Source organism: Mycobacterium sp. NPDC050853 (assembly GCF_040653875.1).
Classification (GTDB): Bacteria; Actinomycetota; Actinomycetes; order Mycobacteriales; family Mycobacteriaceae; genus Mycobacterium.
Genome location: NZ_JBFAGW010000001.1, coordinates 282504 through 743876, shown reverse-complemented (window position 1 = coordinate 743876; position 461373 = coordinate 282504). Strand labels below are relative to the sequence as shown.

Here is a 461373-nt window from a genome sequence, read left to right as displayed (position 1 = left end):
ATTGGACTCCGAGTGAGTACCGGCAAGCACGACTGGTTCGTGAGGCCGTCCTGCAGCGTTTTCAGGCGTTCCCCACCGAGGAACTTCCGGACATGAACGGCCTGTATTCGCCATTCGATCTGGCGGCACAGAGCCAGGTCGCCGAGACCACAGCAGCGGTCACGGACGACGCCTACGACCAAAACGAAGCCGAGCTACACGCAACACATTCGAGCGGAAGGGGATAGCACATGGGCGTCGCGATCCCCATCGGGTTCGACTGGGACAAGGCCGCATACGCCGCGTCGGCCGAGATCAAGGCGCTGTTCTCGCGCACCGGCCGGGAGATCAGCGACGAGTACTCCAAGCTCGGCAGCAAGATGCTGTCGGCGTTCGACGGGTCCGGTTTCGCGCAGCAGCAGGCCGTCATGCGTGCCGAGATGGCCAGAACGGCTGCCACAGAGCTGGAATCAGCTCGACAGGTGCAGCGCGCCTACGACGAGGTGTATGCGGCACGTCTGCGCGCCAACGAGATGGTCACCAAGTATGGGGCCGGTTCGTCGCAGGCGGCGTCATCTGTCGGTCGTCTGGCCGACGCGGAGGCGATTGCAACCCGTGAGGCGAAGTCGCACGCCGAAGCGACCGCGGCATCCTCGGCGGCACACGACAAGCTGGACAACTCGCTGACCACCACGGCCGGCTCTACCGCAGTGCTGTCTAAGGCGTTCAATTCCCTCGGCCTGGCGGCGACCGCAGGTCTGGGCATCGTGGCGGCAACCAGCGTCAGGGCGGCAGGCGATTTCGAGGCGTCGGGCCAAAAACTCGTCTCGGCTGCCGACATGTCGGCCGACCAGGTGAAGATCTTGCAGGACGGCATCCTCAAGCTGGCGGGCACCAACACCTACAGCGCCAACGAGATGTCCAAGGCCAGTTTCGAGCTGGTGAAGATGGGGGAGAAATACCGGGACGGCGCGGCGGCGCTGAACGTGATGAAGGTGGCCGGCCAGCTGTCCGCGATCGAGGGTGCGGACCTAAACGAAGTCATCAAGGGTCTGACGATCTCGATGAACGACTACAACACGCCGGTCGAAAGGGCCGCCGATGTTGCGACGAAACTCAAAGTTGCGGTTGGTGATTCGGGCGTTACGCTGCAGGCTTTCTCGGGGTCGCTGCACTCGGTGGAGCCCATCGCATCTGGGTTCCACATTCAGCTGGAGGATGTTTACGCCGCGCTCGCGCGCTACACGCGCACCGGTACCAGCGCAGATCAGGCAACCGAAAACCTGCGCAACTCGATGAACTCTCTCAAGGATGTTCAATCACCGGCAGCAGCTGAGATGCGCAAGTTCGGGATAGATGCAGACGATGTTTCGTTGAAGCTCAAGAGCGTTCAGGAGGGTGGCCGAGGATACATCGGCACAATCCAGTACCTTTCCGACACGGTTCTGGAGAAGTTCCATGGGCAGTCTCAGATCGCCACCGACGACATCATTCACAACGCAACAGCTTTGGAGAACGCCAAGCGGGCCGTTGGTGAGATGCCGCCAGCATTGCAGGGAATGGCGGAGAAGGTTCTCGACGGGACGATGACCCTCAAGGAGTTCCGCAGCGAACTCAAGGGGCTAAACCCAGAGCAGGCCAAGCTTATTCAGGGATTCACGCAAGACGTCGGACACATTGATGAGTTCTCCAAGCAGTTCAAGAATGGTCGATCGACCATCGAGGACTTCGCGGAGGCAATGAAGCGAATCACGGGAACCGTTGCAGGACAGTCGGTTGCCGAGGCATTGTTCGGCGACCCTGAGCGGGCCGCGGGCACGATGGCAGAGCTTAACAAGCTCATGAAGGAAGCCGCAGATCCCGACGGCAACATCCCCGGGGCCGCCGAGGCGCAGAAGACGTTCAACGCCGAGGTCAAGAACACCAAAGAATCCCTCGGCGCTCTCGGTATCGAGATGGGCAACCAGCTGCTCCCGGATCTCAAGGCACTGGCCGATGGGCTGCGAACCGCGGCCCATTTCCTGTCTGAGCATAAGGACATCGCGCACGCACTCATCGACACCATGGAACAGCTATCCCTTGCGTGGGTGGGCTGGAAGCTGTACAGCTCCGATGCAGCGCAGGCGATCAAGCGACACTTTTTCGATATCGGGGCGTCGGCGACTGAGACCGCGGCGACCGAAAAGGTCGAATCGATGGCCGCGGCGAATGCACAAGTGGCTGACCAAAAGCGGGTTCTCACCTCGGCGCAGGAAGCCAACACGATGTTGGGCACCGGCCGCGCAGAGGCGGCAAGGGCGGGTGCGCTAGCCGTCGAGGAAGCGTCGTTGGCCGAGGCCGCGTCTCAGGACAAGGTGATTGCGGCCGCGGAGCGCGCTGACGGAAAGCTCAGCGGCATCCTGGGAAAGCTCAAGGGCATCGGTTCACTGGCGGGAATGGTCCTGACCCCAGCGCTACTGGACAAGATCGGCGACGACCCAACCGGGGGCGCTCTGGACAGCGTGGCCGGCGCGTCGTGGCTCGCCGGTCCCGAGGTGGCGATACCCGTCACTGCCGCTGTCGCCGGGGTGGATTCAGTCAACAAGAAGATCGGGGACGACGACGCGAAGATCGCCGCGTACCGCGATGAGCTTGCGCAGCATCCCGACCAGAAGGCCGAACTTGACAAGAAGTATTTCGGTGATAGCAAGGGCGCTCAGCAGGCCAGAAATCAGAAGACTCAGGAGTTTAACCAAAACCCTGGCAGCAGTGGCGATATGGTCAACGAGCAGGCGTTGGCGTTGTTGGCGCAGTCGGGCAATCAGGATGCCATCAACGAGCTGCAGCGGCGTGCCGACTCTGGCGACCAGGCTGCCCGCAACTCGCTAAAAACGATTCCGGGACATGTCGATGGCGGTCCGATCCACGGCTCTGGACCCAAGGGCAAGGACTCAGTGCTGATGTGGGGCGCTCCCGGCGAGCATGTGCTCACCGCGCCCGAGGTCGACAAGCTCGGCGGTCATGGCGCGGTGCACGCGCTGCGCAGTGCTATCCGCGGCTACGAGGGCGGCGGGGCGGTCGGCGCGGACGACTTCAAGGCATACGCGCAAGGCGTTTCCGGGCACACATACACCTGGGGCGGCCCCGCATCGTTCGACAGCGATTGCAGCGGAACGCAATCAGCTCTAGCCAACTACCTCACGGGTTCGTCGGGCCGGTTCACGACACAGTCCGAGGCGCAGGCGTTGGCGGCCCGCGGGTTCCACACGGGCGACCCGCCACCCGGGGTTGCCGCGTACTGGATCGGCTGGCGCAACGGCGGCCCGGGCGGCGGTCATACCGCGGGCACGATCGTTGATCCGCACGGCGGCAACGTCAATATCGAGATGGGCGGCAAGGCCGGTAACGGCCAGTATGGCGGCGGTGCGGCTGGTGCTGCCGGGTTCTCCAGTCGGGCGTGGATTGCACTTGGCGGGGGTGAAGATCCGTCAAAGGGTGATTCTACCAACGCCTCTGGTGGCGCTGGTGGCGGCGGCGGTGCCTCACTGGGCGGCGGCAAGAGCGCTGGCGGCGGGTCCGCTGGCGGTATCGGCGGCATCGGTGGTGGTGGGGGTGGTGGCATGTGGTCGTCGCTGGCCTCGACGCTGACTGAGTTCTTGTTGCAAGAGGCTCTTGGTAACCCGATGGGCCAGATGGCGGCTCAGGGCCTCGGTGGCTCCGGTGGCGGACGCAACGGCAACACCATGACCCGCTATCAGAATTCGCTCCTGCGTGCCGCTGAGAAGCAGGAGAAGGCCAACGAGTCGGTCGAGAAACTGCAGCAGCGCCAGGACGACGTGGCCAAGGAACTCAAGATCGCGCAGGAGCATCTAGCGGAGGTCAAGGCCAACCCGAAGGCCAAGGGCTCGACCCTCGATAACGCACAGCTGCACGTCGACAAGCTCAAGCGCGAGCAGTCCAGCATCGCGGGCAAGCTGGCGGCCGGTCCGATCTCCGGTCCGGGACCGTTGGGCAAGGATTCGCGGCTGGCGCCGGTTGCCCCGGGTGAGTATGTGCTCACCTCTGATCAGGTCGGCGCCATGGGCGGCCCTCAGGGGGTGCAGAACTGGCTACACGGATCAATGAAGGGGTATGCCGACGGCGGCCCGGTCACCGACGACAACAGCGACGGTTACCAGTCCCGTCCAGCATCGAGCAGTGAGGGTGGCAGCGGCGGCGTCGATGTCGGCGGCGGATCTCTGGGTATGGCCGAGAGCGCCGGGGCGATGGCAATCAACGCGCTCGCCCCTGGTGCTGGTGAGGGCGCACAGGTCGGCATGCAGGAGGCCAACCGGGCGGCCAAGTACGGCGCATCCCTGGCCGGCATCGCCGTCCAGGGGCTATTTGAGACGTTCGCGCTCAACGACTCGGTAATCGGCGATCCGTCGAAGTCGTGGATCGGGCGCTTGGCCGGAGCCGCGGCCGGAACGCATCCAACATCAAAGAACAGCGCGGGCATGACGCAGCAGCCGCAATCCAAGCCCAAGGATGACCCACAGCCCAAGCCCGACGGCGACGCGCAGCAAGGCCCCACCAACGGCGTGAACATCGAGCAGATGCACGTACACAACGGCGATGGCGAGGCGGTCGCACGTGACATCAACCGGCAGACCCAACAGTATGCGTTGAACACGCGATGACCACCTATCCGCAGGGGAAGGTATTCCCTTATGGCGCAAAGCAAATGGTCGAATCGACGTTGCCGAACATCTGGTACACCGGCCCCGGCGGGGTGCCTACCGCCACCGGTATCGGCGCGGGGCAATCGCAGTTCTACCTACATGGTGGTGCTGTCGCATGGCCCGGTATCACCGATGGTCTGATCTGCAAGGAATGGCCAGACGGCATGTCGCCGTCGTTCAAGCACCTAGACCTTGCCGGTGCCCATCAAGACGGAATCACCTGGCAGGACACGGTATTCGATCCGATGGAGATCGACTTTAACCTGGAGGCGCACGCCACGACCCCGCAAGGTCTATCGGCGTGTGTAGCCGAGTGGGTCGGCGCGTGGGATCCGAAAAAGCAAGGGACGCTGGAGTATTTCACCCTCGATACCGGGTATTGGTTCTGCAATCCGCGGCTGTTCAAGGTGTGGAAGGGCAAGACTAAGAAGACGCCTCGGCTAACACTCAAGCAACCGTTGCAACACGCCATGCGTGTCGATGATGCGTTCTGGAAGTCCATCGACTCCACCTCGGTATTTCAGCCAGGCGGTACGGGCGGTAGCGGTTTTCTGCCGATCTCGAATATCGGTGACCAGGACGGCTGGGTGCGCTACTTGTGCTATGGCCCAGGTACTTTCAGTTTCGCGAACGGTCCCGGATCCTCCACCATGGTCACCTTCGGGCCACTGTTGGCCGGTCAAATCGCGCTCGTCACCACCGAGGAACGGCTACGTGGTGTCGTTGATCTGTCTCCGGGACAGTCGACGAGCGCACTCCCGTCGCTGGAGCAGCGTCTATTGACACAGCTGTTCTCGCTGGCGTTCAACTCGAACACCCCGCCACTGCTCTCGTGGTTCGAGTCGCTGTTCGGGATCCTGCCACCGCAGGGGTCGATGTACTCGCTACTCAAGGGCCGGTTCGATAAGCCGGTTCCGGGTGTGGCGCTCCCGTCGTGGGCGAAAACGCAGCACATCGCGTGCTCAATCACGGGCGGCACGAGCGCATCCAAGATCATCTGCTCGCTGACACCGCGCCGACGCTGGTCTGAGGGCAACTAGATGGCACGCGTCACGCTGCCCACCGAGACGCAGCAGTGGTTGCAGGCAGCGATCAGCAGCCCTGACCCGGTGGTCGCGGTCACGGCGGCGACGGCTGCCGCTGCGATAGAACAGAATCCGCCGTCACGCTCGTTGACGCGCATTTTCGACAAGTTTTACAACCCGGCCGGCGAACTCAACGACTACATCGAGATCAAGCTCGGCTGGCCGCGCGAGTCGCTGCCCACGGGCACGATGGTACTCAAAGGATCAGACCCGCTCGCCGACCTGGCACTGTCCTGCGAAACCACCACGGTGCCGATCGTCTACGACAAGGGCGCATTGCGCTGGTCTGGCCGTGTCGACGTGGCGCACGACAAGCTCAAAGATGGTGTGTACCAGGTCGAATGCGAACTGGTACACGATCGGACCTGGCTTGACCGGATCCTCGCATGGCCCGACCCATGGGCGCCGATCATCGCGCAGGTGCCGTTCCGGGAATGGTGGGGCATCGGCCCGGCCATCACCGTCATGTCGACGCTCATCGCCGAACAGGCGTTGCGGATACAGCTCGGCATCTGGGAGTTGGTCAACAACCTCGGATCACTCAACCCCGACATGCGGGCATGGCTCGGGACACTGCTCATGCAGCACGAGTTGTCGCTCAACGACCTCATGCAGGCGGTCACCACGCCGATATGTGTGATCCTGCCGAATCCGGTACTGGACACCTCGCCGTGGATCGAGATCGACGGCCGGATGGATACCGTCTGGAAGCTGATTCAACAGCAGCTCAAGGACAATGGCCTCGATCTGCAGGTGAACGTCTGGCTGCCGGGGGAGCCGCAACCCGAGGGCATCCTCATTCCATTGCAGGTGGCCACGATCGTGGTCAAGGTCATGGACCGCTCGAACGTCACCGGATTCTCGGGCACGTTCTTGGACGGCGCCGAGATCGACCTCGTTCAACTTGAGGGCTCACTACTGGGCGGCGTGACGGCGCCGTTCTTGAATCCGCAAGGGGCGTGGGCACCCCCGGGCGTCGAGATAGCGCCCGCACTTGGAGTTAACTACACCATCCCATGGGTGCTGTTCAACGCCGATAACCCCAAGGGCGGCATCATCGAGCACGACATCGCCCACCATCACCCGCTGTGCTGGCAGGTGGTCACGGGCGGCAAGAGCCCGAAGTGGCTCGATGATTTTTTCAATGCCACGTTCGAGTATCTGATCGATGCGATCGGAATCGTTGCGGGCGTGAGCATTCCGAACGGCGTACTCGACGGCGCCCTGGATGATCTGTTCCTGGCGTTCAGCCTCGTGGAGTACTTCGACCGGCGGCTACAGGTCGGCCCGTATGGGTTCCCTGAGAAGTTCTTTCCCTCTGGCGCAAGCGCATTCACTCTGGACGCGTTTTTCGCCGAGATTGCGGGCGGTTGGGATAGTAGGGGTTACCCGACGGCCATCGTGTCCTTCTTGGACGGGTACCCGTATGAACTTGGACGTGACCTGTTCCCGAATGCGCAAGCAATCACGGTGCGGCGCAACAAGATGTATGCCGACTACGTCTCGAACATCACGATCACCGATACGCGCACCGACCGTAACAGGGTCGAGGTGGTGGTCGGTGACGGCAAGCACGAGGAAGCCTCGATCACCAAGATCGCGCGCAAGATGTCCGGTTTTGAGAACGCATTGAACATCGCCACGATGGCCAACTGATAGGACGCATATGACCACATCTGTCACCGTAGGCGTGGGCGCCGGTACTGGAGCCTCGGCCACGATATCCGGCAATGACTTCTCGGGAACCATCACGGTCACCGCCGGAACATCACCTGCAGCTGGTGTTTTCGCCACTGTTGCGTTCGCGAACGCGTACGGGGCCGCGCCCCAGGTGTTCATTGAAGCCATGAGCGCGGCCGGGGCCACGCTGGCGACCTACATCTCGACGGCCAGCGCAACGGGGTTCACGCTCTCGACCGGATCGGCGCCGTCCGCATCGACCGGGTACACGCTGCAGTACTACGTGATGGGCCAGTACGCGAGCTCGGGGCAGAACACCTGGACGTGGAATAGCGACGGGTCGGCATCATTCAACGGCACCACGAAGTTCGTCAACGGCACCAACCTCGCATCGGGTATGGGCGTGGTCATCATGGGTCCGACCGGCGGGCAAGCCAACTTCCCCGGGGTGCAGGAGGGGCCACCTGGGCCACCCGCGACGATCGCCATGACCGCGACGATCGTCCCGTACGGCACGACGCTGCAGTCGCCCAATCCGGCGGTCACCAACCCCGCACCCGGCGTCTACATCTACAACCTGCAAGTTCCGGCCGGCCAGCAGGGACCGGCCGGAATCATGGCAATCCTGGCGGCCTCGGACCTTGAGGGCGTCACCATGCCGGGGACACCCCCGGCCAACAAGTCGATCATCGCGTTCGATGCGCCCAACTCCAAGGTGCAGTTCGTGGACCCACGCGTCGGCGGCGTTTACGCCACCACGGTCGCTTCGACCACGGCCAGCGCGGGCCAGGGGCGCCCGCTTTCAGCGATTGCCGTCCCGGCACTCCCGTATGCCTGGTGGCCGGAGGTGTTCGCGCCGATCCCGATCACGGCGGCCGACAACACCTCCCAGGTCAACCTTGTGGCGCGCGTCGGTAACGCGACATCGGGGGATCAGTGCGGTATCAGCCTTGGCACGCTCGGGGCTTTGTCCTACACCGCGTCGGTCAAGCCAGCGTTCGGCGCGGTGTTGCCCGGGTTGTCGACCGCTGGCGCGATGGGCTCGTATTACGGCGCGGTCCCGGCTGGCACTGCGGCGAACATCTACCTGCGCGCCGAACAGCAGGCGGCCACCACAAGCGGATACGCCACGGGCGCGGGCTACTTCACGCTCAAGGTGAACCCGGTTCCGTGACCGACCCGAACCCGGCGCCGTACTGGCCGTCGTTCACCACTCCGGCCCCGGGAATCCATTCCGGTAACCCCGGCAATAGCCCATCGGGCCTTACCCCTGCCCAGATTGAAGCTCTGCGCAAAGAGCTCATCCAAATGGTGCTGCAGGTGGTGTACCAGGCTGTCGCGGGGTTCTTCCCGGCGGGCGCCAACGCGTTCGGCCTGCTCAGTTCGTGGGCCACATCCACGGGCACCAACATCAGCACCGCACTCAATCAGCTCAACTCGCTCATCACCGGTTTAGGCGGCACCGCGATAGGCGACGTGGTGAGCGCGATCGAGAACGCTGCGCAGAACGCGTTCAAGGGCATCACGTCGATATCGATGATCGGCAACGTCGCCCAAGAGCTCGTGCCCGCGGGGAACTTCCCGAACGCGGCCAGTGTCAGCGGTGGACCGTTCACGTGGGACGGCACGCAGGCGGGCGCAGTCTCGGGATTCAGCGTGAAGACGACGGCCAATGGGACGTTGCAAGTCGAGCTCTCGGACCTGTTCCAGGTGGCGCCCAATCAGGTGATCACGATGAGCATGTTCCCGGCATGGTCAGGGCTCACATTCGGCGCCGGCACCACCCCGATTCGGCTGGCCGTCACCCCGTACGCGGATAAGACGACCCCGCTGACCCGCGTCGATATCGCCTCGTTAACGCCAGCGGGCGCCAACCAGTCGCCCTGGCCCGGAACGTCACTCTCGGGCAGCTGGACGGTTCCCTCGACGGGAGTCACCTGGGCCGCGGTGACGATGGTGCTCACCCAGGATGCGACCGCGGGCATCGTGCGCTGCTCGAACGTGTCGGCGCACGCCACCAATCTGCTTCCACTGAGCTTGGCTCAAGGTTTGACCCTCGGAAACACGCTGGCGCAAGACTTTCAATCCGCCGTAGATCAGATCATCAATGGATTCACGTCGGGATCGACTTCCGGCAATCCGGTAACGGCCATCGCATCGGGGTTCGCGAACTTCTTTGGTAACGCAGGAAAATGGGGGAGTTTACTCACAAACCTGTTCGGTTCCAGCGCTATTGGGTCCAAGGTGCAGGCGGCCGCAATCCCGAATATCACAACGGGGATGTCGACTGATCTGACGGCAGCCGTGAACAACCTCACCGCGGGGTTCCAGAACATCTACAACACGTGGTTTGGCGGATCGTCGGCCGCGGGCACACCCGCCGAGGTTCAGTCGACGATCGCGGCGATCAAGACTGCCGTGCAGAACGGCTACACCGTGGACACCATCACCTCGTCTACGACGTGGACGAAACCCTCGGGCATTTCCGAGCTGGTTGTCATTTGCGTCGCGGCGGGAAAGAACGGCTCCGACGGCACGCAGGGCAATAGTGGGGCTGAACAGGCGGGCGGTGCAGCTGGCATCGGGGGCGGATACGTCGCCCAAGTGCTCGACCCTGCCTCGGTGTCGTCAACAGTCTCAGTAACGATCGGCTCGCCCTCTTCACCTACCACTTCGTTCGGGTCCTACGCCTCGGCTATCTCGGGGACGGCCGGCGGCATCGCATCACAGTTCGGATATACCGCCACCTCGTCTACGCCCGGCAACGGAGGCAATGGCGGCGCCGCGGCCAATGTGAACGCCACCAAGCATCAGGACTCGGGCACTGCGGGAACAGGTTCCGCCATCGCGGCAGGTGGTGGCGGGGGTTCTCCCGGCAACGCCGGTTCCGCGGGCGGGAGCGTGTCGGCGGGGGCACTCACCAAATGCGGTGGTGGTGGCGGTGGTGGCGGCGGTGGCAAGTACGGAGACGTGGGTGCAGTAGCCGGAAATGGCGGTGCAGGCGGATTCCCCGGATCCGGTGGCGGCGGTGGGGGTGGCGCATCAGCCGGTATCAGCGGAGCCAGCAAGGGAACCGGCGGGCCGGGCGGAGCCGGTGTCGTGTTCGCCTACTACCGATAGGGGCTTGAAATGGCTTTGACTGCAACACTTGTCGTCGAGAATCTGCGACAGTTCTGCCCAATCACCAATCACTACAAGTGCACCGATGGTGAGCGGGTCTGGTACGTGCTCGTCACCGTGCAGTCGTTGGACAGCGCGGGAACGCTAAACGAGATTTTGGGCCTCGACTTGCCAGTTGCGAAATCCCATCTGGCACAACATGCTGACGTATTCCTAGCCGACGAGAATGCCGTAGTTATTGACGCAGACGGCAATCCAGCGAACGGAATGACCGCGCTGGCGACAATACCGAGTTGCGACACCCACTCCGGGGTACTCGCAGAACTCGGATATGAGCTGACCTAGTGCCTTGGTCTGCAAGCCCGACGCCACCCGCGGCGCCGGGCGGTAAGTGGTGGGCGGCGCCACCGGCACCTGCGCCGACATCAGGGGGTGCGTGGACGGGGTATGCGCAGTGGTTCGCGCAGTTCGCAATCGCCGTCGCACCATCTCTGGGCATGGCCGGCGCATCGCGCTCGTCGAGTTCGGTGGCGCTTGCGCTCACGCCACAGATCGCCATGGTCGGCGCTGGACAGTCCACTGCCGCATTCATTCTCGGTATCGCGCCGCAGATCGGCATGGGGGCGGCAGGCCGGTCAACGGCATCGTTCGCACAAGCGATCGCACCGCAGTTCGCGTTCCTCGGTGCCGAGCAGTACGCGCGAGCGTTCGCGCTGGGCGTGACCCCGGCACTCGGATTCGCCGGGGCCGCGCAGTACGCGCGCACCATGAATCTTGCTGTAGCGCCCGGATTAGCGTTCACGGGGATCGAGAGATACGCCGCGGCCCTCAACCTCGGTCTGACCCCCGCGTTGGGATTCGCGGGCACGGGCAAGTCAACGGCAGCATTCGGTGTCGCCGTGACGCCAGCCCTCGGCATGTCGGCGGCATGGCCCTCGATGTCACCGGCAACCACCCCCTACAGCGCGGCGGGCACCTACAACTACCCGATCCCGTGGTGGTGCAACAAGCTCGACGTGGTCCTCGTCGGAGGCGGCAAGGGCGGCGGCGGTGGCTGGGCCGGCTTTGTAGCCGGTGGTGGTGGTAACGCGGGCATTTGGTCCACCATCACTATCGTCCGTGGCGTCGACATCCCTTGGACTACAACGACGCTCACCATCATCATCCCGGCAGCCGCGGCCGGTGGCACGAGCGGAAACAAAGGCGGCAACGGTGGCACCGTCACCGCGGCCGGGACGAGCTGGACCGCTGGCCTGTCCGCGGTGGGTGGTACCGCAGACCAGTTCGGAACCACCCAGACCGGCCAGTCGCCGGGTAACCAGAGCTTCAACGGTCAGCCCTATACCGGCGGCGCGACCCAACCGACCGCCAGCGGCACCGGCAACACACCGGGCGGCGGTGGCGGCGGCGGCAACGGCGGCGCCTTCTCTGGCAACACAGGCGGCACCGCCGCGCCCGGCGGCGCCTTTGTTCGCGCATACCAATAATACGAAAGGACAACGAACACATGGGAATACCGAACCCGACACATCAAGCGGCATCCAACGCCATCGCGGCGCTTGGGGCCTATATCAGCCTGCACACCAGCACCGGTGGCGGCACCACTGGTGCCAATGAGGCCAGCGGCGGCGGCTACGGGCGCCAGCTGACCACCTGGACAGCTGGCAGCACCGGGGTCAACAACGGCTCGGGGGTCACCGTCCCGTGTGCCGCGGCCACCTACACCGAGGGCGGTATCTGGTCGGCGTCCACCTCGGGCACGTTCGTCGGGTCAAACCCATTCACCGGCGGCAACGTCATCGTCTCGGGCGCAGGCGCCTCCATAGTCGTCACCCCATCCAACACCGCATAGCGAAAGGTAAAGCCACACATGGATGTTCAGACAGATCACCAAATCGTCGGGTTCGGCACCAACCGTATGCAGCTCTTCAACTCCCCAGATGGCGCAGTGCTGGTCACTGCCGAACGGCCCGACGAAACCAGCCCATGGACCGTGCACGCCGACGGAGTGCCCGACGTGAGCGCCACCGACCGGCCCACGGCGATCACCGCCCTGTGTGATCAGGCGTTGGCGGCACTGCCCGGAACCGGGTATTCGACGCTGTGCCCGCACGGGCTGGCCGAACTCCCGTGATCGCCCAACTCGCTCGGTACGGGCTGTTCTATCTCGCCGTCGCGTTGGTCGCCTTCCGCCTCGGATGGGAGCTGTCCGACCGGATCTCGTCCTACGCCGAAGAGTTCGACTCCAAGAGTGAGGGGCGCTGGTGAATCATCTACGCGCCTTTGCTGAGTCGGCCATCATCTACGTGGCCGACCTGCTCTATGAGCACGTCAAGAAACGCGCACTAGATGACCTGCGCAAGCATCTGCCGAACTGGCCGCACCTATGACATTCATGCTCGGCGTCGCAGTAGGGCTGGCCATGGTCGGTGTCATCTGGACTGTCGAGTACGCGGTAATCCTCTGGGAGGAACCGAGATTCAACGAACGTCACAAGAACGACGACTGACCAAGACAATCTGACGAAAGGGATGATCCATGACTTTGTACGGACCGGATATTTCTAACAACAACGGCACTGTCGATGTCGCCGAGGTGCAGCGCGAAGGGTTCGTGTTCGTGTTCGCCAAGGTGTCCGAGGGCAGCTACTTCGCCGATACCTATTGGCCCGCAACACGAGACGCCTGCAAGGCCCTCGGTCTGCCGTTCATCGGCTACCACTACGTCACCACAGACGGCCCGGCCGCGCAGGCGGCCAAGTTCGTGAACAACGGTGGCGGCACGAACGCCATGCTCGACGTTGAGGCGAACTCCGGTGACATCGCAAACTTCTGGGCAGTGGTCAACGCGTTCAACGCGGCCGGTGTCAACATCGCCCTGTCCTACATCCCGCACTGGTACTGGGAACAGATCGGCAGCCCGGACCTGTCGCAGGTGCCCGGCCTCATCGCATCCAACTATGTGAGCGGAACCGGGTACGCCTCGGCGCTGTACCCCGGCGACGACGGCGCCGGATGGCAGCCCTACGGCGGCGCGCAGCCCGTCATGTGGCAGTTCACCGACAAGGCGCAGGTGGCCGGGAAGTCGCTCGACGCCAACGCGTTCCGCGGCACACCCGAACAGCTGGCCGCCATCTTGGGCGCCTCGGCTCCCGCAACACCCCCGGCCACTTCCACTCCGGAACCGTCCAACCCCACCCCAACCACAGGAGGAACCGTGCCCAACCCCAACGCCAACGCCAGCCCCCAGTCCATCGCCGACGCCCTCGACGGCATCCAAGACGGCCAACCCGAGTCATACCGTGTGGTCGACCTGCTGCGCGTCCGCGAGCTCGGCGACGTTGCCTCGAACACAGATCCGGCCGCACCCGGTACCGCAGGCCCCGACGCCGAGGGTCCGAACCGCTCCACCTCGGTATTCGATCAGGTCAAGACGCAGGCTGACGTGCTCACCGGACGGTGGGAGCTCAACGGCAAGTACTACGACCTGGGCGAGCTGCTGTACCTGGTTGCAGTCAAGCTCGGCGTCGGCTCGTGACCACCTGGGCTGACATCGCCTGCAAGCTCGACGGCACCACCCACGTTCGGCACGCCGCGCTGACCTTCAACGGCACGTGGGGCGAGGGACTGGTCCAGTACCCCTCGATGGTGGCCGGCGCACTGCCCGACGATGTCGCCGAGGTCGTCGTCCCGTACCCGGCGAGTTTCGGGCCGATCGGGGGAGGCGCATCATCGATGTCGTACGCGCAGTCGGTGCAGTGGGCGTTCAACTGGGTGTCGCAGTGGCTCGCAGCCAACCCGCACCAGACCTTCTCACTCATCGGCTACAGCCAGGGTGCCGAGGCGGCGGCACGCGTCGCCATGGCGCTCATGGGCGGCAGCCTGTCGCACTACCTGCCGAACTTCATCGGCGGCATCACGTTCGGACCCCCATGCCGCGGTGCGGGATTCCACGCACCGTCTATCGCCAATCCTGGCAATAACCGAGGTATCGCGAACGTGAACATGTCCAGTCTGCCGACCATCGGCGGCAAGGTCGTGTGGGCCGACTATGTGCACTCCAAGGCCAACGGCGACGCCGCGGACGACATGTACGGCGTGGTTCCCTCGGGTGCCGTCGGTCAGATCATGACCGACGTATACAACATCGCAACACAGGTGCAGCTCAACAACATTGGGCTGTTGACCACGAACGTCATCGACGGCTTGGCCTATGCGGTCAAGGACGCAGTCAGCGCGCCCATTGCGGCCATCGAGGCGGCGGGGGATGGCATTGCGTTCCTGGCGGCACCCGGTGGGCCAACCGCGCCGCATATTTCCTACGCGGGCGAGATCGACGGGTACTCGAATCTGATTCCGGACGCCACGGCGTTCCTGCACGAGATCGCGGATCTAACCCCCGCTCGCATGGCCGCATAACTTGCGGAATTCATACCAGTTTCTATACCAGCAATCGGATTGACCTGCACATATTCCGGTTTTCAACACAGAAATGAGGAGCCATGACCATCACGATCACCCCGGCGATCAAGAACGCGGCGGTCGATGCCGCAGAGCGGGCGGTCAAGACATTCGCCGGCGGTTTCATCGTCGGCGCCGGGCTGCTCGGTGCGGCAGTCTATGCCGTGTCCGGTCAGGTCACCGTGGCCGCATCGCAGATCAACTGGGCGCACGGTCTCGATGTCGGGGCCGGAACAACCGTTGTCTCCCTGCTGTTCTCGCTGGCCTCGCTCAAGCTGGGCAATGAGGGGACCGCGTCGGTGACGAAGTCAGTCGTAGGCGCATTCAAGCTCAAGGGCTCCGAGCCGACTGGCATGGCGCAGTGAACTGGACGACCATCGCCGCAATCGACGCGCCGATCCTGTCCCTGATCGGCATCATCGCCGCGGCGTTGATCTCGCACCACATCAGCACGAAGCAAGCCAACACCGCCGACTGGTCGGCCTACGGAGAGCGCATCGAGAAGGAGCTGGAACGGCAAGCCGGGGAAATTGTGGATCTGACCAAGCGCGTTGCCGAATCTGAGGAACGCTCCAAGGTCAACGCCGGTCGCTACCGCGTGGCAATCGGATACATCCGGGAGATCGCCGACTGGGTGGCATCGAAGTTGCCCGGCGAGAAACTGCCGGATGCGCCAGCCGATCTCGCCGAAGATCTCGAGCACCCGTAATCCGCGCGACCGGCCAAGCGCCCCCATCCTGAACTTCCCCCAGGATGGGGGCACTTTCGGTGTTTACAGGAGCCGGTCAACCTGCTTTGCAACATCCCGCGGCTCGCGAGACCTGCTCGTGGTGTCGGATACGGACTCGCCGTGCCGCTTCCGGTAGTCCCATTCGTACGTGTCGTTGAACACTGCGAACGCCGTCGCGATCTTCGCGAGCAGACCCGTCTTTGCCTCGCTGGATTTCGCGAGATATGGCGCGAGTCCCGTTGCAACTTTGGCGATCTCGATATTGGCAACCGCGTTTGCGTACTGAATGACTTCCGCTGGGCTCAGCTCATCCGGCTTGATGCCATTGAGCGCACCGATGGCCATATCTAGCCTGTTTGGATCTGGCATGTCTCCCCCTACTGTTGTCTGACTTTGATCAGCGATTGCTCGCGATCCAGATTTTACCCGCGAATAGGGACAATCCTGGGAGCGTTGTCGGTGCTCGGGTGCATGGACTGCCGCACCAGCCGATCTTCGCTGAAGGCCTCGGTGTTTCTATCGCTGACGGAACAACCAGGGAAACGTCCGCCCAGCGACGGCGCCCCATCGCTGCACACGACTCGGCGAGGTGCGCAGCGATGCTTGAGCAGCGCCGAGCACACCGAAGTCGATATGGATCGCAACGGGTTGGTTTGAGGCGTCGTAACTCGCCACGATTGGGCAGCGAGTCCTCTCAACCACCGTCTTGCAGGTGATGACCTTGGCGCCGCCAGCGGTGTAGATCTCGGCATAATCCTCGCTGTTTTCCCATGCCTGCTCCCAGCTTTCGTCGAGGGCTTCCATGTCGCCTACCGAGACAGAGTCGGCGTCGTTCAGCAAGACCATTCCTAGATCCACGTCAACGGTCGCGCTACCTGATGGATCAGAAGCCTTGTGGCACAGGTCATCCGCAACACTGACGCGGCTAGGAGTCGCGTCCGACAACTGGACCGACAGGTATGCGGGCCGGAACAGGGAGTCACCGCCGTTGACTGCTGAGCGGATGTCGAGCTCTGTGGACCACACGCGGTGTTCGCCGGGCGGCACGGTCAGCTCTACCCATGGACCATCCAGGTAGTGGACATCCCGTACGGCCAGCCGCCCCGACGGTAGGGCGAGCCGGTCAAGCTCGACATTGCGAGACTGGCGGCTTCGTGCCCATGGTGCGAAGTGTGACGGGTCCACGATCAGAGTAGATCGGCGAAAATTGCGTCGACCTGCGGATCCTTTTCGACCATTTTCAGGTATTCAATGGCGCTGGCGCTCCCCTCGCCTTTGAGGAATGGATCGGCGCCACGTTCCCGAAGGAGTTGGAGGACACCAGTTCCCGAGGATTTCGTGTTAGCCGCTGCAATCCGAATAGGGGTTTGTCCTCGCCCGTTGATCGCGTTGATATCGGCGCCTGAATCAAGCAGAAGCTTAACCACTTCCGGGCTGTCCTCACGTGCAGCCGCATGCAGGGGAGTCCAGTCCTCATTGTCTCTGGCGTTGACGTCGGCACCGTTTGCAATGAGTTGGTAAGCGTTGTCGAAACGGTAGTCGGTGCTACGTTTTCGGGCCGCTTCCCGCTCGGCGGGGTTGGTTAGCTTCCAGTCATTAGCCGATCCGTCGGGTCCATCGATCACCGCGTAATGCAACGGTGTGCGACCGGCGCGGTCTCGATTGTGGGGGTTCTTCATGGCTGCTCCGCTCATGGTGTCGCCTCGTATCGGTGGCTGCGGTTGCCCGGAATATCCTGGATCTCATAGAGCTTTGGGTTGTTCATCTCATCGAGCCACCGTTGGCGGCTCCAATTGCCTGCCTGTGCCTCTTGCTGGAGCCGCCAGAACTCCTGGAATTTTACGTGTCCAATGTCGTACTTGGAGTCGACAGGATATTTTAGTCCGTTGCCGTCGATGAAATACTTACCATCAGCTGTCTTGGGGAGGCTGAGAATGTCTGATCCGTAGGTGCCTGTGCGATCCGCCAGGACACGCACCGAATCGTCCGACTTGACGACGAAGTACTTGCCGTCAGCGGTCTTCTGGGTGGCATTCTCGATGGCGCGTTTTGTCCCTACACGCAATTCAACTCGCGGGTAGAGCGTGTTCAGATTTCCGGCTACTTCACCGCTGAGCAGCCCCGCTTCCTCGGCTGCCAGCAGTGAAATGTTTGCGCTCGCAAGGGGTGCCACGCGGGCGGCAGCTGTGACTGCCTGTGCCGAGGCGCTTATGGCGGGCATCGTCGACATCTCGGCGGCGGCGATGAACTCGCGGATCATCAGGGCGATCTTGCGCCCGGCTTCCTCGAGCCGTGTTAGGTCGACAACCTTGGAGACCGCTTCACTGGCGCCCACGGTCAGCGGTATCAGGATCGCGGCGGTGAACTCAGTGGCCGCGACGGTGGCGGCAAGCAGGATGATCTCGTTGGAGATCCTGTTGTGCACGTCGTCGATATCGCGCGCGTAATTGACGCACGCCATTCCCGCGGCGTGGAATGCGGAGACGGTGTCGTCCAGACCGTCGCGGGCCTTGGCTAGGTTGGCCATCACGTCCGGGATCTCGGGGGAGACTTGCGAACCGACTTGGCCCATAGGTCCGTCACCGGGTGCCTGACCGTATCCGGGGGCGTCGACTTGGAATGCAAGGTCGCTGATCTCGTTGGCCAGTGTGTTCCAGGTGTTCGACGCGTTTCGCAGTTTTTCCGGATCACCGTTGGGCCACGCCGCGCCCTCGACATGGTCCTTGATGGTCTCCCACCAACTTGGGGCGGCCTTGGCGCCGAGCGAGGCCGGCGCCGTCGGCGTCTGCATAGGCGATCTGTTCTGCGGTGGCGGCGTCCAACCCGGCGGAAACAGGTGCTTGTACTTGTCGGGCACCACTGTTGGTGAATCGGCGGCGCCGTGGTTGTGCGCAGTTGCATCGAGCAGATCGGCCGCCTTCAAGATGGCGTTGACCGTGGTGGCTCCCAGCGCGAGCGCTTCCTTTGCGAGGGCGTCATACTCCTTGGCGAACTTCTGCCCGGCCGAGTCGGTTCCGGCCATGCCACCCGAGTCGGCGAGCCTTTCGCCGGCGCTGTTGACCTTCCCCTTGAACAGGCCGCCCATGTTCCCGAACTTGGAAGCGGCGTCCTTGACGACTCCGATATCGAAAATGATCGTCACGCCGGGGGCCACATCTTGCGGTTGTGCTCGATCGCCTGGTTGTACTGGAAGTGCGACTTGCGCGCGCCATCCTCGAGTTGTTCTTGGACTTTGCGCATCTGCGCGATGCCCTCCAGCCATTCCTGGTGGTATGCGGCCTGCGCGGTCGCGTCTACGCCAGTCCAGACGGTGTGCAGGTCGCGGATCCGCTTGTCTACCTCGCCAGCGCGTTTCTCAGCAGCCCGGTCGAACGCGGCGAGCTGGTCGGCGAAGTGTTCCAGCGCGTCCAGGTCCACGCGGTAGCGGTGTTCCTCGGCTTCCATCACACCCCCGATATGTTCTGGCCGCTGCCGGTGTCCACATCGGTGAACGTGTAGGCGTCCTGAGCCAGCAGCTTGGCGGCGCCGCTCAATGCCTCGATGACCTTCGTGGCACCCGCGGTCCATTCATCCCATTCAGGACGGAAGGCGCTGGCTGCGCGACCGTCCCATGTGCCCGAGAGGTCTTCCCACACCTGAGTTAGCCGCTCCAGCTCGCCCTTGAGGTCGTTCGCGGCATCGGCAGCAAGGTCCGATGCTGCGAGCATCTCGCTGGTCTGGGCGCTGAATGCCCCCGTCATGGCAACCTCCCCGAAGTGCTTTCCGGTGTGACCATAACGCACCCAGGCGGACGATGGCGGACGTGAGCGGACGCCAGCGGTGGTTAATTGGGTGTCGCGAGATCTGATACCGTCTCTCGCGCACGGTCGAAGTCGGTAGGCTACAACGTAGGCTACAGTGGGAATGCTCTGCAGAGAGAAAAACCAGCTCTGACCAGCACGGCGGGTTGCCCGAGCGGCCAATGGGAGCGGACTGTAAATCCGTCGGCTTACGCCTACACAGGTTCGAATCCTGTACCCGCCACAGCGGTCAGGCCCCCTTTCGAGGGGGCCTGACGTCGTTTTGGGGTTCGGATTGCCACCGGGAGAGGCGCTGCGGCCGAGCATGGGGCTGTGAGTGCACGTAGGTCTGCTGCGTGCATGCCGACGACCCAACCCGCCGGGTAGACCTGCAAGGCCCCACCGGCCACAGCCAGCGGCCCCGAATCTCCTATTGGGGTGGCCGCTCAGCGCAGATGGCCGGCCAGCTGGCCTTGCTCACCGAACAGTTGGGTGTTCCAGCGCTCCACCAGGTCGGTGTTATCGAATTCGTCCGGATGGAAACCGGGGCGGTTGTAGGCCCTGATGCGGTCAAGCATGGCCCGGCTCGCAAATGGTGAATGTCGTAACTCGGCAATGCTTTTGAATAACCTGACGGGGTGGTAGGCCGCCCTGTCGAGGCCCAGGGACATCATGGTGTCGAGGAACGTCCCGCAGATGAACACGGTCGTGATCAGCCGCATTGCCCACGCGCGCATACGTTCGGTGCCTCCGACCATCCGATAGACATCGAATGCGACGGCACGATGCTCGGACTCCTCCAGCGCATGCCACAGCAGCATCGACCGGACCTCGCTGTCGCCCAACAGGTCTTGGGCGCGCTGATCGGTCAGCAGCGTCTCGGCGAGCGTCGCGGTGTAGTGCTCTAGCGCTGCCGTCATCGCAAGGTTGAAGCGAGGCGACAGGTATCGGGTGTAGAGATTCATCCCTCGCCTGGTCATCCGGTCGACGAGGGCGGTCGGGTAGCCCATCTGCTGCAGGCGGTCGTTGAGTTCGCGGTGCTCACGCCCATGCGTCACCTCCTGACCGATGAACCCGGCCACCTGTTTCTTCAGTACCGGATCGGTGATCTCGCCGGAGAAGTGCTTGACGGAGCGGATGAAGTAGTCCTCACCCTCAGGAAACACCGCGGACAGCATCGCGATGAGGTGGCTCATCACAAGGTCGCCCTGCACGTAGTGGCGATTCAACGAACCAGTCGGATAGCGGAACTTGATGCGCCTCGTCGTGATGGGCCTGGTGCTATCACCAATGGCGGTGTTCATTGCGGCTCCTCGGTGGGTGTTGCGTGGGTGTCCCGGTCTGTGACCCCTGTGGGCCAGGGCTCGGCGGGGGGTTGTTCCTCGGGGCGTTGACGCCAAATAGTGCTGGCGACGATGTAGTGCGCGATGAGGCCAATTCCCCAGCCCAGTAGCGGGTAGACGAACCAGGGGTAGGCGGTGCCGTGGTCGAATCGCCAGGTGAGCGCCCAAATCGCGACCAGGAGGATCTGCACGGCGACGTAGGTGCCGGCGTGGATCTGGAACGCTGCTCGATTCACCTGCCGGATCCAGTCACGGCGTTTTCGATCGAGCCTGCGCTGCTCGTCCTCGGCTCGTCGTTCCGCGCGTTCCACCGCTCGTTCAAAGGCATCACCGCTCACTTCTTGGCTCCTCTCCTGCGGTCTTGAACTCGGGCTAGTTCTGTGATCTCGGTGGCGGCCCGATCGAGGATCGCCTCCATCGCCACGGGATCGACACGGCCCGCCGACGGCATGATCCGCGCAGTGAATCGAGCGAGGATCTTCTCGAACGAATCGCCGCGGCCGAAGCGTGCGCCGGTGCGCAGCTCCACGGCCGCCAGCACATCGGCTCGACTGGTCAGCGCTCGTTCGCCCTCTGCAGACGCGCGATAGACCGTCCGCCCCTCGCGTGTCTGGCCGGTCAAAAGGCCTTCCGCGGCCAACGCTTCGACGGCGGGATAGACAGCGCCGGGTGACGGCTGGTACCCGCCGGCCTCGAAGAGCCGCGATAGTTCGGACATCAGCTCATATCCATGCATGGGCCGCTGTGCCAGCAGTGCCAGAAGTATGAGCGGTAGCTCGCCATGACGGAAGAAGCGTGCCATTCAAAGCCCCCTCTCTTCTCCTACGAAACTATTACGAAAACTATATCGAAACTATTACGAAGTCAACGGTTGGGCAAGCGGTCTGCCAGAGAGGCACTACGGCTGTTGTGGCTCATTTCCCGATCGGCCCGGCGCCGTCGCGAACAGCGGAGAAAATGGTGCGACCATGCCCGCATGGCTGAAGACGCAGCGGTTGCGCAGGCTCGGGCCCTGTTGCTGTCCCTGCATGAGCATGTAGACCGCGTATCGGAACAGATCGCCAAGACCGAACGGCGGATCCACCGCGATGCGAATCCCGCCGCGCCCCGACATCATCGGCGCTTGCGGGCTATGCACAAGGACCTTGATGAGGCGCATCGCCTCATCAACGGTCTGCACGGTTGTTATCCGGCCACTCGCGCCACGCCGAGCAGGACATCGCGCTGATCTTCACGGGTGGCTAGTCGGCGGTCACCGTCAGCTGCTCTTGCCCCGCGGCGATGTGGGCTGTGGCATGGAAGGTCTTCCCCGTGTGCGACACAAGGAATCGATAGTCACCGGCCAGTGGCGCGGAGATCACTATCTCGCCCCAGTCATCGGCGACCATGGCAATATCGTGGACCTCGCCGGGCGCCGCGGCGATGCTGATCACAGCACCGGCCATCGGACGCCCGGCGGGGTCACGGAATGAGATACCGACCACGTATCCTCCAGTGTCCGTGTTCTCGGATTACCTGAAATGCCTTGTCACATACCGTTACTCTTCCAGGTCGACATGTTGTTGAAGACGGCACTGTTGATACGGGTGGCCGAGTTGCCCGAGTTGGCGCCATTGGTGTGAACACCGACTCCATAGCGGTTTCCGTTCTCCAGCACCCATACCGGTGAGCCGCTCTGGCCGCCCGTGGAGTCGATGTTGTAGGTGATGACACGATCGGAGACTGCCTTGGCGCGTTGCGCCATGAACCACTGCTCGCCGTTCTTCTCTCCGGGGTACCCGGACAGGTTCAGCGCTGCGGCCTTCAGGAAGTCGTCGTTGCGGGTTGCGAAACCGAAGTAGCCCGTCTGATCACCCGGACGCGACGACGACGGCAGGATGATCGCGCCGTAGTCGTTGTCGCGGTTCTGGTTCTGGGTCCAACCGGTGACGCTGCGGAATGTTGTGCCGACATGGGTACCGAACGGACGGACACCGGAATTGCGCCCGGGGATCACCTGGATCGAGCGCACCCATCCGCCATCGGCATGCATGTAGACGCAGTGTCCGGCCGTCATGACGGTGCGGGGTGCGATCAGCCAGCCCGTCCCGACATAGGTGCGGTTGTTGGCGGAGGTGATGATCAGGTGGCATATCGCGCGCCACGGAAACGTCGTGGTGTTGCCGACCCGAACGCGATCATCGGTGCCGATGATGACCTCGGCACTGTTGGCCAACTCGGGAAAACTACCGAGGATGGCGTCGAGCGGAGCGAGCTCGGACTCGTCGGTGGTCAATCCGTCGACGGATCCCAGCTCGCTGACCGTCGATTCGCCATGTGCTTGCGGGGCGGCGTTGGTGGTCTCGGTATCGGCGTTACCCGCTTGCGCCGAAGGCAATTCGTGTTCGGTGACGGCGGCCGCACCGGCGGCACCTGTCATCTCGTACTCGGTCTCGGACGGTTTGTGATTCGTTGACTTGACTGCGGTGGCCATGGTTTTCTCCCTGCGCGTTGAGTGCATGTCGAGCTATGACGTGCTCATCGTGGTCCAGATACCCAGGTTGCCTCGCGGGTAGTGCGGTACTCGATTCCACACTGGAGGAACGGTTTTCGTGACTAAATGCCCGCACGGAAGTGCTATGTCGGTCTAGCCGGGTGCTACCTGTAAGCCCGGTTGTGCTCGTGGCAGAGGGCGCGTGGGGACCGCCGTCGATCAGGTGGCGCGAGCAGCGGAGACGATCGCCCAGGCCACCTCGGGGTGCTTGATATCGCTATGTGCCCCGCTGAATTCGGATTGGCTGGCATCGTCGATGACCTTGTTGGCATCGAGCCGGTAGAAGTGCCCTCGCTGGAAATCGTAGGGTTTCCCGGCCTCCGTCAACGGAAGTGCCGCGGCGGCAGGGTTCTGCTGGTACCCGTCGTGACCCATTGCACCCCAGCGAAATCCGAGATCCTCCACGGATTGGCTGTCCTGCCGGGCAAGCATGCTGGCCGCCGGATACCACCATCCGACCGCCCGGTCGGCTGCGGTGTACGTGGCGAGCAGAGGCCCGTCCACTCGCTCCTCGAGCCCGGCGAGGCCGCCGCCGCGGCTCGCATCGAATGGCAGTGCGCGGTTGAAGGTGAAGTGCGAGAAGGCTCCCTGGATCAGGGTGAGCGACTTGACCGGGCTGGTTCCCGTCTTCGGTAGCCCCGCCAGTGCGTAGGAGACCAACCGCGCGCCAAAACTGTGGCCGATGAGGTGAATACGTGGAGCGCCGTCAGGCCCGGACAACGCGGCCAGCAGCGGACCGAGGCCGCGCTCACCGACGACACCGGCGCGGTTCTTCATTTCGTAGTAGCTCATCGTGCGCAATATCTCGCGCGCGCCGGACCACAGGGCGGCGAACGGATTACCCAGCCCCTGGGCTGCACTCGTGGATTTCGGTGCCATGGCTGCGGCATGCCCGAACACGGCGATGGCGTCGCCGTCCGCGATGGCGGACTCTCCGCTGTCCTCCTCCGACTGCGGCTTGGTGGTGACCAGACCAGAGGCCAATTTGTGGAACTCGATGAGCTTGCCCGGCTGCTGCGGTTTCTGGTCGAGCAGCTCACCCATCGTCTTGAGCTGTTCTGCCTGGCCGGGAAAGCGAGGAGCCAGTGCCGCCGCCAGCTGTGCACCCGTCGAAGGGACAGGAGGCGCGGTGTCCGGATCATCGTCGGGCAACAGCACCGATGGCCAGTTGATCCCTACCACGGCGACACCGGCCTTGTGGTCGCCAAGCTGGTCGGCGATCAGCGAGAACATCGCGGCGTACAGCTTGCGTGCCGAATCCACGCTGTTGTTCCAACCGTGCGACATCACGAACAGTTCGGTGATGCCGCCGGCCGCTACCGCAGCCGCCAGGCCGCCATCGCCGTCGCCGGTGGCGTCGTTCAGGGAACCGTCGGCGTTGAAATCCGGTTCATAGTAGGGTAATCCGCCAATTGTCACCGTTGTTGTCATGATGGCCTCACTCGTCGCTAGGTGTTGGATAGTGCGCGCATCAGGTCGACGAGCCCGGCGCCCTGGAAGAACTCGTGGCGCCCCAAGTCGACGGCCGACTTCAGGAAGATCTCCTTGACCTCGTGCGGTTTACCCACGAACTCGGTGCGGGCCGACAGGAATGCGGCGATCGCGCCCGAAACGTGCGCGGCGGCCATCGAGGTTCCGCTGTCCTCGATGTAGTTGGCTGCTCCCTCGGTTCCGTCGTCCTTCAAAAGGTCAATGCCCTCGGCTATGAGACCGGTTGCCGCAGAGGTGATTCGCTCGCCGGGGGCCACCAGATCGGGTTTGCGCCGGCCGTCGAGAGTGGGCCCCTTGGAGGAGTCGAAGGTGACACCGCTGGTGTGCGGCCGGTACCGATGGACCGAACCCACGGTGATGGCGGTGGCGGCATTGCCAGGGTCGGTGATGGTGGACAGCTGCCCGTAGACATCGGCAGTCGCCCCCATGATCGCGGCGCCTACACCGGCAGCCGCGGTACCTGCGCCCAGATTTCCCGCACTGACGACACACACCACACCCGCTCCGGTGAGCAGGTCGAGCTCGCGGCACAGCGGGCTTTGACCGGCCGCGTAATCTCTTGGCATCCAGCCGCATCCGAGAGACAGATTCACACCGTGAATCTGTAGGTCGTTGCCGTAGCTGTTCATCTCACGCACGTAGTTCAGGGCATCGATGAGCACGCTCGACAGCGTCTTGCCATCGTCGTCGAGAACCTTGAGGCTCACCAGGTTGGCATGTGGTGCTACCCCGGACAAACGTGAACCCTGTGGCAGCATCCGCGGAACCCATTCCGGTAGCCCCTCGGCAGTCGGTTGGGTGGATGCGATCCGGACGAGCTTCGGGTCTGCGGGAGATTGGCCCGCGATGATGCCGGCGACATGGGTGCCATGCCCGTAGACGTCGACGAGCGGGCCCTTCGAGGCTCCTGGGGACAGGGTGAAGTCCCGGTGCAGGGACTTCACGGAGTCCGCGGTAAGGGTGCCGTTAGCGGCGAAATGCGGGTGGTCGGCGTCGATTCCGGAATCCAGCACGGCCCAGACGACGCCGGTACCGCCGGAGCCATAGGTGCGGACGGCGGCATCGGCCTTGATCGTGGTGAGCGACCGGTCCAGGTGCGCCTCGACCACCAAGTCGGGCCACACCCGCCGGATCAGCTGCAGCGCCTGTTGTGCACTCTTAGTGCCGGAGGATTTGGAGCCGCCGCGGACCAGGCGCTGAATCTCGTCGGGGGTGAGCATGCAGCGCACGTAGTGGCGGCCGACGGGTTTGGGTGGCGGTGGCTCGTCGTGCAGCACCCGATGAAACATGTGCAGGAACTGCTCCCGCACATCGTCGGGGTCAATGCCTGCGCCAACCAAAAGCTCGACCAGCACCATCCGGCGGTCGTCATCGTCGGTGACCAGTGCGTTGGCCTCGGCCGGCGATGCCGTCTGCGGATCGGCGAGCACCATCGGGCTGATGACCGACGGGCGCTTGGGCCCGCGCGGCGTGGGGCCGGTCATCGCACATCTATGAGTGTGAATCCGCTGGTGCTCATCTGTCGATTGTGAACCCATATGCCCTTGTCGGTCATGAGTATTCGACTACTTGGTCGGCCCGCTGGCCGATGCGGGTGTCCATGGCGCAAAGGGATTGGCGACACCGGTCAGGGCGGAGTTCAAGGACGGGAAGTGCCGGAGTAGGACCGAGCGCATCGAGTTGTCCCTGACCCACGCAATGCCTTCCGGGGTGTAGATCTCGGGTCGGAAATCGGATGTGAAGAACCTGTCGCTCTCCAGTCGCCGGGACGCCATCAGCACGAAAATCCGGAAAGCTGTGTCGCTGAACCCGAATCCCCTCGGTTTGGGCTCCGCGTAGAGCCCGACCATCAGGTCTACCTGCTCCACATCGCCGTAGATCGCGGCGAGTTCCCCGGCCACCACCGGGTCATCGGTGAGTTCGGTGAAGGAAGACGCCGGCCGCAGACGCAGCATCCGTCGGAACTGGTTGTAGCGGGGGACACCCCGCTCGCGGACCCGAAGCACGTCGATGGCGGCGAGGTCCAGAATCGATCCGTCCGGTCGCTCCAGACGCTGGAGATGCCGCGGGAAATTATGCAGAGTCAGTGCGCCCGGATTGGCACGGCCGAACGAATAAATGATGTTTTCCATTGGCGTCTCACGCAGCCGGGTCCGAACATGCTGCACGGCCAGATCGGGTAATTCGTGTTCGACGATCACGGAGTCGTCGGATGCCGACCGGAGCACAAAACTGTCGGGAATTAGCGGGTGCATCCGGTACACCGCGACAAATTCCTCGGTCAGCGAATAGGGCACGTCATGCAGACTCGTTGGGGAGCCGGGGATGCCGCGCAGGAGAGCATTATGGGGCTGGCGGCGAAATAAGTTGCTTAGCCGCTCACCGAGAATGCCGAACCAGTTCGTGTGCATCGCGAATACCGTGGTGGGGTGCCCGATTATCGCGGGGGTCCAGTCGATCGTGTGGATCTTCGCCATCAGTGCGGTGTTGACCAGGCGGGCCTTGTCGTACAGCTCCTGATCGGACATTTCCGGGTGGCTGGCGGCCAGCTGTTCGCAGATCGCGTTGTGTTCCCGCATGAACAGCGAATGCAGGATGGCCAAGCCAACCCAGAAGTTGACAGTTGTCTCTGATGTGCTGGCCAGCTCTTCGATATCCGCCGGTGGCAGACCGAGCTCGTCGAGCCGCAGCTGGCCCTTGATCCCGGAGCGCAGGGCATTCGCGATGGCCCGGGTCCCACCGTAAACCTGCGATCCGTCCCACCAATGGGTGTCCTGGGTGACGAATGTCGGGGGGCCTGATGAATCGGGGCAAGGGTCGGGCGCTGTGCGGCGTATCTGCATGGGGCGCTGTGGCCACGGATCGTCCTCGTCGAGCGGCACGACCCACGGCTCGGACTCGGCGGTGTTATGGCTGAACCAGTCGTGGACCTCGAACTGGATCCAGGCCGCGGCCAGCACATTCAGCGTCGTCGCCGGAATGAACTTGTCACGGGTCAGCAGCCTGCGACTGATAAGCCGCGGATTGGGGTTGAGGAGTTGCTCGGGGGGCTCGGGGAAGGTCTGCGCAAGAGGTGCGTTACGCCCGAACCGGCTGCCCACCGATCCCATCAGCGGGTAGTCGAGGTTGTTGTAGGAGCCATCCAGCGTCCGGGCGGTGCGATAGTTGGCGTTATCCGGGCTGTTCGGAGGCGGTGCTCCGCCGGGCGCCCGCCCCGTATCGAACAGATTGTCGGCACGTAATGCGTCGCGCAGCCCGATGAGCACTGCGATACCGACTGCCGTGGGCAGCCGGGACCATCCGATCGACTGATCGATTCGTGTCGCGAGGCGCGACGCCAGCCTGGTCGCCGATTTGGCGGGTCCGCGCATTTTCGCCATAGAGGTAATGCTGACAAATTCGAGCGTGCTGCGACATGAGTATTGCGCTACTCGATCCAGTCAAATTCGGATGTCGATAGTGGCTGGAATGTCTCGCCATTTCACCTGCGTCGGCCCCAGCCGCAGCGCAGGATTGAGTAGTCGCGTACTCATGTGCGCACCGCCGGTATTCACGACACTGAGAAAGCCATCGTTTCCGACGGCAAGACCACCTATTCGGGAGGGCTGGACCGCGATGAGCACAGCGGATGAATCGCTCGATACGCCGCGTACCTACCTCCGGTACAGCGATGACATGGGCGCGGTGCCTCCCGGCGAGGAGGAGGTCATCGACAAGATCATCAAGGTGTTGCACAAGAACAACGAGCGGGCCTTCCGGAAATATCGGCATGCCGTCCGCGACGCGCACGCGAAGAGCCACGGCATCTTGCGCGGTGAGCTGACTGTCTATCCGGACTTACCTCCGCACCTACGTCAGGGCATATTCGCAACGCCCGGTAGATACCCGGTCATCTCCAGGTTGTCCACCACCTCCGGCCTACTGCGCAGTGACCGGATCCGGGGCGTGCGAGGCCTGGGCATCAAGGTCCTGGGCGTGAGTGGCCCGCGCACTCTCCCGGATGACGACGCCACCACCCAGGATTTCGTTCTGGTCACCCACCGTGAGTTCCTCTTCGCGGGTGCGAAGGCATATCTTCGGCGGGGAATGCCGACGGCCTGGTTGCTAGCGCGCCTGCCGGACACCGCGTTGAGGCTGGGTAGCAACCTTCTTGGCGGTGTGGCGAAATTTCTTCCACGCGTGGGACTCTCACTGCCGGAATCGGTGGCGGTGTTCGTGCGTCCCAACACACATATCCTCGGCGATACCTTCTACTCCTCGGCGCCGTTGCGGTACGGAGAGTACGTGGCCAAGCTCAGTTACGTACCCCTGTCGAAATCCGTGCGAGACCTGGAAGGGGTGCTGCTGCCGGAGCCCGTCGCCGACGACGAGCTCCGTAATCTGGTCGCAGAGTTCTTCCAGCACAACAGCGCTGAGTACGAGGTGCGGGCGCAGCTGTGCACCGACGCGAAGATCATGCCTCTCGAGGATGCCACCGTCGCGTGGCCCGAGGCGGACTCCCCGCACCGGGGGATCGCCAAAATCGTCTTCCCCGTTCAAGATTCATATGGCGCCGAGCGGCGAGCATTCGGTGACGACGTGCTGTCCTTCAACTCGTGGCGCGCCCTGGCGGCGCATCGACCACTCGGGTCGATCAATCGGCTGAAACTCCGGGTTTACGAGGCATCCAGCAACTTTCGGCATGAGAAGAACGGGGTGTCGCGGATGGAGCCCGCCGGGGTCCAGGATCTACCGGATTGAGATGGCTGCAATGACACGTGCGATCACCAAACCCGCTACGTACGCGAAGTCGACTTACGGACTGGCCCACGCAAACCGGCATCGCGATCTAGACTCATTCTCCATGTCGGGTAGCTGGCAGTTGCTCGACCGCCCAACCGAATTCGAGGCTGTTCGATCGACGCTCGCGGACAGTCCTTCGTGCGGGGTGGTGTTGGTCGGTTCCGCAGGGGTCGGCAAGACGACCCTCGCGCACACGGTCACCGACTCGTTGGGATGCCAGGTTCGCTGGGTGGCATGCACCGAGTCATCGCGAAGCATTCCGCTGGGTGTGTTCGCCCATTGGATACAGACGACCGGGTCGCGTGACCCGGCAGCGCTCATGGCCGCGGCACGGGAATCCATTGTCGCGAACCCTCATCCGATCATCGGAATCGACGACGCGCACCTCCTGGACGACCTGTCCGCGACACTTCTGCATCAGATCGCCGTTGACCATGCCGGCCGGTTGGTCGCTACCGTGCGTAGCGGCGAGCCCGTTCCGGATGCGGTCACCGCATTGTGGAAAGACGACTACCTGCGTCGGTTCGAACTCGAGCCGTTCACCAAGGGACAAAGCGTCGCACTTGTCGAATCGGTGCTCGGCGGTGCGCTTGAAGGGCTCAGCGCCGACGTGATGTGGGAGTCATCCGGTGGAAATCCACTGTTCCTGCGGCACCTGGTGGAGGGTGCTGTCGAGGCCGGATCGCTTACCGCTGTCAACGGGGTGTGGCAGCTGCGCGGTAACACCGTTGTCCCGTCGGGGTTGGCCGCGTTGATCGGGGATCGTCTGGAGCAGTTGGACGGCGACGTGCTCAATGCGCTGAAGTTACTGTCGCTGTGCGAGCCGCTCGATATCGACACATTGTGTGAGATCGCCGGCGGTGATGCGGTGGATAGCGCGGAGATTGCGGGTTTTGTCCGTGTCGAACGCGACGGTCGACGGATCAATGTGCGGTTCAGTCATCCGATGTTGGGTGAGGTTGTTCGTCGCAGAGTGGGCACCGCCTCGGGGCGGCGGCTGCGGGGTCAGCTTGTGCGGGTGCTCCGCGACCGCGATATCGACTCGGCCGCCAAACGCATCCGGCTGGCGCAGCTGTCGGTCGACAGTGACGAGACCACGGACCCGGCCCTGCTGGTTTCCGCCGCGAAGGACGCCGTGTACCTGTCCAATCTGCCCGTTGGGGAACACTTGGCGCGGTGTGCGGTCGAACGCGATGGTGGGCTGCGCGCCGCCGAGGTGCTTTCGCGCGCGCTGCTGTGGCAGGGCCGTCCCGAAGAGGCTGAGCAGACACTCGCGGAGTTCGATCCGGACCAGCTCGACGAGCTCTCGCTTGTTCTTTGGGGTCTTCCGCTCGTCTCCATTGCATTCTGGTCGATGGGTGATGTCCGGCGTGCACACGAGCTGATGGCTCTGCTGCGCGAACGGGTACAGCACCCTGCCCTGAAACTGGTCGTCGATGCGACGGGGGCGGCATTGGCCATCCATGAGAACCGGTTCGATGAGGGACTGGCGGCCGCGACTCTCGTGCTGTCGGACCCGGAGGCTCCCCGGCAGGCAGTGGAATTCGCGGCGTTCGGTATCGGGCTCGCGTTGCCCGTCGCTGGGCGCGGTGACGAATTCGAGCCGATTGCGGCGAGGTGCCGCGCCCAGAAACGGTCCACCGACGGCATGATCGCGGTCATGGTGCGGTACTGCGATGTGCTGGCGCTCGTGTACACCGGGCAGCTCCGGATGGCCGACAGTCGCGTTGCCGAATACACCGAGTTCTCTTCTGCTGGACAGTTTCTCGCGTGGGCGATAGCACGGATCATGGCCGGGCTGGTGGCCGTGCACCGCGGTGCCTTCCCGACGGCGATATCGTCTATCGAGCAGGCTCTGGCCGCGCTCAACGCCGAGAAGCCACTGCCGTGGCAGCTTCCGGCGCGGCTGTTGCTCGCACGCGCCTATGCCGCACTCGGCAAGGTCGAAGACGCCGAGCGCGTGCTGACCGAGTCGGGGGAACACTCGGGGCAGTTCGTCGCGCTGCACGACCCGCAGTTGTTGATCGCAAAATCATGGCTCGCCGCGGCACGCGGCGCAGATCGGTCGGCGGTAGACGCCGCCCGACGTGCGGCCGACGCTGCACACACTGCTGGTCAATACGCGGTGGAGGCCGAGGCCTTGCACCATGCGGCACGGTTCGGTGACCGGACTGTGGGGCGCCGCCTTGAATCACTTGTCCCGCGTGTGCACGGCCCGTTGGTGGGGCTATATGCGCGGCACGCGGTCGCTGTCGGCACTTCGGATGCCGCGGCATTGGACATGGTCAGTGGTGATTTCGAGAATGCGGGCCTGCTGTTATCGGCGGCCGATGCCGCTGCGCAGGCGGTGACACTGCGCAGCCGCGGCGGGGATAGGTGCAAGAGTGCCGAGTCTGCCGCGCGCGCACTGCGGATCGCCGGTCAGTGCGGTGGCGCGGCCACGCCCGCGATCCGGGCCGCCGCCCGCCCGCTTCCGGTCACCGCACGGGAGCGGGAAATCGCGGCGCTCATCGGGGAGGGGCTGTGCAACCGCGAGATCGCCGAGCGTCTCACGCTGTCGGTGCGGACCATCGAAGGCCACATCTACCGTGCGTGTATCAAACTCGATGTGGCAGACCGCGATCAGCTCGCCAAGATCGTATGGAGCGATCTGGCCAACCCGCAGGAATAGGCACAGCGTAACGATCCGTGGCGCCTTCAGTCCTCCGCTGCGCCTTCAGATGCCGGCTGCCGGAGCACGGTGCGTTCATGCACCAGGTAACTGGATACAACGGTGAAAAGGACGGTGATGGCCGAGCCGACGTCCCCGGGTATTACGACGTTGAACTTGCCGAGGATGAATACCAGGACAACCGAGATCGCGCCGGCCGTCCCGCCTGCCGCCACCTTGGCGGTGGGTGTGCTCGACGGCTGTCGGATTGTTTGTCGTTCAAGCGTTGTCATGATTTGGTCCTCTCCGGTGACAGGTCTTCTCGAACCGTAGGCGCGGCGGGCGGGCATCACACGAGTAGCGGACTACTTCGTTCGCGGGGGCGATGGAAGCCACGCCTGCAGTCCGGCCGAGCCTCGGCCGGACGCTGTCAAATACAGGTAGTGGACCACTCATCCGATACCGAGCGATCTTGCCGATGATCGCTGGTAGCCGAACTAAACGCGTCTGTATTCCGTGGGGCGTCTTCGGCTTCCAGCCACGTACGTCAGGAAAGGGCGGACCAAGAGATGACTAACACCGACTCGGAAATCTACACAGGAAGACATGTGGTCGTATTCGCGCCGGCGAAGGCGCGGGGTAATCACGCCAACACCCTTGCCAGTGTCGCAGGGCTGTCGAATATCGTGCACAGCAGGGATTTTGAGAATCAAGCGATGGATATCAGCGCCCTTGCCGGGGCAGATGCCACCGTGTTCGACGAACTCGGTCTGGCAGTCGTCGACTCCGATGCCGAGCAGACCGTGGCCCTTCAAGCCGCCGCCGAGGCGGGCGACATGGTGCTGTCGGTGGAACCGGAGCTGATTCACCACGCGCTCACGGTGACCTCTCCGGAGTACCTCAGCGGTTACCAACATGGCGTGTCCGACTTCTTCGCCCGGCTGCAAGCCGACACCACCGTGCCGACTGTCGATGAGCTCGCCGCCGCGTATGCGGATAGCGACAAATCGACGTGGGGTCTGCAGGCAACGAAGGCCAACACGAGTTCAAAGACCGGTCGTGGCGTTCGGGTAGCGGTGCTGGACACCGGTTTCGACGCGTCCCATCCGGACTTCAAGAAGCGTCACGTGACCATGCAATCGTTTGTCGACGGGGAAACCGCCGAGGATGCGCACGGGCACGGAACGCACTGCGTCGGGACCTCCTGTGGGCCGCGTTCCCCACGGGGCAGCCGTCGTTACGGCGCCGCCACCGAGGCCGAGATCTTCGTGGGCAAGGTGCTGGGCAATTCCGGGTCGGGTTCCGATGGCGGCATACTTGCCGGTATCAACTGGGCCGTGGCCAACAACTGCGCCATCATCTCAATGTCCTTGGGCGCCAACGTCGACAAGATATCTCTTGCCTACGAGACGGTGGGGCAGCGCGCGCTTGACCGCGGCTCGCTGATCATCGCCGCGGCGGGAAACAATGCGAACCGGCGGGCCGGAGAGTACGGCTTTGTCGGAGTGCCCGCGAACAGCCGCTCGATTATGGCGATCGCCGCGGTGGATTCGTCCTTGAACCCGGGCTGGTTCTCGGCGCGCTCGAGCACCAAGACTAAGGCCGCCGGTCATATCGACCTCGCCGGGCCAGGTGTCGATGTGTACTCGTCGTGGCTGATGCCGAAGCGCTACAACTCGATCAGTGGCACCAGTATGGCGACGCCACATGTGTCAGGCATCGCCGCACTGTGGTGCGAGGCCACCGGCCTCACCGGCAGACAGTTGTGGACAGTGCTTTTGCAGCAGGCGGTACCGCTCAACGTGCCGGCCGTCGACGTCGGCGCCGGGCTTGTGCAGGCCCCACAGTGACGGCGCAGCGGGTCACCGTGACGATCGAAGAGCGCGATTTCGAGGGCACGGTGGCCGCATTGCGGGCCGCCGGTATGGCGGGCATGCAAATACATCGTGAGATCGGAGTGGTTTCCGGTGAGTTCGCAAATGCCGCAGCGCTGGTTGGTATTCCGGGTGTAATCGTCGTGGAGCCGGAGGGGCGGGTGCATATCGCGCCGCCGAACGCGGGTATCCAGTAGTGGTTCCACAGAAAAGAAGGGGCTGTGCGGCGCCGCACAGCCCCTTCTTCGTCGGTATCAGCCGGCTAGTCTGCGCGCGTCCAGCGCGCCGACGGCAGCGTTGCTGGCGCAGTGGAATGCCGTCGGCGCGGCCGCACACCGACCGCTGATCGATACCGGGGTGGGGCAGGCGCCGAAGGCTCGCGAGGCCGGTTCGATACCGCCCGGGCGGGCGTCAGGTCTCATCGAAGATGAACTGACGTCGGCTGACTGCGGGTGGATGTCGTTGGATTCCAGGTAGGTGGCCGTCACTCCCGGCAGCGCCCGCAGATGCTCGGCGAGCCCGTCGAATTCGGGTCCGGCGGGCGCGGTGACGACGAAAATGGATCGAAGCTCTGGCGGTACGCCCGCCGCGTTGGGGTGCAGGGGTGCGACGGTGCGTCCGGCAACCCGAACGGCCTCGAAAATCGGTGCAGCCGAATTTGTTTCACCTGGATGCTCGCGCAGGTCGCGCGCAGGGCCGGGCTCGACCAGGATGAGCAGATCGACATCCGGAGTGACGCTGCGTGCGGCCGTTTGCGTGAACATTTCGACTCCTCCCGGCAAGGGGACGTGTGGTCCGGTTTCGTTGTGCAAGGCGCTGCACTAAACAAATCCTGATCCGACACGATCTCGATGGCGCGAGTAGCGAGGTACCCCAAACGGCGCTCACATGATGGCTGTCGTTACAGCAGCCGTTGGCGTGCGGCGACAAGCACCGAGCAGTGTGTCCTGCCCAGCACGCCGCAGCGATTGGGGCCGAACAATTCCTGCATATGTGCCGCGTCCCCCGCCCCGACGACCACCAACTGCACGGCATGCCCGTGGCGCTCTAGATAGTTGAGCGTTCCTCCTACCGGATCGATGGCACGGATATCCAGATCGGCGTGCCGCACCCGCACCGGTGCCAGCCGCCGCTCCAAATGTATGGCCGCCACCTGACGTTCCCCATGCGCCAAGGTGGCGAACCGATGTCCGGCCACGGTCAGCGGGCGATGACGTAACAAGACTCGCATCGGCGCGCCGCGCAGCCGCGCCTCGTGAGCGGCCAGTTCCAACGAGGCCACCGACTCGTGGGATTCGTCGACCTCCACCACCACCGCCCGCGTCACGCCGGCCGCCGCGTGGTCGTCACGGATCACCGCGACCGGGCAGCGCACCGATCGGAGAACCTCTGCTGCGGTGGAACCGACCCTCCGGGTATCGGCTCCGCTGATGCCGATCGCGCCCACACAGAGCATGAGGGCACCGCGTGAGGCGTCCAGCAGCACGTCCGCCACGCGTCCGCGCCGGATATCGGCCTCGACCTTCACCGGCTTCTGTGTGGAGCCGATCTCGCGGAACGCATGCCTTACCGCCGTCCCCGCGGTGGTCGGCTCGTCGCTGAACTCCGGCGGGGACTGCACGTGGACCAGGCGCAACGGCACACCGTGGTGCAGCGCCTCGTCGACCGCCCACAATGCGGCCCGAACCGCCGATCGCGACCCATCGATACCGACCACCACCGCGGATTCGGGAACACGGACACCACTCATGGCCGTGCCCTAGCCGCGAATCTCGAACACGTCGGCAAGCTGGCGGCGGGGTGTAGGCGGCGGGATACGGCCGAATGTCGGAGCCAGACCCACCCGGATCAGCGCCTGCGGGTGCGTCCTCCCGATAGCGGCGCCGACGACCTCGCGGCTGGCTGTCAACTCCAACATGTGCGTGATGGTGCAGGTCGCCATGCCGGCAAGGGTCGCCTCCAGCAGTACCTCCGAGAGCAGCTCGCCGCAACGCAAGAGATTCTTCGGGGTATCTCTGGCCGTCGACAGTGCCAGCACGTTCGCCTTGTCCTCCTGTAGGCCGGACCGCGGGGGGCGTTCGGTAACGACCGGGAACGTGCGGCCGATGTCGACACGATCGCTCTCGGCCGCCGATACCAGTGCACTGCGCGGAATGCCGTCCACCAATGTGAACGGTGCTGTCCACCAATCGAGTTCGGTCTGATAGGCGGAGTCGTAGATGCGTAGGGCGTCGCTCAGCGCGGATGCCTCGGCCAGTTTCGGCCGTATGGCGTCATCGACCACGTCCAGGATCACTGCTCTGTCGGCGATCACCGCGTTCAGCATCCGGGCGAACTGTGACCAGTGCGGCGATGATCCGAAGGGCAACCGGTCGGTGCGACGCTGCAGAATCGCGTCCGCGCGTCGACGATCGCCCGCCACCACAACGGCTCTGGGGGAGAAGGTGACGGTGGCGAGATGGTCGGGGTTCGCCGCGTCCGGGATACGTTCCACGCGCGCCATCCAGCCCGCCGAGGCCATCGCGACCCTGAGATGGTCCAGCGCTGCACCGCAGCTGATGATCGCTTCACGCCCCGCGCCGTCAGTCCGCTTAACGCACCGAGTGCGATCGAGGTGCAGGTGCAGATCACCGGCCTCGACAATCCAGCGCCACGGCTGCGTGTTATGCAAAGACGGTGCGCGGCATGCGAGTTGGATTGCGGTCTGGATGACGTCAACATTGACCATCGTCTTGGGCATGGGGGACTCCGCTCGGCTGGTGGTGATATCGACTCTTGGTTACGTACTCGGGCGTGGACAGGGCACTTGGTCACCGGCCAGGGGCCCGAAGTCCCAGTGCTGTCGAAGCGGCGTACGTCGGCGGGAACGCGGAGGCGCCCGATTGGTGACTTCTGGCCCACGAACAAGGGGCACATGGCCGGATGTCTGTATCGCGAGCACGGCGACGATGAAGTCATGCGCTCATCACGATCGACCGCCGGCCCCACTTCCGTCGGTGCGGAGATTCGCGAAACCCACACGGGTATCGTCATTTTGCTCGGGGGGCGGGCGTACAAGCTCAAGAAGCCCGTCGTCACGAACCTCCTCGACTTCAGCACCCCGGAGCTCCGCGAAAGGGCTTGTGCCCGTGAGGTGGCACTCAACAGCCGCATCTCCGGGGATAGCTACGTCGGCGTCTCACATCTGGTAGATCCCGACGGTGGACCGGGTGAACCGGTCGTGGTGATGCGGCGTTACCCGGACGCTGCGCGGTTGTCGGCGATGGTCAAGTCCAGTCGGGTCACCAAGGCCCAGCTGGACGAGATCGCGGAGGTATTGGCGGCGTTCCACAAGCGGGCCGATCGCAGTCCGTCGATCGATGAGATCGGTGCGCTCGACGCCGTGGTCGACCGGTGGGAGGACACCCTCGCATCCCTGGAGAGGTTCGTGGGGACGGTGCTGCCGGCTGACGACGTGCGTCTGGTTCGGAAGCTTGCGACCCAGTTCATTTCCGGGCGGGCGGTGCTGTTCGCGCAGCGCGTGGCCGACAGAAGGATCGTCGACGGGCATGGAGATCTGCTGGCCAGTGACATTTTCTGCCTACCCAACGGCCCGGTGCTGTTGGACTGCCTGGAATTCGACGACCGGCTGCGGCACGTGGACGCTCTCGACGATGCGGCCTTCCTGGCCATGGATCTGGAGTTCCTGGGGCGTCGGGATCTCGGCGACTATTTCATGGACCGCTATGTGGAGCTGTCCGTGGATCCCGCACCGGAACCGTTGCGGCACTTCTACATCGCCTATCGCGCACTGGTCCGGGCCAAGGTGGACTGCCAACGGTTTTTACAGGGGCAGCGCGCCGCCTCGGGACGCGCCGCTCGGCACCTGGGGATGGCGCTCGACCATCTCGGATCGGCGACGGTACGGCTGGTCCTGGTCGGCGGCGGACCGGGGATGGGTAAGAGCGCATTGGCTCAACGTGTTTCGGAAGATATTGGCGCGCAAATTATTTCAACCGATGAAGTGCGCCAGCAGCTGCATCGTCTGGGTGTGATATCCGGGGGGAAGGGCGTGCTCGACACCGGGCTGTACTCGCCGGAGAACGTGGGCATCGTGTACGACGCCGTGCTGCGGCGTGCGCGGCTGTGTTTGGCAAGCGGCCACACCGTCATCCTGGACGGAACGTGGCGCGGTGCGCGGCACCGGCTGCGTGCGCACCAGCTCGCCTACGAAGCCGGCGCGCCCGTGGTGGAGTTCCTATGCATGGCGCCACTGATCGCCGCGCAACATCGGATGGCGGCCCGTCATGATGGGGTGTCGGACGTCACCGGCGATATCGCAGCCGCGCTGGGCACCGAATTCAACGGGTGGAGCGAGGCTCATGTGATCGATGCACGTCTGCCGCTGGACCGGTCGACCGCCGAGGTCGAGGAGTTGTGCCGGCGGGCGCTGTACGCCCCCGTGCCCTGTCAGTCGAGGTAAAGCCGTTTTGGTTCCGCCGACACCAGCGGGTACCCTCGTGAGGGCTTTATGCCCCCTTAGCTCAGTCGGTAGAGCGTTTCCATGGTAAGGAAAAGGTCAACGGTTCGATTCCGTTAGGGGGCTCGGTGGACACTCGGACCTTCGGGCACGAAGTTCTGAAGGTGCCTATCGGGGCGGTGTAGCTCAGCTGGTTAGAGCGCACGACTCATAATCGTGAGGTCGGGAGATCGAGCCTCCCCACCGCTACCACGTACTACGCAATACAACGAGACAGTGAAAGAGGGCAACTGCAGTGGCCTCCAGTACAGACGTCCGGCCCAAGATCACCTTGGCCTGCGAGACATGCAAGCACCGTAACTACATCACCAAGAAGAACCGGCGCAACGACCCCGACCGGTTGGAGCTGAAGAAATTCTGCCCCAACTGCAAGTCGCACCAGCCGCACAAGGAATCGCGCTAGCAGTAGGCGCCTGTGCCGCCCCGCCGCGACACGAATAGGTGAGCCTTACTTGGTATCGATCAACATCAGTAGGTAGGTTCCGGCCGTGGCTTTATCGCAAGATCTCGTCGGAACGCACTACCGATATCCCGACCACTACGTGGTTGAGCGGGAGAAGATTCGGGAGCACGCCGAATCGGTGAAGAGCGAGCATCCCGCTCATCACCACGAGGCCGGTGCCTCGGCTCTCGGCTACGATTCGCTGGTCGCTGCGCCCACCTTCCTTTGCATCTTCGGATACACCGCCCAGGTAGCTTTCTTCGAGGACGCAAACATCTTGCTCAAGGACGAGAAAATCGTCCAGGTTGACCAGGAACTCAGGATGCTGCGCCCGATTAAAGCCGGTGACACGCTGTATTGCGATGTGTATGTGCACTCGATCCGACGCTCGTTTGGCGCAGACATCGTCGTGACCAAGAGCCTCATCACCAATGACAAGGGTGAGCTCGTGCAGGAGATGTTCACGACTCTTGCCGGGCGCACTGCAGACGACGGAGAAGAAGGCGGGTTCAACTGATGGCATTGCGTGAGTTCAGTTCGGTCAATGTTGGGGATCTGCTGCCGGAGAAGACGATTCCGCTGTCCCGGCAGGATCTCGTGAATTACGCCGGGGTCTCCGGCGATCTCAACCCGATCCACTGGGATGACGAGACCGCCAAGCTGGTGGGGCTCGAGGACGGCGCCATTGCGCACGGCATGCTCACCATGGGCCTCGGCGGCGGCTACGTCACCGAGTGGATCGGCGACCCGGCCGCGGTGACCGAGTACAACGTGCGGTTTACCAGCTTCGTTACTGTTCCCAATGACGGTGTCGGTGCGGAGATCGTCTTCAACGGACGGGTGAAGTCCATCGATGCGGACACTAAGTCGGTGACCCTCGCGCTGACCGCTACCACCAACGGCAAGAAGATCTTCGGCCGCGCCGTCGCGACGGCGACGCTGGCGTAATCATGGCGCTTCAACTCGATGTCGTCGGAATGACGCACCAGTACTCCCAGACCTATGTGGTGGGCCGAGAGAAGATCCGAGAGTTCGCGAAGTCGGTCAAAGCGGTAGATCCGGCCAGCCACGATCCGAAGGCGGCGGCCGAACTCGGGCACCGCGGTCTCATCGCGCCCTTGGCCTTTCCAGCAGTGATGGCGCTGCTGGTGCAGAAGGAATTCTTCCGCACCTATGACGTCGGCATGGAGACCATGCAGATCGTGCATTCCGAACAGAAGTTCGTCTATCACAAGCCCATCGTGGAGGGCGACGAGCTGTCTTGCGACTTCCAGGTTGACTCCCACAAGGAAGCTTTCGGCGTGGACATCGTGACCACCCGCAACGTCGTCCGCAACCAGGCCGGCGAGCTGGTTATGGAGGCGTTCACCACCTTGATGGGCCGGGATTCGGACCGGATGGCCGATATCAAGCTCATCTAGCACCCGTCCCATGAGCGGCCGAGGCAATTTCAGTCTGGGGCTGGCCTCGGGGTACACTCAAGATTCGGGGTTTTCCCATCACAACGCGCCTGTCGGGTACTCGGGAGGCGCGTGTGTTGTGTGAGGCCCCGGCCACCAGGTTGGCGCGCCAGCCACTAGGGGTGTAGCTCAACTGGCAGAGCAGCGGTCTCCAAAACCGCAGGTTGCAGGTTCAAGTCCTGTCACCCCTGCAAAGCCCTGGGGTAAGCACTAGGGAACGACGAGATCACTCACCGAAAGGTAAGAGAGGTACGGAAGGGAATGAGCGACGAGCTAGACGAGTCCGGAGTCGACAGCGACCGGGCCGTCACCTCGACCAAACCGCTTCGCCCGACGGGTAAGCGGACCCGCCGTGCTGACGCTTCGACCGTGGCTACGGAGCTCACCGAATCAGGTGCTTCCGAGACCGGTGAGGTGAAGAAGAAGGCCAAGAAGCCAACCGCCAAGAAAGACAAGACGGGGCCGTCGCGTAACCCGTTGGTCCAGCTTTGGGTGTTCCTCAAGCAGGTGGTCGCCGAGCTGCGCAAGGTCATCTGGCCGAACCGCAAGCAGATGGTCAGCTACACCTCGGTGGTGCTGGTCTTCCTGGTGTTCATGGTCGCCCTGATCGGCGCGATCGACCTGGGCCTGGGCCGGCTGGTCATGCTCGTATTCGGGTAATGCCGGGCCGACTAGAACAACGAAAGACGAGAGAGGACGAACGGTGACAACCTTCGATGGCGACGCTGCGAGCGAGCCAGAAGACACCGGTGACACCGCTGCATCGGTCGATGTGATCGACGAGAGCGCCGAACCCGATGTAACTGCACCCGAGCCGGCTGAGTCGTCTTCGGAAGAGCCGGGCGCTGAGGCGGAAGTTGACGAGGACGCCGACCCTGCCGTCACGTTGAAGGCGCAGCTGCGCCGTGAGCCGGGCGAGTGGTACGTCATTCACTCGTATGCCGGATATGAGAACAAGGTCAAGGCCAACCTGCAGACCCGTGTGCAGAACCTGGACGTCGGCGACTACATCTTCCAGATCGAGGTGCCCACCGAGGAGGTCACCGAGATCAAGAACGGCCAACGCAAGCTGGTCAACCGCAAGGTGCTGCCCGGTTACATCCTGGTCCGGATGGAACTCAACGACGAGTCTTGGGGTGCGGTCCGCAACACCCCCGGCGTCACCGGATTTGTCGGCGCTACCTCGCGCCCGTCGCCGCTGTCGCTGGACGACGTGGTGAAGTTCCTGCTCCCGCAGAATCCGGCCAAGAAACCCGCCAAGGGCGGTGCGGCCGAGGCCGCCGGCGGTGCCGCTGCCGAGACCGGTGGTCTGGAACGGCCGGTCATCGAGGTCGACTTCGAGGTCGGCGAATCGGTCACCGTCACCGACGGTCCATTCGCAACGCTGCCCGCCAGCATCAGCGAGGTCAACGCCGAGCAGCAGCGCCTCAAGGTCCTGGTGTCGATCTTTGGTCGCGAGACCCCGGTCGAGCTCAACTTCACCCAGGTCGAAAAGCTCTGACAAAACTTCGGACCGTATGACGGTCCGGACCCCGCGCGAAAACGTGCGGGTACGGAAGGAAAGTTAGGAAAACCCGAATGGCCCCGAAGAAGAAAAAGGTCGTCGGGCTGATCAAGCTTCAGATCAAGGCCGGCGAAGCCAACCCTGCGCCGCCGGTCGGTCCCGCGCTCGGTCAGCACGGCGTCAACATCATGGAGTTCTGCAAGGCGTACAACGCCGCGACCGATTCGCAGCGCGGCAACGTCATCCCCGTGGAGATCAGTGTCTACGAGGATCGCACCTTCACCTTCGCGCTCAAGACCCCGCCCGCTGCCAGGCTGCTGCTGAAGGCCGCCGGTGTGCCCAAGGGTTCCGGTGAGCCGCACAAGACCAAGGTCGCCAAGGTGACCTGGGATCAGGTGCGCGAGATCGCAGAGACCAAGAAGGAAGACCTGAACGCCAACGACATCGACGCCGCCGCCAAGATCATTGCCGGCACCGCGCGTTCGATGGGCATCACCGTCGAGTAATACGGCATAGCACCCCGAATACCAGTGGTAAGGCCCGCTTCGGCCTGAAGTGTTTGAAGCTCTTGACCCAAGAGGTTCATCGCAAACCACGACCCAACAATTGATTGGATTCCCATGAGCAAGAACAGCAAGGCGTACCGTGAGGCCGCCGAGAAGATCGACCGCGAGAAGCTGTACTCGCCTCTTGACGCCGCAAAGCTGGCCAAGGAGACCTCGTCCAAGAAGTACGACGCCACTGTCGAGGTCGCTATGCGCCTCGGCGTCGACCCCCGCAAGGCTGACCAGATGGTCCGCGGCACCGTGAACCTTCCGCACGGTACCGGTAAGACCGCTCGCGTCATCGTCTTCGCAGTGGGCGAGAAGGCTGAGGCGGCGGCCGCCGCCGGTGCCGATGTTGTCGGTAGCGACGACCTGATCGAGAAGATCCAGGGCGGCTGGCTGGAGTTTGACGCAGCCATCGCCACCCCGGATCAGATGGCGAAGGTCGGCCGCATCGCCCGTGTCCTGGGTCCGCGCGGTCTGATGCCGAACCCCAAGACCGGCACCGTGACCCCCGACGTGGCCAAGGCTGTCGCCGATATCAAGGGCGGCAAGATCAACTTCCGCGTCGACAAGCACTCCAACCTTCACCTGATCATCGGCAAGGCCTCGTTCGACGCCGACAAGTTGACGGAGAACTACGGTGCTGTCCTCGATGAGGTTCTGCGTGCCAAGCCGTCCTCGGCGAAGGGCCGTTACCTGAAGAAGATCGTCGTCACCACCACGACCGGCCCCGGCATCCTGGTCGACCCGGCCGTGACCCGGAACTTCCTGGAGGCCTGACCTTTCTCGGTCGCGTCCGCGAACGTTAGTTGCAAAAGCCCCCATTTCCCGCTCGCATTGAGCCGGAAATGGGGGCTTTGCTGTTGTGATGCCGGCGACCCGCATCCCCTGCGAGTAGGGACCAAAGACCGTAGTCACCAACATCCTTCCCGTCGTACCGTGGAATCAACGAGGTACGACGGGAAGGAATGCCATGACGGTGCGCTCTATCCCATTCCACGACAGCGTGAGTGTCGGAACACTGGTACGGGCTGCGGCGCTATTCGACGGAAGGCGCCCCGGGGTTCCGGCGAATAGCGCCTCCGGCTGCGTTCTGAACGCGGTGCCGGCCAGTCACCTGCTGGACGCGATATCGCACAGCGACAAGCACATCGGTGATCTGTACGCGGTTGGACTGTAGCGATGCCGGTGCTGGATTCCGTCGCCGGTGCCACACTGGATGCGGCAGGTGGAAGGGAAACGGACATGATCACGGTGTTCCTGGTCGACGACCACGAGGTGGTGCGCCGAGGTCTGGCCGACCTGTTGGAAGAGGAAGAGGACTTCTCGGTGATCGGGCAGGCGTCCTCGGTCGCCGAGGCGATGGCGCGTATCCCCGCACTGCAACCGGATATCGCGGTGCTGGACATCCGGTTGCCCGACGGTAACGGGGTCGAGCTGTGCCGGGAATTGCGGTCCAAATTGCCGGATCTCAACTGTCTGATGCTCACCTCGTTCACCGACGAACACGCCATGCTCGACGCGATCATGGCGGGGGCCGGGGGTTATGTCATCAAGGACATCAAGGGAATGGAACTGGTCTCCGCGGTCCGCACCGTCGGGGCGGGACGCTCGCTGCTGGACAACCGGGCCGCCGCCGCTCTGATGAACAAATTGCGCGCTGCTGCAGATAATCCATCGCCGCTGGCCGGGCTCACCGCGCAGGAGCGCACCCTGTTGGAGCTGATCGGGGAGGGTCTGACGAACCGCCAGATCGCCGAGCGAATGTTCTTGGCGGAGAAGACGGTCAAGAACTATGTCTCGCGTCTGCTCACCAAACTGGACCTCGAACGCCGAACACAGGTCGCGGTGCTGGCCACCAAATTAGCGCGAGATAACCAGGGACTCCACGGCTGACGGTCTGGTATTCACCCGAGGTCAAGGTATGCGAGAGTTGAATGGTGGTCGAGGACGTTGGTGCGCAACCCAATCGGGTGACGGCCGAGCTTGCTCACTTGCAGCTGCGTGACCTGCTCTCCGAGGTGCAAGGCCGGATCGAGCAGATTGTCGACGGCACCCGCGGGCGCATGGATGCCTTGCTCGATGCCGTCATGGCCGTCAGCTCGGGGCTAGAGCTTGATGCGACACTACGGGAAATCGTCTGTGCGGCATCGGAGCTCGTCAGCGCCCGCTATGGCGCACTCGGTGTGGTGGGATCGGACGAGAAGCTCACGGAGTTCGTCTACGAGGGTATCGACGAGGCCACCCGCGACCTGATCGGGCCGCTGCCCACCGGCCACGGTGTGCTCGGAGTGGTGATCGACGAGGCCAAGCCGTTGCGGCTGCGCGATATCGCGGCACACGTGGCCTCGGTCGGCTTCCCGGTGAACCACCCGCCGATGCGAACCTTTCTGGGCGTGCCCGTGCAGGTGCGCGGCGAGGTGTTCGGGCGGCTGTACCTGACCGAGAAGCTCGACGGGCAGGAATTCACCGAGGATGACGAGGTGGTGGTACGCGCGCTCGCGGGTGCGGCCGGCATCGCGATCGAGAACGCCCGCCTCTACCAGCACGCCCGCCGTCGCGAGCAATGGCAGCGTGCCACCGCGGATATCACCGCCGAACTGCTCGCCGGCGTGGACCCGGGTAAGGCGTTGCACCTGGTGGCCGCCAATGCGGCATTGCTGGCGGAGGCCGACTTTGCGTTTATCGCGTTGCCGGTGGGCGCGGTCGGGGATGAGGATATCGCCGAGCTGGTAGTAGCCGTTTATCTCGGCGAGGGTGCAGAAGTGTTGAGCGACAAGGTGATCCCCATCGATGGGTCAACCTCGGGGAGTACCTTCGTTGATCAGGAGCCGAGAAACGTGGGCCGGCTCGCGGTAGACCTGGCTGAGGGGACGGATCTGGCGTTCGGGCCTGCACTGGTGCTCCCGCTCGGGGGAGGGGAGTCGACGGCAGGTGTGTTGATCCTGCTGCGCGCGGTGGGAGCGGTGGCCTTCGACGAGGAGCAGCTCGATATGGCCGCCTCCTTCGCGGGGCAGGCGGCGCTGGCACTGGAACAGGCCGAGGTCCGTCTGGCCAAACATGAATTGGATGTGCTGGCCGATCGCGACCGCATCGCCCGTGACCTGCACGACCATGTCATCCAACGATTGTTCGCCGTCGGCCTGGCGATGCAGAGCACTCATCGTCGGTCCGTAGAACCGACGGTTGCGGCCCGCCTCGCCGACCATATTGACCAGCTGCACGAGGTGATCCAAGAGATTCGGACCGCGATATTCGACCTGCACACCAACGACGAATCGTTGCGCGCAGCGCTGCGTTCCACCATCAACGAGCTCACGGCGGACACGGGGCTGCGCGTATCGGTGCGCATGAGCGGTCCACTGGATGTGTTGCCCGCCAATACTTCCGGCGATGCCGAGGCGGTGGTGCGTGAGGCCGTGAGCAATGTGGTCAGGCACGCCCGGGCCAGGGAACTGTCGGTGACGGTGTCGGTTGACGATGAGCTGGTCATCGAGGTGGTTGACGACGGCATCGGGATACCAGATGTGGTCGCCCGCAGCGGGCTGAGTGGGCTCGCGAATCGGGCCACCGAGTCGGGGGGCACGTTCACGGTGTCGGCATTGGACACCGGGGGCACCCGGCTGGTCTGGTCAGCACCCCTGCCGTAGGTGCTGTTCGGGCCGAATCCGATGCGGCGTATGCGGTGGATATCGCCTTCTCGGCGATCGAAGAGGCCGAAGGCTAGGCTATTTACGCCCGCAGGTGCGCCGCCGAAATCGCGTAAGGACCATGGGGCGAAGCCCCATTAGGAAGGACTGTCATGAACGAGAATCGACCCGTGACCGACACAAATCCCGTTGGCGGCCCCGAGATTTCCGTATTCACCTCCGATGTGGACCGGATGGCGATCTACTACCGCAGGTGGCAACCGCCGTGTGGGGTCGCCAGCCGGGCCGCGGTCCAGATCACGCACGGTATCGCCGAATACAGTGCCCGGTACGACCGCCTGGCCCGGTTCCTCGCGGCGCGTGGTTGTGTGGTGTACGCACTGGACCTTCGCGGGCACGGGCAGACCGCCGGCCCTGACAAATTGGGGCTGCTCGGAGTCACCGCCTGGGACGATATGGCGGCTGATATCAAGCAGCTCGCCGACATCGCGCGTGCCGAGAATCCCGTGCTTCCGCTGATCGCGTTCGGGCACAGCATGGGCTCGGCGCTGACGCAGTCCCACATCCAGAACCACGGGGACCTACTGGCGGGGGCCGTCCTCTGCGGCACACTCGGCGCGGTGCCAGGCCTCACCGAGGAGGCTTACCGGCAGGCAATCGCGCAACTCGAGGCCGTCGCCACAGGTCCGAATGCGATGGCACCGAGCGAATTCATGGGATCCATGCTGGCCGCGTTGAACGCACCCTTTGTGGCCGACGGTGCCACGTCCACTGGGTCCGAGTGGCAGACCTGCGACCCCGAAGAGATCCGCGCCTTCCAGTCGGATCCCTTGTGTGGCAAGCCTTTCTCCAACGCGATGACGTACTCGGTGATCAAGGGATTCCACTCATTGTGGGAGCCAGAGAATGAATCCCGCATTCCGACCGAGCTGCCGATCCTCGTCATCGCGGGAAGCGAGGATCCGGTCGGGGGGCGAACCGAAACGATTCAGAGTCTCATCACCCGTTATTTGACCGAGGGTCACCGGCGTCTGGAGTATCGGTTCTACGCGGGCGGGCGTCACGAGATTCTCAACGAGCCGGAGAAGGATCGCGTCCACCGCGATATCGGCCTTTGGTTGGAGAGCGTCCTCGACGCTGTCTAGCTCCGGGTCGTGCTTTCACATTCGGTTATACGACGCCGCAGAAACTCTCGGCCGGGGGCAGAACCATTGGTGGACAGTGCCTTTCGATACCATTCGACCGCCTCGGCGTTGCGTCCGGCGCGTCGGAGCAGATCGGCACGGACGGTGACCGCCAGGTTCGATCGCGCCAGCCGCGGATCGTGGGCGACCTTTTCCAATGCGGCCAGTCCCGCGTCGGAGGTGTCGCGCAGCCCGATGGCCAACGCCCGGTTCACCAGCACCACAGGTGAATCCGTCATGGTCGCGAGCCGGTCGTAGGCCAGGCAAATGGCATGCCAGTCGGTTTCTTCCCAGGACGGGGCGGTGGCGTGCAGCGCGGCGATCACCGCCTGCGGTAGATAGGGGCCGGTCGATCCTGCCGCCTGCCGCAACTGGCTCAGCCCGCGGGCGATGCGGTCGCGATCCCATCGGCCCCGGTCCTGCTCCTCCAGGGGGACCAATGCGCCGCCGGCTTCCATTCGGGCGAGGCGCCGCGAATCATGAAGCAGCACAAGTGCAGCGAGTGCGTTCGCTTCCCGTTCCTGTGGCATGAGCTTGCACAGCTCGCCGGCGAGACGCGCGCCCTCGTCGCATAACTCGTCTCGAATGGCCGATGGTCCGCCCGTCGACCAATAACCCTCGGTGAACACCGAGTAGATGCAGCCGAGCACATGCGGGATGCGTTCGGGTAACAGCTCGGTGGGCGGCACCCGCAGCGGAATATTGGCCGTGCGAATCTTGGCCTTGGCGCGGGTGATTCGCTGGCCTATCGCGGCTTCGCTATGGAGCAGCGCCCGGGCGATCTCGGCGACCGTCAGGCCCGATACCAACCGCAGCGTCAGGGCCAGCTGCGACATTCTCTCGAGGGCGGGATGGGCACAGGTGAACATCATCCGCAGCTCGTCATCGCGTACCGAATGAGGGTCGGAGAGGTCCGTCCGGGCGGTGATGTCGTCAAGCATGGCCGCCAATTCCTTTCCCGGGCGTAGAGTCTCGCGCCGGAGTCGATCACGTGCCCGGTTCCGTGCGGCCGTCAACAACCAACCGCCCGGATTGTCGGGTACGCCGTCGCGCGGCCAGGTGCGCAGTGCGTCGGTGCATGCTTCCTGGACGGCGTCCTCGGCGATGGTGAGGTCCCCTGACCATCGGGCGATGGCAGCGACGGTGGCGCCCCACTCCCGCCGGAAGACGCCGTCCAGTTCGGTCGTCATCCGGTGGTTAGAGACCCGAGACGCCGGTGAGTTGGCGCAGCTGGACGACCGATGCGGGGATCTGCGATGCGAGCTCGATGGCCTTGTCGCGGTCGTCGGTGGTCAGCACGTAGAAACCGTTCGCGATCTCGGCACCCTCGATATAGGGGCCGTCGGTGAGAAGGGTCTCGCCATCGCGCAGCCGGACCGTGGTCGCCGTCGACGGGGGATGAAGCGGTCCGGCGATCTTGATATGCCCGCCCGCCTTCTCGCCGAACGCTCCGTGCTGTGCCGCCACCGCTTCCCATTCGGGGCTACCCGGCGGATACGCGCGATCGCGTGGCTCTAGAAGCAGTGCGAGCCAACTCATTGCGCCCTGCCCGCCGAACTCCTGTGAGCAGTCGACCAGTGGCCACACCTCGACCGCACCATGCTTGGCCTCCGGGATGTCTCGGGCCAGCGCCAGCGCATCGTCGAGGTTCTCGGCCTCCAGTACGTAGTAGCCGCCGGCGACCTCGGCGCCCTCGACGAACGGTCCGTCGGTGACTACGGCGGTATCCGGCCCCCCGGTGATCCGGACACCGTCGGCGACGGGGAACAGGGCGTCACCCGCACGGATCGCAGATGCCGCCTTGGCGTGAAAGTTCTGATAATCGGCCATCTCCTGGGCGCCCTCTTCGGGTGTGCGATCCCACTCGGGGCCGATCAGCAGCGCGAGGTAGTACATGGTGGAGCCCTCCGTCTGTGTCAGTGAGCGGAACTCTGCGATCCACTCTCTACTTGTCTGACGAACCGCGCATCGCCAATCAGACATCCTCGGCCATTATGTGAACACCTGCTCGGGCGGCGGCGGTGCTTCCATGAGTGCGGGAAGCACAAAGGTCCGGACATAACGGCGCACCTGATCGGGATCATCGCAGCCCGGTATGGAACTCGACAGCAGACTCATGACCACCGACAGCACGTAACGCGAGGCGTCGCCGGCGCTGAGACCCTCGCGCAGCGGCGCCAGACCGCTGCTGAACATCGACTCGTACAGCGATGTGAGCATCTGTGACAGCCCGGGTGAGCCGAAAATCAGGCTCGCGGCGGTGCTATGGGTGCCGTCCGGGTCGGCGAGCGCGCGGAGCAGGGGGTCCTGGGTGGTCTCGGTCGCGACGATGACCATGGACTCGACGACCATCTCGGACCAATCGCCGAGCGCCATCAGCCGGGGAGCCGTTTCCGCGATGTTCGTTGTTGCTCTGCGCACGATCAGGGCGTCGAGTACCTCGTCCCGATTGTTGAAGTATCGGTACACGACGCCACGGCTGTAACCGGCCTCGCGGGCGACGGCCCCCATGCTGAGTGCGGTGGCCCCAACCCGGGTCAACACACGCTCGGTCGCGTCGAGCAAGTGCGAACGCACTTCTGCGGACGTCTTACCGTCCTTGATTGGCCGCCCGCGTCCACGTCCTGCCTCGGCGGCGATGTGGTCGGTCACTGTGAGTCTCGATCCTCGAAATTGCTAGACAAATATATCGTGTTGTTCTATAAATAGTGCGAGCTCGTTTTCCGTGGCGCTTCCGGACGGGTCTCGCTGGTTTGCAGTGGTGGGATGTGCGGTTTGAGGGGTCTGCACTGATAACTATGGGGGCCGTCCTGTCGGCGCACCATGGAGGCCGGCGTACAAAGGAACTCATGGCGCGAAGCGACGGAGACAGCTGGGAAATCACCGAAAGTGTCGGCACCACCGCGTTGGGAGTGGCCAGCGCCAGAGACGCGGAAACCCGCAGCGAGAATCCGCTGATCACTGATCCGTACGCCGGGCACTTTCTCTCGGCAGCCGGTGACGGGGTGTGGAACATGTACCGCTTCGACGGGGAGCCGCCCGCAGCTCTGCTGGAGGCCGAGCCTCGATTGGTTGAACGGATTGCCGCCATGCGGTCGTATATCGCATGCCGCACCAAGTTCTTTGACGATTTCTTCGGTGCTGCGGGGGAGGCCGGGATTCGTCAGGCGGTGATTCTGGCGGCCGGACTCGATGCACGCGGATGGCGACTCGACTGGCCCACCGATGCACTGTTGTTCGAGCTGGACCTGCCCAAGGTTCTGGCCTTCAAGGCGGACACTCTGGACGCGCAGGGCGCCACCACCCGCGTCCGTTACGTCCCGGTGGCGGTGGACTTGCGCGACGACTGGCCCGCCGCGCTAGCAGCCAACGGATTCGACCCCGCCCTGCCCTCGGCGTGGATTGCCGAGGGGCTGTTGCCGTATCTGCCGCCCACAGCACAGGACCTGCTATTCGAGCGCGTTGATTCGCTCAGCGCACCGGGCAGCCGTATCGCGGTGGAGAACTTCGGAGAAGGCTTCTTCGACCCGGAAACTCTTGAGCGCCAACGGAAACGTGGGCAGGCATTTCGACGTGCCGCGGAGAAACTCCAGGACGAGGAGATTCCTAGCGTCGCCGATCTCTGGTACCTGGAGGACCGCACCGATGCCGGCGAGTTCCTCGCCAACCGCGGGTGGCAGGTGACCAGCGAGCCCACCACCGCCCTGCTGAAGCGTCACGGTCGTGGCATCCCCGCGGATCTGGAAGACGCGACCCCGCACTCCGCATTCCTGTTCGCGGACAAGGCCGGTTAGGCGAAGACGGTCAGGGCGCCGGGAACGACATCGATATCGATCGGCAGCGGCGCCACCGGTTCGCCGTCCGCATAGGCGGTGATATCCGTGGAGGTCAGCCGCACCTGCCGTGACCGGAAGGTGCTGACCTCGGGCAGGTCGACGTGGGTGCCCTTGTAGACGGTGGGGGACAGGCGCAGCAGGCGGAGCCGTCCACCGGCCGCCACCACCGTCACGTCGAGTAGCCCGTCGTCCAGAACTGCGTTGGGACAGATGCGCATTCCACCGCCATACGAGGTTCCGTTCCCGACCGCGACGAGGGTGACATCGGTCTCGATCACCTGGTCGTCCAACTCGATACGGAACGGCAGCGGCCGCAGTTTCGCGGCCTCCAGTGCCATGGCGATGTCGTAGCGGCGACGGCCCCGTGGCCAGCTCATCCGATTGGCGCGATCGTTGACCAACGAGTCGAAGCCGGAGGCCACCACGGTGGCGAACCACGTTGTGTTCCCGTTGTATTGGATGCGTCCGGCGTCGATCACTCGGATATTGCCGGTGGCAATCACGTCGGCGGCGGCAATCGGGTCTCCCAGCGGGATGTCCAGCATGCGCGCGCAGTCGTTGCCGGTGCCGATAGGGATCACGCCCAGGGCCACCGGGGTGGATGCCACCGCCTGGAGCGCGATGCTCACCAGACCGTCTCCGCCCGCGGCGACGATCCCGCGAGCGCCCGTGCGCGCGGCTTCCTGTGCCAGCGCATGCGATTCCGATACCGATGACGCGGCGTGGTGGGTCACCGTCAGCCCGCGCTTGCGCAAATGGGCGATGGCGGCCTCGGCGGCCTGTGCGGCGGCATGGCCGGCGGCCGGATTCGTCAGGACGGTAACGTGCGTCATCGGCGCTACTCGCTGACCGGAATCAGATTGCCGGGGTTGAGGATTCCCTGCGGATCGACGGTTCGCTTCACCGCTTGCAGGATCTCGATGCCGAGCTCGCCGACCTCGTCGGCAAGCCACGGTTGGTGATCGCGTCCCACGGCGTGATGGTGCGTAATGGTGGCACCGGCAGCGACGATGGCGTCACCTGCCGCCTTCTTCGCCTTGCCCCACTGGGTCAGCGGGTCCTCGGCGGCCGCGCACACGACGGTGAAGTACAACGAGGCACCCGTGCGGTAGGTGTGCGAAATATGGCACAACACCAGAGGTGGGGTGCCTTGGGCGCCAAGCGCTTCGGCCAGTGCCGTGGTGACGGCCGTGCGCAGGTTGGTGAGGTTCCGCCAGGAGGTAGCGGTCTCCAGCGTCTCCACCACCGCACCGGCGTCGATGAGGGCGTCACGCAGATACGGTGCGTCGAAGCGTCCGTGGTCCCACGCCTTGGCGGGCTCGTCGCCGAGCGCAGTGCCACCCGCGGCGGTGAGAACGGCAGACACTTCCGCCGATCGGGCCTCGACATGGCCCCGGGTGCCTTCCACGGTGGTGATCGCCAGCACCCCGGCGGCGGGGTTCTTCCCGCCAATGTCCTTGGCCAGGGCGAGGTTCAGCCCGCTTTCGGCTTCATCGGATAGCCGGAGCACAGTGGGTGCGCCGTCGGATTGGACCAGGGTGCGTAGCGCCTGGGCGCCGGCGTCGAAGGAGGGGAAGGACCAACCCTGGTACCAGGTGTCCTCGGGCAGCCGGTGCACCCGCACCGTCACCTCGGTGATGATGCCCAGCGCACCTTCCGATCCCAGGAAGAGTTGACGCAGGTCCGGTCCGGCCGCCGAGGCGGGCGCCCGGCCCAGGTTGAGATCGCCGCGTGGGGTGGCGATCCGGACCGCATCCACCATCGCGTCGAAGCGTCCGTAGCCGCTGGAGGCCTGCCCGGAGGAACGGGTTGCGGCGAACCCGCCGATGCTCGCGAACCGGAAACTCTGTGGGAAATGCCCAAGCGAAAAACCTTTGGCTGCGAGGAGTTCCTCGGCCTCGGGGCCCGTCGTTCCGGGTAGCAGCACGGCAGTTCCGGACTCTTCGTCGAGGGATACCAGGCCGGACATCCGTCGCAGGTCCACGGCGATCACCGCGGTGAATCCGCCGCGTTCCGGGTCCAGTCCGCCGACCACGCTGGTGCCGCCGCCAAACGGTACGACCGCGATAACCTGCTCGCCGCAGAGCGCGAGGAGCGTAGACACCTCGTCATGCGACGCGGGGTAGACGATGGCATCTGGCGCGTCCTGGACTCCGGTGGAGCGTCGGCGCAGTAGATCCGGGGTGCTCTTGCCGCCTGCGTGTCGGAGCCGGGCGCCGTGATCGGTACTCACGTTCTCCGTGCCGACCAGGTCGTGCAGCGCGGTCAGCTGTTCCCCGGTGAGCGAGCTGGGGGAGAGCGTGACGGCGGATTCGTCGCGGCTGACGGGATCCCGTTCGGGAATGCCCAGTGCCGACGCCAACAGCGTCTTCACTTGAGGTGAGAGAGTCTGTCGTTTTTCGGCCACGCCCCAGGCGTCCCACTCCATCATGCGTTACAGTATTACATACAATGGCAAGTTGTAATGCAGATTTCTTTGGCTCGCGAGGAGTGGTGACATGACGGCTCCGGCTGTGCTGGCCGCGGGCACCGAGGCCTCGGCGGATCCGGTCACCGAACGCATCCTCGACGCCGCGCTGTCCTGTGTCACCGAATTCGGAGTGCGACGGACCACGCTGGTCGAGGTGGCCAAGCGGGCAGGTGTCAGCAGGCCATCGGTGTATCGGCGCTGGCCCGATGTACGCACCCTGGTCGCCGAGCTGCTGACCCGGGAGATGGGCTCGATCCTCCCCGCGGCCGGGGAGGGGCACGCGCGCGGCCGGCTGGTGCAGTCGGTGACCGGCCTGGTCACGCAGGTGCGCGAGCACTCGATATTCGCGGCGATCGTGCGATCCGATCCCGAACTCCTGCTGACCTACATCGTGCAGCGGCTGGGTACCAGCCAGCGCGCCCTGATCGGTTGGACCGCGGTGCTCATCGCCGAAGGGCAGGCAGACGGGTCGATTCGCGCCGGAGCCCCGGAGCAGATGGCGGCGATGGTGCTGCTGATCGGCCAATCAGTACTCCAGTCGGCGCGCATCGTCGCCGACCTCCTTTCGCCAGATGAGCTGTTGAACGAATTGGCTACCGCCATCGACGGATATCTCAAGCCGCAAGGAGCACCATGACAACCCAGCTCAACAGCGCGCGACGCAGCGCTGACCTCGCGGCCCTCGCGGGTGGCGCACCAGTGGATGTCCTCGTCATCGGCGGTGGGATCACCGGCGTGGGGGTGGCGCTCGACGCCGCGAGCCGCGGGCTGCGCGTCACGCTCGTCGAAAAACACGACTTAGCCTTCGGTACAAGCCGATTCAGCTCCAAGCTGGTGCACGGCGGACTGCGCTACCTCGCCTCGGGTCAGGTGGGCATCGCCAGGGAGAGCGCGGTTGAGCGTCATATCCTGATGACCCGTACCGCTCCGCATCTCATTCACCCGCTCGCGCAGGTTGTTCCATTGCATCCTTCGGTGAGCGTCTTCAGCCGAACACTGGTACGGCTCGGCTTCGTCGCGGGGGATGGGCTGCGCAAGCTCGCGCACACCCCGGTCGATGTATTGCCGCGTTCTCGTGCGATCGATGCCGGAGAGGTGATCAGGCGCGCCCCCACGGTGCGACGCAACGGACTTCGCGGCGGACTGATGGCCTTCGACGGGCAGCTCATCGACGACGCACGGCTGGTGGTGACCATCGCCCGCACGGCGGCCGGACTGGGTTCTCGCATCCTCACCCGAGTGTCGGCGGAGGATGTTACCGGCGACGGAGCGGTGCTACGTGACGAACTGACCGGCAACACCGTTGCGGTACAGGCGGGTTTGGTCATCAATGCCGCCGGGGTATGGGCAGGCCAGGTTGATCGTGAAATCAAGCTGCGCCCCAGTCGCGGTACGCACCTGGTGTTCCGTGCCGCTAGCTTTGGCGGGCTGACCGCCGCCCTCACCGTCCCGGTGCCCGGGACCATCAACCGGTTCGTGTTCGCAATGCCTGCCATCCACGATCGGGTGTACCTCGGGCTCACCGATGAACCGGCACCTGGGCCGGTGCCTGATGTGGCGGAACCCTCTGCAGCAGAAGAGCAATTCCTGCTCGATACCGTCAATACGGTGCTGCAGACGCCGCTGTCCGAAGTACACGTGGTCGGACGATTCGCGGGTCTGCGGCCGCTGCTCGACGGGGATGATTCGGCGACGGCCGACCTCTCTCGCAAGCATGCCGTCCGGGTTTCGGATTCGGGTGTCGTCAGTGTGGTGGGTGGCAAGCTCACCACCTACCGCAAGATGGCCCAGGATGCGCTCGATGCAGGGCTGGAGCGCCGGCCGTTGGCGGCCTCGGAGTGTGTGACGCAGAACCTGGCGGTCGTGGATGACTGGCCGGGTACCGCCGGCACCCCGTTGGTGCACGACGTCGACATCACCAGGGAACAGGTTGAATTCGCGCTTACCCATGAGGGCGCGCTCGACGCCGACGACATCCTCGATCGCCGCACCCGGATCGGGCTGGTGCCGGTCGACAAGGGTCTGGCAGTCGGTGCGGTCCAGAACCTCGTCGATTCCTACTTCTCGCAGGTGAACTGAACGACGTCGATCCAGCGCTCGCGGAATGCGTCGGCGCACCCGGTCAGGTACTTGATGTACCTGTCGTAAACCTCTTGGGATTGAAGAGCGATCGCTTCATCCTTATGGGCGACCAGGTTCTCCGCCCAGCAGTCCAGGGTGCGCGCATAGTGGAGTTGCAGGCGCTGGTGGCGGGTTACCTGGAAACCGGCGCGGTCAGTGTGCTCGTCGACCATCGATTCCGAAGGTAGCCGTCCGCCGGGAAAGATCTCGGTGAGCATGAAGTGCATGAAGTAGATCCTCGACATCAGCACCGGAACGCCCATGCGCCGCAACTCGTCAGGGTGATAGCTGACGATGGTGTGTAACAACATCTTCCCGTCGTCCGGCAGTGCCCGATGGGCCATCGCGAAGAAGCTGGCATACCGTTCGTGGCCGAAATGCTCAAAGGCGCCAATACTGACTATTCGGTCGACGGTGCCGTCGAATTCTTCCCACCCGGCCAACCGGACCTCGTGTGTCCGCGAACTTTCAGCGGAGTCGAGGACCTTGTTGACATACGCGAATTGATTTTCGCTGAGCGTCAGGCCGATGACATTGACGTCGTAGTGCTCGAGAGCGCGTTTCATGGTGGAACCCCAGCCGCATCCCACGTCCAGCAGGGTCATTCCGGGTTCAAGGTTCAGTTTTCCGAGAGCGAGATCGATCTTGGCCTGCTGGGCCTGCTCAAGCGTCAGGTTCTCGGGCTCGAAATACGCGCAGCTGTACGTCCTGCTGGGGTCGAGAAACAGCGCGAAGAAGTCATCGGATAAGTCGTAATGTGCCTGTATATCGGAGAATTTTGGGGTCAATTTGGACATAGGGCGGCCTCCCACGACGATGGCGCGATGCCCCGAACGGCGCGCGGGTGATTGATTGAAGCTGGTACTGGCTGTTGTCCCGAGCTGAGGCTAGAACAACAGAGCAGCAGCGACAAGGGTTGCGCGGATAATTAACGCGCCGTCTGACCGCTGCGAAACCGTTTCGTACGGGAGCTAATTAGCGGCCCGCGGCCTCGGATTCCGTTGTATCGGCTGCGGGCTCCGATAGGGCGAAATTCTCGGTGAGCTTGGCAATTATCCGGTTCCACAGCAGCTCGGGCAGATCGTGACCCATCCCGTCGATCAGTGCCAGCCGTGCTCCGGGGATGGCTCGGGCAATGGCGCGCGCACCCGAAGGGCGCATCAGCTTGTCTGCCTTGCCATGCAAAACCAGCGCGGGGGAGGTGATTCGGTTGTCGAATGGCGCCAGGCTGCCTGTTCCCATGATGGCGGCGAACTGTCGGGCGAATCCCCTGGGGTAGTGGCTCCGGTCGTAGTACTCGGCCGCGTGCTTGTACGACTTCGCTTCGGGTTGGCGGTATTTCGGACTGCCGATGGTTCGGCCGACCTGCACGCTGTTGGCGATGATCTCCTCGCGGGTAGCGTCGGCAGGCGGAGCTTTCAGCAGTGCCATCAGCTGGCGTGGTCCGGGCGGCGGCAGGAATGCCTGATTGTTGCTCGACATGATGATGGTGACCGTCTCGGTCCGATCGGGATGCTCGGCGGCGAAAACCTGCGCGATCATGCCGCCCATCGAGGCGCCCACGATGTGCGCGCGCTCGATACCAAGATGGTCGAGTAGTCCCGCCGCGTCACCCGCCATGTCCACCAACGTGTAGGCAGTTCCGGTGATCTTCACTCCGGCAAGGAATTTCGCCATACTCGGAAGGAGCGAGCCGCCACCGGCACGCACGCCGTCCAGTTTGGTCGAAAGGCCGCAGTCGCGGTTGTCGAATCGGATGACCCGATAGCCCTGATCGGCGATCTGCTGGCAGAACTCGTTGCGCCAGAACACCATCTGCGCGCCGATGCCCATGATGAGCAGAACCGCGGGATCGGTCGGATTGCCGAACTCCTCGTAACACAGCTCGATATCGCCGACCTTCGCGGTGTTGGCTGTCATCTCAGATGTCTCCCTCGCGGTTGTGCTCACGGCTGATATCAACGATGAAATTACCGAAGTAACCCTTGAGCTCGGGGTCCTCCATCATCTGCCAACGTGGCGCCAACAGTTTCATGTATCGCTCCACGTACAGGAATTGCTTACCGATGAGCACCAGCTCGCGCGGCAGCTTGACGTCATACTGGTCGGCGAGCGTGGACAGCTGCTTGCCGATGTCCGAATACGACATGTCGTCAAGCGATTTCATCGTGAGTGGAGTGGCGAAGGCCCGGATGTCTTGGGTGCCCTTATCGGCGTCGCCGGGATTACCGACGGCGCCCAGCAGCACCACGATCTTGCCTGCGGCGCGATGATCCTTTTTGACCAGTAGCGCGTGGATCAGTTCGCGCAACAGCCAACGAGTCCGCGGGTCGATAAAGCCGACGATGCCGAAGTCCAGGAATACGATCCGGCCCTCTTCGTCCACCAGCAGGTTGCCTGCGTGGAGATCGCCGTGGAACAAGCCTTGGCGCAGACCGGATTCGAACACCGAGAACAACAGCGACTTCACCAGTTCGGTGCCGTCGAATCCAGCCTTGCGAATGTTCGGCGCGTCATCGATCCGAATGCCGTGCACCCGCTCCATGGTGAGCACTTTGGACGTCGTGTAGTGCCAGTGCACATCGGGCACACGGATGTTCTTACCGAGGGACGAGGTGTGCAGGTGCTCCACCCAGGTTTGCATGGCCTGGCCCTCGGCGAGGAAATCCAGTTCCTCGGAAAGGTTTCCGGAGAAATCGTCTACCACGTCGCGGGCCGAGAGCATCCGGCCGACCTTGCCGAGCTCCAGTAATGACGCTCCGCGCTTCAGGATCTGCAGGTCGGCTGCCACCCGGCGACGGATGCCCGGACGTTGGATCTTGACTACCACATCCTCGCCGGAATGCAGTGTTGCGTAATGCACCTGGGCGATTGACGCGGATGCGAACGGCTCGGGGTCGAAGGAGGCGAACAGCTTCTCGGGTTCCGAGCCGAGCTCGCCGATGATCAGCTCACGGACCTGCGTGGGATCGGCGGGCGGAACGCGGTCCAGGAGCCCGCGGAATTCGCGAGACAGAGACTCTCCGAACGCGCCCGGACTGGACGCGATGATCTGTCCGAGCTTGACGTATGTGGGACCAAGATCGGAGAACGTCTGCGGAAGCTCGGCGATCACTTTCTGTTCGAAGCTGCCCTTTTTGGTGAGCTTGCCCAGCACACGTCCTGCGGTACGGGCGACCTGCCAGCCGGTGGTGCCCAGACGTGCGGCCTCGGAGAGCAACGCCACGCGCCCTAGCGGTGCCACCTGACGTGCGCGGCCGTCACCTACGCTCCGGCCGGGCTGATGCTCTTCACGCGAGCGGCTCATCGCGCGCGTCCTTGGGCAGTCATGAAATGCAAGTGTGCCGCATCGGGCCCGCGCGGCCCTACTCAGTCCTGTACGCAGCTGTCAAAAGTTGCCAACAACTCTCTGGTCACGGGTTCCCAGACAGGTTCCGGCAGATCGTGCCCCATGCCGTCGATGAGCGCGAAACGCGAGTGGCGGATGTTCTTGGCCACCACTCGCCCGTTCTGATAGGGCACCAATGGGTCGTTGCGGCCGTGGATAACAACCGTCGGGGCGGTGATGGCGCGGGTGAACCGCAGCAGGCTGCCGGTGCCCAGGATGGCGTCGAACTGCCGCACGGTGCCGATCGGGTAGTCGCTGCGGGCCTTGTGGTCAAGGATGCGCCGACGGAGCTGCTCGCGGGAGGGAAGGTTTTCGGGCCCGTTGTAGACGATGCCGTTGTTGATCTCGAATTCGAGCCATTCCGCGGCCGTAGCGTCCTTGCCCGGGGCAGTCATGGCGGTCCTGATCAACTCCCAGGATGGCAGCCGGGAGAACGGGCGCCCGGTCGCCGAGTAGATGATGCCGACCGAATGGACGCGTTCGGGGAAGGTGCCCGCGAAGACCTGCGTGATCATGCCGCCCATCGAGGCACCCGCGATATGAGCCCGCTCGATGCCCAGATGATCCATGAGGCTGCGGACGTCCCCGGCCATATCGACCAGCGTGTACGGGACCTCGCTGCCTATGCCGAACGCGTAGCGCACCACGCGGCGATAGATCGGTCCCGGCGCTCGGTGGCCGTCCAGTTTGGTCGACAGCCCGCAATCGCGGTTATCGAAGCGAATCACCCGGTAACCGCTGTCGATGAGCCGCTGGCAGAACCCGTCCGGCCACATCGGGAGCTGTGCTGCCACTCCCATCACGAGGATGACGGCGGGATTCTCAGGCTTACCCAAGTCCTCGTAAAAGAGCTCGATATCGCCATTGTGGGCGACGCCGGTCCGGGTGGGGGATGGCGCCTCAGGCTGCGAAGGCACGTCCTCCTTGCTACCACTACGACCTGAATGCGTCGAGGACCTGAGGATGCGTCGAGCGTGGGGGATACACACCCAAACGGCGCGGCTTACGTGCATAGGGCACACGTTCGCCGGAGAGGGTTTTGGATTGTGCACCCGACCTGCGGTAGCCTGATGCAGCTCCACCGAAGACCGTCGGTCACCTCTTGCGAGGTTGAAGGTCCGAGATGATTCTCGGCGGCCCACGCAGGAGGACGAGGTTCGACCTTTGGATGAGAAGTCCGTAGGTTATCGCGCCCCGACCGCATCCTGCGTCGGGGCGTTTATCATTTCGGCCCCTCTCTTGTCGGCTGTCCCAGGTGGAACGACCGAAACGAGATGAGGAGGCAATACATGGCTAAGACTGAAAAGGTCTCCGCCGTTGCCGAGATCACTGAGCAGTTCAAGGGTTCGACTGCCACTGTGATCACCGAGTACCGCGGCTTGTCGGTGTCCGCTCTGGGCACCCTGCGTCGCGCTCTCGGTACTTCCGCCACCTACTCCGTGGCCAAGAACACGCTGGTTAAGCGTGCGGCTGCGGATGCCGGTGTGGAGGGTCTGGACGAATTGTTCAGCGGCCCAACGGCAATCGCGTTCATCAAGGGTGAGCCCGTGGACGCTGCGAAGGCCATCAAGACCTTCGCGAAAGATAACAAGGCTCTGATCATCAAGGGCGGCTACATGGATGGCCGCGCTCTGTCAGTTGCCGAGGTTGAGCGCATCGCCGATCTGGAATCGCGCGAGGTGCTGCTGGCCAAGCTGGCCGGCGCTATGAAGGGCAACCTGGCCAAGGCCGCCGGGCTGTTCAACGCCCCGGCGTCTCAGGTTGCACGCCTGGCCGCCGCCCTGCAGGAGAAGAGGGCCGCCGAGGAATCGGCTGCCTGACAAGCCAGTACCAACCAAACCTGTTGTAAATCAAGGAAGGAACCAACATTATGGCAAAGCTGAGCACCGAAGAGTTGATCGATGCTTTCAAGGAGCTGACGCTGCTTGAGCTGTCCGAGTTCGTCAAGACCTTCGAAGAGGTCTTCGAGGTCACCGCTGCCGCTCCGGTCGCCGTCGCCGCTGCCGGTGGCGCTGCCCCGGCCGCCGAGGCCGCCGAAGAGCAGAGCGAGTTCGACGTCATCCTGGAGAGCGCCGGTGACAAGAAGATCGGCGTCATCAAGGTTGTGCGCGAGATCGTTTCCGGCCTGGGTCTGAAGGAAGCCAAGGACCTGGTTGACGCGGCCCCCAAGCCGCTGCTGGAGAAGGTGGCCAAGGAGGCCGCCGACGACGCCAAGGCCAAGCTCGAGGCCGCTGGCGCGACCGTCTCGGTCAAGTAGTCCGCAGTACCGCGAACCGGCCCCGGGAATCTTCGGATTTCCGGGGCCGGTTTCGTTTTGATCCCTGCGGGAAGCCATCGGAATCCGGACACTCGGTTGTATGAGCGCCTATCTACTCGTCGCGTTGGCCGGTTTCGTGGTCGTCCTTATGGTGCTTCGCACTCGGCGCGGTCGCCGCACCCCGACCCCGGCCGTACCCACAGTCGGACCACGAACGAAGACGCCGACCGATGACGAATTACGCAGCCGGCTAATGGCGCGTCTCGCTTTCGATATGCGCGCCCCTATCGCAACGGCAGCCCGCGCCATGACGGCCATGCATGACAAGAAGTCGTTGTCCCAGCCCGTCCTGCCGCCATCTCCCGTGCCGCTGCCGAAGGAAGGCGACGGTTACGAAATCTCCTGGGCTCCTTAGGTCGACGCGGCAAGCCGGGTCGCGGCGATGGCCGCCGAGCTGCTCACCCGTTCGGGCTTATCGCCCAGTGCGATAAGCAGATCGGTGGTCATAGAGCCCAGCACCGGGCCCACCGCCACGCCATCCTCACCCCAGAAACCGGCCAGCTCGAGCATGACGAACCCATGCATGATGGTCCAGAACTTGGCGGCGGTCGCGGCGACCTTTGCGGCGTCGTCGGGGGAGCCGTCGATCCGGCCCGCGGCCATCGCGCGTTGCACACTGCGATAGAGCTGTGTGGCGCTGGCGTGCTGCGGTGTCAGGTGCACGGTGTTGAACATGTTGCGGCTGGGGGCGTTGATACCGTGCGCGCTCGTGACGCCGAACATCAGTCGGTACATGTGTGGGTAGTCGATGGCGAACTGCCGATAGGCCATGCCCGTCACCATGAAATCGGCGATGGGGTCGTCGGTCTGGGGTACGTCTGCCTGTGCGCCGGAGAACTGTCGCAGCCCCTCCTCGGCTACCTCGGCGATGAGCTCACGGATACCACCGAAGTATGTGTAGACCGCCATGGTGGAGGTGCCGGCGGCAGCGGCGATCTTGCGCGTCTGCAGTGCATCGGGGCCCTGCTCGTTCAGAAGCTGTACGGCTGCGGAGACAAGGTCGACCCGGGGATTGCGGGCGGCGTTCCGGTCGTTCTCTTGACTATTTTTCGGCACGGATGAGCTCATGGTCTTGCCATGTTCGCACAACGGGAGTAGGTTCACCATAACGTCGTAATAACAGTGTTATGCCACCCAGCCCTGGAGGACAACGATGACCGCGACCGCCCAACCGACTACCGTCACGAGCCCCTACCTGACCGGAATCTGGGAACCGGTCGAGCGGGAAATGGACAGCGTCGACCTTGAGGTGACCGGGACCCTGCCCGATCATCTCGACGGCAGGTATCTGCGCAACGGTCCCAACCCGGCTTCCGAGGTCGATCCGGCCACCTATCACCTCTTCAGTGGGGACGCGATGGTGCACGGACTGTCGCTGCGCGACGGCAAGGCGCAGTGGTACCGCAATCGCTGGGTCCGCACTCCGTCGGTCAGCAAGGCGCTCGGCGAGCCGCGTCCTAGTGGCATCAGCACTCGCGCCGGTATGGGGGTTATCGGACCGAACACCAGCGTGATGGAACACGCCGGGCGCACGATCGCCCTGGTCGAGGGCGGTATCGCCAACTACGAACTCACCGAGGACCTTGACACGGTAGGCACCTGCGATTTCGACGGCACCCTTCCGGGCGGATACACCGCACATCCGCATACCGATCCCGACACCGGCGAAATGCATGCCGTCTCATACTCTTTCACGCGTGGAAGCACCATCCAGTATTCCGTGATCGGCACCGACGGCCGTGCCCGCCGGACCGTTGACATCCAAGTACACGGTGCGCCGATGATGCACGACTTCACCCTCACCGAGAAGTACGTCGTCTTCTATGATCTGCCGGTCACCCTGGACATGTCGATGATCAGCCAGTCGGTGCCGGTGCCGCGGCTGCTGCGCAAGCCCGCCCAGCTCGTCATGAATTCGATCATCGGCAAGGTCAAGATTCCTGGTCCCATCGCGGCCAAGGCCAGCCAGTTCTCGGGCAATTCCCCGTCCATCCCGTATTCCTGGAATACCAAGTACCCGGCCCGGATTGGCGTGATGCCGCGTGAGGGCGGTAGTGGTGACGTGCGCTGGTTCGAGATCGCCCCGTGCTACGTCTTCCACCCGCTCAACGGGTACTCCGAAACCCGCAACGGTTCCGAGGTGCTCGTGATCGACCTGGTGCGGTACGACTCGATGTTCTCCCAGGACGTGCTGGGTCCCAGCGACGCCAAGGGGCAGCTCGATCGCTGGACGATCGACCTCACCAAGGGTGTGGTGCACATGGAGCGCAAGGACGACCGGCACCTCGAATTCCCCCGGATCAACGAGACTCTGACAGGTAAGAAGCACCGCTACGGGTACCTGCCGGATGTCGAGAACTTCTTCAGCGCCGGGGAAGCGGCGGGAGCCAGCATCGTCAAGTACGACTACGAGACCGGAACCAGCCTTTCGAGCCGACTGGACCCCGCCGTCGTGCTGGGGGAGGTGTCGTTCGTGCCGAATCCGGCGGCGGCCACCGAAGACGACGGTGTGCTGATCGGATTCGCCGTAGACCGCCGATCCGATGAGGGGCAGCTACTGCTCCTGGATGCGGGCACTCTCGATCTGATGGCGACAGTGCATCTGCCGCAGCGGGTTCCGGCAGGGTTCCATGGCAACTGGGCTCCCCGCTGAGACCATGGACGACCCCATCCCGGATTCCTTGCGCTACACGGACGGGCGGTACGTCTTCGAGCGGATGCCCGGTCTGGACACGACAGGAGGGGCGCTGGCGGAACGCCGCCGTTTCGCCAGCGTGCTGCATGCGGTGCATCGACCGTGGTTCGCGATCCGGGTGCCTCGAGGTGTCGGCATACTCACCACCATCGGAAGAAAGTCCGGTAGTCCCCGCGTCACGTACATCAAGGCGGTGCGCGACGGGGACAGGGCATACCTGGTCGCGATCACCGGCCAGCACACCTTGTGGGTCAAGAACATTCAGGCCAACCCGGCGGTGCGGCTGCGGCTCACCGACGGAACGTACATCGGTGAGGCCCGCCAGATCGCGCCCGCCGACCCGGTGTACGAGGCGGCCCGCGAGCGATTCTGCGGTGTCGTACACCCCTTCGACTATGCCGAAAACCTGTTTCACCGCAAGGGGTTGCCATCGCGGCGGAAGATCATCGAACTGCATCGGGCCTGGTTCGAAGGTGGGACTTCGCTCGTCGTCGAACTCAACTCACGAGTGTGACGGTGTCAGGAAATCGTCACTGAAACCTTCGTGACGGCGTCACACTTGTGACATGGAGATCACCGCGGCTATCAGTGCCATCCTCGGGGCATTCGGGCTTTCGGGTGCTGCCGGACTGAACGCCTGGCTGCCGTTACTTGCGGTAGGTGCCGCCGACCGATTCGGCTGGATCGAGCTCGGCCAGTCGTACGGCTGGCTGTCCTCCACCCCGGCGCTCATTGTCGTCGGGATCGTTTTCGTACTCGATCTCGTCGGCGATAAGATTCCGGCCCTGGACTCCTTCTTGCACGCGGTAGGGACATTGATTGCGCCGGCATCGGGAGCCATTCTGTTCACGGCCGAAACGAGTCTCTCGTCGAATCTGCCACCGGCGGTGGCGGCGATTCTCGGGGCCATCACCGCGGGCAGTGTGCACGCCGGTCGGACGGTTGCGCGCCCCTTCGTCACCGGAACCACTGCAGGCGTGGGCAATCCCCTGGTTTCGACCGCTGAGGACGGCACCTCGCTGGTGCTGACGATTCTGGCCTTGGCGGTGCCGATTCTCGCGTTCGTTGTGGTGCTGGTGCTTTTGGTCGGACTTGGATGGCTGACCTTCCGGGCCATCCGATGGGCGCGCGGCCGACGCCGCGCCACCGCGACAGAGCCTTAAGTCATGGGACCGGGCCAAACCCCGCGAACATCGACCCCACTTCGTACAGTGGCCTGACCAAACGTGGCCTGTCACGTGGTCAAGGGAGGGCGCATGAGTCGGGTCGGGATCGCACGCAACGTTCTCATCGCGTGCGCGGTGCTGTTGTCGGCCGAGCTCGGACGTAGCGTGCAGGACCTCGCGCTGGCGAGCCGAATGGCCGGGGATCCGCAGGCTGTGCATTGGTCTGGGTGGAGCACCGCTCTGAGCACTGTGCTGGCGGTCGCTCCACTTCTTCTCATTGCACGCCTCTCGAATTATCTGCGCCCCTCCAGCTTCCTGACGGTTGCGGCGGGGCTATCGCTGACGAGCACCCTGGGTGCGCTACTGCCGGTATCGATGGCTCCTACCGGTCTGCTGTACGCGGGCAGCGATACCGCCTTAGCGCTGGCAACGGTGGCTTCGCTCATCGTCATCGTGCAAGAGGTCAATGCCCCGCGGGGGGTGGTGATCGGTTTGTGGGCGGCGATGACTCCATGCGCTTACGGCGTCATGGTGGCCGCGGCCGATGTCGTGCCCTTCGATCTGTGGAGCCTGGTGATCTGCGGCGTGCTGGTGCTGACGCTCCTCGTCTTCCTCGCCTCGATCCTGGGGCCGTCGATCGAGCCCGTCAGCACGTTCGAGCAGTTCGATCTGCCCGGTGCGGCGCTCTGGATGATCGGGATTTCCGGGGTGATCTACTTCCTGGCCATCAGGGCGTCGTCTCCCTCGGCGATGGCCGCCGCTGGGGTGGGTTTGGTAGCCCTTGCCGGGCTCGTGCTTTGGATCCGCCAGGTGCATGCGCAGGGGTTTGTCCCACGCGCCCTCATCTCACGGCGTGGGCTCGTCGTGGGTTTCGTCGGAGCCCTCGCCCTGGGAATCGTCATTGCGTTGAGCGCGATGCAATCGATGTCGGTCGATTGGATAATGGCCAATGGCGGATCGACCAATACCCCGCTACTGGCGCTGTGGATAACGGCTGCCGCGTTCGCGCCGGTCACCGGCCGACTACTGGATCGCGGAGCGGGCTGGGTGGTGCCGATATGCGGTGCGATCGAACTCATCGCGGGATTGGTGATCTTCAAGGCGCTCGCGCAGCCGGCAACGGACCTCGCTCAGTCACGAGAGATGCACAGTCTGTGGACCCTGGTGCCGGGGCTGGCCCTGTTTGGCGCCGGACTCGGCACCGTGACCGTCTGGGTCCTTTACGCGGCGTTTGGGGGAGTGTCGCGGTCGATGCTTGCCACGGCCGCCGGTCTGATGGTGACGGCTCTCTACGCGGGCCGGGTTCTCGGCGGCTTCGTCGAGAAGGTGATCTCGGGCGAAGCGGAGGGCGTGGGGGAGCTGGTACGGACCTCGGCGGTACCGATCGTCTTCGCAATCCTGGGATTGGGTGCGCTCACCGTGGTCCCGGTGATCACAAGACGTTGGGAGGCCCAGCGGGCGGCGCAAGACTTAGAGGATGACCTCGTGGATGAGCAGGAAACCGATCGGTACTAACCGCGTAGTGCCTGGTTATCACAGTTAGCCAGTCGATGGTCCCGTCTCGGTACAAACGCGATGCAGCTCCTGGGCATGCGCTAAAGTGATCCGAACCACAGCCTGGCCGGGTTCGTGGCGGAGTGTGCGTGTTGCGGAAGGATCGCCTGGTGGGTGCAGAAGTCTCCGTTGAGGGTTTGACGAAGTCCTTTGGTTCACAACGAATCTGGGAGAACGTCAGCCTGTCCCTGCCGCCGGGTGAGGTCAGCGTGCTGCTGGGGCCGTCCGGTACCGGTAAGTCGGTGTTCCTGAAGTCGCTGATCGGCCTGCTGCGTCCGGAGCAGGGCGCCATCTACGTCGACGGCACCAACATCATGGAGTGTTCCTCCAAGGAGCTGTACGAGATCCGCAAGCTGTTCGGCGTGATGTTCCAGGACGGCGCGCTGTTCGGCTCGATGAACCTGTACGACAACACTGCCTTCCCCTTGCGTGAGCACACCAAGAAGAAGGAATCCGAGATCCGCGACATCGTCATGCAGAAGCTTGACGTCGTGGGTCTGACCGGCCACGAGACCAAGTTCCCCGGTGAGATCTCCGGCGGTATGCGCAAGCGCGCAGGCCTGGCCCGCTCGCTGGTGCTGGACCCACAGATCATCCTCTGCGACGAGCCGGACTCCGGTCTGGACCCGGTGCGTACCGCATACCTGAGCCAGCTGCTCATCGACATCAACGCGCAGATCGACGCCACGATCCTGATCGTGACGCACAACATCAACATCGCCCGGACAGTCCCGGACAACATGGGCATGCTGTACCGCCGCCAACTGGTCATGTTCGGCCCCCGTGAGGTGCTCCTGACCAGTGACGAGCCGGTGATCAGGCAGTTCCTCAACGGTCGCCGCATTGGGCCGATCGGTATGTCCGAGGAAAAGGACGAGGCCACCATGGCCGAGGAGCAGGCCCTCGTCGACGCCGGACACCACGACGGTGGCGTCGAGGAGATCGAGGGTGTGCCGCCGCAGATCATCGCCACTCCCGGTATGCCGGAGCGGGCGGCCGTCGGTCGCCGCCAGGCACGGGTGCGTGAGCTCATGCACTCGCTGCCGCCGAGCGCGCAGGCCGCTATCCAGGACAGCCTTGCCGGCACTCACCAGTTCCCCGTGCACACCTTCGCGGATGAGTCCGGTACCGCGGCGACCGCCACGCTGGCGCCGCCGCATGTCGAAGCGCCAACCCAGCGCATCAACACCCCGGCCGACGACGACACCCCCACGGGCCAGATCCCGCCCGTGCGGCAGTAAGGCGCACACCAGGGGTTGATATTTGCGAACGCACGTTATCGAATGGGGTCCAGCCCTGTTGACGTGCGTGAAAGCGGTGCCGACTATGACAGTCGAAACGAAGTCCACGTATTGCCGTATTTGTGAACCCCTCTGCGGCATGGTCGCCACAGTCGAGGACGGCAAGCTGCTCTCGTTGCGCCCCGACAAAGAGAATCCACTGTCCGCGGGCTTCGCGTGCCAAAAGGGCATTGCCTTTGCCGAGGTCCATAACGACCCCGATCGGGTCACCACCCCGCTGCGACGCACCGCCTCCGGCGAGTTCGAGCCGGTGGATTGGGAAACCGCGATGGCCGATATCGCGGCACGGGTACGTGCGATCCACCGCGCCCACGGATCGGGTGGGCTGGCCTGGTACTTCGGAAATCCGGGCGCGTTCAGCTACTCGCACGTGATGTGGCTTCAGCTGGTGACCAACGGCATTGGTCGCCGATTCCACCTGTTCACGGCGGGATCACAGGACATCAACAATCAGCTCGTCGCCAGCCAGCTTCTCTACGGATCGCCAGTGGTGTTCCCCATCCCAGATATTCCGCGCACCGACTTACTGGTGGTGATCGGTGCGAATCCTGTTGTGTCACATGGTAGTGCGTTATCGATGCCGCGGATCAAGGACGGGATGCGGGAGGTGGTCAAGCGCGGGGGAAGGGTTCTCGTCATCGATCCGCGCCGGACCGAGACGGCATCGGAGTTCGAATGGTTGGGCATCACGCCCGACGGTGACGCCTTCCTGCTGCTGTCCCTCATTCAGGTGATGTTCGCTGAGGGCTTGGTGGATCGTGATCGAATCATCAAGCAGGCCAATGGAATAGATTGGCTCGAAGCGATCGCCAGGGACTTCACTCCCGAGTCCACCGAGGCGCACACCGGCATCGATCCGGAAACCGTGCGACAGCTGGCGCGCGATCTGGCCACCACTCGTCGTGCTGCGGTGTACGGACGCGTCGGCATCTGCCTCGGCGAGAACGGGACGCTGACGAGCTACCTGCTCAACGTCGTGAACCTGGTGGCCGGAAACGCCGACACCCCCGGTGGGCAGGTATTCGGTTCGTTCGGTTTCCCGGGGGAGCGGTATGCGATGAAGGTGGCCGGTGCGGCACTCGGCGCGATCTACCGACGTCGGCGGTCCCGGATTGGCGGTTTCCCCTCCGTGCTCGGCTCCGAACCCGCAGCGCTAATGGCCAAGGAGATGACCACACCGGGCAATGGGCAGGTACACGGGCTGTTCGTGAGTGCGGGCAATCCGGTGCTCTCGGTACCCAACGGAGACGAGCTGGAAGGGGCGCTGAAGCAGCTCGACCTCATGGTCTCGATCGATCTCTATGTCAACGAGACCAATGCCCACGCCGACTACATCCTCCCGGCGACGACGATGTACGAGCGTGAGGATTTCCCGATTCCGTTCACATCGATGCAGCCCACACCGTTCCGTCAGGCCAGCGAGGCTGTGGTGCCGCCGGCGGGGATCGCTCGACAGGAATGGGAGATCATCGACGATCTGATGGCGCGGTTGTGGCGCATGACCCCGGTGCTCGGAGCTGTTCATGGCCTGCGCACGCTGCTGACGTTGTTCGGTGCGCGGCTCAACCCGCGGCCGTTGATCGATCTGATCGTCCGGTTCGGTGAGGGCGGCGACTGGTTCGGATTGCGTCGAAGTGGGGTCAGCTTCCGGAAGCTGGTTGAGCAGCACCCGCACGGCAAGGTGGTGGCACCCATGGTGCGGGCGGGTGGCCTGCGTCGAGCGGTGGTCTATCGCGGTAGTCGAATACGATTGCAACACAAGGAGATAGCGAAAGAGATTGCGTCCCTTGCCGAGCGACACAACGATCCGGAATTCCCTATGCGGTTGATCGGGATGCGGGAGATGCGCTCGGAGAATTCATGGATGCATAATTCGCCGACGCTCATGCGCGGTGCGCGGGTGCAACGTGCCCAGCTGCACGTCGACGACGCCGATCGGTTGGGAATTGCCACGGACGACCGGATCCGAATCCAATCGCCGCATGGGGAGATCGAATTGCCCGCAGCGACGACCAAGGACATCGTTCCCGGTGTTATCGCGGTGCCGCACGGGTGGGGTCACAACCGTGGGGGTGCGTGGCAGACCGCGAACGCGAACCCAGGCGCCAACGTGAATCTGCTGACGTCAAGCGAGCCCGAGGACCTGGAGGCGCTGGCAGGGATGGCGCGCCTCAACGGGGTGCCCGTCAGGGTGGAGCGCGTATGACGGGCGCACAGGACCATGCCCCTGCGGGTACCGCCCTGGAGCAGATCGAGGGTCTGCTCACTGTCCCGGTGCGGACGTCGGGCGAAGGCTATCTCGACATCATGGGTCCACAGAATGTCCGTCTACACCTGGGTCAGCACACGATGCAGAACTCAGTCTTCAGCTGGGTGTACGACAGGTTCTGGCGGTCATTCGCCTTCGCGGTTCTGACCGCGCAGTCGGGGACCAGGGAGACCGAACGGGCGCTGCACCTGCTGGCGATCGAGCCCGGCGACCGGGTGCTCGATGTCGCGTGTGGCCCCGGGAACACCGCGCGACGGGCGGTGCGGGCTGTTGGTGCGGACGGATTGGTAGTCGGGCTGGATGCGGCCGCCAACATGCTCGCCGAGGCGGTTGCGAATCCCACCCACCAGGGGCAGGCGGGTCAGCTCGGATTCCTCCGTGCCGACGGCGTGCGGCTGCCGTTTCCCGACGACACCTTCGACGCGGTGTCCTGTTATGGAGCGCTGTACTTCATGGAGGATCCGGACACGGTGGTCGGCGAGATGATTCGTGTTCTGAAACCGGGTGGCCGGATCGCGATTCTCACCTCGTGCCTGCGTGGCCCCAGGTTCACCCATTCCAGTCAGCGTCTGTTCGCGCGGCCGATGTCATTCCGCATGTTCGATCGTGCTCACTTCCCCCGGGTGCTCATCCGACATGGGTTAACCGACCAGCGGCAGTACGTCTCCGGGCTCAGTCAGACGCTTGGGGCCGTCAAGCCCGGCTGACACGGCAGTCTGCGTATATGTAAGGGCAAAAAAGAAACGCCGAAAATACTGCCGCTATCTCTTGACGGGCGGCGTGCGACGCGTCACTCTGTTTGGCAGCACGGACTTATGCGGAACGCAGCCAGGTGGGCATCGAGGCGCCAGCCAGCGCTGATCCGCATAATTGACCGGGCAGTTGAAGGCTGCGCGATAGTACGCTATTGTTAGACGTTGCGCTGGCTGCCTCCTGCCCACCTTCCCCCGCCACGACGGCGTTGGTTCATGTTGTGACCGATCGGGTGTGTGTGTTTGGTCGTCTGCTGGCGCAAAAAATCGCAGATGCGCGGCAACACTGGAGGACCGATCTTGGCAGTCTCTCGCCAGACTAAGACCGATAACGCAACTACTAACTCCGTTCCTGGGGCACCTAGCCGACTTTCCTTCGCCAAGCTGCGCGAACCTCTTGAGGTTCCCGGCCTGCTCGATGTACAGACGGATTCCTTTGAATGGTTGGTTGGCGCGCCGCGTTGGCGTGAGGTTGCGACTGCCCGTGGTGAGGTGAACCCGACCGGCGGCCTTGAGGAGATCCTCACGGAACTCTCGCCGATCGAGGACTTCTCCGGCTCGATGTCGCTGTCCTTCAGCGACCCGCGCTTCGACGAGGTCAAGGCACCCGTCGACGAGTGCAAAGACAAGGACATGACGTACGCGGCCCCGCTGTTCGTCACGGCGGAGTTCATCAACAACAACACCGGCGAGATCAAGAGCCAGACGGTCTTCATGGGTGACTTCCCGATGATGACCGACATGGGCACCTTCATCATCAACGGCACCGAGCGTGTTGTCGTCTCGCAGCTCGTCCGTTCGCCGGGCGTCTACTTCGACGAGAACATCGACAAGTCGACCGAGAAGACCCTGCACAGCGTCAAGGTCATCCCGGGTCGCGGCGCGTGGCTCGAGTTCGACGTTGACAAGCGCGACACCGTCGGCGTCCGCATCGACCGCAAGCGCCGCCAGCCCGTCACCGTGCTGCTGAAGGCACTCGGCTGGACCAACGAGCAGATCGTCGAGCGCTTCGGGTTCTCCGAGATCATGATGGGGACCCTGGAGAAGGACAACATCGCCGGCCCCGACGAGGCGCTGCTGGACATCTACCGCAAGCTGCGCCCGGGCGAGCCGCCGACCAAGGAGTCCGCGCAGGCCCTGCTGGAGAACCTGTTCTTCAAGGAGAAGCGTTACGACCTCGCGCGCGTGGGTCGCTACAAGGTGAACAAGAAGCTGGGCCTTGGCGGTGCCAACCCGGCTCTGGTGACCACGACCACCCTCAACGAGGAAGACGTCGTCGCCACCATCGAGTACCTGGTGCGCCTGCACGAGGGCCAGACCGCGATGACCGCCCCCGGCGGTCTCGAGGTTCCCGTCGAGGTCGATGACATCGACCACTTCGGCAACCGTCGTCTGCGTACCGTCGGCGAGCTGATTCAGAACCAGATCCGCGTCGGTCTGTCGCGCATGGAACGTGTCGTGCGTGAGCGCATGACCACTCAGGACGTCGAGGCGATCACCCCGCAGACCCTGATCAACATCCGGCCTGTCGTGGCGGCGATCAAGGAATTCTTCGGCACCAGCCAGCTGTCGCAGTTCATGGACCAGAACAACCCGCTGTCGGGCCTCACCCACAAGCGCCGCCTGTCGGCGCTGGGCCCCGGTGGTCTGACCCGTGACCGTGCCGGCCTGGACGTCCGTGACGTGCACCCCTCGCACTACGGCCGCATGTGCCCGATCGAGACGCCGGAAGGCCCGAACATCGGCCTTATCGGATCGCTGTCGGTGTACGCGCGGGTCAACCCGTTCGGCTTCATCGAGACCCCGTACCGCAAGGTTTCCGAGGGTGTCGTCACCGATGAGATCCGCTACTTGACCGCCGACGAAGAGGACCGCCACGTCGTGGCGCAGGCCAATTCGCCGACCGACGACACGGGCCGGTTCACTGAGGACCGCGTGCTGGTGCGCCGCAAGGGTGGCGAGGTCGAGTTCGTCCCGTCGACTGATGTCGATTACATGGACGTCTCGCCGCGCCAGATGGTGTCCGTCGCGACCGCGATGATTCCGTTCCTCGAGCACGACGATGCCAACCGTGCCCTGATGGGTGCCAACATGCAGCGCCAGGCGGTTCCGCTGGTACGCAGCGAGGCCCCGCTGGTCGGTACCGGTATGGAGCTGCGTGCCGCCATCGACGCCGGTGACGTTGTCATCGCGGAGAAGGCCGGTGTCATCGAAGAGGTGTCCGCCGACTACATCACCGTGATGGCCGACGACGGCAGCCGCCAGAGCTACCGGCTGCGCAAGTTCGCGCGGTCCAACCACGGCACCTGTGCCAACCAGCGCCCGATCGTGGACGAAAGTCAGCGTGTCGAGGTCGGCCAGGTTCTCGCCGACGGTCCTTGCACCGAAAACGGCGAGATGGCCCTCGGTAAGAACCTGCTCGTGGCGATCATGCCGTGGGAAGGCCACAACTACGAGGACGCCATCATCCTGTCCAACCGCCTGGTGGAAGAGGATGTGCTCACTTCGATTCACATCGAAGAGCACGAGATCGATGCTCGCGACACCAAGCTGGGCGCCGAGGAGATCACCCGGGATATCCCGAACGTCTCCGATGAGGTGCTGGCCGATCTCGACGAGCGCGGCATCATCCGCATCGGTGCCGAGGTCCGCGATGGCGACATCCTCGTCGGCAAGGTCACCCCGAAGGGTGAGACTGAGCTGACCCCTGAGGAGCGTCTGCTGCGTGCCATCTTCGGTGAGAAGGCCCGCGAGGTCCGTGACACCTCCCTGAAGGTGCCGCACGGTGAGTCCGGCAAGGTCATCGGCATCCGCGTCTTCTCGCGTGATGACGATGACGATCTGCCTGCCGGTGTCAACGAGCTGGTCCGGGTCTATGTCGCGCAGAAGCGCAAGATCTCCGACGGTGACAAGCTGGCCGGACGCCACGGCAACAAGGGCGTCATCGGCAAGATCTTGCCCGCGGAGGACATGCCGTTCCTGCCTGATGGGACCCCGGTCGACGTCATCCTGAACACACACGGTGTGCCGCGTCGTATGAACATCGGCCAGATCCTGGAGACCCACCTGGGGTGGGTAGCCAAGACCGGCTGGGATGTTCAGAAGGGCGGCTCTGCCGGAATTCCCGAGTGGGCGTCGAAGCTGCCGGCGGACATGTTGTCGGCCCCGGCTGATACCCGCACGGCCACCCCGGTGTTCGACGGTGCCCGCGAGGAGGAGCTGACCGGACTGCTGTCCTCGACGCTGCCCAACCGGGATGGCGAGGTCATGGTGGACGGTGACGGTAAGGCGCGGCTGTTCGACGGCCGTAGCGGCGAGCCGTTCCCGTATCCGATAACCGTCGGCTACATGTACATCCTGAAGCTGCACCACTTGGTCGACGACAAGATCCACGCACGCTCGACCGGCCCGTACTCGATGATCACCCAGCAGCCGCTTGGTGGTAAGGCGCAGTTCGGTGGCCAGCGGTTCGGCGAGATGGAGTGCTGGGCCATGCAGGCCTACGGCGCCGCGTACACACTGCAGGAGCTATTGACCATCAAGTCCGACGACACCGTCGGCCGGGTCAAGGTGTACGAGGCAATCGTCAAGGGCGAGAACATTCCCGAACCGGGTATCCCGGAGTCGTTCAAGGTTCTGCTCAAGGAACTCCAGTCGCTGTGCCTCAACGTGGAGGTGCTGTCCAAGGACGGTGCCGCCATCGAGATGCGCGATGGCGACGACGAGGACCTGGAGCGGGCAGCCGCGAACCTGGGAATCAACCTGTCCCGCAACGAATCTGCGTCCATTGAGGACTTCGCCTAATCCGATTTCTATCCCGCAAGGGGAAAGGGAGTTTACGTGCTCGACGTTAACTTCTTCGATGAACTTCGTATCGGCCTCGCGTCGGCGGATGACATCCGTAATTGGTCCTTCGGCGAAGTCAAGAAGCCGGAAACCATCAACTACCGCACGCTGAAGCCCGAGAAGGACGGCCTCTTCTGCGAGAAGATCTTCGGACCTACTCGCGACTGGGAGTGCTACTGCGGCAAGTACAAGCGTGTGCGCTTCAAGGGCATCATCTGCGAGCGCTGCGGCGTCGAGGTGACTCGTGCCAAGGTGCGCCGTGAGCGGATGGGCCATATCGAACTGGCCGCTCCGGTCACGCACATCTGGTATTTCAAGGGCGTGCCATCTCGTCTCGGTTACCTGCTCGACCTGGCGCCGAAGGATCTCGAAAAGATCATCTACTTCGCCGCTTACGTCATCACCGCGGTCGACACCGAGCTGCGCCACAACGAGCTCTCGACGCTCGAGGCCGAGATGGAGGTCGAGAAGAAGGCCGTCGCGGATCAGCGTGATACCGACCTGGAGGCCCGTGCCCAGAAGCTCGAGGCCGACCTGGCCGAGCTGGAGGCCGAGGGTGCCAAGTCCGATGTGCGCCGCAAGGTGCGCGACGGTGGTGAGCGTGAGATGCGCCAGCTGCGCGATCGGTCCCAGCGTGAGCTGGACCGGCTCGACGAGATCTGGACCACCTTCACCAAGCTCTCCGTCCAGCAGCTGATCGTCGACGAGCTGCTCTACCGCGAGATCGTGGACCGCTACGGCGAGTACTTCACCGGTGCCATGGGTGCCGAGGCCGTACAGAAGCTCATCCAGAACTTCGATATCCCCGCCGAGGCCGAGAACCTGCGCGAGACCATCCGCAGTGGCAAGGGGCAGAAGAAGCTTCGCGCACTCAAGCGGCTCAAGGTGGTGGCGGCGTTCCAGAACTCCACCAACACCCCGGGTGGCATGGTGCTCGACGCGGTGCCGGTGATCCCACCGGAGCTGCGCCCGATGGTTCAGCTCGACGGTGGCCGCTTCGCGACCTCCGACCTGAACGACCTGTACCGCCGTGTCATCAACCGCAACAACCGCCTCAAGCGACTGATCGATCTGGGTGCGCCCGAGATCATCGTCAACAACGAGAAGCGGATGCTGCAAGAGTCCGTGGACGCACTGTTCGACAACGGCCGTCGTGGACGTCCGGTCACCGGACCGGGTAACCGTCCGCTGAAGTCGCTGTCGGATCTGCTCAAGGGCAAGCAGGGCCGGTTCCGTCAGAACCTGCTCGGTAAGCGCGTCGACTACTCGGGCCGTTCGGTCATCGTGGTCGGTCCGCAGCTCAAGCTGCACCAGTGCGGTCTGCCCAAGCTGATGGCTCTGGAGCTGTTCAAGCCGTTCGTGATGAAGCGCTTGGTCGATCTGAACCACGCGCAGAACATCAAGAGCGCCAAGCGGATGGTGGAGCGCCAGCGTGCCCAGGTGTGGGATGTCCTCGAAGAGGTCATTGCCGAGCACCCGGTGCTGCTGAACCGTGCACCAACCCTGCACCGCCTGGGTATCCAGGCCTTCGAGCCGCAGCTGGTGGAAGGCAAGGCAATTCAGCTGCACCCGCTGGTGTGTGAGGCGTTCAACGCCGACTTCGACGGTGACCAGATGGCCGTGCACCTGCCGCTGTCCGCGGAGGCGCAGGCCGAGGCGCGCATCCTGATGCTCTCCTCGAACAACATCCTGTCTCCCGCGTCGGGCCGCCCGTTGGCCATGCCGCGTCTGGACATGGTGACCGGTCTGTACTTCCTGACTACCGAGATCCCAGGCGACATCGGCGCGCGTACGCCGGCCGCCAAGGATCGGCCGGAGACGGGTGTCTACAGCTCGACCGCCGAAGCCATCATGGCCTTGGATCGTGGCGCGCTCAGCGTGCGGGCACCGATCCGGGTGCGGCTCACCCAGCAGCGCCCGCCGGCCGAAGTCGAAGCTGAGCTATTCGAAAACGGTTGGCGCCCAGGTGATGCCTGGATCGCCGAGACCACGCTGGGCCGCGTGCTGTTCAACGAACTGCTGCCTCACGGGTACCCGTTCGTGAACAAGCAGATGCACAAGAAGGTGCAGTCGGCGATCATCAACGACCTCGCCGAGCGGTTCCCGATGATCGTGGTCGCTCAGACCGTCGACAAGCTCAAGGACGCTGGTTTCCACTGGGCCACGCGTTCGGGCGTCACGGTGTCGATGGCCGACGTGCTGGTGCCGCCGCAGAAGGCGGAGATCCTCGACCGCTACGAGAAGGAAGCGGAGCGGATCGAAAAGCAGTACCAGCGTGGTGCTTTGAACCACCAGGAGCGGCGCGAGGCGCTGGTCAAGATCTGGCAGGAAGCCACCGACGAGGTCGGTAAGGCACTGGAGGAGCACTACCCGGAAGACAACCCGATCACCTTGCTGCCCAAGTCCGGCGCGACCGGCAACATGACCCAGGTGCGCAACCTGGCGGGCATGAAGGGTCTGGTGACCAACCCGAAGGGTGAGTACATCCCGAGGCCGATCAAGTCCTCCTTCCGTGAGGGCCTGACCGTTCTGGAGTACTTCATCAACACGCACGGCGCCCGTAAGGGTCTGGCGGACACCGCGCTTCGTACCGCGGACTCGGGTTACCTGACTCGTCGTCTGGTTGACGTCTCGCAGGATGTCATCGTCCGCGAGCAGGACTGTGGCACCGAGCGCGGCATCAATGTGACCATCGCCGAGAAGCAGGCCGACGGCACGCTGATCCGCGATGCGCATATCGAAACCTCCGCCTACGCACGGACTCTCGCCGCGGATGCGGTGGATGCCGATGGCAACGTGCTGGTGGAGCGTGGACACGATCTGGGCGATCCCTCGATCGAGAAGCTGCTCAGTGCGGGTGTCACCCAGGTCAAGGTGCGGTCGGTGCTTACCTGCACCACGGGCACCGGGGTCTGCGCGATGTGCTACGGCCGCTCGATGGCGACCGGCAAGATCGTCGACATCGGCGAGGCGGCGGGCATCGTGGCCGCGCAGTCGATCGGTGAGCCCGGTACCCAGCTGACCATGCGTACCTTCCACCAGGGTGGCGTCGGCGACGACATCACCGGTGGTCTGCCGCGTGTCACCGAGCTGTTCGAGGCGCGAGTTCCCAAGGGCAAGGCACCAATTGCCGATGTCACCGGACGAGTGCGTCTGGAAGAGGGTGAGCGCTTCTACAAGATCACCGTCATCCCGGACGACGGTGGCGAGGAAGTCATCTACGACAAGCTCTCCAAGCGTCAGCGCCTGCGCGTCTTCAAGCATGAGGACGGCTCCGAGCGTCCGCTGGCCGACGGCGACCACGTCGAGGTTGGACAGCAGCTCATGGAGGGTGCGGCCGACCCGCACGAGGTGCTCCGTGTGATGGGCCCGCGCCAGGTGCAGGTGCACTTGGTCAGCGAGGTCCAGGAGGTGTACCGCAGCCAGGGTGTGTCGATCCACGACAAGCACATCGAGGTCATCGTGCGCCAGATGCTGCGTCGTGTGACGGTCATCGACTCGGGCGCAACGGAATTCCTGCCCGGCTCGCTCACCGAGCGTGGCGAGTTCGAGGCCGCGAACCGTCGCGTGGTGGCCGAGGGCAACGAGCCCGCGGCCGGCCGTCCGGTGCTGATGGGTATCACCAAGGCATCGCTGGCCACCGACTCGTGGCTGTCGGCGGCGTCCTTCCAGGAGACCACTCGCGTGCTGACCGATGCGGCCATCAACTGCCGCAGCGACAGGCTGAATGGTCTGAAGGAGAACGTCATCATCGGTAAGTTGATCCCGGCCGGTACCGGTATCAACCGTTACCGCAACATCTCGGTGCAGCCGACCGAAGAGGCGCGGGCTGCCGCGTACACGATCCCGTCATACGAGGACGCGTACTACAGCCCCGACTTCGGCAGCAACACCGGTGCTGCGGTGCCGCTGGACGACTATGGCTACAGCGACTACCGCTAGTTCGTAAGCACGAAGAGGCCCCCGGGAGATTTCCCGGGGGCCTTTTCGTTTCGTCAGTTCCTCACCCTTTCCCCGCGAGCAGACGCTTAGTGCACAACCATCCTGGGATTCGTGTGCACTAAGCGTCTGCTCGCGATGGTGTTATCCACAGAACCCGATTGGGTATTTCGAACAGGCGTGTCCATGGGCAGGCTCGTGTGATGGGTCTCGACTGGGCGCTGTCCATGGGCGGTGGCGTCGCGATGCGGAGTCAGCTGCTGGAGGTTCTCGGCAGGCGTGGTCTGGACGAAGCGGTAGCCAATCGCAAAGTGATCCGCCAGTATCGTGGCGTCTATACGGCGCCGGAACCTGGTATAGCGGTACGGCTGAAGGCCTTGGATCTGTTCATAGGTGAGAAGGCAGTCGCGTGCATGTTCACAGCAGCCGCGCTGCACGGATTCGATACCGAGCGGCCCGAGGAATTGCACGTCTACGACCTGGGACGGAGGCTACGGCCGACTCCTAACCTGGTTGTCCACCAACGCGATGGCGCACCGTTGTCCAAATTGGATGGACGTCTCATGAGTACTGCGCCCTGGACCGCGATTGAGTGCGCCCGCGCCATCCGACGCGGCCGAGCGCTGGGTGTGCTCGACGCGGTGTTGCGCAGCAGACTGTGCAGCGTCGCTGACCTCGCCCGCGCGGCGGATGTCCAGCGTGGCAGGCGGGGGATCGTCAGGGTCCGTGAGCTCTTGCCGCTGGCCGACGGACGAGCCGAGTCGGCGATGGAGAGTGAATCTCGTCTCGTCATGATCGACGGTGGGCTTCCATTGCCCGAGTTGCAGTTTGAGATCTTTGATCGTTGCGGTGAGCTGTGGCGAGTCGACTTCGCGTGGCCTGATATACGGCTTGCCGCGGAGTACGACAGCATCGAATGGCACGCGAGTCGAGAAGGAATGCTGCGTGACAAGATGCGAACCGCTCGGTTGCAGGAATGTGGTTGGACTATCGTCCCGATCACGGTCGAGGATGTGCGACGCGATCCCATCGGCCTGGTCGCGCGTATCCGGCATCACCTGAGCGTTGCCCGAAAGGCTGGGTGAGCAGACGCTTAGTGCACAGCCGTCCTGGAGTTTGTGTGCACTAAGCGTCTGCTCGCGGGGAAGGGTGGGTGGGCTGGGGCTACCGACGCACCAGACCAGTCACCAGCAGAGCCGTTCCAACGATCCCGGAGGCCACCCGCAGGTGATTCCATGCTGTCCACTGTGACAGGTATTGCCGCCAGAATTGCTGTCCATCAACGCTGTTCACATCGACCATGTCCAGCCGTCCGTTCAACGGAATGTTGAACACCACGGTGACGACGAACGTGCCCACAAAACAGATGGCCGCGCCGGCCACAATCCACCACGAGCGGTGTGACCCGGCCATGGCCAGCACGCCCGCCGCAACGGCGCAGAGCGCCGACCCGAGGAACACCACCAGGAACACGGGATTGACGATCATCCGGTTGATGGACTGCATCGTCGCGGCACCCGCTGCCGCCGTCTGCTGACCGAGCGCCGGCATGACCGCGGCGGAGAATGCGAACAGCAGTCCAGTCAACGTTCCGTTGAGAAGGACTGCCGCACCGTCGATCACATCGAATGACGCCTTCGTGTTCATACCTCTCTTTCTATCCGCGAGCGGGCGCGCATGTGTCGGAATACGTCGACAAGCACTGTTGGGGCTATCAGCCACTCAAGGAACATGTCGACGGGGATCAGCGGGCCGAACACCGGGCAGTGATGTCGGAACTCGGCATAGAAGAAACCCTGAGTGGCCGTCAGCAGTGCGAAGGCCGCCCAGTAGATTGCCCACGGATAGCTCACCGCCAACCCCGGCCTGCCGACCACGCGCATTGCGAGCGGGCCAGAGTCGCTACGGCCGCGGCGATGCTGTACACGGCCCACCAGCGGCACGGATCGAGATTGAGCTGACCGGCGATGATGGCGAAGGGGAACGCAACGATCAGCATCAGCAACATATGGGGCCGGATGGATGATGATTTTCTCACGCCAGAAACCTATGGAGCCAAGCGATATCGGCGTAGCGCATAACTACCTACTGTCGCCCCGCAATTCCACTCGATTGTCCGGCGACGCCCTCTCAGCAGGCGCGTATTGCACGACCGTCCTGGGATTACTGTGCAAGAAGTGTCTACTCACGTAATGATGTTCCGATGACCGTTGCCAATTCCGAATCCGAGACACCCGACGCCGGATATTCACGTGGACTGTCTGCCCGCACGGTGCAAATGATCGCGATCGGCGGTGCCATCGGTACGGGCCTGTTCTACGGGGCGGGCGGTGCGATCGAGAAGGCGGGACCGGCGCTCATCTTGGCCTACCTGGTCGCGGGCCTCGCCATCTTCGTGATCATGCGTGCGCTCGGTGAACTGCTGGTCTATCGGCCGGTGTCGGGCAGCATCTCGGAGTACGCCGAGGAATTCATGGGGCGCTTCGCCGGATTCGCGAACGGCTGGACGTACTGGGCGGTGTGGGCCACAACCTGTATGGCCGAGATCACCGTCGCCGGCGTATATATCCAACGCTGGTGGCCCGGTGTCCCGCAGTGGGTCACCGCCTTGACGGTTCTTCTCATCCTGTTCGCGGCCAACTTGATATCGGTGAAGATCTTCGGTGAGGCCGAGTTCTGGTTCTCGATGATTAAGGTGACTGCGATCGTAGGCATGATCATCATCGGTATTGGTGTGCTGCTTCCCATTTCGGGTCTGGGGCCTGAATCTGGCCCCGCCGTTGCCAACCTGTGGAACGACGGTGGGTTCTTCCCGACGGGCTTCAGCCAGGCCTTATTGAGCCTGCAGATCGTGGTGTTCGCGTATGTCGGCGTTGAGCTCGTCGGAGTCACGGCGGGGGAGGCCGAGAACCCTAAAGTAACGCTGCGCAAGGCGATTAACACATTGCCGTTCCGCATCGGGTTGTTCTACGTAGGCGCGCTGATCGTGATCCTCTCGATCCAGGGTTGGCAGAATTACCACAAAGGTGAGAGTCCCTTCGTCGCTGTGTTCGAGTACCTCAACATTCCGCAGGCCGCGAACATAGTGAACTTCATCTTGCTCACCGCGGCGCTTTCCTCCTGTAACTCGGGCATCTATTCGACAGGACGGATGGTGCGCAGCCTGGCGCAGCGCGGCGACGCCCCCGTGGGTCTACAGGCGTTGAGTTCACGTCACGTCCCGCTGTTGGCCATCTGCTTCTCGACGCTCACAATGGGTATCGGCGTGTTCGTCAACTGGCTTTCGCCGGACAAGGCATTCGCCTACATCACTTCGGTATCCACCATCGGCATCATTTTCGTGTGGGGTTCAATCCTGTTGTGCCACCTGATTTATCGGAAGCGGGTCGCCGCCGGAGAACTGCCTGCCTCGGATTACAGGCTGCCTGGTGCGCCCGTGACGAATCTGTTGGCGCTGGCCTTTCTGGCGCTCGTGGTGGTGCTCTTGTTCTTCACAGAGGACGGTCGCACCGCCCTCGTGGTAGGTCTGGTGTGGTTTGTGATTGTGGTGCTCGGTTACTTCGTGCACCACGGAGAGCCGGCGCAGCAAGAGAAGCAGGACGCCTAGCTGCGGTCCGCGTCGAGACGGAGCTCGACGGTCACCCGGTCTCCGGGCCCCTTGCCCAGCTGTGCCTGAATGTCCTTGCGTACCCCGAGAAGATGCTTACCGCCGTACGGTGCCAGGGATCCCGTGTAAGTCACCGAGCCGTCGAATACCACCCGCACTGGTACTCGGGCCTTGACGCCGAAGGTATCGACCACGGAAAAGGGGAACTCGACGTACGCGCCGGGGCCCTCGGGCTTCTCGATCATCGCATCGAAGGTGATGGTGCCGGGATCGCGGTACTCCACCATAAAGTGAGCGTAACGGGGCGCCCGTACCGTCGGTATGGGGTGCGGGCGCCCCATCGCTTAGCAGCGGACGAGTTCGTCGATCTGGTTGATCGCCGAAGAAGCACCTTCGATGACACCCATATCCAGCACTTTTTGCAGCGCCTCTGCCGTCTCAAATGTGCTCACGTATGTCGCCAGGGTGCGGCCATCCTTCTCGACGAACGTGTAGACGTTCTCTGAAACCGGCATGTTGTCCACCGGGTTCAAATTCTCGTCGGAGAATCCATCCTTGAACGCGAAGCTGTTGGGTTCGTCGACTGCCGTAATCTCCCACCATCCGGCGTACCGTTCGCCTTCGGCTCCGGTCATGTAGTAGTTCACCCGGCCACCCGGCTTGAAGTTGTGGTCGACAAAAGTCGACGGGCAACTTGGTGGTCCCCAAACCTTTTCAAGCTGACGGGGGTCGGCGTAGATCTGCCAGATCCGGCTGATCGGTGCATCGAATTCGGCGTCTATGGTGATGGTGCGGGTGTCGATATCGTGAGTAACGTTGGTGACGGGCATGATTCAGTCCTCCTGTGGTGATTCGAATGCGATGAGTTCATCGATGCGAGCGATTCTGCCGCGCCAGATCTGCTCCAGCTCGGAGAGCATGGCGCCGACCGAGCGAACTGCTACTACGTCGCCGCTGGCCAGCTGTTCGCGGCCGTTACGCCGCTTGTTAAGCAGCCCGGCCCTTTCCAGCACGGCGACGTGCTTTTGCACCGCGGCGAAACTCATGTCGTAGTTCGCCGCAAGTGTCGAGACCGAGTGTTCGCCGGCCAACACTCTCCGCAGGATGTCGCGTCGGGTGCGGTCGGAGAGTGCATGGAACAAGGCGTCGGCCCTGTCCTCATCTGCTCCGGTCACGCCCCCAATATACAACCATTTGGTTGTATGTCAACCGGTGGAATCGGAGGAGGGGGAGGGTCTCGATCTAGAACGGCCGAATAATGTCGTGTCTGCTGGTCGCGACGGTATCGATATTGGTATGAGCGCCAAAGGCTTTGACGCTCTCGAGCATCGCCATCACGCGCTCGCCCAGCTGCTGTTGATCCGAGGCGCCGTACCAAGCCAGCGGATCGGTGAGCGCCGAGGCGGGGAACTGTTCAAGGACGATCGCCGAGATTACGGGCGCATCGGCGGTGACGGCGCGGACCACAAGGTTCTGTTCGTATCCGATCGTCGACTGCAGGTCGAGTGCGTTCTGAGTGTGAACGCCCTGCCATTGTTGACGCCACGCGTCGAATGGCATGTCCGCGGGCCTGCGCAGCAGCGCGATATTGGTGAAACCCATTGACCGCGAGCCGGGTTCGGGCTCGGGGGAGGATAGTGGCACAGACTCTGTGACGAGATATCCGTGCGCGACCGCAGACGCTGCGGTGAGAACGGCCGCGATCTCCTGTATCGCGGGGCCGTACGACTGCTGAACCCACACACTGACCGCGGCGACGAACGGCGGGTCCAGGGTCATCAGCCGCAAGCTCGCGGCTCGTACGGCGGCGTCATGGACACACACGCTCAGGCCGTGCACCCCTACTGTCCGGATCTTGTCGACGACGGCTGTGCATAGCTGCTCCACCCACTCGTCGGTGGCGGCATCGGGCGGTTGACGCAGCACAAAGATCACTTTCTCCACGTCGTCTTTTGTAGCGCACCAAGAGCTCGCGCAAGGCCATCCGAACAGATCTTGTGCGATTGTCGTAGAAATGTAACACTGACGTATGGCCGATACGCATGTCGTTACCAATCAGGTCCCACCGCTGTACGACTACAACGCGGCGACCAGCCCCGTGCTGATGGAAGCGCTTGTTCGAGAAGGCGGTCAGTGGGGCGTCGATGAGGTTGTCGAGGTCGGTGCGCTCAACGGCACCCCTCGCATGCAGCGCGCCGGGGAGCTTGCGAATCGGAACCGCCCCGTGCTGCACACCCACGACCGTTGGGGTCATCGTGTCGACGAAATCGAGTTCGACCCGGCCTATCACGAGCTCATGCGCGAGGCGGTCGCACACGGATTGCACGGGGCACCGTGGGCGGACGAACGTCCGGGCGCCCATGTGGTGCGCGCCGCGAAGACGGGGGTATGGACTGCCGATCCCGGCCACATGTGCCCGATCTCGATGACCTACGCGGTGGTGCCGGCGCTGCGGGCCAACCCCGAGCTGGCGGCCGTTTACGAGCCGCTGCTGTCCAGCCGCGTATATGACGCGGAGCTGAGAGTTCCCACCACCAAGGCGGGGCTGACGGCAGGTATGTCGATGACCGAGAAGCAGGGCGGCTCGGATGTGCGCGCGGGTACCACCACCGCGACCCCGAACGCCGACGGCAGCTACACCGTGGTGGGGCACAAGTGGTTTACCTCGGCGCCGATGTGCGATGTGTTCCTGGTGCTGGCGCAGACACCCGGCGGGTTGTCATGCTTCTTCCTGCCGCGGGTGCTCCCGGACGGAACCCGCAACCGGATGCGGTTGCAGCGTTTGAAGGACAAGCTCGGCAACCACTCCAACGCATCATCGGAGGTTGAGTACGACGGTGCCACGGCCTGGTTGGTCGGTGAGGAGGGGCGCGGTGTCAAGACCATCATCGAGATGGTGAACATGACGCGCTTGGACTGCACCCTCGGATCGGCCACCAGCATGCGTACGGGTGTGGCGCTGGCCATGCATCATGCTCAGCACCGCAAGGCCTTCGGCGAGTACCTTATCGATCAGCCGCTCATGCGCAACGTACTCGCGGACCTGGCGATCGAGGCCGAGGCCGCGACCGTGGTGGCAATGCGGATGGCGGGTGCAACTGACCGCGCCACCCGCGGGGACGAGACGGAATCCTTGTTGCGTCGCATCGGGTTGGCCGCCAGCAAGTATTGGGTGTGTAAGCGTGCTACGCCGCATGCGGGTGAAGCCATGGAATGTCTGGGCGGCAACGGGTACGTCGAGGATTCCGGCCTACCGCGCCTGTATCGCGAGGCTCCGCTGATGGGCATTTGGGAGGGCTCCGGGAACGTCAGCGCCCTGGACACGTTGCGGGCCATGGCCACCAAACCAGAATGCGTCGAGGTGCTGTTCAAGGAGCTCGCCCTCGCGCAGGGGCAGGATGAGCGTCTGGACCGTCATATCAACGGACTGCATTCGCAGCTCACAGATCTGGACTCTGTCGCCTACCGCGCACGCAAGGTCGCCGAGGACATCTGCCTCGCATTGCAAGGGGCGCTGCTGGTCCGTCACGGTCATCCGGCGGTCGCGCAGGCGTTCCTGGCGACCCGGCTTGGCGGCAACTGGGGCGGCGCATTTGGCACTCTCCCAACGGGATTGGACCTGTCGCCGATTCTGGAGCGGGCGTCCGTCAAGGCGGGCAACTAGGCCATGGATGAGCCGCTTGCGCGAAGCTCGGCAGGTATGGACACATTGAAGACGATGACCGACCTTTAGATATGGGCAACCCGGTCGACCACCACCCGATGACGGCACGCTCGGTCATTCTGAGCCTCCTGCTGGGTGCTCACCCGGCAGAGTTGTCGGTGCGTGAGATCCGCGCATTGACTACCTTGTTCGGAATCAGCGATACGACGGTACGGGTGGCGCTGACCCGGATGGTGTCCGCGGGAGACGTCACGAGAACTGAATCGGGGTATCGGCTTGCCGAGCGCCTACAGGCCCGTCAGCTTCGACAGGACGAGGCCTGCGATCCGCATCGGCGCGCCTGGAATGGCGACTGGACACAGTTGGTGGTCACCAGCGTGGGTCGCGACGCGCGTGACCGCAACGATCTGCGAACCACCCTGCGGCAAAGGCGGTTCGGCGAACTGAGAGAGGGCGTGTGGCTGCGTCCAGACAATCTGGAGATCGAGCTGCCGCCGTCGGTTGCCGACCACGTTTGGGTCCTGCACACCCGAACCGACGACCCCGCAGCATTGGCGGCCCAGCTGTGGGATCTGCCGGGATGGTCGCTGTATGCGACAGACCTGCTGAAGTGGTGGGATCAGGCCGGGACGATTCCGGCGCGATTCGTTTTGGCTGCCGCGATGGTGCGGCATCTGCTGGCCGACCCGGTGCTGCCGGATGAGTTGTTGCCGCCAGAATGGCCTGCCGACGAAATACGTTCCCGTTATCGGGAATTCAAGGATGAGCTGGTGACACTGCGTGATCCCGCTGAAATGGAGGAGGTTCCGTATGGGTAGGGCCATGAGTGAGGACGCCGATCCGGCCGTTCGGGTTGAGAAGACGGGTCCGGTGACGACGATCATCCTCAACCGACCCCACGCCCGTAACGCCGTCGACGGCCCGACCGCTGCGGCGTTGTTCGAAGCGTTCACCGAATTCGATGCTGACCCCGATGCGTCCGTGGCGGTGCTGTGGGGTGACAACGGAACATTTTGTGCAGGAGCAGATCTCAAGGCCATGGGCACCGACCGTGGAAACGAACTGCACCCGCATGGCCCCGGCCCGATGGGTCCGTCCCGACTACGGCTGTCCAAGCCGGTGATCGCGGCGATATCGGGTCATGCCGTCGCGGGTGGTATTGAGCTCGCGCTGTGGTGCGACCTTCGGGTGGTCGAGGAGGATGCTGTGCTGGGGGTGTTCTGCCGGCGTTGGGGCGTGCCCCTCATCGATGGTGGAACGATCAGGTTGCCACGGCTGATCGGACACTCGCGTGCCATGGACCTCATCCTGACCGGACGCCCCGTCGCGGCGAATGAGGCCCTGGACATCGGGCTCGCCAACCGGGTGGTGCCGCGTGGCCAGGCTCGCGCGGTGGCGGAAACGCTGGCTGCGGAGATCGCGGCATTCCCGCAACAGTGCGTGCGCGCCGACCGCGATTCGGCCCTCGCGCAATGGGGGATGACTGAGGAAGCGGCGCTGGACAACGAGTTTGGCAGTATCGAGCGGGTCGCTGCCGAGGCGCTGGAGGGTGCCGGTCGGTTTGCGGCAGGTGCCGGGCGCCACGGCGCCGGGGTCTGACACGCGCGGTGCCCGACGCCGACACACTCGAGTATGTCCGAGACGTACGAGAGGCATGCGGGATGCGGACGTACTGTGGACACCGTGAGTGTGCGGATTGTCCCGGTAATGGCCCTGGCTGTTGCCGCCGTGGTGTTGGCTGGATGCTCGCCGCGGTCGTCTTCCGGTGGTGACGACGACGGCGGCGGCGGATCACCCGACGTGCAGGTGACCACGGTGCCAGAGGTGAGCAACGGTCCCGGCAAGGGTTTCAAGCTCGGTGACTGCGGCGGCATGGCTGATGCGGAAGTCACTGCGGCGGTGGGTAATCCGGGACTCAAGCGTGATGTGGACAGCCTGCTGGGCTGCCGGTGGTCCACCGGTCCCGGTAACGGGGACACGTCCGTCTCGCTGTACTGGTATCGGGGGAGCTCCGCGGAGAAGGAGGCCTCGGTTGCCCGAAACCTCGGGCATACGGTGGAATCGGTGACTACCAAGTCCTATCCGGGTTACCGGGTGAGCAACACCGGGCTGTGCGAGCTGTCCGCGGGATCGGGACCGGACTTCCTGCATTGGTCCCTGCAATCCGGGGCCGTTAAGAATGACCCGTGCAAGGCCGTCGAGACCCTGATGGACACGCTGCTCAGCAGGGTGGGAAAGCAATGAAAAGAATCGTCGGCGCGCTTGCCGCTGTCGCGTTACTTCTAGCGGGACCGACCGGTTGCGCACGCACCGTCGACGGCACCGCCATTGCCCCAGGCGAGAGTCTGAGCTCCAACGAGCGGGGCGAGAACGACAAGCTGGACCCGTACGGATTTGGGAACGGCCAATGCGGCCCGCTCGATGAGAAGACCATCGTCGAAACCATCAAGGCCGCGCAGATTTACCAGAATTTCTTTGGGGCACTGTGCTATTGGGTCGCCGCCGATGACGGTGGAAATCTCATAGACCTCCTCTACGCCTACTACGAGGGCGGTGATGTCGACCGCGACCGCAAGGCGGCCGATGGGATGGGCCAGAAGACCGCCGACATTACGATCAACGGCCGCAAGGGATTCACCAGCACCGGACCCAGCAGTGGTTCGGCATGCGGTGTGACCGTTCCCGCCGGAACGGGGTCGTTGACGTGGTGGGTTCAGTACCGCAAGACAGGTGACGGTTGCGCCGCGGCCCGCCAGCTTGTCGAACACATTGTGCAAACGGTGCTGTAGTTCGCTCTGCGGAAGGTTCTAGGAAACCTTCTCGACGGTGTTGTTGGATCCGTTGTTGTTGACCTTCGGCTCGCCGGTCTTGTAGGTGAGCTTGTTCGCGTAACCGGTGACCGTCACTTCGGTCTTGAGCTCGTCGAACGTGACAGTGTTCGAGAAGCCGGAGACGGTGACCTTGTCGCATGGGCCGGTGATGGTCAGCGTGTTGTTGGCGCCGGTGATGTCCAGGCGCTTGCCCTCCTCGCAGGCGGCGGTCGTGGTCTGGCCGAAGTATCCGATGACGGTTTCGTCTCCGACGTCGACCTTGGCGGACGTGGGAGGGCTCGCGCTGGACGAGGTCGAGCTGGACGGGGGAGTCCAGGTGCCGGGTGTCGGATTACTTGAACCCGGTTTGATGACGCCGCAGCCTGCCAGTCCGAGGGCGGCGAGGGCGGCGACGGCGAGGGCCATGTGTTTGCGGGACATAGAGCTCATTGTCCCGGAGTTGTTCCCGGGATTTGGGTGTCCGGATGGGGTCAACCAGGAACGCGGTCGATGAAATTCATCATGCCCAGCTCGCGCCCGCGGTCGATGATGGCCGGATCGCCCGACTTGTAGAGCACCTTCTGGTTGACGCCGTACACGGTGATGTCGTTGACCACGTTGTCGGCGATGATCGTGTTCGACGATCCTTGTACCGAGATCGCGTAGCAGCTGCCGAGGGCGGTGATGACGTTCTGCGATCCGTTCACGAAAATCGTCGAGTCGCTGCAATCGACGGTGGTGACTAGCCCGTACTGAGTGATGTGGGTGTCACCGTTCTTGGCCAGCCGGATGTTGTCGGCCAGGTCCGAATGACCGGTGTACGAGGTCGTCAATGTGGCGATGCCCGCGGTCACAAGGACCGCGATCAGCAGTCGCTGCGCAACGGAAACTAGAACGTGTGTCATTTCAGCGTCCCGGTCACCCGTTGAGAATAAGCCACGGCTCGCCACGACGAGCACGATAGGCAGACAAACGCGAAGGTGGCGGTGGGAGCGATAGGGTCATGGCAGGCCATGTGCACGGAGGCCGGACCAGGTAGTACCGAACTAGAACGACTCACTCCAGAAGGCGGCAACACGTGACGACCGAGCCCGCAGCCGCGCACCGCAGAAACCCTGCGCGGGCAGCTCGGCTCAACCGTGAGACCGTCGTTAACGCCGCACTTTCCTTCTTGGATCGGGCCGGTTGGGACGCGCTGACGATCAACGCGCTGGCCGTCGAGCTCGGCACCAAGGGGCCCTCGCTCTACAACCACGTGGACAGCCTCGATGACCTGCGCCAAGAGGTGCGAGACCGGGTGCTGGCCGAGATTGTCGGCATGTTGCATACCGTGAGCTCCGGCCGCACCGGCGAGGACGCGATCCTGGCCATGGCCGGCGCCTACCGCAGTTATGCACACCACCACCCCGGCCGGTATGCCGCGCTTACCCGGATGCCGTTCCTGAACGATGTGAACCGCTCGGTGATCGACGTACGCGAGCTGGCCAAGCCCGCGATCGATGTCATCGGTATTTATGGGCTCAATGGAGACACCGCCTTCCATGCCGGAGTCGAGCTGTGGGCCGCGATGCACGGCTTTGTCATGCTGGAGATGACCGGATTCATGGCGGGTCTCGAGATGGACCCTGATATGGCGTTTACGGAGATGGTGCACCGCTTTGCGTCGGGTCTCGCCGAGCGTAAGTAGGCAAGTTGCTCGATCCTGAGTGAGTCGCCGATGACCTGCGCTTTGTCGCTGGTAGGCGAGTTTGTCTCACTGTGATCAGCCCTGGTATGGTAGGGCGCTGTGCCTGGCCAATGGCCACCACTGGGTTACTCGGTGAGGGTCGATAGGGCGCCAGGTCAATTCGCATGCCCAGAGGGTGAAGGAGTTTTTCTTCGCGGCCGCGGTGCGTGCGACACGCCCGGCCTCGGGATACCGATACGGGCGGAAACTGCAGGACAACAGGGCCTTTTGAGGGCTCGCGACGCTAGAGCCCCACACGGTAGTTAGAAGTAACTCGAAGGAAGAGAAAGCCGGTACATGCCAACCATCAACCAGCTGGTCCGCAAGGGTCGCCGCGACAAGGTCGCCAAGGTGAAGACTGCGGCCCTGAAGGGCAGCCCGCAGCGCCGTGGTGTCTGCACCCGCGTGTACACCACCACCCCGAAGAAGCCGAACTCGGCGCTGCGGAAGGTGGCTCGTGTGCGGCTGACCAGCGCGGTCGAGGTCACCGCCTACATCCCGGGTGAGGGTCACAACCTGCAGGAGCACTCGATGGTGCTGGTGCGTGGCGGTCGTGTGAAGGACCTCCCCGGTGTGCGCTACAAGATCATCCGCGGGTCCCTGGACACCCAGGGCGTCAAGAGTCGCAAGCAGGCCCGGAGCAAGTACGGCGCCAAGAAGGAGAAGAGCTAATGCCACGTAAGGGACCCGCGCCGGCGCGCCCTCTGGTCAACGACCCGGTCTACAGTTCTCAGCTGGTGACCCAGCTGGTCAACAAGGTGCTGCTCGATGGCAAGAAGTCCATCGCCGAGCGCATCGTGTACGGCGCTCTGGAGCAGGCCCGTGACAAGACCGGCACCGATCCGGTTGTCACCCTGAAGCGCGCCATGGACAACGTCAAGCCCGCCCTCGAGGTGCGTAGCCGCCGCGTCGGTGGCGCCACCTACCAGGTGCCGGTCGAGGTCCGCCCCGATCGCTCCACCACGCTGGCGTTGCGCTGGCTGGTGAGCTTCTCGCGGGCGCGTCGCGAAAAGACCATGATCGAGCGGCTGGCCAACGAGATCCTGGACGCCAGCAATGGTCTGGGCGCTGCGGTGAAGCGCCGCGAGGATGTCCACAAGATGGCCGAGGCCAACCGGGCGTTCGCGCACTACCGCTGGTGATCTGACGGGCCTCACCCAACACGAGGCCCGCCCAGTTCGTCCATCCCATTCGAAGCGAAAGAGCGGAAACTTCTGTGGCACAGGAAGTGCTGACCGACCTGAACAAGGTCCGCAATATCGGCATCATGGCGCATATCGATGCCGGTAAGACCACCACCACCGAGCGCATCCTGTTCTACACCGGCATCAGCTACAAGATCGGTGAGGTCCACGACGGCGCGGCCACCATGGACTGGATGGAGCAGGAGCAAGAGCGCGGCATCACCATTACATCCGCCGCCACCACCTGCTTCTGGAACGACAACCAGATCAACATCATCGACACCCCCGGGCACGTCGACTTCACCGTCGAGGTGGAGCGCAGTCTGCGCGTACTCGATGGCGCCGTCGCGGTGTTTGACGGCAAAGAGGGCGTGGAGCCGCAGTCCGAGCAGGTGTGGCGTCAGGCCGACAAGTACGACGTGCCGCGTATCTGTTTCGTCAATAAGATGGACAAGCTGGGCGCCGACTTCTACTTCACCGTCAAGACCATTGAGGACCGGCTCGGTGCGCGTGCGCTGCCCATCCAGCTGCCGATCGGCTCCGAGGGTGACTTCGAGGGCATCATCGATCTGGTCGAAATGAACGCCAAGGTGTGGCGCGGTGAGACCAAGCTCGGCGAGAAGTACGAGACCGTGGAGATCCCGGCCGAGCTCGCCGACAAGGCCGACGAGTACCGCGCCAAGCTGCTGGAGACCGTCGCCGAAACCGATGAGGTTCTGCTGGAGAAGTACTTTGGCGGCGAAGAGCTCACGATCGACGAGATCAAGGGCGCCATTCGTAAGCTGACGGTGACCTCGCAGCTATATCCGGTGCTGTGTGGCAGCGCGTTCAAGAACAAGGGTGTGCAGCCGATGCTGGACGCCGTCATCGACTACCTGCCGTCGCCGTTGGACGTCGAGTCGGTCACCGGCCACGTCCCCGGTAAGGAGGACGAGCTGGTCACGCGTAAGCCGTCGACAGACGAGCCGTTCAGCGCGCTGGCCTTCAAGGTGGCCACCCACCCGTTCTTCGGCAAGCTCATCTACATCCGGGTGTACTCGGGCAAGCTTGATTCGGGTGCCCAGGTGATCAACTCCACCAAGGGCAAGAAGGAGCGCCTCGGCAAGCTATTCCAGATGCACTCCAACAAGGAAAACCCTGTGGAGACCGCGTCGGCCGGCCATATCTACGCGGCCATCGGCCTCAAGGACACCACCACCGGTGACACCTTGTGCGACCCAAGCAACCAGGTAGTACTGGAGTCCATGACCTTCCCGGATCCGGTGATCCAGGTGGCCATCGAGCCCAAGACCAAGAGCGACCAGGAAAAGCTGGGCACCGCGATCCAGAAGCTTGCCGAAGAGGACCCCACCTTCAAGGTCAAGCAGGATGACGAGACCGGCCAGACCATCATCGGCGGCATGGGCGAGCTGCACCTGGACATCCTGGTGGACCGCATGCGCCGCGAGTTCAAGGTCGAGGCGAATGTCGGCAAGCCGCAGGTGGCCTACCGCGAGACCATCCGCCGCGCGGTAGAGAAGGTCGAGTTCACCCACAAGAAGCAGACCGGCGGCTCGGGCCAGTTCGCCAAGGTTCTGATTACGCTGGAGCCGTTGGTGGACGCCGAGGACGGCGCCACCTACGAGTTCGTCAACAAGGTCACCGGTGGCCGCGTGCCGCGCGAGTACATCCCGTCGGTGGATGCTGGCGCCCAAGACGCCATGCAGTACGGCATCCTGGCCGGGTATCCGCTGGTGAACGTCAAACTGACGCTGCTCGACGGCGCCTACCATGACGTTGACTCCTCGGAAATGGCCTTCAAGATTGCCGGCTCGCAGGCGTTCAAAAAGGCTGCCGGACAAGCACAGCCCGTCATCCTGGAGCCCATCATGGCCGTCGAGGTCATTACCCCCGAGGACTACATGGGGGACGTGATCGGCGACCTGAACTCCCGCCGTGGTCAGATCCAGGCCATGGAGGAGCGCAGCGGTGCCCGTATCGTGAGGGCGCACGTGCCGCTGTCAGAAATGTTCGGTTATGTCGGCGACCTTCGGTCGAAGACTCAGGGCCGGGCCAACTACTCCATGGTGTTCGACTCGTACGCCGAAGTTCCGGCCAACGTGTCGAAGGAGATCATCGCGAAGGCGACTGGGGAGTAGCGAAAGCTATCGACCCATTCGGGCTTGCGCGAGTGAGTCCGCTAGGCAAATGAAAACCCCTTGCCTCTGAGAAAGTCTCAGAGACAACAGAAAGTCCAGGAGGACACAACAGTGGCGAAGGCGAAGTTCGAGCGGACGAAGCCGCACGTCAACATCGGGACCATCGGTCACGTTGACCACGGCAAGACCACTCTCACCGCAGCGATCACCAAGGTGCTGCACGATAAGTACCCGACTCTGAACGAGGCGTCAGCCTTCGACCAGATCGACAACGCTCCCGAAGAGAAGGCTCGTGGTATCACGATCAACATCTCGCACGTGGAGTACCAGACCGAGAAGCGTCACTACGCGCACGTCGACGCCCCCGGCCACGCTGACTACATCAAGAACATGATCACCGGTGCCGCCCAGATGGACGGCGCAATCCTGGTGGTCGCGGCGACCGACGGCCCGATGCCGCAGACGCGCGAGCACGTGCTGCTTGCTCGCCAGGTGGGTGTGCCCTACATCCTCGTCGCGCTGAACAAGTCCGACATGGTGGACGACGAGGAGCTCCTCGAGCTCGTCGAGCTGGAGGTCCGGGAGCTGCTGAGCAGCCAGGACTTCGACGGCGACAACGCTCCGGTGATTCGTGTTTCGGCGCTCAAGGCGCTCGAGGGCGACGCCGAGTGGGGCAAGACCGTTGCCGACCTGATGGACGCGGTTGACGAGTCGGTCCCGGATCCGATTCGTGAGACCGACAAGCCGTTCCTGATGCCCGTTGAGGACGTGTTCACCATCACCGGTCGTGGCACCGTGGTGACCGGTCGCGTCGAGCGTGGCGTGATCAACGTGAACGAGGACGTCGAGATCGTCGGCATCAAGGACACCGTCACCAAGACCACCGTCACCGGTGTCGAGATGTTCCGCAAGCTGCTCGATCAGGGCCAGGCCGGCGACAACGTCGGTCTGCTGGTCCGTGGTGTGAAGCGTGAGGACGTCGAGCGTGGCCAGGTTGTGGTCAAGCCCGGCACCACCACTCCGCACACCGAGTTCGACGGCAGCGTCTACATCCTGTCCAAGGACGAGGGCGGCCGTCACACGCCGTTCTTCAACAACTACCGCCCGCAGTTCTACTTCCGTACCACGGACGTGACCGGTGTGGTGACACTGCCTGAGGGCACCGAGATGGTTATGCCCGGTGACAACACCGACATCTCCGTCAAGCTGATCCAGCCGGTGGCCATGGACGAGGGCCTGCGTTTCGCGATCCGTGAAGGTGGCCGTACCGTCGGCGCCGGTCGCGTTACCAAGATCCACAAGTGATCTAAAGGACGCCAAGGAAACGGCGCTCACCCTTCGGGGTGGGCGCCGTTTTCGTTGTGGGGCAGTGGCTGTTGACCGCGCGTTGGCGCTAACGAGTGAACGAGTGCCCGGAGGTGTTGTTGTCGTGCATCGTGTAGGTCGAGGCCACCTTGGCGCGTTTCTCGATCAACTCGGACAAAAGATTGTTCACCGCACTGGGATTGGGGTTGAGGGCAACCAGCTGTCGGCGCACCAGGCCGATGCCGGGTAGTCGATCCAGGACCGCGGATGCGTTGGCATTGGCCGTCGCCGCCACGCTGAACAGCCGACCCGACATGCGGTGGTTTACCCCTTCGAAGGTTGTGCCCTGGAAGAACTCATCCATCGCCTCCGGTCCCATGAGCATCGAACCCGGGCCGGCGAGAACCTCCGCGAAGACACGTCGGATCGGACCCGTGTGTGCACCCGTCATTCCCGTGGCGAGCGCCTCGATCAGCTCGACGCGCCAACGCGATGCGTCGCCGGAGCGTGCGAGGAGATAGTCGAGATTGCGCATCGCGTCGATACCGGTGCGCGGCAGCAGGTCTTCGGTGACGCCGAACATCAACGCCCACCGCAGCAGGTAGTGCCATACGTCATCGATTTCCCTGAGGGTGCAAGGCCTTCCGAGTCGGTAGTCGACCAGCAGAGCGCCGAGCATCGCCTCGATGAATCCGCACATAGACGCGTTCGAAATGGGGGCACCGTACTGAGCGAAGTTGTCCTCGCCCCAGGCGCTGCGCAATCCGCGGCGAGCCAGTGAGTGCACCAGCCGAACCCGCATGGTCAGCTTGATCTGTTCGGAACCGGGAACCAATCCGTCACGATCGAAGATCATCGAGAAGAACCGATTCGTTTCGGCCAGGCGTTGCGCACTCTGATAGCGGAACCGGCCGGTGGCTCCGGTGGCCGCCGAGACATCCGAGTTCATGACGGTGTCGAAGACTGCGAAGGTTGCCATGACGGCGGTGGTCGCCGTCGTCACCTGCCGTGCCCGTAGCCGGCCCCGTTCCGCCTTGGCGGGATTCCACCATTCCGGCACGCGGTAGGCCTCCGCGAAGAGCGCGCGCAGCGCATCGGGTGGGTTGTCCAGACTGTCAATGCCATGCTCGACGGCCTGTTCGAACAGTGCCCGTGCTTCGCCCGGTCCGAGCTCGTGAAACAGATCCACGACGGCGTCCATCGGTTCGTCGCCCTGCCACATGTGATCGTCGAAGAGGCGGGTCGCCGGTGTCGGGGTCACCTCGTCTTCCACGTCGAACCATGGATCGAACAAATAGTGTCGACAGTGGCGCCAGATCCATCCGAATTCGTTCTTGCCCTCGGGAATTGGGCGCAGCTCCATTCCAGGCCGGAAGTAGTGGTCGAAGGGGTGCGGGTCGCCTGTCGGTGGCTTGTCGACCACGGTGAGCTTGGGCATCGGAAGGCCTCCTCGTGCGATGATGTCGACATCTTTGGCAACATGCATTGTCAATATTAGGGGTCGGGCGGATCCCGCACAAGACACCCTGATGGTCATGGATGATGTACGCCATGAACGTGGTCACACGGTTCCTGAAGATCCTTGCCTTCTCGTTGCTATGTGGGATCGTGGGGCCGATCTTCTGGGTGATGTACTACGTCATCGACGACCCCATGGTGAGCTGGATGCTTTATAGCGGTGTCGGTATCACCATCGCGATCGTGGTCATCGCGTTCGTTTTGACGGTGATATTCACCAGAACCGAGGAGACCCGCAAGCTGTTGGAGGCCAACGGCATTCTTGCGCTGGCCGATGTGGTGGCGGCCAATGAGACCGGGATGAGGGTCAATGATCAACCGGTCATCAAGCTCACGTTGCAGGTGCACGGTGACGGGATCAGCCCGTTCCGAGCCGAGACGCGGACCAGGGTGTCGGTACTGCAGGGTCCCGCGCTCGCCCGGGGGAAGCTCGTCGTGTTGGTTGAGCCGGGTACCGAGAACTTCCAGATCGATTGGCAGCGCAGCGCTTTGCTCAGCGGCCTGATGCCGGCCAAGTTCACCAGTTCGGCATATGGCCGTGAGTATGACCTCACCGGCCAGGCCGGCCCGTTGTTCGAGATCATGAAGATCCTCAAGGCCAATGGTATCGGTGTCGGCGGCGTCGTGGATGTTCGGTCGAATCCAGTTGTCCGTCAACAGATCGACGCGATTCTGCGCAAGACCGAGGGGGCCGGGCAGGCGGCAGAAGCCAAGAGTTCTGTCGCGGATCGGCTCGCCGAGCTGGACCGGTTGAAGGCGACATCGCTGGTGTCCGAACCCGAGTACAACGCCAAACGTGCGGAGATTCTCGGTGACCTTTAGGTTGATTACCCGCTGAACGGTCATTGAACTGGAACACGTTCTAGAACTGCTGCTAGCCTGGTTTTCGATTGCAAAGGAGCAACAGACATGGCAGAGCAGCCCCTGGCTGGAAAAGTGGCCTTCGTAACCGGTGCGGCCCGTGGGCAGGGACGTCAGCATGCCGTGCGACTGGCGCAGGCCGGTGCGGACATCGTGGCGATCGACGCCTGTGCTCCCGTGTCGGAGTACGCGGCGTACGAGGCCGCGACACCCGAAGACCTCAAGGAAACCGTCCGGCTCATCGAGGAGACTGGGCGCAAGATCATCGCCGAGCAGGCTGATATCCGCAATGGCGCCGCCCTGCAGAGCGTGGTCGAGGAGGCTGTCGCGCAGTTCGGGCGTATCGACATCCTTATCGCCAATGCCGGAGTGCTGAGCTGGTCGCGGTTGTGGGAGATGCCCGACCAGCAGTGGGAAGACGTCATCGACACCAACCTCACCGGCACCTGGAAGACCGTGAAAGCCGTTGTCCCGACGATGATCGAGGCCGGTAATGGGGGCTCGATCGTGATCGTGAGCTCGGTGTCGGGGCTCAAGGGCACCCCGGGTAACGGCGCCTATGTTGCCTCGAAATTCGGACTGACCGGTCTCACCAAGTCGTTGACGATCGAACTCGCCGAGTACGGCATCCGCGTCAACTCGATCCATCCGTACGGGGTGACCACGCCGATGATCACCGGCGACTCCATGATGAAGATCCTCGCCGAGCACCCCAACTACCTGCCGAGTATTGCCCCAATGCCGTTGTCGCCCAACAAGATGCTCGAACCCGACGAAATCTCCGATGTGGTGCTATGGCTGGCGAGCGATGCGTCGGGCACCCTGGCCGGTGCGCAGGTGCCGGTGGACAAGGGGCACCTGACGTACTGACGCGAGGGCTAGCCCGGCATCACCACGACGGGGACCGGGCTGTGCCTGACGATTTTGGTTGCGCGAGAACCCAGGAAGGCGCGGGCGACGGTGCTGTGTGGCCGGCTGCCGAGGACCAGCAACTCGCCGTCTAGCCAGTCGGCACTGTCCAATGCGTCATCCCAGCTGTCGCCCGTGACCACCCGCAACTCGACATCGGGTCCCACGATGTCCTTGCGACGCAGCTCCGCCAACGCTTCCTCGGACTGGGTGACCCAGCTTGCGAGGACGGCATCCTCGGCCTCGGGGCCGACCCCGGCGGTCAGCATGGTGCGGCCGCGCACCGCGAAGGTGGCGACCCGTAGCGGTGCATGCAGACGCTGTGTCAGCCGAACAGCCTGGTGCACAACGTCAACCGCCTCCGCCGTGCCGGGGTACCCGCAGGTCACCCGGCTGACGGTGCCCTCCTTCGAGCCCCGGTAGCCGCGTGGACTGATGGCTAGCGGGATGGGGGAGGAGTGCAACAGCCGGTCACCGGTGGAGCCCAGGACCACCTGCCCGAGGCTCCCCTCTGAGGCGGACCCGACGACGAGCACCTCGGCGTCGGACGCCTCCACGGCCTCGAGGAGCCCGCCCGACACCGAGCGGTGTGCCACGTTGTGGAACGTGACATCGATTCCGGCGTTGATCTTTTCAAGATATGCGGCGGCTTCGGACTTTGAGTCGTCCGACAGCTTCTGTGCCCATTGGGCGTACTCGGCGTCGATTTTAGCTTTCGACAATGTGGACCATGGCTTTGGCACGACGGTGGTGACGGTGAGCGAGGTCTCCAGGACACGGGCGGATTCGACGGCCAGGTGTAGCGCACCCTTGCCGCCCTTGCCGGAGAGGTATCCGACGACGACGGTCATACCGGTTCCTTCTCGGCAGAAACGCTTGGCACTGAGGGTGGTTCGTTGAGCGCGCTGTGGTGACGGCCCCACAGTAGATAGAACGCCAGCACCACAGTGACCCAGGATCCGAAGGCAATCCAGGTTACCCAGGGCAGGCTGAACAGAATGTAACCGCAGGCAATGACAGAGAGGACCGGTGTGACCGGGTAGCCCGGAACCCGAAAGGCGCGCGGTAGCTCGGGTTCTCGGACCCGCAGAATGATGACGCCGATCGATACGACGATGAACGCGGTGAGTGTGCCGATCGACACCATGTTTGCGAGGCTGTTCAGCGGTACGAAGGCGGCCATCAGGCCCACGACGACGGCGACGATGATCGTGTTGTTCACCGGCGTCAGCGTGCGGGGGTTGACCTGTGCGAAGACCGAGGGCAGCAGGCCGTCGCGGCCGATGGCGAACAGAATGCGGGTCTGTCCGTACATCGAGACCAGAGTGATCGAGAAGATCGAAATGACCGCGCCCGCCGCGAGGAATGTACTGGCAGAAGTACTTCCGGTGACTTTATCCAGAATCAGGGCCAGGCCGGCGGACTGCCCTTCGAACTCTCTCCACGGCTGCGCGCCCAATGCCGCAAGGGCAACCACCAGATAGAAAACGGTGACAATAAGGAGCGCGGCGATGAGCGCACGCGGCATGGTCCGTTGCGGGTCCTTCACTTCCTCGCCCGCGGTGGACACGGTGTCCAACCCGACATAGGTGAAGAAGATCGTGCCGGCCGCAGCGCCGATACCGCTGACGCCGAACGGTGCGAAGTCGGTGAAGTTGCCCGCTTGAAAGGCGGTGAACGCGATGATCGCGAACACCGTCAGGACGGCGAGTTTGAGTAGCACCATGACGGTGTTCACCAGTGCGGACTCACTTGTCCCGCGGATGAGCAGGATTGCGCACATGACGATCAGGACCACCGCAGGCAGGTTGAGCCAGGCATGCGGTAGCGCGGGGTCCACGTTGTCCCATGGTGCGGCGCTGATCGCGTGCGGCAGATGCGATCCGAAGACGTTGACCAGAAGCTTGTCGAGATACTGGCTCCAGCCCACCGCCACCGCGGCCGCTGACACGCCGTACTCCAGCAGCAGGCAGGCGGCCACGACCATCGCCGCCAGTTCGCCCAAGGTGGTGTACGCGTAGGAGAACGAGGAGCCCGATACCGGTACCGCGGAGGCCAATTCGGCATAACAGAGCGCGGCCAGTCCCGCGGCGAGACCCGCGACCATGAACGAGACCATCACCCCGGGGCCCGCCTTGGGCACGGATTCGGCCAAGATGAAGAAGATGCCGGTGCCCACCGTGGCGCCGACGCCGATCATGGTGAGCTGGAAAGTTCCCATCGACTGCCTCAGATGCCCGCCGGCGCCGTGGGCAGTGGGCGCCCCCGACGTAGGACGGCGGCGCAGCAGCTGCTGGGCAAGGCTGGGTGACGAGGGTGCCATAGTGCCTCCTGGGGCCGGGCGAAACCTACCGGGCGTTGGCCAGCGCTTCAGCGAACTGGTCTATCGCCCAATCGATTTCGTCCTCGGTGATGACGAGGGGTGGTGCAAACCGGAGAGTCGCGCCATGCGTGTCCTTCACTAAGACGCCACACTCTGCCATGCGCAGACTGATTTGTCTTCCGGTTGCCAGATTCGGATCGATGTCTACCCCGGCCCACAATCCCAGCGAACGCACCTCGGTGACACCGTGCCCGATCAGGGCATCGAGACGGGCACGTAGGTGCCTTCCCAGCGCGGCCGATCGCCGCTGGAATTCACCGCGCTCGACGATTGCCACGACGGTCGAACCGATGGCCGCTGCCAACGGATTTCCGCCAAAGGTGGAGCCGTGTTCACCGGGGTGCAACACCCCGAGCACGTCGGTATCGGCCACCACGGCCGAGACGGGTACCACACCGCCGCCGAGCGCCTTGCCTAGCAGGTACACGTCCGGGACCACGTTCCAGTGGTCGCAGGCAAATGTCCGGCCGGTGCGGGCGAGCCCGGACTGGATCTCGTCGGCGATGAACAGAACATTGCTCTCGGTGCACAGTGCGCGGACGGCCGGCAGGTAATCGCGGGGTGGAATGACGATGCCGGCCTCGCCTTGTATGGGCTCCAGGAGCACGGCGACGGTGTCGTCGTCGATAGCCCGGGCCAGCGCATCGATGTCTCCAAACGGGACGCCGCGGAACCCGGGCGTGAACGGACCGAACCCGCCACGTGCCGTCTCGTCCGAGGAGAAGCTCACAATGCTGATGGTGCGGCCATGGAAGTTGTTGTGTGCCACCACGATGTTGGCCTGGCCCGCGGGCACTCCCTTGACGTCGGTGCCCCATTTGCGGGCGACCTTGATCCCGCTCTCGACGGCCTCGGCGCCGGTGTTCATCGGCAGCACCATGCCCTTGCCGCAGAGCCGGGCGAGGTCGCGGCAGAACGTGCCGAGACGATCCGAATGGAATGCCCGGCTCACCAGGGTGACTCTGTCGAGCTGTGCGTGCGCGGTCGCGAGGATCTCGGGGTTCCCGTGTCCGAAGTTCACCGCCGAATAGGCGGCCAGACAATCCAGGTACCGCTTGCCTTCCACGTCTTCGATCCATGCGCCCGCGGCACGTTCGGCGACGACCGGTAGCGGCGCATAGTTGTGGGCGCCGTACTGGTCGGTCAGTCCGATGAGTTCGGAGCTTCTGTACGAATCAGATGACATGCTGGGAGCCTGTTCCGTGACGGTCACGAGTGCAGCTCCAGTGTGCAGCATTTCACCGATCCGCCGCCCTTGAGTAGTTCGGAAAGGTCGATCCCGACCGGTTCGAATCCGGCGGCGCGGAGCTGCTCGGCGAATCCGGTCGCCGCGGCGGGCAGCATGACGTGGCGACCGTCGGATACCGCATTCATACCGAGCACATAGGCATCGGCGGAACTGGCGATGATGGCGTTGGGGTACATGAACCGCAACCTGGCCTGGGAAGCCTCACTGAATGCCGATGGGTAGTACGCGATGGTCTGCGGATCCAGTACGGCCAGTGCGGTATCCAGGTGATAGAAGCGCGGATCGACGAGCTCCAGCGTCACGACGGGAATGTCGAGCATCCGTGCGACTTCGACGTGCGCCCTGACATCGGTGCGAAAACCCGTACCCGCCAACATGATGTCGCCTACCAGTAGGAAGTCGCCCTGGCCCTCGTTGGTGTAACGCGAGTACATGGGACGTAGTCCGTTCCTGCGCATCCACTCGGCGTGCGCGGTGGACTCTCCGGCGCGTTCGGCGTGCGTGAATCGGGCCACGACAGCGTTGCCCCGCAACACGATTCCGCCATTGGCTGCGTAAACCATGTCCGGCAGGCCGGCGACTGGGGACAGGATGTCTACGGTGTGACCAAGACTTTCATAGGTGGCGCGCAGCACATCCCATTGGGCGGTGGCGAGCACCGGGTCGACGGGATTGGACACGTCCATCCAGGGGTTGATTGCGTACTCGACGGTGTAGTACGTCGGCGGCACCATCACGTAGTGACGTGTCGTCGGTGTTCTGTCTGGTTGGTGTGTCGGCGATTCGGCCGGGTGTCCACCCTCGTGCACAACGGTCATGTGCTGAGCGTATGAGAGTCGATTCCTGCAATCAATCTCCATTCGTTGTTTTAAATAGCATGGTTTATTGCGTCTGGATGTTGGATTTGGCATTCTATTGCAGAAAAGAATTGAATCGCCGGAGAAGGGGCGTGAATGGCCGAGCTGGATGCCACCGATGAGCGCATCGTGACGTTGTTGATGCGTAATGCCCGAGCGACATTCGCCGAGATAGGCGCGGAGGTGAACCTTTCGGCCCCAGCGGTCAAGCGCCGTGTCGACCGGTTGGTCGCCACGGGGGTGATCAAGGGCTTCACCACCGTGGTGGATCGCGCTGCCGTCGGTTGGAACACCGAGGCGTACGTTCAGGTCTACTGTCAGGGCACCATTACCCCGGAAAGCTTGCGGCGCGCCTGGATTGACATACCCGAGGTGGTGAGCGCCGCGACGGTGACCGGAACCTCCGATGCGATGCTGCGGGTGTTGGCACGCGATATCCAGCACCTCGAGCGGGCGCTGGAACGCATCCGTTCCAGCGGGGATATCGATCGCACCGAGAGCATCGTGGTGCTCTCCAACTTGGTGGACCGCGCGCAGGTCCAGGGGTAGGAGGCTGGGGTAGGAGGTTGGACGACTCGTGTGTCCAGTCGTGTATGAAGAGACCGTGAATGAAGCGACCGGGAGCGACGCGGAGCGAGGCGTACTGATCATTGGCGGTGGGCTGGGTGCGGCGCGAACCGCCGAACAGCTGCGTCGCGCGGAGTACGCCGGGCCGATCACCATAGTGAGTAGCGAGTCCCACCTGCCCTATGACCGTCCGCCGCTGTCCAAGGACGTCTTGCGTGACGCGGACAAGACCATCGATGCGGTGGTTCTCAAGCCCCGAGAGTTCTACGACGAAAAGCAGATTGAGCTACGACTCGGCGGAAAGGTCGTCTCGCTGGATCCGGTCGCCCGGACGGTGACCCTCGATGACGGAAGCGCGTTGGAGTACGGAGAGGTGATCATCGCGACCGGCCTCGTTCCCCGTCGCATTCCCGCCTTCCCCGACCTGGACGGTATCCACGTACTGCGCACCGCCGACGACAGCTTCGCGCTGCGCGACGATGCCGCGAACGCACGGCAGGCGGTCGTTGTCGGAGCGGGATTCATCGGATGTGAGGTTGCATCTACATTGCGGGCCAACGGAGTTGACGTGGTTCTCGTCGAACCGCAACCTGCCCCGCTATTGGCTGCGATTGGTCAGCAGCTTGGCGACCTGGTCGCGAGGCTGCACCGCAATGAAGGTGTCGACGTTCGTGTGGGCGTCGGCGTGGATGCCGTGGCGGGGGAGGGGCACGTCCAGTCCGTCACGCTGTCGGACGGGACACTGCTGGATGCGGATCTCGTGGTGCTGGGTATCGGGAGCCGACCCGCGACCGATTGGCTGGAAGGGTCGGGCGTCGCGGTGGACAACGGTGTGGTGTGCGATGCCGTAGGTCGCACCAGTGCCTCGCATGTCTGGGCGCTGGGCGATGTCGCCGCATGGGCGGATGCCGATGGGCGTCCTAGCCGTGTGGAGCACTGGAGCAATGTCGCCGAACAGGTCCGGGCTCTCGTGCCGGCGCTACTCGGTCAAGATCCCGCCGCGAATGCGGCTGCCGTGCCGTACTTTTGGAGTGACCAGTACGACGTGAAGATTCAGTCGCTCGGCCATCTCGGGGACTCGGACATCGTGCACATCATCTCCGACGATGGCCGCAAGTTCCTGGCCTATCTGGAGCGCGACGGCGTTCTCACCGGGGTCGTGGGCTGTGGGATGGCCGGTCCGGTGATGAAGATGCGGGCCAAGATCGCGGCGGGAACACCGATCGCCGAGGTGCTCTAGTTCTTCGTCGGGTTAACCCAGGGCCCGCAGGCCCGCCTCCGCGGCATCGAAACCCTTGCCGAGTAGTGCGGTAAGCGCCGACGATTCGTCAGCGAGCCATTGTTCGTAGGCGGCGAGTGCCACACCCAGCAGTGTCCAGGCAACCGTCTGAGGCAAGAGTGTGTGGGGATCAATGCCGCCGCGCCGGGCCACGAACTGTGCGATGACATCGCGCCAGCCGGTATACATCAGCATCGAATATGCCTGCAATGCCGGGATTTCCAGAATCAGTCGCATTCGCATGCGGTGCCGCGGGGTTTCGTCGGCAGGAAAGTTGTTGAAGGTCAACAGCGCCCGGCGCAGGGCGGTGCTGGTGTCCAAGGTGTCCGGAGTCGCTTCCAGGAGCGCGCGCATCACCGCGAGGTGAGCGTCGAAGTCTCCCCACACAATCGCATTCTTGGAGCTGTAGTAACGAAATACCGTGCGCCGGGCGATGCCGGCCGCCGCGGCGATGTCGTCGACGCTCACCTCGTCGAAGCCGCGCTCTGCGAACAACGCCATGGCGACCGTGGTGATCTCCTCCCGGGTCGTGGAAGGGCGTCGGCCTACGCGCGGCGCCTGTGCGTTCATTTCGCCAATTCCGCCATATTCCTGACACCCTCTTCCCTTTCTGCACTCGATGCCATTATTATCGTGACTGCTTCGGTGCTCTTCGCGCAAGCGGCTCATCGGAAGCCCCAGTCGAAACTCACAAGGGAGTGAACAGATGGCCGAGCCCACCACTGTCGCCGGACAGACCACCGACCCCGATGCTCTTCGCGCAAGCGGCTCATCAACCACCGAGCTGGTGCAAGAATCGCTGGTCGAAGAGGTGTCGATCGACGGGATGTGCGGCGTCTACTGAGACGCCCCACCTCAATGAGCGCCATGATTGACGAGGCGCCCACCGGTTTCGACTGGACCCGACCCTGGCAGTTACACCCGCAGGTGTCGCTGCGTCCGGAACCGTTCGGCGCGCTGCTCTACCACTTCGGCACCCGCAAGCTGTCCTTCCTGAAGAATCGCACTCTGCTGCAGATCGTGCAGTCGCTCACCGACCACAGCAGCGCTGAGAACGCTTGGCGAGCAGCCGGTGTGGACGACGACCAGGCCGCCACGTATCGACGGGCCCTGACCGTGCTGGCGGATTCGACGATGATCGTGACCCGAGAGGACTCCCCATGACCGTTGCTCTTCGCGTAAGCGGCTCATCCGCGACCGCTCCGGCACTGCCCCGTCTGAATGTCGCTGACGTTGCGGCTCCGAAACTTGTGGACCAGTTCGAAAAGGGACTGGATGCGCCCATCTGTCTCACCTGGGAGCTGACCTACGCCTGCAACCTGTCCTGTGTGCACTGCCTGTCATCGTCGGGCAAGCGCGACCCGCGCGAGCTATCCACGCAGCAGTGCAAGGACATCATCGACGAGCTGGAACGCATGCAAGTGTTCTACGTGAACATCGGTGGAGGTGAGCCCACTGTGCGATCGGACTTTTGGGAGCTCGTCGATTACGCGACCGAGCACCACGTGGGGGTCAAGTTCTCGACCAACGGCGTGCGGATTACCGAGGAAGTCGCCGCGCGTCTTGCCGCGAGCGACTATGTGGACGTGCAGATCTCGCTGGATGGCGCGACCGCGGAGGTCAATGACGCGGTACGTGGTGTGGGATCGTTCGCCATGGCCGTTCGGGCGCTGGAGAACCTGGCTGCGGCCGGATTCAAGGACGCCAAGATTTCGGTGGTGGTCACGCGACATAACGTGGACCAACTCGACGAGTTCGCCGCGCTTGCCGCGAGATATGGTGCCACGCTCCGAATCACGCGCCTCCGCCCCTCCGGCCGTGGGGCCGATGTGTGGGACGAGCTACATCCGACCGCGGCGCAGCAGCGCCAGCTGTACGACTGGCTGGTGCTCAACGGGGATCGGGTACTCACGGGCGATTCTTTCTTCCACCTGTCGGCATACGGAGACGGCTCGGGTGGCCTGCCGGGCCTGAACATGTGCGGCGCTGGTCGGGTGGTGTGCCTGATCGATCCGGTGGGTGACGTGTACGCCTGCCCCTTCGCCATCCACGACCGCTTCCTTGCTGGAAATGTGTTGTCCGACAGTGGATTCGACGCGGTGTGGAAGCACTCGCGGCTGTTCAACGAGCTGCGCGAGCCGCAGTCGGCGGGCGCGTGCGGCAGCTGCGGGCATTACGACAGCTGCCGAGGCGGCTGCATGGCGGCCAAGTTCTTCACCGGACTCCCGATGGACGGGCCCGATCCGGAATGCGTTCAAGGCTATGGCGAGGCCGCGCTGGCCGCTGATCGCGTGGTGCCCAAACCCAGTGGCGACCATTCGCATTCGAAGAAGAAGGGTAGGCCGGCCGCCGGCCCTGTTGCACTGACTTTGACGCAGAGGCCACCCTCGCGCGCGTGCGATGAGAACCCCCTTTCCAACTTACGAGCAGGACGGTAGATGGCCCGCAACACCTGGTTCGAGACGGTCGCGATTGCCCAGCAACGGGCCAAGAAACGACTGCCGAAGTCCGTCTACAGCTCGCTGATCTCGGCCAGCGAGAAGGGGCTGACCGTCAGCGACAATGTGGAGGCGTTCGGTGAGCTCGGATTCGAGCCCCATGTCGTCGGCATCCAGCCGGACCGTGAACTTTCGACAACTGTTCTTGGTCAAGAGATCTCACTGCCTGTGATGATCTCGCCCACCGGGGTGCAGGCAGTCGACCCCGACGGTGAGGTCGCTGTGGCGCGTGCCGCCGCCGCGCGCGGAACCGCAATGGGACTGTCCTCGTTCGCGAGCAAGCCCATCGAGGACGTGGTGGCCGCCAACCCGAAGACGCATTTCCAGATCTATTGGCTCGGTGGTCGTGACGAGGTGGCTCAGCGCATTCAGCGCGCGAAAGACGCTGGTGCCGTTGGTCTTATAGCTACACTCGACTGGAGTTTCTCGCATGGAAGGGATTGGGGCAGCCCATCCATCCCTGAGAAGATGAACCTGCGGTCGATGATCCGACTGGCGCCGGAAGTTGTCACCAAGCCCGGCTGGCTGTGGTCGTTCGGGAAGAAGATGAACATCCCGGACCTGCGGGTGCCCAACCAGGCGGCCCGCGGGGAAGCCGGCCCGCCCTTCTTCGACGCCTATGGGCAGTGGATGGGAACTCCGGCGCCGACGTGGGACGACGTCCGATGGATGCGTGAGCAATGGGACGGTCCGTTCATGCTCAAGGGCGTCATGCGCGTCGACGATGCGAAACGTGCTGTGGATTGCGGTGTTTCGGCAATCTCGGTGTCCAACCACGGCGGCAACAACCTCGATGGCACCCCGGCGGCGATCCGCGCGCTGCCGGGCATCGCCGCGGCCGTCGGAAACGATCTCGAGGTGCTGCTGGATGGTGGCATTCGCCGGGGCAGCGACGTCGTCAAGGCATTGGCCCTCGGTGCCCGCGCGGTGATGATCGGACGGGCATACCTGTGGGGTCTGGCGGCGGGCGGTCAGGCCGGAGTCGAGAACGTTCTCGACATCATGCGTGGCGGGATCGACTCGGCGCTGATGGGCCTCGCTAAGAAGTCTGTACACGAACTGTCCCCAGAGGACCTCCTGATCCCCCAGGGATTTGCCCGGGGCCTCGGAAGGCACTAGTTAAGCGCACCGCGAACTGAACACACTGTTTCCTGCAGTGAGACAGTGGCGATGTGGCGCCAGGGACTGACGTGACAATCGGGGCGAAGTGGCCGCCAGCGCATAAGCCGACGGCCAGCAAGGATGTAAAGACCTCGCTCGGGTGCGCCAACTTTGGATGCATTTGAGGTGAATTCGGCCTACCATCGGCGGGTGGCTGTCCCGACTGTCTTGAGCACCGCCACCTCTCGGGAGCTCGCAGACGAGGCCATCACCCTGTTTACTCCGCTCGGCTCAACCGAACAGCATGGGCCGCACCTGCCGTTGGATACCGACACACAGATTGCTGGTGCCGTGGCAACCGGTGCGGCCCGGGAGCTGAGGGCCGATGCCGGAGACACCCGAACAGTTCTCGCTCCGGCCATAACGTACGGAGCCAGTGGGGAACACCAATCCTTCGCTGGAACAATCTCGATCGGTACCGCGGCGCTGACCCACGTTCTCGTCGAGTACGGGAGGTCGGCCACTCAGTGGTGTCGGCGCATCGTGTTCGTGAACGGTCATGGCGGCAATATTGAGGCGACGGTGTCGGCGGTGCGGTTGCTGCGTTCAGAAGGTCGCGATATCGCATGGTGGGCGTGTGCCGTCGAGGGCGGCGACGCTCACGCCGGACACGTGGAAACGTCTCTGCTGCTGCATATTTCACCAGAATCGGTGCGACGCGAGAAAGTGTGTGCCGGAAATTCCGCACCGCTACGTGAGTTGATGACACCGATGCGGGCAGGCGGAGTGGCGGCGGTGAGTGCGATCGGCGTACTCGGCGATCCGACGACCGCCAACAGTCAGGACGGCGCGCGGATGCTCACCACGATGACCCGAGGATGCGCCGACGCGGTGCGTCGCTGGGCGCCCGATGCCGACGGGCGGCTGGTATGACCACAAGCGACGGAGACACGCGGGGCGTGCAGGGTGTGTTCGTGCCGGACGGCAGACTGCCAGACGGATTCGCGGTTCAGGTGGACCGGCGGGTTCGCGTTCTCGATGAGGGCTCGGCGCTGCTAGGTGGCTCCCCGACTCGGCTGCTGCGGTTGGCCCCTGCCGCGCGAACTCTGCTTTCCGGTGGACGGCTTGAGGTGCGAGATGCGACCAGCGCCCAGCTCGCACGGACACTGCTGGACGCGACAGTCGCCCATCCCCGCCCCACGGGTGGGCCCGGTTACCGTGATGTGACCGTCGTTATTCCATGCCTTAACAATGGATTTGGGTTGCGCAGGCTGCTGCGCGCATTGCGCGGAATGTCCGTCATCGTCATCGACGACGGCTCCACTATCCCGATCATGGAGAGTGATCTCGAGGGGATGCACTGTGACGTGCGCGTGGTGCGCCATGCCGACAGCCAGGGACCGGCGGCCGCGCGCAACACCGGGCTGAAGCTGGTGACCACGGACTTCGTCGCGTTTCTCGATTCCGATGTGGTGCCCAGGCGCGGCTGGCTGGAGGGACTGCTGGGTCATTTCAGCGATCCGGCGGTGGCCCTGGTTGCCCCACGCATCGTGGGATTGGTGCTGAGCGACAACGCTATTGCTCGATATGAAGCAGTCAGATCCTCGCTGGATCTTGGACTGCGTGAGGCCCCGGTCGTGCCATACGGTCCGGTGTCCTACGTGCCCAGTGCGGCCATCGTGGTCCGTCGGTCGGCGATCGATGGGATCGGTGGATTCGACGAGTCGCTGCGATGTGGCGAGGATGTGGACCTCTGCTGGCGGCTGATCGAGGCAGGTTCTCGGCTTAGGTACGAACCGGTATCCCATGTGGCGCATGACCACAGGCTTACCCTTCGGGAATGGTTCGCGCGCAAAGCATTCTACGGAAGAAGTGCCGCACCGCTGTCGACGCGTCACCCTGACAAGGTGGCGCCGATGGTCATCTCACGGTGGACACTGCTGGTGTGGATTCTTGCGGCGGTGGGTTCTGGAATGGGATATCTGGCCGCGGCGGGAATGGCGGTACTGGCGGCCGGACGCGTGGCGCGCACGCTCAGAGGAGTGGACACCCCGCCACGTGATGTCGCTCGGGTCGCTGCCCAGGGGGTGGGTGGCGCCGCGTTGCAGATCGCGTCCGCGCTGTGCCGTCATTACTGGCCGTTGGCGTTGGTAGCGGCAGCGCTGTCACGGCGCAGCCGGCAGGTGCTCGTCGTGGCAGCCATTGTCGACGGCGTAGTCGATTGGATGAAGCGCAACGACAACTCGGCCTCACCCGATGACCGGATCGGTCTGATCGAGTACGTACTGCTGAAGCGCCTCGACGACATCGCCTACGGGATTGGTTTGTGGACCGGGATCGTGCAGGAGCGCAATCTCGGCGCGCTCCGACCGGAACTACGGCCCTGAGCAGGCCGATCCACGCGGATGCGCTCATTGTGGGCGCGGGGAGCGCGGGTTCCATTCTGGCAGGGTGTCTTTCCGAGGATCCGTCGTTTCGGGTAGTGCTTGTCGAGGCGGGCCCGCCGTCCTCCGCGGACGAGGCCGGTATACGTGACGGGTACCGGCTGCCGATCGGACCGGGTAGCGAGGTCGCCACCTATTACTGGGCGACGCTGACATCCACAGGCGACCAGGCCGAGTTGGTGCGGGGATCCGTGGTCGGTGGCTCCGGTGCGATCAACGGTGGCTACTTCGTCCGGGGTCGGCCCGCAGACTTCGATGGATGGTCGGTGCCGGGATGGTCCTGGGCAGATGTGCGTGAACACTTCCGTGCGATGGAGACCGACCGCGACTTCCGTGACGATCCGCTGCATGGGTCGTCGGGACCCATTCCGATCGGGCGCAAGCACGAACAGAGCAGCGCCGGAAGAGAATTGATGGGCTTCGCCGCCAAGCTCGGGTATCCGGTGGTGGCGGACCTCAACGGCGCCGCAGGCGTCGGGGTGGGACTGGTGCCGCTCAACATCGACAGCGGGGTGCGCGTCGGGCCCGCGCGCGCATATCTGGAGGGGGCGGGCTGGCGTCCCAACCTCGCGGTGTATTCCGGTACTCGTGTCCTTCGGGTGTTGTGTAACGGCGGGCGCGCTACCAGGGTACAGGTGGCGGTTGCGAACTCGGTGCGGACACTGACCGCCGATCGAATCATTTTGAGTGCGGGGGCGATTGAGAGCGCCAAGCTGCTGTTGCTTTCCGGGCTCGGGCCGGCGGATGACCTACGCGCGGTGGGGGTTGAGCCCGTTGTCGACCTGCCGGGTGTCGGTACCCGTGTGATGGACCACGCGGAATGGGTACTGGACACCGGGGATGAGGGGCAGCCGGGCTATCCCGTCCTGGACACCGTGCTGCACACCGACCGTCAGACGGATATCGAGATACGGCCTTATACAACCGGATTCGCCGCGATGGCAGGGGTGAAGGTGAAAGGGCCGGACGCTCGGCAGATCGGCGTCGCATTGATGACGCCGCAGTGCCGCGGTCGCGTTGAGCTGCGCTCGGCTGACCCTGCGGCACCGGTGTACATCGACTTGCGTTATGACAGTGAGGCCGCCGATATGGATCGGTTGCGTGACGGCGTGCGCCTGGTGTCCGATCTGTATGGACGGCGGTTCGGTGGTCCGCGGTGGTCCACCTCGCAGCATCTGTGCGGAACCGCTCCGATGGGTAATGACGGTGACACGCATGCGGTCGTCGACAAATACTGCCGTGTCAGGGGAATCGACGGGCTCTTCGTCATCGACGGCTCGATCATGCCGACCATTCCGAGCCGTGGGCCAGCCGCCACCATCGCGATGATTGGCCATCGAACTGCCCAGTTTGTTGCGTGGTCGTAACGTCCGCACGAATCTTGCCGTCTACCGCACGCGTGCGGGCCATCGCACGCACAATTGGACGATGTCCAGCACCGATAGAGGCGCGAATGCCAGTGAAGCCGTCGACGCACCGCACGAGCACGCGGGTGTCCAATCACACCTCGAAGGTGCCGACTATCTCGCCCGGCGCACGCTGAAATCGGGTACCGCCGGCTGGGTGCTACTGGCCGGGCTCGGGGTGAGTTATGTGATTTCCGGCGACTACGCGGGCTGGAACACCGGGCTGAGCAAGGGCGGATTCGGGGGGATGGCCATCGCGGCGGTCATCATCGCGGCGATGTACCTCGCCATGGTGCTCAGCATGGCGGAGATGTCGTCCGCGCTGCCGACCGCGGGCGGCGGGTATACTTTCGCGCGGCGCGCGCTGGGGCCTTGGGGTGGATTCGCCACGGGGACGGCGATTCTCATTGAGTACGTCATTGCACCGGCCGCGATCGCGACATTCATCGGCAGCTACGTCGAGTCGCTGCACTTGTTCGGGCTCAAGGACGGCTGGTGGATCTATCTCGCCGCGTACGCGATCTTCATCGGCATCCACCTCAGCGGTGCGGGTGAGGCCCTCAAGACCATGTTCGTCATCACCGGTATCGCGTTGGTCGGCCTCATCACCTTCGCCGTGGGGGCGGTCGGCAAGTTCGATATACACAACTTGACCAATATCCCGGTCGCTGAAACAGCCACGGGTGCTTCGGCATTCTTACCCTATGGATACCTGGGTATCTGGGCGGCGGTGCCGTTCGCCATCTGGTTGTTCCTGGCCATCGAGGGTGTCCCGCTGGCCGCCGAAGAAGCCCGCGACCCGGCCAGAAACATTCCACGCGGCATCGTGATGGCCATGCTGGTGCTCGTGATCACCGGAACAACCGTGCTGTTCTTGGTGCCCGGGGTCGGGGGAGCTGAGGCGATGGGCCAGTCGGGCAATCCTCTAGTCGAGGCACTGGGTACGACCACGGTCGCGAAGGCCGTCAACTACATCGGGTTGGCCGGGCTCATCGCCAGCTTCTTCTCCATCGTCTACGCCTACAGCCGACAGACCTTCGCGCTGTCGCGGGCCGGTTACCTGCCGACCGGGCTATCCGTCACCAACAGTCGAAAGGCCCCGCTCCTAGCGCTCATCGTCCCCGGATTTATCGGATTCCTGTTGTCGCTCACCGGAAAAGGCGCGATGTTGCTGAACATGGCGGTGTTCGGTGCGGCACTGAGTTACGTGCTGATGATGGTGAGCCATATCGTGCTGCGTGTCCGCGAGCCCGAGATGGAGCGCCCGTACCGCACCCCGGGCGGCATCGTCACCAGCGGGTTCGCCCTGGTGATCGCCTGTGCGGCCGTGGTGGCGACATTCATCGTTGATACCACCGCGGCGTTCGCCACGTTCGGTGTGTTCCTGCTGTTTATGGCGTACTTTGGGTTATACAGCCGTCATCATTTGGTAGCGAACTCCCCGGACGAGGAGTTCGCGGCGCTTGCAGAAGCCGAAAAAGAAGTGAAATAGGCATATTATGAGCACCTTTCGCCACATCGCCGGGCCGGTCACCTACCAGTTCGGATCGCTCGCCGAAGTTCTCGCGAAGGCCTCGCCGCCTCGATCCGGTGATGAACTCGCAGGATGCGCGGCGCAATCGGATGCCGAGCGGGCCGCCGCGCGCTGGGTACTCGCCGAGGTGCCCTTGGCGACGTTCTTATCCGAAGAGATCGTGCCGTACGACACCGACGAGGTCACCCGGCTCATCATCGACAGTCATGACGCCGAGGCATTCGCGGTCATCTCACATCTCACCGTCGGCGATTTTCGTGATTGGCTACTGGAGACCATCACCAAACCCCATGGGGCGCAGTCCCTCAAGGATTTGTCTCCCGGGCTGACTCCCGAGATGGTGGCGGCGGTCAGCAAGCTGATGCGTAATCAGGACCTCATCGCGGTTGGCGCCGCGGTGCGTAATCCCAGCGCCTTCCGCACCACCATCGGCCTGCCGGGAACGCTGGCGACCCGGCTGCAGCCCAACCATCCCACCGACGACGCGCGCGGGATCGCCGCCGCCACGCTGGACGGCCTGCTGCTGGGGTGCGGCGACGCTGTCATCGGCATTAACCCTGCGACCGATTCCCCGCATGCCGCGGCCGACCTGCTGCGTCTCATCGATGACATCCGATTGCGATTTGATATCCCGACGCAGTCATGTGTGCTCGCGCACGTCACCACCACCATGGAGCTCATCGAACGAAATCTGCCGGTGGACTTGGTATTCCAATCGATTGCCGGGACCGAAGGCGCCAACGAAAGCTTCGGGGTCAACCTCTCGCTGCTGCGCGAGGCGAACGAGGCCGGACGTTCGTTGGCCCGCGGCACCGTGGGTAACAACGTCATGTATCTGGAAACCGGTCAGGGGTCCGCGTTGTCGGCAGGAGCGCATATCGGCGTGGGAGGCGTTCCGGTAGACCAGCAGACGCTGGAGGCTCGCGCCTACGCGGTCGCGCGCGAGGTGGAACCACTCCTGGTCAATACCGTTGTGGGATTCATTGGGCCGGAATATCTTTACGACGGAAAGCAGATCATCCGGGCGGGACTGGAAGACCACTTCTGCGGCAAGCTGCTGGGACTTCCGATGGGGGTCGACGTCTGCTACACCAATCACGCCGAGGCCGACTCCGATGACATGGATGTCCTGCTGACCGTGCTCACGGCTGCCGGTGTCGCCTTCGTCATCGCGGTGCCCGGGGCCGATGACGTCATGCTCGGGTATCAGAGCCTGTCCTTCCACGATGCGCTGTTCGCGCGCCGCACCTTCGGCCTGCGCCCGGCCCCGGAGTTCAATGACTGGCTCGACCGCATGGGCATGCTGGAACGCGATGGCGGGCTGCGTGAAATCCCGGTCAACGACTCGCCATTGCGGGCGCTGTTATGAGCGATGTCGCCAACGATGGTGCGGCACGGGATATTTGGGAGACGCTGCGTCGATCTACCCAGTCGCGAATCGGATTGGGGCGAAGTGGTGATGCGCTGCCCACGACCAGAGTTCTGGAGTTCGGGACCGCGCACGCCGCGGCCCGCGACGCCGTACACACGCCACTGGACGCCCGCGCTTTGGCCGGCCGGATCGACGGACTCGGATTGGGCACGCCGCTGCTGGTGACCAGCCGGGCGGGCGATCGATCCGAATACCTGCGCCGCCCGGACCTGGGGCGCGCACCCGCCGATGGCGCGCTCGACGTGCTCCCCGAGTCCGGTGCCGATATCGGAATTGTGCTGGCCGACGGGTTGTCGCCACGAGCCCTCGACGATCACGGGGTACAGCTGTTGCAGGCGCTGCACCAGCGGCTCCGGGGGTACTCGATTGCGCCGCTCGTCGTCGCGACTCAGGCGAGGGTGGCTTTAGGCGACCATATTGGCGCCGCACTTGGCGTCGACACCCTGCTGGTGCTCATCGGGGAACGCCCGGGTCTTTCGGTCGCCGACAGCGTCGGGATCTACCTCACGCACAATCCCATGGTCGGATGCACTGATGCGCAACGCAATTGCGTTTCCAATATCCATCCTCCCGAGGGCTTGAGTTATGACCAAGCGGCCCAGGTCGTGGCCGCGCTGGTGGCGGGGGCGCGTCAGATCGGCCGCTCCGGCGTCGACCTCAAGGACATGACCGGCGCGGGCCACCAGATCGAGGGGGCGGGGCCCGCCCTGTCCACCTAACAGGGTGACCCTTCGGGGCCAACCGGGCGGTTGGTTACCATCGGCGGATGGCCATCGACCCTCGCACGCCGGTCCTCGTCGGTACCGGGCAGGTCAATCAGCGGACAGACGCTGACACCCCGTTCTCCGAGATCCCCGAGCCCATCGATCTCATGGAGCAAGCCGCCCGGCTGGCCGCCGAGGACGCGGGGACGACAGATCTCCTTGCGGCAATCGACACGGTGTCGGTCGCGAACATCTTCTCGTGGAAGTACCGCGACCCGGGTGTGCTCCTGGGCGAGCGTCTGGGTGCAGCACCCAAGCGGACCTTCTACACCGGGCCCAGCGGCAACTCGCCGCAGCTCTTGGTAAGCCATGCAGCTGCCGACATCCTGGCCGGAGACGCCGACGTTGTTCTCATCGGTGGTGCCGAGATGTGGCGTTCGCGCAACAAGATGATGGCCACCGGTGTGCAGCCGATGTGGACCGCGCAGGACGAATCCATCGCGGAACCAACGATTCTCGGTGGTCGCATGGATCAAGTGGGCGGCGCCGAGACCACGATCGGTCTGATCTCTCCCGGCCACGTCTATCCGCTCTTCGAGCAGGCGATTCGCATCGCAAGCGGTGTATCGATCGCGGATCATCGGATCGCGATTTCCCGACTGTGGCAGCGATTCAATGCGGTGGCGGTGAACAACACGCACGCCTGGTCCAATGATGCGTACAGCGCAGAGGAAATCGCCACACCCGGCCCCGATAACCGGTGGATCAGCTCGCCGTACACCAAGCTGATGAACTCCAACAATATGGTCGAGCAGGGTGCGGTCGTGCTGCTGACCTCTTTGGAAACAGCGTTACGGCTACGAATTCCCAAGGACCGCTGGATATTTCCGCTTGCCGGCAGCCACGCCAACGACACCTTCGCGCTCAGTGAACGTCACGAGCTGCATCGGTCGCCGGCCATTCGGCTCGCAGGTAAGCGTGTGTTCGAGCTCGCCGGACTGGGAACCGATGACGTCGACCTGATCGACATCTACTCCTGTTTCCCATCGGCGGTGCAGGTTGCGGCCACCGAGCTGGGGCTACCGCTCGACGACCCGGCCCGGCCGCTCACGGTGACCGGCGGACTTACCTTCGCCGGCGGCCCTTGGTGCAACTACGTCACCCACGCCATCGCGACCATGGCCGAACGGCTGCGTGAGCGTCCCGGCACACGGGGACTGATCACGGCCAACGGTGGATACCTGACCAAGCACGCACTCGGAATCTACGGAACCGAGCCGCCTGCAACTGGATTCAGGTACGAGGACGTGCAGTCCGAGGTAGACGGAGAGCCCACAACCGAGGCGGCCGATGGCTATTCGGGCACGGCAACTGTCGAAGCGTGGACCGTCAACTATGGGCGAGATGGATCGCCGTTCCAGACGTTCGTCAGTGTGCGCACGCCCACTGGGGCGCGCACCTTCGCCAAGGTTGACGATCGTGACGCCGCCGTGGAGATCGTGAACACCGATATCGCCGGCGCGTCAATCGAAGTCGCCGCGGACGGCTCCGCGCGACTCACCTAAAACTGGCGAGCAGCCCCCGCAGGCGGGAGGTATCCCCGGCATGGTGCACAGCCGACCTGCGATTCGCGTGCAATAGGTGTCTGCTCACGCGGGGGTTAGCGCAGCGTGTACCGGATCGGTAGGTGTTTGATACCGCCGACAAATATGGTCGACGTCCGTGCGATATCCCCGTCGATCTCGATGGACTCCAGCCGGGGGAGTAGCGCCGAGAAGAAGCTGTTGACCTCCATCCGGGCCAGCGCGGCCCCCAAACAGAAGTGCACCCCGAACCCGAATGCCAGGTGTTTGTTGGGATCTCGTCCAACGTCGAACGTGAACGGATCGGTGAAGGTGTCCTCGTCGCGGTTGCCCGACGGGTAAGACAGCAGCACCGATTCCCCCTCGGCGATGGGTACGCCGCGAATCTCGGTGTCCGCGGTCGCTGTTCGCATGAATTCCTTGACGGGTGTCACCCAGCGGATCATCTCGTCGACTGCTAATGGCATGAGGTCGGGGTTCCCGCGTAGTCGTGCGAGCTGGTCCGGGTGCTGAAGAAGCGCTTCGAGTCCACCCGCGATGGTGGCACTGGTGGTGTCGTGTCCGGCGGTGGCGATGATCGTGTAGTACGACGCGGTGTCGACATCACTGAGCAGCTCGCCGTCGACCTTCGCGTTCGCGATGGTCGAGGCCAAGTCGTCGGTGGGGTTCTCGCGCCGGGACGCGGTGAGGCCGCTGAAGTACCCGAAGAAGTCGAGCAGCGCCATGAGCTGCTCCTCCGGGGTGGTGCCGCGCTGGAATTCGGTGTCGTCACCGCCGAACAGCTCTTGGGTAAGTTTGAGCATCCGGTCGAAGTCAGATTCGGGAATGCCGAGCAGCGACATGATGACGTACAGCGGGAAATGCACCGCGACGTCCTGTGCGAAATCGCAGGTTCCGCCGGCGTCCATCAGTTTGTTCACGTACCTGGTGGCCAGCTCATCGGTCCGGATCTTCATGTCCCGCATGGCCTTCGGCCGGAACCAATCGGCGCCGATGGCGCGCAGTACGCGGTGCTTGGGGTCGTCGATGTGGACCAGGGTCTTGAGCTCGATTCCCATGGCCGCCTGCTTATCCAGCTCGGCCTCCTGCTCAAGGTTCATGAGTAGCGGACGAGGTTCATTGACCCAGAGCGAATTGTCACGCTCGACATCCATGATGTCGTCGTGCTTGGTGATCGCCCAGAACGGTCGATAGTTGTCGGCGACGACCCTCGCCACGGGTTGTTCGCGGCGCAGCAGGGTCATCGCGGCGTGTAGGCGAGACTCGTCGGTGTAGGCGGTCGGGTCGGCCAAAAGGCGGCCGGCGTCTTCGATTTCGGACAGTGCGGTGGCCATAGCCGGAGTGTGCGCGCGGCACACCATAGATTTGTCCCTAACGGCTGAAATTTCCGCCGTACTGCTCGGGAACTGATTAGGCGGGCGTGACCCAGGTGGTGATCTCTGCCCTCACCACTTCCTTGCCGTCGCGATCGGTGATGCTGATCGGCACGACGACGTCGGTGCCCTCGGTGATCGAGGCGAAGTCGAGGCCCTCCAGCTTGGCAACCGCCCGCAGCGAGGTGGTGGCCTTGCCGAGGTACTGCACGTTCATCGCCTTGGGGATCCAGCGATGCGAGGACGGGGTGGTGGCCTCCATCAGCATTCCCATCGCGACCTCGGCCAGGTTGCACGCGGCGATCGCGTGGAACGTCTTGAGGTGGTTGTAGACGAAGTACCACTTGGGGGCGGTCACCTCGCAGTAGCCCGGTTCCATTCGGTGCACGTGCGGCACCACCGAAGCGAAGTAGGGAACGCGGGCCATCATGGCGGCGGAGAACAGGGCGGAGCCGCCGGGCTTGTTCTGCAGACGCTGCCAGATTTTGTAGGTCGGGGATGCACTCACAATGCGTACCTTACTCGAAAGTAAGGTACGCAGGTGCCTCGGCCGCCGGGTCGAGGCAGGCATGGCCGTCTCACGGCCAGAGCTGGATGCGCTCCCAGTCGTCGTCAACTCGCTGATAACTGAGCCGCAGGTGTTTCCGGTCGGGGGAGCCCTGCCAGAACTCGATCTGCGTCGGCTGCACCGCGTACGACACCCATTCATCGGGTACGAGATCGGGATCGTCCGCCAGCTTCCGGTGCGCCTTCTCGATCTCGGCGTCGATCTCCGCGGCATCCGCGAGAGGCTGGCTCTGCCGAAGCGTCAGTGCCATCGCCCGGGATCCGATCGGCCTGCCCAGGAAATCCAAGGCGCTCGCCTGCGCACCGTCGTCGACAACCGGGCCCACCACCCGTACCTGCCGGACGAGCGCCGGCCAATGGAAGGTCAGTGCGGCGGCGGGGTGAGAGGAGAGGTCACGTCCCTTTTGGCTCACCGAACTCGCCGCGAAATGCCAACCGCTCTCGTCGATGGCCTTCAAAATCAGCACTCGTGCGCGGGGTGCACCCTGGGCATCGACCGTCGAGATCGTCATGGCATGCGGCTCCAGTACGCCGGCCTGCGCTGCCTGTTCGATCCATTCGATGAACAAGGGGAGCGGTTCGGCGGGGGCATCGCCAACGTCAAAGGGTGGGGCGCTGCCGGCTAGAACGGGCAGGGCCCGCAGGAATGAACGCCCTCCGTCGGCTTTCTGCCAATGCACGTCACAACCTCCTCAACGGGATCTGTACTAGCGTTCCAGACGTCCTCGGAACCGCAGGTCAGGGGCTCTCGGTTGCCGCCGCTGGGTGGGTACAGTCGGGATTCGGCCCGGATTTTGAGGACGCGGGGGAATAAGGCATACTGTTCGGGTTGCCGTGAACCGGTTGCAGCGCCCTGGGTCGCCCCAGTGTGCGCTGCTAACGGAGGCGGCGAACCACTAGCGTCCTTACGGGCGCTTCGGCCCAGTCCACGCGACGAGAATTTTCGACGCGGACGACTGCGCGAGCGGGCGACACGCCCGACCGCGGGGGTCGGTGAACTACGACAGGTAAACAGCGGCGGTATCGGGTTGCGCGTGAGAACGTGCTCCGGACCCAGTGACAGTAGAGGTAGGAAGCGTGGCGGGACAGAAGATCCGCATCAGGCTCAAGGCCTACGACCATGAGGCCATTGACGCTTCGGCGCGCAAGATTGTTGAGACGGTCACCCGTACCGGCGCGAGTGTCGTTGGGCCTGTGCCGTTGCCGACCGAGAAGAACGTGTATTGCGTTATCCGGTCGCCGCACAAGTACAAGGACTCGCGCGAGCACTTCGAGATGCGCACCCACAAGCGGCTCATCGACATCCTTGACCCGACGCCCAAGACGGTTGACGCGCTCATGCGCATCGACCTGCCGGCCAGCGTCGACGTGAATATTCAGTAGGAGATCCAGAAACCATGGCAAGAAAAGGAATTCTGGGCACCAAGCTGGGTATGACACAGGTTTTCGACGAAAACAACCGGGTTGTCCCGGTGACCGTCGTCAAGGCCGGACCCAATGTGGTGACCCGCATCCGCACCCAGGAGCTGGACGGCTACAGCGCCATCCAGCTCGCGTTCGGTGAGATCAGCCCGCGCAAGGTGACCAAGCCGGTCACTGGTCAGTTCAGCGCCGCCGGGATCAACCCGCGCCGCCACCTGGCCGAGCTGCGTCTCGAAGACGAAGCTGCTGCCGCCGAGTACGAGGTGGGTCAGGAACTGACCGCCGAGATCTTCAGCGATGGCGCGTATGTCGACATCACCGGGACCTCCAAGGGCAAGGGCTTCGCCGGAACCATGAAGCGTCACGGCTTCAGCGGTCAGGGCGCGAGCCACGGTGCGCAGGCTGTGCACCGTCGTCCCGGCTCGATCGGTGGCTGCGCCACCCCGGGCCGTGTCTTCAAGGGCACCCGGATGTCGGGACGTATGGGTAGTGATCGCGTCACCACCCAGAACCTGGTGGTGCACAAGGTGGATGCCGAAAATGGCGTGCTGCTGATCAAGGGTGCCATCCCCGGACGTAAGGGTGGCCTGGTTGTGGTCCGCACCGCTGTCAAGCGAGGTGAGAAGTAGTGTCTGAGAATCTTTTGACAATCACGGTCAAGGCTCCGGGTGGCAAGACGGACGGCTCCATCGAGCTGCCCGCCGAGTTGTTCGACGCCCCAGCCAATATCTCACTGCTGCACCAGGTGGTGACCGCTCAGTTGGCGGCCGGCCGCCAGGGCACGCACTCCACGAAGCGTCGTGGCGAGGTGTCCGGTGGTGGCAGGAAGCCGTACCGGCAGAAGGGAACCGGCCGCGCCCGTCAGGGCTCGACCCGTGCTCCGCAGTTCACCGGTGGTGGCGTCGTACATGGCCCGCAGCCGCGTGACTACAGCCAGCGGACGCCCAAGAAGATGATCGCCGCCGCGCTGCGCGGTGCGCTGTCGGACCGGGCCCGCAACGGCCGCATCCACGCCGTCACCGAACTGGTTGCCGGGCAGGAGCCCTCGACCAAGAGCGCCAAGGCGTTCCTGGCCGAGATCAGCGACCGCAAGCAACTGCTACTGGTGCTGGGCCGCGACGATCTGGCCGCGGTGAAGAGTGTCCGGAACCTGCCGAATGTGCACGTGCTGGCCTACGACCAGCTCAACACCTACGACGTGCTCAAGGCCGACGATCTGGTGTTCAGCGTCGAGGCGCTCAATGGCTTTATCAGCGCGGCCGCCAAGAAGAAAGAGGAGGTGTCAGCCTGATGGCAACCATCACTGACCCCCGCGACATCATCCTGGCCCCGGTGATCTCGGAGAAGTCGTATTCGTTGATCGAAGACAACGTTTACACCTTCGTGGTTCGCCCGGACTCCAACAAGACGCAGATCAAGATCGCGATCGAGCAGATCTTCAGCGTCAAGGTTTCCTCGGTGAACACCGCCAACCGGCAGGGCAAGCGCAAGCGCACCCGCACCGGTTTCGGACAGCGCAAGAGCACCAAGCGCGCCATCGTCACCCTGGCACCGGGCAGCAAGCCGATCGACCTGTTTGGAGCCCCGGCCTAGCGCTGGGAGTAGAGGACTTAGAGAAGACATGGGAATTCGCAAGTACAAGCCGACGACTCCGGGTCGCCGCGGCTCGAGTGTTGCAGATTTCTCGGAGATCACTCGCTCGACTCCCGAGAAGTCGCTGATCCGTCCGCTGCACGGCACTGGTGGCCGTAACGCGCACGGCCGCATTACCACTCGTCACAAGGGCGGCGGCCACAAGCGCGCCTACCGGCTGATCGACTTCCGTCGCCACGACAAGGACGGCGTCAACGCCAAGGTCGCGCACATCGAGTACGACCCCAACCGCACCGCGCGCATCGCGCTGCTGCACTTCCTGGACGGCGAGAAGCGTTACATCATCGCGCCGGTGGGGCTTTCGCAGGGCGATGTGGTGGAGTCGGGCGCCAACGCCGACATCAAGCCGGGCAACAACCTGCCGCTGCGCAACATCCCGACGGGTACCACGATCCACGCCGTCGAGCTGCGTCCCGGTGGTGGAGCCAAGATCGCCCGCTCCGCGGGGTCTGGCATCCAGCTGCTGGGCAAGGAAGGCGCCTACGCCTCCTTGCGTATGCCCAGCGGTGAGATCCGTCGTGTCGACGTGCGCTGCCGCGCAACCGTCGGCGAGGTGGGTAACGCCGAACAGGGCAACATCAACTGGGGTAAAGCCGGCCGTATGCGATGGAAGGGCAAGCGCCCCACCGTCCGTGGTGTCGTGATGAACCCGGTCGACCACCCGCACGGTGGTGGTGAGGGTAAGACCTCCGGTGGTCGCCACCCAGTTAGCCCGTGGGGTAAGCCCGAGGGTCGCACCCGCAAGCCCAACAAGGCGAGCGATCAACTCATCGTCCGACGCCGGCGCACCGGCAAGAACAAGCGCTAGGAGTAGCCAGCGATGCCACGCAGCCTCAAGAAGGGCCCGTTCGTCGACGACCATCTGCTCAAGAAGGTCGACGTCCAGAACGAGAAGAACACCAAGCAGGTCATCAAGACCTGGTCGCGGCGTTCGACGATCATCCCCGACTTCATCGGCCACACCTTCGCGGTGCACGACGGGCGTAAGCACGTGCCCGTCTTCGTCACCGAGGCGATGGTTGGTCACAAGCTGGGCGAGTTCGCGGCGACTCGGACCTTCAAGGGTCACATCAAGGACGACCGAAAGAGCAAGCGGCGATGACAACTACCGAATTTCCTTCGGCGACGGCGGTGGCCCGCTTCGTGCGGGTCTCGCCGTCCAAGGCGCGCAGGGTTATCGACCTGGTGCGCGGTAAGCCTGTGGCCGTCGCCATCGACATCCTGCGGTGGGCGCCGCAGGCCGCCAGCGAGCCGGTGGCCAAGGTCATCGCCAGCGCTGCCGCCAACGCGCAGAACAACGACGGACTTGACCCGTCCACCCTTGTGGTGTCGGCGATCTTCGCTGATGAGGGCCCGACCGCCAAGCGCATCCGTCCCCGCGCGCAGGGTCGTGCTTTCCGGATCCGCAAGCGCACCAGCCACATCACTGTGGTGGTGGAGAGTCGGCCGAAGCAGGACGGCAAGGCCGGTAAGTCGGCAGCCGCCTCTCGCACCCGCCGGGCTGAGGGCTCGAAGGCTGCCGCCAAGAAGACCACCGCTGAGGCGAAAGTGACGGCGTCGAGCGCCGCTGGCGCCGCGACGGACAAGACTGATGCGAAGGGAGGCTCGCGCTAGTGGGCCAGAAGATCAATCCGCACGGTTTCCGACTCGGTATCACCACCGACTGGAAGTCCCGCTGGTACGCCGACAAGCAGTACGCGGACTATGTCAAGGAAGACGTGGCCATCCGTCGTCTGCTGGCCACTGGGCTGGAGCGTGCCGGTATCGCCAAGGTGGAGATTGAGCGCACCCGTGACCGGGTTCGCGTCGACATCCACACCGCGCGTCCCGGCATCGTCATCGGCCGTCGTGGCACCGAAGCCGACCGCATCCGCGCCGACCTGGAGAAGCTGACCAAGAAGCAGGTGCAGCTGAACATCCTCGAGGTGAAGAACCCCGAGGCTGAGGCGCAGCTGGTGGCTCAGGGTGTGGCCGAGCAGCTGAGCAACCGTGTCGCGTTCCGTCGCGCCATGCGCAAGGCAATTCAGTCGGCCATGCGCCAGCCCAACGTCAAGGGCATCCGGGTGCAGTGCTCGGGCCGCCTCGGCGGTGCTGAGATGAGCCGCTCGGAGTTCTACCGCGAGGGTCGCGTGCCGCTGCACACGCTGCGTGCCGATATCGACTACGGCCTGTACGAGGCCAAGACCACCTTCGGCCGCATCGGTGTGAAGGTATGGATCTACAAGGGCGACATCGTTGGTGGCAAGCGTGAGCTCACCGCCACGGCTGCTGCGCCAGCCGGAGACCGTCCGCGCCGTGAGCGTCCGGCCGGTGCCCGTCCGCGTCGCAGTGGCGCCTCGGGTACCACCGCGACGAGCACTGAAGCCGGTCGTGCCGCCGTGGAATCAGGCGGGGATACCTCCGCCAATGTCGCCGAGGCTGCGGCTCCGGCGGCCGAGACAAGCACGGAGAACTGAACATGTTGATTCCCCGTAAGGTCAAGCACCGCAAGCAGCATCACCCGAAGAAGAAGGGCACCGCCTCCGGCGGTACCACGGTAGCTTTCGGTGATTACGGCATCCAGGCGCTGGGCCACGCGTACGTCACGAACCGGCAGATCGAGTCCGCTCGTATCGCCATCAACCGGCACATCAAGCGTGGCGGCAAGGTGTGGATCAACATCTTCCCCGATCGTCCGCTGACCAAGAAGCCCGCCGAAACCCGCATGGGCTCCGGTAAGGGTTCGCCGGAATGGTGGGTTGCGAACATTAAGCCCGGTCGTGTGCTGTTCGAGTTGAGCTACCCGAACGAAGAGACCGCGCGCCAGGCGTTGACGCGCGCGATCCACAAGCTGCCGATCAAGGCACGCATCATCACACGAGAGGAGCAGTTCTGATGACAGTGGGAGTTTCCGCTGGCGAACTGCGGGAAAGCACCGAGGACGAGCTGATCACCAAGCTGCGTGAGTCGAAGGAAGAGCTGTTCAACCTGCGCTTCCAGATGGCCACCGGTCAGCTCGCCAACAACCGTCGGCTACGTGCGGTACGCCAGGAAATCGCGCGCATCTACACCGTCATGCGTGAGCGTGAGCTGGGATTGGCCGCCGGACCCGATAGCGAGGACAGCAAGTGAGCGAGAAGACAAAGGACGCCGGCACTGTACCGGGACCGAAGCACACCCCGGCCACCGAGCAGCTGCGCGGACGTCGGAAGACCCGCATCGGCTACGTGGTGTCGGACAAGATGCAGAAGACGATTGTCGTCGAACTCGAAGCCCGTCACCGGCATGCGCTGTACGGCAAGATCATCCGCACCACCTCGAAGGTCAAGGCCCACGACGAGAACGGTGACGCCAGTGTCGGCGACCGCGTCTCGCTGATGGAGACCCGTCCGCTGTCGGCCACCAAGCGGTGGCGGCTGGTCGAGGTTCTCGAGAAGGCCAAGTAGTCAGATACGCGAAATGCGCGCCGTACCCGAAAAGGGGCGGCGCGTTTTTTCGTTGTAAACCCGCAAAACTCCTCATTTATCTATCGAATACCATACGATCGTATGCAAATAGATAGTTAATGTAGAGCAGTCGAGGGAGGTTGCCTTGCCGGATCGAGGGCGACTGGTCTGTGAGCTTCGCCAGCTGCGGCCCGCACGGCGCTTGGTCTTAATCGAGGCGGTGTCTGCCTTGGTACTGGCTGTTGTGACCCTGCCCTTTTCGCTCCCGGTGGCGGTCGAGGCACAGCCGGAGTGGGTGCAACTGACGGGCCTGGCGTTCCTGGCCGGGTCCTTCGCACTCAATCTCGTGGTGTGGCGCCGGGCCACCAACGGGATTCACCGCCGGACAGAGGATGTTCGCCGGCTGCGGGCCGCGGCGGCGGCATACCTGGTGGCGCTCATTGTGTTGACCCCCCTGCCCGCGACATGGCAATGGCTCTGGTTCACGTTGACGATCCTGGCCGTGATGCTGGGCGCAGTATCGACATGGCGGCTGTGGCGCTCGGATCAGTGGCCGCGCTGAGCGATTACGAGGTATGGATCGGGTGGGTGACTTCCTGGACGACCTCGGCATACCACCGAAATAGCCGAATCGGCTGCGCGGGTTCGGCCTCCAAAAGGTCGGCCCAGCATTCGGCCACCGCGGCGCGTGCGGCCGTGCCGGTCCACGGTTGGGGGAGGAGATCCGGCGGCAACAGGGGGTCAGGTTCGATCGCTCGGGTGAATTCGGCGGCGAGCGTGATGGCGATTCTGAGGTGTTCGGTGCGCGACGCGCCTGGGATGGCCGGCTTGAGCCGTTGCGCCGCGGCCAGTAGCCGTCGATGGCCATCGACGATACGGTCCAGCGGCCAAAGGCGCCGGGCGAGATCGGGTGCCGTTCGGCTATCGCCTACGGCCAGGTCCTCAGTCGTCAGCAGTGAGATGTGCGCACGCACGTCGAGTTCGGTTGCGAGAGTCAGAATGTGGTCTTCCCACGGGTTGGCCGAAACGTATAGCCCGCCCTGAATCAGCGCTCCGCCGAGACGCACAATGGCATTGCGCATGGTGTCGCGGGCGGACCTCATCGATTCCGGGATGCCGAAAGCCGCCAGATGCCAGCGGCCGTCCCACCGCGCCTCACCGCGATCCTGGGCATACATGAACCGGACGAACTCCAGGTCGGGTTCGATGGCGGTGCGGGTCCGTTCCGTTGCGCGCAATATGGCCTTGCGCCCGCGTCCGTCTTGGGTGAACCGTCCCTCGGCGGCCAGCCTTTTGATACAGAGGCGAACCTGCTGATCGCTCATGCCCAACGCGTTGGCCACGTCGTAAAGCTCGCCGGCGTCAACGGTGGCATCCTCGCGGATCAGGCTCTCGACGAGAGTGCGGGTGGTGACCTCCGCGTCGTCCTGATCGCTATCCAAGCTTCACCTTCCCGCTGTCGGTCTGTTCAACATAGTGTCGGAGGTTATCCAGGTACCCGGGTGCGTATAGCGAGCGCGGCGCGAAGGTGGCGACCAGGACGGTGCGGATCCCGTGGACATTGTCGAGGCTTGCTCTCGCAAGGCTGTGCGAGGCACGCGGATACATCTGAACCGTCAATAGATCCGGGCGTACTAGTGCCCGGTAGACGCGCTCGGTCTCGTGTACGTCTACGTTGAGATCGTCTTCACCGAGCTCGAGAAGCACGGGGACCCGCAGCTTGGGCAGGGTCTCGCTGATATCGGCTCGGTAGTTCTTCTTCACGAACTCCCAGCGGTCCGCCGACATCGGCTCGGCGTCGGCGTGCGAGGCCAGATACTGCTCGTAGGTGGCACCTGCGAAGAGCGGCTTCAGCTTTGCCTTGCGCTCATCCAGCGCAGTGGTGATATCGGCCGCGGAGGCGTTGCGATTGCGCATCTCGGCCACGAGGTTGTACTCGCCCTGCCGCAGCCAGTTGACCGCGGCGCCGACGAGGATGACGAACTGCATATCCGGCTGGCGCACGGCCAGCTCGGGGACAACCCAGCCGCCCTGGCTGATACCCCATGCGCCAATGCGTTTCGGGTCGATGTCGGAGCGTCCGCGGGCCCACGTGATCGCGGCCTCTGCCTCGGTTGCGCGGTCGTGCATGCTCTGGTTCAGCCAATTGCCGGGGGCACCGTCGATCCCCGGCTTGTTCCATGCCAATGACGCGTATCCGGCCTTGGCGAGCGATTCCCAGATCGGGCGGTAGAACGAGTCGCGGGTGGCATCGGCCGGTCCGTCACCGTGTACGAAGACGACGAGGCCATAGGGGCCCTTGCCTTGTGGTGGCAGCGCGAGGACCCCATGCAGCGGCTCTGCCGAGCCGGGGACGATCACCTGCTCTTCGTGGATCGCGAAATCGTTGGCGACGATCACCCAGATGCCGGCGCTGGTGGCGAGCGCAATCACGCTCGCGACAGCGATCAGCAGCCTGCGCTGCTTCGGCATCATAAAACGAACGTATCAGATACGTCCGTTTTGAGTTTAATAGGTGTTTAACGGCGCAGGAAGTCGACGACCGTCTGCTCAAAGGCCTGCTTGGCCTCGATCATCACCCAGTGGCCGCTGTTGGGGAAGATGTGCAGTTCGGCATTGGGGATGAGCCGCATCGGCACGATCGCCATGTCCGGCGGGCTGACGCGGTCATCGCGACCCCAGGTGAGCAGGGTCGGGCATTTGATCTTGTGCATCATCGCCCAGTACGGCGGGATGTCGGCGTTCGCGAGGAACTTCTGTTGCATTGCAAAGGCTTTGGAGCCGTACATCAGCTGCGCGGTCTTATGTGCGTCGGGGTTGATCGCGGCTTCCCACCGTTCCTCGATGAGCTCCTCGGTGACGACGGCCGGGTCCCACACCATGGAGTTGAGCCAGCGGACCAGCTTGTCGCGGTCCGGGCCATCGGTGAACTCCTGCAGTAACCGCAGGCCCTCGCTGGGGCTCGGGCTGAAGATGTTCGGCCCGACACCGCCGATGGTGACGAGCTTGGCGATGCGATCGGGGTGCTTGATCGCGAGGTTGATACCAACGACGCCGCCCATCGAGTTTCCAACGATGGCGGCCGATTCGATGCCGAGGCCGTCCATGAACCGGATGACCGAGGCGCCCGCCGTCAGGACCGGGTGCCCTTGCACCGCGTCGCTGACGCCGAAGCCCGGGAACTCCAAGACGTAGGTGTGGAAGTGCTCGGCGAAAACCGCGAGATTGCCGCGGTAGTTGCGCCAGCCGGTCACGCCGGGGCCGGAGCCGTGCAGGAGGATCAGCGGCTCACCCTCGCCGGCCTCGTGATAGCGCAGCACGCCTTCATTGGTGGCCAGTTCTTTCTTGGTGCCCTCGTATGTCACGTCCACGAGACAAGAGTAGAACGTGTTTCAGTTTTGCGTTACATCGGCGCCCGCTCAGTGGGCGGCGACGGATTCGAGGGGCCGCAGCCACGAGAAGGTGAGCGCCCGAGGCCTTGCCTAGCGCTGGTCTCGGATGACAATTTTCCAGTAGTTCCAACACCGCCAAGAAGCTCTGCCAGGGAACTACGCTGGACGAATGAACCGATACGTCAAGCGTGGATCGGTCGGGGTTTCGATTTTCTCGTTATCGGCGGCGGTAGCCGCGATACTCGCCACTCATAGCGACAACTGGCCAACGGCCAACGCAGCCGGCTGTCCCGACGTGGATGTGTCCTTCGCCCGCGGTACCAACGATTCTCCGGGCCTTGGAGACGTGGGGAAGGCCTTTACCGACGAACTGACCGACCGACTGCCGAACAAGTTCGTCGACATCTACGCCGTCAACTACCCAGCCAGTTTTGACTGGGTCCGTGCCGGCGATGGTGCCAATGACATGAGCTTCCACGTCCAAGAGGTGGCGCGTAACTGTCCAAATACGCAGTTTGTGCTCGGCGGGTTCTCCCAGGGCGCTGCTGTGGTCGACGTGTTGATGGGCACCAACGGGACGGGGCTCACCTTCAACAACCCATTGCCAACCGATCTGGAGCAGCGGGTCGCCGCGATCGTGCTCATTGGAAATCCCAGGAATTGGCAGGTCAACGGGATGAGTCTGGAGCTGTCGATCAAGGATTCCCAGCGCAGCAAGGTGATTGACATCTGCAATCCCGGCGACGGGATCTGCGATCCGAATGGTGGTGGTCTGGGGCCGCACATGCAGTACAAATCGGATGGATCGGCCGATCGTGCTGCTGATTTCGTCGTCAACCGGTTGACAGCCATCACCGCCAGCAGCAGCGCGGCCGCCGCGAGCAGCACCAGCGCCACGAGCTCCTCCAACTCGGCCACGTCCAAGAGTGCAACCTCATCCGCGGCTGCACCATCGTCCACCCCGTCTGCAGCGGTGGCGCCCGCATCCTCCGCGCCAAAGCCCGCGGCCGCGACGCCAACGCGAAAGGCGCCGGCGTGGATGATGCCCGCATCAGATGCTCCTGACACCAACGCGTCAACGTCGAGCGCACCCGCGCTCGACCCCGCCCGACACGGCCCGCCGCCGGGTCCCGCCGGTGATCAGTAAGCGTGCATGACCGTTTCGACCGCTAGCGCGCCAACGCCCTCGGGTCGGGCCGAAACCCGTCGCGCCATCTGGAACACCATCAGGGGTTCGTCGGGCAATCTCGTCGAGTGGTACGACGTCTACGTCTACACCGTCTTCGCGATGTACTTCGAGAAGCAGTTCTTCGACGAAGCCGATGAGAACTCGACGATCTACGTCTACGCGATCTTCGCCGTCACTTTCATCACCCGACCGCTGGGATCGTGGTTCTTCGGCCGGTTCGCCGACCGGCACGGCCGCCGCGCGGCTCTGACGTTCAGCGTTTCGCTGATGGCGGCCTGCTCGCTGGCAATCGCGCTGGTTCCATCGCGTACCAGTATCGGGATGGCCGCGCCGATCGCTTTGATCCTGTGCCGGCTCGTTCAAGGATTCGCGACAGGTGGCGAGTACGGCACTTCTGCCACCTACATGTCCGAGGCCGCGACGCGTGAGCGACGCGGGTTCTTCTCGTCCTTCCAATACGTGACCCTGGTGGGTGGTCATGTGCTCGCCCAGCTCACGCTGCTGATCATCCTGACGGTCTTCGACAATGAGCAGGTTCACGAGTTCGGTTGGCGCATAGCCTTTGCCGTCGGAGGTGTGGCCGCGATCGTCGTGTACTGGTTGCGGCGCACCATGGACGAATCCCTGAGCGCCGAACAGCTCGCCGCCATCGAGTCCGGTGAGGACAACAGCGCGGGATCGATGCGGGAGCTGCTCACCCGGTACTGGAAACCGCTGCTGCTGTGTTTCCTCATCACTATGGGTGGCACCCTCGCGTTCTACACCTACAGCGTCAACGCCCCAGCGATCGTCAAGGCCGCCTACAAGGACCAGGCGATGACGGCCACCTGGATCAACCTCTTCGGGCTCATCTTCCTGATGCTGCTGCAGCCCATCGGCGGAATCATCAGCGACAAGGTTGGCCGCAAACCGCTGTTGCTCTGGTTCGGATTCGGCGGGCTCTTCTACACCTACGTGCTCATCACGTATCTGCCCCAGACGCATTCGCCGATCGCGTCATTCCTCTTGGTCGCCGGCGCCTACGTGGTCTTGACCGGCTACACGTCGATTAACGCACTGGTTAAGTCCGAGCTCTTCCCCTCGCATGTACGGGCGCTGGGGGTGGGTGTCGGCTATGCGCTCGCGAACTCGGTGTTCGGCGGGACGGCACCGCTGATCTATCAGGCGCTGAAGGCGCACGGTCAGGTGCCGTTATTCATTGCATATGTGACGGTGTGCATCGCGATCTCATTGGTGGTCTACCTGTTCTTCCTCAAGAACAAGTCGGAGACCTACCTGGACCGCGAGCAAGGCTCGGCGTTCTCGCGCTGACTCCCGCGATGGTCGGATTTGTATCCGACCTGCAGGTTCGCCTACACTAGGGCGGTTGTCTTGTGGGTGCTTGGCGCCCGAGGACAGGTAGGCATTCCCACCAGGTGAAACCCGGGGATGGCGCTTGCCCTGAGGCAACGTGACCGCGTGCGTCGGGTCGGTATCCGCCGCACATCCAAATCCAGGTCAATTAGGAGAGACCAGTGATTCAGCAGGAGTCACGGCTGAAGGTCGCCGATAACACCGGTGCCAAGGAAATCTTGTGCATCCGCGTGCTCGGTGGCTCAGGGCGACGCTATGCGGGAATCGGGGACATCATTGTGGCGACCGTCAAGGACGCCATTCCCGGAGGCACCGTCAAGCGTGGTGACGTCGTCAAGGCCGTCATAGTCCGCACCGTCAAAGAGCGTCGTCGCCCGGATGGCAGCTACATCAAGTTCGATGAGAACGCCGCCGTCATCATCAAGGCCGACAATGACCCGCGTGGCACCCGTATCTTTGGGCCCGTCGGTCGTGAGCTGCGCGAGAAGAAGTTCATGAAGATCGTTTCGCTCGCCCCGGAGGTGCTGTAAATGAAGGTGCACAAGGGTGACAGCGTTCTCGTCATCGCTGGTAAGGACAAGGGTGCCAAGGGCAAGGTCATCGCGGCCTACCCCGAGCGCAACCGGGTCCTTGTCGAGGGCGTGAACCGGATCAAGAAGCACACAGCCGTATCCACCAACCAGCGCGGTGCGCAGTCCGGCGGCATCGTCACGCAGGAGGCCGCCATCCACGTATCGAACGTGATGGTGATCGACTCCGACGGCAAGCCGACCCGCATCGGCTACCGCATCGACGAAGAGACCGGCAAAAAGGTCCGCATCTCCCGCCGCAACGGGAAGGACATCTGATGACCACTGTAGAAGACACAGCAAACACCTCGAAGGCTCAGCCCCGTCTGAAGACGCGCTACCGCGAAGAGATCAAGACCGCGCTGAACGACGAGTTCAACTACGCCAACGTGATGCAGATCCCGGGCGTCCTGAAGGTCGTCGTCAACATGGGTGTCGGCGACGCTGCCCGTGACGCCAAGCTCATCAACGGCGCCGTCACCGACCTGGCCCTGATCACCGGCCAGAAGCCGGAGATTCGCAAGGCCCGCAAGTCCATCGCTCAGTTCAAGCTGCGCGAGGGCATGCCGATCGGTGCCCGCGTCACGCTGCGCGGCGACCGTATGTGGGAGTTCCTGGACCGTCTCGTGTCCATCGCGCTGCCGCGTATCCGTGACTTCCGCGGCTTGTCACCCAAGCAGTTCGACGGCAAGGGCAACTACACCTTCGGTCTCACCGAGCAGTCGATGTTCCACGAGATCGACGTGGACTCCATCGACCGCCCGCGGGGCATGGACATCACCGTCGTCACCTCGGCGACCAACGACGACGAGGGGCGGGCGCTGCTGCGGCAACTCGGCTTCCCCTTCAAAGAACTTGAGCAGGGAGCGAAGAAGTAGATGGCGAAGACTGCGCTGGTCAATAAGGCCAACAAGAAGCCCAAGTTCGCGGTGCGCGGGTACACCCGGTGCAACCGGTGTGGACGCCCGCACGCCGTGTTCCGCAAGTTCGGCCTGTGCCGAATCTGCTTGCGGGAGATGGCACACGCCGGCGAGCTGCCCGGCATCCGCAAGAGCAGCTGGTAAACCTCTGCACAATAGGCCGGGACTTTAGAGTCCCGGCCTATTGGCGTCTCACCGTCCGGAAGCCCCATGGCCGTTACGCTTGCGCCCGTGCCACAGAATGTTCGGTGCGCGTGACATGACCCGGCTGTTGTTGGTTGTGCTGGTGGTCCTCGCATCGGTGTCGTGCAGCCCAAAGGCGGTGGACCCGACGATCGTCAACACCAGTGCGGGAGCCGTACGCGGGCACGTTGACGATGAGGTACGTGTCTTCAAGGCAATCCCTTACGCCGCACCGCCGGTGGGCCCGCGGCGATTCGCAGAACCGGGGCCTGTCTCATCGTGGACGGGTATCCGTGATGCGACGGGGTCGGGTGTGGAATGCCCGCAGCCCGGCACCGAAAGCGACCTGACACAGAACGAGGACTGCCTGGTCCTCAACGTCGCCACGCCCCGGCATATCCAGGGGAAGGCGCCCGTACTGGTGTGGATACACGGCGGCGCCTTTGTGGCCGGGAACGGATTTGGCTACGACGCGCGAAAATTGGCTGCCCAGGGTGGAATCGTCGTCGTCACCATCAACTATCGGCTTGGGACGTTGGGATTTCTGGCGGCTCATGGCCTATCTGATGCGATCGGCAACTACGGTCTCCTGGATCAGGAAGCCGCGCTGCGTTGGGTGCGTGACAACATAGCCGAGTTTGGAGGCGATCCCCGGCAGGTAACCGTCGGTGGCCAGTCTGCGGGCGGGGTGTCGGTGTGCGACCTATTGGCGGCACCGAGTGCCGCGGGATTGTTTCGATCCGCGATCTTGGAGAGTGCTCCATGCCAGGCTCAGGCCTCTGTCTCGGGAGCCGTCCGCGATAGTGCGACGTTTATGGCAGAGGTCGGATGCCCAGTCGGGCCCGATAGTGCCCGGTGTCTGCGGGCACTATCGGTTGACGCATTGCGCGATTCTCCGCAATTCAGCGGCATAGGACTACCGGTGAGTCCGGTAACGGGGACGCGAGAACTTCCGGTGCCGCCATTGGATGCTTTCACCAGCGGCTTCACCGCCGCCGTCCCTGTGCTTATCGGGAGTAATGCCAACGAGGCCACGGTGTTTCAGGCCCAACAGCACCAGCACACACCCGCGCCCCGCGGCGACGAGGAATACCGGCATGCGCTCGAAAGCAAGTACGGGGACAAGGCAACCGAACTTGCAGGGCGATACCCACTATCCGACTATGGCGGAAATGTACTTGCTGCGCTCGCCGCAATCGACACCGATAACAGCTATGCGTGCCCGACACTCGACATGGCCGAGGCGTTGGGGAGAAGCGGGCCGGTGTATGCCTACGAATTTGCCGACCCGGCCGCGCCGGTAGATTCGCAGTATCAGGACGCACCGCTGCCGTTGGGCGCTTCGCATGGTTCCGAGTTGGGGTATCTCTTCGATATGTCCAGACCGTTGAGCCAGGAATCCGCAGCGTTGTCCACGCAGATGATCAGGTATTGGGCGCAGTTCGTGAAGACCGGGAATCCCAACATAGCGGGTCAACCACAATGGCCCAGATACGTGCCCGGAGGAGCATTCCTGCGCCTGGCACCACCGATGTCGAAGCCAATGGAGGGCTTCGTCAACAGTCATCAGTGCGGTTTCTGGCGATAGCCACCGCTCCCGACATATCTGGGAACGCCCGTCATCTAGACTCAGCCGGTGATTGACCGCCGTCAGGACATTCAAGGCCTGCGAGCGGTAGCGGTTCTCCTGGTTGTCGCGTACCACTGCGGTCTACCTGTTTCCGGTGGATTTGTCGGTGTCGACGTCTTCTTCGTCATCTCCGGATTCGTCATCACGCGACTGCTGCTGCGCGAGGCGGACGAGGACGGAAACATCAACCTCCGGCGCTTCTACACGCGCCGGGTACGGCGACTCTTGCCTGCGCTCGCCCTCTTGATTGTCGTGGTGCTGCCGGTGACGGCGGTCGTTCAAAGCCCGCTCGGATCAATGCAAGTCGCGGCGCGAACGGCCGCCGCGGCGGCGTTGTTCGTTTCGAACGCGGTGCTGTTTCTGGAACCCTCGGGTTACTTCGCGGCGCCGGCAGCGATGAACCCGTTCCTGCACACCTGGTCGTTGGCCGTCGAAGAGCAGTTCTATCTCATTTTCCCGGGTGTGATGGTGTTGGCGGCATATGTGGCAACGCGGCGCCGGGCCAGTCGGCGTCGCGTCACGTTCGCGCTACTTCTTGTGCTGTCGGCCCTCTCGTTCCTCCTCGCGATGCACCTGACGACGACCGATGGATTTCCGTTCCATGCGCACAATGCGGCTTTCTCTTTCTATAGCTCGCCCACGCGTGCATGGGAATTCGGTATGGGCGCGCTGATCGCGCTGGGCGAAGGCCGGATACAGAGATGGGGTCGCCGGGCTGCGCTACCGGTAGCGGTCCTTGGTGCGGCCGGTGTCACCTGGGCTGCCGTGGCGATCACCGCCGCGGACCCCTTTCCGGGTTTCAATGCACTGATCCCAGTAGTGGGCTCGGGCCTGTTGATCATCGCCGGATCAATATCCTCGCGGCAGCCAATCAGCTGGGTGCTGTCATCGGTACCGATGCAGTGGATCGGGGATCTGTCCTACAGCTGGTACCTCTGGCACTGGCCCGTGATCGTCTTCGCCAACAACGTGTTGAGCACCGAATATCACTGGCTGTTGCCCTGCGCGGGCGTGCTGTCGTTGCTACCCGCGTGGTTGTCGAAACGCTATGTCGAAGACCCGATTCGGACGGGGCGGAAACTGGCTGATCTTCGTGCGTCGCGGCTGGTGGCCGTGTCCGTCGGATTGGCGGTGATCGTTTCGGCGGTGACATTCGGTGCCGCGCAGATAGCCACACCGGAGATTCGTGATGCTCGCGCGCAACGAGCGGCCCATCTGGATGTGGGCAGAGGATGCATCGGCAACATGCCGGATGAGGAAAGGACCCGCCTTCGTTGCCTGTGGCCCGAAGGTGGAGAGGTCAATGCACGGTCAGTCGTTCTCATCGGTGACTCCAACGCCGGTCAGTTCGCCGAGGCGCTCATCCCGGCGGCCACACAGCAAAATCGGACGACGATCCTTGCGACGAACGCCGCCTGCCCGTTCGTCGAGCTCGTCCTGGATCCTGCGCCGCCCGGCTGTATCGATTTCGTGGAGCGCTGGCTCCGTGCACTCGCGGATGTTCGGCCCGGTTTGGTGGTGATTGCCTCTGCCTCGAGCGATTACTTCCTAGCCGATCAACATGTCCGGTTCCGGTTACCGCACGCCGAGGAATGGACCGAAGATGACGCCGGCAAGGGCCGGTTGTGGCAGCAGGGGATAGCCGCGGTCCTGCAAAAGCTGGCGGTGGCGCATGTCCCGGTCGTCGTCGTGCACACCCTGCCGCATTTCGTGAACTGGGACCTCTACAAATGTCCGGGGTACGAGGTCTGGGTGTCGCCTTCCCGCTGTGGTCGCAGCACAGGTTTGGCGGAGACTCAGCGGCAACAGAACACCGCCACCTTGGCCGAACGGCGTGCCGCCAATGGACTTCTTGGAGTGTCCACTGTTGATCTGGGTCCGACGATCTGTCCAGACGGGGTATGTCGCACCAATGACGGATCACGATGGGTGGCCCGCGATGGTGGGCACATCACCGTGGGCGAAGCGCAACGGCTGCAGTCGGAGTTCACGCGTCTCATCGCTGAGCACGCCCGCTCATGAGTCGGCGGACATCACGAGTGTCGCTGGTCGTGACCGCCCACTAGGCATCGAATGCCGACTCGGGCCCATCCTCCGGCGGCGTTCCCGATGGCGATCAGCAACCTTCAATACTGTGCCGGAGAGTTGGTCTTCGCTGAGACGCGCACCGGTATCGATTCCTGGTCGCGTGTCACAGTTATTTGCTATGAATTGAGCAACCTGGCTGTTCAGTGCCGGAATTGCCGACCGCCCTTGCGGCTAATCCAGCCCATACCGTCTCCAAAGTCTCACGGTGATGTTGCGCACGATTTCGCATCGCGCGCCAGATGGTTGAGTTAGCGGCGGCCGCACGGCTGGTATACCTTTGTGATACCGCATTGCTGATACATCGGCAGCGGCTCGACAAACTCGCTGATCTGGAGGGTTAGGTAGCGAGAGACGTCGAAGAATTCATGCCTGAGCAAAGTATGACGAATGGACAAACCGATGCAGGTCTCGCAGGGTCGACGAGAAATCTCCAAGGTACGGGTACGTAGAACCGGTGCCGCTGCGCTCGCGGCGCTGGCGCTCGTGGCGCTTCCCGGTGTGGCGAGTGCCGACCCCGAGGTGCTGCAATCCGGTGACGGCTTGCGTTTCGAGACGACCAGCACGCCGCAGCCCGAAGGGCAGACAACCACCATCACCGTGCGCAGTGGCGACGGCAAGGTTGTGCAGACGATCTCCGAACCCTTCAAGGGCTGGCTCGGCGGTGCTGCCGTCGAGTTGCGCGATCTCGACCAGGACGGGCGTGACGATCTGCTCGTCCAGGTCGACGCGCGCGTGAAGGACGGGAAATGGGCGATCTGGCACGCCGCGGGTAGCAACCCGAAGCTGTCACGCGTCGGCGTCGTCGACGGGCATCCGGAGAGTGCCGGACCCGGTCTGATCAAGGCGGATACCGAGCAGGGCACGTTGTTCTACATCATCAAGGGCAATGCGCTGGCTCCCGCTCCCGCTGCGTAGCCTCGGGGTTTGATGCCGCGTCGTTAGCCAAATGTGCTGTGGTGCACCCTATTAGGTATGCCAGAGACTCTGCATCCCGTCTTCCAGCCGCGTTTCGAGACCGTTCTCGCGCGTAACCCCGGAGAGGCGGAGTTCCAGCAGGCTGTCTTCGAGGTCATGGCCAGTCTCAGCCCTCTGGTTGGCAACACGCCGGACTACGACCGCTGGTCGATCCTGGAGCGGATCTGTGAGCCGGAGCGGCAGATCATCTTTCGCGTTCCGTGGATCAGGGACGATGGCGCCGTCGAGATCAATCGCGGTTACCGGGTGGAGTTCAACTCCGCGCTGGGACCGTACAAGGGCGGTCTGCGCTTCCACCCGAGCGTGAACCTGTCGATCGTGAAGTTCCTCGGCTTCGAGCAGATGTTCAAGAACGCGCTTACCGGGCTCCCGATTGGTGGCGGCAAGGGTGGAGCCGATTTCGACCCCAAGGGCCGCTCCGACGCCGAGATCATGCGGTTCTGCCAGTCATTCATGACCGAGCTGTACCGACATATCGGTGAATACACCGATGTCCCCGCCGGTGACATCGGGGTGGGCCAGCGCGAGATCGGATATCTTTTCGGACACTACAAGCGCATCACCAATCGCTACGAATCCGGTGTGCTGACGGGTAAAGGGTTGCCCTGGGGCGGATCCCAGGTGCGCACCGAAGCCACCGGATATGGCGTTGTGCTTTTCGCGCAGGAGATGCTGGCGACGCGCGCGCAGTCCCTGTCCGGAAAGACCGTCGTGGTGTCGGGCGCGGGGAACGTCGCGATCTATGCCGTCGAGAAGGCCCAGCAGCTGGGTGCGAAAGTCATCGCCTGCTCGGATAGCGACGGCTACATCGTCGACGAACGCGGACTGAATCTCGAACTCCTCAAGGAGATCAAGGAGGTTCGGCGGGGTCGGCTCTCCGAATACGTCGAGGCGCATGGTGGGGGAGCACGCCAGGTCACCGACGGAACCCTCTGGGAGGTTCCCTGCCAGGTCGCGTTGCCCTGCGCCACTCAGAACGAACTCGACGGCAAGGACGCCCGCCGGCTTATCGGGAACGGCGTGCAACTCATCGCCGAGGGAGCCAACATGCCGTGCACCCCCGAGGCGGTGAAGTACTTCCAGGAATCAGGGGTGCTCTACGCGCCGGGCAAGGCGTCGAACGCCGGTGGGGTGGCGACCAGCGCGCTGGAAATGCAACAGAACGCCAGCCGCGACTCGTGGTCCTTCGAGGCGACGGAGGCCCGCCTGCGATCGATCATGCAATCGATCCACGCCACCTGCGTCGAAACCGCGGATCACTACGGGGACCCGGGGAACTACGTGACGGGCGCCAACCTCGCCGGGTATACGAGGGTTGCCGATGCGATGGTCGCTCTCGGCGTGATCTGACGATCACGTTCGATCGTTCGGGTCCCGTCGTGCACGCGCTGTGTTATCAGTGACATATGCGCAGGTGTGGTGGGCTGGCACTCGCGGCTGTGGCGTCATTGTTCAGTGCCGGTTTGGCGCACGCCGACAGGCCAGAGCCGGTGCCGCTGTACGGCACCTATGACACCTACCTGGACCATTCTCGGCAGACGTTCGAGGGCAGACCCGATGCCTCGGCCCCTTCGACGCAGGCGGCGAGCTTCACCACCACCTGCGGTGCGCGGGGATGCGTGGCGCATTGGCTGCGACTGGCCGAGCTGGCGGACAATCCCAATGCGCCGGCGCTCTTCGACTACCGGTGGAACGGTGATCGGTGGGAGTCGGCCGCGGACTATCCGTTCCATTGCAGCGACGGCCGTCCGGTGACCGCTGCCAGGTTCGACTTCTTGGTGCCCAACGGCGATGGCAGCTTTGCGGGGGAACGGACGTTCACCGTGGGCGCACCGGGGTGTCCAGATGACGGTCCCGGCACCTATTGGCTGCCGTTCACGTTGACACCCACCGGGTGATGAACCCACCATCGGCGGGCCGCGCTCACCGATTTGGTCCGTAGGTCCAGGTCACCTACACTTAACCGGTTGCCCGGGCTGTGTTTCGCCTATGGCCGGTCGGCATGTGCTGGTTTTGTTGGGACAGCACTGCTGATGCACGACCCCTGACCGAACCCGGTCAGATACGGAAGATCACTTCGCAGTAGGCCCACCGTGCGATGTACCAGGCCCTTACGGGAACCGGTACGAGCATGCTGCATGGGAACCGCAGCGAGAAAGGTTGATGGACTCTGTCATGACTATGACTGATCCGATCGCAGACTTTCTGACACGTCTGCGCAATGCCAACTCGGCATACCACGATGAGGTGACCCTGCCGCACTCGAAGATCAAGGCCAATATCGCCGAGATCCTCAAGCGCGAGGGCTACATCACCGATTACCGCACCGAGGACGCCCGCGTGGGCAAGAGCCTGGTTGTCTCGCTCAAGTACGGCCCCAGCCGTGAGCGCAGCATCGCCGGCCTGCGCCGCGTGTCGAAGCCCGGCCTGCGTGTGTATGCAAAATCCACCAGTCTGCCCAAGGTTCTCGGCGGCCTCGGCGTGGCGATCATCTCCACGTCCACTGGTCTACTCACCGATCGCCAAGCAGCCCGACAAGGCGTGGGCGGCGAAGTCCTCGCGTTCGTCTGGTAGGGGAGGACTTAAAAAATGTCGCGTATTGGTAAGCAACCGGTGCTGATTCCTTCCGGAGTGGACGTCAACATCGACGGCCAGAACGTCTCCGTCAAGGGCTCCAAAGGCACCCTCGAACTGACAGTGAGCGAGCCGATCTCGGTGTCGCGCAATGACGATGGCGCCATCGTGGTCAGCCGCCCGGATGACGAGCGGCGCAACCGCTCGCTACACGGCCTGTCTCGCACCCTGATCGCCAACCTGGTGACCGGTGTGACCCAGGGCTACACCACCAAGATGGAGATCTTCGGCGTGGGTTACCGCGTCGTCGCCAAGGGATCGAACCTGGAGTTCGCGCTCGGTTACAGCCACCCCGTGCTGATCGAGGCACCCGAGGGCATCACGTTCGCGGTCGAGACCCCCACCAAGTTCTCGGTCAGCGGAATCGACAAGCAGAAGGTTGGCCAGATCTCGGCCAACATCCGCCGCCTGCGTCGCCCCGACCCCTATAAGGGCAAGGGCATTCGCTACGAGGGTGAGCAGATCCGCCGCAAGGTCGGAAAGACAGGTAAGTGACCATGGCTCAAACGAAGACAGAAGCGAAGCAGCACGAGCCCGTCGGCAAGAGTGTTTCGGAGGCGCGTCGCACTTCGCGTCTGCGCCGCCACGCACGTCTGCGCAAGAAGGTGTCCGGTACGGACGCGCGGCCGCGTCTGGTCGTCAACCGTTCGGCCCGCCACATTCATGTGCAGCTGGTCAACGATCTCACCGGGACCACCCTGGCCGCGGCTTCGTCCGTCGAGCCCGACGTGCAAGCGGTGGACGGCGACAAGAAGGCGCGCAGCGCCCGGGTCGGTCAGCTGATCGCCGAGCGTGCCAAGGCAGCCGGTGTGGACACCGTGGTCTTCGACCGCGGCGGCTACACCTACGGTGGCCGGATCGCGGCACTCGCCGACGCCGCCCGCGAGAGCGGGCTGGTGTTCTGATGTTCGAGACTTTCAACGGAAGGAATGCATGATGGCGCAGCGCAATACTGGCGCTCCTGGCGCCGCAGGCGGCCCCAGTGACGGTCGCGACGGCGGCCGCGGACGTCGTGACAACCGTGACGACCGTCGTGGTGGCCGCGATAACGCCGAGAAGAGCAACCATATCGAGCGCGTCGTCACCATCAACCGCGTCTCCAAGGTGGTCAAGGGTGGTCGCCGGTTCAGCTTCACCGCACTGGTGATCGTTGGCGACGGCAACGGCCTGGTAGGCGTTGGCTACGGCAAGGCCAAGGAAGTTCCGGCTGCCATCGCCAAGGGTGTGGACGAGGCTCGCAAGAACTTCTTCCGCGTTCCGCTTATCGGTGGCACCATCGTCCACCCGGTTCAGGGCGAGGATGCGGCTGGCGTCGTCATGCTGCGGCCGGCTTCCGCCGGTACCGGTGTGATCGCCGGTGGCGCCGCCCGCGCAGTGTTGGAATGCGCTGGAGTGCACGACATCCTGGCCAAGTCGCTGGGTAGCGACAACGCCATCAACGTGGTCCACGCAACCGTCGCGGCGCTCAAGGCACTGCAGCGCCCCGAAGAGGTTGCGGCCCGGCGCGGTCTGCCCATCGAAGATGTGGCACCGGCCGGCATGCTCCGGGCCCGCGCCGAGTTCGCAGCTGCAGCAGCACAGGGAGGCAGCCATGGCTGATCTGTTGATCACCCAGGTGCGCGGCACCATCGGAACCCGGTGGAACCAGCGCGAATCGTTGAAGACACTGGGACTGCGCAAGATTCGCCAGACCGTTGTCCGTGAGGACAACGCGCAGACCCGCGGCCTGCTCCAGGTGGTTCGCCACCTGGTCACCGTCGAGGACGTGAAGTAAATGACTATCAAATTGCATCATCTGCGCCCAGCCCCCGGCTCCAAGACCGAGCGCACCCGCGTCGGTCGCGGTGAGGGGTCCAAGGGTAAGACCGCCGGCCGCGGCACCAAGGGCACCAAGGCACGCAAGAACGTGCCGGCGACCTTTGAGGGTGGGCAGATGCCCATCCACATGCGGCTGCCGAAGCTCAAGGGCTTCAAGAACCGCTTCCGCACCGAGTACCAGGTGGTGAACGTCCGCGATATCGAGCGGCTGTTCCCCGAGGGTGGCGACGTCACCATCGAGGATCTGGTGAACAAGGGTGCGGTCCGCAAGAACCAGCTGGTTAAGGTGCTCGGCAACGGCGACCTCACGGTCAAGGTGTCGGTGACCGCCAACAAGTTCAGCGACGCGGCCCGCGAGAAGATCACTGCCGTAGGCGGATCGATCAACGCGGTCTAGTACCCACTTATCAGCAAGGGCGTCCACCTCAGGGTGGGCGCCCTTACTGTTTCGCCGAGCGTGAAGCTATGGCGGGATATCGGCCGATTCGTCGCCATCGCTTCACGCTCGGCGCTCATGTGGAGCGGCAGGCACGTCCGGCTAGCGTTTCTTGTAGATGTCGGCGACCCAGGATTGCTTGCAGAATCGGTCCTGTGCGGACGGTGGGTCGATGCCGGCCTCCGTCAACGCCTGGTTCCTTTTCTGGGCTTGTCCCGGGGGATCGTCGTCGTAATTGAAGGAGCACAACGTGTTTCCGTTGGTGTACCAGGTGCGGGCGGGATCCGCGGGATCCGGCCAATCCGCCGCTTGCACGAAGAGGGAACCGAGCTCCACCACCTTGTCATTGACGAATCGGTAGAGGGAAACCCTTCCTGATCCGGCACCGGTACTGGCATAGAACGCGGTGAAGCGCTCATCGGTTATCCGGAACTCGGGATAACCGAACACCTGTCCCGCTCGGGAGAAGTTCCCCGAATCCTTGTTCACCCGCCACACATCCAGGACGTCGCCGTCGGAGCCGACGTTGTCGACCACCACCAACTCGTCGCGGCCGTCTTGGTCGAGGTCGGCAAGAAGAGGCGGCGTTCGTTCCGGTTTGTTGACGGGAACGGTAAAGGTCTGCCGCTCAGTCCCATTGGGTTCGTACACCTTGATGGTGGTGGGGGGTGTGCCCAGCACCTCTAACGTGAGCTTCGCCGAATCCTTGGATCGCAGCACGCACTGCAGCGCCGGATCCGGATCGGGTTCGATGGCCTGCGGCTTGATCGACGAACACAGTGGCAGCGAGTCCAGTCGATTGGGCGCTGAGCTCGTGGACGTTTCAGTGTGCTGGATACCGCCGTGGGTGCATGCCGTCAGGGTTAACCCCATGACGAAAAGCGCTGCGGTACGCCACTTCGTCATGTCAACACACGTCACCGTGTGCCCTGGCGATAGAGCCCCGCCACCCACGGCTGTAGGCAGAAATGTTCCTCGGCCGTCGCCGGGTCGACACCCGCCGCGCGCAGCGCGTCCATTCGCGACCCGAGTGCCCCCGGCGGGTCATCGGATAAGTTCATCGCGCATTTGACGTTGGCATTCAGACGCCACTTCGGATCGAGCGGCTTGTTGTCCACTCGTCTTTCGGTGTCCAGCAGCGCCAGCACCGCCAGTTTGTTGTCGACGAACCGGAAGAGGGCCGCCACCCCGGCGTCGGCGCCGTTGCGCGAGAAGATTCCGATGAATCGATCGGACGTCATCCAGAATCGCGGGACACCGAATATTGTTCCGGCCATATCGAATTGATCAGAATTCGGCCGCGGTCGCCACACGTCCATGAGGTCACCGGCTGGGTCGCCGGTCGCCCTGACCACCAGCAGCTCTTCGCGCTTGTCCTGGTCCAGATCCTGTAGTAACGGCAGGCGCTGCTGAAAGATCGGGTTGGGCACGCGGATGGATTGCAGCTGAGCGCCGTTGCCGTTGAACACCCGGATGGTCCCCGCGGGGGTGCCCAGCACCTCGAAGATCACGCCGCTGCCATCAGAGGTGCGGATTGTGCAGTCGAGCGTCGGATCCGGCTGCGGATTCCCAGGTTTAAGCGCAGCGGTATCGCAGCCGGTCAGTCCGGCCAACCGGCCGGCGTTCTGCTCGGGGGGCGGCGGGGCATGCTTTGCGTTGGCGATGCTGGTGGCCATCAGCTGGTCCAGCAGGCCGGCGTCCACCTGGTCGGTGCCTTCCACCTCGAACACCACCGAACGCACTCGTGCGAGCAGAATGCGCTGACCGCGCACTCCCAACGACTCCTTACCGGCTGACGCGTCGTCCAGATCGGTACTCGCACTGGTGTATACGTAGGTCTGTACGCCCTCGACGATCGGCCCGGGGGCGAAGGTGTCGGTGACATGCCGATTCCGCACATCCGGCTTCGCGAACGTCGGAAACGCCTTGTCGTACTGGCCGCACTTCTTGATCCAGTCGGTGGTCGACGCGAACACGTCGGTGCTCTCGCGCTCACGGTTGACCGTCACGATGATGTGATTGCCGGCGGGGTCCGCCTCGTGGAATGTCGAGGCCGCGTAGTACAGGTTCCAGTCCGAACCGTCGGGAGCCCTCGAAAAGGACTTGCCGAAGGGTGTGTACAGGCATTCGGGCGGACGTGTTTCACCATCCGTTTGGCCATGCAGTCCGAGCCCGGACCCGTCGTCGGAGGCGATATCGGTGGGACGGGTCAGCCCGGGCGCGGGGAAGTCGGTGGCCACCGGCAGCAGACTTGCCAGTTCTGCGTTGTTTCGCCCACCCAGATCCGTGTGGTTGGGGTGGAACTTGCCTCGGTACTCGGGGAACAACCCGGGATAGCTGCGGGCGGGCGCCGCTGCCGTCCTCGATGTCGACTGTGACGGTGTCATATCTCGTGACCCGGAAGTGTCGATGCACCCGGACACCATGGTCACCGCGAGTAATGCAGCGACCTGCGCCGTCACCTTCTGTACACGTCTCATCGTTGCCCCTCCGCCAGCGAATGGCTCAGACCCTACGCGCCGCGTGATTCAGCAGCGCGGATTTGTAGCCGGGAGTATCGCCGCATTCGTGGGTACGCTCAAGGCATGTTCGCCTTCACCGCACCCACGGACGTCCGCGATCTCCTGGCCAAGGTTGACACCGCACGTCACCGGGGTGTGCCCCGGGACTGCATTCTGGAACTCGATCTGCTCGAGGTGCCGCCGGAAACCGTCAACTTCGATCCGCTGGGTCTGGTGTTTTCGGGCGCGAGCAGGCCGCTGTCGCTGCGGCACACCATCGCCGCCGTCCACCGCGCGATCGATGATCCGCGGGTCGCCGGTCTTATCGCGCGTGTGCAGATCCCACCCGCCGCGGCCGGAGCCGTGCAGGAGCTACGGGCCGCCATCGAGGCGTTCAGTGCGGTCAAACCCAGCCTGGCATGGTCGGAGACCTATCCGGGCACGCTCGCCTACTACCTGGCATCGGCGTTCCGTGAGGTGTGGATGCAGCCCTCCGGCACCGTGGGGCTCATCGGATTTGCGGCCAGCGGTACCTTCCTGCGCGGTGCCCTGGACAAGGCCGGTGTGCAGGCGCAATTCCTCGCTCGTGGTCAATACAAGTCGGCGGCAAATCTTTTCACCGAGGACGGCTACACCGACGCGCAGCGGGAAGCCGACGGGCGGCTGCTGGAGAGCCTGTCCGAACAGGTTCGCGACGGCGTCGCGGCATCGCGCAAGCTCGATCCGGCCGATGTGGACGTCCTGGCAGACCGGGCGCCGCTGCGCCGCACCGATGCGGTCTCGGGTGGGCTCGTGGACCGTATCGGCTACCGCGATGAGGCGTATGCGCGCATCGGCGAACTGACTGGGGGACAAGGGGACACCGAGCTCCCGCTGCTTTATCTGGCGCGCTACGCCAGGGCCACCCGCCCGCAGGTGCCGAGCCTTCCATCCCTGCCCGGTCGTTCGTCGCGGCCGACCATCGGCGTGGTCTCCTTGACGGGAGCGATCGCGAGCGGCCGCAGCGGACCAAGGCTCTTTCCGCCGGGACCGGCGAGCGGAGGCGATGTGATCGCCGACGCGCTGCGGGATGCCGTCGCCGACGATTCGGTGGCCGCCATCGTGTTGCGCGTGGACAGCCCCGGCGGATCGGTTAACGGATCGGAAACGATTTGGCGAGAAGTGGTCCGCGCACGGGAGGCCGGTAAGCCGGTCGTGGTATCCATGGGAGCGGTAGCCGGGTCGGGCGGCTACTACGTTGCCATGAGTGCGGATGCGATCATCGCCAATCCGGGAACCATCACCGGGTCCATCGGGGTTATCACCGGAAAATTTATCACCCGAGGACTTAAGGAGAAGCTCGGTGTCGCGTCGGACACCTTGCGCACCAACGCCAATGCCGACGCGTGGTCCAGTAATGAACCGTTCACCGACGAGCAGCGCGATCTCGTCGAGGCCGAGATCGATATGCACTACGACGACTTCGTGCAGCGGGTCGCCGATGGACGAAAGCTCACCGTCGATGCCGTGAAAGCGGTTGCACAGGGCCGGATCTGGACGGGCAAGGATGCGCTGGAGCACGGTCTGGTCGATGAGCTCGGCGGGTTCCGCGAGGCGGTGGCCAAGGCCAAGGAACTCGCGGATATCGACGCCGACGACGAGGTTCGGATCCTGAACTTCCCGAGCTCACCGCTATCCTCCATGCTGCGGCAGCGGGCCTCGTCCCAGCCTGCCGCTGCGGCCCTCACCGATGCGATGCTGGGTCGAGTGGCGCAGCTGGCTCTGGAGACGGTGCAACGCGCTCAGCGATCCGTCGGCAGTGTCCAGGCGATGGTGTTGGGCGACTACCGCTTCTAGTCGCGCCGCACGCGTATTTCGCCGGGGCCGGCGACGGCACCGACTAACGTGTCGTGTGCAGCTGCCCGCGGAAGGGGTCTGGCGTGAACACCGAACTGACCGTATTTCAGAAGCGTGTGCTCGCTGTCCTCACCGGTTTGGGCATCGTCTTCGGCATCTACTTTCTGCGTGGCTACTTCATCCTGATGGTCGTCGCAGCGGTGGCCGCGTACCTGTTCACACCGCTGTACCGACGACTGGGCCAGCGGTTCGGCTCGGGCATCGCCGCAACATTGACACTGTTATCCGCGCTGGGATCGGTTGTGGTGCCGGTGGGTGCGCTGGTTTTCGTTGCAACCGTTCAGATCACCCGCATGGTCGAGAGCGTCTCGAACTGGGTGGGAGACACCGATATGACCACACTCGGGCAGAAGGCGCTCGCGGTGGTCAACGACGTATTGGCCCGAATTCCGTTCGTACATGTCCAGTTGACTCCGGATGCGCTGCGGCAGTCGATCGCATCCTTGGCGGAGAACGTGGGTCAAGGGCTGCTGCAGGTGCTCCAGAGCGCCGTCGGCAGCGTCGCGTCGGCGGTCGCGGCATCCATCATCTTCCTGTACGTGTTCGTGTCGCTCTTGGTCAAGCAGGACAAGGTGCTCACCCTGCTGCGACAGCTCAATCCGCTGGGGGAGGAGATCACCGACCTGTACCTCGACAAGATCGGGGCGATGGTACGCGGAACGGTCAAGGGACAGTTCGTGATTGCGACGGCGCAGGGGGTTGCAGGTGCCGCGTCGATCTACGTCGCAGGCTTCCGGCAGGGTTTCTTCTTCTTCGCAATACTGCTCACCGCGTTGTCGATCATCCCGCTCGGGGGCGGCATCGTGACGATTCCGTTCGGCATCGGCATGATCATCTTCGGCCACCCCGTCGGCGGACTGTTCGTCATCGCATGGCACATCCTGGTGGTCTCCAATATCGACAATGTGCTGCGCCCCTTCCTCGTGCCGCGTGGCGCACGCTTGGACCCCGCGTTGATGCTCCTGGCGGTCTTCTCGGGTATCGCGGCCTTCGGATTCTGGGGAGTTGTGCTGGGCCCGGTGTTGATGATCGTCATCGTGACCACGATTGACGTGTATCTCGCTGTCTATAAAGGGGTTCCGTTCGAGGGTGCCGACACCGACGAGCCGGAGGCGCCGAGGCGCTCCTGGTGGAAGTGGGGCCGTACGCGCGCGGCGGGCTAGCCCAGCGTGGCGTCGACGTAAATGATGTTAGGGAATATGGTGCGCAGCATTGGGTTCGGCGGTTCCAGACCGAGCCGGGCATACAGCGCGTCGTTCTCCTCGGTCACCACCGTCCAGCCGTGTTCGGCGAGCCAGTCCGCTGCCATTTGGCGCTCGCCGGCGTACACCAGCGACTCCATATCCAAGTCCAATGTGTCCCCGGCGAATTGGCGGGTGAGCTCCCGCGCCTTGGAGAAGTCGGCGGTTTCCAAACCGGGGACCTGCTCGCAGACCAGGCGGCTGCCGGGCGCGCTTAGCTCGGTGATCGAAGCGAACAACCGATCCTGCGCCTCCGGGGGCAGATAGATCAGCAGCCCCTCCGCCGACCACACCGTTGGCTGCCCGGGGTCGAAACCGGCCGCCTGCAACGCGGTTGGCCAGTCGTCGCGCAGATCGATCGCCACGGTCCGTCGATCAGTGCTGGGCGTTGCTCCCAGCTCGGCCAGAGTGTTGGTCTTGAAGGCGATCACCTCCGGCTGGTCGAGCTCGTACACCGTGGTGCCCGCAGGCCAATTCAGACGGTAGGCGCGGGTGTCCAGTCCGGACGCGAGGATGACGACCTGGCGCACCCCGGCGGCGGTGGAGGACTCAAATGCCGAGTCGTAGTACTTGGTGCGGCTTGCCATCCCGTTGGCCATGCCGTCGGCGGTGATGCCGAGCTGTACCAGCCCCGCCAGCTGCTCGGGATCGAAATCCCCTGAGGCCAATCGGGTGAAGTACTCGATGCCGACGGCGCGTACCAGCGGTTCGGCATAGGGATCGTTGATCAGTGCGTTGGGCACATGGCTGGCCAGCGCACGCTGCGCGGCCACCATCGTGGCGGTCGCTCCCACACTCGAAGCCAGATCCCAGCTGTCGTCATCGGTCCGTGCCATCGGAGAATCCTTAGTGGTTGTCATTGGGTTGGCACTGCAGGCGTGCCCCGACCATAGTGCGCCGCAGTCTGCGATTGCGCACGTCCGCCGCTGTGGCCTGCGCGAACACATCTGGTAGCGGGCTGCGGAGATCCCCGATAACTAACCGGAACTGGCGGTGAACGGTCGATGACGGGCCCCGAATCACGGACGCGCGGTGGTAATTTCACCCCGGTGAAGGCATTCGGGTGGCTCGCCGTCGTCGTCCTGTCGGTAGCGGCCTGGAACGGGAGTGCCCCCGCCGCACACGCTGCACCCGGATGCCGTCAGCTGGATGCCGCGCTGCCCTGGTACGGCGATGTCAGGGAACGGCTGCAGGCCGTCATCGACGCCCACAGCACATGCACCGGAACGTGGAAGCGGCCCACACAGGCGGTCGCGCTCTTCGATTGGGACAACACCGAGGTCAAGAACGACATCTCCGATGCCACCCTGGCGTGGATGCTGCGGCACGACAAGATCCGTCAGCCCGCCGACTGGCACGCCACCAGCCGACACATCACCGAGGCCGCGACCACTGCGCTGCGTGAGGCGTGTGGCACCGCAACCCCCGCTGGACGGCCGCTGCCCACCTCCACGAATGTCGCCTGCGCCGACGAGATCCTGGCCGTGCGGGAAGGAAAGACGCATGACGAGCAGGAAGCGTTCAGCGGATACAACCAGCGCTGGAGCAACGGCGCCTACGTGTGGACAGTCGCGCTGACCACTGGATACACCGCCGAGGAGGTCACCGAATTCGCGCAGGCGGCCAAGCGGGAGAACCTGGATGCGCCGATCGGTGCCGAACAGACCATCGGCACTACCACTGTGCCCGGGTATGTGCGGATCTACCCACAGATCAAGGACCTCATCGGCACCCTCCAGGCACACGGCGTCCGCACTTGGGTGATCTCGGCGTCCTCGGAGGTCGTAGCCAAGGTGTGGTCGCCGGAGATCGGCATCCCGACGAACCAGGTGATCGGCGTGCGAAGCGTCTACGACACCAACGGGAAGCAGACCCCGCACGTCAGGGGCTGCGGTGGACAGCCCGATGGCGCTGACACCGTCATCACCTACGTGGATGGCAAACGCTGCTGGGCCAACCAGGTTGTCTTCGGTGTGCAGGGACCCACCGCATTCGAGCCCTTCGACGTCGACAAGCGCCAGATCCTCGCGGCGGGGGACTCGACCACCGACGTCACCTTCGTCGACGACGCCACCGCGGCGCACCTCGCGATCAATCGCGACAAGACCGAACTCATGTGCCGGGCCTACGACAACGCCGACGGCAAGTGGCTGATCAATCCCATGTTCATCGATCCCTATCCGCAGCGTGTGGACCCGTATCTGTGTGCAACCGACGGCCGGACCAACCCGGATGGCAGCACCGGACCGCTGCTCCGCTCCGACGGCACCGTCATCGCCGACCAGAAGGACACCGTCTTCTGACTGGTGTGGCAGCGAACTGTTAGTCTCGTATCCGGCCCGGGCGTGCCCTGACGGCCGCCGAAACGGTTACCCAACGCTGGGATCACCAGCTGATTCATCTTGCAGATCACGTGGCGAGCTGCAGGATGCGCAGGAGGATGTGTGCTTTCCGCTTTTGTCTCTGCTCTCAGGACAGCTGACCTGAGGCGGAAGATCCTCTTCACCATCGGGGTCGTGATCCTTTATCGGATCGGTGCGACCCTCCCGTCTCCCGGTGTGAACTACTCCGCCGTCAAGTACTGCGTCGAGCAGGTGAGTAGTGGCGACTCCGCACAGATTTACTCGCTGATCAACCTGTTCTCGGGTGGCGCGCTGCTACAGCTGTCGGTGTTCGCGGTCGGCGTCATGCCGTATATCACCGCCAGCATCATCGTCCAGCTGCTCACCGTGGTCATTCCTCGGTTCGAGCAGCTGCGCAAGGAAGGCCAGTCCGGCCAGGCCAAGATGACGCAGTACACGCGCTATCTGTCGGTTGCGCTGGGACTGTTGCAGTCCACCTCGATCGTCGCCCTTGGTGCCAGCGGAACCTTGCTGCAGGGCTGTGATCGCAAGACTGAGATTGTCCCGGACCAGTCGATCTTCACGCTGACGGTGATGGTTCTGGTCATGACCGCCGGATCCACCCTGGTGATGTGGCTCGGCGAGATGGTCACCGAGCGCGGAATCGGCAACGGTATGTCGCTGCTGATCTTCGCCGGCATCGCCGCGCGGATTCCGGCGGAGGGCAAGACCATCCTTGACAGCCGCGGTGGTGTCACCTTCGCCGCGGTGTGCGTGGCAGCACTGCTCATCGTGGTCGGTGTGGTGTTCGTCGAACAGGGCCAGCGCCGTATCCCCGTCCAGTACGCCAAACGCATGGTGGGCCGCCGCATGTATGGCGGCACCTCCACCTATCTGCCGTTGAAGGTCAACCAGGCCGGTGTTATCCCGGTGATCTTCGCCTCCTCGCTGCTGTACATCCCGGGTCTCATCACCCAGCTGGTGCGCAGCGGCAAGCAGGATAAGACCGGCTGGTGGGACCGATTCGTCAGCACCTACCTGACCGATCCCAGCAACTACTGGTATGTCTTGATCTACTTCTCGCTCATCGTCTTCTTCACGTTCTTCTACGTGTCGATCACCTTCAACCCCGATGAGCGTGCCGACGAGATGAACAAGTTCGGTGGCTTCATCCCCGGTATCCGCCCCGGTCGGGCGACCGCCGACTACCTGCGCTACGTGCTCAACCGCATCACCTGGCCAGGATCGATCTACCTGGGCATCATTGCGATCCTGCCGAACCTGTTCCTGCAGATCGGGAGCTCGGGCGGCCCGCAGAACCTGCCGTTCGGTGGAACGGCGGTACTGATCATGATCGGCGTCGGTCTCGACACTGTGAAGCAGATCGAAAGCCAGTTGATGCAGCGTAACTACGAAGGGTTCCTGAAGTGAGAGTGGTGTTACTCGGCCCGCCAGGGGCAGGCAAAGGTACGCAGGCGCAACTGATTTCGGAGAAGTTCGGCATTCCGCAGATCTCCACGGGCGACCTGTTCCGATCGAATATCAGCGAGGGCACCGAGCTGGGGATTCAGGCCAAGCAGTACCTGGACGCGGGGGACCTGGTGCCCAGCGAGGTCACCAACAAGATGGTTGAGGCGCGTCTCGACGAGCCCGATGCCGCAGACGGATTCATCCTCGACGGATTCCCGCGCACCGTGGACCAGGCCGATGCGCTGGCCGCGATGGAAGAGGCCCGCGGAGTCAAGATCGACGCCGTGCTGGAGTTCCGGGTGCCGGTGGAAGAGCTCGTGCAGCGACTACTAGGACGTGGCCGCGCCGACGACACCGAAGGCATCATCCGCAACCGCCTCAACGTGTACCGCGACGAGACCGCGCCGCTGCTGGAGTACTACCAGGACGTGCTGCAGACCATTGATGCCGTCGGCACGGTCGACGAGGTCTTCGCACGGACCTCGCAGGCTCTGGGCCGGTAGTAGGAGCACGAGTGGGGCTGTTCGGCCGCAAGAAGACGGTGGAGCAGCGCACCACCGATGAGCTCGATGCCATGGCTGCTGCGGGCGCCATCGTGGGGGCCGCGTTGGTCGCCGTCCGCGATGCCGCCAAGGCCGGTGTCTCGACGCTGGAACTGGACCAGGTTGCCGAGGCCGTGATCCGGGATGCCGGCGCGGTGCCGTCATTTCTGGGCTACCACGGTTTCCCGGCATCCATCTGTTCGTCGGTCAACGACCAAGTGGTCCACGGAATACCTTCGGCGACAGCCATTTTGGTCGACGGCGACTTGGTCTCCATTGATTGCGGGGCGATCCTGGACGGCTGGCACGGGGATTCCGCGTGGACCTTCGCGGTGGGCACCGTCATACCCGTCGATGAAGCGTTATCGACCGCCACTCGGTTGTCCATGGAAGCCGGTATCGCGGCGATGATCCCGGGGAACCGGCTCACCGATGTATCCCACGCGATCGAGCTGGGTACCCGGGCCGCCGAGAAGCAATTCGACCGTGCATTCGGAATCGTGGACGGTTACGGCGGCCACGGCATCGGCCGTTCGATGCACCTGGACCCGTTCCTGCCCAATGAGGGCGCCCCCGGGAAGGGGCCACTCCTCGGGGTGGGGTCGGTGCTTGCCATCGAGCCGATGCTCACGCTCGGCACCACCCAGACTCGGGTGCTGGCCGACGATTGGACCGTCGTCACCACCGACGGTTCTCGGTCCGCGCATTGGGAGCACACGGTGGCCGTCACCGAGGACGGCCCCCGCATCCTGACACTGCGCCCGTAGGCCCAGCGCCCCTAGTTTCCCTTGATGGATTGGGTGCGGTCGGTGGTGAACACAGCCACGCAGGCGATCGACCGGTCACCTTGGGCCCAGGACCGTTTGGTCGGGTAGAGGTAGGTGATCTCGACCCCGTCATCCTCGAAGGCATGGGGCGAGTAAGTCTCCAAGGCTGAGCTGCAGCCCTTATTGCCCTTGTCATCCAGCTCCGACTGCGAGGGAACGGAAGTTCCGGACAGCGGTAGCAGTGCGTAGACCTCAGCCTTGTGCGGCCGTGAGCACGGGATCGCCTTAGTCGTGGTGTAGTAGTCCTTGTCGCCCATGTCGGCGACACAGTCGCCCACACGCAACTTGGTGACGTCCATATCGCCGGACTGGGTGACATGCCCGGATTCGTCGCGTTTGGGCTGGTTGCTGACACCCACCGCGATAACAACAACCCAGACGGCGATCCACACGAATCCGAGCACGATGCCCGCGATCGCCAGACCGCGACCGTTCTGGCCGGTTCGTTTGATCTGGTTCAGGCCGACGAATCCGAAGATCACGCCAAGGATGCCGGCGCAGATCGGAAGGATGCCGAAAACCAGGGCTGCGATGGAAAATCCGTTGGTGCCCCGTGCGGCCTCGATCGGGGGGTACGCCCCCGGCGCGGGATATCCGTACGGCGCGGCCGGCGGTGGATACCCGGCAGGTGGTGGGTATCCCACCGGGTCGGTCTGCGGGTACGGCGGGTAGGGAACGGCGCCGGCAGGGCCGGCCGGCGGAATGGGTGGATATCCGCCCACCGGCGGTGGCCCGACCGGTGGATATCCAGGGCCCGTCGGCGTCGGGTACGGCGGAAACTCCGACCCGGGATCCGAGGGTGGCGGCCCGGCAGGCGGTTGCGTCATGTAGGGACTTTAGCAAACACGTGGTAGATGTCGGTGAGTCTCAGATCAGTTGATGAGGCCGTCCAGGTACGTCTGTACATCGACGGCCAGCGGTAGCAACCCCGAGTCTCTTGCCTGCATCAATGATGGTGCGGCCCTGTCCTTTTCGGAAATAAGCAACGAAAGTTCGGTGCCGTCGGGAGTGGTCGTGGGCCACCTGACACCCACTGTTGGATCCAGTGGGTCGATACCGTGCTCGCGGCCCGGGGCGTATCCGGTCGAACATAGGTAGGCAACTGTGGAGCCGTCTTCCAGGGCAAGGAAGGCGTGGCCGGCTCCCTCTGGGATGTAGATGGCACGCCGGTCACTGGTATCGAGCAGCACCGCATCCCATGCGCCGAATGTCGGTGAACCGACGCGAATATCGACCACAACGTCATAGACGGACCCGCTGAGGCACGTGACGTATTTGGCTTGTCCGGGTGGCACATCGGCGAAATGTATGCCGCGCAACGACCCGGCTGCAGACACCGAGCAATTGGCTTGTTGCAAGTCGAAGGGATGTCCGATGGCCTCGGCCAGCGCGGGCCCCTTGAACCATTCGAGGAACACCCCGCGGTCGTCGTGGTGCTGCACCGGGGTGATCTCGAAGGCGCCCGGTACCGAGAGTTCGCGGATTTGCATATCACTGCCCCCGTGCGGCGTATTGAGCTTCAACGCCATCCTTGATGGGTCGCCACCAATCCTCGTTGTCGCGGTACCAGGCGATGGTTGCGGTCAGTCCACCGGCGAAATCGCCATGCGTTGGTTGCCAACCCAATTCATCGCGCAGCGGTGTCGGGTCAATGGCGTAGCGCAGATCATGACCGGCGCGGTCCGTGACATGGTCGAAGTCGTCCGGTGCTTGGCCCATGAGCTCCAGGATGGTGCGCAGCACCGACAGGTTGTCTCGTTCGCCGTCCGCCCCAATGAGATAGGTGCGTCCGATGGTTCCCGACTCGATGATGCGCCACACCGCACTGTTGTGGTCGTCGACGTGAATCCAGTCCCGGACATTGGCGCCCGCCCCGTAGAGACGAGGACGACGACCCGTGAGGATGTTGGTGACCTGCCGAGGAATGAACTTCTCCACATGCTGATACGGCCCGTAGTTGTTGGAGCAGTTGGAGATCGTCGCGCGCACTCCGAACGACCTCATCCACGCACGCACCAACAGATCGGCCGAGGCCTTGGAGGCCGAATACGGGCTCGACGGGTTGTAGGGGGTGTCCTCGGTGAACCGATTCGGATCGTCGAGCTGAAGGTCACCGAATACCTCATCGGTGGAGATGTGGTGCAACCGCACATCATGGCGGCGTACCGCTTCCAGCAGCGTGTAGGTACCAATGATGTTGCTGTGCAAGAACGGCGACGGATCGGCGAGTGAATTGTCGTTATGCGTTTCGGCGGCGAAGTGCACCACCACATCGCTGTTGGCGACCAGTCGATCCACCGTCTCGGCATCGCAGATATCGCCCTGCACCAGGTCGACTGCCGCGGCCACCGGCGCCAATGATTCACGGCTACCCGCATACGTGAGCGCGTCGAGGACCGTAACCGAGACATCGGGGCGTTCACGGACGGTCGTGTGAACAAAGTTGGCTCCGATGAAACCGGCGCCGCCGGTGACCAGCATCCGCATGCTGTAACCCTAACGGGGGATTACCGAAGCACGTCCGCCAGTGAGGTCAACGTGTCGATCAATCCCTTATCGCCTAGGACCTGAATCAGCACCTGATCGGCGCCCGCGTCGATGTGCTTGCCCAGCTGACCGGCGATTTCTTCGGCGGTACCGTGCGCCACCACGGCGTCGATGAATGTGTCGCTACCCGGTGAGGTGACATCCTCGTCGCTGAAACCGAGTCTCTTCCAGTTGTTTACGTAATTGCTCAACTGAAGATAGAAGTCGACGGTGCTCCGGCCGATCGCACGTGCACTCTCCGCGTCGGTGCTCAGCACCACCTTGTGCTCGGGAATGAGCAGGGCATCTGGACCGATGACCTCTCGGGCCTGTCGGGTGTGTTCCGGTGTCGTCAGATAGGGGTGTGCGCCGGCGGTGCGATCCGCGGACAGCTTCAGCACCTTGGGTCCCAATGCGGCCAGCGCCCGGCGCTCCTTGGGGACGCCTGCCGCATCCAGCCCGTCGAGGTACTCGACCAGGGCGTCGTACGGCTTGCGGTACTCGGCCGATGCTTCGGGATGTCCAGCGCCAACCCCGAGCAGGAATCGCCCGGGATAGGCCGCCTCGATGCGATGGAATGAAGCGGCTATCTCGTCGACAGGGGAGGTCCAGATGTTGACGATGCCGCTGGCAACCGTGAGATGCTCGGTCGCTTCGATTAGCGGTTCCACATAAGCCAAATCCGAGGTGAACACACCCCCGATCCACACTGAGCCGTAGCCCAGATCCTCGATGGCCTTGGCCTGCTCCGGTGTGACCGGACCGCCCTTCCATACTCCAAATCGGCTGAGGTTCGATTCGCTCATATCGCGTCCCAACTTCACCGGTGGTGTCGCTATTCCTCTACCCGTCCGTCGGAGCGGGCAAGCGGTGCCGCAGGAGTGGACGAATGTTCCTTGGTCTGCTGAGTGCGGTTGAGAAGCTCGGGTAGGTCGATACCTGAAACCTTAAGACTCTCAATCACTTTCGCTACCGCTTGCGGGCTAACCCCGAGAAGGGTGCCCAATGCGTCCTGGGCATCACCGGCGCCGCCGATGATGGACAGCCTTTCGATCTCGCCGAGCGGTTTTGCCGCGGCCTCGGTTGTCTGCACCACCGCCGCCAGGATGTCCGGCAGGGTCAGCAGTCGTGCGGCCTCCGGCGTGTAGGCGTTGAGGGCCGCGGCGACCTCCTTCTTTCCGTCGGCCTCTGCCAGCAGCTTGGCCTTGGTGCCCTCAGCCTCGGCGATCAGCTGGGCCCTGGTGCCGTCGGCTTCTGCGATGAGCTTGGCCTTGGCACCGTCGGCGGCGGCCTGCTGCTCCACGCGGAATGCGTCGGCGGCCGCCTTACGGGCGTCAGCCTCCGCGGAACCCTTCTGCCGTTCCGCCTCGGCATCGGCCTGCGCCTTCAGGATCGTGGACTGTCGACTGCCTTCCGCGATAGCGATATCGGCCTGACGACGTGCTTCGGCCGGGGCGATGACATCGGCCTGCAACGCGGCCTGAGCCTGCTCGGTGCGTCGCAACTCCACCTCGGTGCGGGCTTGCACGCGCGCGGCCTCCGCCTGCTCGCGGGCAATACCCACGTCCTTCTCGGCCCGTGCCTGGGCCAACGGGCCCGCCTGATCTGCCTGGGCGTTCTCGGCTTCGGTCTGTGCGCGCAGCCGTGCCAGCTCCACGTCGCGCTTCTGGTTGGCGGAGGCGATCGCGGTATCGGCCTCGGCCTGCGCGATGGAGCCGGCCTGCCGGGCCTGTGCCGATTGAATCTGCGCGTCCCGTTCCGCTTGGGCCGTGCCGACCGTCGCATCGCGGCGGACCTCGGCGATACGACGCTGCCCCAGCGACTCCAGATACCCGTTGCGGTCGGAGATGCCCGCGATCTTGAGGACATCGACCTCCATACCGATGCGGGAGAGGTCACCGCCTGCTTCCTCCACCACGCTGCGCGCCAGCGAATCACGATTCGAGTTCAGGTCCTCGACGGTCATGGTGGCTGTGATGCCGCGCAGGCTGCCTGCCAGGATCTCATTGATCTGCCGCTGCAATTCGCTCAGATCCGCGGTCAGGAAGCGTTGGACAGCGGTCTGCACGGCCTCGTCGTTAGAGCCGATTCGCACCAGGCCCACGGCCTCGACGTTGACCGGAACGCCATTGTTGGACAACGCATTCTGCAGGTTGATGTTCACGTTGAACGGTTCGAGCGACATGATGTCCACCCGCTCGATACCGGGCATCTTGAACCGGGCGCCACCGCGCACCACCTTCGGCTGACCGCGCCCCGTGAAGACGGCGACCTCATTGGGCGGCACCTTGATGTAGTTGCGGACGTAAATCAGCGGCAGGGCCACGAATAGCACCAGTACCGCGATCGCGATGATGACGATGATAACGAGCAAACTCATATGAGGTCCTTCGTGGTTGCGCCGGATGGCGCTTCGGGGATGGCGACGACGTGCAGGTATTCCGAGTCGACATCGGCGATGTAGACCGCAGTGTTCTTGGACAGTTCAGAAGGCTCATCGCTGATCGCTCGCGAATGCACCCGGTTGCCGTCGGCATCGATGAACGCGATCTCACCCCAGCCATCTCCGGCGGGCACTTCGAGGGTTACGGTGCCGAGCCTGCCCACATAGGACGCACGACCGGAGTGTGAGTTCGCTTGCTGGCCCCGCAGGTATGTCAGGAAAAGTTGCAGGATCGACACCAGGGCAACGGCGCACACCACGGCGACGATCGCCGTCGGCAGTGGCGAGATGTGCAGCGCCGAGCCGACGAATCCACCGGCGCCTGCGCCGGTGAGCGCTGCGGAAAGGGAGGTCAGGCTCAGAAACGGCATCCCGTCGCCGTGGCCGATATCGGTGAGCAGCAGCGCTGAGAGCACCGCGATGCCTCCGACCGCGAAGGCCGCCAGATATCCGATCGTCAGACCGTCCACCCGACCCCCTCCCCGTTGCCGACGGCAATGTTCGCCACTACCGACATAGGTACCACGAATCCGCCCCGCTGGCTACGTGCTCACCTGGTGCGGCGCGCGCCGCACCAGGTATGTCACTGCCGAGATCGCGATTGCCGCGATGCCGATGCCGTCGAGCAGTGATCTGTCGGCAGGTAGGCGGTCTTGTCCTCCGAACTAAGTAATCAACGGAAGGTTCGGATCGTCCCTGCCCGCGAGCGGGACGGTGATCTCTGGGGAGGGGCAGTGGATCGGCAGCTGCGCATCGGGCCGGGTAGTCGTCGGCGCGGGATCCACCGACCTTGTCCAGTTCGGTTCCGGACCGACCAGATTCGACCTGCAGTGCAGCTGACGGCTACCCGGTTCGAGCCGGGACCGATCCATTGGCCGGTGGCGTGTCGAGCGCAAAACGGGAAACAGCGAGGAGACATACATGCCCGGAGAGAACCTGACCCGAGTCGAGGCGGCGGAGCGCGCGAAAGCACTCCCAGTTCGAAGTGCCGGATTCACGGCGTATGTTCGCGGTGTTGGAACAGCCCGACCTCAAGGCGACGTTCAGATTCACCGTCACCGCCCCCGCCCGCTCGGAAGTGGTGAGCAGCCAGCCAACACCAGCCCGCACCGCCGCCGGCGAGAAGGACGGCGAGGCGATCGCTAACTCGAAGGTGGCAGCACATGCATGACCTGATCATTCTCGGCGGCACGGTCTATGACGGCTTCGGTGGAGCGGGCATCACCGCCGACGTGGCCATCGCCGACGGTCGAGTCGCGGCGATCGGCGCGGACCTCGGCCCTACCCGCGAACGCATCGACGCGGACGGTCTCGCGGTGACGCCAGGATTCGTTGACCCGCATACGCATTCCGACACCGTCCCGTTCATGCCCGATCCGCAGCCCTTCAAGTTGCTACAGGGAGTGACGACCGAGATCGTCGGCAACTGCGGATACACCTGCGCGCCAACACATTCGGATCACGCCGCTGAGGTGGTGGCAGAGATGGGACATTCCTTCCCTCGATTCGTCGACTACCTCGATGCCGTCGATGTGGCCGGAACGACGAACCACCTCGCAGCGCTCGTGGGTCACAACACGCTGCGCATCGCAGTGGCAGGGTTCGAACGGAAGCTGCCACCCGGTGGGCTGGAGCGGATGTGCGAGCTCGCCGACGAAGCATTCGCTGCAGGCGCCGTCGGCTGGTCGTCGGGACTCGAGTACGTGCCGGGCGCCTACGCCGAGCGCGACGAACTCATTGCGCTCGCGCAGGTCGCACGCCGCTGGGGCGCGAGCTATGCAACGCACATGCGCAACGAGGGGGAGGGGCTACTCGACGCCGTCGACGAGGCGATTGCTGTTGCCCGGGCGGCTGGAATTCGGCTTCAGGTATCGCACTGCAAAGCCTCCGGATACGCCGCGCACGGGGCGGCGCCCCACCTGCTCGAACGCATCACTCAGGCCCGCTTGTCCGGGGTGGACGTGCTCGGCGATCTGTACCCGTACGAGGCCTGCAGTACCGGTCTCGTAGCAGTGCTCCCGACGCTCGCCTCCGAAGGAGGCAAGAGCAGGCTTCGGGAACGATTGGCCGATCCCCTGGAACGGCTGCGGCTACGCCGGATCGCTGAGGATCCTGTCGAGTTTGTGGGAGCAGGAATTTGGCGTGAGATCCGACCCGACGACCTGACTGTCACCCGACATGCAGATCTTGCCGTCGCCGGTCGAACCCTCGCCGACATCACAGGTGATCGCGACCCATGGGACACCCTGTGTGATCTGCTTCTCACCGACCCTGCGGCCGACACCGTGCTGCACGTCATGCGGGCCGACGACGTCGAAACCCTCATGCGGAGCCCGCTCATCTCGATCGGTTCAGACAACGATGTCCCTACGGGTCTTGTTCATCCACGCACATACGGGACCTTTCCTCGCTTCCTCGGCACCTACGTCCGTGACCGTGAGATCGTGTCTCTCGGCGAGGCTGTGCGAAAGATGACATCCGCATCTGCTTCACAGTTCGGACTTTCAGATCGGGGCTGGTTGGGGCGCGGTGCCGCTGCTGATATATGCATTTTCGACCCTGATGTCATCGACCACGCCGGCAATTACAGTCATCCCGAAACACCGCCCGCCGGTATGCAATGGGTATTACTTGAGGGGACTCCAGTGATCCGCGACGGACAGTTCTCAGGGGAGCGCCGTGGGCGACTACTTCGAGCCGGAACGAGCGAGCCCTCCGGTCCGCTGCGCTGACCCATCAGTCTGAATCTGGGGCATTCTCATCGGATCTGGGGAAGCCAAGGCCTCGGGTGGCGAGGTAGTTATGCCAGCGGCGCTATGCGCCATTTCCGACTTACGTACCACGAATCCGCCCTGCTTGGCTACGTGCTCAATTGCTCAGGCGTGCGCCGCACCAGGTAGTGGCCTCAATATACGGACCGAAATATCGGTAGGCGCACGATTTGCCCCGCGCGGTACCGTCATGGTGTGCCTCACCTTGCGGCGGTATCAGCGGACGCACGCCGGGACGTCACCGATGACGCCGTCGTGGTGGTCGGCGGCGGACCTGTCGGTTTGCTTGCTGCCGCGGTATTGGCACGCCGGGGAATTCACGTGGTTGTGCTCGAGGCTGCCGGCTCGAAAGAGCGTCAGCGGCACCGAAACTGCGCCACATTTGTCGGGCACTCGACATTGCGGCGATATGACCGGGTGGCACCCGAGCTCGGCGCCCGGCTGCGCGGGTCGGCGTTGGCGGTTCACGGTGTCCAGACCTTCTACCAGGGCCGACCGGTATTCGTCATGTCCTCGTACGCTCCATCGCGGATGCCCGGCCCGTGGAATCCGGCGGCCTGGGGAATGAGCTTGTCGCAGAAAGCAATTGAAGACGAGACATTGGCCGAGGCGCTGGACCTGGGTGTTGAGTACCACTCGGGTGCCGCGGTCACTGACATCAGCACCGATCACACCGGAGCGCGGCTCACCCTCGCAAGCGGCGACCGGGTGCGCGCCAGCTACGTCATTGCCGCCGACGGCACCAGGTCGGCCATTCGCCAAGCACTGGGTATCGGCATGTCGGATCGCCCGCCGTCCCCGCCGTGCGTGGTGATCGACGTCGAACCACACGCTGACGGCGTCACTGCGGATCTACCCGTGCAGATCCAGTACCACCACCCCGATCTCGGCGAGCGGCACGCCATTCGCCTGCCGTACCCGGATGGGCTGCGCCTGGATGTCCAGTACCTGCCTGAGGACGAAGCGACCGCACCGACCGCAGAACAAGTGCGCTCCTGGGTCACGGCGCTGACCGGTGACGACTGGTATGCGGACCACATCAGGTCGGTCGAGGTGCATCAGACCGTCCAAGGAGTGGCCGCCAGCTACACCGACGTCAACCGCCGGGTGCTGCTCGCGGGCGAGGCCGCTCACCAGTTCGCGCCGCTGGGTGGACGCAGCCTGAACTCGGGTGTGGCTGACGCGGTCGCTGCCGCGGATGCCATTGCGGAGGCGTTGGGTGAGCCCAGTGACCTTGCGGCGGCCTGGCTGGCGATCAACCGCAGCGCTCGCGAGCGGCGTCGGTCGGGAGTGCGTAACCGGATACTGTCCGTTCGGGCCCAGCGAGTCCTGGACGGTTCGGATGTCTCGATGCGTGCCAGGCGGACCGTCGCAGCCAAATCCGCACCCCATATATGGCTCGCGGGGGCATGGCTGACCGCCGGCCTGGTGCGGCCCACGGCGATTCCCCATATCAGCAGGTCGGGAGTCACCTGGTCCTAGGGCATTCGGGGATACTGACCGGACTCTTGGCCAGTTTGGCTTGGGGGCGTTACGCGAGTACCCTTGACCAACGGTGCGGCTTACGTGCCGACTATGTGCGTGCCCAGTCCTGGATTTTCCTGTCACCGGCTCACGTTTCGAGGGTCGGTAAGGGTTTGCCGTGTCATGCCGGCGATAGCCGGAGCAGGCAATAAGAATCGCGGAGGATATGGCTAAGAAAGACGGAGCCATCGAGGTCGAGGGTCGGGTGGTCGAACCCCTGCCCAATGCGATGTTTCGCATTGAGCTGGAGAACGGACACAAGGTGCTCGCCCACATCAGCGGCAAGATGCGGCAGCACTACATCCGCATCCTGCCCGAGGACAGAGTGGTGGTGGAGTTGTCTCCCTACGACCTGTCCCGCGGTCGGATCGTTTACCGGTACAAGTAACTACAACTGCGAGACAGGATCGAAGAACGTGAAGGTCAACCCGAGCGTCAAGCCGATCTGCGATAAGTGCCGCGTGATTCGCCGGCACGGGCGCGTCATGGTGATCTGCCAGGACCCCCGCCACAAGCAGCGGCAGGGCTAGGCGTAACAGCCAGCCAGCAACAACTGAATGATGACCTCCCAGAACCACTGACCGGAATCGCTGGTCAGACACCCCCGGAACGAAGGCCGGGGCCCCAACCTAGAGGGGGCGGACTGGGAACAGACCTTCGTTGAATGAAAGAGGAACTGCCGCATGGCACGTTTAGTAGGCGTTGACCTACCGCGCGATAAGCGTATGGAAATCGCGCTCACCTATATCTATGGCGTTGGCCGGACCCGTTCCAAGGAGATCCTGGCCGCCACGGGTATCAGCCCCGAGCAGCGCAGCAAGGACCTGACCGATGATCAGGTGACTCAGCTGCGCGAGTACATCGAAGCCTCTCTCAAGGTGGAGGGTGACCTGCGCCGCGAGGTCCAGGCCGACATCCGCCGCAAGATTGAGATCGGCTGCTACCAGGGCCTGCGCCACCGTCGTGGCCTGCCAGTGCGCGGTCAGCGGACCAAGACCAATGCGCGTACCCGCAAGGGACCCAAGCGCACCATCGCCGGCAAGAAGAAGGCCAGGTAACCCGCAATGGCACCACCAAAGAAGGGCGCCGGTTCCGGCCCCAAGAAGGCGCAGAAGACCCGTCGTCGGGAAAAGAAGAACATCCCGCTCGGCGCTGCGCATATCAAGAGCACCTTCAACAACACCATCGTCTCGATCACGGACCCGCAGGGCAACGTGATCGCCTGGGCGTCCTCCGGCCATGTCGGCTTCAAGGGTTCGCGTAAGTCAACCCCGTTCGCCGCACAGCTGGCTGCCGAGAGCGCGGCTCGCAAGGCACAGGAGCACGGCGTGAAGAAGGTCGACGTGTTCGTCAAAGGTCCCGGCTCCGGCCGCGAGACCGCCATCCGCTCGCTGCAGGCCGCTGGCCTCGAGGTGGGCGCGATTTCCGATGTCACTCCACAGCCGCACAACGGTTGCCGTCCGCCCAAGCGGCGCCGGGTCTAAGGGAGGCTTGAACTAAATGGCTCGTTATACCGGACCCGTCACTCGCAAGTCCCGTCGTCTGGGCGTCGACCTCGTCGGTGGCTCCAGCGCGTACGAGAAGCGTCCTTACCCCCCCGGCCAGCATGGTCGCGCGCGGGTCAAGGAGAGCGAATACCGCACCCAGCTGCAGGAGAAGCAGAAGGCTCGCTTCACCTACGGCGTGATGGAGAAGCAGTTCCGTCGCTACTACGCCGAGGCCAACCGGCACTCGGGTAAGACCGGTGAGCAGCTGCTGCAGATCCTTGAAACCCGCCTCGACAACGTCGTGTACCGGGCAGGCCTTGCCCGCACCCGACGGATGGCACGTCAGCTGGTGAGCCACGGCCACTTCACCGTCAACAACGTGAAGGTGGACGTGCCTAGCTACCGGGTGTCGCAGTACGACATCATCGACGTCAAGGAAAAGTCGCTGAACACCTTGCCGTTCGAGGTCGCACGCGAGACCGCGGGCGACCGGCCCATCCCGGGCTGGCTGCAGGTCGTTGGCGAGCGCCAGCGCATCCTCGTGCACCAGCTGCCCGAGCGCGCCCAGATCGACGTGCCGCTCACCGAGCAGCTGATCGTCGAGTTCTACTCGAAGTAATCGTCTGTAGCGATTCTGCTGCAGACCCACTTGACCGGCATCAAATAGCGGGTGCCGAGAAGGAGATAGAGAAACACCATGCTGATTTCTCAGCGACCCACCCTGTCCGAGGACACGCTGGCCGAAAACCGGTCGCGCTTCGTCATCGAGCCCCTGGAGCCGGGTTTCGGCTACACCCTGGGCAACTCGCTGCGGCGCACCCTGCTGTCGTCCATCCCGGGCGCGGCCGTCACCAGCATCCGGATCGACGGTGTGCTGCATGAGTTCACCACCGTTCCAGGGGTGAAGGAAGACGTCACCGACATCATCCTGAATCTCAAGAGCCTGGTCGTGTCCTCGGAAGAGGACGAGCCCGTCACCATGTACCTGCGCAAGCAGGGACCGGGCGCCGTCACCGCCGGTGACATCGTGCCGCCCGCCGGTGTGACCGTGCACAACCCGGACATGCACATCGCGACCCTGAACGACAAGGGCAAGCTGGAGATCGAGCTCGTCGTCGAGCGTGGTCGCGGCTACGTCCCGGCCGTGCAGAACAAGGCCTCGGGTGCCGAGATCGGTCGTATCCCCGTCGATTCCATCTACTCGCCGGTGCTGAAGGTCACCTACCAGGTGGACGCCACCCGCGTCGAGCAGCGCACCGACTTCGACAAGCTGGTGCTGGACGTCGAGACCAAGAACTCGATCACCCCGCGTGACGCGCTGGCCTCGGCCGGTAAGACGCTGGTTGAGCTGTTCGGTCTGGCACGCGAGCTCAACGTCGAGGCCGAGGGTATTGAGATCGGGCCGTCGCCGGCCGAGGCAGACCACATCGCCTCGTTCGCGCTGCCCATCGAGGACCTGGACCTGACCGTCCGTTCGTACAACTGCCTCAAGCGCGAGGGTGTGCACACCGTCGGCGAGCTGGTCGCCCGCACCGAGTCGGACCTGCTGGACATCCGCAACTTCGGTCAGAAGTCCATCGACGAGGTGAAGATCAAGCTGCATCAGCTTGGCCTGTCTCTCAAGGACAGCCCGACCAGCTTTGATCCGTCCGAGGTCGCCGGATACGACGTCGCCACCGGCACGTGGTCGGACAGCGCCTCGTACGACTTCGATGGCGACCAGGACTTCGCCGAAACCGAACAGCTCTAACACAATCCGTCCCGGCCCTACCTGATACGGGGGCCGGCCCCGAATAGGAGATAGTTGCAATGCCCAAGCCCACAAAGGGTCACCGGCTCGGTGGATCGTCTTCGCACCAGAAGGCGCTCCTGGCGAACCTGGCCACCGCACTGTTCGAGCACGGTCGGATCAAGACCACCGAGACCAAGGCCCGCGTGCTGCGGCCGTACGCCGAGAAGCTGATCACCCACGCCAAGAAGGGCGATCTGCACAACCGGCGCGAGGTGCTCAAGAAGATCCGCGACAAGGACGTCGTGCACGCCCTTTTCGCGGAGATCGGTCCGTTCTACTCCGATCGCAACGGTGGCTACACCCGCATCATCAAGGTCGAGAACCGCAAGGGCGATAACGCGCCCATGGCGATCATCGAGCTGGTGAAGGAGAAGACGGTCACCTCCGAGGCCGACCGGGCTCGCCGGGTTGGGTCTGCGAAGGCGACTGAGGAAGCTCCTGTAGAAGAGGTCGTCGAGGTCGAGACCGACACCGCGGACGATGCCGCTGCCGAGGCTGAGGCTGAGGCCGAGGTTGACGAGGCGGATGCTCCCGAGGCTGAGGTTTCTGATGTTGAGGACGCAGACAAGAAGGCCTGATCTTGGTCACATCTGACAACAAGCCCGCCATCTCTGATGGCGGGCTTGTTCGTTTACGGCTCGATATCGCCTATGACGGAACCGGATTCGCGGGTTGGGCGGCTCAAGTAGGCCAGCGCACCGTGGCGGGCGTGCTGGGTGAGGCCTTCACGACTATCGTGCGGGAGCCGGTGTCGCTGCATGCGGCCGGGCGCACGGACGCGGGAGTGCACGCGACCGGACAGGTAGCGCATATCGATATCCCTGCGACACAGCTCCCGGGAATCCTCGGCAGATCCCGGCCTGCGGATGCCCTCGAATTTGATCTGTTGATTCGTCGGCTGTCCCGGTTTCTGCCCAATGACGTACGGGTGCTCGATATCTCGCGGGCCCCAGCACATTTCGATGCCCGGTTCTCCGCGCTGCGACGCCATTACGAATACCGGTTTTCCACCGCGCTGTTCGGTGTACTGCCCCTGGAGCGGCATGATGTCGTCGGGTGGCACCACCCGCTGAACGTGGATGCGATGAACGAGGCGTCGCGGAATCTGTTGGGGTTACGCGATTTCGCGGCGTTCTGCCGCCACCGTGAAGGCGCTACGACCATCCGTGAGTTGCAGCGATTCGATTGGGCGGCCGACGGGCCTCGGCTGACCGCACGCGTGAGCGCCGATGCTTTCTGTTGGTCAATGGTGCGTTCACTGGTGGGTGCCGTGCTGGCGGTGGGGGAGGGCAGGCGATCGGTGCAGTGGTGTGCCGACCTGCTGAAGAATGAAAGGCGTTCAAGCGATTTCGCGGCCGCACCGGCGCGCGGACTGACGCTGGTCGGCGTCGACTATCCGCCGGACAATCAGATGGCGGCACGCGTGTTGATCACCCGCGACATACGGGTTAGGCCAGCGGTCGACTAGTGCGGGCTAACCCCTATTCGGTGGGCTCGCTTTCGCCGTGCCGGTTGAGCTTCGATGCGACGAAAGCTGCCGCCTCGGCGGGCAATCCGGTGCGCTCGTACGAGGTGTGAGCGTCCCAGCTGTTATTTGGTCCGGCCATGCAGATGGGATCTCCCTGGTTGCAGAGATCGATTGCGCGCGAGCCGTATACGCCGGCAATGCCGCTTAATGGTCCACCGGTTCGGTGCGTTGCGTTTCCGAATGTCGCGATGGCGACGATACGGTCGCCTACCGACGCTGACAGAGGACGACTGAACCCGAGACCGACATTCGGGACACCGATGATCGTGTCGATCACTTCGGCGCCCATCGAATACCCGCCGATGACGAACTTGGTTCGTGGGCAGCTCGCCGCGACCGACTGCAGGTGATTGCTCAGGTCATTGGCCCCGCCGCCGGCCGAGAAGATCCCCGCGTCATAGTTGACGGGGTAGACGTTCATAGTGGCTCCGGTCGCAGTGATGCGTGGTGTCAGGGAATCCACGAATTCGTCGCCCACCCGGCCCAGACCGACCGGTTCCTTACGTCCGCGCGCAAACGAGACGTCGACATCCGAGCATGGATCCGCCGAAGCGGTAGGGATCGCATGAACGAGCCCAACAACATTCACCCCTGACAGCGCAAAGATCGTCAAGGGGACAAGAAAACTTAGGACCACGCCGACCCTCGTGCCCCGCCGATGCGTGGTCACGCCCTGATATTACGGGGCGACGCGGCCGCGCGTTGTTCTTTTTTAGAGCTTGCCTGCCACGAAGGACGCGGCCTGGGCGGGCAGGTTGGTCTGCTCGTAGGTCTGATGTGCGGTCCAGGAACGCCCGCCACTATCGCAGACGGGGTCGCCGGGGTTGCACTGGTCGATCCATCGCCCAGCAAGGGGGCCGGACATCTGCCCCTCGCGGCGCGCGACGTTCCCGAATGTCGCGACCCCTCTGATCCCCGGTGGTGGACTGTCGGCGACATCGTCGACCACAGTCGCTCCCATCGAGTAGCCGCCGATGACGAGTTTCGTGTTGGGGCAGGATGCCGCAATCTCGCTGAGGTGGCCGCGTAAGTCGTCGGCACCTTCCCCGGTGGAGAGCAGACCGGCGCTGTAGTTCACGGGATAGACACTCAAGCTGCCGACCTTGTTCTGCAGCGCTCCGACGAAAGCATCCCCCACACGGCCGAGGCCCGGCGGCTCATCGCGGCCGCGGGCGAAGGAGACATCAACTGCGGCGCAAGGGTCGGCGGTTGCGGTGCCCGGGTTCGACACCGTCAGCACGCCGGTGAACATGAGCAGAGCGGCGACCAGGTATCCCCACCGCCGGATGTGCAAGATTGCAGGCCAAACAGCATTGTGCGTCGTCACACGCGAATGCTACGGGTAAGTCAACCTACCTGTCATATCGGTGCGGTATGGCCCTCGTCACCTGGGCAGGAGCGCTCCGAGGAAGTCGATCATCGCGCCGTTGACCGCGCCCGGCTGCTCCATCTGGACGAAGTGGCCGGCACCCTCGACGATCAGGACGGACCTCAGGCCGGGAACGAGATCGGCCATCGCGGTCATCGGGTCGCGGCCGAGCATTTCCAGGACCGGGTCGGCCGATCCGGCGATGAATGCCACCGGCACGTTGATCGGCACGTCGTGCAGGTGCTCGTTCTGGGCCCACACCTGGTCCTCCGCTCGGTACCAATTGAGTCCGCCGGTGAACCCTGTCCGCGCGAATTCATTCGCGTAGTAGTCCAGGTCTGCGTCGGTAAGCCAATTCCACGGCAGGGGAGGGGGGCCGGGCAATACGTCCAGATAACCGTTGCGCTTACCGTCCGCGTAGGCGGGGAAGGCCCAGCAGTCCAGATAACGGTTGGCGCCGCTGAGAGCGTTGAATAGCGCGGCTAAGAACGCCTTTGGCTGCGAGTTGAGCTCAGCCTCCGCTACTCCGGGTTCTTGGAAGTACTCCAGGTGTGTGAAGTGCTGCGACGCAAGATATTTGAAGCCGACGCTGGGTTTCACCGGGAGGCGCCGGGTGCGCGGTACCGACAGCTGGATGAGGGCAGAGACTCGATCCCCTGCCCAGGCAGGCATGTCCCACACCAGATGTGCCCCGAAATCGTGTCCGCAGAACACCGCGTCCTGCAGATCCAGGGCGTCCAACAGGCCGACGAGGTCGTTGACGGTGGTGCCGCGGTCATAGGCGGTAGCGTCCCGCGGCGCCGTCGTGTGTCCGTATCCGCGCATATCCGGTGCGATCGCCCGATATCCGGCCGCGGAGAGTGCGGCCAGTTGGTGGCGCCAGGTGTACCAGAGTCCGGGAAAGCCGTGGCATAGAACGACCGCCGGGCCTTCGCCCTGCTCGGCGACATGCATGTCGATTCCATTGACCGACAGCTGACGGTGGGTGATCTGGGAAACAGTCACCCCGGCGAGGCTAGTTCACTCTGGCTGCCGCGAAGTCCGCAGCCTGGTTGATCAGCGCCGTCGGGTATGAGGTGTGGGACTTCCAGCTGTCGTTATCGCCACCCATGCATACGGGGTCGCCGTCATTGCACAGGTCAAGAACCCGATCTCCATACGCGCCGGCCAGATTCTGGATCGGGGCGAAGCGGTTGACGATATTGCCGAACGTGACGATCGCACGGATGTGGTCGCCCACCTCCGGTGGAACCGGGTTGCTGAAGTTGAAGAAGTCGCCGATCGATACCGGGCCCTGAAAACCCAGAGCGGTGTCGACCACGCCCGCACCCAGCGAGTAGCCGCCGACGACGAGTTTGGTGTCGGGGCAGTTGTTGGCGGTCTGCTGCAGGTGTGCGCTCAGGTCGTTGGCGCCGCCACCCACGTCGGTGTTGGCGTCATAGCGCACCGCGTAGACATTGATGTTCTTGACACGATTGCGCAGCGCGCCGACGAAGGCCTCGCCGATGTCGCCGAGTCCGGGCGGTTGGCTGCGTCCGCGGGCGAAGGACACCTCGACATTGGGACATGCCGCCGAAGCGGTGGCGGGGAGAATTGCCGCCAGACCAGTGGTCAACATGATGGCCGCAACCGAAACAACCGCCGCGCGAGCGGCGGCGGTGAGGAACTTACTGGCTGGGCGTGGATTCGGTTGTAGCGTCACATGCTGAGATTACGGATAATTCGCTGTCGTTGCCATGTGATTTCATTCCTGCAGGTCGCGATGCTGTGTTCTTCGCTGCATTGGATTCGGAGTGCGATTGTCTGTCCCCGCCCTGATGTGCGAGCACGAGTCCCGCGAGAATGACTGCGGCGCCCACATACTGGACGGGTGCGATGGTCTCGCCGAGCAGCACCCAGCCCGCGATTACCGCGCACAGCACTTCGGTGAGGCCGATCAACGAGGCATAACTTGGCTTGAGCCGGGCAATGGCAGCGATACCGGTGAGGTAGGCGATCGCCGTGGTGACCACCCCGAGCACAAGGATGGGTACGTACACCGGCGCATGCCAACCGGCGACCTGAACGTCCTGTGCGGAGAAGGTCGTGGGCATAAGCCCGGTGAGCGCGAAGCCGCTCACGGCGATGGTGCTGACGAGCAGACCGCTTGTGGTCAACGTGATGGGTTGCAGCCCTTGTGCCTTGCCGCCCGCGCGGTGCGACGAAATGAAGTAGTACGCGGCGCATACCGCCGCGCCCAGTCCCCACAGCACACCCGCGGGCTCTACGCGTGCGCCGCTGAAGATGTTGAGTACCAACAGCATTCCTGCCAGCGCAAGAGTGGCCCCGGCGAGCACCTGGGTGCGCGGGCGCTGCCGTGTGTAAAGCCATGTCCACGCGATTACCAGGATGGGGCTCAGGAACTCGAGGAGCATCGCGACTCCCACCGACATGTGTCTGACCGCGCCGAAGTAGCAGAACTGGGCGCCCGCGACGGGAATGATGCCGTAGAGCACAACGACTTTGGCGTGACGACGAGCCTCGGAGAACCATCCTGGCGCCAGTATGCAGGCAGCCACGATCATGACTGCGGCACCGGTGGCCAAGCGTGCGGTGACCACGGCCGTCAGCGACCACCCGGCAGCCATGAGTGACTTGGCGAAGGGGCCGGAAAACCCGAAGGTGGCGGCCGAGGCTATGGCGAGGACCAGCCCAGTTCGGAAAGTGGCCCTGTCGTTCACCGCACCTCCCACGTGTCATGAGTAAACTTGAATACGGTCATGACCATAGACATGAAGGGTGTCAGGTGTCAAATGATTTTCACTCATGACACAGAGCAGGGGCTACGGTCCGCCGCAGAACTGATCAACACTGCGCGCAATGATCGGGAGCTGCTCACGGATCTGGTGGCGTTACCGCCGCTGCTCGACCGGTACGGCTGGACGGGTAGGCGTGACGGCGACGAGGCCGAGCTTCACGCCGTGAAGGTGCTACGTATGCGGTTGGGCGATATCTGGGCGCATATCAACGACGAGGAGTACGTGGTCCGGCAGGTCAACGCGCTGCTGGCCGATACCCACGCTTCGCCGTGGCTCACCCGGCACGTCGAAGAGCCCGACTGGCACTTGCACATGGCTGCCAGTGATGCGCCGCTGGCGGACCGCCTCGGTGCCGAGACCGCCATGGTGTTCGCTGACCTGATGCGCACCGGGGAGCAGCGGCGTCTGAAGACCTGCGCCGCCCCGGACTGCGACGCCGTCTTGGTGGACTTGTCGCGTAACAGGTCCCGGATGTTCTGCGATACCGGAAACTGTGGCAACCGCCAGCATGTCGCCGCCTACCGGGAGCGCATGCGCGACGAGCCCTAGCGGCCGCCGGCGCGAAGTTACTGCGCGTAGGCCTGTATCGGCCGGCCCAAGTAGGCGAGCTCGTCGCTCACGGTGACCAGGCGGACCTGGATGGTTTCAGCGCCCGCGGTGAGAAGTATGTGGTCGCCGTACCCATTGGGTTGGTCGATGATGACATCGGGCCGGGCCGGAAGTGCGTCGTACTCGCTGCTGATGATGTGCAGGGCCGTGCAGTTGCTCGGTAGCGCGGTCGGCTGCATGCCGTCCACCACCGCCAGAGTGCATCGGGGGTCGATAAATCCTGGGCCACTGGCGAATTGGATGCGGTTGGCGTCACCGATTGAGGTCACCATGACATCCCACATGTGTGGTCGGTCGGTGTAGACGACGGCGAGCGCACCGACCGCCACCGATCGGAGTACCACCTGCTGGCATACGTAGAGCTCGGCACGTACGACCACGGTATGTACACCGAGTCCGGACAACCGCGCCGCGATAGCCCGGCCCGACATGTCCGATCCAATCAACTGTCCGCAGCCGGATGTCGGCAGATGTATACCGTCGAGCTCCTCGTTGCTCATCTCGATGCTGCGTGTCAGGTACTCCAAACCGATGGCGCCCACGGGAAGTCCGGCGAAGAACGCGTCGCGTTGGCTGCCGTTGAGCGAGGTCATTCCGGTGGAACGGCGTACCGGGAGTTGTTCGTCGGTGGCCCACCGGACCAGCGCGCCAACCGATGTGCGGCCTTTCGCGGCGGGGCGCACTCGTACCGTCACCGTGGTCTCCAGCGTTGGCCGGGCCCACAATCCGGTCAGCGTGGCATCGGTGATGTACCACGGGTCAATGCCCATGGCGACGTTGTACGAGTCGATCAGCATGAGTCCGCTCCACTCCTCATGCATGGGCGCGCCCGCATATTGGCGGAGCATCTCGGCGCTGATTCGGTGAATCTGTCCGGCCTGCAGGATGGTGCTGCTGCAGTGTGACGCAGCCAAGGCCCGTCGAACGCGTGCAGTGGCGATAACGGCGCATCTTTCCGCACCGCGCCGCCCACCTCCGCGACGGAATACCGCGTCCACATTGGCGCCGGGGTCGAACCGCAGCACCACCCACACGGTGCGAATGGCAACGGCAGGCAGGGGACCCACGAGCCGGTCATAGCCACCGCGCAAGACCGTGCCCTGCGCGGTGCGCTGGCCGTTGCTGATGACGTCGATGCTTTCGAGCTCGATATCGTTCTGCTGCATGCACTCCCGCAGCACACGAAGCGGTACGAGGGAGTCGGTCGCGCAGTGATCCGGGGTGATGACCGAGGGATGGCGCTGGGTTGCGCTGATTTCCAGCACCGTGATGAGTTTGCCGTTTTCCCAACGGGTTCCGGTCCAACTGTCCTGGCTGCTCGGGGTATCGGCGATACTGCCCGAGCTTCGGTAGGTGCGGCCCGTCAGATACCTGAAACCGGTGACGGCCCAATGTCTGACGGTCTGGCCTCCCCATCGGCCGAGGACAAGCGCCAACGACACGATCGCTATCAACAGCGCAGCCCACCACGGCCAGCCGAACAGCAATGAAACGAGGATTGCGCCGAGAATCAGCAGCTGTGAAACCACCATGATCTGGATCGGCATCGTGGCCCGACGTACCTGTGTCGGAGCCGCCCCACTCGAGGTCACATTTCCCCCTTCTGTCCCGCCGTAACGCAACGCTTGACCCGACTCGATCACCGCGGTTGCCACCCGCAACCTATCGTGGTTGCCCAGTATTGCAATAGGCTGCAGGCCCGTGTGGCCGGTACGTAGGATCTAACACGATCGGGGTCGGCCGAGACGGTCATCAATAGGCCGTAGACCCGAGTTTCACGGAGGGGGGACGATGGCGCGACAACCGACCACTCGGCTGCAGGTCAGCGGGTACCGGTTCCTGGTGCGGCGCATGGAGCATGCACTGGTTCGCCGTGACGTCCGAATGATTCACGATCCGATGCGGTCGCAGTCGAGCTCGCTCACGGTCGGTATTGCGCTGGCCACTGTGATGGTTGCCGGTTGCGCGATCTTGGCGTTCTTTCGCCCTAACATGCCGCTGGGTGACCAGCCCATTGTCATGGCCAAGGACACCGGAGCGGTCTATGTCCGGATCCAGGACACGCTGCATCCCGCACTCAATCTGGCATCGGCTCGGTTGATCTCCGGGAACAACGAGAACCCCAAGCCGGTCAAGGATTCCGAACTGGCCAAGGCGCGACGCGGTCCGCTGGTCGGGATTCCCGGTGCGCCGGCGTCGATTCCGGGTCCCTTAACAGGGGACGACACCATCTGGACGGTCTGCGATGTCTCGACGCCTCCACCGAGCTCCACTGTCACCACCACTGTGATCGCGGGCAAGGTGACCCTGGAGAACGGTAACCAGGAGATGCCGAAGGATAGGTACGCCCTGGTGACGGTTAACAGCCAGATGTACTTGCTCTACGACGGCAAGCGGGCGGCGGTCGACCTGACGAACCCCGCGGTGACCCGTGCGCTGCGGCTGGAAGGTGTGACGCCCCGACCGATTTCGATGTCTGTGCTCAATGCCATTCCCGAGATGCCGGCCGTCGCACCGCCGCCCATCCCGGATGCTGGCGCGCCATCGCCCATCACGACCGCCGGAGTTCGAGTGGGATCGGTCATTAAGATGAGCCGGGCGGATTCGGCCGAGTATTACGTCGTGCTCGCTAGCGGGGTGCAACGTGTCAATGAGGTCACCGCGGATCTCATCAGGTTCTCCGATTCTCAGGGGGCGCAGGACATAGTTACCGTCGCGCCCGACGTGATTTCGGGGCACCCCAGCCTCAATCTGCTTGCGGTGCAGACGTTCCCGGAGCGTGCGGGTAAGACTGTCGACGTGCCGGAGAAGTCGGTGCTGTGCAGCAGCTGGAAGCCTGGTCAGGAAAAGACGCAGGAGCATGCCGCCACCAAACTGTTGTTGGGGAATTCGCTGCCGTTGAAGACCGATCAGGTGCCGGTCGTGTTGGCGCAGGCAGACAAGGAAGGCCCCAACGTCGACACGGCCTACATTCCGCCCGCGCGAAGCGCTTTCGTGCGCTCCACCGGTCTCGGTGGAGACACCGGGCGCGCCGAATCTCTGTACCTCGTTCTCGATACCGGTGTGCGCTTCGGTATCGGAAATCTCGAGGCTGCGAAAGCGCTGGGGCTCACCGTCGAACCCGTCGCCGCACCGTGGCCGATCGTTGGGCTGCTGCCGCCCGGACCGCGGCTGAGCAAGGAAGACGCCCTCGTCGTGCACGATGGAATGCCGCCCGACAAGACAGGTTTGGCGATCAACCCGTCGACATCGGCGCAAGCACCGTCGTAAGTCGCGCGTTAACAGAGTGCTAGTCGGGGGAGTCGCTCCGGCCCTGTCGGAGTCTGCGAACCGGTGCCAGCATGGCCAGTGCCGCAGCCAGAAATGCTGCGCATACCGCAATTCCGATGAGGGCTACGTGTCGCGGTCGTGGGTCGGGAGGCGGAGGTGCGGGAGGCAGCTGCAGCTTCTTGGCCGCGTTGGCCCGCGCGAGATCACTGGTGGTGGCGAGGTCATCGCTGACCGCGGCGAGTGCGTCCACTACGCCGAAGCCCAGATACGGGTCCCAGCCACCGGGCGGCCGGTGCGCGGTGTTCTTGATGCGGTCCATCACCTCACGCGCACTCAGCTGAGGGAAGCGTGAACGCACCAGCGCGACAACGCCACTGACGACCGGCGCGGAGAAGCTGGTGCCCTGGATGGGCACCGCACCCTGCTCGCCCATGTAGGCATTGGTCAGCGCATCACGGTTGGGATCCAACGAGATGATGTCCTCGCCGGGAGCGGAGATGTCGACCCAGGGGCCGCCGAGGCTGAACTTGGATGGTTGCCCGTCCGGGCCGATCGAGCCCACCGTGAGGACGAGGTCGTTGTACCAGGCCGGACTCACCGTCTCCAGGACGGCATCCCAGTCCGGGATGTTGGGCCTGGCCGGATCCGGGGGCGGATTCTGGTTCTTGCACTGCCCGTCGCCGACATTCCCCGCGGCAACGACCACCACGACGTTCTTGACGTCCACGGCGTATTGCAGCGCGGCGCCCAGCGGTCGGTCATCCAGAAACTGCTTGGCGGAGGCACATGCCACCTCGGAGATATTGATGACCGTCGCGCCGAGATCCGCGGCAGTGCGTACCGCCATCGCCAGGGTGTCCACATTTCCGACGCCGCTGATCTTGGAGGGATCATCCCGGTCGTTTCCGCCGCCCTTGTTTTTCACGGCGAATTTCGCGCTGGATTGGCGAATGGTGATGAGGCTGACGTCCGGTGCGATGCCGCTGAACGCGCTCGCCCCCGTGGGATCCGGTGCGGCCGCGATGATTCCGGCGACGATGGTGCCGTGGGCATCGCAGTCCTGAGTCCCGTTGCCGCCCTCGAAGACGTAGTCGCCGCCAGGGATAAGCGGTGGCAGCCGCGGACTGCGTGCGACACCGGTGTCGATCACAGCGACCGTCTGGCCACTGCCGCGCGACAGCTGCCAGACCAACGGCAGGTCCAGTCCACGCTGTTGCGTGGGTACCTTGTTGAGGTCACGCTTGGGATCGATGCCGGGGAATCGGCACAATTCCTTCTGCTCGGTGGGCTCGATCGGGGCGGCAGGGCGCGGGCCGGGCAGCATGCTCGGGTCGACTGGGAGCGGTGCAAAGGCGTGAGCCGTCGCGAGCACATGCACGGAACCAGTAGCCAACTGCGATGACATCGCCAACATCACAACGGCTGCAGCGATGGCGGTACGGCGGGCCACGCCGAGGTTCATGGCAGGTTCAATCCCCGCACGGCGCTGTACACGCCACACACCCACACGGCTACCGGAACAATCAATGACAACGCAATGTATTCGATGATCTCCACCATTCGGCGCGAGACGGGTGAGTACTTACGTGCCGACACCAGGAAGCCAAGTGCGATGGCTGAACCGGCCGCGATCGCCGCCAATGCGGTGGTGAACACCGCGGCCGTCGGGTAGGCGACGGCGACGAACGCGAATACCGCTGCCGGAATGGCCAAGCCGCCCAGGTTGATGGCCACTGTTTGTGCGAGGTCAGCATGCGAGCGTGCTCGAAGCATCATCGCCAACGAGATCAATCCCGCGAGCACAAGACCGCTGAAACGGTGCACACCGATGGGGTGATGGGTCCCCGCCCCGGAGAATGTCAGTACCGCAAGCACGGCGCCTACTGCCGTGACAGCGGATGTTCCACACACCAATCCGGTCAGCACGGCGTGCGCCCGGAGGGCCTTCTCGCGGAGGTCGGGCAGCGGTGGCAGTGCCGTCGCGTCCTCGACGTCGTCACCCTCGGTATCGAGTCCGTCGAGACCCTCGATCGCTTCGATCGGAGCTGTGGAATGTTCCGGGCGAGATGGTGCGCCCTGTGTGGGTACCGGGGGCAGGGGAAGCCGGGCGAGGACCATCGCCACGCGCGGTGACAGCGCCACCGCGCAGATTCCCACGGCGCCGAGCGCGGCCCCAAGGCCGTAAATGGGGGGTTCGAACAGCACGTAACCCAGCGCTGCGGCGAACCCGAGAAGTGATGCCGAAGCCACCGCAATCAGTGACATTGTGCCGGTACCGGTTGCGCGCATGGCGAGGATGGACACGACCATCGCCACCATGAGCGCCAGCATCGCGTGGGGAGCGCCGTACTTTCCGGGTACGAAGAGAGCTCCAGCCACCGCCGAAAAGCCGACAGCGCAATGGCTCAGCATCACGGAGGCGAGCGGGTCGTCGTACACCCTGTTCGCAAAGACCGCGGCGGTGATTGCCACAAGCGCGATCGCCACCGCGATGATCGGAAGGAGCAAGCCAGGATTGGTGGCGCCGGCGCGTAATAGCGCGGTCGCACCGAGTAACGCGGCCAGCCCACATACCGAAGCGCCGAGTATTCGGGCGGCCGTCCGGCTCCATGGATGTGCCGACACGGTCCGGAACGTGGACACCGCGAGGAAGACATCGTCGAACAGCGGATCCGGTGCAGCGACATCAGACTGGGTGAGAATCAGTTGATCGCCATCGCGGACCTCCAGCTCCCCAAGGGTGCTGGACATCTGCAGTGGTGGCTGACCAGGCCGGGACAACCGCCAATGCGTTTCGACGGCGTCCTCCGGGCTGGTCAGCTCGGGGACACCGACATGCTGGTTGATGATGTCGACGATCGAACCGACCAAGAGGGCCAGCGGGACACTCGTCGGCAGCGCCAAGTCGACCTGAGTGCGCTCAGCCTGAATGGAAACGCGGCACAGTTCGAGAACCGCCGAACGTTGCTCGGCGCCCGACTGCGCATGTGTCATTCTGTGCCCCCACGGTCGTTGATCTTTGCGCATGCACACTAGCCGAACGCGGCTGAGCGCCGCCAGCGGTTCGGCGCAACCGGGCAGCCATCGATCGTATTACCAGCGGGTCCGGCGATCTTGTCTGCGAATTCGTTGCGGCACCGGATATAACGGCCCTATCCTGTAGCCCGCCGTGGGCTGGACGGTAGCGTGGACACGGCAGATTGCCACGAGATGTGACGCGGGGGAACCGGAGGGCGTCGGGTGAACACCACAATCTTTATTCGTCGACCTCGGCTTGCGGTGCCTCGGGTGCCGGGTGGTGAGGTCAATGTGCAGCCACCGCCGGAGATTCCGCGACCGGTGCCGTCGCCGATCATCGCCAAGATCATGCCGGTGGTCATGGTTGTCGCGATGGTGGGCATGGTCGCCTTCTTCATTACCTCGGGGAGCTTGGGCGGCGGTGCGGGCAGTGGGATGATGCGCAGCCCGATGATGATGATGTTCCCGATCATGATGATGGTCTCGATGGTCAGCATGATGTCCAACAGCGGCGGCAAGGGAGCCAAGACCAGCGAAATCAACGAGGACCGCAAGGATTACTTGCGGTATCTCGAGGTGGTGCGCAAGAACGTCACCGACACCGGCGGCGCTCAGCGCAAGGCCCTGCTCTGGAACAACCCGGATCCCTCCGCCCTGTGGACGTTGGCCGGGGGCCGTCGCATGTGGGAGCGGCGTCCCGGCGACAGCGACTACTGCCATGTTCGCGTCGGGGTAGGGGACCAGCGGCTCGCCGCCCAGCTGGTGGCGCCGGAGATCGGTCCGGTCGAAGAACTGGAGCCGGTGGCCTCCGTAGCGCTGCGCCGTTTCGTGCGGACGCACTCGCTGGTGCCTGAGCTTCCAATCGCGTTGAACCTGAGAGGTTTCGCGGCCGTCACCATCGACGGCTCACCCGAGGTGGCGCGAGGTATGTTGCGCGCCATGATTTGTCAGCTGGCAATGTTCCACGGGCCCGACCAATTTCTGGTCGCGGCAGTGGTCAACCGGCATGCGGCGCCGCACTGGGACTGGCTCAAATGGCTTCCACACGCCCAGCATCCGACTGCGTTCGACGGTGTGGGCACATCCCGACTGGTCTACCACTCGCTGGGTGAGGTCGAGGAGTCGTTGGCATCGCTGATCACCGAGCGTGAGCGGTTCTCGCGGACCGCACAGCCGTCTCCCGACCGGCCGCAGATTCTCATCGTTGTCGACAGTGGCACGCTGATCGGTTCCGAACGCCTCATCATCGATCACGGCATCGATTCGGTGACCCTCGTCGAGATCGGTACCAGGGTGGACCCGCTCGCGGCCCGCCGCGGTATGCAGCTGGAGCTGACCGAACGCGGACTCGGCGCCAAAGGCAATGTGGGGTCGGAGGTCTTCGCCCATCCCGATCATCTGACCATCACCGAGGCGATGGCTTGCGCCCGGCGTTTGGCGCCCTACCGGGTGCTCACCGGAAGTGGCGACGAGGTCCAGATCCAGACCGAAGTCAGCACCCGCTGGTCTGACATCGTGGGGATAGGCGATCCTGGTCTGCTCAACCCGGAAGTAGTGTGGCGCAACCGCGTCGGGCGCGACAGGTTGCGGGTACCCATCGGCATCGCCGTGGACGGCACTCCCATGGAGCTGGACATCAAGGAAGCCGCCGAGAATGGCATGGGTCCGCACGGCCTGTGCATCGGCGCGACCGGTTCGGGCAAATCGGAGTTCCTGCGGACGCTGACGCTCGGGATGATCGCCACCCACTCACCGGATGCCCTGAACCTGGTGCTCGTCGACTTCAAGGGTGGTGCGACGTTCCTCGGCCTGGACCGGGCACAGCATGTCGCGGCCATCATCACCAACCTCGCCGAAGAGGCAAATCTGGTGTCCCGTATGAAGGACGCGCTGGCTGGTGAGATGAACCGGCGCCAGGAGTTGCTGCGCGCCGCGGGCAACTTCGCTAATGTCACCGAGTACGAGCGCGCCCGTGCCGCGGGTGCGTCGCTGTCGCCGTTGCCCGCGCTCTTCATTATCGTCGACGAGTTCTCCGAATTGCTAAGCCAGCACCCGGATTTCGCGGAGCTGTTCGTGGCGATCGGCCGACTGGGTCGATCGTTGCACGTTCACCTATTGCTTGCTTCGCAGCGTCTCGACGAGGGCCGCCTGCGCGGGCTGGAATCGCACCTGTCCTACCGACTGTGTCTGAAGACATTCTCGGCCAACGAGTCTCGTGCCGCCATTGGCGTGCCGGATGCCTACCACCTGCCCAATACCCCGGGTTCCTGCTACCTCAAAGATGACTCGGGTGAGCTGATACGGTTCCAGACCTCGTATGTGTCTGGTCCGTATGTGCCCTATGGGCCGACACGTCGAACCGTTACCACCGGGGCTGCTGCGTCACCACGGCTTTTCACCGCGGCACCCGCGGTGTTGCAGTCACGGACCACGGATATCGTCGAAGACGACTCTCCGGCCGTCGCCGAAGGGGCCGCCAGGTCAGTAATCGACACGATTCTCGATCGCGTTGAGCGGCACGGCAATCCAGCACACGAGGTGTGGCTGCCGCCACTGGATGAGTCGCCGACGCTCGGCGACCTGATTCCTCGTCATGGTCGCGCTGGTTTCGATGCCGTCGGCAGCCTGACCGTCCCGATCGGAATCGTGGACCGGCCGTACGAGCAGCGGCGCGACCCGTACATCATCGACCTGTCCGCTGCTGCGGGAAACATTGCGATCGTGGGCGCGCCCCAGTCCGGTAAGTCGATGGCGGTGCGCACCCTGGTGACTTCTCTTGCGGTGACGCACAGTCCCGCTCAGGTGCAGTTCTACTGCTTGGACTTTGGTGGTGGCACGCTCACCTCGCTGGCGCAGCTCCCGCATGTCGGTTCGGTGGCCAGCCGATTGGAATCCGACCTGATCCGGCGGACGTTCGCCGAAATGCTGACGATCGTCAGATCACGCGAGAATGCCTTCCGTGCTTACGGAATCGACTCGATGGCTGAGTACCGGCGGCGAAAGGGCGCTGGCGATCCCCAGCTCGCGAGCGATCCATTTGGCGATGTGTTCTTCATCATCGACGGATGGTCCACAGTCCGTCAGGAGTTCGAGGCTCTTGAGCCGCAGGTCACCGCGCTCGCGGCACAGGGTCTTGGCTTTGGTGTGCACACGGTGGTTACGGCATCCCGGTGGGCCGAGATTCGACCGGCGCTCAAGGACCAGATCGGCACCCGCGTTGAGCTGCGCCTCGGTGATCCACTGGACTCGGACTTCGACCGCAAGCTGGCACAGCTCGTTCCAGATGGCAGACCCGGCCGCGGCATTACCCGCGACCGTCGGCACATGCTCATCGGACTGCCGCGCGTCGATAGCGTTTCGTCGAATCAGGAGCTTGGTGAAGCGATCGGCGCTGCGGCGGCAAGCATGCGGCAGCGCAGCTCGGCGATAGCTCCGCAAGTTCGGATGCTGCCGCACAAGGTCGACTACGCCGCGCTGGTTCCGCAGGCGCCGCCCAACGACAAGCCGAACCTGCGGATTCTTATCGGTGTCAACGAGACCGAGTTGTCTCCGACGCTCCTTGAATTCGGCGAGCAACCGCACATGATGATCTTCGGTGACAGCGAGTGCGGCAAGACGGGTCTGCTGCGCACTATCTGCCGCGAAATCGTCCGCACCACCACACCGCAGCAAGCACAGCTGTTCATCGTCGACTACCGCCGCACCTTGCTCGGCGTCGTCGAGACCGAGCACCTGGCCAAGTACGCGATGTCGAGTAACACGCTGGTGGATGAGATACCGGTGCTCATCGAGCTCCTCAAGTCGCGTATGCCGGGACCGGATGTCACACAGCAGGAGTTACGTGACAGGTCCTGGTGGTCGGGCCCCGAGATCTACATATTGGTCGACGACTACGACCTGGTGGCCCTGGCGAGTGGAAACCCGCTGCTGCCGCTGGCGGAGTACCTGCCCCACTCGAAAGACATTGGCCTGCATGTCGTCATCGCACGCCGCACCAGCGGCGCGTCCCGGGCGATGTTCGAGCCGGTGATGGCGCGCATGAAGGACCTCTCCTGCATCGGCCTGCAGATGAGCGGCAACAAGGACGAGGGTGCCCTGCTCGGCACGGTTCGGCCGAGTGATCAGCCGCCGGGCCGCGGCACCTTGGTCATGCGCACGGGTGGTCAACAACTGATCCAAGTTGCGTGGAGCGATCCGCAGTGATTCTGGATCGCGACCCGCAGGTAGGGACGCGGGTAGCGATCGAAGTCACCGAAACCGCCGTACGGGCGCGAACCGAGGACGGCATCCGAGTCGCCGGGCATACCGACATTCGGTCGGCCGTCGCCGCACTCGATGACGATATGGCCCTGTTGCCCGGCCGGGTGGTTCCATCCCGTGCGCTCTGGGCGGCGTTGTTCGAGTCATTGCTTACCGACCAGAATGCGCCGGTCCGCCTCGATTCCATGCTGCTGATCCACCCGACGACCTGGAGCCCCGGACGGCTCACCTTGCTATCGAGTGCTGCGCGGATGATGGCGGCCACGCTGACATTGCGGCCGCGAGCTCTCGCGCTCGCCGAGCGTGGTGTGCGTGCTGATTTATCGGGGCGGGCGTTTGTGGTGGTAGAGGTGTCGCCGACTGAGGTCGCGGTAGCCGTTGTGGGACGCGGCTCCACCGGTGAGCCGGCATCGGCGGTTTGTCATCTCGAAGAGAGGTCGTGGGAGACCAAAAGCGTCGCCGATGTCGCACGCGCGGTGGCGCGCGCCGTGGAGGACATAGTCCGTAACGGACGCCCCGGGGTCGCTGCGATTGTCGTCGATTCGACCGACAACGAGATGGGGGAGGCGATCGTCGATGCAGTCGACCGGATCGGGTTGACTCCTGGGGTATCGCAGGTTGCCGAGGATTCGGTGTTCCGCGACGTCAACCGAGCTCCCCGTGTGTCGGCCTCCACCGATGAGCCCACCGACGAGCCCGCTGTTGGCAGAGCGCCCGAGTGGACGCCCGCGGCTCCCGCGAGATCTGCGTCGCGACTGCCGAGGTGGTGGCCTGCTGCCGCGATTGGCCTGGCGGCAGCGATTGTGGTGACGGGTGTTGTGTTGACCGTGGCGTCCACACGTGGGCGGCAACCGTCACCACCGACTCCCGTGATGGCGACCTCGCTGCTGGTTGAGGGGCGTGTGCAGTTCATGGTGCCCGCTGAGTGGGCGGTAAGGCGCATACCCGCAGGTGGCGCGGGATCAGCCCGGGTCGAAGTGATCTCTCCCAAGGATCCCGAGGCGATGGTCCATATGACCCAGGTGCGGGTGAAGTCGACGGAGACCTTGGCCTCGGCCGCCGAAACCCTCCGTGCTGCCATGGAGAAGGAACCGTCAGGCGTATTCACGGACTTCACGGCCGATGACCGCAAGATGGGGCGACCTGCGGTCACTTACACCGAGGTTCGGGAGGGCCACGACATTGCCTGGACAGTCCTGCTGGACGACGCGCTAAGAATAGGCGTTGGCTGTCAGTTTAAGAAGGATAGCTATGCTGATGTTCAGCAGGCGTGTGAGCTGGTAGTTAGAACTGCGCAAGCGGTTGATTCGGGTAACTAGCAAGATTGCTGAAAAAAACTTTGAAAAAGATGGAACCGATCTGGCGGTGGGGCCATCGTATCTAGTTGTAAGGACAAACCGGCCAGAAACCGGAAGTCACACCCGTGACTGGCCGGGCCTGGGGACAAGGGAGGATATGAAGTGGCTGTTTTCCAGAATGACCTGGCGTTGCTCGATACCACGGCTAAGAAGATTGATGGCAAGTACCAGGAGTTCACCGCACTGCAGAACCAACTGCGGGACCGCGTAGCGGTGGGCACCAGCACGTGGCAGGGCCAGGCGCGACACGCCTTTGACGAGGCGATGGCTCGCTTCGATCAGGAGATGGGCGACATTCAGAAGGTGCTGGTCGGGATTCAGGACACGATGGAATCGAACAAGCGCCGCATCCAGGAAATGGACGAGGCTCCGAACTTCAACGTCTAGCAATAGCTGTTAAAGACATCACACAGAAGGGAATGACCATGCAGATTACTTATAACCACGGCGAGATCGACGCGCTCGTTGCAGACGTCAAGGGAATGGTCGAGAAGTTCCAGGCTGGCCTTGAGGAGCTGCGTCACGAGATCCAGCCCTTGGTTCAGCAGGCCGAAGGGCAGGAAGCTACTGCGTACCAGGAGTACCAGAAGGCCTGGCACCAGTCCGCCGAGGATCTCCACCAAATCCTGATTCAGCTGAACTCGAAGGTGGATCAGGGCAACCAGGATGCGCAGCACACCGACCAGAGCGCTGCAGGCGCCTGGCACGGCTAAATCGCCGACGGTTGATTGAAGACCCTGTGGGGCCTTGGTGGAGGAGAGCCACCAAGGTCCCACAGTTTTCTTTCTGGAGGTTTACGGCACCGCTTTGTGCTCGTCGCATGGCCACCCGACAAACAGGAACTCAAGATCTCAGGTAACTCACCGGGCGATCTCGTGGCGGCGGGTGAGTGACAGTTCGAATAGACTATCCCGTCAGGGATTGTCATCGGCCTCGCCAGTTATGTGGACAGGGGATCGCGTGTTCAGAGTCGCGCTTAGGTGGATACGTGCCCAGTTCGAGCGCGCTCAGTTAAAGCATTTGTGGCAGGCTGTGACAGTCGCTGTGCTCACGACCGCTGCCGCATTTGGCGGTCTTGCTGCTGCACAGCCGCTCCAGTCCATCGCGCTTGAGCAGGACTTCTCCAATGGCCCGCTGCAGATTACTCCACATGCGCTGGTCGCTGGGTGCGGTGAAGACAAGGTTCCATCAGGCGTCGTTTACGCGACCAGAAATGGTCAGTCAGTTGTTGTGTTGCGTGCCACCATTCAAAATGCAGTTGGCGAAGACATTCCATTTGGTTCCGAAGATTCAACGCGCGTGTTCAAGTTGGCTTCAATGGAGCCGGAGGCCGAGTACATGGGTGTGTTTCCGGAAGGGATCGGCGATTCCATCAGTGATATTGCGGCGCGGATGAAGATGGACGCATTTGTCATTTGGAAAGTGCCGACGAGAATGTTGGATCGTGCAACCGGGATCACCCTCGTTGTCTATGACCTCGGGAAGACACAGAGTGTGATGCTTCCAACGGAAGACTGGATGACCACCCGAAGAATGACGGGCGGTCAGCTGACGGTACCGCTCACGAGGTGCTGAATGATTCGCCTTATTCGTTCGGAGCTAGTTAGCACACTTGTCGCAATTCTACTGGTGCTAGCGGCTATCTTTTTGTGGTCTCTTGTGCCAAACCGTCCGGACTCCTATCTGCCATTGCCTGTCCACGGAGGTTTGGCCGAGAGGGTTGTGGGAAGAAATATCGCTGCGACTGTTCACGCAACCTACATGTCGGACCATGTGTCCGTCGGTAGGACTCGGCAATCTCCGGTTCGATCTGATTTTTTCTCTAAAGGTAAATGGATAGTGGTCGATCTAACTTGTGAAACTTTAGTGAGAGAATCTCGTATTGGAGCCTATCTTCAATCGGGTGATACGCGGACGGGGCCTCGCACCAGTTTTGGTAATCCGTTGGGTAGGCCTGACACATTTCAGCCCGGACTGTTGTTTAGATTTGTCATGATCTTCGAGGTCTCTGATGTCAAGGACAAGCTAGATTTTTCAATTATGACCTCTTTTAGAGATGTAGAGAGCGGGCTGACTATGGATTCACCGCCTCTGGATTCTCGATTGGATATAGCCCTTTCGTATCGTGACGTAATTTCCCAGCCGATTATCATGATAGACGGATCAGAGGTTCGCCAATGAAGACCTGGTTGAGATGGTCCAACGTATTGGCGATTGTTGTGATTCTGGTAGTTCTTGGGGTGTTCTATCAAACTGTTATTCGGACCAGTGTGTCTCGATTTTCGCGCGATGACATTCCGGCAGTAACTGTTCCCTCCGGTGACAGTATCGATCTGTATGGAGTCGCCTGGCGGATGCATGAGTTAGAGGTACCGGATCTACCGCGCGATCCCGGCGAGGTTATCGCAATAAATGGGCGCCCAGCTGTATTTTTGTTTGAGCGCACGCTCAATGGTCGAGACATCACACACTGGAGTCGAAAAGAATATCCGCCGTGCATTGCGAGTGTGTTTGACCAGCAGTCGCGCCGTTGGGCAAACGGAGAATTTTCGACATCAACCGTCTCCTGGCTGGAAGAGGGGCGGTACGATACAAGATGTTCACAGGATAGTGATCGTGGACAATTTGTTCTCGCTGCCATGGTGCCCTCGGATGCTCAATTGGAGGGTGTGGATGTATCTTTTAAGGAATCTTCTGGCAAGATTTCGACGGTTCGATTTGAGATTGATTGATCAGATTTCTGAACGCAGTACCAGTACATTCCGGCGACAAGGCAAATGCGAATGGGTTCAAAGATTGCCGCAATAAACAGACGAATTGCTGATTCGCGACTTGTCCACCAAGCGTATTCGTGAGGACCAATCAGATCTATGAGTTCGCGCCAAAAAAGCCCATCGGATATTTTCGGATCGAAAAATACATCCGTTGGGTACAGCACGACCAGTATTGCAAATGTCACGATATAGAACGCAACAGGAATCGGTCCGGTTTGAAGCACGAGCCGTATCGCATCACGTACGTGGTCGAATGTCCCAAGAATCCCTGAACGCATCTCATCGGTGCGTGATGTGACGACGGTAGGGAGTCTATTCCACCGTGACAGAACCGCCGCCGTCGGTTTCTGTGCTGCTTGCCTTAGCCGTTCGAAGTATCTTTGACCGAGGAGCACTCTGGAAGCGCTGGTCCAAGTAGATCTATTGGCCTGCGCATACGCCAATCCTGCGATAACGAACCAAGACAGAGGCGCTAGAACCGCTTGAGTTACTCCGGCAGTGTGATCGGTCACCCACCGGACTGCATCCGCGACTGGCCCGAGATGTTCGAATACGGCTTGTTTCTGGTCGTGGTACCAGACGACAATCTTGCGTTCGCTTACCCATCTAGGCGACCCGAACATCACCGCGGCTGATGCAACAAAAAATATGTAGACCCAGGCAGATTCCACATAGAGTCGAGGAATGATTGTCCACCTCGGTAGACGATCAGAAACGTATACGAGAAGTTTTCGGATTGCGAGTAACAACACAACGATGAGGATGAGGGTGTCCGCCCCAGGATTTATGAGCCGGCCTACTTCGGCTCGCTCGATAGCGTTGAGCTCGTCGCTTCGGTTAAAGGATTCGGCGAAATGCTCTTCAGTTATCTGCAACAAAGCTTGGTGCTGAAAGCTCCAAGCATCATGCATATGTAGCTTCCATAACACGAATATCGCGAACGCGGGAAGAAGTATTTCGAGCGCCGTGTTGAGAAATGCTTGGACACCGGTATCGGTTGCGTCGGGAAGTATGTATGGCCGCAGCACCCAGAACATCCCCAGATACGTCAGCAGCATCGTCAACGGAGACAGCGGTAGAAGGAAGTTTCCCCAGATCATGCCGTGCTTGACGGCCACTGCGACTGCAAGCTGAACGATGCCGTATCGGACCAGCCATCCGACGAGATAGATGGCGATCAACTGTAGGAAGCATCGTCTATACAGAAAGAACGTGTTCTTCAGGATCTCCACGCCTGAGCCTCCCCGTCTGCCGTCGAACACGATAATCCCACGCGGGCCGCCCAGCCGCGTTTTGACCTGCGGTGACGTATCCCGGTAAGCTCCGTCGTTGGCGTGCGGTACGTCATGTACATGAGGCTCGGGTCACCACTGGTCGCCGAGATGAACCTCCACCGCTTGCCGTGGCCAGCGTCTCGAACGGCGGAAACCGTCCGAGCATCCACCCGAGTAGACAAGGAAAGATTGTGCCTACCTACACGCCCAAGGCGGGTGACATCACCACTAGCTGGTATGTCATCGACGCCACGGACGTAGTACTCGGCCGTCTTGCCGTCCAAGCAGCCATTCTGCTGCGCGGCAAGCACAAGCCGACCTATGCCCCCCACGCCGATGGCGGCGATTTTGTCGTCATCATCAACGCCGAGAAGATTGCCCTGAGCGGCAAGAAGCTCACCGATAAGTTCGCCTACCGTCACTCGGGTTTCCCGGGCGGTCTGCGCAAGCGCAGCATCGGCGAGCAGCTGCAGAAGTTCCCCACTCGCACGGTGGAGAAGGCAATCATCGGCATGCTGCCCAAGACCAAGTTGGGCCACCAGATCGAGCGCAAGCTCAAGGTGTACGCCGGCCCTGAGCACCCGCATGGCGCGCAGCAGCCGATCCCGTTCGAGATTAAGCAGGTGGCTCAGTGACCGATATCGCCGAAGAGCAGACCCCCGCAGACGACACTGCAAACACGGAAAATGCCGTCGAGACCGGTGACCAGGCGGTCGTCGAGGTGACTGTCGAGGAGCCCGCCGACGAAACAGTCGTCAAGGCCCCGACTCGCGGTCCCGTCGTCATCGACAAGCCCATCCAGACCGTCGGTCGCCGCAAGGAAGCCGTCGTCCGTGTGCGCCTCAGTCCCGGCACCGGCAAGTTCCTCCTGGATGGCCGTAGCCTGGAGGAGTACTTCCCGAACAAGGTGCACCAGCAGCTCATCAAGGCGCCGCTGGTCTCGGTGAACCGCGTCGACACCGTGGATATCTTCGCCCACCTGGTTGGTGGCGGCCCCTCGGGCCAGGCAGGCGCGCTGCGTCTGGCCATCGCCCGGGCACTCATCATCGTGGAGCCCGAGGACCGTCCGGTGCTGAAGAAGGCCGGCTTCCTCACTCGTGACCCGCGTGCGATCGAGCGTAAGAAGTACGGTCTCAAGAAGGCCCGTAAGGCGCCTCAGTACTCGAAGCGCTGATCGATTCTGTTCGTCCGCGTATTGCGCCGGCACACAACATGTGTGTCGGCGCAATCGCGTTTTGGGGCCAGTCGGGTGTGAGAGGTTAGGCGCATGGGTTTGTTTGGCACGGACGGCGTCCGGGGTGTCGCGAATGCCGATCTGACGGCAGAGCTCGCGATGGCACTCGGGGCCGCCGCGGCACGGTCTCTGGGACACAGGAGCGCCGTCGCCATCGTGGGCCGCGATCCGCGCGCCAGTGGCGAGATGCTTGAAGCGGCGGTCGTCGCGGGTATCGCTGCAGAGGGTGTCGACGTGCTTAGGGTCGGGGTGCTTCCCACGCCGGCGGTGGCGTATCTGACGGGTGCCTACGGCGCTGCCTTTGGTGTCATGATCTCTGCTTCTCATAATCCCATGCCCGACAACGGAATAAAGATTTTCGGCGTAGGGGGTCACAAGCTCGACGATTCCGCCGAGGCCGCCATTGAGGCGCAGCTCGAGACGACCGCAGTACGTCCGACGGGTGCCGGAATCGGCCGTGTCCGTGATGCCGCGGATGCCCTCGATCGGTACTTGCATCATGTCGGCACTGCCGACATCCATTCCTTGGACGGCCTGACCGTTGTGGTCGATTGCGCGCACGGAGCGGCATCGGATGCGGCCCCGCTGGCATACCGGGAGGCCGGCGCCCACGTTATCGACATCAATGCCGACCCTGATGGGCTGAATATCAACGACGGCTGCGGCTCAACGCATCTGGGCCCGGTGCAGGCTGCGGTCAGGGCTCACAACGCCCATCTTGGCCTCGCGCACGACGGCGATGCCGACAGATGCCTCGCGGTGGATGCCGACGGGAATGTCATCGACGGCGACGTCATCATGGTTGTGCTCGCGAAGGCGATGGCGGAGGCCGGAGAGCTCACCGACAACACACTCGTCACGACTGTGATGAGTAATCAGGGACTTCATATCGCGATGCGCGCAGCGGGCATCGACGTCAAGGTGACGGCGGTCGGCGACCGTTACGTGTTGGAGGAGCTACGTGCAGGCCAATTCGCCTTGGGTGGTGAACAATCCGGCCATATCGTGCTGCCTTCCTTAGCCACCACCGGCGACGGGATTGTGACGGGCCTGCGCCTCATGTCCAGGATGGCTCAAACCGGGCAGTCGCTGGCCGAGCTGGCCTCCGCGATGCGGGGCCTGCCCCAGACACTCATCAACGTTCCGGTTTCTGACAAACAGGCCGTTGCGCGGGCTCCACAGGTACTGGCCGCGGTCGCGGAGGTGGAGTCCGAGCTCGCGGGCAATGGTCGAATTCTGTTGCGTCCTTCTGGAACCGAACAGCTGGTCCGCGTCATGGTGGAGGCCGGTGAACAGTCCATTGCGCAGCGCCTTGCCGAGCGCGTGGCGCAGGTGGTCGGCGCGGTCTAAGTGCGTGCCAGGGCGCGTGTGTAGAGCGCGGTGCCCGCGGCATCGCATAGCGTGACGGTCAGGTTGCCGCCGCCATCGATGTCGATCTGCCCGAAGTGCTGGTAGCCATCCAGCGGTGACTGTTGATCTACCGGCGCGGCGTGCACGAAATCGGCTCGCGGACCGAATGTCCCATCGAGCGGCTTCTCCTGGCCGGCACCCGCGTGTAGCGGCCCGGACACGAACTCCCAAAACGGCTCGAAGTCCGTGAACTTGGCCCGTGCCGGTGAGTACTCGTGTGCCGCTGTGTAGTGGACATCGGCGGTCAGCCACACCACATTGCGCACCTGCCGGGCCTTGATATGCGAAAGGATATGCGCCAGTTCGGTTTCCCGTCCCAGGGGCGGGCCGTCGTCGCCATTGGCGACGGCTTCAAAGTTCGTCTTGCCGTCTGGCACCACCAATGCCAGCGGCAGGTCGTTGGCGATGACCTTCCACACGGCTGTCGATGACGCGAGGGCGTCGATGAGCCAACTGGTCTGGCGTTCACCGAAGATGGCGCCCGAAGGCTGCCGGTTGGGGGAGTTGGGGTCCTTGTAGCTGCGCATGTCGAGAATGAACACGTCGAGCAGGGGGCCGTAGGAAACCCGTTGGTATACGCGGCCGTCCACTGCTTCGCGGGCCTCGAGCGGTTGCCATTCGTGGAATGCCCGGTGCCCGTACTCGGCGAGCACGTCGACGCGCTTTTCCGTGTACTTGTCGTTATCGAGGATCTCGCCGGGATACCAGTTGTTGATCACCTCGTGGTCATCCCATTGCACGAGCTGCGGCACGTGCCCGTTGAAGTATCGATAGTTGTCGTCGGTGAGGTTGTAGGCGTATTGGCCCCGATATTGGTCGAGTGTCTGGGCGACAGAGCTTTTTGACTCCGAGACCTGGTTTCGCCAGATTCGCCCGTCGGGCAACGTCAGCGTCTCTTGAATCGGGCCATCCGCATACACGGTGTCCCCACTGTGGATGAAGAAGTGCGGATCGCGGTCCGCCATGGTGCGGAACACCTTCATCCCGCCGACATCGGGGTTGATGCCGAATCCCTGCCCGGCGACGTCACCAGACCAGATCAACCGGACATCCCGTGCGGACGAGGGCGCCGTCCGGAAGAGGCCGGTGACTGGCTCGCTAAGCGTGCCGTCCGAGTCGAGCGTCACCCGGTAGTGCACCTCAGAGCCGGCGGGCAGCCCGGTGAGACGCATCCGGCCGGTCCCGTCCGATTCCGGGGTGAGCAGTGGCCCGGTGAAACGCCTTGCATCCGAGAAGCGTTCGGTGGCAGCCGTTTCGACGATCATGGTGGCGGGGCTATCCGACCGGGCCCAGATCACTGCGCCGTCGGTACGCGGGAACCCGCTTGCGGCTCCGTGCGTCAGCCGCGGGCGCGCCGACACCAACGCCGGTCCGCACGCCGCTGCCGGGGCTATCGCGAGACCCAGCAAGGCGGCGCGCAATACGGTGCGGCGCGGGACGGCTGTCATCCCACTACTTTCGGGGCGCTAGGCGAACGCACACCTAACGCCATGCGAACGCAGGGCGAATCAGAGCAGCTCGCGCAATGCCTCGACATGCTTGATTCGACCTGCCGCGTCGGCGGCGAGTGGTGCCACATTGAGGGTGGTCACACCCGCCTCTTTGAAGGCTGCAACCCGTTCGGCGACAAAGCTCTTCGGTCCGATGAGTGAGATGTTTCTGACCAGCTCGTCGGGCACCGCGTCGGTTGCCTCGGCCTTCTTGCCTGCCAGGTAGAGCTCCTGGATGCGGTCGGCTTCCTTGCCGAACCCGTAGGAGGTCGCGAGGTTGTGATAGAAGTTCTTGCCCTTGGCGCCCATGCCGCCGATGTACAGCGCGAGGCTCGGCTTGACGAATCCGTACAACGCCTCGACGTCATCGCCGATCGCGAGAGCCGGGCCGGCGTAGACCTCGAGCTCGCCGAGCGACGGGTCGCGTTTGGCCTTGCCCTCGGCCAGGGCGGCACCCCAGACGTCGTTGGCCTTCTCGGGCAGGAAGAAGATGGGCTGCCAGCCTTCGGCGATCTCTGCGGTGAGTGCCACGTTCTTGGGGCCGAGCGCGGCGATGAGTACTGGAATGCGGTCGCGCACAGGGTGATTGATCAGCTTCAAGGCCTTGCCGAGGCCGGTGCCCTGCTCGGGCGGGAGCGGCACCGTGAAGTACTTGCCCTCGAACTCCAGGCGCTCGCGGCGCCACACCTTGCGGCAGATCTCGACGGTCTCCCGGGTGCGGCCCAGGGGAGCGTCGTACTTCACGCCGTGGAATCCCTCGATGACCTGTGGCCCCGAGGCGCCGATGCCGAGGATGAAACGGCCGTTGGAGACGTAGTCCAGGCCCGCTGCCGTCATGGCCAGCAGGGTGGGTGTGCGGGTGTAGAGCTGGAAGATGCCCGACGCGAGCTTGACGGTCGACGTCTTGGCGGCGAGATACCCGAGTTGGCTCGCGGCGTCGTATGAGTAGGCTTCGGCGACGAACGCGATGTCGAGCCCGACTTTCTCCAGCTCAGCGAGTTCGTCGACGACCTCGGTGAATCCTCCGGCATAGCTCAGCGTGGTTCCAATGCGCATGCCGAGACCCTACTCGACCAAGCGGTTGAACGGGAAGGTGCTCCGAGCCCCAGATCGGTGAAAAAAGATGGAACCGGAATCGATACATACCCGTCGTAGTCAATATGGGAGAAACCTCGATCGATGTCCCTGGTGTCCGGGGGGTGGCCGGAGAGTTCGACAATTTGGCCGGTGAGCTGCAAAAGGCCATCGAGCAGCTGCGCGGCTTATCCTTCGCCGGCGCTTCCGCCGGGCGGTGGCACACAGCCAAGGGCGATCAGGTCAGCGCCGGGTTGCGAGAAGTGGTAACTCATCTTGAGGATTGGCATCGCACCAACACCGCGATCGCCGAACAACTTCGTGTGACTGCGCAACGGTATGCCGATCTCGAGGCCAAGAACAAGGCAAGGATGGCTGCAGCCGATGGCCGGTAAGTACGACATTGAGGCACTCCGGAGCGAGGGGATCCAGGCGATCGCGAACTCGCAGAACTACACGACCGCCGCGATCCGAGGGAACGGCAAGTCTCCCGTCACGATCACCAACCCGGACCTCACCGCCAACGAGCGCCAGCTGTTCGATTGGTACGACATGGACGCCGGCATGAACCTGAACACGCTCGGCGCGGACCTCGAGCTGTTCAAGAGCGCGGTCACCACCATGAAGTCCGCAGCGGAACGTCAGCACGGACAGCTGCAGCAGCTCATGGGGATGTGGGGAGGCAAAGGTTCGGAGGCCGCCAACCAGTTTCTGAGGACGCACAACTCCACCGCCGATGAGGTAACTGAGGAATTCGGAAAGGTGTCGACCGGACTGGACAGCCTGCGTGATGCCTTGTGGAACATTGTCGATCTGAAGAAGCAGGCGTCGACCATGGTCGACGGGTTGGTGTCCGACCGTACGGCGTTCGACAACGCGGTCGCGACCTACAAGACCGGTGCAGGCGATAGGGCGACAGCAGACGAAACCAATGCGACCAAGATCGGCCCGCACGTGAAGGACAGTATCGAGGGCAAGTGGCTGCCCGCGATGAAGACCGCATGGTCCAAAGGCGGCGAGGCATACGACACCTTGATCAACGGTCTGAAGCAGAAGTTGCCTCAGGAGTTCAAGACGCCACCCGGTCAGTTCGGACCCGAGTACGACTCGGGCACCGATCCTCAGACAAATCCGCAGACAAACCCCAAAGACAAAGACAAGGGCAAGGGCGGGGACGAGCAGCCCGGTGGCGGCGGTAAGGACGGCGGGTCTGCCACCGGCACCGCAACCGGTGGGATGCAGGGCACGGCTACCCCGGCGTCCGCGATGGGCAACCAGAGCGGCCAGATGCCCAGCGGCGGGCAGCAGCAGGGCGCCGGACAGGGGCAAGGACAGCAGGGCATGGACCCGAGTCAGATCGTCAGTGGTTTGACCGGCGCCATGACGGGCGCCATGGGGTCCATAGGTCAGATGGCGAGCGGGATCGTCAGCGCGATCACCGAGGGCCTGTCCAACATCCCGTTCGACCAGATGGGACAGGGCGGTGAGCCGGGAGCAGGGGAAGACAAGCCCGAGGACAAATTCGATGGCAAGGTCGACGAAGCCGCCGACAAAAAGGATCCGGACGCCAAGATGGCCGCGGCCAAGGACGCGGCGATCCAAGAGGCCCGCTCAGATGCGGGAGGGACCTTCGCGACGGACGGCAAGCCGGCGTCGATTCCCGGTATTCAGCTAGCGGGCGCTGGTGGACTGGAAGCCACTCCGACCGCCCCAGGTCAGACAACTCCGGGTACACCGCTTGGGATGACCCCGCCGGGAGCGATGCCTCCGCAGGCAGGTCCGATGGCGCCGGTGACGCCGCCTCCGGTCCAGACGCCGCAGCCCACCGCGCCCCTGCACGTCGAGCCGCAGGCTCCCGCACCGGCTGCGCAACCTCAGGCCGCGGGGACGGACGCCGGGGAGACGCCCTGTGAGATCGCCGCGGACGAACTGCCGAAAGCCGGACGATGATCGATATCACCGATGCGCTCGCGGGGATCGTCGCGGATTTTGAATGCTCACTCGACCAACTGCGCGATGAGGCCGATGCCGCAGGCGGGGAGGTGCCGCGCGAGCAGGGGCCCGCGCAGATCAGCTTCGGCGGAGATTACGACCCCGACGACGAATTTTGGCCGTCACGAATCGTGAAACCCGCTGATGAACTGCGCATGCCCACCCAGGTCCACCTCACTGAATCCGGGATGGAAGAGGACGATATCTACCGCTGGCAGCGGTGGAGACGCTAGCTATCTCAGCAGCGACTGCACGCGATCGATTTCGCTGACGTCCAGCTCGGCGGCATCGGGCAATGAGGTGTTCGGCAACTCGGCCGTGGCATCCGCGAAGTCGCGGTAGCGCTTATCGCCCGCAAGCTGGAACAACAGATATCCGGTCAGCAGGGCCCGTGTGTTGCGTTGTGTCGCGCGGTTTGATCCGCCGAGGCCCATAAATCTACGCAGCCAGCTGTGTTCGGGTAACCCGCCGGACTTCGCCTTCGCAATGTTCCGCAGTTCGGCGCCCTGCCACGCCTGCGCGAGAGCCGCGGCATTCGATCGCAGCGACTGCACGTCGTCGGTGCTCGTCACGACCAATCCGGGGATGGCCAGCGCCGCTACGCTGTTCTCCACCGGCGGCCGGGTCGTGCTCGGAAAGAGAGCCACAACGGCCTTGGCGCTCACCGGACGATTCTTCTTGTCCACCAGCGCTGGAGGTCGGGTCGCCGCGAAGACCGCCGCGGAGCCACCCAGACCGTGACCCGCGAGCGCGAGCTTGGTGGGGTGCACGCTGATCTTGCCGTCGCCAAGACGTACCCGGGTCACGATCTCGAGGGTTGTGCTCAGGTCGGCCGCCAGGTTCAGATGTGACGGGATCAACCCCTTTTCGGTGTCGGGGGCGGCCGCCACGATTCCCCAGGACGCGAGATGTTCGAGGGTCGCTCGATACTTGTCCGTACCGGTCAGCCAGTCGTGCCCAAACGCCACAGCGGGCAGATTGAACCCGGATTCCGGCGAGTAGACGACACCGGTCACGCCCGCAAATGCGAGATCCCCGCGCAGGACCTTGTGCGGACCGCGGCGGGTCAGGGCTTTGAATAGCGTGCGGGTACTCGCCATGGCATGACCGTAGCCGATCGTTCGCGTTGCAGGCTGCGGCGGGAACTGAACTACCCTGGTGCGCTATGTGCGGAATCGTCGGGTACGTCGGCCACCGGGACGCTCTTGGTGTCGTCCTTGAGGCGCTGCGTCGGCTCGAGTACCGGGGCTACGACTCCGCTGGGGTCGCGCTGGTCGATGGCAGCGGTGGACTTCTGGTGCAGCGGCGAGCTGGCCGGCTGGCCAACCTGGAGTCGGCGATCGCGGAATCCGGTGAATCCTTCGCCGCGACGACGGGGATGGGCCACACCCGCTGGGCCACCCATGGTGCGCCGACTGACCGCAACGCCCACCCGCACCGTGACGCTTCCGGCAAGGTGGCGGTGGTTCACAACGGAATCATTGAGAACTTCACGGTGCTGCGCGCCGAGTTGGAGGCCGCCGGCGTCGAGTTCGCCAGCGATACCGATTCCGAAGTGGCCGTGCACCTGGTGGCGCATCAGTACGAATCCGGCGACACCGCCGGCGACTTTGTGGCTTCGGTGCAGGCAGTGGTGCGACGACTGGAGGGGCACTTCACTCTCGTCTTCTCCCACGCGGACGATCCGGGCACGATTGTGGCGGCCCGCCGGTCAACTCCGCTGGTTGTCGGCATCGGCGACGGCGAGATGTTTCTCGGGTCCGATGTCGCCGCGTTCATCGAGTACACCAGGGATGCTGTCGAATTGGGGCAGGATCAGGTTGTTGTCATCACGGCGGACGGCTACCGCATCACCGACTTCGCAGGCAATGACGATACCCACAATGCCCGGGTATTCAAGATCGATTGGGATCTGTCGGCCGCGGAAAAGGGCGGTTACGAGTACTTCATGCTCAAGGAGATCGCCGAACAGCCGGCGGCGGTATCCGACACCCTGTTGGGGCACTTCGACCACGGTCGGATAGTGCTCGACGAGCAACGGCTCTCCGATCAAGAGCTACGCGATATCGACAAGGTGTTTGTGGTGGCCTGCGGTACGGCATTCCACTCGGGGCTGCTGGCCAAGTACGCCATCGAGCACTGGACGCGGCTGCCCGTGGAAATCGAGCTCGCGAGCGAATTCCGTTACCGTGATCCGGTTTTGGATCGCAGCACGCTTGTCGTCGCCATCTCGCAGTCGGGTGAGACTGCGGACACCTTGGAGGCGGTGCGACACGCCAAGGAGCAGAAGGCCAAGGTGCTGGCCGTCTGCAATACCAACGGTTCGCAGATTCCCCGTGAGTGCGATGCGGTGCTGTACACGCGTGCCGGGCCGGAGATCGGTGTGGCCGCGACAAAGACGTTCCTCGCTCAGGTCACCGCCAATTACATTGTGGGCCTTGCCTTGGCGCAGGCTCGCGGGACCAAGTACCCGGACGAGGTGGCTCGTGAGTACCACGAGCTGGAGGCCATGCCGGAGCTGATCCAGCGCGTCATCGATGCGATGGATCCGGTCGCTGAGCTTGCTCGGCAGTACGCGCAGTCCTCCAGCATCCTGTTCTTGGGGCGCCATGTCGGGTACCCAGTAGCGCTTGAAGGTGCGCTCAAGCTCAAGGAACTGGCGTACATGCATGCCGAGGGCTTCGCGGCCGGTGAGCTCAAGCACGGGCCGATCGCGCTGATCGAAGAGGGATTGCCGGTCATCGTGGTGATGCCATCGCCCAAGGGCATGGGGCTGCTGCATTCGAAGCTGCTCAGCAACATTCGTGAGATTCAGGCCCGCGGGGCGCGTACGATCGTCATCGCCGAAGAGGGTGACGAGACAATTCGGCCGTATGCGGACCATCTCATCGAGATTCCGGCTGTGTCGACGTTGTACCAACCGCTGCTGTCCACGATTCCGATGCAGGTCTTTGCCGCGGCGGTGGCGCAGGCCCGTGGGTATGACGTGGATAAGCCGCGAAACCTGGCCAAATCGGTAACCGTCGAATAGCGTTTCGCTGTGGCGAGCGTCGCGGTCCCTGAACATCGCGTCGGAAAACGTTGGGCTGCTGAGAAACTGGGCCATTTTATCGACGCGGAGGCATTCGGCAGGTTTGTGGGGGCATATCTGCGCGGAATGGAAGAACTGCCCGCGGTGATCTCCAGCGTGGACGTTGACACGCGGCTCGGGATCGTGCGGGCGTACAGATTTGGCTCAGCGTCTGGTACCCCATTGGTCCTGCTTCCCGGCCGGAACGCATCCACTCCCATGTGGCGCGCCAACCTGGCCTCACTGATCCCGCGGCGTACCGTCTATACCCTGGACCTGCTTGGGGAGGCCGGGATGAGCGTGCAGCACAAGGCGATCGGCGGTGCCGCGGATCAGGCCGATTGGCTTGAGGACGCACTCGACGGACTCGAGCTCGATCGGGTGCATATGCTCGGCTTGTCGATCGGTGGTTGGAATGCCGTGAATCACGCCGTCCGCTACCCGAATCGACTCGCTTCGCTGACCCTGCTTGATCCGGCGATGACGTTCGCGCCGGTCACGTGGAAGATGATCGTGGTATCGCTCGGCTCAATCATTCCGGGCATGCCGCAGTGGATCCGGAATCGCTTGTTGAGCTGGATATCGGGTGGCGTGCCGGTCGATGAATCCATACCCGAGGCTGCGCTGATCTCCTCCGGTATGCGGGATTTCGCGATGTATCTACCGACGCCCCGTCCGTTCGATGATGAGCAGCTGCGGGGGTTACAGGTGCCGGTACTCGCGGTGATCGCGGGGCGCAGCATCGTCCATCGCCCCGAGCGGGCCGCTGCGCGGGCGCGAAAGCTACTGCCGCACGCCCGGGTCGAGATGTGGAGCGATGCATCGCACGCACTCAACGGCGAATTCCCGGAGCGGATTTCCGATCTCACCCACCAGTTCCTCGATGACATAGACGAGGGAGCGAGGGGAGTTCGCAGTTCATGAGGTACTACTACAGCGCCGACCAGATCCGGGAGGCCGAGGCGCCGCTGCTGGCTTCCTTGCCCGAGGGCGCGTTGATGCGGCGCGCGGCATACGGACTGGCCACCGTCGTCGTGGGTGAGTTGTCGCGGCGATCAGGTGTCGTGGCCGGGCGGAGCGTCTGTGCGATCGTGGGTTCCGGAGACAACGGGGGAGACGCCTTGTGGGCGTTGACATTCTTGCGTCGGCGTGGGGTGTCCGTCAATGCCGTGCTGCTGAATCCAGATCGGGCCCACCGCGCCGGTCTGACGGCGTTCCGTAAGGCCGGCGGTCGGGTGGTGTCCGCGGTGCCCAACGACACCGACCTCGTCGTCGACGGCGTCGTGGGAATCTCGGGCACCGGTCCGCTGCGGCCGGGGGCCGCCGAGATCGCCGAACAGATCACTGCCCAGGGTCTTCCGGTGATTGCGGTGGACATCCCCAGCGGCGTCGACGTACACACCGGGGCGGTTGATGGCCCGGCCTTTCGAGCCGACGTCACGGTGACGTTCGGCGCCTACAAACCCGTTCATGTTCTTGGTGATTGCGGCGACGTCAGGTTGATCGACATCGGGCTGGATTTGCCCGTATCGGAGATCCGGGAACTCGATGCCGATGATGTGGCGGTCGCATGGCCCGTTCCCGGACCGGCCGACGACAAGTACACGCAGGGCGTCACGGGTGTGCTGGCGGGATCGAGCACCTACCCCGGGGCGGCGATCCTGTGCACCGGCGCCGCCGTCGCTGCGACGTCCGGGATGGTCCGGTACGCCGGAACGGCTGCCGCCGAGGTGGTTTCGCATTGGCCGGAAGCGATTGCCACACAGACCGAGGAGGCCGCAGGTCGGGTGCAGGCCTGGGTGATCGGTCCCGGATACGGGACGGGCGAGCGTGGGGCGCGGACCCTGCGGCGGGTGCTCTCGAGCGAGCTACCCGTGCTCGTTGATGCGGACGCCCTGACGATCCTCGCAGAGCACGCGGACCTGGCCGATCTCGTCGCCGCACGCAAAGCAGCGACGATACTGACCCCACACGCCGGTGAATTTGCACGACTGGCAGGCACGCCGCCCGGCCTCGACCGGATAGGTGCCGCGCGGTCGCTGGCCGCGCGACTCAACTCCACGGTGCTGCTCAAGGGCAACGTCACCGTCATCGCCCAGCCCGATGGGACGGCGTATGTGAACCGGGCGCACGGATCGTGGGCCGCGACAGCAGGTTCGGGCGATGTGCTGGCGGGTGTGATCGGTGCGCTGCTGGCCGCTGGGATTCCCGCGGACAAGGCCGCTGCGATGGGCGCGTATGTGCATGCCCGCGCGGCCTCTGCCGCCGCGGCAGATCCGGGTCCGAGTGACGCCCCGATTTCGGCTTCCCGCCTTCTTGGCCATCTGCGGTGGGCGGTCGCCGAAATAAGGTGAGAATTGGGGTATGTCGAACCCCAGCGATCAGTTCCATCTTTCGGCGCACGCCGGAAAGGTACATGCCTCGTCGTTCAGTCCGGCCTACACCGGCAGGTTGTCGAGGGCGCCCATTCCGGCCTTGCGCCTCCCCGACGAGCCGATGGACCCGCAGGCCGCCTATCGGTTCATTCACGACGAGCTGATGCTCGATGGCAGTTCGCGGTTGAACCTGGCCACCTTCGTGACCACCTGGATGGACCCCGAGGCCGAGAAGCTGATGGCCGAGACGTTCGACAAGAACATGATCGACAAGGACGAGTATCCGGCGACCGCCGCGATCGAGTCGCGATGTGTTGCGATGGTGGCAGATCTGTTCCACGCCGACGATCTGTCCGCTGAGGACCCGTCATCGGCGGTCGGGGTGTCGACCATCGGATCGAGTGAGGCGGTGATGCTCGCCGGGCTGGCTCTCAAATGGCGCTGGCGCGCCAAGGTGGGTGACGGCTGGAAGCGGCGCACGCCGAACCTGGTGATGGGTTCCAACGTGCAGGTGGTGTGGGAGAAGTTCTGCCGGTACTTCGATGTCGAGCCGCGATACCTGCCGATGGCAGAGGGCCGGTATGTCATCACCCCCGAGCAGGTTCTCGACGCGGTGGATGAGGACACCATCGGGGTCGTCGGCATCCTGGGCACCACGTTCACCGGTGAGCTGGAGCCGATCGCCGAGATCTGCGCGGCGCTGGACAAATTGGCGACCACACCCGGCAAGCCCGATGTCCCGGTGCACGTTGATGCGGCCAGTGGAGGTTTTGTGGTGCCGTTCCTGCACCCGAACGTGCGCTGGGACTTCCGGCTGCCCCGGGTGGTGTCCATCAATGTCAGCGGGCACAAGTACGGCCTGACCTACCCCGGGATCGGCTTCGTGGTGTGGCGCAGCAAGGAGCATCTGCCCGAAGACCTGGTGTTCCGGGTCAACTACCTGGGCGGTGACATGCCGACGTTCACCTTGAACTTCTCCCGGGCGGGTAACCAGGTGGTGGGGCAGTACTACAACTTCCTGAGGTTGGGCCGGGGTGGATACACACAGGTGATGCGCTGTCTGTCGGAGACCGCCCGCTGGTTAGGCGACGAACTACGCATGAGCGAGCACTTCGAGGTGATCACGGACGGTTCGCAGATCCCGGTGGTGTCGTTCCGGCTGAAGGGTAAACGTCCGTACACCGAGTTCGACATCTCGCATTCGCTGCGGGCCTTCGGCTGGCAGGTGCCGGCGTACACCATGCCCGCTGACGTCACCGATATCGCGGTGCTGAGGGTGGTGGTGCGCGAGGGCTTCTCGGCGGACCTGGCCCGGGCGCTGCGCGACGACCTCGTCACCGTGCTGAAGGGTCTTGACGAGCTGAAACCGAAGGGTCACTTCGACGCGGTGCAGCCGTTCGCTCACTAGCGGGTGGTGGGACAATATGGGCGGTGACGACAATTCCGAAGACCACAGCGCCTGCAGCCGGTCTCCCGCCGAACACGGGGGAGACCACGGCGCAGGCCGTCGTCGACCTCGGCGCTATCGCACACAATGTCCGGCTGCTTCGTGAGCACGCGGGCTCGGCTCGGCTCATGGTGGTCGTCAAGGCCGACGGTTACGGGCACGGGGCCGTACAGGTCGCACGCGCCGCGGTCGCCTCTGGAGCCGACGAGCTGGGTGTCGCCACCATCAGCGAGGCACTGCAGGTTCGGGCCGGGGGTATCGATGCGCCACTGCTCGCCTGGTTGCACGCGCCTGGCGCCGACTACGCCGCCGCGCTCACGGCTGACATCGAGATCGCGGTGTCCTCGCTCGACCAGCTGAGTGAGCTGATCGAGGCGGCGCAGTCCACGGGACGCCAGGCGATAACGACCGTCAAGGTGGACACCGGGCTCAATCGCAATGGGGTACCCGCCGAGTACACCCGTGACCTCTTCGAGGCGTTGGCGAAGGCGCAGTCCGAGCAGTCAATTCGGGTGCGCGGCATCATGTCTCATTTTGCATATGCCGATCAGCCCGGTAATCCCACCATCGACATGCAGATCCGCCGGTTCGACGAGGCGCTTGAGCTGGCCCGCAGCCTTGGTGTGCGTTACGAGCTGGCGCACCTGTCGAATTCGGCGGCCACATTGACCCGGCCCGATGTCCGATATGACATGGTGCGCCCCGGTATTGCGGTGTACGGCATCAACCCGATGCCAGGCGAGGTGGATACCGACCTGATCCCGGCGATGTCTGTGACCTGTGCGGTGTCCTCGGTGAAGCCGGTGCGGGCCGGCGAAGGCGTGTCGTACGGCCACGTGTGGACGGCTCCGCATGACACCAACGCGGCACTTGTCGGGATCGGGTACGCGGACGGTGTGACCCGCGGGTTGGGTAACCGTTTTGAGGTGGCGATCGGTGGGCGTCGTTACCCGAATGTGGGGCGCGTCTGCATGGACCAGTTCGTGGTCGACGTAGGTGACAACGAGGCCGGGGTGAAGCCCGGCGATGTCGCGACGCTGTTCGGGCCGGGTGCTGCGGGAGAGCCCACCGCGCAGGATTGGGCGGAACTGCTCGACACCATCGCCTACGAAGTGGTCACCGGCCCGCGGGGCAGGATCGTGCGGACGTATCGGGATTCCGGGACCGTTGAGCAATAAGTCGAACGCCTGGCTGGCAGGCGTCACGGGGCTTGGCGCCGTGGTCGCGGTGGCCGGTGTCGGCACTGCGCGCTCGATCGGCAGACGTAAGTTCGATGACCCCTATCGCAGCGAGAACTTCGACCTTCTGGAGACCGATCGCGGCAGCATCGTGATGACCGATGACGGTGTGCCGCTGGCGGTCCGCGAGGTGGGCCCGGCGAACGCGCCGCTGACCGTCGTGTTCGTGCACGGCTTCTGTCTGCAGATGGCGTCGTTTCATTTCCAGCGTCGCGAACTTGCGAGCCGCTGGGGCGATAAGGTCCGCATGGTCTTCTATGACCAACGCGGACACGGGCGTTCGGGCCTTCCTGCCCCGGAGTCCTGCACCATCAGCCAGCTCGGCGACGATCTCGAATCCGTGTTACGTCTGCTGGTGCCCCGGGGTAACGCGGTCTTGGTGGGGCACTCGATGGGCGGTATGACCATTCTTGCGCACGCCGGACGCCACCCCGAGCAATATGGCCGCAAGATTGTCGGCGTTGGCTTGATCGCCAGTGCGGCCGAAGGTCTTTCGCAGACCGCGATCGGCGAAGGTCTGCGCAATCCGGCGCTGCGCGTCCTGCGGACGGCCGTGCATTACGCGCCTCGTCCCGCCCACCACGGTCGCGGCGCCGTCAAATCACTCGTCGGCCCGGTGCTGCAGGCCGCGTCGTACGGAGGCCGGCGGGTAAGCCCCACACTGGTGAAGTTCAGTGAACGGATGATCCATCAGACTCCGGTCACCACCATCGTGGATTTCCTGCGGGCTCTGGAGCAGCACGACGAGACCGCGGCGCTGCCGACTATTGCGCCGTTGCCCAGTTTGGTGGTGTGCGGGGACACTGACATGCTCACTCCGCAGACTGAATCGGAGTCCATGGCAGCGCAATTGGGACCAAACGGGCATAACGAGTTGATCCTGGTAAGCGAGTCTGGGCATCTGGTGCAGCTGGAGCATCCGGGAATCGTCAACGACGGTATTGACCGGCTTGTCATGCGTTCAACGCCGACACTCTTTTCCGCTATCAAGCAGCGTCTGCGTGATAGGACCGGGCTGTGATCGATGAGTCGGGGACCGTCGCGCTGCCGACGCTGCAGGACACGCTTGATTTCGGGGTGCGGATCGGACGTGATCTCGTCGCGGGCGATGTGATCGTGTTGAGCGGGCCTCTCGGCGCCGGCAAGACCGCGTTGACCAAGGGGATCGCTCAGGGTCTGGATGTCGAAGGTCCCATCACCTCACCGTCGTATGTGCTGGCTAGGGTCCATGAGGCACGGCGGGTGGGTGCTCCGGCGTTGGTGCACGTGGATGTCTACCGGCTGCTGCAACACCAAAGTACCGACCTGATCGGAGAGCTCGACTCGTTGGACCTGGATACCGATTTGGACGATTCGGTGGTGGTCGTCGAATGGGGCGAGGGACTCGCCGAGCGGCTGTCGGAACACCATCTGGACATCCGGCTGGAACGTGCGATCGACTCCGATGAGCGCACCGCGACCTGGCATTGGAGCCGTGAGCTATGAGCGTGATACTCGCCGTGGACACGGCTACCCCCGCCATCACGGCGGGGCTTGTCAGACGCTCACCGGATGGGTCGGTGCAGACCCTGTCCGAGCGAATCACCATGGGCGCCAGGGGGCATGCGGAGGCCCTCACGCCGAACATCGGGGCAGCGTGCGCCGACGCGGGCGTCCCGGTCAGTGATCTCGGTGCCATCGTGGTGGGCTGCGGCCCGGGCCCGTTCACGGGACTGCGCGTGGGTATGGCGACCGCATCGGCGATGGGCCTGGCACTGGACATCCCGGTGTATTCGGTCTGCACTCTCGATGCCATCGGCTATGGCACCGTCGGCAGCGTCCTCGTCGTCACCGACGCGCGCCGACGCGAGGTGTACTGGGCCGGATACCGGGACGGAACGCGTATCAGCGGCCCCGCGGTCAACGCCCCCGCAGACGTGCCATGGCAGAGCTACGCCCAGGTGGCCGGATCGCCAGACCACACAACGCTTTTCGACCTCCCGGTACTCGACCGTCGGTACCCGTCGCCGTCCCGGCTGGTGCTCGCGGCCGATTGGGGCCAACCGCCGGGGGCATTGACCCCGCTGTACCTGCGTCGCCCCGATGCCCAAGAACCCCGTCGATGACGATCGAGCTCGGGCCACTTCGTCGGCGCGATATCCGCCGCTGCGCCGAGCTTGAGGCGATCCTGTTCGTGGGCGACGACCCGTGGCCGGAGTCAGCCTTTCGTGCCGAGCTTGAGTCCTCGCACCTTCACTATCTAGCGGCCAGGGACGGACGCACCCTCGTGGGGTACGGCGGCATCTCCCGGTTAGGGCATCACGAACCGGAGTACGAGATTCACACCATCGGTGTCGATCCCGCGTACCAGAAACGGGGTATCGGGCAGCGGCTGCTGGACGGGTTGCTCGCGCATGCCGACCAAGACCCGGGGCCGATTTTCCTGGAGGTGCGCACCGACAATGAGGCGGCGATTGCTCTCTACCGCGGTACCGGATTCGAGACCGTCGGCGTGCGCAAGCGGTACTACCCGGGTAGCGGAGCCGACGCCTTCACCATGAAACGCCCTGGTCGCTTAGGCTGAACCCGTCATGACAGTCATCCTCGCCATCGAAAGCTCCTGCGACGAAACCGGAGTGGGTATCGCCGAGCTGACCCCCGACGGATCTGTGGTGCTGTTGGCCGATGAGGTGGCGTCCAGCGTCGACGAGCATGCACGTTTCGGCGGGGTGGTTCCCGAGATCGCGTCGCGCGCCCATCTGGAGGCTCTCGGCGTCACTGCACGGCGTGCACTGGACATCGCCGGTGTGCAGAAGCCCGACGTGATCGCTGCGACGATTGGGCCGGGGCTGGCCGGTGCGCTCCTCGTCGGGGTCTCGGCCGCCAAGGGACTGGCGCTGGCCTGGGGGGTGCCGTTTTACGGCGTGAACCATCTGGGCGGGCATATTGCCGCCGACGTCTACGAGAACGGGCCGTTACCCGAATGCGTGGCGCTCCTGGTCTCGGGCGGGCATACCAGTCTCTTGCACGTACGGTCGCTGGCCGAGCCCATCGAGGAACTGGGTGCCACGGTCGACGATGCGGCCGGTGAGGCCTACGACAAGGTGGCCCGGCTGCTCGGGCTGGGATACCCGGGCGGCAAGGTGCTTGACGATCTTGCGCGAGAAGGTGATTCGTCGGCGGTTCAGTTTCCGCGTGGTATGACGGGGCCGCGCGACGACAGGCACAGCTTCAGCTTCTCCGGGCTCAAGACGGCAGTCGCACGCTACGTGGAAAAACACCGCGAAGACTCCGATTTCGTCCCTGCAGACGTGGCCGCCGGCTTTCAGGAGTCGGTGGCCGATGTGCTGACCATGAAGGCGGTGCGGGCGGCGACGGATCTAGGGGTGTCGACACTGCTGATTGCAGGCGGGGTGGCCGCCAACTCGCGGGTGCGTGAACTCGCCGAGCAGCGGTGCGCCGACGTCGGTGTGACGCTCCGGGTACCGCCGCTGCGGTTGTGTACCGACAATGGCGCCATGATCGCCTCCTTCGCGGCGCATCTGGTGGCTGCGGGCGCGGAACCGTCCTCGCTGCAGGCCGCCGCGGACCCCGGACTTCCCGTCGTGAAAGGGCAGGTGCGATGAGCGTCTCGCGCGGCGCGCAGCAGGGGGAGTTGAGCATCGGCGATCGACTCGCCATCACCCATCTGCTCATCGGTCCGGGGACTCTGGGCGGTAAGGAACAGCCCAGCCTTGAGCACTAGCACTCTCATGTATAGAGTGCTAGATGGCGATCGGTTGACGTCGTGTCGGCACCCGCGACGACGACTCGGCATTCATCCGGCTGCCGAAACATCTATTGACAATCCAGGCTCGTGGGCATCAGGCCCACCGAGCCACCCTGAGAGCGAAAGGGATCATTGTGGCCGTGAACATCAAGCCACTCGAGGACAAGATCCTCGTGCAGGCCAATGAGGCCGAGACCACGACCGCTTCCGGTCTGGTCATCCCGGACACCGCCAAGGAGAAGCCGCAAGAAGGCACCGTCGTCGCAGTTGGCCCCGGCCGCTGGGATGAGGATGGCGAGAAGCGGATCCCCCTGGACGTGTCCGAGGGCGACGTCGTCATTTACAGCAAGTACGGCGGCACCGAGATCAAGTACAACGGCGAGGAGTACCTGATCCTGTCGGCTCGCGACGTACTGGCTGTCGTTAGCAAGTAGCACTGTGTGACCGCCCCGGAAACCACCTGCACCGCAGGCGATTTCCGGGGCGGCATGCGTTCGGCCCCCATTCCTTTCCGCGAGAACCCGGAATCTGTACCCGAGTGCCTTCTCGACGCTGAATAGAGAGAACACATGAGCAAGCTGATCGAATTCAACGAGACCGCGCGCCGCGCCCTGGAAGCCGGGGTCGACAAGCTGTCCGACGCGGTCAAGGTCACGCTCGGTCCCCGCGGACGGCACGTGGTGCTGGCCAAGGCGTTCGGCGGTCCTGTCGTGACCAACGACGGCGTCACCATCGCCCGCGATATCGACCTGGAAGACCCGTTCGAGAACCTGGGCGCTCAGCTGGTCAAATCGGTGGCCACCAAGACCAACGACGTCGCCGGTGACGGCACCACCACCGCCACGGTGTTGACTCAGGCGCTGGTACATGCCGGTCTGCGCAACGTGGCCGCCGGTGCCAACCCGATCGCGCTCGGGGCCGGTATCGCCCGTGCCGCCGACGCGGTGTCGGAGCGTCTGCTGACCGTGGCCGCCCCGGTATCCGGCGAGCACGCGATCGCGCAGGTGGCCACGGTCTCCTCGCGTGACCCCGAGATCGGCGAGCTGGTTGGCCGGGCCATGACCCAGGTCGGCAGGGACGGCGTGGTCAGCGTCGAAGAGTCGTCGACCATCAACACCGAGCTCGTCATCACCGATGGTGTGCAGTTCGACAAGGGCTACTTGTCGCAGTACTTCGTTACCGACTTCGACGAGCAGAAGGCGATCCTGGAGGACGCGCTGGTGCTGCTGCACCGCGACAAGATCAGCTCGCTACCGGACCTGCTGCCGCTGTTGGAGCTGGTGGCCAAGGAGGGTAAGCCGCTGCTGATCGTGGCCGAGGATGTGGAAGGCGAGCCGCTGTCCACCCTGGTCGTCAACGCGATCCGCAAGACCCTCAAGGCCGTCGCGGTCAAGGCGCCATTCTTCGGGGATCGCCGCAAGGCATTCCTGGAGGACCTGGCGATCATCACCAACGCGCAGGTGGTCAACCCCGACGTGGGCCTGTCGCTGCGCGAGGTGGGTATCGAGGTGCTCGGAACTGCCCGCCGCGTCGTGGTGAGCAAGGACGAGACGGTCATCGTCGACGGCGGCGGCTCCGAGGAGGCCATCAAGGCGCGCGTCGCGCAGCTGAAGGCGGAGATCGAAACCACCGACTCGGACTGGGACCGCGAGAAGCTGCAGGAGCGGCTCGCCAAGCTGGCCGGCGGCGTGGCTGTGATCAAGGTGGGCGCTGCCACCGATACCGCGCTCAAGGAGCGCAAGCACCGCGTGGAGGACGCCGTCTCGGCGGCCAAGGCGGCTGTGGAGGAGGGCATCGTCGCCGGCGGCGGTAGCGCCCTGGTGCAGGCCCGTTCGGCGCTGGACGGCTTGCGTGTCGAGCTCAAGGGTGATGAGGCCAAGGGTGTCGACGTGTTCGAGGCCGCGCTCTCCGCGCCCCTGTTCTGGATCGCCACCAATGCGGGGTTGGACGGAGCCGTTGTGGTCAGCAAGGTGGCCGAGCTCGATGCCGGGCACGGTTTCAACGCCGCGACGCTGGAGTACGGCGACCTGATCGCCGATGGCGTCATCGACCCGGTGAAGGTGACCCGCTCGGCCGTCATCAACGCGGCGTCCGCGGCACGGATGATCCTCACGACTGAGACGGCGATTGTGGAGAAACCTGCCGGGGCAGTCGACCACGGGCACGGCCATCACGGTCACGCCCACTAGGCGGTACTACGAAAACACCCCCGGCCCGAGTGGCCGGGGGTGTTTTCGTTTCTGCGACGGTTTACTTAGGTGCATGAGTACTTGTATCTCTCGACTGTCGGCTGTTGTTCTCGCCGCGCTGTTACTCACTGGCTGCGGGGGAGCCTTCGATCTGGGGCTGACCTCCGAGCTGTCCACATCGAAGCTGCAGGACGGGCTCAAGGACGGAATCAAGAGCAAGACCGGTATCAAGATCACCAGCGCCACGTGTGACGGGCCGCTGAAGGGTGAGAAGGGCGCAACGCAGCGGTGCAAGGTTGTGGACACCGAGGGCCAGACGATCGAAGTCACCGTGATAGCAACCGACGTCAAGGGATCGCAGATCTACTTCAATTGGGCGGTCAACACCGAGTCGGCAGGCTCGACCCCGTAACAGTCGTTCCGCAAACGTCGGGCCCCCGCCACCATCTGGGTGCGGGGGCCCGACGTTTGTTTGACGTGTTAGGCGGTGCGGCGAACCCCGCGACGCAGAATCAGTTCGCGCTCGGCCTCCGAGAGTCCACCCCAGATTCCGTAGGGCTCGCCGACGGCCAGCGCGTGTGCGCGGCACTGCACCAGCACCGGGCATGCCCGGCACATCTCCTTGGCCTTCATCTCGCGCTGGGCGCGAGCGCGGCCGCGTTCACCGTCGGGATGGAAGAACACCGAGGAGTCGACTCCTCGGCAAAGGCCCTTCATCTGCCAATCCCAAATATCTGCGTTGGGCCCAGGCAGTTGCTGTGGCTGCGGCATGTGGTTAACCCTCTCGCTGCGCGCGCAGTCGACCTGCGCGTGAGTGAAGTAGCACCAGACGTGTCGCCGATGACAAGCGGTGTACACAACGTAGGTGCGCGGCTGAAATCCAGTCAATAGGCGATGATCATGGCAACATCACGCTAAGAGGTCCAGAATTAACATCACGTTCATCGTCTTTGCTCACGACTGGTATGTGGCGGTCGCTCACCTGCGTGGTCAGCGGGTTTTGGCCGTGGGCTTTCCGTTTACTTAATGCTGTGTTGGGTAACTGTTTACGCCACCCGTTGACGTCGATTTAACATCCGCTGCATCAACTGTTAACTCCATATTGGGGGAAATTGGTACCGTGACCGCTCCCATGGTCATTTTCCGAACCTCCACACCGGCCGTGCTGACGGCTGCCGCCTTCGGGCCGCTTCCAGCTACTTGGCCACTTCCGCCTGCCTCGACAGGTGAGGATGCCTGGCTGCGCGCCGTGGCGCTGGGGGGAGCGGGGCGGTATGCGGCCGCTGATGCCGAGCTGGACGCGCTGGTGGCGCCGGGTGGCCGGACAGGCCGGTTGGCCTCGTTAGCGCAGAGCACACGCGCATCGCTCGTGCGCCAGCTCGGGTGGCATGCACAGGCTCGCGGTTTGGACGGCCGAGCGCTGGCGGTGGCGGGCACGGATGCGGAAGCACGGTCCGATGCGCTCATCGGGTTGGCGGCGGATGCGCTGGGTCTGGCGCGATTCCCACTCGCTCACGCGTTACTGGAACAGGCCGAGGCTCTGTCCGCACCGGGCGACGTTCGTTGGCCGTGGCGGCTGCCCCTGCGACTGGCCTGGGTGCACGCCGAGCTGGCGATGGTGTCTGGCGACGGCCCGCGATCGCTTCGGTATGCCCGCACTGCCGAACAGCTCGCGGCGGATGTTCCATCGGTAAGACACCAGGTCAAGACCGCGATGGTGCTCGCCGCGGCGCTCAGCAGCGCCGGGGATTTCGATGAGTCTGCTGCGGTCGCGGCGCGCGGGCTGCAGGCCGCGACGACGAATGGGTTGGTGCCGCTGCGTTGGGCGCTGGCGGCGATGTTGGCGGGTCTGCCGTCGTTCGAGGGGGCCCGGCACAGTCTCGAGGAACTCGTTGCCGTTCGCCGCGAATGTGCCGCGGGGATAGTGCGCGCAGGCGGGCGCTGGCGCCTTGAGGTGGTGGACTAAATGCGTTGCCCCGTGGCGTCCAACGCTATTGTCCTAGGTAACAGCACCACTACGGTGCACCACACGTAACACTGGGGAATGCGCAGTCGATGACAAGTACGGAGAGCGGGCTCGACGACGTCGTTGCTGCTGCCGTCAAAGGCGATCGCGACGCGCTTTCCGAGGTACTTGGTGCCATCCGGCCCGTCGTGGTGCGTTATTGCCGCGCGCGTGTCGGTACGACGGAAAGAAGTGGTCTCTCCGCCGACGATGTTGCGCAGGAGGTGTGTCTCGCGGTGATCGCAGCACTGCCTCGTTATCGGGATCAGGGACGGCCGTTCCTGGCGTTTGTGTACGGCATCGCCGCACACAAGGTTGCCGATGCGCACCGGGCGATGTCCCGGGACAAGTCCGATCCGGCAGAGACCCTTCCCGAGCAGTTCGACCGCAATGCGGGGCCCGAGCAGGAGGCGTTGAACTCCGAATCGGCGCGACGGATGCAGGCCCTGTTGGAAGTGCTACCGGAGAAGCAGCGCGAGATCTTGATCTTGCGCGTTGTCGTCGGCCTCTCGGCGGAGGAGACCGCCGATGCGGTCGGCAGTAGTGCGGGCGCAGTGCGGGTGGCGCAGCACAGGGCATTGCAAAAGCTCAAGGCCGAGATGACCCGGGCAGGTGATCACCGTGGCTGACGGACGCGGATGGTTCCCCGGTGGGCAGGGCGGGCCGGGCAACGAGGGGCCGGAGGACCTGGCGGCGCTGCGGCGCACCAACCGGATGATCGATGCCATTGCGGCCGATCTGCCGGTGGCCACCTCTGATTCCGATGAGTACGCCGTGGCGATGATGCTGGCGGCGTGGCGTGAGGATGTCGGGCGCGAGCCGATGCCGGCGAAACCCACACTTGGGCAGGCCCGTAACGCACTGCGTGACCGTGGTGGCCGTTCGCGGCTCCTGGCCACGACGGTGGGTTCGGCTGCCGCCGTGACGCTGCTATTCGGCGGATTCGGTGCGGCGCTTTACCAATCGCATCCCGGTGACGCGCTGTATGGGCTGCGAAGTTCGCTGTTCGGCACCGGCCCGACGGTGCGTACCGATCCCGTGGTGTTGTCGGCACAGACCGAACTCGCACAGGTGGAAAAGCTTATCTCCCAAGGAGATTGGGAGGGGGCGCAGCAGCAGCTCGGAGTGGCCGCCGCGCGCGTCAACGAGGTCGGCGATGCCCAACAGAAGGCCGAGTTGGCCAGCCGGGTCCAGCAGGCCGAGGTCAGGATCGATGCCAAGAACCCGGAGGCGACGGTGCCGCCGGCGATGGTGACCGAGACACCGCGGATCATGCTGTCGCCGCCGGTGATTGCGCCCATCACGAGTTCGACCACCTCGACGACATCGTCGACCGCCACCACGTCCGAGACGACGACAACGCCTTCGTCGCCGACGGAGACGACTAGTTCGACATCAACGAGTACCTCCGACTCCCCGTCGACAAGTTCTACGACATCGACATCAACGTCGACAAGTTCTACGTCTACGTCAACCACCTCGTCGGCCACGTCGACGCCCCCGAGCTCGACATCGACGGCGACATCGACACCGTCCAGCGCGACGGAGACGTCAACGGCACCGTCGACGCCCGGTACATCCACTTCGGTGCCGGGATCCGCCATCGGCACCACGCCGCCGTCTACAGCGCCGGTCCAAACCGTCCCGACCACTCCCGAGGGGGTGACCATCGTCACCACCCAGCGGGGGATCGGCGACAGTCCCGCCATCACTGCGCCGACGACGATCCAAGCGCCGTCACCGATTACTCGCACTCCCGACAACCAAGTGCCGATCTATCAAGCACCCAACAACCCAGGATCAGGGAACATCCATGGTTTCCCCGGCAGCGGCGGGAACGCGGGTTCTGGCTCTGACGGTCCGTCGCGACACATGCCGGTAATGACGTCGGTGCCGGTGGCACCGGCCAACCCGGGCGGCGGGTCGTCGAATCAGGGCAGTGGATCGGGTACGAGCTCCGGCGAATAGGCCGAGAACGAATGGATCAGCGGAACCCGTCGCGGTCCGTCGCCGCCTCGTTGAGTGAGGCATCTGCGTATCCGCGGCAATAATCCCAGGTCACGTAGGCTTCCGGTTCGGGATCGAAGGCCGGCTCGTGCGGGCGGACGGTTCCGTCGACGAGCAGCTGCAGCAGGTTCGCGCGCAGCATGTCCCAGTCGTGATAGTGATCCTGCTGGCATTCGTCACAGCACACCACGAGGCCGCGAATTCCCTTATGGGCCAGCAACGCCTCATAGACCGCGAGGTCGGCAAGATCCTCCTCGACCGCGATCCGCTCCTGCGGGTCGAGCGGTTGCCCCGGCTCGATAGCGTCGAGCGCGGCCGACGGATCGTGGGGATCGTCGGCGAACGGGTCTGGTGGCAATCCCGGCGGAAAGTGGTCGCGCACACCCTTAGAGTACGCAATTCGCGGGTTCGCGCGCCAGCTCACCTGGGGCATGCCCGCGCATATGTCCGGGACATTGCAGCCGAGACGAGCCGATAGGATGGATCTACTCCTTCCCGTTCCACACCTGGGATGAATACGACGGCTATCTGGCATGGAGGCTTGAATGACCATTGCGGCAGGGTCCGTCCACACCGGCGGCGACGACCCGCACAAGGTCGCCATGCTCGGTTTGACCTTCGACGATGTGCTGTTGCTGCCTGCGGCATCGGATGTGTTGCCGAGCGGCGCCGACACCTCATCGCAGCTGACGAAGCGGATCAGACTGAGCGTCCCGCTGGTCAGCTCGGCCATGGACACCGTTACCGAGGCCAGGATGGCCATCGCGATGGCGCGCGCCGGCGGCATGGGCGTGCTGCACCGCAATCTCTCGCTGGAGGCTCAGGCCGGCCAGGTCGAGACCGTCAAGCGGTCCGAGGCCGGTATGGTCACCAACCCGGTGACCTGCTCGCCGGAGAACACGCTGGCCGAGGTCGACGCCCTATGCGCCCGGTTCCGGATCTCCGGCTTGCCCGTGGTCGACAAGGCCGGTTCGCTCGTCGGCATCATCACCAACCGCGATATGCGGTTCGAGGCAGACTTGTCCAAGTCGGTCGCCGAGGTCATGACCAAGCCACCGCTGATCACCGCGCGCCAGGGTGTGACCGCCGACGCCGCGCTGGGGCTGCTGCGGCGCCACAAGATCGAGAAGCTGCCGATCGTCGACGGACAGGGCCGCCTGACCGGTCTCATCACGGTCAAGGACTTCGCGAAGACCGAACAGCATCCCAACGCCACCAAGGACAGTGACGGTCGGCTCCTGGTCGGTGCGGCCGTCGGTGTGGGCGACGACGCATGGGCCCGGGCCATGGCTCTTGCGGATGCCGGTGTCGACGTGCTGATCGTGGACACCGCGCACGCACACAACCGCAAGGTGCTCGACATGGTTGGCAAGCTCAAGGCCGAGGTGGGCGAGCGCGTCGACGTGGTCGGCGGCAACGTGGCCACTCGGTCGGGCGCTGCGGCGCTCATCGAAGCAGGCGCCGACGCGGTGAAGGTCGGCGTGGGACCGGGTTCCATCTGCACCACACGCGTGGTGGCAGGTGTCGGCGCACCACAGATCACCGCGATACTCGAGGCGTCTGCGGTCTGCCACCTCGCCGGTGTGCCCGTCATCGCCGACGGCGGCATGCAGTACTCGGGCGATATCGCCAAGGCGCTCGCGGCCGGTGCGTCCACGACCATGCTGGGGTCACTGCTGGCGGGTACCGCGGAGTCGCCCGGCGAGCTGATCTTCGTCAACGGCAAGCAGTTCAAGAGCTACCGCGGTATGGGGTCGATGGGTGCCATGCAGGGGCGCGGTGCTGCGGGAAACACCGGGCAGAGCTACTCGAAGGACCGCTACTTCCAGGACGATGTGTTGTCGGAGGACAAGCTGGTACCCGAAGGCATCGAGGGCCGGGTTCCGTTCCGTGGTCCTTTGTCGACGGTCATGCACCAACTGACGGGCGGGCTGCGCGCGGCCATGGGGTACACCGGGGCGTCGAGCATCGAGGAGCTACAGCGCGCTCAGTTCGTACAGATCACCGCGGCGGGGCTGAAGGAAAGCCATCCGCACGACATCACCATGACGGCCGAGGCGCCGAACTACTACGTGCGTTGAGCATTCGGCACGACAAAGGGAGTCAAGATGCGTGACCTCGTCGAAATTGGCATGGGCAGAACAGCTCGCCGCACCTACGAGCTCGATGATGTGAACATCGTTCCGTCGCGCCGCACTCGTTCCTCACAGGACGCGTCGACGGCGTGGCAGCTCGATGCGTATCGTTTCGAGATTCCGGTGGTGGCGCACCCGACCGACGCGCTGGTATCGCCGCGCTTCGCAATCGAACTCGGCAGGGCCGGCGGGCTCGGCGTCATCAACGGTGAGGGATTGTGGGGCCGGCACGCCGACGTCGAGGCGCGCATCGCCGAGGTGGTCGAGATCGCCCAGAAGGAGCCGGAGCCTTCTGCCGCGATTCGTCTGCTACAGGAATTGCATTCGGCACCAATCGATCCCGAGCTGTTGGCGGCGGCCATCACCGAGGTTCACGGGGCCGGCGTGACCACCGCCGTGAGAGTGAGCCCGCAGAATGCGCAGCTGCTCACCCCGCATCTGATCGCCGCCGGTATCGACCTGCTGGTCATCCACGGCACCATCGTCTCGGCCGAGCGGGTGGCCCGCGACGGCGAGCCTCTCAACCTGAAAACCTTTATCTCCGAACTGGATATCCCGGTTGTCGCCGGTGGTGTGATCGATCACCGCACGGCCTTACACCTGATGCGGACCGGGGCCGCGGGTGTCATCGTCGGGTACGGGCAGACCGCGGGTGCGACAACCAGTGGAGAGGTGCTGGGCATCAGCGTGGCCATGGCCACCGCCATCGCCGACGCCGCCGCCGCCCGCCGTGAGTATCTCGACGAGACCGGCGGCCGGTATGTCCACGTGTTGGCCGATGGCGACATCCACACCTCGGGCGATCTTGCGAAGTCCATCGCCTGTGGTGCCGACGCCGTCGTGCTGGGCACGCCGCTGGCGGCCGCGCGGGAGGCCGCGGGTGACGGGTGGTTCTGGCCCAATGCTGCCGCGCATCCCTCGCTGCCCCGTGGTGCGCTGCTGCAGGTGGCGGTGGGGGAGCGGCCACCACTGAGTGAGGTGCTCAACGGGCCGTCCGACGACCCGTTCGGTACGTTGAATCTCGTTGGCGGCCTCCGTCGTTCGATGGCGAAGGCCGGATACTGCGATCTCAAGGAGTTCCAGAAGGTCGGCCTGACCGTCACCTCTTAGACGTGTGTCTACTTAGGGTGACCTAATTTACATAACCCCCCTCGTTGTATTCCATACTGGTCGGTAACGTGACCACGCGGAGGTAGGCCAACGATGTCATCACCGGTAGCAGTCCAGCCAGAACCTGACTTTGACGTCCTCATCGTCGGATCCGGATTCGGCGGGAGCGTCACCGCCATGCGGTTGACCGAAAAGGGTTACCGCGTAGGGGTCCTGGAGGCGGGTCGTCGGTTCTCGGACGAGGAATTCGCCGAGACATCGTGGGATCTGCGCAAGTTCCTGTGGGCGCCGATGTTCAAGTGCTTCGGGATTCAGCGGATCCATCTGCTGAGTAACTGCATGATCCTGGCGGGTGCCGGGGTGGGCGGTGGCTCGCTGAACTACGCCAACACGCTGTACGTACCGCCCGAGCCATTCTTCAGCGATCCGCAGTGGAAGGGCATCACCGACTGGCGCGCTGAGCTCTCCCCGCACTACGAGCAGGCGCAGCGGATGCTTGGCGTGGTGAAGAACCCCACCTTCACCGATGCGGATCGACTCATCAAGGAGGTCGCCGACGATATGGGTGCCGGCGACACCTTCGTCGCCACACCGGTGGGTGTCTACTTCGGGCCCGACGGCGCCAAGGCTCCCGGAGTCAAGGTGGCCGATCCCTACTTCGGCGGTGCCGGACCCGACCGGGTGGGCTGCACCGAGTGTGGTTCCTGCATGACCGGTTGCCGGGTCGGCGCCAAGAACACCCTCGTCAAGAACTATCTGGGGCTGGCTGAATCCTCTGGTGCCCAGGTCATTCCGTTGACGACAGTCACCGCAGTCGAAGAGGGCGCAGATGGCGTGTGGCAGGTGTCCACCAAGGCCACCGGCCGCTGGCTGCGTAAGCAGCGCAAGACCTACACCGCCAAGCACGTCGTACTCGCTGCGGGTACCTGGGGCACGCAGAACCTGTTGTTCAAGATGAAGGACAAGGGCCTGCTGCCCAGGCTTTCGGATCGGTTGGGCGTGCTCACGCGAACCAACTCCGAATCCATCGTCGGCGCAGGGCGATTGGAATACAAGGACGACCTGGACCTCACCCACGGGGTGGCCATCACGTCCTCGTTCCACCCCACCAGCGATACCCATGTCGAGCCGGTCCGGTATGGCAAGGGGTCCAACGCGATGGGGCTGCTGCAGACCCTGATGACCGACGGGGACGGCGAGAAGTCGCGATGGCGCCAGCTCATCGAGGCCGCCCGCGCTGACCCCAGGGGCACCCTGCGGATGCTCAACGTGACGCAATGGAGCGAGCGGACCGTGATCGCTCTCGTCATGCAGCACCTGGACAACTCGATCACCACGTTCACCAAGAAGACGCTGTTCTGGCGGCGCTTGGACAGCAAACAGGGCCACGGCGAACCCAATCCCACCTGGATTCCCGCCGGGAACGAGGCCACCAGGCGACTTGCCGCCAAAATCGACGGTGTGGCTGGCGGCACCTGGGGCGAGCTGTTCAACATCCCGCTCACCGCGCATTTCCTGGGCGGTGCGGTCATCGGGACCAGCCCGGAGGACGGCGTCATCGACCCCTATCACCGGGTGTACGGCTACCCGACCATGTACGTCGTGGACGGGGCGGCGATCTCGGCGAACCTGGGTGTCAACCCGTCGCTGAGCATCACCGCACAGGCCGAGCGGGCGGCGTCGTTGTGGCCGAACAAGGGTGAGATCGACCTGCGTCCGCAGCAGGGGCTGGCATACCAGCGGATGTCGCCGGTTCCGCCGGCGCACCCCGTGGTCCCGGTGGGTGCACCCGGTGCGTTGCGACGTCTTCCGATCGAACCGGTGAGGTCAGTTAGTTAGACCCGGTCGCTGCGCTCTCCCCCGCAAGTGGGCGGTTCCCCCAGCTCGTCGGGCCACCTATCGGCACCATTAAGCTAAGCCGGTGGCGCAAACGGAGCAGCATGGCGACCGACCGGTTCTGGTCATCGATTTCGGGGCGCAGTACGCGCAGCTGATTGCGCGGCGGGTCCGCGAGGCACGCGTGTTCTCGGAGGTGATCGCGCACTCGGCCAGCATCGAGGAGATCAAGGAACGCGACCCGCGGGCAATCATCCTGTCCGGCGGCCCGTCGAGTGTTTACGAGGTGGGGGCGCCTCAGCTCGATCCGGGCGTATTCGACTTAGATGTTCCAGTTTTCGGTATCTGCTACGGATTTCAGGCTATGGCGCAGGTGCTTGGCGGCACGGTCGCACACACCGGCACCAGCGAGTACGGCCGCACCGAGCTGAATGTCTCGGGTGGAGACTTACATGATGGTCTGCCTGAGCTACAGCCCGTCTGGATGAGCCACGGCGACGCGGTAACAGAGGCGCCACAAGGTTTTACCGTCGTCGCCAGCAGCGAGGGCGCCCCCGTCGCGGCGTTCGAGAATCGATCGCGTCGGCTGGCCGGCGTGCAGTATCACCCCGAGGTGCTGCACTCGCCACATGGACAACAGGTACTCAGCCGCTTCCTGCATGAATTCGCGGGCATCGAATCCACATGGACGGCAGCCAATATCGCAGAGTCGCTGGTCGAGCAGGTCCGCACGCAGATCGGTGACGGACGCGCATTGTGCGGGCTGTCCGGTGGGGTGGACTCGGCGGTGGCGGCAGCCCTGGTGCAACGCGCCATCGGTGACAGGCTTACCTGTGTGTTCGTTGACCACGGTCTGCTGCGCAGCGGCGAGCGGGCACAGGTGCAGCACGACTTCGTCGCGGCAACCGGCGCCAAGCTGGTGACTGTCGATGTCGCCGAGACATTCCTGAGCGAGCTCGCCGGTGTCAGCGACCCGGAGGCCAAACGCAAAATCATTGGCCGTGAATTCATCCGGGCGTTCGAGGGCGCCGTCTCCGACGCGATTGGCAACTCGGAGGATGGGATCGATTTTTTGGTGCAGGGCACGCTGTACCCGGACGTCGTCGAGTCCGGGGGAGGCAGCGGTACGGCCAATATCAAGAGCCACCACAACGTGGGCGGGCTGCCAGAGGACCTGAGCTTCGCCCTCGTGGAGCCGCTGCGTCTGCTGTTTAAGGATGAGGTTCGCGCGGTCGGTCGTGAACTGGGTCTGCCCGAGGAAATCGTTGGCCGCCAACCCTTCCCCGGGCCGGGGCTGGCAATCCGGATCGTCGGCGAGGTCACTGCTGACCGGCTGGATACCCTGCGTCGCGCCGATGCCATTGCGCGCGAGGAACTTACCGCCGCGGGCCAGGACCGCAATATCTGGCAGTGCCCGGTGGTGCTCTTGGCCGATGTCCGCTCGGTCGGAGTGCAGGGCGACGGCCGCACCTACGGGCACCCCATCGTGTTGCGCCCGGTGTCCAGTGAGGACGCCATGACGGCGGACTGGACGCGACTGCCCTACGAGGTGCTGGAGCGGATTTCCACCCGGATCACCAACGAGGTGCCGGAGGTGAATCGGGTGGTCCTGGATATCACCAGCAAGCCGCCCGGCACCATCGAATGGGAATGACGCGAAGCTAGCGGTTTTGTCGGGCCGGAACCGCCACCAGCGCAACGCCGATGGCGATGGCGATGGCGATCGCGACCCAGCCGAGCAGGTCGCTGACCACCAGTTCGCCGAAATCCTGACCGGTCAGTGCCCAACCCCCGACGATCAATGCGGCCAGACCGGACAGCGCCAGGAGAATGGACGGCCTGACCTTCTCGTGGGCAGTGACTTCAGGTAGGGACTCCGCCCGGTTTTCCGGCGTGATGTTGCTGTCGGCGTCTGCCGCGGCGTTCATGTTCTCAGACACGTTGCACCTCAATGCTTCCCATGTTGATTTTGGAGTTGATTGTCAGTACCGGACCGGTGCTGGTGGGTGAGGGTAGGCAGTCGAAGCTGCCGACGTTCACCTCGCACTTGCTGTGTACGTTCATCGACGCTGGAACCAGCACCTGGATGTCGCCCAGCCCGGCACGGAGGTTCACCGTCTTGTCGCCGGTGAGCTTGATCTGTGTGAGGTCAAGGGTGATGGTGCCCACGCCGATCTCGTAGTCGCTCTGTATGTCGGAAGCCTCTGTGGGGCGGTAGCTTTGGTCGCCGATGTTGAGGGACACCTCCAGTGGGCCCACCGCGGAGGCCACGATGACGAACCCGGTCAGTGGAATCGCCAGGAAGAGCAGGGAGTAACCGCTGCGGAGCCATGCACCCACCAGCATGCCGACCCCTACGACAACCAGTGCCGCCGCCGTCACCACCACGGGTGTCACCCAGCTGCCGCCCAACAGCCCGATGGCCACGAGTATCGCGCTGACGATGATTGCCGCGCCGATAGTCACCTTCGCCACGCGGGACTTGGGCTTGACCGGCGGTGCGGGCAGGGGAGCCGGATTGGGTAGGTCCCAGGCAAAGGGCGCCGCCCGTAGCGGGTCCCATGCGGGTGGGGCCGCCAGCAGCGGCTCGTTCAGGCCGGCCGGTGTGGTCGCCGCTGTGGCGTTATCGGTCTGGTCATCCTCGGTGGCCTGGTCGGCACCGCTCACTGCGGAGCCGGCCGCGTTGGTTTTCGGGGCCGCCGGAGGCTCGGTCTGGCGCTGATAGAGCAGATACCAGCCGCCGAGTAGGACCGCGGCACTGACCAATCCCCACGGCTCTCGGTCGGTGTCGATGAACGGCCCGCCGACGAGCAACAGGACGATGATCCAGAAGACCGTCTTAACCTTGGACTCGTGATATGGGGTGGTGTAGCGGGCAGTGGGCATCAGCAGCCAGCACGCCACGTACATCACCGCACCGGCGCCGCCGAAAAATGTTGTGACCACGAAAATTACGCGTACCAACAGCGGATCGACGTTGTAGCGGTATCCGATTCCCGCGGCCACACCGGCGAGCTTTCCGTGTCCCGGTAGTCGCAAGGGCCGGGTTCGCCACATGTCCCCAAGCGTGGAGGACGGCGCCCGCTTGGTGTCCGTATCGGTGTCCATGACAGCAATAGTTGCCGAGCCGCACGTATGTCCGCCATCGGGATTCACCCTGATCTTTGCGCGGCGAGGGTTCAGGGATAAGCCCGATGGCGGGCGGAGCTGGTCATGGCAGGATCGCAGGGGTGAGCCCCAAGTTTCGGAATGCCTTCGCGGACGGGAATCGGCTGACGGCCGCCCCGCCGTTGCGCCGGCGTACCGGTGGGCGGGTGGTCGCCGGTGTGGCCGGGGGTATTGCAGACCATCTCGGCGTGCCGGTGTTTCGGGTGCGTCTTGTCTTCGCGGTGTTGGGGGCGGCCAGCGGTATGGGCGTCGCGGCGTACGGGTTGCTGTGGATGCTGATGCCACCGGGCGATGACGTCACTGCGGTGAGCGCGACCGACCGCAGGCGGGCGACCGGGCTGTTGTTATTGAGTTTTGCCGCGCTGGTCATTTTGATGTCGACGGTCAGCGGTTCGACGTCATCATTGATCTTCCCGGTGGTGCTGGCTGCGGTCGGGCTTGCCGTGGTGTGGCGCGAATTCGATACGCAGGGGCCAAGTTCAGCGGTGCTGGGAGCATCAGGCAGGCCGTCGATGCTGACCTGGGTTCGGGTGATCGCCGGTGCGACATTGGTCTTCGGCGGGATCGCGGTCGTGGTTTTACGCAATGTGGACCTGTCCTCCTTGCGTGATTCGTTGGTGGCCATTGCGGCCACCTTGGTGGGCGCGGTGCTGCTGACGGTGCCGTTGTGGTTGCGGCTGTGGCGCGCACTCGGTGCCGAGCGTGCCGCGCGTATCCGCACAGAGGAGCGCGACGAGATCGCCTCGCATCTGCATGATTCGGTGCTCCAGACGCTGGCGTTGATCCAGAAGCGCACCGATAATCCCGGTGAGGTGCTGCGGCTGGCCCGCAGCCAGGAGAGGGAACTGCGCAGTTGGCTGTTCTCATCAGGGGATTCCTCCGACTCGTCATTGGCTCAAGAACTGCGCGCCGTGGCCGGGGAGGTCGAGGACGCCCACACCGTGGTGGTCAGTTCGGTGATTGTTGGTGATGCCGATCTGTCCCTGGAACCGGAGACCGGGCGGGCGCTGGTCGGGGCAACCCGCGAGGCACTGGTCAACGCAGCCAAGCACTCTGGGCAATCGGATATCAACCTGTATGCCGAGGTGGAGCCCGGCCAGATCAGTGTTTTCATCCGGGATCGCGGTAAGGGATTCGATCCCGAGGCGGTATCTCCGGACCGGCAGGGCATCGTGCGTTCCATCAAGGCCAGGGTGATGCGTCGGGGTGGGCAGGTGCAGGTGAAATCGGAGATCGGCAAGGGCACCGAGGTGGGAATTACCCTGCCGTACAGGACCCTTGATGCCGACGAGAAAGAAGCGTGATGCTGCGGGTATTTCTGGTCGATGATCACGGTGTGTTCCGGTCTGGGGTGCGGGCGGAGCTGTCCGGCGAATCGGATATCGAGATCGTGGGTGAGGCAGGTTCGGTCGCCGAGGCAGTGGCCGGGATCAGGGCCACTGCACCGGATGTGGTGCTGCTGGATGTGCACATGCCAGCTGGTGGTGGAGTTGCCGTCATCAACGGGACAAGCGGCTCCGGGCCGGATTCTCTTCGCGCAAGCGGCTCATCGCCGGTCTTTCTGGCGCTCAGCGTGTCTGATGCGGCCGAGGATGTCATCGCGGTGATCCGGGCTGGAGCCAGAGGCTATGTCACCAAGACGATTTCGGGGCGCGAACTGGCCGATGCGGTGCGCCGGGTGGCCGGCGGGGATGCGGTGTTCAGTCCGCGGCTGGCCGGGTTCGTGCTTGATTCGTTCACGGGCCGCTCGAATATCCCTGAGCCGGCGCTGGATCCGGAGCTGGATTCGTTGACTCCACGTGAGCTTGAGGTGCTGCGGCTCCTCGCCCGCGGATACACCTACCGGGAGATCGCCGAGGATCTGGTGATCTCGGTGAAGACGGTGGAGACGCATGCCTCCAATGTGCTGCGCAAGACGCAGCAATCCAACCGTAACGCGCTGACCCGCTGGGCGCATACCCGCCAGCTCGACTAGGTCCGCCGACACGCCGCCTTGTGGCGGACATGTGCGACACGAATCCGCCGCAATGCGGCGTGTCGGCGGATGGGGCCAGCATGGGGCGCAGCCCGTACCTCCCGCCTTGACGGTTGTCGGGGGGTGGGTGTTTACTCCAGGCATCGAACATATGTTCTAGTCGAGTGTGTCTGGAGGTGCGGTTGTGACGGCAGTGGCGGCCGCCGAGGAGGCGCTGGTAAACCGTGCTGACCAGCTACAAAAGCTCCGGAAGCAGATGGCGGCGATATCGGGGAAGGTTGGCGGGGACCAGTCGTCGGCGGGGCGTTTTCACGAGGTCCTGCCGGACGCGCAATCTTTGCTGCCGGTATCAGATGTGCTGGCCGGATCGATAGGCCACGTGTTGCGGCGCGGCACGGTTGCGGTGGCCAGCGGGGCCCGATCGCTGCCCTTGGATGTGGTGGCTTCGGTGACTGCGGCGGGCGGGTACGCCGCGATCGTGGGCATGCCGGATATGAGTGTGCTGGCGGCGGTGGAGCGGGGGGCGGACCTGAGTCGCCTGGCGTTGATTCCCCACCCGGGCCTGAGTGCCGTGGAGGTGGCCTCGGTGCTCATGGACGGGATGGATCTGGTGGTGCTGGGTCTGGGTGGGCGAAAGGTGACTTCGACGTCGGCGCGAGCGATAGTGGCCCGGGCGCACGGCAACGGATGCACGCTGCTGGTCGCCGATGGGGACTGGGAAGGCGCCGCGGTGCGGTTGCAGGCGCGGGTAACCGGTTATGACGGAATTTCCGCCTGCGGTCTGGGCCGGATCCGTGGGGTGCGGACGGCAGTGCGGTCAGTGGGACGCAGGGCGCCCAGGGCTGCCGGGGAGGTGTGTGGCGGCCGTGGTGCGATCAGGTTCGCATAAAAGGCAGCGTAAAGCGCCACGGGTGCTGGCGATGTGGTGCCCGGACTGGCCGGCGGTGGCCGCTGCGGCGATGGCCGATCTTCCTGCCACCAGACCCGTGGCAGTGACCCTGGCCAACAGGGTGACGGCATGCACTGCTGCCGCGCGGGCGCTCGGGGTGCGACGGGGTATGCGGCGCCGAGAGTCCCAAGCTCGTTGTCCGCAACTGCATATCGCGGTGGCCGATGCCGATCGGGATGCGCGGTTCTTCGAGCCGATGATTACCGCGGTGGATGATCTGGTGCCGGGGGCCGAGATCCTGCGCCCCGGGCTGATGGCGCTGCCGGTGACCGGCGCCGCCCGGTACTTCGGCAGTGAGCAGGCCGCGGCGGAACGGCTGGCCGATGCGGTATCGGTGGCCGGGGCGGAATGCCAGGTTGGCATCGCCGATCAGATGTCCACCGCGGTGTACGCCGCGCGGCATGCGGCACTGGTGCCGCCAGGTGGTGATGCGGAGTTCCTGGCGTCGTTGTCGATCAAGGAGATGGCCGCCGAACCCAGCCTGTGTCAACCGCAACGTGAAGACTTGGTAGACCTGTTGTGGCGTATGGGAATACGAACCATCGGTGCGTTCGCGGAGCTAGCGCGTTCGGACGTCGCCTCGCGGTTCGACGATGACGCGGTACGGGCACACCACCATGCGCGAGCCGAACCGCAGCGCCCTCCATCGGGGCACTCGGTACCGGCTGAGCTGGGAGTCGAGCTGCCGTGCGATCCGCCGATCGATCGGGTGGATGCGGCGGCTTTCGCGGGACGGACGCTGGCGGTGAGTCTGCACGAGGTGCTGTCCTCGGCTGGAGTGGCCTGCTCCCGGTTGGCCATTCACGCGGTCACGGTGGATGGGCAGGAGTTGTCCCGGGTGTGGCGGTGCGCCGAACCGCTCACCGAGGAGGCGACCGCCGACCGCGTGCGCTGGCAGCTTGACGGCTGGCTTGCCCGGCGCCGGTCTCTGGATGGACCGGTGGCCATGCTGCGGCTGGAGCCGGTCGAGGTGGTGGCTGCAGAGGCGTTGCAGTTGACGTTGTGGGGAGCGGTGGGCGCCGAGGAACGCCAGCGGGCCCGTCGCGCGCTGACACGAGTTCAGGATTTATTGGGAGAGGAGTCGGTACAGGTGGGAGTGGTCAGCGGCGGGCGTGGCCCGTCCGAACGAATTACCTTGGTGCCCTTAGGAGATGAATTGAGGCCGCGAGCCGATCCGGATGCTCCGTGGCCCGGGAGGTTGCCCGATCCGGCTCCGACGGTGCTATCCGACGAGCCGGTGGAGTTGTTGGACATCGACGGAACGCCGGTGACGGTGACAGGGCGGGGAATGTTCTCGGGGGAGCCGGCCAGGGTTCGCCGGGGCAATGGCCGCTGGGAGCTGAGCTGGTGGGCGGGGCCATGGCCGATCGACGAGCGATGGTGGGAGGAGCGGGAGCCGGCTTCCGTTTCGGTGGCGGCGAGGGCGCAGGTGCTGCTCGAAGACAAGGGTGGCGGCCAGGCACTGCTCCTGCATTTCCGCAGGCAACGCTGGTATGTGGAGGGTGTGTACGAATGACGTTTTCGCCGAGTGTCAGGTATCTCCATCAAATTTTCGTGCGAACAAACTCACTCGCTCGATGAATCGCTCAAAGAACACCGCGGGGTCGGTCTCCACGGCGATCTGCGCATTGGGCTTCTGGCCCCACTGTCCCTTCCAGTCGGCGATTGTCATCGCACGGGTCAGATCGCCGGTCAGTTCCACATCGACGGTCGCGGAACGGGTTTGCACCAGTGATGGATCCAGTGCCACCGCAGCGGCGAACGGATCGTGCATATGAGCTAAGAAGCCTTCGTCCTGCTTCATGTGGAATTCGAAATAGAAGCGCACCGCGTCTTCGATGAACCGCAGCAGCGAGTTGCTTGCCGATGAACGGCTCGACGGAAGGTCGAGCACCGAGAGGGCAGTGGTGGTGGCGCCCGCCGACTCGGCCAGCTTGACCAGGTGCTCTGGTGTCATGGCGATCGTCTCGGTGAGATTCAGGCCGCATACGATCGGAAGCTCTTGTACGTCAGCGGCTCCCCAGGCGGCGTACACCTCTGCCGTCGCACCCGGATCCACAACGACATTCCATTCCGCCACCGGCGTGGTGTTGCCCGGGTAGTCGAAGGAGCCACCCATGATCACGAGTCGTTTGAGAAGTTTGGGCAACTCGGGCTCGGTGCGCAGGGCGAGTGCCAGATTGGTGAGCGGGCCGGTCGCGAGACCCACCAGCTCGCCGGGGTGTGCGTGCGCGGCCTTCACCCATGCCTCGGCGGCGTCGTAATCGGTGAGCGTGCGTGTGGATTCCGGCAGCACCGCATACCCGAGCCCGGTGGGGCCATGGGTGTCCTCCGCGGTGCGCAGTGTCGCACTCAACGGCTCGGCCACACCCCTCGACACCGGAATCTGGGGGGCGCCGCATAACTCGAGAAGGCCCAGATTGTTCGCGCAAACATGGTCCACCGAGACATTGCCCGCAGTAGAGGCGATACCGACGATCTCCACATCCTCGCTAGCGAGGAGATAGATCAAACCTAATGCGTCATCGACTCCGGTATCGACGTCGGCAAAAACGGGAACCATGGACGTCAACCTACCGTCAGTTAGCTCGGCTCAAGGATTCGACAAGCGGTAGAGCGCCGGCGATTCATAAAGTCGTATGGCAGACCGGATCGGTCACCAATGCACTCCGGGGATCAAGCGCACCGCCTGCTTGATGGGGCGCGGAACACGAAATTTTTTCGACACCGCAGTGACTCGTTTGGCTGCCTTCGGGCGGCGCCGCGACGTCGACAAGTCGCGGCGCTCATCGACGGGTTCGAGTCCGCGCGCAGCCTTGGAATCCGGATACGCCAGATACATCTGATGCATGATTCGCCGGGTCAACTTCGGTGTCAGGTACCGGCCGATATCTGCGTAGGTGCCCATCGGGTGGTCGATCCGCGTCGGCTTTTCGACGAGACCGCGAACCACCATGGCGGCGGCGTGTTCTGGGGTAAGCCCCGGCACCACGTTCAGCTTGTTGGATGGCTGGATCATCGGCGTCTTTACCAGTGGCATATGGATGTTGGTGAAGGTGATGTGATCCGACACCGTCTCGGTCGCAACAACATCGGAGAAGGCGTCCAGCGCAGCCTTGGTGGGGATGTATGAGGCGTACTTGGGGTTGCGGGTCTGCACTCCGGCTGTCGACACGTTGACGACGTGGCCGAATTTCCTTTCCCGCCAATGGGGAAGCAGCGCCAGCACCAGCCGCACGGCGCCAAAGTAGTTGATGGCCATGACCCGTTCGTAGTCATGGAATCGGTCGACGGTGTTCACCGCTGATCGGCGGATCGAGCGGCCGGCGTTGTTCACCAGGTAGTCGACATGCCCGAACTGGCCGAGGATGCTCTTGACGGTGTCGTCGACCGCCGAGTAGTCGGTGAGATCGCATGGGAACGCGTGCGCCTTGCCGCCGTCCTCGCGAATCTCGGCGACCAATCGATCCAGCGCCTCGACATCACGCGCCACCGCGAACACGGTGCCGCCGCGCTGCGCCACCGAGATGGCCGCGGCGCGCCCGATGCCGCTGGAGGCGCCGGTGATGATGACATGCCGGCCAACCAGCGGCCCTGCTGGGTCATTGCGGCGGTACCGCTCGGGGTCGAGGTTCCTGCGCCAGTACTCGTACAGCTTGCCGGCATAGCTGCCGAAGTCGGGGACAGTGATCCCGCTGGGGCGCAAGGCTTCCTGCGTCACCTCGGAGACAAAGGTGGGCATGATCTCGGTGATGTCGATGACCTCGGGTGGGATGCCGAGCTGAGTGACGACCATGTTGCGCCAGACCTTCAGTGTGCCACGGGCTTTCAGGAACGGTGTGGCGACGGAGTGGGGAAGGGACCCGCGCACCGGAGGCAGTCCCGCGGCGGAGGCGATTCCCGAGTAGATATCGCGCAGATAGGTCACCGACGGGTTGGTCAGGTGGAAGGCCTGGCCGTCACGCCCCTCCTGGTGCATCAGCTCGACGGTGGCATCGACGACGTAGTCGACCGGGACGATATTGGAGCGCCCGGCCTTCGGCAGCAGCATGGGGGTGAACCGGGGAAGCCGCGCCAGCTTTGTCAGTATCCCGAAGAAGTAGTACGGCCCGTCGATCTTGTCCATCTCGCCGGTCTTGGAATCGCCGACCACGACGGCTGGACGGTAAATCCGGTAGCGCAGAACGGGTTCCGAGCGCACCAGCAGTTCGGCCTCGAACTTGGTCTGGTGGTACGGCGATGGCAGATCCTGGTTGACGTCGAAGTCGTCTTCGGTGAACTCGCCTTCGTAGCTTCCGGCCACGGCAATGGAGGAGATGTGGTGCAAGGTGGCGCCGGCACGCTTGGCCAGTGCGATGACCGACCGCGTACCCTCCACGTTCGCGGCACGCTGCGCCTTGTCGTCCACGGTGACGTCGTAGATCGCGGCACAGTGCACGATGTGATCGGCGGTGACCGGATCACCTTCGGTAGGCAGACCGAGGTCGGGTTGGGTGAGGTCACCCACCAGCGGCCGCACGCGGTCGTCCCATTGTTCGGCGAGCTTTTCGAACCGGGATAAGGATTCACGCCGCACCAGGACGGCGACTTCGGCATTGCGCTGGGTCTCCAGGATGCGGGTCACAATCCGTCGTCCGATGAAGCCGGTGCCGCCGGTGACGATGTATTTCACGTGCTACCCCTGAGACTGTTAGGCCGCCTATCGGCCCGTTTGGAGTAATCGTTGCCGTTTGCGGGTATTTCGTCAACGATGTGTGACAAGTTCGTCACTGGCGAGTTAGCCATAGGGGATACTCCAGGAATGTCGAACTCCCAGGTGTTCAGTGCTGCCCGCATCACGGGCAACGCTGCCTGGTGGGTGTTCGTGATAGCCGTGCTGGTGAACCGAGGGCTGAGCCCGCAGGGCTGGGATTTCGGGTGGACCGCGTACACCCCGCTTACCGATGGGATGCCGCGCCACTATGCCGACTACGTCCCGTTTGACCCCACCGTGCAGATGGTGGGCGTGGTGGTGTTCATCGCGTTCGTGATCGTGGTGATCTCGGCCGTGGTCGAGCTGCTGATTATCCGACGGTGGCGGGCGGTGGTGACGGTGCTCATCCCATTCGTATCGCTGGGGTTGATCGCCTATGCGTTCGGTGATCTCGACCGTACGATCATGTGGTCGCCGACTGCGATTCTGGTGTTTGTCCTTGCCGCCGTGACGATTCGGCAGTTCTGGATGCGTCGGTTCGCTCCGGCGATGGGGGACGGGTCATGATCGATGCTCCGCCAATAGAGCGTGCGGCACCGGCCGGATTCGGTGCCAGCAGGTCGGCGCCCGTGCTCTGGGCCGTCCAGTATGCACTGGCATCGACACCTCTGATCGTCATGGTCGCCGCGGTGTGGACGGGGACCGCCCTCCCCGCGCATGCGACAACCGCAATGGAGCATCTCGTGGCCGTGCTGGGACTGCTGTGTCTTTCGTGTGCAGTGGCGTGGGTGGTGCTCCGGCCACTGCAGCGTTACCGGACCTATCGGTGGGGTGTTCTGGACGACAACCTGGCGTACGTTGCATCGAAGACGTTGTGGCAGAAGTCATTGTGGGTTATCCCGCTGGCTCTGGTGCGCACGGTGGAGCTGCGTCAGGATCCGTTGTCACGGGTTTTTGGGTTGGCGGCGGTGCGGGTGCGGGCGGATCAAGGCGAGCTGCGGATCGTCGGGATTGATGCCGATACCGCGCGGCAGGTCGTTGAGTGGTTATTCGCCGGAGTTGACGAGGCTTCCGTCCATTAATGATGTGACGTCGTTCCAAGCCCTTCGCGAGTTCACAAGTGTTAGCATCGATGCACTGTCGTCAACTAAATACGTTCTCCGACAATAATTCTGATTGTTTACTGTGCTCAGACATGGGAGCTGGCTGATGGAGCGGAAACAGGGTTGGATCCGGGGCGCAATGGCAATCGCCAGCTGCGCGCTGCTTGTCCTGGCGGGCTGCGGCAAAGAGACCGCACACCATTCCGGGCCGGGTGCCGCACCGAATGGCGGTCAGGTCGACGGGCCTGCGCGCAACCCCTATCTTTCGGCGGAGAAGTACGGCATCACGCATATCGACTCCGCGCAGACCGACAGCTTCGCCGACCCCATCCCGCGGGGCACCTTCCATATCGATCCCGCCGCGATGCCGCGCGTGCCCGGTGGTCCGGTCAACATCATCACGATGGCCTCCACTTCGCCGCAGTACATGTGGGTGAGCTCGTCATCGGGTGTCCGCTATGTGGATGTCTCCGATGGTGGATTCCGTGAGGTGGCATCGCTGGAAACCCCAGGTGTACCGCCGATCTCGGTCCAGGATCTCGATGTGGTGCTCAATCAGAAATTCAGCAGCGTCGAGCAGATCGAGGCCGCGATTCGGGATCACTGGGGAGGGGCGACATGGCAGCGACTCATCAACGGCGTCTACGGCGCGGTCGATAAGGACAACCAGCTGTACTACGTGACGCAGAACGCCGAGATCCTCAAGTTCGGGCTGGAGAACAAGGACAATCCGGCCGCGGGCATCAAGGTAGCGAAGACCTACGACTTCAAACCCTATCTGGGCAAAGGCATGACGACGCTCGGCGCTCCCGAGGGCATCGTCGGTGTGTCGATGACCTACGACGGGCATCTGCTGGTGCAGTCCAACCGGGCACTCGCTGTCCTCAACCGCGGCCTCGACGCTCCTCCGATTCAGCAGATCCGGTTTGGCGATGACGAGACCGTGTCGAATTCGATTGCCGTGGATGATAAAAACGGCATCTATGTGGCCTCGGACAAGCTCATGCGCAAGGTCGTCTGGACGGGTTCGAAACTGTCGACCGACGAGGCTGACGGTGCGTGGTCGTCTCCCTACGACTTCGGGCGGCAGCCCCCCGCGGTGAAATTCGGTATTGGCACGGGATCCACGCCGACTCTGATGGGGTTTGGCAAGGACTCCGATGAGCTCGTCGTCATCACCGACGGTGCCGACAGAATGAAGCTGGTTGCCTTCTGGCGGAACAAGATTCCGGAGGGTTTCCAGCAGAAGCCAGGCGTCAAATCCAATCGGATCGCCGATCAGATTCAGGTCACCGCGGGCCTGAAGGAGCCGCTGCCGGAGTTTATCCAGAGCGAGCAATCGGTGGTGGCTACCGGCTACGGGGCTTTCGTGGTGCAAAACATCGGCGCCGGAGGTTCCCCGGATCGGCTGGTCGATGTGCTCGCCAACGGCCCGGTATCACCTGCTCCGCAGGGTGTGGAGCGGTTCGAATGGGACCCCAAGGGGCATCGCTGGGCCTCGGCGTGGGCAAGGGGGGACGTGGTGTCTACCTCGATGGTGCCTGCGGTGTCGACCTCCTCGGGCGTCGTGTTCCTCAATGGCTATACCAAGGCCGACGGCTGGGAAGTCACCGGCTTGGATTGGAAGACCGGAGAAACAGTGCATCGCACCATATTTGGCCAGTCGAATCTGGGCAACGGCGCCTATGCGCTCATCGAGGGTCTGCCTAACGGGGACCTGCTGTTCAACAGTGTGGGTGGCCCGTTCCGGGCGAAGATCGCCGGTTAGATGCGGCTTTCGCCGAGCTCGCGGATCTCGTGAACGGCTTGTCTGAGCGCGTTCGGGTCGGGTGAGAGGTCCGCGAGAATCGTGTGTACAGCCGAGAGTCCCGCGCTGTCGAGTAGACGTTTCTCGTTGGTCACCCACTCGCCGCGTGTGGCGAGTGCGGCGTGGGCGTACTCCGTGGCGGCGACTGCGAGCAGTCCAGCGGTCTGGGTCACCCGTCCGTGTGGTGCATGGTTCTTCTCTGCGTAGATCAGGTTCAGTGCGGCGCGTTCCTGCCACGTCTTAGACGCCGATTCGCGAAGTGCTGCAGGGTATTCCGGTCGGGGTAACGTCCCTCGGAGCACGCGGTTGAGAGCGAGTTCGCCTACCGCCAGATAGCTGGGGATTCCCGCGAGGTGGAACATCAGCGGCTCGATATGGAACTCGCCGTGCTGTGCATGGTGCAGTTGCTCCTCCACGACCGCCAGGTTGCGGTAGTGCACATCGACGTCGCGGTCGTCGATGCGGAGCCATGCGCCGCCGTTGAACACGCCGCCGCCCCAAGCGCCGAGCTCGGAGACCTCTCCCTCCCAGCCGATTCGGCGGAGTTCCTCGGGGTCGAAATCGCCGCGGTAGTAGACCGCCAGGTCCCAGTCGCTGTCCGGTCGCTGCGTGCCTTGCGCGCGGGAGCCACCCAGCGTCACCGCTTCGACATTGGACAGTGCGGCAAGACCGTCTGTAACGGATTCGAGAAACTCAGCGTCGGATGCGGCCATAGTGGGTTCAGCGCCGCGGATCGTCCTGCGTCGAGATGAGCGCTTCGACGGCCGCTATGAGTGTGGCGCGATGGCGGGCTAGGCGTTCAGGGGAGAAGGGTTCGGCTGCTGACTGTGCGCGTAGTGCCGATGAGGCACCAAGCCAGGCGGTGGTCAATCCGAGAGTGAGCGCCAGGATGTCGGCCGGTTCCAGATCGCCATCCGAAGGATAGGTGTCCGCGATGGCCTTGATTTTGGTCGCGTAGGCATTCGTCTCCGAGGGGCCGGCATCGAGACGTTCGAGCTGTGCCCAGGTCGCCAGGCGGAGATGCTGAGGGCTTTTCACCAGGTGGTCGAACAACGCACCTGCATACCCGGGCAAGTCTTCGGGGGTGAACGGAACCGCCTCGGACATCTGCTCGATGGAGTGTGCGACGACAATGTCGAAGAGTGTTTCCTTGTTGGTGAAGTAGACGTAGAGCAGCCGCTTGTTGGCTCCGGCCGCGGCACCTATCCGGTCGACGCGGGCCCCGGCGAGCCCGTACTCCGCAAACTCAGCATATGCGGCGTCGAGCAGGCGCTTCTTGGTGGCAGAAGCGTCAGGCGGCATATTCCTGAGCCTAAAGGTAACTATTCAGTTACTAATTCTTCGCCGCGAGGGTGGTTGTGTGCCATCTGGCAGTACTTAGTGAGTGCTAGCGCGTCGTTCATTTAACTTCGGAACCTCGTATCGCGAGAGGTAACTATCTAGTTATTGATTTGCGATACTGCCTGCACTAGTGTTCGGGCTATCTGGACAGTTAGCCAGTATTTGTTGGTTGCCGTGTGACGCAGCTCCGTTGGACGGCGTGGGCATTGTTGATGACGAGTTGAGGAGTCGATTTTTATGAAGGCAATCGTGATGACTGGAGCCAATCGGCCGTGGGAGGTTCAGGAGGTGCCCACCCCGACGGCGGAGCCGGGGCAGGTGCTGGTCAGGGTGCATGCCTCTGGCATGTGTTACACCGATGCGTGGGCCACGCAGGGCTTTGGCGGCGATATTTACCCCCAGACCCCCGGCCATGAAATTGTGGGTGAGGTCGTTGAGGTGGGCGCGGGTGTGCGCACCCGCGAGGTCGGTGACCGGGTGGGCGCCACTTGGGTGCAGTCGGCGTGTGGGCGGTGTGCCTATTGCCGCGAGAATCGTCCGTTGACCGGGCAGACCGCGGTGCGGTGTGTCAATCCGCGAACCTCGGGTTTTGCCGCCCAGGGTGGTCATGCCGAGTACATCGCGCTGTCCGCCGAGGGCACGGTGCTGCTGCCCGACGGGCTGTCTTATGAGCTGGCCGCACCGATCATGTGCGCCGGTTACACCACGTGGAGCAGCTTCCGGGACGTCGAGCCCCAGCCCCATGAGCGGGTGGCAGTGGTCGGTATCGGTGGTCTTGGCCATGTCGCGCTGCAGCTTTCCAAGGCCAGCGGGTTCGAGACGATCGCGATCACCCATTCCCCGGACAAGCGCGACCTTGCCTTGCAGCTGGGGGCTGATCATGTGGTGGCCAACGGGCAGGAGCTGCTCGACATCGGCGGGGCTGATGTGCTGATGGTGACCACGAATGCGTTCGCCACCGCCCAGGAGGCGATGGCCGGTCTGCGCCCGGACGGCAGGGTGGCTCTAAGCGGCCTGGACTTCAACCACCCGTTCAAAATCTCATCTGGGGCTGTGCCGTTTCACATGATGCGCCAGAAGGTCATCGGCTCTACACATGGCGGCCAGCAGCGGCTTGGCGAGATACTCGACTACGCCGCCAAGGGCAAGGTCACACCCATCATCGAGACCTACTCCCTGGATCAAGCCACCGAAGCATACGACCGGCTCGTTTCGGGGAAGGTCCGCTTCCGAGGCGTCTTCACCCCGTCCAAAACCGGCTGATCGGCCGTCCTTGGGCGGGCGCTACCGCACCCGTCCAAGGGCCCGGATCGCGAGATCCTCACCTGAATATTGTTGCGAACATATGTTCGATACACTGTGTGAATGGGCTGGTCGCATGGCCCGCCGACGTGGGCGGAGATGGAGCGGGTGCTCAACGGGCGCCCGAGTCCTCATGCGCCCCCGGGCGATGGTGGAGATGGCCCGGCCTGGAGCCGCAAGCGCCCGCCCTATGAGCCGGCCACTCGTGAGCGCCGGCGTTCGGGGATGCCCTATGCGGAACTGCATGCGCACTCGGCGTTCAGCTTCCTCGACGGTGCCAGCCTTCCCGAGGAGATGGCGCAAGAGGCGGCGCGCCTGGACCTGAAGGCGCTGGCGCTTACCGACCATGACGGTTTCTACGGTGTGGTCCGTTTTGCGGAAGCGGCGAAAGAACTTGGCCTGCCCACGGTGTTCGGTGCGGAACTATCCCTTGGTGGGCAGGGAAATACCGAGGACTCCACACATCTGCTGGTACTGGCCCGCGGGCAGGAAGGGTACCGGCGGCTCTCGCGGCAGATGGCCGCAGCGCATCTGTCAGGCGGCACGCCCAAGGACCGGAAAGGTAAGCCGCGCTACAACCTTGACGCATTGACCGAGGCGGCCGGAGGGCACTGGCACATCCTGACAGGTTGCCGCAAGGGGCACGTGCGGCGCGCGCTCGCCGATGGTGGCCCGGCCGCCGCGGAGAAGGCGCTTGCCGGTCTCGTGGACCGGTTCGGAGCAAGTCGGGTCAGCGTCGAGCTTGGCAGGCACGGGCACCCGGACGAGGACGAACGCAATGCTGTGCTCGCCGCGCTGGCGCCGAAGTTCGGTACGGGAATGATCGCCACTACCGCAGCACATTTCGCCACACCCGATAGCGGCCGGCTGGCCATGTCGATGGCGGCCGTACGGGCACGCAAGAGCCTCGATGATGCCGCGGGATGGCTGGACCCAGTGGGCGGAGCTCATCTGCGTTCTGGGGACGAGATGGCACGGCTGTTCTCACACTGCCCGCAGGTGGTGACCGCAGCGGCCGAGCTGGGGGAGGCGTGTGCCTTCGACCTGAAGCTCATTGCGCCCGAACTACCGCCGTTCGGCGTCCCGGCTGGGCATACCGAGGACAGCTGGTTGCGGCACCTTGCCCTGGAGGGTGCCGCACGCCGGTACGGCCCCAGGGTGGCAGCGGAGAAGGCATACGGTCAGATCGAACGGGAACTGGGAATCATTGCGCAGCTCAACTTCCCGGGGTATTTCCTGGTGGTGCACGACATCACGGAGTTCTGCCGCCGCAGCAAGATTCTGTGCCAGGGCCGCGGGTCGGCTGCCAATTCGGCGGTCTGTTACGCACTCGGTGTCACCAACGTCGATCCGGTGGCCAACGGTCTGCTCTTTGAGCGCTTCCTTTCCGCGGCAAGGGATGGGCCTCCGGATATCGATATCGATATCGAATCCGATCTGCGCGAGCAGGCCATCCAGTACGTATACAACAAGTACGGCCGGGAGTATGCCGCTCAGGTGGCCAATGTCATCACCTATCGTGGCCGGATGGCGGTGCGGGACATGGCCAAAGCTCTCGGATATTCGCAAGGGCAGCAGGATGCATGGAGCAAGCAGCTCGGGCATTGGGGTGGGCTGGCTGATGCCGCCGAGGCCGACGGTATTCCGTCGCAGGTGATTCACCTGGCCCAGCAGATCCGGAACTTCCCCCGACATATGGGTATCCACTCGGGCGGCATGGTGATCTGCGATAGGCCGCTGGCCGACGTGGTGCCCGTTGAATGGGCGCGCATGGAGAACCGCAGCGTGTTGCAGTGGGATAAAGATGACTGCGCCGCAGTGGGTTTGGTGAAGTTCGATCTGCTGGGTCTGGGCATGCTCTCGGCGCTGCACTACTGCATCGACCTGGTCCGCGATCATAAGGGCATCAAGGTCGACCTGGCCCAGATCGATCTATCGGAGCAGGCGGTGTACGAGATGTTGGCGCGCGCCGACTCGGTGGGGGTGTTTCAGGTGGAATCGCGCGCGCAGATGGCTACCCTGCCACGGCTGAAACCGCAGTGCTTCTACGACCTGGTGGTGGAGGTTGCGCTCATCCGGCCCGGCCCCATCCAGGGCGGCTCGGTGCACCCGTATATCAAGCGGCACAATGAGAGGCAACGTGGTCAGCCTCGCACGTGGAAGCATGACCATCCCTCTATGGCGGCCGCGTTGGATAAAACCCTAGGAGTTCCGCTGTTCCAGGAACAGCTGATGCAGCTGGCCGTTGACGTGGCCGGGTTCAGTCCCGCCGAATCCGATCAGCTGCGCCGCGCGATGGGCTCCAAACGCTCACCCGAGCGAATGGAGAGGCTGCGCGCCAGGTTCTATGAAGGCATGGCGCGCCTGCACGACATCACCGGCAGTGAGGCCGATCGGATCTATGAAAAGCTTTACGCCTTTGCTAATTTCGGATTTCCGGAAAGTCATGCGCAGAGCTTTGCCTCGCTGGTCTTCTACTCGTCGTGGTTCAAGCTGCACCATCCGGCCGCGTTCTGCGCGGCGCTGCTGCGCGCCCAGCCGATGGGCTTCTATTCTCCGCAGTCCCTGGTGGCCGATGCGCGCCGACACGGCGTTACCGTCCATGGTCCCGACGTCGGTGCGAGCCTGTCCTACGCGACTTTGGAGAACCGGGGACTCGAGGTGCGGATAGGCCTGGGCGCGGTTCGTCATATCGGCACTGATCTGGCGCAGGCCATCGTCGATGAACGGGATACGAACGGCCCCTTTGGTTCTCTGCTTGAACTGACCGGGCGCATCCAGCTGACCACGCCGCAGGTCGAGGCCCTGGCCACCGCCGGTGCGCTGGGTTGTTTTGGTATGTCGCGGCGGGAGGGTCTGTGGGTGGCAGGTGCTGCGGCGGCGCAGCGGCCAGACCGGTTGCCCGGGGTCGGGGTGTCCTCGCGCATCCCCGAACTTCCTGCGATGGGAGCGGTGACCCAGGCCGCAGCCGACGTGTGGGCCACGGGAGTCACTCCGGATGCGTACCCCACCCAGTTCCTGCGCCCGCGGCTCGACGAGATGGGGGTTGTTCCGGCCAGCGGATTATTCGATGTGCCTGACGGTGCGCGAGTGTTGGTGGCGGGGGCGGTCACTCACCGGCAGCGTCCGGCCACTGCGGCCGGGGTGACGTTCATCAATCTCGAGGACGAGACGGGCATGGTGAACGTGGTGTGCTCGGTGGGCTTGTGGGCGCGGTATCGCAAGCTGGCGGTGACCGCGCAGGCGCTGGTCATCCGCGGCCATGTGCAAAACGCCAGCGGCGCCATCACCGTGGTGGCCGATCAGCTGCGGCCGCTGGATCTGCGTATCCGGTCCACCTCGCGGGACTTCCGTTAGACGCTTCCGGTGAAACCGTGCTGGCGCCAGGCCTCGTACGCCGCGATCGCTGCCGCGTTGGACAAATTGAGCGACCTGCGGCCCGGCAGCAGCGGTATCCGCACCCGCTCGGTGACATGCGGGTCAGTGAGTATCTCGGGATCCAGGCCGGTCGGTTCGGGGCCGAACAGCAGCACATCGCCCGGCTGGTACGCGATATCGGTGTAGGCGACGTTCGCGTGCGCGGTGAAGGCGTACACCCGTTGTGGTCGCAGCGAATCCCAAGCTGCGGAAAGGCTCTCGTGCACTGTCACAGACGCCATGTCGTGATAGTCCAGACCGGCACGCCGCACTTTTGCTTCTGACAGGTCGAAGAGCGGCTGCACCAGATGGAGTTCGCACCCCGTGCCCGCCACCATCCGGATCGCATTCCCGGTATTCGGGGCAATCCGGGGCTCGTGGAAGAGGATTCTGAACATAATCGGCCTAGTTATAAGCGCATGCGGTAACGATATTCCCGTCAGTCAAGCCCTTGGCCTCTAGTGTTTCGAGCATTCCGGATAGTGCCCCATCGCCCTTCCCGGAGAAGAGTGCCCAAGTGTCGCCTTGGAGATGACTTTGGCTTAACGCCGTACCAGCGGCGCAGCTTCCCTTTCGTTTGGCGGTGGTATCGGCATTGACTACCTGAAACTGCCACGAATGTGCCCTTTCCTGGTACGAGCACAGCTGAAAATCAAGGGCAAGCACACAACTGAACCCGTTTGACGCCAGCCACGTACCAAGGTCGGCGTTGCTGGAGAACTTGGCTGGATCGGCATAACTCACTGGGGCGCAGCTTATTAACGCGGCCAGTACAACCAGGACAGCCTTCATGGTTCCCTCCTCAAGTCCAACCCAATTAGCGCACTGTACGCCGAGGAGAGAAGCGAAAGCTTCGGGGTCTTCGTTCAATCCACGTCGAAGATCGGCAGCGCGGTGGACTCAAGTGTTCAGCAGCGAGTGATATTCGATTCATGGAAAACGATGCGGAACACGGGTGACAGTATCCCTATTCCTAACGGCGCGATATGGCGCAGGATGGAACCATGCGCAGTCCGGCAAGCTACGAGCGTGGGGCGACAGGTGAAGCTGCCTGGCAGGCAGTGACTACATCTGCTGATGCCACGCTCTCCGGTATCGCGCACGGATATACCGAACTTCTCGAGTGTTCCTACCGGCCTGTCGAGCGCAGCGAGGTTGCCAGTGTCGAGCCGGTGCTCATCATCGAACTTGATGACCCGCTGCTCGTTGCCGATGTAGCGGATCATGCGTCCCCGCGGATGTGGCAATCATTTGGCGCGGGTGTGAGCCAGGGGCCGATCTCAACCTTGCATGCGGGTGCGCAGCACTGCGTTGAGGTGCGGCTGACGCCGCTCGGGTTGTATCGAATGTCTGGCTTGGCGATGAACGAAGTGAGCAATCGCGTGGTGAGTCTCGAAGATCTGTTCGGGCAGAACGGCCGATATTTGCCTGAACGCCTTGCTGCTGAATCTGATTGGGCGCACCGTTTCGACCTGCTCGATTCGATGTTCATGCGCGCCGCGGCCGATGGACCCGAGCCTGACGCCGAGGTCGAATTTGTCTGGCATTGGCTGAATCGCACCGGTGGGACCGCGGTCATCGGGGAGATACTGGCCGAGATCGGTTGGAGTCGTGCTCGATTGGCGAAACGTTTCCGCAGCCAAGTCGGTCTGACGCCCAAGGCGGCCGCACGTGTGCTTCGTTTCAGTCGCGCAATGACGTTGTTGGCCGCACCGGGCCATCGATCGCTTTCCTCGATCGCCTTGGCTTGCGGCTACTTCGACCAGCCGCATTTCAATAGAGACTTTCGGATGCTGGCTGGGTGTTCGCCGGGGGAATGGGCCCGATTACGGCACGACGACCTGCTGGGATGCGGGATCCCGGTGGCCGGTGAACATTTGTACAAGACGGGGGTGGATTGCGGGCCTAGCGTTGGCGCCATCAGATGAATCCAATCGAGGAGGAACCCCCACGATGACTGGTGAACCGACGTACTTCGAGATCGGTGTGCCCGATGCGGTACGCGCTCAGAAGTTCTACCTGGAGCTCTTCGGCTGGAAACCACACGCAATGGGTGCGACTGGGCAGGCTTGGCTTGAAACGGGAGGCGTGCGAGGCGGGCTGCACAACGATGATGAGGACCGCCGGATCGACGTATTTTTTGGAGTCCCGGATATTCAGGCCGCAGTCTTATCCGTCCGCAAACTCGGTGGTGAAGCCGAAGATCCCGGACCTGAGGAGCCTGACTTCGGCAGGTTCGCATTCTGCAGGGACGACCAGGGCGTACGGTTCGGACTGCATCAGCCTGCTGGCGGCACTACCTGACCCGGACCGGTGTCTGACAGGCCGCTAGTGCCGTGTCAACGGAGCCCCGGATGCCTCCAAGCCTGGCTGCCCTTCGTGTCAAGGCACTACCAGATCTTGCAATGGCGCGGATCGAGGCTGTTCGGGAAATCCGTTGGCCGTGTACCTCCTTCGTGTGATGATCCACGGCATGCCCAGTTCAGTTGTCGAGGTCCGTCGGCTATACACCGAGGCCGAAGAGGTGGCAATCATCGATGCAGTCCACGGTGCGCTCGTAACTGCTTTTCAGATACCGGAAGGGGACAAGCATGTGCGCCTCGTCGTGCATGAACCCCACCGGTTCTCGCACGCGCCAAGCCTGGCCCAGCCAGAGCTGTACACCTTCGTTTCCATCGACTGCTTCGCGGGCCGGTCTGTGCAAGCAAAACGAAACCTCTACGCCGAGATCGTGAAACGCCTTGCTGTGCTGGGCATACCACCGGATCACGTCACGATCACGCTGAGGGAGAGCGCACTAGAGAACTGGGGAATCCGAGGCGGTCAGGCCGCCTGCGATATCGACCTGGGTTTCGATGTGAACGTCTGAAGGCCGAACTCGCCTTAGATTTTGTACCGGACATAGTTCACGGCGGCGAGGAACAGCGCAGCGGAGCCGGCCACGAGGCTCAGGGGAATGCTTTTGGTTGCAAGCGCGGTGCATATGACGGCGGCTATAGGAGCGACGGCCCAGTAGAGCCACTTCTGGCGGGAACTTTCGCCCCGGCTCGGCGAATAGGAGGATGCCGCCGCTGACCGCGGCCATCAAGGCCATGTAGAAATCGGGATTCGGCGCCGTCACCTGATCATCTTGCGACATGGCGACCCGTCGGACCCGCCCGGCATGATGACAGTCATGGCCGAGCACTGGACTGACCGGGAATTCACGGGTGAGAAGTTCTTCGACGAGGACTTCCGTGAACTGCACACCGAGCGTGTGGTTTTCACCGAATGCGATTTCAGCGGAGCCAATCTCACCGAGTCGTTACATATCGGTTCGGCCTTCCGGAACTGCACCTTTCGCCGGACATCCATGTGGCATTCGGAGTTCCGGCAGTGCAGCCTGCTCGGCTCGTCGATCACCGACTGCAGGGTGCGACCGGCGAAGTTCACCGAAAGCGACTTCACCCTGGCCTCGCTCGGCGGGCTGGATCTCCGTGAGCTGGATCTGTCCGACTGCCGGTTCCGCGAGGCCAACCTGGTGGGCACCGATCTGCGTAAGGCGAACCTGCACGGCGCCGACCTCACGGGAGCTCGGACGCAGAATCTCAAGCTGGACGGCGCGGACCTGCGGGGTGCCCGGATCGACCCGACACTGTGGACCACCGCAAGCCTGTTAGCCGCGAAGGTCGATCTGCCACAAGCCATCGCGTATGCCGCCGGGCACGGACTGGATGTGCACGGGGCCTGACGTGAAACGGACTAGCCCTTGAGGCGGATCCGCCACCGCACGAACGCCGTCATCACCACGGCGAGAAGCGCCAGGATGCCCATATCGAACAGCCATGTCGAGGCGTTGTGCTCCCACAGGCTGTCCTGCGGACCCACCGGCACCAGCTTGCGCAGGTCGGTGGTCGCAGCGGTCGCGGCAAATCCCCAGCGGGACGGGAACAGGAACGAGAACTGCTCCAGCCCTGCGCGTCCCGTCACCGGGATGAGGCCGCCACTGAATACGATCTGTGTCATCGTCGCGATCACCAGCATCGGCATCACCTGCTCGGCGGAGGTGGCTAGCGAGGACAGCACCAGGCCCAGCACGGTGGCCGCACATGCCGTGGCGGCCACGGCCACCCACAGCTCAAAGTTGGCGCTGCCCAGCAGCACCGCACCCTGCGTGGGGCCGCCGCGTACCAGCACGATGACCGCCGTCATCACCGCGGACTGCACAATGGCCGCACCGCAGTAGGTGATGATTTTGGCGAGCAGATACGCCGTCGCCGACAGGCCGACCGCCTGCTCGCGCCGGAAGATCACCCGTTCGCCGATCAGGTCGCGGATGGTCAACGCCAGGCCCAGGAAGCTCGCGCCCAGATTGGTCAATGCCAGCAGCAGTCCCGGTTCGTTGGGGTTGTCAGGTAGTGCGACGTTGAAACCGGAGCTGCCGGGTACCGACAACACCAGGCCGGCAAGAACGAACGGCAGCAGCGCCAGGAAGATGAAGTACCCGCGATCGGCGAGGATCAGCCGCCCTTGGCGACGCGACACCGTCGAGATCTGCCGCAGCAGGCTGGTTTTGGGCGGCTTCCCCAGATCGCCAGGCTTCACCGGAGCGGTCGCGGGTTTGTTCGCGGCGGGGTGCCGCGACAGGTAGGCCTGATGCACGCCGTCCGGGTCGGCCGCGGCATTGGCGAAGATGTCGGCCCAGTCGGTGGTGCCCATCTCCTGGCCGATGCCGCGCGGTGGACCGCAGTAGGCGGTCTTGCCTCCGGGGGCCAGCAGCAGCACCTGATCGCAGTAGCTCAGGTAGGTCAGCGAATGCGTCACCACCACAACCACGCGGCCGGCGTCGGCAAGCTGGCGCATCAGGCTCATCACCTGGCGATCCAGCGCCGGATCCAGACCGGAGGTGGGTTCGTCGAGGATCAGCAGTGACGGGCCGGTGAGCAGCTCCATGGCCACCGAGGCGCGCTTGCGTTGTCCACCCGAGAGCTTGTCGACGCGGGTTTCGGCATGCTTGGTCATCTCGAGTTCCTCGAGAACCCGGGACACCACCTGTTCGCGGTCTTCCTTGGTGGTATCCGGCGGCAGCCGCAGCTCCGCGGCGTAATGCAGCGCCTGGCTGACGGTGAGCTGGGGGTGCACCACATCGTCCTGCGGCACCATGCCGATGCGGTTTCGCATCACGGCGTACTCGGCGTGCACACCGTGCCCTTCGAAGGACACCTTGCCCGCAGTGGGTTGGGTGTTGCCGACGATCAGCCGGGCCAGCGTCGACTTACCGGCACCTGAGGGGCCGATGACCGCGGTGAGCGATCCGGGCGCGGCCGAGAAGCTGATGTCGTCGAGCAGCTTCTTGCCGCCTTCGACGGTGAAGTCGATGCCCTGAACCTCGAGTCCGCCGACCCGGGTGGCCATCGTCGGTTTGACGAGCGTGCCGTCCTGGACGACGAGGTCGACGTTACCGATGGTGACGGTGTCGCCTTCGCGCACCGACGCCTGCTCAACCTGGACACCGTTGACGAAGGTGCCGTTGATGGTGTGCAGGTCCTGGATCTCGAGCCCGCCGGCCGTCGGTAACAGCAGGGCGTGGTGACGCGAGGCCAGCACGTCGTTGACGACGATGGTGTTATCGGGTGCGCGACCCACGGTGACGGCGCCGGGGCTTGGTTTCGGTGCGCCACCGATGCCGAGCACACGCATCGCGCGGGTACCGAACGGCTCGACTGGTTCGTGGGAAGCGCCGGCGTAGGCGGCGGGCACCGGGGTGGGTTCCGACGGGTACTGCTGACGCGGTCGGGTGGGCCCCGAGGTTCCGTACGTCTGTGGGCTCGAAGGTGGCGCTCCGTACGGATGCTGCTGACTCGGTGGCTGCCCGTAGGTCTGCGGACCTGACTGGTAGCCGCCGGTCGGGTAGTGCTGCTGCGTGCCGGTGTGGGAGGTCGGCTGCGGGCCCGACGCGTAGCCGCGCATCGTCGGGGGAGCGATTCCCAGCTGGGTTTCGCTGCCGAGACCGCCGAGGGCGAAGGTCAGCCGGGGGCCGCCCGGGTCACCGAGGTTGACGATGGTGTCATCGCGTACCTCGACCCAACCGACCTGGCGACCGTTGGCGAAGATGCCGTTGAGGCTGCGTTGGTCCTCGGCGATCCATTTGCCGTCGACAAACCTAATTATCAGGTGGATACGCGACACCAGTGGGTGCGTGATGCGTACATCGGCGTGGATATCGCGGCCGATCTGAATGTCGTGCCCGGGTGCGAACTTTCGTTCGTCACCATCGAATACCACGGTGAGAGTGGGTGCTTCCCGACCAGTCATCGCTACCGACTCTATCGGGTCGGGGCGTGTGGCCCGGCTTCCCGCGCCGGAGGCTCACAGGGACTGGAACAGAAACAAGGTCCAGGCAAGCGAGGCAGTGCACAGCGCCGGCCAATACCAAATGTGCCAACGACGCCAGTGTCCGATGCCCATCGCTACCGGCGCGACCATGCACGTCAATACCGTCAGCAACGACCAGACGAATACCTTGCCGGCATCATCGGCCTGCTCGGGGAAGGCTCCGCTGAATCCGACGGGGAAGATGGCGGCGAACGCGACAACGCACGCCGTTGCGCTCACCAACACCCACAACAGCCAGCTGACGACGGCCTCGGCAGTTCCCGGCCTACGAAGTTCGGGCGCTGTCGTCATGACAGCCGATGCTAGGTGAGCACACAGTGGGTCCTGCTGAAAATCGTGGCCATACATTGATTGCAGTGAGTGCATCGCGAATGGGTGGCACGATCGGCCGCGACCCGGTTCACCAGATCCGGGTCGGCCAGCAAAGCGCGGCCCATGGCCACGAACTCGAAGCCCTCCGCCATGGCCAGGTCCATCGTCTCTCCGCCGGTGATACCGCCCAACAGGATCAGTGGCATGTCCAGTTCGGCGCGGAACTTGCGGGCGTCGTCGAGCAGGTAAGCGTCCCGGTAGGGGTAGTGCCGAAAAAAGGACCTGCCCCCTAGACGCACTCCCCACCCAATTGGCTTGGGGAAGGCCTTGCCGAGTTCCCGGATCGGTACTTCTCCGTGGAATAGATACATCGGGTTGACCAGTGAGCTGCCCGCCGTCAGCTCCAAGGCGTCGAGCCCGCCGTCCTCTTGGAGCCACTTGGCGGTTTGTAGCGATTCTTCGACATTGATTCCGCCGCGAATCCCGTCGGTCATGGTGATCTTCGCGGTCACGGCGATGCGATTGCCAACAGACTTGCGGACCGCCTGAACCGCGGCACGCGCGATCTTCGCCCGGTTGGATAGCGATCCGCCATATTCGTCGTGGCGTCGGTTGAACAGCGGGCTGAGGAATGAACTGATGAAGTAGCCGTGTCCCAGATGGATTTCGACGGCATCGAATCCCGCTTCGACGGCGAGCCGGGCGGCATTGGCATGCGCCGCGACTACCCCATCGATATCGGAGGCGGTTGCTCGTTTGGCGAACTTCATGCCCAGGGGACTGAAGAACCGGATGGGGGAGAGCGCCCGCGACCCGTTCGACCGAGCGTTGGCCACCGGGCCGGCATGGCCGATCTGCGCGGAGACGGCCGCGCCTGTGTCGTGGATGGCGTCGGTGAGACGCCGCAGCCCGGGGACGGCCTCCTCGCGCATCCAGACCTGGCCGTACTCGGTGCGGCCTTCAGGGGAGACAGCGCAGTAGGCGACGGTCGTCATGCCGACGCCGCCCAGTGCGGGCTTGCGGTGGTATTCGATGAGATCGTCGGTCACCACCGCATCAGGGGTGGCGGCCTCGAATGTCGCGGCCTTGATGGTCCGGTTGCGCAGCGTGATGGGACCGAGGCGTGTGGGCGCCAATACGTCGGGAGCTCCCCTGCCAGATACGCCTTGCGCCAGCGGTTCATCGATGGGCATGTGGCGCAGATTACGCCGCGACGACGATTCGTGAATTCTGGAGGCGCACTCCTACTTTTCGACGGGGCCGATGGTTGTACGTTCGTCCTATGACCTCCTTGAATCTGTCAGCCGACGAAGTTCTGACCACTACTCGCTCGGTGCGCAAGCGCCTTGATTTCGACAAGCCCGTCGAACGTGCAGTCATCGAGGAATGTCTGAACATCGCGATGCAGGCTCCGACCGGCTCCAACCATCAGGGCTGGCACTTTGTCGTCGTCGAGGATGCCGACAAGAAGAAGGCCATCGCCGATATCTACCGCGATGGCTGGAACAAGTACGCCACGGGCCAGGGCCCCGAGTACGGCGAGGGTGACACCCGGGGTGAGCGACGCGACAAGGTGGTGGATTCGGCCGGCTATCTCGCCGAGAACTTCGAGCGGTCGCCGCTGTTCCTCATTCCCTGCATCGAGGGTCGTCTCGACAATCTGCCCGTGGTCGGGGCGGCGTCGACGTGGGGGTCACTGCTGCCTGCGGTGTGGAGCTTCATGCTCGCGGCACGCAACCGCGGGTTGGGATCGGCCTGGACGACGTTGCACCTGATGGACGACGGCGAGAAGCGGACCGCCGACATCCTGGGCATCCCGTTCGACAGGGTCACCCAGGGCGGGCTCTTCCCGGTCGCGTACACCGTCGGCACCGACTTCCGACTCGCCAAGCGGCAGCCGCTCGCCGACGTCCTGCACTGGGACACGTGGTGAATTACGTGGCGGATACTGACTCGGTGACTTCGGCAACGGCAACTCGACTTGATGGCAAGGCCACCCGCGACGAGATCTTTGTGGAGCTGGCCGTTCGCGCCGCGGCGCTGACGGCGGCGGGCAGGACGCCGGGCCTGGGAACGATCCTGGTGGGGGACGACCCCGGTTCGCAGGCCTACGTCCGGGGCAAGCACAACGACTGCGCCAAGGTGGGCATCAACTCGATCCGCCGCGATCTGCCGGCCGACATCGACCAGGCGACACTGTGCGCCACCATCGATGAGCTGAACGCCAACCCTGACTGCACCGGATACATCGTGCAGTTGCCGCTGCCCAAGCATCTCGATGAGAACGAGGCGCTCGAGCGCATCGACCCCGACAAGGATGCCGATGGTTTGCATCCGACGAACCTTGGTCGGCTGGTGCTCGGTAAGGAAGCGCCGCTTCCCTGCACGCCCCGCGGAATCGTGTATCTGCTGCGTCGCTACGACGTCAAGCTCGATGGTGCGCACGTTGTGGTGATCGGCCGCGGCGTCACGGTGGGCCGTCCGCTGGGGCTGCTACTCACCCGGCGCTCGGAGAATGCGACAGTCACTTTGTGTCACACCGGCACTCGTGACCTGGGTGCGTTGACGCGGCAGGCCGATATCATCGTCGCCGCTGCCGGCGTGCCCCATATGGTGACCGCCGATATGGTCAAGCCGGGTGCTTCCGTGATCGATGTGGGAGTGAGCCGCGTCGATGACAAGCTGACCGGGGACGTGGCGTCGGACGTCTGGGATGTCGCCGGATACGTCTCGCCGAATCCCGGTGGTGTGGGGCCGTTGACCCGAGCCTTCTTGCTCACCAACGTGATCGAGCGAGCGGAACGTCCGTGACGGCGACTCGTGACGTGTTCGCAGCCATGCTTGATGCCATCCGACGCTTCGCCCGCGCGCAGTGGCCGATCCTGGTGGTGTCGGCGGTGTTCCTGGTGGCGTTGGGATTGATAATCGCCGACCGTTGGCGGCGCGGTGCGCTGGTCGTGGGAATCGGAGTGGGAGTCGCTGCGGCGCTGCGGCTGGTGCTCGCCGACGACACGGCGGGCCTGCTGGCGGTGCGCGGCAAGACCTTTGACGTCGCTGCCCTCGGCGCCGTCGCGACAGCGATGGTGTATTTGGCGTTGACGATCGACCCGCTGGGCACCGGATAGGCGTTATTTGAGCAGTTGCACCGAGCGTGCGATGGCATCGGCCTGCGGGCCGAAGAACTGCTCGGACGGCTCGCCGGTGGGGCCGCTGGTGTTGCTCGTGGCGATCTGCCAACGCTGATCGCCCTGCCCGATGAAGGCAACGTAGATCTTCGGTGTCGCCGATACCGGTGGCTTGCCTTCGGCGGGTGGAGGTTTCTCCAGCTCCAGGCTGGCCGAGGCTCCGGGGAGGCCGGGGCCGTCCCATGAGTCTCGTTTGTCCGCAGTGACTTTCGGTTTGCGGGTCTTGACGAAGTCGCTCACCGCGTCGGCGTTCGACGATTCCAGCCAGCCCTTCACCTGCGGAACATCATCGGAAGGCGCCAGCTTGCGGATGCGCACATACTGTGCGAATTCCGTCGACTCCCACTTCGGTCGGATCTGGTAGGTCGTCAGCCCCTTGTTGTCGTGGACCCCGTCGGCGAAGGCTACCCAGTCATGCGGAAGGGCCACGTAGATGCCCAACTCGGGGATGAATTGCCGGGTATGCCGTTCGGCGGGTGCGCTGCTGGAGGTGGTTTCAGGCTCGCCCTTGGTGTCTTGTGATGATCCACATCCGGCCAGCGCCGGGGTCATGAGCGTGGCGACAACGAGAGCTGCGAGGAGACGGTGATCCGTACGCACGGGTACACCGTAGCGGCACTGGGCGCCTTCGTCTCTGTGAATTGAGGCACCCGCTTACGGGAGCGACTACTGGTCCAGGGTCGCCCGGATGCTCACGGTGACATACGGCAACGCCAGACCCGTCGACTGTGCGAGCGCCGGATGGGTGGTCAGTAGCTCACGAACCTGCTGCAGCGTCTTCTTCCGGGCGGCCTCGGGGGCGGTAATGCAGTAGCTACGCGAGGCCACCATGTCCAGAAGTGCTTGCGGGGTAAGGTAACTCGTCCACTCGACCTGGTGGCGTTCTTGCCCTGTGAACGGCGCGGGCAGGCTGACTGCGTGGTTGAACGGGTCATCTTCACTGCCGATGATCTTGCCGAGGTCGGCCACCCAGCCCAGGCGTTCGTCCCGGGTGTTCCACACCAGTCCCAGCCGTCCACCGGGTCGCAGCACGCGGGCAACTTCGGGGATCGCACGTTCCGGATCCACCCAGTGCCAGGCCTGTGCCACCAGCACGGTATCCACGCTGTTGTCGGGCAGCGGAATCTCCTCGGCGGTCCCCAGCAGCGCGGGGGTGTCGGGGAGTGACTGGCTCAGTACTTCAAGCATTTCCGCGAGCGGATCCACCGCGACCACATTCAACCCGCGCTCCACCAGGCGGGTGGTGAGCTTGCCGGTGCCGGCGCCCAGATCCAGGACGTCACGTGTGCCCGCCGGTAGCAGCCAGTCGATTGCCTCGGGCGGGTACGAGGGGCGGCCTCGCTCGTAGGCCACGGCTTGCGAGCCGAAGGAAAGCGATCGCTGTGCTTGTGCGTCCGGCATTCGCGCTCCTTCTGTTCCCGTCACGAAGCCTGTGTTGCCTTGGCGAGTGCGAGCGTTTCCCGTACCAGTTCACTCACCGCGGCGAACTCGATGAGGAACGCGTCATGGCCGTGCACAGATTCGACCACCCGCAAGCCGGTACAACCGGGTAGCAGGTCTGCTAATTCCTTCTGCAGTCGCAGCGGGTACAGGCGGTCGGAGGTGATGCCACCAACGACCACCGGGACCGGGCAGTCGCGTAGCGCCTTCTCGACACCGCCGCGGCTCCGGCCGACGTCGTGCCTGTTGAGTGCTTCGGTGAGGATGACGTAGCTGCCGGCGTCAAAGCGCCGAACGAACTTGTTGCCCTGATGTTCGAGGTAGCTCTGCACCGCGTATCGGCCGCCGGCCCAGGGATCCTCGGGTCCGTTCGGGCCGACCTGCGGATCGTTCCCGAACCGGGTGTCCAGCTCGACCTCGCCACGGTAGGTCAGGTGTGCGATGCGCCTGGCCAGGTTCAGTCCCTTCTCGGGGCTGCGTCCGCTGCCGTGGTAGTCGCCGCCCTGCCAGTCGGGATCGGCCTGAATGGCGGCGATCTGCGTGTTCTGTGTGCCGATCTGATCGCCGGTGGCGCGCGCGCCGACCGCCAGCACCAGGGCTGCGCGCACCGAATCCGGGTGCATGACAGCCCATTCCAGCGCGCGTGCACCGCCCATCGAACCGCCGACAACAGCGGCTACCTCGGTGATGCCGAGCTGCGCGAGTGCGGCGACGTCTGCATCCACCTGATCGCGCACCGACACCTCGGGGAATCGCGAACCCCAGGGTTTTCCTTCCGCGGCAAGGGAAGTCGGACCGGTCGTGCCGCGGCAGCCGCCCAGCACATTGGTGGCGACCGCGCACCAGTGGTCGGTGTCGATCGCCGCACCCGGGCCGATGATTCCCTCCCACCACCCGCCGGTGAGGTGATCGGGACCGGCGGAGCCGATCACATGAGAGTCGGCGGTGAGTGCGTGGCAGACGAACACGACATTGTCGCGACGCGGGGAGAGTTCTCCCCAGCTCTGCACCGCGATGGTCACGTCATCGAGGACAGCACCGCTTTCCAGCGTGATCGAACCTATTGGTACATAGGCGATTTCGTCGCCCTGGGGGAGGGCGACGTTGGGCGCCGGAAGCTGCTCTCCGGCGGATGGGCCGCTTGCGCGACGATCGTCGGTCAAGGTCACGATGATGCCACCGCCGCGGGCTGTTTGAGTCGTCGTACGGCGGCGAATCCGGTGTCCAGGTCGGCCAGGATGTCATCGATGCCCTCGATGCCGACGGCCAAACGGACCAATCCCGGGGTGACGCCGGAGGCCAGCTGTTCGGCGGGGGCGAGCTGTGCGTGTGTCGTCGTGGCGGGGTGGATGACGAGTGAGCGCACGTCACCGATGTTGGCGACATGGCTGTGCAGGGTGAGTGAATCGACGAATGTGGTCGCAGCCTCCGATGCACTCACGCTGCCGCCGTCCAGCTCGAAGGCAAGCACGGCACCGGCGCCCTTGGGGGCCAGCGCTTTCGCACGTTCGTGCCAAGGGGAGGTGGGCAGCCCGGCGTAATTGACCCGGGTTACCTCGGGCTGGGTGACGAGGTAATCGGCCACCCGCTGTGCGTTCTCGACGTGGCGTTGCACACGCAGGCTCAACGTCTCCAGGCCCTGCGCGATGAGGAACGCGTTGAACGGTGAGATGGCGGGACCGAGGTCGCGCAGCAGCTGCACGCGCGCCTTGAGTGCGTATGCCGGTGCACCCAGGTCGGCGAAGACAACCCCGTGGTAGCTCGGGTCGGGGGTGGTGAAACCCGGGTGGCGGCCCTGCGTCCAGTCGAACGTGCCGCCGTCGATGATCACGCCGCCGATCGCAGTACCGTGCCCACCAAGGTATTTGGTGGCCGAGTGGACCACGATGTCGGCGCCGTGGGCCAGCGGCTGAATCAAATACGGTGTGGCAACGGTGTTGTCGACGATGAGCGGGATGCCTTCGGAGTGTGCGATCGCCGAGATGCCCGGGATGTCGAGAATGTCGTTCTGCGGGTTGGAGATCGACTCTCCGAAGAATGCCTTCGTTTGTGGGGTGATGGCGCTGCGCCAGGCATCGAGGTCATCGGGGTCCTCGACGAAGGTGGTCGAGATACCGAGGCGCGGCAGCGTGTAGTGCAGCAGGTTGTAGGTGCCGCCATAGAGACGTGGGCTCGACACGATGTTGTCGCCGGCTTGCGCGACGTTGAGGATGGCCAGCGTCGCGGCCGCCTGCCCGGACGCCAGCAGCAGCGCTGCCACACCGCCCTCGAGGGCGGCGATGCGCTGCTCGACGGCATCCTGCGTCGGGTTGCCGATGCGGGTGTAGATATTGCCCTCTTCGGACAGGCCGAACAGCGCCGCCGCGTGCGCGGTGTCGTTGAAGACGTAGGACGTGGTCTGGTAGATCGGCAGGGCTCGGGCATTGGTCGCCGGGTCGGCGGATGCGCCTGCGTGGATCTGCTTGGTTTCGAACGCCCACTGCGCGGTGGGATCGATGTCAGTCATCGGACTCTCCTGGGTAGTCGGGTGTGGCTGATCAGGGTCGGGAACAACAGCGACAGTGACAGCACCGACAACAGGAACGCAGGGATTCACCCCCGGGTGACAAATACTTCATCGGGCCAACCTGTCTTCTCGGGGCCCGCCATCGGACCCGCGCTTGCCGTGTGGCCAACTGTCCTTGAACCCAGTCGGCTACTCAACCTGGTCATCACCCGGGGCACCCCACCGCGGTTGGAGGGTTGCCGACCAGCGAGCCGGGGCTTGACGCTGGTACTCATGACCGACAAGCAGCGTATCGCAATTCACCGAATGGTTGCCACCAGGTAGTTGAAGCCGGGGCAGGACCCTGCCGGGGATACATGCGGGTCAGCAGTGGGAGCGCCGTCACAGAGCCGTCCGCCCGCCTAGGCTCGGAGGCGACGTGATACTGAATAGGGCAACCGCGTGACCCGCGGAGTACCTCAGATTCTGACCGACCAACGAAGCCGGGAGCGACCATGAGTGCGCAGCAGCCGACCATCATTTACACGCTGACAGACGAGGCGCCGCTGCTTGCGACGTACTCCTTCTTGCCGATCATCCGGGCCTTCGCCGGACCGGCCGGTGTCGACGTCCAAACCAGCGATATCTCCGTTGCAGCGCGCCTGCTCTCCGAGTTCGGTGAGTTCCTCCCCGAAGAGCAGCGCGTTCCGGACAACCTGGCCGAGCTGGGCCGGCTGACGCAGTTACCGGACACGAACATCATCAAGCTGCCGAATATCAGCGCATCGGTGCCGCAGCTGCTGGCCGCCATCAAGGAACTGCAGGGCAAGGGCTACAAGCTGCCCGACTATCCCGAGGACCCGAAGAACGACGAAGAGAAGGCCATCCTGGCGCGCTACACCAAGTGTCTCGGCAGTGCCGTGAACCCCGTGCTGCGTGAGGGCAACTCGGACCGTCGCGCACCGCGCGCGGTGAAGGAGTACGCGCGCAAGCACCCGCACAGCATGGGTGAGTGGTCGCAGGCGTCACGCACCCACGTCGCGACCATGAAGGAGGGCGACTTCTACCACGGTGAGAAGTCGCTGACCCTGGACCGCGCCCGCAAGGTGAAGATGGTGCTGACTACCACGGGCGGCGAGACCGTCGTGCTCAAGCCCGAGGTGAAGCTGGGCGAGGGCGATGTCATCGACAGCATGTTCATGAGTAAGAAGGCGCTCTGCGACTTCTACGAGGAGCAGATCGAGGACGCCTACAAAACCGGCGTCATGCTCTCCCTGCATGTCAAGGCGACCATGATGCGGGTCAGCCATCCCATCGTCTTCGGGCACGCGGTGAAGATCTTCTACAAGGAGGCCTTCGCCAAGCACCAGGCGCTGTTCGACGAGCTGGGTGTGAACGTCAACAACGGCATCTCCGACCTCTACAGCAAGATCGAGGCGCTGCCCGCATCGCAGCACGAGGAGATCATCCGCGACCTGCACGCCTGCCATGAGCACCGGCCCGAGCTGGCGATGGTGGATTCGGCCAAGGGCATCTCGAACTTCCACTCGCCCAGCGACGTGATTGTTGACGCCTCGATGCCGGCGATGATTCGCGCCGGCGGAAAGATGTACGGCGCAGACGGCAAGCTCAAGGACACCAAGGCCGTGAATCCGGAGTCCACCTTCTCCCGGATCTACCAGGAGATGATCAACTTCGTTAAGACCCACGGCCAGTTCGACCCCACCACCATGGGCACCGTTCCCAACGTCGGTCTCATGGCGCAGAAGGCCGAGGAGTACGGCAGCCACGACAAGACATTCGAGATCTCCGAGGCCGGTGTCGCCGATATCGTCGACATCGAGACCGGCGAGGTGCTGCTGAGCCAGAACGTCGAGGCCGGTGACATCTGGCGCATGCCGGTCGTCACGGACGCGGCCATCAAGGACTGGGTCAAGCTCGCCGTCACCCGCGCCCGGGAATCCGGTATGACGGTGGTGTTCTGGCTCGACACCGAACGGCCACACGAGAACGAGCTGCGCAAGAAGGTCAAGGCCTACCTCAAGGACCACGACACCGAGGGCCTGGAGATCCAGGTCATGCCGCAGGTATGGGCGATTCGGTACACGATGGAGCGGGTGATCCGTGGACTCGACACCATCTCGGCGACCGGCAATATCCTGCGCGACTACCTGACCGACCTGTTCCCGATTCTGGAGCTGGGCACCAGCGCCAAGATGCTGTCCATCGTGCCGCTGATGGCGGGCGGCGGGTTGTACGAAACCGGGGCGGGTGGTTCGGCGCCCAAGCACGTCAGCCAGCTGGTCGAGGAGAACCACCTCCGGTGGGACTCGCTCGGCGAATTCCTGGCACTGGCCGTCAGCCTGGAGGACCTGGGCATCAAGACCGGGAACCCGCGGGCCAAGATCCTGGCCACCACGTTGGATGCCGCGACCGGGAAGCTGCTGGAGAACGACAAGAGTCCGTCACGCAAGGCCGGTGAGCTCGACAACCGCGGCAGCCAGTTCTATCTCGCCCTGTACTGGGCGGCCGAACTCGCTGCGCAGGGCGAGGATGCGGAGCTGGCTGAACTGTTCGCGCCGCTGGCCAAACGATTGGTCGAGAACGAGGACGCGATCGTTGCTGAGCTGGGGGCGGTGCAGGGCAGCCCGGTCGATATTGGCGGCTACTACTCGCCGGACCCCGAGAAGATCTCCGCTGTCATGCGCCCAAGCGTGACCTTCAATGAAGTCTTGGCGTCAGTCGAGGCTTAGTTCCACGTGCCGAGTGTGAAACCTGGGCGGCGATTCAGCCGAAAACCCGCCACAGGTTCACGCTCGGCGTAAGGGTTCTTACCCGGCGTCGGACGCCGCGCTGCGCTTGGCCGCGACCAGCGGATCGATCAGGTCGGTGATCACCTCGGTGACCTGACCCGGCGCCTCGAGCATGGGCACATGCCCCATGCCCTTGAGGGTGATCCGGCGCGCGTTCGCGGGCAGGCCTTGGCTGATGAGTTTTCCGAAGCGGCCGGGCGGGACGATCTCGTCCTTCTCGCACAGCACGAGCTGCGCGGGCACCGAGATGGTCTGCAGATTCTCCAAGCCCGGAGCCGGGAGGATCGACGTCAACGACGCGAAGTACGCCGGGCAGTGCGTGATGTCCTCGAAGATGCTGTGGTAATCCGGCAGGCTCAGTGCCTCGGTGTCCCCGCAGAGGGCGCGGGCGGTGGCGAGCTTCACGAACGGCAGGCCCGCTGCGCGGCGGCCGAGGAGGCGGGAGAACGCCAACCAAGGCGCCATCGCTGCGAACTTCACCGTGATCTCTGCCTTGAGAGCCGAGTACTTGGTCCAGCCGCCCGCGGGGGCAATCGCGGTCACGCTGCGGGCTCGGCCACGCAGTGCAAGGCCCAGAGCGATCCAGCCGCCAAGCGAATTGCCCACCAGATGTGCTGTTTCCCAGCCCTTCTGGTCCATGATCTGTTCGATCTGGTCCAGGTAGACGTCGACCGACCGCTGGGAGAGCGGTGGCAGTTTGGGCATCGGGCCGCCGCCGTTGTGGCCGGGGTATGTGGGGGCGAACACCTCATACCCGGCGTCGACGAGCTGCTCGGCCACGGTCTCCCACACGGACTGGGACAGCATGAACGGGTGTAGCAGCAGGACCGGCTCGCCCGCACCCATCTCGATGGGCGCCCGCTTGCTCGACGGTTTCGACAAGACGGCTTCCAACATGGGGTCCTCCTATTGCGCCAACGCCAGCGTTGACATTACCGAGTATTGCGTCAACTTACAGTGCCCCATGTTCTTCGCCCCAGCGGCTCATCACTGTCAGACCGCTGAGCTATCGTCGGCGACCGATGATCACCGTGACCACCATCAACGTCAATGGCATTCGTGCCGCCGTCAAGGAGCGTTCCGCGGAGAACCGGGGGCTGCTGCCCTGGCTCGAGCAGACGACCACCGACATCGTGTGCCTGCAGGAGGTCCGTGCTGAGGAGGACCAGCTTCACGAGGCGCTGGCCCCGGCCCTGGCTGCGGGGTGGCATGTGGTGAGTGCGCCGTCGGTTGTGAAGGGACGCAACGGCGTGGGAATCCTCAGCCGGCTCCCGGCCGCCTCCACCAAGGCGACGTTGGACGCCGACGGCGGCGAGTTCGACGAGGCCGGCCGGTACCTGGAGGCCGAGATCGGCGATCTCATCGTGGCGAGCATCTACCTGCCCACCGGAGAAGCCGGTACGGAGCGCCAGGAGGAGAAGGAGCGCTTCATGGCGGCCGTCGGCACCAGGATGGCCGCGTTGGCTGCCAGTGGACGGGACACGGTGATCTGCGGCGATTGGAACATCGGGCACACCGAACGAGATATCAAGGCGTGGAAGGCGAATCAGAAGAAGGCCGGTTTCCTGCCGGAGGAGCGGGCCTGGGTCGGATCGCTGCTGGATGCCGGTTGGGTCGACAGCTTCCGGCTACTGCATCCGGATGTCGACGGGCCGTACAGCTGGTGGTCATGGCGGGGTAAGGCCTTCGACAACGACGCGGGCTGGCGTATCGACTATCACCTTGCCACTTCCGATCTCGGGCGGCGCGCGCACTCGGCGAGGGTCGAGCGGGCCGACCTGTACGCGTTGCGCTGGTCTGATCACGCACCCGTGACGGTCGAGTACCGCACGTCATAGCCGTGGGTGGTCTGCCGGGCGATCGGCGGGTAATCGCGTTGACCGGTCGTGTCAGGATGGACGCACCATGACTGCCGATACCGCGAACCCCGGAGCCGACCCCGCTCGGCTCTTCTCCGGGATCCAGCCCACCGCCGATTCTCTTCACCTCGGAAATGTGTTGGGCGCGGTGCAGCAGTGGGTCCGACTGCAGCACCAGTACGAAGCCCTGTTCTGCGTCGTCGATCTGCACGCGATCACCGTGGCGCAGGATCCCGAGGAACTGCGGCGGCGGACCCGCGCGGTGGTCGCGCAGTACATCGCGCTTGGCATCGACTCGGCCGAGAGCGTCATCTTTGTGCAGAGTCACGTGCCCGCACACACCGAGTTGGCTTGGGTACTGGGATGTCTCACCGGCTACGGCGAGGCATCGCGGATGACGCAGTTCAAGGACAAGTCCGCCAAGCAGGGAACCGATGCCACCACCGTCGGGCTGTTCACCTATCCGGTGTTGATGGCTGCCGACATCCTGCTCTATCAGACCAACCTTGTTCCGGTGGGTGACGATCAGCGTCAGCACCTCGAACTGACTCGTGATGTGGCACAGCGGTTCAACAGTCGCTACGGCGAGACGTTCGTGCTGCCAGAGACGTTTGTGCCGAAGAATGCGGCGCGAATCTACGACCTGCAGGACCCGACGGTGAAGATGAGTAAGTCGGCGTCGGCTCCGACGGGGCTGATCAACCTGCTCGACGATCCGGCGGTGTCCGCCAAGAAGATCCGATCGGCGCAGACCGACAGTGATCGGGAGGTTCGTTTCGACCGCGAGGACAAGCCGGGTGTCTCGAACCTGCTGAGTATCCAGTCGGCGCTCACCGGCGCCGATATCGACACGCTTGTCGATGGCTATGCCGGACGCGGTTACGGAGATCTGAAGAAGGACACGGCCGAGGCGCTCGTGGAATTCGTCACACCGGTGCGGAACAGGGTGAACGACCTGCTCACCGACACCGCGGCGCTCGATGACATCCTGGCCGCGGGTGCCGAACGTGCCAGGGAGCTGGCAGAGAAAACTCTCACCGAGGTCTACGACCGGATAGGGTTTGTCCGGCCTGCGAGGTAGCGAATAGCAGAGGCGGTAATTGGTGGCCGACGACAACAAGCCCGGAATTCTCGACCGCTATCGTGCGCGGTTTCCCTGGTTCGACCACATCATGCGCATGCAGGAGCGCTACCAGGACGTCAAGGGCAATTTCTACGCCGCCGGAATCACGTATTTCACGGTATTTGCCCTGTTTCCACTCATGATGGTCGGCTTCGCGGTTGCGGGATTTGTGCTGTCCCGTCAGCCGGAAACGATTGCGGAGCTACGTACCCGAATCGGCGAGACGGTGTCGGGCGAGGTGGGTAATCAGCTAATCAACTTGATGGACACGGCGATTGCTTCGCGCACCAGCCTGGGCCTTGTCGGCCTGGCGACCGCAGCCTGGGCGGGGCTGGGCTGGATGGCCAATGTGCGCGAGGCGCTCACCGCGATGTGGGAGCAGCCCGACGAATCGGTGGGGTTTGTGAAGGGCAAGCTATCGGATCTCACCGCGTTGTCCTCTACGTTCGTGGCGCTCGCGCTCACCATCGCGGTGACCGCCGTCGGTGATGAGAAGACCATCATGCGGATACTCGGCTGGGTCGGGCTGCACGACGTCTCGGTGCCGGCCGCGTTGCTCAAACTCGCGACCCTCACGGTGGCGATCGTGGTGTCCTGGGCGCTCTTCACCTGGATGATTGCTCGGTTGCCGCGTCAGCGGTTGCCCTTTACGAGCTCGGTGCACGCCGGCCTCATCGCTGCCATCGGTTTCGAGCTGTTCAAACAGGTGGCGTCGATCTATCTCAGGGTGATCATGCATGGCCCGGCGGGATCCACCTTCGGTCCGGTTCTGGGCATCATGGTGTTCGCCTACATCACCGCGAGGCTGCTGCTCTACGCCACGGCGTGGGCCGCGACCTCCGAGGGCGCCATGCTGATGGCGCCGGTTGCGCCTCCGGAGCCCGCGGTCATCTCCACCCGCTTGGAGACGAGTTCGCGGCCGTCGACACTCGGTGTACTCGCCGCAGTGGGAGCCGGAGCACTTGGTGCGCTAGGTATTTCGTGGCTAGGTCGCGGCCGCGACTAGACCTGGGCGCGGCGGTTCAGTGACCTGGCCGCCAGGATGAGACTGAACACGATCATCGCCCCGATGATTGTCACGCCCACTCGGACCGGGACGCTGTTCACCGCGTCGGCGCTGAGGCCGGCGGCCTGGGGGGTGGCCGAGTCATCGGCATGCGGTTTGGTCAACAGCGTCGGATCGGGGTCGACGAGCTTGCCGATCGAGGTGTCGCGGGGAGTGGAGAAACCGTAGTCGAGCAGATGGGCCGCCTGCTCCCACGGTGCGATTGGTAGACGCGTACCGCGCAGCATCGTGACCACCAGTCGGCGGCCGTCACGTTCGGCCGCGCCGACGAAGGTCTGTTGTGCATCATCGGTGTATCCGGTCTTGCCGCCGAGCGCGCCGGGGTAGTTGTAGAGCAGCCTGTTGTCGTTCGTCATCTCGTACGCCGGATGGGCATCGGGCTCACCGGGTTTGGCGGGATGGCCCGGGAAGGTCGCCTTCGGCGCCGACACCAATTCGGCGAAGGTGGGGTCGGCGAACGCGTACTTGTAGAACAGGCCGAGGTCATAGGCCGAGGTGCTCATGCCGGGGCCGTCGAGGCCGGATGGGGTGGCCACCCGGGTATCCCGGGCGCCGAGCTTATGTGCCAGGTCGTTCAGCTTGCCGACGGTGTCTTCCATGCCGCCGAGCTGCACCGCCAGCGCGTGTGCGGCGTCGTTGCCCGAGTTCATCAGCAGACCGGTGAGCAGCTGCCGGACCGTGTAGGTGCCGCCCACGTCGACGCCGATTTTGGTGCCTTCGCTATTCGCGTCGTCCTGGGTTCCCACCACCGCCTGGTTGAGGTTGAGGTTGTTAATGGCTTCCATGGCGACCAGCACCTTGATGACGCTGGCGGGCCGGTGTCTGGCGTGGGGGTCCTTGGCGGCCACCACATTTCCGGTGTTCAGGTCGGCGATGAGCCAGGATTCCGCGGAGATGTCGTTGGGTACCGGCCCGGTCCCGTCGGCGGTCACCACATCGCAACCCCCGAGCTGGTCGCCGCCGATGGGCTTGGCGGGCACCGCAAGAGGAGCGGGCGGCTCGCCGCCGGCCCTGGGGACCTCGGAGGAGTCGACTGCCGGTGGGGTGACGACCTTGTAGGGGCAACCGCTGGTGTCCGGTGGGGTGAATCCAGGCTCGGCGGTGGCGATCGGCGTGCACAGCGGGACGGCGGCGACAATCAGCCCGGCGGCGGCGGTCGCAGCGAGACGAGTCGCGGCGGTGCGCAGCGCCTGGCGGCGGTCGGGCGCAGAAATCCTGGTGGTCATCGCTTTGCCACAGTAAGCGAACACCGCCCTGAACTGGGGGATGTTACGCCTGTGTCGGATGTGACTTGCTGGCTCAGCGCGCGGATGGCGCGATATCGGCCAGACTGATGTGACCGACGGCGGACGAGCCGATGCACCCGATCCAGAGGCGGCCACCTGATTCGACGACGCCGGTCGTGGTTTGCAGCCTGGTGTCCCGGCCCCGGATGTTCGCAAGCGCTGCGCCGGTTTCGGGGTGGAACGCGACGACCCAGGCGTCCGCCGCGATCGTCGGCTGGATTGACTCCGGCAGCTTCCAGATCAGTTTTCGCACGATCGGTGCTTGGGGCACCAGTCTCTCAAGCGCCGCGTTTCGTGGTCCAGCCATGGCGACCCAAATGCGGCCGTCGGCGCCGGTGCTGATGTTGTCTGGCATGCACGGCAATTCCTCTGCCAGCCGCGATATCTCACCCTGCCGTGCGCCGGCGAGCGCGATGGTGCTCAACCTGCGCCCGATGGTCTCGGCGAACACCAATCGAGACTCGTCGGCTGTCAAGGTGACACCGTTGGTGAAGTACAGGCCGTCCGCGATGGTGGTGACCGTGCCGTCGGTGTCGCGCCGGAACACTCGGCCCGTTCCCCGGCCCTCGATGGCGGCGGCGCGATACTCCTCGAAGGGGAAGCGTGCCGTTGACTCGCTGAAATAGATTGTCCCGTCGGCTGATTCGGTGACATTTGAGCAGAAGATGAGTGGTGGTCCGTCAACCTTGGTGACAAGTGGCTCGATATCTCCGGAAGCCGGGTCGAGGGCCAGCAGCTTGTCGCGGCTGCAGATCAACACGCGACCGTCCCGCGCGATGTGCATACCCAGGGGCGGATGCTCGGTGGTCGCGATATGCGTGACTTCGGCACCGTCCGGCGAGATGCGGAGAATCTTTCCGTCCACCACACCTGTCCAGATGTTTCCCGCCGCGTCGGCCACCACATCCTCGGGGCCGTGACCGGGGACCGGCACCACCGTGAGCGGGGGCAGGGGCTGCGAATTGAGGGCTAACGCCCGCACTCCGGGCGGCTGCCAACGGACGGGGTCGATGGACGGCTTGGCCATGGGTTCACCCTATTGCAGGCCTAGGCTGATCTGGTGGCAGGTCACGTTCGGGAGCGCACCGAGGAGTTCGAGAAATTGCGCCCGCGCCTACAGACGGTGGCCTATCGGCTCACCGGCAGCGTCGCCGATGCTGAGGACATCGTCCAGGACGCGTGGCTGCGCTGGCATGCCGCGCCCGACGAGATCGACGACCTACCGGCCTGGCTTACCGCCGTCGTATCTCGGCTCGGCCTGGACCGGCTGAGATCGGCCGTTTATCGCAGGGAAACCTATGTGGGGGAATGGCTTCCGGAGCCGGTGGTTACCGGCCTGGACGGTAATGACCCGCTGGCCGTGCTGGTGGCCAGCGAGGACGCACGCTTTGCGGCCATGGTGGTGCTGGACCGTCTGGCGCCTGATCAGCGCGTCGCCTTCGTTCTGCACGATGGATTTTCGGTGCCGTTCAAGCAGATTGCCGAGATTCTCGGTGTCAGCGACGCAGCCGCGCGCCAGTTGGCGTCGCGCGGCCGACGCACCGTGGCCGCAACCCCGGAGCCGGTGGCCGATGCCGAGCACAACGAGGTGGTGGGCAGGCTGTTGGAGGCCCTCATGTCGGGCAGCGTGGAAGCGGTTGTGCGGCTGCTGCATCCCGACGTCACGATGACCGGCGATTCGGACGGCAAGGCGCCGACCACCGCTCGGATTATCAGGGGTCCCGATAAGGTGGCCCGTTTCATGCTTGCCTTGTTACACCGGAGGTATGGGCCGCAGATGACACAGGCCATCGAACCCGCGCTGGTCAACGGCCAGTTCGGTTTGTTCCTGCGGGCGACTGACACCGACCCGAACTACCAGCCCGTCCTGCCCCGCGTCAGCGGTTACACGGTGCAGGACGGCAAGGTGCTGGCGGTATGGGATGTGTGCAATCCCGACAAGTTCGCCGGGACACCGCTACGTGGCGCCTAAGCGTCCTGGGAGTCTTGGGGAGTTGCCCATGGGACGCGGCAGGCGTCACCGGAGTTGAAGCCCTGCTCGGTGATTCCCAGTGCCGCATAGGTGCGGGCACGCATGTTCTCGACGCCGATCTGGTACGTCAGCTCGATCACCCCGGCGTCGCCGAACCGTCGCCGTAGATCCTCGACCTGCTCGTCGGTGATGTCGTGCGGATTGCCGGTCATTGCGTCGGCGTACGCGATGGCGGCGCGCTCATCGTCGGTGAACAGGGGAGAGGTCGCATAGTCGTCGATGGCCTTGAGGCGCTCAACGTTCAGACCGTCGAGTCGCTGCAGCATGGAACCGAAGTCGACGCACCATGAGCAGCCCACCATGCGGGCGGTCCAGAACACCGCGAGTTCACGGACGCTCGCCGGCAGGACTCGGGATGCGCTGCTCAGCATCTGCTCGTGTATCGCGGCCGCGACCATCAACTTGCGGTGGTGGGCGATCACGGTAAACGGCTCGGGCACTTGGCCGTAACGCCGCTTGGTCACCCGGTACATGATGCGGGTGAGCAGTGATGCGTTCTGTGGGGCAATGGGATCGATACGTGTTGTCTTGCGAGGTATTGCAGTCATACCCGTATGACGAGACAGCCCACAGATGTGTGACAGACCGTCAACCACCCGCTCGGCGAGGGGCCGGAAGGGGAGAGCTGTCAGCGCGCGAACATCAGCGCGCGCTTGACCTCTTGGATCGCCTTGGTGACCTCGATACCGCGCGGGCAGGCGTCGGTGCAGTTGAAGGTGGTGCGGCAGCGCCACACTCCGTCGATGTCGTTGAGGATGTCCAGACGCTCGGCGGCGGCCTCATCGCGGCTGTCGAAGATGAACCGGTGCGCGTTGACGATCGCCGCGGGACCGAAGTAGCTTCCATCGCTCCAGAACACCGGGCAGCTGGTGGTGCAGCAGGCGCACAGGATGCACTTGGTGGTGTCATCGAAGCGCGCACGGTCGGTTTGGCTCTGGATGTATTCGCGCGTCGGCGCATTGCCGCTGGTGATCATGAACGGCTTCACCGCGCGGAACGCGTCGAAGAACGGTTCCATGTTGACCACGAGGTCCTTCTCCACGGGAAGGCCGCGGATCGGCTCGATGGTGATGGTCAGCGTCTTCTTGGAGTTCTTGGGCAGCAGGTCCCGCATCAGTACCTTGCAGGCCAGCCGGTTGACGCCGTTGATCCGCATGGCATCCGAGCCGCACACGCCGTGCGCGCAGGACCGGCGGAAGGTCAGCGTGCCGTCGAGGTAGCCCTTCACGTACAGCAGCAGGTTCAGCAGCCGGTCCGTCGACAGGCATGGCACGCGGAAGCTCTGCCAGCCGGCGGCATCGGGATCCTCGGGATTGAAGCGCTGGATCTTGAGCTCGACCATGACGGCGCCCTCGGGGACCGGCGGCAGCGGTGGATCTCCTACTTCGGCTTTCTCGATAACCGCGGTCATCTCAGTACTTCCGTTCCATCGGCTCGTACCGGGTCTGGACCACAGGCTTGTAGTCCAGCCGGATATCTGAGAGCAGTTCGGCACCCTGCTTGTACGCCATGGTGTGCCGCATGTAGTTGGTGTCGTCGCGGTTCGGGTAGTCCTCGCGGGCATGTCCGCCGCGGGATTCCTTGCGGTTCAGCGCGCCCACCACGGTCACCTCGGCGAGTTCGAGCAGGAAGCCCAGTTCGATCGCCTCAAGCAGATCGCTGTTGTAGCGCTTGCCCTTGTCGTGCACCGTGATTCGGCTGTACCGCTCCTTGAGTCGGTGGATATCCTGCAACGCCTGCTTGAGGGTCTCCTCGGTGCGGAACACCGCGGCGTTGTTGTCCATCGACTGCTGCAGCTCGGTGCGGATATCGGCCACCCGCTCATCGCCGTGCTCGGACAGGACATCGGCCACCCAGTCGGTGACCATCGTCGCCGGGTTCTCTGGCAGGTCGATGAAGTCGTGGGCTTCGGCGTATTCGGCCGCGGCGATACCCGCCCGGCGCCCAAACACGTTGATGTCCAGCAGCGAGTTGGTGCCCAATCGGTTGGCGCCGTGCACCGAGACGCACGCACATTCACCGGCCGCGTAGAGGCCGGGGACGATGTTGTCGTTGTCGCGCAACACCTGTCCCGTGATGTTGGTCGGGATACCGCCCATCACGTAGTGGCAGGTGGGGTACACCGGAACCAGCTCGGTGACCGGGTCGACGCCCAGGTAGGTGCGGGCGAATTCGGTGATATCCGGCAGCTTCGCTTCCAGCACCTCGGCACCGAGGTGACGCACGTCGATGTAGACGTAGTCTTTGTTCGGTCCGGCGCCGCGGCCCTCAAGTACCTCGAGAACCATTGACCGCGCGACGATATCGCGGGGGGCCAGGTCGACGATGGTGGGGGCGTAGCGCTCCATGAACCGCTCGCCGTCGGCGTTGAGCAGGCGACCGCCCTCGCCGCGCACGGCTTCGGAAATCAAGATGCCCAGGCCGGCAAGGCCTGTCGGATGGAACTGGTGGAATTCCATGTCTTCCAACGGAAGTCCCTTGCGGAACACGATACCGAGGCCGTCGCCGGTCAGGGTGTGCGCGTTGGACGTGGTCTTGTACATGCGTCCCGAGCCGCCGGTGGCGAAAACGATTGCCTTGGCGTGGAACACGTGGATGTCACCGGTCGCGAGCTCGTAGGCGACGATGCCGGTGGCCACCGGGCCATTGGGTGTCTCGGTGAGGACGACGTCCAGCGCGTAGAACTCGTTGTAGAACTCGACATCGTGCTTGACGCAGTTTTGGTACAGCGTCTGCAGGATCATGTGCCCGGTACGGTCCGCGGCATAACAGGCCCGGCGCACCGGCGCCTTACCGTGGTCGCGGGTGTGGCCGCCGAAGCGGCGCTGGTCGATCCGGCCCTGGGGTGTCCGGTTGAACGGCATACCCATCTTCTCGAGATCGAGGACGGCGTCGATGGCCTCCTTGCACATGATCTCCACGGCGTCCTGGTCGGCGAGATAGTCGCCGCCCTTGACGGTGTCGAAGGTGTGCCACTCCCAGTTGTCTTCTTCGACATTGGCCAGCGCGGCGCACATGCCGCCCTGGGCGGCGCCGGTGTGGCTGCGCGTCGGGTACAGCTTGGTGAGTACCGCGGTACGAACCCGAGGTCCGGCCTCCACGGCGGCGCGCATGCCTGCGCCGCCTGCACCGACGATGACGACGTCGTACCGATGTTCCTGGATAGTTGCCGAAGGCATAAAACGAGCCCCTAACCGATATTCGGGTTGAAGGTCAGCAGGACGTACGTGCCGAGCACCACCGTGAAGATGATCGACAGCGCCAGCAGGCAATTGAGCCAGAACCGGGTCGAATCCTTACGGGTGTAATCGGCGATGATCGTGCGCATCCCGTTACCGCCGTGCAGTTGGGCGAGCCACAGCATCGTCAGGTCCCAGGTCTGCCAGAACGGGCTTGCCCAGCGCTGCGCCACGAAGTTGAAGTCGAGGCGGTACACGCCGTTGTCCCACATCAGCATGATGAATAGGTGGCCCAGCGCCAGGAAGATCAGGACGATGCCCGACAACCGCATGAAGATCCACGCGTACTTCTCGAAATTGGGCATGCCCGATGCGCGCCGTGGTGCGCGCGGATTGTCCAGCGCGGCAGGGCGGTCGTAGTTGCGCTCCATCACGGGAGCGGGGCGACCGCTGGCGCGAGTGCTCGCGTTCGGGCCGGTCTGAGGAGTTGTCACAGGAATCGCTCCGCCATATGCATCAGCAGCCGGGCGGCCGCCGGAACCATTACCACGAACCAGACAGCGCCGATGATCCACAGCATGAGCCGCTGATAACGCGGGCCCTTCGACCAGAAATCGACGAGGATGACTCGGACGCCGTTCAGCGCGTGATACAAGACCGCCGCTACGAGTCCGAGTTCCATCAGGCCGACGAGCGGGGTCTTGTAGGTCTCGATCACCGCGTTGTACGTCTCGGGGCTCACCCGAACGAGGGCGGTATCCAAGACGTGAACGAAGAGGAAGAAGAAAATCGTGGCACCGGTAATGCGATGCAGGACCCAGGACCACATTCCTGGATCACCACGGTATAGCGATCGCTTGAGGCGATTACCTTGGCGGCCAGATGTGGCCGTTTCGGGCGTCGCAGTCGTCACGTGGGCCTCCAACACCAATGGTGGACTGGGGCCAAGCGGAGCGGTAAATGGGGGCGTCCATGACGCGCAACCGCTGGCCCAACGGTGGTCGGCGAACCGTCAGTGGAACTGTAAACCCATTCCGATGTGGCGCCGAAATCGTGTGAGCGCGAAAAGCGCCGAAATGCACCGTACTCCAAAGTAAGTTAGGTAAACCTTGCACGAGCAAATGATGGCCCGATGTGCGTCTCGTAGGGTCGACAGGGAGGTCTCTCGATCATGGTGATTGACTGGAATGAATTGCGGGACAAGGCATACGCGGTTACCAAGCACGCGTATGCGCCGTATTCGAAGTACCCGGTGGGGGCCGCTGCCCTAGTCGACGACGGTCGCGTGATCGCCGGCTGCAATGTGGAGAATGTCTCATATGGGCTGGGTCTCTGCGCGGAGTGTTCTGTGGTCTGCGCCCTGTTCTCCACCGGCGGGGGCCGGTTGGTGGCGCTGTCCTGTGTCGATTCCCGCGGCGAGCCGCTGATGCCCTGCGGCCGGTGCCGTCAGCTGCTCCTCGAACACGGCGGCCCTGACCTGCTCATCGATCACGGCGACGCGCCACGACGTCTTGCCGAGTTGCTCCCGGAGGCCTTCGGCCCCGACGACCTCGACAGGGGGAGGATCTGATGGCCGACTCATCGCGCGCCTACATCTTTGACATGCCGTCCGTCATCGCGACCAAGCGTGATGGCGGTGAACTGAGTGCGGGAGCGATCGACTGGTTGATCGGTGAGTACACCCGTGGCGACATTGGTGAGGAACAGGTGGCCGCCCTGCTGATGGCCATCTACCTGCGCGGCATGAACACCGACGAAACGACGGCGTGGACCGCCGCGATACTCGCCTCCGGCGAGCGACTGAATCTGTCGGGCTTGACCCGCCCGACCGTCGACAAACACTCCACGGGAGGGGTAGGAGACAAGATCAGCCTGCCGCTGGTGGCCGTCGTCGCAGCCTGCGGAGCGGCGGTTCCTCAGCTTTCCGGACGTGGCCTCGGGCATACCGGTGGCACCCTCGACAAGATTGAGTCCATCGCGGGCATCCGCGTCGACCTCACGAATGACGAGATACGTCACCAGCTTTCCGAAGTCGGGGCGGTGATCTGCGCAGCCGGAGCGTCATTGGCGCCCGCCGACCGAAAGCTCTACGCGCTGAGGGATATCACCGGCACCGTGGAATCGATACCACTTATCGCCGGGTCGATCATGAGCAAGAAACTCGCCGAGGGCACGGCTGCGCTGGTACTGGACGTCAAGGTGGGCGCGGGCGCTTTCATGAAGTCTGAGCAGCAAGCGCGCCAATTGGCCTCGGCGATGGTCGATCTGGGTACCGCACACGGGGTCGTCACCAGCGCCTTGCTCACCGCGATGGATACGCCGCTGGGGGCCACGGCGGGAAACGCCATCGAAGTGCAGGAGTCGTTGGACGTGCTGGCGGGGGGAGGTCCCGATGACGTCATCGCGCTGACCATTGCTCTCGCCCGCGAGATGCTCGCCGCCGCGGGCATCGACGGCAAGGACCCGGTGACGACCTTGACCGATGGCACCGCGATGGATGTGTTCCGGGCGATGATCCGTGCGCAAGGTGGCGATCTTTCGGTGCCGCTGCCGGTCGGGCGGTGCCAGGAGACCGTGCTCGCCCCGTCCAGTGGTGTCATGCACCGGATCGACGCGATGCCGGTCGGGATCGCCGCGTGGCGGCTCGGGGCCGGGCGTAGCCGTCCCGGCGACACTGTGCAACACGGTGCCGGGGTGCGTATTCACCGACGTCCGGGCGAATCGGTTATCGCAGGCGAACCGCTGTTCACGCTGTACACCGACACCGCCGAACGCATGCCGGCCGCACTCGAAGCTCTGGACGGTGGTTGGGACATCGGTGCGGCACCCACCTCCGCGCCACTCATCATCGATAGACTTTCGGTGTGACGGCCGAACTCGATTTGGTGTCAATCACCCAGGCTCCCAAAGCGCTTCTCCATGACCATCTCGACGGGGGGCTGCGCCCGCGCACGGTCCTTGATCTGGCCAGGGAGGCCGGGTACGAGAACCTCCCTGCCGAGGACGAGAGTGCTTTGGCCTCGTGGTTCCGCACCGCCGCCGATAGCGGCTCTTTGGAGCAGTACCTGGAGACCTTCGCGCACACCGTGGGTGTGATGCAGACGGCGACCGCCTTGCACCGAGTCGCGGCCGAGTGCGTCGAGGACCTCGCGGCCGATGGCGTGGTGTATGCCGAGATCCGTTTCGCGCCGGAGCTTCATATCGACGCGGGTCTCACGCTCGATGACGTCATGGACGCCGTGCTGGCCGGATTCGCCGACGGGGAGCGGCAGGCGCTGGCGGCAGGTAAGCGCATCAAGGTGCGCACGCTGGTCACCGCGATGCGGCATGCCGCCCGGTCGCGCGAGATCGCCGAACTCGCCGTGAAGTTCCGCGATCGCGGTGCCGTCGGGTTCGATATCGCCGGAGCCGAGGCGGGCTATCCACCGAGTCGACACCTCGACGCCTTCGAATACATGCGGAATGCCAACTCTAGGTTCACCATCCATGCCGGTGAGGGATTCGGGCTACCGTCGATCCACGAGGCGATTGCCTTCTGCGGTGCCGATAGGCTCGGCCACGGGGTGCGCATCGTCGACGATATCGAGGTCGCCCCCGACGGATCGGCTCACCTCGGCCGGCTGTCATCGCTGTTGCGTGACAAGCGGGTGCCGCTGGAACTGTGCCCGAGCTCGAACGTGCAGACGGGTGCGGTCGACAGCATCGCCGATCATCCCTTCGACCTGCTGGCGCGGCTGCGATTCCGGGTGACCGTCAACACCGACAACCGGCTGATGAGCGATACCTCGATGAGCCGCGAAATGCTGCGCCTTGTCGACGCATTCGGATACGGCTGGAGCGACCTTCAGCGGTTCACCATCAACGCGATGAAATCCGCATTCATCCCGTTCGACGAACGGCTGGCGATCATCGATGACGTCATCAAACCCGGATATGCGGTCCTAATCGGTTAGTCGCGCCAAGACCGGGGCGGTCACTCGCGGCGGAGCCGCGCTTCCATGGCACGTTCCAGGGTCCGCCAGCTCTCGGCTGCGTCGGCGAATGGGCCGCTGGGCTCGTCGTGCTTATCCGGTTCGAGCAGATGGCCGACTAGCTTGCCCAGTGAGGTGTCGCCGTCCAGTTCCGTGTCGAGGCTGTCGTCCTCGGAGTATTCGGCGACATCGGTGAGGAGTTCCACGGCCAGCTCAAGCTGGTCGCGGTCCACCTCGTCGATACCGTCTTCCAGGTCGTCGGCGAGCCCGGTGAACACGTAGATGTTGTCATCGGTGATATCGATCCGCAGCGAGCCGTCGGTGGCCGCGGTGCGGATGTCGTCATAGGTGCTCAGGTCGGCCAGATCGTGATCGTGTTCATCGGCAAGGTACCGGGCCAGTGCCCGCTCGGAACCGAACACACTGATTCTGCCATTGCGCCCTAGGAAGATCGGCTCGTCGTTGAGATAGCAGCGCAGTGTGTAGAACGTGCCCGAGTTGGTGATCATCTGGATCGGGTCGATACCGACCGCCAGCCAGAAATCCTCGTCGCCGCCGAGAACTGCGTCGTCCTCCACAACGTCGTCGTCTGCGGATTCCTCGTCTTCGTCTTCGGACTCGTCCTCGGTGTCATCAGTGTCGTCGGGGTCGTCTGGGTCCTTTTCGGCGCTCTCGCTGTCCGTATCGGACTCCTCGTCGAGTAGTTCCAGGTCGTCGTCATCCTCGAGGTCGTCGTTGTCGACGGCGTTCTCGGCGGCGGCAAGCAGCTCGGCGTCAGCGGCGGCGGAAAGTTCCTCATCGACATCCGGTGTTGCGGCGATCTCGTCGATCGCGTCGACCACCGCGTCCCACGACTTGCCGACGATGGCACCGATCTGGTTCCACCGCTTCAATCCATCTTTCCCCGTGAAGCTTTCGGCACCGCCGGACAGCGTGGTGAGCACCGGGTTGCCGTTGATGAGTTTGTTGATGGGGGCCAGCTCGCAGACGGCGCCGATAGAGGCCACGATCGCCAGGGTGGCGCGCAGCGTCTCAACGGCGTCCTCACTTGGCTTGTCGGCAACCAGCTCCGGCACACCGATCAGGTCGAAGCGATTATCGTCGTCGGGCTCAAGCTCGTCGGCCGACAGCGACCCCAATGCCGACCACGCGGGGTGGTCGACGAGGTCGTTGTCGTTGTCGGTCCGCACGAAGGCCACCAGATCGGCGACCGACTCGAACACGAATAGATCGTCGTCCTTGCCGAGAAACGCCTCCCACTCGTCTCCGGCGTCGCGCCACCGCGGGGCCCACAGGGTGACCACGTCACCTTCTGTGAGGCCGAGTTCGATGGGAACGATGTCAGCAGCCATGCGGCAAGCCTATCCAGAACGGTTGGGCTGAGGGAAAGACCCACCACGCGAGCCGGTGTATGCGTGGCCGCGCGAGCCGCCCGCGCCACGGCGTTTCACTACGCGGAGTCCGCCGACAGCGCGGCAGTCAGAGTGACGAGTGCCGCGAAAGCATTGTCACGCAACGCGAATTTGGTCGCGGACGCATGTACTCGAAGCCACCCACCCGACGTGGCTCGCACCCGTAGTACGCCGGCGGTTGATCCGGCTCGGAGCTGCTCTCGCATGGCGTGCGCCAGGGCCGCGTCCTCAGGATGGATGCTGTCGGGTCGATCGGGGTCATAGCGCCATGCCAGGTCGGGGTAGGGCGTGTCGATCCATTTGAGGACCGCGAAGGTGTCGACATTGATGAGCAGCCGGTGGACTCCGGGGGCGGCGACCGCCTCCAGGATCTGCTGCGCCAATCCCACCTGTGGCTCGGCGGGGGTGTTCTCCACCCGCGTGCACACGATTCTGTTGATACGCTCCACGGCTCCTGCCGCATTGGTTTCCTTGGATGCCCGTCCGGCGTAGTGAACTTGGAGGACGTTTCCTTGGTAGTCGGCGGCCAGACAAGTTCCGCAAAAAGTCGCCTCAAGTTCGGGGTTCACGACATTCGCCATCAATTCGACGTTGTGCGGACTTGGTAGCACAGGGGCAAGACCTTCGGCGATGGCTTGTTTCTCGGACCTGTTGTGCGGGTCGAAACCCATCACATCGAAGTACTCGGCGGTGAGCGTCGTGACCGATGTGTCCAGATCACCTAGGCATGCCCCGGCGATGGGCCGTCGCGGCGGTTCGAGGTCTGCCGGGCCGAACCACACCTGGACGCCGTGGACGTTTACCTGCCCCATGGATATCGGATGCACGCGCACGATGCGGTCCCGTGCCGGGGTAACAGCCACCGCTGGTTCGCCCGTACGCCGACATTCGGTGATCGCCGCCTCGATCAGTGGACGGTGCCGGTTGCGGCCCAGCACCGACTCGAGCGGCGTCATGTTGCGGGCCTGCAATCCGATGGCTATGACCGTCGGCTCATCACCAAGGGTCTCTAGCAGCATCCAATCGCGTGACATCGCAGGATGTTAGCAATTATGGGCGATCTCGCGGGGGCCCGAATCTGACCCGGATCGGGGTGTCGCCGCCGCGGCACTGCGATGGGCCGCTTACACGAAGAGCATCAGGCCGCGGGCCGACGCCGGTGGGTGATGAGTGCGACGGTCGCGTCCTCGCTGAGTCTGACCACTCGGGTAGAGCAGTGCAGCGATTCCCAGCTGTCGTCATGGCATCGGAACCTGATGACAGCTTCGGTGGTACCGAACACGGCATTGTCGATCATGAAGTTCAGATTCGCCTCGTCATCCGGATGAATCTTGGGTCGGCCCTGCGGGTCGAACTCCCAATGCCATTCCGGTGCAGGCGGATCGATCCACTTGATCAATTTGCGCGAGGCGATCATGACCAGCGCCCGATACGCGCCCGGCTCGGCGGTGGCCTCGAGGACCTGTTGTTCGAGTAGCGGAATGGGTAGCGCCGGGCTGCCGACACGCAGGTTGATCGCGCGCCCCAGACGCTCGGGGACGCCCTCGTCGTTGGGTTCCAGAACTAATCGGCTTGCGAAGTGACACAGCGTGGGATTTCCGTCGCTGTCGACACCCGGCCAGGTGGCGCTGTAGGTCATGCCTTCGGTGGCGGTCACGATAAGCCCCAGGACATCCGTCTCGCCGGGATTAGGCGCCACGTAGCGGTACAGCTGCGGCATGCTGATCTCCGCGTGTGGATCCGAAGGGGCCATTCCCATGGCCAGGGCGGCGCCGTCGCTCATGTACAGCGCTCCGGTATCGGCGTTGAGGACCACCGCACCGCCCTCGGCGGGAGGATCGGTGGGTGGGGGTGTAGAGCCCGCCCACAGCCATACCCCGTGTACCCGACCGTCGGGCATGGCGACCGGACGGACGTCGATGACCACATCCAGATCGGGTGGGCCGATCGTGGCGGCCTTGTTGGCCTGTGTTGCCGCGGCGACCACCCGGCGAATGAGACCAAGATTTCGATTACGGCGAAGGAATGCGCTGAGGGGAACCATATTCCGCGACTGATTTCCTGCTGCGATGACTGTTGGCTCGTCGCCGAGGGTTTCCAGGAGAAGCCACTCGCGCGCCACCTGCGAATGTTATCAGCGGAGGTACCCGTAGCAATTGAACGACAGTGCTAGGCGCGCAATTGTTCGAGTATTCCGAAAAGGTTGCGCGGGCAGCTCAGAAGCGATATTTTTTGGCTCGCTCCCGCGATCGGCGGGCTAAGTACGGACCCTGTGTCTTCGGGCCGTGCCCGCAGCGTGGATGCGCTATGTTCGGCGGCCGCTCGACCGCAGACAAGCCCATCTTTGGTCGCCGCGAGCACCTACCGGTGCATCTATGAGGGGTCGGTAGGTGTGACGGCGACCATGGACAGCCGATGTAATTCGAGACGCCGTCGGGACACCTTGCTCTTGCAGCCCGGGACGAAAGGGCGAATGGTGAATGATCCCAAATGGCGAATGGTTGTCGATCGGTCGGCATGTATCAGGTCAGGAAAATGTGTTTCCTTGGCGCCCAAGCACTTTTCTTTCGAATCTGCGGGGGCTCGGCCAATTAATACGCTCGTCGAGCCTGGCACGGTGGTTATCGATGCAGCCGAATCATGTCCGGTGGAGGCCATCAGGGTGTTCAGCGCGCTCAGCGGTGAACAGATCGCGCCCTCGTCGCTCGACTAGGGCTGCGGGTCCTTCATATCGACCATCAGTTGGGCGAACACCCGTTCGCGGTGATCGAATGCCTGACCCGCGGCGGCTGCGGCGGTAGCCACAACGATCTGCCCGACGAGCCTCGGGGACAGCTTGGTGACCGAGTCGTCAAGCTTCAGGTTGGTCAACGCACCGTTGCCGTTGGCTTCCGCCTCGACATGGCCCTGCGCCGAACGTGCCCATCCGCGAAGATCTTTCAGCTCGTCGACCGCGCCGTTGAGGATATGGCCGCCGGCGCGGGCCTTCGTCATGGTCTCCTGATACTGCTGTTCGAGTGCCTTGAAGAAGGTGAGGTCTGGCTCCGTCATCAGGATCTCCGTTCCATCTGCTCTTCGGATTGGCGCAGTTCGAGGTCGGCGACCTGGGCGGGCGTCGCCAGACCGAGCTTGTCCAGGATGTAGTCCGGGATACCGGTTTCAGCGAGTTCTTCGCGGCGGGCCGCTCCGCAGCGCGCGGCACCGAGTTGGCACAGATTCAAGATTTCCCGTGCCAGTGCTGACGCGCCGCGGCCGAGCAGGTCAGGTTCGACCTGAACCTCAAGCGGCAGACCGAATTCGGATACCTTGACCCGCAGCGTGCGAGCACGATTTGTCATGTCGATGCTCGCACGCGGCTCGGGCCGCGGCACTCCCGAACTAGGAAGTGGGTCGGAAGAATCCATGGAATCCCTGCCCGGCGTTGGTGGTGCGGATCGGGGAGATCTGCACCGGGTCACCGGCCTCGACCATCATGCCGTTGCCGATGATCATGGCGACGTGGCCATCCCACACCGCAAGGTCGCCCGGCATGACCGAGCCCTGGTCGACGTGGATACCGACACCCTGCTCCTGGGCGAGCCGGGGGATGTTGACGCCGGACTCTCCGTACGCCCACTGGGTCAGGCCGCTGCAGTCCAGGCCGACACCGGGCTTGGTGCCACCCCACTCATAGGGCACACCCACCTGGCTGAGCGCCTTGCGCACCGCCTCGGCGGCGGAGGCGTTCGGGGCCTGGCTGGTGCTGCCATCCGGGAGGAACAGCTGCGCACCCTTACCCATGCTGCGGGGGTCGAGCAGCATCTTGGCCGCATTGGCGTTGGCGCCACCCAATCCGCTGCTGGTACCACCGGCAGTGCTGGACGCATGGCCGCCACCGCCGAACGGATTGTTGAGCGCGCCGGCGGCAATGCCGCTCATGTTGGCACCGCCCAGGGCGCTACCTGCGCCGCTGCCTCCACCGGCGCCACCGAGCAGGCCGGTGAGGGCCTGCGGAATCTGGCCGAGGCCTTGACCCATCGAGCTCATGGTCTGGGTGACGCCGCTGGCGGCACCGGACAGTGCCTGGGTTCCGGCCTGGAGACCGCCCTGCATCGCCGACATGGCGGGCTGGACGCTTCCGGACGCGGGTGTCGAGGGGTTTCCCATGTCGGCACCCGCCATGCCTGTCAGTTCACCGGCCTGTCCGCCTAGCTCACCCTCGAGCGTCGCGGTGTAAGCCGAGACCTTGGTGGTGCACTCGGCTGCTGCTTGGGCGAGCTCAGCGGCAGCGGGAGGGAAAAGCCCAATCAGCGGTGTCAGCATCTCGGAGGTGTGTTGGAACTGTTGCAGGGCCTCCGTGATCAGGGTGCCGGCCCGGGTGGTGGACTCGGATGCCTGTCCGACATTGGCGCCCATGGAGCCGCTGCGGGTGGCCATGCTGCTCAGCGCCTGGCCGGCCATGCCGGCGAACTGCCCCAGAGCCTGAGCTGCCGCACCGGCGAAGGAGCCGATGAGCTGGCTGCCCGCCTGCATGCCCTGTTGCATGACCTGTTGCATGACCTGCATGCCGCCCTCCAGCATCTTGCTGGGGTCCTGGCCTTCCTTGAACTGGCCGTTACCGACCGTGCCCGCCATGTCCATGGCCGAGCCGATCAGATTGGCCGAGAAGGGGTTGTTCTCGAAGCTTGGGTAGTTGGTATTCGTCGCCTGCGACAGGTGCTCGGACGAATACGGCTTTGTCTCAACCATGGTTACGCCTCGATTCCCTCGACGGTGGCGCTGATGTTCTGGCCGACGTTGTCGTCATCGTCGTCGTAGCCGTTGCTCGCCAGATTGGTGCTGACACCGGACTCGGTGACGCCCATTGCGAGCTGACCGACGTCCATCCCTTGCTTGGCGGAGGTCATGGCGAACGCGCCCAGGTAGTGCGCGCCAATCGGACCGAAGATCGGCGCCAGTGCGGCGACCGGGAAAATGCTGACTGCGGTGCCCACCGCCGCGAGCGTTCCGCCCATCCCCGTCTGAACCCCGCCAACGCCACGCAGAATGTCTGTGTCAGCTGCTAGTCCGTCTGCCATGTCCCCTCCATCTCATCGGTGGCGGCTACCTGCCCGGTTTCGGGCAGTTTTTGCCTTGTAACTGAATACGACGGGGGTGGTGGCGAATCGGTTCCATCTTTCTCAAACTTTTTGAAAGATTTTTTCGGCAACCTGGCTACCCCGTAGTATTGCCTGTTCAGGCTAGCTTGCTCGGCTTTGCTAGGAACGATTTTGGGGCACAGAGGCGCGGTGCGTCGAGAGTGACGCCCGTCACATCCAAGGTTGTCGGGATCGATGCTTGCTGTTCTAGGGTCTCTCCATGCATGTGCATGTAGTCGAGCACCCGCTGGCGGCGGCCCGGTTAACCACCCTTCGCGATATCGGCACCGATAACGCGGCTTTCCGCGCTGCGCTGCGGGATCTGACGCTGATGCTTGTCTATGAGGCCACCCGTGCGGCACCGATCGAGTCCTCCACGGTGCGCACACCGGTGGCCGAGACGCTCGGTTATCGGTTGGCCAATCCTCCGTTGCTGGTACCGGTTCTTCGGGCGGGGTTGGGCATGGTGGATCAGGCACACGCCCTCATTCCCGAGGCGCGGGTCGGATTCGTCGGGATGGCACGCGACGAAGAGACATGGCAACCCACCCCATACCTGGAATCTCTTCCGGCCGATTTGTCGGCACGGCCGGTGTTTGTCCTGGACCCGATGCTCGCCACCGGCGGGTCGATGGTCTACACACTCGACCTGCTGCACTCCCGAGGCGCCACCGACATCACCATGCTGTGCGTGGTCGCGGCACCACAGGGGGTCGCGGCGGTTCAGGAGTGCGTTGCGCGGTACGGCGAGTCCGGGGGAATCGAGTCCGCGCGACTGTTCACGGCCACGATCGACGAGGGCCTCAACGAGGCTGGGTACATCGTTCCCGGATTGGGTGACGCGGGCGATCGCCAATTCGGGCCCAGATGATCGGGCCGAGCTAGATGTTCCGGGCGTACGCCTCCAGCTCGGAGACCACGACGCCGGCCCAGATCCGCGCGACGGTTGCGTCCGTGATGACGGGTTCACGGACCTCGATGTAGCACTTGACCTTTGGCTCGGTTCCCGATGGGCGGATCACCAGCCGGATGGACGACCCGCCGATTTCGCCGGAGAGGATCACCGCATCGGTGCGCTCCTGGCCCCGTCGTTCCAGCAGATCCTCCGGGGTGATGGGGAACCCGGACAGTGCGGCGGGCAGGTTCTCCCGGAGGCGGGTCATCATCGCGGTGATGTCGTCGAGCGAGTTCATCCGCCGCGACACCTGCGCGGTCACGTGGATGCCATGCCTGATCGCCAGATTCTCAAGCTTTTCCTCGATGCTCGTGCCGAGGGCACGCAGGTGCGTGACTAGGTCGCAGGCGAGTACCGCCGCGGAGATGCCGTCCTTATCGCGCACCGCGGCCGGATCCACGCAATGCCCAATGGCTTCCTCGTACGCATAGACCAGATCGAAATCCGCTGCCCGGACCAGCCATTTGAATCCGGTGAGGGTTTCCACATGGCGTGCGCCAAGCGATGCTGCGATGCGGGCGAGCATGCGGGAGGAGACAACGGTGCTGGCCACCACTGGCGGAGTGGATGAACGAGGTTGCGTCGAGAGGATGTAATCACCCAGCAGCCAACCGGTTTCATCCCCGGAAAGCATGCGCCAACCTGTCGTGGTGGGGATTCCGATGGCGCACCGGTCGGCATCCGGATCGAGCGCGATCGCCAGATCCGCGTCGACCTGGGCGGCCTGTGCAAGCACCGCGTCGGAGGCTCCCGGTTCTTCGGGGTTCGGAAACGCGACGGTGGGAAAATCGGGGTCCGGCTGGAACTGGTTGTCAACTACATGGATGTCGGTGATACCAGCGGCATTCAGCGCAGCCAACGCGGTGGCCCCGCCGACCCCGTGCAGCGCGGTGAGCGCGACGCGGACCGCGCCGGATCCTCGGCGCACCGTTGCGGCACGTTGGATATAGGCATCCACCAGTGAGTCGTCGGCGGGGGTGACCGGATTCCGGGGAATCTGATCGGCGAAAGGGGCAGCGGCCGTCGTTGATTCGATATCGCGATCAGTGGGGGAGATGATCTGAGCCCCGCCCGACCAATACACCTTGTAGCCGTTGTCGGCCGGAGGGTTGTGAGATGCGGTGATCTGTATTCCGGCCGCCGCATCCACGTGGCGGACCGCGAACGCCAGCACTGGCGTCGGCAGCGGGCGGGGCAACAGCACGACGTTGAACCCTTCGGCGGCAAGAACTTCCGCCGCACCCTGAGCAAACTTGTCGGACCCGTGCCGGGCATCGCGACCCACCACCACGGTCGAGCCGCCCAGGCACCGGTTCTTGAGCACCTTGGCCACTGCAAAGGTGGTCCGCACCACGACGGCCAGGTTCATACCGTTCGGGCCGCCTCGGACGGTGCCGCGCAAGCCCGCTGTACCGAACACCAGTGGCTCGGAGAATCGTTCTGCGAGCTCCGCTGCGGAGCATGCGCGCAGCTCGGCTGCGGTCTCGGGGTCGGGATCGTGGTCGATCCACTCCTGGATCGTTTGCGCGGAAACCGTCATAGTCGACCAATCACCGAGCTCAGCAGCTGACCCATACGCGTCGCGGACGCACGCCCGGCGGCCAGCACCTCTTCGTGGTTGAGGGACTTCCCGGTCATTCCCGCCGCGAGATTTGTTACCAGAGACACCCCAAGCACCTCGGCCCCTGCCGCGCGTGCCGCGATGGTTTCGTGCACCGTCGACATGCCCACCAGGTCCGCGCCCAACGTGCGCAGCATGCGGATCTCCGCGGGTGTCTCGTAATGCGGGCCGGGCAGACCCGCGTACACCCCTTCGGCAAGGCTGTCGTCGACCTCCCGGGCCAGTGCCCGCAATCGCGGCGAATAGGCGTCGACCAGGTCGACGAACTGCGCACCGACCAACGGCGACCTGGCCGTCAGGTTGAGATGGTCGCCGATAAGCACCGGCTGACCCACCGTGTACTCCTCGCGTAGCCCTCCGGCCGCGTTGGTGAGCACGACCGTCCGTGCGCCCGCGGCGCAGGCAGTGCGCATCGGATGGACGACATGGCGCAGGTCGTGACCCTCGTAGGCGTGGATCCTGCCCAGCAGTACCAGCATCCGGTCGGTGCCGGCTCTGGGGCCGCCGATCGGTACGGACAGCACCGATCCGCCGTGACCGGCCGCGCTCGGTGGACTGAATCCAGGTAGATCGGCCATCGCAATTGTTGTCGCGGGGATTCCCAGTTCCTCAGCCGCAGGTGCCCAGCCAGATCCGAGAACCACCGCCACGCGGTGGGATGCGACGCCGGTGCGTGCCGCGATTGCCGCCGCCGCGAGAGATGCTTTGTTGTCCGGACCCTCATCGGCGTTTTCGCCTCTTCGCCCAAGTGGCTCATCGGTCACAACTAGGCAGCCTAACCATGATGGGATACTGATCTAATGCCCTTGACCACGGAAGCGGCCTCCGCCCCGCATGCCCAGGCTGCCTGCGCGGTCGTGGATGGTGCGGCGACCGATCTGGTGGCGTTATCGCATGACATCCACTCCGAACCCGAGCTGGCCTTCCATGAGGTTCGCAGTGCCCTGAAAACCCAGCGGCTGCTTGCTGAGCGCGGATTTGAGATCGTCACTGGTCAGGGCGGTATGGACACCGCATTCCGGGCCACCTTCGGGGATGGCCCACTGGTCATCGGAGTTTGCGCCGAGTACGACGCGCTGCCCGGGCTCGGGCACGCCTGCGGGCATAACATCATCGCGGCCTCTGCGGTCGGTACCGGGCTGGGGCTCGCCGAGGTTGCCGATGCCCTCGGGCTCACCGTGGTGGTTATCGGCACGCCTGCCGAGGAATTCGGCGGCGGCAAGGCACTTCTGCTCAAGGCGGGCGCCTTTGATGACATCGCGGCCGCGGTGATGCTGCATCCCGGGCCGATCGATATCGCCGGCGCCCGGTCGCTGGCGCTCACCGACGTCATGGTCACCTACCACGGCAAAGAGTCACATGCCGCGGTCGCACCCCACCTCGGAATCAACGCCGCCGACGCGGTCACCGTCGCACAGGTCTCGATCGGCCTGTTGCGCCAGCATCTTTCGCCCGGGCAGCTGATCCATGGCATCGTCACCGAGGGTGGCGAGGCAGCCAACATCATCCCGGGTCGAGCCGCGATGCAGTACACGATGCGTGCCGTCGAATCGGTCTCCCTGCGCGAGCTGGAGCAGAAGGTGTACGCCTGTTTCGCCGCAGGCGCGATGGCGACCGGATGCAGCCACGAGCTCGCTGAATCTTCGCCCCCATATCTGGAGTTGACGCCGGATCCCTGGCTCGTCCAGGTGTTCCGTGAGGAAATGGAATCCCTGGGCCGCACGCCGGTGCCCGCGGAGTTCGAAGCCGCGGTGCCTTTGGGCAGCACCGATATGGGCAATGTGACACAAGTGCTGCCCGGTATCCACCCGGTCGTCGGCATCGACTCGGGTGGGGCTGTCATCCATCAACCGGATTTCGAAAAGGCGGCGAAGGAACCAGGTGCCGATCGGGCGGTGGTCGAAGGAGCGAAGATGTTGGCGCGCACCGTGATACGTCTGGCTGAGGACGAGACCGAGCGGTCCCGAGTGCTGGAGCGACTGGCGCGTAGGACGGTGGCGGTATGAGTGAATCGCTAACCGCCCTAGCGGATCGTTGGCTCGAGGAGAACTCGGAGACGCTGATCCGGTGGCGTCGTCACATCCACGCGCATCCCGAGCTGGCGCGCCAAGAACATGCCACCACCGAATACGTGGCCGCCCGGCTGGCCGAAGCCGGGTTGAACCCCAAGGTGCTACCCGGTGGCACCGGAATTACCTGCGACTTCGGGCCCGAAGACGGTCCGCGGGTGGCGCTGCGCGCAGATATGGACGCCTTGCCGATGCAGGAACGCACCGGCGCCTCCTATGCGTCGACGGTGCCGAATGTCGCGCACGCGTGCGGGCACGATGCGCACACCGCGATCCTGCTGGGCGCGGCGATGGCCCTCAATTCGGCACCCTCGCTGCCGTCGGGGGTGCGCCTGATTTTCCAGCCGGCTGAGGAGGTCATGCCGGGTGGCGCTATCGATGTGGTGGCCGCTGGGGCAATGGCCGGTATTACGAGAATCTTTGCCCTGCACTGTGATCCGCGACTGGAGGTGGGCAAGGTGGCGATTCGTGCTGGGGCGATCACCTCGGCCGCGGACACCGTCGAGGTCACGCTGCATTCCCCGGGCGGGCACACGTCACGACCGCATCTGACGGCCGACCTGGTGTACGGCCTCGGCACCATCATCACCGGCCTACCGGGAGTGCTGAGCCGCCGCATCGATCCGCGGGCAGGCACCGTCATGGTGTGGGGAGCCGTCAACGCAGGCCAGGCCGCCAATGCCATTCCTCAGATCGGCTCATTGGCCGGCACGGTGCGCACCGGAAGCCGCGACGTATGGGTCACGCTGGAGGACACCGTCCGCGATGTGATCGAGGGACTGCTGGCACCGCTGCGCATCGATTACACCCTCAACTATCGGCGCGGGGTTCCTCCGGTCATCAACGAACCCGAGTCCACGCACATCTTCGTGCGGGCGATCCAGGACATCGGGTTGGACGCGCTCGCGGAGACCACTCAATCCGGTGGCGGCGAGGACTTCTCCTGGTATCTGGAGGAGGTGCCGGGCGCGATGGCGCGGCTGGGGGTGTGGTCGGGAACCGGCCCGCAGCTCGATATCCACCAGCCCAATTTCGATATCGATGAACGGGCGCTGGGTGTTGGCGTGCGGACGTTGGTCAACCTTGTGGAACAAAGCGCGGTCTAGTCAGGCCGTTCCGGGACCGATATTGCGCGACGCCCGGGTGCGCAATCCGTGCACATAAGTTTCTGGGGCTCCAGCGATTTCCGCTGCATCTGCCATCACGCCAAGATACCGGGCGGACGGTAGTCCACCCTCGTAGGCGTTGACGACGTAAAGCCAGGCCAGCACCGGGTCGGTGTTGGTATCGGAGGATTCGCGGTCGATCCGGCAGCGAATCTTGGTGTGGATACCGAGCTCTGAACCTTCCCAGCGATCGAGGTTGTTCTCGTCGGCCCCTGTCATGTCGTACAGGACCACGAATACCTTCGAATGTGGGTCCTGCACGACCGTGGCCAGTGCGCCCTCCCAGCCGATATCCTCCCCGCCGAAGGTCAGCCTCCAGCCGTGCAGCCAGCCGGTGCCGGCCATGGGTGAGTGCGGCGCCCGCTGCAACATCTGCTCGGGGTGCATGTTGGAACCGTAGGCGGCGTAGAGCGGCACGGGGGCAAGCCTAGTGGTCCTGTGTCTCAGGTGGCGGCAGGGATGGCGGCAGGGTTCCCCAACGATGGCAAGCCGGGTCGGTTCGGTGCTTGTAGGTTTGACGCCGTGGCAACGCGCATCGTGATCATTGGTGGAGGACCAGCGGGGTACGAGGCGGCACTCGTTGCCGCGGCCCATGAGCGAAGCACCACCGAGGTGACGGTGATCGATTCCGACGGCATCGGCGGCGCCTGTGTGCTCTTCGACTGTGTGCCGTCCAAGACGTTCATCGCGTCCACCGGTGTGCGCACCGACCTGCGGCGCGCGCCGAACCTGGGTTTCGACATCGATGTGGAGCACGCCAAGATCTCGCTGCCGCAGATCCACAGCCGCGTCAAGCGCCTCGCCTCCGAGCAGTCGGCTGATATCGCCGACCGTCTGCGCAGTGCCGGGGTGCGGCTGATCGCCGGGCGCGCCGAGCTGGTCGATCACGTGGTCGGGATGGCATTCCACCGGATCAAGGCCAGCCTGCCCGACGGCAGCAGCACCATCCTGGAGGCCGATGTGGTGCTCATCGCGACGGGCGCCAGCCCGCGTGTGCTGGCCCATGCGCGGCCCGACGGCGAACGCATTCTCACCTGGCGCCAGCTCTACGACCTGGAGGAGCTGCCCGAACACCTCATTGTCGTGGGTTCGGGTGTGACGGGCGCGGAGTTCGTGCACGCATATACCGAGCTGGGCGTTCAGGTGACCGTGGTGGCCAGCCGGGACCGGGTGCTGCCGCACGAGGACGAGGATGCCGCCCTGGTTCTGGAGGACACCCTGGCCGAGCGCGGTGTGACGCTCGTCAAGAACGCCCGGGCCGATTCGGTGACCCGAACCGATACCGGCGTCCGGGTGGCGATGGCCGATGGACGGGTGGTCGACGGCAGCCATGTGCTGATGACGGTGGGATCCGTTCCGAACACCGCCGGCCTGGGCCTGGAACGGGTCGGAATCATGCTGGGCGCTGGCGGCTACCTCACCGTCGACCGGGTGTCCCGCACATCGGTGGCCGGCATCTACGCCGCGGGTGACTGTACGGGCCTGCTGCCGCTGGCCTCGGTGGCCGCGATGCAGGGCCGCATCGCGATGTATCACGCTCTTGGCGATGCGGTGCAGCCGATCAGGCTGAAAACTGTTGCTGCCGCCGTTTTTACGCGTCCGGAGATCGCCGCTGTGGGGGTCTCCCAGGCGGCCATCGACAACGGTGAGGTGCCTGCCCGCACGGTGATGCTGCCGCTGCACACCAACCCGCGGGCCAAGATGTCTGGCCTCAAACGCGGTTTTGTGAAGATCTTCTGCCGCCCGGCCACCGGTGTGGTGATCGGCGGTGTCGTGGTCGCTGCGAACGCCTCCGAGTTGATCCTGCCCATCGCTATCGCGGTGCAGAACCTGCTCTCGGTGAACGATCTGGCGCAGACGCTCTCGGTGTACCCGTCCCTGTCGGGCTCGGTGACGGAAGCGGCGCGCCAGTTGATTGCCCACGACGACCTGGACTGACTTCCGGCGATACACGCCATAGCGGCGTGCATCACTGACGAGATCGCTACTGGCCGGTAACGTGATGTTCCGGAGTGATTCCCAGACCCTGTGAAGGCGTAGAAGGGAAGTAATCGTGAGTGACGCAACCAACCCGTCGCGATCGAGGGGGCCTACCTATACGTTCCTGGGACCACAGGCACGTTCGCTGAACTGGGAGCGCCTCGGATCCGAGCAGTTCGATGTCATCGTGGTCGGTGGCGGCGTGGTCGGCGCCGGATCGGCGCTCGATGCCGCCACTCGCGGGCTGAAGGTCGCGTTGGTTGAGGCGCGTGATTTCGCTGCGGGTACGTCGAGCCGGTCCTCGAAAATGTTCCACGGCGGGCTGCGTTATCTGGAACAGCTCGAATTCGGTTTGGTGCAGGAGGCGTTGCGCGAGCGGGAGCTGTCGCTGACGACACTGGCGCCGCATCTGGTCAAACCTCTTCCGTTCTTGTTCCCGTTGACCAATCGGTGGTGGGAGCGTCCCTACGTCGCCGCCGGAATCTTCTTGTATGACCAGATGGGTGGCGCGAAATCTGTTCCCGCCCAAAAGCATCTCACTCGCGCAGGTGCCCTGCGGCTTGCGCCGGGGCTGAAGCGCAACTCACTCATCGGCGGTATCCGTTACTACGACACGGTGGTCGACGACGCTCGTCACACCATGAATGTGGCACGCACCGCCGCGCATTATGGGGCGGTCGTCAGGGCTTCGACGCAGGTGGTCTCGCTGCTGCGTGAGGGTGATCGCGTGACCGGCGTGGTGGTGCGGGACACCGAGAACGGCGCCGAGACCGAGGTACGCGGGCATGTCGTCGTCAATGCCACCGGGGTATGGACCGATGAGATCCAGGCGTTGTCGCGTACGCGTGGCCGGTTCCGGGTGACCGCATCCAAGGGTGTTCACATCGTGGTACCGCGAGACAGGATTGTCAGCGAGGTGGCGATCATCCTGCGGACAGAAAAATCGGTGCTGTTCGTCATTCCGTGGGGCAACCATTGGATCATCGGGACCACCGACACCGAGTGGAATCTCGATCTGGCGCACCCGGCCGCCACCAAGGTGGACATCGACTACATCCTCGACAAGGTCAACACGGTGTTGGCTACATCGTTGACACATAACGATATTGACGGGGTGTACGCGGGGCTGCGGCCACTGCTGGCCGGTGAGGATGACGACACTTCCAAGCTCTCCCGCGAGCACGCCGTTGCCGTGGCGGCCCCAGGTCTGGTGGCCATCGCCGGCGGCAAGTACACGACTTATCGCGTGATGGCGTCCGATGCCATCGATATGGCAAGCGAATTCGTGCCGGCCCGGGTGGCGCCATCGATCACCGCCAAGGTGCCACTGCTCGGCGCCGACGGCTATTTCGCGCTGATCAACCAGACCGAGCATGTGGGGGAGACGTACGGTCTGCATCCATACCGGGTGCGGCACCTGCTGGACCGGTACGGATCACTGATCGGTGAGGTACTGGCCTGTGCGGGTTCGGATCGCAGCCTGCTGCAGCCGATTGCCAAGGCCCCGATGTACCTGAGAGTGGAGGCGCTCTACGCGGTGGTGGCCGAGGGTGCACTGCACTTGGAGGACATCCTTGCGCGGCGTATGCGGATTGCGATCGAATACTCGCACCGTGGAGTCGACTGTGCCCAGGAAGTTGCCGAGCTGGTGGGTCCGACGCTCGGCTGGTCGGCGGAAGACATTGTCCGCGAGGTGGATACCTATCGTGCGCGGGTTGATGCCGAGGTGCGATCGCAGCGCCAGCCCGACGACGCGTCGGCGGATGCACTGCGGGTGGCCGCACCCGAGGCGCGCTCGTTCATCGTCGAACCGGTGACCGACGTGCTGTCGCCCTCCAAGTGAGTCACGGTTATGAGCCCCAGGCGAAGGGCTCCTGAGCCACCGCTACCGGTGCGGGACGGCTTGGGGCCGGTCCGAATCCGACTGCGCGAGAGCGGGTGTGTGGTCGACGAGCTGGTTTCCAGATTCGGTTCGGCCGCCGCCGAAAAGGTGAGCCGGGGCGAAGTCGTCGATGCCGCAGGCGTGCCGGTCACTGCCGATACACACCTGCCCGCCCGGGCGTCGGTATACACGTATCGCGAAGCGGCCGTGGAGATTCCCGTCCCGTTCGCGATCGACGTCTTGCACTGGGACGAGAATGTCTTGGTGATCGACAAGCCACACTTCCTCTCCACGATGCCGCGCGGGCGGCATGTCACCGAGACGGCACTGGTGCGTCTGCGCAAGGCATTGGACCTGCCTGAGCTGTCACCGGCACACCGGCTCGATCGGCTCACCGCGGGTGTATTGCTGTTTACGGTGCGTCGTGAGGCGCGTTCCGCATACCAATCGTTGTTCGCGCAACGCCAGGTGTCCAAGACCTACGAGGCGTTGGCACCCGTCGATCCCGACGTTACCCTTCCGGTGACGCTGCGGAGCAGAATTATCAAGCGGCGCAGTATCCTTCAGGCATTCGAGGAGCCGGGACCGGTGAACGCCGAAACGCATATCGAACTGGTCGAGCGGGTGGGCGCGGTGGGCAGATACCGGCTGACACCAATCACGGGACAGACGCACCAGCTGCGGCTGCATATGAGCGGCCTCGGCATTCCCATCGTCAACGATCCCCTCTATCCCACGATCGTCGATGTCGGCGAGGACGATTTCAGTCGCCCGCTGGCGCTGCTAGCACGGTCGATCGAATTTCGGGACCCCTTGTCTGGCAAGCAGATCCGCTATCAGTCGGGGCGCGATCTCGGATTCGAGTCGTTTGTCCCGGGCTAGTCGTCCTCAGGCTTCCGCTAATTCCGCATCTGCCACGGCTCGCTGCGTGCCGGACGCTCCGGGGACAAGGCGGTAGTCGGACAGCTGGAAATCACGCATTTGCTTGCGGTATTGCGTTGCGAACCCCGGATACATGGAGGCGTTGAAGCCATCGGAGGTCAGGTACCAGCTTTGGCAGCCGGTCATCCATGTTGTCCGCTTGAGCCGCTTCTGTATGTCGATGTTGTAGCGCCGCTCGACTTCCTCGCGGACGTCCAAGTAGATGAGATCGTGGTCGACGACGGTCCGGATTCCTTGAACCGCGTAGGCGATCTGTGCTTCGAGAAAGACGAGGAGTGAGTTGTGGCCGGGGCCGGAGTTGGGGCCGTTGGTGAGAAACAGGTTCGGGAAACCTGAGGTGTGGGCGCTCTTGTATCCGTAGGCGTGGCCCGTCCACTTGTCCTTGAGCGTGCGGCCACCGAGTCCGGTTACGGGGAAGGGCGGTCCGTCCAGATGCACGTCGTAGCCGGTGGCGAAGACGATGCAGTCGACTTCGTGCTCGACTCCTTCGCTGGTGCGGAGTCCCTTTGGACTGATGGTGGCGATGGGCCAGGTGATGAGTTTGCAGTTGTCCTTCTGCAGGGCCGGGTAGTACTCGCTGGAGACCAGCATGCGCTTGCAGCCGGCGCGGAAACTGGGGGTGAGCTGACGCCGCAACCATGGATCCGGCACGGCGCTCCGCAGATGTGCAATCCCTAGCTTCTGAATGAGCGTGGTAATCGGGGTGTTCCACACCAGCCCGAGGGCCGCGACCTCGTGCCCCCAATAGAGTGCGGCCCTTGACGCACGCTGTGTCGCCGGAACGGCGGCATACAGTCGCCGTAGCGCTGGTGGCACAGCCACATTGAGTCGGGGCATGACCCAACCCGCGGTGCGCTGGAACACCTTCACGGACTCGGCGGTCTTTACCAACTCGGGGATGATCTGGATGGCGCTGGCACCGGTTCCGATCACGGCGACATGCTTGCCGCGCATGTCGTAGTCGTGGTCCCACTTGGCGCTGTGGATCTTGTGGCCCTCGAAGGTGTCCATTCCTCGCATGGTGGGCAAGCTGGAATCAGACAACGGACCGGTGGCCATGATGATGGTCCGCGCACGGTACTCGATACCGGAACTGGTTGATACACGCCAGATTCCTTCTTGCTCGACGAAATCGAGTGCGGTGACTTCCTGGTTGAACCGGATCAGATGCCGCACTCCGAACCTGTCCGCCAACTGGTCGATGTGCTGGCGCAGCTCATCGGCGGGTGCGAAGACACGTGACCAGTGCGGGTTGGGCGCGAAGGAGAACGAATACAGCATCGAGGGGATATCAACTGCAGCACCGGGATACGTGTTGTCGCGCCATGTTCCGCCGAGCCGGTCCGACCGGTCCAGGATCAGAATATCGTCGACGCCGGCCTCGAGGAGCTTGTGCGACGCTCCCAGGCCGCTGAAACCCGCACCGATAACGAGAGTGGTGTAGGTGTGTGAAGTCTCGAACTGGTCGGTCATGCGGCTTCCCTGCGCTCGATGCCCTTGCTGACTGGGGCATAGGTGATTTCGCTGAACCAGGTCGGTACCTTCGGCAGCAGTCGCGTCGGGATGAAGTCGCTGGCCTTGACCATGACATCGGCGAGTATCTGATACGGATACCACTTGTTGACGACTAGGTTCGAATGCCACTTCACCACGTGGAATAGCGGCATGCGCTTGGTATGTGTACCTCGCGCGCCCAGCGTCTTGAAGCGGTCCATCGCGGAGTAGAGGCGCTCTGGTTCAAAGCCCATGCCGACCATTTCGCGAAGAATCCGGTTCAGCAGCGGCACGTACATCAGCGCACCGATGATCAGGCCGGGCGAGGCGACGGTTCCCACGAATTCGATCAGGATTCGACGCAGCCGGGCATGTCCGAGCCTGTCGATGACCTCGAAACCCACTGCAATGTGCCGAGATTCATCGTTGTTGATCTTCTCGAAGACCTGGTTGCATACCGGGTCGTGAACCTCGTCCAACAGGAATTTGAGCAGGGCGCCGTCGAGCGCGACTTCCAGCATCGGGATCACCGTGCCGAGCGTGGACATGGGCATGTCGTCGGCATACCGATCCAGCCAGTCCATGGCGAGCCGAATGTTGACGTTGGGCTCGGGCAACTCGCCCTCCTCCAGCATCCCCCAGCGCTTCATCAACGCCAGCTCGGCGTTGGCATGCCGTTGCTCCTCGGCGTGGAAGTAGCGGTAGATCTCCGCGAGAGTCGGGTCCTCGGCCTTTCTGGCCAGCGCCGCGAAACCACGCGCGCCGACGTTCTCGATCCAGGCCAGGTCGGCCATGAACGCCTTGAGCTTGGGCTTGAACGCTTCGTCGATGGTTTCTGCCCCTGGAGCGTCCCAGTCGATGTCGGCGAGTCCCCATTGCCGATCCTTGATCTTCGCCAGCGTGGTGTTGAGATCCATTACTGCCTTGTCTCCTTCGTATATGCCAGCGGAGCATGGCGACCGACATCATGTCGAGGATCACATCACCACTATGGACGCCATTTGTCAATGGCAAGGTGTTGAGAGTGTTCGGTTATTGCACCATTGACTAGTGGCATATTTGCGGCCATGCTGGTGTTCGACAGGGCGGCCGAGGGCCTCTTGCCGATGCCGCCGTCGCTAGGCGCGAGCATCCTCCGACTTGTAGGCGGTTTTCCGCGTAACACGTTTCAAATCAGTGGTTTTCGACCACGCCGCATCACATAACGAAAGGCAGGTCAGTCGGATGTTCGGATTGAGCACGCTGCGCGGTGTCAGACGCGCACAGGGCAATTCGTACGGGGCGCAAGCCGTTGTCACCGGCGCGGGCAGCGGTATCGGTCGTGCATTCGCCCTGGAGTTGGCCGCGCGCGGTGGCGATGTCGTTTGTGCCGACATTGACAAAGATCGTGCGGAGCAAACGGTCCAAACCATCGAACAGACCTACGGCCGCCGTGCCCACTCCGTACAGTGCGACGTCGGGAAGCGTGCCGATATGGAAAACCTTGCCCTGCATACCGAGCTGATTTTCAATGGTCCACCCACTCTGATCGTCAACAACGCGGGTGTTGGTATTGGCGGTCGATCAGTCGGCGATATCGGGCTCGATGACTGGAAGTGGACACTCGATATCAACCTCGGCGGTGTCATACACGGCTGCGAACTGTTCGGCAGGAACCTGCGCGATGCGGGCCGTGGCGGAATCATCAACGTTGCATCGGCCGCCGGATTTGCCGCGGCTCCGCAGATGGCCGCGTACAACGTCTCCAAGGCGGGAGTCATGTCGTTATCGGAGACGATGGCGGCTGAGTTTGTCGGCACCGACGTCACCGTCACCGTGCTGTGTCCGACGCTGGTCAAGACCAATGTGATCGCCGATGGTCGAATCCCGGTGTCCACCCTGCAGTTCGGCCAGAAATTGATGGGATGGTTCGGCTTTGCGCCCGAGCGAGTGGCTCGGCTTACCCTCGATGCCCACGACCGCGGCAAGCTCTATGTGATGCCGCAGCCCGATGCCGTCCTGGGGTGGTATCTCAAGCGCTACCTCCCCGTTCAGTGGATGCGGGCGCTGGGATTGGTTCAGCGGCTCCTCCCGGCGGAGAGCGGAGCTCGTGGCGACCTCGCCGATGCGACGACCGGGGACTAGCCGTCGGCGCGGTGTCATGCCTGCCCATCCATGGAACCGATTAGTGTTTGAGGTGTGATGTGGCCTCGATATCGGACCGCAGTGCGGTGACGACTGGCAACCAGCCGATGGGATCCAGCTCCCGGCAACGGGCCGACACGATCTCTGCGGTGTTGGTGAACGTTCGCAAGGCGCAGCGCCGCGTCCGGAATCTGTCCCGCGATGCCGTTGATTCGATCGTTTCGCAGCTGCTCGATTCGCAGGCGCGGCCGTCGGCATCGGAATCGGCGACAGAGAAATTCCACATCGCCGATCTCGCTCGTCTCGCCGGCACCACCACCAGGAACGTGCGGCTTTACCGTGAACGGGGACTGCTGCATGCGCCCCGCCGTGACGGGCGATCCGCGATCTACGACGATAGCCACCTGGCCCGCCTGCGACTCATCGTTTCGATGCTGGATCGCGGTTACAAGATCGCACACGTCAAAGAGATGATCGACGCCTGGGAGCGCGGCGGCAACATTGCCGACATTCTGGGCGTTGAATCCGCACTGGTGGGTGGGCAATGGGCCGTCGAGAGACCGGAAACCGTGCCCCGCTCGGTGGCGGTCGAATTTGCCGGAGGGGCGGTCAATCTCGATGAGATGGCTCGCCTGGGCCTGGTTCAGATCGAAGATTCGAGCGTTAATCTGTTACGGCCCAAGCTGATTAATGCGTTCAACGAGGCACGCGGGCTTGGAATCGACATGCCGGAGATTCTGGATGTGCATGCCCGAATCTCGGAATTGCTGCAACAGGTTAGTGAGATTCTGGTCCGGGCGGGTGCGGACCACTACCTAGCACGGATTGATATCAAGACTCTGGCGACCGGCGAAGCCGATTTCAGCGGCCTTTCGTACACCCTTACCCGGTTTCGGACTCTTGCCACAGAAGCAGTTGGCACGAGTATGGCTACAGCGATCGATGATTCGATCAGATCGGTTTTGAGCGGATATCTCGCGGCGCTGCTGGAGACGCCGGATCTCCCGGAATCCGGGCCCTGACGCGCGTGCCAGATGGGCGGAGCTCTGTCATGGGGCTAGGTGCTGTTCTGTTCTAGCTCGGCGACTCGAGCTCTAAGCCTCTCGATTTCGGCGGTGAGCTCGGCCTCCTTGGCCGCGGCCCGTTCCTGATATGCCTTGCCGAGCTCTGAGATGTACTGCTGGTCGTAGCGGGGGATGATGCTGCGGGAGCAATTCCAGTCGAATGCCTCCACCGCCACTTCGATCTCGCGGCGTTCGCCGTCATGCACACTGCCACGGCCGAACACCTTGAGGCGCTGCTTGCGCGGGTAGTCGACAAAGAACATCGCCAACCGGTCATCGGCGGCGAGGTTTCCGAGTGTCACGAACTGGTTGTTGCCGGGAAGGTCGATGAACCTCAAGGTGTTGCCGCCGAGATGCCGGACGAATCCGGGAGGGCCGCTGCGGTATTGGAGATACGGCCAGCCCGTCTGCGTCACGGTGCCCAGGCAGAACTGCGTAGCCTCGGCGATCATCCGCAGCTCCCGTGGTCCCAGGTCGTCGGGGCCGTCGTCGGGGCGTTCCAAGTGCGTGCCATAGGCCACGTAGCTGCCGTTGGTGCGCTGGCGCTCGATCGCATCCGGGCCGAAGGCGAGATGGTGGTAGTGGTTGTTGGTCATGGGTATACCGCGATCTCGACGAGATTCCCATCAGGGTCGCGGCAGTAGTGCGATGTCATCTCGCCCAGTGCACCGACCTTGGTGACCGGTCCCTCGATGATCTCGATGCCGCAGGCGATGAGATGGTCCACGACCTCCGAGGGCGACGCATCGGTCACGAAACAGAGGTCATCGGACCCCGCTGCGGCGGCCAGGCCGGTGAACCATTCGTCCTGGGTCGCCGTTACGGGCCGCAGGTTGATCTTCTGCCTGCCGAACACCAAGGCTGTACGCGCCGCAGGCCCAAACGTTTCTCGAGACATACCGAGGACGCGCTGATACCAGGCCGCGGTTGTGTCCACGTCGCTGCAGTTGATCACGATGTGGTCGAACCGCGTCACCTTCACTTGTACCGTTTCCTCTTCGTGCAAGCGCTCATCGGCGCAACCTCAATCCTCGTGGCGTCCGTGCGAAGCCGGCCTCGATCAACGCCTCGATCACGGGTGAGTGCCCAATGTCGAAGACCGATCTGCCATCTACTCTTTCGATCACCAGACCATCGAGCCCACCCTCGCGGACTAACTCCATCGTGCCCAATGCCGCCGCATGCAGCATCGTGGGGTCGGTCACGAAACTGAGTAGCGACTTGCCGCCACGTTCGATGTAGAGAACCAGATCTCCGTCAACAAGCGCTGTGAGTGCCCCCGCTTTCCGTCCCGGCCGATGACCGGAGTCGGAAACCGTCCGCGGCCACACCAATGCGGCGCCATACGGATTGGCCGGATCGGTCGCCGCCAATACTGCTGCCCGATACGGTTTGCGGGCGTTGTCGACGGCGTCGAGATACTCACGCAGCCTGTCGACGGTCGCGGGAGACGCGAACTGCGCACCTCCGAGCGATTCGATGAAATAGCCTCGGCGGCAACGCCCATTGTCCTCGAACGTCGACAACACCTTGTACAACCAGGCGAACCCACCCGCGACTCCTTCGGCGACGACACTGCCCTTGGTCACGACGCCATACCTGCCGAGTAGAAGTTCGGCCTGCATATGCGATCGTTTGGTGCCGTCGGCGAGCCTTTCCGGGAGCAGCGACCACCTGCCTGCGACAGCGGGATCGACCGGCAGTGCGGTGGGGATGGGGGTGTAGGCGCGCAGTCTCGGCGCTCGGCGATTACGGTGCGCGGTCCTCGACTTGGTGCTGGTACCCAGTAGCGCCCGCACCGGTGCGAAGGTGTCTCCCGTTACCAGCCCCGCCCACACCAGATCCCACAACGCTGCCCGCGATGCCTCCGCGCCGAACTGGCGGAAGAAGTATCCGCCGCCATCGGCGAGACCGTCCAGGATCGCTCGATGCGCCATGTCGAGAACAACGGGGTCCGTAGCGGCGAGAGTGGCCGGCGCAATCCCACTCGGGTGCAACGCGATCCACCCATCCTGTGCGGTGATCGAGCCATGTCCCGACCACACGGCTTCCCCGGCGGCCAGCAGCTCGTCGAGCATCCGGGGGGAGTAGTCGCGCACTCGGCGCGCCAGTATCAGCGGCTCCCATGCGGATGCGGGAATCGGTACCCCGGCGAGTTGATCGATGACGGTGGCGACGCCGTCGGTCCCGCGCAGACTGGCATCGAGATACTGCCAGTCGGGTAGGAACCGCGCGAACGCGGCGGTGCTGACCGGCTCCACCTGCGCGCGCAGTGCGGCGAGCGATCGACGGCGCAGGACCCGCAGCACCTCCGCATCACACCACTGCTCGGAATCGGTGGCGCGTGAGTTGAATTGGCCGGTGAATTCACCACGTACCAGCTGGCCGCGGGTGGCCAGACGATCCAGCACATCTGCGGCAACACGGACTCCGATGCCGAAGCGTTCGGCGGCCTGCCCGGTGGTGAACGGACCGTGCGTCCTGGCGAATCGGCCCAGCAGCTCACCGAGCGGATCCGCGGTCGCGTCGGTGAAGGCTGCGGGGACACCTGGAGGTACCGGAACACCGAGCGCGTCGCGCAACCGCGCCACATCCTCGACGGCGGCCCACCAGGAATGCCCCCCGTATCGGCTCTCGACGACTCGCCGCGCGGTGACAAGTTCACGCAGCCAGTCGGTTCCGGCGCCGTCGCAGCGTGCGGTGACCTCAGCTGCGGCCAGGGGGCCAAGGAGCCGGAACAGATCGGCGAGGGCCTCGGCGTCGCGCGCCTTCCGGTCGTCGGCGAGATGCTGGAGCTGTCGCTCGGTCGCGTCGATGACCGCCGGGTCTAGCAGCTCTCGCAGTTCCACGCGTCCCATGAGCTCCGCGAGCAGGCCCGTGTCCAACGAGAGTGCCGCGGCACGCCGCTCCGCCAGTGGCCGATCCTCGTCGTACATGAATCCGCCGACGTAGCTGAACAATTGAGCGGCCGCGAATGGGGAGGGTGTGTCGGTCTGCACCTCTACGATCCGGATTCGGCGTTGCTCGATACCGGACATCAACCGCACCAGGGTTCCGATGTCGTACACGTCCTGCAGGCATTCGCGTAACGCCTCCAGGATTATGGGGAAGTCGGGGTGATTGCGCGCCACATCCAGCAGCTGCGCTGCCCGCTGGCGCTGCTGCCACAGCGGCGACCGCCGGCCGGGATTTCGACGGGGAAGCAGCAAGGCGCGAGCCGCGCATTCACGAAACCGTGCGGCGAACAGCGCCGATCCGCCGACCTCCCGGGTGACGATCGCCTCGATCTCCGCGGCATCGAAGACGAAAAGACTTGCCCCGGGCGGGTTGTCATCGGTATCGGGAAGGCGCACGACGATGCCGTCATCGGTGGCGGTGGGTGATTCGCCGATACCGTAGCGCTGCTGGAGCCGGTCGGAGACCGCGAGGGCCAGCGGTCCGTTGACCCGCAGCCCGTAGGGGGAATGCAAGACGATGCGCCAGTCGCCGAGCTCATCGCGGAATCTCTCGACGATCAGCGTGGTGTCGGTGGGGACAGCACCGGTCGACTGCAGCTGGTCGCTCAGCAGCGTGCGCAGGTTGCCCATCGCGAAGTCGTCGAATCCGATAGCAGAACAACGCTTCTCGAACTCGGCGTCACCTGCTGCGGCCAGTTCTCCTGTGAGATGTCCCAGCGCAATACCCAGCTCGGCGGGCCGACCCACCGCGTCGCCACGCCAGAAGGGCAACCTGCCGGGTTGACCGAAGGCCGGGACCACGATGACCCGTTCATGGGTGATCTCGGTGATCCGCCAGCTGGTGGCACCCAGCGAGATCACGTCGCCGGGCCGCGACTCGTACACCATCTCCTCGTCGAGCTCGCCTACCCGTGAGGGCTTCTCGCCCTCCGCACCGGCATACATGTACACCGTGAACAGGCCGCGGTCGGGAATGGCGCCACCGGACGTCACCGCGAGCCGTTGCGCTCCGGGCCGTCCGGTGAGTGTCCCTTCGTCTCTGTCGTACACGACACGTGGACGCAGCTCGGCGAAGTCGGTGGACGGATACTTGCCACTGAGCAGGTCGAGGACCGCGTCAAACGCACTGCGCGGCAAGGAGCTGAAGGGGGCGCTGCGCCTGACCACGTCGAACCACGTCTCGACGTCCAACGGATCCAATGCACAGGCAGCCACCGTGTGTTGCGCGAGAATATCGAGCGGGTTGGCGGGCACCCGCAGAGTCTCGATATCGCCATCGAGCATGCGCCGCACCGTGACCGCACAGCCCAGGAGATCGGTCCGGTGCTTCGGGAAGAGAACGCCCCTGGATACCTCACCCACTTGGTGGCCTGCCCGGCCGATTCGTTGCAGTCCGCTGGCGACCGATGGCGGCGCCTCCACCTGGACCACCAGATCCAGGGCACCCATGTCGATTCCGAGTTCCAGGCTGCTGGTGGCCACCACGCATTTGAGACGTCCGGTCTTCAGATCATCTTCGATGGCCGCGCGCTGTTCCTTGCTCACCGAGCCGTGATGAGCGCGCGCCAGCAAAGGGGCGGCACCAAAGGTCTGCCCGCTGCCCATGATGTGTGCCGGTGGCCCTCCGGGCACTCCGGGATTGGGTATCGGGGTGAGGTCCACCCCGAGGCGTTCGGCATGAATCTCGTTGAACCGTGCGGTGAGCCGCTCGGCGAGGCGGCGCGAATTGGCGAAGACGATGCTCGATCGGTGCGCCTCGATGAGGTCGACAATGCGTTGTTCGACATGCGGCCAGATGGTGTTGGTACCTGCATTGGCGGCCTCTGGATCCGGATAGGTGTCCGGGGCACTCATATCCGGAACCGGCACCACGACCGACAGGTCGAACGTCTTGGGACTGGCGGGTGATACGACGGTGGCTGGGGCGCGACCGGAGAGAAAGCGGGCGACCTCGCCCGCTGGTTTCACCGTCGCCGATAGGCCAATCCGTTGTGCCGGTTGGGAAAGTCGACTGTCCAGTCGCTCGAGGGAGAGCGCGAGGTGCGCACCGCGTTTCGTACCGGCTACCGCGTGAACCTCGTCGACGATGACAGTCCGCACCGTATCGAGGGTTTCGCGCGCGGCGGAGGTGAGCATGAGGAACAGCGACTCGGGGGTGGTGATGAGGATGTCCGGGGGAGATGAGATCAATGCGCGGCGGCGCTGTGCGGGGGTGTCGCCCGAGCGCACACCGATGGTGATCGAGGGCTCGAGCAGGCCCATCCGTGTGGCGGTCCGGGCAATCCCAGCCAGAGGGGCGCGCAAATTCCGCTCGACGTCGACGGCAAGTGCTTTGAGTGGTGAGACGTACAGGACCCGGGTCCCCCGGCGGTCGGGCTCGGCGCCGACCAGGGTGTCGATGGCCCACAGAAACGCCGCGAGGGTCTTACCCGACCCGGTGGGGGCGACAACGAGTGTGTTGTCACCGTTGGCGATGGACTGCCATGCGCCGGACTGCGCCTGAGTAGGACCCGGGAATGATTCGGTGAACCATTCCCGGGTGGGCGCCGAGAACCGGGCGAGTGGGCTGGACTCCCTGCTCATCAGGTCATCGTGCCAACAAGGCCCGACAACTAATCAGCGCCCATGAGATCTACCACTGTCTGTGGGATGTTCGGCACCCGCCGCACGGCATCGATCATGGCGTGCGCGGAGGTATCGGCGAGCCAGTCGACGTCGAGATCCGGGTTGATGGCACGTTGGCGAGCCAGTTCCTGGTTGAACGTCAGCCATGCCCGGATGACCACCCGCAAGATAGTGACAAGATCCGGGGTCAGCTGATCGCCCGCGACATGTTCGACAACGGCCATGATGCGATCGGTCTGCTTGTCGTATTCCTGCTGCTCGATGGCCGCGACGGTGGGATCGGCCGAATCGATCATGCGGAAGACGGTCACCGGCGCATACGGATGCTCCTCCTGATAGTGCAGATACACCAAGAGAGTGCGCCGGAGGCGCTCGAAACCCGAGAGCGTTGGGTCCATGTCCAGTGAGATGGTGGCGTCGTAGAGCCTGTCGTACTCGGCCTGCATAACCGCGGTGTAGAACGCGCGTTTGTCGGGAAAGTAGCGGTACAGCAGCGCCCGTGAGACACCGGCCTGTTCGGCTACCTCATCCATGCGGACGTCGTCGTAGTGCCGTTCGCCGAACAACTGGGTACCAAAATCTAGGAGCTCGGCGCGCCGATCTTCGGGACTGAGCCGACGACGAGGCGATGAGCCGCTTGGGCGGACTGCATCGGAGTCGTCTGTCATTTAGCCGATTTTACTAGGCAGTGCTGTTGCTCTTGGTGAGATCGGTTAGCTCGATCGATTAACCCGTCAATTAACTGGTTTTGACTCAGGTGGGCTTCATCAGATCTGCCATTACGAGAAGTCGTTATCGCCTAACTACACTGCGTCGGTGGCTAAGCACATCGACCCCGCGGATATGGCCATCTTTGGGCGTGTCCTGGATCAGGCCGCCGAGCTTGCGCCGGAGCATCCCGATTCAATTGCTGTGCAACGCGGAGTCGCAAAACTCTTCAAGATCGTCAAAAGACAGCGCCGGCGTCAGGCCCGCCAGGCGGAGTTGGATGCCGACCGCGCGGTGATCGGTGCGACCGCCACCGGTTCGGCCGACCGGATCGATGACGAGACGGCCGGGCTGCCGCTGCGCGCCGGTGACGCCATGGGGACGCTGCGGCGCCCGCAGCATTGCTATATCTGCAAGGTCAGATACACCGAGATCGATGCTTTCCATCACCAACTGTGTCCGGATTGCGCGCCCGCCAATAGATCCCGGCGCGAGCAGCATGCTGACCTGACCGGCCGCCGGGCCGTATTGACCGGGGGCCGCGCCAAGATCGGGATGTATATCGCCTTGATGTTGTTGCGAGACGGGGCGAGTCTCACCATTACCACCCGTTTCCCGCGGGATGCGGCCCGCAGGTTCGCGCAGCTGCCGGATGCTGACGGCTGGCTCGACCGGCTGAGCATTGTCGGGATCGACCTGCGCGACCCTGCGCAGGTTGCGCGCTTCGCCGATGAAATCGCCGCACAGGGACCGTTGGACATTCTGATCAACAATGCCGCTCAGACGGTTCGTCGGAGCCCCGGCTCCTACATGTCCTTGGTTGATGCCGAACAGGCTCCGCTCAGTGGCGCTGCAGCGCGTCTTCCGATTACGACGATGGGCGATTCCAGTGAATTGCATCCGCACACCTTGGCGCTCGGTGAAGGATCTGAGGCCGCCGCGCACTCGCTGGTGTCGTTGGCATTGACCGCAGGCTCTGCGGCACCGGACCGGATTGTCGATGGGACGGCCGTCGACGCCGGTGGACTGCTGCCCGATCTCGTCGATACCAACAGTTGGGTACAGACGGTCGATCAGATTGATCCACTGGAACTGCTTGAGGTGCAACTGTGCAACAGCGTTGCGCCATTCATTCTGCTGTCTCGGCTTCGGCCCGCATTGCGTGCCTCAACCGCTCGCCGCAAGTACGTGGTGAACGTATCCGCGATGGAGGGCAACTTCTCGCGCGGCTACAAGGGGCCTGGGCATCCACATACCAATATGGCCAAGGCCGCGCTGAACATGCTGACCAGAACCAGCGCGGGTGAACTGTTTTCCGAGGGCATCTTGGTAACCGCGGTCGATACCGGCTGGATCACCGATGAGCGTCCGCACAGCAGCAAGATGCGGTTGGCGGAGGAGGGATTCCGGGCACCGCTTGATCTCGTGGACGGTGCTGCCCGGGTCTATGACCCAATAGTTCAGGGTGAGCGCGGCGTCGATCTGTACGGCTGTTTCCTGAAGGACTTCCAGCCGCACCCCTGGTAGGTGCTGATCAGCCCGTCCGATTAGCCGAAGTGAACGCCTTGGGCTAAGGGCAGTTCCGTGGAGTAGTTGACGGTGTTCGTGGCACGGCGCATGTACGCCTTCCACGAGTCCGAGCCGGACTCGCGGCCGCCACCTGTCTCCTTCTCGCCGCCGAATGCCCCGCCGATTTCGGCCCCTGAGGTGCCGATGTTGACGTTCGCGATCCCACAATCCGATCCGTCGGCGGCCATAAAGCGCTCCGCCTCGCGCACGTCGAGAGTGAAAATCGCCGAGGAAAGGCCCTGGGGGACCGCATTGTTCAAGGCGATAGCCTCGTCGAGGGTGTCATAGGTGAGCACGTACAGGATCGGCGCGAAGGTTTCCCGATGGACGACCTCTCCTTGTTCTGGCATCCGGACGACGGCGGGGGTGACGTAGTAGGAATTACTGCAGGAGCCACCCGAGGAGCCCTCACCGACTTCCCGGCGTTCGCCGCCGGTGACCGTTCCGCCGTGCGCACGGGCCGCGTCCAGTGCGTCCTGCATATCGCGATAGGACTTCTCGTTGATCAGCGGACCCACCAAGGTGCCTTGGCCGAACGGATCCCCGACCGTGAGCTGGCCGTAGGCGCTCACGATGCGCTCGACCAGCGTATCGGCGATCGAGTGATGAACGATCAACCGCCGCAGGGTGGTACAGCGCTGGCCCGCGGTGCCTGCGGCGGAGAATACGATGCCGCGTACCGCCAGATCCAGATCTGCCGAGGGGGTGACGATCGCCGCGTTGTTGCCACCCAGCTCGAGCAGCGACCGGCCGAACCGGGCGGCGACGCGCGGGCCCACCTGCTGGCCCATGCGCACCGACCCGGTGGCGCTCACCAGCGCGATACGCGGGTCATCGACGAGTTGTTCGCCAATCTCGCGGCCGCCCTGGATCAATCGGCTGACCTCCGGGGGTGCTCCTACATCGGCGGCCGCACGGTCCAGAAGTGCCTGGCAGGCAACAGCAGTCAGCGGTGTGAGCTCCGAAGGCTTCCACACCACGGTGTCACCGCAGACCAGCGCGATCGCGGTATTCCATGACCACACGGCAACCGGGAAGTTGAACGCCGAGATGACACCGACGACGCCCAGCGGGTGCCAGGACTCCATAAGGCGGTGCCCCGGGCGTTCCGATGCCATCGTCTTGCCGTACAGCTGTCGAGACAACCCGACCGCGAACTGGCAGATATCGATCATTTCCTGCACCTCGCCGAGGGCCTCGGAGACGATCTTTCCGGCCTCGATGGTGACCAGTTCGGCGAGATCCTTCTTGTGCTCGGTCAATAGCTCACCGAGGCGGGCCACCAGTGCGCCCCGCACGGGCGCGGGTGTCGTGCGCCAGTGTGAAAATGCTTGTGCGGCTTCCGCAATGGCTTCCTCGACGTCATCCTTCGAGCTTGCAATGAGGGTGAAGAGGGTGTCGCCGGTGATGGGGGTGCGGACAGCGACGCCGTCACCGGCCGTCGCCTCCGTACTGAGTTCTATATCAGCGCCGATCCAGCGCAGCGCGTTCCGGGCGCGTGCGCGCAGCTCGTCGGCCGAGGGCAGTACCTGGGGTGGTGTCGAGGCCTCGGTTGTTGGCACTGTGGTGGTCATCGGTCGGCTCCTATCGTGAGTTCAGATTGTGCAGCGATCGCGGCGTATAGCGCATACGGATCGTGAATGTCCCTGCCGATTGCACCGGACATCCATTCCATCGAGTAGTCGGCGATCGAAGAGTCAGTGCCCTCACCGTACGATCCGTCGCCATCGAGATTGGACCGGAAGATCCCTGCGGCAGACCGGGGCAGGAAGTCTTCGTACACGATGGGGCTGCGCACGATCTCGCCTCCGGAACCGGTACTGGTGCGGAAGTAGGCGAGCCCTTGCTCGGCCAATTCGGTTTCGGTGTCAGGGAAGTGGTCGGACCATATCGACGCTGCCTGTCCGGGAGTTGTCTCGGTGGTATCGATGGCGGCCATGGCGTCGTCGTAGCGGGTGCGGCCCGCGGGGGTAAGGGCTATGCCTCTGGCCTCGACCTCGCCAAACCGGACCCGCAGCGTGTCTCCGACCACGGAACCGTCGCGCATGCGGAATCGTCGCGGCTCGGCCAGTGCCCGGAATGAGGTCTGCCGCAGCAGAACGTCGGGTCCACGCCACCGAGGTGGTCCCTGGATCGCGTCGATCATGGCGATACCGCGTGCCGTCATCCGGTGGTACAGATCGTCGATATCGAGCACGCGCGGTGTCAGGTGATTGATATGCGTGCCGCTCACGCCGGCGATATCGGCCGCGACGGGGGAGACCGCGGAAAGCTCGTCGTACCAAGCACGGTCGATGGGTGCGGTCGACAGCGCGAAGGCCTTGACCGCAGCGCTGATGAAGTCCGCGGCCTGCGCCGGGGTGGCTCCGCCCGCGCTGCTGATGAGTCGCGCGTGTGCCAGTAGTGCCGGGTCGAACAGCTCTCGCTGCGTGACGAAGTTCTGCACGCGCGTGCGCAAGTCCGCGTCGAAGAACCTGCGATCGGCGGTCGCCAGCATCGAGGTGAACACGCGGAACGGATTGAGTGCCAACTCTTCTTCGTCGATCGGCCGGAACGCGGTCGAGACCACGGGCACCGGGGAGGCGGCGTCGCGCAGGTCGTAAAAGTCGACGGGATACATCCCGAACGCTTCGAATAGATCGGCAACGGCGGCGAGTTCCCGTGGGCCGCCCACTCGGATCGCGCCGTGGCGTTCGGCGGTGACGCGCTGTACCGATCCGAGCCGTTCGGCGTCCGGATGCGTTGTGGCGTAAGTCTGGTTCACTGCGGTGCTCACATCGACCAGGGTGTTGTACGCGGGAACTTCCGCGCCGTACATCCGCGACAGTGCCACCGCGAAATGCGCCCGCAGTTCCCAGCACGGGATCAGCGCGGTCATCGAGCTCGTCCCAGAGTTGAGGTGATTGGCCTGCGCAAGTCCGTTCCCTGATGTCCCTGGTCGCGGTACTCTGCCCCGGTGACCCAGGAGGTACCCGAGCGTCCGCTCGATGATGTCGATCGAATTCTGGTGCGCGAGTTGGCTCGCGATGGCCGGGCGACGCTCGCGCATCTGGCGGCCAAGGCCGGCCTGTCGATCTCGGCGGTGCAGACCCGGGTCCGGCGGCTGGAGTCTCGCAGTGTGTTGACCGGGTACGCCGCACGGGTCAACCCCGAGTCGGTGGGCCAGCTTCTATCGGCGTTCGTGGCCATCACCCCTCTCGATCCTTCTCAACCCGATGATGCTCCGGCACGGCTTGAGCACATCGCCGCCATCGAGTCGTGCTACTCGGTGGCGGGCGAGGAGAGCTATGTCCTCTTGGTGCGGGTGCCCTCGCCGCGTGCGCTCGAAGAGCTGCTGCAGCTGATCCGCACCACAGCCAACGTTCGTACGCGAAGCACCATCATCTTACAAACTTTTTACGATGGTCGCCAGCTAGTACCGTAAAAATTCTTGTTCTGATGTAGAAAACTCGTAAATACTTCGTTAGTGTGGGTGCATGACCGCACTGATGTTCTCTGGTTCCACGACCGATGATGACGGCACTCGCGCCGCCCTCCGGGCGGATTCGGTGACACCGGATCGGGTGCACGAGGTGCTCGGTCGCAGCATTCTGGCCGACGGGATGGACCTCGTTCTCGACCTCGAGCGTTCTCGTGGGGCACACCTGGTGGATGCGCGTGACGGGACCACATATCTCGACATGTTCACGTTCTTTGCTTCGTCGGCGCTGGGTATGAATCACCCGATGCTCGCCAATGACAGTGAATTCCGCGCCGAACTTACCCGGGCTGCCATCAACAAGCCGAGCAATTCCGATATCTACACGGTCGAGATGGCTCGGTTCGTCGACACTTTCGCGCGTGTGCTCGGTGACCCGGCGCTTCCACACCTGTTCTTCGTCGACGGCGGCGCGCTGGCCGTGGAGAACGCGCTGAAGGTTGCGTTCGACTGGAAGAGCCGCTGGAACGAGGCCCATGGGATCGACCCAGCATTGGGTACCCAGGTGTTACACCTGCGCGAGGCATTCCACGGCCGCAGCGGATACACGATGTCGCTGACGAACACCGATCCCAACAAGGTGGCGCGGTTCCCCAAGTTCGACTGGCCGCGTATCGACGCTCCGTACCTGCGCCCGGATGCCGATATCGACGAGCTGGAGGCCGCCGCACTGGCGCAGGCGCGTCGTGCTTTCGCCGAAAACCCGCACGACATCGCATGTTTCATCGCCGAGCCGATCCAGGGCGAGGGCGGCGATCACCACTTCCGTCCCGAGTTCTTCCACGCCATGCGTGCGTTATGCCACGAGAACGACGCCTTGTTCATCTTCGACGAGGTGCAGACCGGGTGCGGACTCACCGGAACGGCCTGGGCTTTCCAGCAGCTGGGTGTGACACCCGACATCGTGGCCTTCGGCAAGAAGACGCAGGTCTGTGGAGTCATGGCCGGTGGCCGCGTCGATGAGGTGGCCGACAATGTCTTCGCCGTCAGCTCGCGTATCAATTCCACCTGGGGTGGCAATCTGGTCGATATGGTGCGCTCCCGCCGCATTCTGGAAGTGATTGCGGCAGAGCGGCTTTTCGATAACGCGACACGGATGGGCGAGTACCTGCTCGACCGCCTGCAGACCCTCGCGCTGCGACACGGCGAGGTTGCCGACGTACGCGGCCGTGGGTTGATGTGTGCGTTCAGCCTGCCGACTACCGAGGAGCGCGATCGCCTGGTGCAGCGCCTGTGGTCAGAGGAACGCGTAATCCTGCTGCCCAGCGGCAAGAACAGCGTGCGGTTCCGCCCGCCGCTGATCGTCAGTGCTGCGGAGATCGACGCGGCGGTCGCGGCGGTATCGCGAATTTTGTCTTACCAGCCATAGGGCGAGTGCTCGCGTGCCGTCCGTAGCGCGCCGGCCCACCACGCCAGCTCGTCGAGCATCGTCTTGGCCGCGGTCTCCGCGTCACGGCTGTCGGTGAGCTGGCCGGCATCATCGAACTGGCTCCATACGCCGTGGAAACTCACCACATCCCGGGTGGTCACGGCGTGGAGTTCGGCGAACACCAGGCGTAGCTGCTCGATGGCGCGCAACCCTCCCGACATCCCGCCATACGACGTGAATCCGACCGGCTTGGCCTGCCACTCACTGTGATGCCAGTCGATCAAGTTCTTCAGCGGAGCGGGGAAGCTGTGGTTGTACTCCGGAGTGACCACGAGGAATGCGTCGGCGATCCGCAATCGCGCCGTCACCTTGGCCAGCTGGGCGGCGTCGTCAGCCGCTGGATTCCTGGAAAGATGAAGGGGCAGAGGGTACTCCGCGAGATCGATGTAGCCGACGTCGAATGCCGAGTGGCTGCGGGCGTTCGACGCGATCCAATTCGCCACGGTGGGGCCGAAGCGACCTTCACGCGTGCTGGCGCAGATCACGGCGAGGCGCAGTGGGGTGTTCACGTGCCCCATCGTTGTACCTAAAGTGCACTCGAGGTCAAGAGGTTTCGTTCCGTCACGCGTCGTGGTCAGCCGAGTATGGCGTCGGCGAAGCGGCGCACCGCCATCACGGCTTCCTGCTCGGCGTCTCGCGAGCCGGGATAGTCGGGACGTGCCCGTGATTCGACGGTCCGGGTGACGGGGTCGAGTCGCACCTCGGCCACCATCTCGGCGGTGGTGGGTTCGCAGACCGCCCAGCTGTACAGGCGATCGGAGTCCCAATCTGCGGCACGTGCGGCGACGTAATCGGCGTCGTCGACACCCAGCGATGTCAGTGCCGAACGGTCGTCCATTCGTTCGTCGGCGCGCAGGGCGCGCAAGTACCACGCGCCCGCGTTGATCTCGATGGGTTCCATGGCTCTAGAAATACGTCGAGCGTGAAACCATGGCGGCAATTCGGTGAGAATCCCGCCATAGCTTCACGCTCGGCGACAAAGTCCTACTTGATTTCCGCGATGACGGTGCCCTGGGTGATGGCGGCACCTGCCTCGACGCTCAGCCCGGTGATCGTGCCGGCCTTGTGCGCGGTGACGGGGTTCTCCATCTTCATGGCCTCCAGCACCACGATCAGCTCGCCGGCCTCGACCTCCTGGCCCTCCTCGACGGCGACCTTGACGACGGTGCCCTGCATCGGTGCGGTGACCGAGTCGCCGGTCGCGGCGTTGCCGCCGTGGCCGCCACGCTTGCGCGGCTTGGGCTTCTTGCGCACGACACCGTTCGCGGCGCCACCGCCCCCGCCCAGCGAGATATCACCGGGCAGCGACACCTCAAGGCGACGGCCGCCGACCTCGACAACCAGCTTCTGGCGAGGCAGCGCCTCTTCCTCGTCCTCGGCGACGCCCTCAGCGGTGAACGGCTCGACGGTGTTGTCCCACTCGGTCTCGATCCAGCGGGTGTGCACGGTGAAGCCGTCATCGTCGCCGATGAAGGCCGGATCCGAGACCACCGCGCGGTGGAACGGGATGACGGTGGCAAGGCCTTCGACGTTGAACTCGGCCAGCGCGCGGCGCGAGCGGGCCAGGGCCTCGTTGCGGTCGCGACCGGTGACGATCAGCTTGGCCAGCATCGAGTCGAACTGGCCGCCGATGACCGATCCCGCACGCACACCCGAGTCCAGCCGGACACCGGGGCCCGACGGGGTGTCATAGACCTTGACGGGGCCGGGGGCCGGCAGGAAGTTGCGGCCGGCGTCCTCGCCGTTGATGCGGAACTCGATGGAGTGGCCGCGCGGTGTCGGGTCCTCGGTGAACTCCAGCGCCTCGCCGTTGGCGATCTTGAACTGCTCCAGCACGAGGTCGATGCCGGCGGTCTCCTCGGTGACCGGGTGTTCCACCTGCAGGCGGGTGTTGACCTCGAGGAACGAGATCAGGCCGTCCTGGCCCACCAGGTACTCGACGGTGCCGGCACCGTAGTAGCCGGCCTCCTTGCAGATCCGCTTGGCGGACTCGTGGATCTCCTTGCGCTGGGCGTCGGTGAGGAAAGGTGCCGGCGCCTCCTCGACCAGCTTCTGGAAGCGGCGCTGTAGTGAGCAGTCGCGGGTGCCTGCGACCACGACATTGCCGTGCTGGTCGGCGATGACCTGCGCTTCGACGTGGCGCGGCTTGTCCAGGTAGCGCTCCACGAAGCACTCGCCGCGACCGAACGCGGCGACGGCCTCACGGGTGGCCGACTCGAACAGCTCGGGGATCTCTTCCATGGTCCGCGCGACCTTCATGCCGCGGCCGCCGCCACCGAATGCCGCCTTGATGGCGATCGGCAGACCGTGCTCCTTGGCGAAGGCAATGATCTCGTCCGCGTTCTTCACCGGGTCGGGGGTGCCCGGCACCAGCGGGGCCTGGGCCTTGGCGGCGATATGGCGCGCGGTGACCTTGTCGCCGAGGTCACGGATGGACTGGGGGCTGGGCCCGATCCAGATCAGCCCGGCGTCGATGACGGCCTGGGCGAAGTCGGCGTTCTCGGACAAGAAGCCATAACCGGGGTGGATGGCGTTAGCACCGGACTTCTCGGCCGCGTCCAAGACCTTTCCGAAGTCCAGGTAGGACTCGGCGGCGGTGTTACCGCCGATACCGAACGCTTCGTCGGCCAGGTGTACGTGGGGGGCGTCGGCATCGGGTTCTGCGTAGATCGCGACGCTGCCCAGTCCGGCGTCTTTGGCCGCGCGGATCACCCGAACCGCAATCTCGCCGCGGTTGGCGACGAGTACCTTGCTGATCTTCGAGCTGGCGTGATTGGGCACGGAGCCTCCTGGTTTTAGCGCTTTCTTAAGTTTCTCGGCAATGAGTTTATGCATCCGTGGCGCGAAGCACACATCAGGGTTGGGGTGCGCCGGGCGTGTCTTTTGCCTACTCGTGAGTAGGTTTAGGCCAATCGCCGCTTGATCCGGGCCAACATCGCCGACATCCCCCGCAGTCGCAGCGGGCTGATCAGCTCGGCCAGGCCAAGATCTGCATAGAAGTCGTCGGGTACCGCCAGGATCGCGTCGGCGGACTGCCCGTCGAGCCCCTGATGCAGGATCGAGGCGAATCCACGCGTGGTGGGAGCCTCGGCGGGTGCGCTGAAATACAACCGGACGCCGGAGCGGTCGGTGGAATCGACGTCCAGAAACAGAGGTGACTGGCACTCCGGCACCGGCTCCATCGCTGCCTGCTCCAAATGCGATGGTAGGTCAGGTAATTCGCCCGAGAACTCCAAGAGCAGCCGCAGCTTGTCCTGCCCGTCGACGGCCTTGAAGTCGGCGACGATCTCGGCGAGTTCGGCGGGAAGGGTCACTGTTTTAGCGGAGGAATCGCGCCGGGCTTGTCGCCCTTGACGATCGGTGTGCGGACTCGGTTGCCCCATTCGGTCCAGGACCCGTCGTAGTTGCGGACACCCTCGACACCCAGCAGGTACGTCAGGACGAACCAGGTGTGGCTGGAGCGCTCACCGATCCGGCAGTAAGCGACGATGTCGCCATCTTCGGCGATCACGTCGCCATAAATGGCGTCGAGTTCGGGGCGCCGACGGAACCTGCTGTCGTCTGCGGCGGCCTTGGCCCACGGGATGGAGACGGCGGTGGGGATGTGCCCGCCGCGCAGGGCGCCTTCTTCCGGGTAGTCGGGCATGTGGGTGCGTTCGCCGGTGTATTCAGCCGGGGAGCGCACGTCGATCAGCGGGCCGTGTCCCAGGTGCCCCAGCACGTCGTCCGCGTATGCGCGGATCGGGGCGTCATTGCGGTCCACCACGGGATAACCCTCGATGTACTTGGCCGGGACGTCGAGTGTGGTGTCGCGGCCCTCGGAGATCCACAGATCCCGTCCGCCGTCGAGGAGCCGCACATCGGGGTGACCGAACAGGGTGAAAACCCAGAGCGCGTAGGCGGCCCACCAGTTGGACTTGTCGCCGTAGATGACGACGGTGTCCTCGCGACGGATTCCCTTGCGGTTCATTAGTTCCGCGAACTGCTCGCCATTGATGTAGTCCCGGACCGTGCCATCGTTCAGGTCGACGTGCCAGTCGATCTTCACCGCGCCGGGTACGTGCCCGATGTCGTAGAGCAGGACATCCTCGTCGGACTCCACGATGGACAGTCCGGGTGTGCCAAGGTGCCCAGAAAGCCAGTCCGGCGAGACAAGGCGTTCGGGGTGGGCGTAGGCGGCGAATTCGGGGCTGGGGTCGGCCGGAAGGGTCACGGTTGGAGCCTAGTCGCGTTCGCGAGTGCGGGGCTCACCGAGTTGGATACCGAGTTCAGATCTGCGGTGCGTTGCTGGTCGCGGTGCGAGAATTCGCCAATGCCGGACTGGACATATCACCCGTTAAGCCCTATCGCGTCGTCGGTTTTCGGTGGACGCCGGACGCGGGTGTGGGCGATGAAGGTACTGGCGGCGGTGGTGACACGCGTCGGCGGCCGGCGCTGGATTCCGTGGGTGTTCGACCATCCGCCGGTTCCACCGGAATGGAAGGGCCGGTTCGGGGCGACAGTCCCGCCATCGATCGCGCGCGAGGCCGTTGCGGTGTTGCCGGTACAGGGAGCCGGCGTCATCGAGATCGGTCCGGTGGGCGTCGCGGATATCGACACGATTCGGCAGGCGACCGCTGATCGCCGGTGCCGGGTGATTGCCGTAGCCGCCACACCCGAAGCCGCCGCTGCCGTGGCACCGCTTGTCGACGCGGTGTCCGTGTCTGTTGATAGCGGCACTGTGCGGCTCACTGAACCCGAGATCGACACCGCAGTGCGCGCGTTGGCCGATCCGTCGACGACGGTGCTGGCCACACCTGCGGTGTTGATCGCCGCCGGACCGGGCTGGTTCAACCGGGTGATCGAGGCCGCGACATCGACATCGCCGCCAAAGAGGTTGCACGATATTGGGTTCGATCCGCGTGGATGGCCCGCGTGGGTATGGGGCGGGCTGGTCGGGGTCGGCCTGATCGTCGCGGGTATCGGGGCCGCCGCCATCGCGTTGGGGCCGGTGCTGTTGTGGTACGACCGCGATTACCTAGGTCTTTCGGTGGACGACTTGCGTGGTGTGAACCATCACCTGGTCGGGTTTCTGCAGCATGACCGACTGACCATGGCGGGCAACATGATTGGCATCGGAGTTCTGTATTTTGGGCTCGCCTGGGGCGGGATCAGGGAAGGGCATCGCTGGGCCCGCAATGCCTTGTTGATATCCGGACTCGTCTCCTTCCTGACATACTTCTATTTCCTCGTGACGGGATTCCTCGAACCGCTGCACACACTTGTGGTGATCATTCTGTTTCCCATGCTGCTGCTCGCAGTGTGGCGTGCACCCTCGACACCGCATTGGCCGCCTGTCGTGGAGGGGCCTGAGGCGCAGCGGCGACGCGCGCTTTGGGGGCAGCTGCTCATGATCGGCGTCGGCGGCGGGTTATTCGTTGCCGGAGCGGTGATCTCGACTGTCGGGCTGACGTCGGTGTTCGTACCGACCGATCTCGATTTCCTTGGTACCAGCTCCGAGGCGTTGCGCGCCGCCAATCAGCACCTCCCGCCATTCATCGCACATGACCGCGCGGGCTTCGGTGGTGCGTTGATGGGTGCCGGGCTGGCGGTGCTCCTGATCAGTCTGTGGGGCTGGCGCCGCGGCGAACGCTGGGTGTGGTGGTCACTGCTGATCGGGTGCGCATTCGGCACGGTGCCGGTCCTGGGCATTCATTTCGCCATCGGGTACACGCATGTCGAGCACCTGCTGCCGGTGTACGTATTGGTTGTCGTGGTGGTGATCGCTCTCGCGTTGTCGAGGGCGTATCTCACGGCGCGGCCCGATCAATCGCCGCGTATCAGCCGGTAACTGGTGACGGTCTCGCCGCGTCCGTCGATGGCTTGCCGCCAAATCGACTGTGCGGCATGGGAGAGTGTGGCATCTACGCCGACTTCCTCGCTGGCGTCGATGTCTCGTGTCAGGTTCTTGGCAGATTTTCGGGTCCGATGGGGTTCCCTTAGCTCGTGGACTGAGGGCGCGGCGGTAGTCCGCGTGTTGAGGGGCGTGGTGGGTCGGCGCGGTTATTCTGGCGTGCGGCTTTGACGTCGTTGCGGTACTCGGCGAGCGACTCCGGGGAGTAGTGGCGGCCATGGCGCCAGGTCGGGTTGCCGAATTTGAGGCGGGCCCAGAAGAACGCTTCACCTCCACGACTGGTCAGGACGGGCGGGACAATTCGCCAAAACCTGCGTTGCGCCCGTATCGAAAGTTCGTCCAGCCTGGATCGGGAGATGCCGAGCGCCCGTTCGATTTCCGGCGGGATGATCATGAGCAGACTGGTTCGCAGGAAGTGCCGCACGGGCCAGGACAACGCCAGATACACCGCGCGCGGCAACCACGGTGCGAGCCGGGGTGGTGACGGGTCGAGGGACTGCTTCAGCAGGAAGTGGGGCGCCTGTGCATGTTCTGTGTCGATGTATGGCAGCCAAGTTTGATCCCAGTAGACGGTGAATTCGTCGTAGGTGTCCGGTAGACCTTTGACGCCGATGAGGGCGCCGATCTGTAAGAAGCCGGTGTAGGCGTCCTGCTTGAACTGTTCGGACTCGAATCCGCGTAGTTGTTCGCGGACGTCCATGATCGGTTTGATGATGCCGGCCCAGGACCATGCCCACAGGTCGCGTTCCCAGGCGTGGTAGCGCTGGCCGCTAGACAGGTGGCCCTCGATGTGTCGGTGCAATTCACGTAAGGATTGGGCGACGACGGGTCGTTCGTCGCCGGCGAAAACGATGCCGATTGTCAGGTCCAGCGTGTCGATCAGGCGGATGAGTATGTCTTCAAGGCGCACCTGTTCGCGTGCGGAGATCTTGGCGATGCGGTCGTGGTCGTCTACGCCTTTGCCTCCTTCGGGGCTCAGGGTCAGGTAGATGAATGCAGGGAAGCCGGCATACGCGACGGTGACGTCACTGAGGATCGTGTAAAGCGGCGTGCCGGGCCCGGTCAGATCGAGCGGAACTTGTTCGGCGGTCCGCGCCGAGAACACTGACCCATGAGGGGACTGACTATTCATTCAGCCAATGTACTACAGGCTGCCGCGTATCCCCGTGGCATACGATCGAGGCTGTGAGCCCCCGAGTCCGTAGCGTTGCCTCGACCAACGGGGTGGGCAGCCGCGACGACGAGTTGACGAAGCGCAGGCGCAAAGAGATCCTGCTCGGTGCCTGCGAGGTGTTCGATCAACGCGGATACGCAAACACCCGGATGGCCGACATCGCCGGGCATCTGCGGATCGGCCAGGGCACGGTGTACCGCTACTTCGCGGGCAAACCGGAATTGATGGACGAGATCGTGCAACACACGATTCGCCGCATGCTCAACGCCATGCGGGAGGACGCCCCTGCCTCTGCGGTCAGCCTTGCCGAGTTCACCCGTCAGATCAGCGACGTCGCAGCACGGTTGTTGGATGTGGCGGCCGACGAGCCAGTACTGATCCGCGTTCTGCTCAGAGAAGCCCCAGCGGCCAAGCCGGAATCGGTACAACAACTGTCGGGCGGACTTGCCGCGGTCACCGCGAACTATCTGAATCAAGGTGTGCAGCAAGGCTTTCTGCGGACCGACCTTGACACCGGCGTCGTCGCCGATGCGATGGTCGGTGTCTTGATCCCCGCGATGGGTCGAGTTCTGCGCGGCGAGTTGGACCGATCTGCGCGCCACCTGCACGCGCACACCATCGGTGAGCTCATTACCCACGGCGTGGCCGAGAACGATTTTGGGGCCACCTGACACCGGTCTGGTCGACCACCGCGGCGAAACGCCTCGGCCACATTCGGCAGTTGCGGCGCCAACACCTCACTGGTCAACCCACACCGCGGTGCCAGCTGCTCGGCGTCAGCGATCCGGCGGCGGGCCGCCCCCCAACACTCCAATCGAACTCATATCGAATACTGACCACACCCACCGGCAACGCACCCTGAAACGGCTGTGACAGAAGTGAATTCAATCGGGCGGTGTCAGCCCACTCGCCTCGGCCACGATCTCCAACGATCTCAGCTGCAGTTTCCGGTCGGGCGCGTTGGGGACCACGATGAGCTCGTCGGCGTCGGCCAGCTGCGCGAAGTTGTCCAGGTATGCGCCCACATGGTCGGGTGTCCCGACGGCGAAGTACTTAGTCATCGCCTGAATCTGTTGTCCAGCAGGGGACTCGAGAGCGGCGAGCGCCTCGTCATCGGTGAGGCGTGGGCCACCGCCTCGATGCAGGAAAAGCTTGGCGCGTTCTATCAGTGCCGCGCGATGCTGCTCCTGCGCGGTGGCGTCATCGTCCGCGGCAATCACGTTCACCCCCGCGATGACATACGACTCCTGCAACTGCTCAGACGGCTGGAACTCTCGCCGGTATAGCGCGATCGCATCCTGCAGGGCGGGCGGCGCGAAATGCGAAGCGAATCCGTAGGGCAGGCCCAATACGGCCGCCAGCTTCGCGCCGAACAGCGAGGAGCCGAGGATGTAGAGCGGCACATGCGTCCCGTGCCCCGGGGTTGCGGTCACACCCGGGACCCGACTCTGTTCACCCAGATATGCCTGCAGCTCGATGACGTCCTGTGGGAAGTGCTCGGCGTCGGCGGGGGAGTGCCGCAATGCGCGGAGAGTCACTTGGTCTGTCCCCGGAGCGCGGCCGAGGCCGAGGTCGATGCGTCCCGGGTGCAGGGTCTCGAGGGTGCCGAACTGCTCGGCGATCTGCAGCGGCGAGTGGTTGGGCAGCATGATGCCGCCGGCGCCGAGTCGGATGGTCGACGTCTGGGTGGCCACGTGCCCGATCAGCACGCTCGTCGCTGATGAGGCAATGGACCGCATGTTGTGGTGCTCGGCGTACCAGACGCGGTGAAACCCCAGCGCTTCGGCGTGCCGTGCGATCTCGACGCTAGCGGCGAAGCTCTCGGCCACGGTCTCGTCCGGCGCAACACGCGCCAGGTCCAGAATCGATACCTGTCTCGCCATGATCCACAGCAACTCCTGGTGTTTCTCCGCTATTCCCGCGAGGGACGCACCACAGAAGGTACAAACGGGTGGTGCCCTACATTCCGACCGCAGCGGAACTGGCGGGTGCGCTCGCCGAGTTGCTCGATGGTCTCCAATCCGAGCTGCCCTCATCCTCGGTACACCGAGCCCGTGTCGGTGCCAATATCGCCAGGATTCTGCAGCGCGAGCTGACCACCGTTCCGGCGCCGTCTACCGCAGATCCCACCTGGGAGGACCTGGTCGAGGTGGTTCGAGGTGAGCTCGCAGTGGTTAAACCCGGCTACGACGCGTGGGAGGGGGCATGACCGACCTGGCCGACGGGCTGACCCGTTACCTGCACGACGAGTTCGGCAAGCCGTTTCAGGTGTCGGGTGTGGTCGGTGTCTCCGCAGGGGCCCGACGGCGGAATGTGCTGCTGGACGCCACTTCCGGGGATGAGACTCTCGAGCTGGTGGCGACGATTGTGCCCGCTGTGGTGCAGCAGGTCCCGGTGAGCAGTGAGGCCGGGGTGCGTGAGCTGGCGCGCAGCAACGGTGTTCCGGTTCCACGGATCCGTGGTGTCTGTTCAGAGTCGTCGTATGTGGGTGCGCCTTTCATGATCTCCGAACGCATCGCGGGGGAGACGGTGCCGCGCAAGGTGCTTCGGCTGGTGCAGTCCCAGGGGATCGACGATCTGGTGGCGGGCCAGCTCGGTGCGGCAATGGGGCGGCTGCACGGGATCGATCCGGCGATGGCGCCGCCCGACCTTCCCGGCGATCCAGAGGCCGAGCCCGCGGTCGCCATGTTGGAGCAGATGCGCGAGGGCGTGGTGGGGCTACTCCCGGATCGGCCGGTGTTCCAGCGCACGCTGTCCTGGCTGACCGAGCGCATGCCGGGACCGCCCGCTCGACGGTGCTTGGTGCACACCGATATTCGCAACGGCAACATCATCGTCGGCGAGGATGGGCTGCGCGCCGTGCTGGACTGGGAGGGCACTACTCGCTTTGGTGACCCCATGCGTGACGTGGCCTGGTCGGCGCTGCGCATGTGGCGGTTCGGTGTGGACGACCGGGAGTTCGGCGGGTTCGCGGGCCGTGACGTATTCGTGCGAGCGTACGAAGGCGAAGGCGGGACTTTCGATTCCGAACGGTTCCAGTGGTGGAAGGTGCTCGGCACGCTGTGGTGGGGAGTGGGTCTTGCCGCGCAGACAGCGTCCTACCTCGACGGAAGCGTGCGGGACATCGTGATGGCCGCCAGTGGCCGCCGAATTCCCGAGATCGAGTGGGACTTGTTGATGCTGACCAAACCATAGACAGGGAATGGACTCCATGAATTTTGAACTCCCGCCAGAGCTCGTCGATTATCTCGGCGTGCTCGATGAGTTCATCGAGCACGAGATCGTGCCGCTCGAACAGGCCGATGACAACATGCGGTTCTTCGATCACCGACGAGAGGATGCCCGAACCGACTGGGACCGTGGTGGTCTGCCCAACGGCGAGTGGGAGGCGCTGCTCGCCGAGGCCCGTCGGCGAGCCGACGCCGCAGGCCACCTTCGATACCCATTCCCTGCGGAATTCGGCGGACGTGACGGGTCCAACCTGGGTATGGCGGTCATTCGTGAGCACCTGGCACGGCGTGGCCTCGGACTGCACTGCGACCTGCAGAACGAGCACGCCATCGTCGGCAACAACGTGGGGCTGCTGCTCATGCTGGAGTACGGCTCCCCGGAGCAGAAGGCCGACTGGGTCGAGGGACTCGCCAGTGGCACAAAGTTCTTCGCATTCGGCATCACCGAGCCTGAACACGGCTCCGATGCCACCCATATGGAAACCAGTGCGATCCGTGACGGCGATGGCTGGGTTATCAATGGCGAAAAGACATGGAACACCGGTGTGCACATTGCCAACGCCGACCTGATTTTCGCCCGCAGCTCCGGCGAACCGGGTGACGGGCATGGCATCACCGCATTCCTGGTGCCCGCGGATGCCCCGGGCTTCAAGGTCGAGGAATACCTGTGGACGTTCAACATGCCCACCGACCACGCCCACATCTCGTTGACCGATGTGCGGGTTCCCGACTCGGCGATATTCGGTGGAGAGGGACACGGGCTGGGTGTTGTGCAGCACTTCTTCAACGAGAACCGGATTCGGCAGGCCGCCTCCAGTCTCGGGGCCGCTCAGCACTGCATCGACCGGTCGATCGAATATGCCAAGGAACGCAAGCCCTTTGGGAAACCACTGGCGTCGAACCAGGCCATCCAGTTTCCGCTCGTCGAGCTGCAGACTCAATGCGAGATGCTGCGCGCACTGATCCATAAAACCGCATGGTCGATGGACACCTATGGCCCGTTCTCGGTCTCCGAGCAGGTGTCGATGTGTAACTACATCGCCAACCGGCTGTGTTGCGACGCGGCCGATCGCGCCATGCAGATCCACGGCGGACTGGGATACTCACGACACATGCCCTTCGAACACATCTACCGCCACCACCGGCGCTACCGCATCACCGAAGGCGCCGAGGAGATCCAAATGCGTCGCGTAGCCGGATACATGTTCGGCTTCATGACGCAGAAGGCGCCCAAAGGAGTCCAGTGACACGCGCGAGGCCTGTTGTTGTGGTGATGGGTGTTGCAGGGGTCGGTAAGACCACAGTGGCGCGGCTCTTGGCGCAAAGGCTGGATGCGCCCTATGCGGAGGCGGACGACTTCCACCCGGAGGCCAACATCGCCAAGATGTCGGCGGGTATCCCACTGGAAGACACAGACCGATGGCCGTGGCTACAGCGGATTGCCGAATGGATGTCAGACCGGGGACGTGAGGGGACCGGTGGAGTAGTCACCTGCTCGGCGCTCAAACGCCGTTACCGCGACGTTCTTCGTACGGGGTGTCCCGATGCCTTCTTTGTGCACCTGTCCGGGGATCGGACTCTGATCGGTGACCGGATGTCGCATCGCACCGGACATTTCATGCCAACGTCATTGTTGGACTCACAGTTCGACATTCTCGAACCGCTACAACCCGATGAGCGAGGAGCCGTACTGGACGTGGGCACCGGGCCGGACGAACTGGTAGCAGAGGCATTGAGGCAGCTCGGCACATGAACGTGCTTCTTGCCGACTCGGCGTCGAAGATTCCGCACACCACGAGCGATCTTCGACTACTCACCGCGGTGGTGCTGAGCATCGGGGTGATCATCCTGCTGATCACCCGCCTCAAGATCCATCCGTTCCTGGCGCTACTGCTGGGATCGGGGGCTCTCGCCGCTACCGCGAGCGTTCCATTCGACAAACTGCTGGGATCCTTTGTTACAGGGTTCGGTTCGACCATCGCCGGCGTTGGACTGCTCATCGGTCTGGGAGCGATGCTCGGCCGTCTGCTGGCCGATTCCGGCGGGGCCAACATCGTGGCCGATGCCGTGCTGCGGCGTTCCGGTCCGCGCATGCTGCCGTGGGCGGTGGCGTTGATCGCCGCGGTGCTGGGGTTGCCCTTGTTCTTCGAAGTGGGTGTTGTGCTGCTGATTCCCATCGTGCTCTTGGTGGCGCGTCGGGGAAACGTGCCACTGCTGCGGGTGGGAATCCCTGCGCTGGCGGGCCTGTCTGTGTTGCACGGACTGGTTCCGCCGCATCCGGGTCCGTTGGTGGCGGTGGACGCACTGCAGGCGGATCTGGGTGTCACCCTGGCGTTTGGTCTCCTGGCGGCGGTGCCCACCTTGATCGTGGCGGGGCCCCTCTATGCGCGGGTGGCGGAACGCTGGGTGGGGCCACTGGAGATTCCCACCGCGACGGCGCCCGAGGCCAAGCGCACGGGACCCGCTCCAAGTGTTGCCGCGGTACTGGCGACGATCTTGCTTCCGGTAGCACTGATGTTGGCGAAGGCCCTCTCCGATGTGGTGATCGATAATCCGAAATCGTTGGTGCAGAGGATTTTCGATACGGCCGGCACGCCGCTGGTAGCGCTGTTGGCGGCGACGCTCGTGGCGATGGTGACGCTGGGCAAGGCTTCGGGGCTTGACCGCGTGGGTGTCTCGGGAATCGTCGAGAAGTCACTCGGCCCTATCGCGGGAATCGTCTTCATCGTCGGTGCCGGAGGCGGATTCAAGCAGACCCTCATCGACGTGGGTGTCGGGGACGCCGTAAGCGCCTGGTCGGAGAAATGGCAGATCCCCGCGCTATTGCTCGGCTGGCTTATCGCCGTGCTCATTCGACTGGCCACCGGGTCGGCCACCGTCGCCACCATCACCGCCGCCGGTATCGTCTCCCCACTCGCGGTCGATATGTCCACCGCGCATGTGTCGCTGCTGGTGCTTGCGATAGGCGCTGGATCGCTCTTCTTCTCCCACGTCAATGACGCTGGGTTCTGGTTGGTAAAGGAGTATTTCGGTATGACTGTGGGCCAGACGCTCAAGTCGTGGTCCGTGATGGAAACGGTGATCTCGGTCGTCGGTTTTTTGATGGTTCTGCTGCTGAGCGCGTTCGTCTAACTCTTCGTGGCGCTCACGAATTGTGATAGGCCGCGGACTTCCTGATCGATGTCCTGGAATCCCGCATTCTGCAACGCCGAGGTGATGTCCGAGCGATCAAAGCCGTGTAAGCCGCCCAGCGCTGCCAGTTTGGCGGACACCGACCGCAGCAGCACGGGGCCACGCGTGCAGCTGGTCATCACCGCGATACGGCCGCCCGGAGCCAGCACCCGGATCATCGCGTCGAGAACCTTGAAGGGTTCGGGCACCAAATATAGTGCGGCAAAACAACACACCGCATCAAAGCTCCCGTCATCGAACGGCAGCGTGCGGGCATCCGCACGTAGGTAGCCGACTCCGTCAGCCACATTGGTCCGGACCGCGCGTTGCAGCATGGGTTCGGAGAAGTCCAGGCCGATCGCCAGACCGTCTGGCCCCTGTTGTTGCCCTAAGTATTTGGTGAAGTTCCCGGGACCACAGGCGACGTCCAGCAGTCGGTGCGATGGGCCGAGCTGCAAGGCTTCGGCAGCACGGCGTCGTTCGGCCGACGGAGTGATGCCGGTGTAGAGGACGGTCTGGCTCCAGCGCCACGGGCCTTGGTAGATCGAGGCCACCAAGGGATTGTTCATGGCGATTTGGGCGCCGCGCTGGGGTTGATCGGAAGGTGGCGGAAGGAGATCCAGGTATCCGGCCGCCGAATGCGCGCCGCCGCTCAACGCGTCTGGCCGGACAAGATCGCGGATTCGGTCCAATGTCGCGGTGGTCATCATTCGGCCTCCTGCAGCTGTTCTTTGTCGTTGCGAAGATGTTCGTCGAAGAAGGCATAGACCCGCTGCCATGCGTCTGCCTCCGCCTCGGGGGAGTATCCGAATCCAGCGATGCGCATCAATGGCTGCATCGGCAGTTGGTTGGCGAAGCTGTGTCCCGCGTTGTATTTCTTGATGTCGTGCGGGATGCCGTGAGCGTCCAGTGCCTTCCGCAACCGGGGCTCACCCCGGATCACGAATGGGTCCCGCGTGCCCAGACTCGCGACGATGGGGCAGGACTCCTCGAAATGGTCCCCGTATGGCCCGGGCATTGCGCCGTAGAAGGGTGCGGCAGCCTCGAATCCCTTTGTTGCGGTGATCAAGGCGAAACCGCCGCCCATGCAGAAGCCCGCGACTGCCACCGCGGATGTGGTGTACGGCAGTGCCCGCACGTAGTCGCGGGCGGCCAGCACCTCTTCGACTGCCTTGCCGCGCCGGGTGGCGAGATTGGTCAAGACTCTTGTGATGCAGCGGATCCGGCCGCGTGAATACAGGTTGGGCGCCAGTGCAACGTAGCCGTTCGCGGCCACGTTCTTGGTGATGCGCCGCAGGTCGGGGGTGGATCCGCTGATGTCATGGAGCACCACTACCGCCGGCCAGGGGCCCGCACCGGCGGGTGTCTCCAGAATGGCGCTGATCTCGCCGTTGGGCGTAGGGATGTGTACCTCGGTCATGCCTTCCCGGCCTCCAGTGCTGTAATAATCTTACTCAGATGTAAAATTAAATGAAAGGTAGGCTGCGCAGCGATGGCTGTCAATCCCCGGAGGTCCAGGGGCCGTCCGCCCCAGACCGACGAACAGCGGGCCAGGACACGCGCACGTATCCTGGCCGCGGCCGGCGGTGTCTATGCCGAACACGGCTACCGGGGCACTACGGTCGCCCGTATTGCCGAGCGCGCAGAACTGTCAAAACCGACCTTCTATGCCTTCTTCGACGGTGTGGCGCAGGTGATCACGGCCTTGGTGATGGACAGCCAGCAACAGCTGCTGACGCAGTGGGGGCCGGTTGTGAATGCCGGCGGCGATTTGATCGAGAAGGCGAGTGCGGGTCTTGACGCGTATCTCGAGACGGCCGAACGCGGCCGCGACTCATGGCTTGTCTTCCATATCGAACAACACGACCCGGCCTCACCCGCGCGTCAGCTGCGGGCAGCATACGAAGAACGTCTCATCGAGGTGCTGCGGCAGGCTCTGGTCGCCAGCGGCAGGCCCGCACCCGGGGTGGAGACCTTGGGTGTGCTGCTGGCCAGCATGCAGGCGGGCTGCTATCGGTACCTCTCGACGCCGCGTACCGGCCGTCCGGCCGTGCGCGCGGCGATGCTGCGCAGTGCGCTCGCACTGCTAGGCACGCCGGAGGACTGGCGCGCTCTGGCAGCGCGCCCCGAAATATTCGGCGAGGGTTAAATACTCAGATACTCCGGGGTGAGCACGATCGAGTAGAGGATGGTGCGGTACGCGCGGGTGGGGTCGGTAACCCATTGGCTCACAAGGAAATGCAGAGTCTGAGTGCCGTCGGCATTCATGGTCACATTGACCACTTGTGGTCCGTAGGGCTGTAGCAGCTTGTGCGCATCCCTGGAGATGAACGGATCATCGGGCCGAGGGTCCGACGGATCGTTGCGGATCAGCACCGTCATCGGTGCGCTGACCAGTTCCTGCGGAGTTCGGAACAGTTTGAGTCCGATGTGCGCGTCGCCGGCGCCGTTGGAATCAAGCAGTCCGAATCCGCCTGCGGGTAGAGCGAACAACTGATTCTCGCGGTCGCCACCACCGTCGATCTGTCCGATCTTCTCCCACGCCGACGAGTCCAGGAACGCCGGATTATCGATCGGCGGTGTGAGCCAAGCAAATCGGGGTGCCCAGGGCCCGGTTCCGATGTTCCCGGCCACCAGCATCCGTCGGCCGGGCATCGAAACACCACTCGGTTGTGAGACACCGACCATGACACCCATCGGCCGGTACGAGGCTTTACCCGGCTCGCTCACGTCATACACAGTGGTATTCGCCGACACGAAGGTGCTGCATCCAGGAGACGGAATGCACGAGGCGAACAACAATGACCGGTGCGCCAATTCCGCCGATCCGGTGGGTAGCAGCCGGGCGCCGTCCTGCGCATCCGACGGCAGCGCAAGGGGTTTGGAACGTCCACCCAAGGCGACCGAAGGCTCCGCGGGGTCGACCGGAATCAGCTGGATTCCGTCTCCCGTGTTCAGGTAATCGCCCGTCCAGAGGCAGGCTCCCCGGTTGGTGTGCACCCCGAGATCGAACGAGTCATCACTGCATACGGTTTGGAAGCTGGCATTGACGGACGGCATATGCGGGATCGGGTTGCCGTGGGCGTCCTTGAAGACCTGCTGCTGGGTTGGCCCGATCATGACAAGTGAATCGAATGCGGGAACCATGCGCGGGGGCAGCGGCGTGACGGTGGGCGTATCGGGGTGGAACGGCTTGGGTGGCAGATGTTTTTCGTGCCGCACCCACAACGACGACACGGGCACGCCAAGGTTGTTCAGCATCCGGCCGACCAGGGGCGCACTGACGCCGATGACATTCGACGGATCGCCGTCGATCCCCTCGACGAACCAGCTGCCCAGGCCGTCGAGAGTGAATGCACCGGCCACCTGCAGCGGCTCGCCGGTGGCCAGATACGCGTCGAGGTCCTCTGCCGAGGGGCTACCGAAATGCACTGTAGTCGAACGTGTTTCACTGACTCGCGCGACCGGTTTACCGTCGATGACCCGTATCAGGCAGTGCCCGGTCAGCAGCTCGGCCGAACGCCCGGCCATCAGCCCCCAGCGGCGGCGCGCCTCCTCGACGGTGCCCGGCTTGCCCTGTAACGAGCCGTCGAGCAGGAGCATGGAATCGCAGCCCAGCACCACCGCATCGGAGGCGACTTCGCCGGCAAGGCCGGAAGCGACATCAAAGGCCTTGGCGGAGGCCAGCACCTCGACGGCGCGGGCCGGTGCGATACCCGAGGGCTGCGTCGCCATGACGAGATGTTCGTCGACGTGCGACACGATGACGACCGGGTTGAGACCGGCCTGCTCCAAGATCCGTTCGCGGGCGGGCGATGCGGACGCCAGAACTAGAACAGGCACAGCCGGTCTCCGATTCTCTAGCGAGACAGCGTCTAGCGGGCCAGCTTTGTGCGCTGGAGCAGGGTGACCAGCTGCCAGCTGTGTGCGCTATACCGCAGCTTGTCGACGGGTTGGCCCCAGCGGTTGTGCGTCGTGAGACTCTCGGCTTCGGCCTTGGAGGCCAGCGCACTGAGCGCCGCGACCAGGGCCGCGATCTCCGCATCGGCCGGGTTGCCCCTGACCACCTCGATGTCGGCGGCCTTGACCTTGTCCTCGGTGCCGGGCCCCTGTTCGGCGGAAATGATCTCTGTGGCTTCGTCAGTCACGTGGTCCTCCGCGCTCTCTTGACTCATAGCGGGATGTTTCCGTGCTTCTTCGGTGGGAGCCGCACGATCTTGCGGTCGAGCAGGCGCAGTGCCGTCACGATGTAACCGCGGGTATGTGACGGCGGGATGACCGCGTCGACGTATCCGCGCTCGGCGGCGACGTACGGGTTCACCAGGGTGTCCTCGTACTCCGCCTGCAGCTGCAGGCGCAGGGCGTCGACATCCTCACCGCTCTTGGCGGCCTCGCCCAGCTGGGAGCGGTACACGAACCCGACCGCACCCGAGGCGCCCATGACGGCGATCTGCGCGGTGGGCCAGGCGACGTTGACATCGGCGCCCATGTCCTTCGATCCCATCACGCAATACGCCCCGCCATAGGCCTTACGGGTGATGACGGTGATCTTCGGGACGGTGGCTTCGCCGTAGGCGTACAGCAGCTTGGCGCCGCGGCGGATGATGCCGTTGTACTCCTGCTCGGTACCGGGCAGAAACCCGGGCACATCCACCAGGGTGATGATCGGGATGCCGAAGCAGTCGCAGGTCCGGATGAACCGCGCGGCTTTCTCCGAGGCGTTGATGTCTAGGCAGCCGGCGAACTGGGTGGGCTGGTTGGCGACGATGCCGACGCTGCGGCCGTCGACGCGTCCGAATCCGATGACGATGTTCTGCGCGTAGCCGGCCTGCACTTCGAGGAACTCGTCATCGTCGAGGATGCGGGTGATGACCTCGTGCATGTCGTACGGCTGGTTTGGGGAGTCTGGGATCAGCGTGTCCAGCTCGAGGTCTTCTTCGGTGAGGTGGTCCTCAATGGCGCCGTCGGTCGGTTCGGGGCCGGGATGGCGCGGCGGCTCGGAGGCGTTGTTCGAGGGCAGGTAGCTCAGCAGGTCGCGGACGTAGTCGAAGGCATCCTGCTCGCCAGAGGCGACGTAGTGCGTGGTACCGGACTTGGCCTCGTGGGTGTGGGCGCCGCCAAGCTCCTCCATGGTGACGTCTTCGCCGGTGACGGTCTTGATGACGTCAGGCCCGGTGATGAACATCTGGCTGGTCTGGTCGACCATGACGATGAAGTCGGTTAGCGCGGGGGAGTACACATGCCCACCGGCGGCCGGCCCCATGATCAGCGAGATCTGCGGGATCACGCCCGAGGCGATGATGTTGTTGTGAAAGATCTGGCTGTACAGGCCGAGGGAGACGACACCCTCCTGGATGCGGGCACCAGCGCCCTCGTTGATGCCGATCAGCGGGCGGCCGGTCTTGAGGGCCAGCTGCTGCACCTTGACTATCTTCTCTCCGTACACCTCACCGAGGCTGCCGCCGAATACCGAGACGTCCTGGCTGAAGATGCAGACATCGCGGCCGTCGATGGTGCCGAAGCCGGTGACCACACCGTCGCCGAGCGGCCGCTTGGACTCCAGGCCGAATTTGGTGCTGCGGTGCTTGGCCAGCGCGTCCAGCTCCACAAACGAGCCCTCGTCGAGCAGCGCGGAGATGCGCTCGCGGGCGGTCAGCTTGCCCTTGGCGTGGATCTTCTCGACGGCGACCTCACCAACCGGATGCAGTGTTTCCTCGGTACGCCGACGCAGATCGGCAAGCTTGCCCGCGGTGGTGTGGATATCCGGCTCGGTGGTGGCCGTGGCTTCGGTCATGGTCACCGATGCTATCGCGCGCCACCCGGCAGAACGCGCACGGGCCTTAGAGAGTTCTCAGAAATTTTGTCGAATAGAAGTTCTGGATCGAAGTACATAGAACGAGATGGACAAACAGCCCGGACTGGGCGCTGACTCTGTCTTCACGATCGTGTCCCATTTCGACCAGCATGATGTCGTCACCGCGGGTTTCTCAAGCAGATCTATCCGGGCGCCGTGGCGCAGAGCATCACCAAGCTCGTGCCCGAGGAGTACCGGCACCTGATGGGTGCATCATCGGCGATATGCCCGACGCTTCCACACCGCGCGCCGATATCGCCACGATGCTCCTCGACCGGATCGGCGATAACAACCCAGGGTTGCGCACCCGGGACCGCGACTGGACCTGGGACGAGGTCGTCGGCGAATCCGCCGCACGGGCCGCGCTCGCGCAGAAGCTGAGGGTCGAGGGCCCCTTTCATATCGGCGTGCTGTTGGAGAACCTTCCTGACTTCGTCTTCTGGCTGGGCGGTGCCGCGCTGACCGGGGCCACCATCGTCGGTATCAACCCCACGCGCGGCGCAGCGGAGATGGTGGCCGAGATTCGTCACACCGACTGTCAGCTGATCGTCACCGACACCGAACACCTCGACCGGCTCCAGCATCTCGATCTCGGCCTTGCCGAAGATCGGTTTCTGGTGATCGACAGCCCCCAGTACCTCGCCCGGCTCGACGAGAACCGCACCGCGGCGACGGTTTCCGTTGGGGTGGGTGCCGATTCGTTGTTCCTGCTGCTGTTCACCTCCGGCACGACCGGCGCCTCCAAGGCGGTGAAATGCAGCCAGGGACGGCTGGCGCAGATCGCGCACTTGGCCACCGAGAAATTCGGGCATATCCGCCGCGATATCGACTACTGCTGTATGCCGCTGTTCCACGGGAACGCACTGATGGCGTTGTGGGCTCCCGCACTGGCCAACGGTGCCACGGTATGCCTGACGCCCACCTTCTCGGCATCGCGTTTTCTGCCCGATGTCAGGTATTTCGGCGCGACGTTCTTCACCTACGTCGGCAAGGCGCTCGGGTACCTGTTGGCGACCCCGGAGCAGCCCGATGACGCCGACAACCAGCTGGTGCGAGGATTCGGCACCGAGGCTTCGCCGGAGGATCAGTCTGAGTTTCGACGACGGTTCGGCGCGGAACTGTTCGAGGGCTACGGATCCAGCGAGGGCGGGGGAGCGGTCACGCTCGACCCCGAGACGCCGTCCGGCGCACTGGGACGTCCGGCGCACGAGGGCGTGGCCATCGTGGATCCGGAGACGTTACAAGACTGTGCCGCGGCGGTATTCGATGAGCATGGACGTGTACTCAATGTCGACGAGGCGGTCGGCGAGATCGTCGACAAACAGGGACGGCGCGGTTTTGAGGGCTACTACAAGAATGACGATGCCGACGCCGACCGCATTCGCAACGGGTGGTACTGGACCGGCGACCTGGGCTACCTCGATGCGGCCGGGTTCATCTATTTCGCCGGCCGGCGCGGCGACTGGATCCGGGTCGACGGCGAGAACACCTCGGCGCTGACCATCGAACGGGTGCTGCGGCGCCACCCCGCCGTGATCGCGGCGGGTGTCTACGCGGTACCAGACCCTCGTTCTGGCGATCGTGTGATGGCTGCCATCGAGGTCGCCGATCCGGCCGAGTTCGACGCCGAGGGATTCAGTGAGTTTCTCAAGACGCAGGAAGACTTGGGGAGCAAGGGAATCCCGCGGTTCTTGCGGGTATCGGCGAGCCTGCCGGTCACGGGATCCAACAAGGTGCTCAAACGCGAGTTGAAGGAGCAGCGTTGGCACTGCGAGGACGCGGTGCTGCGGTGGGAGGGACGCGGCGATCCGGTGTTCGAACGGATGCGGCCGCAGGACAAAAATGCACTCGATGCTCAATTCAGGGCATATGGGCGACACCGGCTGCTGTAGCGCGCAGTATTGGAGACAGGTCCGAAGGGGAGGCCCCCGCGATGAGGCCCCCACAAGTGGGAGGTACCCCCAGCTTGCGCGAAGATCATTCAATACAGACTGACGACGCGATCCGCGAAATCGACAGTGGCACAGCGATGAACCGGTTTGCTAGGGGATGGCACTGTCTCGGATTGGCGGAGTCGTTTCGTGACGGGGAGCCGCACGGTATCGAAGCGTTCGGTACCAAACTCGTGGTCTACAGCGACGCCGCGCGGGCGTTACACGTTCTGGATGCCTATTGCCGGCACATGGGCGGTGACCTCTCGCAGGGCACCATCAAGGACGGCAACGTGGCCTGTCCGTTCCACGACTGGCGTTGGGGTGGCGACGGCAAGTGCAAGCTGGTGCCGTATGCCAAGCGCACCCCCAAATTGGCCCGCACTCGCAGCTGGCCCACCCTTGAGGTGAACGGACAGCTGCTGGTGTGGCACGACCCGGAGGGTACGGTGCCGCCGCCCGAGCTGGCGCCGCCGACGATTGACGGCTACGGAGAGGGCAAATGGTCGTCATGGCAATGGAATTCGATTCTCATCGAAGGATCGCACTGCCGCGAGATCGTCGACAACAATGTCGACATGGCGCACTTCTTCTACATCCACCACGCCTACCCGACGTACTTCAAGAACGTCATCGAGGGGCAGACGGCCAGTCAGTTCATGGAGTCCAAGCCGCGGCCCGATTACGTCCCCGATCCCGAAAAGCTTTGGGAAGGAACGGGTGTGCGGTCCGAGGCCACCTACTTCGGGCCGGCGTACATGATCGACTGGATCCACAACGATCTCGGCCCCGGATTCACCGTCGAAGTGGCGCTCATCAACTGCCACTACCCGGTGACGCACGATTCCTTTGTCCTGCAGTGGGGCGTTGCCATTCAGGAGATGCCCGACCTGCCACCGGAGAACGCCAAGAAGCTGGCCGCGGCGCTGGCCATGTCGTTCGGTGACGGGTTCCTGGAAGACGTCGAGATCTGGAAGAATAAGACGCGAATCGACAATCCGTTGCTCACCCAGGAGGACGGCGCCGTTTACCAGCACCGCCGCTGGTATGAGCAGTTCTATGTGGACCTGGCCGATGTCACCCCGGATATGACGGAGCGGTTCGAGATAGAGGTGGACACCACGCACGCCCATGGGGTGTGGGTGCACGAGGTCGAAGAAAATCTCGCCGAGCGGGCTGCCGCGCACTCAGTCGTGCAGTAGGGCGAGGCCGAGGCGCTCCGGATTAAGTGCCGCCAAGTGTCATCGCCACGTCATTTTCGGGCGGTACGAATCCTTGCGTTGCACAACAATTTCGCGCTGACCCTCGGGCAAGTAGACAGTTATTCGGAAGTCGTCCCCATGATGTAGCCAGGCGATGGGATCCGCTGTACGGATCGGCCAGGTGGCGCCGCTCGGTAATGATGGGCCGGATGCTTTCAGCTACAAACACGACGCGATTCGACGTTCGTGTCAGCTATGGCGACAACCTCGATTGGGCAAACGACTGCGTCGACTGTGACCCGATTAGCAAACACTGCCGTGTTGCTCCTGGGGCAGGAAGAGAGACGGTGCAACGTGTCCGCGGGGAGCGCTCGGCGGTGCCCTCAGTCGACGTTGTTTAGCTGGCTAGTGAGACACGCGTGGGATTCGGGAATCTCTTATGTGAGAACGGAATTCTGGGCACGGATCGCTACACAGTCACTCGCGCTGAGAATGCGATGTGAGGCCATTCGTGGGCGTGCGGTAGCCGTTCGCCGACGAATCCTGAGCCCCTAATTACCTGTATCTGGCCTGAAAGTTTCGCAAATTTCTGGCGGGGTACAACGAGCAGCTGTTAGATCGTCATATGTGACATCAAGATCCAACACTGAGTGCAAGTGGACTGGTTGGCGCTCTGGTTTGCCGGAGCGATTAATCATGCAGTGCTGCAACTGTATTCGGGTCGCGTGTAGCGCTATCGAGTTAGCTGTCTAGACACGAAGGGCGATCGGCGAAGCTCCATCCGTTCGGGGATGGCAGGTGCAGGGCGGCGCGCGCAGGGTCGGCGATGCGCAGACCGCCTGGGCATGAGCGGCACGGTAAAGCTGGGAGGTCTCAGTGGAACTCGATGACCGGGCGTTTCCGCTAACGCGAGAACAACTGGATATATGGCTTGCGCTACAAACAGGGCGCTTCGATACGGCGTGGCAGTTGGGTGTGCTGGTACGGATCGAGGGAGCGGTCGAGAGTGGCCTGCTCCAGCAGGCGATTCGTCACGTGGTGGGCGAGGCCGAATCGATGAGGGCCGGCATCTTCGAGGTGGATGGCAAGGTCTTCCAGAGGGTCATTGATGAGCCCGATGTCGATATGGCCTGCTATGACCTGAGGGAATCGGGAGATCCGACGCAGGAAGCTCGCGACATGGCGGCGTCGATCCAACGGACACCGATGCCGCTCGCCGGCCCGCTGGTCAAATTCGCGTTGTTCCGAACACGAGACGATGAGTACTACTGGTTCGGGTGTCTCCACCACATCATCATCGATGGGTTGGGTATCGCCCTGGTGGGAAGGCGGATTGCGGCTGTCTACTCCGCGCTCGCCGCGGGCATCGCTATTTCTCCCGCCTTCTTCGGCTCGCTACAGGATTTCGTCGCCGGCGAGGCGGACTACGTGGCGTCCACCGACTACGTGGAAGACCGGGACTATTGGGCCGGGAACCTGCCCTCGGGGGATGAAACGGGTTATCGGCCGCCGCAGATCGCCGACGAGCAGGATCCGTATTCGCCCTCCGCCCCGGTCCAACTGGACTCCGCCGTAATCGGACGGGTCAAGGAGCTGTCCAAGGCTCTACGGGTCCGTAGATCATCCGTGCTGACCGCGGCGTGCGCGCTCTTGGTACGTGGATGGAGTGCTGACGGTTCGGATGAGGTAGTACTGGACTTCCCGGTAAGCCGAAGAGTGGATCCGGCGTCAAAGGTCCGTCCGGGCATGCTCGCCGGTGTGGTGCCACTGGTCTTGAATGCGGGCCCGGAAGCTACGGTGGCCGATTTTTGCCATCAGGTCGACAGGAAGGCCCGGGAGGCACTGCGGCATCAACGTTTTCCGGTGAACGCGGTTATCGGCGAGAGCGACTCTCGTGGCCCGAGGCAGGTGCCCAATCGGGTAGTCGTCAATTTCGTGCCGGCAAGACTCACCTTGGACTTCGGTGGTGTACCGGCAACCGCCACCTACACGACCTTCGGCCCGGTGGGGCATTTTGGCCTGTTCTTCCTTGGGTTCGGTGATGAGCACTTCTTGAGCACAGTGGGTGCCGGACAGCCCTTTTCGAATTTTGATGCTGCGGATCTGGTCGCTCGATTGGAGCGGCTGCTGGTGACAATGGCCGCCGATCCGGATCGGCGGCTGTCGGCGATGGATCTGCTGGGCGCCGACGAGCGCGCGCGCCTGGATGAGGTCGGTAACCTCGCGGTGCTGACCGAACCTGCGGCCGGCGCGATGTCGGTTCCGGAGTTGTTTTCCGCGCAGGTGGCTCGCACCCCGGATGCGACGGCGCTGACTTTCCAGGGCCGGTCGTTGACCTACCGTGAACTGGATGGATCGGCTAATCGGTTGGCGCACTTATTGATTGCCCAAGGTGTGGGACCGGGGCGGTATGTGGCGTTGATGTTGCCGCGGTCTCCAGAGGCGGTCGTGGCAATCCTGGCGGTGCTCAAGTCGGGGGCGGCATATCTGCCGATCGACCCGGCACTGCCGGCCGAGCGGATCGCATTTATGGTCGCTGATGCCGGTCCAACCGCGGTGGTGAGCACCAAAGATCTGGCCGACCGGTTCGTTGGATTCGAGCTGCCACTCGTCGATGTCGACGACCCTGCCGTGGATAACCAAGCCGGCACGGCGCCCCCGGCGCCGACCCCCGACGATCTTGCCTACCTGATCTATACCTCCGGTACCACCGGTGTGCCTAAAGGTATTGCGATCACTCACCGTAACGTGACGCAGCTGTTTGCATCGTTGGATCTGATACTGCCGCCCGCCGGGGTGTGGTCGCAGAGTCACTCCTATTCTTTCGATTTTTCGGTGTGGGAGGTCTGGGGCGCGTTACTGCGTGGCGGGCGGCTCGTGGTGGTTCCCGAAGAAGTGACCCGCGCACCGGAGGATCTTCACGCCTTGCTGGTGGCCGAGAAGGTCACGGTCCTGAGTCAAACTCCCTCGGCGGTACAGGCGTTATCGCCGCTGGGGCTGGATTCGACGGCGTTGGTGATTGGTGCGGAGGCCTGCCCACCGGATGTGGTGGATCGGTGGGCACCGGGGCGGGTGATGGTCAATGCGTACGGTCCCAGCGAGACGATGATCTGTGCGTCGATCAGTGCGCCCCTGAATGCGGGGTCAGGTACGCCTCCGATTGGCTCGCCGGTACCCCGGGCGGCATTGTTCGTGCTGGACGAGTGGCTGCGGCCGGTACCCGCCGGGGTGATCGGTGAGCTGTATGTGGCCGGTGCCGGAGTCGGGGTCGGCTACGTGGGTCGGGTCGGCTTGACCGCGTCGCGATTCGTGGCCTGCGCGTTCGGGAGGCCGGGTCATCGGATGTACCGCACCGGGGACCTGGTGCGTTGGCGTGCCGACGGACAGCTGGACTATCTCGGTCGCGCCGATGAGCAGGTCAAGGTTCGTGGGTATCGCATCGAACTGGGTGAGATCCAATCCGCTCTCGCCGAGTTGGACGGCGTGGAGGCGGCAGTGGTGATCGCTCGCGAGGACCGTCCGGGCAACAAGCGGCTGGTCGGCTACATCACCGGGTCGGCGGACCCCGCCGAGGCGCGCGGAGCGCTGGTTAAACGGCTACCGGACTACATGGTGCCGGCCATGGTGGTGGCGCTGGAAACGCTGCCCATGACCGTCAACGGCAAGCTTGATGTACGTGCGCTGCCGACACCCGAATACAGCGCGGGCGAGTATCGCGCCCCGGGCGATGCGATCGAGGAGATCCTGGCGGGCATCTATGCCGAGGTGCTCGGGCTCGAGCGAGTGGGGGTCGACGAATCCTTCTTCGAGCTTGGTGGCGACAGCATCTTGTCGGTGCAGGTGGTGACGCGGGCGCGGGCAGCGGGTCTGACGTGTCGCCCACGAGACATCTTCGTGGAGCAGACCGTGGCGCGGCTGGCCAGAGTGGCCAGTGTCACCGACAGCGGAGCTCACGTGATCGACGAGGGTATCGGGCCCGTGCTGGCCGTACCCATCATGCGCTGGCTAGCAGCGGTGGATGGACCAACCGACGAGTTCAACCAGGCGGTGCTGGTGCAGGCTCCGGCCGGGGTCGGCGAGGTCGATGTGGTGACCATGTTGCAGGCCTTGCTGGATCGTCATGCAATGTTGCGGCTGCGTGTGGATCACGACGAGGTAGGCGGCTGGTCACTGCAGGTACCGGAAGTGGGCTCGGTGGATGCCCGTAGACGTCTGCGGTCGGTGGACGAGCTGTCCGACAAGGCATTACAGGAGGCGCGGTCACGGTTGAACCCGGCGGCCGGGCTGATGCTGAGCGCCCTGTGGGTCGAGTCCCCCTGCCAGCTGGTGTTGATCATTCACCACCTTGCCGTTGATGCGGTGTCCTGGTTGATCTTGTTGGAAGACTTGAATATTGCCTGGGCGCAGCATCGTTCGGGACAGCCGGTGGTGCTACCCGCCGCCGGGACGTCGTTTGCCCGGTGGGCATCGGTGTTGACCGAGCACGCGAGCCGGCCGGATGTTGTCAAGCAGGTGGGCGCCTGGAGGGAGGTGACGGCGACACCTGCCGCATTGCCCGCGGCGGATCCCGGGGCGGACACCTACGCCACCGCTGGACGTTTGTCGGTGGAACTGGATTCCGAGACCACCGGAATCCTTCTGGGCGAGGTGCCGGTGGCGTTTCATACCAGGGCGCAAGACATCCTGTTGATCGCCTTCGGGTTGGCGTGGGCGGAGTTCCTGGGCGACCGTGATGCTGCGATCGGGATCGACGTCGAGGGCCACGGGCGGCACGAGGAACTGAGCCCGGACCTTGACCTATCGCATACCGTCGGCTGGTTCACCACCAAGTATCCAGTGTCGCTATCTGTTTCGGGATTGTGCTGGGCGCAGGTGGTGGCGGGTGAGGCGGCGCTCGGGGCGGTGATCAAGGGTGCCAAAGAGCAGCTTCGCGCGCTTCCGCACGGGCTGACCTATGGATTGTTGCGCTACCTCAACGACGATGTCGATCTGGAGGGGGGCGACCCGTCGATCGCCTTCAACTACCTGGGACGTTTGGGGGCGGCGGCCGGATTCTTCGGCGACGGCTGGCGAATCCATCATGATGGGCTGTCGGCAATCGGCACCGCCGAGGCGGTACCGATGCCGTTGATGCACACCGTCGAGCTCAATGCGGGCGCGATAGACACCGGCTCCGGCCCGTGCTTGCATGCCGAATGGACTTGGGCGACCTCGATTCTCGACGAGGCGCAGGTCACCCGGCTCAGTAGGCTGTGGTTCGAGGCGCTGGCCGGAATCTGCACTCACGTGCGGTCCGGTGGAGGTGGTCTGACGCCGTCCGATATTGCACCCGCGCGGCTGAGCCAGTTGCAGATCGACGAGCTGCAACGGAAATATGACGTAGCCGATATTTTGCCGTTGACCCCGTTGCAGCGGGGGCTGTTGTTCCACGCCGGCACCGCGCAGGCCGGGGACGATATGTACGCGGTCCAGCTGGATTTCACCCTGACCGGCCCGCTGGACCCCGACCGTCTACACGATGCGATGCGCACCGTCGTCGGTCGGCACCCACACCTGGCGGCCCTGTTCAGCCAACAGTTCGAGGAGCCGGTGCAGGTAATTCCGGCTCATCCCGCAGTGCAGTGGCGATATGTCGATCTCGGTGGCGGCGACACGGAAACGGATGAGCTGATCGCGCAGGTGTGTGGCGCCGAACGTGCCGCGGTGTGCGACCTCGCGCGCCAATCCGCGTTTCGGGCCGCGTTAATCCGTATCGAGGAGTGTCGACATCGGTTCGTGCTGACCAGTCACCACATCCTGCTCGACGGGTGGTCGCTGCCGATCCTCCTGCGGGAGATCTTCGCGAGCTACTACGGACAGCGGCTGGCCGCGGCCGGGTCGTATCGCGCGTTTCTCACCTGGTTGGCCGATCGGGATCTGGAGGCGGCTCGCGAGGCGTGGGGTGAGGTGTTGGGCGGACTCGAAGCTCCCACACTGGTCGGACCCAAGAATCGGTTGGGGCAGGGGCAGCGGGGATTTGAGACGTCCCGGGTATCCGAGCAGACCACACGAGCCCTCGGCGAACTGGCGCGCTCCTGCCGCACCACCCTCAGCACGGTGCTGCAGGGCGCCTGGGCGATGGTGCTGACCTCGTTGACCGGTCAACAAGATGTCGTCTTCGGAACCCCCCGGTCGCGCGTCGGTCAGCTGGAGGTGGCCAACGCGGAATCGATGGTGGGCCTGTTGATCAACACGGTTCCGGTACGCGCCAACATCACCGCCACTACGACCACCGCAGACCTACTTGCGCAGCTGCAGAAGGCCCACAACGACACACTTGAGCATCAGCACCTGGCGCTCAGCGAGATTCACCGCGTGGCCGGCCACGAGCAACTATTCGACACGCTTTTCGTGTACGAGAACTATCCCATCGACAGTGGCATGATGCTGGGCGCGGATGGGCTGGCGATAGCCGAGTTCACCAACCGCGAGTACAACCACTACCCGCTGACGGTGGAAGCCCTGCCCGGCCGTGAACTCGGCCTGCACGTCGAGTACGACACCGACGTGTTCGACGCCGTCGGCATCGGGGCGCTCGTCGACAGATTGCAGCGGGTACTGGTCGCGATGGCTCCGGATCCCACCCGGCGGCTGTCGTCGGTGGATCTGCTGGATCGCGCTGAGCGTGATCGGGTGTTGTCGGGGTTGTCCGGTGCGGCTACGGCGGCGCCGGTCGGGGTGACGCCGCGGCTGTTGGCCGCTGCGGTAGCGGCCCACCCGGATGCGCCGGCGGTGCTCGACGGTGTGCGAACGATATCGTATCGTGAGCTCGACGAGTATTCAAATCGGTTGGCGCGCAAGATGATCGACATGGGTGTGGGCCCGGAGCATGCGGTGGGCGTGGCGATGGATCGGTGTGCCGAACTGGTTGTCGCGTGGTGGGCAGTGGTCAAGGCCGGTGGTGTGTACGTGCCGGTGGACCTGGACCATCCCGTCGAGCGGATCGCCTCGGTGCTGGACGCCGCGGGAGCGGTATGCGTATTGACCTGCGGCGCTGACGATGTCGCCGCCGTCGGGTCGCTCCCGGTCCTGCGCATCGACGGTCTGGAGGTGTCCGGGTATTCCGCGGAGCCGATCACGGATGCGGATCGGCTGTCGGTGCTGACGGCGGCGGACACCGCGTATGTGATCTTCACGTCCGGCTCGACGGGTGTCCCCAAGGGGGTGGCGCTCAGTCACTCGGGTCTGCTGGGTTGGGCGGCGGCCCAATGCGATCTGTTCGAGTTGGATGCGGACGCGCGAGTGCTCATGGTGGCCTCGCCGACCTTTGATGCGTCAGTCGGTGAGTTGTTGTTGGCGGCCGGGTCGGGAGCGGCATTGGTGATCGCCCCGCCGCAGGTGTATGCCGGGGAGGCGCTGACTTCCTTGCTGCACAGGCAGAAGGTCAGCGCCGCGATACTTACCCCCACGGTGCTCTCGACGCTGGATCGGGGTCGGCTCGATGGGCTGCACACGCTGATCGCCGTCGGGGAGGCTTGTCTTCCGGAGCTGGTGGAAGCCTGGGCGCCGGATCGGCGGATGTTCAACGGGTACGGCCCCAGCGAGACCACCATCTGGGTCACCTGCGCGCCGCTCAAGGCGGGGCAGCCGGTCCGCATCGGCGCCCCGATTGCCGGGGTGCGCGCACTGGTGCTCGACGCCTGGCTCAATCCAGTCCCGGTAGGGGTGGTGGGCGAGCTGTATCTGAGTGGGCCTGCATTGGCACATGGCTATCTGGGCCGAGTTGAGCTGACCGCGGAGCGGTTCGTGGCCAATCCTTTTGGGAGTCTGTTCGGTGTGGCCGGGCAGCGGATGTATCGCACCGGCGACCTGGTGCGGTGGACTCCCGACGGAGTCCTGGAGTATTTGGGCCGTGCCGACGGTCAGATCAAACTGCGTGGGCAGCGCATCGAATTGGGGGAGATCGAGAACACCCTGCTGGCCTGCCCGCAGGTGACCCAGGCCGCCGTCACCGTGCAGGACGGCGCCGCCGGCTCGCACCTGGTCGCCTACGTGACTCTCGATCAAACCGTCGCCGACCACGACGCCGGAGATGTCGAGGAGTGGAAACACCTATACGACGACCTGTACGGCGCCGATATCGCGTCCAGCTTCGGCATGGACTTCCGAGGCTGGAACAGCAGCTACACGGGCGAGCCGATCCCGCTCGAGGAGATGGTCGAATGGCGTTGCGCCACAGTGAACCGGATCATGTCCTTGCGACCGAAACGTGTGCTGGAGATAGGCGCGGGTTCGGGATTGCTGCTATCGGAGATCGCTCCGCAGTGCGATCAGTATGTGGCCACCGACTTTTCGGCGGTGGCGATCGACAATCTGGCACGCTCACTGGAGCAGCTACAGGTCTCGTGGCGTGATCGAGTCGAGCTGCTGGCCCAGCCCGCACACGTCACGGAGGGACTGTCGCGCAGCCACTTCGACACCATCGTCCTCAACTCTGTTGTCCAATACTTCCCCAATGCGGGGTATCTCGCCGAGGTCATCGACACCGCGATGGATCTGTTGGCCCCCGGCGGCGCGGTATTCATCGGCGATATCCGCAATCACGCCCTGCAAGGTGCCTTCCAAACCGCCATCGCGGTGGGGCGCTCCGGCGGCGCTGATACGGCCGAGATCCGCGGCCGAGTCCGCCATGCGATGCGCGGTGAGACCGAATTGCTTTTGGCTCCAGAATTTTTCACCACCTGGGCGGATTCCTGCCCGTCGGTGGGTGGGCTGGACATCCGAGTCAAGCGCGGATGGGCCGACAACGAACTGAGCCGGTACCGCTATGACGTTGTCATCCACAAGACTCCTACGCCCGCACGTTCGGTGAGCGCCGAGTCCACCTGGACGTGGGCCCGATGTGCGAGCCTGCGCGGGCTGCGTGACGAGCTGGTGTCCCGACGTCCGGCCGTCATCCGCGTCACCGACATTCCCCGTGCCGGACAGATAGACGATGTCAGGGTCGAGGCCGCACTGGCGGCGGGGCTATCCGTGGTCGACGCCCTGGCCCAAGCGGCCGCCGGTCCCGAGGCCGTCGATCCGGAAGAACTGCATCGCCTCGGCGAGGCCGCCGGATATCACGTCGCGGTGACCTATGGCACCCAGCTCGGCAGTCTTAGTGCGGTTTTCATCGCAGACGACGGGCTTCCGGCCCCGCGGCTGACCGATCTCTACCAGCCCTCCGTCTGGGCCCAGCAGCGCATCAGCCATGCCAATGACCCGCGCACCAACACCAAGATCGGCGGCGTGCGCGAGCGATTGAGCGCTTGGCTACCCGACTACATGGTGCCGACCTACATTGTGGCGCTTGAGGAACTGCCGCTGACCTCCTCGGGGAAGCTCGACCGCAAGGCCCTGCCGGCGCCGGAGTACCGGGATGGTGATCGCTACCGAGCCCCGGTTGGTGCGGTCGAGGAAATCCTCGTCGGGATCTACGCCCAGGTGCTGGGGCTCGAGCGGGTTGGTGTCGACGATTCGTTCTTCGATTTGGGTGGCGACTCGCTGTCGGCGATGCGTCTGATCTCTTTGGTAAACACCACCCTGGGCGCTGATCTCGGGGTCAGGGTCATCTTCGAGGCGCCTACGGTTGCCGAGCTGGCGTGCCTCGTCGGCGGGGATGCTCCTCGGCCCGAGCCGTTGGTGGCGGGGGCGCGGCCGGCGGCGCTCCCGTTGTCGTTCGCTCAGAACCGGTTGTGGTTCATCGACCAGTTGCAGGGGCCTTCGCCGATCTACAACATCGCGGTGGCATTGAGGCTGCGCGGGCACCTGGATACCGACGCGTTGGGCGCGGCGCTCGCCGATGTCGTGGCCCGCCACGAAAGCCTGCGCACGGTGTTCGCGGCGGTCGACGGGACACCTCGGCAGGTGGTGATTCCCACGGAGCGGGCCGGCTTCGCATGCGAGGTCGTCGATGCCACTGGTTGGTCGGAGGGCCGGCTGCGTACGGGTATCGACGCGGCGGCCCGGTACGCGTTCGAACTGGCGAGTGAAAGTCCGCTTCACACTGAGCTTTTTACCGTGTCGACCGATGAGCATGTGCTGGTTGTGGTGGTGCATCACATCGCTGCCGACGGCTGGTCGCTCACTCCGTTCGCACGGGATCTGGGCCTGGCCTATGCCGGTCGCTGCGACCGCCAGGTACCCCAATGGGCGCCTTTGTCGGTGCAGTACGCCGACTACACGCTCTGGCAGCGTGCGTACCTGGGTGATGCTGACGACGGCGACAGTCGTCTTGCCACACAGCTGGACTTCTGGCAGGACACCCTGGCGGGGCTGCCGGAGCGCCTGCAGCTGCCGACCGACCGTCCCTACCCGTCGGTCGCCGATCACCGTGGTGCTCGGGTGGCGGTTGATTGGCCGGCCGAGCTGCAGCAGCAGATTTCTCGAGTGGCCCGCGAACACAACGCCACTGGCTTCATGGTGGTCCAGGCCGCATTTGCCGCGCTGCTCTCCAAGATCGGCACCAGTTCCGATGTAGCAGTGGGATTTCCGATCGCCGGGCGCCCGGACCCCGCGCTCGACGAGTTGATCGGGTTCTTCGTCAACACCCTGGTCCTTCGGATCGACGTGACCGGAGACCCCACCTTCGCCGAGCTGCTGGCTCAAGTGCGGCAGCGCAGTCTGGCAGCTTTCGAGCATCAGGATGTGCCGTTCGAACTGCTGGTGGATCGGCTCAACCCTGCCCGGAGCCTGAGCCATCATCCGCTGATTCAGGTGATGTTGGGCTGGGAGAACTTCTTCGGGCATAACAAGAGTCCGCTCGGCGCGATGACCCTGGGTGATCTACAGGTCACACCCATACCGGTACACACCGACACCGCCCGCATGGATTTGGCGTTGTCTCTGGCCGAACGCTGGACCGAGGCCGGTCAGCGCGCCGGCATTGCGGTGACGGCGGAATTCCGTACCGATGTGTTCGATGCGGAGACTATCGAGGCTTTGATCGAACGGCTGAGGCGCGTGTTGACGGGGGTCACCGCCGAGCCGCAACGGCGTTTGTCCTCGGTGGATCTACTCGACGGTGCCGAGCACGCCCGGCTGGCCAGGTGGGGCAACGAGGAGGTATTGACGCGACCGGCGAAACCGGCGACGGTGGCGGAGCTGTTCGCCGCCCAGGCGGCCCGCACGCCTGACGCGGTGGCCGTGACCTTCGACGGCAGGTCTATGACCTACCGGGAGCTTGATGAGTCCGCGAATCAATTGGCGCACTTACTGGTTAGTCGTGGAGCCGGCCCGGGTGAGTTCGTGGCGTTGCTGTTCCCGCGTTCTGCCGAGCCCATCGTGGCGATCCTGGCGGTACTCAAGTCCGGGGCAGCGTATCTGCCGATCGACCCGGCACTGCCCGCCGCTCGAATCGAATTCATGCTCACCGACGCCGCCCCGAGGGCCGCCGTCACCACGGCGGCGCTGGCGGACAAGCTGGACGGGTTCGACGTGCTCGTCATCGATATCGACGACCCGGCTCGGGAAACCCAGCCCATCATGGCGCCGCAGGCTCCGGCCCCAGACGACCTTGCCCACATCATCTACACCTCTGGCACCACCGGCGTCCCCAAAGGTGTTGTGGTTACTCAGTACAACGTCGTCCAGCTGTTCGACGCGCTGGACATCGGCGTGGAGTTGGCGCCGCACCAGGTGTGGACGCAATTCCACTCCTATGCCTTTGATTTCTCGGTATGGGAGATCTGGGGTGCGCTGCTGCACGGCGGGCGGCTCGTGGTAGTGCCGGACTTGGTGGCGCGCTCGCCGGCGGACTTCCACTCGCTATTGGTCGATGAGCGCGTGACGGTGCTGACCCAGACTCCGTCCGCTGTGGGTCTGCTCTCACCCGAGGGGCTGGAGTCGGTGGCCTTGGTAATCGGCGCGGAGCCCTGCCCGCCGGAATTGGTGGATCGGTGGGCACCCGGTCGGGTCATGGTCAACGTGTACGGCCCTACCGAAACCACGATGTGGGCGTGCAAGAGCGCGCCGCTGGAGGCGGGGTCCGGGTTCCCCCCGATCGGCTCACCGGTGTCGTGGGCGGCCTTCTTCGTGCTCGACGAGTGGTTGCATCCGATGCCCGCGGGGGTGGTCGGTGAGTTGTATCTGGCGGGTGCCGGGGTGGGTGCGGGTTATTGGCAACGTTCGGCGCTGACCGCATCGCGGTTTGTGGCTTGTCCCGCGGGAGTGCCAGGACAAAGGATGTATCGCACCGGAGACCTGGTGTGCTGGGGTCCCGATGGGCAGCTGCGGTACCTCGGTCGCGCCGATGAGCAGGTGAAGATCCGCGGCTATCGCATTGAGCTTGGTGAAATACAGTCTGCGCTTACCGATTTGGACGGTGTAGAGCAGGCAGCGGTCATCGCCCGCGAAGACGAACCCGGCGACAAGCGCCTGGTGGGGTATGTCACCGGGTCGGCCGATCCGGCCAAGACGCGTGCCGTGCTTGCCGATCGGCTTCCGGCCTACATGGTCCCGGCTGCGGTGGTGGTACTGGAGGCGCTACCGGTGACCGTCAACGGAAAGCTTGATATCCGAGCCCTGCCGGCGCCGGACTATCAACACGTCGATCACTACCGCGCCCCAACGAATCCAACAGAGGAGATCTTGGCGGGCATCTACGCGCAGGTGCTTGGTATCGACAGCGTGGGGATCGACGACTCGTTCTTCGATCTGGGTGGGGACTCACTGTCGACCATGCGATTGATCACGACGATCAACTCTGCACTGGAAGCTGATCTCGGTGTGCGCGCCGTTTTCGAAGCGCCCACGATTGCCCAGCTGGCACCCCGCGTCGGTATGGGGGTTGGTGGTCTGGAGCCGTTGTTGGCGGGGGAGCGGCCCGCCGCGATGCCGTTGTCGTTCGCTCAGAACCGGTTGTGGTTCATCGATCAGCTGCAGGGGCCCTCACCTCTTTACAACATGCCGGCGGCGCTGCGGCTGCGCGGGCACCTGGATACCGACGCGTTGGGTGCGGCGCTCGCCGATGTGGTGAGCCGCCACGAGAGTCTGCGCACCGTGTTTCCGGTGTGCGGGGGGATGCCGCAGCAGGTTGTGATTCCCGCGGAGCCGGCCGATTTCGGTTGGGACTTCGTGGATGCCGCCGGCTGGCCGGTAGGACAACTGGACGAGGCCGTCAAGGCCGCGACCCTCTACGCCTTTGACCTGGCGACCGAGATACCGATACGTGCAATGCTTTTCGGCGTAGGGCCGGACGAACACGTGCTGGTGATCGTGGTGCATCATATCGCCGCGGACGGCCTGTCGTTGGCTCCATTGAGTGCCGATTTGTGTGTTGCCTATGCCCGCAGGCGTGCGGGACAGGCGCCCGGATGGGCCGAGCTGTCGGTGCAGTACGCCGACTACACCCTGTGGCAGCGCGCGCAATTCGGCGATCTCGACGATACCGGCAGCCGCATCGGCGCGCAGCTGTCCTACTGGCAGGACGCCCTAGCCGGAATGCCGGAGCGCCTGCAGCTGCCCACCGATCGGCCCTACCCGCCGGTGGCCGATCAGCGCGGTGCCACGGTGCCGGTGGACTGGCCGGCGGAGTTGCAACAGCAGGTTCGGCGGCTAGCGCGCGAGCACAATGCGACCAGCTTCATGGTGGTGCAGGCCGCTCTCGCGGTGCTGCTCTCGAAGATCGGCGCTAACAACGATGTGGCAGTGGGATTTCCGATTGCAGGGCGACGAGACCCCGCACTCGATGAGCTGGTGGGCTTCTTCGTCAACACCCTGGTGTTGCGGGTCGATCTGGCCGGAGACCCCACCTTCGCGGAACTGTTGGCCCGGGTTCAGGCGCGCAGTCTGGCGGCCTTTGAGCATCAGGACGTACCGTTCGAGGTGCTGGTGGAGCGCCTCAACCCCGCCCGGAGCCTCACCCATCACCCGCTGGTTCAGACGATGTTGGCCTGGCAGAACTTCGCCGGGCACAATGATCCGGCCGCCGGTCTGGCGTTGGAGGGCCTTGAGGTTACATCCGTACCGCTGGAGACCCATTCGGCCCGTATGGATGTGGTATTCGCGCTGGCGGAACGCTGGAACGGAGCCGGTGATCCCGCTGGGATTGGCGGACACGTGGAGTTCCGCACCGACGTGTTCGACGTGCCGACTATCGAGACGTTGATCGGACGGTTGCAGCGGGTGTTGGCGGCGATGACCGCAGACCCGGGTCGCCGGTTGTCGTCGGTCGATCTGCTCGACGAGGCCGAACGTGTTCGGCTGGACAGACTGGGCAACCGAACGGCGCTGACGCGACCGGTGCCCGTGCTGCCGTCGATCCCGGCATTGTTCGCCGTGCAGGTGGCCCACACCCCGGGCGAGGCGGCAGTGGTGGGTGAGGGCCGGGCGATGACGTATCGCGAGCTGGATGAGGCTTCGAACCGATTGGCGCACTTCCTTATCGGTCAAGGAGTCCGACCCGGCGATCGGGTGGCGCTGGTGTTGACGCGTTCGGCCGAGGCCATCGCCGCGATCCTCGGGGTACTGAAAACCGGGGCGACGTACCTGCCGATCGACCCGGCATTGCCGACGGAGCGGATCGGGTTCATACTCGCCGACGCCGCACCGACGGCGGCGATCAGCACCGCCGCCCTGGCCGACCGTCTGGACGGACACGACGTGGTGGTTGTCGATATCAACGATCCCCAGATCGACGGTCAACCCGGCACAGTGCTGCCGACGCCGGACGCCGCCGACGTTGCCTATCTGATCTACACCTCGGGCACTACCGGTATACCCAAAGGCGTTGCAGTTACTCATCGTAATGTGACGCAGCTGCTGGAACACCTGGGTGCGGGCCTACCGTCGGCGGGGGTCTGGTCGCACAGTCACTCGTTGGCATTCGACGCCTCGGTGTGGGAGATCTTTGGTGCGTTGCTCCGTGGTGGGCGGGTGGTGGTGGTGCCCGATCCGGTGGCCCGCTCGCCGAAGGACTTCCACGCCGCGCTCGTTGCTCACGAGGTCAGCGTGTTGACGCAGACGCCGTCCGCGGCGGCGGTGCTGTCTCGGGAGGGGTTGGAGTCGGTATCGCTGGTGATGGCCGGTGAAGCCTGCCCGACGGAAGTGGTGGATCGGTGGGCACCGGGACGGGTGATGGTCAATGCCTACGGTCCGACCGAGACGGCTATGTGTGTGGCGATCAGCGCGCCCCTGATAGCGGAGTCGGGTGCCCCGCCTATCGGATTCCCGGTGCCGGGGGCAGCACTACTGGTGCTGGACGAGTCACTGCGGCAGGTACCGGCCGGGGTGGTCGGCGAGTTGTACGTGGCCGGCCACGGGGTGGCGGTGGGATATATCGGCCGCGCCGGTCTGACGACGTCGCGGTTTGTGGCCTGCCCCTTCGGAAAATTGGGCGATCGGATGTATCGCACCGGAGACCTGGTGCGTTGGCGTGCGGATGGTCAGCTCGACTACCTGGGCCGTGCCGACGAGCAGGTCAAGATCCGGGGGTATCGCATCGAGCTCGGTGAAATTCAGTCCGCGCTCACCGGTTTGGACGGCGTCGAGAACGCGGTCGTGATCGCCCGCGAGGACCAGGCCGGTGGCAGGAGACTGGTCGGCTACATCACCGGAACGGCCGATCCGGCCGAGGTGCGTACTGCGCTGGCGGTGAGGCTGCCTGCCTATATGGTTCCGGCCGTGGTAGTGGTGCTGGATGCGCTACCGCGCACACCGAACGGCAAACTCGACACCCGTGCCCTACCGGCACCCGAATACACCGCTGGCGAGTACCGTCCGCCGGAAGGCCCCGCCGAGGAGATCCTCACAGGTATCTACGCCCAGGTTCTCGGCGTCGAGCGCGTCGGGGTCGACGACTCGTTCTTCGATCTTGGTGGCGACAGTATTTCGGCAATGCGTCTGATCGCCGCGATCAACAACTGCCTGGGCGTTGGTCTTGCGGTCCGCACCGTTTTCGAAGCGCCCACCGTCGCGCAGTTGGCTCCGCGGATCGGTGAAGGTGTGGCGGGACCGGAGCCGGTGGTGTCGTGGGAGCGGCCCGCGGTGGTGCCGTTGTCGTTCGCGCAGAACCGATTATGGTTCCTGGATCAGTTGAACGGACCCTCACCGGTCTACAACATGGCCGTGACGTTGCGGCTGGATGGACCTCTTGATGCCGATGCGTTGGGTACGGCGCTTGCCGATGTGGTGTCCCGGCACGAGAGCCTGCGCACCCTCTTCACGGCACCCGAGGGGACACCGCGGCAGGTCGTGGTGTCGGCTGAGTTGGTCGACTTCGGTTGGAGTGTTGTCGATGTCGGCGGCTGGGCGGCCGACCGGCTCAGCGAGGCCATAGGTCTTGTGGCGCACCATACCTTCGATCTCGAAAACGAGATACCGCTGCGGGCGAAGCTTTTCCGTATCGCCAAAGACGAACACATGCTGGTGGCCGTGGTGCATCACATCGCCGCGGACGGGATGTCGATCACCCCGCTGGTTCGTGATCTAGGGGCGGCCTATGCAAGCCGGTGCGTCGGTTGCCCTCCTGGCTGGGCGCCGTTGGCGGTCCAATATGTCGACTACACCTTGTGGCAGCGCGCGCAGTTCGGAGATCTCGACGACGCCGCCAGCCCGATCGGTGCCCAGCTGGCCTACTGGCAGGATGCCCTGGCCGGAATGCCGGAGCGTCTACAGCTGCCCATCGACCGGCCGTACCCGCTGGTCGCGGATCAGTGTGGTGCCACGGTCGAGGTGGATTGGTCGGCGGAGTTGCAACAGCAGGTCGCTCGGGCGGCCCGTGAGCACAATGCGACCAGTTTCATGGTGATGCAGGCCGCGCTGGCGGTGCTGTTGTCGAAGATCGGAACCAATCCCGAGGTGGCGGTGGGTTTTCCGATCGCAGGCCGGCGCGATCCCACGCTCGATGAACTGGTCGGGTTCTTCGTCAACACCTTGGTGCTGCGGGTTGACGTCGCGGGAGATCCGACATTTACCGAGCTACTGACGCAGGTGCGGCGGCGGAGCCTGGCGGCTTTCGAGCATCAGGACGTGCCGTTCGAGGTGTTGGTGGAGCGGCTCAACCCGACCCGGTCACTGACGCATCACCCACTGGTGCAGGTGACGTTGGCCTGGCAGAACTTCGCCGGACACGATGATCCCGCGGCCGGGCTGTCCCTGGGGGATGTTCTCGTCACGCCGCTACCAGTCGATACTCACACCGCACGAATGGATTTGGTGATATCGCTCGGCGAACGCTGGAGTGATGCCGGTGATCCCGCCGGGATCGGTGGGACGGTCGAGTTCCGTACCGATGTGTTCGACGCGCGAACCATCGAGGCGTTGGTGGGACGGTTGCAACGGGTGTTGCTGGACATGACCGCCGAGCCGGCCCGGCGGTTGTCGTCGGTGGACGTGCTCGACGATGCCGAGCACACGCACCTGGACGCGATCGGGAACCGGGCAGTGTTGACGGAGCTGCTGGGTGCACCCGTATCGGTTCCGGAGTTGTTCGCCACGCAGGTAGCCCGCATTCCGAATGCGGTGGCGCTGACCTCTGGGGGTCGGTCCATGACATACCGCGACCTCGATGAGGCATCGAATCGATTGGCACACGTGCTGATTGGTCGAGGTGTTGGGTCGGGGCAGTGTGTGGCGCTGTTGTTGTCGCGTTCGGCCGAGGCCATTGTGGCGATGTTCGCGGTGCTAAAGACCGGTGCGGCGTATCTGCCGATCGACCCCGCGCTGCCGGATGATCGGATCGGGTTCATGCTCACGAATGCCGCTCCGGTCGCCGCGGTAACCACCGCCGAGCTGGCCGCCCGGATCTATGGCCACAAGGCAGCGGTCGTCGACGTGCACGACCCCGCCCTGGGTGCCGAGCTGAGCAGTCCGCTACCGGTACCGGACCCCGATGATATCGCCTACCTGATATACACATCGGGCACCACCGGCGTACCGAAAGGCGTTGCCATTGCGCACCGCAACGTGACTCGGCTGATGGAGACACTGGATTTCGGCTTCCTGCCGGCGGAAGTGTGGTCGCAGAGTCACTCGCTGGCGTTCGACATTTCGGCGTGGGAGATCTTCTGCCCGCTGTTACGTGGTGGGCGACTGGTGGTGGTCCCCGAAGAGCTGACACATTCCCCGGAACAGTTCCACGCCTTACTGGTTGCCGAAAAGGTCACTGTGCTGACTCAGACCCCGTCTGCCGTGTCGGTGCTCTCGTGTGAGGGATTGGAGTCGGTATCGCTGATAGTGGCCGGTGAGGCATGTCCGGCCGAGGTGGTGGACCGGTGGGCGCCGGGCCGGGTGATGATCAATGCCTACGGCCCCAGCGAGACGACGATAGCTGTGACGGTTAGTGCGCCGCTGAAAGCTGGGTCCTCGGGTGTGGTTCCGATCGGTGCGCCGGTCCGGAGCGCAGCATTGTTTGTGCTGGACGGGTCGTTACGGTCGGTGCCTGTCGGGGTGATCGGTGAGCTGTATGCGGCCGGCGCCGGAGTGGGCTGCGGATATATCGGCCGCGGTGGTCTTACCGCATCGCGGTTCGTGGCCTGTCCGTTCGTCGGCACAGGAGCGCCAGGACAGCGGATGTATCGGACCGGGGATCTGGTGCGCTGGCGCGCCGATGGACAGTTGGACTATCTGGGCCGTGCCGATGAGCAGGTCAAGGTTCGTGGGCATCGCATCGAGCTGGGTGAAATCCAGTCTGCTCTCAGCGAACTGGATGGGGTAGAGACAGCGGTGGTCATCGCCCGCGAAGACCGTCCGGGCGACAGACGCCTTGTCGGCTACATCACCGGCACCGCGGATCCGGCCGAAGCGCGTGCCGCGCTGGCCGACCTGCTGCCCGCCTACATGGTGCCGGCGGCGGTGGTGGCGTTGGAGGCGTTACCGTTGACAGCCAATAGCAAGCTCGATATCCGTGCCCTTCCCGCGCCGAACTATCACGACGTGGACCGCTATCGCGCACCGGGCAACGCGGTCGAGGAAATCTTGGCCGGTATCTACGCCCAGGTCCTCGGGCTTGAACGGGTCAGCGTCGACGAGTCCTTCTTCGAGCTTGGCGGGGACAGCATTTCGTCGATGCAGGTGGTGACGCGAGCGCGCGCCGCCGGGCTGACGTGTCGACCGCGGGACATCTTCGTCGAACAGAACGTCGCCCGGTTGGCTCGCGTGGTCGAAGTGGCAGAGGGGCCGGTAGGTCCGATCGATGAGGGTGTCGGCGCGGTGTGGGCCACCCCGATCATGCACTGGCTGTGGGCCTCCGAGGGCCCGATCGACGAGTTCAACCAGACGATGCTGGTGCAGGCTCCGTCTGGGGTCGGTGCGGCCGATGTGCTGATCGTGTTGCAGGCCTTGCTGAATCGGCACGCCATGTTGCGCCTGCGCGTTGATCCTGGCGAGAACGGCTGGTCGTTGACGGTGCCAGAGGTGGGATCGGTGGATGCTCGCGGCTGCTTGCAGTCGGTGGACGAGCTATCCGATGATGCTGTAGTACAGGCACGTTCGCGGTTGAACCCGCAGGCCGGTGCGATGCTCAGTGCGCTATGGGTTGCCTCCACCGGCCAGCTGGTGGTCATCATCCACCATCTAGCGGTAGACGCGGTGTCCTGGCGGATCTTATTGGAGGACCTGAACATTGCGTGGGTGCGGCATCGCGCCGGCCAGCCGGTGGTATTGCCAGCCGCAGGCACATCATTCGCTCAATGGTCCTCGCTGTTGACCGAGCGGGCGAGCAGTTCGGAAATCGTTGACCAAGTGGGTATCTGGAATGCGGTGGCGAGCACTCCGGCCGCGCTGCCTGCGGTGCGTCCCGGCACGGACACCTTTGTCACCGCCGGGCACCACGCCGCCGAGTTGGACGCCGAGACCACCAGCATGCTGCTCGGTGAGGTGCCCGCGGCGTTCCATGCCGGGATACACGAGATCCTCTTGATCGCTTTCGCGCTGGCCACAGCGGAATTTGTGGAAACCGGCACGGCGGTGGGCATCGACGTTGAGGGCCACGGGCGGCAGGAGGAACTCGCCGCGGGTGTCGACCTGTCGCGCACCGTCGGGTGGTTCACCACCAAATATCCGGTATCGCTTGCAGTTTCCGGTCTCGACTGGGCACACATCGTCTCCGGGCAGGCCGCACTGGGCACCGTGATCAAGGACGCCAAAGAGCAGCTTCGCGCGCTCCCAGAACCGCTTACCTATGGATTGCTGCGCTACCTGAACACCGACGTCGACCTGGAGGGCGCGGACCCGACGATCGGGTTCAACTATCTCGGACGCCAGGGCCGCGCGGCAGAACTCTCCGAGGAGCTGTGGCGGCCCGGGCCGCAAGGCGGGTCTGCCACCACTGCGGCGGCCGCGATATCCATGCCGCTGCTGCACACCGTGGAACTCAACGCGGTCACCATCGACACCGACACAGGCCCGCGGTTACACGCCAATTGGACGTGGGCGCCATCTGTTCTCGGTCGCGCACAGATCGGTCGGCTGAGCGGGCTATGGTTCGAGGCCCTGACCGGAATCTGCGCCCATGTGCGCTCCGGTGGGGGCGGATTGACCCCATCGGATATCGCACCGGCCCGTCTGAGTCAGCGACAGATCGACGAGCTTGCGGGGCGATACCGCATTGCCGACATACTGGCGCTGACCCCGGTACAGCAGGGCCTGCTCTTCCATGCCAACACCGCGGCGGGGAGCGATGATCTGTATGCGGGACAGCTGGATTTCACCCTGACCGGTCCCCTTGACGCCGGACGCCTGCACGATGCGGTGCAGACGATGATCACCCGGCATCCGCATCTCGTAGCACGATTCTGCGATCAGTTCGACGAGCCGGTTCAGGTCATCCCGGCCGATCCCGCAGTGCCCTGGGAATACGTCGAGCTCGACGGCGATGTCGATGACAGGATTCAACGGTTGTGCGCCGACGAGCGCGCCGCGGTGTGCGATCTGGGTAACCGGTCGGCCTTCAGAGTGGCGTTGATCCGCACCGCAGCCGATCGGCATCGGCTCGTGCTAACCAACCATCACATCGTCCTCGACGGCTGGTCACTGCCAATCCTGTTGGGGGAGATATTCGCCGGGTACTACGGGCAACGGTTATCCCCGCCTGCGCCCTATCGCAGCTTTGTCACCTGGCTCGACGCCAGGGATCGCGACGGCGCGCGCGCGGCGTGGCGTCAGGTGCTGGCCGGCTTTGACAGTCCGACGCTGGTAGGTCCCCAGGATCGGGTCAAGCTCGGAGCGCGAAGGGCCGAATTGGTTCAGTTGTCTGCCGAGCTCTCGCGAGCTGTCGGTGAGCTCGCGCGTTCGTATCACACGACCGTCAACGTCGTGTTGCAGGCCGCTTTCGCGCAGCTCTTGTGCTGGATGACCGGTCAGCATGATGTCGTGTTCGGGACCACGGTCTCGGGTAGGCCTCCCGAGGTGCCGGGCGCCGAATCGATGGTTGGTCTGATGATCAACACCGTACCGGTGCGCGCCGATATCACCGCGACGACCACCACTGCGGATCTGTTGGCACAGTTGCAGAACACTCATAACGACACACTTGAGCATGAGCACCTGGCGCTCAACGAGATTCACCGTATTACCGGTCAGGAGAAGCTGTTCGACACCCTGTTCGCCTTCGAGAACTATCCGATCGACGCTGCCGCGCTGGCGGGCGAGCACGAGCTGGACATCACCGATATCGGCAGCCGCGAATCCACGCACTATCCGCTGACGTTCCAAGCGCAGCCGGGTCCGCAGCTCGGCCTCCGCGTCGAATACGACACCGAGGTATTCGATCCGGACCACATTGAAACCTTGGTCGAGCGCTTCCAGCGGGCGCTGGTGGCCATGACCGCCGACCCGGAACGACGATTCTCGTCTATGGATGTATTGGACGAAGCCGAACACACGCAGCTGGACGGTTGGGGCGACCGAGCGGTGTTATCGAAGTCGGCGACCGGAGTATCGATCCCAACCCTGTTCGGAGAGCAAGTGGCCCGCATCCCGGACGCGGTCGCGATCACCTTTCAGGACCGGTCCATGACCTACCGCGAGCTGGATGAGGAAGCAAACCGGTTGGCGCACTTACTGATGGGCCACGGCGCCGGTCCGGGAAAGTGTGTCGCACTGCTGTTTCCCCGCTCGGCCGAGGCCATCGTCGCGATCCTGGCCGTGCTCAAGACCGGGGCGGCGTATCTGCCGATCGATCCTGGGCATCCGCCGGCCCGGGTCGAGTTCATGGTGGAGGATGCTGGACCGATCGCCGTGATCACTACGGCGGAGCTGGTAGACCGGTTCGTCGGGTGCACCCTATCGGTCGTCGATATCGAGGATCCCGCTGTACGCACCCAATCATGCATGGCGCCAACGGAGCCGGTGCCCGACGATCTTGCGCACATCATCTACACATCGGGCACGACGGGTGTCCCCAAGGGGATGGCAGTCACGCACGACAATGTGACTCGAATGTTCGACGCGGCTTCCGTCGGCGTGGAATTGGCGCCGCACCAGGTGTGGGCGCAGGTCCATTCCTACGCCTTCGACTTTTCGGTGTGGGAGATCTGGGGTGCGCTGCTGCACGGCGGGCGGCTGGTGGTGGTGCCCGAGTCGGTGGCCCGTTCTCCGAAGGACTTCCACGCCTTGTTGGTCGCCGAGAAGGTCACGGTGGTCAGCCAGACTCCTTCGGCGGTGCGGATGCTATCTCCGGAAGGGTTGGAGTCGGTGGCGCTGGTGGTCGGTGCGGAACCCGTTCCGTCCGAGCTGGTGGATCGGTGGGCCGCCGGCCGGACGATGGTCAACGGCTACGGACCCACCGAGACAACGATATTTGCGTCGATCAGTGCGCCCTTGAATTCGGGCTCGGGTACTCCTCCGATCGGCTCCCCGGTACCTGGAGCGTCGTTGTTCGTGCTCGACGGCTGGTTGCGGCCGGTGTCGGTCGGAGTGATCGGCGAGTTGTATGTGGCGGGTCGCGGTGTCGGGGTCGGATACGTGAGTCGGGCCCCGCTTACCGCGTCGCGGTTTGTGGGCTGCCCGTTCGTCGGCGCGGGAGCGCCAGGACAACGGATGTATCGCACCGGAGATCTGGTGCGCTGGGATACCGATGGGCAGCTGCACTACGTGGGCCGAGCCGACGAGCAGGTCAAGATCCGCGGGTATCGCATCGAGCTGGGTGAAATCCAATCCGCTCTAGCCGAGTTGGATGGGGTGGAGGCGGCGGAGGTGATCGTCCGGGAGGACCGTCCCGGCGAGAAACGGTTGGTCGGTTATCTGACAGGGTCGGCCGATCCGGTCGCGGTACGTGCCTTGCTGGCCGAGCGGCTGCCCGCCTATATGGTGCCGGCGGCGGTGGTGGTGCTGGAGGCACTGCCGCTCACACCCAATGGCAAGCTCGACAAGCGGGCCTTACCGGCACCCGAATACACCGCCGGTGCCTACCGTGGCCCTACCAGCCCGACGGAGGAGATCCTTACCGGTATCTACGCTCACGTACTCGGTGTTCAGCGTGTTGGAGTCGACGAATCGTTCTTCGACCTTGGCGGCGACAGTATTTCGGCGATGCGCCTGATCGCGGCGGTCAACACCGCCCTTGATGGCGATCTTCCGGTCCGCACGATTTTCGAGGCGCCCACAGTTGCCCAGTTGGCGCCGCGGATCGGTGAGGGCGCGGGCGGTCTGGAACCGTTGGTAGCCGGCCCGCGGCCCGCGGTGGTGCCGTTGTCGTTCTCCCAGAATCGGTTGTGGCTTGTCGACCAGTTGCAGGGGCCCTCACCGGTTTACAACATCGCGGCCGCGATGCGCCTGAATGGACCTCTTGATTCGGAGGCGTTGGGCACTGCGCTCGCCGATGTGGTGGCCCGCCATGAGAGCCTGCGTACCTTGTTCGCCGCGCCAGGCGGAACGCCACAACAGGTGGTGATCCCGGTCGATCGTGCCGATTTCGGTTGGGAGGCCGTTGATGCCACTGGGTGGTCTGCCAGCAGGCTGAGTGAAGCGGTCGGCAAGGTGGCCTCCCACGCGTTTGCTCTGGAGTCCGAGATTCCGTTGCGGGCCCGGCTTTTCCGTATCGCCGAGGACGAACATGTGCTGGCGGCGGTGGTGCACCACATCGCGGCCGATGGTTGGTCGTTCACCCCGCTGGTGCGCGATGTCGGGGTGGCGTACGCAGGTCGGTGTGTAGGACAGGCCCCGGACTGGGAGCCACTGGCGGTGCAGTATGTCGATTACACCTTGTGGCAGCGTGCTCAGTTCGGTGAGATCGACGACCGCGGCAGCCGGATGGCCGCGCAGCTTGCCTATTGGGAAGAGGCCCTGGCGGGTATGCCCGACCGGTTACAGCTGCCTACCGACCGGCCCTACCCGCTCGTGGCTGATCAGCGCGGTGCCACGGTGGAGATCAGCTGGCCGGCCGAGCTGCAGCAACGGGTCGCTCGCGTGGCTCGCGACCACAATGCGACCAACTTCATGGTGATACAGACCGCTCTGGCAGTGCTGCTTTCGAAGATCAGCACCGGTGACGATGTCGCGGTGGGCTTTCCGATCGCCGGGCGGCGTGATCCCGCGCTCGACGAACTGGTCGGATTCTTCGTCAACACCTTGGTGCTCCGCGTCGATATGGCCGGGGACCCGACCTTCGTCGAGCTGCTTGCCCAGGTGCGCCAGCGCAGTCTGGCTGCCTTCGAGAACCAAGATGTGCCTTTCGAATTGCTGGTGGAGCGGCTCAACCCAACCCGATCGCTCGGTCATCATCCGCTGGTTCAGGTGATGTTGGCCTGGCAGAATCTCCCGGGGAACTCCGCCGATCCGGCTGCTGGGCTCTCTCTGGGAGACGTTCAGGTCACCCCGCTACCGACGGACACCCAGTCGGCTCGGATGGATCTGACATTCTCGCTATCCGAACGGTGGAGTGAGGATGGCGATTCCGCCGGAATCGGCGGCAGGGTGGAATATCGCACCGATGTCTTCGACCCTGCTGGAATCCAGCTGCTCACCGATCGTCTGCAGCGGGTACTGATGGCCCTGACAGTAGATCCCACGCGGGTGTTGTCCTCGGTGGATCTGCTCGACGAATCTGAACACGCCCGGCTGGATGAGATCGGGAATCGGGCCGTGTTGGCCGAACCCTCGATCTCGGTGTCCATCTCGGCGCTCTTTGCCGAACAGGCGACCCGCACCCCGTCTTCGGTGGCCGTGACCCACCAGGGCCGGTCCATGACCTACCGTCAGCTCGACGAGGCATCGAACCGATTGGCGCACTGGCTTGTTCGCCACGGGTCGGGCCCGGGACGTTGCGCGGCATTGATGTTGCCGCGTTCAGCCGAGGCCATCGTGGCGATCCTCGCGGTGCTGAAGACAGGGGCGTCGTATTTGCCGATCGACCCGGCGCTGCCAACTTCCCGCATCGCATTCATGCTCGAGGATGCGGGGCCGGTAGCGGTGCTCAGCAATGCTGATCTGGCGGACCGGCTCGACGGCCATGGCGTGGCGGTCATGAACGTCGACGATCCCGCCGTGGGCATGCAGCCCTGCACCGATCTACCCGCACCGGCGCCGGATGACATCGCGTATTTGATCTACACCTCGGGCACCACCGGTGTGCCCAAAGGCGTTGCGGTCACTCACCAGAATGTGACCCAGCTGTTGGCATCGACCAGTGTGCGGCTGCCCCACACTGGGGTGTGGTCGCAGTGGCACTCGTTGGCGTTCGACGTGTCGGTGGCGGAGATCTTCGGCGCGCTGTTGCACGGTGGGCGGCTGGTGGTGGTGCCCGAGGAGGTGGCACGCTCGGCCGAGGAGTTCCACGCCCTACTTGTGGCTGAACGGGTCAGCGTCTTGAGTCAAACCCCTTCCGCAGCGGGAATGCTCACCACCGAGGGCTTGGAGTCGGTGGCCTTGGTAGTCGCCGGTGAGGCGTGTCCCGCGGAGCTTATGGACCGCTGGGGTCCGGGACGGGTGATGGTCAACGCCTACGGGCCCACAGAGGCCACCATTTATGCGGCGGTCAGCGCGTCCCTGCAAGCGGAGTCGGCGGGAGCCCATGGCGCGCCGATCGGGTCGCCGGTACCAGGTGCGGCGTTGTTCGTGCTGGACAGATCGTTGTGCCCGGCGCCGGCCGGAGTGGTCGGCGAGCTGTATGTGGCAGGGGCGGGTGTGGGAGTCGGGTATTGGCGTCGTGCCGGGTTGACGGCCTCGCGATTCGTGGCGTGCCCGTTCGGCGGAGCCGGGATGCGCATGTATCGCACCGGGGATCTGGTGCGCTGGCGCGTGGACGGGCAGCTGGACTATCTGGGCCGCACCGACGAACAGGTCAAAATCCGCGGGTACCGCATCGAGCTCGGCGAAATCCAGTCTGCCCTGGCGAATCTGGACGGAGTAGAGGCGGCGGTGGTGATCGCCCGCGAGGACCGCCCAGGTGACAAACGGCTTGTCGGCTACATCACGGGAACGGCGCGCTCGGACGAGGCGCGCGCCGCCCTGTCGGAGAGGCTGCCGATTTACATGATTCCCGCCGCAGTGGTGGCGCTCGATGCCCTGCCACTCACTCCCAACGGCAAGCTCGACAAACGAGCTCTGCCCGCTCCCGAGTACCGCGTCGGCGAGTACCGCGCCCCGGAAAGCCCCGTCGAGGAGCTCCTGGCCGGCATCTACGCCCAGGTCCTCGGGCTTGGACAGGTCAGCACGGACGAGTCGTTCTTCGAGCTCGGCGGGGACAGCATCTTGTCGATGCAGGTGGTCGCGCGAGCACGCGCCGCCGGCTTGACATGTCGGCCGCGGGACATCTTCGTCGAACAGACCGTCGCTCGGCTCGCTCGAGTCGTCGCGATCGCGGACGGTTCGGATAGGCCGATCGATGAGGGCGTCGGGAAGCTGAACGCGACTCCGATCATGCATTGGTTACAGGGCGTGAACGGCCCGGTGGATCAGTTTAATCAGACGATGGTCGTGCAGGCCCCGGCCGGGGTTGGCGCTGCCGACGTGGCGATCGTGTTGCAGGCCTTGTTGAATCGTCATGCCATGTTGCGGCTCCGTGTTGGCCGTGACGAACCCGCCTCGTCGCTCTCGGTGCCCGAGGTGGGTTCGGTGGATGCTCACGACTGTCTACAGTCGGTCGATGAGTTGACCGAAGAGGCGGTGGTACAGGCGCGGTCGCGGTTGAACCCGCAGCGCGGTGTGATGCTCAGTGCGCTGTGGATCGAGGCCACCGGTGAGCTGGTGGTGATCATCCACCACCTGGCCGTCGATGCGGTGTCCTGGCTGATTCTGGTGGAGGACTTGAACATCGCGTGGTCCCAGCTTCGTGATGGGCGCCCGGTGGTGTTGCCCGCGGGTGGAATGTCATTCGCGCGCTGGGCCGAGCTTCTCGGCGAGCACGCACGTACGCCGGAAGTTGTGGCCCAGAATAAGGTTTGGCAACGGGTCGCGGCCACGCCGGCGGTATTCCCTGCGGGGCAACCCGCTATCGATACCTATGCCAACGCCGGTCGCTTGTCGGTCACATTCGATGATCTCGAGACGACCCGGGCGCTTCTGGCTGAGGTGCCCATAGCGTTTCATGCTCGGATACAAGAGATTCTGTTGATTGCTTTGGCTTTGGCGGTGGCGGAATTTTCTGGCAACAACGGTGCCGCGATCGGCATCGATATCGAGGGGCATGGGCGCGCTGAAGAACTGGGTGAGGCTGTTGATCTGTCGCGTACCGTGGGGTGGTTCACCACCAAATATCCAGTGTCGCTGTTGGTTTCCAGGCTGGATTGGACGCAGGTCGGTGCGGGTGAGGCAGCACTCGGGGCGGTGATCAAGGACGCGAAGGAGCAGCTTCGCGCGCACCCCGATGGTCTGACCTACGGGGCGCTGCGCTATCTGAACGCCGACGTCGACCTGGAGGGAGCGGACCCGACGATCGGATTCAACTACTTTGGCCGTCAGGGCACATCGGGAACCGACTTGGCCGGCGAGGGCTGGCGGATATGCCGGGACGGAGCATCGTTCGTCAATGCGGCCATGGCGATACCGATGCCACTGATGCACTCTCTTGATATCAATGCGGTCACCATCGATAACAAGGACGGCCCGCACCTACACGTCGACTGGACATGGGCACCTTCGGTTCTCGACGAAGGTCAGGTACGGCGGCTGAGCCGGTTGTGGTTCGAGGCGCTGGCCGGTATCTGCACGCTTGTGCGCTCGGGCGGGGGCGGGTTGACGCCATCGGATATCGCACCGGCCCGCCTCGGACAGCACCAGATCGACGATCTCGCGCGGCGGTACCGAATCGCTGACGTTTTGCCGTTGACACCCCTGCAGCAGGGGCTGCTCTTCCACGCCAACGCCGTGCGGGGCAGCGGCGATCTGTACGCGGTGCAGATGGACATCGGGCTGAGCGGTCCGCTCGACCAGCGTCGCCTGCGCACCGCGATACAGGCAGTCACCGCCCGCCACCCCAATCTGGTGGCCCGATTCTGTGACCAGTTCGACGAGCCGGTGCAGATCATCCCGGCGGATCCTGTAATGGCATGGCGCTTGGTTGATCTCGTCGGCGATATCGGCCCCGATATCGATGGGCAGGTTCAACAGGTGTGCGCGGCAGAGCGCGCCGCGGTGTGCGATCTCGCCGACCAACCGGCGTTCAGGGTCGCGTTGATTCGTATCGCAGCCGACCGGCATCGGCTCGTGCTCACCAACCATCACATCGTCCTCGATGGTTGGTCGATGCCGATCCTGCTGGGTGAGATATTCGCCGGCTATTACGGACAGCGGTTACCCGTGGCGGCGCCCTACCGCAGCTTTGTGTCCTGGCTGGCCGCACGTGATGTCGATGCCGCACGGGCGGCCTGGGGTGAGGTGTTCGCGGACTTTGACACCCCCACCCTGGTGAACCCGCAGCGCAGATTGGGAAGGGGCGCGCGGGGCGTTCGATCTTTCGAGATACCCGCCGAGACCATCCAGTCCGTCGGCGCGCTGGCACGTTCGTCTCGAACGACCGTCAACACGGTGTTGCAGGCAGCCTGGGCGCTCGTGCTGACCTCGCTGACCGGGCAGAGCGATATCGCCTTCGGTACCACGGTCTCCGGTAGGCCGGCCGAGGTGCCGGGCGCGGAATCGATGGTCGGACTGTTGATCAACACGGTGCCGGTGCGTGCCAATATCACCGCGACAACAACCACCGGCGACCTACTGGCCCAGCTCCAGGGTGCATACAACCGCACATTGGAGCACCAGCACCTCATACTCAACGAGATCCATCGCGTCACCGGCCACGATCAACTCTTCGACACACTCTTCGCCTTTGAGAACTATCCGACCGATACCGGGGTGGCGCTGGCCGACCAGGAGTTCGCCATCACCGATGTCATCAGTCGGGAATCCACCCATTACCCATTGACGGTGCAAGCACAGCCCGGGCGCGAGCTGAGACTCCGAGTCGAGTACGACACCGATGTCCTCGACTCGGACAGCATCGAATCGGTGATCGATCGTCTGCAGCGAGCGCTAGAGGTGATGACCACAGACCCGGGACGCCAGCTGTCGTCACTGGATCTGCTCGATGACGCTGAACATGCTCGTCTGGATGAGGTTGGGAACCGGGCGGTGTTGACCCGGCCGGGGAGTGCGCATATGTCTGTTCCGGGACTATTCGCTCAGCACGTGGCCCGAATCCCGGATGCGGTGGCGGTGACGTTCGAGGGCCGATCGGTGACCTACCGTGAGCTCGATGGGGCGTCGAATCGTTTGGCACACTTGCTCATTGATCGTGGTGTCGGCCCGGGGCAGACTGTGGCGCTTTTGCTGTCGCGATCGGCTAAGGCGATCGCGGCGATGTTGGCGGTACTGAAAACCGGAGCGGCGTATCTGCCCATCGACCAGGCGTTGCCGGCGGAGCGGATTGGGTTCATGCTTGCCGATGCCGCGCCGGTGGCGGTGATCACCTCGCTGGATCTCCGGTCTCGGCTGGACCGTCATGACCTGGACGGTCAGGACAAGGTGATTATCGATATCGACGATCTCGCCGTATACATCCAACCCGGCACGCCGCTGCCGTGGCCGGATCCGGATGATGTTGCGTACTTGATCTATACCTCAGGCACTACAGGAGTCCCCAAAGGTGTTGCGATAACTCATCATAACCTGACTCAGCTATTGGAGTCGCTGGATGCTGGTCTGCCGGACGAGGGGGTCTGGTCGCAGAGTCATTCGTATTCCTTTGACTTTTCGGTGTGGGAGATCTGGGGTTCGTTGCTGCGAGGTGGGCGGCTGGTGGTGGTGCCCGACTCGGTGGTGCATTCGCCGGAAGACTTCCACGCCTTACTGATAGCCGAAAAGGTCGGCGTACTTTGTCAGACCCCGTCGGCGGCGGGCGCGCTCTCTTCGGAGGGGCTGGAGTCGGTGGCGTTGGTGATCGGCGCGGAGTCTTGCCCGTCGGATTTGGTAGACCGATGGGCGCCGGGGCGGGTGATGATCAATGCCTACGGCCCCACTGAGACCACGATATGTGCCTCGGTGAGTGCGGGATTGGCCGCGGGGGCGGGTGTGGTGCCCATCGGGTCACCGGTGCCGGGTACGGCGTTGTTTGTGCTGGATGGGTGGTTGCGGCCGGTACCGGCCGGCGTTGTCGGCGAGTTGTATGTGGCGGGCCGCGGCGTGGGGCCCGGGTACGTGCATCGGTCCGGGTTGACCGCATCGCGATTTGTGGCGTGCCCGTTTGGGGAATCCGACTCGCGGATGTATCGCACCGGAGACGTGGTGCGCTGGCGCACCGATGGGCAGCTGCAATACATGGGCCGCGCCGATGAACAGGTCAAGATCCGGGGATACCGCATCGAACTCGGCGAAATCCAGTCTGCGCTAGCAGAATTGGACGGGGTGGAGCAGGCGGTCGTGATCGCCCGTGAAGACCTACCCGCGGGCAAGCGGTTGGTGGGTTATGTCACCGGGTCGGCGGATCCGGCAGAGGTTCGCGCCCAACTGGGTGCACGGTTGCCGGCGTATATGGTCCCGGCTGCGGTGGTAGGCCTCGAGGCATTGCCGTTGACGGTCAACGGCAAGCTCGACATTCGCGCCCTACCGGCACCCGAATACATCACCGGTCAGTACCGCGCGCCGAAAGGCCCCACGGAGGAGATCCTGGCGGGTATCTACGCCCGCGTTCTTGGTGTCGAACGTGTTGGGGTCGAGGATTCCTTCTTCGACCTTGGTGGCGACAGCATTTCAGCGATGCGCCTGGTCGCCGCGATCAACACCGCGCTCGATACCGATCTTCCGGTGCCCGTCGTATTCGAGGCGCCCACCGTCAGAAGCTTGAGTCAGCGGCTGAGAGTGGCCGCCGGCCATGTGCCGGTAATAGTTCCCGTTCAGACCTTGCACGAAGGATCCGGTGTTCCGCTGTTCTGCATTCATCCTGCGGGAGGTATGAGCTGGCCATATCACGTTTTTGGTAATTATCTGGACTGCCCGATCATCGGAATTCAACAAGTACCGGAACAACTTTCGTCAATCCACGAGATGGCGATGGTCTACGCAGACAGGATTGAAGAGGCGTTTCCTGCGGGGCCCTACAACCTTCTTGGCTGGTCTTTCGGAGGGGTGGTCGCTCACGAAGTCGCCATCGAGCTTCAGCGGCGCGGACGCGTAATCTCACGCCTCGTCCTTCTCGATGCGCAACCCGTGATCGATGACGCCGTTATATCGGAGGTGTCCGACAAGTATGAGTCGCAGAATAACGAGCAGATAGCAGAGCTACTTCGGGAATCAGGACTATCCGATTTTGCTCAATCCAAACAAGTATTCGACTTGCTCGTTGAAAATGCCGATAAGAACATAGCGCGATACCGAATTCACCGGCCAGGTGTGTTTGAGGGTGACGTGACCATATTCTCGGCAGAGCGGAGTCGGGCCGATCGCAGGTTATTCCTGTCGCAATCCTGGGCGCCGCATGCCTCCCGCACGGTGATCGTCGAATCGATTGACTGCACACACGATGAGATGCTGACCAACGAATCCGCCGGCATGTATGGGCAACGACTTTGGCACCTACTAAAGCCGTGAATAAAAGCTGTGCGCTCATGGACGTTCGCTCCACACTGCGCGGCTCGGGCCCTAGGCTGGGTGCGTGACTTCGGACAGACTCACCCTCACCGACAGCCCCGGCGGACAGTGGCGCCGAATCGACATCGTCGACGAAACGGGCTCCACCAACGCCGATCTGGTGGCGCGCGCGGCGGCGGGGGAGGACATCGACGGTGTCGTCCTGCTCGCCGAACACCAGACCGCCGGGCGCGGGCGCCACGGCCGAAACTGGGGCGCACCCGCATACACGCAGTTGTCGATGTCGGTAGGCATCGCCGTCGGCGACGTGCCCTCGGACCGATGGGGGTTGGTCCCACTGCTTGCCGGAGTCGCCATCGTCGACGCGGTCGCGGAAGCGACCGGTGTTCAGGCCGGACTCAAATGGCCCAACGACGTGCTCGTCGACGGGCGCAAGTTGTGCGGAATCCTCGCCGAGGTCGCGTCTCCTCAGCAGGCCATCGTGGTCGGTCTTGGGCTCAACGCGACGTTCACCGAACATGAGCTGCCCGACCCCAATGCCACGTCGCTGGCGATCCTCGGCTGGGCTGATCCAGACCGCAACGAGTTGGCCCGCGCGGTCCTGCGTGAGCTCGGCGGCCGCATCGAGCATTGGCGGGCCGCACGGGGCGTCGATCAGCAGCTGCTCGAGGACTACCGCTCCCGCAGTGTCACCCTGGGAGCGCGGGTGCGCGCCGAACTGCCGGGCGACCGTGAACTGGTCGGCATCGCGGTCGGGCTCGGCGAGAACGGGCAACTACGGATCGAGGGCGCCGACGGTGCCGTTACCGCGGTGACGGCGGGCGACATTACGCATTTGCGTACGTCAGAAGACCAGTAAAGTCGCTCAACGTGGGGTATCCGGAGAACGTACTCGCCGATGACGAGCAGGTGGTGTTGCACCGCCATCCGCACTGGAAGCGACTGATCGGGCCGGCGCTGGTGCTGATCCTGTCCACGGGTGCCGCGGCCTTCGTCGCCGCGATGGTCGATAACACCGATTGGCAGCCCACCGCGAAGAACGTCGTGATGATCGCCATCGGCGTGGTGTGGTTGGTGCTGGTCGGCTGGCTGAGCGTATGGCCGTTCCTGAACTGGCTGACCACGCACTTCGTCATCACCGACCGCCGCGTGATGTTCCGCCACGGATTGTTGAGCCGCTCGGGTATCGACATCCCGTTGGCGCGTGTCAACAGCGTCGAATTCCGGCACGGCCTGATCGACAGGATTCTGCGCACCGGCACGCTGATCATCGAATCGGCGTCACAGGACCCGTTGGAGTTTCATGAGATACCGCGAGTGGAATACGTCCACTCGCTGCTGTATCACGAGGTCTTCGACACCCTCGGTTCGGAGGAGGGCGACAGTCGCTCCACCGGTCGTGGCCGGGACCGGCCACCCGCCACATGATGCGCTGAGCCGTATAGGCCGCGGCCGACCTCGGTGCCGTAATGCACTGCGGACCCGTTGGGCAGTCCTGGAGCCGGCTGCAGCGTGGTGGCGTTGTCGTCTTCTTCGATATCGCCCTGGGCGTCGCCGGTATCGACCAGAGCCACCGGGACGTCTGACCGTCCGAATTCGTCGGGGAACACCCAGCGGCGGAAGGCCCAGAACCGGAAGGCCATCTGGAGCAGGTTGCCGATGATGTATGCGCTGATGAAGTCGGCGATGTTCTCGACCGTCAGGCTGACGTTCGGTACGCGCAGTTCGAAGACGTAACTCGACACCCACAGCGGAATCATGGCGATGAGCACGCCTATACCGCTGACCGCGAAGAACAGCAGCGCCTCGTGATGCCGCTCACGGCCGCCGCGGTCCCGGAAACTCCACTCCCTGTTGAGGATGTAGGAGGCGATGACGGCGATGATGCCGGAGATGATCTTCGCAGTGAGGGGCTTGGACTCCAGGACCGTGAGCTTGAGCCCGTAGAAGATGCCGAAGTCGATGATGAACGTGGTGGCTCCGACGATGCCGAACTTGATCAGCTCGTGGTGCCGCTCGGCAACAGGCCGGATGAACCGGGGCAGCCGGGCGATGGTGGCATCGGCGAAAGACACAAATGGCGAGTGTACGGAAGATGGTGTGGCAGCGCGAAGCGGTCCGTGAACCCCGTTGGGTACGGGCGTATATCTGATCGTCGAATCCTGGCTGCCAATGGCGACGGGGACCGACCGTTCTCGCTGGGCCGCGCAGCCAGCATGACAACATATGTCTGTGTCCGAAACTCCCGTGGTCACCATGATCGGTGGTGGTCAGCTGGCCCGTATGACCCATCAGGCGTCGATAGCACTCGGTCAGACGCTGCGGGTGCTGGCTCACGCGGCCGATGAGCCGGCGGCTCAAGTCACCCCCGATGTGGTGCTCGGTTCGCATACCGACCTGGACGACCTGCGTCGCGCGGCCAAGGGTGCCACCGTGTTGACCTTCGATCACGAACACGTACCCACCGATTTTCTTGCAACCCTGCAGAGCGAGGGCGTCAACGTGCAGCCACCGCCGTCCGCCCTCATCTACGCGCAGGACAAGACGTTCATGCGGCGCAAACTCAAGAGCATTGGCGCTCCGGTGCCGGCCTTCGCGGAGATCCTGACCGTTTCCGATGTCGAGCGGTTCGCGGCCGAAACGGGCGGCTCGGTTGTGTTGAAGGCGGTACGCGGCGGATATGACGGCCGCGGTGTGTGGATCACCAACGATCTCGACGAGGCGCGCACCGTGGCCGCCGAGCAGCTGGCCGCCGGTGTAGAGCTACTAGCCGAGGAGCGCGTCGATATGCGGCGTGAACTGTCGGCCATGGTCGCCCGTTCGCCATTTGGGCAGGGTGCCGCCTGGCCCGTGGTGGAAACCGTTCAGCGGGATGGGATTTGCGCCGTGGTCGTTGCGCCGGCACCCGAGCTCCCCGAGGAGCGGGCGATGGAGGCCGAGCAGCTCGCGCTTCGGATCGCCACCGAGCTCGGTGTGACTGGGTGTCTCGCCGTGGAGCTGTTCGAAACGAAGGACGGCCGACTACTGGTCAATGAATTGGCAATGCGACCGCACAACTCCGGGCATTGGAGCATGGACGGTGCGCGGACCGGGCAATTCGAACAGCACCTCCGTGCGGTGCTTGATTACCCGCTCGGCTCCACCGAACCCCTTGCCCCCGTGACCGTCATGGCCAACGTGCTTGGCGCGCAAGAGACGCCCGTGATGTCACTTGATGAACGGATGCACCACTTGATGGGTCGCATCCCGGAGGCAAAGGTGCACCTGTACGGCAAGGGCGAGCGCCCGGGCCGCAAGCTCGGGCATGTGAATATTCAAGGCCGCGTGGATGGTTCACTAGCAGATCCGCAGTATGTGGCCGAGGTGCGGGAGCGTGCCGAGCGGGCCGCGCACTGGTTATCGCACGCGGTGTGGACAGACGGATGGACGGAAGGGCACTAGAGATGGTGAGCGCACGGGTCGGCCTGATCATGGGTAGCGACAGCGACTGGTCGGTGATGTCGGATGCCGCGAATGCCTTGGCGGAGTTCGAGATTCCTTTCGAAGTGGGCGTTGTCTCGGCGCACCGGACGCCGGGGCGCATGCTGGAGTATGCGCAGTCGGCGGCAGAACGCGGTCTCGACGTGATCATCGCCGGGGCCGGCGGTGCCGCACATCTACCCGGCATGGTGGCCTCGGCCACCCCGCTGCCGGTGATCGGCGTTCCGGTGCCGTTGGCGCGCCTGGACGGCCTTGATTCGCTGCTCTCGATTGTGCAGATGCCCGCTGGTGTGCCGGTGGCGACGGTGTCCATCGGCGGGGCCCGCAACGCCGGGCTGCTGGCGGCACGGATCCTCGGGGTGTCCGATACCGCGCTGCGGGAGAAGGTCGTTGCCTTCCAGGCGAGCATGGAAGCAACCGTTCTGGAGAAAGACGAGGCGCTGCGGCGCAGACTGATGGGCGACCAAATTTGACCTTGCCGTACAGTTAATGCCGACTAACTCTGATTGACCCTGGAGGGCGTGATGGCTGGGAACCCGTCGTTTGACCTGTTCAAATTGGCTGAAGAGCACGACGAGCTGCGTGCGGCGATCCGGGGATTGGCCGAGAAAGAGATCGCCCCGCACGCCAAGGACGTCGACGAGAAGCCGCGCTTCCCCCAGGAGGCGCTTGACGCGCTGGTCGCGTCGGGCTTCAACGCGGTGCACGTTCCCGAGGAGTACGACGGGCAGGGTGCCGACAGTGTCGCCGCCTGCATCGTCATCGAAGAGGTTGCGCGGGTCTGTGCTTCTTCGTCGCTGATTCCCGCGGTGAACAAGCTGGGCACCATGGGGCTGATTCTCAGTGGTTCCGAAGAGCTGAAGCGGCAGGTGCTGCCGTCGATCGCTAACGGTGAGGCCATGGCCTCGTACGCGCTGTCCGAACGCGAGGCCGGTAGCGACGCGGCCGCCATGCGCACCCGCGCGAAGGCCGACGGCGACGATTGGGTTATCAACGGTTCGAAGTGCTGGATCACCAACGGCGGAAAGTCGTCCTGGTACACCGTCATGGCGGTGACCGACCCCGATAAGAAGGCCAGCGGGATCTCGGCGTTCATGGTGCACAAGGACGACGAGGGATTCACCGTAGGTCCGCTGGAGCACAAGCTCGGCATCAAGGGTTCGCCGACGGCCGAGCTGTACTTCGAGAACTGTCGCATCCCGGGTGACCGGATCATCGGCGAGCCGGGCACCGGGTTCAAGACCGCGCTGCAGACGCTGGACCACACCCGTCCGACCATCGGTGCCCAGGCGCTCGGCATCGCCCAAGGTGCGCTGGATCAGGCGATCGCATACACCAAGGACCGCAAGCAGTTTGGCAAGTCGATCAGCGATTTCCAAGGTGTGCAGTTCATGCTGGCCGATATGGCGATGAAGGTCGAGGCCGCGCGCCTGATGGTGTACACCGCCGCGGCCCGCGCCGAGCGCGGCGAGAAGAACCTGGGCTTCATCTCCTCGGCATCGAAGTGCTTCGCCAGCGATGTGGCCATGGAGGTCACCACCGATGCCGTGCAGCTGTTCGGCGGCGCCGGATACACCACCGACTTCCCGGTGGAGCGCATGATGCGCGATGCGAAGATCACCCAGATCTACGAGGGCACCAACCAGATTCAGCGCGTTGTCATGAGCCGCGCGCTGCTGTCTTCCTAATCTCTTCCGCCGAACGCGCAACTACGCACTGGTCTACTTGCGAAATGTGTGCGTACTAGCGCGTTCGGCGCCTAGAGGGGCTTCGTCACCTTCTCGGAGAGAACCCTTCGTTCCTGCGCGGCAGGGTCGGGGTTGGCCACCTGAACCAGCGACGCTCCGGGGATGAGCACCGCCAGCAGATTGGCGATCAGCGCGTCACCGGAATCCCAAGGGCCCGAGCTCAGCACCCGATCCTCGGCCGTGATGCCCTGTGCTGCGGCACTTTCCCGTGCGGCGGCAGCAATCTCGTCGACGCCGCGACCGTTTAGTGCAGCCCCGGCGCCGGCGGGGGAGAACCGGTCCCCATGCACCCGGACTGCCGTCGAATAGTCGGTCAACCCCAGTGGCAGGTCGGGCACCGGGCGCCCGAATGCGTCGAGGGACAGTACGCACACCTCATCGGCATCCGGCTCATCACCGAGCCTGCAGAACGCCACGTCGGCCGAGCTGTCTCCGCCGAGCACCACTTCCGCACCGGCCCACCAGATTCCGAGGAGCACACCCGCGGTCTGCCAATGCGCGGGCAGCCGCACCGCGGCCGTGGACCCAGGTCCCGCGCCGAACTCGTCGCGCAACATGTTGGCGGTCTTGGCGGCCCAATTGGCGAGCGTCACCGTCGAGAGCTCGATGCGTTCGCCGGTGGCGTCGTCGTAGTAAGTGATCCGCGGTGCCGGACTATTCAAGTCGCCCAGCAGCAATGACGTGAGGTTCATCAGTTGACGCAGCGCGGGCCGTTGGCCGCGGTGAAGATGGGCGACGGCGGAGGTGGAGGCGTCGCTTCCTCGGTGTATCCGGTCTCCGACGAGGACGCCGGTGTGGTGTCGCGGCCAGACCCGGGACCGTGGTAATCGCTGGACAGCACCACCCGTACGGTGCGTTCGGGGAGCCCCTGCTTCTGCACGACCTGCAACCCCAGTATCTCGCCCACTGCCTTGGCGCCCACGTCGTCTTGTTTCGCGGCCTGGACCTGGCTGCTGCCCGCGTGCTCGCTGTCGTTGTTACCAACCTTGCCGGCGGTGAATCCCTTACCTACCAACAGTTCCGAAACAGCGGCAGCCAGGCCGTTGATCTCGGTCTCATTGACGACCTCGGCAGTCGTTTGATCCTTGGAATAGGTGGCCTCTTCGGTCCTGCCCTCAGCCTGCTGATCCAGCAGGCCGGACACCCAGTTGCGTACCTGGTCGGCGTCCACCTTGACGACGCTTTGCGTCCCGTCCTCGGTCCAACCGTCCTCGCGCAGGATCGGGATGGTCGCGAACGCGATGTTCCCTCCGGACAACTTCTGCAGCTGCTGGATGAAGTCCATGACATTCCAGCCCTCGCTGAGCACCACGGTGCGGGTGATCGCATCGCGCAGCTTGCCCAAGGTGGTGGGATTGGTCAACGTGCCTCCCGAGAGCGCCGAATGCGCCAAGGACGACATCACCACCTGCTGGCGGACCACTCGATCGAGGTCGCCGCGGGGCAGGTCGTGGCGTTGCCGCACGAAGCTCAATGCATTCGGCCCATCGAGTGTCTGCGGGCCGGCGGGGAAGTCGGCGCCCGACATAGGTTCGTAGACAGCCTCGTTGAGACACACGCCGACTCCACCAAGCGCGTCGGTCATCAGTACGAACCCGAGCATGCTGACCTCGGCGTAGCGGTCGACGGTCACGCCGGTCAGCTTGGCCACGGTCTGGGTCAGCGCCGCACGCCCCGCATCCACTGACTCGCGCTCAGCGGCCTCCAGCGTCTCGCCGGATTCGACGCGCTTCTGCCGATCGTTCTCCTTGGCTTCGCCGTAGACGCCGTTGATTTTTCCCTTGCTGCCGTCCGGGACGGTGACATAGGAGTCGCGGGGGATGGAGATCGCAGTTGCCGATTTTCCGTTGTTGGGGATGCGGATGAGAATGATGGTGTCGGTGTTCGTGGCGGTCTCATCACCAGCGCGCAACATCGCCAGTTCGTCCTGCGAGAGCGGATTGCCGTGCGCATCGCTACGGCTGTCGACGCCCACCATCAGGATGTCAATTGCGCCGTCATCGGGTCTGGCCGCATTACCGAACAGGCCAGGAAGATCGAACCGGGCGATGGTCGGATCGATGTTGCCGATCTGTCCCCAGGCTGCCCCGGTGACCACCATGACGGCGACCGCGGCCAGAGTCGCGATACCCCGCCACAGGGGACGCGGTGTCTCTGTCTGCGTCTCCGTCACGGTGGGTTCGTTCCTTTCCGGGCCCGGGTCTTCACCGGGCAAAAACATCTCAAGCCTCGTCAAGGCTACGTCGGCCGACCGTGCATCCTTTGGAAGCGAACCCCGGCGTGCCAGACTCGGGGCGTGCTCGTCATCACCGGAGCGGGTGGTCAACTCGGCTCTCACCTTATTGCCCGTGCCAGGTCTCGCGACATTGCGATCCGTGCGCTGACATCGTCTGATTGGGATATTACCCGGGACGATGTGGCCGACGGGGTGGTTGCTGCAGGGGATACCGTCGTCAACTGCGCCGCCTACACCGCCGTGGACGCCGCGGAAACGGACGAGGCCAGGGCGTATGCGGTGAACGCCGACGGTGCCGCCAGGGTGGCGCAGGCATGTCGTGACGTTGGCGCCAGGTTGATCCATGTCTCCACCGACTACGTGTTCGGTGGAGAGTTCGGTGACGGTAGCCCACGCCCGTACCGCCCGGATGACGCCACGGCTCCCAATAGTGTGTACGCACGTACCAAGTTCGCCGGAGAGCAGGCTGTCCACGCTGTCCTACCAACAGCTCACGTGGTGCGTACGGCGTGGGTCTACACGGGTGTTGGTGGCGATTTCGTCGGCGTCATGAGGCGACTGGCCGCTGGGGACGGGCCTGTGCGGGTGGTGACGGACCAGACCGGGTCGCCGACGTATGCCGCAGATCTGGCCGATGCCCTCCTGGACTTGGCTGCCTCTTCGGTAGACGCACCACTCCTGCACGCGGCCGGGGGTGGGGTGGTTAATCGGTTCGACTGGGCGAGGGCGGTGTTCGAGCTGGTAGGAGCCGACAGCGCACGAGTTCAACCCTGCCTCTCCGCGGATATGCCGCGCCCCGCGCCGCGGCCGGTGTACTCGGCGCTCGACGGCAGCCAGTGGGCCGAATTGGGTCTGCCGCCGCTGCGGCATTGGCGTGACGCATTGGCTGAGGCGCTGGCCACAAACGATGTATAGGTACCCTCTAGCACCGTGACTGGATCCTCTGCGCAAGCGGCTCATCGGTGACTGATTCTCTTCGCGCAAGCGGCTCATCGGTGACTGACCAGCTTGCCGTGGTGACGGTGACCTACTCGCCTGGCGAGCATCTGCACCGTTTCCTGACGACGCTGCGCCATGCCACGAATCGTCCACTGCGGGTGATCCTGGCCGATAACGGCTCTGTCGATGGAGCGCCCGAGGCCGCTTCCACGGAGTCCGATGTCGAGCTGCTCCGCACCGGGGGCAATGTCGGCTACGGGAAGGCCGCCAACCTGGGGGTCGCCCAGGTCGATCCGGATGCCGAATGGATTGTGATCGCCAACCCCGATGTGCAATGGGGTCCGGGCAGCCTCGACGCACTGCTGGAGGTTGCGCAGCGTTGGCCGGCCGCTGGCGCGCTGGGCCCGCTGATTCGTGAGCCCGACGGCACGGTGTATCCCTCCGCGCGGGTGGTGCCGACCCTGATGGGAGGCGGCCTTCATGCGCTGCTGGGCTCGGTGTGGCCATCAAATCCCTGGACCGCGGCCTACCGTCAGGACCGGCTGGAACCGTCCGAGCGCGTTGTCGGATGGCTGTCGGGATCTTGCCTGCTGCTCCGGCGTAAGGCCTTCGATGCCATCGGCGGATTCGATACGCGGTACTTCATGTACATGGAGGACGTCGATCTAGGGGACCGGCTCGCACGTGCGGGCTGGCAGAACGTGTACGCGCCCGCCGCGGAGGTGGTGCACGCAAAAGGTCATGCAGCCGGACGTGATCCCGCGCGGAGCCTCAACGCTCACCACGACAGTGTCTACATCTTCCAGGCGGACCGGCATCCGCACTGGTGGCAGGCGCCGTTGCGCTGGAGCATCCGGGGTGCGTTGGCGGCCCGATCGGCCGTCGTGGTGCGCGCGGCGATCCGCGCCAATCGGCGCCAGCAGAAGCAAGGAGAGTGATATGTCTGACCATATGAAAGCCGATGCCGTCATCCTGGTGGGAGGGCAGGGCACCCGGTTACGCCCGCTGACGCTCTCGGCGCCCAAGCCGATGCTGCCGATTGCCGGGTTCCCCTTCCTGACGCATGTGCTGTCGCGGGTCGCGGCGGCGGGTATCGACCATGTCGTGCTCGGGACTTCCTACAAGGCCGAGGTCTTCGAGTCGGAATTCGGTGACGGGTCCAAGCTCGGGCTCTCGATCACATATGTCACCGAGACGGAACCGTTGGGTACCGGTGGTGCCATCCGGAACGTGCTGGAGCACCTGCGCCATGACACCACCTTGGTCTTCAACGGCGACGTGTTGTCCGGCCTGGATCTGAAACATCTCCTCGCGCACCATGAACAGACCCATGCAGACCTGACGTTGCACTTGGTGCGGGTTGGCGACCCGCGTGCGTTCGGTTGTGTGCCTACCGATTCCGACGGTCGTGTCACCGCATTTCTGGAGAAGACCGAGGATCCCCCCACCGATCAGATCAACGCCGGATGCTACGTGTTCCGGCGCGAGCTGATCGAGCAGATTCCTTCGGGCAGACCGGTTTCGGTTGAGCGGGAGGTCTTTCCGGGACTGCTGAGCGGCGGTGCCAAGGTGTGCGGATTCGTCGACACCAGCTATTGGCGTGATATGGGAACTCCCGAGGACTTCGTGCGCGGCTCGGCCGATCTGGTCCGCGGTATCGCGCCGTCTCCGGCGATTCCTGAGCATCACGGGGAGGCGTTGGTGCACGACGGTGCCTCGGTGGCGCCCGGCGCGGTGGTGATTGGTGGCACCGTGGTGGGTCGGGGTGCCGAGATCGGTCCGGGGGCGCGGCTGGACGGTGCGGTGGTGTTCGACGGTGCTCGCATCGAAGCGGGTGCCGTAGTGGAACGTTCGATCATCGGGTTCGGCGCACGCATTGGTCCGCGGGCATTGGTGCGGGACGGCGTGATCGGTGACGGTGCCGATATCGGTGCGCGCTGCGAGCTGCTGCGTGGCGCCCGGGTGTGGCCCGGAATCACCATTCCAGACGGCGGCATCCGGTACTCCTCGGACGTCTAGCACCGTTGCTGCGCAACGGGGACCGACACCGCGTTACACGCGGCGGGCGCGGGCTCGTTGCGACAACGTGACGACCGACGGATCGTCGTCCGGAACCTGGTCGATGGGCCACCAACGCAGGTCGAGTGATTCGTCGCTGACGGTGATCTGCGCGCCCTCCGGTGCGTGCGCGAGGAACTGCAGATCGAGGTGGCGCGTCGGCACGCCCAGCGAGCAGGTGATCGGATGTACATGTACCCCAAGTAGATTCGGGTCGAGGAGAAGGCCCCCGATGCCGGACTCTTCGGTGGCCTCCCGCAGGGCGGCGGCCTGGATGGTGGTGTCCTCCTCCTCGCAGTGGCCGCCGAGCTGGAGCCACTTACCCACCCGAGGGTGCAGAGTCAGCAGCGCCTTCGATCCGTCGTCGCTGACCACCAGGGCCGAGGCGGTGATATGGCCGGCGACACAGCGACGACGGCAGGCGTCCGGATTGGCGTCGAGAAACGCCAGCACGGCGTGCCGCAGACTGTCCTGTTCCTCATTCGGAGCCTCCCATGAGGAGAGCAATTCGATGGTGGACCCATGTAGCCCGCTCATGCTCGACGTTCCTCGCCCGAGTGGCTCGTCACAATTCCACCAGCATCTGGCCGGGTGGCAGGGGAGAGCGTGGTTCCAGTGGCTCGGACGGATAGCCAATCGCGATGGCTCCCATCGGTTCCCACGACGCTTCTAGCCCCAGTTGGCTGCGCACGACATCTCCCGCGAAGATGGTGGACCCAATCCAGCAGCTGCCCACACCTCGCGCGGCCAACGTCACCAGCAGTGCCTGTACCGCTGCGCCGACTGCGACGGTGAACATGGTGCGTTCCGCGCCGGTGCGACGCTCGTCGGGATAGTCGTGGGCGCCGTCGGGCACCAGGAACGGGATCACGACTTCCGGCGCGTCATAGAGGATCTGTCCGCGTGCCACCCGCTTGTCCACGGATTCGGGGGTGCGGCCGTCCCCGGTGAGGTCGCCGGCCCATGCCTGCTTCATGGCATCCAAGAGAGCGTGCCGCATTGTCAGATCCCGCACCCACACGAATCGCACCGGATGGGTGTGATGCGGAGCGGGTGCGGTCAGCGCCTCGCCGATGGCTTCGCGTAGCAGGTCGGGATCCACTGCGGTGTCGGTGAATTGTCGGACTGAGCGGCGTACCAGTACCGCGTCGCGGCGGCCCTGCTCCAAGGCTTCGGCGGTGCCGAGCCAGAACAAGTCGTCCGGACCCGAGCGCAAGAGATCGCGGGCGACGCTGCCGTCGTCGGGCACCGAAAGTCCTCGCACCACCGCTACCGGCACGTCGGTGAGCTTGCCCTTGACCAAATCGGCTGCAGCCGCAATCTCATCGGCTATGGCGACCTCGGTCACCTGAAGCTCGTTGCCGTGCTTATCTTTTGCACCGGCGTAGGCGTAGAGGACGGATATGCCGGAGGAGCCGATGGCCGCATCGGTCTGGCCGTTGCGCCAGGCTCGCCCCATGGTGTCGGTGACCACTACCGCCACGTTCACGCTCAGCTGCCGTGACAGTGCCGCCCGGACCGCCGCAGCGCTGCCGTCGGGGTCGACGGGAAGCAACACGAGTTCGGCCGTGTCCACATTGGATGCGTCGATTCCGGCGGCGGCCTGCACGATGCCGATGGTGTTCTCGGTGATCAGCGTCTTGCCCTTGCGGGCTAACACGCGGACCGACTCGGAATCGATCAGTTTGCGCCGCAGGCTGTCTCGGGCCTCGGGATCGGTGGGTGCGGCGACGATCCGGCCCTCGGCCTTGGAGATGATTTTGCTGGTGATCACCACCACATCACCGTCGCGTAGCCACGGTGCCGCCGCGGCTATGGCCGCGGCCACATCGTCACCGGGGCGGAATTCGGGTAAACCCGCGACCGGTAGGATTTCGATCGGCTTGGCCGAACCATGTTCGGGTGCAGGGGAATCCGCAGGTGAATTCATAGTTTCACTCCGGCCAGGTCGAGTCCCGCACGCACCATCGCCGCCGTTGCGTCCGGGTCGGTCATGAGCAGCGGAACCGACCGTACCTGAACTCCCTCAATGTGAGCTGCATCACCCTCGTCGACCAGCCAGCCGTCCAGGATGCCGGTCTGCGCGCGGGCGCCGAAGTGTTCTCCGACACCCTGTGAGCTCACCTCGACACCGATCACGCGCAAACAATCGTCGGCCATTCCGCGGAGCGGCTTCCCGGACACGATCGGCGAGTAACCGATCACCGGAGCCGAGGTTGTGCGGAGCGCCCCGCGAACTCCACCCACCGCCAAGATGGCCCCGATGCTGACCACCGGATTGGACGGCGCCAGCAAGACCACATCGGCGTCGGCGATGGCCTCGGCAACGCTCGGGGTGGCCTTTGCTTCGTCCGCTCCGACGAACGCGAAGCTGTGTGTGGGGACCTGCGCCCGATGCTGCACCCACCACTGTTGGAAATGGATCGCGCGCTGCTCTCCGTCGGCGGGGTCGGTGATCACCACGTGGGTCTCACACCGGTCGTCGCTGGCGGGTAACAGGCGGACCCCGGGCTGCCATCGATTGCATAACGCTTCGGTGACCGCTGATAGCGGGTAACCGGCTCGCAGCATTTGACTGCGTATGAGGTGAGTGGCCAGGTCCCTGTCGCCGAGCGAGAACCAGTCGGGCTGGGCGCCATAGGCGGCCAACTCCTCCATGGCGTTCCAGGTCTCGTCGCGGTGCCCCCAACCCCGCTCCGGGTCGACCCCCCCGCCGAGGGTGTACATGCAGGTGTCCAGGTCAGGGCAGATCCTGACGCCGTGCATCCAGGCGTCGTCGCCAATGTTCACGATGGCGTTTATCTGATGCTTGCTGGAATCTGATCCGAGCAAGCGCTGGACGCCGAGGAGGAAACGCGCTCCGCCGACGCCGCCGACGAGGACGGTGACTTTCACGTTGACCGAGACTAGTGCGCCGGCAATGATGCGACACGCCATGAGGGCGCCACGCCGTTTTTGTCGGTGGAAGATGGTATGAATTTTCGTCCTTCGCTTGACCCCGGCAGCGAACACGTGTGTAATCACAGCAGTGTCATTCCTCGGGCTGAGTTTGTAAGTCTCAGGCGCAGACCGGGATTCGATCAAATGTTCGAATCGAAATGGCCGGAAGTGAAGATTGTGGCACGAAACCGGGCAATACGAGTTGTATTCGGATGCGACAGGAACAGTGAGGAGGCGGGACGATGCTGTTCGGACACAGTGAATTTGGTGTACACGACGAGCTGAGTTCCGGCGTTGGCACGGGTGCGACGGGCTTACCGCCCGCACGTCCGCATCTGACGTTGGTACAGAACGATTTTGACGCGGTGTTGGGTGCCGCCGACGACCAGTGGCAAGAGAAGGCGCTCTGCGCGCAGACCGATCCCGAGGCGTTCTTCCCTGAGAAGGGTGGGTCGACTCGTGAGGCCAAGCGCATCTGCCTGGGCTGCGAGGTCAAGGACGAGTGCCTTGAGTCCGCATTGGCCAATGACGAGCGGTTCGGCATTTGGGGTGGGTTGTCCGAGCGTGAGCGCCGTCGCTTGAAGCGCGGCATCATCTGATTCGGTGTTCTGTGTTCGCCCCAGGGTGAGTTAATCGCCCTCGTCGGTGATGGTTGGGTCGATCACCGACGGTTCCACCCCCAGATGGGTGGCAACCTGCGCGACCAGTAGATCGTGCAGGAGATCCGACAAATCTCCAGATTTCTTCGCGCGCAATTCGATCGGCTTTCGGAATAGGACAATCCGCGCCCGGGTGGTGTTACCCCGGGTGTCCACACCGGCCGGAATCAGTCTTGCCAGCGGAATCGGCCCGTCTGCGATCACTTCCGGCGGCCATTGCACCGAATCCGGATCCTTGGGTTGGATGCGTGGAATCTCGTCGACCGCGACGTCCAAACCCTCCAGCCGTGCCTGCCACGCCCGTTCGATCGGTTCGTAGGCCTCCAGGACTGCCATATCGAAGCGCTCGGCACGTGAGCGCCAGCCGGGAACGGTGGGCGGTAGGAGAGGTCCGCGGAATTCGCGACCCCTTCGAGAGCCCTGCGAGCTCGATCCTCCAGAGGACCCACCGCGTCGTCCATCACGTGACATGTCCCGAATGGTATTCGCGATCCGTGGGGAAGGTGAGGCTGCTGAGACTGGGGAATAGCAACGGGCAGGTCACCGCCCGGTCTCACGACGCTTACGTTCTTCGCGCAAGCGGCGCATCACCGCTGACACCAGCGTGTCTGCGAGTCGGAACGTGTTTGCGCGCGATAGCCTCAACGCTTGTGAGAGCCCCCCGTCGCTGCTGTCGGCCCGGGTGCCCGAGTTTCGCCGTGGCGACATTGACATTCGTCTACGCGGATTCGACGGCCGTGGTCGGGCCGCTGTCCACGTCCAGTGAGCCGCATTCGTGGGATCTGTGTGCGCAGCACGCGAGCCGGATCACCGCGCCCCGAGGCTGGGAGCTGGTCCGTTACAGCGGCCCCATGCCGTCGAATCCCGAGGACGACGACCTGGTGGCCCTGGCCGACGCCGTGCGGGAGTCGACAGGCGGCGTCCGGCGGGTGGCGGCCGCCGGTTTTAGTGAGCCGATGCTCGATGTCGGTACCCACGCGGCCCCCGCCGCGTCTCGGCCCGTGCATCCGGCTCCGGTCGGGCGACGCCGTGGGCACCTGCGGGTTCTCCCTGATCCCGTCGAGTGAGGCTGGTCCGAACGAGCATGACCTGCGAGTGAGACTTGGGTACCTTCGGCTCGGTCTGCTGACATTCTCTAACCACTCGCCGGACGTTCACGTTCGATGCGGGCCGACCACTAGGCTGGCCAGCGATACCTAACGTCCTTCTCTCAACAGACCAACTCTCAATAGACCCATAGGAGAGCTTTCGTCATGGCCCGGTCCGCTGACGCTGTCCACGCCGTCATCAAGGCGTACGACGTCCGTGGCCTATTGGGCGAGCAGATCGACGAGTCCTTTGTCTTCGACGTGGGGTCCGCGTTCGCGCGGCTGGTCAGGGCGGAGTCCGCCGACCCCGACGGTCCGCTGCGGATCGTGGTGGGGCGCGATATGCGCGACTCGTCGCCGGGTTTGGCGCGGGCGTTCACCGACGGTGTCACCGCCCAGGGGCTCGACGTCGTGCTGATCGGACTCGCATCGACCGACCAGCTGTATTTCGCTTCCGGGTTGTTGGACTGTCCGGGGGCCATGTTTACCGCCAGTCATAATCCGGCCGCGTACAACGGAATCAAATTGTGCCGCGCGGGCGCTAAGCCGGTGGGCAAGGACAGCGGCTTGTCCATCATTAGCGATGAGCTCATCAACGGCGTGCCGACATACGACGGTCCGAATGGCACCGTCGCCGAGCGGGACGTCCTCGCCGAGTACGGCGATTTCCTGCGGTCACTGGTTCAGTTGAGCGGGGCTCGTCCGCTTCGGGTGGCGGTAGACGCAGGCAACGGTATGGCCGGGCACACGACGCCGGCAGTGCTGGGTGCCATTCCGTCGATCACGCTCGCGCCGTTGTACTTCGAGCTGGACGGTAATTTCCCCAATCACGAGGCCAATCCGCTCGATCCCGAGAACCTGCGTGATCTGCAGGCATTCGTCACCGCCGAAGGTGCCGATATCGGACTTGCCTTCGATGGTGATGCCGACCGGTGTTTCGTGGTCGATGAGCGCGGACGCGCCGTATCACCCTCTGCGGTAACCGCTTTGGTAGCGCGCCGAGAGCTGGAGCGGGAGATCGGCGGCACCGTGATCCATAACCTGATCACGTCGCGTGCGGTGCCCGAGCTTGTGATCGAGCACGGCGGGACGCCGGTGCGGTCCCGAGTGGGTCACTCATACATCAAGGCGCTGATGGCCGAGACCGGCGCGATCTTCGGTGGTGAGCATTCCGCTCACTATTACTTCCGCGACTTCTGGGGCGCCGACTCGGGCATGCTGGCGGCCCTGCACGTGCTCGCGGCGCTCAGTGAACAGGACCGGCTGTTATCGGACCTCATGGCGGACTACGAGCGGTACGCGTCCTCCGGTGAGATCAATTTCCGCGTCTCGGATGCCAGGGCTTGTGTCGACGAGGTACTGAAATCATTTGGCACACAGATCATTTCGATTGACCACCTGGATGGCGTCACCGTCGATATCGGTACCGGAACGTGGTTCAACCTCCGCACGTCCAACACCGAGCCACTGCTGCGCCTCAATGTCGAGGCGCGCACCGATGAAGATGTGGCCGCCGTGGTCGCACGTGTCACCGAGCTGGTCGGCCGTACTGAGGCCGCGACCTGATGAACGCCACAATCGATCTGGATGACGCCGAGGCGCTATTGGCGGCCGATCGGGATGGCTCGCTGGAGGCCGCGTCCATGGCCGGCGCTCAGGTGCGTGCGGTGGGTACCGCCCTCGCCGAGGGAGCCCTGGATTCCCTCCGCTCGGAAGACCGATTGCGCACCGTCGTGTGGGTTGCGGGTCGGGGTACGGCCGCGACAGCGGGAGCGATTCTGGCCGGCGCTCTTTCGGACACGGTGAACCTTCCGTTCGTGACCGCCGCACAGGCGCCGGTGTGGTTGGGGCCGCTGGATGTCATGGTGGTCGCCGGTGACGACGCCGGTGACCCGGCCCTGAGTGCGGCGGTGTCGGTGGGTACTCGCCGTGGTGCTCGAGTGGTGATCGCCGCCCCTGATGAGGGTCCGCTGGCGGATTCCGGTGCCGGTCGTGCGATTTCGTTGGCCCCCCGATTGCGTGTGCCGGACACGTTTAGCCTTGCGCACAATCTTGCGGTAGGTGCGGCCGTGCTCGGCGTGGTGGACAGGTCCGTTGCGCCCGATGTCATGACCATCGCCGACGAGGTGGACGGCGAGGTTTCCCGGAACACCGTGGGGCGGGAGGTCTTCACCAACGCCGCCAAGGCGATCGCCGCGCGCTTGGCCGGTGGTCCCGTGGTGTTGTGCGGAGATCGGTCGGCCACGCTGGCACTTGCTCAACATGCGGCGGTCACACTGCTGCGGCTGACCCAGCGCACCGTCACCTCATGTGGACTTTCGCAGGCGTTGGCTGCGATGCGGGATGCCTTGTCGGGCAGGGGCTCTGGTAGTGCCTCGCTGTTCCACGACGAGTTCATCGATGGTCCTCGTGGCGTCGGACCGCCGCGGATATTGGCTCTTGCTACCGACAAGGACTTCCAAGCTGTCGCGGCGAGGATCGAGGGTGTCGACGACACCGAGCTCGTGGCCACCACCGACCTCGGCGAGGTGGCGGCACGACCATCGGAGCTGGCGCAGCTGATGATGCTCGCGACACGGTTCGAAATGGCCTCGGTCTACGCCCGGCTTGGCGGGGGGAGATCCGGGCCGTGAATCTACTCAGGGGGGCGATCAGGACGTACGCCTGGGGTTCGCGAACAGCCATCGCCGAGTTCACCGGACGCCCAACGCCTACACCGCATCCGGAAGCCGAGCTTTGGCTGGGTGCGCATCCGGCCGATCCCGCGTACCTGGAAACAGGCGGCGGTGCAAAGTCATTGCTCGACGTGGTGGCCGCGGATCCGGCCGGGCAGTTGGGTTCGGCGTCGGTGGCAGAGTTCGGTGATCAGCTGCCCTTCCTGCTCAAGGTGCTGGCCGCCGATGAGCCGCTGTCGTTGCAGGCGCACCCCAGCGCGCAGCAGGCGGCCGACGGGTACGCGCGCGAAGAGGCGGCCGGCGTGCCGCTCAACTCCCCGGTGCGCAATTACCGCGATCGCAATCACAAGCCGGAACTGGTAGTAGCGCTGGACCGTTTCGAGGCGTTGGCCGGCTTCCGCGACCCCGGCGACACCATGGCGCTGTTTCATGCCCTGGATGTCGACGAGCTGACGCCGTATGTGAATCTGCTGGACGGCCAATCCGACGCAGACGGACTCCGGGCCTTGTTCACCACCTGGATAACCCTTCCGCAGCCGAGCTTGGATCTGTTGGTGCCGGCGGTGCTGGACGGCGCGGTGCGCTATCTGTCCTCCGACAACGTGCGCTTTCGTGCCGAGGCGCGCACCCTCCTGGAGTTGGGTGAGCGTTATCCCGCTGATGCCGGAGTGCTTGCATCCCTGTTGTTGAATCGGCTCACGCTGGAACCGGGGGAGGGGATCTATCTGCCTGCCGGAAACCTGCACGCATATCTGCGTGGCCTTGCGGTAGAGGTCATGGCCAACTCCGACAACGTCTTGCGCGGCGGACTGACCCCGAAACACGTCGACGTACCCGAGCTGCTTCGAGTGCTGGATTTTTCACCTGCTGCGGAAAAGCATCTGCACGTCGAGACGGTCACCGACGGTGCGGAAACCCGGTATCGCACGCCTGCGAAGGAGTTCGCGTTGTCCCGTTTCGATCTCGTGGACGGTGAGCGAACGGCTGTCGGGGTCAAGGGGCCGCGGATACTGCTCTGCACCCAGGGCAGCGTGAGGCTGGACGGTTCGGAGACGGACCTCAGGGTGCGCGCCGGACAGTCGGTGTGGGTGCCGGCCGACGGTGGAAGTGTCACGCTGACTGGGCAGTCCGCTGCCCGGGTGTTCTTGGCGACAGTCGACGCGGACGCGTAGCGATCTACCGGGGCAAGACGAGTCGGGGACAGAAGGAGAGACGATGTCGGCAGGCGGTAGTAAGAAGGCGATCATTGCGGCCCTGGCAGCCAATGCCGGTATCGCGGTGGCCAAGTTCGCCGGCTTTCTGATTACCGGGAGTTCGTCGATGCTCGCCGAGTCCGTGCACTCGGTGGCGGACACCTCGAACCAGGGCCTGCTGCTCTATGGACAGCGTGCCGCGAGCAGGGAAGCAGATCGCCTGCACCCGTTCGGGTATGGGCGCAGCCGATTCTTCTACTCCTTTGTGGTCGCACTGGTGTTGTTCACGCTCGGTTCGGTCTTTGCCCTGTACGAGGGCTATCACAAGGTGCACGCCCCCGAGCATCTTTCTTCTCCTATCGTCGCGATCGTGATCCTGGTCCTTGCGATAGGGCTGGAGGGCTACAGCTTCCGCACAGCGTTCGTGGAGTCCAAGCCACTGAAGGGCAAGGCCAGCTGGTGGCAGTTCATCCGCAACTCACGCAATCCTGAGCTCCCGGTCGTGCTGCTTGAGGACACGGGTGCCCTGCTGGGGTTGGTGTTCGCGCTGTTCGGCGTTGGTATGACGATCGCGACCGGCGACCCGATATGGGACGGCATCGGCACCATGGCGATCGGCGTGCTGCTGGGCATCATCGCGATCGTCCTGATGGTCGAGATGAAGAGTCTGTTGATCGGCGAGGGCGCGACCGCAGCGCAGGAGCGGGCGATCCTGGACGCGCTGGCCGGCACCGATCACGTTGATCGGGTAATCCATTGCCGTACCCAGTATCTGGGCCCGGAGGAGCTTCTGGTCGCGGCGAAGATCGCGATTTCACCGAAAGCGGACCTGCCGCGGGTCGCTGCCACGATCGACGGTGCCGAGCAGCGGGTGCGGGAGGCGGTTCCGATCGCGACGGTGATCTACCTTGAGCCCGATCTGGATCGTTCGCCCGCCGATTCTTAGCTAGACGGCGTGATCAACCGTCGTGAGCATGGGGCTTGTGCGAGACTGCCGTAATGCCGGGTAGCGGATTGTGGCGTACGAAGTCTGTCGAACAGTCGATCGCGGATACCGACGAGCCGGAGACCAAGCTCCGTCGGGACCTAACCTGGTGGGATCTCACCGTTTTCGGCGTCTCGGTGGTCATCGGTGCCGGTATCTTCACCGTCACCGCGTCTACGGCGGCCAATGTCACCGGGCCTGCGATCTCGCTGTCATTCATCATGGCCGCGCTCGGGTGCGGCCTGGCGGCGATGTGCTACGCCGAATTCGCCTCCACCATCCCGGTTGCCGGTAGCGCCTATACGTTCTCCTATGCGACATTCGGCGAGTTCGCTGCCTGGATCCTGGGCTGGGATCTCATTCTGGAGTTCTCGGTTGGCGCGGCCACTGTCGCCAAGGGCTGGTCGAGTTATCTGAGCACCGTATTTGGGTTCTCCAGTAGCACAGTGCATCTCGGGTCGCTCAAGGTCGACTGGGGTGCGTTGCTCATCGTTTCCGTGTTGACGGTGCTTCTCGCTTTCGGCACCAAGCTGTCCTCACGGGTGTCCCTCGTCGTCACGACCGTCAAGGTTCTGGTGGTGCTGCTGGTGATCATCGTCGGTGCCTTTTTCATCAAGGCGTCCAACTACACGCCGTTCATCCCGCCGCCGGAGGCCGGTGGTTCCAGCAGGACCGGACTGGATCAGTCGTTGTTCTCATTCATTGCCGGCGGTTCTGGAAGTCAGTACGGCTGGTTCGGTGTGCTGGCCGGCGCCTCGATCGTGTTCTTCGCATTCATCGGTTTCGATGTCGTCGCCACGACCGCGGAGGAAACCCGGAATCCGCAAAAGGATGTGCCGCGCGGCATCATCGCGTCGCTCGTGATCGTCACCGTCCTGTATGTCGCGGTCACCGTGGTGCTCTCCGGCATGGTCAAGTACAGCGACCTCCGAGCAGCCGACTCGCACCCGAATCTGTCCACGGCCTTCCACCTGAACGGCGTCGACTGGGCAGCCAAGGTCATCGCCATCGGTGCGCTGGCCGGGCTGACCACCGTGGTCATGGTGCTGATGCTTGGGCAGATCCGGGTCATCTTCGCAATGTGTAGGGACGGACTTTTACCGCGTGAGCTGGCGAGAACCGGATCGCACGGTACGCCGACACGGATCACCCTGATCGTCGGCTTCCTTGTCGCGCTGGCCGCAGCCTTCACCCCGATCGAAGGTCTGGAGGAGATCGTCAACGTCGGCACGTTGTTTGCTTTCGTGCTCGTCTCGGCCGGCGTCATCGTGTTGCGGCGGTCCCGGCCTGACCTGCCGCGTGCCTTCCGGGCCCCGGGTGTGCCGTGGCTGCCGATCATCGCGATCCTCGCCTGCGGATGGTTGATGCTCAACCTTGCTGTGCGCACCTGGCTGTTCGCGTTGGCGTGGATGGCTATCGGTGTCGTCGTCTACTTCGCCTACAGCCGTCGGCACTCAGTACTCGGGTTACGTGTAGCCGTCGACCAGTAGCCCTCCCACAACGCCGACCGTGGGCGTTGTGGACACAAAGTCTGACTCTGCTGTCCCTAACTCCCATTCTCGGCGAATCTGCATCGACAACCAATGAGTGACGCGCGCCACCAGGCACTTTACAAAACATACTCATTTGTCTAGACAAGCGACGAAGTATCACCTATCGTCAAGTTTGTTCGGTGATGTACCTCACGCAGATTTCGACCGAGGAGACAGTGACGATGACGTCCAACCTTGAAGCAGCCCATGACCTGCCCGTCCAGTGGCGCGACCGCAAGCGCTACATGTGGCTCTACGGGATGATCCCGCCCACCGCGATCTTCATCGCGACAGGGTTGGTCTATGTGATGAACCAGCTCGGCTGGCAGCAGATCTCGCCACTGTTTTTCTGGATCGGTCCCGCGCTGCTGTACGTGATCTTGCCGGCGCTGGATCTGCGCTTCGGGCCCGACGGCGAGAACCCGCCCGATGAGGCGATGGAGGCGCTGGAGAACGACAAGTACTACCGGTACTGCACCTACATCTTCATCCCATTCCAGTACGCGAGCTTCTTCCTGGGCGCCTACTACTTCGCTGCCACCGACCTGAGCTGGATCGGGTTCGACCATGGCATCAGCTGGATCTCCAAGCTGGGCATCGCGCTCTCGATTGGTGTGCTTGGCGGCATCGGCATCAACACCGCCCACGAAATGGGGCATAAGAAGGACGAGTTGGAGCGCTGGCTCTCGAAGATCACGCTGGCGCAGACCTTCTACGGCCACTTCTACATCGAGCACAACCGCGGACATCACGTGCGCGTCGCGACTCCCGAGGATCCGGCCAGTTCACGCTTCGGCGAGACGTTCTGGGGCTTCTGGCCGCGCAGCGTCTGGGGCAGTCTGAAGTCCTCCTGGAATCTTGAGGCCACCCGCATGAAGCGGCTCAATCGGTTCGTACTGCACCCGAGTAACGACGTGGTCAACGCATGGCTGATGTCGGCAGTCCTGTTTGGTGTCACCATCGCGATCTTCGGCGCCGCGGTCATTCCGTACCTGGTCATCCAGGCAGTCTTCGGCTTCACTCTCCTGGAGACGGTGAACTATCTGGAGCACTATGGGCTGATGCGGCAGAAGGTTGCCGGTGGACGGTACGAGCGCTGCACGCCCAAGCACAGCTGGAACTCCGACCATCTGGTGACCAATATCTTCCTGTACCACCTGCAGCGGCACAGCGATCACCACGCCAACCCCACGCGGCGCTACCAGACCCTGCGCAGCATGGACGGCGCGCCGAACCTGCCCAGCGGATACGCGACGATGCTGACGCTGGCGTACTTCCCGCCGCTGTGGCGCAAGATCATGGATCAGCGGGTGTTGGAGCACTACGACGGCGACATCACCAAGGTGAACATCCAGCCGAGCAAGCGCACAAAGATTCTGGCCAAGTACGGCGTGACGGAAGAGGCGGCCTGACATGTCGCAGTACCGTTGCCCCGTATGTCAGTACCTGTACAACGAGAGCGCGGGAGCCCCTCGAGAGGGGTTCCCGGCGGGGACGGCGTGGTCGGAGATTCCCGACGACTGGTGCTGCCCTGATTGTGGAGTGCGCGAGAAGGTGGATTTCGAAGCCCTACAAGGAGCGGATTCATGAGCGACGACGACTACAAGCTGTTCGAATGCATGCAGTGTGGATTCCAGTACGACGAGGCACTGGGCTGGCCGGAGGATGGCATTGGGCCGGGCACTCGCTGGGACGATATTCCCGACGACTGGAGCTGCCCCGACTGCGGCGCCGCGAAGGCCGATTTCGCCATGGTGGAGATCGCGAGACCATGACATGACATTGACCGAGTACACCGCGCCTGCCAGGCTCCCCGGTGTGACGCCGCGAGTGCCGTATGCCGAGGCCGCGCGGGCGCTGCTTCGCGAATCGGTCCTCGATGCGCTCGGAGATCTTCTGCGGCAACAGGACTGGTCGGCGGTGACCATGTCCGATGTGGCCCGCCGGGCGGGAGTCAGCCGTCAGACGCTGTACAACGAGTTCGGCTCCCGACAGGGGTTGGCCCAGGGGTATGCGTTGCGATTGGCCATGCGGCTCGCCGGCGCCGTCAATGACGCGATCTACGCCCATGTCGGCGACATTCACGGCGCCCTGCACGCGGGATTCGCCGCGTTCTTCGCCGATAGCGCCGCCGATCCGATGGTTGTCTCGCTATTGACCGGCGAAGCCAAGCCCGAACTGATGCGCCTGGTAACGGTCGACAGCGCCACGATCGTGCTGCCGGCCTCCGCCCGGCTTACCGAGTCGTTCAAGAACAGCTGGGTGCGCGCCAGCGCGGAGGACGCGGCCATCCTCGCCCGGTCGATCGTGCGGCTGGCGATCAGTTACGTCTCCATGCCGCCGGAGTCCGACCATGACGTTGCCCTCGATATGGCGCGGCTGCTCTCGCCGTTTGTGGAAGCCAATGCGGCGACCCGCGACTCGTGACCTGCGCATCCACAAATCTCGCTACCTGATCTAACAATCGGCCGCTCGTACGCGCTAACCTGGTGACGGACCCCGGTAAGTCAAGGGGATTGACATACTTCACTAGAGGCGGAAGAGACAAAAGATGACCGAGCTGGTGGCCGACGTACGCAACGGCATTGATTACAAGGTGGCAGATCTTTCCGAGGCCGAGTTCGGCCGCAAGGAGATCCGCCTGGCCGAACACGAGATGCCGGGCCTGATGGAGCTGCGTCGCGAGTATGCGGATGTGCTGCCGCTCAAGGGCGCCCGCATCTCCGGCTCGCTGCATATGACCATCCAGACCGCGGTGCTGATCGAGACCCTGGTGTCTCTCGGCGCGGAGGTCCGCTGGGCGTCGTGCAACATCTTCTCCACACAGGACCACGCCGCGGCTGCAGTGGTTGTCGGGCCGCATGGCACTGAGGAAGAACCGAAGGGCACCCCGGTGTTCGCCTGGAAGGGCGAGAGCCTGGAGGAGTACTGGTGGGCCGCCGAGCAGATGCTGACGTGGCCGAACGAGCCCGCCAACATGATTCTCGACGACGGCGGCGACGCCACCATGCTCGTGCTGCGCGGCGCGCAGTACGAGAAGGCCGGTGTGGTGCCGCCCGAGGAGGAGAATGACTCGGCCGAGCACAAGGTGTTCCTCAACCTGATTCGTGCGCGGTTCGAAACCGACAAGGACAAGTGGACAAAGATCGCCGGATCGGTCCAGGGCGTCACCGAGGAGACCACCACCGGCGTGCTGCGCCTGTACCAGTTCGCGGCGGCGGGCGAGCTGTCGTTCCCGGCCATCAACGTCAACGACTCGGTGACCAAGAGCAAGTTCGACAACAAGTACGGCACTCGGCACTCGCTCGTCGACGGCATCAACCGCGGCACCGATGTGCTGATCGGTGGCAAGAAGATTCTGATCTGTGGTTACGGTGACGTCGGCAAGGGCTGCGCCGAGTCCCTGGCCGGGCAGGGCGCCCGGGTGCAGGTCACCGAGGTCGACCCGATCAACGCGCTGCAGGCGCTGATGGACGGGTTTGACGTCGTCACCGTCGAACAGGCGATCGGGAATGCCGATATCGTCGTCACCTCGACCGGCAACAAGGACATCATCCTGCTCGACCACATGAAGGCCATGAAGGACCAGGCGATCCTGGGCAACATCGGCCACTTCGACAACGAGATCGACATGGCTGCCCTGGAGAAGTCGGGTGCTACGCGGCTGAACATCAAGCCGCAGGTGGACCAGTGGACGTTCGGGGACTCGGGTAAGTCGATCATCGTGCTGTCCGAGGGCCGTCTGCTCAACCTGGGCAACGCGACCGGACACCCGTCCTTCGTGATGAGTAACAGCTTCTCGAACCAGGTGATCGCGCAGATCGAGCTGTGGACCAAGAACGACGAGTACGACAACGAGGTCTACCGGCTGGCCAAGCACCTCGACGAGAAGGTCGCCAAGATTCACGTGGAGGCGCTGGGTGGCACGCTGACCCGGCTCACCAAGGACCAGGCCGAGTACATCGGTGTGGACGTGGAAGGCCCGTACAAGCCGGAGCACTACCGCTACTGATCGCCGCTAATCTGCGTAGAGGCCCCTTGCACCCCGGTGCGGGGGGCCTTTGCGTAGGCTGACCTGCCGTGGGCCAGCTGATTGCGATCGAGGGTGTCGACGGCGCGGGCAAGCGCACTCTTACCGAGGCGCTGATAGCGCGCTGGAATGCCCAGGGGTTATCCGTTGCGACGCTGGCCTTCCCGCGCTATGGCCGCTCGGTGCATGCCGACCTGGCGGCCGAGTCGCTCAAAGGCGGGCACGGTGATGTGGTGTCCTCCGCATATGCGATGGGGCTGCTGTTCGCGCTGGACCGGCGCGATTGCCGTGAAGAGCTCGCGGGGCTGGAGCGCACGAACGACCTCGTGATCCTGGATCGCTGGGTGGCCTCGAATGCCGCGTACGGCGCGGCCCGGCTGCATCAGGACGGCGGCGGCGATATGGCCCGCTGGGTGTATGAGCTGGAATTCGAGCGTTTTGCCCTGCCCCGTCCTGATTGGCAAGTCTTCCTGAATGTTTCGCCGGAGCTCGCCCAGCAGCGTGCCCGTCGGCGTGAGCAGCAGGAGAGTGACCGCACCCGTGACACCTACGAACGCGATGGAGACCTGCAGACGCGGGTGTCTGCGGCGTATGCCGATCTGGCACAACGTAACTGGGGTGGTCGGTGGGTGGTCGCCGATGGCGGCGACCCGGAGACGCTGGCGGCCTCACTGCTGCGCTGAGCGTGAAACCACGGCGGGGAATCGGTCGAAATCCCGCCATAGCTTCACTCTGGGCGAGCGCGGTTACAGCCAGTTGCGTCCCTTGAATATCGCATAGAGGCTGACACATGTCAGCACCATCAGTCCCAATGCGAGCGGATACCCGTAGTTCCAAGCCAGCTCGGGCATGCTCTGGAAGTTCATGCCGTACACGGTGCCGATCAGCGTGGGGGCGAACAGGATTGCCGCCCACGCGGACACCTTCTTGATTTCCTCGTTCTGTTGGTAAGCGGTCTCGGCGAGCCTGCGCATCTGGACGTTCTGCTCCTGAGTCACCAGGGTCGAGTTGACGGTCAGGATATTGTCCAACAGCTGACGGAAACCGTCGGCCCGCTCCACCACCATGGTGGCGTGGTCGGTGACGTCGCGCAGATAGCTGCGCAGCTCCTCGTTCGAGTTGTACTTGGAGAAGCCCGTCGAGAGGTTGTTGAGCATCGCCAGCAGCGGTTTGGTGGCGCGCTGGAACTCGATAACCTCGCGTGACAGCTTGTAGATACGTTGCGAAACATTGGGATCGCCGCTGAACACCTCGGTCTCGATCTCGTCGATATCGTTCTGCAGACCGGCGATGACGGGCGCGTATCCGTCCACCACGGCATCGCAGATGGCGTACAGCACCGCCTCTGGCCCCAGCCGGAGCAGCTCGGGGTGGCTCTCCATGCGAGCTCGTACCGCGGACAGGTCCGGGGATTCGGCATGCCGCACTGTGAGGATGAAGTTACTGCCGCAGAACACATGTAGTTCACCGAAGTCGACGCGCTCGGTGCGGTCCACATAGCGTGCCGCGCGCAACACCACGAAAAGCGTGTTGCCGTAACGTTCGAGCTTCGGGCGCTGATGCGCGTCGATGGCATCTTCCACCGCCAACGGATGCAGATCGAATTCGTCTGCTGCCGCGTGTAATTGGTCGTCGTTGGGCCGGTACATGCCAATCCATGCCATCGACGAGTCGTCGGGCAAGCTCTCGAGTGCGTCGGCGAGGGTTTTGGTGGTGCTGATCTTGACCCCGTCGCGGTACACCGAACTGTTGACGACGCTGGCTTCCACCGAGCATGCGGAGCGGTCGGAGTCGTATTCATCGGAGTCACGGTGTACCGCCATGAACTCCTCGGGTGACGGCGTCCGTCTCAGGGCGCCTCTCCGTAGCGAAATCATGGGGTCTCCTTACCATTCACTGGCTTCAACCTCTTCTTCGCGATCGACGTGCCAGCGCACTGACGACACAGCGGGTTCCATGCTGAGCCGACTTACCGCGGACTCCATCAGGGAGTCGTTGCGCTCTTCGGTGCTCAGCTTCGCGACCACCCGCACATGCTTGCCGTCCTCGACGTCGTACGACCGCACGGATTGCAGCGCGAATTCCGGCCGGCTCACGGCCTGCACGGTGAGTGCCCGGATATGTGCCTCGGTCTCATCGGTGGTGGTGACCTCAAAGAGGTATTCCGCGGGCCGGGCCTCGCGACCGGCAGTGGTCGGGCTGCGGTCGAGTAGATGGCCCAGCGGGCGTAATAGCAGGTTGGCCAGCACGATTGCCGCGGTGCCGATGATCGCCACGTCGTACATCCCGCCGCCGGCCAAGGCCCCAACCGCGGCGGTCGCCCACATGGTGGCGGCGGTGTTCAGCCCGGTGATGGTGGCGCCCTGTTTCATGATCACTCCGGCGCCGAGGAAGCCGATGCCCGAAACAATCTGTGCCGCAACACGTGTGGGATCGGCACCGGGGCCGTGGAAGCTATAGGCGCCCATGATGACGAACAGTGTCGCGCCCAGGCACACCAGCGCGTTGGTGCGCAGGCCCGCGTTCTTGGCGCGCCACTGCCGTTCGATCCCGATGGCGCAGCCCAGGCCAAATCCGAGGGCTACACGGATGACGACATCCCAATGGCTCATAACGGGTCCTGTTCTTTCGCAGTGGCTTCGAGGTGCACGTTGTATTGGTGCAACAAGAGCGCCTTCGAGCGCGACCCGGGTCTGCGTTAGAAGGCGCTGTGGATACTCGGAGGTTGACTATCGGACATAGTCGCGTCACCTCCTAGTCGCGGGCGCAAAGCGCACATGAACCACTGCTGAACAAGCGCCTTCATTAAACACCCGTCTGCCTGCGACCGGCAAGATGGCCTGTCGCTTCGTCGATATCGGCACCACACCCCGCGTGGGACGGCAGGATTGGTGCGTGTTCTTCGACCTGAGCGTGCGTGATTTCCTGGACCGTGCCGAGCTTGTGTACCCCGACCGTGTGGGGGTTGTCGACGAGCCGGTTCAACCGGCGCCGTCCTGGGGGCGGTTGACCTACCGGCAGCTCGCCGCGCGTGCGCGTGGGCAGGCCGCGGCACTGGATGACCTCGGTGTTGGGCCGGGAGAGCGGGTGGCGATCGTCTCGCATAACAGTGCCCGATTGCTCACGTCCTTCTTCGGGGTGTCCGGGTGGGGGCGCATCCTGGTGCCGATCAATTTTCGGTTGGCTCCTGCCGAAATCGAGTACATCGTCGAACATTCGGGTGCATCGGTGCTCCTGGTGGACCCCGAGGTGCGTCACCTGCTGGACACCGCGCGTGCCACTCACAACTTCGTGTTGGGAGAAGACGATGCGGCGATCTTCGGAGCGACGAGCGAGGCGGCCGATTCGTATGCCGCCGAACCGCGACCGTGGTCGTGTGATGAATCATCTACCGCGACACTGAATTACACCTCTGGTACCACGAGTCGCCCCAAGGGTGTTCAGCTCACTCATCGCAACATCTGGATCAACGGCGTCGTATTCGGATTGCACGCCACTCTGCGCGAGGACGATGTGCTGCTGCACACGTTGCCGATGTTCCATTGCAACGGTTGGGGCTGGCCGTATGCCGCCACCGGTATGGGCGGCCGGCATATCGTGCTGCGGAAGATCGACGGTGACGAGATTCTGCGACGTGTCGACGAGCATGGCGTGACCGTGATGTGTGCGGCGCCAACGGTCGTCGACGCCGTGTTGGATGCGGCAGCGAGCTGGGAAGGGCCCGTCCCCGGCAGGGGCCGGGTCCGGATCATCGTCGCGGGAGCGCCGCCTCCGACGCGCACCATCGCGAGGGTGCGTGCGGAACTCGGTTGGGAGTTCATCCAGATCTACGGGCTCACCGAGACCGCGCCGCTCATTGCCATCAACCGCTTTCGGTCCGAATGGGCCGACCTCGACGAGCAGCAGCAGGCTCGGATGTTGGGCCGTGCGGGTGCTCCGGCGATCGGTGTCCGCGTATCGATTGCGGAGGACGGGGAGGTGCTGACCCAGTCGAACACGAACCTCGACGGGTATTGGGACCAGCCGGAGGCCACCACGGAGGCATTGGCAGGCAATTGGTTTCATACCGGTGACCGCGGATCGATGGCCGACGGATACCTCACCATCTCGGATCGCAAGAAGGACGTCATCATCACCGGCGGAGAGAACGTGTCCTCCATCGAGGTGGAGGATGCCTTGATATCGCATCCTGGTGTGCGCGAGGCCGCCGTTGTCGGGGTGCCCGACGAGAAATGGGGCGAGCTGGTCACCGCGGTGGTCGTGGTCTGGGGGACAAACCCAGGGGCAGACGCGCCGACCGGACCCGATCTCGTCGCGCACTGTCGGGAGAGTCTGGCCGGATACAAGTGCCCCAAGCGCGTCGAGTTCGTCGACTCCCTGCCCAGAACCGCCACCGGGAAGATCCAGAAATTCAAGATCCGCCAGCAGCTCGCCTGATTGCGCCGATACACCTACTCGTGGCGAGGATCCGCGAATAGAACGGCAACTCGCCCCTTTGGTACCCCGGTTTTGTCACGATCTAGTGACACGATGGGATCTATGAGGCAAAGGATCCTTGTTGTCGACGATGACGCGTCATTGGCGGAGATGCTCACCATCGTGTTGCGCGGGGAGGGCTTCGAGACCGCGGTGGTGAGCGATGGTACGCAGGCACTTACCGCCGTTCGGGAGCTACGTCCCGATCTGGTTCTGCTGGACCTCATGCTGCCGGGGATGAACGGTATCGACGTGTGCCGGGTGCTGCGCTCCGATTCCGGTGTGCCGATCATCATGCTGACGGCCAAGACCGACACCGTTGACGTGGTGCTGGGCCTGGAGTCCGGCGCCGACGACTACATCATGAAGCCGTTCAAGCCGAAGGAGCTCGTCGCCCGCATCCGCGCCCGGTTGCGCCGTAACGACGACGAGCCCGCCGAGCTGCTGAACATCGCGGGTATCGAGATCGATGTGCCCGCGCACAAGGTGACGCGCGAGGGCGAGCAGATCTCACTGACTCCGCTGGAATTCGACCTACTGGTGGCGCTGGCACGCAAACCGCGCCAGGTGTTTACTCGAGATGTGCTGCTCGAACAGGTGTGGGGTTACCGTCACCCGGCCGATACCCGGCTGGTGAACGTCCACGTGCAGCGTCTACGGGCGAAGGTCGAGAAGGACCCGGAGAATCCGACCGTGGTGTTGACCGTTCGAGGAGTGGGATATAAGGCCGGACCCCCGTGATCTTTAGCTCGAAGCGGCGCATTCAGCGGCGGTCGGCACCACTGATACGCGGTCTGAAGGCGCTGAGTCGGGCAGTCGGGTTCACCTGGCGCCGTTCCCTGCAGGTGCGGGTGGTGGTGTCCAATTTGGCGCTGTCGTCCCTGGTCATCCTGATCCTGGGATTCGTGCTCACCAGCCAGGTCACCGACCGCATCCTGGAATCAAAGACCCGGGTTGCGAAGGAGGAGATCGAGCGTGCGCGCGTCATCGTCAGCGACGATGTCGGCGGCGAGGAAACCCGATCACTGCAGAGCAGCCTGGAGCTGGCCCGTAACCAGTTACTGAACCGCACCAAGGGCTCCGAGGGCGGAGTTGCCGGGGGGTTCGACGCGGTCCTCATGGTTCCCGGGGATGGGCCGCGCGCGGCCACCTCGGCGGGACCCGCCAACCAGATCCCGGGCCCGCTGCGCGATTTCGTCAAGGCCGGCCAGGTCAGTTACCAGTACTCGACCGTGCATACCGAGAGCTTCTCGGGGAAGGCTCTGGTCATCGGCTCGCCGACGACGTCGAACGTCACCGCGCTCGAGCTGTACTTGGTCTTCCCGCTCTCGAATGAGGAAAGCACTATTTCGCTGGTGCGCGGCACCATCGTCACCGGCGGTGTGGTGCTGTTGGTGCTCCTGGCCGCGGTGGCGCTGCTGGTCGCCCGTCAGGTGGTGCTGCCGGTGCGTTCGGCCTCCCGGATCGCCGAGCGATTCGCCGAGGGGCATCTCTCTGAACGCATGCCGGTGCGCGGTGTCGACGATATGGCCCGGCTGGCTGTGTCCTTCAACGATATGGCCGAAAGCCTCTCGCGCGAGATCACACAACTCGAAGAGTTCGGAAATCTGCAGCGCCGCTTCACCTCTGACGTCAGCCACGAATTGCGTACGCCGTTGACCACTGTGCGGATGGCGGCCGACCTCATCTACGACAACCGGGACGAGCTCGATCCGTCGTTGCAGCGTTCCGCCGAGTTGATGGTCAATGAGCTCGATCGATTCGAATCGTTGTTGAGCGACCTGCTGGAAATCTCGCGGCACGATGCCGGTGTGGCCGAGCTCGCCGTGGAGCAGGTGGATCTGCGCGACACCGTCAAGACCGTCGTGGCTTCGGTCAAGCACCTGGCCGACGAGTTGGACACCACGGTGGAGCTCGACATGCCCGACAGCGAGATCATCGCCGAGGTGGATCCTCGTCGCGTGGAACGGATTCTGCGCAACCTGGTCGCCAATGCGATCGATCATAGTGAGCACAAACCCGTCACCATCCAGATGGCCGCCGATATCGACAGCGTCGCCGTCACCGTGCGGGACCGTGGGGTTGGTCTGCGTCCCGGCGAGGAAAAGCTGGTGTTCAACAGGTTTTGGCGCGCCGACCCGTCGCGGAAACGTCACTCCGGCGGCACCGGACTGGGTCTGGCGATCAGCGTCGAGGATGCCCGGCTGCATCAGGGACGTTTGGAGGCATGGGGCGAGCCGGGCAAGGGGGCGTTGTTCCGCCTGACGGTGCCGCTGGTCCGCGGGCATAAAGTGACTACGAGCCCCCTTCCCTTGAATCCCACCAGCCGTCCAAGTTCCGCTGTGCGCCGGCCGGTTCCGCGCCCCGGTCGCCCGGGAGAGCGGCCGGGAGAACAAGAGACCGCGCCGATGCGTGCCTCCGGCGCCACGGTCGAGCCAGTGGGAGAGTCATCATGATGCGCCGGAAGGTGGCGGCGATCCTGACCGCGGCGGCGCTTGGACTCACCGCGTGCGCAGGGGTGCCATCATCGTCCTCGCCGCAGGCCATCGGAACGGTGCAGCGCCCGGCGCCGCCGGGGGTGCCCGCACCCACACCGGGTATGGAACCCGAAACGGTATTGCGCGAGTTCTTGAAGGCGACCGCCGACCCATCGAACAGGCACCGCGCAGCGCGCCAATTCCTCACCGAATCCGCCTCGCGGGCTTGGGATGACGCGGGTGACGCGGTGCTCATCGAGTCGCCGGTGTTCGTCGACCAACGTGGTGTCGACCGGTGGGCCATCAACGTACGCGCCAATAAGTTGGGCACCCTGTCCGATATCGGGGTCTTCCAGACCGCCCAGGGTGATATCCAGGATCCTCAGTTCACGTTGGCAAAGGCCAACGGCGAGTGGCGAATCGACTCGCTGCCCAATGGAGTGTTGCTCGACTGGGCGCAATTCCAGGCCACCTACCGTCGGTACACCGTCTACTTCGCCGACCCGGCCGGTCGCACCGTGGTACCCGACCCGCGGTACGTGGCGGTCTCCGACCCCGACCTGTTGGCCACTGAGCTCGTGTACAAGCTTTTGTCCGGTCCGCGGCCCGAGCTCGCGGGGGCGGTGCGCAATCACCTGAACGGCCTGCGGCTACGCGGCCCGGTGACGCGTGCCGACGGCAGCAGGGTGGACGTGGGGCGCGGATACGGCGGTGTGCGGGTCGAGCTGGAAGGTGATTTGACGCCCGATCAGCGGACCCGGCAATTCCTTGCGGCGCAGGTGATTTGGACGCTCTCTCGCGCGGGAATCGCCGGACCGTATGTGCTGCAGGTCAACGGCGCCCCGCTCGATGATCAACTGGCGCAGGGGTGGAGCACACAGAACGTCGCGTCCACTGACCCAGGTGCGTCTGAGGGCGCGGGTGTGGGCCTCTATGGGTTGCTAAATGGAACGCTGGTGACGGTGGACCGCGATGAGGCCGTGCCGGTGCGTGGATCGTTTGGCCAAGTGGGGAACCAGGTTTCGGCGGCGCTGTCGCGCAGCGGGCGTCAGGTGGCATCGGTGGTGCGGGTGCAGGCCGGAGACGATCCGCAAATGTCGCTGTGGGTAGGTGCGAATGGCGCCAATGGCAGCGAGGCGGTCGGCGGCAAGGCACTGACTCGCCCGACCTGGGCGCTCGACGACGCGGTGTGGGTGGTGATCGACGGGGGCCGCGTGGTCCGCGTCATCCAGGAGGCCACCACCGCCATGGTGGCGGTGTTGCCTGTCGAATCGTCGGCGGTGGCGCAGAGCTTTCAGGGGCAGATCACCGAACTGGCGTTGTCGCGAGACGGAACCCGTGCCGCCATGATCATCGACGGCCAGGTGGTTTTGGCCAGTGTTGTGCAGACCGACAGCGGCGACTACGCCCTGGTGCATCCGCGTCGGCTCGGCTTTGGCCTGGGGAAGTCGGCGGTATCGCTGGCCTGGCGGACTGGTGACGATCTCGCGGTTGCCCGCAACGACGGATCACACCTGGTGGCCAACGTGAACCTCGACGGCGTGAACTCCGATCTGGACGACCGGAATCTGCTTACTCCCGTGTCGACCGTTGTCGCATCGCCGGCCAATATCTACATCGCGGACGCGCGCGGCGTGCTGCAGCTGACGGGATTGGGCACGCCGGAGGAGAGGTGGATCGAGGTGCGTCCACTCATGCTGCCCCAGACGATTCCGGTACTCACCGGGTAACCGGAAGGCGCCGAGCTGTCAGGATTACTCGGCGATCATCTCCGTCGCGAGCAGCGCCTCGGGAATTCCGAACGCATCCACCAATTCCCGCAGATGTGGCCTCAGCTCGGAGCACAGCTGGTTGACACCGCGCCGGATGGCCTTCGCCCGTTCGGTCGACACATGCCGGTGCATGAGGAACCACGACAGGTCGGCTTCGAGCGCGCTGTAGACGAACAGATCGCACAGCTTCTCCAGCAGCTCTTGTGCAGATCGGCTGTCGCAGCTGTCAATCGCCGCGATGAACGCTTCCAGCACCACCCGCTCGGTGTGCGCGGATCCGACCTTGAGGATGTGGTCCTGCGCCGAGTTGAAGACCTCGAAGGGGTCCTCATCCGGGTTGTCATCGTCGGATTGGGCGCGTTGCATCCGGGTTGCCGCGGTCCGCAGCAGATGATCCTCGCGATTGCGCAGCAGGCGCAGCTGCGTGCCGCGATTGCTGAGATCGGACTCCTCGACGTCCTCGTCGGACGAGTCCAGGATCGTCTGGATGACCTGCCGTGCCGCGGAGCGTTCCAGGAGGACATCGCGGGCCATGCCGGCAATAAATCGAGTCCAGCCAACGGCGTTGAGGCCGCGTACGTCCTCGGCATAGGCCGAAAGCAGCTCCTTAGCCACCAGCTGAGTGAGCACGGTGTTATCGCCCTCGAAGGTGGTGAACACGTCGATATCACGCCGCAGGATGGTGAGCTGGTTGGCGTCGAGGTACCCGGCCCCGCCGCACGCCTCGCGGCAGATGGTGATGGCGTGCTGGGCGTGCCAGCTGGTCATTGCCTTCAAACCCGCTGCGGCGCTTTCCAGCTGACGTTGACGGTCGCCGTCCACTTCGTTGGCGGTCTGTACCTCGTGCAGCTCTTCGGTGAGCTCGTTCTGCGCGAACGCCAGCGCGTATGACCGTGCGATCAGGGGCAGCAGCTTGCGTTGATGCACCAGGTAATCGGCGATGATCACCTCGTCGGTGCTGTCCGGGGTATCGAACTGCTTACGCACCAGGGCATACCGCGACGCGATGGTCAGCGCCTTGCGGGCCGCCGCGCCCGAGGTAGCGGCGACGCTGACCCGTCCGCGGATGAGCGTGCCCAACATGGTGAAGAACCGCTTGTTCTCGTTCTCGATGGGCGAGCTATAAGAGCCATCAGCGCCGACATCCGCATATTTGTTGAGTAGGTTGGCCCGCGGCACCCGCACGTTGTCGAACACGATGCGCCCGTTGTCGACTCCGGCGAGTCCGCCCTTGTATCCACAGTCGCTGGTGGTTACTCCGGGGAGGTCGTTGCCGTCGGCGCCGCGGATCGGCACCACGAAGCAATGGACTCCGCGGCCGGTCGCCTCCTCGCCGGGTCCACCGGTGACGAGCTGCGCGAAAACCGCGGCCACGGCGGCGTGCTCGGCGGCACCGCCGATGTAATCCTTACGCGCGAGATCGCCCTCGGAGCTGAGAATGAAGTCGCCGCTCTCGCTGTCGTAGGTGGCGACGGTTTGCAAGGCCTGGACGTTGGAGCCATGCCCGGTCTCGGTCATGGCGAAACAGCCGAGCACATCGAGATTGATCAGCGGGACCACGTACTGCTCGTGATGTGAAGCGGTACCCAGGTTTTCGATCGCTCCGCCAAAGAGGCCCCATTGCACGCCCGCCTTGACCATCAGCGACAAGTCCGCGTAGCCGAGCATCTCGATGCCGACGATCGCGGCCCCGACGTCGCCAGTGCCGCCGTGTTCCTTTCGGAACCCTGCCTGTGGCACGCCATGTGGTACCAGCTCGCGCATGATCCGCAGCGATCGCGCACGCGCCTCTTCGAGGGTCAGCGAGGGATCGGGAAGTAGGTCGGCGCGGTCCAGATACTCGCGCGCGGCGTCGCGTATCGGACCAAATCGCCCGTCGAGCGCAACACGCAGGTGCGAGCTCAAGGCATGGGGGACGGGCTGGGCATCGGCGGGTGCTGTCCGGGTCTCCATGCATTCGAGCCTAGTCAGGAGCGGCCCGCCGGTTGGCGTTCTGCGGCACGCATCTTGCCATTACCGACCAGCGGTCTAACATACCGACCAGTGGTCTATTTGGGCCATTCGGAAGGAGCCGACGACATGACCACTACATCCACCGCGATCGACCCGGTCCAGCGCACACGCGCGTTCGCACGGGTCATCGGTCCATTCGTCGCCACGGTAACCACCATCATCGCTTGTCGGGTGGGCGGTCCTGGCTTCCTCAGTGACAGCTTCTTCAACGACCCGATGTGGTCGTGGCTGTTCGGTGCCCTGCTGCTCTTTTGTGGGCTGATGATCATCGCCTTCCATCAGTTTTGGAGAGGCCTCGCTCCGGTGATCATCTCCCTGTTCGGCTGGTTTCTGGCGCTACGAGGATTCGTCCTGCTGGCATTCCCCCACGTGATGCAGAAGGGGGTGGACGCGTCGATGCCCGCAGTGGGTCCGGTGCGGGCCTTCTTCCTGTTCATGGCCGTCGTCGGCCTGTATCTGACGTACGTCGGCTGGATCAAGAAGTCCGCGGCCGGCGACTGATTCAATACCGATGTGATGAGCCGCTTGTGCGAAGAACATCAGCCATGCCGCGCGTGGTGAAGCATCCGGAGGTGCGTCGGACCGAATTGCTCGATCTGGCGATGTCCCTATTCCTGGAACGCGGTTACGAAAAGGTCAGCCTCAACGATCTCATCGCTACCTCTGGGATCTCGAAAGGTGCTTTTTACCACTACTTTTCCTCCAAGGAGGCCCTGGTGGCGGCGCTTGTGGAGCGCAGCGCGGACCAGGCGTTCGAGGCGTTGGGTCCGGTCTTCACAGAGCCGGGGAAGGGTGCGTTGGAGCGGTTGAACGCCGGGCTGCGCGCGAGCTACGAGGTCAAGATGGCGCTCGGCGCGCCAGAGAGCATCGCGGCGATGGTCTCGATGCTGCGGCCGGAGAACCAGCCGTTGCTGCGCAGGATCTCGGCGATCTGGGAGGACAAGTTTCGGCCGGTACTCACCGAGGTCATCGAGCGGGGAGTCGCCGAAGGGGTGTTCGAGACATTCGATCCCGAAGGCGTCGGTGACATGATCCAAGGCTTCGCGGCCAATATGGGTACCACCGTCCAGCGGATTACCGCTGCGCCGGATGCGCGGGCGCGCGGGGAGGCGATCGATGCGGCGGTGCTGCGTCAGCGGCTCTACGGCGTTGCTACCGACCGCATTCTCGGGCTGCCCGACGGGACAGTCGAGGTGCTGAACCGCGGCCAGATAGAAATGTTGGTCGCCGCGCTCTAGGCCGGGCAATTGCGCTCCAGCCCGGTTCAGCAAGCTGTAGGCGCGAGTGTCAGACCCCGCGTGCAGACTTTCTCGCATGCTCGACCTGGTGCTGCCGCTGGCCTGCGGTGGTTGCGGGGCACCATCGACCCGATGGTGCGAGGCCTGCGCCGATGCGTTCTCCGCAGAACCCGTGGTGGTGACCACGCGGGTGGACCCGGGTGTTCCCGTTCTGTCGCTGGGCCGGTACGCCGGCCCCCGACGGCAGGCGATCGTGACGATGAAGGATCGCGGTCGCCGCGACCTCATTGTTCCTCTGGGCGCGGCGCTTGCCAGGGGAGTGGGGCAACTACTGCGGTGGCACCTCGTCGAGCGTCCAGTGACGCTGGTTCCGGCCCCCACCCGATGGACGTCGGCGCGTGGACGCGGCGGAGACCCGGTGACTGCGGTCGCCGCTGTCGCCGCCCAGATTCCCGGCGTACACGCTGTACCGCTGCTACGCATGAAGATGGGGGCGCGCGATTCGGTAGGACTGTCAATCTCCGCTCGGCAACGCAATGTGACGGGGCGTATCGCCGTGCGTCGGGGTCCGCGACCGGACACAGAGTTGGTGCTGGTCGACGATGTGCTGACCACCGGTGCCACCGCTGCAGAATCGGTACGAGTGTTGCGAACGGCGGGTTTTCGCGTCGCGGCCGTCCTCACGCTCACGTACTCCTGATGCGTACCTGAGCCGATGTTCGATGCTCTTCGCCTGGTCGGCTCATCGCCCGTGTGACGATCTCGAAACGACTCTTGCGAATCGGTGGCAAGGTGCGTGAACACGGACTACCGTCGGGGCCAACAAGCTATGAACGTTCCGCGTTCGGGCGGTCAAAACCGCTCACCAACACGGAACGCCTGCTTCCCATATCGGCGGAGGAGGTGGTTACCAACCCCAGCGCCGGCGGGCTGCCGTCTCAGCGTTTCAGGCGACTCCGGCGTACTGTAAACATCAAATATGCGCAGCACCAACATTTTTGACCCATCGGGCATGTTGGCCGTGAGCGCACTCTCAGTACGGGAGGTATGAGTTGTCAAGCACATCAAAGGCATCCGTTGCACTCGAGGACGCGGAGCGGACAGCCCAAGCCGATATCGTGGTCAAGGGGCGAAACGTAGAAATTCCGGATCACTTCCGAATCTTTGTGAACGACAAACTGTCCCGTCTGGAACGGTACGACAAAACCCTTTACCTCTTTGACGTAGAACTCGAACATGAACGCAACCGTCGCCAGAAGAAGGTCTGTCAGCGCGTGGAGATCACCGCGCGGGGCCGGGGACCGGTTGTCCGGGGCGAGGCGTGTGCCGACACGTTCCACAGCGCCCTCGAAGCTGCCGTCGCCAAGTTGGAGAGCCGGCTGCGCCGAGGCCGTGACCGCCGCAAGGTTCACTACGGCGACAAGACGCCGGTATCCCTCGCCGAGGCCACCAAGGTTCTCCCGGCCGACGCCTTCACGCCACCCACCACGGTGGATGGCGCGCACAGTCATAACGGTGCCGAGGACGACGGACAGGGTCCGGGTCAGGTCGTGCGGACCAAGGAACACCCGGCCAAGCCGATGACGGTCGACGACGCGCTGTACGAGATGGAACTGGTTGGTCACGACTTCTTCCTGTTCCACGACGAATCCACCGGGTGCCCCTCCGTGGTGTACCGGAGACACGCGTATGACTACGGCCTGATACGCCTCGGGGAGTAGGGCGCGCAGACACCGCGCCGAGAGTCCCCGCACCTGGTCTCACAACCGGTGCGGGGACTTCTCGCATCCTGACCAGGCACTGTTGCCTGGTCACCGAGACTGCATTGAGAGCGTGAAATCCAGGGAATGGGCACTCCCACCGCAGTCTCGATATCGCGGCAGGTCCAGCCCTGACAGCACGTGCGCCTACGATGGGACTCGCTGAAGGCGGATGAGCCGCTTGCGTGAAGACTGAAGGATTGCGCAAGTCCTAACGAGTACAGGGGATATTGACGTGCTGTCGAAGTTGCTGCGCCTCGGTGAAGGTCGCATGGTCAAGCGTCTCAAGGGCATGGCCGATTACGTCAACACCCTGTCGGATGACGTCGAAAAACTGTCCGATGACGAGCTTCGAGGGAAGACCGGCGAGTTCAAGGGACGCCTGGAAAAGGGTGAAACCCTCGACGACCTGATGCCCGAGGCTTTCGCCGTTGCCCGTGAGGCCTCCTGGCGGGTGCTGAGCCAGCGTCACTTCGATGTGCAGGTCATGGGTGGTGCCGCGCTGCACGCCGGGAATGTCGCCGAGATGAAGACCGGTGAGGGCAAGACGCTGACGTGTGTGCTTCCCGCGTATCTGAATGCCCTGGCCGGTAAGGGCACGCACGTCGTCACGGTCAACGACTACCTGGCCAAACGTGACTCGGAGTGGATGGGCCGCGTACACCGCTTCCTCGGCCTGAACGTCGACGTGATCTTGTCGCAGATGACCCCCCAGGAGCGACGCGAGGCCTACAACGCCGACATCACCTACGGCACCAATAACGAGTTCGGTTTCGACTATCTGCGTGACAACATGACCCACTCGCTCGACGAGCTGGTGCAGCGCGGTCATGCATTCGCCATCGTCGACGAGGTGGACTCGATCCTCATCGATGAGGCCCGTACGCCGCTCATCATTTCCGGGCCGGCCGACGGAGCCTCCAACTGGTACCCCGAGTTCGCGCGGCTTGTCCCGCTCATGGAGAAGGACACCCATTACGAGGTGGACATCCGCAAGCGCACCATCGGTATCCACGAAGTCGGGGTGGAGTTCGTCGAGGACCAGCTGGGCATCGACAACCTGTATGAGGCGGCCAACTCGCCGTTGGTGAGCTACCTCAACAACGCGATCAAGGCCAAGGAGCTGTTTAATCGCGACAAGGATTACATTGTCCGCGACGGCGAGGTTCTGATCGTCGACGAGTTCACCGGTCGCGTGTTGCTGGGCCGCCGCTACAACGAGGGCATGCACCAGGCCATCGAGGCCAAGGAGCGGGTGGAGATCAAGGCCGAGAACCAGACGCTGGCCACCATCACCCTGCAGAACTACTTCCGGCTCTACGACAAGCTCGCCGGTATGACCGGTACTGCCCAGACCGAGGCGGCCGAGCTGCACGAGATCTACAAACTCGGCGTCGTGTCGATCCCGACCAACAGGCCGATGGTCCGCAAGGACCAATCCGATCTCATCTACAAGACCGAGGAAGCCAAGTACATCGCGGTCGTCGACGATGTGGTCGAGCGGTACGAGGCAGGCCAGCCCGTCCTCATCGGTACTACGAGTGTTGAACGCTCCGAATACCTTTCGCGGCAGTTCACCAAGCGGCGCATCCCGCATAACGTGCTCAACGCCAAGTACCACGAGCAGGAAGCCGGCATCATCGCTGAGGCGGGGCGCCGGGGGGCCATCACGGTGGCCACCAACATGGCCGGTCGCGGTACCGACATCGTGCTGGGCGGTAACCCGGACTTCTTGGCGGACAAGCACCTTCGCGAGCAGGGCCTGGATCCGGTGGAGACCGCGGACGAGTACCAGGATGCCTGGGACGAGACACTGCAGAAGTTCAAGGACGCCGCCGAGACCGAGGCCAAGGAGGTCCAGGAGGCCGGTGGTCTGTACGTGCTGGGCACCGAGCGGCACGAGTCTCGCCGTATCGACAACCAGTTGCGCGGTCGTTCCGGCCGTCAGGGTGACCCGGGTGAGTCCCGCTTCTACCTATCGCTGGGCGACGAGTTGATGAAGCGTTTCAATGGCGCTGCGCTGGAAACGATTTTGACGCGCATGAATGTGCCGGACGATGTGCCGATCGAGGCCAAGATGGTCACCAGCGCCATCAAGAGCGCCCAGACTCAGGTCGAGCAGCAGAACTTCGAGATCCGCAAGAATGTCCTTAAGTACGACGAGGTGATGAACCAGCAGCGCAAGGTCATCTATGCCGAGCGTCGCCGCATCCTCGATGGCGAGGATCTGCAGCCGCAGATCCGAGAGATGATCACCGACACCATTGCTGCCTACGTCGACGGCGCCACCGCGGAGGGCTATCACGAGGACTGGGACTTCGACGCGTTGTGGACCGCACTCAAGACGCTGTACCCGGTGGGGGTGACTCCCGAAGAGCTGATCGCTTCCGACAAGTACGGTGACGCCGATGAGCTGGGCCCGGTGGATCTCAAGGCGGCTCTGCTTGACGACGCCAAGAAGGCCTACGCCGCGCGTGAAACCGAGATTGACGAGCTGGCCGGTGAAGGCTCGATGCGCCAGCTGGAGCGCAACATCCTGCTCAGTGTGATCGACCGCAAGTGGCGCGAGCACCTGTACGAGATGGACTACCTCAAGGAGGGCATCGGCCTGCGGGCGATGGCGCAGCGCGATCCGCTGGTCGAGTACCAGCGTGAGGGCTACGACATGTTCAGGGCCATGCTCGACGGCCTCAAGGAGGAGTCGGTCGGCTTCCTATTCAACATCAACGTCGAGGTCCAGCAGCCTGTCGACGGAGCTGTTGCGCCGCAGGCCGCACCCGAAGGCTTGGCTGAGTTCGCTTCTGCCGCAGCACAAGCCGCGGGTGGTGCGGTCGCCACTGAGGAAGCGCCGCGCGCACTGCGGGCGAAGGGGCTGGAGGAATCCGAGCCCGAGCTGACTTACTCGGGTCCGGCAGAGGACGGCTCGGCGCAGTCGCGCCACGAAGGCGGCGATGCCTCGAGCTCGGGTGCCGGCACTCGGCGCGAGCGTCGGGAAGCGTCGCGTAATGCGGGCCGTACTTCCAAGCCGCCGCGGTCGCGCCGCAAGCGCTAAAGGGGCGGGGTTGTGTGCAAAAGGGGTGCGCTGAGCGCCCGAAAATGCACCGAACTCGCGGCCTGACGGGTCACGTCGACAGTAGGCCGGCCCGCGCTGCGGTCAGCGTGAGCTGAGTGGCGTGGACGATCAGGTCATCGTCAATGGGGTCGCCTGTCGTGATCGTGCGGTAGAAGAGCGGTGCGCGAAACGTGGTGAGGAGCGTGTCGACATCGCACTCGGCCGGCAGCTCACCCCGGTCGATGGCCCGCCTGATGACCGGTACTGCGCGGACAGCCTGATGGTCGAAGTAGCGTCGGGTGGCTTCGCGAAGCGGGGTGGAACGGAGACCGGCGGTGAGAACCAGTGCGGCAACCTGACGTCCGACACCATCGTTGAGGAGCTCGGCCAGTTCGCGGCCGGTCGCGAGCAGGTCCGATTCGATACCGCCGGTGTCCGGGACCGGGATGGCCTCCAGCGACCAGGTCGTGAGTGCATCCACCAGTAGGTCTTCGAGTGTGGGCCACCGTCGGTAGATGGTGGTCTTGTTGACGCCGGCGCGGGAGGCGACGGCTTCCACGGTCAGCTCGGCATACCCGCGGTCGATCAGCTCACCGAACGCGGCCTCGAGTATCGCCTCGCGGACACGTGCACTGCGCCCACCCGTTCGTCGACCCTGCACGGTCTGCCGATTCGTCATTAATCGCCTCCATAAGTTGCGTTAGTGATGGCGGCATGCAACTCTCATATTATCGCAACAATGCGTTGCGATAACGAAGAGGGGTGGATATGCGCTTCATCTTTGACTCTGACGAGTCGTTCTCGTTCGAGACACTTCGGACGGTCGGATACGCCGTGTACGGAGGTGCTGATATCGGCGAAGTGATCATGACGGCAGAACGAATCACGGCCGGAGACTGGGACTCCTGGTATCTGGAGTGGCGCGCGCTCGCGGACCGAATCGCAGGGATCGGAGACGCGTGTGCGACCGCCGGGCACGCCGTGAGCGCAAGCATTGCCTACCTGCGTGCGTCCAACTACTACCGGACCGCTGAATTCTTTCTTCGCGACGACCCGTCGAATGATCCTCGCGTGTCGGACACGTCCGCACGCGCAATCGACACGTTCCGGAGCGCCCCCGAGATTCAGCAGCGATGGCAGCGTGTGCAAATCCCCTACGAGGGAATTCAATTGGAGGGCTACTACCTCAACGTCAGCGGGGACGACCGTGGGCCGACGTTGCTCGCGCATGGCGGGTTTGATTCGACGGTCGAGGAAATGTACTTCGCGGTCGGGGAGGCCGCGCGGCGCTACGGCTGGAACTGTCTGATCTTCGAGGGGCCCGGGCAGGGCGCTGCGCTGCGTGCTGACAAGGCGACGTTCCGTTACGACTGGGAGGCCGTGGTCACTCCGGTGCTGGACTTCGCCCTCGGCCTTCGCGGAGTCGACCCCGACCGTGTCGCGCTGTTGGGGATGAGCATGGGCGGTTATCTGGCTCCCCGGGCCGCGGCGTTCGAGCCGCGACTGGCGGCGTGCGTGGCATATGACGGCGTGTTCAAGCTGTCTGCGGGCATGCCCAAGGTGCTTGAAAACGAGCACAGATTGGACAGTGGCGAGCGGATTGCGGCGGTTCGCAATCTGATTGCCCATCGAGCGGAGGCGCCCAGCTCACAGCGTTGGGTACTGTCGAATGCCTTGTGGGTGTTCGGGGTTGATACGGCCCAGGCGTTGGTCGACACGGTCGCCAAGTACGACCTCACCGATGTCGCCCATCAGATCTCCTGCCCGACGCTGGTGTGTGAGGCGGAGAACGATCAGTTCTTCCGAGGGCAGCCGTCGATGCTTTACGACGCCCTGCGGTGCCCGAAGACCTATCTGAAGTTCACTGCCGCCGAGGGTGCCGGTGAGCACTGCCATGAGGGAGCCCTGTTGCTATTCCATCAGCGAATGTTCGACTGGCTCGACGACGTCATTAGATTCTGACAGGGCTCCGCACTTCATGAAGACATTTGCGCGCCAAAGGCATCCGGAGGCAGGCGTCGGATGACCGGCGGCCGGGTCAGCCGAGTTGCAGGGCGACGACCAGCCAACTGCCCTTGACGGATTCGATCCGTCCGGCGAATGCCTTGGTGCGTCCGTTGCGCTGGAACGTCCCGAAGATCTCCGCCACGTCGTCCCCGCAGCAGCGCACTCGAATCTTGCTGAGCCGCGCGGCGGTGGTGGCGGGGGTGCGGGCCGCACGTGCCATCACCGCGCTGAGCGGTCCGTCGGCCAGCAGCGGTCGCAGTTGGACCATGGGCCGTCGCCGATCCATGACTTCGAGAACGCGGCGTAGTGCGGCGTCCGCGAACGCGACCACCTGCGGCGGCGGAGATTGTTCGCGCAGATGTGCTTGCCGCTCGATACCCGCTGGCCGAGTCCGCGATTGATGCAACGTTCCGGGCCGCAGCGAATGACAGGCCGCAGGCAAGCTGGCCAGCACCGGCGCCGGTTCGTAATCGACAACCCGGGTGACATAGCGATGAGACATTTCCCTCCCCAGTGAATGAGCCCCCACATTTGCTCTGCTGGAGAGAGGCAGATCGTTGCCGAACATAATCGCACAGCCGATGTCGAGAGCGCCAGGGTAGGGTTGGCCCAGCTGCGCCGCTGGGTACAAGTGGCGAAATTTCTAGGGGAAGGCGGCGCGGGTAGTGGTCAGCAGGTTGTCCGCCGTTGACGCGTCGTTCTACTCGAGTGAGGACAGCTCCACCCCTATGCACGTCGGCTCGCTGGCGATCATTCGCAAGCCCCGCGGAGGCTTCACCTATGAGGAGCTTCTCGCGTTGGTGGAGAGTCGACTTCCGCAAGTTCCGCGATACCGACAGAAGGTCAAGGAGATCGGGTTTGGGCTGGCCCGACCAGTCTGGCTTGACGATGTCGACTTCGATATCACCTACCACATTCGTCGGTCGGCGTTGCCGTCCCCGGGTAGTGACGGGCAGCTGCAAGATCTGGTGGCCCGGTTGACATCTCGCCCGTTGGACCGCTCGCGGCCGCTGTGGGAGATGTACCTGGTGGAGGGATTGTCCAAGAACCGGTTGGCTATCTACACGAAGACGCATCAAGCGTTGGTGGACGGCCAGTCCGCAACTGAACTCGGGCAGGTCATGTTCGACCGGACTGCCCGTACGCCAGAGTTCGAGGAAGACATCTGGGTTCCTGCGCATGAACCGAGTTCCAATGAGCTCATCGCCGGTGCGGTATCCGAATGGCTGGCGCGCCCCGGTGCGCGACTTGAGGCGGTACGCAGCACGGTCGCCGACGTCGCGTCGCTGACAGGGGAGATCGGTGAGTTGGGCGAGCGCATGGTGAAGGTGGTGCGCACCGCGGCTCGCGGTACCGCCCCGCGTGGGCCGCTGAACCAGCCCGTATCGCGCAGTCGGCGGTTCACCGTGGTGACCACAAAATTAGCCGACTACCGGCGGGTGCGTGCCAAATACGATTGTGATGTCAACGATGTGGTGCTGGCGGTAGTCGCTGGGGCACTGCGCAATTGGTTGTTGAGCAGAGGGGAACCCGTTACTCCCGCCTCGATGATCAGGGCGATGGTGCCGATGTCGGTATTCCGGGACGGCGATCTGGATGTCGTCGCGGAGGGGGCCGCGACCACCGAGGTGTCACCGTTCCTCGTTGACCTACCGGTCGGTGAGGGCAACGCTGTGGTGCGCCTATCGCAGATCGCGCATGCCACCGAATCGCATTCTGCGGCATTCAGTTTGGTAGATGTTCCAAAGATGGCGGCGCTGTCGGGGTTCGTGCCGCCCACTCTGCATGCGTTGGCGGCCCGAGTCGCGGCGACACTGCCGAACCGGCTGTTCAACCTGCTGGTCACGAATGTGCCTGGGCCGCAAGTACCGATGTACTTGGGTGGTGCGCGCCTGGCAGAGATTTATCCGGTGCCACCGCTGCTGCGTAATCAGGTGTTGTCGATCGGACTCACCTCCTACAACGGCGTTGTGTACCACGGGATAAATGCAGACCGGGACGCGATGCCCGATGCCGACATGATTCCGGTGCTCATCACCGAGGCGCTCGACGAATTGTTGGAGGCGGCACAGTAATGCAGGTGTATATCCCGGTGACGCTGTCGATGCTGCGCGGACTGGTGACTGACGGCGAGCTGTGGCCGGTGAACGGCACCGCCTTCGCGGTGACACCGGCGCTGCGTGAGGCCTACTCCGCGGGCGACGAGGACGAGCTGTCCGAGGTGGCGATGCGCGAGGCGGCGCTTGCCTCGCTGCGGCTACTGGCCAACGAGGACGGTGGCGACGGGCTGCCGGCTCGCCGGGCGGTGCTGGTCGCGGATGCCGAGGAAGCGAAGCTGCGTCCCGATCTGGACGATGCCGTGGTCCGGCTGGCGGGTGCGGTGCCGATGTCTGCGGTGGTGGCTGCGCATATCGACCTGTCACAGGCCGAGCCGGATGTGGTGCGGGCGGCCGAGGTGATCGATGCCGCGGATCTGGGCGATGAGGATGCCGAGCTGGTGGTCGGGGATGCCCAGGACCACGATTTGGCTTGGTACGCGACCCAAGAACTGCCGTTCCTACTCGACCTGCTGTAGGCGGCATGACCTGGCCGATTGGCCTGTTCCCGACCAGTAACCTACGGTAGCGTAGGTTACGCCTCGCTGGGCATCTCCTTCGTCAATGGAAGGTCATCGGCTGTGAAACTGGCCTCCTGGCTCGACGCATCGGCTCCGGGTGGGCCCAAGTCACGCCATGCTGCGGTAAACGTCTTGCGTGGCTTGGCTTCTCGCATCACCACGCCACTGCTGCCGGATGACTACTTGAGCCTGGCCAACCCGCTATGGTCTGCTCGCGAATTGCGCGGGCGCGTGGTCAGCGTGCACAAGGAAACGAGCGACTCCGCGACCCTGGAGATCAAGCCGGGCTGGGGCTTCCACTTCGACTATCACCCCGGTCAATACGTCGGCATCGGCGTGCTTATCGACGGCCGTTGGCGTTGGCGGTCGTACTCACTGACATCGGCACCCGTGCACGCCGGCGGTTCGGGGCGCACCATCACCATCACCGTCAAGGCGATGCCTGAGGGATTCCTCTCCACGCACCTGGTCAACGGCCTGGAGCCGGGCGCGATCGTCCGGCTGGCCGCCCCTCAGGGGAACTTCGTGCTGGACGACCCCGCGCCACCCGCGATCTTGTTTCTCACTGCGGGCAGTGGCGTCACCCCGGTGATGTCGATGCTGCGGACATTGGTGCGGCGCTCGGCCGCGGCGGATTTACCGCTGCCCAATGTGATGCACCTGCATTCGGCGCCGACCGAGGGTGATGTGATGTTCGCAGGTGAGCTCGCCGCATTGTCGGACGCGCATCCGTCGTATCAGTACCGCTTGCGGACGACGAAAACCCAAGGACGCCTGGATCTTTCATCGCTATCCTCCGAGGTCCCCGACTGGGCGCAACGCCAGACGTGGGCTTGCGGACCGGAAGGCATGCTCGATGATGCGCAGCGGGTGTGGACCGATGCCGGTGTGGCCGAGCTGCTGCACCTCGAGAGGTTCGCGGTCTCGCGCGCCGCACCGCATGGCCAGGGTGGTCGGGTGACCTTCGCGCGCAGCGGTAAGCAGCGTGACGCCGATGCGGCCACGTCGTTGATGGAGGCGGGTGAGGAGGCCGGGGTGCAGATGCCCTTCGGCTGCCGGATGGGAATCTGCCAGACCTGCGTGGTGCCGCTGCTGGAAGGGCACGTCCGTGACCTGCGCAACGGCACCGAGCATGAGCCCGGAACACGTATTCAAACCTGCATTTCCGCAGCTTCGGGCGATTGCGTGCTCGACGTTTGAGGTTTACGGACTAGTAACCTACGGAACCGTAGGTTACGGTATCGTAAGGGCTGAACGGGCGAAGGGAGCTCAAGGATGGCGATCTCGGATATCCAGGAATTCGCGCACCTCACGGAGGCCGATGTCGAGGCTCTCGGCCACGAACTGGATGCGATCCGTCGTGATGTCGAGGAATCGCTCGGAGCTGTCGACCGCCGCTATATCCGTCGCACCATCGCGGCGCAGCGAACCCTTGAGTTGAGCGGGCGAGTGCTGCTGGCGGCGAGCAAGAAGCGGTCCGCATGGTGGGCAGGAGCAGTGACTCTCGGCGTGGCCAAGATCGTCGAGAACATGGAGATCGGTCACAACGTCATGCACGGCCAGTGGGACTGGATGAACGATCCCGAAATCCATTCCTCCAACTGGGAATGGGACATGGTGGACCCGTCCTCGCACTGGAAGCAGACCCATAACTACATCCACCACAAGTACACGAATGTGCTTGGCATGGACGACGATGTGGGCTACGGGCTGCTCCGCATCACCCGCGACAAGAAGTGGTCGCCATTCAACCTGGGCAACCTCGCGTACAACACGCTACTGATGCTCCTGTTCGAATGGGGTGTTGGTGCACAGCATTTGGAGCTGGGCAAGGTGGCGCAGGGACGTGCCGACAAGGGAGAGTTCGCGGCCAAGCGTGAAGAGGTGCTGGCCAAGATAGGCAAGCAGGTGGCCAAGGATTACGTCTTGTACCCCGCGGCCAGTGCGCTCTCGCCGACGGGCAGTTTCCGTAAGACCGCCACCGCCAACGCGCTGGCCAACGTGATCCGGAACATCTGGTCCAACGCCGTCATCTTTTGCGGACACTTCCCGGATGGTGCCGAGAAGTTCACCAAGCAGGACCTGGAGAACGAGACGCAGGGTCAGTGGTATCTGCGACAGATGTTGGGCAGTGCCAACTTTGACGCCGGCCCAGGAATGGCGTTCATGAGCGGCAACCTGTGCTATCAGATCGAGCACCATCTGTTCCCGGATCTGCCGAGTAACCGGTTGTCGACGGTGGCGGTGCGAGTGCGTGAACTATGCGACAAGTACGACCTGCCGTACACCTCCGGCCCGTTCCTGGTGCAATACGCCAAGGCCTGGCGGACCATCGCCAAGCTGTCATTGCCGGATAAGTACCTGAAATACACCGCCGACAACGCTCCGGAAACCCGCAGCGTCAAGATGTTTGACGATTTGGAGCCACGCGAGCGACGCGGGCTGAAGTCTGCCTTCGCCGCGGTGCGCGAACGCAGAAAGACTCGGCCCACCGTCAAGGTGTGATGAGAGAACGTAAAAGCCCCCGAACGCTTAAGTGCGTCGGGGGCTTTTACGTTGGTCGCGGTGCGGCTATCCCAGGCCGGAGACGGATAGCCACATGGTTGCCCAGGCGGCGACACCACATGCGGAAATGGCTGCCACGCTGGCGATTCTGCGGAAGTAACTCGTCATCTGTCAGCCCCTGACCCTCATTGGCTGTCTCCGTCGCAGCCACTGATGGCAACGCTAATCGGCGTGTGCTGTTCCCGCGATCCGAGACGGGCCTCGCAACCAAGAGTTAGGACGTTGTTAACACAGAAAGCAACTGGCGAACTGCTATTACCCGTTTCGCTGACGCCCCCGTCAAATCGTCGAGCATGCATTCGGGATCTGCCGGTGGGCCAAGGTGCTGGCAGCCGCGCGGGCAGTCGCCGATGGCCCCGGCGAGGTCGCTGAACGCGGCCACCACATCGGACGGCTGAATATGGGCCAAACCGAACGACCTGATACCCGGGGTGTCGATGACCCAGCCCGATGGATGCAGCGGCAGTGCCACCGATTGGGTCGACGTGTGACGCCCCTTGCCGACACCCGTCACCTCGCCGGTCGGCCGATGGGCCTCGGGGACAAGGCGGTTCACCAATGTGGACTTACCGACCCCGGAATGTCCGAGCAGTGCGGTGAGACGACCCGTCAATATTTCCATGACCGGTTCGACGGGTGCATCACGTCCCGTCTTGATGACCTGCAGATTGAGATCTTCGAATTGTGCGGCGAACGAATCCGGGTCGGCGAGATCGGTTTTGGTGAGCGCCAGGATCGGGGTGAGTCCTCCGGCGTAGGCGGCGATGAGGGTCCGCTCCACCAGCCCGGTGCGCGGCGGAGGATCGGCGACCGCCACCACGATGAGTAGTTGGTCGGCATTGGCCACGAAGATCCGCTCGAAGGGATCGGTATCATCAGCGGTGCGGCGCAACACCGTTCGCCGCTCTTCCAACCGGACAATCCGGGCCAGTGCGTCGGTGCGTCCGGACAGATCGCCCACCAGGCTTACGGTGTCGCCCACCACGATCGGGGTGCGACCGAGCTCCCGCGCCCGCATGGCGGTGACCCGTTGATCGGGGTCGCCGTGCAGTACACAACCCCACCGGCCGCGATCGACGGTGACCACCATCGCAGGTACGGCGTCGGCATGGTCGGGGCGGTTCTTGGTGCGAGGCCGCGAGCGTTTGCCCGGCCGAATGCGGGCGTCGGACTCGTCGTACTCGCGGGGACTCAAGAGGCGTGACCGCCCGGTCCCGGTGTGCCGCTTGCGCGAAGAGCTTCAGCCTGGGCGAGCATGTCGGCCCACATTCCGGGGAAGTCGGGCAGTGTCTTGCCGGTCGTGGCGATATCGTCGACGGAGATTCCCGGCACCTTGAGGCCGACGAGTGCACCGGCGGTCGCCATGCGGTGATCCGCGTAGGAGCCCCACACCCCACCGTGCAGATCGGTGGCGACAATCCGCAGCCCGTCCTCGGTCTCCTCGCATTGCCCACCGAGAGCATTGATTTCGTGGGCGAGCGCCTTGAGCCGGTCGGTCTCGTGCCCGCGCAGATGTGCGATCCCACGCAGCGTGGAGATGCTCCCGGGCTTGGCCAGAGCGGCCAGCGCCGCCACCGTGGGCGTCAGCTCACCCACCTCGGCGAGGTCCAGATCGACACCGTCGTAACCGGTCCGCCCGATGACCTCCAGATGTGAATCCGTCAGCGAGACACGGTGAGCGAACTGGCGGACGACACCTTCGATCTGGCGTGCGGGCTGGGTGGATTGTCGCGGCCAGCCGGTGATCCGGACGCTGCCGCCGGTCGCCAACGCCGGTGCAATGAAGGCCAGCGCGTTCGACAGATCGGGCTCAATTAGCCAGTTATGGGCCGGAATTGGTTGCGGTTCGATATGCCAGCGGCCCGGAGCGGAGTCATCCACGGAGACACCTGCCTCGCGCAGCATCGTCACCGTCATCACCACGTGCGGACCCGAGGGCAGTACGTCGGCAGTGTTGACCGCCGTCAACCCGTCGGTGAACGCGGCGCCGGAAAGCAGGAGGCCGGAAACGAATTGGGACGATCCCGAAGCGTCGACGCCGACCTTGCCGCCCTGCACCCGCCCGGTGCCGGCCACCGTGAACGGCAGGTGCTGTCCGTCGATGCCGACTCCGATCGAACGCAGTGCGTCCAGCAGGGGAGCGATGGGTCGGGAGCGTGCCTGTTCGTCACCGTCAAAGACCGTGGGGGCATGGCGAAGTGCTGCCACCGATGGCAGGAACCGAAGTACCGTCCCGGCCAGACCGCAGTCAACCGTCGACGCGTCGTCATCGCCGGACCCGGGTGAGACCGTCAGATCGGTGCCTTCGCCGCTGACGTCATACCCGAGGGCGCGGACCGCGCCGATCATCAGATCCGTATCGCGGCTGCGCAGAGCACCGGACACCGTGGATGTGCCGCCCTCGCGTGCGGCGAGCGCGGCGAGTACCAGCGCCCGATTGGTCTGCGATTTGGAGCCGGGCATGGTGATGGTCGCGTTGACGGAACCGTCGATCGTCGGTGCCTGCCAGTGTCCGCTCGTCACAGCGCCATTGTCCCGGACGAGTACCTGCGGTAACCCCACCGGCCCCTGCTGAGTGGCAGCATGGCGATATGTGCGGACGGTACGCGGTGACGATCGACCCGGCCCTGCTCGCCGGTGAGATCGACGCGGTGGACGAAACAAGCACCGCGAGTGAGACATCTTCACTGCAGCTTCCGAGGATTCCGAACTACAACGTTGCGCCCACCGATCCGGTGCTCACGGTTGTCGCAAGGCACCGCGAGCCCGGGGACGTCCCCTCGCGTCGCATTCGCGCCATGCGCTGGGGGTTGGTGCCGACATGGGCCAAGGCGCGCGAGGACGGCCGTCCGGAAGCCAAGGGCGCGCCGCTCATCAATGCCCGGGTGGAAAGCCTCGCTACAGCGGCGACATTCCGCACCTCAGCGCGGTCCAAGCGATGCCTCGTCCCGCTGGACGGCTGGTACGAGTGGCGCAAGGGTGCTGACGAGTTCGCGGCGCGCAAAACCATCAAGACACCGTTCTATATGAGTGCAGGGGACGGGAAGCAGTTGTTCGCGGCCGGTCTGTGGTCGGTGTGGAAGCCAGCCAAGGACGCGGCGCCACTGCTGAGCTGCACGATCGTGACCACGGATGCCGTCGGCCCGCTGCAAGAGATCCACAACCGGATGCCGTTGATGCTCGGTGCGCAGCTGTGGGATCGCTGGCTGGACCCGGACCTGGACCTGGACCAGAATCTGCTGCAGGCCGCGGACGAAGCAGCCGGCATCGGAATCCGGCAGGTGTCATCGCTGGTTAACAGCGTCGCCAACAATGGTCCGGAGCTGCTTGTCCCAGCTGATCGCACCGCGACGGAACAGGTGGGGGAGCAGATCACCCTGCTGTGATGGATGCCGTCACGGCGTTGGCGAGCCGGAGCAGGTCTGCGGGTGCCAGCGCCATCTGTAGACCGCGTTTCCCGGCGCTGCACAGGATGCGATCCCATGTCAGCGCCGACGAATCGATGACTGTGGGCAACGGTTTGCGTTGCCCGAGCGGCGAGATTCCGCCCACCACATAACCCGAGCTGCGCTCGGCCGCTGCCGGATCAGCCATCGTGGCCTTCCCCCGACCGAGAGCGGCCGCGGCAGCCTTGAGTGACAGCGTCGCAGGCACCGGGATCACCGCGACCGCCAGCTCTGGCCCGCGATCCAGTGAGATCAGTAACGTTTTGAAGACCTGCTCGGGAGCTAAACCGGAGCCCGCAAGCGCGCGCACCGCCTCGTCACCGAACGCGTTCTCGCCGGGACGGTGTTCATACGGCAGCAGCGCATAGTCGACACCAGCGGCGATCACCGCGGCGACGGCTGGAGTGGCAGCTTTGGCGGCCTTGGAACCCACGAACTGGACAGTAATGCCCGACGACGAGCCGTTTGCGCGAAGAGCATCCGACTAGGTCCAGTGATTTTCCAGTTGACAGTGGAGATACGTTGGGAAATACCCCGGCATGCGTCGGTGTTGAGAAGTCTGTCCGCAAAGACGGGCAGACTATGGTCCTCAACCCGGAAAGGGGTATTGCAGGTGACAATGGCGTGCCTCGAACGTCCGATGTCGGTGCCGATCCGTATGGTCGGTGTCGCTACCGAAAGGACCGCCGTGACCAGCATGAGGGACCCTGCCGATACGTCCGTTGGCGATACCCAGCCGCCAGGTCACGTCGAGACCGAGGCTGAGCGGACCGCACGGTTCGAACGTGACGCGTTGCCGCTGCTGGACCAGCTCTACGGTGCCGCGTTGCGGATGACCAGAAATCCCGCGGATGCCGAGGACCTGGTGCAGGAGACGATGGTCAAGGCATACGCCGGGTTCGGGACCTTCAAAGAGGGCACGAACCTCAAGGCGTGGCTGTACCGGATTCTCACGAATACCTACATCAACATCTATCGCAAGAAGCAGCGCCAGCCGGCGGAGTATCCGACCGAGGAAATCACCGATTGGCAGCTGGCTGCGAACGCCGAGCACACCTCCACGGGGCTGCGGTCAGCGGAGATCGAGGCACTTGATGGACTGCCTGATGACGAGATCAAGGCGGCGTTGAATATGCTGCCGGAAGAATTCCGGATGGCCGTGTACTACGCGGACGTCGAAGGCTTCCCCTACAAGGAGATCGCCGAGATCATGGAGACCCCCATCGGCACGGTTATGTCGCGGCTGCACCGTGGCCGTCGGCAGCTGCGCGAATTGCTGTCCGAAGTGGCCAAGGATCGCGGCTTCCTGCGCAAGAATGAGTTGGCGGAGGGCCGGGCATGACCGACGGTGAGCTTAAGGACACGGGCAACTGCGAAGTATCAGGTTGCGCCGAGGTGATCGCGGAGGTCTGGACTCTCCTTGACGGCGAATGCAGCGCTGAGAGCAGCGCGCGGCTGCGGCATCACCTCGAAGAATGCCCGGGTTGCCTGCAGCACTACGGCATCGAAGAGCAGATCAAAACACTCGTAGCCCGCAAGTGCGGTGGAGATAAGGCACCTGACGGGCTACGAGAGCGTCTGAAATTCAAGATCAGCCAAACTACTGTCATCCAGCAGCGGGCCGACAACTCTTAGCTGTTGGGGCGCTTGCCGTGGTTAGCGGCGTTGTGCTTACGGCTGCGCTTCTTGCGACCACGCTTGGCCATGGGAATCTCCTTCGGATATGTCGATCGGGTTCCGGGGTGTCAACCCCGATAACAGTCCATCCGCGCTAGGCGCGCGCTGGTGTATGTATCCATTCTCTCATGCCGGTGAGGGTGGTTGAACGCGTGGATGCCGTGCGTGTGGTTCGATACTGAGGACCGGTAACTGGATGTTGACGAGAGCGAGGTGGCGCGCAGATGGCCGAGGAAGTACACGCCGAGATCGTGGCCAGCGTGCTGGAAGTGCTCGTCAAGACGGGTGATCAGATCGCCGAAGGTGACACCATTGTCCTGCTGGAATCCATGAAGATGGAGATCCCGGTACTGGCCGAGGTGGCAGGGACCATCAGTGACGTGAGCGTGTCGGTGGGCGATGTGATTCAAGCCGGCCACCTGATCGCTGTCATCGACGACTGATTTTCGTTTCGCGAGCAGACGCTCAGTCCTACATTCCTGTCGGATTGCGAAACGTCCGCTGGGGTCCCTCGCTTGCGGGGACTACTCGGCGTAAGGGGTATGGATGTCCACTCTCGGTGACCTGCTGGCAGAACACACCATGCTGCCCGGCGATGCTGTCGATCACCTGCATGCCGTGGTGGCCGAATGGCAGCTGCTCGCGGACCTTTCCTTCGCCGACTACCTGATGTGGGTGCGCCGCGATGATGACGCGTTCGTGTGCGTCGCCCAGTGTCGGCCCAATACGGCGCCGACGATTATCGACAACGACGCCGTCGGCACCGTTGCCAAAATCGCGGACGTTCCACTGGTGGAAGCTGCGTTCGCATCGGGTTCCATTGAGCGCGAAAGCGATTCGGATCTGACCGAGCAGGCCTCCGAACTCAACGTTCAGGCGGTTCCGGTGCGCTGCGGCGACCGGACTGTGGCGGTGTTGACACATCAAACCGCGGTGGCGGCCCGGCTCAAAAAGGGCGCGCTTGAACGCGCATATCTTGAGTGCGCGGTCGATCTGCTGCTGATGCTGACCGAGGGCACCTTCCCGAACGTGGCTGATCAGGCCATGTCTCGCTCCAGCCCCCGCGTGGGCGACGGCTTCATCCGGCTCAATGTCGCCGGTGAGGTCGGCTATGCGAGCCCCAACGCGCTATCGGCCTATCACCGCATGGGGCTGGTCAGCGACCTACAGGGTCACAACCTCATGGATGTCACCAAACCGTTGATCTCCGACCCGTTCGAAGGGCAGGAGCTGGCCGCGCATCTTCGCGACCTGCTGGCGGGCGGCCCCAGTATGCGCATGGAGGTCGACGCACGCGGTGCCGCGGTGCTCATCCGTACGCTGCCACTCATTGCGCGCGGTGCATCGGTGGGGGCGCTGCTACTGACCCGCGATGTGACCGAGGTCAAGCGCCGCGACCGGGCGCTGCTATCCAAGGACGCGACCATCCGTGAGATCCACCACCGGGTGAAGAACAACTTGCAGACGGTGGCGGCGCTGCTGCGGCTACAGGCCCGGCGCACACAGAACGAGGAAGCCCGCGAAGCGCTTTTCGAGTCGGTTCGTCGAGTGTCGTCCATCGCGCTGGTGCATGACGCGTTGTCGATGTCGGTGGACGAGGAGGTCAACCTCGACGAGGTGATCGACCGGATCATGCCGATTATGACCGATGTGGCCACTGTCGACACCAAGGTGCGTGTATCCCGCGAGGGCGCGCTGGGGGTGCTCGACTCCGACCGCGCGACACCGTTGATCATGGTGATCACCGAGTTGGTTCAGAACGCCATCGAGCATGCCTTCGAAGAGGGTGCGCACGGGCAGGTGGTTATCAGGGCCGAGCGATCGGCGCGCTGGCTTGATGTTGTCGTACACGATGACGGCCGGGGACTGCCTGACGGATTCAGTGTCGAGACGTCCGACCGCTTAGGTCTGCAGATCGTCAGGACACTGGTATCGGCGGAGATTGACGGTTCACTGGATATGCGCAGCGATCCAGAGGGCGGAACCAATGCGGTGCTGCGCGTTCCGCTGGGTAGACGTGCCCGCTTGATGGCCTAGCGACAGCCCCACGTAATTCGACACCGCGCAGCAAAGAACCCGGCACCAAATTTTGTGTGCCGGGTTCTGATTGCTGCGGCGTTAGACGGAGCTACGAGCGCGGGCGCGAGCGTTGCGGCGCTTGAGAGCGCGACGTTCATCTTCGCTGAGGCCGCCCCACACGCCGGCGTCTTGGCCGGATTCCAGTGCCCAGGTGAGACATTCGGTTGTCACCGGACAGCGGTTGCAGACGAGCTTTGCGTCAGCAATCTGCGCGAGGGCCGGTCCACTGTTCCCTACCGGGAAAAACAGCTCAGGATCCTCGTCGCGACAGACCGCCTTATGGCGCCAATCCATAGTTGTGCACTCCCTTGTTGCGTGCGCGCCACAAAGCGCACGAGATGAATGTTTTTCGGCTGTTAACGCGTGCGTACCAAATGTTTCTGCACTGTTGCTTCCGATCGTTTCACAAGCTCAGCAGAAGTCAATAGCGTGAGTTAACACGTGGTCAATCTCACTCAGGGGTGGTGTCCGCGGACTCCATAATCGTTTGTACTACACTTATCCAATCTACGCCTTGAATCTGGCGATATTCACCTATTTTCCCAGGTCGTCAACCGCTACCCGTGAGTAACGTCACGACCTCGAGGGACATGACTACGCAATGTAGTACGCCTGATTCGGCCCCGATGTGACGTGGATCGCCTTGTGCCTGTGAGTCGGCTGTGGCTGGAACGGACTGGCGCCCAACACTATTGCGCGTCGAGTCGGGCTCAGGAAGGCGTGTCGGCGGGTTTTGCCGGGGCCACCACGTCGAGAACGTCGGGTACGGCGGTGAATGTCAGGTCGCTGCGCATACCAAGGAAATCACCGTCGACCTGCGTGGCGATCGGCGCCGACGAGCGCACCCGCACCCACGGGAGGTCGTCTTCGCGCAGCAGGTGCCGGGCCGCCGGACGGTCGGGGCGCGGTGCGCCCACCATGTGCCGAACCAGGCCCAGATTCGGCATCACGTTCATGCTCTTTGACGCGAATAGGCCCAGACCGCTCTCGAAACCGGTGCCCGGATTCGTCCAGATGGCGCGCTCGTTGGCATATGTCCACGGATTGGAATTGCTGATGAAGGCGAAATGGACGCCCGCTTGGGGCTCGTGGCCGGGCAGCTCAACCGTGAGCGTCGGCTGGCGTCGTGCGGCGCGAAAGAAGCTCAGCACCGCGCGCGTCACGTAGCGCCCCGCTGTGACCTGCTTGCCCTTGTTGCGGTGGGCCTCCATTGCGGCGACCACCTCGCCGTCCAGACCCATACCCGCGTTGAAGATGAACCAGCGCTCGCTGCAGTGCCCAAGGCTGATTCGGCGCCATCGCCGCTGGTCGCGGCGGTGCTCGTCCAGGAGATCGACGACTTGGTTGGTGGCCTGAACGGGGTCGGCGGACATGCCCAGCGTTCGGGCGAACACATTGGCTGATCCGCCCGGCACCACTGCGATGGCGGGCAGCGGACCCGGCGCCGGGTGCCCTGGCTGTCCCAGTAGTCCGTTCACCACCTCGCTGACCGTGCCGTCGCCACCGTGCACGACGATGACCGCCGCACCCTCGTCGGCGGCTCGGCGAGCCAGCTCACTGGCGTGGCCGCGGTGATCTGTGTGCAGAACCTGTAGGTGCACACGGCTTTCCAGCGCATGAGCCAGCAGGTCACGGCCGGCCGCCGTCGTCGACGTGGCATTGGGATTCACTATGAGCACCGCACGCACGGGGCATGAGCTTAGCCGGGTTGGACCCACCTAGGCTTGTCGTGTGACCACAGCCGTTCCGAACACCGTTCGCCGCGCAGGGATGATTGTTGCCGGTGAAGGCGCCGTAGGCTTGGTGATCGCGGTGCTCCTGGTGGTGCGAGCGGCCAGCGGCGCGGACCAGCACCTGGTCAATGGGTACGGCACCGCGGCCTGGTTTGCGATATTCGGCACCGCGGTACTGGCGGGGGGTCTTGCGCTCGTCATAGGGAAACGTTGGGGTAGAGGGATCGCCGTGATGATGCAGCTGCTGCTACTGCCCGTCGCGTGGTACGCGGCCGTGGGGTCGCACCAACCCGCACTTGGCGTGCCTATCGCGATCGTCGCCGTGGCCGCCCTAGCGCTGCTGTTCAGTCCCACCGCCCAGATGTGGGCCGCCGGTGACGAGATCGGCGCTGACGAATCCGAATAACCTCAGCGGTCCGAGGCCAGCTCCGCCAGTGCGGGCCCCGACAGCCGGTAGGTGATCCAATCGGATTGCGGGTTGGCGCCGAGCGAGTCGTAAAACTTGATGGACGGTGTGTTCCAGTCCAGCACAGCCCAATCCAGTCGCGTGTAGCCGTTGGCCACGCATTCGGCGGCCAGCGCCGATAACAACGCCTTGCCCAACCCGGCGCCACGCTGCTCTGGTTTGACGTACAGGTCCTCAAGATAGATGCCGTGGTATCCGGTCCAGGTGGAGAAGTTCAGAAACCAGACGGCGGTGCCGCAGACCACTCCGTCCACCTCCGCGACATGGGCGAAAAGTGCTGGAGTCGAACCGAATAACGCCTTTCGGAGCTGCTCTTCGGTGATAAGGCATTCGTCGCGCGCCTTCTCGTACTCCGCGAGGTCTTCAATGAGCCCGACGATGGCCTGGACGTCGGCCTCGGTGGCGCGGCGAATCTGGGTGCTACTCAATCTCGGCTCCTAACCCTGCCAGTATGGTCCGGAATTTGACTGTGGTCTCCGATAGTTCGTCCTGCGGGTCCGATTCGGCGACCAGGCCGCCACCGGCGTAGGCGCGAAGGAAGGTTTCGTCGGCCGAAAGCTCGGCGCAACGGATCGAGACGACCCATCGACCGTCCCCGGAACTGTCACACCAGCCGGCCGCGCCGGCGTAGAACCCGCGCTCGCCCTCAATGCGCGCGATCAGATCGGCCGCCGATTCGGTGGGCGTGCCGCATACCGCTGGGGTCGGGTGCAAAGCCAACGCCAAATCGAGTGCTGTGGTGGAGCTTTGGCGCAATCTAGCGCTGATGGATGTGCTGAGATGCCAGAGTGCCGCGGTACTGCTGAGGGTCGGTTCCGGTGGGACCTGGACGTCGACGCACAACGATGCAAGATCTTCGCGCAGCTGATCGATCACCACTGAATGTTCGTGCCGGTCCTTGTGTGAGCCCGCAAGGTCTTCGGCCGTACGCCGATCCAGTGACGGATCCTTGGACCGTGGGGCGGAACCGGCGAAGGGGTGACAGATCACCATGTCTCCGCGGCGTTCCACCAACAGCTCGGGACTGCAGCCCACCAAGGTGCGGCCGCGAAATCGGTCGCCCGCGGGGGAGAGGTCCACGCAAAAACTGTTGGCGTCGGGGTCGTTTCGGATCAGCCGATGTGTCAGCACCAACGCGTCCACGGGAGCGTCGGCCTGCAGTTCGAGTACGCGCGCAAGAACCACCTTGGACAGCCCGCCGTTGGTATCGCGGAGCACCTCAATGGCCTCGGTGACGCGCCGTAGATGCTCGGCGGGTTCCGGTATCTGTTGTTTTACAACGATATTCGGCATGGTGCCGTAGAACTCTTGGGGCTGTCCGCGTCGAACCGTCACCGGCACCGTCAGCGCTGCCGGTTTCGAGGTGTCAAAGGGCAGTGCGCCTACCAGCATCTGATGACGTCCGGCGCGCAGCGCTTCTGCGGCGGTGGTGATGTCGTTGTAGACGGTCTCGTGGCCATACGCGTACAGCGCGTCGGCGGCCCGCGACATCACGAAATGTGGGCGCGCGGGGATTCCGATGGCCGTCATGTCAGATTGACGGTACCGGGTGCCGGTAGCTGGTCAGTCCGAGTGCGGCCACCTGGCGCTGACCGTGCTCGTGCCCGCCCACCGCGACTGAGGCCGTGGCCATACCAAGTCGGGTGCCCTCTTCCAGCGGAAGATCGATCCACCGGGTCATGAGGGAGCGGGAGAAATGGCCATGGCCCACCAGGAGCACATCGCGTTGGGCGAGCTCGGCGGCGATCGTGGCGATCACCCGATCGGCGCGGGCTTGGACCTGAGCCACCGACTCGCCGCCAGGGCAGCCGTGTGTCCACACCAACCAGCCCGGGTCGTCCTCACGGATCTGCGGGGTCGTCAGACCCTCGTAGTCGCCGTAGTCCCATTCGGCGAGGTCCTCTTCGATGGCGCCGACCGTGAGACCTGCCAGCTCTGCTGTCTGGATCGCGCGCCTGCGCGGACTGCTCAGGACCAGCGGATCAATCAGGTCAAGATTGCCCAGCACCTCGCGTGCCGCCACGGCCTGGGCGCGACCGGTTTCGGTGAGGTCCAGGTTGGTGCGCCCGGTATGTCTGCCGATTTTTGACCACTCAGTTTCACCATGGCGTAGCAACAACATTCGGTGTTGGGGGGTGGGCACAGCTTGATTGTGCCGTACCGACTTCCGTCGCGATCATCTTCGGCGTGCCAGTATGTGGGCGTGACTCGGGTGCTGGCGGTAGCCAATCAAAAGGGTGGGGTAGCGAAAACCACGACGGTCGCGTCGCTGGGTGCGGCCTTGGCGCAGGCCGGCAAGAAGGTTCTGCTGGTCGACCTGGATCCACAGGGCTGCCTGACGTTCTCGCTGGGGCAGGACCCGGACCGGCTGGGGGTCTCGGTGCACGACGTGCTGCTGGGACAGGCCGATATCAAGGAGGCGCTGGTCACCACCAGCGAGGATCTGACGCTGCTGCCCGCGAACATCGACCTGGCCGGTGCCGAGGCGATGCTGTTGATGCGGGCCGGGCGTGAGTACGCGCTGAAGCGGGCGCTCGAATCGTTGGGGGATGAGTTCGATGTGGTGATCATCGACTGCCCGCCGTCGCTGGGTGTGCTGACCCTGAATGGCTTGACGGCCGCTGACTCGGTGATGGTGCCGCTGCAGTGCGAGACGCTGGCGCACCGAGGTGTCGGTCAATTCTTGCGGACGGTCACCGATGTCCAGCAGATCACCAATCCGCGGTTGACGCTGCTCGGTGCGCTGCCGACGCTGTACGACTCGCGGACCACCCATAGTCGCGATGTCCTGCTGGACGTGGCTGATCGCTACGAGCTGCCGGTGTTGGCACCGCCGATCCCGAGGACCGTGCGGTTCGCGGAGGCGAGCGCGTCGGGTGCATCGGTGCTGGCAGGCCGTAAGAACAAGGGTGCGCTGGCCTATCGCGAGCTGGCGCAGAGCCTGGTGAAGCACTGGAAGAGCGGCAAGGCCATGCCGACCTTCTCGCCGCCCGTGGACTGAGGCGTAGCCCGATCGGGGTGTCGTCAGATACTTGCGATCTCCGCGGACGGAACGAAGACCGATGGTCCGGCCGGATTGATGACCAGGCCTGCGTACCCGTCTCGGATGACGACCTCCAGCACCTTCTGCGTCGTCACAGCGACTACTGCATCGGACGGGACGTACCCGATTACCTCGGGAGCGCTGGTGAAGGCGACGAGTGCGAGGGAACCGTCAGCGAGCTGTGTCCTACGGGTGGCGACCGTTCCCGGAACTGTGCGGTCATCGGCGCCGAGCAGGATCGGGCCCTCCTGACGAAGGAGGTCTAACACCGATTGCCGGTCGGCCTGTCCTAGCGCGACAAGTTCGACTGCGTCCCTGATTGAGTCATTGCGCGGATTCCGCACGGCGAAATCGATTTCCTCGGCCGATAATGCGCAGGTTGGGCCCGCCGGGTCGATGTATAGCCAACGGTCGCCCTGGCTCCGAGCCAGTTCGAGTGCGCTTGCGGCCGACTGGACGAGCGACTGGTAGTTCGCACCTGGGGGATGGTGCCGAGCGATCTCTTCATTGCATGTGTAGACGAATAGTGCCCGGCCTCCGTCGGGTCCGGTTCCTCCGCGGATCTGGAGCCGGGCACCAGTGGGGAACGGAATGGAACCCTGGACAAGGGGGTCCGATCCGGTGATGTCGAAGAGGACCTCGCCGTACATGCAGGCACGGAGTACGTCGTAGACCCGCTGCTGCCCGGGTTCGGCGGCGAATGCGCGTACTGCCTTGCGAAGACTCGCGTTGTCTACTAAATCCATGGTGGCCGCCCTACGTAATGCGGTGAACTACCCCAGCGCGAAGATGCGCGAGCCCCGCTGTTCGACGACGGTGTTGCCGACAACGGCGCTGATGATAGGACCCTTCTCGTCGGCCGGATCCCGTTGCACCGCAATGAACTTCCGGAACTCTCCGGTGGCCATGTTGTAGGCATCGATGCCACCCTCGACGGGGACCAACAGCTCACCGGCCATTGCAGTGCCCGGCCCCAGGGGCCTTCTGGTGGTGGGCAGCACGAATCGGTAGGCGAGATCGGTGGCACTCAGCACCAGCACCTGATTACCCGTCCACCAGGTCACAACCTCGCCGGCTTGCGCGGCTGCATTCGACTGGACCACCGCACTCGGCAGCGCCGTCGCACCGACTCGCATCCCGTGGTCGTCGAACACCACGAGCTCGTTGTGGGTTCCCGATAGGTACACCGCTGACCGGGTGTCCGCGACCGCGAGCACCCTGGCGGCGGAGCCGCGTTCCACCCCAGGCAAGGGCGCCGAGTAGAGCTCCTCAGGCTTGTCGTTGTCCTTTGGTGTCGGCTTCTGCAGCGTCAGCCGCAAGGTGGGGTCCTGGGGGCAGGTTTCCAGTACCGCGAGCACGCTGGCCCCGACGGCACCCGATTTCAGCGTGCAGTCGACGCGGGGCTGACTGTTGGGGGTAAGGGGAGCGACCACTCGCCCGTACTCCAGGGTGCGCACCATGTCCGAACGCCACAGTTCGAGCCGGGTACTGCCGAGCGCCAGCACGTAGGTGCCGTCGGTCGACAGCGATACCTTCGGATCATTTGCACTGCTGCGCAACGCGCCTCGGCGCCCGGTCTGTCCGTCGATCATGGTGACCTGGCCGCATCCACGTGCGTCCCGATAGACGGCGACCGCGTCATCGATGAACCCGATGGCACCACAGAGATCGAGATTGCCGCGCGCGTAGGACCACAGCTGCGCTCCGGTCACCGGATCGTGGCCCACCACATCGTGCCCGTCGGCGCTGACAACGGCACCGCCTGCGATGACTGGAGCCTTCGTGGCCCCGCTCGCGCTGGACCACAGTTCGCGGACCGAGTCGGGAACCCGGGTAGCAGTCATCGGACGTTTGACGTCGCCCGCCGCGGGATGGCTCACGGTGGCGCGGGCATCACTGGTCCACCAGATGGTGGCACCGGTTACGACGACCACGACAGCGATCACCGCTGCGGCAATGATGTCGGCCCGGGTGCGCCGCTCCGGTGCGATCACGCCGAGGCGGTGGTCGCAGCCGGTCGACGCCGGCGACGACGCCGCGCAGGAGCAGGTTGGTCACCTTCCGCGGTGGCCACCGCCGCGGGCGCTTCGGCGGCCGCGCCGTCGGCGGGCTCGCCTGCGCGTGTACGCCGACGCGGCGCGCGGGTGCGCTTGGGCTTGTCGCTTTCGGAACCCTCGGAACGCTCGGCACGGGGTTCGCGGCGCTTCTGTCCGCCTGCGAACTTCGTGCCGACAGATCCGGTTACCCCGGCGGGGATGTTCATCTCGGTGAACAAATGCGCTGAGGTGGAATAGGTTTCGTCGGGATCGGGTACGCCGAGGCCCAGCGTCTTGTCGATCAGGTTCCAGCGTGCGACATCGTCCCAATCAACGAGGGTGACCGCGATGCCGGTGCGTCCGGCGCGGCCGGTGCGGCCGATGCGGTGCACGTAGGTCTTGTCGTCCTCGGGGCATTGGTAGTTGATGACGTGAGTGACGTCGTCGATGTCGATACCGCGCGCCGCGACGTCGGTGGCGACCAGCACGTCGATCTCGCCGGCACGGAAGGACGCGAGCGACTTCTCGCGGGCGATCTGCCCAAGGTCGCCATGCACGGCGCCCGCGGCGAAGCCGCGCTCGGCGAGCTCGTCGGAAACCTTCTGCGCGGTCCGCTTGGTACGGGTGAAGACCATGGTGGCGCCTCGGCCCTCGGCCTGCAGGATTCTGCTGACCAGTTCGATCTTGTCCAGGGCGTGTGCCCGGTACACGAACTGTTCTGTCGAGTCATGCACGGAGGAAGCCTGCGGGTCCTCGGCGCGGATATGAGTCGGCCGGTTCATGAAGGTACGGGCCAGCGTAATGATGGCGTCGGGCATCGTCGCCGAGAACAGCATCGACTGCCGTCCCGCTTCGGCGGAGGGACACAGCGCGAGGATGCGTTCGATATCGGGCAGGAACCCCAGGTCGAGCATCTCGTCGGCCTCATCGAGCACCAGCATGGCCAGACCACCCAGCTGCAGGTGACCCTGCTGAGCGAGGTCCAGGAGACGACCCGGCGTGCCGATGACAACATCGACTCCGGCGCGCAGTGCCTCGATCTGTGACTCGTAGGGCCGTCCGCCGTAGATGGCGGTGACGGTGAAGTCGCGGTCACCGGCCGACAGGTACTTGCATGCCTTGGTCAAGTCTTCGTAGACCTGGATGCACAGCTCGCGGGTCGGGACCACCACCAGGCCTCGAGGCGTGCCGTTGAGCGGCCGGTCCTCAACACCGGTGGCGATGCGATGCAGCAGCGGGACGCCGAAGGCGTAGGTCTTGCCCATACCGGTGCGGGCCTGGCCGATGAGGTCTGCGCCGCCGAGGGCGAGGGGGAGGGTGAGTTCCTGGATAGCGAACGGATGCTCGATGCCGACCTCGTGCAGTGCCCGGACGATCTCGTCGCGGACCCCGAGTTGGGCAAAGGTGTGCTCGATATGGCTCATGGTTAGTTGTACGTACCTTTCGTGTTTCGCTCAGCGCGCACGATCGGTAAGTCAGATTCGACGGGGCCGGGCCCGGCTGGACATGGCCAGCGGCGGCACGTGCACGCACATTTTCAGTGGAAGAACTCCCTGGCAGCGGGTTCGTTCCTTCTCCATGGTAGCGGGCAAGCTGCGATTTTCCGATTCGCCGTGGTTTGCCGCGCGGATCGATGTCCTCACGTGGGCGCCCGACTAGAGTTCCAGGCATGACTGCGGACCTCGATCCTCCCGGTGTCAATGAGCTTTTCGCGGTGATCGCATACGGCGAAGTCGCGGCCTTCTACCGGTTGACCGACGAGGCCAAGATGGCTCCCGATCTGGCGAGCAAGATCGCGATCGCCAGCATGGCCGCCTCGCAGATGCGTCACTACGAGACGCTGCGAGACGCCATGGAGGCCAACGGAGTTGACGTACTCAAGGCCATGGATCCGTATGTCAAGACGTTGGAGAATTACCACTCGCTGACCCTGCCGCACACCTGGTTGGAGGCGATGGTCAAGGCGTATATCGGAGACTCGTTGGCTGCCGACTTTTACGGCGAGGTGGTCGCGTCATTGCCGGGTGAGTCGGCGGCCGTGCTCAAGTCGGTGCTGGGTACGACGGGGCATTCGGAGTTCGTCATCGCACAGGTGCGTGAGGCCGTCACGGACAACCCGCAGCAGCGCAATCGGCTCACGTTGTGGGGCCGTCGGCTGCTCGGTGAGGCGATCACGCAGGCACAGCATGTGTTGGCTCGGCACGACGAGCTCGCCGAGCTGGTGATGTCCGGTGACGCCGGCCTCGGGAATCTGAACGAGTTCTTCGAGCGGTTGCAGAGCGCGCACACCGAGCGGATGGGTGTGCTCGGCCTGGGGTAGTAGGGACCTACTGGTACTTGACGTTCCAACCCATCGACTTGTACCGACGGATCTCGGCTTCCTCGCGGCGCTTTTCGGCCTCGTCGTGCTCGGACCAGTCGCCGATCACGCCGGGCGACGCCTTGGGTAGGTTGCCGAACAGCTCGCTGCCGTTGTCCATGTTGACGAGGTAGCTCGGGAGCTCGTGCTCGTCGTCATCCTCACCCTTGCCGCGGGCACCGTGAGCTCCCATGGGCGCCATGCCCATACCGCCCATACCGAAGCCGCCACCGCGACCACTTGTCCCGCCTGCGCCGCTGCCGGCGCCTCCAGTTCCTGCGCCCGCACCTGACGGCAAACCGCCGGCGCGAAGCGCGCCAGGGCCAGCTCCGGTTCCTGTACCGGCGGCGGATGTCGGGCTGTAGCCGGCGGCAGTGGTGTTACCCCCGTAGGGGGAGTAGCCGGAGCCACCTTTGGGGTCAGTACCTAGGCCAGAACCCGCGCCGGAACCACCACCCGTGCCTCCACCGGCTGGGTTGCCGCCACCTGCACCCGAACCTTGGCCGGAACCTTGGCTGCCGCCCTGGCCTTGACCTGCCCCTGCGCCCTCATTGGAAGCGGGTTTCGTATCACCGGGGCTCGCTGGCTTCTGCGGATAGCCGTTGGTTCCACCGGTGTCGCCGCCTCCAGCTCCGTCGCTTCGTCCGCCAGACGGTGGAAACCCAGGTGGGGGTTTCTCAATGCTGCCGAGCTGATCCAGCATGCTCGGCCGCTTTCGCATAAGCGCGTCCGTGTAGAAAGTCTGTGCCTCGTGTTGGATCTTCGCGAGTTTCGCCAGGCGATCTGCCTCATACTGCGCGACGAGTGCTGATTGTCCAATCGGCGGTAGATTGCCGGGTATTTGCGGATACTGCGGTTCAGGATTGTTGGCGGCTACTGCCTTAGCGCCTTGAAGGATCTTCGAATCCTCGTCGAGGCCATCGCCGATTTTCTTTGCCAGATCTGCTGGTGGCACTGCGGCCTTGTAGCCCCGGTCAAGTTTGTCCTGCGCTGCCTCCGGGCCTTTTCCAGTCCAGAAATCGGGGTCATCCATCCTGTCCCTGGTCGCTTTGAGATATCGGTTAGCTGAGTCTATCTTTTCGCCGATATTGGTCCATTTCTTCCCGGCTTCCTGAACGGTCTCTGGATTCACCTGATTCAGTTGGTCTTGAATTGGCTGGTGCCGCTTGCCCCGCCATCCGTCATCACCCATGGGTTCCTCCCTTGCGCCTATCTTGGTAGCCGTGGTGCGGTTTGTGCCGCGATGTCAATGGCCTTTTGGCATAGATCGGGGACCGTTCGCTCAGCCTTTGAGTCAAGGACATGAACTCCAGTGCTCACTACCGCTCGTTGAGAGGGCAGTACGACTTCACACCGTTCACGGGTGCCTGGCGGATTCCAGTAAACGGCGCCCTGTAATCCGCCGATTTCTGTCGACTTTGCGTCGGGATAGGCCAGAAATTCACTGACCGTCCGGTTGGCGACTAGCTGCGATACGTTCCAACCGTCTCCCCTCCACCGACATCCACGAACCAATTCGTTATCTGCTCCCACGTCGACAACATTGGAAGGGGATACTCCCCACGATTCAATCTCTGAGGACGAATAGGCAAAGCAGGGATCGAAAGAAGTGCCGTCCGTGAACTGATTCGGCGGAGGATGCGGCCCGGGCAGCGTGTTCGTGACCGTGGGCGCGCTGCTGCTGGTGTTCGATCCTGTGGTTTTCGAGATTGCCGAGAGTGGTTGCCCGTCGACCGCTGAGTTACATCCAGCGCTTAGTGCGACCATGGCGATGGCGCTGATACCAATAGCCGACTTGTACAGGTGCATCAGACGGTTATCTCGGTGACAGCGGCGCCATCTTTCGTCCATTTCTGGAGGCCTTGAGCGTTCGCTTGTTCTGTTTGAAGGTAGGCGTACTCCATTGCCAGGAACTCGTTAGCCATCGTTTCGTATAGAAGGCTTGCGGCCTGTAGTTCCGCGGTGACCGTTCGCTGTTCGGTAACGTAATGACCGGTCACTTCGCCGCCGGTAGGAAGTGTGTCGTTGAAGCCTTTTCCTACAGTGAGGTCACCTAGGTCTTCGCGTATCTCATCGATGATGTGCTTTGCCTCGAGGAGGTCCTTCGCTTGGGTGCGCCCGGCCTCTGCCTGCATATGGGTCGTCCCCGCGGCAATACCCTGGTAGCGCTTCTTGTCTTCCTCCGACAAGCCGCCCCAATTGAACGGATGTGGTGGTCTTGGCGCCACGTCGTCCCTCCCACTAGCTAGAACTCTGCTCTCACCGGGGTACGACGGTGCCCGCCTCCAGTCTGGTTCCATCTTTCTGTAAAGATCTTGAAACCGCAGGCAGATACCCGTTTACCGGTGGAAACGAGCCGCTAGGGAACTACTTGGCGCAGCGGGCGATGATGCTGTTGCCGTTCTGCACCGCAAGCATCTGGTTCTCGCTATTGCTGATCGAGCAGTTGATCTGGCTGGCGAAGCTCGTTGCGGTAATCGAGCCGCCCACGATCCCGGGGCTCGGAGTCACGATCATCGTCCACGGCAGCGAGGCTCCGAGCACGGTCCGCGTTGAACCGTTGCCGTCGGTATAGGTGATCGTGAGCAGATCACCGGGTGTCTGGTTACCGGTCACGTAGTACGCGAACGCCGCGGGCGTGATCGGTCGCTGGCCTTCCGGCGGCAGCATCGGGTTCGACGGCGGCGGCTCGGGTGCTGGTGCCTCCGTGGACGGGACCGTGCTCGGCGTTTCCTGAACGGGAGTGGTCGTCACGGTTGTCGTCGACGGCTTCACCGATGTCGCGGATGGCGGCGGAGGGGGAGTGGTGGGCACCGGCGTCAGTGACGGCACGGGCGTGGTGATGGCGGAGGCCGGCGGCTTGTCGTCGCCTCCACTGAGCACGACAGCGGTCGCGATCACGGCGATCGTCAGCACTGCCGCGGCAATCGACGCGACCCATTTCCAGTTCTCGTTGGAACCCGGAGGCCCGTACTCGAAGTCCTCGTCGAGCCCCGAGTACTCGGAGTACTGCGGGGTCGTCCGGGAGTCATACGGGTCGTCGTAGGGCTCGTAGTCGTTCGATTGCCGAGAATCTCCGCGATAACCGACCATGATCAGCGCCTCTTCTCAATGTGAAACCTGGTACTGATGTTACTGCTGTGATTAACGGGCGGCCGCGATCATACGAGGTGTGTCGGCCTAAACCGCGTGGGCTAACCTCTGCAGTACACGCTTAATGACCTTGGAAGGTTTCCTGGTGGAGATAAAGATCGGTGTCACAGATAGCCCGCGCGAGCTGGTCATTTCTAGTGATCAGGCCCCGGCTGACGTCGAGAAGGTCGTATCCGCGGCGCTGTCCAAGGAATCTGATGTGCTGAACCTCACCGACGTGAAGGGGCGGAAGTACCTGATCGCGGCCGCCAGGATCGCGTACGTGGAGATCGGTGTTGCCGACGCGCGCCGCGTCGGCTTTAGCGGTTAGTCGAGCGCTTGCAGCGGAACGTGTGAGAGCCCGCCCCACGCGAATCCGACCGTGGCGTTGACCGCGTCGTCTTTGGAGATCGGCTTCTCGTTGTCCAGCCAGTAGCGGGCGCTCACCTGGCTGATGCCGACCAGACCGACCGCCACCATGCGTGCATGGTGCGGATCTAGGCCGGAATCGTGGCTGACCAGGTCGAATACCGCATCGGTGCAGGCGCTGATGGCACCCTCGACGCGTGCGGAGACCTGCGGGACGCCCACGAGGTCGTTCTCGAAGATCAGCCGGTAGCCCTGGCTGTCGTGCTCGACGAAATCGAAGAACGCCATCACGGCGGCGCGCAACCGCTGACGGTTGTCGGTGGTGGTGCGCAGAGCCTGTCGCACACTGGACACCAGGTTCTCGGCATGCTTCTGCAGGACCGCCAGATACAGCTCTAGCTTACTTGGGAAGTGTTGGTACAGAACAGGTTTGCTCACTCCGGCCCGGTCGGCGATCTCGTCCATGCCTGCGGCGTGGTAGCCGCGGTCGACGAATATCTCACTGGCAGAAGCGACCAGCTGGCCACGACGCTCATCGCGGGGCAGTCGCGCGCCACGACGTGTGTTTCCCTGAGTCGAATCCTGCGTCGCCACCGTCGAGTTCACCCTTCCTCGACGGCCGGCCACATTCGCAAGATCACTCATGTCCTTATCCTCTACGCGCACGCGCCCCAATGGTCGCCTGCACCATCTCAAGCGGCCAATTGAATCCGCTTGGACCCGAACTACGGACAGTACTCCTGACACCCGGCGGCGTGCCCGAGGCGTGATGGCCTGTCGCTATGCCATTCTTGCTCCGTGACCTACGAGCCGCATCAATGGGCGCATAATCGTAGGTCCATGCCAGAAACCATGAGTCGACTTCCGGTGCAGGAGTCCTCCCAACGCTACGAGCCATTGCGCGCCCAACGCGATCCGCTCGCCGAAGGAAGCGGGCGCATCCGCTCCGACCGGCGCGACCGCGACCGCTGGCGCAAGCAGACCTGGCTCGGTCGCTTCATTTCCACCTATGGATGGCGCGCATATGCCATCCCGCTGCTGGTGGCGTTGACCGTTTTCGTCGGGTACCAGACAGTCACGCAGCGTGAACAGGCACATGCGGGTACCGGCCCCAACGAACCCGTTGCCGATCCACCCTCCATCGGGGCGCTTGGCGACGCGATCATCGGTGCCCCGCCCAAGGGGCTCACCCAATTCGATGCGAGTCTGTCCATCGGTGTGTTGCCGGCGGGTGAGCCGTTTACCGACGCGGGCGCCAAGTCCTGGCACATCGTGCCGGGCACGACACCGCAGATCGGGACGGGTGCCGCGAAGGTGTTCTCGTACACCATCGAGGTCGAGGACGGCATCGACACCATGGGTTTTGGCGGTGACGATCTCTTTGCGCGCATGGTTACCGAGACGTTGGCGAGCCAGAAGAGCTGGACACATAACCCTCAGTTCGGGTTTGTCCGGATCGACTCGGGCACACCCGATTTCCGAATCTCGTTGACCTCCCCTGAGACGGTGCGCGAGGGGTGCGGTTACGAGATTCAGCTCGAAGCCTCTTGCTATAACCCGAGATACGGCGAGAACGGTGATCGGCGCGTGTTCATCAATGAGGCGCGTTGGGTGCGCGGCGCCGTCCCGTTCCAGGGGGACATCACGTCGTATCGCCAGTACGTCATCAACCACGAAGTCGGACATGCCATCGGTTATCGGGTTCACGAACCGTGCGAGCAGGACCAGCAGCTGGCGCCGGTGATGATGCAGCAGACGTTCAGCACCAACAACAACGATGCGGCGAAATTCGACGAGGATTCGATCAAGCCCGACGGCAAGAGCTGCCGCACCAATCCCTGGCCCTATCCGATTCCGTAGGGGCAGTCCTGACTCCGGGAAGGGTTGGCATCCCGATACTGTTGATGCAGCTATAGCCCTCTCAGCCAGCCCTGAGGAACCCGAATCACAGGAGTCACGGTGCCCACATTGCCGCCGTTGGTAAGTCCCGCCGCGGATCTGACCCGCGAAGAAGTTGCCCGGTATAGCCGGCATTTGATCATCCCCGACCTCGGCGTGGATGGGCAGAAACGTCTCAAGAACGCCAAGGTGCTGGTCATCGGCGCCGGTGGGCTCGGATCTCCGACGCTCCTTTACTTGGCAGCAGCCGGAGTCGGCACCATCGGCATTGTCGATTTCGATGTGGTCGACGAGTCCAACTTGCAGCGCCAGATCATTCACGGCCAGTCCGATATCGGCAGATCCAAGGCGCAAAGCGCGCGCGATTCGGTCCTGGAGATCAACCCGCTGGTCGAGGTGCGGCTGCATGAGCTGCGGTTAGACCCCGACAACGCGGTCAATCTGTTTAAGCAGTACGACCTGATCGTGGACGGCACCGACAACTTTGCGACGCGCTATCTGGTCAACGACGCCGCGGTGCTCGCGCATAAGCCGTATGTGTGGGGCTCCATTTACCGCTTCGAGGGGCAGGTGTCGGTCTTCTGGGAGGACGCGCCCGACGGGCTCGGCCTGAACTACCGCGATCTGTACCCCGAGCCGCCGCCTCCGGGGATGGTGCCGTCATGCGCGGAGGGCGGTGTGTTGGGCATCCTGTGCGCCTCCATCGCCTCGGTGATGGGCACCGAGGCGATCAAGCTGATCACCGGAATCGGTGACACGCTGCTCGGCCGGCTCATGGTGTACGACGCGCTCGATATGACGTACCGCACCATCAAGATCCGCAAGGATCCGGCCACGCCTAAGATCACCGAGCTCATCGATTACGACGCCTTCTGCGGCGTGATCAGCGATGAGGCCTCCGCCGCGGTCGCCGATTCCACCATTACCCCTCGTGAGCTGCGGGAATTGCTGGATGCCGACAAGAAGGTGGCGCTCATCGATGTGCGCGAACCCGTCGAATGGGACATCGTCCACATCGACGGTGCCGAGTTGGTGCCCAAGTCGACCCTCGAGTCCGGAGTGGGGCTTGCCAAGCTGCCGCAGGACCGTCAGGCGGTGCTGTACTGCAAGACCGGGATCCGGTCGGCAGAGGCGCTTGTGGCCGTCAAGAAGGCGGGTTTCGCCGACGCGGTACACCTGCAGGGTGGTATCGCCGCGTGGGCCAAGCAGGTGGACCCCGACATGGTCATGTACTGATCGATTGGCAACAGCAACAGCCAAATATGCCGACGTGCCATCTGTGACCACCGACACGAACACCGAGCGAACACAACCCAGTTCATTGCAGGCGGTAACGTATCCCGCGTGACTGTGGACCGCCCGCCTGAGCATGTGCTCGCGACTTACGGGCTCAGCGGCGTCAAACCAGTCCAGCTCGGCCCGACATGGGAGGGCGGCTGGCGCTGCGGTGAAGTGGTGTTGTCACTGGTAGCCGACCATGCGCGTGCAGCCTGGTCGGCCAAGGTGCGCGACACCCTGTTCGTCGACGGAGTGCGGTTGGCCCGGCCCGTTCGATCCACCGACGGGCGCTATGTCGTATCGGGTTGGCGTGCGGACACATTCGTCGCCGGTGCGCCCGAGCCTCGGCACGACGAGGTCGTCTCGCTGTCGGTGCGGTTGCATGAGGCCACATCCAAGCTGGAACGTCCCCGTTTCCTCACCCAGCCTCCGGTGGCGCCGTGGGCCGATGTTGACGTATTCATCGCAGCCGACCGCGCGGCCTGGGAAGACCGGCCGCTGCAGTCCTGGCCCTCGGCGGCCCGGGTGTCGCCCGGCTCGCCCGACGGCCAGCGATCCATCGACCTGATCAACCAATTGGCGAGCCTGCGTCGGCCAACCAAGAGCCCGCCGCAGCTGGTGCACGGAGACCTGTACGGCACTGTGCTTTTCGCAGGTGCCGCCGCACCCGGCATTACCGACATCACGCCGTATTGGCGGCCCGCGTCATGGGCGGCCGGTGTCGCCGTGGTGGACGCGCTGTCCTGGGGTGACGCGGACGACGGTCTCATCGAACGCTGGGCGACGCTGCCGGAGTGGCCGCAGATGTTGTTACGGGCGTTGGTCTTCCGGTTGGCCGTGCATGCGCTGCATCCGCGCTCGTCGGCGGAGTCCTTCCCAGGACTGGCACGTACCGCGGCGCTAGTGCGACTCACGCTGTAACGCACGTCACGTTACGACGTCATTGTGACGCATTCGCCGGGAGTTGCCGGTCTGCTCACCGTCACATGACAGACTCGTGTGAGCGAGTTGTGATGGTTCGGTCATCGCCAGCAGCGCCGCCGCAACAACATTTTTCTACCGTGCTTGCATGGCGAATGACACGGCAACAGCCCCAATTGCACGGCGCGGACGCTGGATTGAGAACTGGGATCCCGAGGACGTCGCTGCCTGGGATAACGGTGGCGCGAAAGTCGCGCGGCGCAACCTGATCTGGTCGGTGGTCGCCGAACACGTCGGATTCTCCGTGTGGTCCATCTGGTCGGTGATGGTTCTGTTTATGCCGCAGAACGTCTATCACATCGACGCGGCCGGAAAGTTCTTCCTGGTCGCCATGCCGACTTTGGTGGGAGCCGTGCTGCGGCTGCCCTACACCTTCGCCACCGCATGGTTCGGCGGCCGCAACTGGACCATCTTCAGCGCTCTGGTGCTGGCGATCCCGACCGCGCTCACGCTGTACTTCATGGGTCACCCCGAAACCTCGTACACCACCTTCATGATCGTGGCGGCGGTCGCAGGATTCGGCGGCGGTAACTTCGCCTCATCGATGACCAATATCAATGCCTTTTACCCGCAACGGTTCAAGGGCTGGGCGCTCGGGCTCAACGCCGGCGGCGGAAACATCGGCGTGCCGGTAATCCAGGTGATCGGCCTGCTCGTCATCTCGACAGCCGGGAACCGGTCGCCGCACTGGGTGGCAGCGATCTACCTGGTTCTGATCGCCTTCGCGGCAGTTGGTGCGGCGCTGTTTATGGACAACCTGGCGAACCAGCGGACCGATGGCCGCTCGCTCATCGACGTGATGAAGTACCGGGATTCGTGGATCATCGCCTTCCTCTACATCGGCACGTTCGGGTCGTTCATCGGATTCAGCTTCGCGTTCGGCCAGGTGCTGCAGTTGAACTTCCTTGCCGGGCTGACGCACAGCGGCCTTACTCCGGCCCAGGCGGCGGCGCAGGCGTCTTTGCATGCGGCCCAGATCGCATTCATCGGACCGCTGCTCGGCTCGCTTACACGGCCGGTGGGCGGGTGGCTCTCGGATCGCGTCGGCGGCGGCAAAATCACTCTCTACGCATTCGTCGCGATGATCTTCGGCGCAGGGATCTTGGTGACCGCGGGAACGATCGATGACCGTGCGGCGGGGGCGCCCTCCGGAACCATCATGTCCGCGTATGTAATCGGTTTCATCATCCTGTTCGTGGTGTCCGGACTGGGCAATGGCTCGGTGTACAAGATGATTCCGTCGATCTTCGCCGCCAAGGCGCATAGCGCCGGGCACGACGAGACGTGGTCGCGAACCATGTCGGGCGCGTTGATCGGTGTGGCCGGTGCGATCGGCGCCCTCGGCGGAGTCGCCATCAACCTGGTGTTGCGTGCCTCCTACCTCAGCGCTGCCAAGTCGGCCACCATGGCGTTCTGGGTGTTCCTCGCCTTCTATGTCGTCTGCGCCGCAGTCACCTGGTACGCGTATGTGCGACGTCCGGTGGGTGTGCCGGCTCCGGCCATGTCCAATTCCAAAGACCAAGTGGCGGTGTGAAAGTCATGAATAAGAATGTTGTCGTGATCGGTCACGGCATGGTCGGCCACCGATTCGTCCAGGTGCTACGCGAGCGGGACGCCACCGACCAATGGCAGGTCACCGTCCTCGGTGAGGAGGCCGACGCCGCCTACGACCGCGTGGCGCTGTCCTCGTACATCGACGGCTGGGAACGGGAGGCACTGGCGCTCACCGGAAACGACTATTCCGGGGATTCGATGGTGGCGCTGCACCTTGGTGACCGCGTCGTCAGCATCGACCGCGCCAACCAGACTGTTACCACCGAATCCGGTATGGAGCTGCCGTACGACGCGCTCGTGATGGCGACCGGGTCCTACCCGTTCGTGCCGCCGGTGCCGGGAGGCGACGCGCCGGGCTGTTTCGTCTACCGCACTATGGATGACCTGGACGCGATCAAGGCCGCAGCCGACAAGGCGCCCGGCGCCGCAGGTGTTGTGATCGGTGGCGGCCTGCTGGGCTTGGAGGCCGCGAATGCGTTGCGCCTCATGGGTATGACCCCCCACGTTGTCGAACTCAACCCCCGTCTTATGCACCTGCAGGTGGACGAGGGCGGCGGCGCGCTGCTGACCCGATTGGTCACCGAGCTGGGGCTGACCGTGCACACCAGCGTCTCCACCTTGGCCATCGAGACGGCGGCGGACGGATCGCTGTCCGTGCAGCTGTCGGACGGCTCGGCGATCGACGCTGCGATGCTGGTGTTCTCGGCAGGCGTCCGCCCCCGCGACGAGTTGGCCCGTGAGTGCGGGCTGGAACTGGCCGAACGCGGCGGTATCTTCACCGACGTTGGTTGCCAGACAAGCGATCTACACATCTACGCGATCGGCGAGGTGGCCGCGATCGAGGGCCGCTGCTACGGGCTGGTTGCCCCCGGCTACACCACCGCGGAGATTGTCGCCGACCGGCTGCTCGGCGGCGAATCAGAGTTCCCGGGCGCCGACCTGTCGACCAAGCTTAAGCTGCTCGGCGTCGACGTCGCCAGCTTCGGTGACGCGCACGGTACCTCTGACGGCGCTTTGGAAGTCGTCTTCAACGACGCCACCAAGGGCACCTACGCCAAGCTTGTGGTCTCCGACGATGCGCGAACCCTGTTGGGCGGCATCCTCGTCGGAGATGCCAGTGCCTACGGGACGCTGCGCCCCATGCTGGGCCGGGAACTGCCGGCCGACCCGGCCTCGCTGATCTCCCCGGCAGGCGCCGAGATCGGCGTCGGTGCGCTGCCGGATGACGCACAGATCTGTTCGTGCAACGCGGTCACCAAGGGTGCGATCTGCGGTGCGATCTGCGATGGTGCTACCGATGTGCCCGCCATCAAGGCGGCCACCTGCGCCGGAACATCCTGCGGTAGCTGCATTCCCATGCTCAAGCAGATCCTTGCCGCGCAGGGCGTCGAGCTGTCCAAAGCGCTGTGTGAGCATTTCACCCAGTCGCGTGCCGAGCTGTTCCAGGTGGTGCAGGTGACGGGTATCCGGACCTTCTCGGAGCTGATCGCCAAGCATGGCAGCGGAACCGGCTGCGATATCTGCAAACCCACTGTGGCGTCCATCCTGGCGTCGACCTCCAGCGACCACATCCTGGAGGGCGAGCAGGCAGCGCTGCAGGACACCAATGACCACTTCCTGGCCAATATGCAGAAGAACGGCACCTATTCGGTGGTGCCGCGGCTCCCCGGTGGGGAGGTGACGCCGGAGAAGCTCATCGTGATCGGTGAGGTGGCCCAGGAATTCGGGCTGTACACCAAGATCACCGGCGGTCAGCGCATCGATCTGTTCGGTGCCCGTGTCGAGCAGCTACCGCTGATCTGGAAACGGCTCATCGATGCCGGCATGGAGTCCGGGCAGGCCTATGGCAAGTCGCTGCGAACCGTGAAGAGCTGTGTGGGTTCGACCTGGTGCCGGTACGGGGTCCAGGATTCGGTGGGAATGGCCGTCGAACTCGAATTGCGTTACCGCGGTCTGCGTTCCCCGCACAAGCTCAAGATGGGTGTATCCGGGTGCGCACGGGAATGCGCCGAAGCCCGCGGTAAGGACGTCGGCGTCATCGCCACGGAGAACGGATGGAACCTGTATGTGGGGGGCAATGGTGGCGCCACTCCCGTGCACGCGAAATTGCTTGCCGGCGATCTGGATTCCGAAACGCTGATCAAGTACATCGACCGGTACCTGATGTTCTATATCCGCACCGCGGACCGGCTCCAGCGCACCGCCCCTTGGCAGGAAGCGATCGAGGGCGGCCTGGATCACATCCGGGCGGTGGTATGCGAGGACTCGCTCGGGATCGCCGAGGAACTGGAAGCCGCTATGGCCCTCCACGTCGAGGGATACGCCGACGAATGGGCGGCTGTACTCGCCGATGAGGACAAACTCCGTCGGTTCGTGTCCTTCGTCAACGCACCGGACCAGGTCGATTCGACGATCGCCTTCGACGATTCCGGCCCGCGAAAGGTTCCGGTGCTACTGGGCACGCCGGGAATCAGGCCGGCCGCCGAGCCGGCAACATGACGCGCCTGCGCTGGTAATACTCGGGTAACACGAGGCCGGTAGACATGACACAACAGAACGAGAAGAAAGGCCGGAGATGACGATCCTGGATGCTCGCCCCAGATTTAAGCGGTACCAGTACGTGTGGTCGACGGCCTGCGCGGTGGATTCGCTCACCCCGGGCCGCGGTGTGGCGGTGCTATTGCCGGACGATGTGCAGGCCGCGCTTTTTCTGCTGCCAAGTGGTGACTTGTATGCGGTCGGTAACATGGATCCATACGGCCAGGCCGCCGTCATGTCGCGTGGTTTGACCGGTGATCGCGGCGGCGAGCCGACTGTGGCGTCACCGCTGCTCAAGCAGGTCTTCTCGTTAATAGACGGGCGTTGCCTCGATGATGCGTCGCGCCGGTTGCCAGTCTTCGAGGTGCGGGTGAGCAATGGAAATGTCGAAATCGGAATGCTCAGGAGTCGACACCGGGACGCGGTTGCCGCCTAACGAGCAGGATCGTCGGCTCGACGGGTTCACCATTGGTGTCACGGCTGCCCGCCGGTCAGAGGAATTGATCGCGCTCTTGGAGCGCCGCGGCGCCGCCGTCGTGCACGCCGCAGCGATCCGAATCATCCCGTTGGCCGACGATGCCGAGCTGCAGCGCGCCACCGAACTTGTCATCGCCAACCCACCAGATGTCACGGTGGCCACCACCGGAATTGGCTTCCGTGGCTGGATCGAGGCCGCCGATGAGTGGGGCGTGGCCGACAGTCTCAAATCGGCGCTCGAATCCGGGCGCCTGGTCGCCCGCGGACCCAAGGCCACCGGGGCGATTCGCCAAGCGGGGCTGCGCGAAGAGTGGTCGCCCGCATCGGAGTCCTCCGCGGAAGTTTTGGATCGGCTGCTTGAAGAGGGTGTGGAGGGGCGGCGTATCGCGGTGCAGCTTCATGGTGCCGCAACCGAATGGGAACCCATCGCTGATCTATGCGAGGCGCTGACAATCGCTGGTGCACAGGTGATCCGGGTGCCGGTTTACCGCTGGGAGCCGCCAGAGGATCAGCGGCCAATGGACCGCATGATCTCCATGGCCATTAACGCCGAGTTGGACGGGATGAGTTTCACGAGCGCCCCTGCGGTGGCGTCAATGCTCGGTCGTGCCAAGGCAACCGGCCGATTGGATGAGCTGCTGTCCGCGTTGCGGGGAAGGGTGGCGCCGCTGTGTGTCGGACCGGTGACCGCCGCACCGCTCGAGGTCCTGGGTGTGCGGACGACGCAGCCCGAACGGGCCCGGCTGGGCGCATTAGCCCGGCACATGGCAGACGAACTGACCAGGCGTGCACCACGTTTCCACGCCGGCGGGCACGTCGTCAGCGTGCGCAGCCGTGGGATCGCGGTCGACGGCGAGACGCGGCAGATCTCCCCAGCGGGAATGGCGTTGATGAAGCGGCTGATGGTGCGCCCCGGCCAGGTGGTATCCCGCGAGGACCTGTTGGCAGCACTGCCCGGAGGCGGAGATGACACCCATGCGGTCGAGATGGCGATGACCCGTCTGCGGTCCGCGCTCGGCACACCGAAAGTGATTCAGACAGTCGTCAAACGGGGTTACCGGCTGGCAATCGACCCGACCACGATTGGGGAATGTCATGGTTGATGGTCTTCGCGCAAGCGGCTCATCCGGGTATGAGCTCGTTCTGGTCGCACACGGAACCCGGTCGGCCGCCGGGGTGGAGAATATTGCGGCCCTCGCGGAGGCGGTGGCGCGGCGCGTGGGTTCGGTACGCACCGCGTTCGTCGACGTGCTGGGCCCGACGCCGTCGGAAGTGCTCTCGACGATCGAAGGTCCAGCAGTGTTGGTTCCGGCCTTCTTGGCGTCGGGATATCATGTGCGGCAAGATATTCCGCAGCATATTGAAATGAGCGGACATCCGGCCGTGGCTGTCACCCAAGCGTTGGGGCCGGATCCCGTGTTGGCCGGCGTCATGGCAGAGCGGCTACGTCAGGTCGGATGGCGCCGCGGTGATGCGGTGGTGCTTGCCGCGGCGGGTTCCTCGGATCCCCGTGCCCGCCATGAGGTTCATATCGCGGCAAGTATGTTGGCGCGTCACACCGGACCCGTCCGGGTGGGTTACATCGCTACCGGAGAGCCGCGGGTGGCCGACGTGGTCGCGGATGTGCGCGCGACCGGCCGCCGCGTCTTCATCGCGTCATACCTGTTGGCACATGGGCTGTTTCAAGAGCGCCTCAATGGGTGCGGTGCCGATGGCGTCGCACGACCGTTGGGTGTACATCCCGAGATCGTAGATCTGGTGGTGCGACGGTTCACCTCGGCCACGGTGGTGTCGGGTGCGCTAGAAGCCGTGGCGGACTTCGCGTAACGCGATACGTCCGTCCGTCGCCAATACGCCCTCGGCCCTCAGTAGTTCGAGCTGACGCGTCAGGATATGCGGTGCTGGGCGACCGCTCGCGCCGATGACGCGATGCCAGGGCAGATCGGCAGAGTCGGTGCGCATGATCCACCCCACGATCCGCGCGCTGGAAAGCCCTGCCGCGTCGGCGATGTCACCGTAGGTGGCCACCCGCCCTGTCGGGATGGATGCGACCAGCGAGCGCACCAGTTCGACCTGTTCCTCGGAAACGCGGTTGGACTCTCTTCGTGCACGCGGCTCTTCGGCAGCCATGGTCTTCCTAACTACAGGTGTGACCGTATCGCGGCAGCGGTCTCCGCAGGTCGGGATTGGGACACCATGTGATCGCAGTCGATATCGATCAGTTCGAATCGGTCGCCGAGTGTGGCCTGGAGCGCGTCGAGAAGCTGGGTCGTCACATACGGTGGTGAGGTGCGGGTGGCCCGTAATAACGTGACGCGAATGGTGTTGGCCGGTAGGGCAATATCGCGCGCCAGCTCGCTCCAGGCGGTGACCACGGCGGGCAGGTTCATGCGCCAGCCCCACCGAAGGTTGGACAATTGGATCAGGTGCTCGTCGAGCTCGGTTTCGATGACCTCATCCGGTACGTCCGACCAGGCACCCGCGACCTTGTCCGACTTCGCCTCGGCGCGGTCGGTGTAGTCCGGATAGGCCACCATCTGCTCGGCGATCTGACGCATCCAGTCGCCGTCCAGTCCGATTGCCGGATCGAGGAGTATGAGCGACTTCACGAGGTCTGGTCTGCGCGCCGCCAAGTGCAGCGCCGTGGCGCCGCCGAATGAATGCGCCACCACCACGATGGGCCCGGTCTCCGTTTCGTCGAGCACGGCGGCCACCGCGTCGGCATGCGCCTCCAACGACCACGGCGCGGGCGCGGGGGAGTGTCCGTGCCCCAGCAGGTCCGGTGCCAGGGTCGGCACATCGGACAGGTGTTCATCGAACAGCGGCGCCCAGCGCTTGCCGTGTCCGGTGAGTCCATGCAGTGCCAGCAGGCGCGCGGGTTCATCGGGACCGTATCGGTGGGCGTTCAACAACGGCGTCACTGCAGCATCCTCGCACTATCCCCTGATGGATACCCAGGTCAGCTCCACTTGTCGGACCGACATGCTGTGATCTGCGTATGCCGACACCGAGCGCCTCCCCGCGATCTTGGGATGGCGCCGCGGCGGATCTGCTGGACCCGGCCCGGCAGGGCCGATTCGTGGTGGTCGGCGGTAGCGGGACCGGGAAGACGAGCCTGCTGGTGGACATTGTGGCGGCGCGGATCGCGGCGGGTACGAGCCCGGAATCCGTTCTCGTGCTCACCGGTTCCGCTCGGGCAAGTGCCGATCTGCGGACCCGGATCTCGGCGGAGGTGTTCGAGCGCCGCGCCGACATCGCCATCCGTGAACCCATGGTTCGCACCGTGCACTCGTATGCCTTCGCCGTGCTTGCCGCCCACGCGGCCCGTCAGGGCAATCCGCCGCCGCGATTGATCACTGCGGCCGAGCAAGACAGCATTGTGCGGGAATTGTTGTGCGGCAATGCGGAAGATAACAGCGGGGCATGGCCGGATTCGCTGCGACCCGCATTGACGACGGCCGGTTTCGCCACCGGCGTCCGGGATCTCATGGCGCGCTGCACCGAGCGCGGCGTGGACGCCACCGCACTTCGAGCGATCGGACGACGACACAACCGTCCGGAGTGGGTCGCGGCCGCCGGCCTGGCACGGCAATATGAGGAGGTCATGCTGCTGCGGTCCGCAGTGGGGATGGCGGCTCCGCAGGCGACGGTGCCGGCACTCGGCGCCGCAGAGCTCGTCGGGTTGGTGTTGGAATCCTTCGCCGTCGATCCGGGAATTCTTGCCGCAGAACGTAATCGCATAGATCTTCTACTCGTCGACGATTCCCAGCATCTTGACCCACAGGCCGCGCTGCTGGTGCGGCTGCTCGCTGGGGGTGCCTTGTTGTCGGCATTCGCGGGTGACCCCAACCAAACGGTGTTCGGATTCCGGGGCGCAGACGCGCAGCTGTTGCAATCGGAGGCCACGACAATCGAACTCAGCCGTTCGTATCGCTGCGCTGGACCGGTCGCGGAACTCGCGAACGCGGTGGCGCGACGACTGCCCGGGAGCTCCGCCGGGCGTGAAATCCTGGGGCTGGAGCATTCCTCGGCCGCGGTTCGTCTCGCCGGCGCGCTCTCCGAAACCGCGGAAGCATCGCTCGTGGTCGACCTGCTGCGGCGATCCCATCTGATCGACGGGGTGCCGTGGTCTCAGATGGCGGTCATCGTCAGGTCGGTACCGCGCAGTGGCGCGGCCCTGCGCCGTGTTCTGCAATCCGCGGGCGTTCCCGTACATGCCGAGTCGTATGACGGTCCCGTGGCCGCCGTGCCCGTCGTGCACGCGCTGCTGCTGGCGGTATCTGCCGCGCAGGGTGGGGTGAACGACGAGGAGGCAGCGGCCCTTGCGACCGGCCCGATCGGGCGCGTGGATCCGGTGGCGCTGAGACGTTTACGACGCCAATTGCTGCGCTCCGAGGAGGCCCGAGGAGGCGACAGAACTAGCGGTGAGCTGCTCCGTGCGGTTCTCGTCGATGCTGACTCCATGCACGTTGCGGCGCTTACCGATATCCAGGCCGCTCCGCTGCGACGCGTGCGGGCGGTGATCGCATCAGCTCGTGACGCCATCACATCTGGCACCAGCGTTCTCGACGTGCTGTGGTCCGCGTGGAGCAGGTCAGGTCTGCAGCGACGCTGGGACGGGTTGTCCCAACGCGGGGGTCCGTTGGGCGCTCAGGCCGACCGGGATCTCGATGCGGTTTCCGCATTGTTCGACCTGGCATCCGAACATGTGGCGCGCACACCGGGCATCGGTGTGACGGGATTGATCGACCACATCCGGTCGCTGGCGCTCGCCGGTCGGCGAGTGACACGGGTCGAGCCCAACGCTGTGGCCATCGTCAGTGCGCATGCTGCCGTGGGTCGCCAGTGGGAGGTGGTCGCGATCCCCGGTGTGCAGGAGGGGCTATGGCCCAACACGGCGGTGCGGGGAGGCGTGCTGCGTACCCAGGAGCTGATGGATGTGCTGGCGGGCATCGATCAAGCGGCGCATGTCGATGGATCGGCTGTGGCACTCGCGGAGGAGCGCCGTCTGCTGCTGCTAGCCATTGGCAGGGCAGGTCGCCGAGTGCTTATCACCGCGGTCGACAATGAGAACGCCGATATGGGCGGCGGGCCCGCGATGCCTTCCCGCTTCCTCACCGAACTCATGCTCGCGCACCCGGATTGGGTAATGCCCGAGCGTCGGCCGGGGACAGCGGAGTCCCGGACGTTGACCGCCGCGAACCTCGTCGGCGAGCTGCGTGCCGTCGTCACCGACTCCACAGGCATGGTGAACGCGACCCGTCGCCGCGCCGCCGCCCGACAACTGGCCCGGCTCGCGGAGGCAGGCATCCCCGGTGCGGATCCCGAATCCTGGTACGGGCTAGCCGATGTCAGCAGTGGCGGTCCGCTATGGCACACCGAGGACGGTCCGGTCCGTTTGTCGCCCTCCAATATCGAGACGCTCATCGCCTGCCCACTGCGCTGGCTGCTGGAACGACATGGTGGCACCGACCTCATGGATCCGCGTCGGGCGCTCGGGACGCTTGTGCACGCGCTCGTCAGTGAGCACTCTGGAGATGCGGATACGATGCGCCGGGAGCTCGATAAGTCGTGGGAAACAATGCCCTTCGAGTCGAAGTGGTACGCGCGCAACGAGCTACGTCGGCACCAGGAGCTACTTGAGGCCTTTGCCGCCTGGCGTGCGACGACCCGCGGCGAACTCACCGAAGTCGGTCGAGAGATCGGCGTCGACGGAGTGCTGACGCATTTGGGTTACCCGCAGGTGCGCCTGGTGGGCCGCATCGATCGGCTTGAACGTGATGCTGAAGGCCGCCTCGTCGTCGTTGACATCAAGACGGGAAAAAGTCCCGCTACCAAAGACGATGCGCAGCAACACGCCCAGCTCGCCACCTACCAGGTCGCCGCTGCCGCAGGGCTGATCGACGGGGAACCGGCGGGTGAACCGGGTGGTGGCCGGCTGGTGTATGTCGCCAAATCCAACCTCGATGACGGTGCCACGCAGCGCCATCAGGATCCGCTGACTCCCGCTGCCCAGGGCGCCTGGCGCGAGACCATCCACACCGCCGCGGCCAACACCCAGGGGCCGGTGTTCGTCGCGCGGGTCAACGACGGGTGCGGGCACTGCCCGCTGCGGGCCTGCTGCCCCGCGCAGGCCGAAGGGCAGGCAGTATGCCAGTCGTGAGCACATACTCGCCGGTCGAACTATCCAGGGCGCTAGGACTTTTTGAGCCCACTGAGGAGCAGGCCGCTGTCATCGGGGCGCCGCCCGGACCGATGGTGGTGATTGCCGGGGCGGGCGCGGGTAAGACCGAGACGATGGCCGCCCGGGTCGTCTGGCTTGTAGCCAACGGATATGCGACCCCGGGGCAGGTGCTCGGGTTGACGTTCACCCGCAAGGCCGCCGGCCAACTGTTGCGTCGCGTCAGGTCACGGCTCGCCCGGCTGGCCGGCAGCGGGATCCTGCCTCCTGTCAGTGCAGATGCTGCGGATCCAGTCATCGCCACGTACCACGCCTACGCCGGAACCTTGTTGCGGGAGCACGGACTGCTATTGCCGATGGAACCCAATGCGCGACTAATGACCGAAACGCAGTTGTGGCAGTTGGCCTTCCGATTGGTCTGTGATTTCGACGGCGACCTCGACACGGAGAAGACACCGGGAGCCGTCACCGCTCAGGTGCTCGCCCTGGCCGGACAGCTGTCCGAACATCTGGTGGACACCACCGACTTGTTGTCCTCGCACGATGAACTGGAACAACTGATTCACACCCTGCCGCCGGGACCGTATCAGCGTGAGGGCCGGCCAAGTGCCTGGCTGTTGCGTCTGGTCGAAACACAGTGTGAAAGAACGCAACTCGTTACGATCGTGGACCGGCTGATAAAGGAGATGCGCGCCCGTGGTGTTCTCGACTTCGGAGCGCAGATGTCGCTGTCGGCCCGCCTGGCCGCTGATCACCCTATCGTCGGACAAACCCAGCGGGATCGCTACCGGGTAGTGCTTCTCGACGAGTACCAGGACACCGGGCATGCTCAACGGATCTTGTTGTCGTCGTTGTTCGGACGGGGTGTCGATCCTGAGTTGGCGTTGACCGCGGTTGGCGATCCCATCCAGTCCATCTATGGCTGGCGCGGTGCCTCGGCGACCAATCTGCCCAGGTTCACCACCGATTTCCCGTTGTCCGACGGATCGCCCGCGCCGACGCGGGAACTGCGCACCAGTTGGCGTAACCCGCCCGAGGCTCTGCATTTAGCCAATGCCGTGTCAGAGGAAGCTCGGCGGCGTTCGGTGGCGGTGCGGCCGCTGCGTCCCCGCCCCGACGCGACCTCCGGACGCATCGCCTGTGCACTGCTCGGCGATATTGCGGCGGAACGGGAGTGGGTCGCCACACAACTGGCCTCGGTATACGAGGAAGCCCAACGCGATGGGAACCGTCCGCCGTCGTCGGCGGTTCTGGTCAGGCGCAACAGCGACGCCGCCCCGATGGCAGAGGTTCTTTCCGCACATGGTGTTCCGGTCGAGGTCGTCGGATTGACGGGCTTGCTTGGTATTCCGGAGGTCGCCGATAGCGTCGCGATGCTGCGCCTTGTTGCGGACCCGACCGCCGGGCCTGCGGCGCTGCGAGTGTTGACCGGTCCGAGATGGCGCCTCGGCGCCCATGATCTGGCGGTGCTGTGGCGACGGGCGACCGGATTCGGCCGCGGCGGCTCCGCCGTGATGGGGGAGGACGCGGACATTCCGTGCCTGGCCGACGCCATCAGTGATCCCGGTACGCCAGAAGAGTATTCGCCGGAGGGCTGGATTCGCCTGACGGCGCTGCGGCGGGAACTGTCCGGTCTGCGCACTCGGCTCGGTATGCCGCTCACCGACCTGATCGCCGAGGTGCAGCGGGTATTGGCACTTGACGTCGAGCTCGTGGCGGGGCGGCGCACCGGCGGGTTGGACCAACTGCGCGCATTCACCGATGTCGCCGCCGGATTCGCCGAGGCCGCCGACCAGAGCGACCCGGTTGGGCTGGTCGCCGCGTTCCTGCAATATCTTGACGCGGCATGGGAAATTGAAAAAGGTTTCACACCAGTGGAAGTCGCGGCCAGCCCGGGACGGGTGCAGATCCTGACCGTGCACTCGGCCAAGGGGCTGGAATGGGATGTGGTCGCGGTCCCGCACTTGAGTGCTGGAGTTTTTCCATCGGGCGTGGCCGCGTCGACGTGGCTGACGAGCGCCACCGAACTGCCTCCCTTGCTGCGGGGCGATCGCGCCACCCAGGGCGATTGTTTCGGAGTCCCGCAGTTGAACACCGAGGGAATCACGAATCGCAAACAGCTCTCCGATGCCATTGCGCGGCACAAGGACAGCCTGGCCACCCGTCGGATCGACGAGGAACGCCGACTGCTCTATGTGGCGGTTACTCGCTCGGCCGAACAGCTTTTCGTCTCGGGACACCATTGGGGGCAGACCGGACTGAAACCCAAGGGGCCGTCCGACTTTCTGATCGAGCTGCGGGACGTCATCGAAGGCGCGGCCGCTGAGGGCATTCCGTGCGGAACAGTGGAGGAGTGGACTCCCGCTCCCGCGGCGGGTGAACGCAATCCCATGCTCGATCAGACTGTCGAAGCACAGTGGCCCGCTGACCCACTCCAGGGCAGGCGTAGCGAGATCGAAGTAGGGGCGCGGATGGTGCGGGAAGCGCTCGCGGGTGCCGCGTCGCCGGCCGAGGACGAAAACGACGACGATCCCGACGGTTGGACATCCGATGTCGACGCGCTGCTACGCGAACGAGAACAGGCCCATCGTCGAACGGAAGTGGCGCTTCCTCAGCATCTTTCCGTGACAAGCCTGGTCGATCTGCGTCACGACCCGCAGGCGCTCGCCCGCCGTCTCGCCCGCCCGCGGCCCACACGTCCCGACCTCGAAGCTCGCCGCGGCACCGCCTTCCACTCGTGGGTACAGCGGCATTACGGGTCGGTACGCCTCATCGATTTCGAAGATCTGCCCAGCGATGGCTACGGAGATTTGGAGGACGCCGAGGATCTGGCGGTGCTGCAGTCGGCATTCCTTGACTCGGAGTGGGCAGACCGAACCCCGGTAGAAGCTGAGGTGCCGTTCGAGATTTCCGTCGCTGGAACCATCGTCCGCGGCCGGATCGACGCCGTGTTCGGACCCGATAGCGGCACAGATGGCACCTGGACAGTCGTCGACTGGAAGACAGGCCACGAGCCGTGGGGTGCGGAGATGGAGGCCGCGGCCCTGCAGCTGGCCGTGTACCGGCAAGCGTGGGCGGCGCTCCAGGGGATCGATCCCGCACAGGTGAACGCGGTGTTCCACTACGTGCGCACGGGGCGGACCGTCGCACCTGCCGAACTGCCCGAGCTGCCGCAGGCAGCAGAGCTCGCTGGGCTGACTGTGAAGTGATTTCAGTGCCGACATCCCGGCTATCAGCTGGCCAACGCGAATCACGGGCGCGATGTGAGTAGATTGACACCCGTGCAACCGGTGACTCGGACGCGATCGGGCTGGAGCCGTTGGTCTTCGCGCAAACGGCTCATCCATGGCCGGTAAGCTTCGCCAGCGGTTTCGCGGCCTCGACGGAGCGCTAACCGCACAGCCAGACCACGCGTTGGTCGGTGTCCTGCGTATTCCCCAAAATGCCGCCAGCCCGTGGCGGGCCATCGGAAAACGCATCCTGATCGCGGTGGGAACGCTCTTCGCCGCCGTGATCGTCGTGTACCTCGACCGCGGCGGCTACCGCGATGTCGCAGCCACGCCGGAGGAAAGCGATCCGCTCAGCTTCCTGGATTGCTTCTATTACGCCACCGTCTCACTCTCGACCACGGGTTACGGCGATATCACCCCGTACACCGAGGGTGCCCGGTTGGTGAACATTCTCGTGATCACACCGCTACGGCTGCTGTTCCTGATCGTTCTGGTCGGCACCACGGTCGAGGCACTCACCGAACGTTCGCGTCAAGCACTGAAGATCCAGCGATGGAGGGCCCGCGTGCGCAACCACACTGTTGTCGTCGGATACGGCACCAAAGGGAAGACCGCCGTCCAGGCGATGCTCTCCGATGGCGCCTCCCCGTCTGAAATCGTGGTCGTCGACGAAGATCAGATGGCGTTGGACGCCGCGTCCGCCTCTGATTTGGTGACGGTGCGAGGCAGCGCCACCAAATCGGATGTATTGCGGCTTGCCGGTGTTCAAAACGCAAAGTCGATCATCGTGGCCGCCAACCGGGACGACACCTCGGTGCTGGTCACGCTCACCGCTCGCGAACTCGCTCCCAAGGCCAAGATTGTCGCGGCGATCCGCGAGGCCGAGAACGTGCACCTGCTACGCCAGTCGGGCGCCGACTCGGTGGTGGTGTCCTCGGAAACGGCGGGACGTCTTCTGGGCATCGCCACCTCGACACCCCGCGTCGTCGAGATGATCGAGGACCTGTTGACGCCGGAGGCAGGGTTCGCGATCGCCGAACGCGAGGTGGAGCGCAGCGAGGTCGGCGGCTCACCACGGCATCTCTCGGACATCGTTCTGGGCGTGGTGCGCGATGGCACCCTGCACCGGGTCGATGCACCCGAGGTCGATTCCATCGAGGCAACCGACCGCCTGCTCTACGTCCGCAACGCCGGGGCCTGACATGAGTTTCCGGCTCCGTAATGTGCCGCTGCTTTCGCGTATCGGCTTGGATCGTGCAGACGAATTGCGTTCCAGCCCTGAGGAATTAGCCAAAGGGTGGGTGGCCGCCGGGCTGCTTACGCTTGATATCCGCGGCCGGGTCAACATCGTCGACGGGCAGGTGGTCCTCGAAGACGCCGCCAGTGTCGGCGCTCAACCGCCCGAGCACGCCGTGTTCTTGGGGCGCATCCCGGGCGGCCGACACGTGTGGGCGGTGCGCGCCGAACTCGATGACGACAGTGCGCCGCTCTTAGACCTGCGCCGCTCCGGTCAGTTGTTCGACGACACCAGCGCGGCGCTGTTGGCCACGGCGATGGCGATGCTCACGTGGCACGACAACGCCGGGTTCAGCCCCGTCGACGGATCACCCACCAGTCCGGCCAAGGGTGGTTGGGTTCGGGTGAACTCGACCACCGGGCAGGAAGAGTTCCCGCGCACAGACCCCGCCGTCATCTGCCTGGTGCATGACGGCGGCGACCGGGCAGTGCTGGCCCGTCAGAAGTTCTGGCCGGAACGGATGTTCTCGCTGCTGGCCGGATTCGTCGAGGCGGGCGAGTCTCTCGAGGCCTGCGTCGCCCGTGAGATCTCCGAGGAAGTCGGTCTCGCTGTCACCGATGTGGAATACCTGGGCAGCCAACCGTGGCCGTTTCCGCGGTCGATCATGCTGGGCTTCCACGCCCTTGGTGACCCGACGCAGCCCTTCTCGTTCAACGACGGAGAAATTGCCGAGGCCGATTGGTTCACCCGCGATGAGGTGCGTGCCGCATTGGCGATAGGGGACTGGACCACCGAGTCCGACTCACGGCTCATGCTGCCCGGATCCATCTCGATCGCCCGGGAGATCGTGGAGTCCTGGGCCTACGCCTGATTACGGGCGGACGGAACTACTCCCCCACAAGTGGGAGGTTCCCCCAGCCGAGCTTGGCCTTGACCTGGGCCAGTGACGGGTTGGTCAGCGCGCTGCCGTCCGGAAATTTGACGGTCGGCACCGTCTGGTTCCCGCCATTGACGTTCGCGACGTAGTCGGCCGCGGCCGGATCCTGCTCGATATCGACCTTGGTGTAGTCGATACCCGCGGCCTTGAGCTGCGTCTCAAGTCGACGGCAGTAGCCGCACCAGGTGGTGGAGTACATGGTCAAGGTGCTGGTGTCGCTCACATAAGTATTCAACGTCATACCCCCTCCGGGTGTTCCGTCCGGGGTGTGAGATCTATCAACGTCGAGTGTGAAGCCATGGCGGAAATTCACCGAAAATCCCGCCATGGCTTCACTCTCGGCGGGGAGCAAAGGCGGGGTGTGACCGAGCCTTGTCGGCGGTTGCTGCGAAGATGGCCGGGTGGTGCGCTCCCTACTCGATGGTCTCGACGACGAACAGCGTGCCGCCGTCACCGCGCCGCGCGGTCCCGTGTGTGTGCTCGCCGGCGCCGGGACGGGTAAGACGCGCACCATCACCCATCGCATCGCCCACCTGGTTGAATCCGGGCACGTCGCTCCCGGCCAGATCCTTGCGGTGACCTTCACCCAGCGAGCCGCGGGGGAGATGCGTGGAAGGCTCCGCGATCTGGGCGTCGGATCCGCGCAGGCTGTCACTTTCCACGCCGCCGGTCTGCGGCAGCTGCGGTACTTCTGGCCGCAGCTCGTCGGCGACACCCGCTGGGAGCTGATGGACAGTAAGTTCACCATCGTCGCGCAGGCCGCTAACCGCGCCAAGCTGAGCACCACCACCGACACCGTGCGTGACCTCGCCGGTGAAATCGAGTGGGCCAAGGCGTCTTTGATCAGCCCCGAGGCCTACCCGGCGGCCGCCGCCAGATTCGGGCGGGACACGCCGGTACCGGCCGAGCAGGTCGCAAAGGTCTACGCGGGCTACGAGAAACTCAAGGCCCGGCCCGACGGTTCGACCCTGCTCGATTTCGATGACTTGCTGCTGCACACCGCGGCCGCCATCGAGAACTCGGCGACTGTCGCCGACGAATTCCGGGACCGCTACCGCTGTTTCGTGGTCGACGAGTACCAGGACGTCACCCCGTTGCAGCAGCGGGTGCTCGACGCCTGGCTTGGTGCCCGCGACGACCTGACAGTGGTGGGCGACGCCAACCAGACCATCTATTCGTTCACCGGGGCCACCCCGCAGTATCTACTCGGCTTCTCCCGTCGATTCCCCGACGCGGCCGTGGTTCGTCTCGAACGTGATTATCGCTCGACGCCGCAAGTGGTTTCGCTTGCCAACCGGGTGATCGCGGCGGCGCAAGGACGGGTAGCCGGCAGTAAACTGCAACTCATCGGTCAACGGCCAGAAGGGCCCACGCCCAGATTCTCTCAACACGATGACGAGGCGGCTGAGGCGAAGTCTGTCGCAAAATCTATTGCGGCACTGATTGAATCAGGAACTCCGGCATCGGAGGTCGCGGTGCTGTACCGGATCAACGCGCAGTCGGAGGTGTATGAGGAGGCGCTCACCGAGGTGGGCATACCGTTCCAGGTGCGCGGCGGCGAAGGTTTCTTCACGCGCCAAGAGGTGCGCCAGGCGCTGGTTGCCCTGCATCGTGCGGCAGAGCGAGGAAACGCAGACACTCCTGTGCCACAACAGGTTCGGGATATTCTGGAACCGCTGGGCCTGTCTGCCGAGGAGCCGCACGGAACCCAGGCGCGCGAACGTTGGGAATCGCTACGTGCCCTCGCCGTGCTCGCCGACGAGGAATGTGCTCTACTGCCGGAGCTCGATCTGCCGGGGCTGGTCCGCGAGCTGCGGGCGCGGGCCGAGGCGCGCCACCCACCGACAGTGCAAGGCGTCACCCTGGCCTCGCTGCATGCGGCGAAGGGTCTGGAATGGGATGCGGTGTTCCTGGTAGGGCTGGCCGACGGCACGCTGCCCATCTCGCATGCCCTGTCGCGAGCAGGCGATATCGAGCCGGTTGAGGAGGAGCGGCGCCTGCTATATGTCGGAATCACCCGCGCCCGTGTGCATCTGAATCTGAGTTGGGCGCTCGCGCGGGCTGCGGGTGGCCGCAAGACGCGTAAGCATTCGCGGTTCCTCAACGGAATCGCGCCCACCGCACAGCTTCCCGCTTCGGCCACGCCGAGGCGCCGGGGTAGTGGGGCGCGCTGCCGGATCTGCAATGCGGCGCTCGGCACCCCGGCGGCGGTGCTGTTGCGGCGCTGCGAGAGTTGCCCTTCCGATATCGATGAGGAACTCCTTGCCGCGCTGAAGGATTGGCGGCTCGTGACGGCCAAGGAGATGAAGGTGCCCGCGTTCGTGGTGTTCACCGACAACACCCTGATCGCCATCGCCGAACTGCTTCCCGGTGATGACGCCGCGCTCGTCGCTATTCCCGGGATCGGTGCGCGCAAGCTGGAGCAGTACGGCCCCGATGTGCTTCGTTTGGTACGCGCCAGATCCTGATAAGCCCTTGTTCAACACGTGTCTAGCGCTGATCGTGATCTCGCCTTAGGCTCGGCGCATGGCCGACGATGACCTCCGTGATTTCGAAGCAGCCACCTTCACTCATGAGGGCGATACCAAGATCGTGTTGAGAAAGGGCAGTGGACCAGCGGTGATCGTGATCGCCGAGATGCCCGGAATCAGCCCCAAGGTTGCGAACTTCGCGCGCAAGGTGGCCGATATCGGTTGCACCGCCGTCATGCCGCACCTCTTTGGAAACCCCGGGCAGAGCGTGGATCCCAGGGCCGATGGCTGGCTCCGAACAGCCACCTATGGGCTGTCGTCGATGTTCCGTGGGTGTGTGAGCCGCGAGTTCACAGTGCTGGCCACCGGCAAGAGCTCCCCAGTGGTGGCATGGCTGCGCGCACTGGCCCAGAACGAGCATGAGCGCAATGGCGGTCCCGGAGTGGGTGCCATCGGTATGTGCTTCACGGGTGGATATGCGCTGGCCATGGCCGCTGACGACCGCCTGCTGGCGCCCGTGTTGTCTCAGCCCTCGTTGCCGTTCGGACTCACCAAGAATGCCCGCCACAACATCGATATCTCCCCGGAGGACCTGGCCAAGGTCAAGCATCGCTGTCAGCACGACGGGCTCAAGGTGCTCGGCATGCGCTTCACCACCGACAAGCTGGTGCCCGCCGAGCGGTTCGAGTTCCTCAGGGAGGAGCTGGGCGACGCCTTCATCGCCATCGAGTTGCCCGGTGATGCCGCGAACCCCAACTCGCTGATGCCACCGCATTCGGTGGTGACCGAACATCTCATCGACGAGCCTGGTCAGCCCACGCGCGCGGCGCTTGATCAGGTGCTGGAACTATTTCGGTCCCGGCTGCTGACCCCAGCCTGAAATATCCGCAGGTCAAAAATAACTTGTCAACCGATAGACGACCTTTTACTCTGGGCATCAGGAATTCGTGAGGATTCTCAACCAGACCTGTTCATGTGTGAGTAGACGGAAGGAGGAGCGATGAATACGGCCACCAATTACGGCGACACCTTGTGGCGTGATGCCCATGGTGCGTTTGTCGTATTGCCGATCGCTCCGCCGTCGCTCCTGACGCATGCCGCTGCCGCTAAGCCGGCGGTAGTTGCAATGTCGCCGGCCGCATCGGTTCCTGCGATTAAGCACCGCGCCGTCGCTGCCGCCGCGAATGTCGCGTCCGTGAATAGGGGATACATCTAGGTAGCCCCGCAACCGCCTCCTAGGCCACGGACCCGACACCACCGGGATCCGTGGCCACATTTGTTTGAGCCTCAAAACCTCAGACGTGGTTCCGGATCTCGATCGATAAGACACCGATACGAGATCAGAAGTTTTACAAGGAACCGAAGAGGAAGCAGGTGAACGGACAGATGATGACCGTCGAAACGGAGGCCCGAAGGCGTGCGCTACCGTGCCACGCAACGGATGCGGACCTGTGGTTCGCGGAAAGCCCCGCTGACCTGGAGCGTGCTAAGACGCTGTGCGCGGAGTGCCCGATCCGCTCGCAGTGCCTGACTGCAGCGCTGGACCGCGCGGAGCCCTGGGGTGTGTGGGGTGGCGAGATCCTGGATCAGGGTGTCATCGTGGCCCGCAAGAGGCCGCGTGGACGTCCCCGCAAGGATCCGCTGCCGGCAGCAGATCCCGCCGCAGCATGACCCGGCATGTCGTAGGCCCCGACAAGCAATGCTCCCCATCGCCCATGGCGGTGGGGAGCATTGTCATTAGGCGGGCTTGACGTTGGGTTCGAAGAACCCTGGCATCCATTCTTCGGCGATCGCGGCGTAGTTGAGGTGCGCGTCGAGTTGTACAAGCACTCCAATCATTCCGCCGAGCGTGCGCAGCAGCATGACGTAGCCCGGTGGCACCGTCATTTGACGCGCCAGCTTGAACCGTTCGGTGAAGCCCTCGTCCAGGAGATCGGTGGATGCCACCGCGGCCTGCTGGAACCACTGTCGCGTGAAGTGGAATTCGCCCGAGCGCAGCGGATCGACATACGGCCACAGCGGCCTGATGTAATCCATTACTTGATCCCCGGACAGTTGGACCTCTGACGGCATGAATCCGAGTTGCTTGATCAGTCGGATCACCTGATCCCATTGCTCATCCCGAGCCCAGCACAGCACCTCGCCGAACTCTGGCGGAATACCGCCGTGGTGCTCGGCTACGGCGCCGAAATCGATGATGCCGAAACGGCCGTCGGGTAGCAGCATGAAATTGCCTGGATGCGGGTCGGCGTGGACCAGGCCCACTCGTACCGGTGAGCTCACCGTGAACTCGAGCATCAAAGCGCCGGCGGAGTCGCGCTCCTCAGGAGTGCCCTCGGCGATGATCTTCGAGAGTCGCCGCCCCTCCATCCATTCGGAGATGATGACCTTGGGTGCGCTGGCGACCACGGCCGGGACGAAGAACTTCGGATCGCCGTCGAAGGCCTTTGCGAAGGCGCGCTGGTTGGAGGCCTCCTGGCGGTAGTCCAGCTCGGCCTCGATGCGGTCGCTGATCTCGGCCACGAGCCTGTCGATATCTGCTTTGGGCGCAATCTGTTTGGCCAGTGGCGTCATCCGCTGGATGAGCTTGAGATCCGCACGCAGTGCATCGTCGGCACCGGGGTACTGGATCTTGACGGCGACCTCGCGACCGTCCTTCCAGATGCCCTTGTGTACCTGTCCGATGCTGGCCGAGGCGACGGGTGTGTCGTCGAAGGACTGGAACCGGTCGCGCCATTTGGTGCCGAGCTGCGCGTCGAGCACGCGATGCACCTTCGCCGCGGGCAGCGGTGGGGCCTCGCTCTGCAGTTTGACCAGGGCCTCACGGAACGGATCGGCGAACTGCGGCGGTATCGCGGCTTCCATCACCGATAGGGCCTGGCCGACCTTCATGGCGCCGCCCTTGAGCTCGCCGAGCACGTTGAAGAGCTCGTCGGCAGCCCGTTCCAGGAGTTCGGCGTTGACGTCGTCTTTGGAGGTGCCGGTCAGTCGTTTCCCGACTCCGAGGACTGCGCGCCCGGCAATTCCGGCGGGCAGGCTCGCCAGCTTGGTCATACGTCCGATTCCGCCGCGGCGAATATCTGCCATTACAGACCTGTGCCCTTTCCGTCCGGCACCTTTGCCGGGACGTCTTGACGGAATGCTAGCTGGTGCTAGCTGGCGGCGACAGGTGTGTCTTCTCGAAAGCCCGGTACCCAGTCACCGATGATCCGCGCGTACGGGACTGTGGCATCGAGCTGGGCCAAGATCCCGGTAATCCCCATCAGGACGCGGAAGATCATCACCTGGTTGGTGGGAAGGTTCAGATGCCTGCCGGTCTGGAACTGGGCACCACGTAGATCGCTGGACTTGGCGGCGACGCGCTGCAACCACTTGCGGCTGAAGTGGAATTCGTCTGTTTTCAGTGGATCGATGAACGGCCGGAGATAATCGTCGATCTCCTCCGGTGTCACGTCCTTCTTCGGCGGGATGAACCCTTCCTCACGGAGCAGAGGGATGAGCTCATCCCACTTCCCGTCCCGCTCAAGACGCCAGATCGGACCCAGGTTGGGCGGGAAGCCGCCTTCGTGGGTGGCGACGGCGCCGAAGTCCATGACGCCGAAACGTCCGTCGTCGAGGAGCATGAAGTTTCCCGGGTGGGTGTCGGCGTGCAGGATCCCGCAGCGATAGGGAGAGCTCACGGTGAACTCGACGAGACGCCTACCGCACTCGTTTCGCTCGTCCTCGGTGCCGTCGGCGATGATCGCGGAGAGCTTGCGGCCGTCCATCCATTCCGTGATGACGACCTTGGGGGCGGAGGCGACCACCGGAGGTACGTGGTATTCCGGATCCCCCGCGAAGGCTTTGGCGAACTTGCGTTGGTTGGTGGCCTCGATGCGGTAGTCGAGCTCCTCCTCGGTGCGCTCTATCAGTTCGTCGATGATGCTTTTGACGTCGGCACCGGGAACGATCTGCTTGAACAGTCCCGCGAGGCGTTGCATCGTTTTCAGATCGGAGCGCACGGCCTCGTCGGCGCCGGGGTACTGGACCTTGACGGCGACAACGCGTCCGTCGCTCCAGACAGCCTTGTGTACTTGGCCGATGCTGGCGGAGGCGACGGGCTTGTCTTCGAACGACTGGAACCGGTCGCGCCATTTGGTGCCCAGCTGCGCGTCGAGCACGCGGTGCACCTTGGCCGCGGGCAGGGGAGGAGCATCGCTTTGTAGCTTGGTCAGCGCCTCACGGAACGGCTCGGCGAACTCGGCTGGAATGGCGGCCTCCATCACCGAAAGCGCCTGGCCCAGTTTCATTGCCGCGCCCTTGAGCTCGCCCAGCACCTGGAACAGCTGCTCGGCGGCGCGTTCCATCATCTCGGCGTTGACTTCATCCTTGGACTTGCCGGTAAGTCGCTTACCGACGCCGAGTGCGGCGCGGCCCGCGATTCCCGCGGGAAGGGATGCGAGCTTGGCGGCACGTGCGGCGCGGCCGCGGCGGATCTCAGCCATGGCTACATCATGCCCGGTACGCACCCAATAATGACAACGCGCGTTTTCTTTTTCGGTCCTATTGTGCGCTGACCGTGCTGTCCTCGTGGAAGCCGGGGACCCATTTGTCGACGATGGCGGCGTAATCCACCGGGGCGTCGAGCTGTGCGGCGATACCGACCAGGCCGCCAAGGACTCGGAAGAGCATGAGGTAGTTGGGCGGCAGGTTCATCTGGCGGCTGGTCTTGAACGACTCGAGGAATTCTGCGCTCCGGAAATCGGTGGCCTTGGCCGTGAGTCGTTGCAACCACTTGCGGCTGAAGTGGAATGTTTCATGATTGAGCGGCTCGATGTACGGCGCAAGATAGGAGTTGACCTCTTCGTGAGAGACGTCCGTTGCGCTCGGCGGGATGAAGCCCTCTGACCGCAGTACCGCGGTCAGCTCTTCCCACTTCTCATCCCGGGCCAGGCGCAGGATCGGTCCGAAGCCCTTGGGGAGGCCGCCCTCATGGGTGGCGCAGGCGCCGAAGTCCATGACGCCGAATCTGCCGTCTTCAAGCAGCATGAAGTTTCCGGGGTGAGTGTCGGCGTGCAATAGCCCGCAGCGGTACGGGGAGCTGATGCTGAATTCCAGCAGCAGATGTGCGCAAGTGCTGCGCTCGTCCTCGGTGCCCTGGGCGATGATCTCCGAGAGTTTGCGGCCCTGCATCCACTCGGTGATGATCACCTTGGGGGCGGATGCCACGACTGGTGGCACGTAGAACTCGGGGTCGCCGGCGAAGGCCTTGGCGAAGACGCGGTGGTTGGTGGCCTCTATGCGGTAGTCGAGTTCTTCTTCGGTGCGATCGATGAGCTCGTCGATGATGGCCTTGATATCGGCACCGGGAGCCACCTGCTTGAACAGTGAGGACAGTCGCTGGATGGTCTTGAGGTCCGAGCGGACGGCATCGTCGGCGCCGGGGTACTGGACCTTGACGGCGACAACGCGCCCGTCCTTCCAGACAGCCTTGTGTACTTGGCCGATGCTCGCGGAGGCGACCGGTTTGTCGTCGAAGGATTGGAAGCGTTCGCGCCACTTGGTGCCGAGTTGGGCGTCGAGCACGCGGTGCACCTTGTCTGCGGGCAGCGGGGGTGCGTCACTTTGCAGTTTGGTCAACGCCTCGCGATAGGGCTCGCCGAACTCGGGCGGGATGGCGGCTTCCATCACCGAGAGCATCTGGCCGATCTTCATGGCCGCACCCTTGAGCTCGCCGAGCACCTGGAACAACTGCTCGGCGGCCTTTTCGACGAGCTCGGCGTTGACCTCTTCTTTGGACTTGCCGGCAATTCGTTTGCCGACGCCGAGCGCGGCGCGACCGGCGATGCCTGCCGGGAGGGATGCGAGCTTGGCGGCGCGTGCTGCGCGGCCGCGCCGGATTTCTGCCATGCCAATATCATGCCTGGCGCGCGCGAATATTGACTCAGCGGCCCATACTGTCAACCCGCGGCGAAGTAGGCACCGCACCCACACAGCGGGTGCGCGGTCCAGTGCCGGGCGGTCAACGCGTGGGTGGCCAGGTCGAGCTCGAGTGTCGCGTTGAGCGTTGCCAGCGGTCCTGGCGTCTGTCCGCGGATGGCCGACAGCACCCGATCGATCTGTGCGAGCGCCACCGCGACGGTGCCCAGCACCGTGGCCGGGGCGGCGACGCCCACGGTTCCGGTGAGCTGAGCCGCGACCGCAGGCCACTGCTCGTCACGATCCCGGCGATGGCGGTCGGCGCATTCCAGACAACTGGTGATACCGGGCAGAACCATGGGCCCGATGAGACCGGTGCCATCGCGCGCCCGGACGGCGAGATGCGGCACATTGGCACAGGCGAGCGTGCGCAGCAGCCTGTTGTCGACTATCAGATCATCGGCGAGTATCACCAAATCCACATATTGCCAAGACTTTCCGTGTGCCGACTGTGTCGAGCGCTGGATGCGTGCCGAGCTATGCCGCAGTGCTACGGCGAGAGCGTCGGAAAGCGGACCGCGGCCGACGATTCGGATCATCGGCGATGCGACCGCGAGCGGACGGGTTCGACGGATTACCGCGCCGGTGTCGACCAACTCGTCCAGCAGGGACCGGATGTCCTCGATATCGTGAAAGTCCTTGACACACTGAAGGTCCAGTATCTGATCCCAGGTGAGTTCATCGCTGAGCGAGCTCAGCAGCTGTCGTACCGCGGCGGCCGGCGCGTTCGTCGAGGGGCGCACGATTACTGCGCGACGTGGCGCCCAGCCGATCTGCACCCCGTTGTCCGGCCGCGGCAGCACGGGACGTGCTGGGTCGAGGGTGAACGTCGGCTCGCTGGACATGACCCACTGTGGCATATCCGATGCGTCCGGCAGGCAGCCGAAAGCCGTTTATCCACAGCCCGATTCGGGTGCTGACCAGCGCCGAATAGGCGCCGCCTCAGTTTTCTCAGTCTTGCGGGGGGGTGCCCGGATCGAGCTTCTCGATCTGCGCGATCGGGTCATCGGCGGGGTCGGTGCCGCCGACGATGCGATCGATGAAGGCGGCGGGGTTATCCAGATCGCCGGAGTCGGGGATCAAGTCGGGGTGTGCCCAGACCGCGTCGCGCTTGTCCACGCCGACCGCGTCGGTAAGCCGCCGCCACAGGTCCGCGGCCTCACGCAGCTTGCGTGGACGCAGTTCCAGACCCACCAGGGTGCTGAAGGTCTGCTCGGCGGGGCCACCCGTCGCGCGGCGACGGCGCAATGTCTCGCTGAGGGCCGCGGTCGCCGGGATGCGTTCGCCCAGCGCATCGGTCACCACGGTCTGCACCCATCCCTCGACCAGAGCAAGCAGGGTCTCCAGGCGCTCCAGCGCCTGCTCTTGCTGCGGTGTGGTCTTCGGCTCGAAAATGCCCTGGGAGAGAATCTGTTCCATATCGGACGGATCGTTGAGCGAGGCGGGGTTGAAGCCGCGTGCGGCTTCCTCAATGGCGCTCATATCGATGGTGATGCCCTTGGCGTACTGCTCGACGGTGTCCAGCAGCCGGATGGTCAGCCAGCCGACGCCACTGAACAGGCGATGATGTGCGGCTTCCCGGGCCGCCAGGAACGTCATGATCTCGCCCTTGGACTGTTCCAGACCTTCCGAGAACGCCTCGATGGCGGCCGGCAGTAGGGCCGCGGTGCCCTTGGGGCCCAACGGCAGTCCGATATCGGTGGAGGTCAACACCTCTCGGGACAGCTGTCCGAGGGCCTGGCCGAGCTGAGATCCGAAGGCCATGCCGCCCATCTGGGTCATCATGCCCAGCAGTGGACCGGCCATGCCCTGGGCCTCTTCCGGGAGGTTCGCCGCCCACATGCCCGAGATCTGTTCGGCGACAGGATCGACCAATCGCTTCCAGGTCTCCAGGGTGTTGTCCACCCAATCGGTTGGGGTCCAGGCTGCGGTACGGGTGGCGCCGGCGGGCAATGTGGTGGCGCCGTCCAGCCAGGTGTCGGCGAGGTGCACCGCATCGGTGATGGCCGATGTGGTGCTCTCGGTGATCGGGGCGACGAAACCGATTGAACTTGAGGCCAGTTGACGGGCGATGTCGTAGTTGACCGGGCCTGCGGGGGTACCGCTGGCCGCGCCTGCGGCCGCACCGCTGAACATTTGGCCCAGCTGGGTGAAGATCTGGCCGAGGTCGGCCGGATTGAATCCCCCAGATCCGAAGCCGAACGGGTCCGCACCCGACGAACCCGGGCCGGACCCGGATCGCTCGCCGTCGCCCCGCTCGCGGTCAGGGTCGTCGCCAGCAGCGAATCCAAAGGGGAAGTCGGCCATATCTCCACGGTACCGCCGGTTGATGCGGCTCGATCACGCTCACGGCGTAATCAGAGGAACACACCGAATTTCCCGCACGCGATCAGGCCAGGAAACGTGCGCGGACCTCGGGCGGCGGCACCGGGCAGGTGTCGTACCGGCCGAACACCCGGTACCGGATGCCCGCCACCAGCCGGTAGAGCGCATCGCGGACCGGACGGGGGATCAACCGCGCGATGAGCGAGGCGCGCCTGGTTCCGCCCAGATACTCGACGACGCGTAACACCGCGTCGGAGCGGATATGTATTCGTTCGGCCGGCCCACCCGGGTTGTCGACGATCACGAAGGAGTCGACGCCGACGAGTTCGGGGTGCCGTTCGATCACCTGCTCGCCGTACTCGCTATCGAGTGCCGCGAATCGCATCGTCCCGACCTGGTCGTCGCGCAGGATCTTTTTCACCGCACCGTTGCACAGTGCGCACACGCCGTCGTACAGCAGGACGGGGGCATCCTCGTTCATCGAACCTCCACCACGAGAGTAATGGCGGCGGGGTACCAATCGGCTGTTGCCATAGGGTGACGGCATGAATCGCCGCGTTGCGACGTTGCTGGTCGCGCTCATCCCGATCCTCGCCTTCGGGCTGTTGATATCGGTGATCACGGTGCCGTTCGTATCCCTGGGCCCGGGCCCGACGTTCAACACCCTCGGGCAGGTCGAGGGCAAGGAGGTCGTCGACATCAAGGGCACCAAGGTGGACCCGGTGTCTGGTCACCTCAACATGACGACTGTCTCCCAGCGTGACGGGCTCACCCTGGCCGATGCGCTGCGGTTGTGGGCAAGCGGACGTGAGCAGTTGGTCCCGAGGGATGTGGTGTACCCACCCGATCGGTCCAAGGACCAGGTCGACAAGGAGAACGACCTCGAATTCAAGAAGTCGGAGGAGAGTGCCGAATTCGCGGCGCTCGGATACCTCAAGTACCCGTCTGCGGTGACCGTTCTGACCATCAGCGAGGACGGACCGTCCAAGGGGAAG

General features: G+C 64.1%; 427 protein-coding genes, 4 tRNA genes, 1 pseudogene and 1 riboswitch (2 of these 433 running past the window's edge). Of the genes and pseudogenes, 269 read left to right on the top strand and 163 right to left on the bottom strand.

The genetic code is table 11. The features are described from left to right. The 17 genes from AB0H22_RS03585 to AB0H22_RS03505 all read left to right on the top strand — a co-directional run. A protein-coding gene (locus AB0H22_RS03585) for a hypothetical protein (protein ID WP_358144802.1) crosses the window boundary here: on the top strand, positions 1–227 show its 3' portion. The gene continues 94 nt to the left of window position 1, outside the view; only the last 227 of its 321 coding nucleotides appear in the window; the start codon falls outside the window, past its left edge; it ends in the stop codon at positions 225–227. 3 nt (positions 228–230) lie between these two features. Then, positions 231–4637 carry a phage tail tape measure protein gene (locus AB0H22_RS03580; RefSeq protein WP_358144800.1) on the top strand — a complete coding sequence of 1469 codons (4407 nt, stop codon included), beginning with the start codon at positions 231–233 and terminating at the stop codon, positions 4635–4637. Next, a complete protein-coding gene (locus AB0H22_RS03575) occupies positions 4634–5719 on the top strand; it encodes a hypothetical protein (protein WP_358144798.1) in 1086 nt (361 codons plus the stop codon). Before AB0H22_RS03580 ends, AB0H22_RS03575 begins: the two co-directional genes overlap by 4 nt. Then, on the top strand, positions 5720–7420 hold the full coding sequence (locus AB0H22_RS03570) for a hypothetical protein (protein WP_358144796.1): 1701 nt from the start codon (positions 5720–5722) through the stop codon (positions 7418–7420). A 10-nt stretch (positions 7421–7430) separates the two neighbouring features. Beyond that, complete coding sequence (locus AB0H22_RS03565; protein WP_358144795.1) at positions 7431–8618, top strand: hypothetical protein; 1188 nt, start codon at positions 7431–7433, stop codon at positions 8616–8618. Beyond that, positions 8615–10564, top strand: coding sequence for a hypothetical protein (locus AB0H22_RS03560; protein ID WP_358144793.1), 1950 nt, complete (start codon positions 8615–8617; stop codon positions 10562–10564). Before AB0H22_RS03565 ends, AB0H22_RS03560 begins: the two co-directional genes overlap by 4 nt. Before the next feature lie 9 nt (positions 10565–10573). Beyond that, a complete protein-coding gene (locus tag AB0H22_RS03555) occupies positions 10574–10909 on the top strand; it encodes a hypothetical protein (RefSeq protein WP_358144791.1) in 336 nt (111 codons plus the stop codon). Then, entirely contained in the window at positions 10909–12051 is a 1143-nt protein-coding gene (locus AB0H22_RS03550; protein ID WP_358144789.1) for a hypothetical protein, read from the top strand. Before AB0H22_RS03555 ends, AB0H22_RS03550 begins: the two co-directional genes overlap by 1 nt. A 20-nt stretch (positions 12052–12071) precedes the next feature. After that, entirely contained in the window at positions 12072–12416 is a 345-nt protein-coding gene (locus AB0H22_RS03545; RefSeq protein WP_358144787.1) for a hypothetical protein, read from the top strand. A gap of 18 nt (positions 12417–12434) precedes the next feature. Next, positions 12435–12698, top strand: coding sequence for a hypothetical protein (locus AB0H22_RS03540; protein WP_358144785.1), 264 nt, complete (start codon positions 12435–12437; stop codon positions 12696–12698). Continuing rightward, positions 12695–12832: a hypothetical protein gene (locus tag AB0H22_RS03535; RefSeq protein WP_358144783.1), complete on the top strand. Its 138-nt coding sequence runs from the start codon at positions 12695–12697 to the stop codon at positions 12830–12832. Before AB0H22_RS03540 ends, AB0H22_RS03535 begins: the two co-directional genes overlap by 4 nt. Then, positions 12829–12954 carry a hypothetical protein gene (locus AB0H22_RS03530; RefSeq protein ID WP_358144781.1) on the top strand — a complete coding sequence of 42 codons (126 nt, stop codon included), beginning with the start codon at positions 12829–12831 and terminating at the stop codon, positions 12952–12954. Before AB0H22_RS03535 ends, AB0H22_RS03530 begins: the two co-directional genes overlap by 4 nt. Beyond that, the gene (locus AB0H22_RS03525; protein ID WP_358144779.1) at positions 12951–13073 is read left to right on the top strand and encodes a hypothetical protein; all 123 of its coding nucleotides are present in this window, start codon (positions 12951–12953) and stop codon (positions 13071–13073) included. The genes AB0H22_RS03530 and AB0H22_RS03525 overlap by 4 nt, the downstream gene beginning before the upstream one ends. Positions 13074–13102: 29 nt before the next feature. Next, complete coding sequence (locus AB0H22_RS03520) at positions 13103–14101, top strand: GH25 family lysozyme (RefSeq protein ID WP_358144777.1); 999 nt, start codon at positions 13103–13105, stop codon at positions 14099–14101. After that, positions 14098–14982 carry a PE-PPE domain-containing protein gene (locus AB0H22_RS03515; protein WP_358144775.1) on the top strand — a complete coding sequence of 295 codons (885 nt, stop codon included), beginning with the start codon at positions 14098–14100 and terminating at the stop codon, positions 14980–14982. Before AB0H22_RS03520 ends, AB0H22_RS03515 begins: the two co-directional genes overlap by 4 nt. Positions 14983–15065: 83 nt before the next feature. After that, the gene (locus AB0H22_RS03510) at positions 15066–15389 is read left to right on the top strand and encodes a holin (protein ID WP_358144773.1); all 324 of its coding nucleotides are present in this window, start codon (positions 15066–15068) and stop codon (positions 15387–15389) included. Continuing rightward, the gene (locus tag AB0H22_RS03505; protein ID WP_358144771.1) at positions 15386–15733 is read left to right on the top strand and encodes a hypothetical protein; all 348 of its coding nucleotides are present in this window, start codon (positions 15386–15388) and stop codon (positions 15731–15733) included. Before AB0H22_RS03510 ends, AB0H22_RS03505 begins: the two co-directional genes overlap by 4 nt. A gap of 63 nt (positions 15734–15796) precedes the next feature. Here AB0H22_RS03505 and AB0H22_RS03500 read toward each other — a convergent pair whose 3' ends face one another. The 6 genes from AB0H22_RS03500 to AB0H22_RS03475 all read right to left on the bottom strand — a co-directional run bounded on the left by AB0H22_RS03500 (position 15797) and on the right by AB0H22_RS03475 (position 19494). Next, positions 15797–16123, bottom strand: coding sequence for a hypothetical protein (locus AB0H22_RS03500; protein WP_358144769.1), 327 nt, complete (start codon positions 16121–16123; stop codon positions 15797–15799). 147 nt (positions 16124–16270) lie between these two features. Then, positions 16271–16939, bottom strand: coding sequence for a DUF4241 domain-containing protein (locus AB0H22_RS03495; protein WP_358144767.1), 669 nt, complete (start codon positions 16937–16939; stop codon positions 16271–16273). Positions 16940–16941: 2 nt separating this feature from the next. Further along, the gene (locus AB0H22_RS03490) at positions 16942–17448 is read right to left on the bottom strand and encodes an ankyrin repeat domain-containing protein (RefSeq protein WP_358144765.1); all 507 of its coding nucleotides are present in this window, start codon (positions 17446–17448) and stop codon (positions 16942–16944) included. Further along, on the bottom strand, positions 17445–18896 hold the full coding sequence (locus AB0H22_RS03485) for an HNH/ENDO VII family nuclease (RefSeq protein WP_358144763.1): 1452 nt from the start codon (positions 18894–18896) through the stop codon (positions 17445–17447). Before AB0H22_RS03485 ends, AB0H22_RS03490 begins: the two co-directional genes overlap by 4 nt. After that, positions 18893–19198 carry a type VII secretion protein EsxE gene (locus AB0H22_RS03480; RefSeq protein WP_358144761.1) on the bottom strand — a complete coding sequence of 102 codons (306 nt, stop codon included), beginning with the start codon at positions 19196–19198 and terminating at the stop codon, positions 18893–18895. The genes AB0H22_RS03485 and AB0H22_RS03480 overlap by 4 nt, the downstream gene beginning before the upstream one ends. Next, on the bottom strand, positions 19198–19494 hold the full coding sequence (locus AB0H22_RS03475) for a WXG100 family type VII secretion target (protein ID WP_358144758.1): 297 nt from the start codon (positions 19492–19494) through the stop codon (positions 19198–19200). The genes AB0H22_RS03480 and AB0H22_RS03475 overlap by 1 nt, the downstream gene beginning before the upstream one ends. A gap of 200 nt (positions 19495–19694) precedes the next feature. Between AB0H22_RS03475 and AB0H22_RS03470 the strand changes: the two genes are divergently transcribed. Next, positions 19695–19777: transfer RNA gene (locus AB0H22_RS03470), tRNA-Tyr, on the top strand. A 202-nt stretch (positions 19778–19979) separates the two neighbouring features. Here the strand turns inward: AB0H22_RS03470 and AB0H22_RS03465 are convergent. From AB0H22_RS03465 to AB0H22_RS03425, 9 genes are all read right to left on the bottom strand, one after another. After that, positions 19980–20837, bottom strand: a complete 858-nt coding sequence (locus AB0H22_RS03465) for a metal-dependent hydrolase (RefSeq protein ID WP_180748764.1) — start codon at positions 20835–20837, stop codon at positions 19980–19982. After that, on the bottom strand, positions 20834–21214 hold the full coding sequence (locus tag AB0H22_RS03460) for a 2TM domain-containing protein (RefSeq protein ID WP_180748763.1): 381 nt from the start codon (positions 21212–21214) through the stop codon (positions 20834–20836). Before AB0H22_RS03460 ends, AB0H22_RS03465 begins: the two co-directional genes overlap by 4 nt. Beyond that, positions 21211–21678, bottom strand: coding sequence for a helix-turn-helix transcriptional regulator (locus tag AB0H22_RS03455; protein WP_180748762.1), 468 nt, complete (start codon positions 21676–21678; stop codon positions 21211–21213). Before AB0H22_RS03455 ends, AB0H22_RS03460 begins: the two co-directional genes overlap by 4 nt. Before the next feature lie 96 nt (positions 21679–21774). Then, on the bottom strand, positions 21775–22056 hold the full coding sequence (locus tag AB0H22_RS03450) for a hypothetical protein (RefSeq protein WP_180748761.1): 282 nt from the start codon (positions 22054–22056) through the stop codon (positions 21775–21777). A gap of 61 nt (positions 22057–22117) precedes the next feature. After that, entirely contained in the window at positions 22118–22360 is a 243-nt protein-coding gene (locus AB0H22_RS03445) for a hypothetical protein (RefSeq protein ID WP_180748760.1), read from the bottom strand. Between the two features lie 44 nt (positions 22361–22404). After that, entirely contained in the window at positions 22405–23349 is a 945-nt protein-coding gene (locus AB0H22_RS03440) for a trypsin-like serine protease (protein WP_180748759.1), read from the bottom strand. A 219-nt stretch (positions 23350–23568) separates the two neighbouring features. Continuing rightward, positions 23569–24840 (bottom strand): serine/threonine protein kinase, encoded by a 1272-nt coding sequence (locus tag AB0H22_RS03435; RefSeq protein ID WP_180748758.1) that lies wholly within the window; start codon positions 24838–24840, stop codon positions 23569–23571. 17 nt (positions 24841–24857) lie between these two features. Next, positions 24858–26384 carry a S8 family peptidase gene (locus AB0H22_RS03430; RefSeq protein WP_180748757.1) on the bottom strand — a complete coding sequence of 509 codons (1527 nt, stop codon included), beginning with the start codon at positions 26382–26384 and terminating at the stop codon, positions 24858–24860. An 81-nt stretch (positions 26385–26465) separates the two neighbouring features. Continuing rightward, positions 26466–28271: a peroxidase family protein gene (locus AB0H22_RS03425; RefSeq protein ID WP_358146037.1), complete on the bottom strand. Its 1806-nt coding sequence runs from the start codon at positions 28269–28271 to the stop codon at positions 26466–26468. 244 nt (positions 28272–28515) lie between these two features. Here AB0H22_RS03425 and AB0H22_RS03420 point away from each other — a divergent pair, with 244 nt between their 5' ends. Continuing rightward, positions 28516–29640 carry a catalase family protein gene (locus tag AB0H22_RS03420; protein ID WP_180748756.1) on the top strand — a complete coding sequence of 375 codons (1125 nt, stop codon included), beginning with the start codon at positions 28516–28518 and terminating at the stop codon, positions 29638–29640. A 103-nt stretch (positions 29641–29743) separates the two neighbouring features. Then, positions 29744–32353: a LuxR C-terminal-related transcriptional regulator gene (locus AB0H22_RS03415; RefSeq protein WP_358144753.1), complete on the top strand. Its 2610-nt coding sequence runs from the start codon at positions 29744–29746 to the stop codon at positions 32351–32353. Positions 32354–32433: 80 nt separating this feature from the next. Here AB0H22_RS03415 and AB0H22_RS03410 read toward each other — a convergent pair. Then, a pseudogene (locus AB0H22_RS03410) lies at positions 32434–32625 on the bottom strand (hypothetical protein); the annotation flags it as partial. A gap of 276 nt (positions 32626–32901) precedes the next feature. On the opposite strand from AB0H22_RS03410, the gene AB0H22_RS03405 reads away from it, so the two are divergent. Both AB0H22_RS03405 and AB0H22_RS03400 read left to right on the top strand, forming a co-directional pair. Beyond that, on the top strand, positions 32902–34182 hold the full coding sequence (locus tag AB0H22_RS03405) for a S8 family serine peptidase (RefSeq protein ID WP_358144751.1): 1281 nt from the start codon (positions 32902–32904) through the stop codon (positions 34180–34182). After that, complete coding sequence (locus AB0H22_RS03400; protein WP_180748753.1) at positions 34179–34403, top strand: hypothetical protein; 225 nt, start codon at positions 34179–34181, stop codon at positions 34401–34403. Before AB0H22_RS03405 ends, AB0H22_RS03400 begins: the two co-directional genes overlap by 4 nt. Before the next feature lie 57 nt (positions 34404–34460). Here the strand turns inward: AB0H22_RS03400 and AB0H22_RS03395 are convergent, their stop codons facing one another. From AB0H22_RS03395 to AB0H22_RS03385, 3 genes are all read right to left on the bottom strand, one after another. Next, the gene (locus tag AB0H22_RS03395; protein WP_255485600.1) at positions 34461–34970 is read right to left on the bottom strand and encodes a hypothetical protein; all 510 of its coding nucleotides are present in this window, start codon (positions 34968–34970) and stop codon (positions 34461–34463) included. A gap of 137 nt (positions 34971–35107) precedes the next feature. Then, on the bottom strand, positions 35108–35956 hold the full coding sequence (locus AB0H22_RS03390; RefSeq protein WP_180748752.1) for a universal stress protein: 849 nt from the start codon (positions 35954–35956) through the stop codon (positions 35108–35110). A 9-nt stretch (positions 35957–35965) separates the two neighbouring features. Then, positions 35966–36946, bottom strand: a complete 981-nt coding sequence (locus tag AB0H22_RS03385; protein ID WP_358144748.1) for an NAD(P)H nitroreductase — start codon at positions 36944–36946, stop codon at positions 35966–35968. 174 nt (positions 36947–37120) lie between these two features. On the opposite strand from AB0H22_RS03385, the gene AB0H22_RS03380 reads away from it, so the two are divergent. The 16 genes from AB0H22_RS03380 to AB0H22_RS03305 all read left to right on the top strand — a co-directional run bounded on the left by AB0H22_RS03380 (position 37121) and on the right by AB0H22_RS03305 (position 47474). Beyond that, a complete protein-coding gene (locus tag AB0H22_RS03380) occupies positions 37121–38668 on the top strand; it encodes an AAA family ATPase (RefSeq protein WP_358144746.1) in 1548 nt (515 codons plus the stop codon). A gap of 50 nt (positions 38669–38718) precedes the next feature. Further along, positions 38719–38791, top strand: a tRNA-Thr gene (locus AB0H22_RS03375). A 49-nt stretch (positions 38792–38840) separates the two neighbouring features. Then, positions 38841–38917 (top strand) — tRNA-Met (locus AB0H22_RS03370). A gap of 43 nt (positions 38918–38960) precedes the next feature. Further along, the gene (rpmG, locus tag AB0H22_RS03365) at positions 38961–39128 is read left to right on the top strand and encodes a 50S ribosomal protein L33 (protein WP_162526255.1); all 168 of its coding nucleotides are present in this window, start codon (positions 38961–38963) and stop codon (positions 39126–39128) included. 85 nt (positions 39129–39213) lie between these two features. Next, the gene (gene hadA / locus AB0H22_RS03360; RefSeq protein ID WP_180748749.1) at positions 39214–39684 is read left to right on the top strand and encodes a (3R)-hydroxyacyl-ACP dehydratase subunit HadA; all 471 of its coding nucleotides are present in this window, start codon (positions 39214–39216) and stop codon (positions 39682–39684) included. After that, complete coding sequence (hadB, locus tag AB0H22_RS03355) at positions 39684–40115, top strand: (3R)-hydroxyacyl-ACP dehydratase subunit HadB (protein WP_180748748.1); 432 nt, start codon at positions 39684–39686, stop codon at positions 40113–40115. Before hadA ends, hadB begins: the two co-directional genes overlap by 1 nt. Positions 40116–40117: 2 nt before the next feature. Beyond that, the gene (locus AB0H22_RS03350; RefSeq protein ID WP_180748747.1) at positions 40118–40588 is read left to right on the top strand and encodes a MaoC family dehydratase N-terminal domain-containing protein; all 471 of its coding nucleotides are present in this window, start codon (positions 40118–40120) and stop codon (positions 40586–40588) included. A 157-nt stretch (positions 40589–40745) separates the two neighbouring features. Next, positions 40746–40818 (top strand) — tRNA-Trp (locus AB0H22_RS03345). Positions 40819–40888: 70 nt separating this feature from the next. Beyond that, positions 40889–41287: a preprotein translocase subunit SecE gene (gene secE, locus AB0H22_RS03340; protein ID WP_180748746.1), complete on the top strand. Its 399-nt coding sequence runs from the start codon at positions 40889–40891 to the stop codon at positions 41285–41287. Positions 41288–41330: 43 nt separating this feature from the next. Further along, the gene (nusG, locus tag AB0H22_RS03335) at positions 41331–42128 is read left to right on the top strand and encodes a transcription termination/antitermination protein NusG (RefSeq protein ID WP_358144742.1); all 798 of its coding nucleotides are present in this window, start codon (positions 41331–41333) and stop codon (positions 42126–42128) included. 77 nt (positions 42129–42205) lie between these two features. Continuing rightward, positions 42206–42637, top strand: coding sequence for a 50S ribosomal protein L11 (rplK, locus tag AB0H22_RS03330; RefSeq protein ID WP_180748744.1), 432 nt, complete (start codon positions 42206–42208; stop codon positions 42635–42637). Positions 42638–42751: 114 nt separating this feature from the next. Then, positions 42752–43459 (top strand): 50S ribosomal protein L1, encoded by a 708-nt coding sequence (gene rplA, locus AB0H22_RS03325; RefSeq protein ID WP_180748743.1) that lies wholly within the window; start codon positions 42752–42754, stop codon positions 43457–43459. A gap of 193 nt (positions 43460–43652) precedes the next feature. After that, positions 43653–43859, top strand: coding sequence for a hypothetical protein (locus AB0H22_RS03320; RefSeq protein ID WP_180748742.1), 207 nt, complete (start codon positions 43653–43655; stop codon positions 43857–43859). 65 nt (positions 43860–43924) lie between these two features. Continuing rightward, positions 43925–44575, top strand: a complete 651-nt coding sequence (locus tag AB0H22_RS03315; protein ID WP_180749716.1) for a response regulator transcription factor — start codon at positions 43925–43927, stop codon at positions 44573–44575. A 44-nt stretch (positions 44576–44619) separates the two neighbouring features. Beyond that, positions 44620–46329, top strand: coding sequence for a GAF domain-containing protein (locus AB0H22_RS03310; protein WP_358146035.1), 1710 nt, complete (start codon positions 44620–44622; stop codon positions 46327–46329). Positions 46330–46499: 170 nt separating this feature from the next. After that, a complete protein-coding gene (locus AB0H22_RS03305; RefSeq protein WP_358144739.1) occupies positions 46500–47474 on the top strand; it encodes an alpha/beta fold hydrolase in 975 nt (324 codons plus the stop codon). On the opposite strand, the gene AB0H22_RS03300 is transcribed toward AB0H22_RS03305, so the two are convergent. The 3 genes from AB0H22_RS03300 to AB0H22_RS03290 form a co-directional block, all read right to left on the bottom strand. Beyond that, positions 47471–48703: a sigma-70 family RNA polymerase sigma factor gene (locus AB0H22_RS03300; protein WP_180748740.1), complete on the bottom strand. Its 1233-nt coding sequence runs from the start codon at positions 48701–48703 to the stop codon at positions 47471–47473. The two genes, AB0H22_RS03305 and AB0H22_RS03300, sit on opposite strands and share 4 nt — an antisense overlap. A gap of 7 nt (positions 48704–48710) precedes the next feature. After that, positions 48711–49409 carry a YciI family protein gene (locus AB0H22_RS03295; RefSeq protein ID WP_358146033.1) on the bottom strand — a complete coding sequence of 233 codons (699 nt, stop codon included), beginning with the start codon at positions 49407–49409 and terminating at the stop codon, positions 48711–48713. A 96-nt stretch (positions 49410–49505) separates the two neighbouring features. Beyond that, positions 49506–50165, bottom strand: a complete 660-nt coding sequence (locus tag AB0H22_RS03290; protein WP_358144737.1) for a helix-turn-helix domain-containing protein — start codon at positions 50163–50165, stop codon at positions 49506–49508. A gap of 197 nt (positions 50166–50362) precedes the next feature. Between AB0H22_RS03290 and AB0H22_RS03285 the strand changes: the two genes are divergently transcribed. Continuing rightward, entirely contained in the window at positions 50363–51307 is a 945-nt protein-coding gene (locus AB0H22_RS03285) for a class I SAM-dependent methyltransferase (RefSeq protein WP_180748738.1), read from the top strand. Here AB0H22_RS03285 and AB0H22_RS03280 read toward each other — a convergent pair. After that, positions 51304–52182, bottom strand: coding sequence for a diacylglycerol kinase (locus tag AB0H22_RS03280; protein ID WP_358144735.1), 879 nt, complete (start codon positions 52180–52182; stop codon positions 51304–51306). The genes AB0H22_RS03285 and AB0H22_RS03280 overlap by 4 nt on opposite strands. A 5-nt stretch (positions 52183–52187) precedes the next feature. After that, complete coding sequence (locus AB0H22_RS03275; RefSeq protein ID WP_180748736.1) at positions 52188–53780, bottom strand: FAD-binding oxidoreductase; 1593 nt, start codon at positions 53778–53780, stop codon at positions 52188–52190. Between the two features lie 67 nt (positions 53781–53847). Here AB0H22_RS03275 and AB0H22_RS03270 point away from each other — a divergent pair, with 67 nt between their 5' ends. Both AB0H22_RS03270 and AB0H22_RS03265 read left to right on the top strand, forming a co-directional pair. After that, positions 53848–54456, top strand: a complete 609-nt coding sequence (locus tag AB0H22_RS03270; protein ID WP_180748735.1) for a TetR/AcrR family transcriptional regulator — start codon at positions 53848–53850, stop codon at positions 54454–54456. Next, positions 54453–55898, top strand: a complete 1446-nt coding sequence (locus tag AB0H22_RS03265; RefSeq protein WP_358144732.1) for a glycerol-3-phosphate dehydrogenase/oxidase — start codon at positions 54453–54455, stop codon at positions 55896–55898. The genes AB0H22_RS03270 and AB0H22_RS03265 overlap by 4 nt, the downstream gene beginning before the upstream one ends. On the opposite strand, the gene AB0H22_RS03260 is transcribed toward AB0H22_RS03265, so the two are convergent. From AB0H22_RS03260 to AB0H22_RS03245, 4 genes are all read right to left on the bottom strand, one after another. Further along, a complete protein-coding gene (locus AB0H22_RS03260; protein ID WP_358144730.1) occupies positions 55877–56737 on the bottom strand; it encodes a cyclopropane mycolic acid synthase family methyltransferase in 861 nt (286 codons plus the stop codon). The genes AB0H22_RS03265 and AB0H22_RS03260 overlap by 22 nt on opposite strands. A 178-nt stretch (positions 56738–56915) precedes the next feature. Beyond that, positions 56916–57860, bottom strand: coding sequence for an alpha/beta hydrolase (locus AB0H22_RS03255; protein WP_180748732.1), 945 nt, complete (start codon positions 57858–57860; stop codon positions 56916–56918). Position 57861: 1 nt separating this feature from the next. Then, positions 57862–59166, bottom strand: a complete 1305-nt coding sequence (locus tag AB0H22_RS03250) for an AarF/ABC1/UbiB kinase family protein (RefSeq protein ID WP_180749714.1) — start codon at positions 59164–59166, stop codon at positions 57862–57864. Positions 59167–59309: 143 nt separating this feature from the next. Beyond that, the gene (locus AB0H22_RS03245; protein WP_358144727.1) at positions 59310–60245 is read right to left on the bottom strand and encodes an alpha/beta hydrolase; all 936 of its coding nucleotides are present in this window, start codon (positions 60243–60245) and stop codon (positions 59310–59312) included. 372 nt (positions 60246–60617) lie between these two features. On the opposite strand from AB0H22_RS03245, the gene rplJ reads away from it, so the two are divergent. From rplJ to AB0H22_RS03230, 3 genes are all read left to right on the top strand, one after another. After that, positions 60618–61148 (top strand): 50S ribosomal protein L10, encoded by a 531-nt coding sequence (rplJ, locus tag AB0H22_RS03240; RefSeq protein ID WP_180748730.1) that lies wholly within the window; start codon positions 60618–60620, stop codon positions 61146–61148. Between the two features lie 50 nt (positions 61149–61198). Then, positions 61199–61585: a 50S ribosomal protein L7/L12 gene (gene rplL, locus AB0H22_RS03235; protein ID WP_180748729.1), complete on the top strand. Its 387-nt coding sequence runs from the start codon at positions 61199–61201 to the stop codon at positions 61583–61585. Between the two features lie 100 nt (positions 61586–61685). Next, positions 61686–62000, top strand: a complete 315-nt coding sequence (locus AB0H22_RS03230) for a hypothetical protein (protein ID WP_358144724.1) — start codon at positions 61686–61688, stop codon at positions 61998–62000. Here AB0H22_RS03230 and AB0H22_RS03225 read toward each other — a convergent pair. Continuing rightward, positions 61997–62752 (bottom strand): TetR/AcrR family transcriptional regulator, encoded by a 756-nt coding sequence (locus AB0H22_RS03225; RefSeq protein WP_358144722.1) that lies wholly within the window; start codon positions 62750–62752, stop codon positions 61997–61999. The two genes, AB0H22_RS03230 and AB0H22_RS03225, sit on opposite strands and share 4 nt — an antisense overlap. 46 nt (positions 62753–62798) lie before the next feature. Between AB0H22_RS03225 and AB0H22_RS03220 the strand changes: the two genes are divergently transcribed. The 10 genes from AB0H22_RS03220 (at position 62799) to AB0H22_RS03175 (ending at position 80252) form a co-directional block, all read left to right on the top strand. Then, positions 62799–64298: a carotenoid oxygenase family protein gene (locus AB0H22_RS03220; protein ID WP_180748726.1), complete on the top strand. Its 1500-nt coding sequence runs from the start codon at positions 62799–62801 to the stop codon at positions 64296–64298. Then, positions 64276–64854 carry a nitroreductase family deazaflavin-dependent oxidoreductase gene (locus tag AB0H22_RS03215; RefSeq protein ID WP_219602570.1) on the top strand — a complete coding sequence of 193 codons (579 nt, stop codon included), beginning with the start codon at positions 64276–64278 and terminating at the stop codon, positions 64852–64854. The genes AB0H22_RS03220 and AB0H22_RS03215 overlap by 23 nt, the downstream gene beginning before the upstream one ends. 52 nt (positions 64855–64906) lie before the next feature. After that, complete coding sequence (locus AB0H22_RS03210) at positions 64907–65503, top strand: DUF4126 domain-containing protein (protein WP_180748725.1); 597 nt, start codon at positions 64907–64909, stop codon at positions 65501–65503. Positions 65504–65596: 93 nt separating this feature from the next. Continuing rightward, complete coding sequence (locus AB0H22_RS03205; RefSeq protein WP_358144719.1) at positions 65597–67021, top strand: hypothetical protein; 1425 nt, start codon at positions 65597–65599, stop codon at positions 67019–67021. Between the two features lie 149 nt (positions 67022–67170). Further along, complete coding sequence (locus AB0H22_RS03200) at positions 67171–68301, top strand: ATP-binding cassette domain-containing protein (protein ID WP_358144717.1); 1131 nt, start codon at positions 67171–67173, stop codon at positions 68299–68301. Between the two features lie 85 nt (positions 68302–68386). Then, complete coding sequence (locus tag AB0H22_RS03195; RefSeq protein ID WP_358144715.1) at positions 68387–70567, top strand: molybdopterin-dependent oxidoreductase; 2181 nt, start codon at positions 68387–68389, stop codon at positions 70565–70567. Continuing rightward, the gene (locus AB0H22_RS03190; protein WP_180748721.1) at positions 70564–71337 is read left to right on the top strand and encodes a class I SAM-dependent methyltransferase; all 774 of its coding nucleotides are present in this window, start codon (positions 70564–70566) and stop codon (positions 71335–71337) included. Before AB0H22_RS03195 ends, AB0H22_RS03190 begins: the two co-directional genes overlap by 4 nt. 318 nt (positions 71338–71655) lie before the next feature. Then, complete coding sequence (locus AB0H22_RS03185; RefSeq protein ID WP_180748720.1) at positions 71656–75186, top strand: DNA-directed RNA polymerase subunit beta; 3531 nt, start codon at positions 71656–71658, stop codon at positions 75184–75186. A 36-nt stretch (positions 75187–75222) separates the two neighbouring features. Next, positions 75223–79170 carry a DNA-directed RNA polymerase subunit beta' gene (locus AB0H22_RS03180; RefSeq protein ID WP_358144713.1) on the top strand — a complete coding sequence of 1316 codons (3948 nt, stop codon included), beginning with the start codon at positions 75223–75225 and terminating at the stop codon, positions 79168–79170. Positions 79171–79370: 200 nt separating this feature from the next. Beyond that, entirely contained in the window at positions 79371–80252 is an 882-nt protein-coding gene (locus tag AB0H22_RS03175; protein WP_358144711.1) for a hypothetical protein, read from the top strand. 79 nt (positions 80253–80331) lie between these two features. Here the strand turns inward: AB0H22_RS03175 and AB0H22_RS03170 are convergent, their stop codons facing one another. Genes AB0H22_RS03170 through AB0H22_RS03160 form a run of 3 tightly spaced genes read right to left on the bottom strand, consistent with a single transcriptional unit; the run spans position 80332 to position 81205 of the window. Continuing rightward, complete coding sequence (locus AB0H22_RS03170; protein WP_358144709.1) at positions 80332–80814, bottom strand: anthrone oxygenase family protein; 483 nt, start codon at positions 80812–80814, stop codon at positions 80332–80334. Further along, positions 80811–81020, bottom strand: a complete 210-nt coding sequence (locus AB0H22_RS03165; RefSeq protein WP_358144707.1) for a hypothetical protein — start codon at positions 81018–81020, stop codon at positions 80811–80813. Before AB0H22_RS03165 ends, AB0H22_RS03170 begins: the two co-directional genes overlap by 4 nt. Beyond that, on the bottom strand, positions 81017–81205 hold the full coding sequence (locus AB0H22_RS03160; protein ID WP_358144705.1) for a hypothetical protein: 189 nt from the start codon (positions 81203–81205) through the stop codon (positions 81017–81019). The genes AB0H22_RS03165 and AB0H22_RS03160 overlap by 4 nt, the downstream gene beginning before the upstream one ends. Before the next feature lie 165 nt (positions 81206–81370). Between AB0H22_RS03160 and AB0H22_RS03155 the strand changes: the two genes are divergently transcribed. Further along, on the top strand, positions 81371–82774 hold the full coding sequence (locus AB0H22_RS03155; RefSeq protein WP_358144703.1) for an amino acid permease: 1404 nt from the start codon (positions 81371–81373) through the stop codon (positions 82772–82774). On the opposite strand, the gene AB0H22_RS03150 is transcribed toward AB0H22_RS03155, so the two are convergent. The 4 genes from AB0H22_RS03150 to AB0H22_RS03135 all read right to left on the bottom strand — a co-directional run bounded on the left by AB0H22_RS03150 (position 82771) and on the right by AB0H22_RS03135 (position 84718). Then, positions 82771–83061 (bottom strand): DUF1905 domain-containing protein, encoded by a 291-nt coding sequence (locus tag AB0H22_RS03150; RefSeq protein WP_180748715.1) that lies wholly within the window; start codon positions 83059–83061, stop codon positions 82771–82773. The two genes, AB0H22_RS03155 and AB0H22_RS03150, sit on opposite strands and share 4 nt — an antisense overlap. Before the next feature lie 57 nt (positions 83062–83118). Beyond that, on the bottom strand, positions 83119–83604 hold the full coding sequence (locus AB0H22_RS03145; RefSeq protein ID WP_180748714.1) for an SRPBCC domain-containing protein: 486 nt from the start codon (positions 83602–83604) through the stop codon (positions 83119–83121). A gap of 3 nt (positions 83605–83607) precedes the next feature. Further along, positions 83608–83949: a metalloregulator ArsR/SmtB family transcription factor gene (locus tag AB0H22_RS03140; RefSeq protein ID WP_358144700.1), complete on the bottom strand. Its 342-nt coding sequence runs from the start codon at positions 83947–83949 to the stop codon at positions 83608–83610. 67 nt (positions 83950–84016) lie between these two features. Then, a complete protein-coding gene (locus AB0H22_RS03135) occupies positions 84017–84718 on the bottom strand; it encodes a hypothetical protein (RefSeq protein WP_180748712.1) in 702 nt (233 codons plus the stop codon). Positions 84719–84803: 85 nt separating this feature from the next. Here AB0H22_RS03135 and AB0H22_RS03130 point away from each other — a divergent pair, with 85 nt between their 5' ends. The 5 genes from AB0H22_RS03130 (at position 84804) to AB0H22_RS03110 (ending at position 89227) form a co-directional block, all read left to right on the top strand. Continuing rightward, entirely contained in the window at positions 84804–86438 is a 1635-nt protein-coding gene (locus tag AB0H22_RS03130) for an acyl-CoA dehydrogenase family protein (protein WP_180748711.1), read from the top strand. Between the two features lie 71 nt (positions 86439–86509). Beyond that, positions 86510–87256, top strand: a complete 747-nt coding sequence (locus AB0H22_RS03125) for a PaaX family transcriptional regulator C-terminal domain-containing protein (RefSeq protein ID WP_358144697.1) — start codon at positions 86510–86512, stop codon at positions 87254–87256. 4 nt (positions 87257–87260) lie between these two features. Continuing rightward, the gene (locus AB0H22_RS03120) at positions 87261–88037 is read left to right on the top strand and encodes a crotonase/enoyl-CoA hydratase family protein (protein ID WP_180748709.1); all 777 of its coding nucleotides are present in this window, start codon (positions 87261–87263) and stop codon (positions 88035–88037) included. 75 nt (positions 88038–88112) lie between these two features. Further along, positions 88113–88682 (top strand): DUF3558 domain-containing protein, encoded by a 570-nt coding sequence (locus AB0H22_RS03115; protein ID WP_180749711.1) that lies wholly within the window; start codon positions 88113–88115, stop codon positions 88680–88682. Further along, positions 88679–89227 (top strand): DUF3558 domain-containing protein, encoded by a 549-nt coding sequence (locus AB0H22_RS03110; RefSeq protein ID WP_358144695.1) that lies wholly within the window; start codon positions 88679–88681, stop codon positions 89225–89227. Before AB0H22_RS03115 ends, AB0H22_RS03110 begins: the two co-directional genes overlap by 4 nt. A gap of 18 nt (positions 89228–89245) precedes the next feature. On the opposite strand, the gene AB0H22_RS03105 is transcribed toward AB0H22_RS03110, so the two are convergent. Next, the gene (locus AB0H22_RS03105) at positions 89246–89689 is read right to left on the bottom strand and encodes a DUF3060 domain-containing protein (protein ID WP_358144693.1); all 444 of its coding nucleotides are present in this window, start codon (positions 89687–89689) and stop codon (positions 89246–89248) included. 50 nt (positions 89690–89739) lie between these two features. After that, the gene (locus tag AB0H22_RS03100; protein ID WP_180749710.1) at positions 89740–90120 is read right to left on the bottom strand and encodes a DUF3060 domain-containing protein; all 381 of its coding nucleotides are present in this window, start codon (positions 90118–90120) and stop codon (positions 89740–89742) included. A 206-nt stretch (positions 90121–90326) separates the two neighbouring features. On the opposite strand from AB0H22_RS03100, the gene AB0H22_RS03095 reads away from it, so the two are divergent. From AB0H22_RS03095 to tuf, 5 genes are all read left to right on the top strand, one after another. Beyond that, a complete protein-coding gene (locus AB0H22_RS03095; RefSeq protein ID WP_180748706.1) occupies positions 90327–90935 on the top strand; it encodes a TetR/AcrR family transcriptional regulator in 609 nt (202 codons plus the stop codon). A 336-nt stretch (positions 90936–91271) separates the two neighbouring features. Beyond that, positions 91272–91646, top strand: a complete 375-nt coding sequence (gene rpsL, locus AB0H22_RS03090) for a 30S ribosomal protein S12 (protein WP_078297736.1) — start codon at positions 91272–91274, stop codon at positions 91644–91646. Then, positions 91646–92116: a 30S ribosomal protein S7 gene (gene rpsG / locus AB0H22_RS03085; protein ID WP_180748705.1), complete on the top strand. Its 471-nt coding sequence runs from the start codon at positions 91646–91648 to the stop codon at positions 92114–92116. Before rpsL ends, rpsG begins: the two co-directional genes overlap by 1 nt. 74 nt (positions 92117–92190) lie before the next feature. Further along, positions 92191–94296: an elongation factor G gene (fusA, locus tag AB0H22_RS03080; RefSeq protein ID WP_180748704.1), complete on the top strand. Its 2106-nt coding sequence runs from the start codon at positions 92191–92193 to the stop codon at positions 94294–94296. A gap of 111 nt (positions 94297–94407) precedes the next feature. Next, positions 94408–95601, top strand: coding sequence for an elongation factor Tu (tuf, locus tag AB0H22_RS03075; protein WP_078359767.1), 1194 nt, complete (start codon positions 94408–94410; stop codon positions 95599–95601). Between the two features lie 88 nt (positions 95602–95689). Here the strand turns inward: tuf and AB0H22_RS03070 are convergent, their stop codons facing one another. Continuing rightward, a complete protein-coding gene (locus AB0H22_RS03070; RefSeq protein WP_180748703.1) occupies positions 95690–97039 on the bottom strand; it encodes an oxygenase MpaB family protein in 1350 nt (449 codons plus the stop codon). A 113-nt stretch (positions 97040–97152) separates the two neighbouring features. Here AB0H22_RS03070 and AB0H22_RS03065 point away from each other — a divergent pair, with 113 nt between their 5' ends. Together AB0H22_RS03065 and AB0H22_RS03060 are read left to right on the top strand one after the other, a co-directional pair. Further along, on the top strand, positions 97153–97941 hold the full coding sequence (locus AB0H22_RS03065) for a hypothetical protein (protein WP_180748702.1): 789 nt from the start codon (positions 97153–97155) through the stop codon (positions 97939–97941). Between the two features lie 87 nt (positions 97942–98028). Next, a complete protein-coding gene (locus AB0H22_RS03060; RefSeq protein ID WP_358144689.1) occupies positions 98029–98850 on the top strand; it encodes a mycofactocin-coupled SDR family oxidoreductase in 822 nt (273 codons plus the stop codon). A gap of 8 nt (positions 98851–98858) precedes the next feature. Here AB0H22_RS03060 and AB0H22_RS03055 read toward each other — a convergent pair whose 3' ends face one another. The 4 genes from AB0H22_RS03055 to ddaH are packed head-to-tail and all read right to left on the bottom strand — an operon-like array spanning position 98859 to position 103339. After that, positions 98859–99740, bottom strand: coding sequence for a universal stress protein (locus tag AB0H22_RS03055; RefSeq protein WP_358144686.1), 882 nt, complete (start codon positions 99738–99740; stop codon positions 98859–98861). Further along, complete coding sequence (locus tag AB0H22_RS03050) at positions 99737–101212, bottom strand: amino acid permease (RefSeq protein ID WP_180748699.1); 1476 nt, start codon at positions 101210–101212, stop codon at positions 99737–99739. The genes AB0H22_RS03055 and AB0H22_RS03050 overlap by 4 nt, the downstream gene beginning before the upstream one ends. A 25-nt stretch (positions 101213–101237) precedes the next feature. Beyond that, positions 101238–102458: an ornithine--oxo-acid transaminase gene (rocD, locus tag AB0H22_RS03045; RefSeq protein WP_180748698.1), complete on the bottom strand. Its 1221-nt coding sequence runs from the start codon at positions 102456–102458 to the stop codon at positions 101238–101240. Between the two features lie 23 nt (positions 102459–102481). Next, a complete protein-coding gene (gene ddaH, locus AB0H22_RS03040) occupies positions 102482–103339 on the bottom strand; it encodes a dimethylargininase (RefSeq protein ID WP_180748697.1) in 858 nt (285 codons plus the stop codon). 135 nt (positions 103340–103474) lie between these two features. Here ddaH and AB0H22_RS03035 point away from each other — a divergent pair, with 135 nt between their 5' ends. After that, positions 103475–103927, top strand: a complete 453-nt coding sequence (locus tag AB0H22_RS03035; RefSeq protein ID WP_180748696.1) for an Lrp/AsnC family transcriptional regulator — start codon at positions 103475–103477, stop codon at positions 103925–103927. Positions 103928–103982: 55 nt separating this feature from the next. Then, the gene (locus AB0H22_RS03030) at positions 103983–105185 is read left to right on the top strand and encodes an FAD-dependent oxidoreductase (RefSeq protein WP_180748695.1); all 1203 of its coding nucleotides are present in this window, start codon (positions 103983–103985) and stop codon (positions 105183–105185) included. A gap of 12 nt (positions 105186–105197) precedes the next feature. Here the strand turns inward: AB0H22_RS03030 and mftR are convergent, their stop codons facing one another. Then, positions 105198–105794 carry a mycofactocin system transcriptional regulator gene (mftR, locus tag AB0H22_RS03025; RefSeq protein WP_180748694.1) on the bottom strand — a complete coding sequence of 199 codons (597 nt, stop codon included), beginning with the start codon at positions 105792–105794 and terminating at the stop codon, positions 105198–105200. 136 nt (positions 105795–105930) lie between these two features. On the opposite strand from mftR, the gene mftA reads away from it, so the two are divergent. The 11 genes from mftA to AB0H22_RS02970 all read left to right on the top strand — a co-directional run bounded on the left by mftA (position 105931) and on the right by AB0H22_RS02970 (position 117908). Further along, positions 105931–106068, top strand: coding sequence for a mycofactocin precursor MftA (gene mftA, locus AB0H22_RS03020; RefSeq protein WP_078359775.1), 138 nt, complete (start codon positions 105931–105933; stop codon positions 106066–106068). A gap of 14 nt (positions 106069–106082) precedes the next feature. After that, complete coding sequence (gene mftB / locus AB0H22_RS03015; RefSeq protein WP_180748693.1) at positions 106083–106388, top strand: mycofactocin biosynthesis chaperone MftB; 306 nt, start codon at positions 106083–106085, stop codon at positions 106386–106388. After that, positions 106385–107662: a mycofactocin radical SAM maturase gene (mftC, locus tag AB0H22_RS03010; protein WP_180748692.1), complete on the top strand. Its 1278-nt coding sequence runs from the start codon at positions 106385–106387 to the stop codon at positions 107660–107662. Before mftB ends, mftC begins: the two co-directional genes overlap by 4 nt. Then, complete coding sequence (gene mftD, locus AB0H22_RS03005) at positions 107663–108841, top strand: pre-mycofactocin synthase MftD (RefSeq protein WP_180748691.1); 1179 nt, start codon at positions 107663–107665, stop codon at positions 108839–108841. 168 nt (positions 108842–109009) lie between these two features. Beyond that, on the top strand, positions 109010–109756 hold the full coding sequence (mftE, locus tag AB0H22_RS03000) for a mycofactocin biosynthesis peptidyl-dipeptidase MftE (protein ID WP_180748690.1): 747 nt from the start codon (positions 109010–109012) through the stop codon (positions 109754–109756). Next, positions 109753–111210: a mycofactocin biosynthesis glycosyltransferase MftF gene (gene mftF, locus AB0H22_RS02995; RefSeq protein ID WP_358144680.1), complete on the top strand. Its 1458-nt coding sequence runs from the start codon at positions 109753–109755 to the stop codon at positions 111208–111210. Before mftE ends, mftF begins: the two co-directional genes overlap by 4 nt. A gap of 26 nt (positions 111211–111236) precedes the next feature. Further along, positions 111237–112634 (top strand): mycofactocin system GMC family oxidoreductase MftG, encoded by a 1398-nt coding sequence (mftG, locus tag AB0H22_RS02990; protein WP_358146030.1) that lies wholly within the window; start codon positions 111237–111239, stop codon positions 112632–112634. Between the two features lie 61 nt (positions 112635–112695). Continuing rightward, entirely contained in the window at positions 112696–114165 is a 1470-nt protein-coding gene (gene eat, locus AB0H22_RS02985; RefSeq protein WP_358144678.1) for an ethanolamine permease, read from the top strand. A 7-nt stretch (positions 114166–114172) separates the two neighbouring features. Next, on the top strand, positions 114173–115576 hold the full coding sequence (locus AB0H22_RS02980) for an ethanolamine ammonia-lyase subunit EutB (protein WP_180748687.1): 1404 nt from the start codon (positions 114173–114175) through the stop codon (positions 115574–115576). After that, complete coding sequence (gene eutC / locus AB0H22_RS02975) at positions 115573–116358, top strand: ethanolamine ammonia-lyase subunit EutC (RefSeq protein ID WP_358144676.1); 786 nt, start codon at positions 115573–115575, stop codon at positions 116356–116358. The genes AB0H22_RS02980 and eutC overlap by 4 nt, the downstream gene beginning before the upstream one ends. Positions 116359–116405: 47 nt before the next feature. Then, positions 116406–117908, top strand: coding sequence for an acetyl-CoA acetyltransferase (locus tag AB0H22_RS02970; RefSeq protein ID WP_358144674.1), 1503 nt, complete (start codon positions 116406–116408; stop codon positions 117906–117908). A gap of 95 nt (positions 117909–118003) precedes the next feature. Here AB0H22_RS02970 and AB0H22_RS02965 read toward each other — a convergent pair whose 3' ends face one another. From AB0H22_RS02965 to AB0H22_RS02955, 3 genes are all read right to left on the bottom strand, one after another. After that, a complete protein-coding gene (locus AB0H22_RS02965; protein ID WP_358144672.1) occupies positions 118004–119260 on the bottom strand; it encodes a cytochrome P450 in 1257 nt (418 codons plus the stop codon). Positions 119261–119336: 76 nt separating this feature from the next. Then, on the bottom strand, positions 119337–119807 hold the full coding sequence (locus tag AB0H22_RS02960) for a hotdog fold domain-containing protein (RefSeq protein WP_180748683.1): 471 nt from the start codon (positions 119805–119807) through the stop codon (positions 119337–119339). Between the two features lie 70 nt (positions 119808–119877). Then, the gene (locus AB0H22_RS02955) at positions 119878–120546 is read right to left on the bottom strand and encodes a pyridoxal 5'-phosphate synthase (protein ID WP_358144670.1); all 669 of its coding nucleotides are present in this window, start codon (positions 120544–120546) and stop codon (positions 119878–119880) included. 397 nt (positions 120547–120943) lie between these two features. On the opposite strand from AB0H22_RS02955, the gene rpsJ reads away from it, so the two are divergent. The 12 genes from rpsJ (at position 120944) to AB0H22_RS02895 (ending at position 126928) form a co-directional block, all read left to right on the top strand. After that, positions 120944–121249 (top strand): 30S ribosomal protein S10, encoded by a 306-nt coding sequence (gene rpsJ / locus AB0H22_RS02950; RefSeq protein WP_003883485.1) that lies wholly within the window; start codon positions 120944–120946, stop codon positions 121247–121249. Positions 121250–121263: 14 nt separating this feature from the next. Continuing rightward, positions 121264–121917 carry a 50S ribosomal protein L3 gene (rplC, locus tag AB0H22_RS02945; protein WP_180748681.1) on the top strand — a complete coding sequence of 218 codons (654 nt, stop codon included), beginning with the start codon at positions 121264–121266 and terminating at the stop codon, positions 121915–121917. A 14-nt stretch (positions 121918–121931) separates the two neighbouring features. Beyond that, a complete protein-coding gene (gene rplD, locus AB0H22_RS02940) occupies positions 121932–122579 on the top strand; it encodes a 50S ribosomal protein L4 (protein ID WP_180749708.1) in 648 nt (215 codons plus the stop codon). Then, positions 122579–122881, top strand: coding sequence for a 50S ribosomal protein L23 (gene rplW / locus AB0H22_RS02935; RefSeq protein ID WP_155937265.1), 303 nt, complete (start codon positions 122579–122581; stop codon positions 122879–122881). Before rplD ends, rplW begins: the two co-directional genes overlap by 1 nt. A gap of 28 nt (positions 122882–122909) precedes the next feature. Further along, a complete protein-coding gene (gene rplB / locus AB0H22_RS02930; RefSeq protein WP_180748680.1) occupies positions 122910–123749 on the top strand; it encodes a 50S ribosomal protein L2 in 840 nt (279 codons plus the stop codon). Positions 123750–123761: 12 nt separating this feature from the next. Then, on the top strand, positions 123762–124043 hold the full coding sequence (rpsS, locus tag AB0H22_RS02925; RefSeq protein WP_180748679.1) for a 30S ribosomal protein S19: 282 nt from the start codon (positions 123762–123764) through the stop codon (positions 124041–124043). Continuing rightward, positions 124040–124555: a 50S ribosomal protein L22 gene (rplV, locus tag AB0H22_RS02920; protein ID WP_180748678.1), complete on the top strand. Its 516-nt coding sequence runs from the start codon at positions 124040–124042 to the stop codon at positions 124553–124555. The genes rpsS and rplV overlap by 4 nt, the downstream gene beginning before the upstream one ends. Beyond that, positions 124555–125397: a 30S ribosomal protein S3 gene (gene rpsC, locus AB0H22_RS02915; RefSeq protein ID WP_180748677.1), complete on the top strand. Its 843-nt coding sequence runs from the start codon at positions 124555–124557 to the stop codon at positions 125395–125397. Before rplV ends, rpsC begins: the two co-directional genes overlap by 1 nt. Before the next feature lie 2 nt (positions 125398–125399). Continuing rightward, on the top strand, positions 125400–125816 hold the full coding sequence (rplP, locus tag AB0H22_RS02910) for a 50S ribosomal protein L16 (protein WP_180748676.1): 417 nt from the start codon (positions 125400–125402) through the stop codon (positions 125814–125816). Next, a complete protein-coding gene (gene rpmC, locus AB0H22_RS02905; RefSeq protein ID WP_180748675.1) occupies positions 125816–126052 on the top strand; it encodes a 50S ribosomal protein L29 in 237 nt (78 codons plus the stop codon). Before rplP ends, rpmC begins: the two co-directional genes overlap by 1 nt. Further along, positions 126049–126366: a 30S ribosomal protein S17 gene (gene rpsQ / locus AB0H22_RS02900; protein WP_180748674.1), complete on the top strand. Its 318-nt coding sequence runs from the start codon at positions 126049–126051 to the stop codon at positions 126364–126366. Before rpmC ends, rpsQ begins: the two co-directional genes overlap by 4 nt. Positions 126367–126586: 220 nt before the next feature. Beyond that, positions 126587–126928 carry a hypothetical protein gene (locus AB0H22_RS02895; RefSeq protein WP_180748673.1) on the top strand — a complete coding sequence of 114 codons (342 nt, stop codon included), beginning with the start codon at positions 126587–126589 and terminating at the stop codon, positions 126926–126928. Positions 126929–126932: 4 nt separating this feature from the next. Here the strand turns inward: AB0H22_RS02895 and AB0H22_RS02890 are convergent, their stop codons facing one another. From AB0H22_RS02890 to AB0H22_RS02880, 3 genes are all read right to left on the bottom strand, one after another. Beyond that, positions 126933–127808 carry a PaaX family transcriptional regulator C-terminal domain-containing protein gene (locus AB0H22_RS02890; protein WP_358144641.1) on the bottom strand — a complete coding sequence of 292 codons (876 nt, stop codon included), beginning with the start codon at positions 127806–127808 and terminating at the stop codon, positions 126933–126935. Next, a complete protein-coding gene (locus AB0H22_RS02885; protein ID WP_358146026.1) occupies positions 127801–128820 on the bottom strand; it encodes an alpha/beta hydrolase in 1020 nt (339 codons plus the stop codon). Before AB0H22_RS02885 ends, AB0H22_RS02890 begins: the two co-directional genes overlap by 8 nt. Positions 128821–128885: 65 nt before the next feature. Then, a complete protein-coding gene (locus tag AB0H22_RS02880; protein ID WP_180748671.1) occupies positions 128886–129737 on the bottom strand; it encodes an alpha/beta fold hydrolase in 852 nt (283 codons plus the stop codon). 190 nt (positions 129738–129927) lie between these two features. Here AB0H22_RS02880 and AB0H22_RS02875 point away from each other — a divergent pair, with 190 nt between their 5' ends. The 17 genes from AB0H22_RS02875 to rplO all read left to right on the top strand — a co-directional run bounded on the left by AB0H22_RS02875 (position 129928) and on the right by rplO (position 143514). Beyond that, positions 129928–130905: a cutinase family protein gene (locus AB0H22_RS02875; RefSeq protein ID WP_358144639.1), complete on the top strand. Its 978-nt coding sequence runs from the start codon at positions 129928–129930 to the stop codon at positions 130903–130905. Positions 130906–130911: 6 nt separating this feature from the next. Further along, complete coding sequence (locus AB0H22_RS02870) at positions 130912–132258, top strand: MFS transporter (protein ID WP_180748669.1); 1347 nt, start codon at positions 130912–130914, stop codon at positions 132256–132258. Positions 132259–132461: 203 nt separating this feature from the next. Continuing rightward, complete coding sequence (rplN, locus tag AB0H22_RS02865) at positions 132462–132830, top strand: 50S ribosomal protein L14 (protein WP_180748668.1); 369 nt, start codon at positions 132462–132464, stop codon at positions 132828–132830. Then, complete coding sequence (gene rplX, locus AB0H22_RS02860; RefSeq protein ID WP_180748667.1) at positions 132831–133148, top strand: 50S ribosomal protein L24; 318 nt, start codon at positions 132831–132833, stop codon at positions 133146–133148. It begins immediately after the preceding gene. Then, positions 133148–133747 carry a 50S ribosomal protein L5 gene (rplE, locus tag AB0H22_RS02855; RefSeq protein ID WP_180748666.1) on the top strand — a complete coding sequence of 200 codons (600 nt, stop codon included), beginning with the start codon at positions 133148–133150 and terminating at the stop codon, positions 133745–133747. Before rplX ends, rplE begins: the two co-directional genes overlap by 1 nt. After that, positions 133748–133933, top strand: coding sequence for a type Z 30S ribosomal protein S14 (locus AB0H22_RS02850; RefSeq protein WP_078297704.1), 186 nt, complete (start codon positions 133748–133750; stop codon positions 133931–133933). It abuts the gene before it with no gap. Between the two features lie 115 nt (positions 133934–134048). Further along, a complete protein-coding gene (locus AB0H22_RS02845; protein ID WP_358144635.1) occupies positions 134049–135560 on the top strand; it encodes a carboxylesterase family protein in 1512 nt (503 codons plus the stop codon). A gap of 48 nt (positions 135561–135608) precedes the next feature. After that, positions 135609–137624, top strand: a complete 2016-nt coding sequence (locus tag AB0H22_RS02840; protein ID WP_358144633.1) for an acyltransferase family protein — start codon at positions 135609–135611, stop codon at positions 137622–137624. A 465-nt stretch (positions 137625–138089) separates the two neighbouring features. Further along, positions 138090–138605, top strand: coding sequence for a hypothetical protein (locus AB0H22_RS02835; RefSeq protein WP_358146024.1), 516 nt, complete (start codon positions 138090–138092; stop codon positions 138603–138605). 57 nt (positions 138606–138662) lie between these two features. After that, entirely contained in the window at positions 138663–140015 is a 1353-nt protein-coding gene (gdhA, locus tag AB0H22_RS02830) for an NADP-specific glutamate dehydrogenase (RefSeq protein WP_358144631.1), read from the top strand. Positions 140016–140071: 56 nt separating this feature from the next. Continuing rightward, a complete protein-coding gene (locus AB0H22_RS02825) occupies positions 140072–140563 on the top strand; it encodes a hypothetical protein (RefSeq protein ID WP_358144629.1) in 492 nt (163 codons plus the stop codon). Positions 140564–140840: 277 nt separating this feature from the next. Beyond that, positions 140841–141239 carry a 30S ribosomal protein S8 gene (gene rpsH, locus AB0H22_RS02820; RefSeq protein ID WP_180748661.1) on the top strand — a complete coding sequence of 133 codons (399 nt, stop codon included), beginning with the start codon at positions 140841–140843 and terminating at the stop codon, positions 141237–141239. A gap of 15 nt (positions 141240–141254) precedes the next feature. Then, positions 141255–141794, top strand: coding sequence for a 50S ribosomal protein L6 (rplF, locus tag AB0H22_RS02815; protein WP_180748660.1), 540 nt, complete (start codon positions 141255–141257; stop codon positions 141792–141794). 2 nt (positions 141795–141796) lie between these two features. Next, positions 141797–142204 (top strand): 50S ribosomal protein L18, encoded by a 408-nt coding sequence (gene rplR, locus AB0H22_RS02810; RefSeq protein ID WP_180748659.1) that lies wholly within the window; start codon positions 141797–141799, stop codon positions 142202–142204. A gap of 28 nt (positions 142205–142232) precedes the next feature. After that, positions 142233–142898: a 30S ribosomal protein S5 gene (rpsE, locus tag AB0H22_RS02805; RefSeq protein WP_180748658.1), complete on the top strand. Its 666-nt coding sequence runs from the start codon at positions 142233–142235 to the stop codon at positions 142896–142898. After that, entirely contained in the window at positions 142891–143073 is a 183-nt protein-coding gene (rpmD, locus tag AB0H22_RS02800) for a 50S ribosomal protein L30 (protein ID WP_180748657.1), read from the top strand. Before rpsE ends, rpmD begins: the two co-directional genes overlap by 8 nt. Further along, entirely contained in the window at positions 143074–143514 is a 441-nt protein-coding gene (gene rplO, locus AB0H22_RS02795; RefSeq protein WP_180748656.1) for a 50S ribosomal protein L15, read from the top strand. Between the two features lie 141 nt (positions 143515–143655). On the opposite strand, the gene AB0H22_RS02790 is transcribed toward rplO, so the two are convergent. Together AB0H22_RS02790 and AB0H22_RS02785 are read right to left on the bottom strand one after the other, a co-directional pair. Further along, the gene (locus AB0H22_RS02790) at positions 143656–144459 is read right to left on the bottom strand and encodes a hypothetical protein (RefSeq protein WP_358144625.1); all 804 of its coding nucleotides are present in this window, start codon (positions 144457–144459) and stop codon (positions 143656–143658) included. A gap of 11 nt (positions 144460–144470) precedes the next feature. After that, positions 144471–146033, bottom strand: a complete 1563-nt coding sequence (locus AB0H22_RS02785; protein WP_358144623.1) for a sensor domain-containing protein — start codon at positions 146031–146033, stop codon at positions 144471–144473. 105 nt (positions 146034–146138) lie between these two features. Between AB0H22_RS02785 and sppA the strand changes: the two genes are divergently transcribed. Both sppA and AB0H22_RS02775 read left to right on the top strand, forming a co-directional pair. Continuing rightward, positions 146139–147890, top strand: coding sequence for a signal peptide peptidase SppA (gene sppA / locus AB0H22_RS02780; protein ID WP_358144621.1), 1752 nt, complete (start codon positions 146139–146141; stop codon positions 147888–147890). An 83-nt stretch (positions 147891–147973) separates the two neighbouring features. After that, positions 147974–149113 (top strand): AI-2E family transporter, encoded by a 1140-nt coding sequence (locus tag AB0H22_RS02775; protein ID WP_358144619.1) that lies wholly within the window; start codon positions 147974–147976, stop codon positions 149111–149113. Here the strand turns inward: AB0H22_RS02775 and AB0H22_RS02770 are convergent. After that, positions 149110–150027: a class I SAM-dependent methyltransferase gene (locus tag AB0H22_RS02770; protein ID WP_358144617.1), complete on the bottom strand. Its 918-nt coding sequence runs from the start codon at positions 150025–150027 to the stop codon at positions 149110–149112. The genes AB0H22_RS02775 and AB0H22_RS02770 overlap by 4 nt on opposite strands. 213 nt (positions 150028–150240) lie before the next feature. Here AB0H22_RS02770 and AB0H22_RS02765 point away from each other — a divergent pair, with 213 nt between their 5' ends. The 4 genes from AB0H22_RS02765 to map all read left to right on the top strand — a co-directional run bounded on the left by AB0H22_RS02765 (position 150241) and on the right by map (position 154312). Then, positions 150241–151494 carry an HAD family hydrolase gene (locus AB0H22_RS02765; protein ID WP_358146022.1) on the top strand — a complete coding sequence of 418 codons (1254 nt, stop codon included), beginning with the start codon at positions 150241–150243 and terminating at the stop codon, positions 151492–151494. Between the two features lie 141 nt (positions 151495–151635). Beyond that, positions 151636–152964, top strand: a complete 1329-nt coding sequence (gene secY / locus AB0H22_RS02760) for a preprotein translocase subunit SecY (protein ID WP_180748650.1) — start codon at positions 151636–151638, stop codon at positions 152962–152964. Beyond that, positions 152961–153506: an adenylate kinase gene (locus AB0H22_RS02755; protein WP_180748649.1), complete on the top strand. Its 546-nt coding sequence runs from the start codon at positions 152961–152963 to the stop codon at positions 153504–153506. Before secY ends, AB0H22_RS02755 begins: the two co-directional genes overlap by 4 nt. An 11-nt stretch (positions 153507–153517) precedes the next feature. Then, positions 153518–154312 carry a type I methionyl aminopeptidase gene (map, locus tag AB0H22_RS02750; RefSeq protein ID WP_180748648.1) on the top strand — a complete coding sequence of 265 codons (795 nt, stop codon included), beginning with the start codon at positions 153518–153520 and terminating at the stop codon, positions 154310–154312. Between the two features lie 11 nt (positions 154313–154323). On the opposite strand, the gene AB0H22_RS02745 is transcribed toward map, so the two are convergent. The 6 genes from AB0H22_RS02745 to AB0H22_RS02720 are packed head-to-tail and all read right to left on the bottom strand — an operon-like array spanning position 154324 to position 159811. Beyond that, the gene (locus AB0H22_RS02745; protein ID WP_358144614.1) at positions 154324–155199 is read right to left on the bottom strand and encodes a DUF4190 domain-containing protein; all 876 of its coding nucleotides are present in this window, start codon (positions 155197–155199) and stop codon (positions 154324–154326) included. Between the two features lie 45 nt (positions 155200–155244). Continuing rightward, on the bottom strand, positions 155245–155862 hold the full coding sequence (rfbC, locus tag AB0H22_RS02740) for a dTDP-4-dehydrorhamnose 3,5-epimerase (protein ID WP_358144611.1): 618 nt from the start codon (positions 155860–155862) through the stop codon (positions 155245–155247). 1 nt (position 155863) lies between these two features. Continuing rightward, positions 155864–156859, bottom strand: coding sequence for a dTDP-glucose 4,6-dehydratase (gene rfbB, locus AB0H22_RS02735; RefSeq protein WP_180748645.1), 996 nt, complete (start codon positions 156857–156859; stop codon positions 155864–155866). A 20-nt stretch (positions 156860–156879) separates the two neighbouring features. Further along, on the bottom strand, positions 156880–157704 hold the full coding sequence (locus AB0H22_RS02730) for an LLM class F420-dependent oxidoreductase (protein ID WP_358144609.1): 825 nt from the start codon (positions 157702–157704) through the stop codon (positions 156880–156882). A gap of 29 nt (positions 157705–157733) precedes the next feature. Next, positions 157734–159278: an SPFH domain-containing protein gene (locus AB0H22_RS02725; RefSeq protein ID WP_358144607.1), complete on the bottom strand. Its 1545-nt coding sequence runs from the start codon at positions 159276–159278 to the stop codon at positions 157734–157736. Then, the gene (locus AB0H22_RS02720) at positions 159275–159811 is read right to left on the bottom strand and encodes a hypothetical protein (protein ID WP_358144605.1); all 537 of its coding nucleotides are present in this window, start codon (positions 159809–159811) and stop codon (positions 159275–159277) included. Before AB0H22_RS02720 ends, AB0H22_RS02725 begins: the two co-directional genes overlap by 4 nt. Before the next feature lie 515 nt (positions 159812–160326). Between AB0H22_RS02720 and AB0H22_RS02715 the strand changes: the two genes are divergently transcribed. From AB0H22_RS02715 to truA, 11 genes are all read left to right on the top strand, one after another. After that, positions 160327–160512: a hypothetical protein gene (locus AB0H22_RS02715; protein ID WP_358144603.1), complete on the top strand. Its 186-nt coding sequence runs from the start codon at positions 160327–160329 to the stop codon at positions 160510–160512. Next, positions 160505–162073 carry an amidohydrolase family protein gene (locus AB0H22_RS02710; RefSeq protein ID WP_180748642.1) on the top strand — a complete coding sequence of 523 codons (1569 nt, stop codon included), beginning with the start codon at positions 160505–160507 and terminating at the stop codon, positions 162071–162073. The genes AB0H22_RS02715 and AB0H22_RS02710 overlap by 8 nt, the downstream gene beginning before the upstream one ends. Before the next feature lie 234 nt (positions 162074–162307). Continuing rightward, positions 162308–163594, top strand: a complete 1287-nt coding sequence (locus AB0H22_RS02705; RefSeq protein WP_180748641.1) for an FAD-dependent oxidoreductase — start codon at positions 162308–162310, stop codon at positions 163592–163594. Between the two features lie 208 nt (positions 163595–163802). Beyond that, complete coding sequence (infA, locus tag AB0H22_RS02700) at positions 163803–164024, top strand: translation initiation factor IF-1 (RefSeq protein ID WP_003418601.1); 222 nt, start codon at positions 163803–163805, stop codon at positions 164022–164024. A 28-nt stretch (positions 164025–164052) separates the two neighbouring features. Next, positions 164053–164166, top strand: coding sequence for a 50S ribosomal protein L36 (gene rpmJ / locus AB0H22_RS02695; protein ID WP_003886927.1), 114 nt, complete (start codon positions 164053–164055; stop codon positions 164164–164166). Between the two features lie 153 nt (positions 164167–164319). After that, positions 164320–164694 (top strand): 30S ribosomal protein S13, encoded by a 375-nt coding sequence (gene rpsM / locus AB0H22_RS02690; RefSeq protein WP_180748640.1) that lies wholly within the window; start codon positions 164320–164322, stop codon positions 164692–164694. A gap of 6 nt (positions 164695–164700) precedes the next feature. Further along, positions 164701–165120, top strand: coding sequence for a 30S ribosomal protein S11 (rpsK, locus tag AB0H22_RS02685; protein WP_180748639.1), 420 nt, complete (start codon positions 164701–164703; stop codon positions 165118–165120). A gap of 16 nt (positions 165121–165136) precedes the next feature. Then, positions 165137–165742, top strand: coding sequence for a 30S ribosomal protein S4 (rpsD, locus tag AB0H22_RS02680; protein ID WP_078297681.1), 606 nt, complete (start codon positions 165137–165139; stop codon positions 165740–165742). Positions 165743–165820: 78 nt separating this feature from the next. Then, complete coding sequence (locus AB0H22_RS02675; RefSeq protein ID WP_180748638.1) at positions 165821–166873, top strand: DNA-directed RNA polymerase subunit alpha; 1053 nt, start codon at positions 165821–165823, stop codon at positions 166871–166873. A gap of 59 nt (positions 166874–166932) precedes the next feature. Then, a complete protein-coding gene (gene rplQ, locus AB0H22_RS02670) occupies positions 166933–167493 on the top strand; it encodes a 50S ribosomal protein L17 (protein ID WP_358144567.1) in 561 nt (186 codons plus the stop codon). A 2-nt stretch (positions 167494–167495) separates the two neighbouring features. Then, complete coding sequence (gene truA / locus AB0H22_RS02665; RefSeq protein ID WP_358144565.1) at positions 167496–168383, top strand: tRNA pseudouridine(38-40) synthase TruA; 888 nt, start codon at positions 167496–167498, stop codon at positions 168381–168383. 13 nt (positions 168384–168396) lie between these two features. Here truA and AB0H22_RS02660 read toward each other — a convergent pair whose 3' ends face one another. From AB0H22_RS02660 to AB0H22_RS02640, 5 genes are all read right to left on the bottom strand, one after another. Then, positions 168397–169113: a cutinase family protein gene (locus AB0H22_RS02660; protein ID WP_180748635.1), complete on the bottom strand. Its 717-nt coding sequence runs from the start codon at positions 169111–169113 to the stop codon at positions 168397–168399. Between the two features lie 42 nt (positions 169114–169155). Next, positions 169156–169695, bottom strand: a complete 540-nt coding sequence (locus tag AB0H22_RS02655; RefSeq protein ID WP_180749705.1) for a cutinase family protein — start codon at positions 169693–169695, stop codon at positions 169156–169158. Positions 169696–169827: 132 nt separating this feature from the next. Next, positions 169828–170817, bottom strand: a complete 990-nt coding sequence (locus tag AB0H22_RS02650; protein ID WP_180748634.1) for an alpha/beta hydrolase — start codon at positions 170815–170817, stop codon at positions 169828–169830. 10 nt (positions 170818–170827) lie between these two features. Beyond that, a complete protein-coding gene (locus AB0H22_RS02645; protein ID WP_358146020.1) occupies positions 170828–171430 on the bottom strand; it encodes a cutinase family protein in 603 nt (200 codons plus the stop codon). A gap of 49 nt (positions 171431–171479) precedes the next feature. Next, positions 171480–172532 (bottom strand): EamA family transporter, encoded by a 1053-nt coding sequence (locus AB0H22_RS02640; RefSeq protein WP_358144563.1) that lies wholly within the window; start codon positions 172530–172532, stop codon positions 171480–171482. A 72-nt stretch (positions 172533–172604) separates the two neighbouring features. Between AB0H22_RS02640 and AB0H22_RS02635 the strand changes: the two genes are divergently transcribed. Continuing rightward, the gene (locus tag AB0H22_RS02635; protein WP_180748632.1) at positions 172605–173159 is read left to right on the top strand and encodes a CGNR zinc finger domain-containing protein; all 555 of its coding nucleotides are present in this window, start codon (positions 172605–172607) and stop codon (positions 173157–173159) included. A gap of 17 nt (positions 173160–173176) precedes the next feature. On the opposite strand, the gene eccE is transcribed toward AB0H22_RS02635, so the two are convergent. Beyond that, a complete protein-coding gene (gene eccE / locus AB0H22_RS02630; RefSeq protein ID WP_180748631.1) occupies positions 173177–174811 on the bottom strand; it encodes a type VII secretion protein EccE in 1635 nt (544 codons plus the stop codon). Positions 174812–175010: 199 nt separating this feature from the next. Here eccE and eccB point away from each other — a divergent pair, with 199 nt between their 5' ends. Further along, on the top strand, positions 175011–176489 hold the full coding sequence (gene eccB, locus AB0H22_RS02625; protein WP_180748630.1) for a type VII secretion protein EccB: 1479 nt from the start codon (positions 175011–175013) through the stop codon (positions 176487–176489). Positions 176490–176508: 19 nt separating this feature from the next. Here the strand turns inward: eccB and mycP are convergent, their stop codons facing one another. Together mycP and eccD are read right to left on the bottom strand one after the other, a co-directional pair. After that, positions 176509–177951: a type VII secretion-associated serine protease mycosin gene (gene mycP / locus AB0H22_RS02620; protein ID WP_358144560.1), complete on the bottom strand. Its 1443-nt coding sequence runs from the start codon at positions 177949–177951 to the stop codon at positions 176509–176511. Next, complete coding sequence (eccD, locus tag AB0H22_RS02615; protein ID WP_358144558.1) at positions 177948–179483, bottom strand: type VII secretion integral membrane protein EccD; 1536 nt, start codon at positions 179481–179483, stop codon at positions 177948–177950. Before eccD ends, mycP begins: the two co-directional genes overlap by 4 nt. A gap of 246 nt (positions 179484–179729) precedes the next feature. Between eccD and eccCa the strand changes: the two genes are divergently transcribed. From eccCa to AB0H22_RS02585, 6 genes are all read left to right on the top strand, one after another. Then, positions 179730–183710, top strand: a complete 3981-nt coding sequence (gene eccCa, locus AB0H22_RS02610) for a type VII secretion protein EccCa (protein WP_358144556.1) — start codon at positions 179730–179732, stop codon at positions 183708–183710. Next, complete coding sequence (locus AB0H22_RS02605) at positions 183707–185086, top strand: type VII secretion-associated protein (protein ID WP_358146018.1); 1380 nt, start codon at positions 183707–183709, stop codon at positions 185084–185086. The genes eccCa and AB0H22_RS02605 overlap by 4 nt, the downstream gene beginning before the upstream one ends. A 141-nt stretch (positions 185087–185227) precedes the next feature. Beyond that, positions 185228–185512 carry a WXG100 family type VII secretion target gene (locus AB0H22_RS02600; protein ID WP_358144554.1) on the top strand — a complete coding sequence of 95 codons (285 nt, stop codon included), beginning with the start codon at positions 185228–185230 and terminating at the stop codon, positions 185510–185512. A 38-nt stretch (positions 185513–185550) separates the two neighbouring features. Continuing rightward, entirely contained in the window at positions 185551–185838 is a 288-nt protein-coding gene (locus tag AB0H22_RS02595) for a WXG100 family type VII secretion target (RefSeq protein ID WP_358144552.1), read from the top strand. A 331-nt stretch (positions 185839–186169) separates the two neighbouring features. Then, a complete protein-coding gene (locus AB0H22_RS02590; RefSeq protein ID WP_358144549.1) occupies positions 186170–186700 on the top strand; it encodes a hypothetical protein in 531 nt (176 codons plus the stop codon). Between the two features lie 602 nt (positions 186701–187302). Next, the gene (locus tag AB0H22_RS02585) at positions 187303–187857 is read left to right on the top strand and encodes a hypothetical protein (RefSeq protein ID WP_358144547.1); all 555 of its coding nucleotides are present in this window, start codon (positions 187303–187305) and stop codon (positions 187855–187857) included. Here the strand turns inward: AB0H22_RS02585 and AB0H22_RS02580 are convergent. Continuing rightward, a complete protein-coding gene (locus tag AB0H22_RS02580; RefSeq protein ID WP_358144545.1) occupies positions 187782–189131 on the bottom strand; it encodes a hypothetical protein in 1350 nt (449 codons plus the stop codon). The genes AB0H22_RS02585 and AB0H22_RS02580 overlap by 76 nt on opposite strands. Before the next feature lie 233 nt (positions 189132–189364). Between AB0H22_RS02580 and rplM the strand changes: the two genes are divergently transcribed. The 3 genes from rplM (at position 189365) to glmM (ending at position 191757) form a co-directional block, all read left to right on the top strand. Further along, entirely contained in the window at positions 189365–189808 is a 444-nt protein-coding gene (rplM, locus tag AB0H22_RS02575; RefSeq protein WP_358144543.1) for a 50S ribosomal protein L13, read from the top strand. Positions 189809–189894: 86 nt separating this feature from the next. Then, positions 189895–190347 (top strand): 30S ribosomal protein S9, encoded by a 453-nt coding sequence (gene rpsI, locus AB0H22_RS02570; RefSeq protein ID WP_358146016.1) that lies wholly within the window; start codon positions 189895–189897, stop codon positions 190345–190347. Between the two features lie 93 nt (positions 190348–190440). Next, entirely contained in the window at positions 190441–191757 is a 1317-nt protein-coding gene (gene glmM, locus AB0H22_RS02565; protein WP_358144541.1) for a phosphoglucosamine mutase, read from the top strand. On the opposite strand, the gene AB0H22_RS02560 is transcribed toward glmM, so the two are convergent. Both AB0H22_RS02560 and AB0H22_RS02555 read right to left on the bottom strand, forming a co-directional pair. Then, positions 191754–193265 (bottom strand): alkaline phosphatase D family protein, encoded by a 1512-nt coding sequence (locus AB0H22_RS02560; RefSeq protein ID WP_358144539.1) that lies wholly within the window; start codon positions 193263–193265, stop codon positions 191754–191756. The genes glmM and AB0H22_RS02560 overlap by 4 nt on opposite strands. 60 nt (positions 193266–193325) lie before the next feature. Continuing rightward, on the bottom strand, positions 193326–194363 hold the full coding sequence (locus tag AB0H22_RS02555) for an LLM class F420-dependent oxidoreductase (RefSeq protein ID WP_358144537.1): 1038 nt from the start codon (positions 194361–194363) through the stop codon (positions 193326–193328). Positions 194364–194467: 104 nt separating this feature from the next. Between AB0H22_RS02555 and AB0H22_RS02550 the strand changes: the two genes are divergently transcribed. From AB0H22_RS02550 to AB0H22_RS02540, 3 genes are read left to right on the top strand one after another with little or no spacing between them, the layout of a single operon-like run. Then, a complete protein-coding gene (locus tag AB0H22_RS02550; protein WP_180748617.1) occupies positions 194468–194776 on the top strand; it encodes a type VII secretion target in 309 nt (102 codons plus the stop codon). Further along, positions 194766–196331 (top strand): hypothetical protein, encoded by a 1566-nt coding sequence (locus AB0H22_RS02545; protein WP_358144535.1) that lies wholly within the window; start codon positions 194766–194768, stop codon positions 196329–196331. The genes AB0H22_RS02550 and AB0H22_RS02545 overlap by 11 nt, the downstream gene beginning before the upstream one ends. Further along, positions 196328–196606, top strand: coding sequence for a hypothetical protein (locus AB0H22_RS02540; RefSeq protein WP_358144533.1), 279 nt, complete (start codon positions 196328–196330; stop codon positions 196604–196606). The genes AB0H22_RS02545 and AB0H22_RS02540 overlap by 4 nt, the downstream gene beginning before the upstream one ends. Here the strand turns inward: AB0H22_RS02540 and AB0H22_RS02535 are convergent, their stop codons facing one another. After that, the gene (locus AB0H22_RS02535; protein ID WP_180748614.1) at positions 196607–197473 is read right to left on the bottom strand and encodes a hypothetical protein; all 867 of its coding nucleotides are present in this window, start codon (positions 197471–197473) and stop codon (positions 196607–196609) included. It lies immediately after the preceding gene. 65 nt (positions 197474–197538) lie between these two features. Between AB0H22_RS02535 and glmS the strand changes: the two genes are divergently transcribed. From glmS to AB0H22_RS02465, 14 genes are all read left to right on the top strand, one after another. Next, positions 197539–199404, top strand: coding sequence for a glutamine--fructose-6-phosphate transaminase (isomerizing) (glmS, locus tag AB0H22_RS02530; RefSeq protein WP_358144531.1), 1866 nt, complete (start codon positions 197539–197541; stop codon positions 199402–199404). A 9-nt stretch (positions 199405–199413) separates the two neighbouring features. Beyond that, complete coding sequence (locus tag AB0H22_RS02525; RefSeq protein ID WP_358144529.1) at positions 199414–200367, top strand: alpha/beta fold hydrolase; 954 nt, start codon at positions 199414–199416, stop codon at positions 200365–200367. Next, positions 200364–201797 carry an NAD(P)H-hydrate dehydratase gene (locus AB0H22_RS02520; RefSeq protein ID WP_358144527.1) on the top strand — a complete coding sequence of 478 codons (1434 nt, stop codon included), beginning with the start codon at positions 200364–200366 and terminating at the stop codon, positions 201795–201797. Before AB0H22_RS02525 ends, AB0H22_RS02520 begins: the two co-directional genes overlap by 4 nt. Before the next feature lie 10 nt (positions 201798–201807). Continuing rightward, complete coding sequence (locus AB0H22_RS02515; RefSeq protein ID WP_358144525.1) at positions 201808–203226, top strand: glutamate decarboxylase; 1419 nt, start codon at positions 201808–201810, stop codon at positions 203224–203226. A gap of 32 nt (positions 203227–203258) precedes the next feature. Continuing rightward, positions 203259–204443: an alanine racemase gene (alr, locus tag AB0H22_RS02510; protein ID WP_180749701.1), complete on the top strand. Its 1185-nt coding sequence runs from the start codon at positions 203259–203261 to the stop codon at positions 204441–204443. Then, the gene (locus AB0H22_RS02505) at positions 204433–205524 is read left to right on the top strand and encodes an alpha/beta hydrolase (protein ID WP_180748609.1); all 1092 of its coding nucleotides are present in this window, start codon (positions 204433–204435) and stop codon (positions 205522–205524) included. The genes alr and AB0H22_RS02505 overlap by 11 nt, the downstream gene beginning before the upstream one ends. Then, entirely contained in the window at positions 205521–205988 is a 468-nt protein-coding gene (tsaE, locus tag AB0H22_RS02500) for a tRNA (adenosine(37)-N6)-threonylcarbamoyltransferase complex ATPase subunit type 1 TsaE (RefSeq protein WP_358144523.1), read from the top strand. Before AB0H22_RS02505 ends, tsaE begins: the two co-directional genes overlap by 4 nt. Next, positions 205985–206608, top strand: a complete 624-nt coding sequence (gene tsaB, locus AB0H22_RS02495; RefSeq protein ID WP_358144521.1) for a tRNA (adenosine(37)-N6)-threonylcarbamoyltransferase complex dimerization subunit type 1 TsaB — start codon at positions 205985–205987, stop codon at positions 206606–206608. Before tsaE ends, tsaB begins: the two co-directional genes overlap by 4 nt. Continuing rightward, positions 206605–207066: a ribosomal protein S18-alanine N-acetyltransferase gene (rimI, locus tag AB0H22_RS02490; RefSeq protein WP_180748606.1), complete on the top strand. Its 462-nt coding sequence runs from the start codon at positions 206605–206607 to the stop codon at positions 207064–207066. Before tsaB ends, rimI begins: the two co-directional genes overlap by 4 nt. A 7-nt stretch (positions 207067–207073) precedes the next feature. After that, on the top strand, positions 207074–208108 hold the full coding sequence (gene tsaD / locus AB0H22_RS02485; RefSeq protein ID WP_180748605.1) for a tRNA (adenosine(37)-N6)-threonylcarbamoyltransferase complex transferase subunit TsaD: 1035 nt from the start codon (positions 207074–207076) through the stop codon (positions 208106–208108). After that, positions 208105–208227 (top strand): hypothetical protein, encoded by a 123-nt coding sequence (locus tag AB0H22_RS02480; RefSeq protein WP_358144518.1) that lies wholly within the window; start codon positions 208105–208107, stop codon positions 208225–208227. The genes tsaD and AB0H22_RS02480 overlap by 4 nt, the downstream gene beginning before the upstream one ends. Before the next feature lie 155 nt (positions 208228–208382). Then, entirely contained in the window at positions 208383–208685 is a 303-nt protein-coding gene (gene groES / locus AB0H22_RS02475) for a co-chaperone GroES (RefSeq protein WP_032668542.1), read from the top strand. Between the two features lie 135 nt (positions 208686–208820). Next, complete coding sequence (gene groL / locus AB0H22_RS02470) at positions 208821–210440, top strand: chaperonin GroEL (RefSeq protein ID WP_180748604.1); 1620 nt, start codon at positions 208821–208823, stop codon at positions 210438–210440. 85 nt (positions 210441–210525) lie between these two features. Then, positions 210526–210852, top strand: a complete 327-nt coding sequence (locus AB0H22_RS02465; protein WP_180749700.1) for a DUF4333 domain-containing protein — start codon at positions 210526–210528, stop codon at positions 210850–210852. Positions 210853–210920: 68 nt separating this feature from the next. On the opposite strand, the gene AB0H22_RS02460 is transcribed toward AB0H22_RS02465, so the two are convergent. Further along, a complete protein-coding gene (locus AB0H22_RS02460) occupies positions 210921–211211 on the bottom strand; it encodes a WhiB family transcriptional regulator (protein WP_358144515.1) in 291 nt (96 codons plus the stop codon). Between the two features lie 361 nt (positions 211212–211572). Here AB0H22_RS02460 and AB0H22_RS02455 point away from each other — a divergent pair, with 361 nt between their 5' ends. The 3 genes from AB0H22_RS02455 to AB0H22_RS02445 all read left to right on the top strand — a co-directional run bounded on the left by AB0H22_RS02455 (position 211573) and on the right by AB0H22_RS02445 (position 214413). Then, the gene (locus tag AB0H22_RS02455) at positions 211573–212406 is read left to right on the top strand and encodes a hypothetical protein (protein ID WP_358146011.1); all 834 of its coding nucleotides are present in this window, start codon (positions 211573–211575) and stop codon (positions 212404–212406) included. Positions 212407–212495: 89 nt separating this feature from the next. Beyond that, positions 212496–213074: a sigma-70 family RNA polymerase sigma factor gene (locus tag AB0H22_RS02450; RefSeq protein ID WP_180748602.1), complete on the top strand. Its 579-nt coding sequence runs from the start codon at positions 212496–212498 to the stop codon at positions 213072–213074. Next, on the top strand, positions 213067–214413 hold the full coding sequence (locus tag AB0H22_RS02445; protein ID WP_358144512.1) for an anti-sigma-D factor RsdA: 1347 nt from the start codon (positions 213067–213069) through the stop codon (positions 214411–214413). Before AB0H22_RS02450 ends, AB0H22_RS02445 begins: the two co-directional genes overlap by 8 nt. Before the next feature lie 16 nt (positions 214414–214429). Here the strand turns inward: AB0H22_RS02445 and AB0H22_RS02440 are convergent, their stop codons facing one another. Then, complete coding sequence (locus AB0H22_RS02440) at positions 214430–214834, bottom strand: DUF5319 domain-containing protein (protein ID WP_005056069.1); 405 nt, start codon at positions 214832–214834, stop codon at positions 214430–214432. A gap of 163 nt (positions 214835–214997) precedes the next feature. Between AB0H22_RS02440 and guaB the strand changes: the two genes are divergently transcribed. The 4 genes from guaB (at position 214998) to guaA (ending at position 221187) form a co-directional block, all read left to right on the top strand. Then, complete coding sequence (gene guaB, locus AB0H22_RS02435) at positions 214998–216533, top strand: IMP dehydrogenase (protein ID WP_180748600.1); 1536 nt, start codon at positions 214998–215000, stop codon at positions 216531–216533. A gap of 27 nt (positions 216534–216560) precedes the next feature. Continuing rightward, positions 216561–217697, top strand: a complete 1137-nt coding sequence (locus tag AB0H22_RS02430; RefSeq protein WP_180748599.1) for a GuaB3 family IMP dehydrogenase-related protein — start codon at positions 216561–216563, stop codon at positions 217695–217697. Between the two features lie 93 nt (positions 217698–217790). Then, positions 217791–219536, top strand: a complete 1746-nt coding sequence (locus AB0H22_RS02425; RefSeq protein ID WP_358144501.1) for a GMC family oxidoreductase — start codon at positions 217791–217793, stop codon at positions 219534–219536. An 82-nt stretch (positions 219537–219618) separates the two neighbouring features. Further along, positions 219619–221187: a glutamine-hydrolyzing GMP synthase gene (gene guaA, locus AB0H22_RS02420; protein WP_180748597.1), complete on the top strand. Its 1569-nt coding sequence runs from the start codon at positions 219619–219621 to the stop codon at positions 221185–221187. Between the two features lie 7 nt (positions 221188–221194). Here guaA and AB0H22_RS02415 read toward each other — a convergent pair whose 3' ends face one another. Together AB0H22_RS02415 and AB0H22_RS02410 are read right to left on the bottom strand one after the other, a co-directional pair. After that, positions 221195–221461: a hypothetical protein gene (locus tag AB0H22_RS02415; RefSeq protein ID WP_358146009.1), complete on the bottom strand. Its 267-nt coding sequence runs from the start codon at positions 221459–221461 to the stop codon at positions 221195–221197. A gap of 4 nt (positions 221462–221465) precedes the next feature. Beyond that, entirely contained in the window at positions 221466–222641 is a 1176-nt protein-coding gene (locus tag AB0H22_RS02410; protein ID WP_358144499.1) for a PspC domain-containing protein, read from the bottom strand. An 86-nt stretch (positions 222642–222727) separates the two neighbouring features. Here AB0H22_RS02410 and AB0H22_RS02405 point away from each other — a divergent pair, with 86 nt between their 5' ends. The 4 genes from AB0H22_RS02405 to AB0H22_RS02390 all read left to right on the top strand — a co-directional run bounded on the left by AB0H22_RS02405 (position 222728) and on the right by AB0H22_RS02390 (position 227141). Then, positions 222728–224005, top strand: a complete 1278-nt coding sequence (locus AB0H22_RS02405) for a PspC domain-containing protein (RefSeq protein WP_358144497.1) — start codon at positions 222728–222730, stop codon at positions 224003–224005. After that, positions 224005–224676, top strand: a complete 672-nt coding sequence (locus AB0H22_RS02400; RefSeq protein ID WP_180748594.1) for a response regulator transcription factor — start codon at positions 224005–224007, stop codon at positions 224674–224676. Before AB0H22_RS02405 ends, AB0H22_RS02400 begins: the two co-directional genes overlap by 1 nt. A gap of 184 nt (positions 224677–224860) precedes the next feature. Further along, on the top strand, positions 224861–225565 hold the full coding sequence (locus AB0H22_RS02395; protein ID WP_358144494.1) for a hypothetical protein: 705 nt from the start codon (positions 224861–224863) through the stop codon (positions 225563–225565). Between the two features lie 31 nt (positions 225566–225596). Continuing rightward, complete coding sequence (locus AB0H22_RS02390; protein ID WP_180749697.1) at positions 225597–227141, top strand: DNA polymerase Y family protein; 1545 nt, start codon at positions 225597–225599, stop codon at positions 227139–227141. A 15-nt stretch (positions 227142–227156) separates the two neighbouring features. On the opposite strand, the gene AB0H22_RS02385 is transcribed toward AB0H22_RS02390, so the two are convergent. After that, on the bottom strand, positions 227157–228188 hold the full coding sequence (locus tag AB0H22_RS02385; protein ID WP_358144492.1) for a nucleoside hydrolase: 1032 nt from the start codon (positions 228186–228188) through the stop codon (positions 227157–227159). Between the two features lie 93 nt (positions 228189–228281). Then, the gene (locus AB0H22_RS02380; RefSeq protein ID WP_358144490.1) at positions 228282–230297 is read right to left on the bottom strand and encodes an SDR family oxidoreductase; all 2016 of its coding nucleotides are present in this window, start codon (positions 230295–230297) and stop codon (positions 228282–228284) included. Between the two features lie 129 nt (positions 230298–230426). Here AB0H22_RS02380 and AB0H22_RS02375 point away from each other — a divergent pair, with 129 nt between their 5' ends. The 3 genes from AB0H22_RS02375 (at position 230427) to AB0H22_RS02365 (ending at position 233189) form a co-directional block, all read left to right on the top strand. Then, entirely contained in the window at positions 230427–230885 is a 459-nt protein-coding gene (locus AB0H22_RS02375) for a hypothetical protein (protein WP_358144488.1), read from the top strand. Beyond that, positions 230882–231400, top strand: coding sequence for a PH domain-containing protein (locus tag AB0H22_RS02370; protein WP_180748589.1), 519 nt, complete (start codon positions 230882–230884; stop codon positions 231398–231400). The genes AB0H22_RS02375 and AB0H22_RS02370 overlap by 4 nt, the downstream gene beginning before the upstream one ends. A 127-nt stretch (positions 231401–231527) precedes the next feature. Then, positions 231528–233189, top strand: coding sequence for a hypothetical protein (locus AB0H22_RS02365; RefSeq protein ID WP_358144485.1), 1662 nt, complete (start codon positions 231528–231530; stop codon positions 233187–233189). Here AB0H22_RS02365 and AB0H22_RS02360 read toward each other — a convergent pair. Together AB0H22_RS02360 and AB0H22_RS02355 are read right to left on the bottom strand one after the other, a co-directional pair. Continuing rightward, positions 233186–233941 carry a nucleotidyltransferase domain-containing protein gene (locus AB0H22_RS02360; RefSeq protein WP_358144483.1) on the bottom strand — a complete coding sequence of 252 codons (756 nt, stop codon included), beginning with the start codon at positions 233939–233941 and terminating at the stop codon, positions 233186–233188. The two genes, AB0H22_RS02365 and AB0H22_RS02360, sit on opposite strands and share 4 nt — an antisense overlap. Before the next feature lie 7 nt (positions 233942–233948). Then, positions 233949–234530, bottom strand: coding sequence for a TetR family transcriptional regulator (locus AB0H22_RS02355; protein ID WP_180748586.1), 582 nt, complete (start codon positions 234528–234530; stop codon positions 233949–233951). A gap of 276 nt (positions 234531–234806) precedes the next feature. Here AB0H22_RS02355 and AB0H22_RS02350 point away from each other — a divergent pair, with 276 nt between their 5' ends. Both AB0H22_RS02350 and AB0H22_RS02345 read left to right on the top strand, forming a co-directional pair. Then, the gene (locus tag AB0H22_RS02350; protein WP_358144480.1) at positions 234807–235832 is read left to right on the top strand and encodes an alcohol dehydrogenase catalytic domain-containing protein; all 1026 of its coding nucleotides are present in this window, start codon (positions 234807–234809) and stop codon (positions 235830–235832) included. Between the two features lie 102 nt (positions 235833–235934). Beyond that, positions 235935–239228 carry an error-prone DNA polymerase gene (locus tag AB0H22_RS02345; RefSeq protein WP_358144478.1) on the top strand — a complete coding sequence of 1098 codons (3294 nt, stop codon included), beginning with the start codon at positions 235935–235937 and terminating at the stop codon, positions 239226–239228. Here AB0H22_RS02345 and AB0H22_RS02340 read toward each other — a convergent pair. Together AB0H22_RS02340 and AB0H22_RS02335 are read right to left on the bottom strand one after the other, a co-directional pair. Continuing rightward, positions 239225–239686 (bottom strand): tRNA (cytidine(34)-2'-O)-methyltransferase, encoded by a 462-nt coding sequence (locus AB0H22_RS02340; protein ID WP_358144476.1) that lies wholly within the window; start codon positions 239684–239686, stop codon positions 239225–239227. The two genes, AB0H22_RS02345 and AB0H22_RS02340, sit on opposite strands and share 4 nt — an antisense overlap. Positions 239687–239693: 7 nt before the next feature. Further along, a complete protein-coding gene (locus AB0H22_RS02335) occupies positions 239694–240080 on the bottom strand; it encodes a hypothetical protein (protein WP_180748582.1) in 387 nt (128 codons plus the stop codon). A 269-nt stretch (positions 240081–240349) separates the two neighbouring features. Between AB0H22_RS02335 and AB0H22_RS02330 the strand changes: the two genes are divergently transcribed. The 4 genes from AB0H22_RS02330 (at position 240350) to AB0H22_RS02315 (ending at position 243018) form a co-directional block, all read left to right on the top strand. Next, a complete protein-coding gene (locus AB0H22_RS02330) occupies positions 240350–241216 on the top strand; it encodes a helix-turn-helix domain-containing protein (protein ID WP_358144474.1) in 867 nt (288 codons plus the stop codon). A gap of 25 nt (positions 241217–241241) precedes the next feature. Further along, positions 241242–241592 carry a VOC family protein gene (locus AB0H22_RS02325; protein WP_180748580.1) on the top strand — a complete coding sequence of 117 codons (351 nt, stop codon included), beginning with the start codon at positions 241242–241244 and terminating at the stop codon, positions 241590–241592. Positions 241593–241761: 169 nt separating this feature from the next. After that, on the top strand, positions 241762–242157 hold the full coding sequence (locus AB0H22_RS02320; protein WP_180748579.1) for a tautomerase family protein: 396 nt from the start codon (positions 241762–241764) through the stop codon (positions 242155–242157). Between the two features lie 306 nt (positions 242158–242463). Continuing rightward, positions 242464–243018 (top strand): pentapeptide repeat-containing protein, encoded by a 555-nt coding sequence (locus AB0H22_RS02315; protein ID WP_180748577.1) that lies wholly within the window; start codon positions 242464–242466, stop codon positions 243016–243018. Positions 243019–243029: 11 nt separating this feature from the next. Here the strand turns inward: AB0H22_RS02315 and AB0H22_RS02310 are convergent, their stop codons facing one another. From AB0H22_RS02310 to AB0H22_RS02300, 3 genes are read right to left on the bottom strand one after another with little or no spacing between them, the layout of a single operon-like run. Continuing rightward, positions 243030–245582: an ATP-binding cassette domain-containing protein gene (locus tag AB0H22_RS02310; RefSeq protein WP_358144471.1), complete on the bottom strand. Its 2553-nt coding sequence runs from the start codon at positions 245580–245582 to the stop codon at positions 243030–243032. A 54-nt stretch (positions 245583–245636) separates the two neighbouring features. Beyond that, positions 245637–245954 (bottom strand): hypothetical protein, encoded by a 318-nt coding sequence (locus AB0H22_RS02305; RefSeq protein ID WP_180748575.1) that lies wholly within the window; start codon positions 245952–245954, stop codon positions 245637–245639. 11 nt (positions 245955–245965) lie between these two features. Next, positions 245966–247168, bottom strand: a complete 1203-nt coding sequence (locus tag AB0H22_RS02300) for an NADH:flavin oxidoreductase (RefSeq protein ID WP_358144469.1) — start codon at positions 247166–247168, stop codon at positions 245966–245968. Positions 247169–247257: 89 nt separating this feature from the next. Here AB0H22_RS02300 and AB0H22_RS02295 point away from each other — a divergent pair, with 89 nt between their 5' ends. The 3 genes from AB0H22_RS02295 to AB0H22_RS02285 are packed head-to-tail and all read left to right on the top strand — an operon-like array spanning position 247258 to position 249100. Next, entirely contained in the window at positions 247258–247908 is a 651-nt protein-coding gene (locus AB0H22_RS02295) for a nitroreductase family protein (RefSeq protein ID WP_180748573.1), read from the top strand. 23 nt (positions 247909–247931) lie between these two features. Continuing rightward, positions 247932–248786, top strand: a complete 855-nt coding sequence (locus tag AB0H22_RS02290; protein WP_180748572.1) for a bifunctional methylenetetrahydrofolate dehydrogenase/methenyltetrahydrofolate cyclohydrolase — start codon at positions 247932–247934, stop codon at positions 248784–248786. A 26-nt stretch (positions 248787–248812) separates the two neighbouring features. Further along, a complete protein-coding gene (locus AB0H22_RS02285) occupies positions 248813–249100 on the top strand; it encodes a DUF3017 domain-containing protein (RefSeq protein WP_358146007.1) in 288 nt (95 codons plus the stop codon). A 3-nt stretch (positions 249101–249103) separates the two neighbouring features. Here the strand turns inward: AB0H22_RS02285 and AB0H22_RS02280 are convergent, their stop codons facing one another. From AB0H22_RS02280 to AB0H22_RS02265, 4 genes are all read right to left on the bottom strand, one after another. Next, the gene (locus tag AB0H22_RS02280) at positions 249104–249760 is read right to left on the bottom strand and encodes a hypothetical protein (protein ID WP_358144466.1); all 657 of its coding nucleotides are present in this window, start codon (positions 249758–249760) and stop codon (positions 249104–249106) included. 66 nt (positions 249761–249826) lie between these two features. Then, positions 249827–250561: a class I SAM-dependent methyltransferase gene (locus AB0H22_RS02275; protein WP_358144464.1), complete on the bottom strand. Its 735-nt coding sequence runs from the start codon at positions 250559–250561 to the stop codon at positions 249827–249829. Positions 250562–250581: 20 nt separating this feature from the next. Next, positions 250582–251679, bottom strand: coding sequence for a homoserine O-acetyltransferase (locus tag AB0H22_RS02270; RefSeq protein ID WP_180749695.1), 1098 nt, complete (start codon positions 251677–251679; stop codon positions 250582–250584). Between the two features lie 86 nt (positions 251680–251765). Further along, positions 251766–253106, bottom strand: a complete 1341-nt coding sequence (locus AB0H22_RS02265) for a bifunctional o-acetylhomoserine/o-acetylserine sulfhydrylase (protein WP_180748569.1) — start codon at positions 253104–253106, stop codon at positions 251766–251768. Positions 253107–253251: 145 nt separating this feature from the next. Next, positions 253252–253385, bottom strand: a riboswitch (SAM riboswitch). A 215-nt stretch (positions 253386–253600) separates the two neighbouring features. On the opposite strand from AB0H22_RS02265, the gene AB0H22_RS02260 reads away from it, so the two are divergent. Continuing rightward, entirely contained in the window at positions 253601–255838 is a 2238-nt protein-coding gene (locus AB0H22_RS02260) for an NADP-dependent isocitrate dehydrogenase (RefSeq protein ID WP_180748568.1), read from the top strand. A 78-nt stretch (positions 255839–255916) separates the two neighbouring features. Here the strand turns inward: AB0H22_RS02260 and AB0H22_RS02255 are convergent, their stop codons facing one another. Then, the gene (locus AB0H22_RS02255) at positions 255917–256795 is read right to left on the bottom strand and encodes an alpha/beta hydrolase (RefSeq protein WP_180748567.1); all 879 of its coding nucleotides are present in this window, start codon (positions 256793–256795) and stop codon (positions 255917–255919) included. A 125-nt stretch (positions 256796–256920) separates the two neighbouring features. On the opposite strand from AB0H22_RS02255, the gene AB0H22_RS02250 reads away from it, so the two are divergent. The 3 genes from AB0H22_RS02250 (at position 256921) to yhjD (ending at position 259886) form a co-directional block, all read left to right on the top strand. Next, positions 256921–257736: an exodeoxyribonuclease III gene (locus AB0H22_RS02250; RefSeq protein WP_358144461.1), complete on the top strand. Its 816-nt coding sequence runs from the start codon at positions 256921–256923 to the stop codon at positions 257734–257736. 67 nt (positions 257737–257803) lie between these two features. Then, a complete protein-coding gene (gene trpS / locus AB0H22_RS02245; RefSeq protein ID WP_358144459.1) occupies positions 257804–258838 on the top strand; it encodes a tryptophan--tRNA ligase in 1035 nt (344 codons plus the stop codon). 19 nt (positions 258839–258857) lie between these two features. After that, entirely contained in the window at positions 258858–259886 is a 1029-nt protein-coding gene (gene yhjD, locus AB0H22_RS02240; RefSeq protein ID WP_180748564.1) for an inner membrane protein YhjD, read from the top strand. On the opposite strand, the gene AB0H22_RS02235 is transcribed toward yhjD, so the two are convergent. Next, positions 259883–261172, bottom strand: coding sequence for a D-alanyl-D-alanine carboxypeptidase family protein (locus AB0H22_RS02235; protein WP_358144456.1), 1290 nt, complete (start codon positions 261170–261172; stop codon positions 259883–259885). The two genes, yhjD and AB0H22_RS02235, sit on opposite strands and share 4 nt — an antisense overlap. A gap of 73 nt (positions 261173–261245) precedes the next feature. Continuing rightward, positions 261246–262259, bottom strand: a complete 1014-nt coding sequence (locus AB0H22_RS02230) for an SMP-30/gluconolactonase/LRE family protein (RefSeq protein ID WP_180748562.1) — start codon at positions 262257–262259, stop codon at positions 261246–261248. Positions 262260–262292: 33 nt separating this feature from the next. Here AB0H22_RS02230 and AB0H22_RS02225 point away from each other — a divergent pair, with 33 nt between their 5' ends. Beyond that, positions 262293–263204, top strand: a complete 912-nt coding sequence (locus AB0H22_RS02225) for a sigma-70 family RNA polymerase sigma factor (protein ID WP_358144454.1) — start codon at positions 262293–262295, stop codon at positions 263202–263204. Here the strand turns inward: AB0H22_RS02225 and AB0H22_RS02220 are convergent. The 5 genes from AB0H22_RS02220 to sdhC all read right to left on the bottom strand — a co-directional run bounded on the left by AB0H22_RS02220 (position 263201) and on the right by sdhC (position 267272). Continuing rightward, positions 263201–263812 carry a carboxymuconolactone decarboxylase family protein gene (locus tag AB0H22_RS02220; protein WP_358144452.1) on the bottom strand — a complete coding sequence of 204 codons (612 nt, stop codon included), beginning with the start codon at positions 263810–263812 and terminating at the stop codon, positions 263201–263203. The genes AB0H22_RS02225 and AB0H22_RS02220 overlap by 4 nt on opposite strands. A gap of 80 nt (positions 263813–263892) precedes the next feature. Then, positions 263893–264675, bottom strand: coding sequence for a succinate dehydrogenase iron-sulfur subunit (locus AB0H22_RS02215; RefSeq protein WP_180748559.1), 783 nt, complete (start codon positions 264673–264675; stop codon positions 263893–263895). A gap of 1 nt (position 264676) precedes the next feature. Continuing rightward, on the bottom strand, positions 264677–266443 hold the full coding sequence (gene sdhA, locus AB0H22_RS02210) for a succinate dehydrogenase flavoprotein subunit (RefSeq protein WP_180748558.1): 1767 nt from the start codon (positions 266441–266443) through the stop codon (positions 264677–264679). A gap of 11 nt (positions 266444–266454) precedes the next feature. Then, on the bottom strand, positions 266455–266874 hold the full coding sequence (locus AB0H22_RS02205; protein ID WP_030096827.1) for a succinate dehydrogenase hydrophobic membrane anchor subunit: 420 nt from the start codon (positions 266872–266874) through the stop codon (positions 266455–266457). A gap of 59 nt (positions 266875–266933) precedes the next feature. Next, the gene (sdhC, locus tag AB0H22_RS02200; protein ID WP_255485592.1) at positions 266934–267272 is read right to left on the bottom strand and encodes a succinate dehydrogenase, cytochrome b556 subunit; all 339 of its coding nucleotides are present in this window, start codon (positions 267270–267272) and stop codon (positions 266934–266936) included. 342 nt (positions 267273–267614) lie between these two features. Between sdhC and AB0H22_RS02195 the strand changes: the two genes are divergently transcribed. Genes AB0H22_RS02195 through AB0H22_RS02185 form a run of 3 tightly spaced genes read left to right on the top strand, consistent with a single transcriptional unit; the run spans position 267615 to position 270396 of the window. Then, positions 267615–268013, top strand: coding sequence for a cytidine deaminase (locus tag AB0H22_RS02195; protein ID WP_180748556.1), 399 nt, complete (start codon positions 267615–267617; stop codon positions 268011–268013). Next, on the top strand, positions 268013–269311 hold the full coding sequence (locus AB0H22_RS02190; protein ID WP_180748555.1) for a thymidine phosphorylase: 1299 nt from the start codon (positions 268013–268015) through the stop codon (positions 269309–269311). The genes AB0H22_RS02195 and AB0H22_RS02190 overlap by 1 nt, the downstream gene beginning before the upstream one ends. Beyond that, a complete protein-coding gene (locus AB0H22_RS02185) occupies positions 269308–270396 on the top strand; it encodes an adenosine deaminase (protein WP_180748554.1) in 1089 nt (362 codons plus the stop codon). Before AB0H22_RS02190 ends, AB0H22_RS02185 begins: the two co-directional genes overlap by 4 nt. Before the next feature lie 20 nt (positions 270397–270416). Here the strand turns inward: AB0H22_RS02185 and AB0H22_RS02180 are convergent, their stop codons facing one another. The 3 genes from AB0H22_RS02180 to AB0H22_RS02170 all read right to left on the bottom strand — a co-directional run bounded on the left by AB0H22_RS02180 (position 270417) and on the right by AB0H22_RS02170 (position 273948). Further along, a complete protein-coding gene (locus tag AB0H22_RS02180; protein ID WP_180748553.1) occupies positions 270417–271766 on the bottom strand; it encodes a primosomal protein in 1350 nt (449 codons plus the stop codon). A gap of 98 nt (positions 271767–271864) precedes the next feature. Next, positions 271865–272860 carry a GAF domain-containing protein gene (locus AB0H22_RS02175; protein WP_180748552.1) on the bottom strand — a complete coding sequence of 332 codons (996 nt, stop codon included), beginning with the start codon at positions 272858–272860 and terminating at the stop codon, positions 271865–271867. Positions 272861–272964: 104 nt separating this feature from the next. After that, positions 272965–273948: a GAF domain-containing protein gene (locus tag AB0H22_RS02170; protein ID WP_358144448.1), complete on the bottom strand. Its 984-nt coding sequence runs from the start codon at positions 273946–273948 to the stop codon at positions 272965–272967. A gap of 282 nt (positions 273949–274230) precedes the next feature. Here AB0H22_RS02170 and AB0H22_RS02165 point away from each other — a divergent pair, with 282 nt between their 5' ends. Further along, on the top strand, positions 274231–274539 hold the full coding sequence (locus AB0H22_RS02165; RefSeq protein WP_358146004.1) for a ferredoxin: 309 nt from the start codon (positions 274231–274233) through the stop codon (positions 274537–274539). On the opposite strand, the gene AB0H22_RS02160 is transcribed toward AB0H22_RS02165, so the two are convergent. Genes AB0H22_RS02160 through AB0H22_RS02145 form a run of 4 tightly spaced genes read right to left on the bottom strand, consistent with a single transcriptional unit; the run spans position 274536 to position 276883 of the window. Beyond that, entirely contained in the window at positions 274536–274877 is a 342-nt protein-coding gene (locus AB0H22_RS02160; RefSeq protein ID WP_180748549.1) for a YbaB/EbfC family nucleoid-associated protein, read from the bottom strand. The two genes, AB0H22_RS02165 and AB0H22_RS02160, sit on opposite strands and share 4 nt — an antisense overlap. Beyond that, positions 274877–275230: a hypothetical protein gene (locus tag AB0H22_RS02155; RefSeq protein WP_180748548.1), complete on the bottom strand. Its 354-nt coding sequence runs from the start codon at positions 275228–275230 to the stop codon at positions 274877–274879. Before AB0H22_RS02155 ends, AB0H22_RS02160 begins: the two co-directional genes overlap by 1 nt. Then, complete coding sequence (locus AB0H22_RS02150; RefSeq protein WP_180748547.1) at positions 275205–276554, bottom strand: C40 family peptidase; 1350 nt, start codon at positions 276552–276554, stop codon at positions 275205–275207. Before AB0H22_RS02150 ends, AB0H22_RS02155 begins: the two co-directional genes overlap by 26 nt. Positions 276555–276556: 2 nt before the next feature. Beyond that, positions 276557–276883 (bottom strand): hypothetical protein, encoded by a 327-nt coding sequence (locus tag AB0H22_RS02145; protein WP_180748546.1) that lies wholly within the window; start codon positions 276881–276883, stop codon positions 276557–276559. 280 nt (positions 276884–277163) lie between these two features. Here AB0H22_RS02145 and upp point away from each other — a divergent pair, with 280 nt between their 5' ends. Further along, positions 277164–277814, top strand: a complete 651-nt coding sequence (gene upp / locus AB0H22_RS02140) for a uracil phosphoribosyltransferase (protein ID WP_358144445.1) — start codon at positions 277164–277166, stop codon at positions 277812–277814. Positions 277815–277824: 10 nt separating this feature from the next. Here the strand turns inward: upp and AB0H22_RS02135 are convergent, their stop codons facing one another. Both AB0H22_RS02135 and AB0H22_RS02130 read right to left on the bottom strand, forming a co-directional pair. After that, positions 277825–279438 carry a phospho-sugar mutase gene (locus AB0H22_RS02135; RefSeq protein WP_180748544.1) on the bottom strand — a complete coding sequence of 538 codons (1614 nt, stop codon included), beginning with the start codon at positions 279436–279438 and terminating at the stop codon, positions 277825–277827. Then, positions 279435–280202 carry a purine-nucleoside phosphorylase gene (locus AB0H22_RS02130; RefSeq protein ID WP_358146002.1) on the bottom strand — a complete coding sequence of 256 codons (768 nt, stop codon included), beginning with the start codon at positions 280200–280202 and terminating at the stop codon, positions 279435–279437. The genes AB0H22_RS02135 and AB0H22_RS02130 overlap by 4 nt, the downstream gene beginning before the upstream one ends. A gap of 117 nt (positions 280203–280319) precedes the next feature. Here AB0H22_RS02130 and AB0H22_RS02125 point away from each other — a divergent pair, with 117 nt between their 5' ends. After that, positions 280320–281525: a M20 family metallopeptidase gene (locus AB0H22_RS02125; RefSeq protein WP_180748542.1), complete on the top strand. Its 1206-nt coding sequence runs from the start codon at positions 280320–280322 to the stop codon at positions 281523–281525. Next, positions 281522–282694: a M20 family metallopeptidase gene (locus AB0H22_RS02120; RefSeq protein ID WP_180748541.1), complete on the top strand. Its 1173-nt coding sequence runs from the start codon at positions 281522–281524 to the stop codon at positions 282692–282694. Before AB0H22_RS02125 ends, AB0H22_RS02120 begins: the two co-directional genes overlap by 4 nt. Here the strand turns inward: AB0H22_RS02120 and AB0H22_RS02115 are convergent, their stop codons facing one another. Further along, positions 282695–283171 (bottom strand): gamma-glutamylcyclotransferase, encoded by a 477-nt coding sequence (locus AB0H22_RS02115; protein WP_180748540.1) that lies wholly within the window; start codon positions 283169–283171, stop codon positions 282695–282697. It lies immediately after the preceding gene. 105 nt (positions 283172–283276) lie between these two features. On the opposite strand from AB0H22_RS02115, the gene AB0H22_RS02110 reads away from it, so the two are divergent. From AB0H22_RS02110 to AB0H22_RS02100, 3 genes are all read left to right on the top strand, one after another. Further along, positions 283277–284692 (top strand): NAD(P)H-quinone dehydrogenase, encoded by a 1416-nt coding sequence (locus AB0H22_RS02110; protein ID WP_180748539.1) that lies wholly within the window; start codon positions 283277–283279, stop codon positions 284690–284692. Between the two features lie 115 nt (positions 284693–284807). Continuing rightward, entirely contained in the window at positions 284808–286577 is a 1770-nt protein-coding gene (locus tag AB0H22_RS02105) for a glycerol-3-phosphate dehydrogenase/oxidase (RefSeq protein WP_180748538.1), read from the top strand. A 9-nt stretch (positions 286578–286586) separates the two neighbouring features. Next, positions 286587–287498: a pseudouridine synthase gene (locus AB0H22_RS02100; RefSeq protein ID WP_180748537.1), complete on the top strand. Its 912-nt coding sequence runs from the start codon at positions 286587–286589 to the stop codon at positions 287496–287498. Between the two features lie 6 nt (positions 287499–287504). Here AB0H22_RS02100 and AB0H22_RS02095 read toward each other — a convergent pair whose 3' ends face one another. After that, positions 287505–289031, bottom strand: coding sequence for an NAD(P)/FAD-dependent oxidoreductase (locus tag AB0H22_RS02095; protein WP_358144441.1), 1527 nt, complete (start codon positions 289029–289031; stop codon positions 287505–287507). Continuing rightward, positions 289028–289969 (bottom strand): ferritin-like domain-containing protein, encoded by a 942-nt coding sequence (locus tag AB0H22_RS02090; RefSeq protein WP_180748535.1) that lies wholly within the window; start codon positions 289967–289969, stop codon positions 289028–289030. Before AB0H22_RS02090 ends, AB0H22_RS02095 begins: the two co-directional genes overlap by 4 nt. A gap of 307 nt (positions 289970–290276) precedes the next feature. Here AB0H22_RS02090 and AB0H22_RS02085 point away from each other — a divergent pair, with 307 nt between their 5' ends. Both AB0H22_RS02085 and AB0H22_RS02080 read left to right on the top strand, forming a co-directional pair. Continuing rightward, complete coding sequence (locus tag AB0H22_RS02085; RefSeq protein WP_180748534.1) at positions 290277–291176, top strand: SDR family NAD(P)-dependent oxidoreductase; 900 nt, start codon at positions 290277–290279, stop codon at positions 291174–291176. Positions 291177–291235: 59 nt separating this feature from the next. Continuing rightward, positions 291236–292198, top strand: a complete 963-nt coding sequence (locus AB0H22_RS02080; protein ID WP_180748533.1) for a MerR family transcriptional regulator — start codon at positions 291236–291238, stop codon at positions 292196–292198. Positions 292199–292233: 35 nt separating this feature from the next. On the opposite strand, the gene AB0H22_RS02075 is transcribed toward AB0H22_RS02080, so the two are convergent. Genes AB0H22_RS02075 through AB0H22_RS02060 form a run of 4 tightly spaced genes read right to left on the bottom strand, consistent with a single transcriptional unit; the run spans position 292234 to position 298490 of the window. Next, a complete protein-coding gene (locus AB0H22_RS02075; RefSeq protein ID WP_180748532.1) occupies positions 292234–292836 on the bottom strand; it encodes a pyridoxamine 5'-phosphate oxidase family protein in 603 nt (200 codons plus the stop codon). After that, a complete protein-coding gene (locus AB0H22_RS02070; RefSeq protein WP_180748531.1) occupies positions 292833–293246 on the bottom strand; it encodes a VOC family protein in 414 nt (137 codons plus the stop codon). Before AB0H22_RS02070 ends, AB0H22_RS02075 begins: the two co-directional genes overlap by 4 nt. A 4-nt stretch (positions 293247–293250) precedes the next feature. Next, positions 293251–297780, bottom strand: coding sequence for an ATP-dependent helicase (locus AB0H22_RS02065; protein WP_358144438.1), 4530 nt, complete (start codon positions 297778–297780; stop codon positions 293251–293253). A 29-nt stretch (positions 297781–297809) separates the two neighbouring features. Then, entirely contained in the window at positions 297810–298490 is a 681-nt protein-coding gene (locus tag AB0H22_RS02060; RefSeq protein WP_180748529.1) for a TetR/AcrR family transcriptional regulator, read from the bottom strand. Positions 298491–298665: 175 nt separating this feature from the next. On the opposite strand from AB0H22_RS02060, the gene AB0H22_RS02055 reads away from it, so the two are divergent. Further along, complete coding sequence (locus tag AB0H22_RS02055) at positions 298666–300057, top strand: SDR family NAD(P)-dependent oxidoreductase (protein WP_180749693.1); 1392 nt, start codon at positions 298666–298668, stop codon at positions 300055–300057. Positions 300058–300077: 20 nt separating this feature from the next. Here AB0H22_RS02055 and AB0H22_RS02050 read toward each other — a convergent pair whose 3' ends face one another. Together AB0H22_RS02050 and AB0H22_RS02045 are read right to left on the bottom strand one after the other, a co-directional pair. Beyond that, the gene (locus AB0H22_RS02050; protein ID WP_358144436.1) at positions 300078–301673 is read right to left on the bottom strand and encodes an aldehyde dehydrogenase family protein; all 1596 of its coding nucleotides are present in this window, start codon (positions 301671–301673) and stop codon (positions 300078–300080) included. Then, positions 301670–302977: a VOC family protein gene (locus tag AB0H22_RS02045; RefSeq protein WP_358144434.1), complete on the bottom strand. Its 1308-nt coding sequence runs from the start codon at positions 302975–302977 to the stop codon at positions 301670–301672. The genes AB0H22_RS02050 and AB0H22_RS02045 overlap by 4 nt, the downstream gene beginning before the upstream one ends. 78 nt (positions 302978–303055) lie before the next feature. On the opposite strand from AB0H22_RS02045, the gene AB0H22_RS02040 reads away from it, so the two are divergent. Both AB0H22_RS02040 and lat read left to right on the top strand, forming a co-directional pair. Continuing rightward, positions 303056–303523, top strand: coding sequence for an Lrp/AsnC family transcriptional regulator (locus AB0H22_RS02040; protein ID WP_180748526.1), 468 nt, complete (start codon positions 303056–303058; stop codon positions 303521–303523). A gap of 124 nt (positions 303524–303647) precedes the next feature. After that, a complete protein-coding gene (lat, locus tag AB0H22_RS02035; protein WP_358146000.1) occupies positions 303648–304946 on the top strand; it encodes an L-lysine 6-transaminase in 1299 nt (432 codons plus the stop codon). On the opposite strand, the gene AB0H22_RS02030 is transcribed toward lat, so the two are convergent. From AB0H22_RS02030 to AB0H22_RS02010, 5 genes are all read right to left on the bottom strand, one after another. Further along, positions 304934–305524 carry an NAD(P)H-dependent oxidoreductase gene (locus AB0H22_RS02030; RefSeq protein ID WP_180748525.1) on the bottom strand — a complete coding sequence of 197 codons (591 nt, stop codon included), beginning with the start codon at positions 305522–305524 and terminating at the stop codon, positions 304934–304936. The genes lat and AB0H22_RS02030 overlap by 13 nt on opposite strands. A gap of 56 nt (positions 305525–305580) precedes the next feature. Further along, complete coding sequence (locus tag AB0H22_RS02025; protein ID WP_180748524.1) at positions 305581–305907, bottom strand: hypothetical protein; 327 nt, start codon at positions 305905–305907, stop codon at positions 305581–305583. Positions 305908–305990: 83 nt separating this feature from the next. Beyond that, positions 305991–307787: an acetyl/propionyl/methylcrotonyl-CoA carboxylase subunit alpha gene (locus AB0H22_RS02020; protein ID WP_180748523.1), complete on the bottom strand. Its 1797-nt coding sequence runs from the start codon at positions 307785–307787 to the stop codon at positions 305991–305993. A 122-nt stretch (positions 307788–307909) separates the two neighbouring features. Next, the gene (locus AB0H22_RS02015; protein ID WP_180748522.1) at positions 307910–308320 is read right to left on the bottom strand and encodes a SufE family protein; all 411 of its coding nucleotides are present in this window, start codon (positions 308318–308320) and stop codon (positions 307910–307912) included. Next, entirely contained in the window at positions 308317–309219 is a 903-nt protein-coding gene (locus AB0H22_RS02010; RefSeq protein WP_180748521.1) for a sulfurtransferase, read from the bottom strand. Before AB0H22_RS02010 ends, AB0H22_RS02015 begins: the two co-directional genes overlap by 4 nt. Before the next feature lie 99 nt (positions 309220–309318). On the opposite strand from AB0H22_RS02010, the gene AB0H22_RS02005 reads away from it, so the two are divergent. Next, a complete protein-coding gene (locus AB0H22_RS02005) occupies positions 309319–310836 on the top strand; it encodes a hypothetical protein (RefSeq protein WP_358144430.1) in 1518 nt (505 codons plus the stop codon). Positions 310837–310984: 148 nt separating this feature from the next. On the opposite strand, the gene AB0H22_RS02000 is transcribed toward AB0H22_RS02005, so the two are convergent. After that, positions 310985–312031, bottom strand: coding sequence for an oxygenase MpaB family protein (locus AB0H22_RS02000; protein WP_358144427.1), 1047 nt, complete (start codon positions 312029–312031; stop codon positions 310985–310987). Between the two features lie 53 nt (positions 312032–312084). On the opposite strand from AB0H22_RS02000, the gene AB0H22_RS01995 reads away from it, so the two are divergent. Then, positions 312085–312744: a TetR/AcrR family transcriptional regulator gene (locus tag AB0H22_RS01995; RefSeq protein WP_358144425.1), complete on the top strand. Its 660-nt coding sequence runs from the start codon at positions 312085–312087 to the stop codon at positions 312742–312744. Between the two features lie 213 nt (positions 312745–312957). Here AB0H22_RS01995 and AB0H22_RS01990 read toward each other — a convergent pair whose 3' ends face one another. Beyond that, entirely contained in the window at positions 312958–313956 is a 999-nt protein-coding gene (locus AB0H22_RS01990; RefSeq protein WP_358144423.1) for an LLM class flavin-dependent oxidoreductase, read from the bottom strand. Positions 313957–314027: 71 nt separating this feature from the next. On the opposite strand from AB0H22_RS01990, the gene AB0H22_RS01985 reads away from it, so the two are divergent. Genes AB0H22_RS01985 through AB0H22_RS01965 form a run of 5 tightly spaced genes read left to right on the top strand, consistent with a single transcriptional unit; the run spans position 314028 to position 318435 of the window. Beyond that, a complete protein-coding gene (locus AB0H22_RS01985; protein WP_358144421.1) occupies positions 314028–314282 on the top strand; it encodes a hypothetical protein in 255 nt (84 codons plus the stop codon). Then, positions 314279–315268: a phosphotransferase family protein gene (locus AB0H22_RS01980; protein ID WP_358144419.1), complete on the top strand. Its 990-nt coding sequence runs from the start codon at positions 314279–314281 to the stop codon at positions 315266–315268. Before AB0H22_RS01985 ends, AB0H22_RS01980 begins: the two co-directional genes overlap by 4 nt. A 16-nt stretch (positions 315269–315284) precedes the next feature. Further along, positions 315285–316550, top strand: coding sequence for an acyl-CoA dehydrogenase family protein (locus AB0H22_RS01975; RefSeq protein ID WP_180748514.1), 1266 nt, complete (start codon positions 315285–315287; stop codon positions 316548–316550). A 26-nt stretch (positions 316551–316576) separates the two neighbouring features. Then, the gene (locus tag AB0H22_RS01970) at positions 316577–317056 is read left to right on the top strand and encodes a gluconokinase (RefSeq protein WP_180749691.1); all 480 of its coding nucleotides are present in this window, start codon (positions 316577–316579) and stop codon (positions 317054–317056) included. Continuing rightward, positions 317053–318435 carry a gluconate:H+ symporter gene (locus AB0H22_RS01965; protein ID WP_358144417.1) on the top strand — a complete coding sequence of 461 codons (1383 nt, stop codon included), beginning with the start codon at positions 317053–317055 and terminating at the stop codon, positions 318433–318435. Before AB0H22_RS01970 ends, AB0H22_RS01965 begins: the two co-directional genes overlap by 4 nt. On the opposite strand, the gene AB0H22_RS01960 is transcribed toward AB0H22_RS01965, so the two are convergent. Together AB0H22_RS01960 and AB0H22_RS01955 are read right to left on the bottom strand one after the other, a co-directional pair. Continuing rightward, positions 318432–319184, bottom strand: a complete 753-nt coding sequence (locus AB0H22_RS01960; protein WP_180748512.1) for a methyltransferase domain-containing protein — start codon at positions 319182–319184, stop codon at positions 318432–318434. The genes AB0H22_RS01965 and AB0H22_RS01960 overlap by 4 nt on opposite strands. Next, entirely contained in the window at positions 319181–319894 is a 714-nt protein-coding gene (locus tag AB0H22_RS01955) for a dienelactone hydrolase family protein (protein WP_358144415.1), read from the bottom strand. The genes AB0H22_RS01960 and AB0H22_RS01955 overlap by 4 nt, the downstream gene beginning before the upstream one ends. 72 nt (positions 319895–319966) lie before the next feature. Between AB0H22_RS01955 and AB0H22_RS01950 the strand changes: the two genes are divergently transcribed. Further along, positions 319967–320623 (top strand): TetR/AcrR family transcriptional regulator, encoded by a 657-nt coding sequence (locus AB0H22_RS01950; RefSeq protein ID WP_180748510.1) that lies wholly within the window; start codon positions 319967–319969, stop codon positions 320621–320623. Here AB0H22_RS01950 and AB0H22_RS01945 read toward each other — a convergent pair. The 3 genes from AB0H22_RS01945 to AB0H22_RS01935 are packed head-to-tail and all read right to left on the bottom strand — an operon-like array spanning position 320620 to position 324268. Beyond that, positions 320620–322317: a nucleoside triphosphate pyrophosphatase gene (locus AB0H22_RS01945; protein ID WP_358144411.1), complete on the bottom strand. Its 1698-nt coding sequence runs from the start codon at positions 322315–322317 to the stop codon at positions 320620–320622. The two genes, AB0H22_RS01950 and AB0H22_RS01945, sit on opposite strands and share 4 nt — an antisense overlap. Before the next feature lie 32 nt (positions 322318–322349). Next, positions 322350–322622 (bottom strand): acyl-CoA carboxylase epsilon subunit, encoded by a 273-nt coding sequence (locus AB0H22_RS01940; protein ID WP_180748508.1) that lies wholly within the window; start codon positions 322620–322622, stop codon positions 322350–322352. A gap of 23 nt (positions 322623–322645) precedes the next feature. After that, positions 322646–324268, bottom strand: coding sequence for an acyl-CoA carboxylase subunit beta (locus tag AB0H22_RS01935; RefSeq protein WP_180748507.1), 1623 nt, complete (start codon positions 324266–324268; stop codon positions 322646–322648). Positions 324269–324552: 284 nt separating this feature from the next. On the opposite strand from AB0H22_RS01935, the gene AB0H22_RS01930 reads away from it, so the two are divergent. The 5 genes from AB0H22_RS01930 to AB0H22_RS01910 all read left to right on the top strand — a co-directional run bounded on the left by AB0H22_RS01930 (position 324553) and on the right by AB0H22_RS01910 (position 360860). After that, a complete protein-coding gene (locus AB0H22_RS01930) occupies positions 324553–326220 on the top strand; it encodes an AMP-binding protein (RefSeq protein WP_358144409.1) in 1668 nt (555 codons plus the stop codon). Positions 326221–326357: 137 nt separating this feature from the next. Next, positions 326358–327461, top strand: coding sequence for a Rieske 2Fe-2S domain-containing protein (locus tag AB0H22_RS01925; RefSeq protein WP_255485590.1), 1104 nt, complete (start codon positions 326358–326360; stop codon positions 327459–327461). 876 nt (positions 327462–328337) lie between these two features. After that, positions 328338–359432, top strand: a complete 31095-nt coding sequence (locus tag AB0H22_RS01920) for a non-ribosomal peptide synthase/polyketide synthase (protein WP_358144406.1) — start codon at positions 328338–328340, stop codon at positions 359430–359432. A gap of 64 nt (positions 359433–359496) precedes the next feature. Next, positions 359497–360291 carry a biotin--[acetyl-CoA-carboxylase] ligase gene (locus tag AB0H22_RS01915; RefSeq protein ID WP_180748503.1) on the top strand — a complete coding sequence of 265 codons (795 nt, stop codon included), beginning with the start codon at positions 359497–359499 and terminating at the stop codon, positions 360289–360291. Positions 360292–360302: 11 nt separating this feature from the next. Next, positions 360303–360860 (top strand): PH domain-containing protein, encoded by a 558-nt coding sequence (locus tag AB0H22_RS01910; RefSeq protein WP_180748502.1) that lies wholly within the window; start codon positions 360303–360305, stop codon positions 360858–360860. Here AB0H22_RS01910 and AB0H22_RS01905 read toward each other — a convergent pair. Then, a complete protein-coding gene (locus tag AB0H22_RS01905) occupies positions 360776–361507 on the bottom strand; it encodes a GtrA family protein (protein ID WP_180748501.1) in 732 nt (243 codons plus the stop codon). The genes AB0H22_RS01910 and AB0H22_RS01905 overlap by 85 nt on opposite strands. Before the next feature lie 157 nt (positions 361508–361664). On the opposite strand from AB0H22_RS01905, the gene AB0H22_RS01900 reads away from it, so the two are divergent. The 3 genes from AB0H22_RS01900 to AB0H22_RS01890 are packed head-to-tail and all read left to right on the top strand — an operon-like array spanning position 361665 to position 364600. After that, positions 361665–362873: a 5-(carboxyamino)imidazole ribonucleotide synthase gene (locus AB0H22_RS01900; RefSeq protein ID WP_358144403.1), complete on the top strand. Its 1209-nt coding sequence runs from the start codon at positions 361665–361667 to the stop codon at positions 362871–362873. A gap of 2 nt (positions 362874–362875) precedes the next feature. Then, a complete protein-coding gene (purE, locus tag AB0H22_RS01895) occupies positions 362876–363385 on the top strand; it encodes a 5-(carboxyamino)imidazole ribonucleotide mutase (RefSeq protein ID WP_219602557.1) in 510 nt (169 codons plus the stop codon). 51 nt (positions 363386–363436) lie between these two features. Next, on the top strand, positions 363437–364600 hold the full coding sequence (locus tag AB0H22_RS01890) for an acyl-CoA dehydrogenase (protein WP_180749689.1): 1164 nt from the start codon (positions 363437–363439) through the stop codon (positions 364598–364600). A gap of 71 nt (positions 364601–364671) precedes the next feature. Here AB0H22_RS01890 and AB0H22_RS01885 read toward each other — a convergent pair whose 3' ends face one another. Both AB0H22_RS01885 and AB0H22_RS01880 read right to left on the bottom strand, forming a co-directional pair. Further along, positions 364672–365355, bottom strand: a complete 684-nt coding sequence (locus AB0H22_RS01885) for a TIGR03089 family protein (protein WP_358145997.1) — start codon at positions 365353–365355, stop codon at positions 364672–364674. Next, on the bottom strand, positions 365352–366761 hold the full coding sequence (locus AB0H22_RS01880) for an LCP family protein (RefSeq protein ID WP_255485715.1): 1410 nt from the start codon (positions 366759–366761) through the stop codon (positions 365352–365354). The genes AB0H22_RS01885 and AB0H22_RS01880 overlap by 4 nt, the downstream gene beginning before the upstream one ends. A gap of 195 nt (positions 366762–366956) precedes the next feature. Here AB0H22_RS01880 and rfbD point away from each other — a divergent pair, with 195 nt between their 5' ends. From rfbD to AB0H22_RS01865, 3 genes are all read left to right on the top strand, one after another. Then, positions 366957–367811, top strand: a complete 855-nt coding sequence (rfbD, locus tag AB0H22_RS01875) for a dTDP-4-dehydrorhamnose reductase (protein ID WP_180748498.1) — start codon at positions 366957–366959, stop codon at positions 367809–367811. A gap of 98 nt (positions 367812–367909) precedes the next feature. Further along, a complete protein-coding gene (locus tag AB0H22_RS01870) occupies positions 367910–368773 on the top strand; it encodes a glycosyltransferase family 2 protein (protein ID WP_358145995.1) in 864 nt (287 codons plus the stop codon). Position 368774: 1 nt separating this feature from the next. Next, positions 368775–369854 carry an NDP-sugar synthase gene (locus AB0H22_RS01865; RefSeq protein ID WP_180748497.1) on the top strand — a complete coding sequence of 360 codons (1080 nt, stop codon included), beginning with the start codon at positions 368775–368777 and terminating at the stop codon, positions 369852–369854. A gap of 33 nt (positions 369855–369887) precedes the next feature. Here AB0H22_RS01865 and AB0H22_RS01860 read toward each other — a convergent pair whose 3' ends face one another. From AB0H22_RS01860 to cofD, 3 genes are read right to left on the bottom strand one after another with little or no spacing between them, the layout of a single operon-like run. Continuing rightward, positions 369888–370430, bottom strand: coding sequence for an NUDIX hydrolase (locus tag AB0H22_RS01860; RefSeq protein ID WP_358144400.1), 543 nt, complete (start codon positions 370428–370430; stop codon positions 369888–369890). Positions 370431–370458: 28 nt separating this feature from the next. Then, positions 370459–371823, bottom strand: coding sequence for a coenzyme F420-0:L-glutamate ligase (locus tag AB0H22_RS01855; protein ID WP_180748495.1), 1365 nt, complete (start codon positions 371821–371823; stop codon positions 370459–370461). After that, positions 371820–372788, bottom strand: a complete 969-nt coding sequence (gene cofD / locus AB0H22_RS01850) for a 2-phospho-L-lactate transferase (RefSeq protein ID WP_358144398.1) — start codon at positions 372786–372788, stop codon at positions 371820–371822. Before cofD ends, AB0H22_RS01855 begins: the two co-directional genes overlap by 4 nt. A 380-nt stretch (positions 372789–373168) precedes the next feature. On the opposite strand from cofD, the gene AB0H22_RS01845 reads away from it, so the two are divergent. Then, positions 373169–373432 (top strand): WhiB family transcriptional regulator, encoded by a 264-nt coding sequence (locus tag AB0H22_RS01845; protein WP_180749686.1) that lies wholly within the window; start codon positions 373169–373171, stop codon positions 373430–373432. Between the two features lie 30 nt (positions 373433–373462). Here the strand turns inward: AB0H22_RS01845 and AB0H22_RS01840 are convergent, their stop codons facing one another. Next, positions 373463–373963 carry a metallopeptidase family protein gene (locus AB0H22_RS01840; RefSeq protein WP_180748493.1) on the bottom strand — a complete coding sequence of 167 codons (501 nt, stop codon included), beginning with the start codon at positions 373961–373963 and terminating at the stop codon, positions 373463–373465. A 179-nt stretch (positions 373964–374142) separates the two neighbouring features. Here AB0H22_RS01840 and AB0H22_RS01835 point away from each other — a divergent pair, with 179 nt between their 5' ends. The 12 genes from AB0H22_RS01835 to AB0H22_RS01780 all read left to right on the top strand — a co-directional run bounded on the left by AB0H22_RS01835 (position 374143) and on the right by AB0H22_RS01780 (position 385678). Then, positions 374143–374559, top strand: a complete 417-nt coding sequence (locus AB0H22_RS01835) for a DUF3499 domain-containing protein (protein WP_180748492.1) — start codon at positions 374143–374145, stop codon at positions 374557–374559. Positions 374560–374745: 186 nt separating this feature from the next. Continuing rightward, complete coding sequence (locus AB0H22_RS01830; protein ID WP_358144395.1) at positions 374746–376146, top strand: phosphomannomutase/phosphoglucomutase; 1401 nt, start codon at positions 374746–374748, stop codon at positions 376144–376146. Then, positions 376146–377213: a TobH protein gene (locus AB0H22_RS01825; protein ID WP_180748490.1), complete on the top strand. Its 1068-nt coding sequence runs from the start codon at positions 376146–376148 to the stop codon at positions 377211–377213. The genes AB0H22_RS01830 and AB0H22_RS01825 overlap by 1 nt, the downstream gene beginning before the upstream one ends. After that, complete coding sequence (gene manA, locus AB0H22_RS01820) at positions 377210–378427, top strand: mannose-6-phosphate isomerase, class I (protein WP_358144392.1); 1218 nt, start codon at positions 377210–377212, stop codon at positions 378425–378427. Before AB0H22_RS01825 ends, manA begins: the two co-directional genes overlap by 4 nt. Positions 378428–378470: 43 nt before the next feature. Next, complete coding sequence (locus AB0H22_RS01815; protein WP_180748488.1) at positions 378471–379394, top strand: cation diffusion facilitator family transporter; 924 nt, start codon at positions 378471–378473, stop codon at positions 379392–379394. A 53-nt stretch (positions 379395–379447) separates the two neighbouring features. After that, positions 379448–380923, top strand: coding sequence for an amino acid permease (locus AB0H22_RS01810; protein ID WP_180748487.1), 1476 nt, complete (start codon positions 379448–379450; stop codon positions 380921–380923). A 224-nt stretch (positions 380924–381147) separates the two neighbouring features. Further along, positions 381148–382377: an alkane 1-monooxygenase gene (locus tag AB0H22_RS01805; RefSeq protein WP_358144390.1), complete on the top strand. Its 1230-nt coding sequence runs from the start codon at positions 381148–381150 to the stop codon at positions 382375–382377. A gap of 1 nt (position 382378) precedes the next feature. After that, a complete protein-coding gene (locus AB0H22_RS01800) occupies positions 382379–382555 on the top strand; it encodes a rubredoxin (RefSeq protein WP_180748485.1) in 177 nt (58 codons plus the stop codon). After that, a complete protein-coding gene (locus tag AB0H22_RS01795) occupies positions 382552–382740 on the top strand; it encodes a rubredoxin (RefSeq protein WP_180748484.1) in 189 nt (62 codons plus the stop codon). The genes AB0H22_RS01800 and AB0H22_RS01795 overlap by 4 nt, the downstream gene beginning before the upstream one ends. A gap of 55 nt (positions 382741–382795) precedes the next feature. Continuing rightward, the gene (locus tag AB0H22_RS01790; protein ID WP_180749685.1) at positions 382796–383392 is read left to right on the top strand and encodes a TetR family transcriptional regulator; all 597 of its coding nucleotides are present in this window, start codon (positions 382796–382798) and stop codon (positions 383390–383392) included. A gap of 124 nt (positions 383393–383516) precedes the next feature. Beyond that, positions 383517–384977, top strand: a complete 1461-nt coding sequence (ahcY, locus tag AB0H22_RS01785; RefSeq protein ID WP_180748483.1) for an adenosylhomocysteinase — start codon at positions 383517–383519, stop codon at positions 384975–384977. A gap of 68 nt (positions 384978–385045) precedes the next feature. Continuing rightward, the gene (locus tag AB0H22_RS01780) at positions 385046–385678 is read left to right on the top strand and encodes a dTMP kinase (RefSeq protein WP_358144387.1); all 633 of its coding nucleotides are present in this window, start codon (positions 385046–385048) and stop codon (positions 385676–385678) included. A 63-nt stretch (positions 385679–385741) separates the two neighbouring features. Here the strand turns inward: AB0H22_RS01780 and AB0H22_RS01775 are convergent, their stop codons facing one another. Further along, positions 385742–386818 (bottom strand): magnesium and cobalt transport protein CorA, encoded by a 1077-nt coding sequence (locus AB0H22_RS01775; protein ID WP_358145992.1) that lies wholly within the window; start codon positions 386816–386818, stop codon positions 385742–385744. Between the two features lie 63 nt (positions 386819–386881). After that, positions 386882–387607 (bottom strand): MgtC/SapB family protein, encoded by a 726-nt coding sequence (locus tag AB0H22_RS01770; RefSeq protein WP_180748480.1) that lies wholly within the window; start codon positions 387605–387607, stop codon positions 386882–386884. Positions 387608–387890: 283 nt separating this feature from the next. On the opposite strand from AB0H22_RS01770, the gene AB0H22_RS01765 reads away from it, so the two are divergent. The 4 genes from AB0H22_RS01765 to lpqB all read left to right on the top strand — a co-directional run bounded on the left by AB0H22_RS01765 (position 387891) and on the right by lpqB (position 393678). Further along, complete coding sequence (locus AB0H22_RS01765) at positions 387891–389432, top strand: AMP-binding protein (RefSeq protein ID WP_358144385.1); 1542 nt, start codon at positions 387891–387893, stop codon at positions 389430–389432. 93 nt (positions 389433–389525) lie between these two features. Then, positions 389526–390212 (top strand): two-component system response regulator MtrA, encoded by a 687-nt coding sequence (mtrA, locus tag AB0H22_RS01760; protein ID WP_180748479.1) that lies wholly within the window; start codon positions 389526–389528, stop codon positions 390210–390212. Continuing rightward, complete coding sequence (gene mtrB / locus AB0H22_RS01755; RefSeq protein WP_358144382.1) at positions 390209–391927, top strand: MtrAB system histidine kinase MtrB; 1719 nt, start codon at positions 390209–390211, stop codon at positions 391925–391927. The genes mtrA and mtrB overlap by 4 nt, the downstream gene beginning before the upstream one ends. Beyond that, entirely contained in the window at positions 391924–393678 is a 1755-nt protein-coding gene (gene lpqB / locus AB0H22_RS01750; protein ID WP_180748477.1) for an MtrAB system accessory lipoprotein LpqB, read from the top strand. The genes mtrB and lpqB overlap by 4 nt, the downstream gene beginning before the upstream one ends. 24 nt (positions 393679–393702) lie before the next feature. Here the strand turns inward: lpqB and AB0H22_RS01745 are convergent, their stop codons facing one another. Beyond that, the gene (locus AB0H22_RS01745) at positions 393703–395673 is read right to left on the bottom strand and encodes an acyl-CoA dehydrogenase (RefSeq protein ID WP_180748476.1); all 1971 of its coding nucleotides are present in this window, start codon (positions 395671–395673) and stop codon (positions 393703–393705) included. Positions 395674–395799: 126 nt separating this feature from the next. On the opposite strand from AB0H22_RS01745, the gene AB0H22_RS01740 reads away from it, so the two are divergent. The 5 genes from AB0H22_RS01740 (at position 395800) to secA (ending at position 401783) form a co-directional block, all read left to right on the top strand. Further along, positions 395800–396234 carry a hypothetical protein gene (locus AB0H22_RS01740; RefSeq protein WP_358144380.1) on the top strand — a complete coding sequence of 145 codons (435 nt, stop codon included), beginning with the start codon at positions 395800–395802 and terminating at the stop codon, positions 396232–396234. A gap of 44 nt (positions 396235–396278) precedes the next feature. Next, complete coding sequence (locus tag AB0H22_RS01735) at positions 396279–396971, top strand: TetR/AcrR family transcriptional regulator (protein ID WP_358144378.1); 693 nt, start codon at positions 396279–396281, stop codon at positions 396969–396971. A gap of 76 nt (positions 396972–397047) precedes the next feature. Then, positions 397048–397671: a ComF family protein gene (locus AB0H22_RS01730; RefSeq protein ID WP_358144376.1), complete on the top strand. Its 624-nt coding sequence runs from the start codon at positions 397048–397050 to the stop codon at positions 397669–397671. A 352-nt stretch (positions 397672–398023) separates the two neighbouring features. Then, positions 398024–398692, top strand: a complete 669-nt coding sequence (gene raiA / locus AB0H22_RS01725) for a ribosome-associated translation inhibitor RaiA (protein ID WP_180748472.1) — start codon at positions 398024–398026, stop codon at positions 398690–398692. Between the two features lie 274 nt (positions 398693–398966). After that, positions 398967–401783, top strand: a complete 2817-nt coding sequence (gene secA / locus AB0H22_RS01720; protein WP_180748471.1) for a preprotein translocase subunit SecA — start codon at positions 398967–398969, stop codon at positions 401781–401783. A 70-nt stretch (positions 401784–401853) separates the two neighbouring features. Here the strand turns inward: secA and AB0H22_RS01715 are convergent, their stop codons facing one another. Continuing rightward, positions 401854–402462 (bottom strand): TetR/AcrR family transcriptional regulator, encoded by a 609-nt coding sequence (locus AB0H22_RS01715; RefSeq protein ID WP_180748470.1) that lies wholly within the window; start codon positions 402460–402462, stop codon positions 401854–401856. Positions 402463–402551: 89 nt separating this feature from the next. Between AB0H22_RS01715 and AB0H22_RS01710 the strand changes: the two genes are divergently transcribed. Then, positions 402552–403745 (top strand): alpha/beta hydrolase, encoded by a 1194-nt coding sequence (locus tag AB0H22_RS01710; protein ID WP_180748469.1) that lies wholly within the window; start codon positions 402552–402554, stop codon positions 403743–403745. A gap of 76 nt (positions 403746–403821) precedes the next feature. On the opposite strand, the gene AB0H22_RS01705 is transcribed toward AB0H22_RS01710, so the two are convergent. Then, the gene (locus AB0H22_RS01705; RefSeq protein ID WP_180748468.1) at positions 403822–404292 is read right to left on the bottom strand and encodes an Rv3235 family protein; all 471 of its coding nucleotides are present in this window, start codon (positions 404290–404292) and stop codon (positions 403822–403824) included. A 163-nt stretch (positions 404293–404455) separates the two neighbouring features. Here AB0H22_RS01705 and AB0H22_RS01700 point away from each other — a divergent pair, with 163 nt between their 5' ends. From AB0H22_RS01700 to AB0H22_RS01685, 4 genes are all read left to right on the top strand, one after another. Next, complete coding sequence (locus tag AB0H22_RS01700; protein WP_180748467.1) at positions 404456–405865, top strand: wax ester/triacylglycerol synthase family O-acyltransferase; 1410 nt, start codon at positions 404456–404458, stop codon at positions 405863–405865. Further along, a complete protein-coding gene (locus AB0H22_RS01695) occupies positions 405865–406365 on the top strand; it encodes a hypothetical protein (RefSeq protein ID WP_180748466.1) in 501 nt (166 codons plus the stop codon). The genes AB0H22_RS01700 and AB0H22_RS01695 overlap by 1 nt, the downstream gene beginning before the upstream one ends. A gap of 102 nt (positions 406366–406467) precedes the next feature. Beyond that, positions 406468–407607, top strand: coding sequence for a ferredoxin reductase (locus AB0H22_RS01690; protein WP_358144371.1), 1140 nt, complete (start codon positions 406468–406470; stop codon positions 407605–407607). A gap of 75 nt (positions 407608–407682) precedes the next feature. Then, on the top strand, positions 407683–408912 hold the full coding sequence (locus tag AB0H22_RS01685) for a fatty acid desaturase (protein WP_180748464.1): 1230 nt from the start codon (positions 407683–407685) through the stop codon (positions 408910–408912). A gap of 274 nt (positions 408913–409186) precedes the next feature. Here AB0H22_RS01685 and rsgA read toward each other — a convergent pair whose 3' ends face one another. Continuing rightward, a complete protein-coding gene (gene rsgA, locus AB0H22_RS01680; RefSeq protein ID WP_358144369.1) occupies positions 409187–410167 on the bottom strand; it encodes a ribosome small subunit-dependent GTPase A in 981 nt (326 codons plus the stop codon). After that, entirely contained in the window at positions 410164–411495 is a 1332-nt protein-coding gene (gene aroA, locus AB0H22_RS01675) for a 3-phosphoshikimate 1-carboxyvinyltransferase (protein WP_180748462.1), read from the bottom strand. The genes rsgA and aroA overlap by 4 nt, the downstream gene beginning before the upstream one ends. A 68-nt stretch (positions 411496–411563) precedes the next feature. On the opposite strand from aroA, the gene AB0H22_RS01670 reads away from it, so the two are divergent. Next, positions 411564–412358: an SOS response-associated peptidase gene (locus tag AB0H22_RS01670; protein ID WP_358144366.1), complete on the top strand. Its 795-nt coding sequence runs from the start codon at positions 411564–411566 to the stop codon at positions 412356–412358. Here the strand turns inward: AB0H22_RS01670 and AB0H22_RS01665 are convergent. Then, entirely contained in the window at positions 412345–412851 is a 507-nt protein-coding gene (locus AB0H22_RS01665; protein WP_358144364.1) for an aminoacyl-tRNA deacylase, read from the bottom strand. The two genes, AB0H22_RS01670 and AB0H22_RS01665, sit on opposite strands and share 14 nt — an antisense overlap. Positions 412852–413115: 264 nt before the next feature. On the opposite strand from AB0H22_RS01665, the gene AB0H22_RS01660 reads away from it, so the two are divergent. The 4 genes from AB0H22_RS01660 (at position 413116) to AB0H22_RS01645 (ending at position 416132) form a co-directional block, all read left to right on the top strand. Further along, the gene (locus AB0H22_RS01660) at positions 413116–413760 is read left to right on the top strand and encodes a sigma-70 family RNA polymerase sigma factor (RefSeq protein WP_180749683.1); all 645 of its coding nucleotides are present in this window, start codon (positions 413116–413118) and stop codon (positions 413758–413760) included. After that, positions 413757–414053, top strand: a complete 297-nt coding sequence (rsrA, locus tag AB0H22_RS01655; RefSeq protein ID WP_180748459.1) for a mycothiol system anti-sigma-R factor — start codon at positions 413757–413759, stop codon at positions 414051–414053. Before AB0H22_RS01660 ends, rsrA begins: the two co-directional genes overlap by 4 nt. 266 nt (positions 414054–414319) lie before the next feature. Continuing rightward, complete coding sequence (locus AB0H22_RS01650; RefSeq protein WP_180748458.1) at positions 414320–414538, top strand: biotin/lipoyl-binding carrier protein; 219 nt, start codon at positions 414320–414322, stop codon at positions 414536–414538. A 103-nt stretch (positions 414539–414641) separates the two neighbouring features. Then, positions 414642–416132 carry a sensor histidine kinase gene (locus AB0H22_RS01645; RefSeq protein ID WP_180748457.1) on the top strand — a complete coding sequence of 497 codons (1491 nt, stop codon included), beginning with the start codon at positions 414642–414644 and terminating at the stop codon, positions 416130–416132. A gap of 81 nt (positions 416133–416213) precedes the next feature. Here the strand turns inward: AB0H22_RS01645 and AB0H22_RS01640 are convergent, their stop codons facing one another. Next, on the bottom strand, positions 416214–416468 hold the full coding sequence (locus AB0H22_RS01640; protein WP_180748456.1) for a WhiB family transcriptional regulator: 255 nt from the start codon (positions 416466–416468) through the stop codon (positions 416214–416216). A 416-nt stretch (positions 416469–416884) separates the two neighbouring features. Beyond that, positions 416885–417862, bottom strand: a complete 978-nt coding sequence (locus AB0H22_RS01635) for a diacylglycerol kinase family protein (RefSeq protein ID WP_180748455.1) — start codon at positions 417860–417862, stop codon at positions 416885–416887. A gap of 43 nt (positions 417863–417905) precedes the next feature. On the opposite strand from AB0H22_RS01635, the gene AB0H22_RS01630 reads away from it, so the two are divergent. Beyond that, a complete protein-coding gene (locus AB0H22_RS01630; RefSeq protein ID WP_358144359.1) occupies positions 417906–418313 on the top strand; it encodes a hypothetical protein in 408 nt (135 codons plus the stop codon). Between the two features lie 2 nt (positions 418314–418315). Here the strand turns inward: AB0H22_RS01630 and AB0H22_RS01625 are convergent, their stop codons facing one another. From AB0H22_RS01625 to AB0H22_RS01615, 3 genes are read right to left on the bottom strand one after another with little or no spacing between them, the layout of a single operon-like run. Beyond that, positions 418316–418801, bottom strand: a complete 486-nt coding sequence (locus AB0H22_RS01625) for a GNAT family N-acetyltransferase (protein ID WP_180748453.1) — start codon at positions 418799–418801, stop codon at positions 418316–418318. Further along, positions 418794–419903, bottom strand: a complete 1110-nt coding sequence (locus AB0H22_RS01620; RefSeq protein ID WP_358144357.1) for an isochorismate synthase — start codon at positions 419901–419903, stop codon at positions 418794–418796. Before AB0H22_RS01620 ends, AB0H22_RS01625 begins: the two co-directional genes overlap by 8 nt. A gap of 1 nt (position 419904) precedes the next feature. Continuing rightward, a complete protein-coding gene (locus AB0H22_RS01615) occupies positions 419905–420516 on the bottom strand; it encodes an acid phosphatase (RefSeq protein ID WP_358144355.1) in 612 nt (203 codons plus the stop codon). 54 nt (positions 420517–420570) lie between these two features. On the opposite strand from AB0H22_RS01615, the gene AB0H22_RS01610 reads away from it, so the two are divergent. Next, the gene (locus AB0H22_RS01610) at positions 420571–421374 is read left to right on the top strand and encodes an AAA family ATPase (protein WP_358144353.1); all 804 of its coding nucleotides are present in this window, start codon (positions 420571–420573) and stop codon (positions 421372–421374) included. Between the two features lie 23 nt (positions 421375–421397). On the opposite strand, the gene AB0H22_RS01605 is transcribed toward AB0H22_RS01610, so the two are convergent. Genes AB0H22_RS01605 through AB0H22_RS01595 form a run of 3 tightly spaced genes read right to left on the bottom strand, consistent with a single transcriptional unit; the run spans position 421398 to position 424876 of the window. Then, positions 421398–422162, bottom strand: coding sequence for an SseB family protein (locus tag AB0H22_RS01605; protein ID WP_358144350.1), 765 nt, complete (start codon positions 422160–422162; stop codon positions 421398–421400). A 27-nt stretch (positions 422163–422189) separates the two neighbouring features. Continuing rightward, a complete protein-coding gene (locus AB0H22_RS01600; RefSeq protein WP_358144348.1) occupies positions 422190–423410 on the bottom strand; it encodes a hypothetical protein in 1221 nt (406 codons plus the stop codon). Beyond that, positions 423407–424876, bottom strand: coding sequence for a DEAD/DEAH box helicase (locus AB0H22_RS01595; RefSeq protein ID WP_180748447.1), 1470 nt, complete (start codon positions 424874–424876; stop codon positions 423407–423409). Before AB0H22_RS01595 ends, AB0H22_RS01600 begins: the two co-directional genes overlap by 4 nt. A 245-nt stretch (positions 424877–425121) precedes the next feature. On the opposite strand from AB0H22_RS01595, the gene AB0H22_RS01590 reads away from it, so the two are divergent. Continuing rightward, positions 425122–425772 carry a ferritin-like fold-containing protein gene (locus AB0H22_RS01590; protein WP_180748446.1) on the top strand — a complete coding sequence of 217 codons (651 nt, stop codon included), beginning with the start codon at positions 425122–425124 and terminating at the stop codon, positions 425770–425772. A gap of 7 nt (positions 425773–425779) precedes the next feature. Here AB0H22_RS01590 and AB0H22_RS01585 read toward each other — a convergent pair whose 3' ends face one another. From AB0H22_RS01585 to AB0H22_RS01570, 4 genes are all read right to left on the bottom strand, one after another. Beyond that, positions 425780–427003 carry a hypothetical protein gene (locus tag AB0H22_RS01585; RefSeq protein WP_358144344.1) on the bottom strand — a complete coding sequence of 408 codons (1224 nt, stop codon included), beginning with the start codon at positions 427001–427003 and terminating at the stop codon, positions 425780–425782. Positions 427004–427020: 17 nt separating this feature from the next. Further along, entirely contained in the window at positions 427021–427578 is a 558-nt protein-coding gene (locus AB0H22_RS01580) for a DUF3558 domain-containing protein (RefSeq protein ID WP_358145990.1), read from the bottom strand. A gap of 41 nt (positions 427579–427619) precedes the next feature. Continuing rightward, positions 427620–428039, bottom strand: coding sequence for a hypothetical protein (locus AB0H22_RS01575; RefSeq protein ID WP_358144342.1), 420 nt, complete (start codon positions 428037–428039; stop codon positions 427620–427622). A 139-nt stretch (positions 428040–428178) separates the two neighbouring features. Next, a complete protein-coding gene (locus tag AB0H22_RS01570) occupies positions 428179–428904 on the bottom strand; it encodes an MmpS family transport accessory protein (protein ID WP_358144340.1) in 726 nt (241 codons plus the stop codon). 145 nt (positions 428905–429049) lie between these two features. On the opposite strand from AB0H22_RS01570, the gene AB0H22_RS01565 reads away from it, so the two are divergent. Further along, a complete protein-coding gene (locus AB0H22_RS01565; RefSeq protein ID WP_180749682.1) occupies positions 429050–429274 on the top strand; it encodes a DUF3107 domain-containing protein in 225 nt (74 codons plus the stop codon). Here the strand turns inward: AB0H22_RS01565 and AB0H22_RS01560 are convergent. Continuing rightward, positions 429271–429957, bottom strand: coding sequence for a TetR/AcrR family transcriptional regulator (locus AB0H22_RS01560; protein WP_180748441.1), 687 nt, complete (start codon positions 429955–429957; stop codon positions 429271–429273). The two genes, AB0H22_RS01565 and AB0H22_RS01560, sit on opposite strands and share 4 nt — an antisense overlap. A gap of 195 nt (positions 429958–430152) precedes the next feature. On the opposite strand from AB0H22_RS01560, the gene AB0H22_RS01555 reads away from it, so the two are divergent. The 8 genes from AB0H22_RS01555 (at position 430153) to AB0H22_RS01520 (ending at position 439866) form a co-directional block, all read left to right on the top strand. Beyond that, positions 430153–431172: a DUF3152 domain-containing protein gene (locus AB0H22_RS01555; protein ID WP_180748440.1), complete on the top strand. Its 1020-nt coding sequence runs from the start codon at positions 430153–430155 to the stop codon at positions 431170–431172. A gap of 99 nt (positions 431173–431271) precedes the next feature. Then, on the top strand, positions 431272–432447 hold the full coding sequence (gene moeZ, locus AB0H22_RS01550; protein WP_358144336.1) for an adenylyltransferase/sulfurtransferase MoeZ: 1176 nt from the start codon (positions 431272–431274) through the stop codon (positions 432445–432447). A 108-nt stretch (positions 432448–432555) separates the two neighbouring features. Continuing rightward, positions 432556–433410, top strand: coding sequence for a TIGR02569 family protein (locus tag AB0H22_RS01545; RefSeq protein ID WP_180748438.1), 855 nt, complete (start codon positions 432556–432558; stop codon positions 433408–433410). 148 nt (positions 433411–433558) lie between these two features. After that, complete coding sequence (locus tag AB0H22_RS01540; RefSeq protein WP_358144332.1) at positions 433559–435004, top strand: nitrate/nitrite transporter; 1446 nt, start codon at positions 433559–433561, stop codon at positions 435002–435004. A 5-nt stretch (positions 435005–435009) separates the two neighbouring features. Further along, positions 435010–437523: a nitrite reductase large subunit NirB gene (nirB, locus tag AB0H22_RS01535; protein WP_180748436.1), complete on the top strand. Its 2514-nt coding sequence runs from the start codon at positions 435010–435012 to the stop codon at positions 437521–437523. 121 nt (positions 437524–437644) lie between these two features. After that, entirely contained in the window at positions 437645–437998 is a 354-nt protein-coding gene (gene nirD / locus AB0H22_RS01530; RefSeq protein WP_180749680.1) for a nitrite reductase small subunit NirD, read from the top strand. Then, entirely contained in the window at positions 437988–439142 is a 1155-nt protein-coding gene (locus AB0H22_RS01525; protein WP_180749681.1) for a uroporphyrinogen-III synthase, read from the top strand. The genes nirD and AB0H22_RS01525 overlap by 11 nt, the downstream gene beginning before the upstream one ends. After that, positions 439135–439866: a sirohydrochlorin chelatase gene (locus AB0H22_RS01520; protein ID WP_358144330.1), complete on the top strand. Its 732-nt coding sequence runs from the start codon at positions 439135–439137 to the stop codon at positions 439864–439866. Before AB0H22_RS01525 ends, AB0H22_RS01520 begins: the two co-directional genes overlap by 8 nt. On the opposite strand, the gene AB0H22_RS01515 is transcribed toward AB0H22_RS01520, so the two are convergent. Together AB0H22_RS01515 and AB0H22_RS01510 are read right to left on the bottom strand one after the other, a co-directional pair. Then, positions 439840–440169 (bottom strand): MGMT family protein, encoded by a 330-nt coding sequence (locus tag AB0H22_RS01515; RefSeq protein WP_180748434.1) that lies wholly within the window; start codon positions 440167–440169, stop codon positions 439840–439842. The genes AB0H22_RS01520 and AB0H22_RS01515 overlap by 27 nt on opposite strands. 11 nt (positions 440170–440180) lie before the next feature. Continuing rightward, positions 440181–440960 carry an alpha/beta hydrolase gene (locus tag AB0H22_RS01510; protein ID WP_180748433.1) on the bottom strand — a complete coding sequence of 260 codons (780 nt, stop codon included), beginning with the start codon at positions 440958–440960 and terminating at the stop codon, positions 440181–440183. Positions 440961–441037: 77 nt separating this feature from the next. On the opposite strand from AB0H22_RS01510, the gene AB0H22_RS01505 reads away from it, so the two are divergent. The 4 genes from AB0H22_RS01505 (at position 441038) to nudC (ending at position 449558) form a co-directional block, all read left to right on the top strand. Then, positions 441038–444202: an ATP-dependent DNA helicase gene (locus AB0H22_RS01505; RefSeq protein WP_358144327.1), complete on the top strand. Its 3165-nt coding sequence runs from the start codon at positions 441038–441040 to the stop codon at positions 444200–444202. Beyond that, positions 444199–447429 (top strand): ATP-dependent DNA helicase, encoded by a 3231-nt coding sequence (locus tag AB0H22_RS01500; RefSeq protein WP_358144325.1) that lies wholly within the window; start codon positions 444199–444201, stop codon positions 447427–447429. The genes AB0H22_RS01505 and AB0H22_RS01500 overlap by 4 nt, the downstream gene beginning before the upstream one ends. 136 nt (positions 447430–447565) lie before the next feature. Continuing rightward, positions 447566–448651 carry an NAD-binding protein gene (locus AB0H22_RS01495; RefSeq protein ID WP_358144322.1) on the top strand — a complete coding sequence of 362 codons (1086 nt, stop codon included), beginning with the start codon at positions 447566–447568 and terminating at the stop codon, positions 448649–448651. 1 nt (position 448652) lies between these two features. Beyond that, a complete protein-coding gene (gene nudC / locus AB0H22_RS01490; protein ID WP_358144321.1) occupies positions 448653–449558 on the top strand; it encodes an NAD(+) diphosphatase in 906 nt (301 codons plus the stop codon). Positions 449559–449574: 16 nt separating this feature from the next. Here the strand turns inward: nudC and AB0H22_RS01485 are convergent, their stop codons facing one another. Beyond that, on the bottom strand, positions 449575–449865 hold the full coding sequence (locus AB0H22_RS01485) for a mycoredoxin (RefSeq protein ID WP_358144319.1): 291 nt from the start codon (positions 449863–449865) through the stop codon (positions 449575–449577). 160 nt (positions 449866–450025) lie between these two features. On the opposite strand from AB0H22_RS01485, the gene AB0H22_RS01480 reads away from it, so the two are divergent. The 4 genes from AB0H22_RS01480 (at position 450026) to AB0H22_RS01465 (ending at position 453766) form a co-directional block, all read left to right on the top strand. Next, positions 450026–452092, top strand: coding sequence for an ATP-dependent DNA helicase UvrD2 (locus AB0H22_RS01480; RefSeq protein WP_358144317.1), 2067 nt, complete (start codon positions 450026–450028; stop codon positions 452090–452092). 58 nt (positions 452093–452150) lie between these two features. Continuing rightward, the gene (locus AB0H22_RS01475; protein ID WP_358144314.1) at positions 452151–452975 is read left to right on the top strand and encodes a dienelactone hydrolase family protein; all 825 of its coding nucleotides are present in this window, start codon (positions 452151–452153) and stop codon (positions 452973–452975) included. Positions 452976–453095: 120 nt separating this feature from the next. Continuing rightward, complete coding sequence (locus AB0H22_RS01470; RefSeq protein WP_180748425.1) at positions 453096–453311, top strand: hypothetical protein; 216 nt, start codon at positions 453096–453098, stop codon at positions 453309–453311. A 170-nt stretch (positions 453312–453481) separates the two neighbouring features. Beyond that, the gene (locus tag AB0H22_RS01465; RefSeq protein ID WP_180749679.1) at positions 453482–453766 is read left to right on the top strand and encodes a WhiB family transcriptional regulator; all 285 of its coding nucleotides are present in this window, start codon (positions 453482–453484) and stop codon (positions 453764–453766) included. Between the two features lie 66 nt (positions 453767–453832). On the opposite strand, the gene AB0H22_RS01460 is transcribed toward AB0H22_RS01465, so the two are convergent. From AB0H22_RS01460 to AB0H22_RS01435, 6 genes are all read right to left on the bottom strand, one after another. Beyond that, the gene (locus AB0H22_RS01460) at positions 453833–455182 is read right to left on the bottom strand and encodes an AarF/UbiB family protein (protein WP_180748424.1); all 1350 of its coding nucleotides are present in this window, start codon (positions 455180–455182) and stop codon (positions 453833–453835) included. 65 nt (positions 455183–455247) lie between these two features. After that, complete coding sequence (locus AB0H22_RS01455) at positions 455248–456579, bottom strand: AarF/UbiB family protein (protein ID WP_180748423.1); 1332 nt, start codon at positions 456577–456579, stop codon at positions 455248–455250. A gap of 58 nt (positions 456580–456637) precedes the next feature. Further along, the gene (locus AB0H22_RS01450; protein WP_180748422.1) at positions 456638–457984 is read right to left on the bottom strand and encodes an AarF/UbiB family protein; all 1347 of its coding nucleotides are present in this window, start codon (positions 457982–457984) and stop codon (positions 456638–456640) included. Positions 457985–458034: 50 nt separating this feature from the next. Next, complete coding sequence (locus tag AB0H22_RS01445) at positions 458035–458913, bottom strand: hypothetical protein (protein WP_358144310.1); 879 nt, start codon at positions 458911–458913, stop codon at positions 458035–458037. A gap of 91 nt (positions 458914–459004) precedes the next feature. Next, positions 459005–460360: a zinc-dependent metalloprotease gene (locus AB0H22_RS01440; RefSeq protein WP_180748420.1), complete on the bottom strand. Its 1356-nt coding sequence runs from the start codon at positions 460358–460360 to the stop codon at positions 459005–459007. 82 nt (positions 460361–460442) lie between these two features. After that, on the bottom strand, positions 460443–460859 hold the full coding sequence (locus AB0H22_RS01435; protein WP_180748419.1) for a DCC1-like thiol-disulfide oxidoreductase family protein: 417 nt from the start codon (positions 460857–460859) through the stop codon (positions 460443–460445). Positions 460860–460923: 64 nt separating this feature from the next. Here AB0H22_RS01435 and AB0H22_RS01430 point away from each other — a divergent pair, with 64 nt between their 5' ends. Further along, a protein-coding gene (locus AB0H22_RS01430) for a PDZ domain-containing protein (RefSeq protein WP_180748418.1) crosses the window boundary here: on the top strand, positions 460924–461373 show its 5' end (the start). It continues 573 nt past the right edge of the window; 450 of the gene's 1023 nt are visible here — the first part of the coding sequence; the start codon lies at positions 460924–460926; its stop codon lies off the right edge, out of view.

Excerpts from the sequence above, each read along its gene's own strand:
- AB0H22_RS03580 (WP_358144800.1), top strand. The coding sequence starts at position 231 with ATGGGCGTCGCGATCCCCATCGGGTTCGACTGGGACAAGGCCGCATAC.
- AB0H22_RS03575 (WP_358144798.1), top strand. The coding sequence starts at position 4,634 with ATGACCACCTATCCGCAGGGGAAGGTATTCCCTTATGGCGCAAAGCAA.
- AB0H22_RS03570 (WP_358144796.1), top strand. The coding sequence starts at position 5,720 with ATGGCACGCGTCACGCTGCCCACCGAGACGCAGCAGTGGTTGCAGGCA.
- AB0H22_RS03565 (WP_358144795.1), top strand. The coding sequence starts at position 7,431 with ATGACCACATCTGTCACCGTAGGCGTGGGCGCCGGTACTGGAGCCTCG.
- AB0H22_RS03555 (WP_358144791.1), top strand. The coding sequence starts at position 10,574 with ATGGCTTTGACTGCAACACTTGTCGTCGAGAATCTGCGACAGTTCTGC.
- AB0H22_RS03545 (WP_358144787.1), top strand. The coding sequence starts at position 12,072 with ATGGGAATACCGAACCCGACACATCAAGCGGCATCCAACGCCATCGCG.
- AB0H22_RS03540 (WP_358144785.1), top strand. The coding sequence starts at position 12,435 with ATGGATGTTCAGACAGATCACCAAATCGTCGGGTTCGGCACCAACCGT.
- AB0H22_RS03525 (WP_358144779.1), top strand. The coding sequence starts at position 12,951 with ATGACATTCATGCTCGGCGTCGCAGTAGGGCTGGCCATGGTCGGTGTC.
- AB0H22_RS03520 (WP_358144777.1), top strand. The coding sequence starts at position 13,103 with ATGACTTTGTACGGACCGGATATTTCTAACAACAACGGCACTGTCGAT.
- AB0H22_RS03510 (WP_358144773.1), top strand. The coding sequence starts at position 15,066 with ATGACCATCACGATCACCCCGGCGATCAAGAACGCGGCGGTCGATGCC.
- AB0H22_RS03500 (WP_358144769.1), bottom strand. The coding sequence starts at position 16,123 with ATGCCAGATCCAAACAGGCTAGATATGGCCATCGGTGCGCTCAATGGC.
- AB0H22_RS03490 (WP_358144765.1), bottom strand. The coding sequence starts at position 17,448 with ATGAGCGGAGCAGCCATGAAGAACCCCCACAATCGAGACCGCGCCGGT.
- AB0H22_RS03480 (WP_358144761.1), bottom strand. The coding sequence starts at position 19,198 with ATGGAAGCCGAGGAACACCGCTACCGCGTGGACCTGGACGCGCTGGAA.
- AB0H22_RS03475 (WP_358144758.1), bottom strand. The coding sequence starts at position 19,494 with ATGACGGGGGCATTCAGCGCCCAGACCAGCGAGATGCTCGCAGCATCG.
- AB0H22_RS03465 (WP_180748764.1), bottom strand. The coding sequence starts at position 20,837 with ATGAACACCGCCATTGGTGATAGCACCAGGCCCATCACGACGAGGCGC.
- AB0H22_RS03455 (WP_180748762.1), bottom strand. The coding sequence starts at position 21,678 with ATGGCACGCTTCTTCCGTCATGGCGAGCTACCGCTCATACTTCTGGCA.
- AB0H22_RS03440 (WP_180748759.1), bottom strand. The coding sequence starts at position 23,349 with ATGGCCACCGCAGTCAAGTCAACGAATCACAAACCGTCCGAGACCGAG.
- AB0H22_RS03435 (WP_180748758.1), bottom strand. The coding sequence starts at position 24,840 with ATGACAACAACGGTGACAATTGGCGGATTACCCTACTATGAACCGGAT.
- AB0H22_RS03430 (WP_180748757.1), bottom strand. The coding sequence starts at position 26,384 with ATGACCGGCCCCACGCCGCGCGGGCCCAAGCGCCCGTCGGTCATCAGC.
- AB0H22_RS03425 (WP_358146037.1), bottom strand. The coding sequence starts at position 28,271 with ATGCGCGGACCCGCCAAATCGGCGACCAGGCTGGCGTCGCGCCTCGCG.
- AB0H22_RS03420 (WP_180748756.1), top strand. The coding sequence starts at position 28,516 with ATGAGCACAGCGGATGAATCGCTCGATACGCCGCGTACCTACCTCCGG.
- AB0H22_RS03415 (WP_358144753.1), top strand. The coding sequence starts at position 29,744 with ATGTCGGGTAGCTGGCAGTTGCTCGACCGCCCAACCGAATTCGAGGCT.
- AB0H22_RS03405 (WP_358144751.1), top strand. The coding sequence starts at position 32,902 with ATGACTAACACCGACTCGGAAATCTACACAGGAAGACATGTGGTCGTA.
- AB0H22_RS03395 (WP_255485600.1), bottom strand. The coding sequence starts at position 34,970 with ATGTTCACGCAAACGGCCGCACGCAGCGTCACTCCGGATGTCGATCTG.
- AB0H22_RS03390 (WP_180748752.1), bottom strand. The coding sequence starts at position 35,956 with ATGAGTGGTGTCCGTGTTCCCGAATCCGCGGTGGTGGTCGGTATCGAT.
- AB0H22_RS03385 (WP_358144748.1), bottom strand. The coding sequence starts at position 36,946 with ATGCCCAAGACGATGGTCAATGTTGACGTCATCCAGACCGCAATCCAA.
- AB0H22_RS03380 (WP_358144746.1), top strand. The coding sequence starts at position 37,121 with ATGGCCGGATGTCTGTATCGCGAGCACGGCGACGATGAAGTCATGCGC.
- hadB (WP_180748748.1), top strand. The coding sequence starts at position 39,684 with ATGGCATTGCGTGAGTTCAGTTCGGTCAATGTTGGGGATCTGCTGCCG.
- AB0H22_RS03350 (WP_180748747.1), top strand. The coding sequence starts at position 40,118 with ATGGCGCTTCAACTCGATGTCGTCGGAATGACGCACCAGTACTCCCAG.
- secE (WP_180748746.1), top strand. The coding sequence starts at position 40,889 with ATGAGCGACGAGCTAGACGAGTCCGGAGTCGACAGCGACCGGGCCGTC.
- rplK (WP_180748744.1), top strand. The coding sequence starts at position 42,206 with ATGGCCCCGAAGAAGAAAAAGGTCGTCGGGCTGATCAAGCTTCAGATC.
- rplA (WP_180748743.1), top strand. The coding sequence starts at position 42,752 with ATGAGCAAGAACAGCAAGGCGTACCGTGAGGCCGCCGAGAAGATCGAC.
- AB0H22_RS03320 (WP_180748742.1), top strand. The coding sequence starts at position 43,653 with ATGACGGTGCGCTCTATCCCATTCCACGACAGCGTGAGTGTCGGAACA.
- AB0H22_RS03315 (WP_180749716.1), top strand. The coding sequence starts at position 43,925 with ATGATCACGGTGTTCCTGGTCGACGACCACGAGGTGGTGCGCCGAGGT.
- AB0H22_RS03300 (WP_180748740.1), bottom strand. The coding sequence starts at position 48,703 with ATGACGACCGAACTGGACGGCGTCTTCCGGCGGGAGTGGGGCGCCACC.
- AB0H22_RS03295 (WP_358146033.1), bottom strand. The coding sequence starts at position 49,409 with ATGTACTACCTCGCGCTGCTGATCGGCCCCGAGTGGGATCGCACACCC.
- AB0H22_RS03285 (WP_180748738.1), top strand. The coding sequence starts at position 50,363 with ATGGCGCGAAGCGACGGAGACAGCTGGGAAATCACCGAAAGTGTCGGC.
- AB0H22_RS03280 (WP_358144735.1), bottom strand. The coding sequence starts at position 52,182 with ATGACGCACGTTACCGTCCTGACGAATCCGGCCGCCGGCCATGCCGCC.
- AB0H22_RS03275 (WP_180748736.1), bottom strand. The coding sequence starts at position 53,780 with ATGATGGAGTGGGACGCCTGGGGCGTGGCCGAAAAACGACAGACTCTC.
- AB0H22_RS03270 (WP_180748735.1), top strand. The coding sequence starts at position 53,848 with ATGACGGCTCCGGCTGTGCTGGCCGCGGGCACCGAGGCCTCGGCGGAT.
- AB0H22_RS03265 (WP_358144732.1), top strand. The coding sequence starts at position 54,453 with ATGACAACCCAGCTCAACAGCGCGCGACGCAGCGCTGACCTCGCGGCC.
- AB0H22_RS03260 (WP_358144730.1), bottom strand. The coding sequence starts at position 56,737 with ATGTCCAAATTGACCCCAAAATTCTCCGATATACAGGCACATTACGAC.
- AB0H22_RS03255 (WP_180748732.1), bottom strand. The coding sequence starts at position 57,860 with ATGACAGCCAACACCGCGAAGGTCGGCGATATCGAGCTGTGTTACGAG.
- rplJ (WP_180748730.1), top strand. The coding sequence starts at position 60,618 with ATGGCTAAGACTGAAAAGGTCTCCGCCGTTGCCGAGATCACTGAGCAG.
- rplL (WP_180748729.1), top strand. The coding sequence starts at position 61,199 with ATGGCAAAGCTGAGCACCGAAGAGTTGATCGATGCTTTCAAGGAGCTG.
- AB0H22_RS03230 (WP_358144724.1), top strand. The coding sequence starts at position 61,686 with ATGAGCGCCTATCTACTCGTCGCGTTGGCCGGTTTCGTGGTCGTCCTT.
- AB0H22_RS03225 (WP_358144722.1), bottom strand. The coding sequence starts at position 62,752 with ATGGTGAACCTACTCCCGTTGTGCGAACATGGCAAGACCATGAGCTCA.
- AB0H22_RS03220 (WP_180748726.1), top strand. The coding sequence starts at position 62,799 with ATGACCGCGACCGCCCAACCGACTACCGTCACGAGCCCCTACCTGACC.
- AB0H22_RS03215 (WP_219602570.1), top strand. The coding sequence starts at position 64,276 with ATGGCAACTGGGCTCCCCGCTGAGACCATGGACGACCCCATCCCGGAT.
- AB0H22_RS03210 (WP_180748725.1), top strand. The coding sequence starts at position 64,907 with ATGGAGATCACCGCGGCTATCAGTGCCATCCTCGGGGCATTCGGGCTT.
- AB0H22_RS03205 (WP_358144719.1), top strand. The coding sequence starts at position 65,597 with ATGAGTCGGGTCGGGATCGCACGCAACGTTCTCATCGCGTGCGCGGTG.
- AB0H22_RS03195 (WP_358144715.1), top strand. The coding sequence starts at position 68,387 with ATGACAGTCGAAACGAAGTCCACGTATTGCCGTATTTGTGAACCCCTC.
- AB0H22_RS03190 (WP_180748721.1), top strand. The coding sequence starts at position 70,564 with ATGACGGGCGCACAGGACCATGCCCCTGCGGGTACCGCCCTGGAGCAG.
- AB0H22_RS03185 (WP_180748720.1), top strand. The coding sequence starts at position 71,656 with ATGCGCGGCAACACTGGAGGACCGATCTTGGCAGTCTCTCGCCAGACT.
- AB0H22_RS03175 (WP_358144711.1), top strand. The coding sequence starts at position 79,371 with ATGGGTCTCGACTGGGCGCTGTCCATGGGCGGTGGCGTCGCGATGCGG.
- AB0H22_RS03170 (WP_358144709.1), bottom strand. The coding sequence starts at position 80,814 with ATGAACACGAAGGCGTCATTCGATGTGATCGACGGTGCGGCAGTCCTT.
- AB0H22_RS03155 (WP_358144703.1), top strand. The coding sequence starts at position 81,371 with ATGACCGTTGCCAATTCCGAATCCGAGACACCCGACGCCGGATATTCA.
- AB0H22_RS03150 (WP_180748715.1), bottom strand. The coding sequence starts at position 83,061 with ATGGTGGAGTACCGCGATCCCGGCACCATCACCTTCGATGCGATGATC.
- AB0H22_RS03145 (WP_180748714.1), bottom strand. The coding sequence starts at position 83,604 with ATGCCCGTCACCAACGTTACTCACGATATCGACACCCGCACCATCACC.
- AB0H22_RS03130 (WP_180748711.1), top strand. The coding sequence starts at position 84,804 with ATGGCCGATACGCATGTCGTTACCAATCAGGTCCCACCGCTGTACGAC.
- AB0H22_RS03125 (WP_358144697.1), top strand. The coding sequence starts at position 86,510 with ATGGGCAACCCGGTCGACCACCACCCGATGACGGCACGCTCGGTCATT.
- AB0H22_RS03120 (WP_180748709.1), top strand. The coding sequence starts at position 87,261 with ATGAGTGAGGACGCCGATCCGGCCGTTCGGGTTGAGAAGACGGGTCCG.
- AB0H22_RS03110 (WP_358144695.1), top strand. The coding sequence starts at position 88,679 with ATGAAAAGAATCGTCGGCGCGCTTGCCGCTGTCGCGTTACTTCTAGCG.
- AB0H22_RS03105 (WP_358144693.1), bottom strand. The coding sequence starts at position 89,689 with ATGTCCCGCAAACACATGGCCCTCGCCGTCGCCGCCCTCGCCGCCCTC.
- rpsL (WP_078297736.1), top strand. The coding sequence starts at position 91,272 with ATGCCAACCATCAACCAGCTGGTCCGCAAGGGTCGCCGCGACAAGGTC.
- rpsG (WP_180748705.1), top strand. The coding sequence starts at position 91,646 with ATGCCACGTAAGGGACCCGCGCCGGCGCGCCCTCTGGTCAACGACCCG.
- AB0H22_RS03070 (WP_180748703.1), bottom strand. The coding sequence starts at position 97,039 with ATGCCCAAGCTCACCGTGGTCGACAAGCCACCGACAGGCGACCCGCAC.
- AB0H22_RS03065 (WP_180748702.1), top strand. The coding sequence starts at position 97,153 with ATGAACGTGGTCACACGGTTCCTGAAGATCCTTGCCTTCTCGTTGCTA.
- AB0H22_RS03060 (WP_358144689.1), top strand. The coding sequence starts at position 98,029 with ATGGCAGAGCAGCCCCTGGCTGGAAAAGTGGCCTTCGTAACCGGTGCG.
- AB0H22_RS03055 (WP_358144686.1), bottom strand. The coding sequence starts at position 99,740 with ATGACCGTCGTCGTCGGATACCTCTCCGGCAAGGGCGGCAAGGGTGCG.
- AB0H22_RS03050 (WP_180748699.1), bottom strand. The coding sequence starts at position 101,212 with ATGGCACCCTCGTCACCCAGCCTTGCCCAGCAGCTGCTGCGCCGCCGT.
- rocD (WP_180748698.1), bottom strand. The coding sequence starts at position 102,458 with ATGTCATCTGATTCGTACAGAAGCTCCGAACTCATCGGACTGACCGAC.
- ddaH (WP_180748697.1), bottom strand. The coding sequence starts at position 103,339 with ATGACCGTTGTGCACGAGGGTGGACACCCGGCCGAATCGCCGACACAC.
- AB0H22_RS03035 (WP_180748696.1), top strand. The coding sequence starts at position 103,475 with ATGGCCGAGCTGGATGCCACCGATGAGCGCATCGTGACGTTGTTGATG.
- mftR (WP_180748694.1), bottom strand. The coding sequence starts at position 105,794 with ATGAACGCACAGGCGCCGCGCGTAGGCCGACGCCCTTCCACGACCCGG.
- mftA (WP_078359775.1), top strand. The coding sequence starts at position 105,931 with ATGGCCGAGCCCACCACTGTCGCCGGACAGACCACCGACCCCGATGCT.
- mftB (WP_180748693.1), top strand. The coding sequence starts at position 106,083 with ATGAGCGCCATGATTGACGAGGCGCCCACCGGTTTCGACTGGACCCGA.
- mftC (WP_180748692.1), top strand. The coding sequence starts at position 106,385 with ATGACCGTTGCTCTTCGCGTAAGCGGCTCATCCGCGACCGCTCCGGCA.
- mftD (WP_180748691.1), top strand. The coding sequence starts at position 107,663 with ATGGCCCGCAACACCTGGTTCGAGACGGTCGCGATTGCCCAGCAACGG.
- mftF (WP_358144680.1), top strand. The coding sequence starts at position 109,753 with ATGACCACAAGCGACGGAGACACGCGGGGCGTGCAGGGTGTGTTCGTG.
- eat (WP_358144678.1), top strand. The coding sequence starts at position 112,696 with ATGTCCAGCACCGATAGAGGCGCGAATGCCAGTGAAGCCGTCGACGCA.
- AB0H22_RS02980 (WP_180748687.1), top strand. The coding sequence starts at position 114,173 with ATGAGCACCTTTCGCCACATCGCCGGGCCGGTCACCTACCAGTTCGGA.
- eutC (WP_358144676.1), top strand. The coding sequence starts at position 115,573 with ATGAGCGATGTCGCCAACGATGGTGCGGCACGGGATATTTGGGAGACG.
- AB0H22_RS02970 (WP_358144674.1), top strand. The coding sequence starts at position 116,406 with ATGGCCATCGACCCTCGCACGCCGGTCCTCGTCGGTACCGGGCAGGTC.
- AB0H22_RS02965 (WP_358144672.1), bottom strand. The coding sequence starts at position 119,260 with ATGGCCACCGCACTGTCCGAAATCGAAGACGCCGGCCGCCTTTTGGCC.
- rplC (WP_180748681.1), top strand. The coding sequence starts at position 121,264 with ATGGCAAGAAAAGGAATTCTGGGCACCAAGCTGGGTATGACACAGGTT.
- rplW (WP_155937265.1), top strand. The coding sequence starts at position 122,579 with ATGGCAACCATCACTGACCCCCGCGACATCATCCTGGCCCCGGTGATC.
- rplB (WP_180748680.1), top strand. The coding sequence starts at position 122,910 with ATGGGAATTCGCAAGTACAAGCCGACGACTCCGGGTCGCCGCGGCTCG.
- rpsS (WP_180748679.1), top strand. The coding sequence starts at position 123,762 with ATGCCACGCAGCCTCAAGAAGGGCCCGTTCGTCGACGACCATCTGCTC.
- rplV (WP_180748678.1), top strand. The coding sequence starts at position 124,040 with ATGACAACTACCGAATTTCCTTCGGCGACGGCGGTGGCCCGCTTCGTG.
- rplP (WP_180748676.1), top strand. The coding sequence starts at position 125,400 with ATGTTGATTCCCCGTAAGGTCAAGCACCGCAAGCAGCATCACCCGAAG.
- rpmC (WP_180748675.1), top strand. The coding sequence starts at position 125,816 with ATGACAGTGGGAGTTTCCGCTGGCGAACTGCGGGAAAGCACCGAGGAC.
- AB0H22_RS02875 (WP_358144639.1), top strand. The coding sequence starts at position 129,928 with ATGAACCGATACGTCAAGCGTGGATCGGTCGGGGTTTCGATTTTCTCG.
- AB0H22_RS02870 (WP_180748669.1), top strand. The coding sequence starts at position 130,912 with ATGACCGTTTCGACCGCTAGCGCGCCAACGCCCTCGGGTCGGGCCGAA.
- rplX (WP_180748667.1), top strand. The coding sequence starts at position 132,831 with ATGAAGGTGCACAAGGGTGACAGCGTTCTCGTCATCGCTGGTAAGGAC.
- rplE (WP_180748666.1), top strand. The coding sequence starts at position 133,148 with ATGACCACTGTAGAAGACACAGCAAACACCTCGAAGGCTCAGCCCCGT.
- AB0H22_RS02850 (WP_078297704.1), top strand. The coding sequence starts at position 133,748 with ATGGCGAAGACTGCGCTGGTCAATAAGGCCAACAAGAAGCCCAAGTTC.
- AB0H22_RS02845 (WP_358144635.1), top strand. The coding sequence starts at position 134,049 with ATGACCCGGCTGTTGTTGGTTGTGCTGGTGGTCCTCGCATCGGTGTCG.
- AB0H22_RS02835 (WP_358146024.1), top strand. The coding sequence starts at position 138,090 with ATGCAGGTCTCGCAGGGTCGACGAGAAATCTCCAAGGTACGGGTACGT.
- gdhA (WP_358144631.1), top strand. The coding sequence starts at position 138,663 with ATGCCAGAGACTCTGCATCCCGTCTTCCAGCCGCGTTTCGAGACCGTT.
- AB0H22_RS02825 (WP_358144629.1), top strand. The coding sequence starts at position 140,072 with ATGCGCAGGTGTGGTGGGCTGGCACTCGCGGCTGTGGCGTCATTGTTC.
- rpsH (WP_180748661.1), top strand. The coding sequence starts at position 140,841 with ATGACTATGACTGATCCGATCGCAGACTTTCTGACACGTCTGCGCAAT.
- rplF (WP_180748660.1), top strand. The coding sequence starts at position 141,255 with ATGTCGCGTATTGGTAAGCAACCGGTGCTGATTCCTTCCGGAGTGGAC.
- rplR (WP_180748659.1), top strand. The coding sequence starts at position 141,797 with ATGGCTCAAACGAAGACAGAAGCGAAGCAGCACGAGCCCGTCGGCAAG.
- rpsE (WP_180748658.1), top strand. The coding sequence starts at position 142,233 with ATGATGGCGCAGCGCAATACTGGCGCTCCTGGCGCCGCAGGCGGCCCC.
- rpmD (WP_180748657.1), top strand. The coding sequence starts at position 142,891 with ATGGCTGATCTGTTGATCACCCAGGTGCGCGGCACCATCGGAACCCGG.
- rplO (WP_180748656.1), top strand. The coding sequence starts at position 143,074 with ATGACTATCAAATTGCATCATCTGCGCCCAGCCCCCGGCTCCAAGACC.
- AB0H22_RS02790 (WP_358144625.1), bottom strand. The coding sequence starts at position 144,459 with ATGACGAAGTGGCGTACCGCAGCGCTTTTCGTCATGGGGTTAACCCTG.
- AB0H22_RS02785 (WP_358144623.1), bottom strand. The coding sequence starts at position 146,033 with ATGAGACGTGTACAGAAGGTGACGGCGCAGGTCGCTGCATTACTCGCG.
- sppA (WP_358144621.1), top strand. The coding sequence starts at position 146,139 with ATGTTCGCCTTCACCGCACCCACGGACGTCCGCGATCTCCTGGCCAAG.
- AB0H22_RS02770 (WP_358144617.1), bottom strand. The coding sequence starts at position 150,027 with ATGGCACGGACCGATGACGACAGCTGGGATCTGGCTTCGAGTGTGGGA.
- AB0H22_RS02745 (WP_358144614.1), bottom strand. The coding sequence starts at position 155,199 with ATGACGCAACCGCCTGCCGGGCCGCCACCCTCGGATCCCGGGTCGGAG.
- rfbC (WP_358144611.1), bottom strand. The coding sequence starts at position 155,862 with ATGCAAATCCGCGAACTCTCGGTACCGGGCGCCTTCGAGATCACCCCG.
- rfbB (WP_180748645.1), bottom strand. The coding sequence starts at position 156,859 with ATGCGGATGCTGGTCACCGGCGGCGCCGGTTTCATCGGAGCCAACTTT.
- AB0H22_RS02730 (WP_358144609.1), bottom strand. The coding sequence starts at position 157,704 with ATGAGCGAATCGAACCTCAGCCGATTTGGAGTATGGAAGGGCGGTCCG.
- AB0H22_RS02725 (WP_358144607.1), bottom strand. The coding sequence starts at position 159,278 with ATGAGTTTGCTCGTTATCATCGTCATCATCGCGATCGCGGTACTGGTG.
- AB0H22_RS02710 (WP_180748642.1), top strand. The coding sequence starts at position 160,505 with ATGCATGACCTGATCATTCTCGGCGGCACGGTCTATGACGGCTTCGGT.
- infA (WP_003418601.1), top strand. The coding sequence starts at position 163,803 with ATGGCTAAGAAAGACGGAGCCATCGAGGTCGAGGGTCGGGTGGTCGAA.
- rpsM (WP_180748640.1), top strand. The coding sequence starts at position 164,320 with ATGGCACGTTTAGTAGGCGTTGACCTACCGCGCGATAAGCGTATGGAA.
- rpsK (WP_180748639.1), top strand. The coding sequence starts at position 164,701 with ATGGCACCACCAAAGAAGGGCGCCGGTTCCGGCCCCAAGAAGGCGCAG.
- rpsD (WP_078297681.1), top strand. The coding sequence starts at position 165,137 with ATGGCTCGTTATACCGGACCCGTCACTCGCAAGTCCCGTCGTCTGGGC.
- AB0H22_RS02675 (WP_180748638.1), top strand. The coding sequence starts at position 165,821 with ATGCTGATTTCTCAGCGACCCACCCTGTCCGAGGACACGCTGGCCGAA.
- rplQ (WP_358144567.1), top strand. The coding sequence starts at position 166,933 with ATGCCCAAGCCCACAAAGGGTCACCGGCTCGGTGGATCGTCTTCGCAC.
- AB0H22_RS02655 (WP_180749705.1), bottom strand. The coding sequence starts at position 169,695 with ATGTTCACCGGCGTGCTGACGGTGTCGAACCCGGGCACCGCAACCGCC.
- AB0H22_RS02645 (WP_358146020.1), bottom strand. The coding sequence starts at position 171,430 with ATGTTGACCACTGGTCTGGCGGCAATTCTCCCCGCCACCGCTTCGGCG.
- AB0H22_RS02635 (WP_180748632.1), top strand. The coding sequence starts at position 172,605 with ATGATTTTCACTCATGACACAGAGCAGGGGCTACGGTCCGCCGCAGAA.
- eccB (WP_180748630.1), top strand. The coding sequence starts at position 175,011 with ATGGCGCGACAACCGACCACTCGGCTGCAGGTCAGCGGGTACCGGTTC.
- mycP (WP_358144560.1), bottom strand. The coding sequence starts at position 177,951 with ATGAACCTCGGCGTGGCCCGCCGTACCGCCATCGCTGCAGCCGTTGTG.
- eccD (WP_358144558.1), bottom strand. The coding sequence starts at position 179,483 with ATGACACATGCGCAGTCGGGCGCCGAGCAACGTTCGGCGGTTCTCGAA.
- AB0H22_RS02595 (WP_358144552.1), top strand. The coding sequence starts at position 185,551 with ATGCAGATTACTTATAACCACGGCGAGATCGACGCGCTCGTTGCAGAC.
- AB0H22_RS02585 (WP_358144547.1), top strand. The coding sequence starts at position 187,303 with ATGAAGACCTGGTTGAGATGGTCCAACGTATTGGCGATTGTTGTGATT.
- glmM (WP_358144541.1), top strand. The coding sequence starts at position 190,441 with ATGGGTTTGTTTGGCACGGACGGCGTCCGGGGTGTCGCGAATGCCGAT.
- AB0H22_RS02560 (WP_358144539.1), bottom strand. The coding sequence starts at position 193,265 with ATGACAGCCGTCCCGCGCCGCACCGTATTGCGCGCCGCCTTGCTGGGT.
- AB0H22_RS02555 (WP_358144537.1), bottom strand. The coding sequence starts at position 194,363 with ATGCGCATTGGAACCACGCTGAGCTATGCCGGAGGATTCACCGAGGTC.
- AB0H22_RS02550 (WP_180748617.1), top strand. The coding sequence starts at position 194,468 with ATGGGAGAAACCTCGATCGATGTCCCTGGTGTCCGGGGGGTGGCCGGA.
- AB0H22_RS02545 (WP_358144535.1), top strand. The coding sequence starts at position 194,766 with ATGGCCGGTAAGTACGACATTGAGGCACTCCGGAGCGAGGGGATCCAG.
- AB0H22_RS02540 (WP_358144533.1), top strand. The coding sequence starts at position 196,328 with ATGATCGATATCACCGATGCGCTCGCGGGGATCGTCGCGGATTTTGAA.
- AB0H22_RS02535 (WP_180748614.1), bottom strand. The coding sequence starts at position 197,473 with ATGGCGAGTACCCGCACGCTATTCAAAGCCCTGACCCGCCGCGGTCCG.
- glmS (WP_358144531.1), top strand. The coding sequence starts at position 197,539 with ATGTGCGGAATCGTCGGGTACGTCGGCCACCGGGACGCTCTTGGTGTC.
- AB0H22_RS02520 (WP_358144527.1), top strand. The coding sequence starts at position 200,364 with ATGAGGTACTACTACAGCGCCGACCAGATCCGGGAGGCCGAGGCGCCG.
- AB0H22_RS02515 (WP_358144525.1), top strand. The coding sequence starts at position 201,808 with ATGTCGAACCCCAGCGATCAGTTCCATCTTTCGGCGCACGCCGGAAAG.
- tsaB (WP_358144521.1), top strand. The coding sequence starts at position 205,985 with ATGAGCGTGATACTCGCCGTGGACACGGCTACCCCCGCCATCACGGCG.
- rimI (WP_180748606.1), top strand. The coding sequence starts at position 206,605 with ATGACGATCGAGCTCGGGCCACTTCGTCGGCGCGATATCCGCCGCTGC.
- tsaD (WP_180748605.1), top strand. The coding sequence starts at position 207,074 with ATGACAGTCATCCTCGCCATCGAAAGCTCCTGCGACGAAACCGGAGTG.
- AB0H22_RS02480 (WP_358144518.1), top strand. The coding sequence starts at position 208,105 with ATGAGCGTCTCGCGCGGCGCGCAGCAGGGGGAGTTGAGCATCGGCGAT.
- groL (WP_180748604.1), top strand. The coding sequence starts at position 208,821 with ATGAGCAAGCTGATCGAATTCAACGAGACCGCGCGCCGCGCCCTGGAA.
- AB0H22_RS02460 (WP_358144515.1), bottom strand. The coding sequence starts at position 211,211 with ATGCCGCAGCCACAGCAACTGCCTGGGCCCAACGCAGATATTTGGGAT.
- AB0H22_RS02455 (WP_358146011.1), top strand. The coding sequence starts at position 211,573 with ATGGTCATTTTCCGAACCTCCACACCGGCCGTGCTGACGGCTGCCGCC.
- AB0H22_RS02450 (WP_180748602.1), top strand. The coding sequence starts at position 212,496 with ATGACAAGTACGGAGAGCGGGCTCGACGACGTCGTTGCTGCTGCCGTC.
- guaB (WP_180748600.1), top strand. The coding sequence starts at position 214,998 with ATGACCATTGCGGCAGGGTCCGTCCACACCGGCGGCGACGACCCGCAC.
- AB0H22_RS02430 (WP_180748599.1), top strand. The coding sequence starts at position 216,561 with ATGCGTGACCTCGTCGAAATTGGCATGGGCAGAACAGCTCGCCGCACC.
- AB0H22_RS02425 (WP_358144501.1), top strand. The coding sequence starts at position 217,791 with ATGTCATCACCGGTAGCAGTCCAGCCAGAACCTGACTTTGACGTCCTC.
- AB0H22_RS02415 (WP_358146009.1), bottom strand. The coding sequence starts at position 221,461 with ATGAACGCCGCGGCAGACGCCGACAGCAACATCACGCCGGAAAACCGG.
- AB0H22_RS02410 (WP_358144499.1), bottom strand. The coding sequence starts at position 222,641 with ATGGACACCGATACGGACACCAAGCGGGCGCCGTCCTCCACGCTTGGG.
- AB0H22_RS02405 (WP_358144497.1), top strand. The coding sequence starts at position 222,728 with ATGGCGGGCGGAGCTGGTCATGGCAGGATCGCAGGGGTGAGCCCCAAG.
- AB0H22_RS02400 (WP_180748594.1), top strand. The coding sequence starts at position 224,005 with ATGCTGCGGGTATTTCTGGTCGATGATCACGGTGTGTTCCGGTCTGGG.
- AB0H22_RS02390 (WP_180749697.1), top strand. The coding sequence starts at position 225,597 with ATGTGGTGCCCGGACTGGCCGGCGGTGGCCGCTGCGGCGATGGCCGAT.
- AB0H22_RS02385 (WP_358144492.1), bottom strand. The coding sequence starts at position 228,188 with ATGGTTCCCGTTTTTGCCGACGTCGATACCGGAGTCGATGACGCATTA.
- AB0H22_RS02375 (WP_358144488.1), top strand. The coding sequence starts at position 230,427 with ATGTCGAACTCCCAGGTGTTCAGTGCTGCCCGCATCACGGGCAACGCT.
- AB0H22_RS02370 (WP_180748589.1), top strand. The coding sequence starts at position 230,882 with ATGATCGATGCTCCGCCAATAGAGCGTGCGGCACCGGCCGGATTCGGT.
- AB0H22_RS02365 (WP_358144485.1), top strand. The coding sequence starts at position 231,528 with ATGGAGCGGAAACAGGGTTGGATCCGGGGCGCAATGGCAATCGCCAGC.
- AB0H22_RS02360 (WP_358144483.1), bottom strand. The coding sequence starts at position 233,941 with ATGGCCGCATCCGACGCTGAGTTTCTCGAATCCGTTACAGACGGTCTT.
- AB0H22_RS02355 (WP_180748586.1), bottom strand. The coding sequence starts at position 234,530 with ATGCCGCCTGACGCTTCTGCCACCAAGAAGCGCCTGCTCGACGCCGCA.
- AB0H22_RS02350 (WP_358144480.1), top strand. The coding sequence starts at position 234,807 with ATGAAGGCAATCGTGATGACTGGAGCCAATCGGCCGTGGGAGGTTCAG.
- AB0H22_RS02345 (WP_358144478.1), top strand. The coding sequence starts at position 235,935 with ATGGGCTGGTCGCATGGCCCGCCGACGTGGGCGGAGATGGAGCGGGTG.
- AB0H22_RS02340 (WP_358144476.1), bottom strand. The coding sequence starts at position 239,686 with ATGTTCAGAATCCTCTTCCACGAGCCCCGGATTGCCCCGAATACCGGG.
- AB0H22_RS02335 (WP_180748582.1), bottom strand. The coding sequence starts at position 240,080 with ATGAAGGCTGTCCTGGTTGTACTGGCCGCGTTAATAAGCTGCGCCCCA.
- AB0H22_RS02325 (WP_180748580.1), top strand. The coding sequence starts at position 241,242 with ATGACTGGTGAACCGACGTACTTCGAGATCGGTGTGCCCGATGCGGTA.
- AB0H22_RS02320 (WP_180748579.1), top strand. The coding sequence starts at position 241,762 with ATGCCCAGTTCAGTTGTCGAGGTCCGTCGGCTATACACCGAGGCCGAA.
- AB0H22_RS02315 (WP_180748577.1), top strand. The coding sequence starts at position 242,464 with ATGGCCGAGCACTGGACTGACCGGGAATTCACGGGTGAGAAGTTCTTC.
- AB0H22_RS02310 (WP_358144471.1), bottom strand. The coding sequence starts at position 245,582 with ATGACTGGTCGGGAAGCACCCACTCTCACCGTGGTATTCGATGGTGAC.
- AB0H22_RS02305 (WP_180748575.1), bottom strand. The coding sequence starts at position 245,954 with ATGACGACAGCGCCCGAACTTCGTAGGCCGGGAACTGCCGAGGCCGTC.
- AB0H22_RS02300 (WP_358144469.1), bottom strand. The coding sequence starts at position 247,168 with ATGCCCATCGATGAACCGCTGGCGCAAGGCGTATCTGGCAGGGGAGCT.
- AB0H22_RS02295 (WP_180748573.1), top strand. The coding sequence starts at position 247,258 with ATGACCTCCTTGAATCTGTCAGCCGACGAAGTTCTGACCACTACTCGC.
- AB0H22_RS02285 (WP_358146007.1), top strand. The coding sequence starts at position 248,813 with ATGCTTGATGCCATCCGACGCTTCGCCCGCGCGCAGTGGCCGATCCTG.
- AB0H22_RS02275 (WP_358144464.1), bottom strand. The coding sequence starts at position 250,561 with ATGCCGGACGCACAAGCACAGCGATCGCTTTCCTTCGGCTCGCAAGCC.
- AB0H22_RS02265 (WP_180748569.1), bottom strand. The coding sequence starts at position 253,106 with ATGACTGACATCGATCCCACCGCGCAGTGGGCGTTCGAAACCAAGCAG.
- AB0H22_RS02260 (WP_180748568.1), top strand. The coding sequence starts at position 253,601 with ATGAGTGCGCAGCAGCCGACCATCATTTACACGCTGACAGACGAGGCG.
- AB0H22_RS02255 (WP_180748567.1), bottom strand. The coding sequence starts at position 256,795 with ATGTTGGAAGCCGTCTTGTCGAAACCGTCGAGCAAGCGGGCGCCCATC.
- AB0H22_RS02250 (WP_358144461.1), top strand. The coding sequence starts at position 256,921 with ATGATCACCGTGACCACCATCAACGTCAATGGCATTCGTGCCGCCGTC.
- trpS (WP_358144459.1), top strand. The coding sequence starts at position 257,804 with ATGACTGCCGATACCGCGAACCCCGGAGCCGACCCCGCTCGGCTCTTC.
- AB0H22_RS02235 (WP_358144456.1), bottom strand. The coding sequence starts at position 261,172 with ATGACCACCAGGATTTCTGCGCCCGACCGCCGCCAGGCGCTGCGCACC.
- AB0H22_RS02230 (WP_180748562.1), bottom strand. The coding sequence starts at position 262,259 with ATGGCCAAGCCGTCCATCGACCCCGTCCGTTGGCAGCCGCCCGGAGTG.
- AB0H22_RS02220 (WP_358144452.1), bottom strand. The coding sequence starts at position 263,812 with ATGACTGCAATACCTCGCAAGACAACACGTATCGATCCCATTGCCCCA.
- AB0H22_RS02215 (WP_180748559.1), bottom strand. The coding sequence starts at position 264,675 with ATGACCGCGGTTATCGAGAAAGCCGAAGTAGGAGATCCACCGCTGCCG.
- sdhA (WP_180748558.1), bottom strand. The coding sequence starts at position 266,443 with ATGCCTTCGGCAACTATCCAGGAACATCGGTACGACGTCGTCATCGTC.
- AB0H22_RS02205 (WP_030096827.1), bottom strand. The coding sequence starts at position 266,874 with ATGGAGCGCAACTACGACCGCCCTGCCGCGCTGGACAATCCGCGCGCA.
- sdhC (WP_255485592.1), bottom strand. The coding sequence starts at position 267,272 with ATGTGGTCCTGGGTCCTGCATCGCATTACCGGTGCCACGATTTTCTTC.
- AB0H22_RS02195 (WP_180748556.1), top strand. The coding sequence starts at position 267,615 with ATGGTGATTGACTGGAATGAATTGCGGGACAAGGCATACGCGGTTACC.
- AB0H22_RS02190 (WP_180748555.1), top strand. The coding sequence starts at position 268,013 with ATGGCCGACTCATCGCGCGCCTACATCTTTGACATGCCGTCCGTCATC.
- AB0H22_RS02180 (WP_180748553.1), bottom strand. The coding sequence starts at position 271,766 with ATGGCTGCTGACATCGTTCCCATCGAACTCGGCCTCACAGAAGGTGAC.
- AB0H22_RS02175 (WP_180748552.1), bottom strand. The coding sequence starts at position 272,860 with ATGTCACGCGATTGGATGCTGCTAGAGACCCTTGGTGATGAGCCGACG.
- AB0H22_RS02165 (WP_358146004.1), top strand. The coding sequence starts at position 274,231 with ATGGACAGCCGATGTAATTCGAGACGCCGTCGGGACACCTTGCTCTTG.
- AB0H22_RS02160 (WP_180748549.1), bottom strand. The coding sequence starts at position 274,877 with ATGACGGAGCCAGACCTCACCTTCTTCAAGGCACTCGAACAGCAGTAT.
- AB0H22_RS02155 (WP_180748548.1), bottom strand. The coding sequence starts at position 275,230 with ATGGATTCTTCCGACCCACTTCCTAGTTCGGGAGTGCCGCGGCCCGAG.
- AB0H22_RS02150 (WP_180748547.1), bottom strand. The coding sequence starts at position 276,554 with ATGGTTGAGACAAAGCCGTATTCGTCCGAGCACCTGTCGCAGGCGACG.
- AB0H22_RS02145 (WP_180748546.1), bottom strand. The coding sequence starts at position 276,883 with ATGGCAGACGGACTAGCAGCTGACACAGACATTCTGCGTGGCGTTGGC.
- upp (WP_358144445.1), top strand. The coding sequence starts at position 277,164 with ATGCATGTGCATGTAGTCGAGCACCCGCTGGCGGCGGCCCGGTTAACC.
- AB0H22_RS02135 (WP_180748544.1), bottom strand. The coding sequence starts at position 279,438 with ATGACGGTTTCCGCGCAAACGATCCAGGAGTGGATCGACCACGATCCC.
- AB0H22_RS02125 (WP_180748542.1), top strand. The coding sequence starts at position 280,320 with ATGCCCTTGACCACGGAAGCGGCCTCCGCCCCGCATGCCCAGGCTGCC.
- AB0H22_RS02120 (WP_180748541.1), top strand. The coding sequence starts at position 281,522 with ATGAGTGAATCGCTAACCGCCCTAGCGGATCGTTGGCTCGAGGAGAAC.
- AB0H22_RS02100 (WP_180748537.1), top strand. The coding sequence starts at position 286,587 with ATGAGCCCCAGGCGAAGGGCTCCTGAGCCACCGCTACCGGTGCGGGAC.
- AB0H22_RS02095 (WP_358144441.1), bottom strand. The coding sequence starts at position 289,031 with ATGACCGACCAGTTCGAGACTTCACACACCTACACCACTCTCGTTATC.
- AB0H22_RS02090 (WP_180748535.1), bottom strand. The coding sequence starts at position 289,969 with ATGGATCTCAACACCACGCTGGCGAAGATCAAGGATCGGCAATGGGGA.
- AB0H22_RS02085 (WP_180748534.1), top strand. The coding sequence starts at position 290,277 with ATGTTCGGATTGAGCACGCTGCGCGGTGTCAGACGCGCACAGGGCAAT.
- AB0H22_RS02075 (WP_180748532.1), bottom strand. The coding sequence starts at position 292,836 with ATGACCAACAACCACTACCACCATCTCGCCTTCGGCCCGGATGCGATC.
- AB0H22_RS02065 (WP_358144438.1), bottom strand. The coding sequence starts at position 297,780 with ATGAGCAGGGAGTCCAGCCCACTCGCCCGGTTCTCGGCGCCCACCCGG.
- AB0H22_RS02060 (WP_180748529.1), bottom strand. The coding sequence starts at position 298,490 with ATGACAGACGACTCCGATGCAGTCCGCCCAAGCGGCTCATCGCCTCGT.
- AB0H22_RS02055 (WP_180749693.1), top strand. The coding sequence starts at position 298,666 with ATGGCCATCTTTGGGCGTGTCCTGGATCAGGCCGCCGAGCTTGCGCCG.
- AB0H22_RS02050 (WP_358144436.1), bottom strand. The coding sequence starts at position 301,673 with ATGACCACCACAGTGCCAACAACCGAGGCCTCGACACCACCCCAGGTA.
- AB0H22_RS02045 (WP_358144434.1), bottom strand. The coding sequence starts at position 302,977 with ATGACCGCGCTGATCCCGTGCTGGGAACTGCGGGCGCATTTCGCGGTG.
- AB0H22_RS02030 (WP_180748525.1), bottom strand. The coding sequence starts at position 305,524 with ATGGGGCACGTGAACACCCCACTGCGCCTCGCCGTGATCTGCGCCAGC.
- AB0H22_RS02025 (WP_180748524.1), bottom strand. The coding sequence starts at position 305,907 with ATGGAACCCATCGAGATCAACGCGGGCGCGTGGTACTTGCGCGCCCTG.
- AB0H22_RS02005 (WP_358144430.1), top strand. The coding sequence starts at position 309,319 with ATGCCGGACTGGACATATCACCCGTTAAGCCCTATCGCGTCGTCGGTT.
- AB0H22_RS02000 (WP_358144427.1), bottom strand. The coding sequence starts at position 312,031 with ATGAATAGTCAGTCCCCTCATGGGTCAGTGTTCTCGGCGCGGACCGCC.
- AB0H22_RS01990 (WP_358144423.1), bottom strand. The coding sequence starts at position 313,956 with ATGGCGAGACAGGTATCGATTCTGGACCTGGCGCGTGTTGCGCCGGAC.
- AB0H22_RS01980 (WP_358144419.1), top strand. The coding sequence starts at position 314,279 with ATGACCGACCTGGCCGACGGGCTGACCCGTTACCTGCACGACGAGTTC.
- AB0H22_RS01975 (WP_180748514.1), top strand. The coding sequence starts at position 315,285 with ATGAATTTTGAACTCCCGCCAGAGCTCGTCGATTATCTCGGCGTGCTC.
- AB0H22_RS01970 (WP_180749691.1), top strand. The coding sequence starts at position 316,577 with ATGGGTGTTGCAGGGGTCGGTAAGACCACAGTGGCGCGGCTCTTGGCG.
- AB0H22_RS01965 (WP_358144417.1), top strand. The coding sequence starts at position 317,053 with ATGAACGTGCTTCTTGCCGACTCGGCGTCGAAGATTCCGCACACCACG.
- AB0H22_RS01960 (WP_180748512.1), bottom strand. The coding sequence starts at position 319,184 with ATGATGACCACCGCGACATTGGACCGAATCCGCGATCTTGTCCGGCCA.
- AB0H22_RS01955 (WP_358144415.1), bottom strand. The coding sequence starts at position 319,894 with ATGACCGAGGTACACATCCCTACGCCCAACGGCGAGATCAGCGCCATT.
- AB0H22_RS01950 (WP_180748510.1), top strand. The coding sequence starts at position 319,967 with ATGGCTGTCAATCCCCGGAGGTCCAGGGGCCGTCCGCCCCAGACCGAC.
- AB0H22_RS01935 (WP_180748507.1), bottom strand. The coding sequence starts at position 324,268 with ATGACCGAAGCCACGGCCACCACCGAGCCGGATATCCACACCACCGCG.
- AB0H22_RS01930 (WP_358144409.1), top strand. The coding sequence starts at position 324,553 with ATGCCCGACGCTTCCACACCGCGCGCCGATATCGCCACGATGCTCCTC.
- AB0H22_RS01925 (WP_255485590.1), top strand. The coding sequence starts at position 326,358 with ATGAACCGGTTTGCTAGGGGATGGCACTGTCTCGGATTGGCGGAGTCG.
- purE (WP_219602557.1), top strand. The coding sequence starts at position 362,876 with ATGGTGAGCGCACGGGTCGGCCTGATCATGGGTAGCGACAGCGACTGG.
- AB0H22_RS01890 (WP_180749689.1), top strand. The coding sequence starts at position 363,437 with ATGGCTGGGAACCCGTCGTTTGACCTGTTCAAATTGGCTGAAGAGCAC.
- AB0H22_RS01880 (WP_255485715.1), bottom strand. The coding sequence starts at position 366,761 with ATGGTGGTCACCGGGGCAGCCTGGGGACAGATCGGCAACATCGATCCG.
- AB0H22_RS01865 (WP_180748497.1), top strand. The coding sequence starts at position 368,775 with ATGTCTGACCATATGAAAGCCGATGCCGTCATCCTGGTGGGAGGGCAG.
- AB0H22_RS01860 (WP_358144400.1), bottom strand. The coding sequence starts at position 370,430 with ATGAGCGGGCTACATGGGTCCACCATCGAATTGCTCTCCTCATGGGAG.
- AB0H22_RS01855 (WP_180748495.1), bottom strand. The coding sequence starts at position 371,823 with ATGAATTCACCTGCGGATTCCCCTGCACCCGAACATGGTTCGGCCAAG.
- AB0H22_RS01840 (WP_180748493.1), bottom strand. The coding sequence starts at position 373,963 with ATGTCACGTGATGGACGACGCGGTGGGTCCTCTGGAGGATCGAGCTCG.
- AB0H22_RS01830 (WP_358144395.1), top strand. The coding sequence starts at position 374,746 with ATGGCCCGGTCCGCTGACGCTGTCCACGCCGTCATCAAGGCGTACGAC.
- AB0H22_RS01825 (WP_180748490.1), top strand. The coding sequence starts at position 376,146 with ATGAACGCCACAATCGATCTGGATGACGCCGAGGCGCTATTGGCGGCC.
- AB0H22_RS01815 (WP_180748488.1), top strand. The coding sequence starts at position 378,471 with ATGTCGGCAGGCGGTAGTAAGAAGGCGATCATTGCGGCCCTGGCAGCC.
- AB0H22_RS01810 (WP_180748487.1), top strand. The coding sequence starts at position 379,448 with ATGCCGGGTAGCGGATTGTGGCGTACGAAGTCTGTCGAACAGTCGATC.
- AB0H22_RS01805 (WP_358144390.1), top strand. The coding sequence starts at position 381,148 with ATGACGTCCAACCTTGAAGCAGCCCATGACCTGCCCGTCCAGTGGCGC.
- AB0H22_RS01800 (WP_180748485.1), top strand. The coding sequence starts at position 382,379 with ATGTCGCAGTACCGTTGCCCCGTATGTCAGTACCTGTACAACGAGAGC.
- AB0H22_RS01795 (WP_180748484.1), top strand. The coding sequence starts at position 382,552 with ATGAGCGACGACGACTACAAGCTGTTCGAATGCATGCAGTGTGGATTC.
- ahcY (WP_180748483.1), top strand. The coding sequence starts at position 383,517 with ATGACCGAGCTGGTGGCCGACGTACGCAACGGCATTGATTACAAGGTG.
- AB0H22_RS01775 (WP_358145992.1), bottom strand. The coding sequence starts at position 386,818 with ATGGCGGTACACCGTGACTCCGATGAATACGACTCCGACCGCTCCGCA.
- AB0H22_RS01770 (WP_180748480.1), bottom strand. The coding sequence starts at position 387,607 with ATGAGCCATTGGGATGTCGTCATCCGTGTAGCCCTCGGATTTGGCCTG.
- mtrA (WP_180748479.1), top strand. The coding sequence starts at position 389,526 with ATGGGATCTATGAGGCAAAGGATCCTTGTTGTCGACGATGACGCGTCA.
- lpqB (WP_180748477.1), top strand. The coding sequence starts at position 391,924 with ATGATGCGCCGGAAGGTGGCGGCGATCCTGACCGCGGCGGCGCTTGGA.
- AB0H22_RS01745 (WP_180748476.1), bottom strand. The coding sequence starts at position 395,673 with ATGGAGACCCGGACAGCACCCGCCGATGCCCAGCCCGTCCCCCATGCC.
- AB0H22_RS01740 (WP_358144380.1), top strand. The coding sequence starts at position 395,800 with ATGACCACTACATCCACCGCGATCGACCCGGTCCAGCGCACACGCGCG.
- AB0H22_RS01735 (WP_358144378.1), top strand. The coding sequence starts at position 396,279 with ATGCCGCGCGTGGTGAAGCATCCGGAGGTGCGTCGGACCGAATTGCTC.
- AB0H22_RS01730 (WP_358144376.1), top strand. The coding sequence starts at position 397,048 with ATGCTCGACCTGGTGCTGCCGCTGGCCTGCGGTGGTTGCGGGGCACCA.
- AB0H22_RS01715 (WP_180748470.1), bottom strand. The coding sequence starts at position 402,462 with ATGACGAATCGGCAGACCGTGCAGGGTCGACGAACGGGTGGGCGCAGT.
- AB0H22_RS01710 (WP_180748469.1), top strand. The coding sequence starts at position 402,552 with ATGCGCTTCATCTTTGACTCTGACGAGTCGTTCTCGTTCGAGACACTT.
- AB0H22_RS01705 (WP_180748468.1), bottom strand. The coding sequence starts at position 404,292 with ATGTCTCATCGCTATGTCACCCGGGTTGTCGATTACGAACCGGCGCCG.
- AB0H22_RS01695 (WP_180748466.1), top strand. The coding sequence starts at position 405,865 with ATGCAGGTGTATATCCCGGTGACGCTGTCGATGCTGCGCGGACTGGTG.
- AB0H22_RS01685 (WP_180748464.1), top strand. The coding sequence starts at position 407,683 with ATGGCGATCTCGGATATCCAGGAATTCGCGCACCTCACGGAGGCCGAT.
- AB0H22_RS01670 (WP_358144366.1), top strand. The coding sequence starts at position 411,564 with ATGTGCGGACGGTACGCGGTGACGATCGACCCGGCCCTGCTCGCCGGT.
- AB0H22_RS01660 (WP_180749683.1), top strand. The coding sequence starts at position 413,116 with ATGAGGGACCCTGCCGATACGTCCGTTGGCGATACCCAGCCGCCAGGT.
- rsrA (WP_180748459.1), top strand. The coding sequence starts at position 413,757 with ATGACCGACGGTGAGCTTAAGGACACGGGCAACTGCGAAGTATCAGGT.
- AB0H22_RS01650 (WP_180748458.1), top strand. The coding sequence starts at position 414,320 with ATGGCCGAGGAAGTACACGCCGAGATCGTGGCCAGCGTGCTGGAAGTG.
- AB0H22_RS01645 (WP_180748457.1), top strand. The coding sequence starts at position 414,642 with ATGTCCACTCTCGGTGACCTGCTGGCAGAACACACCATGCTGCCCGGC.
- AB0H22_RS01640 (WP_180748456.1), bottom strand. The coding sequence starts at position 416,468 with ATGGATTGGCGCCATAAGGCGGTCTGTCGCGACGAGGATCCTGAGCTG.
- AB0H22_RS01620 (WP_358144357.1), bottom strand. The coding sequence starts at position 419,903 with ATGACGGCCATCGGAATCCCCGCGCGCCCACATTTCGTGATGTCGCGG.
- AB0H22_RS01605 (WP_358144350.1), bottom strand. The coding sequence starts at position 422,162 with ATGGATTTAGTAGACAACGCGAGTCTTCGCAAGGCAGTACGCGCATTC.
- AB0H22_RS01595 (WP_180748447.1), bottom strand. The coding sequence starts at position 424,876 with ATGAGCCATATCGAGCACACCTTTGCCCAACTCGGGGTCCGCGACGAG.
- AB0H22_RS01590 (WP_180748446.1), top strand. The coding sequence starts at position 425,122 with ATGACTGCGGACCTCGATCCTCCCGGTGTCAATGAGCTTTTCGCGGTG.
- AB0H22_RS01585 (WP_358144344.1), bottom strand. The coding sequence starts at position 427,003 with ATGGGTGATGACGGATGGCGGGGCAAGCGGCACCAGCCAATTCAAGAC.
- AB0H22_RS01580 (WP_358145990.1), bottom strand. The coding sequence starts at position 427,578 with ATGGTCGCACTAAGCGCTGGATGTAACTCAGCGGTCGACGGGCAACCA.
- AB0H22_RS01570 (WP_358144340.1), bottom strand. The coding sequence starts at position 428,904 with ATGGTCGGTTATCGCGGAGATTCTCGGCAATCGAACGACTACGAGCCC.
- AB0H22_RS01560 (WP_180748441.1), bottom strand. The coding sequence starts at position 429,957 with ATGAGTGATCTTGCGAATGTGGCCGGCCGTCGAGGAAGGGTGAACTCG.
- AB0H22_RS01555 (WP_180748440.1), top strand. The coding sequence starts at position 430,153 with ATGCCAGAAACCATGAGTCGACTTCCGGTGCAGGAGTCCTCCCAACGC.
- AB0H22_RS01540 (WP_358144332.1), top strand. The coding sequence starts at position 433,559 with ATGGCGAATGACACGGCAACAGCCCCAATTGCACGGCGCGGACGCTGG.
- nirB (WP_180748436.1), top strand. The coding sequence starts at position 435,010 with ATGAATAAGAATGTTGTCGTGATCGGTCACGGCATGGTCGGCCACCGA.
- AB0H22_RS01520 (WP_358144330.1), top strand. The coding sequence starts at position 439,135 with ATGGTTGATGGTCTTCGCGCAAGCGGCTCATCCGGGTATGAGCTCGTT.
- AB0H22_RS01515 (WP_180748434.1), bottom strand. The coding sequence starts at position 440,169 with ATGGCTGCCGAAGAGCCGCGTGCACGAAGAGAGTCCAACCGCGTTTCC.
- AB0H22_RS01505 (WP_358144327.1), top strand. The coding sequence starts at position 441,038 with ATGCCGACACCGAGCGCCTCCCCGCGATCTTGGGATGGCGCCGCGGCG.
- AB0H22_RS01495 (WP_358144322.1), top strand. The coding sequence starts at position 447,566 with ATGGCCGGTAAGCTTCGCCAGCGGTTTCGCGGCCTCGACGGAGCGCTA.
- nudC (WP_358144321.1), top strand. The coding sequence starts at position 448,653 with ATGAGTTTCCGGCTCCGTAATGTGCCGCTGCTTTCGCGTATCGGCTTG.
- AB0H22_RS01485 (WP_358144319.1), bottom strand. The coding sequence starts at position 449,865 with ATGACGTTGAATACTTATGTGAGCGACACCAGCACCTTGACCATGTAC.
- AB0H22_RS01475 (WP_358144314.1), top strand. The coding sequence starts at position 452,151 with ATGGCCGACGATGACCTCCGTGATTTCGAAGCAGCCACCTTCACTCAT.
- AB0H22_RS01470 (WP_180748425.1), top strand. The coding sequence starts at position 453,096 with ATGAATACGGCCACCAATTACGGCGACACCTTGTGGCGTGATGCCCAT.
- AB0H22_RS01465 (WP_180749679.1), top strand. The coding sequence starts at position 453,482 with ATGATGACCGTCGAAACGGAGGCCCGAAGGCGTGCGCTACCGTGCCAC.
- AB0H22_RS01460 (WP_180748424.1), bottom strand. The coding sequence starts at position 455,182 with ATGGCAGATATTCGCCGCGGCGGAATCGGACGTATGACCAAGCTGGCG.
- AB0H22_RS01455 (WP_180748423.1), bottom strand. The coding sequence starts at position 456,579 with ATGGCTGAGATCCGCCGCGGCCGCGCCGCACGTGCCGCCAAGCTCGCA.
- AB0H22_RS01450 (WP_180748422.1), bottom strand. The coding sequence starts at position 457,984 with ATGGCAGAAATCCGGCGCGGCCGCGCAGCACGCGCCGCCAAGCTCGCA.
- AB0H22_RS01445 (WP_358144310.1), bottom strand. The coding sequence starts at position 458,913 with ATGCCACAGTGGGTCATGTCCAGCGAGCCGACGTTCACCCTCGACCCA.
- AB0H22_RS01440 (WP_180748420.1), bottom strand. The coding sequence starts at position 460,360 with ATGGCCGACTTCCCCTTTGGATTCGCTGCTGGCGACGACCCTGACCGC.
- AB0H22_RS01435 (WP_180748419.1), bottom strand. The coding sequence starts at position 460,859 with ATGAACGAGGATGCCCCCGTCCTGCTGTACGACGGCGTGTGCGCACTG.